The sequence below is a fragment of the Allobosea sp. UNC402CLCol genome, assembly GCF_000745475.1.
Taxonomy (GTDB): Bacteria; Pseudomonadota; Alphaproteobacteria; order Rhizobiales; family Beijerinckiaceae; genus Allobosea; species Allobosea spartocytisi.
In genome coordinates this window covers 112748-563027 of the sequence record NZ_JQJJ01000008.1, presented here as the reverse complement: position 1 = coordinate 563027, position 450280 = coordinate 112748, and the positions used below count along the sequence as shown (strand labels likewise).

The 450280-nt window shown below is 66.8% G+C and carries 434 protein-coding genes, 5 tRNA genes and 2 other RNA genes (2 of these 441 cut by a window edge); 248 read left to right on the top strand and 193 right to left on the bottom strand.

The window, feature by feature from the left end; genetic code table 11:
• Positions 1–5 carry the start of a glutamine-hydrolyzing carbamoyl-phosphate synthase small subunit gene (carA, locus tag GY40_RS04670; protein ID WP_038359045.1) on the bottom strand. The gene continues 1204 nt to the left of window position 1, outside the view, so 5 of the gene's 1209 nt are visible here — the first part of the coding sequence; its start codon is at positions 3–5; the stop codon falls past the left edge of the window.
• A 156-nt stretch (positions 6–161) separates the two neighbouring features.
• Between carA and GY40_RS04665 the strand changes: the two genes are divergently transcribed.
• From GY40_RS04665 to GY40_RS04630, 8 genes are all read left to right on the top strand, one after another.
• Positions 162–623, top strand: a complete 462-nt coding sequence (locus GY40_RS04665; protein ID WP_038359043.1) for a GatB/YqeY domain-containing protein — start codon at positions 162–164, stop codon at positions 621–623.
• 216 nt (positions 624–839) lie between these two features.
• Complete coding sequence (dnaG, locus tag GY40_RS04660) at positions 840–2741, top strand: DNA primase (protein WP_038359041.1); 1902 nt, start codon at positions 840–842, stop codon at positions 2739–2741.
• Between the two features lie 203 nt (positions 2742–2944).
• Positions 2945–4960, top strand: coding sequence for an RNA polymerase sigma factor RpoD (gene rpoD / locus GY40_RS04655; RefSeq protein WP_038359035.1), 2016 nt, complete (start codon positions 2945–2947; stop codon positions 4958–4960).
• 26 nt (positions 4961–4986) lie between these two features.
• Complete coding sequence (locus GY40_RS04650; RefSeq protein WP_038359032.1) at positions 4987–5871, top strand: DUF817 domain-containing protein; 885 nt, start codon at positions 4987–4989, stop codon at positions 5869–5871.
• Positions 5868–6278, top strand: a complete 411-nt coding sequence (locus GY40_RS04645) for a ribosomal maturation YjgA family protein (RefSeq protein WP_038359029.1) — start codon at positions 5868–5870, stop codon at positions 6276–6278. The genes GY40_RS04650 and GY40_RS04645 overlap by 4 nt, the downstream gene beginning before the upstream one ends.
• A gap of 194 nt (positions 6279–6472) precedes the next feature.
• Entirely contained in the window at positions 6473–7033 is a 561-nt protein-coding gene (locus tag GY40_RS04640) for a hypothetical protein (RefSeq protein ID WP_038359027.1), read from the top strand.
• A gap of 97 nt (positions 7034–7130) precedes the next feature.
• Complete coding sequence (locus GY40_RS04635; protein WP_038359025.1) at positions 7131–7742, top strand: LysE family translocator; 612 nt, start codon at positions 7131–7133, stop codon at positions 7740–7742.
• 5 nt (positions 7743–7747) lie between these two features.
• Positions 7748–8173: a secondary thiamine-phosphate synthase enzyme YjbQ gene (locus GY40_RS04630; RefSeq protein ID WP_038359024.1), complete on the top strand. Its 426-nt coding sequence runs from the start codon at positions 7748–7750 to the stop codon at positions 8171–8173.
• A gap of 32 nt (positions 8174–8205) precedes the next feature.
• Here the strand turns inward: GY40_RS04630 and GY40_RS04625 are convergent, their stop codons facing one another.
• Positions 8206–8538 (bottom strand): hypothetical protein, encoded by a 333-nt coding sequence (locus GY40_RS04625; protein WP_051987511.1) that lies wholly within the window; start codon positions 8536–8538, stop codon positions 8206–8208.
• A 307-nt stretch (positions 8539–8845) separates the two neighbouring features.
• On the opposite strand from GY40_RS04625, the gene GY40_RS04620 reads away from it, so the two are divergent.
• Positions 8846–9133 (top strand): HlyU family transcriptional regulator, encoded by a 288-nt coding sequence (locus GY40_RS04620; RefSeq protein ID WP_038359023.1) that lies wholly within the window; start codon positions 8846–8848, stop codon positions 9131–9133.
• An 82-nt stretch (positions 9134–9215) separates the two neighbouring features.
• The gene (locus tag GY40_RS04615) at positions 9216–9776 is read left to right on the top strand and encodes a type 1 glutamine amidotransferase domain-containing protein (RefSeq protein WP_038360083.1); all 561 of its coding nucleotides are present in this window, start codon (positions 9216–9218) and stop codon (positions 9774–9776) included.
• A gap of 6 nt (positions 9777–9782) precedes the next feature.
• On the opposite strand, the gene GY40_RS04610 is transcribed toward GY40_RS04615, so the two are convergent.
• The gene (locus GY40_RS04610) at positions 9783–10796 is read right to left on the bottom strand and encodes a 2-dehydropantoate 2-reductase (protein WP_038360080.1); all 1014 of its coding nucleotides are present in this window, start codon (positions 10794–10796) and stop codon (positions 9783–9785) included.
• Positions 10797–10981: 185 nt separating this feature from the next.
• On the opposite strand from GY40_RS04610, the gene GY40_RS04605 reads away from it, so the two are divergent.
• Entirely contained in the window at positions 10982–12235 is a 1254-nt protein-coding gene (locus tag GY40_RS04605; protein WP_038359021.1) for an MFS transporter, read from the top strand.
• On the opposite strand, the gene GY40_RS04600 is transcribed toward GY40_RS04605, so the two are convergent.
• Positions 12217–12630 carry a VOC family protein gene (locus GY40_RS04600; RefSeq protein WP_038359019.1) on the bottom strand — a complete coding sequence of 138 codons (414 nt, stop codon included), beginning with the start codon at positions 12628–12630 and terminating at the stop codon, positions 12217–12219. The genes GY40_RS04605 and GY40_RS04600 overlap by 19 nt on opposite strands.
• 139 nt (positions 12631–12769) lie before the next feature.
• Here GY40_RS04600 and GY40_RS04595 point away from each other — a divergent pair, with 139 nt between their 5' ends.
• The 3 genes from GY40_RS04595 (at position 12770) to GY40_RS04585 (ending at position 16125) form a co-directional block, all read left to right on the top strand.
• Positions 12770–13174: an acyl-CoA thioesterase gene (locus GY40_RS04595; protein WP_038359016.1), complete on the top strand. Its 405-nt coding sequence runs from the start codon at positions 12770–12772 to the stop codon at positions 13172–13174.
• A 285-nt stretch (positions 13175–13459) separates the two neighbouring features.
• A complete protein-coding gene (locus GY40_RS26440) occupies positions 13460–15868 on the top strand; it encodes a methyl-accepting chemotaxis protein (RefSeq protein ID WP_051987510.1) in 2409 nt (802 codons plus the stop codon).
• A 181-nt stretch (positions 15869–16049) separates the two neighbouring features.
• A tRNA-Ile gene (locus tag GY40_RS04585) sits at positions 16050–16125 on the top strand.
• A 286-nt stretch (positions 16126–16411) separates the two neighbouring features.
• On the opposite strand, the gene GY40_RS04580 is transcribed toward GY40_RS04585, so the two are convergent.
• The 8 genes from GY40_RS04580 to GY40_RS04545 form a co-directional block, all read right to left on the bottom strand.
• Positions 16412–17566: an ABC transporter substrate-binding protein gene (locus GY40_RS04580; protein WP_038359013.1), complete on the bottom strand. Its 1155-nt coding sequence runs from the start codon at positions 17564–17566 to the stop codon at positions 16412–16414.
• Complete coding sequence (locus tag GY40_RS04575; protein WP_038359011.1) at positions 17566–19689, bottom strand: TonB-dependent receptor; 2124 nt, start codon at positions 19687–19689, stop codon at positions 17566–17568. The genes GY40_RS04580 and GY40_RS04575 overlap by 1 nt, the downstream gene beginning before the upstream one ends.
• Before the next feature lie 456 nt (positions 19690–20145).
• Positions 20146–21261, bottom strand: coding sequence for a CaiB/BaiF CoA transferase family protein (locus tag GY40_RS04570; RefSeq protein WP_038359009.1), 1116 nt, complete (start codon positions 21259–21261; stop codon positions 20146–20148).
• A 113-nt stretch (positions 21262–21374) separates the two neighbouring features.
• Positions 21375–22277, bottom strand: coding sequence for a LysR substrate-binding domain-containing protein (locus tag GY40_RS04565; RefSeq protein WP_051987509.1), 903 nt, complete (start codon positions 22275–22277; stop codon positions 21375–21377).
• Positions 22278–22311: 34 nt separating this feature from the next.
• A complete protein-coding gene (locus GY40_RS04560) occupies positions 22312–23202 on the bottom strand; it encodes an ABC transporter permease (protein ID WP_038359006.1) in 891 nt (296 codons plus the stop codon).
• Complete coding sequence (locus tag GY40_RS04555) at positions 23202–24155, bottom strand: ABC transporter permease (RefSeq protein WP_038359004.1); 954 nt, start codon at positions 24153–24155, stop codon at positions 23202–23204. The genes GY40_RS04560 and GY40_RS04555 overlap by 1 nt, the downstream gene beginning before the upstream one ends.
• Before the next feature lie 37 nt (positions 24156–24192).
• Positions 24193–25842: a peptide ABC transporter substrate-binding protein gene (locus tag GY40_RS04550; protein ID WP_248311115.1), complete on the bottom strand. Its 1650-nt coding sequence runs from the start codon at positions 25840–25842 to the stop codon at positions 24193–24195.
• Positions 25843–25941: 99 nt separating this feature from the next.
• Positions 25942–27081, bottom strand: a complete 1140-nt coding sequence (locus tag GY40_RS04545; protein WP_051987615.1) for an NAD(P)/FAD-dependent oxidoreductase — start codon at positions 27079–27081, stop codon at positions 25942–25944.
• Between the two features lie 230 nt (positions 27082–27311).
• Between GY40_RS04545 and GY40_RS04540 the strand changes: the two genes are divergently transcribed.
• The 4 genes from GY40_RS04540 to GY40_RS04525 are packed head-to-tail and all read left to right on the top strand — an operon-like array spanning position 27312 to position 31816.
• Positions 27312–27725 carry a Rid family hydrolase gene (locus tag GY40_RS04540; RefSeq protein WP_038358997.1) on the top strand — a complete coding sequence of 138 codons (414 nt, stop codon included), beginning with the start codon at positions 27312–27314 and terminating at the stop codon, positions 27723–27725.
• Positions 27712–29067, top strand: a complete 1356-nt coding sequence (locus tag GY40_RS04535; RefSeq protein ID WP_051987508.1) for an NAD(P)/FAD-dependent oxidoreductase — start codon at positions 27712–27714, stop codon at positions 29065–29067. The genes GY40_RS04540 and GY40_RS04535 overlap by 14 nt, the downstream gene beginning before the upstream one ends.
• A gap of 36 nt (positions 29068–29103) precedes the next feature.
• Positions 29104–30618, top strand: a complete 1515-nt coding sequence (locus GY40_RS04530; RefSeq protein WP_038358996.1) for an aldehyde dehydrogenase — start codon at positions 29104–29106, stop codon at positions 30616–30618.
• A 58-nt stretch (positions 30619–30676) separates the two neighbouring features.
• A complete protein-coding gene (locus tag GY40_RS04525) occupies positions 30677–31816 on the top strand; it encodes a serine hydrolase domain-containing protein (RefSeq protein ID WP_051987507.1) in 1140 nt (379 codons plus the stop codon).
• A gap of 83 nt (positions 31817–31899) precedes the next feature.
• On the opposite strand, the gene GY40_RS04520 is transcribed toward GY40_RS04525, so the two are convergent.
• Positions 31900–32928: a LacI family DNA-binding transcriptional regulator gene (locus GY40_RS04520; RefSeq protein WP_038358993.1), complete on the bottom strand. Its 1029-nt coding sequence runs from the start codon at positions 32926–32928 to the stop codon at positions 31900–31902.
• 200 nt (positions 32929–33128) lie between these two features.
• Here GY40_RS04520 and GY40_RS04515 point away from each other — a divergent pair, with 200 nt between their 5' ends.
• The 13 genes from GY40_RS04515 (at position 33129) to GY40_RS04455 (ending at position 47534) form a co-directional block, all read left to right on the top strand.
• Complete coding sequence (locus GY40_RS04515; RefSeq protein WP_038360069.1) at positions 33129–34358, top strand: pyridoxal phosphate-dependent aminotransferase; 1230 nt, start codon at positions 33129–33131, stop codon at positions 34356–34358.
• Positions 34359–34391: 33 nt separating this feature from the next.
• Positions 34392–35636 (top strand): MFS transporter, encoded by a 1245-nt coding sequence (locus GY40_RS04510; protein WP_156115865.1) that lies wholly within the window; start codon positions 34392–34394, stop codon positions 35634–35636.
• Positions 35637–35638: 2 nt separating this feature from the next.
• Entirely contained in the window at positions 35639–36982 is a 1344-nt protein-coding gene (locus tag GY40_RS04505; RefSeq protein WP_051987506.1) for an NAD(P)/FAD-dependent oxidoreductase, read from the top strand.
• Positions 36982–37911 carry a 2-hydroxyacid dehydrogenase gene (locus GY40_RS04500; protein ID WP_038358991.1) on the top strand — a complete coding sequence of 310 codons (930 nt, stop codon included), beginning with the start codon at positions 36982–36984 and terminating at the stop codon, positions 37909–37911. The genes GY40_RS04505 and GY40_RS04500 overlap by 1 nt, the downstream gene beginning before the upstream one ends.
• Positions 37912–37944: 33 nt before the next feature.
• Complete coding sequence (locus GY40_RS04495) at positions 37945–38949, top strand: ABC transporter substrate-binding protein (RefSeq protein WP_051987505.1); 1005 nt, start codon at positions 37945–37947, stop codon at positions 38947–38949.
• Between the two features lie 23 nt (positions 38950–38972).
• Positions 38973–39818: an ABC transporter permease gene (locus tag GY40_RS04490; protein ID WP_081925135.1), complete on the top strand. Its 846-nt coding sequence runs from the start codon at positions 38973–38975 to the stop codon at positions 39816–39818.
• A 28-nt stretch (positions 39819–39846) separates the two neighbouring features.
• Positions 39847–40629 (top strand): ABC transporter ATP-binding protein, encoded by a 783-nt coding sequence (locus GY40_RS04485; protein ID WP_038358988.1) that lies wholly within the window; start codon positions 39847–39849, stop codon positions 40627–40629.
• 300 nt (positions 40630–40929) lie between these two features.
• A complete protein-coding gene (locus tag GY40_RS04480; RefSeq protein ID WP_038358986.1) occupies positions 40930–42516 on the top strand; it encodes an ABC transporter substrate-binding protein in 1587 nt (528 codons plus the stop codon).
• A gap of 133 nt (positions 42517–42649) precedes the next feature.
• Complete coding sequence (locus tag GY40_RS04475) at positions 42650–43663, top strand: ABC transporter permease (RefSeq protein WP_038358984.1); 1014 nt, start codon at positions 42650–42652, stop codon at positions 43661–43663.
• Between the two features lie 14 nt (positions 43664–43677).
• Positions 43678–44601, top strand: a complete 924-nt coding sequence (locus tag GY40_RS04470) for an ABC transporter permease (RefSeq protein ID WP_038360062.1) — start codon at positions 43678–43680, stop codon at positions 44599–44601.
• A gap of 1 nt (position 44602) precedes the next feature.
• Complete coding sequence (locus GY40_RS04465) at positions 44603–46312, top strand: dipeptide ABC transporter ATP-binding protein (RefSeq protein WP_038358981.1); 1710 nt, start codon at positions 44603–44605, stop codon at positions 46310–46312.
• 54 nt (positions 46313–46366) lie between these two features.
• On the top strand, positions 46367–46747 hold the full coding sequence (gene hpxZ, locus GY40_RS04460; RefSeq protein ID WP_038358979.1) for an oxalurate catabolism protein HpxZ: 381 nt from the start codon (positions 46367–46369) through the stop codon (positions 46745–46747).
• A 97-nt stretch (positions 46748–46844) separates the two neighbouring features.
• Positions 46845–47534, top strand: a complete 690-nt coding sequence (locus tag GY40_RS04455) for a GntR family transcriptional regulator (protein ID WP_038358977.1) — start codon at positions 46845–46847, stop codon at positions 47532–47534.
• Here the strand turns inward: GY40_RS04455 and atzF are convergent.
• Positions 47516–49324, bottom strand: a complete 1809-nt coding sequence (gene atzF, locus GY40_RS04450; RefSeq protein ID WP_248311087.1) for an allophanate hydrolase — start codon at positions 49322–49324, stop codon at positions 47516–47518. The genes GY40_RS04455 and atzF overlap by 19 nt on opposite strands.
• A gap of 305 nt (positions 49325–49629) precedes the next feature.
• Here atzF and GY40_RS04445 point away from each other — a divergent pair, with 305 nt between their 5' ends.
• The 10 genes from GY40_RS04445 to GY40_RS04400 all read left to right on the top strand — a co-directional run bounded on the left by GY40_RS04445 (position 49630) and on the right by GY40_RS04400 (position 57580).
• Positions 49630–50316 (top strand): cysteine hydrolase family protein, encoded by a 687-nt coding sequence (locus GY40_RS04445; RefSeq protein WP_038358972.1) that lies wholly within the window; start codon positions 49630–49632, stop codon positions 50314–50316.
• Between the two features lie 33 nt (positions 50317–50349).
• Positions 50350–50490 (top strand): hypothetical protein, encoded by a 141-nt coding sequence (locus tag GY40_RS27455; protein ID WP_156115864.1) that lies wholly within the window; start codon positions 50350–50352, stop codon positions 50488–50490.
• Entirely contained in the window at positions 50487–50711 is a 225-nt protein-coding gene (locus GY40_RS04440; protein WP_038358969.1) for a DUF4089 domain-containing protein, read from the top strand. The genes GY40_RS27455 and GY40_RS04440 overlap by 4 nt, the downstream gene beginning before the upstream one ends.
• 29 nt (positions 50712–50740) lie before the next feature.
• Positions 50741–52108 carry an AtzE family amidohydrolase gene (locus tag GY40_RS04435; RefSeq protein WP_282568278.1) on the top strand — a complete coding sequence of 456 codons (1368 nt, stop codon included), beginning with the start codon at positions 50741–50743 and terminating at the stop codon, positions 52106–52108.
• A gap of 329 nt (positions 52109–52437) precedes the next feature.
• Positions 52438–53337, top strand: a complete 900-nt coding sequence (locus tag GY40_RS04430) for a DnaJ C-terminal domain-containing protein (RefSeq protein WP_038358965.1) — start codon at positions 52438–52440, stop codon at positions 53335–53337.
• A complete protein-coding gene (locus tag GY40_RS04425; RefSeq protein WP_318652236.1) occupies positions 53337–53618 on the top strand; it encodes a chaperone modulator CbpM in 282 nt (93 codons plus the stop codon). Before GY40_RS04430 ends, GY40_RS04425 begins: the two co-directional genes overlap by 1 nt.
• A gap of 159 nt (positions 53619–53777) precedes the next feature.
• The gene (locus GY40_RS04420; protein WP_038358963.1) at positions 53778–54032 is read left to right on the top strand and encodes a DUF2171 domain-containing protein; all 255 of its coding nucleotides are present in this window, start codon (positions 53778–53780) and stop codon (positions 54030–54032) included.
• A gap of 410 nt (positions 54033–54442) precedes the next feature.
• Entirely contained in the window at positions 54443–55504 is a 1062-nt protein-coding gene (locus GY40_RS04410; protein ID WP_081925133.1) for a Dyp-type peroxidase, read from the top strand.
• Complete coding sequence (locus GY40_RS04405) at positions 55497–56303, top strand: family 1 encapsulin nanocompartment shell protein (RefSeq protein ID WP_038358960.1); 807 nt, start codon at positions 55497–55499, stop codon at positions 56301–56303. Before GY40_RS04410 ends, GY40_RS04405 begins: the two co-directional genes overlap by 8 nt.
• Positions 56300–57580: an NAD(P)/FAD-dependent oxidoreductase gene (locus tag GY40_RS04400; protein WP_038358958.1), complete on the top strand. Its 1281-nt coding sequence runs from the start codon at positions 56300–56302 to the stop codon at positions 57578–57580. Before GY40_RS04405 ends, GY40_RS04400 begins: the two co-directional genes overlap by 4 nt.
• Positions 57581–57665: 85 nt before the next feature.
• Here GY40_RS04400 and GY40_RS04395 read toward each other — a convergent pair whose 3' ends face one another.
• The 4 genes from GY40_RS04395 to GY40_RS04380 all read right to left on the bottom strand — a co-directional run bounded on the left by GY40_RS04395 (position 57666) and on the right by GY40_RS04380 (position 61943).
• Complete coding sequence (locus GY40_RS04395) at positions 57666–58967, bottom strand: FtsX-like permease family protein (protein ID WP_081925131.1); 1302 nt, start codon at positions 58965–58967, stop codon at positions 57666–57668.
• Positions 58967–59677, bottom strand: coding sequence for an ABC transporter ATP-binding protein (locus GY40_RS04390; RefSeq protein ID WP_051987504.1), 711 nt, complete (start codon positions 59675–59677; stop codon positions 58967–58969). Before GY40_RS04390 ends, GY40_RS04395 begins: the two co-directional genes overlap by 1 nt.
• On the bottom strand, positions 59655–60122 hold the full coding sequence (locus GY40_RS04385; RefSeq protein ID WP_038358955.1) for a hypothetical protein: 468 nt from the start codon (positions 60120–60122) through the stop codon (positions 59655–59657). Before GY40_RS04385 ends, GY40_RS04390 begins: the two co-directional genes overlap by 23 nt.
• A gap of 75 nt (positions 60123–60197) precedes the next feature.
• A complete protein-coding gene (locus GY40_RS04380; RefSeq protein WP_081925129.1) occupies positions 60198–61943 on the bottom strand; it encodes an alkaline phosphatase in 1746 nt (581 codons plus the stop codon).
• 280 nt (positions 61944–62223) lie between these two features.
• On the opposite strand from GY40_RS04380, the gene GY40_RS04375 reads away from it, so the two are divergent.
• On the top strand, positions 62224–63438 hold the full coding sequence (locus GY40_RS04375) for an MFS transporter (protein WP_038358952.1): 1215 nt from the start codon (positions 62224–62226) through the stop codon (positions 63436–63438).
• Between the two features lie 116 nt (positions 63439–63554).
• Here GY40_RS04375 and GY40_RS04370 read toward each other — a convergent pair whose 3' ends face one another.
• Entirely contained in the window at positions 63555–64301 is a 747-nt protein-coding gene (locus GY40_RS04370; RefSeq protein ID WP_038358949.1) for a superoxide dismutase, read from the bottom strand.
• A gap of 271 nt (positions 64302–64572) precedes the next feature.
• Here GY40_RS04370 and GY40_RS04365 point away from each other — a divergent pair, with 271 nt between their 5' ends.
• The 12 genes from GY40_RS04365 (at position 64573) to GY40_RS04310 (ending at position 75744) form a co-directional block, all read left to right on the top strand.
• Positions 64573–66075, top strand: a complete 1503-nt coding sequence (locus GY40_RS04365; RefSeq protein WP_051987503.1) for a methyl-accepting chemotaxis protein — start codon at positions 64573–64575, stop codon at positions 66073–66075.
• Positions 66076–66105: 30 nt separating this feature from the next.
• On the top strand, positions 66106–66597 hold the full coding sequence (locus GY40_RS04360; RefSeq protein ID WP_142021777.1) for a response regulator: 492 nt from the start codon (positions 66106–66108) through the stop codon (positions 66595–66597).
• An 82-nt stretch (positions 66598–66679) separates the two neighbouring features.
• Positions 66680–66994 (top strand): STAS domain-containing protein, encoded by a 315-nt coding sequence (locus GY40_RS04355; protein ID WP_038358944.1) that lies wholly within the window; start codon positions 66680–66682, stop codon positions 66992–66994.
• 5 nt (positions 66995–66999) lie between these two features.
• Positions 67000–67359, top strand: coding sequence for a response regulator (locus tag GY40_RS04350; protein ID WP_038358941.1), 360 nt, complete (start codon positions 67000–67002; stop codon positions 67357–67359).
• Between the two features lie 10 nt (positions 67360–67369).
• The gene (locus GY40_RS04345; RefSeq protein ID WP_038358939.1) at positions 67370–69712 is read left to right on the top strand and encodes a chemotaxis protein CheA; all 2343 of its coding nucleotides are present in this window, start codon (positions 67370–67372) and stop codon (positions 69710–69712) included.
• Positions 69709–70221, top strand: a complete 513-nt coding sequence (locus GY40_RS04340) for a chemotaxis protein CheW (protein ID WP_081925128.1) — start codon at positions 69709–69711, stop codon at positions 70219–70221. The genes GY40_RS04345 and GY40_RS04340 overlap by 4 nt, the downstream gene beginning before the upstream one ends.
• Before the next feature lie 64 nt (positions 70222–70285).
• Complete coding sequence (locus tag GY40_RS28455; RefSeq protein ID WP_051987501.1) at positions 70286–72112, top strand: methyl-accepting chemotaxis protein; 1827 nt, start codon at positions 70286–70288, stop codon at positions 72110–72112.
• 3 nt (positions 72113–72115) lie between these two features.
• Positions 72116–72994, top strand: a complete 879-nt coding sequence (locus GY40_RS04330) for a CheR family methyltransferase (RefSeq protein WP_051987500.1) — start codon at positions 72116–72118, stop codon at positions 72992–72994.
• Complete coding sequence (locus tag GY40_RS04325; protein ID WP_038358937.1) at positions 72991–73584, top strand: hypothetical protein; 594 nt, start codon at positions 72991–72993, stop codon at positions 73582–73584. The genes GY40_RS04330 and GY40_RS04325 overlap by 4 nt, the downstream gene beginning before the upstream one ends.
• Positions 73584–74684 carry a chemotaxis-specific protein-glutamate methyltransferase CheB gene (cheB, locus tag GY40_RS04320; RefSeq protein WP_051987499.1) on the top strand — a complete coding sequence of 367 codons (1101 nt, stop codon included), beginning with the start codon at positions 73584–73586 and terminating at the stop codon, positions 74682–74684. The genes GY40_RS04325 and cheB overlap by 1 nt, the downstream gene beginning before the upstream one ends.
• Before the next feature lie 10 nt (positions 74685–74694).
• Positions 74695–75081, top strand: a complete 387-nt coding sequence (locus GY40_RS04315) for a response regulator (RefSeq protein ID WP_038358933.1) — start codon at positions 74695–74697, stop codon at positions 75079–75081.
• A 111-nt stretch (positions 75082–75192) separates the two neighbouring features.
• Entirely contained in the window at positions 75193–75744 is a 552-nt protein-coding gene (locus GY40_RS04310; RefSeq protein ID WP_038358932.1) for a glutathione peroxidase, read from the top strand.
• 139 nt (positions 75745–75883) lie between these two features.
• Here the strand turns inward: GY40_RS04310 and mog are convergent, their stop codons facing one another.
• The 4 genes from mog to GY40_RS26435 all read right to left on the bottom strand — a co-directional run bounded on the left by mog (position 75884) and on the right by GY40_RS26435 (position 79620).
• Positions 75884–76417 carry a molybdopterin adenylyltransferase gene (gene mog, locus GY40_RS04305; RefSeq protein ID WP_038358930.1) on the bottom strand — a complete coding sequence of 178 codons (534 nt, stop codon included), beginning with the start codon at positions 76415–76417 and terminating at the stop codon, positions 75884–75886.
• A gap of 91 nt (positions 76418–76508) precedes the next feature.
• Positions 76509–77669, bottom strand: a complete 1161-nt coding sequence (locus GY40_RS04300; protein ID WP_038358927.1) for a GNAT family N-acetyltransferase — start codon at positions 77667–77669, stop codon at positions 76509–76511.
• Positions 77666–77959, bottom strand: coding sequence for an EscU/YscU/HrcU family type III secretion system export apparatus switch protein (locus GY40_RS04295; RefSeq protein ID WP_038358923.1), 294 nt, complete (start codon positions 77957–77959; stop codon positions 77666–77668). Before GY40_RS04295 ends, GY40_RS04300 begins: the two co-directional genes overlap by 4 nt.
• Positions 77956–79620 (bottom strand): flagellar hook-length control protein FliK, encoded by a 1665-nt coding sequence (locus GY40_RS26435; RefSeq protein ID WP_051987498.1) that lies wholly within the window; start codon positions 79618–79620, stop codon positions 77956–77958. Before GY40_RS26435 ends, GY40_RS04295 begins: the two co-directional genes overlap by 4 nt.
• Before the next feature lie 165 nt (positions 79621–79785).
• Between GY40_RS26435 and GY40_RS04285 the strand changes: the two genes are divergently transcribed.
• The gene (locus GY40_RS04285; protein ID WP_038358921.1) at positions 79786–80793 is read left to right on the top strand and encodes an aldo/keto reductase; all 1008 of its coding nucleotides are present in this window, start codon (positions 79786–79788) and stop codon (positions 80791–80793) included.
• A 134-nt stretch (positions 80794–80927) separates the two neighbouring features.
• On the opposite strand, the gene GY40_RS04280 is transcribed toward GY40_RS04285, so the two are convergent.
• Both GY40_RS04280 and GY40_RS04275 read right to left on the bottom strand, forming a co-directional pair.
• The gene (locus tag GY40_RS04280; protein ID WP_038358920.1) at positions 80928–81251 is read right to left on the bottom strand and encodes a hypothetical protein; all 324 of its coding nucleotides are present in this window, start codon (positions 81249–81251) and stop codon (positions 80928–80930) included.
• Between the two features lie 93 nt (positions 81252–81344).
• Positions 81345–81962: a TetR/AcrR family transcriptional regulator gene (locus GY40_RS04275; protein ID WP_038358919.1), complete on the bottom strand. Its 618-nt coding sequence runs from the start codon at positions 81960–81962 to the stop codon at positions 81345–81347.
• A 112-nt stretch (positions 81963–82074) separates the two neighbouring features.
• Between GY40_RS04275 and GY40_RS04270 the strand changes: the two genes are divergently transcribed.
• Positions 82075–82815, top strand: coding sequence for an SDR family NAD(P)-dependent oxidoreductase (locus GY40_RS04270; protein ID WP_038360040.1), 741 nt, complete (start codon positions 82075–82077; stop codon positions 82813–82815).
• Between the two features lie 10 nt (positions 82816–82825).
• On the opposite strand, the gene GY40_RS04265 is transcribed toward GY40_RS04270, so the two are convergent.
• Positions 82826–83632 (bottom strand): MBL fold metallo-hydrolase, encoded by an 807-nt coding sequence (locus GY40_RS04265; protein ID WP_038358917.1) that lies wholly within the window; start codon positions 83630–83632, stop codon positions 82826–82828.
• 167 nt (positions 83633–83799) lie between these two features.
• Between GY40_RS04265 and GY40_RS28170 the strand changes: the two genes are divergently transcribed.
• The 3 genes from GY40_RS28170 to GY40_RS04250 all read left to right on the top strand — a co-directional run bounded on the left by GY40_RS28170 (position 83800) and on the right by GY40_RS04250 (position 88195).
• Positions 83800–84345, top strand: coding sequence for a hypothetical protein (locus GY40_RS28170; RefSeq protein ID WP_248311086.1), 546 nt, complete (start codon positions 83800–83802; stop codon positions 84343–84345).
• 123 nt (positions 84346–84468) lie between these two features.
• Complete coding sequence (gene ettA, locus GY40_RS04255) at positions 84469–86121, top strand: energy-dependent translational throttle protein EttA (protein WP_038358914.1); 1653 nt, start codon at positions 84469–84471, stop codon at positions 86119–86121.
• Between the two features lie 286 nt (positions 86122–86407).
• Positions 86408–88195, top strand: a complete 1788-nt coding sequence (locus GY40_RS04250; RefSeq protein WP_038358913.1) for a peptide ABC transporter substrate-binding protein — start codon at positions 86408–86410, stop codon at positions 88193–88195.
• Between the two features lie 196 nt (positions 88196–88391).
• Here GY40_RS04250 and GY40_RS26950 read toward each other — a convergent pair whose 3' ends face one another.
• Together GY40_RS26950 and GY40_RS04240 are read right to left on the bottom strand one after the other, a co-directional pair.
• Complete coding sequence (locus GY40_RS26950) at positions 88392–90266, bottom strand: acyltransferase family protein (protein WP_081925127.1); 1875 nt, start codon at positions 90264–90266, stop codon at positions 88392–88394.
• Positions 90267–90289: 23 nt separating this feature from the next.
• Entirely contained in the window at positions 90290–91441 is a 1152-nt protein-coding gene (locus GY40_RS04240) for an alpha-hydroxy acid oxidase (RefSeq protein ID WP_038358912.1), read from the bottom strand.
• Between the two features lie 491 nt (positions 91442–91932).
• Between GY40_RS04240 and GY40_RS04235 the strand changes: the two genes are divergently transcribed.
• From GY40_RS04235 to GY40_RS04215, 5 genes are all read left to right on the top strand, one after another.
• Positions 91933–92136, top strand: coding sequence for a cold-shock protein (locus GY40_RS04235; protein ID WP_038358911.1), 204 nt, complete (start codon positions 91933–91935; stop codon positions 92134–92136).
• 327 nt (positions 92137–92463) lie between these two features.
• Positions 92464–93477: an ArsR/SmtB family transcription factor gene (locus tag GY40_RS04230; RefSeq protein ID WP_038358909.1), complete on the top strand. Its 1014-nt coding sequence runs from the start codon at positions 92464–92466 to the stop codon at positions 93475–93477.
• Positions 93477–94388: a methylenetetrahydrofolate reductase [NAD(P)H] gene (gene metF, locus GY40_RS04225; protein WP_113252494.1), complete on the top strand. Its 912-nt coding sequence runs from the start codon at positions 93477–93479 to the stop codon at positions 94386–94388. Before GY40_RS04230 ends, metF begins: the two co-directional genes overlap by 1 nt.
• Positions 94389–94392: 4 nt before the next feature.
• A complete protein-coding gene (metH, locus tag GY40_RS04220) occupies positions 94393–98145 on the top strand; it encodes a methionine synthase (protein WP_038358904.1) in 3753 nt (1250 codons plus the stop codon).
• Positions 98146–98362: 217 nt separating this feature from the next.
• On the top strand, positions 98363–98671 hold the full coding sequence (locus GY40_RS04215; protein WP_038358901.1) for an alkylphosphonate utilization protein: 309 nt from the start codon (positions 98363–98365) through the stop codon (positions 98669–98671).
• Positions 98672–98713: 42 nt separating this feature from the next.
• Here the strand turns inward: GY40_RS04215 and GY40_RS04210 are convergent, their stop codons facing one another.
• From GY40_RS04210 to GY40_RS04200, 3 genes are all read right to left on the bottom strand, one after another.
• Positions 98714–99649 carry a diguanylate cyclase domain-containing protein gene (locus GY40_RS04210; RefSeq protein ID WP_197062696.1) on the bottom strand — a complete coding sequence of 312 codons (936 nt, stop codon included), beginning with the start codon at positions 99647–99649 and terminating at the stop codon, positions 98714–98716.
• Positions 99650–99754: 105 nt separating this feature from the next.
• On the bottom strand, positions 99755–100573 hold the full coding sequence (locus GY40_RS04205) for an N-acetylmuramoyl-L-alanine amidase (protein WP_081925125.1): 819 nt from the start codon (positions 100571–100573) through the stop codon (positions 99755–99757).
• 11 nt (positions 100574–100584) lie between these two features.
• Complete coding sequence (locus GY40_RS04200; protein WP_038358897.1) at positions 100585–101334, bottom strand: molecular chaperone DjiA; 750 nt, start codon at positions 101332–101334, stop codon at positions 100585–100587.
• 312 nt (positions 101335–101646) lie between these two features.
• Here GY40_RS04200 and GY40_RS26430 point away from each other — a divergent pair, with 312 nt between their 5' ends.
• Positions 101647–102378 carry a lytic transglycosylase domain-containing protein gene (locus GY40_RS26430; RefSeq protein ID WP_051987496.1) on the top strand — a complete coding sequence of 244 codons (732 nt, stop codon included), beginning with the start codon at positions 101647–101649 and terminating at the stop codon, positions 102376–102378.
• A 56-nt stretch (positions 102379–102434) separates the two neighbouring features.
• Positions 102435–102826, top strand: an RNA gene (rnpB, locus tag GY40_RS26500) — RNase P RNA component class A.
• A gap of 64 nt (positions 102827–102890) precedes the next feature.
• On the opposite strand, the gene GY40_RS04190 is transcribed toward rnpB, so the two are convergent.
• Entirely contained in the window at positions 102891–103313 is a 423-nt protein-coding gene (locus GY40_RS04190) for an organic hydroperoxide resistance protein (RefSeq protein ID WP_038358895.1), read from the bottom strand.
• Between the two features lie 147 nt (positions 103314–103460).
• Between GY40_RS04190 and GY40_RS04185 the strand changes: the two genes are divergently transcribed.
• The 9 genes from GY40_RS04185 to murD all read left to right on the top strand — a co-directional run bounded on the left by GY40_RS04185 (position 103461) and on the right by murD (position 113445).
• Positions 103461–103943 (top strand): MarR family winged helix-turn-helix transcriptional regulator, encoded by a 483-nt coding sequence (locus GY40_RS04185; RefSeq protein ID WP_156115863.1) that lies wholly within the window; start codon positions 103461–103463, stop codon positions 103941–103943.
• A gap of 339 nt (positions 103944–104282) precedes the next feature.
• Positions 104283–104756, top strand: a complete 474-nt coding sequence (locus GY40_RS04180) for a division/cell wall cluster transcriptional repressor MraZ (protein ID WP_051987495.1) — start codon at positions 104283–104285, stop codon at positions 104754–104756.
• Entirely contained in the window at positions 104753–105793 is a 1041-nt protein-coding gene (gene rsmH, locus GY40_RS04175; protein WP_051987494.1) for a 16S rRNA (cytosine(1402)-N(4))-methyltransferase RsmH, read from the top strand. The genes GY40_RS04180 and rsmH overlap by 4 nt, the downstream gene beginning before the upstream one ends.
• A gap of 2 nt (positions 105794–105795) precedes the next feature.
• Positions 105796–106182: a cell division protein FtsL gene (locus tag GY40_RS04170; RefSeq protein ID WP_038358891.1), complete on the top strand. Its 387-nt coding sequence runs from the start codon at positions 105796–105798 to the stop codon at positions 106180–106182.
• Positions 106179–107957 carry a peptidoglycan D,D-transpeptidase FtsI family protein gene (locus GY40_RS04165; RefSeq protein ID WP_038358888.1) on the top strand — a complete coding sequence of 593 codons (1779 nt, stop codon included), beginning with the start codon at positions 106179–106181 and terminating at the stop codon, positions 107955–107957. The genes GY40_RS04170 and GY40_RS04165 overlap by 4 nt, the downstream gene beginning before the upstream one ends.
• Positions 107958–107984: 27 nt before the next feature.
• Complete coding sequence (locus GY40_RS04160) at positions 107985–109436, top strand: UDP-N-acetylmuramoyl-L-alanyl-D-glutamate--2,6-diaminopimelate ligase (protein WP_038360028.1); 1452 nt, start codon at positions 107985–107987, stop codon at positions 109434–109436.
• Positions 109436–110860: a UDP-N-acetylmuramoylalanyl-D-glutamyl-2,6-diaminopimelate--D-alanyl-D-alanine ligase gene (locus GY40_RS04155; protein WP_038358885.1), complete on the top strand. Its 1425-nt coding sequence runs from the start codon at positions 109436–109438 to the stop codon at positions 110858–110860. The genes GY40_RS04160 and GY40_RS04155 overlap by 1 nt, the downstream gene beginning before the upstream one ends.
• Positions 110861–110897: 37 nt before the next feature.
• Positions 110898–111980 carry a phospho-N-acetylmuramoyl-pentapeptide-transferase gene (gene mraY, locus GY40_RS04150; protein ID WP_038358883.1) on the top strand — a complete coding sequence of 361 codons (1083 nt, stop codon included), beginning with the start codon at positions 110898–110900 and terminating at the stop codon, positions 111978–111980.
• Between the two features lie 10 nt (positions 111981–111990).
• Positions 111991–113445, top strand: a complete 1455-nt coding sequence (murD, locus tag GY40_RS04145; protein WP_038358881.1) for a UDP-N-acetylmuramoyl-L-alanine--D-glutamate ligase — start codon at positions 111991–111993, stop codon at positions 113443–113445.
• A 6-nt stretch (positions 113446–113451) separates the two neighbouring features.
• Here murD and GY40_RS04140 read toward each other — a convergent pair whose 3' ends face one another.
• The 3 genes from GY40_RS04140 to GY40_RS04130 are packed head-to-tail and all read right to left on the bottom strand — an operon-like array spanning position 113452 to position 116717.
• A complete protein-coding gene (locus GY40_RS04140) occupies positions 113452–114075 on the bottom strand; it encodes a hypothetical protein (protein WP_038358880.1) in 624 nt (207 codons plus the stop codon).
• The gene (locus GY40_RS04135) at positions 114075–116255 is read right to left on the bottom strand and encodes a xanthine dehydrogenase family protein molybdopterin-binding subunit (RefSeq protein WP_038358878.1); all 2181 of its coding nucleotides are present in this window, start codon (positions 116253–116255) and stop codon (positions 114075–114077) included. The genes GY40_RS04140 and GY40_RS04135 overlap by 1 nt, the downstream gene beginning before the upstream one ends.
• Positions 116256–116258: 3 nt before the next feature.
• Positions 116259–116717, bottom strand: coding sequence for a (2Fe-2S)-binding protein (locus GY40_RS04130; RefSeq protein ID WP_038360026.1), 459 nt, complete (start codon positions 116715–116717; stop codon positions 116259–116261).
• A 201-nt stretch (positions 116718–116918) separates the two neighbouring features.
• Between GY40_RS04130 and GY40_RS26425 the strand changes: the two genes are divergently transcribed.
• The 5 genes from GY40_RS26425 (at position 116919) to murB (ending at position 122311) form a co-directional block, all read left to right on the top strand.
• Entirely contained in the window at positions 116919–117542 is a 624-nt protein-coding gene (locus tag GY40_RS26425; protein ID WP_051987493.1) for a TetR/AcrR family transcriptional regulator, read from the top strand.
• Positions 117543–117684: 142 nt separating this feature from the next.
• Positions 117685–118818, top strand: coding sequence for an FtsW/RodA/SpoVE family cell cycle protein (locus tag GY40_RS04120; RefSeq protein WP_038358876.1), 1134 nt, complete (start codon positions 117685–117687; stop codon positions 118816–118818).
• A gap of 1 nt (position 118819) precedes the next feature.
• Positions 118820–119923 carry an undecaprenyldiphospho-muramoylpentapeptide beta-N-acetylglucosaminyltransferase gene (murG, locus tag GY40_RS04115; protein WP_038358874.1) on the top strand — a complete coding sequence of 368 codons (1104 nt, stop codon included), beginning with the start codon at positions 118820–118822 and terminating at the stop codon, positions 119921–119923.
• Positions 119924–119939: 16 nt separating this feature from the next.
• On the top strand, positions 119940–121346 hold the full coding sequence (gene murC, locus GY40_RS04110; RefSeq protein ID WP_038358871.1) for a UDP-N-acetylmuramate--L-alanine ligase: 1407 nt from the start codon (positions 119940–119942) through the stop codon (positions 121344–121346).
• Positions 121347–121384: 38 nt separating this feature from the next.
• The gene (gene murB, locus GY40_RS04105) at positions 121385–122311 is read left to right on the top strand and encodes a UDP-N-acetylmuramate dehydrogenase (RefSeq protein ID WP_038358869.1); all 927 of its coding nucleotides are present in this window, start codon (positions 121385–121387) and stop codon (positions 122309–122311) included.
• Here murB and GY40_RS04100 read toward each other — a convergent pair.
• On the bottom strand, positions 122286–123176 hold the full coding sequence (locus GY40_RS04100) for an EamA family transporter (RefSeq protein WP_038358868.1): 891 nt from the start codon (positions 123174–123176) through the stop codon (positions 122286–122288). The two genes, murB and GY40_RS04100, sit on opposite strands and share 26 nt — an antisense overlap.
• 151 nt (positions 123177–123327) lie before the next feature.
• On the opposite strand from GY40_RS04100, the gene GY40_RS04095 reads away from it, so the two are divergent.
• From GY40_RS04095 to recN, 8 genes are all read left to right on the top strand, one after another.
• A complete protein-coding gene (locus GY40_RS04095) occupies positions 123328–123789 on the top strand; it encodes a MarR family winged helix-turn-helix transcriptional regulator (RefSeq protein WP_081925123.1) in 462 nt (153 codons plus the stop codon).
• A gap of 233 nt (positions 123790–124022) precedes the next feature.
• Complete coding sequence (locus tag GY40_RS04090) at positions 124023–124937, top strand: D-alanine--D-alanine ligase (RefSeq protein ID WP_038358864.1); 915 nt, start codon at positions 124023–124025, stop codon at positions 124935–124937.
• Positions 124938–124942: 5 nt separating this feature from the next.
• The gene (locus GY40_RS04085; protein WP_248311085.1) at positions 124943–125872 is read left to right on the top strand and encodes a cell division protein FtsQ/DivIB; all 930 of its coding nucleotides are present in this window, start codon (positions 124943–124945) and stop codon (positions 125870–125872) included.
• 32 nt (positions 125873–125904) lie between these two features.
• Positions 125905–127200 carry a cell division protein FtsA gene (gene ftsA / locus GY40_RS04080; protein ID WP_038360020.1) on the top strand — a complete coding sequence of 432 codons (1296 nt, stop codon included), beginning with the start codon at positions 125905–125907 and terminating at the stop codon, positions 127198–127200.
• A 163-nt stretch (positions 127201–127363) separates the two neighbouring features.
• Positions 127364–129052: a cell division protein FtsZ gene (gene ftsZ / locus GY40_RS04075; RefSeq protein WP_038358862.1), complete on the top strand. Its 1689-nt coding sequence runs from the start codon at positions 127364–127366 to the stop codon at positions 129050–129052.
• Between the two features lie 299 nt (positions 129053–129351).
• Positions 129352–130299 carry a UDP-3-O-acyl-N-acetylglucosamine deacetylase gene (gene lpxC, locus GY40_RS04070; protein WP_038358860.1) on the top strand — a complete coding sequence of 316 codons (948 nt, stop codon included), beginning with the start codon at positions 129352–129354 and terminating at the stop codon, positions 130297–130299.
• Between the two features lie 290 nt (positions 130300–130589).
• Positions 130590–131453: an outer membrane protein assembly factor BamD gene (locus GY40_RS04065; protein ID WP_051987492.1), complete on the top strand. Its 864-nt coding sequence runs from the start codon at positions 130590–130592 to the stop codon at positions 131451–131453.
• 58 nt (positions 131454–131511) lie between these two features.
• On the top strand, positions 131512–133194 hold the full coding sequence (gene recN / locus GY40_RS04060) for a DNA repair protein RecN (protein ID WP_038358859.1): 1683 nt from the start codon (positions 131512–131514) through the stop codon (positions 133192–133194).
• On the opposite strand, the gene GY40_RS04055 is transcribed toward recN, so the two are convergent.
• Complete coding sequence (locus tag GY40_RS04055; protein ID WP_038358856.1) at positions 133195–134019, bottom strand: AidB family quorum-quenching N-acyl homoserine lactonase; 825 nt, start codon at positions 134017–134019, stop codon at positions 133195–133197. It lies immediately after the preceding gene.
• 231 nt (positions 134020–134250) lie between these two features.
• On the opposite strand from GY40_RS04055, the gene GY40_RS04050 reads away from it, so the two are divergent.
• Complete coding sequence (locus tag GY40_RS04050) at positions 134251–136359, top strand: DEAD/DEAH box helicase (protein WP_038358854.1); 2109 nt, start codon at positions 134251–134253, stop codon at positions 136357–136359.
• Between the two features lie 397 nt (positions 136360–136756).
• Here the strand turns inward: GY40_RS04050 and GY40_RS04045 are convergent, their stop codons facing one another.
• A complete protein-coding gene (locus tag GY40_RS04045; RefSeq protein ID WP_038358853.1) occupies positions 136757–137548 on the bottom strand; it encodes a DUF2189 domain-containing protein in 792 nt (263 codons plus the stop codon).
• Between the two features lie 237 nt (positions 137549–137785).
• Between GY40_RS04045 and ligA the strand changes: the two genes are divergently transcribed.
• Entirely contained in the window at positions 137786–139966 is a 2181-nt protein-coding gene (gene ligA / locus GY40_RS04040; protein WP_038358850.1) for an NAD-dependent DNA ligase LigA, read from the top strand.
• A 141-nt stretch (positions 139967–140107) separates the two neighbouring features.
• Here ligA and GY40_RS04035 read toward each other — a convergent pair whose 3' ends face one another.
• A complete protein-coding gene (locus GY40_RS04035; RefSeq protein WP_038358849.1) occupies positions 140108–141100 on the bottom strand; it encodes an AraC family transcriptional regulator in 993 nt (330 codons plus the stop codon).
• Between the two features lie 68 nt (positions 141101–141168).
• Here GY40_RS04035 and GY40_RS04030 point away from each other — a divergent pair, with 68 nt between their 5' ends.
• The 4 genes from GY40_RS04030 (at position 141169) to GY40_RS04015 (ending at position 144419) form a co-directional block, all read left to right on the top strand.
• A complete protein-coding gene (locus GY40_RS04030) occupies positions 141169–142413 on the top strand; it encodes an MFS transporter (protein ID WP_156115861.1) in 1245 nt (414 codons plus the stop codon).
• A gap of 97 nt (positions 142414–142510) precedes the next feature.
• Positions 142511–143374, top strand: coding sequence for an AraC family transcriptional regulator (locus tag GY40_RS04025; protein ID WP_038358846.1), 864 nt, complete (start codon positions 142511–142513; stop codon positions 143372–143374).
• A gap of 26 nt (positions 143375–143400) precedes the next feature.
• The gene (locus GY40_RS04020; RefSeq protein ID WP_038358844.1) at positions 143401–144123 is read left to right on the top strand and encodes an AzlC family ABC transporter permease; all 723 of its coding nucleotides are present in this window, start codon (positions 143401–143403) and stop codon (positions 144121–144123) included.
• The gene (locus GY40_RS04015) at positions 144120–144419 is read left to right on the top strand and encodes an AzlD family protein (protein WP_038358841.1); all 300 of its coding nucleotides are present in this window, start codon (positions 144120–144122) and stop codon (positions 144417–144419) included. The genes GY40_RS04020 and GY40_RS04015 overlap by 4 nt, the downstream gene beginning before the upstream one ends.
• A gap of 213 nt (positions 144420–144632) precedes the next feature.
• Here GY40_RS04015 and GY40_RS04010 read toward each other — a convergent pair whose 3' ends face one another.
• Positions 144633–146468 (bottom strand): aminopeptidase P family protein, encoded by a 1836-nt coding sequence (locus GY40_RS04010; protein ID WP_038360017.1) that lies wholly within the window; start codon positions 146466–146468, stop codon positions 144633–144635.
• 297 nt (positions 146469–146765) lie between these two features.
• Here GY40_RS04010 and GY40_RS04005 point away from each other — a divergent pair, with 297 nt between their 5' ends.
• Both GY40_RS04005 and GY40_RS28450 read left to right on the top strand, forming a co-directional pair.
• Positions 146766–147008, top strand: coding sequence for a hypothetical protein (locus GY40_RS04005; protein ID WP_038358840.1), 243 nt, complete (start codon positions 146766–146768; stop codon positions 147006–147008).
• 47 nt (positions 147009–147055) lie between these two features.
• Positions 147056–147184: a hypothetical protein gene (locus GY40_RS28450; protein ID WP_260368406.1), complete on the top strand. Its 129-nt coding sequence runs from the start codon at positions 147056–147058 to the stop codon at positions 147182–147184.
• A gap of 55 nt (positions 147185–147239) precedes the next feature.
• Here the strand turns inward: GY40_RS28450 and GY40_RS04000 are convergent, their stop codons facing one another.
• Positions 147240–148187, bottom strand: a complete 948-nt coding sequence (locus GY40_RS04000; protein ID WP_038358838.1) for a 50S ribosomal protein L11 methyltransferase — start codon at positions 148185–148187, stop codon at positions 147240–147242.
• Positions 148188–148275: 88 nt separating this feature from the next.
• Here GY40_RS04000 and GY40_RS03995 point away from each other — a divergent pair, with 88 nt between their 5' ends.
• The gene (locus GY40_RS03995; protein ID WP_038358836.1) at positions 148276–148668 is read left to right on the top strand and encodes a VOC family protein; all 393 of its coding nucleotides are present in this window, start codon (positions 148276–148278) and stop codon (positions 148666–148668) included.
• A gap of 12 nt (positions 148669–148680) precedes the next feature.
• Here the strand turns inward: GY40_RS03995 and GY40_RS03990 are convergent, their stop codons facing one another.
• Positions 148681–149436, bottom strand: coding sequence for an SDR family oxidoreductase (locus tag GY40_RS03990; RefSeq protein ID WP_038360015.1), 756 nt, complete (start codon positions 149434–149436; stop codon positions 148681–148683).
• A gap of 124 nt (positions 149437–149560) precedes the next feature.
• On the opposite strand from GY40_RS03990, the gene GY40_RS03985 reads away from it, so the two are divergent.
• Positions 149561–149959: a winged helix-turn-helix transcriptional regulator gene (locus tag GY40_RS03985; RefSeq protein ID WP_051987611.1), complete on the top strand. Its 399-nt coding sequence runs from the start codon at positions 149561–149563 to the stop codon at positions 149957–149959.
• A 36-nt stretch (positions 149960–149995) separates the two neighbouring features.
• Here GY40_RS03985 and GY40_RS03980 read toward each other — a convergent pair whose 3' ends face one another.
• The 3 genes from GY40_RS03980 to GY40_RS03970 all read right to left on the bottom strand — a co-directional run bounded on the left by GY40_RS03980 (position 149996) and on the right by GY40_RS03970 (position 153614).
• Complete coding sequence (locus GY40_RS03980) at positions 149996–150481, bottom strand: hypothetical protein (protein ID WP_038358833.1); 486 nt, start codon at positions 150479–150481, stop codon at positions 149996–149998.
• 134 nt (positions 150482–150615) lie between these two features.
• A complete protein-coding gene (locus tag GY40_RS03975) occupies positions 150616–151200 on the bottom strand; it encodes a TetR/AcrR family transcriptional regulator (RefSeq protein ID WP_038358831.1) in 585 nt (194 codons plus the stop codon).
• Between the two features lie 62 nt (positions 151201–151262).
• Positions 151263–153614: an ATP-dependent helicase gene (locus GY40_RS03970; RefSeq protein WP_248311111.1), complete on the bottom strand. Its 2352-nt coding sequence runs from the start codon at positions 153612–153614 to the stop codon at positions 151263–151265.
• A 145-nt stretch (positions 153615–153759) separates the two neighbouring features.
• Between GY40_RS03970 and GY40_RS03965 the strand changes: the two genes are divergently transcribed.
• Complete coding sequence (locus tag GY40_RS03965) at positions 153760–155406, top strand: acyl-CoA dehydrogenase family protein (RefSeq protein ID WP_038358829.1); 1647 nt, start codon at positions 153760–153762, stop codon at positions 155404–155406.
• A gap of 89 nt (positions 155407–155495) precedes the next feature.
• On the opposite strand, the gene msrB is transcribed toward GY40_RS03965, so the two are convergent.
• Complete coding sequence (msrB, locus tag GY40_RS03960; RefSeq protein ID WP_038360013.1) at positions 155496–155921, bottom strand: peptide-methionine (R)-S-oxide reductase MsrB; 426 nt, start codon at positions 155919–155921, stop codon at positions 155496–155498.
• A 209-nt stretch (positions 155922–156130) separates the two neighbouring features.
• On the opposite strand from msrB, the gene GY40_RS03955 reads away from it, so the two are divergent.
• The 3 genes from GY40_RS03955 (at position 156131) to GY40_RS03945 (ending at position 159013) form a co-directional block, all read left to right on the top strand.
• Entirely contained in the window at positions 156131–157384 is a 1254-nt protein-coding gene (locus tag GY40_RS03955) for a BtaA family protein (protein ID WP_038358827.1), read from the top strand.
• 35 nt (positions 157385–157419) lie between these two features.
• Complete coding sequence (locus GY40_RS03950) at positions 157420–158049, top strand: class I SAM-dependent methyltransferase (RefSeq protein WP_051987491.1); 630 nt, start codon at positions 157420–157422, stop codon at positions 158047–158049.
• Between the two features lie 166 nt (positions 158050–158215).
• Positions 158216–159013, top strand: a complete 798-nt coding sequence (locus GY40_RS03945) for a potassium channel family protein (RefSeq protein WP_038358823.1) — start codon at positions 158216–158218, stop codon at positions 159011–159013.
• A gap of 16 nt (positions 159014–159029) precedes the next feature.
• Here the strand turns inward: GY40_RS03945 and GY40_RS03940 are convergent, their stop codons facing one another.
• A complete protein-coding gene (locus GY40_RS03940) occupies positions 159030–159587 on the bottom strand; it encodes a thioesterase family protein (RefSeq protein ID WP_038360011.1) in 558 nt (185 codons plus the stop codon).
• Positions 159588–159798: 211 nt separating this feature from the next.
• On the opposite strand from GY40_RS03940, the gene GY40_RS03935 reads away from it, so the two are divergent.
• Positions 159799–161238 carry an FAD-binding oxidoreductase gene (locus GY40_RS03935; RefSeq protein ID WP_051987490.1) on the top strand — a complete coding sequence of 480 codons (1440 nt, stop codon included), beginning with the start codon at positions 159799–159801 and terminating at the stop codon, positions 161236–161238.
• Between the two features lie 151 nt (positions 161239–161389).
• Positions 161390–164956 carry an AsmA family protein gene (locus GY40_RS03930; protein WP_197062695.1) on the top strand — a complete coding sequence of 1189 codons (3567 nt, stop codon included), beginning with the start codon at positions 161390–161392 and terminating at the stop codon, positions 164954–164956.
• Between the two features lie 71 nt (positions 164957–165027).
• On the opposite strand, the gene GY40_RS03925 is transcribed toward GY40_RS03930, so the two are convergent.
• The 7 genes from GY40_RS03925 to GY40_RS03900 all read right to left on the bottom strand — a co-directional run bounded on the left by GY40_RS03925 (position 165028) and on the right by GY40_RS03900 (position 168688).
• Positions 165028–165255: a ribbon-helix-helix domain-containing protein gene (locus GY40_RS03925; RefSeq protein WP_038358819.1), complete on the bottom strand. Its 228-nt coding sequence runs from the start codon at positions 165253–165255 to the stop codon at positions 165028–165030.
• Complete coding sequence (locus tag GY40_RS03920) at positions 165252–165449, bottom strand: DUF4169 family protein (protein WP_038358816.1); 198 nt, start codon at positions 165447–165449, stop codon at positions 165252–165254. The genes GY40_RS03925 and GY40_RS03920 overlap by 4 nt, the downstream gene beginning before the upstream one ends.
• A gap of 14 nt (positions 165450–165463) precedes the next feature.
• Positions 165464–166858, bottom strand: coding sequence for a class II fumarate hydratase (gene fumC / locus GY40_RS03915; protein WP_038358814.1), 1395 nt, complete (start codon positions 166856–166858; stop codon positions 165464–165466).
• A gap of 24 nt (positions 166859–166882) precedes the next feature.
• Entirely contained in the window at positions 166883–167488 is a 606-nt protein-coding gene (locus GY40_RS03910) for an SspB family protein (protein WP_038358812.1), read from the bottom strand.
• Positions 167489–167544: 56 nt separating this feature from the next.
• Positions 167545–167922: a transfer-messenger RNA gene (gene ssrA / locus GY40_RS26945) on the bottom strand.
• A 57-nt stretch (positions 167923–167979) separates the two neighbouring features.
• Entirely contained in the window at positions 167980–168270 is a 291-nt protein-coding gene (locus GY40_RS03905) for a hypothetical protein (protein ID WP_156115860.1), read from the bottom strand.
• 109 nt (positions 168271–168379) lie between these two features.
• Positions 168380–168688: a PepSY domain-containing protein gene (locus GY40_RS03900; protein ID WP_248311084.1), complete on the bottom strand. Its 309-nt coding sequence runs from the start codon at positions 168686–168688 to the stop codon at positions 168380–168382.
• 383 nt (positions 168689–169071) lie between these two features.
• Here GY40_RS03900 and GY40_RS03895 point away from each other — a divergent pair, with 383 nt between their 5' ends.
• A complete protein-coding gene (locus GY40_RS03895) occupies positions 169072–169974 on the top strand; it encodes a thymidylate synthase (protein WP_038358806.1) in 903 nt (300 codons plus the stop codon).
• Positions 169975–169984: 10 nt separating this feature from the next.
• Here the strand turns inward: GY40_RS03895 and GY40_RS03890 are convergent, their stop codons facing one another.
• The gene (locus GY40_RS03890) at positions 169985–171406 is read right to left on the bottom strand and encodes a TRAP transporter large permease subunit (protein WP_051987488.1); all 1422 of its coding nucleotides are present in this window, start codon (positions 171404–171406) and stop codon (positions 169985–169987) included.
• Positions 171403–171993 (bottom strand): TRAP transporter small permease subunit, encoded by a 591-nt coding sequence (locus GY40_RS03885; protein ID WP_156115859.1) that lies wholly within the window; start codon positions 171991–171993, stop codon positions 171403–171405. The genes GY40_RS03890 and GY40_RS03885 overlap by 4 nt, the downstream gene beginning before the upstream one ends.
• A 261-nt stretch (positions 171994–172254) precedes the next feature.
• On the opposite strand from GY40_RS03885, the gene GY40_RS03880 reads away from it, so the two are divergent.
• The 5 genes from GY40_RS03880 (at position 172255) to GY40_RS03860 (ending at position 177495) form a co-directional block, all read left to right on the top strand.
• Positions 172255–172572 (top strand): hypothetical protein, encoded by a 318-nt coding sequence (locus tag GY40_RS03880; protein WP_038358802.1) that lies wholly within the window; start codon positions 172255–172257, stop codon positions 172570–172572.
• Complete coding sequence (locus GY40_RS03875) at positions 172572–174323, top strand: ABC transporter permease (protein WP_038358800.1); 1752 nt, start codon at positions 172572–172574, stop codon at positions 174321–174323. The genes GY40_RS03880 and GY40_RS03875 overlap by 1 nt, the downstream gene beginning before the upstream one ends.
• Positions 174324–174345: 22 nt before the next feature.
• Complete coding sequence (locus GY40_RS03870; protein WP_038358797.1) at positions 174346–175677, top strand: ABC transporter ATP-binding protein; 1332 nt, start codon at positions 174346–174348, stop codon at positions 175675–175677.
• 116 nt (positions 175678–175793) lie between these two features.
• Complete coding sequence (locus tag GY40_RS03865; RefSeq protein ID WP_248311083.1) at positions 175794–176891, top strand: sensor histidine kinase; 1098 nt, start codon at positions 175794–175796, stop codon at positions 176889–176891.
• On the top strand, positions 176884–177495 hold the full coding sequence (locus GY40_RS03860) for a response regulator transcription factor (protein WP_038358795.1): 612 nt from the start codon (positions 176884–176886) through the stop codon (positions 177493–177495). Before GY40_RS03865 ends, GY40_RS03860 begins: the two co-directional genes overlap by 8 nt.
• A gap of 66 nt (positions 177496–177561) precedes the next feature.
• Here GY40_RS03860 and GY40_RS03855 read toward each other — a convergent pair whose 3' ends face one another.
• Positions 177562–178437 carry an undecaprenyl-diphosphate phosphatase gene (locus GY40_RS03855; RefSeq protein ID WP_038358793.1) on the bottom strand — a complete coding sequence of 292 codons (876 nt, stop codon included), beginning with the start codon at positions 178435–178437 and terminating at the stop codon, positions 177562–177564.
• Positions 178438–178821: 384 nt separating this feature from the next.
• Between GY40_RS03855 and GY40_RS03850 the strand changes: the two genes are divergently transcribed.
• The 7 genes from GY40_RS03850 (at position 178822) to GY40_RS03820 (ending at position 184469) form a co-directional block, all read left to right on the top strand.
• On the top strand, positions 178822–179304 hold the full coding sequence (locus tag GY40_RS03850) for a GNAT family N-acetyltransferase (protein WP_038358790.1): 483 nt from the start codon (positions 178822–178824) through the stop codon (positions 179302–179304).
• 5 nt (positions 179305–179309) lie between these two features.
• Positions 179310–179840, top strand: a complete 531-nt coding sequence (locus tag GY40_RS03845; protein ID WP_081925218.1) for a dihydrofolate reductase — start codon at positions 179310–179312, stop codon at positions 179838–179840.
• A 159-nt stretch (positions 179841–179999) separates the two neighbouring features.
• Positions 180000–181154, top strand: coding sequence for an FtsH protease activity modulator HflK (gene hflK / locus GY40_RS03840; RefSeq protein WP_038358786.1), 1155 nt, complete (start codon positions 180000–180002; stop codon positions 181152–181154).
• Positions 181151–182092, top strand: coding sequence for a protease modulator HflC (locus GY40_RS03835; RefSeq protein ID WP_038358783.1), 942 nt, complete (start codon positions 181151–181153; stop codon positions 182090–182092). The genes hflK and GY40_RS03835 overlap by 4 nt, the downstream gene beginning before the upstream one ends.
• An 18-nt stretch (positions 182093–182110) precedes the next feature.
• Positions 182111–182302, top strand: coding sequence for a DUF2065 domain-containing protein (locus GY40_RS03830; RefSeq protein ID WP_038358780.1), 192 nt, complete (start codon positions 182111–182113; stop codon positions 182300–182302).
• Between the two features lie 125 nt (positions 182303–182427).
• On the top strand, positions 182428–183945 hold the full coding sequence (locus GY40_RS03825; RefSeq protein WP_038358778.1) for a DegQ family serine endoprotease: 1518 nt from the start codon (positions 182428–182430) through the stop codon (positions 183943–183945).
• Between the two features lie 182 nt (positions 183946–184127).
• On the top strand, positions 184128–184469 hold the full coding sequence (locus GY40_RS03820; RefSeq protein WP_038358776.1) for a DHCW motif cupin fold protein: 342 nt from the start codon (positions 184128–184130) through the stop codon (positions 184467–184469).
• Here the strand turns inward: GY40_RS03820 and serB are convergent, their stop codons facing one another.
• Positions 184470–185357: a phosphoserine phosphatase SerB gene (gene serB / locus GY40_RS03815; RefSeq protein ID WP_038358774.1), complete on the bottom strand. Its 888-nt coding sequence runs from the start codon at positions 185355–185357 to the stop codon at positions 184470–184472.
• 10 nt (positions 185358–185367) lie between these two features.
• On the opposite strand from serB, the gene miaA reads away from it, so the two are divergent.
• Positions 185368–186297, top strand: a complete 930-nt coding sequence (gene miaA / locus GY40_RS03810; protein WP_038358772.1) for a tRNA (adenosine(37)-N6)-dimethylallyltransferase MiaA — start codon at positions 185368–185370, stop codon at positions 186295–186297.
• Positions 186298–186299: 2 nt separating this feature from the next.
• Here miaA and GY40_RS26420 read toward each other — a convergent pair whose 3' ends face one another.
• Positions 186300–187766 (bottom strand): GGDEF domain-containing protein, encoded by a 1467-nt coding sequence (locus GY40_RS26420; RefSeq protein WP_051987487.1) that lies wholly within the window; start codon positions 187764–187766, stop codon positions 186300–186302.
• Positions 187767–188269: 503 nt separating this feature from the next.
• Here GY40_RS26420 and GY40_RS03800 point away from each other — a divergent pair.
• The 5 genes from GY40_RS03800 to GY40_RS03780 all read left to right on the top strand — a co-directional run bounded on the left by GY40_RS03800 (position 188270) and on the right by GY40_RS03780 (position 192358).
• Positions 188270–190033 (top strand): acetolactate synthase 3 large subunit, encoded by a 1764-nt coding sequence (locus GY40_RS03800; protein WP_038358770.1) that lies wholly within the window; start codon positions 188270–188272, stop codon positions 190031–190033.
• A gap of 124 nt (positions 190034–190157) precedes the next feature.
• Positions 190158–190868, top strand: a complete 711-nt coding sequence (locus tag GY40_RS03795; RefSeq protein ID WP_038358768.1) for an aspartate/glutamate racemase family protein — start codon at positions 190158–190160, stop codon at positions 190866–190868.
• Entirely contained in the window at positions 190865–191554 is a 690-nt protein-coding gene (locus GY40_RS03790) for a glutathione S-transferase family protein (RefSeq protein WP_038358765.1), read from the top strand. The genes GY40_RS03795 and GY40_RS03790 overlap by 4 nt, the downstream gene beginning before the upstream one ends.
• A gap of 37 nt (positions 191555–191591) precedes the next feature.
• Positions 191592–192134, top strand: a complete 543-nt coding sequence (gene ilvN, locus GY40_RS03785) for an acetolactate synthase small subunit (protein WP_038358762.1) — start codon at positions 191592–191594, stop codon at positions 192132–192134.
• Between the two features lie 2 nt (positions 192135–192136).
• A complete protein-coding gene (locus GY40_RS03780; protein ID WP_038358760.1) occupies positions 192137–192358 on the top strand; it encodes a hypothetical protein in 222 nt (73 codons plus the stop codon).
• A 2-nt stretch (positions 192359–192360) separates the two neighbouring features.
• Here GY40_RS03780 and GY40_RS03775 read toward each other — a convergent pair whose 3' ends face one another.
• A complete protein-coding gene (locus GY40_RS03775; RefSeq protein ID WP_038358757.1) occupies positions 192361–192906 on the bottom strand; it encodes a DUF924 family protein in 546 nt (181 codons plus the stop codon).
• Between the two features lie 141 nt (positions 192907–193047).
• Between GY40_RS03775 and GY40_RS03770 the strand changes: the two genes are divergently transcribed.
• The 7 genes from GY40_RS03770 (at position 193048) to GY40_RS27890 (ending at position 197069) form a co-directional block, all read left to right on the top strand.
• On the top strand, positions 193048–193713 hold the full coding sequence (locus GY40_RS03770) for a TetR/AcrR family transcriptional regulator C-terminal domain-containing protein (RefSeq protein WP_038358755.1): 666 nt from the start codon (positions 193048–193050) through the stop codon (positions 193711–193713).
• Between the two features lie 15 nt (positions 193714–193728).
• Complete coding sequence (gene ilvC, locus GY40_RS03765; RefSeq protein ID WP_038358753.1) at positions 193729–194748, top strand: ketol-acid reductoisomerase; 1020 nt, start codon at positions 193729–193731, stop codon at positions 194746–194748.
• A 189-nt stretch (positions 194749–194937) separates the two neighbouring features.
• Positions 194938–195123, top strand: a complete 186-nt coding sequence (locus tag GY40_RS03760; protein ID WP_038358751.1) for a hypothetical protein — start codon at positions 194938–194940, stop codon at positions 195121–195123.
• Between the two features lie 26 nt (positions 195124–195149).
• Positions 195150–195371, top strand: a complete 222-nt coding sequence (locus GY40_RS03755) for a hypothetical protein (protein ID WP_038358750.1) — start codon at positions 195150–195152, stop codon at positions 195369–195371.
• Between the two features lie 222 nt (positions 195372–195593).
• Positions 195594–196421, top strand: coding sequence for a helix-turn-helix transcriptional regulator (locus GY40_RS03750; protein ID WP_038358749.1), 828 nt, complete (start codon positions 195594–195596; stop codon positions 196419–196421).
• A gap of 90 nt (positions 196422–196511) precedes the next feature.
• Positions 196512–196892 (top strand): DUF1127 domain-containing protein, encoded by a 381-nt coding sequence (locus GY40_RS03745; protein WP_038358747.1) that lies wholly within the window; start codon positions 196512–196514, stop codon positions 196890–196892.
• 24 nt (positions 196893–196916) lie between these two features.
• Positions 196917–197069, top strand: coding sequence for a hypothetical protein (locus tag GY40_RS27890; protein ID WP_166652992.1), 153 nt, complete (start codon positions 196917–196919; stop codon positions 197067–197069).
• Positions 197070–197129: 60 nt separating this feature from the next.
• Here GY40_RS27890 and GY40_RS03740 read toward each other — a convergent pair whose 3' ends face one another.
• Complete coding sequence (locus GY40_RS03740) at positions 197130–197513, bottom strand: ComEA family DNA-binding protein (RefSeq protein ID WP_166652993.1); 384 nt, start codon at positions 197511–197513, stop codon at positions 197130–197132.
• A 217-nt stretch (positions 197514–197730) separates the two neighbouring features.
• Entirely contained in the window at positions 197731–198255 is a 525-nt protein-coding gene (locus tag GY40_RS03735; RefSeq protein ID WP_051987486.1) for a DedA family protein, read from the bottom strand.
• 234 nt (positions 198256–198489) lie between these two features.
• On the opposite strand from GY40_RS03735, the gene GY40_RS03730 reads away from it, so the two are divergent.
• The 8 genes from GY40_RS03730 (at position 198490) to GY40_RS03695 (ending at position 207277) form a co-directional block, all read left to right on the top strand.
• Positions 198490–199371 (top strand): ABC transporter ATP-binding protein, encoded by an 882-nt coding sequence (locus GY40_RS03730; protein ID WP_081925216.1) that lies wholly within the window; start codon positions 198490–198492, stop codon positions 199369–199371.
• The gene (locus GY40_RS03725; RefSeq protein WP_038358745.1) at positions 199368–200159 is read left to right on the top strand and encodes an ABC transporter permease; all 792 of its coding nucleotides are present in this window, start codon (positions 199368–199370) and stop codon (positions 200157–200159) included. Before GY40_RS03730 ends, GY40_RS03725 begins: the two co-directional genes overlap by 4 nt.
• An 85-nt stretch (positions 200160–200244) precedes the next feature.
• Positions 200245–201276 carry an ABC transporter substrate-binding protein gene (locus GY40_RS03720; RefSeq protein WP_038358742.1) on the top strand — a complete coding sequence of 344 codons (1032 nt, stop codon included), beginning with the start codon at positions 200245–200247 and terminating at the stop codon, positions 201274–201276.
• A gap of 281 nt (positions 201277–201557) precedes the next feature.
• Positions 201558–202406, top strand: coding sequence for a pyridoxal kinase PdxY (gene pdxY, locus GY40_RS03715; protein ID WP_038358739.1), 849 nt, complete (start codon positions 201558–201560; stop codon positions 202404–202406).
• 10 nt (positions 202407–202416) lie between these two features.
• Positions 202417–203532 (top strand): endonuclease/exonuclease/phosphatase family protein, encoded by a 1116-nt coding sequence (locus tag GY40_RS03710; protein ID WP_038358737.1) that lies wholly within the window; start codon positions 202417–202419, stop codon positions 203530–203532.
• A 16-nt stretch (positions 203533–203548) separates the two neighbouring features.
• A complete protein-coding gene (locus tag GY40_RS03705) occupies positions 203549–204442 on the top strand; it encodes a PhzF family phenazine biosynthesis protein (RefSeq protein WP_038358734.1) in 894 nt (297 codons plus the stop codon).
• The gene (locus tag GY40_RS03700; protein ID WP_051987485.1) at positions 204439–205161 is read left to right on the top strand and encodes a hypothetical protein; all 723 of its coding nucleotides are present in this window, start codon (positions 204439–204441) and stop codon (positions 205159–205161) included. Before GY40_RS03705 ends, GY40_RS03700 begins: the two co-directional genes overlap by 4 nt.
• A gap of 28 nt (positions 205162–205189) precedes the next feature.
• Positions 205190–207277: a M3 family metallopeptidase gene (locus GY40_RS03695; RefSeq protein WP_081925107.1), complete on the top strand. Its 2088-nt coding sequence runs from the start codon at positions 205190–205192 to the stop codon at positions 207275–207277.
• A gap of 119 nt (positions 207278–207396) precedes the next feature.
• On the opposite strand, the gene GY40_RS03690 is transcribed toward GY40_RS03695, so the two are convergent.
• From GY40_RS03690 to GY40_RS03680, 3 genes are all read right to left on the bottom strand, one after another.
• Positions 207397–207735, bottom strand: coding sequence for a hypothetical protein (locus GY40_RS03690; protein ID WP_038358732.1), 339 nt, complete (start codon positions 207733–207735; stop codon positions 207397–207399).
• Between the two features lie 83 nt (positions 207736–207818).
• Entirely contained in the window at positions 207819–208325 is a 507-nt protein-coding gene (locus tag GY40_RS03685; protein ID WP_038358730.1) for a c-type cytochrome, read from the bottom strand.
• Between the two features lie 144 nt (positions 208326–208469).
• Positions 208470–209111, bottom strand: a complete 642-nt coding sequence (locus tag GY40_RS03680) for a YoaK family protein (RefSeq protein WP_038358727.1) — start codon at positions 209109–209111, stop codon at positions 208470–208472.
• A gap of 408 nt (positions 209112–209519) precedes the next feature.
• On the opposite strand from GY40_RS03680, the gene GY40_RS03675 reads away from it, so the two are divergent.
• The 5 genes from GY40_RS03675 (at position 209520) to GY40_RS27450 (ending at position 213936) form a co-directional block, all read left to right on the top strand.
• Positions 209520–211085, top strand: coding sequence for a 2-isopropylmalate synthase (locus GY40_RS03675; protein WP_038358725.1), 1566 nt, complete (start codon positions 209520–209522; stop codon positions 211083–211085).
• A 281-nt stretch (positions 211086–211366) separates the two neighbouring features.
• Complete coding sequence (locus GY40_RS03670) at positions 211367–212644, top strand: solute carrier family 23 protein (protein ID WP_038358723.1); 1278 nt, start codon at positions 211367–211369, stop codon at positions 212642–212644.
• A gap of 141 nt (positions 212645–212785) precedes the next feature.
• Positions 212786–212861: transfer RNA gene (locus tag GY40_RS03665), tRNA-Lys, on the top strand.
• Positions 212862–213063: 202 nt separating this feature from the next.
• Positions 213064–213564 carry an MgtC/SapB family protein gene (locus GY40_RS03660; protein WP_156115858.1) on the top strand — a complete coding sequence of 167 codons (501 nt, stop codon included), beginning with the start codon at positions 213064–213066 and terminating at the stop codon, positions 213562–213564.
• Between the two features lie 114 nt (positions 213565–213678).
• On the top strand, positions 213679–213936 hold the full coding sequence (locus GY40_RS27450; RefSeq protein ID WP_156115857.1) for a hypothetical protein: 258 nt from the start codon (positions 213679–213681) through the stop codon (positions 213934–213936).
• 18 nt (positions 213937–213954) lie between these two features.
• On the opposite strand, the gene GY40_RS03655 is transcribed toward GY40_RS27450, so the two are convergent.
• Together GY40_RS03655 and GY40_RS03650 are read right to left on the bottom strand one after the other, a co-directional pair.
• A complete protein-coding gene (locus tag GY40_RS03655; RefSeq protein WP_248311082.1) occupies positions 213955–214542 on the bottom strand; it encodes an acyloxyacyl hydrolase in 588 nt (195 codons plus the stop codon).
• A gap of 298 nt (positions 214543–214840) precedes the next feature.
• Positions 214841–216229, bottom strand: a complete 1389-nt coding sequence (locus tag GY40_RS03650) for a M20 family metallopeptidase (protein ID WP_038358716.1) — start codon at positions 216227–216229, stop codon at positions 214841–214843.
• Positions 216230–216311: 82 nt separating this feature from the next.
• Here GY40_RS03650 and GY40_RS03645 point away from each other — a divergent pair, with 82 nt between their 5' ends.
• On the top strand, positions 216312–217772 hold the full coding sequence (locus tag GY40_RS03645; protein ID WP_248311081.1) for an SNF2-related protein: 1461 nt from the start codon (positions 216312–216314) through the stop codon (positions 217770–217772).
• Positions 217773–217979: 207 nt separating this feature from the next.
• Here the strand turns inward: GY40_RS03645 and malQ are convergent, their stop codons facing one another.
• The gene (malQ, locus tag GY40_RS03640) at positions 217980–220043 is read right to left on the bottom strand and encodes a 4-alpha-glucanotransferase (protein WP_051987484.1); all 2064 of its coding nucleotides are present in this window, start codon (positions 220041–220043) and stop codon (positions 217980–217982) included.
• A gap of 60 nt (positions 220044–220103) precedes the next feature.
• Complete coding sequence (glgB, locus tag GY40_RS03635) at positions 220104–222314, bottom strand: 1,4-alpha-glucan branching protein GlgB (RefSeq protein WP_038358712.1); 2211 nt, start codon at positions 222312–222314, stop codon at positions 220104–220106.
• A gap of 187 nt (positions 222315–222501) precedes the next feature.
• Between glgB and GY40_RS03630 the strand changes: the two genes are divergently transcribed.
• Complete coding sequence (locus GY40_RS03630; protein WP_051987483.1) at positions 222502–222780, top strand: DUF2934 domain-containing protein; 279 nt, start codon at positions 222502–222504, stop codon at positions 222778–222780.
• 159 nt (positions 222781–222939) lie between these two features.
• Here GY40_RS03630 and glgA read toward each other — a convergent pair whose 3' ends face one another.
• A complete protein-coding gene (glgA, locus tag GY40_RS03625) occupies positions 222940–224469 on the bottom strand; it encodes a glycogen synthase GlgA (protein ID WP_081925105.1) in 1530 nt (509 codons plus the stop codon).
• A gap of 210 nt (positions 224470–224679) precedes the next feature.
• On the opposite strand from glgA, the gene glgX (GY40_RS03620) reads away from it, so the two are divergent.
• The gene (gene glgX / locus GY40_RS03620; protein WP_038358707.1) at positions 224680–226767 is read left to right on the top strand and encodes a glycogen debranching protein GlgX; all 2088 of its coding nucleotides are present in this window, start codon (positions 224680–224682) and stop codon (positions 226765–226767) included.
• Between the two features lie 226 nt (positions 226768–226993).
• Here the strand turns inward: glgX (GY40_RS03620) and glgX (GY40_RS03615) are convergent, their stop codons facing one another.
• The 5 genes from glgX (GY40_RS03615) to uraH form a co-directional block, all read right to left on the bottom strand.
• Positions 226994–228934, bottom strand: coding sequence for a glycogen debranching protein GlgX (glgX, locus tag GY40_RS03615; protein WP_038358704.1), 1941 nt, complete (start codon positions 228932–228934; stop codon positions 226994–226996).
• A gap of 124 nt (positions 228935–229058) precedes the next feature.
• Entirely contained in the window at positions 229059–231536 is a 2478-nt protein-coding gene (locus tag GY40_RS03610; protein ID WP_038358702.1) for a glycogen/starch/alpha-glucan phosphorylase, read from the bottom strand.
• Between the two features lie 127 nt (positions 231537–231663).
• Positions 231664–231843 (bottom strand): hypothetical protein, encoded by a 180-nt coding sequence (locus GY40_RS03605; protein WP_038358699.1) that lies wholly within the window; start codon positions 231841–231843, stop codon positions 231664–231666.
• 72 nt (positions 231844–231915) lie between these two features.
• The gene (gene puuE / locus GY40_RS03600; protein WP_038358698.1) at positions 231916–233337 is read right to left on the bottom strand and encodes an allantoinase PuuE; all 1422 of its coding nucleotides are present in this window, start codon (positions 233335–233337) and stop codon (positions 231916–231918) included.
• A 79-nt stretch (positions 233338–233416) separates the two neighbouring features.
• Positions 233417–233770 carry a hydroxyisourate hydrolase gene (uraH, locus tag GY40_RS03595; RefSeq protein WP_038359987.1) on the bottom strand — a complete coding sequence of 118 codons (354 nt, stop codon included), beginning with the start codon at positions 233768–233770 and terminating at the stop codon, positions 233417–233419.
• A 136-nt stretch (positions 233771–233906) separates the two neighbouring features.
• Here uraH and GY40_RS03590 point away from each other — a divergent pair, with 136 nt between their 5' ends.
• Both GY40_RS03590 and GY40_RS03585 read left to right on the top strand, forming a co-directional pair.
• On the top strand, positions 233907–235145 hold the full coding sequence (locus GY40_RS03590; protein ID WP_038358696.1) for a urate hydroxylase PuuD: 1239 nt from the start codon (positions 233907–233909) through the stop codon (positions 235143–235145).
• Positions 235146–235369: 224 nt separating this feature from the next.
• Positions 235370–237871, top strand: coding sequence for a glycosyltransferase family protein (locus GY40_RS03585; protein ID WP_051987481.1), 2502 nt, complete (start codon positions 235370–235372; stop codon positions 237869–237871).
• Positions 237872–238016: 145 nt separating this feature from the next.
• Here the strand turns inward: GY40_RS03585 and GY40_RS03580 are convergent, their stop codons facing one another.
• Both GY40_RS03580 and GY40_RS03575 read right to left on the bottom strand, forming a co-directional pair.
• Positions 238017–239075, bottom strand: a complete 1059-nt coding sequence (locus GY40_RS03580; RefSeq protein WP_038358694.1) for an NAD(P)/FAD-dependent oxidoreductase — start codon at positions 239073–239075, stop codon at positions 238017–238019.
• A 98-nt stretch (positions 239076–239173) separates the two neighbouring features.
• On the bottom strand, positions 239174–239605 hold the full coding sequence (locus tag GY40_RS03575; RefSeq protein ID WP_038358693.1) for a GlcG/HbpS family heme-binding protein: 432 nt from the start codon (positions 239603–239605) through the stop codon (positions 239174–239176).
• A 205-nt stretch (positions 239606–239810) separates the two neighbouring features.
• Here GY40_RS03575 and lysM point away from each other — a divergent pair, with 205 nt between their 5' ends.
• The 6 genes from lysM (at position 239811) to GY40_RS03545 (ending at position 245871) form a co-directional block, all read left to right on the top strand.
• Positions 239811–240254 carry a peptidoglycan-binding protein LysM gene (gene lysM / locus GY40_RS03570; protein ID WP_038358692.1) on the top strand — a complete coding sequence of 148 codons (444 nt, stop codon included), beginning with the start codon at positions 239811–239813 and terminating at the stop codon, positions 240252–240254.
• A 177-nt stretch (positions 240255–240431) separates the two neighbouring features.
• The gene (locus GY40_RS03565; RefSeq protein ID WP_038358691.1) at positions 240432–240749 is read left to right on the top strand and encodes a rhodanese-like domain-containing protein; all 318 of its coding nucleotides are present in this window, start codon (positions 240432–240434) and stop codon (positions 240747–240749) included.
• Between the two features lie 48 nt (positions 240750–240797).
• Positions 240798–241754 carry a YiiG family protein gene (locus GY40_RS03560; RefSeq protein ID WP_081925103.1) on the top strand — a complete coding sequence of 319 codons (957 nt, stop codon included), beginning with the start codon at positions 240798–240800 and terminating at the stop codon, positions 241752–241754.
• Positions 241755–241854: 100 nt separating this feature from the next.
• Positions 241855–244164, top strand: coding sequence for a xanthine dehydrogenase family protein molybdopterin-binding subunit (locus GY40_RS03555; protein WP_038358690.1), 2310 nt, complete (start codon positions 241855–241857; stop codon positions 244162–244164).
• A gap of 143 nt (positions 244165–244307) precedes the next feature.
• Complete coding sequence (locus GY40_RS03550; RefSeq protein WP_038358689.1) at positions 244308–244739, top strand: c-type cytochrome; 432 nt, start codon at positions 244308–244310, stop codon at positions 244737–244739.
• A 193-nt stretch (positions 244740–244932) separates the two neighbouring features.
• Positions 244933–245871: a c-type cytochrome gene (locus GY40_RS03545; RefSeq protein WP_156115856.1), complete on the top strand. Its 939-nt coding sequence runs from the start codon at positions 244933–244935 to the stop codon at positions 245869–245871.
• Between the two features lie 102 nt (positions 245872–245973).
• On the opposite strand, the gene GY40_RS03540 is transcribed toward GY40_RS03545, so the two are convergent.
• On the bottom strand, positions 245974–246612 hold the full coding sequence (locus tag GY40_RS03540; RefSeq protein ID WP_038358688.1) for a LysE family translocator: 639 nt from the start codon (positions 246610–246612) through the stop codon (positions 245974–245976).
• 195 nt (positions 246613–246807) lie between these two features.
• Between GY40_RS03540 and GY40_RS03535 the strand changes: the two genes are divergently transcribed.
• Both GY40_RS03535 and GY40_RS03530 read left to right on the top strand, forming a co-directional pair.
• Positions 246808–247125, top strand: coding sequence for a hypothetical protein (locus tag GY40_RS03535; RefSeq protein ID WP_156115855.1), 318 nt, complete (start codon positions 246808–246810; stop codon positions 247123–247125).
• A 97-nt stretch (positions 247126–247222) separates the two neighbouring features.
• Entirely contained in the window at positions 247223–247807 is a 585-nt protein-coding gene (locus GY40_RS03530; protein WP_051987480.1) for an HD domain-containing protein, read from the top strand.
• 559 nt (positions 247808–248366) lie between these two features.
• Here GY40_RS03530 and GY40_RS03525 read toward each other — a convergent pair.
• From GY40_RS03525 to GY40_RS03510, 4 genes are all read right to left on the bottom strand, one after another.
• On the bottom strand, positions 248367–248771 hold the full coding sequence (locus GY40_RS03525; protein WP_038358686.1) for a (R)-mandelonitrile lyase: 405 nt from the start codon (positions 248769–248771) through the stop codon (positions 248367–248369).
• Between the two features lie 29 nt (positions 248772–248800).
• Complete coding sequence (locus GY40_RS03520) at positions 248801–249421, bottom strand: helix-turn-helix domain-containing protein (RefSeq protein WP_038358685.1); 621 nt, start codon at positions 249419–249421, stop codon at positions 248801–248803.
• 118 nt (positions 249422–249539) lie between these two features.
• A complete protein-coding gene (locus tag GY40_RS03515) occupies positions 249540–250463 on the bottom strand; it encodes a DMT family transporter (protein WP_081925101.1) in 924 nt (307 codons plus the stop codon).
• 250 nt (positions 250464–250713) lie between these two features.
• A complete protein-coding gene (locus tag GY40_RS03510; RefSeq protein WP_038358683.1) occupies positions 250714–251493 on the bottom strand; it encodes an SDR family oxidoreductase in 780 nt (259 codons plus the stop codon).
• A gap of 142 nt (positions 251494–251635) precedes the next feature.
• Here GY40_RS03510 and GY40_RS03505 point away from each other — a divergent pair, with 142 nt between their 5' ends.
• Together GY40_RS03505 and GY40_RS03500 are read left to right on the top strand one after the other, a co-directional pair.
• Complete coding sequence (locus tag GY40_RS03505; protein ID WP_081925099.1) at positions 251636–252541, top strand: UDP-2,3-diacylglucosamine diphosphatase; 906 nt, start codon at positions 251636–251638, stop codon at positions 252539–252541.
• Positions 252541–253644 carry a glycosyltransferase family 4 protein gene (locus GY40_RS03500; protein ID WP_081925097.1) on the top strand — a complete coding sequence of 368 codons (1104 nt, stop codon included), beginning with the start codon at positions 252541–252543 and terminating at the stop codon, positions 253642–253644. The genes GY40_RS03505 and GY40_RS03500 overlap by 1 nt, the downstream gene beginning before the upstream one ends.
• On the opposite strand, the gene GY40_RS03495 is transcribed toward GY40_RS03500, so the two are convergent.
• On the bottom strand, positions 253580–255373 hold the full coding sequence (locus tag GY40_RS03495; protein ID WP_210323554.1) for a cation:proton antiporter domain-containing protein: 1794 nt from the start codon (positions 255371–255373) through the stop codon (positions 253580–253582). The genes GY40_RS03500 and GY40_RS03495 overlap by 65 nt on opposite strands.
• A 214-nt stretch (positions 255374–255587) precedes the next feature.
• Here GY40_RS03495 and GY40_RS03490 point away from each other — a divergent pair, with 214 nt between their 5' ends.
• Positions 255588–256433 (top strand): AAA family ATPase, encoded by an 846-nt coding sequence (locus GY40_RS03490; protein ID WP_038358682.1) that lies wholly within the window; start codon positions 255588–255590, stop codon positions 256431–256433.
• A gap of 8 nt (positions 256434–256441) precedes the next feature.
• Here GY40_RS03490 and GY40_RS26415 read toward each other — a convergent pair whose 3' ends face one another.
• Positions 256442–257695, bottom strand: coding sequence for an ABA4-like family protein (locus GY40_RS26415; RefSeq protein WP_081925093.1), 1254 nt, complete (start codon positions 257693–257695; stop codon positions 256442–256444).
• 104 nt (positions 257696–257799) lie between these two features.
• Between GY40_RS26415 and GY40_RS03475 the strand changes: the two genes are divergently transcribed.
• The gene (locus GY40_RS03475) at positions 257800–258492 is read left to right on the top strand and encodes a TetR/AcrR family transcriptional regulator (protein WP_051987477.1); all 693 of its coding nucleotides are present in this window, start codon (positions 257800–257802) and stop codon (positions 258490–258492) included.
• 79 nt (positions 258493–258571) lie between these two features.
• Here the strand turns inward: GY40_RS03475 and GY40_RS03470 are convergent, their stop codons facing one another.
• On the bottom strand, positions 258572–259183 hold the full coding sequence (locus tag GY40_RS03470) for a hypothetical protein (protein ID WP_038358681.1): 612 nt from the start codon (positions 259181–259183) through the stop codon (positions 258572–258574).
• Positions 259184–259259: 76 nt separating this feature from the next.
• Here GY40_RS03470 and GY40_RS26410 point away from each other — a divergent pair, with 76 nt between their 5' ends.
• The 8 genes from GY40_RS26410 (at position 259260) to GY40_RS03430 (ending at position 268154) form a co-directional block, all read left to right on the top strand.
• Positions 259260–259832, top strand: a complete 573-nt coding sequence (locus GY40_RS26410; RefSeq protein ID WP_197062694.1) for a DUF2975 domain-containing protein — start codon at positions 259260–259262, stop codon at positions 259830–259832.
• A gap of 9 nt (positions 259833–259841) precedes the next feature.
• Positions 259842–260066 carry a helix-turn-helix domain-containing protein gene (locus tag GY40_RS03460; RefSeq protein WP_038358680.1) on the top strand — a complete coding sequence of 75 codons (225 nt, stop codon included), beginning with the start codon at positions 259842–259844 and terminating at the stop codon, positions 260064–260066.
• Positions 260067–260106: 40 nt separating this feature from the next.
• Positions 260107–260634: a SixA phosphatase family protein gene (locus tag GY40_RS03455; protein ID WP_038358679.1), complete on the top strand. Its 528-nt coding sequence runs from the start codon at positions 260107–260109 to the stop codon at positions 260632–260634.
• Between the two features lie 31 nt (positions 260635–260665).
• Entirely contained in the window at positions 260666–262093 is a 1428-nt protein-coding gene (locus GY40_RS03450; protein WP_248311109.1) for a YcjX family GTP-binding protein, read from the top strand.
• Positions 262094–262106: 13 nt separating this feature from the next.
• Positions 262107–263123 carry a YcjF family protein gene (locus GY40_RS03445; protein ID WP_038358677.1) on the top strand — a complete coding sequence of 339 codons (1017 nt, stop codon included), beginning with the start codon at positions 262107–262109 and terminating at the stop codon, positions 263121–263123.
• A 177-nt stretch (positions 263124–263300) separates the two neighbouring features.
• On the top strand, positions 263301–264701 hold the full coding sequence (locus tag GY40_RS03440) for a flagellar hook protein FlgE (protein WP_038358676.1): 1401 nt from the start codon (positions 263301–263303) through the stop codon (positions 264699–264701).
• Positions 264702–264757: 56 nt separating this feature from the next.
• Positions 264758–266629 (top strand): flagellar hook-associated protein FlgK, encoded by a 1872-nt coding sequence (gene flgK / locus GY40_RS03435; RefSeq protein ID WP_038358675.1) that lies wholly within the window; start codon positions 264758–264760, stop codon positions 266627–266629.
• 7 nt (positions 266630–266636) lie between these two features.
• Positions 266637–268154 carry a flagellin gene (locus GY40_RS03430; protein WP_051987474.1) on the top strand — a complete coding sequence of 506 codons (1518 nt, stop codon included), beginning with the start codon at positions 266637–266639 and terminating at the stop codon, positions 268152–268154.
• Positions 268155–268274: 120 nt separating this feature from the next.
• Here the strand turns inward: GY40_RS03430 and flaF are convergent, their stop codons facing one another.
• The 8 genes from flaF to GY40_RS03390 form a co-directional block, all read right to left on the bottom strand.
• Positions 268275–268646, bottom strand: a complete 372-nt coding sequence (flaF, locus tag GY40_RS03425) for a flagellar biosynthesis regulator FlaF (protein WP_038358674.1) — start codon at positions 268644–268646, stop codon at positions 268275–268277.
• Complete coding sequence (gene flbT, locus GY40_RS03420; RefSeq protein ID WP_038358673.1) at positions 268630–269022, bottom strand: flagellar biosynthesis repressor FlbT; 393 nt, start codon at positions 269020–269022, stop codon at positions 268630–268632. Before flbT ends, flaF begins: the two co-directional genes overlap by 17 nt.
• Before the next feature lie 52 nt (positions 269023–269074).
• Positions 269075–270409: a flagellin N-terminal helical domain-containing protein gene (locus GY40_RS03415; protein ID WP_038358672.1), complete on the bottom strand. Its 1335-nt coding sequence runs from the start codon at positions 270407–270409 to the stop codon at positions 269075–269077.
• A 200-nt stretch (positions 270410–270609) separates the two neighbouring features.
• Positions 270610–271929, bottom strand: coding sequence for a flagellin N-terminal helical domain-containing protein (locus GY40_RS03410; RefSeq protein WP_038358671.1), 1320 nt, complete (start codon positions 271927–271929; stop codon positions 270610–270612).
• Between the two features lie 259 nt (positions 271930–272188).
• Positions 272189–272641, bottom strand: a complete 453-nt coding sequence (locus GY40_RS26405; protein WP_051987473.1) for a FlaG family protein — start codon at positions 272639–272641, stop codon at positions 272189–272191.
• 214 nt (positions 272642–272855) lie between these two features.
• Positions 272856–273344, bottom strand: coding sequence for a hypothetical protein (locus tag GY40_RS03400; protein WP_038358670.1), 489 nt, complete (start codon positions 273342–273344; stop codon positions 272856–272858).
• Between the two features lies 1 nt (position 273345).
• Positions 273346–273687 (bottom strand): rod-binding protein, encoded by a 342-nt coding sequence (locus GY40_RS03395; RefSeq protein ID WP_038358668.1) that lies wholly within the window; start codon positions 273685–273687, stop codon positions 273346–273348.
• On the bottom strand, positions 273687–274790 hold the full coding sequence (locus GY40_RS03390) for a flagellar basal body P-ring protein FlgI (RefSeq protein ID WP_038359957.1): 1104 nt from the start codon (positions 274788–274790) through the stop codon (positions 273687–273689). Before GY40_RS03390 ends, GY40_RS03395 begins: the two co-directional genes overlap by 1 nt.
• Before the next feature lie 312 nt (positions 274791–275102).
• Here GY40_RS03390 and GY40_RS03385 point away from each other — a divergent pair, with 312 nt between their 5' ends.
• Positions 275103–275507, top strand: a complete 405-nt coding sequence (locus tag GY40_RS03385) for a flagellar assembly protein FliX (RefSeq protein WP_038359955.1) — start codon at positions 275103–275105, stop codon at positions 275505–275507.
• A gap of 106 nt (positions 275508–275613) precedes the next feature.
• Here GY40_RS03385 and GY40_RS03380 read toward each other — a convergent pair whose 3' ends face one another.
• From GY40_RS03380 to GY40_RS26400, 3 genes are all read right to left on the bottom strand, one after another.
• Positions 275614–276159, bottom strand: a complete 546-nt coding sequence (locus GY40_RS03380; RefSeq protein WP_038358667.1) for a 2,4'-dihydroxyacetophenone dioxygenase family protein — start codon at positions 276157–276159, stop codon at positions 275614–275616.
• 87 nt (positions 276160–276246) lie between these two features.
• Positions 276247–276984, bottom strand: coding sequence for an SDR family NAD(P)-dependent oxidoreductase (locus GY40_RS03375; protein WP_038358666.1), 738 nt, complete (start codon positions 276982–276984; stop codon positions 276247–276249).
• A gap of 80 nt (positions 276985–277064) precedes the next feature.
• Entirely contained in the window at positions 277065–277769 is a 705-nt protein-coding gene (locus GY40_RS26400; protein ID WP_156115853.1) for a hypothetical protein, read from the bottom strand.
• Positions 277770–278096: 327 nt separating this feature from the next.
• On the opposite strand from GY40_RS26400, the gene GY40_RS03360 reads away from it, so the two are divergent.
• Positions 278097–279311 carry an NADP-dependent isocitrate dehydrogenase gene (locus GY40_RS03360; protein ID WP_038358662.1) on the top strand — a complete coding sequence of 405 codons (1215 nt, stop codon included), beginning with the start codon at positions 278097–278099 and terminating at the stop codon, positions 279309–279311.
• Positions 279312–279478: 167 nt separating this feature from the next.
• Here the strand turns inward: GY40_RS03360 and GY40_RS03355 are convergent, their stop codons facing one another.
• Positions 279479–280381 carry a GNAT family N-acetyltransferase gene (locus GY40_RS03355; protein WP_038358660.1) on the bottom strand — a complete coding sequence of 301 codons (903 nt, stop codon included), beginning with the start codon at positions 280379–280381 and terminating at the stop codon, positions 279479–279481.
• A 422-nt stretch (positions 280382–280803) separates the two neighbouring features.
• On the opposite strand from GY40_RS03355, the gene GY40_RS28445 reads away from it, so the two are divergent.
• Positions 280804–280935 carry a hypothetical protein gene (locus tag GY40_RS28445; RefSeq protein ID WP_260368347.1) on the top strand — a complete coding sequence of 44 codons (132 nt, stop codon included), beginning with the start codon at positions 280804–280806 and terminating at the stop codon, positions 280933–280935.
• A gap of 109 nt (positions 280936–281044) precedes the next feature.
• Here the strand turns inward: GY40_RS28445 and GY40_RS03350 are convergent, their stop codons facing one another.
• The 3 genes from GY40_RS03350 to recA form a co-directional block, all read right to left on the bottom strand.
• A complete protein-coding gene (locus GY40_RS03350; protein WP_038358658.1) occupies positions 281045–281704 on the bottom strand; it encodes a hypothetical protein in 660 nt (219 codons plus the stop codon).
• Positions 281704–284346 carry an alanine--tRNA ligase gene (gene alaS, locus GY40_RS03345; protein WP_038358657.1) on the bottom strand — a complete coding sequence of 881 codons (2643 nt, stop codon included), beginning with the start codon at positions 284344–284346 and terminating at the stop codon, positions 281704–281706. Before alaS ends, GY40_RS03350 begins: the two co-directional genes overlap by 1 nt.
• Before the next feature lie 280 nt (positions 284347–284626).
• Positions 284627–285712, bottom strand: a complete 1086-nt coding sequence (gene recA, locus GY40_RS03340; RefSeq protein WP_038358656.1) for a recombinase RecA — start codon at positions 285710–285712, stop codon at positions 284627–284629.
• 373 nt (positions 285713–286085) lie between these two features.
• Here recA and motA point away from each other — a divergent pair, with 373 nt between their 5' ends.
• Complete coding sequence (gene motA / locus GY40_RS03335) at positions 286086–286943, top strand: flagellar motor stator protein MotA (RefSeq protein WP_038358655.1); 858 nt, start codon at positions 286086–286088, stop codon at positions 286941–286943.
• Positions 286944–286971: 28 nt separating this feature from the next.
• Positions 286972–287844 carry a flagellar motor protein MotB gene (locus GY40_RS03330; protein WP_038358653.1) on the top strand — a complete coding sequence of 291 codons (873 nt, stop codon included), beginning with the start codon at positions 286972–286974 and terminating at the stop codon, positions 287842–287844.
• A gap of 125 nt (positions 287845–287969) precedes the next feature.
• Here GY40_RS03330 and GY40_RS03325 read toward each other — a convergent pair whose 3' ends face one another.
• The 7 genes from GY40_RS03325 to GY40_RS03295 form a co-directional block, all read right to left on the bottom strand.
• Complete coding sequence (locus GY40_RS03325) at positions 287970–290474, bottom strand: cell cycle histidine kinase CckA (protein WP_038358651.1); 2505 nt, start codon at positions 290472–290474, stop codon at positions 287970–287972.
• Between the two features lie 85 nt (positions 290475–290559).
• The gene (gene flhB / locus GY40_RS03320; protein ID WP_038358649.1) at positions 290560–291627 is read right to left on the bottom strand and encodes a flagellar biosynthesis protein FlhB; all 1068 of its coding nucleotides are present in this window, start codon (positions 291625–291627) and stop codon (positions 290560–290562) included.
• Between the two features lie 6 nt (positions 291628–291633).
• On the bottom strand, positions 291634–292392 hold the full coding sequence (gene fliR, locus GY40_RS03315; protein WP_038359952.1) for a flagellar biosynthetic protein FliR: 759 nt from the start codon (positions 292390–292392) through the stop codon (positions 291634–291636).
• An 80-nt stretch (positions 292393–292472) separates the two neighbouring features.
• Positions 292473–292739, bottom strand: a complete 267-nt coding sequence (fliQ, locus tag GY40_RS03310; RefSeq protein WP_038358647.1) for a flagellar biosynthesis protein FliQ — start codon at positions 292737–292739, stop codon at positions 292473–292475.
• Positions 292740–292760: 21 nt separating this feature from the next.
• A complete protein-coding gene (locus tag GY40_RS03305; RefSeq protein ID WP_038358645.1) occupies positions 292761–293087 on the bottom strand; it encodes a flagellar hook-basal body complex protein FliE in 327 nt (108 codons plus the stop codon).
• Between the two features lie 32 nt (positions 293088–293119).
• A complete protein-coding gene (gene flgC / locus GY40_RS03300; RefSeq protein ID WP_038358643.1) occupies positions 293120–293530 on the bottom strand; it encodes a flagellar basal body rod protein FlgC in 411 nt (136 codons plus the stop codon).
• Positions 293531–293556: 26 nt separating this feature from the next.
• Positions 293557–293952 (bottom strand): flagellar basal body rod protein FlgB, encoded by a 396-nt coding sequence (locus GY40_RS03295; RefSeq protein WP_038358641.1) that lies wholly within the window; start codon positions 293950–293952, stop codon positions 293557–293559.
• Positions 293953–294172: 220 nt separating this feature from the next.
• Between GY40_RS03295 and GY40_RS28440 the strand changes: the two genes are divergently transcribed.
• Entirely contained in the window at positions 294173–295543 is a 1371-nt protein-coding gene (locus tag GY40_RS28440; protein ID WP_156115852.1) for a flagellar biosynthetic protein FliO, read from the top strand.
• 201 nt (positions 295544–295744) lie between these two features.
• Positions 295745–296464: a flagellar type III secretion system pore protein FliP gene (gene fliP / locus GY40_RS03285; protein ID WP_248311108.1), complete on the top strand. Its 720-nt coding sequence runs from the start codon at positions 295745–295747 to the stop codon at positions 296462–296464.
• A 69-nt stretch (positions 296465–296533) separates the two neighbouring features.
• On the opposite strand, the gene rnd is transcribed toward fliP, so the two are convergent.
• On the bottom strand, positions 296534–297673 hold the full coding sequence (rnd, locus tag GY40_RS03280; RefSeq protein WP_038358639.1) for a ribonuclease D: 1140 nt from the start codon (positions 297671–297673) through the stop codon (positions 296534–296536).
• A gap of 149 nt (positions 297674–297822) precedes the next feature.
• Here rnd and aspS point away from each other — a divergent pair, with 149 nt between their 5' ends.
• Genes aspS through GY40_RS03255 form a run of 5 tightly spaced genes read left to right on the top strand, consistent with a single transcriptional unit; the run spans position 297823 to position 302263 of the window.
• Positions 297823–299601 (top strand): aspartate--tRNA ligase, encoded by a 1779-nt coding sequence (gene aspS / locus GY40_RS03275; protein ID WP_038359948.1) that lies wholly within the window; start codon positions 297823–297825, stop codon positions 299599–299601.
• Between the two features lie 5 nt (positions 299602–299606).
• Entirely contained in the window at positions 299607–299978 is a 372-nt protein-coding gene (locus GY40_RS03270; protein WP_038358637.1) for a hypothetical protein, read from the top strand.
• A gap of 15 nt (positions 299979–299993) precedes the next feature.
• Positions 299994–300290 (top strand): hypothetical protein, encoded by a 297-nt coding sequence (locus tag GY40_RS03265; protein WP_038358635.1) that lies wholly within the window; start codon positions 299994–299996, stop codon positions 300288–300290.
• A gap of 42 nt (positions 300291–300332) precedes the next feature.
• Complete coding sequence (locus GY40_RS03260) at positions 300333–301214, top strand: glycosyltransferase family 2 protein (protein ID WP_038359946.1); 882 nt, start codon at positions 300333–300335, stop codon at positions 301212–301214.
• Positions 301211–302263: an acyltransferase family protein gene (locus GY40_RS03255; protein ID WP_038358633.1), complete on the top strand. Its 1053-nt coding sequence runs from the start codon at positions 301211–301213 to the stop codon at positions 302261–302263. The genes GY40_RS03260 and GY40_RS03255 overlap by 4 nt, the downstream gene beginning before the upstream one ends.
• On the opposite strand, the gene GY40_RS03250 is transcribed toward GY40_RS03255, so the two are convergent.
• Both GY40_RS03250 and GY40_RS03245 read right to left on the bottom strand, forming a co-directional pair.
• Positions 302250–302948 (bottom strand): CatB-related O-acetyltransferase, encoded by a 699-nt coding sequence (locus tag GY40_RS03250; protein ID WP_081925086.1) that lies wholly within the window; start codon positions 302946–302948, stop codon positions 302250–302252. The genes GY40_RS03255 and GY40_RS03250 overlap by 14 nt on opposite strands.
• Positions 302938–304767, bottom strand: a complete 1830-nt coding sequence (locus GY40_RS03245; protein ID WP_038358631.1) for a hypothetical protein — start codon at positions 304765–304767, stop codon at positions 302938–302940. The genes GY40_RS03250 and GY40_RS03245 overlap by 11 nt, the downstream gene beginning before the upstream one ends.
• Before the next feature lie 204 nt (positions 304768–304971).
• Here GY40_RS03245 and GY40_RS03240 point away from each other — a divergent pair, with 204 nt between their 5' ends.
• From GY40_RS03240 to GY40_RS03225, 4 genes are all read left to right on the top strand, one after another.
• Positions 304972–305454: a DUF192 domain-containing protein gene (locus tag GY40_RS03240; RefSeq protein WP_051987471.1), complete on the top strand. Its 483-nt coding sequence runs from the start codon at positions 304972–304974 to the stop codon at positions 305452–305454.
• Positions 305455–305552: 98 nt separating this feature from the next.
• Positions 305553–305629 (top strand) — tRNA-Pro (locus tag GY40_RS03235).
• A 66-nt stretch (positions 305630–305695) separates the two neighbouring features.
• A complete protein-coding gene (locus tag GY40_RS03230) occupies positions 305696–306001 on the top strand; it encodes an ETC complex I subunit (RefSeq protein ID WP_038358630.1) in 306 nt (101 codons plus the stop codon).
• Between the two features lie 29 nt (positions 306002–306030).
• Positions 306031–306107: transfer RNA gene (locus tag GY40_RS03225), tRNA-Arg, on the top strand.
• A 129-nt stretch (positions 306108–306236) separates the two neighbouring features.
• Here the strand turns inward: GY40_RS03225 and GY40_RS03220 are convergent.
• A complete protein-coding gene (locus GY40_RS03220; protein ID WP_038358629.1) occupies positions 306237–306455 on the bottom strand; it encodes a hypothetical protein in 219 nt (72 codons plus the stop codon).
• Between the two features lie 274 nt (positions 306456–306729).
• Here GY40_RS03220 and GY40_RS03215 point away from each other — a divergent pair, with 274 nt between their 5' ends.
• The 3 genes from GY40_RS03215 (at position 306730) to GY40_RS03205 (ending at position 309770) form a co-directional block, all read left to right on the top strand.
• Positions 306730–308427: an ArnT family glycosyltransferase gene (locus tag GY40_RS03215; RefSeq protein ID WP_038358628.1), complete on the top strand. Its 1698-nt coding sequence runs from the start codon at positions 306730–306732 to the stop codon at positions 308425–308427.
• A 252-nt stretch (positions 308428–308679) separates the two neighbouring features.
• Positions 308680–309426, top strand: a complete 747-nt coding sequence (locus GY40_RS03210) for a glycosyltransferase family 2 protein (protein WP_038358626.1) — start codon at positions 308680–308682, stop codon at positions 309424–309426.
• Positions 309426–309770: a lipid-A-disaccharide synthase N-terminal domain-containing protein gene (locus tag GY40_RS03205; RefSeq protein WP_113254706.1), complete on the top strand. Its 345-nt coding sequence runs from the start codon at positions 309426–309428 to the stop codon at positions 309768–309770. Before GY40_RS03210 ends, GY40_RS03205 begins: the two co-directional genes overlap by 1 nt.
• Before the next feature lie 99 nt (positions 309771–309869).
• Here the strand turns inward: GY40_RS03205 and GY40_RS03200 are convergent, their stop codons facing one another.
• The 6 genes from GY40_RS03200 to fliL form a co-directional block, all read right to left on the bottom strand.
• On the bottom strand, positions 309870–313304 hold the full coding sequence (locus GY40_RS03200; RefSeq protein ID WP_051987470.1) for a hypothetical protein: 3435 nt from the start codon (positions 313302–313304) through the stop codon (positions 309870–309872).
• 121 nt (positions 313305–313425) lie between these two features.
• Positions 313426–313707 carry a hypothetical protein gene (locus tag GY40_RS03195; protein WP_051987469.1) on the bottom strand — a complete coding sequence of 94 codons (282 nt, stop codon included), beginning with the start codon at positions 313705–313707 and terminating at the stop codon, positions 313426–313428.
• Between the two features lie 237 nt (positions 313708–313944).
• Positions 313945–314769, bottom strand: coding sequence for a MotE family protein (locus GY40_RS03190; protein WP_051987468.1), 825 nt, complete (start codon positions 314767–314769; stop codon positions 313945–313947).
• The gene (locus tag GY40_RS03185) at positions 314766–315227 is read right to left on the bottom strand and encodes a DUF6468 domain-containing protein (protein WP_038358625.1); all 462 of its coding nucleotides are present in this window, start codon (positions 315225–315227) and stop codon (positions 314766–314768) included. The genes GY40_RS03190 and GY40_RS03185 overlap by 4 nt, the downstream gene beginning before the upstream one ends.
• Before the next feature lie 11 nt (positions 315228–315238).
• Positions 315239–316369 (bottom strand): flagellar motor switch protein FliM, encoded by a 1131-nt coding sequence (fliM, locus tag GY40_RS03180; protein ID WP_051987467.1) that lies wholly within the window; start codon positions 316367–316369, stop codon positions 315239–315241.
• Between the two features lie 46 nt (positions 316370–316415).
• Complete coding sequence (gene fliL, locus GY40_RS03175; RefSeq protein WP_038358623.1) at positions 316416–316919, bottom strand: flagellar basal body-associated protein FliL; 504 nt, start codon at positions 316917–316919, stop codon at positions 316416–316418.
• Between the two features lie 282 nt (positions 316920–317201).
• Between fliL and flgF the strand changes: the two genes are divergently transcribed.
• The 4 genes from flgF to flgH are packed head-to-tail and all read left to right on the top strand — an operon-like array spanning position 317202 to position 320630.
• Positions 317202–317945 (top strand): flagellar basal-body rod protein FlgF, encoded by a 744-nt coding sequence (flgF, locus tag GY40_RS03170; protein WP_038358622.1) that lies wholly within the window; start codon positions 317202–317204, stop codon positions 317943–317945.
• A 20-nt stretch (positions 317946–317965) separates the two neighbouring features.
• Positions 317966–318757, top strand: coding sequence for a flagellar basal-body rod protein FlgG (gene flgG / locus GY40_RS03165; RefSeq protein WP_038358621.1), 792 nt, complete (start codon positions 317966–317968; stop codon positions 318755–318757).
• A 17-nt stretch (positions 318758–318774) separates the two neighbouring features.
• On the top strand, positions 318775–319857 hold the full coding sequence (flgA, locus tag GY40_RS03160; RefSeq protein ID WP_051987466.1) for a flagellar basal body P-ring formation chaperone FlgA: 1083 nt from the start codon (positions 318775–318777) through the stop codon (positions 319855–319857).
• Between the two features lie 20 nt (positions 319858–319877).
• Positions 319878–320630 (top strand): flagellar basal body L-ring protein FlgH, encoded by a 753-nt coding sequence (gene flgH / locus GY40_RS03155; protein WP_051987465.1) that lies wholly within the window; start codon positions 319878–319880, stop codon positions 320628–320630.
• A gap of 176 nt (positions 320631–320806) precedes the next feature.
• On the opposite strand, the gene GY40_RS03150 is transcribed toward flgH, so the two are convergent.
• Positions 320807–321256 (bottom strand): winged helix-turn-helix transcriptional regulator, encoded by a 450-nt coding sequence (locus tag GY40_RS03150; protein ID WP_038358620.1) that lies wholly within the window; start codon positions 321254–321256, stop codon positions 320807–320809.
• A 230-nt stretch (positions 321257–321486) separates the two neighbouring features.
• Here GY40_RS03150 and GY40_RS03145 point away from each other — a divergent pair, with 230 nt between their 5' ends.
• Positions 321487–322680 carry an MFS transporter gene (locus GY40_RS03145; RefSeq protein WP_051987604.1) on the top strand — a complete coding sequence of 398 codons (1194 nt, stop codon included), beginning with the start codon at positions 321487–321489 and terminating at the stop codon, positions 322678–322680.
• Positions 322681–322846: 166 nt separating this feature from the next.
• Here the strand turns inward: GY40_RS03145 and GY40_RS03140 are convergent, their stop codons facing one another.
• On the bottom strand, positions 322847–323473 hold the full coding sequence (locus tag GY40_RS03140; protein ID WP_038358618.1) for a LysE/ArgO family amino acid transporter: 627 nt from the start codon (positions 323471–323473) through the stop codon (positions 322847–322849).
• Between the two features lie 68 nt (positions 323474–323541).
• Here GY40_RS03140 and GY40_RS03135 point away from each other — a divergent pair, with 68 nt between their 5' ends.
• Positions 323542–324468: a LysR family transcriptional regulator ArgP gene (locus GY40_RS03135; RefSeq protein ID WP_038358617.1), complete on the top strand. Its 927-nt coding sequence runs from the start codon at positions 323542–323544 to the stop codon at positions 324466–324468.
• Between the two features lie 134 nt (positions 324469–324602).
• Here the strand turns inward: GY40_RS03135 and dksA are convergent, their stop codons facing one another.
• From dksA to GY40_RS03120, 3 genes are all read right to left on the bottom strand, one after another.
• On the bottom strand, positions 324603–325025 hold the full coding sequence (gene dksA / locus GY40_RS03130) for an RNA polymerase-binding protein DksA (protein ID WP_038358616.1): 423 nt from the start codon (positions 325023–325025) through the stop codon (positions 324603–324605).
• A 184-nt stretch (positions 325026–325209) separates the two neighbouring features.
• Positions 325210–326202 carry a hypothetical protein gene (locus tag GY40_RS03125; protein WP_051987464.1) on the bottom strand — a complete coding sequence of 331 codons (993 nt, stop codon included), beginning with the start codon at positions 326200–326202 and terminating at the stop codon, positions 325210–325212.
• 10 nt (positions 326203–326212) lie between these two features.
• Positions 326213–327586, bottom strand: coding sequence for an MBOAT family O-acyltransferase (locus tag GY40_RS03120; RefSeq protein WP_038358614.1), 1374 nt, complete (start codon positions 327584–327586; stop codon positions 326213–326215).
• A gap of 162 nt (positions 327587–327748) precedes the next feature.
• Between GY40_RS03120 and GY40_RS03115 the strand changes: the two genes are divergently transcribed.
• The 6 genes from GY40_RS03115 to fabF all read left to right on the top strand — a co-directional run bounded on the left by GY40_RS03115 (position 327749) and on the right by fabF (position 333307).
• Entirely contained in the window at positions 327749–328411 is a 663-nt protein-coding gene (locus tag GY40_RS03115; RefSeq protein ID WP_038358613.1) for a CerR family C-terminal domain-containing protein, read from the top strand.
• Entirely contained in the window at positions 328408–329367 is a 960-nt protein-coding gene (locus GY40_RS03110; protein ID WP_038358612.1) for an HlyD family secretion protein, read from the top strand. Before GY40_RS03115 ends, GY40_RS03110 begins: the two co-directional genes overlap by 4 nt.
• A gap of 29 nt (positions 329368–329396) precedes the next feature.
• Positions 329397–330290 carry an ABC transporter ATP-binding protein gene (locus tag GY40_RS03105; RefSeq protein WP_038359931.1) on the top strand — a complete coding sequence of 298 codons (894 nt, stop codon included), beginning with the start codon at positions 329397–329399 and terminating at the stop codon, positions 330288–330290.
• Complete coding sequence (locus GY40_RS03100; protein WP_038358610.1) at positions 330287–331429, top strand: ABC transporter permease; 1143 nt, start codon at positions 330287–330289, stop codon at positions 331427–331429. The genes GY40_RS03105 and GY40_RS03100 overlap by 4 nt, the downstream gene beginning before the upstream one ends.
• A gap of 87 nt (positions 331430–331516) precedes the next feature.
• Positions 331517–332032 (top strand): winged helix-turn-helix transcriptional regulator, encoded by a 516-nt coding sequence (locus GY40_RS03095; RefSeq protein ID WP_038358609.1) that lies wholly within the window; start codon positions 331517–331519, stop codon positions 332030–332032.
• 9 nt (positions 332033–332041) lie between these two features.
• Positions 332042–333307 carry a beta-ketoacyl-ACP synthase II gene (fabF, locus tag GY40_RS03090; RefSeq protein WP_038358608.1) on the top strand — a complete coding sequence of 422 codons (1266 nt, stop codon included), beginning with the start codon at positions 332042–332044 and terminating at the stop codon, positions 333305–333307.
• Positions 333308–333316: 9 nt separating this feature from the next.
• Here the strand turns inward: fabF and GY40_RS03085 are convergent, their stop codons facing one another.
• From GY40_RS03085 to GY40_RS03065, 5 genes are all read right to left on the bottom strand, one after another.
• Positions 333317–334846 carry an acyl-CoA carboxylase subunit beta gene (locus GY40_RS03085; protein ID WP_038358606.1) on the bottom strand — a complete coding sequence of 510 codons (1530 nt, stop codon included), beginning with the start codon at positions 334844–334846 and terminating at the stop codon, positions 333317–333319.
• 130 nt (positions 334847–334976) lie between these two features.
• Positions 334977–335765 (bottom strand): ATP12 family chaperone protein, encoded by a 789-nt coding sequence (locus tag GY40_RS03080; RefSeq protein ID WP_038359930.1) that lies wholly within the window; start codon positions 335763–335765, stop codon positions 334977–334979.
• Between the two features lie 44 nt (positions 335766–335809).
• On the bottom strand, positions 335810–337270 hold the full coding sequence (locus tag GY40_RS03075; RefSeq protein WP_038358605.1) for a methyl-accepting chemotaxis protein: 1461 nt from the start codon (positions 337268–337270) through the stop codon (positions 335810–335812).
• Positions 337267–337581 (bottom strand): hypothetical protein, encoded by a 315-nt coding sequence (locus GY40_RS03070; RefSeq protein WP_038358604.1) that lies wholly within the window; start codon positions 337579–337581, stop codon positions 337267–337269. Before GY40_RS03070 ends, GY40_RS03075 begins: the two co-directional genes overlap by 4 nt.
• Before the next feature lie 123 nt (positions 337582–337704).
• Complete coding sequence (locus GY40_RS03065; RefSeq protein WP_038358602.1) at positions 337705–338703, bottom strand: P1 family peptidase; 999 nt, start codon at positions 338701–338703, stop codon at positions 337705–337707.
• A gap of 168 nt (positions 338704–338871) precedes the next feature.
• Here GY40_RS03065 and GY40_RS03060 point away from each other — a divergent pair, with 168 nt between their 5' ends.
• Together GY40_RS03060 and GY40_RS03055 are read left to right on the top strand one after the other, a co-directional pair.
• On the top strand, positions 338872–339483 hold the full coding sequence (locus GY40_RS03060; protein ID WP_038358600.1) for a Spy/CpxP family protein refolding chaperone: 612 nt from the start codon (positions 338872–338874) through the stop codon (positions 339481–339483).
• A 125-nt stretch (positions 339484–339608) separates the two neighbouring features.
• A complete protein-coding gene (locus tag GY40_RS03055; RefSeq protein WP_038359929.1) occupies positions 339609–340325 on the top strand; it encodes an MgtC/SapB family protein in 717 nt (238 codons plus the stop codon).
• Between the two features lie 63 nt (positions 340326–340388).
• On the opposite strand, the gene GY40_RS03050 is transcribed toward GY40_RS03055, so the two are convergent.
• Entirely contained in the window at positions 340389–340631 is a 243-nt protein-coding gene (locus GY40_RS03050; RefSeq protein WP_038358599.1) for a hypothetical protein, read from the bottom strand.
• A 231-nt stretch (positions 340632–340862) separates the two neighbouring features.
• On the opposite strand from GY40_RS03050, the gene GY40_RS28435 reads away from it, so the two are divergent.
• Positions 340863–340988 (top strand): hypothetical protein, encoded by a 126-nt coding sequence (locus tag GY40_RS28435; RefSeq protein WP_260368351.1) that lies wholly within the window; start codon positions 340863–340865, stop codon positions 340986–340988.
• A 78-nt stretch (positions 340989–341066) separates the two neighbouring features.
• On the opposite strand, the gene GY40_RS03045 is transcribed toward GY40_RS28435, so the two are convergent.
• Positions 341067–341303, bottom strand: a complete 237-nt coding sequence (locus tag GY40_RS03045) for a hypothetical protein (protein ID WP_051987603.1) — start codon at positions 341301–341303, stop codon at positions 341067–341069.
• A 76-nt stretch (positions 341304–341379) separates the two neighbouring features.
• Complete coding sequence (locus GY40_RS03040; RefSeq protein ID WP_038358597.1) at positions 341380–341865, bottom strand: hypothetical protein; 486 nt, start codon at positions 341863–341865, stop codon at positions 341380–341382.
• A gap of 276 nt (positions 341866–342141) precedes the next feature.
• Here GY40_RS03040 and GY40_RS26395 point away from each other — a divergent pair, with 276 nt between their 5' ends.
• Positions 342142–343653: a tyrosine-type recombinase/integrase gene (locus GY40_RS26395; protein WP_051987462.1), complete on the top strand. Its 1512-nt coding sequence runs from the start codon at positions 342142–342144 to the stop codon at positions 343651–343653.
• Positions 343654–343672: 19 nt separating this feature from the next.
• Here GY40_RS26395 and GY40_RS27445 read toward each other — a convergent pair whose 3' ends face one another.
• The 10 genes from GY40_RS27445 to GY40_RS02990 form a co-directional block, all read right to left on the bottom strand.
• Entirely contained in the window at positions 343673–344632 is a 960-nt protein-coding gene (locus GY40_RS27445; protein ID WP_156115851.1) for a hypothetical protein, read from the bottom strand.
• A 268-nt stretch (positions 344633–344900) separates the two neighbouring features.
• Positions 344901–346481, bottom strand: coding sequence for an AAA family ATPase (locus GY40_RS03030; RefSeq protein ID WP_197062693.1), 1581 nt, complete (start codon positions 346479–346481; stop codon positions 344901–344903).
• Positions 346482–346633: 152 nt separating this feature from the next.
• Positions 346634–350314, bottom strand: a complete 3681-nt coding sequence (locus GY40_RS03025) for a pentatricopeptide repeat-containing protein (RefSeq protein ID WP_038358594.1) — start codon at positions 350312–350314, stop codon at positions 346634–346636.
• On the bottom strand, positions 350314–351093 hold the full coding sequence (locus tag GY40_RS03020) for a virion core protein, T7 gp14 family (protein ID WP_038358593.1): 780 nt from the start codon (positions 351091–351093) through the stop codon (positions 350314–350316). Before GY40_RS03020 ends, GY40_RS03025 begins: the two co-directional genes overlap by 1 nt.
• A 33-nt stretch (positions 351094–351126) precedes the next feature.
• Entirely contained in the window at positions 351127–351516 is a 390-nt protein-coding gene (locus tag GY40_RS03015) for a hypothetical protein (RefSeq protein WP_038358591.1), read from the bottom strand.
• A gap of 898 nt (positions 351517–352414) precedes the next feature.
• Positions 352415–352909 (bottom strand): ribonuclease HI, encoded by a 495-nt coding sequence (gene rnhA / locus GY40_RS03005; RefSeq protein WP_248311107.1) that lies wholly within the window; start codon positions 352907–352909, stop codon positions 352415–352417.
• A gap of 145 nt (positions 352910–353054) precedes the next feature.
• A complete protein-coding gene (locus GY40_RS03000) occupies positions 353055–353456 on the bottom strand; it encodes a hypothetical protein (protein ID WP_038358585.1) in 402 nt (133 codons plus the stop codon).
• A gap of 1138 nt (positions 353457–354594) precedes the next feature.
• Positions 354595–354927, bottom strand: a complete 333-nt coding sequence (locus tag GY40_RS02995) for a hypothetical protein (protein WP_038358583.1) — start codon at positions 354925–354927, stop codon at positions 354595–354597.
• A complete protein-coding gene (locus tag GY40_RS27440; RefSeq protein WP_156115850.1) occupies positions 354924–355073 on the bottom strand; it encodes a hypothetical protein in 150 nt (49 codons plus the stop codon). Before GY40_RS27440 ends, GY40_RS02995 begins: the two co-directional genes overlap by 4 nt.
• 95 nt (positions 355074–355168) lie before the next feature.
• The gene (locus tag GY40_RS02990) at positions 355169–355525 is read right to left on the bottom strand and encodes a hypothetical protein (RefSeq protein ID WP_156115849.1); all 357 of its coding nucleotides are present in this window, start codon (positions 355523–355525) and stop codon (positions 355169–355171) included.
• A 440-nt stretch (positions 355526–355965) separates the two neighbouring features.
• On the opposite strand from GY40_RS02990, the gene GY40_RS02985 reads away from it, so the two are divergent.
• Entirely contained in the window at positions 355966–356175 is a 210-nt protein-coding gene (locus GY40_RS02985) for a hypothetical protein (RefSeq protein WP_038358579.1), read from the top strand.
• Positions 356176–356237: 62 nt separating this feature from the next.
• Here the strand turns inward: GY40_RS02985 and GY40_RS02980 are convergent, their stop codons facing one another.
• Positions 356238–356861, bottom strand: a complete 624-nt coding sequence (locus GY40_RS02980; RefSeq protein WP_038358576.1) for a recombinase family protein — start codon at positions 356859–356861, stop codon at positions 356238–356240.
• Between the two features lie 202 nt (positions 356862–357063).
• Here GY40_RS02980 and GY40_RS02975 point away from each other — a divergent pair, with 202 nt between their 5' ends.
• A complete protein-coding gene (locus GY40_RS02975; RefSeq protein ID WP_038358574.1) occupies positions 357064–357264 on the top strand; it encodes a hypothetical protein in 201 nt (66 codons plus the stop codon).
• 198 nt (positions 357265–357462) lie between these two features.
• On the opposite strand, the gene GY40_RS26940 is transcribed toward GY40_RS02975, so the two are convergent.
• The 5 genes from GY40_RS26940 to murI all read right to left on the bottom strand — a co-directional run bounded on the left by GY40_RS26940 (position 357463) and on the right by murI (position 361514).
• On the bottom strand, positions 357463–358521 hold the full coding sequence (locus GY40_RS26940; RefSeq protein ID WP_156115848.1) for a YaaC family protein: 1059 nt from the start codon (positions 358519–358521) through the stop codon (positions 357463–357465).
• Positions 358522–359211: a hypothetical protein gene (locus GY40_RS02965; protein ID WP_038358570.1), complete on the bottom strand. Its 690-nt coding sequence runs from the start codon at positions 359209–359211 to the stop codon at positions 358522–358524.
• A gap of 306 nt (positions 359212–359517) precedes the next feature.
• The gene (gene rpsD, locus GY40_RS02960) at positions 359518–360135 is read right to left on the bottom strand and encodes a 30S ribosomal protein S4 (protein ID WP_038358568.1); all 618 of its coding nucleotides are present in this window, start codon (positions 360133–360135) and stop codon (positions 359518–359520) included.
• A gap of 204 nt (positions 360136–360339) precedes the next feature.
• Positions 360340–360585: a hypothetical protein gene (locus GY40_RS02955; RefSeq protein WP_038358566.1), complete on the bottom strand. Its 246-nt coding sequence runs from the start codon at positions 360583–360585 to the stop codon at positions 360340–360342.
• A gap of 62 nt (positions 360586–360647) precedes the next feature.
• On the bottom strand, positions 360648–361514 hold the full coding sequence (gene murI, locus GY40_RS02950; protein WP_038358564.1) for a glutamate racemase: 867 nt from the start codon (positions 361512–361514) through the stop codon (positions 360648–360650).
• Between the two features lie 136 nt (positions 361515–361650).
• Here murI and GY40_RS02945 point away from each other — a divergent pair, with 136 nt between their 5' ends.
• Positions 361651–362577: a bifunctional helix-turn-helix transcriptional regulator/GNAT family N-acetyltransferase gene (locus GY40_RS02945; RefSeq protein WP_038358562.1), complete on the top strand. Its 927-nt coding sequence runs from the start codon at positions 361651–361653 to the stop codon at positions 362575–362577.
• A 150-nt stretch (positions 362578–362727) separates the two neighbouring features.
• On the opposite strand, the gene GY40_RS02940 is transcribed toward GY40_RS02945, so the two are convergent.
• The gene (locus tag GY40_RS02940; RefSeq protein ID WP_038358559.1) at positions 362728–364062 is read right to left on the bottom strand and encodes a flavin monoamine oxidase family protein; all 1335 of its coding nucleotides are present in this window, start codon (positions 364060–364062) and stop codon (positions 362728–362730) included.
• 299 nt (positions 364063–364361) lie between these two features.
• Between GY40_RS02940 and GY40_RS02935 the strand changes: the two genes are divergently transcribed.
• A complete protein-coding gene (locus GY40_RS02935) occupies positions 364362–366662 on the top strand; it encodes a TonB-dependent hemoglobin/transferrin/lactoferrin family receptor (protein ID WP_051987460.1) in 2301 nt (766 codons plus the stop codon).
• Between the two features lie 179 nt (positions 366663–366841).
• On the opposite strand, the gene GY40_RS02930 is transcribed toward GY40_RS02935, so the two are convergent.
• From GY40_RS02930 to GY40_RS02920, 3 genes are all read right to left on the bottom strand, one after another.
• Positions 366842–367669, bottom strand: a complete 828-nt coding sequence (locus GY40_RS02930) for an RNA methyltransferase (protein ID WP_038358554.1) — start codon at positions 367667–367669, stop codon at positions 366842–366844.
• 180 nt (positions 367670–367849) lie between these two features.
• Positions 367850–368989, bottom strand: a complete 1140-nt coding sequence (locus GY40_RS02925) for a dipeptidase (protein WP_081925081.1) — start codon at positions 368987–368989, stop codon at positions 367850–367852.
• Positions 368990–369183: 194 nt separating this feature from the next.
• On the bottom strand, positions 369184–370434 hold the full coding sequence (locus GY40_RS02920) for an NAD(P)/FAD-dependent oxidoreductase (protein WP_038358553.1): 1251 nt from the start codon (positions 370432–370434) through the stop codon (positions 369184–369186).
• 277 nt (positions 370435–370711) lie between these two features.
• Here GY40_RS02920 and GY40_RS02915 point away from each other — a divergent pair, with 277 nt between their 5' ends.
• From GY40_RS02915 to GY40_RS02880, 8 genes are all read left to right on the top strand, one after another.
• The gene (locus GY40_RS02915; protein ID WP_038358550.1) at positions 370712–371671 is read left to right on the top strand and encodes a hypothetical protein; all 960 of its coding nucleotides are present in this window, start codon (positions 370712–370714) and stop codon (positions 371669–371671) included.
• Between the two features lie 75 nt (positions 371672–371746).
• Complete coding sequence (locus GY40_RS02910) at positions 371747–372430, top strand: glutathione S-transferase family protein (protein WP_038358548.1); 684 nt, start codon at positions 371747–371749, stop codon at positions 372428–372430.
• A 100-nt stretch (positions 372431–372530) separates the two neighbouring features.
• On the top strand, positions 372531–373208 hold the full coding sequence (rpe, locus tag GY40_RS02905) for a ribulose-phosphate 3-epimerase (RefSeq protein WP_038358546.1): 678 nt from the start codon (positions 372531–372533) through the stop codon (positions 373206–373208).
• Positions 373209–373356: 148 nt separating this feature from the next.
• Entirely contained in the window at positions 373357–374664 is a 1308-nt protein-coding gene (purB, locus tag GY40_RS02900) for an adenylosuccinate lyase (protein ID WP_038358543.1), read from the top strand.
• Positions 374665–374702: 38 nt separating this feature from the next.
• The gene (locus GY40_RS02895; protein ID WP_156115847.1) at positions 374703–375254 is read left to right on the top strand and encodes a hypothetical protein; all 552 of its coding nucleotides are present in this window, start codon (positions 374703–374705) and stop codon (positions 375252–375254) included.
• Positions 375255–375386: 132 nt separating this feature from the next.
• A complete protein-coding gene (locus tag GY40_RS02890) occupies positions 375387–375965 on the top strand; it encodes an RBBP9/YdeN family alpha/beta hydrolase (RefSeq protein WP_038358540.1) in 579 nt (192 codons plus the stop codon).
• A 259-nt stretch (positions 375966–376224) separates the two neighbouring features.
• Positions 376225–376593, top strand: a complete 369-nt coding sequence (locus tag GY40_RS02885; protein WP_156115846.1) for a hypothetical protein — start codon at positions 376225–376227, stop codon at positions 376591–376593.
• 152 nt (positions 376594–376745) lie between these two features.
• A complete protein-coding gene (locus GY40_RS02880) occupies positions 376746–377471 on the top strand; it encodes a DUF1028 domain-containing protein (RefSeq protein WP_038359920.1) in 726 nt (241 codons plus the stop codon).
• A gap of 143 nt (positions 377472–377614) precedes the next feature.
• On the opposite strand, the gene GY40_RS02875 is transcribed toward GY40_RS02880, so the two are convergent.
• The 6 genes from GY40_RS02875 to GY40_RS02850 all read right to left on the bottom strand — a co-directional run bounded on the left by GY40_RS02875 (position 377615) and on the right by GY40_RS02850 (position 383274).
• Positions 377615–378730: a branched-chain amino acid ABC transporter substrate-binding protein gene (locus tag GY40_RS02875; RefSeq protein WP_038359919.1), complete on the bottom strand. Its 1116-nt coding sequence runs from the start codon at positions 378728–378730 to the stop codon at positions 377615–377617.
• A 133-nt stretch (positions 378731–378863) separates the two neighbouring features.
• On the bottom strand, positions 378864–379238 hold the full coding sequence (locus GY40_RS02870; protein WP_038358536.1) for a DUF6867 family protein: 375 nt from the start codon (positions 379236–379238) through the stop codon (positions 378864–378866).
• A 125-nt stretch (positions 379239–379363) separates the two neighbouring features.
• Positions 379364–380089 carry an ABC transporter ATP-binding protein gene (locus tag GY40_RS02865; RefSeq protein ID WP_038358534.1) on the bottom strand — a complete coding sequence of 242 codons (726 nt, stop codon included), beginning with the start codon at positions 380087–380089 and terminating at the stop codon, positions 379364–379366.
• 2 nt (positions 380090–380091) lie between these two features.
• Positions 380092–380949: an ABC transporter ATP-binding protein gene (locus GY40_RS02860; protein ID WP_038358531.1), complete on the bottom strand. Its 858-nt coding sequence runs from the start codon at positions 380947–380949 to the stop codon at positions 380092–380094.
• Positions 380949–382346 (bottom strand): high-affinity branched-chain amino acid ABC transporter permease LivM, encoded by a 1398-nt coding sequence (gene livM / locus GY40_RS02855; protein WP_038358527.1) that lies wholly within the window; start codon positions 382344–382346, stop codon positions 380949–380951. The genes GY40_RS02860 and livM overlap by 1 nt, the downstream gene beginning before the upstream one ends.
• Before the next feature lie 4 nt (positions 382347–382350).
• Positions 382351–383274, bottom strand: coding sequence for an ABC transporter permease subunit (locus GY40_RS02850; protein ID WP_038358524.1), 924 nt, complete (start codon positions 383272–383274; stop codon positions 382351–382353).
• A 608-nt stretch (positions 383275–383882) separates the two neighbouring features.
• Between GY40_RS02850 and GY40_RS02845 the strand changes: the two genes are divergently transcribed.
• Positions 383883–384413 carry a flavin reductase family protein gene (locus tag GY40_RS02845; RefSeq protein ID WP_051987458.1) on the top strand — a complete coding sequence of 177 codons (531 nt, stop codon included), beginning with the start codon at positions 383883–383885 and terminating at the stop codon, positions 384411–384413.
• 5 nt (positions 384414–384418) lie between these two features.
• Here the strand turns inward: GY40_RS02845 and GY40_RS02840 are convergent, their stop codons facing one another.
• Complete coding sequence (locus GY40_RS02840; protein ID WP_051987457.1) at positions 384419–384856, bottom strand: aconitase X swivel domain-containing protein; 438 nt, start codon at positions 384854–384856, stop codon at positions 384419–384421.
• Positions 384847–386106, bottom strand: a complete 1260-nt coding sequence (locus tag GY40_RS02835; protein ID WP_081925080.1) for an aconitase X — start codon at positions 386104–386106, stop codon at positions 384847–384849. The genes GY40_RS02840 and GY40_RS02835 overlap by 10 nt, the downstream gene beginning before the upstream one ends.
• 155 nt (positions 386107–386261) lie before the next feature.
• On the opposite strand from GY40_RS02835, the gene GY40_RS02830 reads away from it, so the two are divergent.
• Positions 386262–386714 carry an SRPBCC family protein gene (locus GY40_RS02830; RefSeq protein WP_038358522.1) on the top strand — a complete coding sequence of 151 codons (453 nt, stop codon included), beginning with the start codon at positions 386262–386264 and terminating at the stop codon, positions 386712–386714.
• An 18-nt stretch (positions 386715–386732) separates the two neighbouring features.
• Here the strand turns inward: GY40_RS02830 and GY40_RS28430 are convergent, their stop codons facing one another.
• Positions 386733–388067 (bottom strand): methyl-accepting chemotaxis protein, encoded by a 1335-nt coding sequence (locus GY40_RS28430; protein ID WP_051987456.1) that lies wholly within the window; start codon positions 388065–388067, stop codon positions 386733–386735.
• Positions 388068–388401: 334 nt separating this feature from the next.
• Between GY40_RS28430 and GY40_RS02820 the strand changes: the two genes are divergently transcribed.
• The 3 genes from GY40_RS02820 (at position 388402) to GY40_RS02810 (ending at position 392183) form a co-directional block, all read left to right on the top strand.
• The gene (locus GY40_RS02820; protein ID WP_038359912.1) at positions 388402–388902 is read left to right on the top strand and encodes a (2Fe-2S)-binding protein; all 501 of its coding nucleotides are present in this window, start codon (positions 388402–388404) and stop codon (positions 388900–388902) included.
• 93 nt (positions 388903–388995) lie between these two features.
• Complete coding sequence (locus GY40_RS02815; protein WP_038358520.1) at positions 388996–391359, top strand: xanthine dehydrogenase family protein molybdopterin-binding subunit; 2364 nt, start codon at positions 388996–388998, stop codon at positions 391357–391359.
• Between the two features lie 17 nt (positions 391360–391376).
• On the top strand, positions 391377–392183 hold the full coding sequence (locus GY40_RS02810) for an FAD binding domain-containing protein (RefSeq protein WP_038358518.1): 807 nt from the start codon (positions 391377–391379) through the stop codon (positions 392181–392183).
• A 130-nt stretch (positions 392184–392313) separates the two neighbouring features.
• On the opposite strand, the gene GY40_RS02805 is transcribed toward GY40_RS02810, so the two are convergent.
• Positions 392314–392667 (bottom strand): nuclear transport factor 2 family protein, encoded by a 354-nt coding sequence (locus GY40_RS02805; RefSeq protein ID WP_038358516.1) that lies wholly within the window; start codon positions 392665–392667, stop codon positions 392314–392316.
• Between the two features lie 135 nt (positions 392668–392802).
• On the opposite strand from GY40_RS02805, the gene GY40_RS02800 reads away from it, so the two are divergent.
• The 7 genes from GY40_RS02800 (at position 392803) to GY40_RS02770 (ending at position 398771) form a co-directional block, all read left to right on the top strand.
• On the top strand, positions 392803–393723 hold the full coding sequence (locus GY40_RS02800; RefSeq protein ID WP_038358514.1) for an AAA family ATPase: 921 nt from the start codon (positions 392803–392805) through the stop codon (positions 393721–393723).
• A 50-nt stretch (positions 393724–393773) separates the two neighbouring features.
• Complete coding sequence (locus tag GY40_RS02795; RefSeq protein ID WP_038358512.1) at positions 393774–394154, top strand: nuclear transport factor 2 family protein; 381 nt, start codon at positions 393774–393776, stop codon at positions 394152–394154.
• On the top strand, positions 394151–395350 hold the full coding sequence (locus GY40_RS02790) for a vWA domain-containing protein (protein WP_038358509.1): 1200 nt from the start codon (positions 394151–394153) through the stop codon (positions 395348–395350). Before GY40_RS02795 ends, GY40_RS02790 begins: the two co-directional genes overlap by 4 nt.
• Positions 395351–395492: 142 nt before the next feature.
• Complete coding sequence (locus GY40_RS02785; RefSeq protein WP_038359910.1) at positions 395493–395831, top strand: XdhC family protein; 339 nt, start codon at positions 395493–395495, stop codon at positions 395829–395831.
• Positions 395831–396460 carry a LysE family translocator gene (locus GY40_RS02780; RefSeq protein WP_038358506.1) on the top strand — a complete coding sequence of 210 codons (630 nt, stop codon included), beginning with the start codon at positions 395831–395833 and terminating at the stop codon, positions 396458–396460. Before GY40_RS02785 ends, GY40_RS02780 begins: the two co-directional genes overlap by 1 nt.
• A 3-nt stretch (positions 396461–396463) precedes the next feature.
• A complete protein-coding gene (locus GY40_RS02775) occupies positions 396464–397156 on the top strand; it encodes an XdhC family protein (protein ID WP_038358503.1) in 693 nt (230 codons plus the stop codon).
• A gap of 13 nt (positions 397157–397169) precedes the next feature.
• Positions 397170–398771: an NTP transferase domain-containing protein gene (locus GY40_RS02770; protein WP_038358502.1), complete on the top strand. Its 1602-nt coding sequence runs from the start codon at positions 397170–397172 to the stop codon at positions 398769–398771.
• Between the two features lie 163 nt (positions 398772–398934).
• Here the strand turns inward: GY40_RS02770 and bcsS are convergent, their stop codons facing one another.
• Positions 398935–399345 (bottom strand): cellulose biosynthesis protein BcsS, encoded by a 411-nt coding sequence (bcsS, locus tag GY40_RS26935; RefSeq protein ID WP_248311106.1) that lies wholly within the window; start codon positions 399343–399345, stop codon positions 398935–398937.
• Between the two features lie 7 nt (positions 399346–399352).
• A complete protein-coding gene (locus GY40_RS02760) occupies positions 399353–399622 on the bottom strand; it encodes a hypothetical protein (RefSeq protein ID WP_038358500.1) in 270 nt (89 codons plus the stop codon).
• Between the two features lie 198 nt (positions 399623–399820).
• On the opposite strand from GY40_RS02760, the gene GY40_RS02755 reads away from it, so the two are divergent.
• Positions 399821–400090 carry an usg protein gene (locus GY40_RS02755; protein ID WP_038358499.1) on the top strand — a complete coding sequence of 90 codons (270 nt, stop codon included), beginning with the start codon at positions 399821–399823 and terminating at the stop codon, positions 400088–400090.
• 79 nt (positions 400091–400169) lie between these two features.
• Positions 400170–400769, top strand: coding sequence for an exopolysaccharide biosynthesis protein (locus GY40_RS02750; protein WP_051987454.1), 600 nt, complete (start codon positions 400170–400172; stop codon positions 400767–400769).
• A 12-nt stretch (positions 400770–400781) separates the two neighbouring features.
• Here the strand turns inward: GY40_RS02750 and GY40_RS26385 are convergent, their stop codons facing one another.
• The 8 genes from GY40_RS26385 to map all read right to left on the bottom strand — a co-directional run bounded on the left by GY40_RS26385 (position 400782) and on the right by map (position 409512).
• Entirely contained in the window at positions 400782–402941 is a 2160-nt protein-coding gene (locus GY40_RS26385) for a putative bifunctional diguanylate cyclase/phosphodiesterase (protein ID WP_162720212.1), read from the bottom strand.
• A gap of 168 nt (positions 402942–403109) precedes the next feature.
• The gene (locus GY40_RS02740) at positions 403110–403859 is read right to left on the bottom strand and encodes a proteasome-type protease (protein WP_038358498.1); all 750 of its coding nucleotides are present in this window, start codon (positions 403857–403859) and stop codon (positions 403110–403112) included.
• 101 nt (positions 403860–403960) lie between these two features.
• Positions 403961–404788 carry a transglutaminase family protein gene (locus tag GY40_RS02735; RefSeq protein WP_038358497.1) on the bottom strand — a complete coding sequence of 276 codons (828 nt, stop codon included), beginning with the start codon at positions 404786–404788 and terminating at the stop codon, positions 403961–403963.
• A 171-nt stretch (positions 404789–404959) separates the two neighbouring features.
• Entirely contained in the window at positions 404960–405901 is a 942-nt protein-coding gene (locus GY40_RS02730; RefSeq protein WP_038358495.1) for an alpha-E domain-containing protein, read from the bottom strand.
• Between the two features lie 73 nt (positions 405902–405974).
• Positions 405975–407390 (bottom strand): circularly permuted type 2 ATP-grasp protein, encoded by a 1416-nt coding sequence (locus GY40_RS02725; RefSeq protein WP_038358494.1) that lies wholly within the window; start codon positions 407388–407390, stop codon positions 405975–405977.
• Between the two features lie 165 nt (positions 407391–407555).
• Positions 407556–407921, bottom strand: coding sequence for a DUF488 domain-containing protein (locus tag GY40_RS02720; RefSeq protein WP_038358491.1), 366 nt, complete (start codon positions 407919–407921; stop codon positions 407556–407558).
• Positions 407922–407935: 14 nt separating this feature from the next.
• The gene (gene radC, locus GY40_RS02715) at positions 407936–408691 is read right to left on the bottom strand and encodes a RadC family protein (RefSeq protein ID WP_038358490.1); all 756 of its coding nucleotides are present in this window, start codon (positions 408689–408691) and stop codon (positions 407936–407938) included.
• A complete protein-coding gene (map, locus tag GY40_RS02710) occupies positions 408688–409512 on the bottom strand; it encodes a type I methionyl aminopeptidase (protein ID WP_038358488.1) in 825 nt (274 codons plus the stop codon). Before map ends, radC begins: the two co-directional genes overlap by 4 nt.
• A gap of 129 nt (positions 409513–409641) precedes the next feature.
• Between map and GY40_RS02705 the strand changes: the two genes are divergently transcribed.
• From GY40_RS02705 to gpt, 4 genes are all read left to right on the top strand, one after another.
• Complete coding sequence (locus GY40_RS02705) at positions 409642–410487, top strand: FkbM family methyltransferase (RefSeq protein ID WP_038359903.1); 846 nt, start codon at positions 409642–409644, stop codon at positions 410485–410487.
• A 95-nt stretch (positions 410488–410582) separates the two neighbouring features.
• Positions 410583–411344, top strand: a complete 762-nt coding sequence (locus GY40_RS02700; protein WP_038358487.1) for a competence/damage-inducible protein A — start codon at positions 410583–410585, stop codon at positions 411342–411344.
• Between the two features lie 364 nt (positions 411345–411708).
• Entirely contained in the window at positions 411709–413472 is a 1764-nt protein-coding gene (locus GY40_RS02695; RefSeq protein ID WP_051987452.1) for a methyl-accepting chemotaxis protein, read from the top strand.
• A gap of 131 nt (positions 413473–413603) precedes the next feature.
• On the top strand, positions 413604–414113 hold the full coding sequence (gene gpt / locus GY40_RS02690; RefSeq protein ID WP_038358485.1) for a xanthine phosphoribosyltransferase: 510 nt from the start codon (positions 413604–413606) through the stop codon (positions 414111–414113).
• A gap of 15 nt (positions 414114–414128) precedes the next feature.
• Here the strand turns inward: gpt and GY40_RS02685 are convergent, their stop codons facing one another.
• From GY40_RS02685 to GY40_RS02670, 4 genes are all read right to left on the bottom strand, one after another.
• Positions 414129–415724, bottom strand: a complete 1596-nt coding sequence (locus GY40_RS02685) for an EAL domain-containing protein (protein ID WP_038358481.1) — start codon at positions 415722–415724, stop codon at positions 414129–414131.
• A 154-nt stretch (positions 415725–415878) separates the two neighbouring features.
• Complete coding sequence (locus tag GY40_RS02680) at positions 415879–416772, bottom strand: DMT family transporter (RefSeq protein WP_081925077.1); 894 nt, start codon at positions 416770–416772, stop codon at positions 415879–415881.
• Between the two features lie 126 nt (positions 416773–416898).
• Positions 416899–417324 carry a DUF1330 domain-containing protein gene (locus GY40_RS02675; RefSeq protein WP_038358478.1) on the bottom strand — a complete coding sequence of 142 codons (426 nt, stop codon included), beginning with the start codon at positions 417322–417324 and terminating at the stop codon, positions 416899–416901.
• A gap of 4 nt (positions 417325–417328) precedes the next feature.
• On the bottom strand, positions 417329–417928 hold the full coding sequence (locus GY40_RS02670; protein WP_038358476.1) for a DUF2239 family protein: 600 nt from the start codon (positions 417926–417928) through the stop codon (positions 417329–417331).
• 171 nt (positions 417929–418099) lie between these two features.
• Here GY40_RS02670 and GY40_RS02665 point away from each other — a divergent pair, with 171 nt between their 5' ends.
• From GY40_RS02665 to GY40_RS02655, 3 genes are all read left to right on the top strand, one after another.
• Positions 418100–420916 carry a phosphoenolpyruvate carboxylase gene (locus GY40_RS02665; RefSeq protein WP_038358474.1) on the top strand — a complete coding sequence of 939 codons (2817 nt, stop codon included), beginning with the start codon at positions 418100–418102 and terminating at the stop codon, positions 420914–420916.
• Positions 420917–421158: 242 nt separating this feature from the next.
• Positions 421159–422724, top strand: coding sequence for an AMP-binding protein (locus GY40_RS02660; protein ID WP_051987450.1), 1566 nt, complete (start codon positions 421159–421161; stop codon positions 422722–422724).
• Between the two features lie 74 nt (positions 422725–422798).
• Complete coding sequence (locus GY40_RS02655) at positions 422799–423455, top strand: DUF1190 domain-containing protein (protein ID WP_248311080.1); 657 nt, start codon at positions 422799–422801, stop codon at positions 423453–423455.
• Positions 423456–423490: 35 nt separating this feature from the next.
• On the opposite strand, the gene GY40_RS02650 is transcribed toward GY40_RS02655, so the two are convergent.
• Positions 423491–423576, bottom strand: a tRNA-Leu gene (locus tag GY40_RS02650).
• Between the two features lie 54 nt (positions 423577–423630).
• Positions 423631–424284, bottom strand: a complete 654-nt coding sequence (locus GY40_RS02645; protein WP_051987449.1) for a DUF938 domain-containing protein — start codon at positions 424282–424284, stop codon at positions 423631–423633.
• Between the two features lie 126 nt (positions 424285–424410).
• Between GY40_RS02645 and GY40_RS02640 the strand changes: the two genes are divergently transcribed.
• From GY40_RS02640 to chrA, 3 genes are all read left to right on the top strand, one after another.
• Positions 424411–425673: a CNNM domain-containing protein gene (locus GY40_RS02640; protein WP_038359895.1), complete on the top strand. Its 1263-nt coding sequence runs from the start codon at positions 424411–424413 to the stop codon at positions 425671–425673.
• A 130-nt stretch (positions 425674–425803) separates the two neighbouring features.
• Complete coding sequence (locus GY40_RS02635; RefSeq protein WP_038358470.1) at positions 425804–426637, top strand: chromate resistance protein ChrB domain-containing protein; 834 nt, start codon at positions 425804–425806, stop codon at positions 426635–426637.
• A complete protein-coding gene (gene chrA, locus GY40_RS02630) occupies positions 426634–428025 on the top strand; it encodes a chromate efflux transporter (RefSeq protein ID WP_038358469.1) in 1392 nt (463 codons plus the stop codon). The genes GY40_RS02635 and chrA overlap by 4 nt, the downstream gene beginning before the upstream one ends.
• Before the next feature lie 3 nt (positions 428026–428028).
• Here chrA and GY40_RS02625 read toward each other — a convergent pair whose 3' ends face one another.
• From GY40_RS02625 to GY40_RS02610, 4 genes are all read right to left on the bottom strand, one after another.
• Entirely contained in the window at positions 428029–428349 is a 321-nt protein-coding gene (locus tag GY40_RS02625; protein ID WP_038358467.1) for a hypothetical protein, read from the bottom strand.
• 128 nt (positions 428350–428477) lie between these two features.
• Positions 428478–429671 carry an FAD-dependent monooxygenase gene (locus GY40_RS02620; protein ID WP_038358464.1) on the bottom strand — a complete coding sequence of 398 codons (1194 nt, stop codon included), beginning with the start codon at positions 429669–429671 and terminating at the stop codon, positions 428478–428480.
• 124 nt (positions 429672–429795) lie between these two features.
• Positions 429796–430047: a zinc-finger domain-containing protein gene (locus tag GY40_RS02615; RefSeq protein WP_038358462.1), complete on the bottom strand. Its 252-nt coding sequence runs from the start codon at positions 430045–430047 to the stop codon at positions 429796–429798.
• Between the two features lie 99 nt (positions 430048–430146).
• Entirely contained in the window at positions 430147–431136 is a 990-nt protein-coding gene (locus GY40_RS02610) for a heparan-alpha-glucosaminide N-acetyltransferase (RefSeq protein WP_051987448.1), read from the bottom strand.
• A gap of 99 nt (positions 431137–431235) precedes the next feature.
• On the opposite strand from GY40_RS02610, the gene GY40_RS02605 reads away from it, so the two are divergent.
• Positions 431236–432003 carry an alpha/beta fold hydrolase gene (locus GY40_RS02605; protein ID WP_038359891.1) on the top strand — a complete coding sequence of 256 codons (768 nt, stop codon included), beginning with the start codon at positions 431236–431238 and terminating at the stop codon, positions 432001–432003.
• A gap of 188 nt (positions 432004–432191) precedes the next feature.
• Positions 432192–433040, top strand: coding sequence for a serine O-acetyltransferase (gene cysE, locus GY40_RS02600; RefSeq protein ID WP_038358461.1), 849 nt, complete (start codon positions 432192–432194; stop codon positions 433038–433040).
• On the opposite strand, the gene GY40_RS02595 is transcribed toward cysE, so the two are convergent.
• Positions 433031–433936, bottom strand: a complete 906-nt coding sequence (locus GY40_RS02595) for a LysR family transcriptional regulator (RefSeq protein ID WP_038358459.1) — start codon at positions 433934–433936, stop codon at positions 433031–433033. The genes cysE and GY40_RS02595 overlap by 10 nt on opposite strands.
• 144 nt (positions 433937–434080) lie before the next feature.
• Here GY40_RS02595 and GY40_RS02590 point away from each other — a divergent pair, with 144 nt between their 5' ends.
• Positions 434081–435403: a serine hydroxymethyltransferase gene (locus tag GY40_RS02590; protein WP_038358457.1), complete on the top strand. Its 1323-nt coding sequence runs from the start codon at positions 434081–434083 to the stop codon at positions 435401–435403.
• A gap of 174 nt (positions 435404–435577) precedes the next feature.
• On the opposite strand, the gene prmB is transcribed toward GY40_RS02590, so the two are convergent.
• The 3 genes from prmB to GY40_RS02575 all read right to left on the bottom strand — a co-directional run bounded on the left by prmB (position 435578) and on the right by GY40_RS02575 (position 438518).
• A complete protein-coding gene (prmB, locus tag GY40_RS02585; RefSeq protein ID WP_038358455.1) occupies positions 435578–436480 on the bottom strand; it encodes a 50S ribosomal protein L3 N(5)-glutamine methyltransferase in 903 nt (300 codons plus the stop codon).
• Positions 436481–436692: 212 nt separating this feature from the next.
• Positions 436693–437034, bottom strand: a complete 342-nt coding sequence (locus GY40_RS02580) for a hypothetical protein (protein WP_038358453.1) — start codon at positions 437032–437034, stop codon at positions 436693–436695.
• A gap of 104 nt (positions 437035–437138) precedes the next feature.
• Positions 437139–438518 carry a serine hydrolase domain-containing protein gene (locus GY40_RS02575; RefSeq protein WP_038358450.1) on the bottom strand — a complete coding sequence of 460 codons (1380 nt, stop codon included), beginning with the start codon at positions 438516–438518 and terminating at the stop codon, positions 437139–437141.
• A 155-nt stretch (positions 438519–438673) separates the two neighbouring features.
• On the opposite strand from GY40_RS02575, the gene GY40_RS02570 reads away from it, so the two are divergent.
• On the top strand, positions 438674–438886 hold the full coding sequence (locus GY40_RS02570; RefSeq protein ID WP_038358447.1) for a DUF3126 family protein: 213 nt from the start codon (positions 438674–438676) through the stop codon (positions 438884–438886).
• 151 nt (positions 438887–439037) lie between these two features.
• Here the strand turns inward: GY40_RS02570 and GY40_RS26380 are convergent, their stop codons facing one another.
• Both GY40_RS26380 and GY40_RS02560 read right to left on the bottom strand, forming a co-directional pair.
• Positions 439038–439760: a hypothetical protein gene (locus GY40_RS26380; protein WP_156115842.1), complete on the bottom strand. Its 723-nt coding sequence runs from the start codon at positions 439758–439760 to the stop codon at positions 439038–439040.
• Positions 439761–439833: 73 nt separating this feature from the next.
• Complete coding sequence (locus GY40_RS02560) at positions 439834–441105, bottom strand: GGDEF domain-containing protein (protein WP_038358444.1); 1272 nt, start codon at positions 441103–441105, stop codon at positions 439834–439836.
• A 282-nt stretch (positions 441106–441387) separates the two neighbouring features.
• On the opposite strand from GY40_RS02560, the gene GY40_RS02555 reads away from it, so the two are divergent.
• Entirely contained in the window at positions 441388–441714 is a 327-nt protein-coding gene (locus GY40_RS02555; RefSeq protein WP_038358441.1) for a DUF6949 family protein, read from the top strand.
• A 57-nt stretch (positions 441715–441771) separates the two neighbouring features.
• Positions 441772–442302, top strand: a complete 531-nt coding sequence (locus GY40_RS02550) for a gamma carbonic anhydrase family protein (RefSeq protein WP_038358438.1) — start codon at positions 441772–441774, stop codon at positions 442300–442302.
• Between the two features lie 204 nt (positions 442303–442506).
• Here GY40_RS02550 and GY40_RS02545 read toward each other — a convergent pair whose 3' ends face one another.
• From GY40_RS02545 to GY40_RS02535, 3 genes are all read right to left on the bottom strand, one after another.
• Positions 442507–443139: a transglutaminase-like cysteine peptidase gene (locus GY40_RS02545; protein ID WP_051987446.1), complete on the bottom strand. Its 633-nt coding sequence runs from the start codon at positions 443137–443139 to the stop codon at positions 442507–442509.
• A 647-nt stretch (positions 443140–443786) separates the two neighbouring features.
• Entirely contained in the window at positions 443787–444401 is a 615-nt protein-coding gene (locus tag GY40_RS02540) for a PilZ domain-containing protein (RefSeq protein ID WP_038358437.1), read from the bottom strand.
• 61 nt (positions 444402–444462) lie between these two features.
• Positions 444463–445035, bottom strand: a complete 573-nt coding sequence (locus GY40_RS02535; protein WP_038358436.1) for a PAS domain-containing protein — start codon at positions 445033–445035, stop codon at positions 444463–444465.
• A 407-nt stretch (positions 445036–445442) separates the two neighbouring features.
• On the opposite strand from GY40_RS02535, the gene GY40_RS02530 reads away from it, so the two are divergent.
• Entirely contained in the window at positions 445443–446255 is an 813-nt protein-coding gene (locus GY40_RS02530) for a rhomboid family intramembrane serine protease (RefSeq protein ID WP_038358435.1), read from the top strand.
• Positions 446256–446417: 162 nt separating this feature from the next.
• Positions 446418–446849, top strand: a complete 432-nt coding sequence (locus GY40_RS02525; RefSeq protein WP_038358434.1) for a CBS domain-containing protein — start codon at positions 446418–446420, stop codon at positions 446847–446849.
• Positions 446850–446912: 63 nt separating this feature from the next.
• Here GY40_RS02525 and GY40_RS02520 read toward each other — a convergent pair whose 3' ends face one another.
• The 3 genes from GY40_RS02520 to folE form a co-directional block, all read right to left on the bottom strand.
• Complete coding sequence (locus GY40_RS02520; protein ID WP_248311079.1) at positions 446913–447902, bottom strand: patatin-like phospholipase family protein; 990 nt, start codon at positions 447900–447902, stop codon at positions 446913–446915.
• Between the two features lie 193 nt (positions 447903–448095).
• Positions 448096–448500 (bottom strand): phosphoribosyl-AMP cyclohydrolase, encoded by a 405-nt coding sequence (hisI, locus tag GY40_RS02515; protein ID WP_038358430.1) that lies wholly within the window; start codon positions 448498–448500, stop codon positions 448096–448098.
• Between the two features lie 165 nt (positions 448501–448665).
• A complete protein-coding gene (gene folE, locus GY40_RS02510; RefSeq protein ID WP_038358428.1) occupies positions 448666–449310 on the bottom strand; it encodes a GTP cyclohydrolase I FolE in 645 nt (214 codons plus the stop codon).
• Between the two features lie 184 nt (positions 449311–449494).
• Between folE and GY40_RS02505 the strand changes: the two genes are divergently transcribed.
• Positions 449495–449941 carry an iron-sulfur cluster assembly scaffold protein gene (locus GY40_RS02505; RefSeq protein WP_038358427.1) on the top strand — a complete coding sequence of 149 codons (447 nt, stop codon included), beginning with the start codon at positions 449495–449497 and terminating at the stop codon, positions 449939–449941.
• Here GY40_RS02505 and GY40_RS02500 read toward each other — a convergent pair whose 3' ends face one another.
• Positions 449942–450280: the final stretch of a phosphatase PAP2 family protein gene (locus tag GY40_RS02500; RefSeq protein WP_038358425.1), read on the bottom strand. It continues 393 nt past the right edge of the window; only the last 339 of its 732 coding nucleotides appear in the window; the start codon falls outside the window, past its right edge — the gene reads right to left on this strand; it ends in the stop codon at positions 449942–449944.

Here is a 450280-nt window from a genome sequence, read left to right as displayed (position 1 = left end):
GTCATGTCTATGTCTCGGTCCAGGCCGCGCCAGCGGCAGAAATGCGGGGGCGGGGCTGCAGAAATCCACTCCGCCGGTCTGGAACGCGAGCCTTAAAGAGCCGGGCGCTGCCCGTCAATGAAGCTTGGCGCAGCCCGCACAAGAGAAAAAGGAACAACGCAATGACGAGCCTCCGCGAGCGCTTCACCAGCGATCTGAAGGAAGCGATGAAGGCCGGCGAGAAGGGCAAGGTCGGCGCGATCCGCCTCATCCAGGCGGCGCTCAAGGAAAAGGACATCGAGGCGCGCGGCGCCGGCAAGGGCGAGGCCACCGCCGACGAGATCCTCGGCGTGCTGCAGAAGATGATCAAGCAGCGCCAGGAATCGATCGCGATCTACGACGCAAACAACCGCCCCGAGCTGGCTGATGGCGAGCGCGTCGAGGTCGCGGTGATCTCCTCCTATTTGCCCAAGCAGATGTCGGACGACGAGGTGAAGGCTGCGATCGACAAGGCCATCACCGAGAGCGGCGCGACCGCCGTCAAGGATATGGGCAAGGTCATCGGCATCCTGCGCGGGACTTACGCCGGCCAGATGGATTTCGGCAAGGTCAGTCCGATGGTGAAGGCTGCGCTCGGCGGCTGAGCCGCTATCGGGTAACGAAGGCTGTCATGCTCGGGCTTGACCCGAGCATCTTGGAAACCTGCGTCCTCTGGTCATGAGATTCTCGGGTCTGCGCTTCGCTTCGCTCGAGAATGACGAGCCTGCCTGGCTGCCTCCCCTTGTGGATATTCCCGACAAGCTCTGTCGAAGCGATGTTCGAGGTTGGCTTTCCATCGCTTAGGGGCCACATCAGACAACATGAAGTTCCCGCCCTCCGTCCTTGAGGAGATCAAGGCGCGGCTGCCTGTCTCGGCGGTCGTGGGCAAACGCGTGCGCCTGCAGAAGGCAGGGCGCGAGTGGAAGGGGCTCTCGCCCTTCAACGCGGAGAAGACGCCCTCCTTCTTCGTGAATGATCAGAAGGCCTCCTTCTTCGATTTCTCCTCCGGCAAGAACGGAGACATCTTCAAGTTCGTGATGGAGACCGAGGGGCTTTCCTTCCCGGAGGCGGTCGAGAAACTCGCGGCCGAGGCCGGCGTCGTCCTGCCGAAGATCACGGCGGAAGCGCAGGTCCAGGAGGAGAAGCGCAAGGGGCTGCACGAGGTCGTGGAGCTGGCGGCGCAGTTCTTCGAGGCCGAATTGATGGGCGAGCGCGGCGGCGCGGCGCGGCGCTATCTCGCCTCGCGCGGGCTCGACGGCGAGGCGCGCACGCGCTTCCGCCTCGGCTACGGTCCGGCCGATCGCTTCGCGCTGCGGGACCATCTCGCCGGCAAGGGCGTCCCGGCCGAACTGATGATGGAGGCGGGGTTGCTGGTGCATGGCGAGGAGATCGCCGTGCCCTATGACCGCTTCCGCGACCGGGTGATGTTTCCGATCCACGATTCGCGCGGGCGGGTCATCGCCTTCGGCGGGCGGGCGATGAGCGCGGAGGTCGCGGCGAAATACCTGAACTCGCCGGAGACGCCGCTCTTCCACAAGGGCTCGCTGCTGTTCAACCATCACAACGCCCGCAAGGCATCGCACGACACCGGGCAGGTGATCGTGGTCGAGGGCTATGTCGACGTCATCGCCATGTCGCTCTCAGGGTTTCCGCAGACGGTGGCGCCGCTCGGCACGGCGCTGACCGAGGACCAGCTCGGCCTGCTCTGGCGTATGGCCGACGAGCCGGTGATCTGCCTCGACGGCGACAAGGCCGGCCGCAGGGCCGCGAGCCGGGCGATCGATATCGCGCTGCCGCTGCTCGAACCCGGCAAGTCGCTGTCCTTCGCGCTGCTGCCGGACGGGCAGGACCCGGACGATCTCGCCCGCTCGGGTGGACGGCAGGCCATCGCCGAGGTGGTCGCGGCGGCGCGGCCGCTGGTCGACATGCTCTGGCAGCGCGAGGTCGAGGCCGGGCCGCTCGATACCCCAGAGCGCCGCGCCGCCTTCGAGCGCCGGCTGAAGGAGCCGCTCGGGCAGATCCGCGACGAGACCACGCGCAAGCATTATCGCCGCGAGATGGATGAGCGGCTGGCCCAGCTCTTCGCCAGTTCGGCACCGGCGCGACCGGAGCGCGGCGGACGCGATGGCCATTTCCAGCGCGGACGCGGCGGGGCGGGGCCAGGCCGCGGCGGTTTTCGGCAGGTGCCGCCCTGGCTGGCCGGACCGCTGAAGGCGTCGAGCGCGCTGACGCAGTCGCGGCTCGTGACGAAGCTGCGTGGGGAGGATTCGCGCGAGGCCTTCATCCTGCTGGCGCTTGCGAGCCACCCCGGGCTCATCCTGCGCTGCGTCGACGAGATCGCGGAGCTTTCACTCGACGGGCCGGCGGCCGAGCGCTTCCGGCAGGCGCTGCTCGATGCGGTGCAGGAGGACGGCCTCGACCGGGAGACGCTCGCGAATCGGTTCGCCCAGCCGCGGGTCAAGGAGGCTCACAGCCAGCTCATGGCGGTGACCGGACCGGCCGAACGGCGAAAACTGGTGCAAGACGCTGATCCTGAATCGGTTTTCGACTCGATTCATCAGGCCATCGTCTTGCATCAGCGCGCACGAACGCTAAATAGCGAGTTGAGAGCAGCCGAGCGCGCATTGGCTGACGAAGCGACCGAAGCCAATTTTGCCTGGATCAAGGACGTGAAGGCCCGCCTCGATACGATCGAAGGCACCGAGGCCATGTCCGGAGATTGATCAACCCAGCGAATGGCGGACGCATTGTCGATGCGCGTGCAAGCTGGCGGGTGGTTCACGATTCGTCAACGACGTTTGGTGCCATCTGCCGTCAAGTGATTTGGGTGGGTGAGCGCGCCGGGCCTGCGGTCGCGCCGCCCTTTTATGCGTCGGTATGGAGCTCGTGGTTCCAGGGCCGGCGCGAGAGTGCGGAGCGCTGATTGATGGCGACGAAAGCGAGCGAACGGGAAAAGACCGATCAGGTCGTGCCGGACGCCCCCCCGACTACCGACGGACCGTTGCTCGATCTGACCGATCAGGCCGTCCGGCGGATGATCAAGCTCGCGAAGAAGCGCGGCTATGTCACCTATGACGAACTGAACGAGGTTCTGCCTTCCGAGGAATTCTCCTCCGAGCAGATCGAGGACGTGCTCGGCCAGCTCAGCGAGCAGGGCATCAACGTCGTCGACAACGAGGATCCGGAAGCCGCCGGCGAGGAGCGCGCCAACCGCAAGGAGAACGCGGCCGCCGACGAGGACGAGGTCGAGGGTGGTGATCTGGTCGAGGCCTCGCGCCAGACCCTGCCGACCGAGACCAAGCGCAATCTCGAGCCGAGCGAGCGCACCGACGATCCGGTGCGGATGTATCTGCGCGAGATGGGCTCGGTGGAGCTTTTGTCGCGCGAGGGCGAGATCGCCATCGCCAAGCGCATCGAGGCCGGCCGCGAGGCGATGATCGCCGGGCTCTGCGAGAGCCCGCTCACCTTCCAGGCCATCATCATCTGGCGCGACGAGCTCGTCGACGGCAAGGTTCTGCTGCGCGACATCATCGACCTCGAGGCGACCTATGCCGGCCCCGACGGGAAGAATCCCGACGCGATCGCGGGCGAGGAAGGCGCCGAGGAAGCTGAGCCGGCCGAGACTCCGGAGGGCGAGACCCCGCCGGAGATGGACGACGACGACCTCGAGAACAACGTCTCGCTCTCGGCCATGGAAGCCGAGCTCAAGCCGCGCGTGCTCGAGACCTTCAACGCCATCGCCGACGACTACAAGAAGCTGCGCCGCCTGCAGGACCAGGACATCGCCAACCGGCTGGAGAACACCAAGCTCTCGCCCTCGCAGGACCGCAAATACAAGAAGCTCAAGGACGACATCATCACCGCGGTGAAGTCGCTCTCGCTGAACAATAACCGCATCGAGGCGCTGGTCGAGCAGCTCTACGACATCAACAAGCGCCTGATCGGCCATGAGACGCGCCTGCTGCGCCTCGCCGAGAGCTATGGCGTCGGCCGCGAGGACTTCCTCAAGCAGCATGTCGGCGGCGAGCTCGATCCGAAATGGGTGCTGCGCGTCTCCAAGCTGGGCTCGCGCGGCTGGAAGGAATTCGTCGCGGCGGAGCTGGAGCGGATCAAGCAGCTGCGCGAGGAGGTGCACACGCTCGCCTCCGAGACCGGCCTGGAGATCCAGGAATTCCGCAAGATCGTGCTGATGGTCCAGAAGGGCGAGCGCGAGGCCCGTCAGGCCAAGAAGGAGATGATCGAGGCCAATCTGCGCCTCGTGATCTCGATCGCCAAGAAGTACACGAACCGCGGCCTGCAGTTCCTCGACCTGATCCAGGAAGGCAATATCGGCCTGATGAAGGCGGTCGACAAGTTCGAGTACCGCCGGGGCTACAAGTTCTCGACCTACGCGACCTGGTGGATCCGGCAGGCGATCACCCGCTCGATCGCCGACCAGGCCCGCACGATCCGCATCCCCGTCCATATGATCGAGACGATCAACAAGATCGTGCGGACCTCGCGCCAGATGCTGCACGAGATCGGCCGCGAGCCGACCCCGGAGGAGCTGGCCGAGAAGCTGGCCATGCCGCTGGAGAAGGTCCGCAAGGTCCTGAAGATCGCCAAGGAGCCGATCTCCCTTGAGACGCCGATCGGCGACGAGGAGGATTCGCATCTCGGCGACTTCATCGAGGACAAGAACGCGATCCTGCCGATCGACGCGGCGATCCAGTCGAACCTGCGCGAGACGACGACCCGCGTGCTGGCCTCGCTCACCCCGCGCGAGGAGCGCGTGCTGCGCATGCGCTTCGGCATCGGCATGAACACCGACCACACTCTCGAAGAGGTCGGCCAGCAGTTCAGCGTTACCCGCGAGCGCATCCGCCAGATCGAGGCGAAGGCGCTGCGCAAGCTGAAGCATCCGAGCCGGTCGCGGAAGCTCAGGAGCTTCCTCGATAACTGATCTGTTTCGCAGGGGCACGCGAGGCGATGTCCAGACCGCGTGTCCCTGCGGACAGCGCTGCGGCTGAATGGCCGCTGCTAGCGGGGTTCATCGATTTCGAACAGCGGCTCGGGAAGCGCGCGGCGAGGCGCCCGTTCGTCTCCGGCTTCTACGAATTTGTCCGTTTCGGTATGAAACAGGCCTGGGCCTGCCTGTTCGGCGGCCTCGTCGTCTTCCTGCTGATCGCGACCTATCTCTTCTACCCGCGCGACGCGGCCCTGGCGCGCTACGACTTCCTGTTCCTCAGCATGCTGGCGATCCAGTTTGCGCTGATCCTGACGCGGCTCGAGACGCTCGATGAGGCCAAGGTCATCCTGATCTACCATGTCGTCGGCACGGCAATGGAGATCTTCAAGACCAGCGTCGGTTCGTGGATCTATCCCGAGTCGAGCTTCTTCCGGATCGGCGGCGTGCCGCTGTTCACAGGCTTCATGTACGCCTGCATCGGCAGCTATCTCTGCCGGGTCTGGCGTCTGTTTGACTTCCGATTCTCGCATCATCCGCCGGGATGGGCACTGATCGGCGTCAGCCTGCTGATCTACGCCAATTTCTTTGCGCATCACTACATCGCCGATATGCGCATCGGGCTGTTCGCGATAGCCGGCCTTCTGTTCGCGCGGACCTGGGTCTACTTCAAGGTCTGGCGCGTGCATCGCTCGATGCCGCTCCTGCTGGGGCTTTTCCTGGTCGCCGTGTTCATCTGGTTCTCCGAAAACATCGGAACCTTCACGCGGACCTGGCTTTACCCGTCGCAATTGCAGAGCTGGTCGATGGTGTCGCTGGCCAAGCTCGGATCATGGTTCCTGCTATTGATCATCAGCTACACGCTGGTGACGCTCGTGAACCGTCCGCAGCCATTCGAGCGGACATGAGATCCTGGTTTCGAGGTCGAAGGACCGGACTGGCGATCGCGACTGCCCTCGTGATCGGGATCGGTCTCACCACGCGTCTGCCCGGCATCGATTGGGGGCCTCTTGTCGGCAAGTATCTGGGATCGCTGCTATGGGGCGCGATGGTCTATTGCCTTGTCGGGTTCATGCGCCCGCGATGGCAGGTATCCGGGGTGGCGCTCGTGGCGGCCTGCATTGCCGTGAGCGTTGAACTCAGCCAGCTCTGGCACACGCCATGGCTCGACGGCTTCCGGCAGACGCGGTTGGGCGTTCTGCTGATCGGCAGGTTTTTCGCCTGGGCTGATATCGCGGCCTATCTTGTCGGCATTGCAATCTCAGTCGGCGCGGATCGGCTCGTGTCTCGTTTGAACGAGACACGAGCCGACTGAATCTGGCTTCCAGCACGGTCCTACTAGGGGCGCCGTTTGGATGGGATTTCCCTCGGGGGGACCGGCAGCAGCGACCGCTCTCCCACGAATGAAGGATGTCTCCAGCTCCAGCGCCCGCCAGCTTCACGGTTGGCGCGCCAAATGACCGGCCGCGTGCTCCAAGCCGCTTATTCTTCGTCTATTTCGGAGATTTCATGCTGCCATTCGCCTACGACGCCCTTGCCGAGCGCTTTGCCACGATCCGACCCTGGGCCAAGAACGCGATCGGCGATGCCACCAATCGCTGCGCCATCTGTATGGGCTATACGCTGCGCCTGACGCCGTCGCAGGACGATGCGACGATCCAGACCATTATGAATGCGGATCTCAAGACATCCTTCCAGGGCGCTCCGCCGCTGGCAGGCGGGCCGCAGCCGGGCGTGCTGCCCAGCTCGGGGCGGCCGCTCGGCGGGCTCAGCCAGCTGTTCTTCATCCGCGCTTCGGAACTGCTGCCGCGCGTCCAGCGGGCCTTCGGCCCGGCCGATATCGAGGGCGTCTGCAAGGACGTCACCCCCAAGGTGCTCGGCCGGAAGGGCGTGCTCTATCTGGAGAACTGCTACCAGACGAGCGGCGACAAGAAACACTCCTTCCTGTTCTTCCAATGGACGAATGGCGACCATTGGGACCTGTTCGACGGCACCACGATCGTCGCCCAGGAGGACAGGCTGGCCGGCAACAGGCATGGCGGCCAGCTCTATTTCTGGCAGGCGCGCTAGTGGGTCGTATCGAGCCGTATTTCCGCGCAAGAGAGCTTGATCTCAGCGGCGCAAGGAGGCTTGCTGGACCGGCACGCCGTTCGGGAGGCTTTCCTTCATGTCGATCGAATTCCTGCTCACCTCGCTGATCATCGTCGCATCGCCCGGTACCGGCGCGCTCTACACCATCGCCGCCGGCCTCACGCGCGGCGCGCGGGCGAGCGTGATTGCGGCGCTTGCTTGCACGCTCGGCATCGTGCCGCATCTGGTCGCGGCGCTGATGGGGATCGCAGCGGTGCTGCATGCGAGCGCGCTCGCCTTCGCCGTCGTGAAATATGCCGGCGTCGCCTATCTGCTCTACATGGCCTGGCAGACGCTGAAGGAACATGGTGCGCTGACCGTCGAGGCGAAGCCGGATGCGCGCTCGGCCTGGCACGTGCTGCGTGACGGCGTTGCCATCAACCTGCTCAATCCGAAGCTCTCGATCTTCTTCGTCGCCTTCCTGCCGCAGTTCATCGCGGCCGGGGAGGCGCATCCGCTGGCGCGCATGCTGGAGCTTTCGGGCGTGTTCATGGCGATGACCTTTGTGGTCTTCGCGCTCTATGGTCTCTTCGCGGCGGCGATGCGGGACAAGGTCGTCAGCCGTCCGGCCGTGATGGCCTGGCTCAGGCGCAGCTTCGCGGCAGCCTTCGTCGCGCTCGGCGCCAAGCTCGCGCTGACCGAGCGTTGAGCGCGATGTCCCGCCAGCGGATCCTCACCATCGCGACGCAAGGGGCGGGACTCTACGAGTTCACCCGGCAGGCGGCGGATTTCGTCGGCGCCAACGGCGAGCCGGAGGGGCTGCTCACGCTGTTCGTGCGTCACACCTCCTGCTCGCTGCTGATCCAGGAAAACGCCGATCCGGATGTCAGGCGCGATCTCGACGCGTTTTTCGGAAGGCTGGTGCCGTCGGCGGACGATCCGGCGATGGGCTATCTCGTTCACCGCGCCGAGGGGCCGGACGACATGCCGGCACATATCAAGGCGGCGCTGACTGCGGTTTCGCTCTCGATTCCCGTGATGGGCGGGCGCCTCGCGCTCGGCACCTGGCAGGGCATCTATCTGTTCGAGCACCGGGCGAGCCCGCATCGACGCGAGATCGTGCTGCACCTGTCCACCTGAGGCTCGCGTATCGGACACTCCGATCGAGCCATCTATTGCGCCGCGAAGCTTTCCGGTGTCGGCAGCGGCTCCCAGGAGTCGCCGCCACCGATGAGGCAGCTCACGCCGCCCGGCGTCGTGACGAGCAGCGTCCAGGTGCCGGCCGGTCCGACATAAAGCTCGAACAGGAGGCCGCTATCCGCCAGCCCGCTGCCGACGATGCGCTCGCGGAAGGTCTCCTGGAGCTTCTCGACGATATGGGTGCGTTCGGCGCAGGGCGGCCCGCGCGGAGCAGGCTGCTGGGCAAGGGCGGGCAAGGCCTGAAGCGTGCCGGCCAGTCCCGCGACGACCAGGAATTTGCGGAGTGTCGATTTGGTGAGTGTCATGGCCATTCTCCCTGTCCGGAAGCGGCCGCTGGGCGGGATCATGTCGGGAAGCCTTGCGACTGCCCTGGACATATTTGATGTGGGAAGCTGCGAGACGCGGTTCAAGCCGGAGGGCGGGCAGGGGGGCCGGTTCGCGACGGGCGCAAACGAGGTTCTCCCCGGCACGTCTCCTGCCCTGGGCGCTTTCGCGTTCGTCCGAATTGTTGAGCTGCCCCGGCTCGCTGCCCCGTCGCATTTTCCTCATGCGGGCTGGTACCCACTTCGCTCGAAAATGCTCTATATCAGGCCCAACGCGTGCGGAGGTTCCATGTCTTTCTTCAAAACATTGTTCGGTGGCGGCAAGCAGGCCGAGGAGAAGCCGGCCGGACCGGTCAAGAGCATCGAGCATAACGGCTTCACCATCCACGCTACGCCCTATCAGGAAGGCGGGCAGTACCAGCTCTGCGGCATCATCGAGAAGGCGATCGACGGCGAGACGAAAACTCACCGCTTCGTTCGCGCCGACCGCTTTCCGGGGCAGGCGGAAGCCGCCGATTTCACCCTGATCAAGGGGCAGCAGATCGTCGACATGGAAGGCGAGCGCATCTTCCGCTGAGCGATTTTGCCGCGGCTGGCTCCGGGAACGATGCCGGCCCCGAGCGGTTTCCTGATCTCACCCCGAGATGAAGGAGAACGCCATGAGCAATCTGGCCGGAAAGACGATTTTGATTCTCGCGACGCATGGCTTCGAGCAATCCGAGCTCGACGTGCCGCATGCGGAGCTGAAGAAGGCCGGGGCGACGGTGCATGTCGTCGCGCCCGAGGCCGGCGAGATCAAGGGCTGGAAGCACACAGATTGGGGGACGCCGGTCAAGGTCGACAAGACGCTCGATCAGGTCAGCGCCAAGGACTATGACGCCATCGTGCTGCCGGGCGGGCAGATGAACCCGGATACGCTGCGCGGCAACGACAAGGCCCTCGCGCTGATCAAGGAATTCTTCGCGCAGGGCAAGATCGTCGCGGCCGTCTGCCACGGCCCCTGGCTGCTGATCGACACCGGCATCGCCAAGGGGCGCAAGCTCACATCGTGGCCCACCCTGAAGCAGGATCTGCTCAATGCCGGCGCCTTGTGGGAGGACCGCGAGGTCGTCACCGACAAGGGCGTGGTCACCTCGCGCAAGCCCGACGATCTCCCGGCCTTTGTCGCCAAGATCGTCGAGGAGGTCAGGGAAGGGCGCCATGAGCGCAGGGCAGCCTGACACGGCTCAACCTGCGGCGGCCTCGAGTTCCGCCAGAAGCGCATCCGCGGTCCAACGAGGCCGCGGATGCGTTTTTTCGGCCGCGCGGATGAGAGCGCAAAGCCGGGCGTTGACGGGCGCAGAGGTGCCGAGGCGCCCGGCAAGCCTGACGATCTCGCCATTGATCCAATCGATCTCGGTCGCCCGGGCGGCGGCGAGATCGTCCGACATCGAGGAACGGGCTTGCGGGTCGATGGCGAGCATCCGCTTCGCCAGACGGGCAAAGATCGCGTCCGGCAATCCGAGCAGCATCGGAAGCCAGCTCGCGGGCAGCGGGGTCAGCTTCGCCGGTACGATCCCCGCTTGCCGCAGCAGGCCTAGCGCTTCGCGCTGCGCCAAGGCGAGGCAGCGGCGGTAATCGCGTTGCGACAGCTCCTCCCGCAGCGGCCTGTCCGCGAGCGCGTTGACGGCGTTGTTGAGGTTGAGGAGCAGCTTCGCCCATTGGACGGGCGCCATCTCGGCGTGGCGGAGGAGCGGCAGGCCTGCCTGTGCGAAGGCCGAGAGATCGGGCTGCCCCGGCGGGCTTGCCTGCAAGGCGAGGTCGCCTTGCGAAGCCTGGTGGAACTGGCCCGGCGCAGGGTTGACGACGTTGAACGGCACCATGCCGTCGAGCACCGTCTGTTTCAGCGCGGCGCGCAGGATATCGCCGTTGCCGATGCCGTTCTGGAAGCTGACGACGGTGGCGGTGGCACCGAGGACCGGAGCCAGTTCGGCCGCTGCGGCGGCCGTACCGCCCGACTTGACGGTGAGCAGGACGAGATCGGCCCCGGCGGCACCCTCCGGCTCGGTCGCGAAGGCGATGCTGCCCGGCGGAACGGTCCAGCGGCGACCGTCATAGTGCGTGACGATGAGGCCGTGCTCGCGCAGCGCAGCCCCGGCCGCCGGCCTGCCGACGAAGCGGGTATCGGCGCCGGCGGCGAGAAGGCGCCCGCCGAGATAGCAGCCGATGGAGCCGGCGCCGTAGATGCAGATCCTCGTCATGGTCGGGCGCTCCGGAACGTTGCGCATTGTTCGCGGCCATGGGCTGGGGTCAAGCCGCGGGCCGAGGCAGCGGGTACGACACCTCCACCCGGCGCGCGGCGGGGCTGTGCCGCTTGCGCTTGTTCGGCCGGCGCTTGCTGCTAATCCTGCCACAAGGCCGCATCAGAACCGGCTATCGAGGACGCATGACCCAAGGTTCCCTTCGAGATGCCGGGCGCTACGAGCCCGATTCACCCTATGCCTGGCTGCGCCTGGTGCTCGCGCTGGTGGTCGGCACCGTCGCCTGCGTCGGCTCCTGGTCGGTCGTCGTGGTGCTGCCGGCGATGCAGGGCGAGTTCGATACGCTGCGTTCCGGCGCCACGCTGCCCTATACCTGCGCCATGCTCGGCTTCGGTGCCGGCAATGTCGTGATGGGCCGGATCGCCGATCGCTACGGCATCATGGTTCCCATCGTGGTGGGGGGGCTGCTGCTCGCGGCCGGATACACCACGGCCGGGTTCTCGCATTCGCTCTGGCAGTTCGCGGCGGCGCATGGGCTCCTGATCGGAATCGGCAGCGCCGCTGGCTTCTCGCCGCTGATCTCCGACCTGTCGCATTGGTTCCGCCGGCATCGCGGGCTCGCGGTGGTCTGCGGCGCCTCGGGCAGCTATCTCGCTGGCGTGGTCTGGCCCCAGGTCATCAACTGGGGGCTCGCGCATCATGGCTGGCGCGTCACCCATTTCGGCATCGCGGTGACGGCGCTCGTCATCATGCTGTCCTTGGCGCCGTTCTTCCGCCGCCAGCCGACGGCCGCCACGCTCGCCAGCGCCGACGTCCATAGCGCCGGCGTTCGCGGCGATCTCGGCCTCAGCGCCAATCAGCTCCAGGCCCTGCTCTGCGTCGCCGGCTTCGCCTGCTGCGTGGCGATGGCGATGCCGCAGGTCCATATCGTCGCCTATTGCGGCGATCTCGGCTACGGCGTGGCGCGCGGCGCCGAGATGCTCTCGCTGATGATGCTGCTCGGCATCGTCAGCCGCGTCGGCTCCGGCTTCGTGGCCGACCGCATCGGCGGCACGGCGACGCTTCTGATCGGCTCGTTGATGCAGGGCGTGGCGCTGTTCCTCTATCTCTGGTTCGACGGGCTCTCGTCGCTCTACATCGTCAGCGCCCTGTTCGGCCTGTTCCAGGGCGGCATCGTGCCGATGTACGCGGTCATCATCCGCGAATACCTGCCGGCGCGGCAGGCCGGGATGCGCATCGGGCTCGTCATGTCCTTCACGGTGCTCGGCATGGCGGCCGGCGGCTATCTCTCCGGCGTGATCTTCGACTATTTCAGCTCCTACCGGATGGCCTTCCTCAACGGGCTGGCCTGGAACCTGGTCAATCTCGCGATCGCCTGCTGGCTGATCCTGCGGACACGCCAGCAATCAGAGCAGCGCGTTCAGGTCGCGGGGCGATAGGTGCCGAAGCACCAGAGATGGCCCTCAGGATCCCTGCAGATGAAGTCGCGGCTGCCATAGGGCTGGTCTGTTGGCTCCATGCAGATCTCGGCGCCGGCCTTGCGGGCGCGCTCGCAACGGGCGTCGATGTCGTCGGTGGCGATATAGGGAGAGGCGGTCGTGCCGCCGAGCTCGGCCGGGCGCGAGACGAGCTTGCCGAATTCGTTGCCCTCGGACGAGCCGAGCATGACGAAGCAGTCGCCCATGCGCAATTCGCCATGGAGCAGCGTCCTGCCATCCTCCGAATAATAGGCGGCATGCTTCTCGAAGCCGAAGGCCTCGATCAGCCAATCAACCATGCGCGGGCCGTCGAGATAACGCAGCGAGATGCAGATCAGCGGCTTCTGGCCGGGCATGGTCGTTCTCCTCCGTGACGCCTCGCGATCATCCTCGCCCGCAAAGGCGCGAGGGGTAAAGGCTCGCCCCGCTTGCCGGGCTCGCTCCCGCCCGCCATCATCGCCGACAGATTCCCCATCACGAAGGCGACGAGCGACCATGACCCGAGCGGCCGATGCACCGGAAGAGCAGCCCCGCGGCGAATTGACCGTGCGCACCATCGCGATGCCGAGCGACACCAACTCGAATGGCGACATTTTCGGCGGCTGGGTGATGTCGCGCATGGACCAGGCCGGCGGCATCGCCGGCGTCGACCGGGCGCAGGGACGCGTGGTGACGGTCGCGGTCGATGCCATGACCTTCATCCATCCGGTGAAGGTCGGCGACGTGCTGAGCGTCTATACGGAAATCGAGTCGATCGGCCGGACCTCGATGAAGATCCACGTCGAGGCCTGGGCCAAGCGCTTCCGGACGACGCTGCACGAAAAGGTCACCGACGCGACCTTCACCTTCGTGGCGATCGATGAGGAGGGCCGCCCCCGGCCGGTGCCGCGCACGGATTGAAAATCCTAACGGCTGATGAACCTGATCTCGGACGCGGTGATTCAAAAGAATCCACTTTAAACGTTCCTTAAAAGGCACTTCGCCATAGTGCGCCCCGACAAGACCGGAACACCGGTCCGGGGTAGATGCATGTCCGTCCGATCTCGCAAGGCCTACCTGCCAACCGGCCATCCGGCCGGCCGGGCAGCGGATTCTGTGCCGCATGGGAGACGCGACATGGACCGGGCCAGGCTTCCGCTTCTGAAATCCTTTTCCAGCGTTGCGTGAGATCCGGAGAACGACTTCATGACGAAAGCCAAGCCTGCGCGCGAGCGCAAGCCGATGCGGATCGGCATTGCCGCCCGGATCTATGCCGCGTTGGGGACGCTGACGGCGCTGACCCTCGTATCCTCCTCCGTCGCGTGGCTCTCCTATAATCGCGTCGAGGCGACGGTCGACGACCTCGTCGGGCAGAAGATGCCGGTCGTGGAGCTGGCGCTCGAACTGTCGCAGGCCGCCACGCAGTCGACGGCGCTCGCTGCCCGCTTCAGCGAGGTCGAGTCCATCCAGGATCGCTCGGCGCTGACCGCCGATCTCGACAAGGTCGAGGGGCGGCAGATGGACCTGCTGCGGCGCATCGCGCAGCAGGGCAAGGTCGATCAGGGGAAGGCCCAGCAGGCGATCGACACGCTCTCGCGCCAGATCAACGACATCAACGACCTGACCGGCGACAGGCTCCGCAACGCGGCCGAGCAGGCCAAGACGCTCGAAAAGCTGTCGAAGGCCCGCGAAGGCTTCACCGCGCTCGCCGATTTCGAGACGGGCGACGCCCAGTTCAACGTCAAGATGAACATCGCCAGCGCGACCCAGCTCACCGGCAAGGAGGTCGAGGAGGCGCTGGCCAACATCATCGACAAGGATCTCGCCACGCTGCAGACGGCCCAGGCGCTCCAGCTCCAGATCAGCGAGATGGTCGGCCTGCTGCGCGAAATCTCGCAGGTCGACAACCGCGCGGCGCTCGACACCGGCAAGTCCCGGTTCAACGCCACCCTGAATCAGGTCCGCGGCTTCCTCGCCCAGGCGGAGAAGCTGCAGGCGAATCCGGCGCGCGCCGATGCCGTCAACGCGGTGATCGCTCTCGGCGAGGGCAATGAAAGCGTGATCGCGATCCGCGAGCGCGAGCTGAAGACGCGCGCGGCGATCCAGGCCGGGCTCAAGGAGACGCAGCAGGCCGCCGATGCGGTCCGCCGCGAGGTCAACGAACTCGTCACGACGGCCCGCAACGGGGCGGAAGCCGCCGGCGCCTCGACCGCGACGCTGATCGACCAGAGCCGGCTCTGGCTCGGCGGCATCGGCGGCGGTTCGCTGCTGATCGCGCTGGCGCTGGCCTTCCTCTATGTCCGCCCGATGATCGTCGGCCGCCTCAATCGGCTCTGGGGAGCAACGAAGGCGATCGCCGACGGCGCGCTCGAGACGACCGTCGATACCAAGGGCAACGACGAGATCTCGGACATTTCGAAGAGCGTGCTGCTCTTCCGCGACAATGCGGTCGCGCTGCGTGCCGCCGAGATTGCCAAGGTCGAGGACCAGAAGCAGGCGCAGGAACAGCGCCGCCAGATGATGCAGGAATTGGGCGAGGCTTTCGGCGTCGTCGTCGCCGCCGCCGCGGCCGGCGATTTCAGCCAGCGTGTCGCCGCGCAGTTCGCCGATGCGGAACTCAACGCCCTGGCGGACTCGGTCAACACCCTGCTCGAAACCGTGCAGACCGGCCTGTCCGAGACCTGCGAGGTGCTCGCCGAGCTCTCGGCCGGCCATCTCTCGGCCCGTATCGAGGGGCTCTATCAGGGCGCCTTCGCCGAGCTCAAGGACGGCACCAACGCGCTCGCCGACGAGTTCGAGGGCACGCTGGCGCGGCTCTCCGAGACCGTCTCGGCGGTGCGCAGCGCGACCAGCGAGATCCTCGACGGCGTCACCGACCTCGCCGAGCGTACCAGCGAGGAGAGCAATGCCGTCTCGATGGCGACGAACCAGCTCGGTGCCTTCGCCGGCACGGTGAAGAAGACCGCGAGCGAGGCGGCGCAGGCGACCGGCATGGCGCAGGGCGCCGAGGAGCGCGCGCAGCAGGGCGAGAAGGTCGTCGCCTCGGCGCTGGAAGCGATGCAGCGCATCCGCCAGTCCTCGAGCAAGATCTCCGAGGTCATCGCGATGATCGACGAGATCGCCTTCCAGACCAATCTGCTGGCGCTGAACGCGGCGGTGGAAGCGGCGCGGGCCGGCGATGCCGGCAAGGGCTTCGCCGTGGTCGCGACCGAGGTTCGCAGCCTCGCCAAGCGCTCGGCCGATGCGTCCAACGACGTCAAGAAGCTGGTCGAGGCGGCCCATGGCGACGTCCGGGTCGGCGTCGGCCTGGTCGAGGAGACCTCGGCGATGTTCGGCGCGATCATGGGCTCGGTGAACGAGCTGACGAAGCTGATGAACGGCATCGCCCAGACGGCGAAGAGCCAGGCCACCGACGTTTCGACGATCAACACCGAGATCGATGGCATCGGCACCATGGCGCATCAGAACGCGGCGCTGGTCGAGGAGACGAATGCGGCGCTGGCGCTGACCGACGAGCAGACGCGGGCCCTGACCGAGCACATCGCCCGCTTCCAGTTCCGGGAAGGGCATGCGGGCGGCCATGGCGGCAAGGCCTCCCTGCACGAGGCCGCCTGAGCGCGAACGTCGGGACACCGGACGATCTGAAAAGCCCCGCGGACCGATCCGCGGGGCTTTTCCGTGTTTTGCGCCGGAGACGCCGGGCGGCCTAGCCCGTCCCGCTATGACGTCCGACGCAGCATCGGCTTTTCGGAAAAAGCGGATTCCACTTTTCGGCCCGATGCTGTAGGCGAGAGACGGGCCGGTAGCTCAATGGTTAGAGCTCGCTGCTCATAACAGCGCCGGTGCCGGTTCGAGTCCGGCCCGGCCCACCATTATAATTGCTAAACGTCTGATTTTCTTCAGCTAAATTAACGAAATCTCGCACCGGAATTCAAGGTACGGGAATAGCATGTTCTAATCCCGTCCCGGCAAGAGCTTCGCCGCTGCCTGTTTCGCCAGCCGTTCGCGATTCGCTTGGCGGGTGTAGAGCGATGCCATCCGGCCGCCACGCCAACCGAAAATGGCCTCGAGTTCGGCCTCGGAGGCCCTGCCTTCTCTCTTTGGGCACGGGAAATACAAGGACCAGAGGTCGCGGGGTTCGCTTGGCGCGACGCTTGATCAATTATCGCCTTTCAACTCCACCCAATAGCCAGGTCGATAGGGGATTGGCAGAAAGCGCTCGTGAAGTTCGCGCAGCGTTTCATCCGCATCGAGATCGCCAAAAAGCTCGGGGTGCAGCCAGCGTGCGATGCGCTGAAGCGCCACGAATTGGTACGGGCTGTTGTAGAACTGGTGCCAGATGGCATAGACGCGCCGCTCAGCGACCGCCTTGCCATGCATGAATGCCGGACGCTGCGCGAGGGCTGCGAGTTTGCGACGGGCTACGGATAGATCAGCGCCCGGGCCAAGGCCAACCCATTCGCCGCCTGGCGCAAGCGTGTCCCAGTTGCCGCCCGTCACGATGACGACATCGGGGTCTCGGGCGATGATCGTTTCGGGGTTGATCGTACCGAAGGTTCCCGGAAGGAGTTCCGAACCAAGATTGCGGCCGCCGGCCATTTCGACCATGAGGCCGAAATTCTCCTTGCCGAAGCTCATGCAACAGCCGTCGGAGTATCCTGGAATGCGGTCCAGCATGACCAGCGGGCGCTTCAAGTCCGGCATCGCTGCGATCGGGCTCGTCACACGCGCGATCTGATCCGCTCGGAAGGCGATCAGTCGTTCAGCGACGTCTTCGCGTCCAAACAATTGACCCAGCACGCGTAACGAAGGCTCGGTGTTGCGGAGCGGCGCGTGCCGAAAATCGACATAAAGCACCGCGACACCAACCGAGGCGAGCTTTTCGACGAGCTGCATCTCCGCACTGGCGCGCTCCGCTTCGAAGTTGAGGATCAGCACATCGGGCTGAAGCGAAATCGCCTTCTCGATATCGAAGCTTCCTGCCGCCGCGCTGCCGAACTTTGGCAGCGCGGCGGCTTGCGGGTAGCGTTCGACATAGATGCGGTAGCTGTCGGGGTCAGCCTTCTCGAAATCCTCTCCCCATCCGACGATGCGGGCGAAAGGGTTGTCACGGTCCAAGGCCGCGATGGCGTGGATCTGCCGCGCTTCGCCGAGCAGGACACGCCGAACGGGCAACTCGACAGCGACTTTGCGGCCGAGCACATCGGTAACGGTGATCGGCGCTGCGGAGGTCCGACAAGCTGCCGCGAGCGGCAAGCCGATGCCGAGAGCCCCCAGCAGATTCCGGCGGGACGGGCGAAGGCATGACGTCATCAGAGATCCGCGGACATCGACAGGAGATAGGTTCTTGGAGCGCCTTGCGTGAAGGTGCCGAAGGACGCCGCGCCAGCCCAGTATTTCGCGTCCGTCACGTTCACGACATTGGCACGGAAGGTGGTTTTGCGACCGTTGAACTGCGTCGCGTAGCGCAGCCCCAGGTCGAGGCGAGTCCAATCCGCCAAGACCTGGCTGTTCGCCGCATCGACGAACTGCTTGCCTGTATGGATGACCGCCGCGTTGAGGGTAAGGCCGGGGACCCACGGCACATCCCATTCCGTGCCGAGATTGAGCTGGATGCGAGGCACGCCGATCGGTGTATTGCCGATATTGGCCGCAGCCGCTGTGCGTGTGAGTTCTCCGTCGAGCAGGGTCAGGCCGCCCAGCACCCGCCATTGCGATGTGATCTGGCCGAAAACATTGAGCTCGAGGCCGCGAACACGCTGCTCTCCGCTTTCAGCGAAGGTGCGCGCCGGGCTGAGTTCGCCAATCGGCCGCGTGATCTGGAACGCGGCGAGCGAGGCGCCGAAGCCGCTGTAGTCGAGCTTGACGCCTGCCTCGACCTGACGGGCGACATAAGGGGCGAGGATCTCGCCGGCGTTGCTCGCGGTTACCGGCGCGATGTCGCCGCGGCTCAGCCCCTCGACATAGTTTCCGTAGAAGGAGACGTTTTCCCAGGGCCGGACGACGAGGCCGACGAAGGGTGTCGTGGCGCTCTTATCGTAGGAAGAGGCCAAGGTACCGACATTGGAGACGTAGTTGCGGGCCTCGACATTCTGCCGGCGCACGCCGACCGTTAGCAGAACGCGCTCGTCGAAAGCCGAGAGCGTGTCCGCCGCCGAGACGCCTGTCAGCGTGCTGTCGGACAGACGCGCCTGCGAGCCGATACGCAGCGGCGCGATCTCCGGCGCGCGCACCGGGTTGTAGATATTCGAGGCGTAGGAGCCACGGGCAGCGGCGAACTCGCGCGATGTCTCTTCATGGTATCGAGAGAGCTGCACGGTCAGTGCATGCCTGATGAAGCCGGTCTCGAATTTAGCCCGTACACCGCCCTCGAAGGTCTGACGGTCGACACCGAGGCCGTAGAATTGCGGTGCCGTGACGGTATCGCCGCGCAGGTTGGTGATCGTCGCGGCCGAGGCGAAATAGCGTTCGACGCCGGTATGCGAGGCTCCGGCATTGCCGAACAGTGTGATGCCGTCGGCGACGTCGTACTCCATCCGCAGCAAGCCGCCGCGATCGTCGACGTCCGAATATTCCCATGGCTGGGTCACATTGCGGCGGCCATCAGGCGCCTTCGGAACCGGCACCCCGGCCTGCATGAAGAAGGGCCGGGCAGGCGCATTGAAACGATCTGCCTGGGCCAGAAAATAGGCCCAGGCGCGGAACCGCTCGCCCTGATAGTCGAGGGTGAGCGCGCCAACGCCGCTTTGCTCCGATTGATGATCGAGAGCTGTCCTGCCGTCGCTCAGGCTGGTGATGACCCGCAGGCCCCACTCCCGATTGGCACCGAAGCGCCGGGCGAAGTCGAGCTGACCGCCGGGCCGCGCATTCGAAGCATAGTTTAGCGTGACGCGCGTCAGGTCCTCTTCGGCGCGTTTCGGGACGATGTTGATGACGCCGCCGATCCCGCCATTCGGCGAAACCCCGGTGATCGCTGCCGAAGGCCCTTTCAAGACTTCGATGCGCTCGGCATAATCGGAGAAAATGCGAAAACTCGGTGCCACGCCGTAGACGCCATCGAATGCAATTTCACCGCTCGTCCCCTCGTTCGCGGGAAAGCCGCGGATATAGAACGAGTCGAATGGCGCGCCGGTGCCCTGGGTCGCGCGCACGGATGGGTCGAGGGCGAGCGCCTCGGAGGCCGTCCGCGCCTGGCGGTCACGGATGAACTGATCAGTATAGCTGGTGACGCTGAACGGCGACTTCTGGATGTCGGTATTGCCGAGCAGGCCGAGGCGGGCGCCGGTTGCGACCTGCCCCCCTGCGAAAGCTGGCGGCACCTGCGATGTGCCTGCCCCTTCCACGACGATCTCGTCGAGCTGGAGCTGACTCTGCCCTTGTTGAGCCCGGGCGGCGATCGTTGCCAGCGGAACGCTCACGATAACCAGCGCGGTCATCAGACACGCACCGGTTGCCGCGGCTTTCACATGGCTGGGCTCGGCGAGCGCGGTTGACGCCCTCGTTAGCTGATCGACCTTCATTTTTGCCTCAATAATTCAGCGAGAATAACGACGTTATCTTCGCCGCATGCTTGAGGTAATTGATGTTTAGGCGTCAATCTGACTGTAAATGAAAATGAATAATGAAAATTAATTGTGCCAATAATGCAACTAATACATTTTAATTACTCAAAAAAAATCATCAAAACTTGCGACGACGCACAGAAGAGGAGACAAGGCGCCCCTCGATTTACGATACTTGTTGTATCCAGAGGGGTATGCTTGGCGTCGATATCTTTTTCTAGAGGCCAGCCTCTAAAAAAGAGAGGCAGGGCTGTCCGCTTGCGTCCTGATGGCCAATGGCGTCGGCCAACGCCGCGATGCACCCGGCTGAAATGTCGGCCATGCCTCGTCTCAATCCTGCAGCACCCTATGCTCGCCGATGGCGGGAACCGGGCCGTATTCACGTCCAATGCCCGCCAGGACCATGGCAGGGGCAGGCAGTTCAACCGGCCCCGCCGGCGTCTGGACAATGATGCGCCGCAGATGCGGATGCTGCGATAGCCCGGCCATGTCGTTGACGCTGGCGAAGGCGATGTCGGCCTCGAGGAGGAGCCGGCCCGCTTCGCGTGCATCGAGCCTTGCGAAGGCCTCCGCGGCGATCCGATCGGTCTCGAGCCGGTTGCGGACGCGGTCGACATTCGTTGCGAAGCGCTGGTCGGTAACCAGATCCGGCTGCCGGAGGAACAGTTCGCAGAACTTGGCCCATTCCCGGTCGTTCTGAATCGACATCAATATCGGCCTGCCGTCGCGGGTGGCGAAGGCGCCGTAAGGTGCGATCGAAGGATGTGCCATGCCGATGCGCTGCGGCGGTCTGCCGCCTTCCTCGTGAAGCAACGGTACGGTCGACCAATCCGCCATCACGTCAAACATCGAGATGTGGATATCGGCACCCTCGCCGGTGCTGCCCCGCGCGATCAGGGCTTCCAGGACCGCGGCGTGCGCGGTGGCGCCGGTGGCGATATCGACGATGGAGATTCCGACGCGGGCCGGCTCCTCGGGGCCGCCGGTAATGGAGCATAATCCGGATTCGGCCTGGATCAGCAGGTCGTAGGCCTTGCGATCCGCGAGTGGGCCGTTCTCGCCATAACCGGTGATCGAGCAGCAGATCAGGCCGGGATGTCGCACACGCAGCTCTTCGGTCGCGAAACCCAGCCTGGCGAGCGCACCGGATTTCAGGTTCTGCACGAGGATGTCGGCCTGTGCGATCAGTCCCGCGAGCTTGGCTTTGTCCTCGGGCGCGGAGAGATCGAGGACGAGCGATTCCTTGCCCCGGTTCAGCCACACGAAGTAGCTGCTTTGACCGTTGGCGACATCATCGTAGCGTCGGGCGAAATCGCCCTCCGGCCGCTCGATCTTGATGACGCGTGCCCCCGCATCGGCGAGGCGCGAGGTGCAAAACGGAGCGGCGACGGCTTGCTCGATAGCCACCACGAGAACGCCTTCCAGCGGGGAGCGGGCAGAAGCCATCGAAGCCACCTCGGTCAGTCAAACTTGTCCTGACGGTCAGATAGCTGCCCGATCCCCGTTGTCGTCGATGACCGTTTTGCGAAGCTCGCCTCTAAAGATCAGAGGCAGGCCGTTCACGATGCGTAACGGCGAACCAGCTCCCGGGCGCCTTCGATCTCGCTGCAGATCCAGTCCTCGACCACCACGACCTCGCGCCGGCGGCGCATCTCGGGCGGCCGGACCAGATAATAAGAAAAGCCGGTCGGGACGGCCTTGCGCATCGGCGTGACGAGCCGGCCGGACTGGATCGCCTGGTGCGCCAGGACGACGTCGGTCATGGCGACCCCAAGGCCGCATTCGGCCGCGCTCAACGCCATGTCCAACGCATCGAAGTCGAGGCCGCCACGTGCATCGAGGCCGGTTCCCGATTTCTCCGACCACGTCACCCAGTCCTGCCGGTCCGGCAGGGGATGGAGCAGGGTCGCGCCTGCCAGATCGGTCTCGCCGTCAGCATGCCCCGCCAGGTAATCCGGCGCGCAGACCGGCAGGATCCATTCCTGATAGAGTTCCGTCGCGCAGTCCTGAGGCCAGTTGCCAATGCCGTAGCGAATGCCGAGGTCGGCATCATTGTCGTTGAGCGTCATGTCGTTGAGACGCGTATGGACATTCACCTTGATCAGAGGGTGCCGCTCCTGGAACGTCCTGAGCCGCGGCAGCAGCCAGCGTAGTGCGAAGGTCGGCAGCACCTTGATCGTGACCGCGTTGCGCTCGTTCCGGAACGGATCGATGGCGTTCGCGATGTGGTCGAACGCTTCTTTCACGCTGAGCGCGAGCCTGCGGCCCTCGTCGGTGATCTCGAGCCCGTTGTGGCTCCGGATGAAGAGGGGGGCGCCGAGTTGGTCCTCCAGGATCTTGACCTGACGGCTGACGGCACTCTCGCTGACGTTCAGGATGAGCGCGGCCTTCTTGATGCTGAGTTGGGCCGCCACGATCTCGAAGCAGCGCAGTGCGTTCAGGGACGGCAATCTGCGGCTCATTTCGGCCTCCTCAGCGGAACTTCAGCCATCCTTTTCAGGGCAGATCCATTCTCGGATCAAGCGCATCGCGCAGTCCGTCGCCAACGAAATTGAAAGACGTCACGGCGAGCGTGATGGTGATGCCGGGAAAAATGGCGAGCCAGGGCGCGCTGGTGAGATAGCTCTGCGCGCTTTCGAGCATATTGCCCCAGCTCGGCGTCGGCGGCTGGATGCCGAAGCCGAGGAAGGAGATGTAGCTTTCGGCGAGGATCGCGTGGGCGACGTTCAAGGTCGCCGCGACGATGATCGGGGCGATGGCATTGGGCAGCAGTTCGCGGAACATGATGCGGCTGTGCGATGCGCCAAAGGAGACAGCGGCCTGCGCGAACTCGCGCGTCTTCAACGCACGGATCTGCGCCTCGACAACGCGAGCAACTTCCATCCAGGAGGTTGCCGCAATCAGTATCACGATCGAGGCCACAGAGGGCTGGATCAAGGCCGAGATGGCGAGCAGCAGGAAGATCGAGGGGAAGCACAGCATCGCATCGACGAAGCGCATCAGCGCGGCGCCCACCACGCCTTCGTAGAAGCCCGCGACAAGGCCGATGCAAATGCCGATCGCCATGGCGATCATCATGGCCGAGAAGCCGACCGCGAGCGAAATCCGCCCCGCCATGAGCAGGCGTGCGAGGATATCGCGACCGAGCGGATCGGTCCCGAGGATGTGCGGACCCGTGAAGGGCAGAGCGAAACGGGCTCGAATGTCGATATATGTGTCGGTGTAGGGCAGCAACCACGGCCCGATCACGCAGGCCAGCGTGAGGGCGACGATCGCTGCTGCACCGAAGACAGCGAGCTTGTGGCGGCGGAAGCGCCTGAAGCCCGGACTGTTCCAGAGCCGCTCGGGCGGCAGCACGGCGGCCCGGTCGAGATCACTGACGCTCATCAACCGCTCCTCGAAATGCGGGGATCGGCGATGCCGTAGAGCAGGTCGGCGATCAGCGAGCCGAGCAGGACGAGCACGGCGCTCAACATCAAGACGCCCATCACGACCGGATAGTCGCGATAGCTGATCGAATCGAGGAAGAGCCGCCCCATGCCGGGCCAGGTGAAGACGGTTTCGGTGACGAGGGCACCGGAGAGCAGCATCGGCACATGCAGGCCAGTGATGGTGATCATGGGCAGCAATGCGTTGCGAAAGGCGTGGCGGACCAGGATCGAGCGCTCGGAGAGGCCCTTGGCGCGGGCGGTGCGGACGTAATCCTGATTGATCACCTCGAGCATGGAGGAGCGCATATACCGGCTCCAGACCGCGGTGGAGACCAGCGCGAGCACCATGACCGGCCCGATCAGATGGTGGATCTGGTTGAGCAGGGAGCCGTCCCCGATGGTGTAGCGGTTACCGGATGGCAGCCAGCCGAGCCCGACCGAGAAAACGTAGATCACGACCAGACCGAACCAGAAGGTCGGGATCGACAGCGCGATCATGGCGCCGATGGTGGCGAGAGAATCGAAGAGCGAGTAGCGGCGGATTGCCCCGAGAATGCCGATCCATGCGCCGATCAGCATGGCGAGCAGCGTTGATGTCAGCATCAATTCCAGCGTCGCGCCTATATGCGAGCCGATGATGTGCAGCACCGGCTGGCCGTCCCGATAGGAGCGGCCCCAGTCGCCGGCGAGCATGCGCCATAGCCATTCGGCGTACTGGATCGGCAAAGCCCGGTTCAGGCCGAGCTGCTCGGCAATACGGTCGAGGTCCTCTTGCGACATGTCGCCGCCGGCGGCGAATTGCGACAACGGCCCGCCCGGAGCCAGATGCAGGATGGCGAAGCCGATCATCGAGACGATGAAGAGCAACAGCACGGCCTGCCCGAAACGGCGCAGAAGAAAGGCGCTCAAGATCTTGTCATCCTCGCGGGTCCGGTCAGATACGGGCTCAGCCAGCCCAGTACCAGTCGCGCATGTTCCAGCAATTGGACGAGCAATTGATGTTGGCCGCGAAGCCGGCCAGCCCGTCCTTGACCCCCTCGGCCATGACCGACTGATAGACCGGCAGCAAGACGAGATCGTCGCGAACGATGCGCTGGACCTGTCCGTAGGTCTTCCTGCGCTCCTGCTGGTCGAACTGGCTGGAGCCGAGTTCCAAGAGCCGGTCGAGTTCCGGGTTCTGGTACTGGTAGGTATTCAGCCCGGCGCCATGCTTGGCGGGGATCGAGCGGCTGCCGAAGCGCGGCGTCACGTCCGGGTCGTTGCCGATCATGAAGTTGGAGCCGACGGTCACGGATTCGAATTTCGACTTCTGCCAGAACTCACCCCAGATCACGGCCGCCGGCATGTTGGATATCCGCATTTCCGCGCCGATCTGCCCCCAGTCCTGCTGCAGGAGCTGCTGCGACTGCTCGCGCGCCGGATTGCCGGTCGTGGTCGAATTGGAGAAGGAGAGGCGCTGCCCGTTCTTCTGCCGGATGCCGTCCGCACCGCGTTTCCAGCCTGCGGCATCCAGCAGCGCGTTGGCCCTCGCTGGGTCGTGCTTGTGCACCGGAAGATCGGGCTCGAAGGCCCATGACTCGCGAGGCAGGAAGGATTCGGTCGCAACTGGCAGCCCATAATAGATGGCGTCGATGCGGGCCTGCTTGTCCATCGCCAGGTAGAGGGCTTCCCGGACGGGCTTTTCGGCGAAAGGACCGAATTCGAGATTGAGCGCGATGTGCTCGATGAAGGGCGTCGGCGAACGGATCACGCGGGGTCCCTTCAGCGCCTCGGCTTCCTTGGCGAAGTGAGCGGGAATGCCGCCAATGCCGAGATAATCGACCTGGCCGGTCCTGAACTGGGTGTAGAGCGCAGTCAGATCGGGAATGTATTTGAAGACGATACGTTCGAGGTAAGGGCCGGCGCCATGATAGGCGGGGTTGGCGTGCAGCAGCGCGCGGTCGCCAGCGACACGCTCGCCCCAGCGGAACGGGCCGGTGCCGACGGGCGCGCTATTGAAGGGCGCGGTATTCGGATCGCTTGCCTTTCCGAGAATATGCGCAGGCGTGATGAAGGTCAGCGCCAGGATAGACAGATAGGGTGAGTAGGCGCGCTCCATGCGCCAATGGATCTCGTCGGGCGCGACGATGACGATGTCCTTGACGAGGCTGTGACCGACCCGGTTACGCGCGCGGAAACCGGGCGTGTTGATCAGGTCGAGCGTGTACTTGACGTCCTCGGCGGTGAACGCCGTTCCGTCATGCCATTTCGCGTCGCCTCTAAGCTTGATCTTCCAGGTCAGCCCGTCGGCCGAGATGCCGCCATTGGCGACGCTCGGCACTTCGCGGGCGAGATCCGGAACGAAGCGGCCTGCCGGGTCGATGAACCAGAGCGGGCTGAAGAGCTGCCACCAGACGCCCTGATCGACCTCGCTGCCGGGCATCAGCGGATTGAAGACCGTGGGTTCCTGGGAAATGCCGGCGATCACCTGGCCTCGCGGCTTGGCGGGCGGCGCGGCGCCCTTGCCCTGAGCGTGCGCACCGGCGTTTGGCGCCAGCACGGCGCCCGCGCCGGCGCCGAGAGCCAGCGCCATCAGATCGCGGCGGCGAAATGTCATTCCACGCGAGTCGTATTCGGTCATGATATCCCCTCGTTTTTGACGGGCTGTCTTCAGCCTCGTGATCGTGGACGGCGCGGGTCGGCCGCATGTCCGGTCCTATGTCGTGATAACCCTCAAGCTCTCGCGTTCCGGCGAGAGGTCTTCACTGGCGACGCCCAGTTGCGTGATCGCTTCCGGCAACGGTGCCCCGGCGACGAGGGCAGCGATGGATTGCCCCATGGCTGGGGAAGTCAGGATGCCGCAGCCGCCCTGGCCCGCCAGCCAGAAGAAACCGGGAGCGTCCTCGCGCATGCCGGCTACGGGATTGCGATCCCTGGCGAAGCTGCGCAACCCCGCCCACTGGCTGATCGGGCGGCCAATGCTCAAGCAGGTGTCGCGCTCGATATTCTCGATCGCCTGGGCGACGTCGATGTCCTCGGGATAGGCGTCGGACGGAGCGACGGGCACCGCGTCGGCAAGGCTGCCCATCAGGCAGCCCGGCTCCGGCTTCACATACCAGTCGTAGTCGACGGAGCCGACATGCGGCCAGCTACGCGTGTCGAAATCCTTCTGAAGGGCGAAGGTGAACGCGGTGCGCCGATGCGCGACGATGCCCAGCGGGGCGAGCCCGGCCATGGCCGCCGCCTCATCCGCCCAGCCGCCGGCTGCATTGACCACCGCGTCGGCGAGGATGTCGCCGCCGGCCCAGGTCAGACGCCAACGATTTCCCTCGCGTACGATCCCTTGAATATCGCTGCGCGTCGCAAGAACAGCGCCGGCAGCCTTCGCTCCCCGCAGATAGCCCTGCAGCAGCACATCGACGTCGATATCCATCGCGCCCGGCTCGTAGACGCCCAGGTCGAGCTTTTCGGGCCGAAGCGCAGGAAACAGGGCGAGCGCTTCGTCTCGGCCGAGGCGGTCGGCACGGGCGCCGACGGAAGCGAGATTGTCTTCGAGCCGCCTGAGCGTCGCCTCCTGCTCTCGACGCCCCACCGTCAGGCAGCCACGCGGAGACAAAATCGGCTGCTCGGAGAAGCTTTCCGGAGGCGCCTCGAAAAAGGCGCGGCTCGCCTGCGCCATCCGCCGCATCGTCGTGGCGCCGATGCCGACCGTGAACTGTGCGGCGGTGCGGCCGGAGCTGTGATAGCTGAAATGCTCTTCCCGCTCGATCAGCGCGACCGAGCCGTGCCGAGCCAGAAAATAGGCGGCGGAAGCCCCGGCAATTCCACCTCCGACGATTGCGACGTCCACCCGCATCGAACCCATGCCACTCCCGCTTCGGAATGGGCGAGAGCCAGATCCGGTTCTTGCCCGTATCGACAACGTCACCGCGAACCCCGCTTGTCGATTTCAATTTTGAGAAGCCGAACCCTGAAAAACGACGGCGTCCCCCGAATTCCTCGGCCTCCGCCTCGAATTATTGAAATCGACAGCGCCCCTGCCTCCGTTGCCTTTGAGACGTCACGACAACTGAGGCGAGAGCGACCATGGCATTCACCACGACCCTGCGGCATGGCCGGCGCCTGATCTCCTCGGGCAGCAGTTTCGAGGCTGCCTATAGCTACAGCCGCGCCGTCGTGGTCGGCTCCCACATCATGTTGTCGGGCACCACCGGCTACGATTATGCCGCCGAAACCCTGGCAGGCGCCGCCGCCGAGCAGACCCGCCAGCTTTTCCGCAATGCCGAGCTGGCTTTTGCCCAGGTTGGAGCAACGCTCGCCAATGTCGTCCGCGTCCGGATGTTTATTGCGCGGCCCGAGGACTACGAGGCCGTGATGGCGGTGTTCGCCGAGGCGTTTCGCGGCGTGGACCCGGCCTGCACCACCGTCCAGGCCGGCCTGTTCGATCCGGAAATCCGGGTGGAGATGGACATGGACGCCTTGCTCGATGTCGCTGCTTAGTCTCACTGCCCATGTGCCGGACGACGTGCTCGCGCAGCTTGCGCCTGGGCGCGCGCCGTTGCCGGACCGGGTCGATGCCGTGGTGGTCGGCGGCGGAATTGTCGGCTGCGCCTCCGCCTACTATCTCGCGCGTGCCGGGCTCTCGGTCGCGCTGGTCGAGCGCGACGCTGTCTCTTCACAGCAGTCGGGCCGAAACTGGGGCTTCGTCAGGACGCAGTATCGCGATCCGCTTGAGCTGCCTCTCGCCATAGAGGCGCTCACGATCTGGCCTGATCTCGAGGCCGAACTCGGCGAGCCCGTGGGCTGGCGCCGGACCGGTTGCGTCTTCGTTGCCGAAACGGAAGCCGAGAACGACACGTTCGAACGCTGGGTGGAGAAAACGAGGTCGGTTTCCGGCCAGGCGCGCATGCTTTCGTCCCGGCAGACAAAGGCGCTCATGCCGGCACTTTCGAAGCCTGCGAAAGGCGCGCTCTTCACGGAGACGGACGGACAAGCCGAGCCGGCCATGGCCACAACCGCCTTCGCGCGAGCAGCGATCCGGGCTGGCGCACAGATCGTCGAGAATTGCGGTGCGTTCGCGGTCGAGCGTGCCGCGGGCGGCGTGACCGGCGTCCTGACCGAGCATGGCCGCATCGCCTCCAACATCGTGGTCTGCGCGGCCGGAGCGCAGAGCCATCGCCTGCTGGCGCCACTCGGCCTCGGCCTTCCGCAGCAGACCGTGCGCAGCACTGTCTCTTTGACGGCGCCCCTGCCGCCCCTCAGCGACCCCTGCTTCTGCGGTTACGGCATCGGATTGCGGCAGCGGGCGGATGGCTCCTGCATCATTGCAGCCGATTCCTGCTCCGACATCGACATCACGCTCGATTCCATGCGGGCGATGCGCTTCTTCCTGCCGGAGTTCATGCGTCATCGCAGCGGCTTTTCCCTGCGGCTGGGCCGTCCCTTCCTCGATGATCTGCATCAGCGGCTCGTCGTGCCGCCGTCGGAACGCGCGGCGGCTGGGCGCCGGCCATGGATCCCTGCCAATCGTGACCGCGCAGACCGGACGCGGGAAGCCGTGCAGGACATTTTCGGGACGGACGACAGGCTAACCATCGTCAAGTCCTGGGCCGGACTGATCGATGTGCTGCCGGATGCGTTGCCGGTGCTGGACGCACCCGATGCCCTGTCCGGCCTGATCGTCGCGACCGGCTTCTCCGGCCATGGCTTCGGCCTCGGGCCAGCCGTGGGCCGGCACGTCGCGCGGCTCGCGAAAGGTGAGAAGCCCGACGCCATCCTCACTCCCTTGCGTCTGGAGCGCTTCACCCGCGGCACCTATGCCCGCGCCCACGCGCCGCTCTGAACAATCCCACCTTCGAAAGCCACCCTGGAGCCGCCGATGACGCTTGCAACGACCGCCGATCACCGCGCCATCGCAGCAGGACTTTCCTTCGAGGGACGTGTCTTCATCGCCGGCCGCTTCGTCGCGGCTGCGGGCGGCGAGATGATGGAGACGGTGAACCCCGCGACGGGTGAGGCGTTTGCGTCTGTTGCCAGCGGCCAGGCTAAGGATATCGACCGTGCGGTCGCGGCGGCTCGCACGGCGTTTCGCGACGGGGCGTGGTCGCGTTCTGCGCCGGAACGGCGCAAGGCCGTGCTCCTGAAGCTCGCTGACCTCATCCGTGCCAACGCGGCCGAGCTTGCCGTTCTGGAGAGCCTCGACAGCGGCAAGCCGATCCGGGACTGCGTGAAGGAGATCAGCATCGAGGTCCCGGATACCCTGCAATGGTATGCCGAGCTGATCGACAAGAGCTTCGGCAAGGTCGCCCCGACCGGCGAGGACGCGCTCGCCCTCATAACGCGCGAGCCGATCGGCGTCGTCGGTGTGATCCTTCCCTGGAACTTCCCGTTGCTCATGGCGGCCTGGAAGCTCGGCCCGGCGCTGGCCAGCGGCTGCTCCGTCGTGGTCAAACCCGCCGAGCAGACTTCGCTCTCGGCCCTCAAACTCGCGGAGCTCGCAGCGGAAGCCGGCCTGCCGGACGGCGTGCTCAACATCGTCCCGGGTCTCGGCGAGACGGCCGGCCGGGCGCTCGGGCTGCATCCAGACGTGGACGCGATTTCCTTCACAGGTTCCACCGAGGTCGGCAGGCTCTTCCTGCGCTATGCCGCCGACAGCAACCTCAAGACCATCGGGCTCGAGATGGGGGGCAAGAGCCCCTTCATCATCCTCGACGATGCCGATCTGACGCCGGAACTGATCGAGCATGCGGTGACCGCCGCCTTCTGGAATGGCGGGCAGAACTGCTCCGCCAACATGCGCCAGATCGTCGCCCGCAGCCGGCAGGAGGAGTTTCTGTCGCTCGTCACGGAACGGGCGCGGGCGCTTGTCGTCGGCGACCCGCTCGATCCCGCGACGGATCTCGGCCCGATGGTCACTGCAGAGCATCGCGCGCGCGTGCTCGATTTCATCGAGATGGGCACGGGCGACGGTGCGCGCTGTGTCCTGCCCGCCGATCCAGCTCTTGCGACCCGGCCGGGCAGTTTTCTGGGCCCCACGGTCTTCGCCGAGCTTTCGCCCGGGATGACGATCACACGGGAAGAGATCTTCGGCCCCGTGCTCGGCGTGCTGCCGGTCGATGGGCCCGAACAGGCGCTCACCATCGCCAATGACAGCGCCTACGGGCTCCACGCGACGGTGTTCACCCGAGACATTGACCGCGCGCTGTTCATGGCGCGGCGTCTCGCCTGCGGGACGGTTGCGATTAACGGCTTCACCGAGGGGGATATCAAGACGCCCTTCGGCGGCTATCGGCAATCCGGCTCGCTTGCTCGCGACAAGGGCACCGAGGCGATGGCGCAGTATCTCCAGACGAAGACGAGCTGGATCAACCTCAAGTCGCCGGCTATCGGCTGAATCACAACGGCGGTCCGGCAGGCATTCCCGTCTCGCATTTTACAGTGGACGAACACCCATGAGCATCGACGAGACAAAACGCAGTCAGCTGATGCGCTTCTTCGATGGAACCCTGCTTCCGGACGAGTTGGTTGCAACCATGTCAGCAGACCAGGGTTGGTTCCCATCGCGAGTCATACGGCGTGGCGGCGAGGTGAAGGCGTTGAAGCGCGCGCCGTCCGGGTTGCCGCCGCTTGCGATTCAAGATCATGGCCGCAGCTTCGACCTCTACGACTACCTCTCCGTCAACCGGATCGCCGGCTTGCTCGTCATGAAGGACGACGCAGTCGTCGCGGAGCATTATGGGCTCGGCATCGGGCCGGAGACACAATGGAACTCCTGTTCGCTCGCGAAATCCGTCGCCGCGACGCTGGTGGGTATCGCGCTGAAGGAAGGCGCGATCGAAAGCCTCGACGATCCCGTCACGCGCTACATGCCGCTCGGCGGAGTCTACGCGCAGGTATCGGTCAGGCAGTTGCTGCGATTGGCATCCGGCGTACGCTGGCGTGAAGATTATACCGATCCGACATCCGACCGGCGGCAGTTGCTTGATATCCAGTGCCGCTGGGAAGAGGGCGGCATCGCCCGGCACATGGCATCATTGCCGGCTGCAACGCCGGCCGGAGAATCCTGGGTCTACAACACCGGCGAATCCTATTTGATTGGCCTCCTCATGCAGAACGCGACCGGGATGAACCTCGCCGACTACTGCAGCGAGAAGCTCTGGTCGCGGCTCGGGATGGAGGCCGATGCGAGCTGGTGGTCGGAAAGTCCGGAGGGAATGACGATCTCCGGCAGCGGCATGCACGCGACCTTGCGAGACTACGGCCGCTTCGGCCAGTTCGTGCTGGATGAGGGCCGCATCGGCGATGACAGATTGCTGCCCGACAACTGGAATGCGGAGGCCGGTGCTGCTTTCAACATAGGGGATAAGACGATCCCCTATGGCTATATGTGGTGGATCCCCGTGCTCCCGGACGCGCGTCTCGCAGGCAGTTTCCAGGCTGAGGGCATCTACGGCCAGCATATCCACATCAACCCACGCGAACGCCTTGTCGTCGTTGTGCTCTGCGCTCGCTCGAAGCCGAGTTTCCGACAGCGGCTCGAAATCAACGACGACGCCTTCTTTGCTGCGCTTGCAGAAGCTCTCCAAAAATAACGCGTTTCCTGCCGGTTTCGTTTTGCCAGGTGGGCCAAGCGCACAGTCGGTGTTCCTCTGCCGGATGCCGGTTGACCGGGACGTCAACGCCTCGGGAGCCCGTCATACGGTCGACCTCTGACCACGAGCGAGACCGGCAGGCGCACGCAGCGCGGCGCTCTTGGCTGGGGATCGCGTATCCGGTCGAGCAACATCTCGGCGGCGTGGCGACCCATCTCCGCGCGATCCCAGGACAGGGCCGAGATCGGCGGCGTGCCGAGTTCGGCAAGGTCGGAATCGCTTCCGGCGACGAGGTCGATATCCCGCCCCGGCTGCAGGCCGTTGCTGCGCAGCGCGCGCAGCGTGCCGGCGAGCATGTCCATCGCTGCGACGAACAGCGCGGTCGGCCGGTCGGCCGTCGAGAGAAGCGCGCAGGTTTCACGGAAGGCGATCTCGTTGGACAGAGCGTGGTCGCGGATGAGAGCCTCGTCGACCGCGACCCCGCGCTGGGCGTGCACGCGTCGGTATCCGGCGATACGGCTGCGAGAAGGATAGGCGGCCGGGTCGCCGACGATCATGCCGATGCGCCTGTGCCCCAGTGACATCAGGTGCTGGACGGCCTGCTCGGCCCCCGATTGATGGTCGGCCATCACGCGGTCGACATCTGGCAGCAATTCGCGGTCGATCAGGACGATCGGCATCGGCGCGCCGGCGATCGTCTCGGCGAGTTCGGCATCGGCCTCGTCGCTCATCGTCATCATGACGCCCTCGACGCGCCGCTGCGCGAAGCCACGTAGCAGGGCAAGCTCGACATCCTTCTCGTTCGAGGTGCTGGCCAGCAGCAGCGTGTAGCCGGCGCGGCGGAACACTCCCTCGGCCGCTTTCACATAGCTGGCGAAGGCGGGAATATCGAAGTCGCGGATCGCGCAGGCGACCATCTTCGTGCGGGCGTTGCGCATGCTGCCGGCGACCGCGTCGCGCTGATAGCCCAGTGCCTCGATCGCCTCCTGCACGCTCTTGCGAGCCTGCGGCGTCACCGAGGGGTGGTCGTTGAGGACGCGCGAGACGGTTCCGAGCGCGAGGCCGGCCCTGGCCGCCACGTCCCGGATCGTCGCCTTCTTGATGCCCGTCATCGCCTCGCCCCGTCTCTCGCCGCCATCCTGACACGGGCGCGGAGTCCGGCCCAAGCGTCCCTCTGCCTTAATCCCGCGCGTCAGGCTGCCTGTTGAGGCAGCGATTGCAAGACATTTGCGCAGCGGATTTGGAACCGGTTCATTGACTCTGATCTTGCATATGCAAGCATTTGGATAGCATTGATTTAGGATTGATGAACATGTTCCAGAGCGCTGAACGCCTCGGCCGGGTGAAGGCCTCTCCGACCGTCGTCCTGAACGGCAAGGTCGCCGAGCTCGCCGCGCAGGGCCGCGACGTGCTCAGCCTCGTGGCCGGCGAGCCCGATTTCGACACGCCTGATCACATCAAGCAGGCGGCGAAGGCCGCCATCGATCGCGGCGAGACCAAATACACCGCCGTCGACGGCACGCCGGCGCTGCGCAAGGCGATCGCCGGCAAGTTCGAGCGCGAGAACGGGCTCTCCTATACGCCGCACGAGATCATCGTCGGCTCGGGCGGCAAGCAGATCGTCTACAACGCGCTGATGGCCACCCTCTCGGCCGGCGACGAGGTGGTGATCCCCGCGCCGTACTGGGTTTCCTATCCGGAGATCGTGCTGCTGGCCGAGGGGACGCCAGTCATCGTTCCGTGCCTGGCCGAAAACGGCTTCCGACTCGATCCGCAGGCGCTGGATGCCGCGATCACGGATCGTACGCGCTGGCTTATTCTGAACTCGCCCTCGAACCCCTCCGGCGCGGCCTATTCGCATGACGAACTCGCGGCGCTCGCCGCCGTGCTGATGCGCCATCCCAAGGTCTGGATCCTGACCGACGACATCTACGAACACCTGACCTATGGCGGCTTCCGCTTCTCGACCATCGCCGCCATCGAGCCGCGGCTGCGCGAGCGGACGCTGACGATGAACGGCGTCTCCAAGACCTATTGCATGACCGGCTGGCGCATCGGCTATGCCGGCGGGCCGAAGCCGCTGATCCGGGCGATGTCGGCGATCCAGTCGCATTCCACCACCAACGCCTGCTCGATCAGCCAGGCCGCCGCCGTCGCGGCCCTTGAGGGCCCGCAGGATTTCATCGCCGGCCATGTCGCCGCCTTCGAGCGCCGCCGCGACAGGATCGTCGCCGGGCTGAACGCGGTGGAGGGGCTGTCCTGCCGCGTGCCCGAGGGGGCCTTCTATGCCTTCCCGTCCTGCGAGGCGCTGCTCGGGAGGCAGGCCCCGGACGGACGCCTCGTCGCGACCGACGAGGATTTCGCGCTCTATCTGCTCGACGCTGCCGGTGTCGGGCTCGTCCATGGCTCGGCCTTCGGCTGCCCCGGCCATATCCGGCTCTCCTATGCGGCCCCCGACGAAATGCTCGACCGCGCCATCGAGCGAATCGGAACCGCATGCGCCGCACTCCAGCCTGCCCCACCGATGCGGGCGCGTGCCTGAGCCCGACCAGACGAGCCCTTGGGAAACGAGCCCGTGCCAGCTTCGCCATGCCAATTGTCGGAACGCAGCCTCGTCGCGCTTCTCGCGGCAGTTGCCTTCGTCGTGGCGCTGAACGCGACCGTGATGTTCCCGCTCGGCCCCTTCCTGGTGGCGGAGATCGGCGGCAGGGCCGATGCGCTCGGCTATCTCGGCGCGGTCTATTCGCTGTCGGCGGCCCTGGGCGGCCTCGTCGCGTCCTTCGTGCTCGATCGCTTCGATCGCCGCGAGGCCCTGGCGGCTTGCGCCGTCGTGTTCACGCTCGCAACAGTCGCGAGCGCCGCCGCCCCCGGCATGGCGGCGCTGATGGCGACGCGCGCCGTGGCGGGCTTCGCAGCCGGGCCGCTCTGGGGCCTGCTGGTCGCGATCGCCAGCGACGTCGTCCCGCTGCAGCGACGCGGCCTCGCGATGAGCCGCCTCGTCGGTACCTATGGGCTGGCGCTCGTGCTCGGCCTTCCGGTGGGGACGCTGCTCGCGGCCCTTCCCGGCGGCTGGCGCTGGGCACTGCTGGCCCTGGCGATCGGTGGGGGCGCGATCTCGGCCGTGACCGCGATCGCGATCGGCCCCCGGCGCGAGCATCTCGCCGCAGCCAAGGCGCGACCGTCCGGCCTGGCCTGGCGCGGCGTCCTGCGGCTGATCGCTGGCGAGCCGAGCCTGATCGCCTTCCTGCTGATCGCCGCTTCGTCCTTCTCGGCCCTGCTGGTCTCGCCCAACCTGCCGGTCTTCGTGCTGGGCAATACCGGGCTCGGCGCTACCGGCCTTTCAGCCGTCTATCTGCTGGGTGGGGCGCTGACCCTGGCCGTCGTGCCTCTGGCCGGCCGCACGAGCGACCGTTTCGGCGCATTGCCGGTCGCGGTCGCGGCTGCGCTCGCGACGACGCTCGTGCTCGGCTCAGCCTTCCTTGGCGCGGCGCCGCTGCTGCCGGCCCTGCCGGTGTTGGCCATGGTTCTGGTGATGCAGCTCGTGCGCAGCACGGTCAGCCAGGGCTCGGCCACCCGCGTGCCGCTTCCCGCGGAGCGTGCCGCCTTCCAGTCGCTCGCGGCCGCCGTCACAAATCTCGCCCAGGCTGTGGGCGCCGGCACGGCGCCGCTGCTGCTCAGCATCAGGCCCGATGGCCGGCTCGCGGGCATGGACCGCGTCGCCTGGCTTGCCATCGCCGCGTCCTGGACCGCCCCGCTGCTGCTGATGCGGCTCGAGACCGTGCTCCGCCGGCGCGGCCTGCCGCCCGTGACGGAGACATGATCATGGCGCGGCGTCACGACCTCCTCGCGACTTCGCTGCCGCTCGCCTATGCGGGTTGCGGCGAGCCGGCATTTGCCGGCGATCCGCTGCGTGGCGAAGCGCGAGCCGATGTCGTCGTCATCGGCGCCGGCATCACCGGTGCGAGCGCGGCGTTCCATCTCGCCGAAGCCGGCGCGCGCGTGCGCCTTCTGGAGGCCGAGCGGGTCGGCGCGGGCGGCAGCGGCCGTGCCTTCGGACAGGTCGTGCCCTATCTGCGCACGGAGCCCGCGAGGACCGTGTCGGATCTTGGAACCGAAGCCGGCGAGAGGTTGATCGCGACGGCAGCCGGGACGCCCGCCCTCGTCGCGGAACTCGTCTCCCGCCACGCCATTGCCTGCGATCTCGATGCGAGCGGCCTGATCTTCGCCGCCCATTCCGCCGGCGGCTCCGTCGTGTTGCGCGAGCGGCGGGGTGTCTGGGCGGCTCGCGGGGTCGCGCTTCCCCTGCTCGACATGGAACAGACCCGCGCCGCGATCGGAGGCGGCAGCTACCGTGCAGCCCTGGTCGAGCCGCGCGGCCTCTCGCTCAATCCGCTCGCCTATGCGCGGGGGCTTGCGCGCGCCGGTTCGGCTGCCGGGGCGACGCTGCACGAGCGCAGCCGCGTCGTCGGCATGTCGAGCCGCCCCGGCGGCTGGAGGGTCGAGACGACTGAAGGACGCATCGCCTGCGACACGCTGATCGTCGCGGCCGGTGTCGCGATCGGCGGCATCCTGCCGGAGCTGCGCCGTCGCATCCTGCCCTTCTGCGTTCATGAGGCGGCGACCGCACCGCTCTCGGCCGATGCGCTCGCGGGTATCCTCCCGCGCCAGCGCGCGCTCACCGATACGCGCCGGCTCCCTTCCGGCGTCAGGCGCACCGGCGACGGCCGCCTCGTCGTCACGCTGTCGGGGCCTGTGGGCGGTGGACGAGCCGGCGATCTGGGGGGCGGTCTCGCGCGGCTTCGCGCGCTGTTTCCCCATCTCGACGTCACCGCCTTCGCGGAGAGTTGGTCCGGCTGGGTCGATCTCGCGCCCGACCAGTATCCGCGCCTCGTCGAGCCGCGCCCCGGCCTCCTCGTCGGCTACGGCCTCAGCGGGCGTGGCCTCGGGCTCGGCACCGCGCTCGGCCAGGCCCTGGCGCGACGTGCCTTGGGCAGCCGAGCCGATGAGACATCCTTTCCGGGCATGGCCGGCCGGCCGCCGCGCTGGCTGCCGGGTTCCAGCCTCGCGGTCGCTGCAGCCGCGGCCTCGATCCGCCACATCGACGCCTGGCAGGCGCGCCAGGCCGACGCCCCACGGCTTCCAACCAGCAACGGACCGCGACCCTGATGGCTATTCTCACCTGGCTCCATAACGCCTATGGGCGCGACCTGATCGAGGGCGTCCGCGCCGCGCTGCCGGGCGAGGACATCCGCGAATGGCCCGATGCCGGCGACCCCGACGAGATCGACATCTGCTTCATCTTCCGCATGCCGCATGGCTTCCTCAAGCCGTTCCGCAATCTCAAGCTGATGTCGGCGACCGGCGCCGGGATCGACCACTACCTCCTCGATCCCGACTTCCCGAAAGGGATCGCGATGGTGCGGATCGTCGACCAGGATTTCGCCGCGCGCATGGCCGACTACGTCCTGACCTGGACCTTCTTCCATCATCGCGACGTCGCGCATTTCCTCTCCGCCCAGTCGCGCCATGACTGGGCCTACAAGATCATGCGCTCGGCCCATGAGCTCCGCGTCGGCGTGATGGGGCTCGGCCAGATGGGCCGGCTGGCGGCGGAGCGCCTGGCCGGCGTCGGCTACGACACCGCCGCCTGGTCGCGCTCGCTCCACGAAGTGCCGGGCGTCACCTGCTTCGCCGGCGCGGAGGGCTTCGGCGCGTTTCTCGCGCGGACGGAAATCCTGATCAACCTGCTGCCGCTGACGCAGACGACGCGCGGCATCCTGAGTGCCGGGACCTTTGCGCAGATGCCGCCGGGCGGCGTCGTGATCTCGGCGGGACGCGGCGGCCATCTCGTCGAGGCCGATCTCCTCGCCGCGCTGAACGACGGAACGCTGCGCGCCGCCACGATCGACGCCTTTCCCGTCGAACCGCTCCCGAAGGACAGCCCGCTCTGGGAGACGCCGAACCTCTACGTCACCCCGCACTGCTCATCGACCGCGAGCCTGGCAACCATCGTCGACACCTTTGCCGAGAACGTCCGCCGCTTCCGCGCCGGGGCCGAGCTTCTGAACGAGGTCGACACCGTCGCCGGCTACTGAACTCCACCCCGCACACACGACAGGAGAGCGACCATGACCAGACTGCGTTTCCTCGCCAAGGCAGCGTTCACGGCCGCTTTCGGCCTGGGCCTCGTCGCCGTCCCTGCCGCCGGCATCGCCCAGGAGGCCAAACGGCCCAAGCTCGACTTCGCGGGCTCGGTGACCTGGCTCGGCATGGTCCCCGTGCTGCTCGCCGTCGACAAGGGCTATTTCACCGAGGCCGGACTCGATGTCAGCCTGCAGGTGGTGCTGAATTCGAGCGACCGGGTGCGCGCGCTCACCGCCGGCTCCGTTGCTTTCAGCAATCTTGGCCGCACCACGGTGCTGAGCGAAATGGCGCGCGGCAACACCTCCTTCTACTACTTCGCCAATATCGACGATTCGCCCGGCAGCGAAGGCTGCTGGGCGCGCTCGGGCTTCAAGAGCTTCGCCGATCTGAAGGGCAGGAAGGTCGCAGCCAACACCTCGGCCGAGATCACCATGGCGGGGCTGCTCGCCAAGGCCGGGCTGAAATCTTCCGACATCTCCTACGTCAACCTGCCACCCAACGAGATGCAGCTCGCGCTCTCGCGTGGCGATGTCGATGCCGCCTGCATATGGCAGCCGATCCTCGACGGGCTGAAGAAGGCGGTGCCGGACGGAGTGTTGCTCGGCACCGACAGGGATACCGACATGTTCCAGCGCTTCGGCACGATGTCGGCGCCCGACATCATGATCATTTCGCGCAAGCTGGTGCAGGAGGATCCGGCCTCGGCCGGCAAGCTCGCCGCCGCCGTGATGAAGGCGGCCGACTTCGTCAACGCCAACCCGGAAGAGACGGCGAAGACGGTCGCCCATTACTTCCGCCAGCCGCCGGAGACCGTCCTCGCCGGCATCAGGGGCTTTACCTATTACGGCACCAAGGACTGGCCCGAGCACATGCGCAGGCATGGCGCGCAGATGGACCATCTCGCGGGCTGGCTTGCGGAGAACGGCAAGATTCCGATGAAGCCGGATGTGAAGGCCTGGGAGAACACCAGCTTCGTGCCGAAGCCTTGATCCAAAAGCGAGGAGCCGTGCCGATGTCGACGCCAGCCACCAGCGATCTCGTCTTGCCCGCCGCCGCCAGCCCCGGCGAACGCCCGAAATGGCGCTGGCCGCGCCTCGGCCGGCCGGTCCTGCTGCTCAACCTGCTTGGCATCTTCTCGCTCTACGGGCTTTGGGCGCTGGCGACCGAGTCCGGCTTCGTCTCGCCCCTGTTCTTCCCTTCGCCCTCGATGGTGGCGGCCGAGGCGCAGAGCATCGCCGGCACGGCCGATCTCTGGATGTCGATCGCCGCGTCGTCCCGGCGCGTCTTCATCGGCTTCGGGCTGGCAACGCTTGTCGCCGTGCCGCTTGGCATCCTGATGGGCGCCTGGTGGCCGGCCAAGGCCGTGATCGACCCGCTGATCTCGCTGCTCCGTCCTCTGCCCTCGATCACCTGGATTCCGCTGACGATGCTCTGGCTCGGCATCGGCGAGGGCCAGAAGATCGCGATCGTGTTCATGGGCTCCTGGATCTACATCCTGCTCTACACGGTCGAGAGCACCAAGCGGGTCGATCCGCTGCTGGTGAAGGCCGCACGCAATCTCGGCGCCGGCAATCTCGCCGTGATGCGCGAGGTCGTACTGCCGGGCTCGCTGCCCGGCATCCTGGCCGGACTGAAGGTCAGCCTCGCCATCGCCTGGTCCTGCGTGCTCTCGGCCGAGATGGTCGCGGCCCAGACCGGGCTCGGCGCGCTGATCTGGTCGGCCAAGGACTGGGGCAACATGCCGCTCGTCCTGGTCGGCATGGTCTGCATCTCCGCGACCGTCCTGATCGCCGATCTCCTGGCCAACCGGCTGGAGGCCTGGCTTCTGCCCTGGGAACGCCACCGGCGGCCGAACTGAAGCGAGAGATACGGAAGGGAGACCAGAGATGAACACGATCCTGTCCGCACGCGGCGTCTCGAAGCGCTTCGCCGGCCACCAGGGCGGCGGCGGCGTGCTGGCGCTCGATGCCATCTCGCTCGAGGTCCGCGAGGGCGAATTCCTCTGCTTGCTCGGCGCGTCCGGCTGCGGCAAGTCGACCCTGCTTAATATGTTCGCGGGCTTCGTCGCGCCGAGCGGCGGCGAGATCCGCCTGCGCGACGAGGCGATCACCGGCATCGACCCGCGCTGCGGCATGGTCTTCCAGTCCTATGCGCTCTTTCCCTGGAAGACGGTGCGGGAGAACGTCGCCTTCGGCCCCAAGATGAAGGGCATCGGCCGGGGCGAGCGGCGCGACATCGCCGAACGGTTCCTGGCCATGGTCGGGCTGTCGGGCTTCGCCGGGCATTATCCCGTCGAGCTCTCCGGCGGCATGCAGCAGCGCGTCACGCTGGCGCGCTGTCTCGCCGCCAACCCGGAGGTGATGCTGATGGACGAACCCTTCGCGGCGCTGGACGCGATGACCCGCGAGGTGCTGCAGGGTGAGCTGATGCGCATCCAGGCCCAGAGCGGCAAGACCATTGTCTTCGTGACGCACAACATCGACGAGGCCCTGGTGATGGCCGACCGCATTGTCGTGATGTCGCCGCGTCCCGGCCGCATCGCCGCGGTAATCGACAACGACCTGCCGCGCCCGCGCCACATCGAGGCTCAGTCGCTCCCCGCTTATGCCGCGCTCAAGCGACAGGTCTGGAATCTGATCGCTGGCGACCTTATGGCCCATGCCGCTTGAGCCGATCGTAAGATTGCCTATTCCATAGGCATTTTTTGTTCATTGCATACAATGTGGGATGAAGCGCTCGCCAAAGCGCGTTTTTCCCAAGGGATTTCAATTCACTATCTGCTGGCACGCTACGTGCTTCGGCAGCGCCATGTGCGCCGCCGCTGAACCGTCTTCACGCCCGAGCCCCGTCAGAGCCGCCATGCGCCGCGGCTGCGCTCTCGCGACAGCCGAAAGCGCCGTCTGCGGGCCCGCCTCCGAAGATCCGGCGCGTCACGACATCCGATTGGCAAAACCAGGGGTTTCCGAGTGATGATCACACGCCGCACCGCTATCGCTGCAGGTCTCGCGGCGCCATTCGTGGCGCGAAGCCAGGCGCAAGCCCAGGCCGTCGGCCGGGCCGAAACCCTGCTGCTGGTTCAGGAGTACGGGCCGAACAGCCTCGACATGCAGGGCATCGGCTCCTCGCAGCCCGTCAATGGCGTCGCGTTGAATTGCTATGACCGCCTGCTGCGCTTCAAGCCGGTGCCGATCCCCGGCGGCGGCGGGAACACCATCTCGATGGGCGAGCTCGAAGGCGAATTGGCCGAGAGCTGGCAGGTTGCCTCCGACGGCATGAGCTGCACCTTCAAGCTGCGCGACGCCACCTTCCATTCCGGCCGCAAGGTCACGGCGACCGACGTCAAATGGTCGCTCGACCGCGCCTGCACGATCGGCGGCTTCGCCACGACGCAGATGAATGCCGGCTCGCTGGAAAAACCCGAGCAGTTCGTCGTCGTCGATGAGAAGACGTTTCGCGTCGATTTCATCCGCAAGGACAAGATGACGCTGCCCAACCTCGCGGTCACGATCCCCTTCGTCTTCGACTCCGAGCTCGCCATCAAGAATGGCGGTGGCGACCCCCATGCCAAGGAATGGCTGAAGAACAACATCGCCGGCTCCGGCGCCTACAAGGTCGAGAGCTGGAAGCCCGGTGTGGAGACCATCTACGTCCGCAATGACGACTGGAAATGCGGAAAGCTGCCGCAGCTGCGCCGCATCATCGCGCGCGACATCGCCTCGCCCTCGACCCGCCGGGCCCTGATGGAGCGCGGCGACGCGGATGTCTCGTACGGTTTGCCGCCGAAGGACTTCAAGGACCTGCTCGATGCCGGCAAGGTCAATGTCGTCGGCGTTCCGATCCCCAACGGCGTCTGGGGTTGCTATCTCAACACGCAGGTCGGCCCGTTCAAGGACGTGCGCCTGCGCCAGGCCGTAGCCTGGGTGATGCCCTATGAGAAGATCCTCCAGGCCTCGCTGTTCGGCCGTGGCGTCTCGATGGCGGGCGGGACTGATCCCAAGGTCGCCTGGCCGCAGCCCTTCCCCTACACCTCCGACGTTGCCAAGGCGAAGGCCCTGGTCGATGCGGCCGGCGGCCCGTTCTCGACGACGCTGTATTTCGACGCCGGCAACGCCACCGTTGCCGAGCCGATGGCGGTGCTGATCAAGGAAGCGCTCGCCGCGATCGGGATCACTGTCGAGATCAACAAGGTTCCGGGCGCGAACTTCCGCACCGAGATCGCCAAGAAGACCAATCCGATGGTGCTGAACCGCTTCGCCGGCTGGCTCGACTATCCCGATTACTATCTGTTCTGGACGATGCACGGCAACAACTCGATCTTCAACATCGCCGCCTACCAGAATCCGGCGCTGGACAAGCTCGTCGATGCCGCGCGCTTCGCGCCCGACAAGGCCTCCTACGACGCCAACGTCATCGACTTCGTCAAGCTGGTGGAAAACGAGGTGCCGATGGTGCCGATCAACCAGCCGACCCATGACGTCGCGCTGCAGAAGGCGATTGGCGGCTACCAGTTCCAGCCCTGCCGCGAGCCGGACTTCCGCTACCTGACCAAGGGGTGAGGCGGCACCGTCGCGCCGCGATGCATGATGCTCGGGCGCAGACCCGAGCATCTCCCGCTCAGGATTCTCGGGCCTGCGCTTCGCTCCGCCCGATGATGAGGACGAGGCCGAACGCCACGAAGGAGGCTCTCCCATGCTGCGCATGATCGGCCAGCGTCTGATGACGACGATCCCCTCGGTCATCGGCGTGATCATCGTCACCTTCCTGCTGACGCGGGTGCTGCCGGGCGATACCGCGGCCTATTTCGCAGGCCCTGCCGCATCGCCGCAGGCGATCATCGAGATCCGCTCCAAGCTTGGGCTCGACCAGCCGCTGCCCGTGCAGTTCGTGTCCTATGTCACGGCGCTGGTGAAGGGCGATCTCGGGACCTCGCTGACCACCGGCCAGCCGGTGACGGCCGACCTCGCCGCGCGCCTGCCAGCCTCCGCCGAACTGACGCTGGCCGGGCTGCTGCTCGCCATGGCGGTCGCCTTGCCGCTCGGCATCCTGGCGGCTGTGAAGCAGGGCTCCTGGATCGACCATCTCTGCCGCGTCGTGGCGACCGCGGGCGTCTCGCTGCCGGTGTTCTTCACCGGGCTCCTGCTCGTCTATGTCTTCTATTTTCTACTTGGCTGGTCACCGGCGCCGCTTGGGCGGCTCGACGTCTTCGCCTCCGAGCCGCCGCGCGTGACCGGCCTGCTCCTGATCGACACGTTGTTAGCGCGGGATTTCGAGACCTTCCGGGGCGCTTTCGCTCAGTTGATCCTGCCGGCGGTGACACTCGCCATCTTCTCGCTGGCACCGATCACCCGCATGACGCGGGCCTCGATGCTGGCCGTGCTCGGCGCCGATTTCGTGCGCACCGCCCGCGCCAGCGGCCTGACGAACCGCAAGGTCATCGGCACTTATGCTTTCCGCAACGCCATGCTGCCGGTGGTGACGACGCTCGGCATGGTGTTCTCCTTCCTGCTCGGCGCCAATGTGCTGGTCGAGAAGGTCTTCGCCTGGCCCGGCGTCGGTTCCTATGCGGTCGAGGCGCTGATCGCGTCGGACTACGCACCGATCCAGGGCTTCGTCCTGACCATGGCGATTCTCTACGTCGCCCTGAACCTGATGATCGACGTGCTCTACGGCGTCATCGATCCCCGTGTCAGGCTGGAGGGTTGAAGAGCGTGAACGACATGGCCAAGGTCGAGCCGGCACCCGCCCAGGCAATCCCTGCCGAACCCGCTCCGACGCTGCGCTTCGAGGCGCCGCCTTCCACCAGCCTGTGGGCGCATGCGCGCCATATCGTCGCCGAGAACCCGGTGACGGGGCTCGCCTTCGGGTTGTTCGCGCTGATCCTGCTGGCGGCAATCTTCGGCCCCTCGATCGTCCCCTACGACCCGCTCGCGAGCAACACCAACGCCGCCCTGCAGGCGCCGAGCCGGGCGCACTGGTTCGGCACGGACCAGCTTGGCCGCGACATCTTCAGCCGCGTGGTGGCGGCGACACGGCTCGACTTCTCGATCGCGATCTTCTCGGTGGCGCTGGTCTTCCTGATGGGCGGGCTTGCCGGCGTCATGGCCGGGTTCTACGGCGGCTGGATCGACAAGGTCGTCGGCCGCGTCGCCGACACCATCATGGCCTTCCCGCTTTTCGTGCTGGCGATGGGCATCGTGGCGGCGCTGGGCAACTCGGTCGGCAACATCGTGCTGGCGACCGCGATCATCAATTTCCCGCTCTATGCCCGCGTCGCGCGTGCCGAGGCGAATGTGCGCCGCGATGCCGGCTTCGTGCAGGCGGCGCGACTTTCGGGCAATTCCGACTGGCGGCTGCTCCTCACCCAGATCGTGCCCAACATCATGCCGATCATGGCGGTGCAGATGTCCCTGACCATGGGCTACGCCATCCTGAATGCGGCAGGCCTCTCCTTCATCGGGCTCGGCGTGCGCCCGCCGACCCCGGAATGGGGGATCATGGTGGCCGAGGGCGCGAGCTTCATCGTCTCCGGAGAGTGGTGGATCGCCTTCTTCCCCGGTCTCGCCCTGATGATCGCCGTGTTCTGCTTCAACCTGCTCGGCGACGGCGTGCGCGATCTCGTCGACCCCCAGCGGAGGAACTGACATGACGGCAGTCCCTCTGCTCGAGATCAGGAACCTCACCGTCGAATTCGCCACCCGGCGCGGCGCGGTGCAGGCGGTCAAGTCGATCGATGTCAGCGTCGCCAAAGGCGAGACCGTGGCGATCGTCGGCGAGTCCGGCTCGGGCAAGTCGGTGACGTCCTATGCCGTGGTGCGCATTCTCGATCGCGCCGGCCGCGTCGCCGAAGGCACGATCTCGTTCTCGGGCGTCGATCTCGTCGCGGCCGACGAGGCCCAGATGCGCGATCTGCGCGGGCGCGAGATCTCGATGATCTTCCAGAACCCGCGCGCAGCGCTCAACCCGATCCGCAAGGTCGGCAAGCAGATCGAGGACGTGCTGCTGCAGCATGTCCAGGCGACGCGTGCGACGGCCAAGGAGAAGGCTGTCGAGGCGCTGACCAAGGTCAAGATCGCCCGCCCCGAGGAGCGCTATGACGCCTATCCGTTCGAATTGTCGGGCGGCATGTGCCAGCGTGTCGTGATCGCGCTCGCGCTGGCCTGCCAGCCGCAATTGCTGATCGCCGACGAGCCGACGACGGGCCTCGACGTCACCACGCAGAAGGCGGTGATGGATCTCATCGTCGAGCTGACCCGCGAGCGCGGCATGTCGACGATCCTGATCACGCATGATCTCGGCCTCGCCGCCGCCTATTGCGACAAGGTCGTCGTGATGGAAAAGGGCAAGGTGGTCGAGACCGCGCTGGCCAGCGAGATCTTCCGCAACCCGCAGCATCCCTACACCCGCAGGCTGATGCAGGCGACGCCGCGACTGGGCACGAGCCTCGCAGACTTGCTGCTCGACGCGCCGCAAACCGTGCCCGCCGAAGCCAGGACAGCCGTGACTGAGCCGAAACCGGCGGCCGAGGCCGGTCCCCTGATGCAGGTCGAGAATCTGGTCAAGGAATATCCGCGGGCCGCGACCGGTGCGCTCCTCGCCAAGCTGATGGGCAAGGCCGAGCCGGAAAAGCCGGCCTTCCGCGCCGTCGATGGCATCAGCTTCAGTATCGCCAGGGGCGAGACGCTGGGGCTCGTCGGCGAATCCGGCTGCGGCAAATCGACGACCTCGATGATGGTCACGCGACTGATCGACCCCAGCGGCGGCAAGATCATCTTCGACGGTACCGATATCGGCGCGATTCCCGCCAAGCAGTTCGCCGCGTCGCCGCATCGCCGGCGCATCCAGATGGTGTTCCAGGACCCGACCGACAGCCTCAATCCGCGCTTCACCGCCGAGCGCGCCATCGCCGATCCGATCATGCGGATGGGTGCGGTCAAGGGACGCGATGCCTTGCGTGCGCGCTGCGAGGATCTGGCGAGGCTCGTCGGCCTGCCGGTCGAACTGATCGACCGCTTTCCTCACCAGCTTTCCGGCGGGCAGAAGGCGCGCGTCGGCATTGCGCGCGCGATCGCGCTCGACCCGGATCTGGTTATTCTCGACGAGCCCACGGCCGCGCTCGACGTGTCCGTCCAGGCGGTGGTGCTGAATCTCCTCGAAGAGCTCAAGGGACGGCTCGGCATGAGCTATCTCTTCGTTTCGCACGATCTCAACGTGGTGCGGCTGCTCTGCGACCGGGTGATCGTGATGAAGACGGGCTCGATCGTCGAAGAAGGCACGGCGGAGGAGGTGCTCGGCGATCCCAAGGCGGAATATACGAGGGAATTGCTGACCGCGATTCCGCACCCGCTGCTATAAGCGCGTCCTGCCCGCGATCGCCATCGCGGGATAGTTCTCTGGAGATGCCTGCAGATGAAGATCAACGACCCTGCCGTGCTGGCCGAGGTGGAAGCCGCCTTCGCAGCCTATGAGGCCGCGCTTACCGGCAACGACGTCGCAACGCTGGATGCGATCTTCCGCAAGGCGCCCGAGACCTTGCGCTACGGTGTCGCCGAGAACCTCTACGGCCATGACGAGATCGCCGCCTTCCGCTCGGCGCGCTCGCCGGTCGGGCTCGAACGGACGCTGGAACGCACCGTCATCACGACTTATGGCGACACTGCGGCCACGGCGAACACCATGTTCCGGCGCGACAGCATGGTCGGCAAGGTCGGTCGGCAGAGCCAGACCTGGGTCAAGTTCGCGGAAGGCTGGCGCGTCGTCAGCGCCCATGTCAGCATCATCCCCGAATGAACGGCAGGCGGCGGCGCATTCTTCATGACGCCGTGACCGGCATCGCTCTGCCTGCTATGCAGGCATCGGCAATCCCACCTGCCTTCCGATCCTGATCATGCCGCCGCGCCCTGCCGCCACTTTGGCGATATCCAAACCTGCAGCGCCACCGCGGACGCGGACCGAAGCACTTCGTCTGCAGATCGCCGACGAGATCGTGTCGGGCGCGCTCGAACCGGGAACGCCCCTCGATGAGCAGGAGCTTGCGGCGCGGTTCGGCGTCTCGCGTACTCCGGTGCGCGAAGCGATACGCCAGCTCTCGGCCTCGGGTCTCGTCAGCGTCCGGCCGCATCGCGGCGCGGTCGTGGCCTTGCCCACTCCGACGCAGCTCGACGACATGTTCGAGGCGATGGCCGAGCTTGAGGCGCTCTGTGCGGGACTCGCCGCCCGCAACATGACCGTGCCCGAACGGCGCGGTCTGGAGGAGTTGCATCAGGTGCTGCGCGCGCTCGTCCATGAAGGCGATCCTTTGCGCTATCATGAGACCAACGAGGCTTTTCACGCCGCGATCTACTCGGGCTCGCACAATGGCTACCTTGCCGAACTGACCCTGATGACGCGCGCCCGGGTCGCGCCGTTTCGCAGGGCGCAGTTCCGGGCGGCCGGGCGCCTGGGAGGCTCCTATCAGGAGCACGACCTGATCGTGCAGGCGATTCTGCGGGGCGACCAGTCCGGTGCGGCAGAGGCGATGCGCGCCCATATCGGCATCGTGCGCGACGCTTTCAGGACCTATGCGGGAGCGTCCTGAGGCTTGGCCTGCGCCCCGACGAAAGCCCGCCAGCCGCCGAACTCGGTCACATCGCGCGCAGCCTCGGTCGCGATCTGTTCGCAGAGGAATCCCTTGACCCGCGTGCCGTCGGCCAGCGCCAGCGTGCCGATGCCCAGCGGGGAGGGGATGCCTGCGACGAAGCGACCAAAGCCGTCGGCAGGCAGCGCCCAGACCTCGAGCGCGATGGCTGCCCCGCCTTCGCGGACGCGGATCAGGCCCGGCCGCGCCGGAGGGCCGCCGGGTAAGGCGAAGAGCCGGTAGTCCGCCGTCGTGGTGGTCGCGCGCAGGAATGTCGCGCCAAGCCCGGTCAGCTCGCCATTGAGCGGCATGCCCGACAGATGCGCGCCGACGACCGCAATCTCAATCGTGCCCTGTGAAGCGGCCATCGGAAGATCCGCAAGCGGCGGCATCGGCGCGTCCAAGGCCCCGAGCGTCAAGCCGGAGGCGTGATGGAAGGCGCGGCCGAACGTGGCCAGCGCCGCATCGCGGCCGGACGGCGCGATGAAGGTGACGCCCGCCGCAGTGCCATCCTTCGCCAGGCTCACCGGCACGGCGAGCGCGCACATGTCGAGCAGGTTGACGAAATTGGTGTAGCGGCCGAGCAGCGAGTTCCTGCCGATCGGGTCGGCGGCCATCTCCGCGAGAGTGACCGGTCGCGGCGCCGTCGGCACCATCATCGCGTCGATACCCTTCAGCGCGGCCCTGGCGGCGAGTGCAAGCTCGGCCAGCCGGTATTGCGCCGCGAAGGTCTCGGCCGCATCGGGCAATGGCTTGCCGGCAATCACCTGCCTGATGACGGGCAGGATCGCTTCGGGGTCACGCGTCAGCAGCTCGCGGATCGCGAGGAAGCGTTCGGCCACCCAGGGGCCGTCGTAAAGCAGACGGGCCGTCTCGTAGAATGGCGTCATATCGAGGGGGACGATCGTCGCGCCCAAGGCCTGCGCACGCTCGACCGCCAGCGCGAAGCTGGCGGCTGCCGTCGCATCGCCGTCGAAATCGAGATCGGCGGGTCGCGGGACGGCAATCTTCTGATGCGGCGGCAATGCGCCGGATTGCCCAAGCGCGACAGGCCGGGAGAACGGGTCGGTGGCATCGGCGCCCGAGATCACCTCCAGAACCGCCGTCGCGTCGTCGACCGCCAGTGCAAACACCGAGACGCAGTCGAGCGTGCGGCAGGCCGGCACGACGCCCGTCGTCGAAACCAGGCCGAGGCTCGGCTTGAGCCCGACGAGGTTCTGGAGGCCGGCCGGCACGCGCCCGGAGCCGGCGGTGTCGGTGCCCAGCGCAATCGGGACGATGCCGGAAGCGACCGCGCTGGCGGAGCCGGAGCTGGAACCGCCGGGCACCAGATCGGCCCGCAGCGCATTGCGCGGCGTGCCATGGGGCGAGCGCGTGCCGTTCAGCCCGGTGGCGAACTGGTCGAGATTGGTCTTGCCGATCACGATGGCGCCGGCGGCCCTCAGCCGGGCGACTGCGGCGGCATCCTGCGTCGGTGTGTAGGCGAAGGCCGGGCAGGCGGCAGTGGTCGGCAGGCCAGCGACGTCGATATTGTCCTTGACGGCGACCGGCACGCCCCAGAGCGCACGGCCGCGCGACCCCTCCGCCTGCAGCCGCTCGGCCTCGGCGAGCGCCTCGGCCTCGGGCCGGAGCGCGATGAACATCGCCGGATCGTCGACCGCGCGCAACCGGGCATAGCTCGCGGCGATGGTCTCCGCGAGGTCGCGGCTCCCGTCGAGATGGGCGGAGAGGATGTCGCTCAGGGTCCGCACGGGCAGGCTTTCCATTTGATGGGATGGGTTGGCTGGCTAAAAATTGATCATTTTTTGCGTTATTGCATGCAAGGATTATGCAATAAGCCTTCGCTTGGAGCTCTCCCCGGAAAGGCAGGGCTGTCCGCCGCAGGTCCTGCGGGCGGCCATGATCTTCGGGATCGCAGGTTTTCTTTCCAGATCAGCATCATGAAGCGGTCCGTCCGCCGCCATTGCTCCTTCCGATCGTGGCCGCGCGTTGCGAGCCGGAGCAGGCACAGCCCTTGCAAAGCCCGTTCCGTTCGCTTTGCGGGGAGCGCCGCCTGATGCCAGCCGTCGAGATTGCCGCGAGGCCGAGTGCTCTGCCTGTCGACTTCGCTCGCACGGCCCTGGTTATCATCGACATGCAGCGCGATTTCCTGGAGCCGGGCGGCTTCGGCGCGGTGCTGGGCAACGACGTGTCGCTGCTCGCCAAGGCGGTCGCGCCCTGCCGCCGAATTTTGGAGGGCGCGCGCGCCGCCAGCCTGCTGGTGATCCACACCCGCGAGGGGCACAGGCCCGATCTCTCGGACGCGCCGCCGGCCAAGGTGCAGCGCGGACCGGTGGAGAAGCGCATCGGTGCCGACGGGCCGATGGGGCGCATCCTGATCCGTGGCGAGGCCGGGCACGGCATCGTGCCGGCACTGGCGCCGCTGCCCGGCGAACCCGTGCTCGACAAGCCTGGCAAGGGCGCCTTCTACCAGACCGATCTCGACCTGATCCTGCGCAACCGCGGCATCGAGACGCTGCTGGTCTGCGGCGTCACCACCGAAGTCTGCGTCCATACGACGGTGCGCGAGGCGAACGACCGGGGCTATCGCTGCCTCGTTCTGGGCGATGCCTGCGCCTCGTATTTCCCCGAGTTCCACGAGGTGGGCCTGCGCATGATCACGGCCCAGGGCGGCATCTTCGGCTGGGTCTCGACGACCGGCGAGGTGCTGACGGCGCTCGCCCGGACGATGAAGGCGGCGTGAACCACGGCTGAAAAACGGGGACCGGAGGGTACGATGGCGGCGACTGCGACGACAGGCTCTTCACCGAAGCTCTGGACGCCGGGCGACTGGAACGCCCTGTTCGGCTTCGGCCCCCATATCCTCGTCAACCTGCTGACCACCGAGCCGCATGGCAAGCTGGAGCCCGCCGAATGAACGACGCCAAGCCGGCCTTCGATGCGGCGCGCCATTGCGATGCGATGGCGCCCGCGCTCGGTCTGACGATCACCGAGGATCAGCGCCCGGCGGTGCTGCAATTCCTGACCATCGCCGAGGCCATGGCGGCGATCGTCTTCCGCGCTCCGCTCGACGAGGCGGCCTTCGAACCGGCCGGCGTGTTCCGTGCCGGGCGTTCCGGCGGCGGAGAACCCGCGTGAGTTTCGACGCCTTCGCTCCGACCCATCGTATCGCCACCGATATCCGAGAGGGCGCGATCAGCGCGAAGGAGGTCGTCGGCGGCTTTCTCCAGCGCATCCACGAACTCAACCCGGCTCTCAACGCCTTTACCGACGTCACAGCCGAGCGCGCCCTCGCGCAGGCTTCAGCCATCGACGCCCGCCGCGCCGCGGGCAAAACGCTCGGGCCGCTCGCCGGCGTGCCTTTCGCTGCCAAGAACCTGTTCGACATCACGGGTCTGCCGACCCGGGCCGGCTCGAAGATCAACCGCGCACGCTTGCCCTCTGAACGCGATGCGGTGTTGATCGAGCGCCTGACCCAGGCCGATGCGATCCTGCTCGGCGGTCTCAACATGGGCGAATACGCCTATGATTTCACCGGCGAGAACGCCCATGACGGTCCCTGCCGCAACCCTCACGACCTCGCCTGCATGGCGGGGGGATCTTCATCAGGCTCGGGTGCTGCGACGGCCGCGGGGTTGGCGCCCATCTCGCTCGGCTCCGATACCAATGGCTCGATCCGCGTGCCGAGCTCGTTCTGTGGCGTCTTTGGACTGAAGCCGACCTATGGCCGGTTGCCGCGCACGCGCAGCTTTCCATTCTGCGACTCGCTCGACCATCTCGGCCCTTTCGCCCGCGACGTGACCGACCTCGCGATGGCCTATGACCTGATGCAAGGCCACGACGCGCATGATCCGGCCTGTGCGGTCCGGACGATCGAGCCAACGCTGCCGACGCTGAAGGACGGCGTCTCCGGCCTGCGCATCGCGATCGCCGGAGGGTATTTCGCGACGGATGCGATGCCGGAAGCGCAGGCCGCCGTCACCGCGGTCGCCCGGGCGCTCGGCGCAATGCGCGTGATCGATGTCGCCGGAGCGGGCATCGCGCGTGCGGCCGCTTTCCTGATCACGAATGGCGAGAGTTCGGCCTTCCATCTCCAGCGGCTGCAGCAGCGCGCCGATGATTTCGACCCCGAGACGCGCGACCGCTTCCTGGCCGGCGCGCTGCAGCCGACGGCCTGGTATCTCCAGGCGCAGCGGGCGCGGCGCTGGTTCCACGACGAGATGATGCGGCTGTTCGAGACCGTCGACCTGATCATCGCGCCGGCGACCCCCTGCACCGCGCCGGAACTCGGCCAGAAGACCATGGTGCTGCAGGGCAACACGGTGCCGCTCAGGCCCCATATCGGATTGTTCACGCAGCCGATCTCCTGCGTCGGGCTGCCGGTGGCGGCCGTGCCCGTCTTCGGGGGCTTATTGCCGATCGGCGTTCAGCTCATCGCGGCGCCCTGGCGCGAGGATATTTGCCTGCGCGCAGCCTATGCCGTCGCCCGCGCTCAGGTCGCTTCCGCCCAGCCTCCGCGGCTGGACCATGATTGAATCGCCTGCGCAAGGGATGATCTGACGGCAGCGGATTTTGCAACGGGTGCTTTTGGGCTGTGAAGTCCTGATTGGGGCGCCTCCGGGTTGAGGCGAGACGCGTCAATGGCCGCCCATGACGAGGCCTTGGCCCCCATCCGGCAGAACAGGCTTTGAAACCGCGCCCTTCCGTGCAGAAATTGCGCTCGCGCCCGGATCGTCGCGCGTCCTGCCGGACGCGGTAACGGTGGTCCATGTATCTGTTATCGCATCGGATTCTTTCGAGACGTGGATTCCGGTTCTCGGTCCGATGCGATAGCGCTGTCGACGAGATGTTTGCGGAGTAGCCCGTGAGAAATCCTTACGAGGTTCTGGGTGTCGCCCCGACGGCTTCGGCCGCCGAGATTCAGAGCGCCTATCGCAAGCTGGCGAAAAAGCTGCACCCGGACCTCAACCCCGGCGACAAGGCGGCGGAGGATAAGTTCAAGGAGGTGGCGAGTGCGAACGACCTGCTGAGCGACGCCGACAAGCGCAAGCGCTTCGACGCCGGCGAGATCGACGCCTCCGGGGCGGAACGGCCGCAGCAGCACTTCTACCGGGATTTCGCGACCTCGGACCAGGGCAATCCTTATGCCGATGCGTCGGGCTTCGCCGATTTCATCGACGAGGACGATGCCTTCGCCGAGCTTCTGCGGCGCAGCCAGCGGGCGCGGGCGAACCGCCGCGGGCAGGATCTGCACTACCATCTGGCCGTCGACTTCGCGGACTCGATCACCGGCGCGACCAAGCGGCTGAATCTGCCGGATGGCAGCACGATCGACGTGACGATCCCGCCGGGTCTCGTCGACGGCCAGACGCTGCGGCTCAAGGGCAAGGGCGCGCCCGGCACTGGCAAGGGCGGGCCGGGCGACGCCCTGATCGAGGTCGAGGTCAGGCCTGACCGGCGCTTCACCCGCGAGGGTGACGACATCACGCTGGAGCTGCCGATTTCGCTGACGGAGGCGGTTCTCGGTGGGCAGGTGCGGGTGCCGACGCCGACGGGCGACGTGACGATGTCGGTGCCGAAGGGCTCGAATACCGGGACGAAGCTGCGCCTGCGCGGCAAGGGCGCGCCACGGCGCGGCGGCGGCCAGGGCGACCAGTTCGTCACGCTCAAGGTGGTCCTGCCGAAATCGCCGGGGCCGGAACTGGAGGCGTTCGTGTCGAGCTGGAAGGACAGGGATTACGATCCGCGCGAGGCGAGGGCGTGATGAGGATGACCAAGCAGGAGTTCCTGACCTCCTCGGGGCTGCAGGTTCAGGTGCTGGAGTTCTGGCTGGAGCAGCGCTGGCTCCTCCCGGAGGAGGCCGAGGCCGGGATGTTCTTCAGCGAGACCGATGTGGCGCGCGCGCACTTCATCCGGCAGCTCAAGGACGATCTCGGCGCCAATGATGCGGGCATCGACGTGATCCTGCATCTCGTCGACCAAGTCCATGGCCTGCGGCGCGTCCTTGTCGAGCTGCGCGAGGGCATGAAGGGGCGGCAGGACTAGCGGGATGGCAGGCACCCACCCGTGCCAGGCGGTGCGGGCGCCGAAAGCTGGCGGCCGGGATGGAACAGAGCTGCAGGACAGGCGGTTATGGCCCTTGTCCGTCGTGGCGCGCCGATTGGCCTGAGCGGGGACAGACTTCAACCCAGAAGGACGCTCGAGATGAACGACAAGGTCAGGGAGAACATGGATGTCATCGGCGCGGACGGCGTCCATGTCGGGACGGTCGATCGCGTCGAGGCGCAACGCATCAAGCTCAAGAAGAGCGATGCTTACGGCCGGCATGAGGGCCACCATCACTATATCGAGCTCGGTTTCGTTGCCGGTGTCGAAGGCAACAAGGTCCGCCTCTCCGCCAATGCGGATATCGCCGTGACGCTGGAAGAAGAAGCGACGGGAAAACCGGTCGATCTGTGACGGGCGCCGGCCGCGACCGCAAGCCGGCTGCGGCCGCCGCACTTTGGGAGGATCGGGAGCGATGCAGCAATACGACCTCTACATCAATGCCGGGAAGCCCGCGATCGGCCTCTATGTCGCCAGCGGCGCGAAACTTCCGGATTCGCCGATCCGAAGGAATGGATCTTCGACGGAACTGCCGCCGCGGACCTGCTCCCGCCGAGCGTGATCGAGGGCGTGGCCAGCGCCGGCCATGCTTTCCGCGACATGGATTGAGACCTGCCGGGAGCGACGCGGCCCCGACCTTCCGCGCCAGGGCAAGGTCGGCACGCTGCCGACGCTCTTCCCATAAGCGCCGCTCCGCGCAATCATCGGCAAGACCATCCGGGCGACCGGGGTTGTTTCGCGTAAGGTTGTCGAGCGGGTCTTCCATGGATTTGAGCGTGCCATCCGTGATCTCGCAGCCGGTCGTGGCAGCCCTGACGCGTTCCGCGATGTTCCTGGTGGTGACGATCAATCCCGGCAGCGGGCCCGAGGAGACGGTGCGGGGGCTGTGCGCCGATCTGTCCGCGCTGCTGCGGGCCGTCGGCTTCCGGGATCTCGAGGGCAACCTGTCCTGCGTCATGGCCTTCGGCTCGCAGGCCTGGGACCGGCTGTTCGACGGGCCAAGGCCGAAGGAGCTGCATCCTTTCCGGGAAATCCGCGGCGTGCATCACGCCGTCTCGACACCCGGCGACATCCTGTTCCACATCCGCGCGACCAAGCGGATGGATCTGTGCTTCGAGCTGGCGCGGCAGATCATGCTCCGGCTCGATGGCGCGGTCACGGCGATCGACGAAGTCCATGGCTTCAACTATTTCGACGATCGCGACCTGATCGGCTTCGTCGACGGCACCGAGAACCCGGCCGGGCCGGACGCGCTCAAGGCTGCCATCATCGGCGACGAGGACGCCGATTTCGCCGGCGGCAGCTATGTCATCGTGCAGAAATACCTGCATGACCTGGCGGGCTGGGAAAAGGTACCGGTCGAGCAGCAGGAGAACATCGTCGGCCGCTACAAGCTCTCCGACATCGAGCAGGCCGACACGGTCAAGAAGCCCTATGCCCACAACGTCCTGACCAGCATCACCGAGGATGGCGAGCCGGTCGACATCCTCCGAGACAACATGCCCTTCGGCAAAGTCGGAACGGCCGAATTCGGGACCTATTTCATCGGCTACTGCCGCACGCCGCGCCGGATCGAGCGCATGCTGGAGAACATGTTCATCGGGTCGCCGCCCGGCAATTACGACCGGCTGCTCGACTTCAGCCGCGCGGTCACCGGCTCGCTGTTCTTCGTGCCGACGGCGAGCTTTCTCGATGCCGTCACGGCGGAGAAGCCCGAGGCCGAACTGGCCGCTCCCGAACCGGTTCCGGCGCCCGCTCCATCCAGACCATCCGGCGACGGCTCGCTCGGCATCGGCTCCCTGAAGGAAGAGGCAGGCCATGAATAATCTGCACCGGGACCTCGCGCCCATCTCCGATGCCGCCTGGGCTGAGATCGGGGACGAGGCCTCGCGCACGCTGAAGCGCTATCTGGCGGCGCGGCGCGTCGTCGACGTGGACGGGCCTAAGGGAACGGCTTACGCCGCTGTCGGGACCGGGCATACGCGCCCGATCGAGGCGCCGGGTGAGGGCATCCGCTCCCTGCTGCGCGAGGCGCAGCCGCTGGTCGAACTGCGCGTTCCCTTCACGCTGACGCGACAGGCGATCGACGATGTCGAGCGCGGCTCGGAGGATTCCGACTGGCAGCCGCTGAAGGATGCGGCCAGGACGATCGCCTTCGCCGAGGACCGCGCCGTCTTCGAAGGCTATGCCGCGGCCGGGATCGGCGGCATCCGCGCCGGCAGCAGCAATGCCGCGGTACCGCTGCCGGCTGATCTCGACGACTATCCGGAGGCGGTCGCCAGGGCGCTGAGCGACCTCAAGCTTGCCGGCTGCAACGGTCCCTATGCACTGGTGCTCGGCGGCGAGGCCTATCGGGCGGCGAGCGGCGGCAACGAGGAGGGCTACCCGATCTTCCACCATCTCGAGCGCATCGTCGATGGCGGGGTGATCTGGGCGCCGGCGATCGAGGGCGGTTTCCTGCTCACCACCCGCGGCGGCGATTTCGCACTCGACATCGGCCAGGACCTCTCGATCGGTTATCTCAGCCACTCCGCGACCACGGTCGAGCTTTATCTCCAGGAGAGCTTCACCTTCCGCATGCTCACCTCGGAGGCCGCCGTCGCGCTTGCGCCGGCCCAGCGATGACAGCCGCCGCGGACCATCATGTCGTCATCGTCGGGGCCGGCTTCGGGGGCCTCGAAGCAGCACGCCATCTTGCGCCAACCGGCCTGCGCATCACGGTGATCGACCGGCGCAATCACCATCTCTTCCAGCCGCTGCTCTATCAGGTCGCGACGGCCTCGCTGCCGACCTCCGAGATCGCCTGGCCCGCCCGCTCGCTGCTGCGCCGATACAAGAACGTCACCACGCTGCTGGGCACCGTCGTCGGGATCGATAAGGCCGGGAAGACGGTGCTGCTGGAGGGCGAGCAGCCGATCGCCTTCGATACGCTGATCGTCGCAACGGGCGCCCGCCACGCCTATTTCGGCCGCGACGAATGGGAGCCCTACGCGCCGGGCCTGAAGACGCTGGAGGATGCGACACGAATTCGCCGCCGTATTCTGTCGGCCTTCGAGCAGGCCGAATGGGAGCCGGACGAGGCTGCCCGCGCGCCTTTCCTCACCTTCGCGATCATCGGCGCGGGGCCGACCGGGGTGGAGCTCGCCGGCACCATCGCGGAGCTGGCGCATGACACCTTGCGCGGCGATTTCCGCAATTTCGACACGCGCAGCGCCCGCGTCGTGCTGATCGAAGCCGGCCCGCGCATCCTGGCGGGCTTCACGCCCGATCTTTCGGCTTATGCGGAGCGGGCGCTTGCGCGCCTCGGCGTCGAGATCAGGCTCGGTCATCCGGTCTCCCAATGCGGGCCGGACGGTGTCGAGCTCGGCGGCGAGTTCCTCGCCGCCAAAACGATCCTCTGGGCGGCCGGCGTGGCAGCGTCGCCCGCGGCCGAGTGGCTCGGGGCGCCGGCGGACCGGGCAGGACGGGTGCGCGTCGAGCCCGATCTGTCCGTGCCGGGAGATCCGGCGATCTTCGTGATCGGCGACACGGCTGCCGTGGAAGGGGCGGATGGCAAGCCGGTTCCAGGCGTCGCTCCGGCCGCGAAACAGGAGGGCGGCTATGTCGCTGGCGTGATCAAGGCGCGGCTCGCCGGCAAGGCGCCGCCGCCGCCCTTCGCCTACAAGAACGCCGGGAACCTCGCCACGATCGGCAAACGGGCGGCGATCGTCGATTTCGGCTGGATCAAGCTCAGGGGCCGCCTGGCCTGGTGGATCTGGGGCGTCGCCCACATCTTCTTCCTGATCGGCCTGCGCAACCGCATCGCCGTGTCGCTCAACTGGCTGTGGATCTACTTCACCGGCCACCGCAGCGCCCGGCTCATCACGCAAGGCAATACGGGCACGCCGCGACAAACCGAGTGACGTGAGCGGCGGCTCTCGTGCCGGAAGCGAAGGTCATGGACCTCGCTATACAAGCTGTCGCGAACAGCTTTCCGCTCGCGCAGCCTTATCCGCGCAGCCCCGCCACCACCGGCCGGCGATAGGAGAGCGCGGCGGGCAGAAGGGCGAACAGGCTGCCGATGACGGCGAGCCCGAGCGCCGGCAGAACTTCGCCGAGGCCGATCGCCGGCGAGAGCAAAAGCCCCGTCCGCTGTGCGACGAAGCCGGAGAGGATTTGTGTCGCCAGCGCGCCGAGACCCAGGCCGAGCAGGCAGCCGAGCGCGATCAACGCGACCATGCCGAGCCAGACGACGAGCATGACATAGGCGCGCGGCGCGCCGAGCGCCCTGAGCACGGCATAGCGTCGGCGGCGCAGCCCGGCGACGGCGAGCAGCAGCAGCAGCACGGAAGCGAGGATCAGGACCGTGTTCAGCGCCGAGGCGACGACGAGGATGTCGCGGATGTCGCCGAGCGCGCCGTAAAGAGAGACCAGCACCTCGGCGGGAAAGAAGGCCATGCTGCCGCCCTGCCGATATTGCGCGCGCAGCTGATAGGCACCCGCGACGCTCTTCGGCTTGACGACGATCGCCGGTACGCCGGGGACGCGCTTGCCGTCGAAGGGCAGGCCGATCCGGTCTTCCGCCTTCGCGGGACCGCTGCCGGCCACCGAGCCCTGTTTCCAGAATGGCGCGTCGCTCGCGGCTTCCTCGGAGGCATGGCCGTTGCCGAGGCCGTGGACCTCCCAGACGCTCTCGATCGGCACGAGGATGGCGCGGTCCCAGGGCGAGCCGAGGCGGGGCAGCCGCCCGACCACCGTGTAGCCATGGCCTTCATGCTTGTGGCCGTCCTCTTCTGCGTCGGCCTGACCGGGCGTGGCGGCGTGGCCGGCGACGCCGTGGGACGGGGTGATCGTGTCGCCGAGCCTGTAGAGAACGTCGGCGCCGAGCACGGCTTCGCCCTCGGCCGCGAAGAGCCGGCCCTCGCTCGGCGCGAGCCGGCCCCAGCGACCGGCGAAGGCGGCCGTCGTTCCGACGATCGCATAGCCGCGGCTGACGTCGCCGAAGGCGATCGGCGCCACCTGCGCCACGCGCTCGTCCTTGAACAGCGTGTTGAGCAGGCGCCCATCGAGCAGCGGCAGCGCGTCCGGCTGCAGATAGACCGCCGACATCAGGAGCTGCGTCTGGCTGCCGGGCGCGCCGATGATCAGGTCGAAGTCATTGGCGGCGCTGGCCGAGCCATGGCGCAGGGCGCGTTCCTGCGCGCCGATGGCGACGCCGGTGGCGATCGCGAGCGCGATCAGCAGGACGATCGCCGGAGCGGTCCAGCGCAGCGCGCGCAGATCGGCCAGCATCATGGGAAAGGGGTTCATCAGGCGGCTTGGCGCTGTGCGGTTCGGGAGAGGTCGAGGCGCTGGCCGAAGCGCGCGAGCAGCGCCGGATCATGCGTGGCGCAGAGCAGCGTGGCGCCGCTCTCGGTGGCGGTTTCGAGCAGGAGGTCGGCGACCTCGGCGGCGTGGGCGGCATCGAGACTCGCTGTAGGCTCGTCGGCGAGGATCAGCGCCGGCCGGCTGAAAAGCGCGCGCGCGATGGCGACGCGCTGCTGCTCGCCGCGCGAAAGCAGGGCCGCGCGGCGGCGCGGATCGGGCAGGCCCATGCGGTGGGCGAGAGCGGCGGCGCGTTCCTTCTCGGTGCCGCTCAGCCGCCAGGCGGAGAAGCTCGCCGGCAACGCGATGTTGGCGGCGATGTCGAGTTCTGGGATCAGGTGAAAATCCTGGAAGACGAAGCCGATGGTCTTACGGCGCCAGCGGTCGCGGCCGGATTCGGACAGCTCGGAAACGGCGCGGTCGTTCCAGAGGATGCGGCCTCGGGAGGGGCGCAGGAGCCCGGCCACCAGATGCAGCAGCGAACTCTTGCCGCAGCCCGAAGGGCCGCTGACACCGAAGCGGCTGCCCGGTTCGATGGCGAGCAGGGGGATGTCGATGAGGCGGAAGGGCTGGCCGTCGGCGTCGCGATGGTCGAGCGCAAGGTTCTCCAGCGTCAGGCGGCCAGTGGCCGGTTCAGGCGAGGGTGAAGCCGGCATCCACGATCCTGATCTGGCTGACGAAGCCGGTCTCGGTGTCGGTGGCGGAGCCGATTTCGAGCCGGCCGGTGACCGCGACCTTGCGGCCGGCGCTGACCATCGGCGTCTCGGCCTTCATGAACACCACGACGATGTCGACCGGCCAGTCGGCATCCGACTGGCAGAAGGGGCAGATCGCCAGCGGTTCACGCGTCAGCACGAAGAAATGGCTTTCAGCCTTCAGCGGCGGCGCCATGTAGCCGGCCATGCGCACGGCGTGGCCACGCAACGCCGTGACGCGATCGGAAAACTGGAAGCCCAGCACCCCGAAGGATTTGTAGAGCCCGTCGAAGGCGATCGCCTCGGCCTCCGTGGCGGCGTGGGCGGTCCCGCAAAGGCTTGCCGCCGCGAGGCCGAGCAGGGCTTCGCGGCGGGAGAGCGACGGGAGGGGGAGGATGCGCTGCATCGCGACCTCGTCTGGCTAAGGTGGTACGGCCCGCAGGACCGTACCACGTCAATGTGCGGTCTTGCGCCTCGCGGCTTACTTGCCGCCGAGCGCCAGCGCTTCCGCCATCACGCGGAAGACGTAGGTGTTCGGCTTGTGGCCGCGGAATTTCTCCGCGCCCGGGCCCATCGCCGTCAGGATGACGTCGTCGGCGGAGTGCACGCCGCTATTGGCGTCGAAGGGCAGGTTGCCGGTCTTGCGAGCCGCGAGCGGGCCGGAGCAGTCCTTCTCGTTGGCGATGTTGGTCTTGCCGTCCGGACCCTTCACAGCCGGGACACGCTCGCCGTCCATGGCGGGGCGGCCGGTGTCGCAGGTGTCAGGATAGGAGCCATAGACCACCGCGAGGCGGCGCGAGGTGTCGACCTTGGTGGGATAGCCCTCGGCATCGACCGGGCCGTAGTTCGGCGGCACGGAGTCAGCGTAGACGCCGAGCTTGTCGCGCAGGAGCTGGCCCGGGCGGTCGTCGTCATAGGTGCCGATGATCGAGATCGGGTGGGCGTGGTCCGGCACCACGATGATCAGCGTGTCGTTGCGATCACCGGCGAAGTCCTTGGCGACCTGGACGGCGTTGTCGAGCATGATAGTGTCGAAGACCGAGCGCTCCCAGTCGAGCGAGTGGCTGTACTTGTCGATGCGGGCGGATTCGACCATCAGCAGGAAGCCTTCGGGATTGCCCTTCAGCATGTCGATGGCGGCCTTGGTCTGCTCGACGACATCGGGCTGATCCGGGAACTTGGAGAGCGTGCCCTTCTTGGCGAGGCGCAGATCGAAGGCGCCGTCGATGTTGCCGGTGTTGTAGAGGCCGAGCAGCTTCTTGGTTCCGGCGGCGGCCGCCGCGTTCATCTCGGCCTTGGTGGTGGCGAGGGTGTAGCCGGCCTCCTTGAACTTCGCGATGAAGTCCTCGCCGTCGGTGCGCTTCGAGCCCGGCGTCGTCTTGGCGAGGAAGTTGGGCGAACCGCCGCCCATGATCACGTCCGGCTTCACGTCGTAGAACATCTTGACGATGTCGTTGTAGTCGGAGCGGCGACGGGTATGCGCGACCATCGAGGCCGGGGTCGCGTCCTCGATCTCGGAATTGGTAACGACGCCCACGGCCATGCCGGTGCGACGCTTGGCCAGCTCGGCGATGGTCTCGACCTTGGGATGGTCGAGCGTCAGCGCGTTCTTGGCGCAGTAGACGCCGAGCGCGTTGACACAGGACTTGTGGCCGGTGGTGTAGGCATGGGCCGCATTGGCGCTGTCGGTCACGATGGAATCGGTGCCGGAGGTCGAGATCAGCGCCATGTTCGGCATGTCGTCCATCGCGAGCTCGCCATTGTAGCGGCCTTCTTCCCAGCCCTTCGCCAGGATGCGCGCGGCGGTGCGGTTGGCAACCGACATTCCGTCGCCGATGAAGAGGATGACGTTCTTGGCGCGGCGCGGCTGGGCGGTCGCGAAGACCTCCCACTTCACCGTGGACTTGCTGGTGCCTTGCGTCGCCTCGACCGTGTAGCTGCCGGCCGGGAGGCTGGCGCCGCGCAGCCACAGCGCCGAATGCTTCTGGCCTTCCTCGCTCTGGATGAAATTCGTCGGCCGGCCGAAGATTTCGGCGGCGGGCTTGCCGTTGATCGTCACATTGACGTCGGCGGAGGCCGGGGCGTTGGGGAACTCGACCTTGAAGTCGAAATGCGAACCTTCGAGGATCTCGGCGCGGTTGATCGGGTAGATGGTCTGGGCCGTCGCGGGCATGGCCGCGGCGAGCGCGCCCGCCATCGTCATCATCAGCAATCGTTGCGCCTGCATAGGTATCTCCGCCATCGCGTCAGGTCAAAAAGGGCGAGCCGTGCTTAGGCAGCTCGAATGACAATACGATTACCGTTCGGAATACCGTTATTTGTTATGTTATTACGTTTCTTTATTGAGCTTCAACGAACCGATAGGATCAGGTCCGTGAGCAAGGCGCGTGCCGGGTGCATGGCCGCCACCCTCCCACCGATGGGGCGCGCAAATTGTCGCAAGGGGGGCGATCGTCTACTAGGAACCGTAAGCCAGCTTCCTAACCTCAGAATTGTTCGATAACCCGATGACAGCCGCGGTCCAGGTTTCGACAGCACAGCGCGCCATGATGCCCGTGCTGATCGCTCTCAGCTTCACGCATCTGCTGAACGACATGATCCAGTCGCTGATTCCGGCGATCTATCCGATCATCAAGGATTCCTACCGGCTGGATTTCGGGCAGATCGGCCTGATCACGCTGACCTTCCAGGTCTCGGCCTCGCTGCTGCAGCCGGCGGTCGGGCTCTACACCGACAAGCATCCGATGCCCTATTCGATGGTGGTCGGCATGGGCTTCACGCTGTCGGGGCTGATCGGGCTGGCCTATGCCGGCAGCTACGGCTTCCTGCTGCTTTCGGCGGCCTGCGTCGGCATCGGCTCCTCGATCTTCCATCCCGAGGCGACCCGCATGGCGCGCAACGCCTCGGGCGGCCAGCACGGGCTGGCGCAGGGCATCTTCCAGCTCGGCGGCCAGACGGGCGGGGCGCTCGGGCCGCTGCTCGCGGCCTTCGTCATCGTGCCGCGCGGGCAGGGGAGCCTCGCCTGGTTCTCGGTCGCGGCGCTCGTCGCGATGATGCTGATGGTCTGGACCGCGGCGAGCTATGCAAGGCTCGACCGGGCGCGGCCGCCGAAGCCGGCGGCCAAGGTTGTCGCGGCGCGGCCGGGCAAAGGCTCGGTGGCTTTCGCGATCTTCATCCTGATCGTGCTGCTGTTCTCGAAGAACGCCTATTCGGCGAGCTTCAGCTCGTTCTACACGTTCTACCTGATGGGCAAGTTCGGCATCTCGATCCAGCATTCGCAGGAGATGTTGTTCCTGTTCCTGGCCTCCTCGGCAGTCGGTGCAGTGGGCGGCGGCATGCTCGGCGACCGCATCGGCCGCAACAAGATCATCTGGTTCTCGATCCTGGGCGCGCTCCCCTTCACGCTGATCCTGCCCTATGCCGATCTGTTCTGGACCGGCGTGCTGACGGTGATCATCAACATCATCATGTCGAGCGCCTTCGCAGCCATCCTGATCTATGCGCTGGAATTGCTGCCGGGGCGGGTCGGGCTCGTCGGCGGCTTCTTCTACGGGCTGTCCTTCGGCCTCGGCGGCCTTGCGGCGGCACTGCTGGGCGAGTTCGCCGACCATCTCGGCATCGAGATGGTCTACAAGCTGTGCTCCTTCATTCCGCTTGTGGGTCTGCTCGCCTGGTTCCTGCCCCGGATCAGCGAAGGCGGCGGGACGAAGGTGGGGCATTAGGCGCGGGCGGCACGCTCGCGCGCCGTCCTGCTCGGGCTTGACCCGAGCATCTTTGGCAGGAGATTCCCGGGTCTGCGCTTCGCTTCGCCCGAGAATGACGGCGCGGCTGCGGACCGTCAGATCGCGAGCTTGCCCGCCTTGGCGGCGGCGTAGCGCTCCTCGATCTTCGTCCAGTTCACCACGTTCCACCATGCCTTGAGGTAGTCGGCGCGGCGGTTCTGGTATTTCAGGTAATAGGCGTGCTCCCAGACGTCGTTGCCGAACAGCACCATCTGCTTGTCCATGACGGGGCTGTCCTGGTTGGGGCGCGGCAGCAGGCTCAGCTTGCCGGCCTTGTCGACCGTGACGAAGACCCAGCCGGAGCCGAAGACACGCAGGCCTGCCGCCTCGAAATCGGCCTTGAACTTGTCGAAGCCGCCGAGGTCGCGCGTGATCGCGGCCGCGACCTCGCCGCTTGGCGCGCCGCCGGCATTCGGCCCGATCACCTCCCAGAACATCGTGTGGTTGGCATGGCCGCCGCCATTGTTGCGGACCAGCGTGCGCAGGCTCTCCGGCAATTGGTTGAGATCGGCCAGCAACTCGCCGACCGTGGCCTTGGCGATGACGCCATTGTCCTTCGCGGCGCCGTTCAGGGCCGCGACATAGGCTGCGTGGTGGCGGTTGTAGTGGATGTCCATGGTCGCCGCGTCGATATGGGGTTCGAGGGCGTTGGCCTCGTAAGGGCGCTTCGGCAGCGAGAAGGGGCCCGCGGGAGCCGCCGGCGCGGCGGCCTGCGCCCAGACCTTCGGGGCGGAAGCGACGAGAGCTACACCGGCGCTCAGGGCGAACAGGCTGCGGCGCGAAATCGTGAAGGCTGCGGTCATGATGGCGTCTCTCCAGAGGGTTGCGGTCGTGGGGACGTTGGGAGTCCGATCCTCGTCGTGTCGGGCTGTTCTTGAGGTGACGCGCGGGAACGGAAGGTGTTCCTGCGTCATCCGCCGTGCCCTTCCGCAGAGGCCGCATCGCCGCGGCGCGCGCATGCTGCCATCCTACCGGGCACTCGGCTAGCGGTATCGGCGGCGGGTGGGCCCTTAACCGCCAGTTTACCGCGTTTGGCTACGTTCCGGAAGGAATCCAGCCGGGAAGCGCGCCGTCATGCAGGCACAGGCTCTCAAGGTCGTAGCACTACCGCAGGAGCCCGCCCCGGCGGCATCCGCGCCGGCCGCGATCCTGCCGGCCGGCGAGGCCGTGCCGGTTGAAACCGGCGCGGCGCGGGCCGTCCGCGAGATCGCGGAGCGCTTCGGCAAGCTCGGCGCCGAGATCACCGATGTCGCGGGACGCATCGTCGACGTCAGCCGCCAGCTCGACGGGCAGACGAGCGGCCTGCGCCGTGTCGTCGGCGCGGTCGATCAGGTTTCGCATGCCAACAACGCGATCCAGCAGGCTGCGGAGGGCGCACAGGCCGCGGCCTCCGCCGTGCGCAGCGGGCTCGAGCGCGTCACCGGCTCGGTCAAGCTCGGGCTGAACGCGGCCCAGACCGACATCGAGACGCTTTCGGACGAGGCGCAGTCGATGTCGCAGGCGCTGGCGCAGGCGGTGACCGACGCGCATAAGGCGCGCGCCTCCAGCGACGCGATCCAGGCGATCACCCGCGAGATCCAGCTGCTGGCGATCAATGCCGGTGTCGAGGCGGCGCGCAGCGGCGAGGCGGGCAGGGGCTTTGCGGTCATCGCGGCCGCGGTGAAGGCGCTGGCCGAGCAGACGCGCGAGGCGACCGCCGCCAGCGCCCGCCAGCTCGACATGCTGGTGCGCGCGGTCGATGGGCTGGCGCAGCGCAGCGAGGACAATGCGCAGACGGCGCGGCGCGCCATCGACGGCAGCCGGACGATCTCGTCGCAGATTGGCGAGCTCGACAGCTTCGGCCGCTCGGTGGTCCAGCTCATCGGGGAGATCGAGGCGATTTCGCAGCCGACGCGGGAGAACGCGGCTGCCTGCACCAAAGCCGGACAGGACCTTGCCGCTCTGGTGGCGGGCGTCGACCGATCGACGGAGAATCTCGAGCGGGCGGCGCAGCGCACCGACGCTCTGGTGGCGATCAGCGAAGGCATCCTCGGCTCGATCGCGGCCTCGGGCGTGCGGACTGCGCAGTCGGAGCTGATCGCGGCCGCCGTCGAGACGGCCGGCAGCATCGCGACCCTGTTCGAGCAGGGGCTCGCGCGCGGCGAGTTCGGCCTCGCCGATCTGTTCGATGAATCCTATACGCCGATACCGGGCTCGGACCCGCAGCAATACCTCACCCGTTTCGTCGCGCTGACGGACCGGCTGCTGCCGCCGCTGCAGGAGAGGCTCCTGGCGTCCAACGACCGCATCGTCTTCTGCGCGGCCGTCGATCGCAACGGCTTCCTGCCGACGCATAACCGCAAATATGCGCAACCCCAGGGCAGCGACCCGGTCTGGAACAACGCCAATTGCCGCAACCGCCGCATCTTCGACGATCGCACCGGGCTGGCGGCGGCGCGCAACCGCAAGCCCTTCCTGCTGCAGAGCTATCGGCGCGACATGGGCGGCGGCGAGTTCCTGGTGATGGAGGATCTGTCGGTGCCGATCATGGTGAAAGGCCGGCACTGGGGCGGCTTCCGCATCGGGTTGAAGGTCTAGCGCCGCCGCGATTCCGGCCAGTCGAGTTGAGTGAGCGAGTTCCGAGTCAGCGCCATGCACATCGCGCCATCCTTTCCAAACCTCTCCGTGCTGCTGATCGACGCCAGTCCGCATTACCGGCGGATCATCCGCACGATGCTGTATCAGGCGCAGCTTCACCGCATCTTCGAGGCCGCCGACCTGCCTTCGGCGGCGGCGATCTTCATCCAGAAGCAGCCGAACATCGTCATTCTCGACTGGGATCTGCCGGATAATGGCGGGCCGAAATGCCTGTCGGCGATCCGCTCGCAGAAGACCTCGCCCTTCGCCAAGGCACCCGTGCTGGTGATGATGGAGCGAGCCGACAAGCGCTCGGTCGTCCAGGCGGCGAAGCTCGGCGCGCATGAGATCATCATCAAGCCGATTTCGCCGAACAATCTATGGGTCCATCTTTCCGGCATCATCAACATACCGCGCAAATACCGGGAGACAGCTGGCGTGGTGACGCTGGTGCCGCGCGCCATCAGCAACAACATGTTCTGATGAACACACACCCTGCCGCTGAAATGCCCGAATGATTGACGCTGGCGGCGTGGTTTAGCGAAATTTTTACCAGTCCGGCGCGATGCTTGCGGGCATTATCCAGGGTCGCGCCTTCATGGTCATCACCGTTTCGCTCCCGCCCTTCCTCGGACGCTCCGAGGCGGCTGCCTTTCGCAACCAGCTCCTGGTGGCGCTTGAGCAGAACGAAAGCGTCTCCGTCGAATGCGCCGGAGCCGGCCCGCTGCCGAGTCTCTGGATCCAGCTCCTCCATTCCGCTGCCGTCAGCGCCGTCGCGCGAGGGCTTTCGGTGACGCTCAAGGCGGCTTCCTCCGAATGCCGCGAATCCTTGCGGGCGATCGGCTTCGATGCCGCTCGAAGCCCCCTCGTTCTGGAGTGACAGGCATGAAGATCCTGGCCATCGACGATACGAAGACGCTGCTTGCCCTGCTCACCCTGACCTTGCGCAATGCCGGGCACGAGGTCGCGGAGGCCGAGAACGGCGAGGACGGCCTGACGAAGTTCGAGCAGTTTAAGCCGGATCTTGTCATCACCGACCTCAACATGCCTGTGATGGACGGCATCGAGTTCACGCGCGCCTGCCGCTCGCGGCCCCTGGGGCAGAACACGCCGATCATCGTGCTGACCACCGAGAACGGCGCCGAGATCAAGGCCGAGGGGCGCCGCGCCGGCGCCAGCGCCTGGATGGTCAAGCCCTTCGAACCCAACACCCTGCTCGGCCTCGTCGCCCGCTACCAGAACTGAAGGGCGGCCGATGGATCCGTTGGCAGAACTCAAGCAGACCTTCTTCCAGGAATGCGACGAGCTCCTCGGGGCGCTGGAGCAGAAGCTCCAGGCGCTCGACGAGGGCTCCAGCGATCCGGAGGACGTCAACGCGGCCTTTCGCGCCATCCACTCGATCAAGGGCGGGGCGGGGGCCTTCGGCTGCACCGAGCTCGTCGGTTTCGCCCATGTCTTCGAGGCTTCTCTCGACCATCTGAGGTCGGGCCGCGTCGCGATCGAGGATGCGCCCTTCACGCTCTTCCTGCGCTGCTCGGACGCGGTCGCCGATCTGGTTTCGGCTGCGAGGAACGACGAACCCGCGACCGAACGGCCCGATCTTCTCGCCGCTCTGGAGCAGGTCGGCCAGGAGCCGCGTGCACAGGCGGCGCCAGCGGTGGCTGCGCCGGCGGCGGCCACGCCCGCTGCCGCGCTTCCAGCAACTTCGCCTGCTCCCGCTGCTGATGAGGCGCCTCCGGGCCTGGCCGCTCTCGGCAACCTGCTCGCCATGGTCGAGGCCAAGTCCACCGCGGCGCCGGCCAAAGCCAATGACGATGGCTGGGACGATGACGAACCCGTTGCGGCTCGGATGCCGCTCGCATCCGCGGCCAAGCCCGGCCGCGACGTGCGGCTGCGCATCGCACCCGAAACCGATCTCTTCCGCCGCGTCATCGAGCCGCGCGTGGTGCTGGGCTCGCTGCCGGCCGATGACATCGTGGCGATCCGCTGCGACCTGAGTAAGGTGCCGCCGCTGGAGACGCTCGACGTCACCGATTGCTGGCTGCGCTTCGACGTCGACCTGCGAACCGAACTTTCGGTCGAGGAACTGCACGGGCGTTTCGATTTCAGCCTCGCCAACGAGGAATTCGAGATCGAGCTGTCCGATGCAACTCCCGCCGCCGAGCCGGCGCCGGTTGCCGCTGCTCCAGAGCCCGAAGTCCCGACTTCGGTGGCCGCCGATCTTTCGGCGATCCTGGCGAAGCTCGGCCCCGCGCCGGACATGGCGGGGCAGCCCGACATCCAGCCCGCTCCGGTTCCCGTGCCGGCCGCGGCTCCCGCTCCCGTCGCCGAAGCCGTTCCCGCGGTCCGCGCCGCGCCGCGCGCGCCGGCCAACGACCAGGCCGCGGCGCGCCAGCGCCAGGCGGTCAGCGTGCGTGTCGATCTCGACCGCATCGACAAGCTGATGAATCTCGTCGGCGAGATCGTAATCACCCAGTCGATGCTGGTCGAATGCGTGCGCTCGCTGCCCTATGACGTCTACGCCAAGACGGCCGAAGGCATCCTGACCCTGTCGCGCCAGACGCGCGAATTGCAGGATCACGTCATGGCCGTGCGCGCCCAGCCGGTGAAGGCGGTGTTCCAGCGCATGCCGCGCCTCGTGCGTGAGCTCGCTCAGACGCTCGGCAAGGAGGTGCGCCTCGTGCTCGAAGGCGAGAACACCGAGGTCGACAAGACGATCATCGAGGAGCTCGCCGACCCGCTGACCCATATGATCCGCAACTCGATGGATCACGGGCTGGAGACGCCGGACGAGCGCGTGGAGGCCGGCAAGCCGCGCGAAGGAACGATCAGGCTGATCGCCGAACATCGCGCCGGGCGCATCGTGATCTCCGTCACCGATGACGGGCGCGGGATCGGCCGTGACCGCCTGCTCGCCAAGGCGCGCTCGCGCGGCCTCGTGGGAGCCGACGAGAAGCTCGCTCCGGAGGAGATCGACCAGCTGATCTTCGCCGCTGGCCTGTCGACGGCGGAAGCGGTCAGCGACATCTCCGGCCGCGGTGTCGGCATGGATGTGGTGCGCCGCAACGTCGAGTCGCTCGGCGGGCGCATCAGCGTCGATTCCGAGCCGGGCCGAGGCTGCAAGTTCACGCTGGCCTTGCCGCTCACGCTCGCCGTGCTCGAAGGCATGGTGATCCGCTGCGGCGACGACCGCTACGTCATCCCGATCGCGTCGGTGATCGAGACGCAGCATCTCGCCTCGACGCCGATCGAGAAGCTGCCCTTCGGCCAGGAGGTGCTGCGCTGGCGCGGCGAGGTCACGCCGCTGTACCGGCTCGGCACTGTGATGGGCTCGACCGGCACCACCAACGAGAACATCGTCATCATCGCCGAGACCGAGCGCGGCAACAATGTCGGCATCGCGGTCGACGAGATCGTCGGCCAGCAGCAGGTGGTGGTGAAGAGCCTCGAGGCGAACTACGGCGCCGTCAACGGTGCCTCTGCGGCGACGATCCTAGGCGACGGCCTCGTCGCGCTGATCCTGGACATCGACTCCATGCTGCGGCTTGCCGCCTCCGGCGACCGCGCCCCCCTATCTGACCTCAAGATGGCTGGATGACCATGAGCCTCCAACTCGGCGAAAAGCACTTCTCGTCTGCGCAGCCGGAAGCGGCGGCGCGTCGGATCGTCACCTTCAAGGTCGGCGACCGCACCTTCGGTATCGATGTCGGTATGGTCCGCGAGATCAAGGGCTGGCAGGCGACGACGCCGCTGCCGCACGCGGCGCAGCATGTGCGCGGCGTGCTCAACCTGCGCGGCGTCATCCTCGCGGTCTACGATCTGCGCACCGCCATCGGGCTCGGCGTCACCGATGCCACCGCGACCCATGTCATCGTCGTCGTCGATGTCGAGGACAAGACGGCGGGCCTGCTGGTCGACTCGGTCTCCGACATCGTCGACGTGCCGGTCTCGGCCGTGCGCCCGGCGCCCGATCTGGAGCGCGACGAGCACGGCCTGATCGAAGGTCTCGTGCTGCTCGACACCGACATCGTCGCGCTGCTTGATCTCGCGGCGGTGATCCGCGACGGCGGCGTCGAGACCCAAGCCAAGGCCAACCGCGCCGCCTGAGTATCCAGCGACCAGCCCGGCGTAGCGTGAGAGAGCGGGCCAGACCAAGAAACGACCTGACTGCATGGGCAACGCCCTCGGCTCTCTCTCGCATCTGACGGTCAGCCAGCCGCTGACCGCCGCCGGCTCGGCTGTGTTCGCCGGCGGCTTCGCCTATCTCGCAGCCTCGTCCGGCATGCCGGCGGTCGGCGTCGGCGCCGTTTCGGCCGTCGCGCTGCTCGGCGGCCTCGCCGCGTGGGGGGCGACCCGCTCGCTCTCGCCGGTTCGTGAGTCTCTGTCGCGGCTCCTCGCCGCGCGGGGCCAGGCCGCGCCGGCGCGTGCCGCCAAGGAAACCGGCCTGGCTGACGCCCTCGATGGCCTTCACGACGCAATGCTGGAATCCGGCCGCATCCGCGTCGCGCTCGACCATGCCGGCGCCAAGCTGATGATCTGCGATGCCGAGGGCGGCGTCGTCTATGTCAACAAGGCGCTGCTGCGCTTCTTCGGCGAGGCGCAGGAGGATTTCCGCACCGCCTTCCCGGGTTGCTCCGCCAAGGACATGCTCGGGCGCGTGATGGAGCGCGTGCAGGGCGAGCAGGGCTATGGTGCCACGGGCCTGCCCGTCGAGATGGTGCTGGGGCGCCGCACCATCCGCTTCACGCTGACGCCCGTCGCGGCATCCGGGGCGGTCGAGGCCGGCACGGTCGTGGAATGGCAGGAGCTCAGCGAGGCCTTCGTCATGACCGCTGCGGTCAAGGACGCCGTCGCTGCCGCGCTGGAGGGGGATTTCTCCCGGCGGGTCGCCGTCGATCCCAAGGGCGGCGCCTTGGCCGAGGTCGTCGCGGGGATGAACAGCGTCGGAGCCGTGGCGGAAGAGACCTTCGGAGATGTCGCCGAGGTCGTCGGCGCTCTGGTGCAGGGCGATCTTTCCCGGCGCATGACCGGTCGCTATCGCGGCCGGCTCGCGGCGCTGCAGCATGATTTCAACGATGCGCTCGACTGGCTCGGCGAGACCGTGCGCAGGGTTCAATCGACGGCGGAGCAGGCCGGCCGGGTCGCCGGAGAGATCGCCGCGACGACGGGGGATCTCGCGGCGCGAACCGAGCGCTCCGCCAGCGATCTCGGCGAGGCTTCCGCCGTCGCCGGCCAGATCGCGGCGTCCGCCCGCCAAAGCACGGTCCGCGCGCGCGAGGCCACCGAACTCGCCGGGGAGACGATGGGCGTGGCGCAGGAGGGGCAGAACGTGGTCGGCCAGGCGGTCGACGCGATCGAGCGGATCGAAGGCTCCTCGACACGTATTTCCGACATCGTGGGCGTGATCGACCAGATCGCTTTCCAAACCAATCTGCTGGCGTTGAACGCTGCGGTGGAGGCGGCGCGGGCCGGCGACGCCGGCAAGGGCTTCGCCGTCGTCGCCTCGGAGGTGCGCACGCTGGCGCAACGCTCGGCACAGGCGGCCAAGGATATCAAAGGCGTGATCGCGACCTCGAACGGGCAGGTGGCGGAAGGCGTGCGCTGCGTTCGTGGCACCGGCGAGGCACTCGGCCGCATCGTCGCCGCCGTCGGAAAGGTGTCCTCGACCATTGGCGACATCGCCTCCGAAGCAGCCGAGCAGACCAAGGGCGTCGAGGCGATGAGCGGCGGCGTCGCCCAGATGGACGGCGGCATCCGTCAGAACGGCGCCCTGGCGCAGCGCTCGGCTCAAGCCGCCGGGGAACTCGTCGACCAGGTCGCCGCGCTCGGCGATCTCGTCGCTGGCTTCCACACCGGCGGGGTAGCCTCCGGGCAGACGCGGCCCGCGCGCCGTCCCGTGGCTTCGGTGGGGGAATTTGACGCTGCCCTGTCCTCTGCGATTCCCACGCGGCGCGTCGCCAATGGCGGGCGGCATCTCAACGGACGGCCGGGGTTCTGAGCCATGTCGCTATCCGGCATCATCCCGGCCACGATTCCTGCTTCGGCGATCGGCGCGGACATCACCCTGACGCGCGAGGACATGAAGTTCATCGCGGCGCTGGTCTATGAGCAGGCCGGCATCGTCATCCGCGAGCACAAGGAGGCGATGACGCGCGGGCGTCTCGCGCGGCGGGTGAAGGCGCTGGGGCTGAGCTCGGTCGCGGAATACTGCGCCTTCCTGAAGACACCGCAGGCGGCGAGCGAATTGCCCGAGCTGATCAACGCGGTGACGACCAACCACACCGCCTTCTTCCGCGAGCGCCACCATTTCGATCATCTGCGTCGGGAGGTGATGCCGCGCCTGGTCCAGGAACGTGCCGGCCGGCGCGGGCGCATCCGCATCTGGTCCTCGGCCTGCTCCTCCGGCGAGGAAGCCTATTCGATCGCCGCCACCTGCCGCGAGGCGATCGGCCCGCGCAGCGATCTCGACTTCAGGATCCTGGCCACGGATATCGACACGGACATTCTCGCGCGGGCCGAGGCCGGCATCTATCCGGCTGACCTGTTCGAGCGCCTGCCGGCGGATGTGAAACCGTCGATGCGGCTGGAAGCCGGTTCCACCCGGGGCGATGCGCGTATCAGCGAGGAGCTGCGCCGGATGGTCGCCTTCAAGCGCCTGAACCTCATCGAGACCTGGCCGATGAAGGGACCTTTCGACGTCATCTTCTGCCGCAACGTCTTCATCTATTTCGACACGCAGACCAAGGCCTCGATCCTCGACCGCTTCGTGGCGCTGCTGTCGCCCGGCGGCTTCCTCTATCTCGGCCATTCGGAATCACTGCCGCAGCCGCATCCCAATCTGCGGCTGATCGGGCGCACCATCTACGAGAGAACAGCATGAGCGTCTCCCGGTCCTCCCGCCGCTATTTCGATCCGCGCTTCGAGGCGACGATCATCACCGTCGCGCCGGGCGAGCACGAGATCACATCGGCCAAGGACGAGATCGTCGCCACCGTGCTGGGCTCCTGCGTCTCGGTATGCCTGCGCGATCCGCAAGCCGGCGTCGGCGGCCTCAACCACTTCCTGCTGCCGAAGAACAATGGCGGCACAGACGCCAGCGCCGGCGAGCGCTATGGCGACACGGCGATGGAGGTGCTGATCAACGCCCTGCTGAAGCGCGGCGCCAGGCGCCAGAATTTCGAGGCCAAGGTGTTCGGCGGCGCGCGCGTGCTCTCGGGCGCGACGATGCTGGCCATCGGCGACGGCAACATCGCCTTCGTCAACGAGTTCCTGAAGGTCGAGGGCATTCCCGTGGTCTCGCGGGATGTCGGCGGCACGCGCTCGCGGCGCATCCACTACCAGCCCTCGACCGGGCGAGCCTGGGTGCAGCATGTCCAGCCCACGGCACGCGACAGCGGCCACGAGCAGGAAATCGCCTATCTCAACCGGCTCAAGAGCCAGCCCGTGGCTGGTGAAGTGGAGGTCTGGTGATGAGCATGGCGACATCCTCCGCCGCGCCGGTCAAGGTTCTCGTCGTCGACGATTCCGTGCTGATGCAGAAGCTGATGACGCAGATCATCAACGGGGCGCCGGGTTTCGAGGTGATCGGCGTCGCCGGCAGCGCCGAGGAAGGCTGGGACGCGATCCAGGACCTGCGGCCCGATGTCGTCACGCTCGACCTCGAACTGCCGGGCCGGCACGGCCTCAAGCTCCTCGCGCGGGTTCTGAAGCAGGATCCGCTGCCGGTGCTGATCGTCTCCGCTTTCGGGGGCCCCGGCGCCGACAACACCATCCAGGCGCTGGAGCTCGGCGCCATCGACTTCATCGAGAAGCCGGACGGCACGACCCATACGCTCGAAGGCTTCATGAAGCATCTGGTGGCGGCGCTGCAGCGCGCCGCGGCCAGCCGCAAGATGATCGCCGCCGCCCGGCAGATGGCGCAAGCTGGCGCTCCGGCGCGTCCGACGGCGCTGCCGCGGGAGCCGGCGCGCGCGGGCAGGACCTCCTTGATCGCCATCGGCGCCTCGACGGGCGGCGTGCCGGCCGTGCAGGCGGTGATGCGCGATCTTGCGCATCTGCGGCTGCCGATCGTGGTCGTCCAGCACATGCCGCCCGGCTACACGGCGAAATTCGCCGCGCGGCTGGCGGGCGCCACGGGCCTCGACGTGCGCGAGGCCGCCGATGGCGACCGCCTGAAGCCGGGGATGGCGGTGGTCGCGCCGGGCGGGCCGCGCCATCTCGAGATCGAGGAGCGGCGCGGCGAGTTCGTCTGCGTGCTGAAGGAGGGGCCGCTCGTCAGCGGGCATTCGCCCTCCGTCGACGTGATGTTCCATTCGGTGGCACGCAGTATCGGTTCGCAGGCGGTCGGCATCCTGCTCACCGGCATGGGCCGGGACGGCGCTGACGGTTTGTTAGCCATGCGGAAAGCCGGAGCCGAAACGTTAATCCAAAGCGGGGAGACCTGCGTGGTAAACGGAATGCCGAAAGCGGCCTTCGAGATCGGAGCAGCCGAACGGGTTGTCCCGCTGGACCAGATCGGCACGACGGTGAGCCATCTCATCGGCGATCGCTCGCATCTGCGGACCGCGTGAGGAGAGTGTGATGTCAAAGGCGAGAAGCGACTACCGCATCCTCGTGGTCGACGACCAGAAAAGCATGCGCGGGCTCGCGACCTATTTCCTGAAGCAGATCGAGTTTCAGGATATCGACGAGGCGGAGAACGCCCGCGAGGCGCTGATGAAGATGCAGCAGAAGCGCTACGACCTGCTGCTGCTCGACTGGAACATGGAAGGCATGAGCGGCATCGATCTGCTGCGCGCCATCCGCTCCGTGCCCGAGCTCAACCAGATCAAGATCATCATGGCGACCTCCGAGCGTTCGGTCGACAAGATGGATGAGGCGACCAGCAACGGCGCCGACCACTACGTCGTGAAGCCCTATGAGCTGCGCGACCTCGAGGTGCGGGTGAAGAAGGTCCTCGCCTGCTGAGGCTCCCTCCGCGAGCGTGGCTCGCGGACATGTGCATTGCCGATGCGCCCCGGAGCCGGAAGGTTTCGGGGCGCATCCATTTGCGGGTCGGAGACGTATAAGGGGTCTGACATGGACAGGCGGACGTTGATCGCAGGCCTCGGTGCGCTGGCGGCGTTGCCGGGTCGCGCCGCGGCGCAGGCTGCCGACGCTTATGCCTTCGGCTTCGACAGGCCCGGCAGCGGGCGGCTTGTGCTGTCCGATTATCGCGGCCGGCCGATCCTCGTCGTCAACACCGCGACGCGCTGCGGCTATGCCGGGCAGATGGCGACGCTGGAGCAGCTCTGGCAACGCTACCAGCCGCGCGGGCTGATGCTGGTTGCCGTGCCGAGCAATGATTTCGGCGGGCAGGAGCCGCTGGAGGGTGCCGCCATCGCCGAGGCGGCGCGCGAGAGCTATGGTGCGACCTATGCCTTCGTCGAGAAGACCGTGGTGAAGGGTCCGCAGGCGCATCCGTTCTACCGTTGGGCGGCCGCGCAGAAGCCGGCGGAGACGCCGCGCTGGAATTTCCACAAATACCTGATCGGCTCCCATGGCGAGCTCGTCGGCGGCTATCCGGCCGGCACCGATCCGCTCTCGCCGCAGCTCGTCAGGGCGATCGGGCAGGAATTGCAGGCCGGTTAGCCTCGTTTTCGCTGGAAATGGGATTCATCCCGGCTTGACCCGGGATCCATGCCAGAGCGCTTGCGATAAAAGTTCAGGCATGGATCCCGGATCTCCGCTTCGCTGCGTCCGGGGTGACGATGCCGAAACCGTGGGCAGCCTACTTCTTCGGACGGAACGCCGCGATCAGGGCCGGGTCGGTTTCCAGATAAGGACCCTCGATCAGGTCGATGCAGTAGGGGATCGCCGGCATCACTGCGTCGAGACATTCGGCAATGGCGCGCGGGCGTCCGGGGAGGTTGACGATCAGGGTGCGGCCGCGGATGCCCGCGGTCTGGCGCGAGAGGATCGCGGTCGGAACCTTCGCGAGGCTGACCTGCCGCATCAACTCGCCGAAACCGGGCATCGGCTTCTCGATCACGTCCTCCGTCGCTTCCGGCGTGACGTCGCGCGGTGCGGGGCCGGTGCCGCCGGTGGTGACGACGAGGCAGCAGCCCTCGCGGTCGGACAGTTCGATCAGCGTCTCGGCGATCAGCTTGCGGTCGTCGGGGATGACGCGGGCGACCGCCTCCCAGGGCGAGGTCAGAACGCGGCCGAAATAGTCGCGGATGGCGGGGCCGCCCTCGTCGGCATAGATGCCCGCCGAGGCGCGGTCCGAGACCGTGACGATTCCAATCCGGGCGACAACGGTCATCGTGCGTCTCCAACGAAGCACTCCGGCTCTATCGGCGAGCGGGAAGGGCGGTCAAGCGCGCGCTGTGCGAACTCTCCCCTCGGTCTGCCTATCAAGGGTGTTTGGAAGGAGATGCTCTGCCCGATCGGGCTCGGGCGGCTTCCCGCAGCCGACGCAGCCACATCCGGCTGAGTGCTGCCGCGCGGGCGAGGCCGATGCGGTTGCGGCCGATGCCGATGAGCGCGTTTCCCATCTCGCGTCGCTCGCCCCAGACATAGGTGCCGGCATCGACGCCGTCGCCGGCGCCGCTGTCGAGGCACTCCGGCGGCGTACCAGCGAGGTCGGCGCGCAGCATCGCGACGGTCAGCGTGCGGCCCGGCGAATGGCGGGCTTGCGTTTCGTCATAGGCGATCTTGAGGAAATGCCGCCGCCCGGCGCTCTCGATCAGGAGCCCCATCGCCAGCGTTTTTCCGTCGAGCAGGAGCGTGTCGACCAGCAGGCCGTCTTCCGCCGCGAACAGCGCGGCGAGGCGGCGGAAATAGGCGGTATCCTCCGGGATGCAGGCGATGGCGGTTCCCGCCTTGCCCTTCCAGCCGGCGGCTTCGAGCGTCAGGAACGAGTCGAGCGCCTCGACCGCAGCCTGTCCCCGGCTGCGCCGGAAGGTGAGGGCGCCGCTCTTGATGACGGCGCGGAACTGCTGCATCCGCTTCTTGTAAGCGGAGCCCAGCGCGCGGCGCAGATAGCGCTCAGGGTCGTCGCCGGGTTGCGCGATCATCACCGGGCGCGCCCAGCGCTCGCAGGTCGCGATGATGCTGCCGGTGGTGCGGCAGGCCTCCGCGAGCGCCGCATGGCCGGGGCCTTCGAGCGGCAGCAGGGGCAAGGCGAGTGTTCGCGGCAGGTCGCCCGAGGCGAGGAGGTAGCGCATCAGCGCGCGCGAGGCCTCGAGCGCATGGTCGCGATCGACCACCGGCAGGGAAGAGACCTCGTAGAGCGGCAGGACCGGCGCGACGAGCACCGCGGCGAAGCCGCTGCGCCAGTCGCGTTCGCGCCGGAGCGCCCAGACTCCGACCAGTTGCTCGAAGTCCAGCGCCTCGCTGTACCAGGCGCAGAGCACGACGATATCGTCCTCCTCGGCCAGCAGGGTCGCTGCGCTGACGGCCGCCGGCGCCATATGCGGATTGGGCTCGAGCGCATGCCGGGCGAGCTCGGCAAAGGCCGGTCCCAGCGCCGCATAGGCGGCCGGGCCGATGCGCCTGACGACGATGCCGCTCACGTCCGGACGCCGTCCCGGTTGCGGCGGCCGAGTTCGCCGCGCAGCGACAGCACGAAGGCGATGACCTGCGCCGTCGCGCGGTAGAGCTCCTCCGGGATCTCGTCATCGAGTTCGACGGCGGAAAGCGCCTGGGCGAGGACGGCGTTCTGCTCGATGGCGACGTCGTGCTCGCGACCGGTCTCGACGATGCGTTCGGCCAGCTCGCCCCGGCCCTTGGCGGTGACGCGCGGCGCGCCCTGCCCGTTATATTCGAGCGCGACGGCGATGCGGGGCGGGCGCGGCGCGCTCATGACAGGCGGTCCAGGAACTGGCCGGCGGTCGGCTGCTTCACGCGCGGCTGCCCGGTGTGGATATCGATGGCACCGCCGGTGAAGTCGGCATGGAGCAGCGCGGTTTCGAGGCCGGGCGCCGCGCCGCGCAGGAGCTTGCTCGTCTCCTCACGCTCGGCCCAGAGGGTGACGCCGACCTCGCGGCCCTGCAGCGTGACCACGCCCTGCAACGGGCCCATCGGCTCGACATCGAGCGCGAAGCGGATGCGCCAGAGCGGCGGCGAGACGCCCTGCGCCTCGCGCCGCGGCGGCTCCTTCTCGACCTGGAGCGGCAGGATCGCGGTGCCGTGCTGGAAGGCGAGGGGGATTTCCGTGAGCCAGCGCTGTGGCTGCGACTGGGCCGGGTCGAGACGCGGGGCATCGAGCGGCAGCGATGCGTATTGCGACAGCTTGATCCGGTCGAGTGCCGCATCGGTCTGGTCGAGCAGCGTCGTGGCGATGGCAAGGGGCTTTTCGCCCGGATGCAGCGTCGGCTCCGATGCGGGCTGTGCGGCGAGCGGACCGTCGCGGCGTGGCGGCGGAACGGGACTACGGCCGTCAGCCGCCGGTTCCGCTGGCGGCATCGCTCCACGCTCCGGTCGGGAGGCTGCCGGCTCGGGCGAGAGCGTCTCGACGATCGGCAGGAGCGTTTCCCGCAAGGCGAGCAGCCCCGCCTTGAGATCGCCGCGCGGCGCTGGGGCCTGCCCGGCGGCGGCGCGGGCTTCCATGAACAGCCCGGAGCCCTGCACGGCCGCCTGCAGGCGTGAGCCGGTCATGATCTGGCGCTCAGCGGGAAAAGCCTGCCGCAGGATCCGGTCGATGGCGGCGAGAAGCGGCTTCGGCAGGGTGAGCGCGACATTGCCCTCGGCGAGGCCGCGCAGATTGGCGAAGAGCGGCGCGAGACTGTCCTGCCGCATCAGCGCCGCGCCCAGCGTCGGGCCGATGGCAATCCGTGGCGATGCCGGCACGGGGGCCGCGGGCTGTCCTGTCTCGCCGGGTGCCGCTGGCCGGACGGTCGCGCCCATTGGTGGCGATCCCGAAATCGGTTCGACGGATTCAGGCGATGCCAGCGACGAGATCGGCGTCGGCGCCGCTGCCGGGACGGCCTGCGTTCCGCGACCGGGCATGGCGTCCGGCAGAGGCCGGGGCGCGTTTTCGGGCAAGGGCCCAGGCGCTGCCGGCGTGGGAGGTCGGCCGGGCTCCAGCGGAGACGCACCGACGGTGGGGGCGGTTACCGCAGGCGGCGGTGTGCTTCCGGCCAGATGCGGGGCCGGGGCGGTGGAAAGGGGAGGCGTGGCGGGAAGGGGCGACGAGGATGCCGGCAAAGCCTGAGCGGGCGCCGGGCTTCCGGTCGGCGGGCGGATCTCGACGAGCGTCGCGCGCAGATCGCCGCCGGGCTGCTCGGGCGCCTCGAGATGCAGGATCAGGGTGGCGCCGGGCTGGAGTGCCGCCTGCTTCGCCTGGGGGCCGGCGAGGACGAGCGCGACCCTGGCATCGCCGATCGTGGCTGTCGCCGTGCCGTCCGCGTCCAGCGAGATGAGCTGCGCCGCGACCGTCTTGCCGGCCGAAAGCTCGCCGGTCGCGTCGAGCGCCTGCAGCAATCTGGCGAAGTTCTGGCTCAGTATGAGCTGGGCGAGGTTCATCGGGCGGCCATGAATCGATGCCCCAACCTCTCAGGAAAGATTAAGGATTCTCTTGCCGTGCGGAGCTTGCCGCACGGAGCTTGCAAGGCGGCCGCGCGTCGGCGGCGCTGGTGCGGTGGCGCCGCCTGCCGCAAGCTCGCCGCCTCGTTCCCAAGGATGATCGCCATGGATTATCGCCGCCTCGGCCGTTCCGGTCTCAAGGTCTCGCCGCTCTGCCTGGGCACGATGATGTTCGGCGGCGCGACGGAAGAGGCGGAATCTCGCCGGATCATCGATCACGCGCATCATGCCGGCATCAATTTCATCGATACGGCCGATGTCTATAACGACGGCCGTTCCGAGGAGGTCACCGGGCGCGCCATCGCCGCGCATCGCCATGACTGGGTGCTGGCGACCAAGGTGGCCAATGTCATGGGCTCCGGCCCCAATCGCGGCGGGCTTTCGCGGCGCTGGGTGATGCAAGCCTGCGAGGACAGCCTGCGCCGGCTCGGCACCGAGGTCATCGACATCTACTATCTGCACAAGGAAGACCACCAGACCCCGCTGGAGGAGACCGTCCACGCCATCGGCGACCTGGTGCGCCAGGGCAAGATCCGGCATTTCGGCATCTCGAACTACCGCTCCTGGCGGCTCGCCGAGATCTGCCGGCTCTGCGACGATCTCGGCATCGACCGGCCCGTCGTCAGCCAACCCTACTACAACGCGATGAACCGCATGCCCGAGGTCGAGCATCTGCCGGCCTGCGGCTATTACGGGCTCGGCGTTGCCTCCTATTCGCCGCTGGCGCGCGGTGTGCTCACCGCGAAATACGCGCCCGGCCAGGCGCCGGCGGAGGGCACGCGCGCCGGGCGCGGCGACAAGCGCATCCTCCAGGCCGAATGGCGCGAGGAGAGCCTCGTCATCGCGCAGACGATCAAGGAGCACGCGGCGAAGCGCGGGCTCAGCCCGATCCAGTTCGCGGTGTGCTGGGTGCTGAACAACACCCTCCTGACCGCGGCCATCGCCGGGCCGCGCACCTTCGAGCAGTGGCAGGCCTATCTGTCGGCGCTGGATGTCGATTTCACCGGGGAGGACGAGGCGCTGGTGGATTCGCTCGTGCCGCCCGGCCATCCCTCGACCCCGGGCTACAGCGACCCGGCCTATCCGCTGGAAGGGCGCGTCAGCCGGGTCTGACGAGGCTGCTCGCCTCCCGTCATTGCGAGGAGCGAAGCGACGAAGCAATCCAGAGGGGCTGCGCGCGACGTCCAGCCCTATCCCCTGGATTGCTTCGCTGCGCTCGCAATGACGGCTGCGGCAGACTCGTCGCTTCAATTCATCATGCAGAAGCCGCCGACGACGAGCTGGGTGCCGCACCAGGGTTTCTTGTCGTCACCGTTCGTGCTGAGCCGGAGCGGCACCGGGTCGTCTTGTTTCGCACTGGATGGCGGGAAGGGCACGCGCTGCGGCTGATCGTTGGCCGCTGCCTGCGTACTGCTTGCCGCGGCGGCGCCCGGAATGACGATGATGCCGCGGCTGACCTTGGCCGCCGGCGCGCTGCTGCGCCCGCCAAGGCGAAACCGTGCGGCCTCCGCCTGCAAGGGCAGGAGGGCGGCTGCGGCGACGAGGCAGGTGATGGCAGCGATGCGGCGCATGGGCGGTCTCCCGATCGCGGGCCAGCATGCCGTGATCTGCCGCAAGGGCAAGCAAAGCCTGGGATCAGCCTCAGCGAGGCGTTAACGGGATTGTCAGGCTACAGCGCGTGGTCGCGTCAGGCTCTCCCATGCCGCCATGGCGCCCCGCACGATCGCTTCCAGCAACGGACGCGAAGCGCCGTCGCGGGCCTGGATCGACATGCCCTGCTGGACGGTGACGTAGTAGCTGGCGATCGCCTGGCGATCGAGCGAGGCAGGCAGCTCGCCTTCAGCGGCGGCGCGGCTCAATCGCTCCTCGATCATCGTGATGCTGCCGGCCCGCATCTCGCGCAGGATGCGGCTGGTTTCCTCGCCGACGCCAACCGCGTTGACAGCCGAGAGCACGACCATGCAGCCGGGCGGGCGGCCCGGCCGGGTGAAGGTCGCGGCGCTGGCCATGAGATAGCCCTCGATGGCCGCCCGCGCCGTTGGCGCATCGCTCAAGGGTGCGAGAATGTCGTCGCTCTCGGTCGCGGCAAAATGGCCGATGGCCTCGCGGTAGAGTTCTTCCTTGCTGCCGAATGCGGCGTAGAGGCTCGGTGAATTGATGCCCATCGCTTCGGTGAGGTCGCTCATCGAGGCCGCCTGATAGCCGCGCTCCCAGAACACATCCATCGCGCGCTCCAGCGCGGCCTGCCGGTCGAAACTGCGTGGACGGCCCCGTTCGGCCATGCGCCGAGCTCCTCGAAATTTATTCTGTGACGTTCATTATATATTTCGCTTGACGGCTGCCGGCAAGCGCGGCATCGATTGTGTATCGATCATCACAGAAATGGAGCTTGTCATGTCACGCCTTGCCGGAAAGCGCGCGCTCGTCACCGGCGGCAGCCGCGGAATCGGCGCCGCCATCGCTCGCAGGCTCGCCGCCGAGGGGGCCGATGTCGCGCTGACCTATGAACGCTCCGCCGACAAGGCGGCTGCGGTCGTCAGGGAGGTCGAGGCCCTCGGCCGCAAGGGTTTCGCCATCGCAGCCGACAGCGCCGACCCTGGGGCGGTGACGCGTGCGGTCGATGATGCCGTGAAGGCGCTCGGCGGCCTCGATATCCTCGTCAACAATGCCGGGATCTTCCGCGGTGGCCCGGTGGCCGACTGGAGCCTCGCCGATATCGACGCGACGCTGGCCGTCAATGTCCGCGCGGTGGTGCTGGCCTCGCAGGCCGCGGCGGCACATCTGGGCGAGGGCGGGCGGATCATCTCGACCGGCTCCTGCCTCGCCGATCGCGTCGTCGAGCCCGGCGTGACGCTCTACGCGATGAGCAAGGCTGCGCTGATCGGCTTCACCAAGGGCCTGGCGCGCGATCTCGGCCCACGCGGCATCACGGTCAACATCGTTCATCCCGGCTCGACCGATACCGACATGAATCCGGCCCATGGCGAGCGGGCCGATGCCCAGCGGGCGCGCATGGCGATCCCGCGCTACGGCAAGCCGGAGGATATCGCCGGGCTCGTCGCCTATCTCGCCAGCGAGGAGGCACGCTTCATCACCGGTGCCGGCTTCGCCATCGATGGCGGCGTGAACACCTGACGGCGCCGGCTTAGTGCCCGGGCAGGACGATCACGGTGGGCGTCGCCGGCAAGGCCGCCTTGCTCACCGTGATCGACGACGTGTCGCGGCGCTCGACCGGCCAGAGCCCTTTGGTCCGGGACAGGAAGCGTTCGAGCGTGCCGCCGCCGAAGAAGTGCATCGGGATCATCACCCGCGCCTGCAGTGATTTCAGCACCTCCAGCATCCCCTCCTGATCGAGGGTATAGCTGCCGTCGACGGGGAAGAGCACGACATCGACGCGGCCGAGCGCCCGCAGATGGCCGGGTTCCAGCGGGTGGTGCAGGTGGCCGAGATGGGCGATGCAGAGATCGCCGATCTCGAAGACGAAGATCGAGTTGCCGTCATAATCGGTGCCGCCATCATAGGTGCGGATATTGGTCGGCACGTTGCGCACGCGGACGTCGCCGAAGGTGACGTCGTGCTTCGCGGCGCCTTTTCCCTCCGGATCCCAGCCCCGGAGGATCAGCTTGATCGCCGGGTCGGGACGGTTGGAGTAGTGCGTCGAGTGCGCCTTGTTCATCGTGGCGATGTCGGGCGTCACTGGCGGGCGGACATAGTCGTTGTAGTCGGTCGCGATCTTCACCCCGCCCGGCGTCTCGATCAGGAAAGTGGCGTGGCCGACGAAGGTGAGCCTTGCCTCGTCCTTCGCGAGCTGGACGCGCTGGATCGGCAGGCGATAGCTCGCCATCTCCGGACGGCAGCCCGGCTCGTTCGACTGGGCGCGGGCGTGGGCTGTCGCCAGCAGCGCGAAGGCGAGGGTCGCAAGCAGGCGCAACAGGATGGCGGGCAGGCTCACTGGCGGGCTCCAGCAGCATTCGGGCCAAATGAGTTCAGGTCACGGGAGCTTCCGGCAAAAGTCGTGCCGGGGGAAGGGGCCGCGCGCCGAGATGGCGGTTTCGTGACGGCGCTGGACAGAGCTTCTGCCTTCGGGCAATCGGGGCGTTCCGTCTTCGCGAGGACGCCATGTCGGTCGCAAACCGCCTCAGATTCGTAGCTCTGCTGTTCCTGGCCGGCGGCCTCGTCGCGTTCTTCTATGTTTTCCGGATTTCCGGCTGGGAGCGGGTCGATGGCGGCGCGCGCTTCCTCATTCCCGACACGGACGGGAAGCAATTCGTGAAGGCGGAGATATTGCCCCTGCTCGGCCAGTATGGCGGCATCGCCATCGGCTTGAGCGTCGTGCTGCTGATCTTCGCGCAGATCGCCGCGATGCGCCAACGCCGCGCGACCGCGGAGGGAAGGCCGCAGCCTCAGCCGGCCAGGATGAGGCCGCTTCGCTTCATCGCGCTCGTCGTGCTCTCGACTGTGATCGGATGCGGCCTGACGATCGGCTATCGCTGGTACGACTATGTCGCCAATGCCGCGAGCCCGTATGACGAGATTGGCATCGACATCAACAGCCGCCTGCCCGAGCCCTTGCGCGCCTGGGGCTGCAGCCGCTTGAAAGAGCGGTTCGCGCGCGCAATCCCGCCCTACGGCTGCAGCGATGCCAGCGGGCGCGCCTGGCGCTGAGACCGCGAATATGCCTCGTGCCGGCCTGCTCGCGGTTGCGGGCTTTGGCCGCGCTCGCTACATAGCGGCCAGATTTCCCGACATCCCGTCGCCAAGCGTTTGAAAGCGGAGCCCGCTCGCCCCATGTCCCGTCAGTTCATCTACCATATGCGCGGCCTGTCCAAGACCTATCCGGGCGGCAAGCAGGTGCTGAAGGACATCCACCTGTCCTTCTACCCGGACGCCAAGATCGGCGTGCTCGGCGTCAACGGTGCCGGTAAGTCGACCCTGCTCAAGATCATGGCTGGGTTCGACAAGGAGTGGACCGGCGAGGCCTGGGTCGCGGAAGGCGCGCGCGTCGGCTACCTGCCGCAGGAGCCGAAGCTCGACGAGACGCTGAACGTCCGCGACAACATCATGCTCGGCGTGGCCCCGCAGAAGGCGATCCTCGACCGCTACAACGAGCTCGCCATGAACTATTCGGACGAGACCGCCGACGAGATGACCAATCTCCAGGACGAGATCGAGGCGAAGGGGCTGTGGGATCTCGACTCCAAGGTCGACCAGGCGATGGACGCGCTGCGCTGCCCGCCGGACGACTGGGCCGTCGACAAGCTCTCGGGCGGCGAGCGCCGCCGCGTCGCGCTCTGCAAGCTGCTGCTGGAACAGCCGGAGCTCTTGCTGCTCGACGAGCCGACCAACCATCTCGACGCCGAGACCACTGCCTGGCTCGAAGGCCATCTGCGGAGCTATCCGGGCGCGATCCTGATCGTCACCCACGATCGCTACTTCCTCGATAACGTCACGAGCTGGATCCTCGAGCTCGATCGCGGCCAGGGCATCCCCTATGAGGGGAATTACTCGTCCTGGTCAGTGCAGAAGCAGAAGCGTCTCGCCCAGGAAGGCCGCGAGGACGTCTCGCGTCAGAAGACCCTGGAGCGCGAGCAGGAATGGATCTCGGCCTCGCCGAAAGCGCGCCAGGCCAAGAGCAAGGCCCGCATCCAGCGCTATGACGAGCTGGTGCAGAAGGCCTCGAACAAGGGGCCCGACACCGCCCAGATCATCATCCCGATCGCCGAGCGGCTGGGTAACAACGTCGTCGATTTCGAGGATCTGTCGAAGGGCTTCCAGGACAAGCTCCTGATCGACGGGCTCTCCTTCAAGCTGCCGCCGGGCGGCATCGTCGGAGTGATCGGCCCCAACGGCGCCGGCAAGACGACGCTGTTCAAGATGATCACCGGCGTCGAGAAGCCCGATGCCGGCACGATCAAGATCGGCGAGAGCGTCCAGCTCGGCTATGTCGATCAGAGTCGCGACTCGCTCGACGACAAGAAGAACGTCTGGGAGGAGATCTCGGGCGGCAACGACATCATCTATCTCGGCAAGAAAGAGATCAATTCGCGGGCCTATTGCTCGGCCTTCAACTTCAAGGGCGGTGACCAGCAGAAGAAGGTCGGCTCGCTCTCGGGCGGCGAGCGCAACCGCGTCCATCTCGCCAAGATGCTGAAGAGCGGCGCCAACGTCCTGCTGCTCGACGAGCCGACCAACGACCTCGACGTCGATACGCTGCGCGCGCTCGAAGAGGCGCTGGAGGATTACGCCGGCTGCGCCGTGATCATCAGCCACGATCGCTGGTTCCTCGACCGCATCGCGACCCACATCCTCGCCTTCGAGGGCGACAGCCATGTCGAGTGGTTCGAGGGCAACTTCGCCGAATACGAGGAGGACAAGCAGCGCCGCCTCGGCATCGACTCGACCATCCCGAAGCGCATCCAGTACAAGAAGTTCACCCGCTGAGCCTTCCGATTCGGAACTGAAAAAGCCCCGCGACAGCTCGTCTGTCGCGGGGCTTTTCCGTTTGCCGACTGTGGCTCGGCCGCACGTCCCGCTGCATTATGCCGCAATGCCCGGCACGCTGCCCGGCCATGCCCCGATCATCGGTCACTTTAAGGTCGGCTTAAGGTAGGTCTCCTTACGACGAGGCGGAATCCAAAGCTTCGTCAGGCTTTGGATTCTCCAAGGTAAGTCTAGAGCCGGTTCAATTATTGAACGGCATCTTCTCTGCGTAACGCGAAGGTCGGCTATGAGCAGCGAGTATATCCAGGATATGGTTGAAAATCTGAAGGATGGCCGCCTGTCGCGGCGTTCCTTCATTCGGAAATTGGCGGCGGTCGGCATCACCGCCCCGATCGCGAGCCAGATTCTGGCCTGGAATGGCGTGGCGATGGCGAATGCCACGCTCGAATACAAGCCGACCAAGGCCGGCGGTGGCGGCCCGCTCAAGATGCTGCTCTGGCAGGCGCCGACCCTGCTGAACCCGCATTTCGCCTCGGGCACCAAGGACCAGATCGCCTCGCGCATCTTCTACGAGCCGCTGGCCGGCTGGGACAAGGAGGGCAATCTCTTCCCGCAACTCGCTGCCGAAGTTCCCAGCAAGGCCAATGGCGGCCTGTCCGAGGACGGCAAGACCGTGACCTGGAAGCTGAAGCCCGGCGTGAAGTGGCATGACGGCAAGCCGTTCACGGCCGATGACGTCGTCTTCACCTGGGAATACGCCGCCGACCCGGCGACCGCCGCCTATACCACCGGTGCCTATGCCAACATCAAGGTCGAAAAGGTCGACGATTTCACCGTCAAGGTGATCTTCAAGGAGCCGACCCCGTTCTGGGCCGATCCTTTTGTCGGCGTCGCCGGCATGATCATCCCGAAGCACCATTTCGGCGAGTACAAGGGCGCCAAGTCGCGCGAGGCCCCGGCCAACCTCAAGCCGGTCGGCACCGGCCCCTACAAGTTCGTCGAGTTCAAGCCGGGCGACATCATCCGGACCGAGCGCAACACCGAGTATCACGTCGCGAACCAGCCCTTCTTCGACACCTTCGAGGTCAAGGGCGGCGGTGACGCGGTCTCGGCGGCGCGCGCCGTGCTGCAGACCGGCGAATACGACTATGCCTGGGACTCGCTGGTCGAAGAGGATGTGCTCAAGCGCATGGAGACCGGTGGGCGCGGCAAGGTCAGCGTCGCGGTGGCCGGCGACATCGAGTTCATCACGCTGAACACGACCGATCCGTGGACCGAGGTCGACGGCGAGCGCTCGAGCAAGAAGACCAAGCACCCGACGCTGTCGGACCCGGCCGTGCGCCAGGCGATCAACCTGCTGATCGACCGCGACTCGATCCAGAAGTTCATCTATGGCCGCGCCGGCATCCCGACCGCCAGCTTCGTCAACCAGCCGAAGCAGTTCAAGTCGGAGAAGCTGAAATACGAGTTCAGCATCGCCAAGGCGAACCAGATCCTCGACGAGGCCGGCTGGAAGAAGGGCTCCGACGGCATCCGCGAGAAGGATGGCAAGAAGCTCAAATACGTCTTCCAGACCTCGATCAACGCGCCGCGCCAGAAGGTTCAGGCGATCATCAAGCAGGCCTGCCAGAAGGCCGGTATCGAGCTCGAGCTGAAGTCGGTCACGGCCTCGGTGTTCTTCTCGTCGGACGTCGCCAACCCCGACACCTACACCAAGCTCTATACCGACATCGAGATGTACACCACGACCCAGCCGCAGCCCGATCCGGAGCGCTTCCTCAACCAGTTCACCTCCTGGGAAGTCGCCAGCAAGGAGAACAAGTGGCTGGGCCGCAACGTCTCGCGCTACACCGACCCCGAGGCCGACAAGGCCTATCGGGAAGCGCAGAAGGAGCTCGACCCGGCCAAGCGCGCCGCGCTGCTGATCAAGGTCAACGAGATCTTCTGCGAGGCCAATGTCATCCTGCCGGTCCTGTCGCGGACGAAGGTGGTCTCCGCTGCGCAGAACCTCGCGCATGACCACTCGGGCTGGGACGTCGATACCTGGAACCTGGGGGCCTGGTATCGCAGCTGAGCCATGAGCGGCCCCTCGCCGGGAGCTTTCCGGCGAGGGGCCGCTCTAAAGACCTCCGATCCATCGCCATGCCCAATTGGGCGTGAAGCGGTGATCGCAATGCAAAGGCCCGGTGGATTTGATCCGCCGGGCCAGACCAGTTTCCGGGCCGGCGGTCTAACGAGATCCATGCGCCAGAGTGCAGAGCGCTGCCCGGTCAGCTGCAGATTTGGGCCTCGACCGATGCCATGGCGTCCCGATAGGAGCGGACATGGATGCCGTCATGGGTGCTGTCCGGCTTGGCGAAGCCCTCGGTTCCGTCGCGGGTGCCGGCGAAGGGGTCGATGAAGGTGCAGGCGTGGCGATCGCAGGCCCGCTTCAGCCTCTCGGACAGCGCGACCACCGCTGCCGGCTCATAATACTTGATCATTCCGGGCTCAGCCGGGGGAACCGCGGCGACGAAGACCTTCGTGGACAGAGCGGCCGCGCTGGCGATCAGCCGGTCGGCATTGCGTTCGAAGGCGTCGAGGTATTTCGGTTGGGTCGGCTTGCGTTTGCGATGCAGATCGTTGGTGCCGATCAGGATGACGATGCTGCCGGGCTTTTTCGTAAAGGCGAATGTCGCCCAATGGCCGTTCATATCCGTCATCTTGGCGCCGCTGATGCCGGCATTGACGACATTGCGGCCGCAGAGGCGATGGGTCGCGTTGATCATCTCGGCATTGGAATCGCCCGCGATGAAGACATAGTCCGGATCGGCCTCGCCGATATGGGCGTTGATGACCGCGAGCCGGGCCAGTAGCGGGAAGTTCTCCGCCGGTTTGCGCAGCGCGAGATAGGTGCCGGTGGCGGCGGCGGCGACGAGCACCACGGCGAGGGCGGTAAGGACGCGGCGGGAGCGGAGCCAGCCAGTAAACGCATCCGGCGCCGGCAGGCGCGCGAGCAGGCTTGCTTCGGTCGCAAGGAGGCGGGGGCGTAGCTTCATGGCGTTCTTTTCGACGAGATGCCAGGAGAGGAAGGCGAGAGCGAAGGCCAGGCACCAGGAGATGGCGGCATTGGCCCACCAGGACTGGCCCGCGCCGAAGGTCGCGACCACGGCCTGCTGGATCGGGAAGCCGTAGAGGAACAGGCCGTAGGAATAGTCGCCCGACGAGACCAGCCAGCTGCGGCGCGGGCTGGTGAGCCCGAGGAAGGCGGTGAGATAGGCGCAGGGCAGGGCGATCAGGTAGTCGCCGCCGGGGACGCTCAGCCCCAGCAGCGTCGCGGCGAGGGCCAGCGCGAACAGCGCCTTGCTCCAGATGATCCGCTTCCGGAACAGATAGACGCCGATGCCATAGAGGAAGCAGAGGATCAGCACGGGGCCCGAAACGGTGACGCCCGGCTGGTGACGCCTGATCAGGACGTAGATGACGAAAATGACGGCGTGGACGATGAGGATCGTTGCAAGCGCGCGATCCTCCCGGCGCAACAGCCCCAGCGCGGTGATGCCGGCGATGATCAGGTAGCAATACAGCTCCCAGGGCAGGGTCCAGAGCTGGCCGTTGACCAGTCCTGACCAGGGATTGCCCAGAAACACGCCCGGCAGGAGAAACTGGACGACGCCGAGGATGTTCAGGAAATACTGCCGGAAGAGCGGACTGCTAAAATACTCCGTCAGCGGCAGCGTCGTGAAGATCGCGCCGATGACGATGGCGGCAAAGGTCTCCACGGCGAGCGCCGGCACCAGCCGGATCAGGCGCAGGCCGAGAAAGGAGATCAGCGACCGGCAGCGCTCGAGGCTGCCGGCGACGAGAAAGCCGCTGAGCGCGAAGAACATCGGCAGGATCAGCGCGACCGCCGGGCGCCATGCGCCGCCGAAGACACGCAACGTCTCGCCGACGCCATAGGCCACGCCGACCGCATGTGTGACGATGACGAGCGTCGAGAGCAGCAGGCGCAGATAGTCGAAGCCAGCCGGCCGGTTGCCGGCGGCGGCCAGGCGCTCGGCGAAGGAGGGGCCGTTCAGCCACCACCACCTTGTGCCTGCAGCAGCGGTCGCGACCGGAGCGGCCGGCCCGGCCGCCTCGATCGATACATCGTCTTGCCGTCTCACGGCGCGTCTTTCCTGCCCGTGGATCAGTGCTTCGGCTTGCCGCCGACGAGGATGCTGGCGTCGACATCCTTGATGTCGCGCTTGCCGCAGAGTGCCATGGTGACGTCGAGCTCCTTGCGGATGATGTCGAGCGCGGCCGTCACGCCCTGCTCGCCCATCGCGCCGAGCCCATAGAGGAAGGCGCGGCCGATGAAGGTGCCCTTGGCGCCGAGCGCGACCGCCTTGAGCACGTCCTGGCCCGAGCGGATGCCGCCGTCGAACAGCACCTCGATGCGGTTGCCGACCTGCTCGACGATGCCGGGCAGGGCCTCGATCGAGGACAGCGCGCCATCGAGCTGGCGGCCGCCATGGTTCGAGACGATCAGGGCGTCGGCGCCGCTTTTCGCGGCCATCTCGGCGTCCTCGGGATCGAGGATGCCCTTCAGGATCAGCTTGCCGCCCCATTGCTCCTTGATCCACTGGACATCGTCCCAGTTCAGCTTCGGGTCGAACTGGCTGGCGGTCCAGGAGGAGAGCGAGGACATGTCGGCGACGCCGGTGACGTGGCCGACGATGTTGCCGAACTGCCGGCGCGGCGTGTCCAGCATCTTCAGGCACCAGCGCGGCTTGAAGGCGAGGTTGATGAGATTGGCCAGCGTCGGCTTCGGCGGGGCGGAGAGGCCGTTGCGGATGTCCTTGTGGCGCTGGCCGAGGATCTGCAGGTCCAGCGTCAGCACCAGGGCCGAGCAGCCGGCGGCCTTGGCGCGCTGGATCAGGCGCGAGATGAAGTCGCGGTCCTTCATCACATAGAGCTGGAACCAGAAGGGCGCGCTGGTGTGGTTCGCCACGTCCTCGATCGAGCAGATGCTCATGGTCGAGAGCGTGAAGGGCACGCCCGCCTTGGCGGCGGCCTTGGCGGCGAGGATCTCGCCGTCGGCGTGTTGCATGCCGGTGAGGCCGGTGGGAGCGAGCGCGACGGGCATCGCAACCGGCTGGCCGATCATCTCGCTGGCGAGCGATCGATCGGTCATATCGACGGCGACGCGCTGGCGCAGCTTGATCTTGGCGAAGTCGGCCTCGTTGGCGCGATAGGTGCCCTCGGTCCAGGCGCCGGAATCGGCGTAATCGTAGAACATGCGCGGCACGCGGCGCTTCGCCAGCAGGCGCAGATCTTCGATGGTCAGGGGCTGGGCCATGGTCGTTGCGGCTCCAAATTCCTCTCGGCATTGCCTTCGCGAAAACCGATTTTCGCCACGACAATGCCCTGGACAGTCGAGACCTGCTCGGTCGCACAGATGGCGGTGGCAGGCAACACTCCCGGAGCAGGCCGCTATGCCGCAGGCGACGGGGTCGGGGCAGTTGCAGGCAAAACGGAGCGGCTACATTCCGCAAAGTCAGGCTCCGGCCGGCAAGGCTCGGCGGGTGCCTTCTCGCTCGGGCTGGCGTGCGGCGATGGCCCTTTGGGGGGGCGGCATGGCATTCCCGCCTCGGGTGAAGGCGAATTCCATCCCGACGCTTCGTTCCCCATAGAGGTCAGTGCCGGGTGATCTTGGCGAAGTCTTAAATCACAACGTTTCGTCTGCCTTGCCTTTGGCCTCGACAAGGTCGAATTTTCGGTCAATTCTTTATTGCCGGCTTGCGGATTGCGGTCCGAGGGCTGGTGGGCGCGGCTTCGAGGGATATGGCGATGGCGACCGGAACCGTTAAATGGTTCAATACCGAGAAAGGATACGGCTTCATTCAACCGGCGGACGGCGGCAAGGATGTGTTCGTGCACATCACTGCCGTAAAGGAAGCTGGCATGATGACGCTGACGGAAGGGCAGAAAATCGCGTTCGAGCTCAAGACGGAGCGCGGCAAGACTGCGGCAGGGGATCTGAAGCTCCTCTGAACCAACCGATCTCGTGACCTATGCGACCCGCCGCTCCGGTTGGAGCGGCGGAGAATTGTCCCATCGTCGATGGGCGCTGCCGTGAACAAGGTCGGCCTGCCCTGCGCGGCCGGACGGTGGAGCCGTCATTCAAGGCAGATCCAGGGACGCACCCCAGGCCATCCCAATTCACCAGGCTCAGAAACCACAGCCGCGCTGCGCGAGACGTCCGGCGCAGGCGCGCCGCGGAACGTCGTCCTGTTTTCCGCACGATAATTCGCTTGCACGAACGACGCTTTTGACATAAAGATATCTTTATATCTTTTTTCGAGCGTGGGAGGTGTTTGCGTGCGACAGCCGACGGCATTGTCCTCCGATGTGCTTCTGGCAGGCCTGAGGGCGGCCGGCGAGGAGACGCGGCTGCGCATCATCGCGCTGCTCTCCGAAGGCGAGCTTTCGGTCTCAGACCTCACCGACATTCTCGGCCAGTCGCAGCCGCGCATCTCGCGCCATCTCAAGCTCTTGGCCGAAGCCGGGCTGGTGCGACGCTCACGCGAGGGCGCCTGGGCCTTCTTCCGGCTCGACGAGACCGGGCCGGGCGGGGCCTTCGCCGCCTCGCTCGCCGCATGGCTCGATCTGAGCGATCCGGTGCTCGCCGCCGACCGTGAAAGGCTCGCCGCCGTCAGGGCGACGCGGGCCGAGGCCGCGCAAAGCTATTTCGCCAGCGTCGCGCGCGACTGGGACCGGTTGCGCGGCTTGCACGTGCCCGATCATGTCGTCGAGGCGGCGGTCGAACGGGCGGTGGGCGAGGGCACGCCCGGCGCCATGCTCGATCTCGGCACCGGAACGGGGCGGATGCTGGAGCGGATCGCGCCGAAGTTCGGCCGGGCCGTCGGCGTCGACGCCAACCATGCGATGCTGGCGGTGGCGCGCGCCAATCTGGAGCAGGCGGGGCTCTCGCGCGTCGAGCTCAGGCAGGGCGACATCTATGCTTTGCCTTTTGCGCGCGGCTCCTTCGATCTCGTCGTCGTCCATCAGGTGCTGCATTTCCTCGACGATCCCGGCCGGGCGGTGCGCGAGGCTGCGGCCATGCTGGCGCCGGGCGGTCGGTTGATCGTGGTCGATTTCGCCCCGCACGAGATGGAATTCCTGCGCAGCGAGCATGCGCATCGCCGGCTTGGCTTCTCGCGCCAGCAGATCGCGGGCTGGTTCACTGAGGCCGGGCTCGCCTGCGATCTCTCGCAGGAGGTGACGCTTGCCGATGGCGGCTCGGGCCAGCTCCCGGTCATGCTCTGGCGCGGGCGCGACCGGCGCGTCCAGGCCGATCCGCCGGCCCGCAAGATCAATCTCGAGGTTGCCTGATGAATGCCTTTCGCCCGAGCCGGCACGGTTCGCGCCGTCCGCGCGTCTCCTTCGAATTCTTCCCGCCGAAGTCGGAGGAGATGGAGGTTGCTCTCTGGGAGAGTGTGCGCCGGCTCGAGCCGCTCGGTCCCAGCTTCGTCTCCGTGACCTATGGCGCCGGTGGCTCGACCCGCGAGCGCACCCACGCCACGGTGAAGCGCATGGTCGAGGAGACCGCGCTGAAGCCTGCTGCGCATCTCACCTGCGTCTCGGCCTCGAAAGCGGAAGTGGACGAGGTGATCCGTTCCTATTGGGATGCCGGCGTGCGCCATGTCGTGGCGCTGCGCGGCGACCCGGCCGGCGGCCTCGGCACGACTTACGAAGCGCATCCGGAAGGCTATCACCAGACCTCCGATCTCGTCGCCGGTCTGAAGGCGATCGGCGATTTCGAGGTCACGGTCTCGGCCTATCCGGAGAAGCATCCGGAAGCGGCTTCGCTCGATGCCGACATCGATGCGCTGCAGAAGAAGGTCGATGCCGGCGCGACGCGGGCGATCACCCAGTTCTTCTTCGATAACGACGTCTATTTCCGCTATCTCGACAAGGTCCGCGCGCGCGGCATCGAGATCCCGATCCTGCCCGGCATCGTGCCGGTGCAGAACTTCAAGCAGACCGCGAGTTTCGCCCGCAAGACCGGCGCCAGCGTGCCGCAATGGCTGGCCGACCGTTTCGAAGGGCTGGAGGACGACGCCGCGACGCGCCGGCTGGTGGCGGCGGCCGTCTGCGCCGAGCAGGTGCTCGACCTGATCGACCGCGGCGTCACCGATTTGCATTTCTACACGATGAACAAGGCCGACCTCGTCTACGCCATCTGCCATCTCGTCGGCCTCAAGCCCGAGAAGCCGGCGGCGCAGGCCGTGGCGGCGGAGTAGACTGATGTCCGACTACAAGCCAGCTCCGGTCGATGGCGCCGAGATCGAGCGCTCGCTGCGCGAGGCCGCGCGGGAACGCATCCTCGTGCTCGATGGCGCGATGGGTACGCAGATCCAGGACCTCAAGCTTTCGGAAGCCGATTTCCGCGGCGAGCGCTTCAAGGGTTTCAACCACGACCTGAAGGGCAACAACGACATCATCGCCCTGACGCAGCCCGATGCGCTGCGCGACATCCATCTCGCCTATTTCCGGGCCGGTGCCGACATCGTCGAGACCAACACCTTCTCCGGCACCTCGATCGCCCAGGCCGATTACGGCATGGAGGCGCTGGTCTATGAGCTGAACGTCGAATGCGCCCGCATCGCCCGCGAGGCAGGGGCCATCGCGCAAAAGGAGGATGGCCGCCGCCGCTATGTCGCCGGCGCCATCGGCCCGACCAACCGCACGCTCTCGATCTCGCCTGATGTCAACAACCCCGGCTTCCGTGCCGTGACCTTCGATCAGGTCCGCGACGCCTATGCCGAGCAGGTGACGGGGCTGATCGACGGTGGCTCGGAACTGCTGCTGATCGAGACGATCTTCGACACGCTGAACGCCAAGGCCGCGATCGTCGCGATCGAGGAGGTGTTCCGGGCCAAGGGTATCCGCTTGCCGGTGATGATCTCCGGCACGATCACCGATCTCTCCGGCCGCACGCTGTCGGGCCAGACGGTCGAGGCCTTCTGGAACGCCGTGCGCCATGCCGCGCCGCTGACGGTCGGGCTCAACTGCGCGCTCGGCGCGCGCGAGATGCGGGCGCATATCAAGGACATGTCGCGCGTCGCGGACACGCTGGTCTGCGCCTATCCCAATGCCGGCCTGCCCAACGAATTCGGCCTTTATGACGAACGGCCCGAAGCCACGGCCAAGATGCTGGCCGAGTTCGCCGATGCCGGCTTCGTCAATGTCGTCGGCGGCTGCTGTGGCACCACCCCGGACCATATCCGCGCCATCGCGGAGGCCGTCGCCGGCAAGGCGCCGCGCCAGATGCCGGAGGTGAAGCCCTATCTCAGGCTCGCGGGGCTGGAGCCCTTCACGCTCGACGAGACCATCCCCTTCGTCAATATCGGCGAGCGGACCAACGTCACCGGCTCGGCGAAGTTCAGAAAGCTCGTCACGGCCGGCGACTACGCGGCCGCGCTCGACGTGGCGCGCGACCAGGTCGCCAACGGTGCGCAGGTCATCGACATCAACATGGATGAGGGCCTGCTCGATTCCGAGAAGGCGATGACGGAGTTCTGCAACCTGATCGCCTCGGAGCCGGATATCAGCCGCGTTCCGATCATGGTCGATTCCTCGAAGTTCCATGTCATCGAGGCCGGGCTGAAGACGATCCAGGGCAAGCCGATCGTCAACTCGATCTCGATGAAGGAGGGCGAGGCGGCCTTCCTCGAACATGCCCGCATCTGCCGCAACTACGGCGCGGCCGTCGTCGTCATGGCCTTCGACGAGGCCGGCCAGGCCGACACCTATGCCCGCAAGATCGAGATCTGCACGCGCGCCTACAAGCTCCTGACCGAGGAGATCGGCTTCCCGCCCGAGGACATCATCTTCGACCCGAACATCTTCGCGGTGGCGACGGGCATCGAGGAACACGACAATTACGGCAACGATTTCATCGAGGCCACGAAGACGATCCGCGAAACCCTGCCGCATGCCCATGTCTCGGGCGGCGTCTCGAACCTGTCCTTCTCGTTCCGCGGCAACGAGAAGGTCCGCGAAGCCATGCACTCGGTCTTCCTGTACCACTGCATCAAGGTCGGCATGGATATGGGCATCGTCAATGCAGGCCAGCTCGGCTCCTATGACGATCTCGACCCCGAACTGCGCGAGCTCTGCGAGGATGTCGTCCTCAACCGCCGCAAGGATGCGACCGAGCGGCTGCTGGAGGCGGCGCCGCGCTTCAAGGGCGATGGTTCGGTCGCGACGTCCGGCAAGGACCTGGCCTGGCGGGAGCTGCCGGTCGAGAAGCGGCTTGAGCATGCGCTGGTCGCCGGCATCACCGAATTCATCGATATCGACACGGAAGAGGCGCGGCTGAAGGCCGAGAAGCCGCTCCATGTCATCGAAGGGCCGCTGATGGCCGGTATGAACGTGGTCGGCGACCTGTTCGGCGCCGGCAAGATGTTCCTGCCGCAGGTGGTGAAGTCGGCCCGCGTGATGAAGCAGGCCGTCGCCTATCTCATGCCCTATATGGAGGAGGAGAAGCGCCTGAATGGCGGCGGCGAACGCTCGGCCGCCGGCAAGGTGCTGATGGCGACGGTGAAGGGCGATGTCCACGACATCGGCAAGAACATCGTCGGCGTCGTGCTCCAGTGCAACAATTACGAGGTCATCGACCTCGGCGTGATGGTGCCGACGCAGAAGATCCTCGACACGGCACGCAAGGAAAACGTCGATATCATCGGGCTCTCCGGCCTGATCACGCCCTCGCTCGACGAGATGGTGACCGTCGCCTCCGAGATGGAGCGGGAGGGCTTCGAGATTCCGCTGCTGATCGGCGGGGCGACGACGAGCCGCGTCCATACGGCGGTGAAGATCCATCCGGCCTATGAAAAGGGCCAGACGGTCTATGTCACCGACGCGTCGCGCGCTGTCGGCGTGGTCTCGACCCTGCTCTCGCAGGAGCAGAAGCCGGCCTATGTCGACGGCATCAAGGCCGAATACGCCAAGGTTGCCGCCGCCCATCGCCGCTCGGAGGCCGACAAGCAGCGCCTGCCGCTGGAGAAGGCGCGCGCCAACGCCTTCAGGCCGGACTGGACGAGCTATCTGCCGCCGAAGCCGAGCTTCCTCGGCACCCGCGTGTTCCGGACCTATGACATCGCCGATCTCGTGCCAGTGATCGACTGGACGCCGTTCTTCCAGACCTGGGAGCTGAAGGGCCGCTTCCCGGCCATCCTGGAGGACGAGAAGCAGGGCGAGGCGGCGCGCGCGCTCTGGGACGATGCGCAGACGATGCTGAAGCGCGTCGTCGAGGAGCGCTGGTTCAATCCGAAGGCGGTGATCGGCTTCTGGCCCGCGAACGCCGTCGGCGACGATATCCGCCTCTATACCGGCGAGAGCCGGCAGGAGACGCTCGCCACCTTCCACGGCCTGCGCCAGCAGCTTTCCAAGCGCGATGGCAAGCCGAATATGTGCATCTCCGACTTCGTCGCGCCGGAAGGCGGGGCTCCCGATTATATCGGCGCCTTTGTCGTCACATCGGGCGCGGAGGAGGAACGCATCTCCGAGAAGTTCGCCCGCGACAATGACGACTACCGCTCGATCATGGTCAAGGCGCTGGCGGATCGCTTCGCGGAAGCCTTCGCCGAGCGCATGCATCAGCTCGTGCGCAAGGAGTTCTGGGGCTATGCGCCGGATGAGGCCTTCTCCAACGAGGATCTGATCCGCGAGGAATATCAGGGCATCCGTCCCGCGCCGGGCTATCCGGCCCAGCCCGACCATACGGAGAAGGCGACGCTGTTCGAGCTGCTGCAGGCGGAGCGGCGCGTCGGCGTGAAGCTAACCGAGAGCTATGCGATGTGGCCCGGCTCCTCGGTCTCGGGCCTCTATCTCTCGCACCCGGAGGCCTATTATTTCGGCGTCGCCAAGGTCGAGCGCGACCAGGTCGAGGACTATGCCAAGCGCAAGGGCATGAGTATCGAGCAGGTCGAGCGCTGGCTGGCGCCGATCCTGAACTACGACGCCACCGCCTATCGTTTGCAGGCGGCGGAGTAAGCAGCAGGTGTCATGCCCGGGCTCGACCCGGGTTCTCCTGCCGGAGGCCAAGCCCGGCGTCCCTTCCTGAACGAGAGTCTCGGCTCTGCGCTTCGCTGCGTCCGGGAATGACGCCGCGGATGCCGATTATACAGATCCGGCGTGTTGAATTATCGGACCGGCTCGTTTAACCCGCGCCGGTCGGGAGTTGCCCGGCGGCAAGCCGGGCGGAGTGACCATGGCCGACGATAACGACGATTACGTCTACGACGAGGCGACGGGCGAGTGGCGCCCGGCTTCGGAGGTGGCGGCTGCTGCTGCCGCGAGCGCACGCGTCGAGGTCCGCGACGCCGCCGGCAATGTGCTGGCCGACGGCGATTCCGTCGTTCTGATCAAGGATCTCAAGGTGAAAGGCGCCGGCCAGACCCTTAAGCAGGGGACGGTGATCCGCTCGATCCGCCTGACTGATGATCCCGACGAGATCGATTGCCGCCACGATGCCATCAAGGGACTCGTGCTGCGCACCGAGTTCGTGCGCAAGCGCTGAGGCGCCGGCGACCGGCGCGCTGCGCCGGGGCCTATACGAGACTCACTGTGCCAGGCGCAATGGCGGGCTTGCCAGGGGACGATCGAACATCTGCAAGGTGTTGCCGCCGGTCATGCCGGCGACGTGAAGCGCGGCATGGGCCTCGGCAAAGAGGGCCGCGGGATCGCGGTGGCGTTCGCCATCGAGGACGACAGCGCCGATCGAGATCGTGAAGTCGATCACCGCATGTCCGCGCATGATCGGGCGGGACAACAGATGCTGCGCGTTCTCGAGACTGGCGGCGAGGCGCTGCTGCCCGGCCGACATCCGCAGCAGCAGGGCGAACTGGCTCTTGCCGATGCGGCTGCTGGCGAAAGCATCGGGGAAGAGCCGGGCGAGCCGCTCTTCGAAGCGGAGCAGCAATTCATCGCTGGCCGCCGCTCCGAAAGCATCAACGATGTCGTGAAAATCATCGATGTCGAGCATAATCAGCGCGAAGGTTTCCTGTTCGAAGCGCCGGTCGAGCAAGGCCTGGGCGACGAGGTCCTCGAAGCTGCGCCGAGCCGAGCGCTCGACGAGTGGATCGCGCTGCTTCAGCGTGGCGAGGCCTGTCCAAAGGCCTTTCTCGGCGGTGACATCCTGCTTCGAGCCGAAGATGCGGAACGGGCGGCCATGCTGATAGCCGACGCCGACGATCAGGCGCATCCAGCGCTTCTCGTTGCTTGCGGTGCGAATGCGGCAGTCGAGGGAGAAGGCCTCGCCGGTGCGGATCGCCTTGCTGCGCAGCCGATCCATCTCGGTGCGCGAGCTTTCCTCATAGAGGTCGAGGATCGACGAACGCTGGATCGTCGAGCCGCGCCGCAGGCCGAACAGATCGTAGACCCCGTCGGTCCAGCTCAGCGACACGTTTGCGAGATTGCACTCCCAGGCCCCGATGGAGGAGGGCTTGCCGGAAACCCGACAGAGCTCCGAAGCGATGCGCTGCTGCTCGATGTTCAAGGCCATCCCCTCCGGTCGCCTAGCCGGACAAACTACAATAGAGCAGGGGAGTTAAGCGAGCCTTGTGAGAGCTTCCCGGGCCTGCGGCTCCTCACGGGATCGCGATCAGGCCATGCGCGCGCCCTGCGTCGCGGCGAGCAGGTCGCGTAACGTCGTGATCGTGGAGGAATCGGCGACGCCGTCGACCTTCTCCGGGCGCCAGTGGCGCTGGAAGGCGGCGACGACCGCTTCCAGCTTCTCGTCGAAGACGCCGTCGACCGCGACGCCATAGCCGAGCATGGCGAACATGGCCTGCAGCGCCTCGACCGGCTGGCCGCTCTCGCCACGGGCGAAGAAGCGCCCGCCGCGAATCGGCGGGGCTTCAGTCCAGAGGCCGACGCCGCCTTCCGCGAAATGCCGCCAGGGAAATTTCTCGCCGGGGTCGATCTTGCGGCCGGGCGCAACGTCCGAATGGGCGAGCACCCGCTCGGGCGGGATCGACCAGCGCTCGCAGATGTCGCGGCAGAGGTTCAGCGTCGCCGCGATCTGCGCATCGGGAAAGTCGGGCAGGCCGCCGGGGTGGCCGGGATTGGCGATCTCGATGCCGATCGAGCAGGAGTTGATGTCGGTCTCGCCGGCCCAATGCGAAGCGCCGGCATGCCAGGCACGCCGGCCCTCCGGCACGAGCTGGAGCGTATGGCCGTTCTCGAAGACGAAATAATGCGAGGAGACCTGCGAGACCGGGTTGCACAGCCATTGCAGCGCCTCTCCCGCGATCGGCATGCCGGTGTAGTGCAGGATCAGCATGTCGGGCCGGCGGCCGGGCGTGCCGTCGGGGTTCTTCCGCTCGCCATGGTTGGGCGAGGGGAAGATCTTGGCGGCGAAGCGGCTGTCCGGTCCGGCTGAGGCGGGATTGGCTGCGGCGGAGCTGACGATCTCGTCCATGGGATGGCGTGTCAGGCGGGCTGATGCGAGAGGCGGCGATGCAGGCCGCGCTCGTGCTGGATCGCGTCCCAGGCGGCATTGATGGCCGCGAGACGCTTGGTCGCGATCGCGACGGCTTCGGCCGGAAGGCCCCGCGCGATCTCGCGGTCCGGATGCGTCGCCGCGACGAGGCGGCGATAATGCCGTTTCAGCTCGTCATCGTTCATCTCGCGGTTGGCGCCGATGACCAGATAGGGATCGTCGCGGCGGCGGACATGCCGCGCCTCGATGCGGGCGAAGTCGCTGTCGGCGATGCCGAAGATACCGGCGACGGCACGGAGATAGGCATGCTCGGCCTCATGGATCGCGCCATCGGCGGCAGCGATCAGGAAGAGGCCGTCGAGCACGTCCTCCAGCAGCGCCGGCTCGTCATGGAACGCGCCCGCGATCTGCGTGGCATAGGCCTCGAAGCCGGCGCTGGTCTGCTTGGCGAGATTGAACAGCGCCTCGACACGCTCCTGCTGATCGGCCGGCACATCGACGATGCGCCGGAACGCGGTGACCTCGTCACAGGTCACGACACCGTCTGAGCGCGCCATCTTGGCGGCCAGCGCGACGAGGCCGGTGGTGAAGACGAGCTCGCGCGGGGCCGGGCCGAAGGGAGCGCCTTCGCGATCGATCAGCACATGCCCGGCGAGAGCCCCCAGGAGCGCGCCCAACGGGCCGCCCAGCGCGAGCCCAAGCCCGCCGCCACCGAGCGCACCCCAGAATGATGAAGCCATAAAAGGCCGGGTCTCCCGTGAATCCCATGCGCCGAAGCGCGGCTTGCATGATGGGAGCGCGGAGGGCTGCGATCAAGAGGCGGCCGGTCGACGAGCCCGCAACGCGACGGCCTGACGCATCGAATCGTACGAATTGATCGGAATGCGGCGGAAACGTGGCCGCGATTCGCTTTTGTTGCTTCGCGGCGCCTCCCGATGCGCCGGCGAAGCTTATAGGGCCGCCGAATACGTTTAAATACTTCGCAGCTTAATATAGATTAAATTCCGCGTTTCACAATCTACATGGTCTTTTTCTGTCGATGATGTCAGATTATGGACACATTCCATCAGCATTTGACCGCACCTTCCAATCAGTTCTGTCCAGATGAGGTTCGGTTCATCATGCGGTATGTCTTTGGCGGTCTCGCTGCTGCGCTCCTGATTAGCCTTCCCGCGATTGCGTCGGCGGGGGAATTCGTGAACGCGGAAACGGACCCCAGGGCGCTGCTCGTTCGCGACGCGGAAATTGCCCGTGAGAAAGCCGGTGACACGACCGGAAGCCTGGGCACTGCCGCGACCAAGGCGGCGGCGAAAACGGGCAAGGAGGCCCGTGCCGCCGCGAAGGAAGATCTCCGCCACGTCAAGGCCGCCGAGGCGCGTTCCGGCAGGACGCCGCTCGCCGCGCCGGCCGGTTCCGAGGGGCTGAGGGCGCTGGTCGCCCGCCATGCCGCCGAGAACGGGATTCCGTTCTCGTTGGCCGATGCCGTGGTGCGGATCGAGAGCCGCTACAACCCGCGCGCATCCCATGCCGGCAATTTCGGCCTGATGCAGATCCGCCATCAGACTGCACGCGGCCTGGGCTACTCCGGCGGTGCGAACGGGCTGCTCGATGCCGAGACCAACGCCCGCTACGGCATGAAATATCTGGCGATGGCCTATCGGATGGCCGGCGGCGATACCTGCCGCACCGTCATGAAGTACCAGAGCGGGCATATGACGACGCATATGAACGGCGCCAACCGCACCTACTGTGCCAAAGTGCGCACCATCACCGCTCGCAACTGACCGCTATTTTGCGGCCGCGCTTGACGCCGGCCGCGCCAGCGCGCATCTCCCCTTCGCCAGTCGGCCGGACGGCCGCTCTCGCTTGCGAGGGAGGAAAGTCCGGGCTCCACGGAAACACGGTGCCGGATAACGTCCGGCGGGGGCGACCCCAGGGAAAGCGCCACAGAGATCGAACCGCCTTCGGCTTCGGCCGCAGGTAAGGGTGAAAAGGTGCGGTAAGAGCGCACCGCGGGCCCGGCAACGGGGCCGGCATGGCAAGCCCCACCGGGAGCAAAACCGAATAGGGACGATGCTTTTCGCGCAAGCGGGGAGGGGCTGGTTTCTGAGCCTTGTCGTCCGGGTTGGTTGCTCGAGGCGCGCAGCAATGCGCGTCCCAGAGGAATGGCCGTCACGTCGGGGGAGCGATCCTCCGGCCATCCAGAACCCGGCTTATAGGCCGACTGGCACCTACCGGATGCGGAAAGGGCCGGGAGCGATCCCGGCCCTTTCGCTTGTCCTGCACCGTGCGGCTCTCAGGCGACCTTCAGCTCGACGTCGATGTTACCGCGCGTGGCGTGGGAATACGGGCAGACGATATGGGCCTTCTGGACGAGGTCCTCGACCACCGCCCTGTCGACGCCGGGAACGGAGATCGTCAGCTTGGCCGCAATGCCGAAGCCGGTGCCGTCGTCGCGCGGGCCGATGCCGATATCGGCGCTGACGCGGGCGTCTTCCGGGATCTTCACCTTCTCCTTGCCGGCGACGAACTTCAGCGCGCCGAGGAAACAGGCCGAATAGCCCATCGAGAAAAGCTGCTCGGGATTGGTGCCGTCGCCGCCGCCGCCGCCGAGTTCCTTCGGCGTGTTCAGCACGAGCTTGACGTTGCCGGTATCGGTTGCGGCCTGGCCTTCGCGGCCGCCGGTGGCGGAGCCATGGGCGGTGTAGAGGATCTTCATGGTCGGGTTCCTTCTCTCTCGGGTGAACCAATGCTTGCCATTTAGATTGTGTGCAATTAAATTGTCAACAATGAAATTTGAGATGGTCACGCGGAGTTGATTGTCGCTCCGGTTTCGGCTTTGCGTTGAGAAGGCGATGGCAGAGGCATGATGGTGTCCGGGGACAAATCCGACCGCGAGCAGAACGACGCCGCCACGCCGCGGCTCGACCAGCAATTGTGCTTCGCGATCTATCAGGCGAGCCATGCCTTCAACCGCGTCTACCGGCCGGTGCTGGCCGAGCTCGGGCTGACCTATCCGCAATATCTCGTCATGCTCGCATTGTGGGAAGATGACGGGCCGACGGTGAAGGCGCTCGGCAAAAGGCTGATGCTGGATTCCGGCACGCTGACGCCGCTGCTGAAGCGGCTCGAGAGTGCGGGCGTCCTCCGGCGCGAGCGCGACGCGGCCGATGAGCGGCAGGTGCGCATCCATCTGAGCGAGAAGGGCGAGGCCCTGCGCGCACAGGGCCGTCGCGTTCAGGAGGCGATCGGCTGCGCTCTGGGCGCCACCGCGCCCGGCGCCAAGGGGCTGCGCGAGCAGCTCGGCCTTGTCCGGGATGCCCTGCTGGCGGCCGCCCGCGAGGATTGAGCGGAAATTTTTTGCAGGCTCTCGCTCGGTCCGCCGCTTTGAATTGCGGCGGAAACGAGGCGAATTCCCCGTGCTTACGGATACTTAACCATAACGGGCTGTGATGGCAGCGAGCCATCGCAGGCACCGACTCGTGCCGGCGATTCCATTGACGCCCATGATTGCCCATGATATCCCAAATCATCCCGTCGAAGCCGACAGGCAGTTCTCAGATCAGGCTCCGTGTGCCGCGCGGATTTTGGTCGCCGGGCGCTGCTTGCCTGCTTCGACGGAGGGGTTTTCCGCCGCAGGGACCTGTGTCCCGCGGTGATGTGGAGAGCAGGCCGGGAGGCGGCGTTGATGGACCGCTTCGTCTCGAACTTCACCAACCGGCTGGACGCCAAGGGGCGCGTTTCCATTCCTTCGAGCTTTCGCTCCGTTCTCGCGAAGGACGGCTACGAGGGGCTTTACGTCCATCAGGGGCTCGACCTGCCGGCGCTCGATGCCGGGGGCAACGCGCTGCGGGCGACGATCGACGACATCCTGGCGCGCTTCTCGCCGTTCTCGGACGAGTGGGAGCTGCTCTCGACGGCGCTGAACGGCACCTCGGAGGTGCTGAAGGTCGACCCGGAAGGGCGGATCGTGCTGAGCGAGGCGCTGAAAGCGCATGCCGGCATCGGCGACGCGGTGACGTTCGTCGGGCATGGCCACAAATTCCAGATCTGGGAGCCGGAGCGCTTCCGCGCCCATCTCGACGCGGCGCGGAGCCGGCTGCGCGACGTCAAGCGGACGCTTGGAGGATTGACCGTTACGGCAGGAGGTTCGAGCTCATGACGGACCAGGGTGACCGTCGTGACGGTGCCGGTGACGAGGCGCCTCGTCACGTGCCCGTGCTTCTCGCGGAGGTTCTGGCCGCGCTCGCGCCGAAGCCGGGCGGGCGCTATCTCGACGGCACCTTCGGGGCAGGGGGCTACAGCAAGGCGATCCTCGATGTCGCGCCGGATGCGATCCTGCTCGGGCTCGACCGTGATCCGAGCGCGATCGCGGGCGGGGCCGATCTGGTTGCGGCGATGGCCGGGCGGCTGACGCTGTCGCAGGCGCGCTTCGGCGAACTCGCCGAGGAGGCCGAGCGCTTCCGCATGGTCCCGCTCGACGGCGTCGTGCTCGATATCGGCGTCTCGTCGATGCAGATCGATCAGCCCGAGCGCGGTTTTTCGTTCCGCTTCGACGGTCCGCTCGACATGCGCATGAGCGGCGAGGGGCAAAGCGCCGCCGATATCGTCAACGAGGCCGAGGAAGGGCTGCTCGCCAATATCTTCTATCACTATGGGGAGGAGCGCCGTTCGCGCGCCGTGGCGCGGGCCGTGATCGAGGCGCGCCGCAAGGCGCCGCTGGCCACAACGAAGCAGCTTGCCGATCTGGTCGCCGGCATCGTCAGGGGCGAGCCCGGCGGGGCGCATCCGGCGACGCGGGTGTTCCAGGCGCTGCGCATCGCGGTCAATGACGAGCTCGGCGAGCTGGTTCGCGCCCTGCATGCGGCGGAGGCCGTGCTGGGTCCGGGCGGACGGCTGGTGGTCGTGACCTTCCATTCGCTGGAAGACCGCATCGTCAAGCAATTCCTGGCCGAACGCTCCGGCCGCGTCCCGTCCGGCTCGCGCCATGCGCCGGCGGTCGCGGCAAGGCAACCGACCTTCCGCCTCGTCGAGAGGGGCGCGGTCGCGCCCTCCGAGGCGGAGATGCGGGCCAATCCGCGGGCGCGCTCGGCCAAGCTGCGCGTCGCCGAGCGCCTCGATGCGCCGCCGCGCCGGGCCGAGGCCGGGCTCGTCGCGCTCGCCGGCATTCCCGAACCCTCGCCACGCCGGAGAAGCTGAGCGTGATCAAGTTTCTCCATGTCATCGCCATCGGCGCGCTCGTCTCCTCGGCGGTCTATGCCTACACGATCAAGTACGAGACGACGCTGGCGACCGAGCATCTGCAGAAGCTCAAGACCAAGACGCAGCGCGAGCGCGACGCGATCCAGGTGCTCAAGGCGGAATGGCAATTCCTCAACCGCCCTGACCGCATCCAGACGCTGGCCGACCGGCATCTCGATCTGCAGCCCTTCCAGGCGACGCAGGTGGTGAAGCCGTCCGAGATTCCCAATCGCGGCCCCAAGGTCGATGCCATCGGCCGCAAGCTCGAGGATCTGGGCCTCGGCCTGCCGACGGAGACGCCGAAAAGCGCCAAGGCGAGCGCGACCACGCCCGGAGCCATGCCATGACCGACACGACCCGGACCGAACAGGCCCCCGCGGCCGAGACGGAAATCTTCGAGGCGCCCGTCCAGCGTTCGCGTCTCGCCTGGCTGCGCGACGTCTTCCATATGAGTGGCGAGAAGGCGCAGCCGCGCGTCGGCCTCGTCATCCTCGGCTTCTCGGTGCTGTTCATCGCGATCACCGCCCGGCTTGCGCTGCTGGCGACGCTGCCGAACGAGCAGGTCGGCATCCGGCGGGCGAGCTCGAACGCGATTTCGGCGGCCCGGCCCGACATCGTCGACCGCAATGGCGAGATCCTCGCCACCGATATCGGCGTCGTCTCGGTCTTCGCCGAGCCGCGCAAGATCCTCGACAAGGACGAGGCGACCGAGCTTTTGACGGCCGTGCTGCCCGAACTCGACGCCAAGGATCTGCGCGACAAGCTCGGCACCAAGAAGGGCTTCGTCTGGGTCAAGCGCGAGATCACCCCACGCCAGCAGGCGGAGGTCTACCGCCTCGGAATACCCGGCGTCGGCTTCCTGCCCGAGCACAAGCGCTTCTACCCGAACGGCCCGGCCGCGGCCCATGTGCTCGGCTTCGCCAATATCGACAATATCGGTATCGCCGGGATGGAGAAGTACATCGACTCGCAAGGGCTGCAGGACCTGAACGGCGCCGGCCTCACCAGCCAGGCGAGCGACCTGAAGCCGATCAAGCTCTCGATCGATTTGCGCGTCGAGCATGTGCTGCGCGACGAGCTGGTCAAGGGCATGGAGCGTTTCAAGGCGATCGCCGCCGCGGGCGCGATCATGGACGTCACCACCGGCGAGGTCATTGCGCTGGTCTCGCTGCCGGATTTCGACCCGAACAATCCGGTCGATGCGCTGGAGAAGGACCGGATCAACCGGATGAGTGTCGGCGTCTACGAGATGGGCTCGACCTTCAAGGCCCTGACCATCGCGATGGCGCTGGATTCCGGCAAGGTCAACATCAACTCCAGCTTCTCGACCGCCGGCGGGATGATGCGGTTCGGCCGCCAGGTCATCAAGGAATATCACGGCACCGGCCGGACCCTGACTGTCCCCGAGGTCTTCGTGCATTCCTCGAACATGGGCTCGATCAAGATGGCGCTGGCCGTCGGCGTCGAGGGCCATAAGGCTTTCCTCAAGAAGATGATGCAGCTCGACCGGATGACGACGGAGTTGCCGGAGAGCGCTGCCCCGATCGTTCCGCAGCGCTGGGGCGAGATCAACACCGCGACCATCGCCTTCGGCCACGGCCTTGCCGTCGCGCCGCTGCAGGCGATCGCTGCGGTCGGCGCGCTGGTCAATGGCGGCTATCTGATGAAGCCGACCTTCCTGAAGCGCTCGCAGGAGGAGGCGATGCAGGTCGCGACCCGCGTGATCAAGCCGGAGACCTCCGAGGCGCTGCGCTTCATCATGCGCATCAACGGCGAGAAGGGTTCGGCCAAGAAGGCGGATGTCGCCGGCTATTTCGTCGGCGGCAAGACCGGCACGGCCGAAAAGGTCATCGGTGGTCGCTATTCCAAGAACAAGAACTTCACGACCTTCACGGCCATCGTGCCGTCCGACAAGCCGCGCTATCTCTTCCTCACCATCTATGACGAGCCGAAGGGCTATGCCGAGAGCGGCGGTTATTCGACTGCGGCCTGGAACGGCGGCGTCACCACGGGCAAGCTGATCGAACGCGCGGCTCCGCTGCTCGGCGTCGCACCGCGCTTCGACCCGCCGCCTTCGCCCTTCCCGCTGATGGCGAAGCTCGGGGCCTGGGGCTCGCGCTGATCTCGGCCTATAACGGTGAGCATGACGATGACCGGACTGAGCCTCGGAGACCTCTTTCCCGAGACCTTCGAGGCTGACGCCGCCAGTCAGCCGGTGCATGGCGTCTCCTTCGACAGCCGCAAGGTCACGGGGGACGACGTCTTCGTCGCGCTTGCCGGCGCCAAGGCGGATGGCGCGCGCTTCATCATGGATGCGGTGGGACATGGCGCCATCGCCGTCGTTTCGGGCGGCCCGCGCCCGGCGGATCTGCCGGCCGGCGTCGCCTTCGCCGAGGTCGAGGACCCGCGCCTCGCGCTGGCGCTGGCGGCAGCGAAGCTCCATCCGCGCCAGCCCGAAACCATCGTCGCTGTGACAGGGACGAGCGGAAAATCCTCGGTCGCCGACTTCACCCGCCAGATCTTCCAGTCGCTCGGGCGCTCCTCTGCCAGCGTCGGCACGATCGGCGTGGTCACCGCGAAGGGTGCCGATTACGGCTCTCTGACCACGCCCGACCCGCTTTCGCTGCATGCCACGCTCGACAGGCTGGCCGGCGAGGGCGTCTCCCATCTCGCGATGGAGGCCTCCTCGCATGGGCTCGACCAGCGCCGGCTCGATGGGGTGCGTCTGAAGGCAGGAGCCTTCCTCAATCTCGGCCGCGACCATCTCGACTATCACCCGAGCGTCGAGGATTACCTTGCCGCGAAGCTCCGGCTCTGGGACTTGCTGCCGGCCGGGGCGCCGGTTGTGATCAACCGGGACGAGCCCTATGCCGAAGAGGCGGCGCGCGCCGCTGAAGCAGGCGGGCACCCGATCATCGGCGTCGGCCGCAAGGGCGAGACGCTGACGCTGCTGGCCAATGAGCGGGACGGTTTCGTGCAGCGGCTGAGCATCGGTTTCGGCGGTGAGCGGATTTCGGTTTCGCTGCCGCTGGTCGGTGACTTCATGGCCGGAAACGCGCTGGTCGCGGCCGGGCTCGCCATCGCGACCGGCGAGGACAAGCGACGGGCGTTAGAGGCGATTTCCGGGCTGGAGGGGGTGGCGGGACGGCTCGAACGGGTCGGCGAAGCCAATGGCGCGCTCGTTGTCGTCGACTACGCCCACAAGCCCGATGCGCTCGCTGCGGTCCTGACGACGCTTCGTCCCTATGCGACGGGGCGGCTGATCTGCGTCTTCGGCTGCGGTGGCGATCGCGACAAGGGCAAGCGACCGCTGATGGGCGCCATCGCCGCCGAGAAGGCCGACATCGCCATCGTCACCGACGACAATCCGCGCAGCGAGGATCCGTCGGTGATCCGGGCCGAGATCATGGCCGCCTCGCCGAGGCTCCTGGAAATCGGCGACCGCGAGGAGGCGATCAGAAGCGCGGTATGCATGCTGATGCCTGGGGATTTGCTGGTCGTGGCCGGAAAAGGCCATGAAACCGGCCAGATCGTGGGCGAGCGCACATTGCCGTTCTCCGATCACGACGTGGTCCGGAAAGCGTTGTCGGAGATCCAGTGATGAGCGCGCCCCTGTGGAGCGGAGACAAGTTGATCGCCGCGCTTGGCGCGCGGTCCGAAGGCGCCGTGCCGCCGGTTGTGACGGGCGCCTCGATCGACACCCGCACGCTGGAGCCCGGCGACGTCTTCTTCGCCATCACCGGAGAGGCGCGTAACGGGCACGACTTCGTCAAGGGCGCGCTGGAGAAGGGCGCGGCGCTCGCGGTGATCGATGAGGCCCATGCGGCGGAATTCAACGGGGCGGGCGCGCTCGCCATCGTTCCCGATGTGCTCAAAGCGATGGAGGCTGCCGGCTCGGCCCGCCGGGCAGAGCTGAAGGCCGGTGTCGTCGCCGTCACTGGATCGGTCGGCAAGACCGGCACCAAGGAGGCGCTGCGCCTCGTGCTCTCGCGCCAGGGCAAGACCCATGCGCCGGTCGCCTCCTACAACAACCATTGGGGCGTGCCGCTGACGCTGGTTCGCACTCCGGCCGGTGTCGCCTATGGCGTTTACGAGATCGGCATGAACAGCCCCGGCGAGATCGTGCCGCTGGCGCGGCTGGTGCGCCCGCAGGTCGCCATCGTCACCACGATCGCGCCTGTGCATCTCGCCGCCTTCGCCTCGCTCGAAGGCATCGCGGAGGAGAAGGCCGGGGTCTATTGGGAGCTCGAAAAGGGCGGCACGGCGATCGTCAATGCCGACATCCCGCAATCCGAACTGCTGCGCGACATCGCCAAATCCGGTCCGGCCGGGCGGATCATCACTTTCGGCGAAAGCCCCGATGCCGATGTCCGGCTCGTCTCCTGCGCGCTGAAGCCCGACATCTCGACGGTCGAGGCGCGGGTGCTCGGCCAACCGGTGACCTACAAACTCGGCAGCCCGGGCAGGCATATCGTGCTGAACTCGCTGGCCGTGCTGGCGGCGGTGCATGCGCTCGGCGCCGATCTCGCGCTGGCCGCGCTGGCGCTCGCCGATCTCAAGCCGCCGGCGGGACGTGGCGCGCGACAGGTGCTGCAGATGCCGGGCGGACGCTTCACGCTGCTCGACGAAAGCTATAACGGCAACCCCGCCTCGATGCGGGCCGCGATCGAGAATCTCGGGCGCCTGCCGGTCGAGGGCAGGGGGCGGCGCATCGCGGTGCTCGGCGATATGCTCGAGCTCGGTCCGAGCGGGGCTGAGCTGCACAAGGGGCTGGCGGAGCCGCTCGTCACGAACGGCATCGACAGGGTCTTCGCCTGCGGGCCGCTGATGAAAGGGCTCTATGAGAGCTTGCCTTCGGCCATGCGGGGGGCTTATGCCCCCGCGGCGGGCGAATTGGAGCCGCTCGTGCTCGAGGCGGTCCGCGCCGGCGACGTCGTCACGGTCAAGGGATCGCTGGGCTCGCGCATGGGGCCGATCGTCAAGGCGCTCCTCGCGCGCTTTCCTGCCGTGCCGTCCGAAGACTGAACCACCCTCCGAACGTTTCCCGAAAGATCACCAAGACATGCTCGCCTGGCTCGCCGAATTGTCCGGCACCTTCCCCGTGCTGAACGTCTTCCGCTACATCACCTTCCGGGCGGGCGGGGCGACGGCGACGGCGCTGCTCTTCGTCTTCTTCTTCGGGCCGGCGGCGATCTCCTGGCTGCGCATCAAGCAGGGCAAGGGCCAGCCGATCCGCACCGACGGCCCTGAATCGCATCTCGCCAAGCGCGGCACGCCGACCATGGGCGGGCTGATGATCCTGTCCGGTCTGTTCGCCGCCGTGCTGCTCTGGGGCAATCTGCGCAACCCCTATGTCTGGATCGTGCTGGGCGTCACCGCTGCCTACGGCGCCATCGGCTTCTATGACGACTTCCTGAAGGTGACCAAGCAGTCGCATAAGGGTTTCTCGGGCAGGGCGCGCATCGCCATCGAGGTCGTGGTCGCGCTGATCGCCTGCTACCTCATCATGCAGATTCAGCCCCCGGCGATCTCGTCGGGCTTCGCCATGCCCTTCCTCAAGGAGGCGATCATCCCGCTCGGCATCCTGTTCCCGCTGGTCACGGCCTTCGTGGTGGTGGGCGCCGGCAATTCCGTGAACCTGACGGACGGGCTCGACGGGCTCGCCATCGTGCCGGTGATGATCGCGGCCGGCACCTTCGGCTTCATCTCCTATCTCGTCGGCAACGTCATCTTCGCCAACTACCTGCAGATCCATCACGTTCCCGGCGCGGGCGAGCTTGCGGTGATCTGCGGGGCGGTGATCGGGGCGGGGCTCGGCTTTCTCTGGTTCAACGCGCCGCCGGCCCAGATCTTCATGGGCGACACCGGCTCGCTCGGCCTTGGCGGGCTGCTCGGCACCATCGCGGTGGCGATCAAGCATGAGATCGTGCTCGCCGTCGTCGGCGGCCTCTTCGTGGTCGAGGCGCTCTCGGTCATCATCCAGGTCGGGGTGTTCAAGCGCACCGGCAAGCGCGTCTTCCTGATGGCGCCGATCCACCACCATTTCGAGAAGCTGGGCTGGACCGAGCCGCAGGTGGTGATCCGTTTCTGGATCATCTCCGTCGTGCTGGCGCTGGTCGGCCTCGCCACGCTGAAGCTGCGTTGAGAGCGGAAAGATGACGCCCGTCACGGTCTTCGCCGGGCGCAAGGTCGCCCTGTTCGGCCTCGGTGGTTCCGGCCTTGCCACGGCACGCGCGCTGAAGGCGGGCGGTGCCGAGGTCGCCGCCTGGGACGACAATGAGAAAAGCCGCGAGAAGGCGGCGGCCGAGGGCATCGCCGTCGTCGATCTCGCCAGCGCCGACTGGTCGGGCTTCGCGGCTTTCGTGCTCTCGCCCGGCGTGCCGCTGACCCATCCCGAGCCGCACTGGACGGTCGGGAAGGCCAACGCAGCCGGTGTCGCGATCATCGGCGATGTCGAATTGTTCTTCCTGGAGCGGGCGAAGATCGCGCCGGCTTCTCCGGTCGTCTGCATCACCGGCACCAACGGGAAGTCGACCACGACGGCGCTGATCGCGCATGTGCTGAAGCAGGCCGGTCGCGACGTCCAGATGGGCGGCAATATCGGCACGGCCGTATTGGCGCTGGAGCCGCCGGCGGCGAACCGCATCCATGTCATCGAGTGCTCGAGCTACCAGATCGACCTCGCGCCTTCGCTCGCGCCGACCGTCGGCATCCAGATGAATCTGACGCCGGATCATCTCGACCGGCATGGCTCGTTGGAGAACTATGCGGGGATCAAGGAGCGGCTGGTTTCGGCGGCGGACATCGCCGTGGTCGGCGTCGATGACGAACCTTCCAAGCAGATGGCGCGCCGCCGCGCCGCCGGGGGCCGCCCGCTGGTGAAGATCAGCGGCGAGCAGCCACTGGACGAGGGCGTCTTTGCGGGCGTCACCGCCAATCAGGGCCGGCTCGATACGCGCATCGTCGAGGTCAAGGACGGCAAGCCCCGCGTCGTCGCCAATCTCGCCGGCATCGGCTCCTTGCGCGGCTCGCACAATGCGCAGAATGCGGCCGCGGCCTTCGCTGCCTGCTCGGCGCTGGGTCTGAGCGCGGGGGAGATCGAAGCAGGCTTCAAGACCTATCCGGGGCTGGCGCACCGCATGGAGGAACTCGGCCGGATCGGCCGCGTCGTCTTCATCAACGACTCCAAAGCCACGAACGCGGATTCTACGGAGAAGGCGCTGACCTCCTTCCGCGATATCTTCTGGATACTCGGCGGCAAGGCCAAGGAGGGCGGCATCGAGTCCTTGCGCCGCTATTTCCCCAATATCGCGCGGGCCTATCTGATCGGCGCTGCGAGCGACCTCTTCGCCGCGACCTTCGACGATGACGGGCGCGTCGCCTATGAGCGCAGCGTCACGCTCGACAAGGCGGTGGCCGATGCGACGCGCGACGCGCTGACGAAATCCGGCGAGGGCGAGATCGCGGTGCTGCTCTCGCCGGCCTGTGCCTCCTTCGACCAGTTCCCGAATTTCGAGGTGCGCGGCGAGGCGTTCCGCAAGCTGGTCATGGCGTTGCCGGGATTCGAGCCTTTCGGGACTGCCGGAAAGCCGGCTGCCCCGAAAGGGTAGTCAGGTTCAGGACGCCGGGCAGGCAGAGCCGCTATCGGCCCAGGCTTGCATCAGCGCGCCGAATTCTGCTGCCGTACCCGGAGCGGGCGTGCGCCCCTTGCCGGGGTTCCAGCCCCAGAGCACGAGCGTGTCGGTGGTGACATGCTTGACCAGCGCAGTGAGGTCGCGGCTGCCATTGCGGTTCTGGTCCTTCAACTGCTCGCAGATCTGGGCGAGGCTCTTGCCTTCCCAGGCCATGGAGGCGGGGGCCAGCGCCCAATGCCCGTCGCCGGGGATCCGGGCGGGATCGTAGTTCTCCTTGCCGTGGCAGGTCGAACATTGCAGGCCGGGCGCGCCGTGCCCGTCCTTGCCGCGTACGACGAGCGGCTCATGCAGCTTTCGGATATCGCCCTGGCGCGGCCGCTCCGTTGCCGGATGGCAGTTCATGCAGCGCGGACTCTGGAGGACCTTGCCCATCTCGTTGAAGAGCGCGACCGAGCGGTCGCGCTGGTTGGCGATGGAGGCGAAGCTCGCCGCCGGGCGCAAGCTCGCGCCGCCGGGCTGAGGGCTGTTCTGCGCCAGCGTCAGCGCGCTGCCGGTGACGCAGACCGCTAGTGCCGCCGCGGCGGCGAGGAGGAGGTTGCGGCCCATCAGACGCTGCCTCCCTGCATCGGCAACTGGCGCGGCCGGCCGTGACCGAGCGCAGCGAGCGCATTGGCGACGGCGGGGCCGATCGGCGGGACGCCGGGCTCGCCGATGCCGCTCGGCTTCTCGGTCGAGGTGATGATCCTGACCTCGACCTCCGGCATCTCGTTGATGCGCAGCGAGCGGTATTCGTGGAAGTTGGTCTGGACCGGCCGGCCGCCATCGAGGGTGATCTGGCCGTAGAGGGCATGGCCGAGGCCGAAGCCGATGCCGCCTTCGACCTGGGCACGGATGATGTCAGGATTGACGGCGACGCCGCAATCCACCGCGCACCAGACCTTGTGCACCTTCGGCTCGCCCTCCGGCCCCATCGAGACCTCGGCGATCTGGGCCACGAAAGAACCGAAGCTCTCGACGACGGCGACGCCGCGGGCGCGTCCGTCCACCGGCGCGCCTCCCTTCCAGCCCGCCAGATCGGCGACGGCCTTGAGCACGCCGGCGGCGCGCGGATGCCTGTCGCCCATCATGGCGAGCCGGCCCTGCACCGGGTCCTGCCCGGCGGCTTGCAGCAATTCGTCGACGAAGCATTCGACGGCATAGCCGGTATGGGTATGGCCGACGGAGCGCCACCACAAAGTCGGCACGCCGACCTTGGGATTATGCACCTCGCAACGGAAATCCGGCACCTCGTAGAAGATCTCGTTGGCGCCCTCGACGGAGGTCGCGTCGATGCCGTTCTTGACGACCATCGCCTCGAAGGGCGTGCCGAGGAAGAAGGACTGGCCGACGAGCGTGCTAGACCATGCCGCGATCTTGCCGTCCTTCACCGCGCCCCGGAAGCGATGGACGAAGAGCGGGCGGTAATAGCCGCCGGTCAGGTCGTCCTCACGCGTCCAGACCACCTTGACCGGGCGATTCGGGCCGATCGTCTTGGCGACGGTGGCGAGTTCGGCCGCGAGATGCTGGCTGACCTGCGCGCGCCGGCCGAAGCTGCCGCCGGCGAGCATGGTCTCGAGCGTCACCTTCTCCGGCGGCAGGCCGAGGACGGCGGCGATGGTCTGGTGCTCAGTCGTCTGGAACTGGCTGCCGAAACGGGCATGCGCCTTTTCGCCATCCCATTCGAGATAGCCGTCGAGCGGCTCCATCGGCGCATGTGCCAGATAGGGGAAGACGAACTCCGCCTCGATGACCTTGTCGGCCTTGCCCAGCGCGGCCTCGGCGTCGCCATGGCTGCCGGCGACCGTGCCGGGCTGGTGGGCGAGCTTGCGGTATTCGGCGATCAGCTCGGTGCTGCCGCGTTTTTCGGCGGCGCTGTCGTCCCAAGTGACTTTCAGCGCCTCGCGGCCCTTCAGCGCCGGCCACATGCCATTGGCATAGACCGCGACGCCGTAGCCGATCGATTTCACATCGACGACGCCCTTGACCTTGAGCGCCTCGGCCGCATCGAAGCTCGCGACCTTGCCGCCGAAGCGCGGTGAGCGGGCGACGACGACCGTCAGCATGTTCGGCGCGTGGATATCGATGGTGAACTGCGCCTTGCCGCGCGACTTGTCGGCGCTGTCGAGGCGCTTCACGGCGCCTTCCTTGCCGATCAGCTTGTAGGCTGAGGCCGGCTTCAGCGGCGGGTTTTCGGGCACGGGCAGTTTCGAGGCCGCTTCCGCGAACTCCCCGAACGAGCCCTTGCGGCCGGAAGTGTGGCTGATGACACCGTCGGAGACGGTGATCTCGCCGGCGGGAACCTTCCAGGCATCGGCAGCGGCCTGCACCAGCATCATGCGGGCGGCGGCGCCGGCCTTGCGCATCTGCTCCCAGCTATTGGCGATGGCGGTCGAGCCGCCGGTGCCCTGCACCCCGAAGGCGAGATTGGCATAGAGCTTGACGTCGGCCGGGGCGTGCTCGGCGCGCATCTGGCTCCAGGCGGCGTCCATCTCCTCGGCTGCGAGCGTGGCGAGACCGGTGAAGGGACCCTGGCCGAACTCGATATGCTTGATCAGCACGGTCACGGTCGAGTCGGGCGCGACGCGGATGAAGGCGTTCGGGGCGAAGGTGGCGTTGCCGCCCGGCCGATAGGCCGCGCCGGCGCCGGACTGGGCCTTCGCGGCGCGCGGCAGGTGGAAGCCGATGACGAGGGCGCCGGCGCCGGCCAGCAGCGAGCGGCGGGAGAGCTTGGGATCATGTGCGGTCATGGCTCAGATCTCCAGCGCGCGGGCCGCGTCATGGATCGCGGCGCGGATGCGGATGTACGTTGCGCAACGACAGAGATTGCCGTTCATCGCGAGGTCGATGTCGCGATCGGTCGGCTTCTTGTTTTCCTTGAGCAGAGCGATCGCGCTCATCACCTGGCCGGACTGGCAATAGCCGCATTGCGGCACGTCGCGGTTGGTCCAGGCGGCCTGGACGGCGTCCGCCTCCTTGCCGGCGAGGCCTTCGATGGTGGTGATCTCGCTCGTGCCGACCGCCGAGACCGGCGTGACGCAGGAGCGCAGGGGCTGCCCGTCGATGAAGACGGTGCAGGCGCCGCATTGCGCGACGCCGCAGCCGAACTTGGTGCCGGTCAGGCCGATATTGTCGCGGATCGCCCAGAGCAAGGGCGTGTCGTCGTCGACGTCGACGGTATGCGTCGTCCCGTTGACCTTGAGAGAGACCATGGTTGCCTCCGATGCTGGCATGACGCAGCGCGGCACCATGGTGCGGATCGAGGGCTCGCCCTCGATAGCCCGATCTGACATATCAGATGCGGGCGATGTATCCGTAGCCCTGGGTCGCGCGACTGGACTAATTAGACGTTTTGAGTCTAACTAGGATGGTCGCGCGCAGTTTGGATTTTGTCAAGACTGCTGAAGCTGCAAATGTCGGACAGAAGCGAAAGTTCCAGCGCTCTCCCTCTCGAGGATGCGAAGGCCCGCGTCGATCAGATCGCCGATGCGGCGCTGCGGCTGTTCGCCCGCTATGGCTACAAGCGCAGCTCGATGGACGACATCGCCAGGGAAGCCGGGCTCGCCAAGGCGACGCTCTATCTGCATTTCAAGGGCAAGGACGACGTCTTCCGGGCGATGCTGAACCTGATCGGCCGCCGCGTCGAGGCACGTTGCCGTGAGGTCGTCGCGATGCCCGGGCCGTTTCCGGAGCGGCTCGCCGCCTTGCTCCAGGCCCATCACGGGCAGACCTATGCGAGCTTTGGCACAGGCGAGCATCTCGTCGAGCTCAAGGCGGTGATGAATACGATCGCGACGCGCGAGTTGCAGGCCTTCGAGCAAATCTTCGCCCGATGCGCGCGCCTGCTGCTTCAGAAAGCGGAAGCCCGAGGCGAGATCGCGATGGCGCGCGCTTCGATATCGGTCGATGAGTGGATCGCTGGGATGATGTTCGCCGCAACCGGCGCCAAGACGGGCACGCCACCGAGCTGCGAAGCCTATGCGGAGCGGCTTGCCGGCATCGCCCGCATCTTCGCGGCGGCGGTCTCGTCCCGCTGACGACCGTGGACAACCCGCCGATCGCGGGCGTGCAACCGCGCAATGAGGCGCATCGGAATCAATCGGTTAACCATTCATTGACAGAGTGATTCGCCACGAGGCGCGGTCAGGCCGCGCAGAACTTGTCGATGGAATGCCCGCCATGGTCTCCCGCGCCGAACCTTCCCTCAGCGGTCGCTGGTGGTGGTCGATCGACCGCCTGATCCTTGCCGCACTCATCGCGCTGATGGTGTCGGGCGTCGTGCTGCTGATGGCCGGCGGGCCGCCGGTCGCCGAGCGGCTGGGCCTGTCGACTTTCCATTTCGTCAATCGGCAGGCGGCCTATCTCGCCGGCGCGATCGTGATCTTCCTCAGCGTCTCCTTCATGACGCCCCGGCAGGTGCGCCGCGCGGCGCTGATCCTCTATGTCGGCTCGCTCGCCATGGTGGTGGCGACGCTCTATTTCGGCGTCGAGGTCAAGGGCGCGAAGCGCTGGCTGACGCTCGGCCTCCTGGGCTCCGTGCAGCCCTCCGAATTCCTGAAGCCGGCCTTCGTCGTGATCGCCGCCTGGGCCTTCGCCGAGGGAACGCGCCGGCCGGACCTGCCGGGCACGATCCTCGCCATGCTCATCCTGCCGATCTCGATCGCGCCGTTGGTGCTGCAACCGGATTTCGGCCAGACCATGCTGATCAGCCTGGTCTGGGCCGGGCTGTTCTTCGTCGCCGGCCTGCACTGGTTCTGGGTGATCGGGTTAGGGGGTATCGGCGCCACCGGCATCTTCATCGCCTATGAGCTCGTTCCCCACGTTCGCGCCCGCATCGAGCGCTTCATGGACAAGGGCTCGGGCGACTCGTTCCAGGTCGACACCGCGCTTGAAAGCTTCGCGCAGGGCGGCTGGCTCGGGAAGGGGCCGGGCGAGGGCACGGTGAAGCGCATCCTGCCCGACGCGCATACGGACTTCATCTTCGCCGTCACCGCCGAGGAATTCGGCGTGATCGTCTGCATGATCCTGGTGCTGCTGTTCGCGATCATCGTGATCCGCTCGCTGTTCGTGGCGCAGAAATCGGAGGATCCGTTCACGCGGCTCGCCGTGACCGGGCTCGCGCTGCTCTTCGGCATCCAGGCGGCGATCAACATGATGGTCAACCTGCACATGATGCCGGCCAAGGGCATGACGCTGCCCTTCATCTCCTATGGCGGCTCGTCGCTGCTCTCGCTCGCCGTCGGTACCGGCTTCCTGCTCGCGCTGACGCGGCGCCGGCCGCGCTCGGCCGAGCTCGGTTCCTACAGGGGCTGAGATGGCGACCGGCAAGCTCATCGTGCTGGCCGCCGGGGGAACGGGCGGCCATCTCTTCCCGGCCGAGGCGCTGAGCCATGCGCTCCACGCCAAGGGCATGCGCGTCGTGCTGATGACGGATACGCGCGCGGCCGAATACGCCGGCAGCTTCCCGGCCGAAGCCGTCCATGCGGTGCCGGCCGCAACGCCTTCGGGCCGCTCGCCTCTCAAGATGGCCGCTGCGCTGGTGAAACTCGCCAGGGGCACGCTCGCGGCGCGCGGGATCATCCGCAAGCTCAAGCCGGACGTGGTGGTCGGCTTCGGCGGCTATCCGACCGTGCCGCCGGTGCTCGGCGCCTCGCTAGCCGGCGTGCGCACCGTGATCCACGAGCAGAACGCCGTGATGGGCCGGGCCAACCGCTTCCTGGCAGGGCGGGCCACCGCTATCGCGACCGGCTTCGCCGAGGTGGGCGGCATCGCAGAGGCGCTCAAGGCGAAATGCCGCCATGTCGGCAACCCGGTGCGCCCGGCGGTGCTTGAAGTGGCGGATCGCGACTATGACTGGCCGGGCGAGGGCAAGATCCGGCTCTTGGTCTTCGGCGGCAGCCAGGGCGCGCGGGTGATGGCCGATATTGTGCCGCCCGCGATCCAGCTTCTGACCGATGCCGAGCGGGCGCGCCTCACGATCGTCCAGCAGGCGCGTGCAGAAGACGACGAGCGCGTGCGCGGCATCTACGAGAAGCTCGGGATTCGCGCGACGGTCATGCCCTTCATCAAGGATATGCCGGCCCAGATGGCGGCGGCGCAACTCGTGATCGCCCGCGGCGGGGCCTCGACCGTGGCGGAACTCACGGTGATCGGCCGGCCGGGTATCCTCGTGCCACTGCCGGGCTCGCTCGACCAGGACCAGGCGGCGAACGCGGCTTTCCTCGAGAAGGTGGGTGGAGCGCTGCGGATCCTGCAGCCGGAATTCACCCCGCGGCGGCTCGCCAGCGAGCTTTCGCAGCTCATCGCCCAGCCGGCGCACTTGACGACCATGGCGGCAAACGCGAAGAGCGCGGGCATTCCCGATGCCGCCGACCGCCTTGCCGATCTCGTGATCGCGACGGCCAACTTACAGAACTGACAGGACACGCAGGACCATGAAGCTGCCGCCGAAGCTCGGCTCCATCCATTTCATCGGCATCGGTGGCATCGGCATGTCCGGCATCGCCGAGGTGCTGCATAATCTCGGCTACAAGGTGCAGGGTTCCGACGCCTCCGACGGCGCCAATGTCAAGCGCCTGGCCGAGAAGGGCATCACCACCTTCGTCGGCCACAAGGCCGAGAATTTGGGCGAGGCCGAGGTCGTCGTGGTTTCGACCGCGATCAAGCGCGACAATCCGGAGCTTCTGGCCGCGCGCGAGAATCGCCTGCCGGTGGTGCGCCGGGCCGAGATGCTGGCCGAGCTGATGCGGCTCAAGAGCTGCGTCGCCATCGCCGGAACCCATGGCAAGACGACCACGACCTCGCTGGTCGCGACGCTGCTCGAGAAGGGCGGGCTCGACCCGACCGTGATCAATGGCGGCATCATCAACGCCTATGGCACCAATGCCCGCATGGGCGAGAGCGACTGGATGGTGGTCGAGGCTGACGAGTCCGACGGCACCTTCCTGAAGCTGCCTGCCGACGTCGCGATCGTCACCAATATCGATCCCGAGCATCTCGACCATTTCGGCACCTTCGACGCGATCAAGGCGGCCTTCCGCTCCTTCGTCGAGAACCTGCCCTTCTACGGCTTCGCGGTGATGTGCATCGACCATCCGACGGTGCAGGGCCTCGTCGGCCAGATCACCGACCGCCGCGTCGTCACCTATGGCGAGAACCCGCAGGCCGATTTCCGGCTGATCGACATCGATCTCTCGGGCGGGCAGGCGAAGTTCACACTGCTGATCCGCGACCGCAAGACCGGCCGGGACGAGGTCATCCGCGATCTCGTGATGCCGATGCCCGGCCATCACAACGCGCTCAACGCCACGGCTGCGATCGCGGTCGCCTATGATCTGGGTATCCCGGTCCAGCGCATCCGCGAGGCGCTGGCTGGCTTCGGCGGCGTCAAGCGCCGCTTCACCAAGACAGGCGAGTGGAACGGCGCGCTGATCTTCGACGATTACGGCCACCATCCGGTCGAGATCGCCGCCGTGCTCAAGGCCGCCCGCGCCTCGACCAAGAACAAGGTGATCGCGATCGTGCAGCCGCATCGCTATACGCGCCTGTCGAGCCTGTTCGACGATTTCGCCGCCTGCTTCAACGATGCCGACACGGTGATCGTGGCCGACACCTATGCGGCGGGCGAAGCGCCGATCGCAGGCGCCGACCGCGATTCGCTGGTCGCCGGCATCAAGGCGCGCGGCCACCGCCACGCGTTGCCGCTGGAGTCCTCGGACAAGCTCGCCGGGATGGTGGCGGAGCTGGCGGGGCCGGGCGACTACGTCGTCTGCCTCGGCGCCGGCAACATCACGCAATGGGCCTATGCGCTGCCGGGAGAGCTGGCGGCGCTGAAGGGCTGAGCCTTTTCGACAGAGCCCCGACAGGCTAAAGCGACGCCATGCCCTTCGCAGACCTCTCCTCCGACATCCGTGCCGCGGCTCCCGATCTGCGGGGCCGGCTCCTGCCGAATCAGGATCTCTCCGCCCTGACCTGGTTTCGGGTCGGGGGGGCGGCGCAGCTCCTGTTCACGCCGGCCGACGAAGACGATCTCGCCTATCTGCTCTCGAAGCTGCCGGCGGAGATTCCGGTCACGGTGATCGGGCTCGGCTCCAACCTGATCGTACGCGACGGCGGGATTCCCGGTCTCGTCATCCGGCTTGGCGGCAAGGGCTTCACCGAAATCGCTGTCGAACCGGGCGATCGGCTCCGGGCCGGGACGGCGGTGCCGGACGTCAAGGTGGCCCGCGCGGCGGCTGATGCTTCGCTCGACGGCCTCGCCTTCTTTCGCGGCATCCCCGGCTCGATCGGCGGGGCGTTGCGGATGAATGCCGGTGCCCATGGCGGCGAGACCACCGATGTGCTGGTTGAGGCGCGCGGCGTCACCCGCAAGGGTGAGCTCGTGAAGCTCAGCCATGCGCAGATGGGCTTCACCTATCGCAACAGCGCGGAGGCGACCCGCGAGATCATCTTCACCTCCGCTCTGTTCCAGGGGCGGCCGGGCGAGCAGGCTGCGATCCAGGCCGAGATGGACCGGGTGACACAGGCGCGCGAGGCGGCGCAGCCGATCAAGGAGCGCACCGGGGGCTCGACCTTCAAGAACCCGGAAGGCGGCAAGGCCTGGCAGCTCATCGACGCTGCCGGCTGCCGCGGCCTGCGCATCGGCGGGGCGCAGGTGTCGGAGATGCACTGCAATTTCCTGATCAACACCGGCGGCGCGACGGCGGCCGATGTCGAAGGGCTCGGCGAGGAGGTACGCCGCCGGGTGAAGGAGAATTCCGGCTTCGAGCTGCAGTGGGAGATCAAGCGGATCGGGGTTGCGGCCTAGCAGCCGCTGCCGCGGCCCGGCGCGAGAGCAGCATGCCCGTGATCGTCGAGCCCAGGATGACCGCGATGCCGAGGAGCTGGACACCACCCAGCCACTGCCCGAGCAGGACGGCGCCGAGAATGGTCGCGACCGTCGGGCTGAGCAGGCCGAGGAAGGCGACGCTGGCGCCGAGCGTGGTGATGCCCCTGACCCAGAGCCAATAGGCGAGGGCAGTGCCGACGAGCACAAGATAGCCGAGGCCGATTCCGTTCAGGATCGTCGGTGCTGGCGGCAGCCCTTCGACCAACAGCGCCACCGGCAGCAGGATCAGCCCGCCCAGGGTGAGTTGCCAGGCTGCCAGCGCCAGGGGCGAGCCCATCTTGCCCCAGCGCTCGATCAGGACCGTTCCCGTCGCCATGGAAGCGGCGCTGGCGAGGCCGGCGACGATGCCGGCGGCATCCAGCTTCGCTTGCGGATCGAGCACCAGCAAGGCGACACCGATGAGGCCGGCGAGCGCTGCGAGGATCTGCCCGCGGCCTGGGCGCCGGCCGAGCAGGGGCCAGGCCAGCAGGCCGACGATCAGCGGCTGCGTCGACCCGACCGTCGCGGCGAGCCCTCCGGGGAGGCGCGCGGCGCTGACGAAAAGCAGTGCGAAGAAGATGCCGATATTCGCGAGACCCAGAGCGGACAGCGGCAACAGCTTGTCGCGTGGCGGCAGGCCGGGGCCGAGGGCCATCAGCAGCAGGCCGGCCGGCAGCGCCCGCAACGCGCCGACAAGCAGTGGGTGATCGACCGGAAGCGTCTGGGTGAAGACGATATAGGTCGAACCCCAGAGGCAAGGCACGAGAATGGTGGTCAGCAGGGTTCTGTTCAGGTTGAGCGACATGGCGACCTCCGGTGCCGCAGAGCTTGGCTTCCGCATGCGCCGACGCTATCTTTGTTCGACGTCATATATTTCGATATCAAAATATATGACGTGAAAATATTTGCAAGGAGCGAAGATGGAGCGGGATCGACCCGGGCCTCAGGGTGGTGCGATGGATTCGATCCTCGCACAGTGGCGGCGCGAGCGGCCTGACCTCGACGCGAGCGTCATGGCTGTTTGCGGCGACCTGTGGCGTGCTGCGGACCGGGTGCGCGATGGGGTTGCTGCCAATCTCGCGGCCGATGATCTCGATCTTGCTGGTTTCGACGTGCTGCTGACCCTGCGCCGGCAGGGGAAGGGGCAGGCCCTGTCGCCGTCCGAGCTCGCCCAGGACATGATGATCTCGACCTCTGCGATGACGAACCGTCTCGACCGGTTGCAGAAGCGGGGGCTGATCGACCGGCTCGCGGATCCGGAGGATCGGCGGGCGCTGCGCGTCGTGCTGACCGAGGCCGGCTTCGCGCTGGCGGAGCGAATCGTCGTCAGCCATGTCGCGACCGAGGAACGATTGGTCAGCGCGCTTTCAGAGGAGGAGCGGGCGGAGCTGAGGCGGCTGCTCGCGAAGATCGGCTAGCGGCTGCTGATTCTCTGAAGAAGCACTGCGGTCGTCCCGGGGCTTCGCTTCGCTCCAGCCGGGATGACCCGCGTTTCATTGAAAACACATGTGCTCGATCCCGCCGCGAATGGGTTCCGCAGGGTCTTGCTCCAAAACGCCGATGCCGCCCCTTAACGCCGCGTTCGTCTTGGTTAACGAGCTGTTAACCAAGTTTAACGAGGTTGGACCCAACGCAGCGGCGCGGGGCTCCGATGATCGAACATGTTGCAGTGCTGATGGGGGGATGGTCCGTCGAGCGGGAGGTCAGCCTCAACAGCGGTGCGGCCTGCGCCCGCGCCCTGGAAGGGCAGGGCTATCGCGTCACCCGCGTCGACGTGCAGCGCGACATCGCCGAGGTGCTGGCGAAGCTGAAGCCGGATGTCGCCTTCAATGCCCTGCATGGCCGCTTCGGCGAGGATGGCACGATCCAGGGCGTGCTCGAGATCCTGCGCATTCCCTATACCCATTCCGGCGTGCTGGCCTCGGCGCTGGCGATCCGCAAGGACCGGGCGAAGACGGTGGTGAAGGCGGCTGGCGTCCCGGTCGCGCATGGCGTCAACGTCTCGCGATTCGCGGCCGCGAAGAGCCATGTCCTGCCGCCGCCCTATGTGCTGAAGCCGGTCGACGAGGGCTCCTCCGTCGGCGTCGTGATCGTCAAGAAGGGGCGAGAGCACCCGCCGCAGGAGATCGCCCGGCCGGACTGGCCTTGCGGCGATATGCTGCTGGCGGAGACCTTCATCGCCGGGCGCGAGCTGACCTGCGCCGTGATGGGCGGCCGGTCGCTGGGTGTGACCGAAATACAAGCCGCAACTGGTGAATTCTACGACTATGACGCGAAGTACGCAAAAGGTGGCTCGATCCACATCTGTCCGGCTCAAATTTTACCGAAAATTTACCAGCAGATCGAAGAGTGTGCGTTAACGGCGCATCAAGCAATCGGATGCCGGGGCGTCAGCCGATCTGATTTCCGCTACGACGACGAGAGCGACACGCTCGTCTGGCTGGAAGTCAATACGCAGCCCGGGATGACCGAGACCAGCCTGGTGCCCGAACTGGCTGCCCATGCGGGCCTGAATTTCGGTGAGCTCGTCAAATGGATGGTGCAGGACGCCTCCCTCGATCGGTGAAAGCGATGACGGCGAAAACCTCCTCGCGCCAGCCGGTCGCGGCTACCGGCCCGCAACTGCTGATCGGCAGTGAGCGACAGGGACGCTGGATGCGGCGCCCGCGCCGCTCGGCCACGCCCCTGGCTGAGCGCATCCCGCGCGGCATCGGCTCCTGGCTCGCGCTCGGCTACCTCGCGCTCAGCCTCGGCAGCGGTTTCGTCATCGGCGGCCAGTATCAGGCGATGCAGGACGCCAATGGCGCGCCGCAGCACATGATCGCGCGCATGCTCGGCTTCGGCATCGACCGCGTCACGATCTCGGGCCTCTGGGGGCTGTCGGAGCAGGAGGTGCTCGTTGCCGCCGGCATCGATTCGAAGACCTCGCTGATGTTCTTCGACGCCGACGAGGCGCGCCGGCAGCTCGAGGCCAACCCGCTGATCCGCGAGGCGCAGGTGCGCAAGCTCTATCCGGGCGAGATCTCGATCTCGCTGACCGAGCGCGAGCCCTATGCGCTCTGGCAGGTCAAGGGCGAGCTTTTCGTGATCGCGGCTGATGGCACGGTGATCGACAAGATGGACGATGGCCGCTTCGCCTTCCTGCCGCTGGTCGTGGGCAAGAATGCCAATATCCGCGCGAGCGAATATCTGGCGCTGCGCAAGGAGGCCGGTCCGCTGGCGGAGCATATCCGCGCCGGCATGCTGGTGTCCGACCGTCGCTGGGACCTCAAGCTCGATAACGGCATGGATGTGCGCTTGCCCGAGGCGAAGCCGGAGGCCGCGATCGGGCGGCTCGCTTCGCTGGAGAGCAACGACCGCATCCTCGACAAGGACGTCCTCGCCATCGACCTGCGTCAGCCGGATCGCGTGGTGATGCGCCTCTCCGAGGAGGCGGCTGCCGCCCGGGCCGAGATGCTGAAGAACCGCGCCAAGACCAAGAAGAAGGGAGGGGAGGCGTGAACCACTTCACCTCCCAGGGCCTGACCCCGCGCATGCGCCCGCTCTCGGCGCGCAAGAGCGCGACGCTGTCGATTCTCGATATCGGCACGAGCAAGGTCGTCTGCCTGATCGCCGAGCTGAACCCGGCCGAGGCCAATGAGCGGCTGCGCGGGCGCACCCATGTCGCCCGCATCATCGGCATCGGCCATCAGCGCTCGCTCGGCCTCAAGGGCGGGGCGATCATCGATCTCGAAAGCGCCGAGCGCGCCATCCGCGCCGCGGTTGACGCGGCCGAGCGCATGGCCAAGGTCGAGGTGCAGTCGGTCATCGTCAATCTGACCGGCGGGCGCATCGGCTCGCAGCACTATGCGGCCGGCGTCGATCTGCGCTCCGGCTCGGTCGGAGATGCCGACGTCAAGCGCGTCCTCGCCACCGCCGCGACCCATGCGATCCGCCCCGGCAAGGCCGTGCTCCATGCGCTGCCGACCGGCTATGCGCTCGACGGCGTGCCGGGCGTGCTCGATCCGCGCGGGCTGATCGGCGGCAAGCTCTCCGTCGACATGCATGTCGTCGCCAGCGAGGCGGCGGCGGCGCGCAACGTCATGCTGGCGGTCGAGCGCTGCCATCTCGAGGTCGAGGCGGTCGTCGCGACGCCCTATGCCTCCGGCCTTTCGGTCCTGGTCGATGACGAGGCGGAGATGGGCGTGGTCGTCGTCGATCTCGGCGGCGGCTCGACGAGCCTCGGCGTCTTCGCCGGCGGCCATCTGATGCATGCCGACGCCATCGCGGTCGGCGGCAACCATATCACCATGGACGTGGCGCGCGGGCTCTCGACCCGTGTCTCTGCGGCCGAGCGGCTGAAGACGCTGCACGGCTCCTGCATCGCCAGCGCCTCCGACGAGCGCGACATGATCGCGGTGCCGCAGGTCGACGACGACGAGCGCGACATGCCGAACCATCTCGCCAAGTCGCATCTCGTGCGCATCATCAAGCCGCGGGTCGAGGAGATTCTCGAACTGGTCCGCGATCGGCTGAACAATGCCGGCTTCTCGGCCCAGGCCGGGCGCCGCGTCGTGCTGACCGGCGGAGCCTGCCAGCTCACCGGCCTGCCCGAGGTGGCGCGGCGCATTCTCGGGGGCCAAGTTCGCACCGGTCGCCCGCTCGGCATCAAGGGATTGCCCGAAGCCGGCAAGGGGCCGGCCTTTGCGGCGGCGGTCGGCCTGCTGGTCTATCCGCAGGTCGCGCATGTCGAGCATTTCGAACCACGCGCCGCCGGCGGGCGCTATTTCGCGACCGGGACGGACGGCTATTTCTCGCGCGTCGGGCGGTGGCTGAAGGACAGTTTCTGAACTTGGCGCGGAAAAGCGGAAACCGGTTTTCCCGGACCGCTACTCCAAGACCGGCCAAGTTCCAGAATTGAGTGAGTACCGCCCGCGTCAGCGGGCACGGCGTCAAACGTAGCAATCGACGGCTCCCGCCAGGCGCCGGTCAAAGGGATCAAAAGAGGCAATCATGGCGATGAATCTGCAAGCCCCGGACATCCGGGAACTCAAGCCCCGGATCACGGTCTTCGGTGTCGGCGGTGCGGGCGGCAATGCGGTCAACAACATGATCGAGGCCGGTCTCGACGGCGTCGACTTCGTCTGCGCCAACACGGATGCGCAGGCGCTGGCGCTCTCGCGCTCCTCGCGCATCATCCAGATGGGCCTCCAGGTCACCGAGGGCCTCGGCGCCGGCTCGCAGCCGGAAGTCGGGCGGGCCGCGGCCGAGGAAGTCATCGACGAGATTCGCGATCACCTGGCGGGCGCACATATGGTCTTCATCACCGCCGGCATGGGCGGCGGCACCGGCACGGGCGCTGCCCCGGCCATCGCCCGCGTCGCCCGCGACATGGGGATCCTGACCGTCGGCGTCGTCACCAAGCCCTTCCAGTTCGAGGGCCAGCGCCGCATGCGCATGGCGGAAGCCGGCATCTCCGAGCTCAACGAGGCTGTCGATACGCTGATCGTCATCCCGAACCAGAACCTGTTCCGCGTCGCCAACGAGACGACCGGCTTCGCCGACGCCTTCGGCATGGCTGACCAGGTGCTCTATTCGGGCGTCGCCTGCATCACCGACCTGATGGTCCGTCCCGGCCTCATCAACCTCGACTTCGCCGACGTGCGCGCAGTGATGCGTGGCATGGGCAAGGCGATGATGGGCACCGGCGAGGCGCAGGGCGAGAAGCGCGCGCTGACCGCAGCCCAGGCCGCGATCAACAACCCGCTGCTTGACGACATCTCGATGAAGGGCGCGCGCGGCCTGCTGATCTCGATCACCGGCGGGCGCGACATGAAGCTGTACGAGGTCGACGAGGCTGCCACCCGCATCCGCGAGGAGGTCGATTCCGAGGCCAACATCATCGTCGGCGCCACCTTCGACGAATCGCTCGAGGGCACGGTGCGCGTCTCGGTCGTCGCGACCGGCATCGACAAGCCGCTCTCGCATGTCGGCGAGTCCGACGAGACCGAAGCCCGCATTGCCCAGGTGGCCGAGCGCCTGAAGCAGGAGGCCCGCCTGCGCAGCAATGCCGCGACGCAGGCGCCCCGTCCCGCCCAGCAGCCCGCGCCGGTGATCGAGACGGCTCGTGCCGCTCCGCTCGCCGAGCCGGTTCCCGCCGCGCAGGTCACGCAGGACATCCGCATCGAGCCGATGCAGCCGCGTGCGATGATGGTCGCTGCTCCGGCGCCCGAGCCGCACGCCCCGGCCGAGCCGAGCCTGCACTTCGACGAGAGCTTCATTCCGCCGGCGCCGGAGCGCGCGGTGCGCCCGACCCGCATGCCGCGGATCGAGGATCTGCCGGCTCCGGGCCAGGCCCAGCTCCACGCCCAGCGCGGCGCGCAGCCCGTGCCGCAGGCGCCGAGCGCCGTCGAGCAGAAGCGCATGTCGCTGATGCAGCGCCTTGCCTCGGTCGGTTTCGGCCGCAAGGACGAGGAGGAGCAGCACGCCGCGCCGGCGCCTGTTCCGGCGCGCCAGGCCCCGGCCATGCCGCAGGCGGCGGCGCCGAGCGCTGCCCATGCCGAGTACATGCGTCGCCCGGCGCCGCCGGCCTCGCGCCCGGCCCAGGGCCAGCTCGATCCGCATGGCCGTGCCGCGCCGACTCGCAACAGCGAAGAAGACCAGCTGGAGATTCCGGCTTTCCTGCGCCGCCAGGCGAACTGATCTCCCGGCCCGTCGCGGCCTTGTAACCAATCCCGTCGCGCAGGCTGCGCGGCGGGATTTTCGCTGTTAAAAAATCGTTATCTTTCAGTCTGTTATTGTTCCGCCCTCAAAGCTTTCCGGCTGTAACACAGCGAAAGAAAGCGTGATTTTGAGAGGCCGCCTCTAAGGCTTATGTTGCGGCCGCACCAAGAGATTGGCCTACCGGTAGCCGGCTCGATGCCGACTTCGGGAATGTCGCCGCCGGCGATCGCTGCATGGGCAGCGGACATCGGTCGTAGCGATCAGGATTGGATACCGGAATGAACTTCGATCGGCAGACGACTTTGCGGGCTGCGGTGACCCTGAGCGGGATCGGCGTGCATTCCGGCGCTCCCGCGAGCATCTGCCTCAAGCCCTCCAGCGCGAATTCCGGCGTCGTCTTCCTGCGGACGGGCATCGAGGGCATGCCGCCCCAGCTCATCCACGCCAAGCACACCAAGGTCAGCGCCACCGAGCTCTGCACCGTGATCGGCGACCGCGGCCCGGCCTCGGTCTCGACGATCGAGCATCTGATGTCGGCCTGCGCGGGCCTCGGCGTCGACAACGTGCTGGTCGAGATCGACGGGCCGGAGATGCCGATCATGGACGGCAGCGCCAGGGAGTTCGTCGCCGCGATCGAGGCCACCGGCCTCGTGACCCTCGCTGCGCCGCGCCGCTACCTCAAGGTTCTCCAGCCGGTTCGGATCGAGCAGGGCCGTGCCTTCGCCGAGCTGATGCCGGCCGAGCAGGGCTTCCGCCTCGATGTCGAGATCGATTTCGATACCGCCGTGATCGGCCGCCAGCGCAAGATCTTCGATCTCGACGCCAAGGCCTATGCCAGCGAGATCTCCAAGGCGCGCACCTTCGGCTTCATGCGTGATGTCGAGCAGCTCTGGAAGGCCGGCTTCGCGCTCGGCGCCTCGCTCGACAACACGGTCGCGATCGGCGACGACAAGGTCATCAATCCCGAGGGGCTGCGCTATGGCGACGAGTTCGTGCGCCACAAGGTGCTCGACGCCATCGGCGATCTGGCGCTGGCGGGCTATCCGATCATCGGCGAGTTCCGCTCCTATTGCGGCGGTCACCGGATGAATGTCCGCATCCTCGAGGCGCTTTTCGCCGACCGCGCGAATTTCGCGATCGTCGAATCCCAGCCGGTCTTCGCGCCGGCCCGCGCCGTGCAGATGTCGGCGGTTGCTCCGGCCGCCTACGCGCCCGATCTCCACTGAAATCACGCGAGCCGGAGCGCTTCGCCGAAAAGCGGTAGCGTTTTTCTGTCGAAGAAATGCCTTGGTCGCGTCGATCAGCGTCGTTTCGCCTTTCCTTCGCCCGCTTTTTGTCCGAGATGCCGCAGTGCTGCGGAATCGAGCCTTAACCGGCTTTCGGCAGTGGCGCGCGGGAGGCGTCTGAGGTAAGGCATGCTTCCCGCAGGCGGGGACGATCGAAAGAGGAAGACGACGTGAGCGTGACGCGGCAAAGCCTACCGGCAATCCATCGCGGCGTATCTCCGCGCAAGGGCATGGCCCTGGCGCTCGGCGCTGCCATGCTGCTCGGCGGCTGCGATACGCTGTCCTCGCTCAACCCCTTCGACAGGCCCGAGGTCTACAAGCCCGACCTGACCCCCACGACGCCGGCCGACAAGCTCTACAATGAGGGTCTGGCGCGCCTGCAGAACGGCGACAGCGAAGGCGCGTCCAAGAAGTTCGAGGACATCGACAAGTCGGCGCCGTTCTCGCCCTACGCCCGCAAGGGCCTGCTGATGACGGCCTACACCAATTTCCAGGCCTCGAAATGGGAAGAGACGATCACCGCTTCCAAGCGCTTCATCGCCCAGAACCCGGCGAGCCCCGATGCGGCCTATGCCCAGTACCTGATGGCGATGTCCTATTATAACCAGATCCCGGACACGACCCGCGATCAGGAGCGGACACGGCAGGCGATCCAGGCTTTCGAGGAGCTCGTCGCCCGCTATCCCAAGTCGGAATACGTGCTCGACGCCAAGGAGAAGCTCCTGGTGGCGCGCGACCAGCTCGCCGGCAAGGAGATGAATGTCGGCCGCTATTATCTCGAGAAGCGCAATTACACCGCAGCGGTGAACCGCTTCCGCGAGGTCATCATCAAGTACCAGACCACCCGCCATGTCGAAGAGGCGCTGGAGCGCCTGACTGAGGCCTATATGGCGCTGGGCATCACCAACGAAGCGCAGACCGCCGCCGCCGTACTCGGGCATAACTTCCCCGACAGCCCATGGTACAAGGACGCCTACAAGTTGCTGCAGAGCGGCGGCCTGGAACCGCGCGAGGACCGTGGCTCCTATATCAGCCGCGCCTTCGACGGCTTCCAGAAGGCTGTAGGCGGCATCGTCGGGCTGGGTTCCCTCTGACGGAGCTCGCATGAGCCAGAGGCGACCCTGCCGGCTCCGAAACGCGCGCTGAACGCCGATGCTGGCGCAGCTCTCCATCCGTGACATCGTCCTGATCGACAGGCTCGATCTGAGCTTCCATGACGGGCTGAGCGTGCTCACCGGCGAAACCGGCGCGGGCAAGTCGATCCTGCTCGATGGTTTCGCGCTGGCGCTCGGCGGGCGCGGCGACGGATCGCTCGTGCGCCATGGTGAGGCGCAAGGGCAGGTCAGCGCCGTCTTCGACCTGCCGCTCGCGCATGAGGCGCGCAAGCTCGCGCAGGCGCAGGAGATCGATACCGACGGCGATCTGATCCTGCGGCGCGTGCAATATGCCGATGGGCGCACCCGCGCTTTCATCAATGACCAGCCGGTTTCGGTTCAGATCCTGCGCATGGTCGGCGCGGCGATCGTCGAGATCCACGGCCAGCATGACGACCGGGCGCTGACCGACCCGGCCCAGCACCGGGCGCTGCTCGACGGTTTCGGCGGGCTGGAAAGCCAGGCGCAGGCTGTCGCCCAGGCCAGCGAAACGCTGAAGCGGGCGCGGCAGGCCTTGCAGGCCCAGCGCCTGCGCGTCGAGGCCGCGCGCAAGGAGGCCGATTTCCTGCGCCATGCGGTCGAGGAGCTCGGCAAGCTCGCGCCGAAGCCCGGCGAGGAGGACGAACTCGCCGCCACGCGTCAGACGATGATGCAGGCCGAGAAGGTCGCGCGCGATCTCAACGAAGCCTATGAGGCGGTCGGCGGCCAGGGCTCGCCCGTGCCGATGCTCGCGGCGGTGCTGCGCCGGCTCGAACGCCGGGCCGGGCAGGCGCCGGAGCTGGTCGATCCCTCGCTCGCCGCGCTCAATACCGCCATCGTCGCGCTGGAAGAGGCCGGCGAGGCGCTCGGGGCTGCGATGCGCGCGGCGGAATACGATCCGCGCGAGCAGGAGCGCATCGAGGAACGGCTCTTCGCGCTGCGGGCGGCCGGGCGCAAATATGATGTGCCGGTCGATGGCTTGTCCGTGCTCGCGGCGACCATGGCGAGCGACCTCGCGGCGCTGGACGAGAGCGAAACCTCGCTCGGCCGGCTCGAGGCGGAGGTGAGGCAGGCGGAGGACGGTTTCACCAAGCAGGCCAAGGCGCTGTCGGAGGCCCGGAAGACGGCTGCAGCGCGGCTCGATTCGGCGGTGAAGGCGGAGTTGCCGCCGCTCAAGCTGGAACGCGCCCGCTTCATCACCCGCATCGAGAGTGACGAGAGCGCGCGCGGACCGGAGGGTTTCGACCGCGTCGAGTTCTGGGTCGAGACCAATCCGGGCACGCGGCCGGGGCCGATGATGAAGGTGGCCTCCGGCGGCGAGCTCTCGCGCTTCATGCTGGCGCTGAAGGTGGTGCTGGCGGAACGCGGCTCGGCGCCGACGCTCGTCTTCGACGAGATCGACACCGGTGTCGGCGGGGCGGTGGCGGATGCCATCGGCGAGCGGCTGGCACGGCTCGCCGACCGGGTCCAGGTGATCTCGGTGACCCATGCGCCGCAGGTCGCGGCCAAGGCCGGGCAGCATTTCCTGATCGCGAAATCGGCGGGGGAAGGCGAGGCTTCGCGCACCGTCACCCGCGTCACCGCGCTCGTCGACCAGACGCGGCGCGAGGAAATCGCCCGGATGCTCGCCGGCGCCTCGATCACCGAGGAGGCGCGGGCTGCGGCAGGGCGCCTGCTCGAGGCGGCGGGCCTGCGCGGCTGATCAGCCGGCCGCTACGAGCTTGAAGCCGGCTCCTTGCCGCCTGACCTGCCGGAAGCCGGTGACATGCCCGCCCGAGACGGTCCAGCCGGTCGCCGCAGCACGCTCCAGAATCGTGCGGCGCGAGCGGGCGGCCTGCGCCGCGTCGAGATCATAGACGATTCCGAGATCGGGATCGGCTGCCTGCTCCTCGGCCAGATGCAGCGCGTCGCCCCAGAGCAGCAGGGCGCGCGCTTCATCGCCGATGAGGTAGCCACTATGCCCGAAGCTGTGGCCAGGCAGCGCGATCAGCTCGATGCCGGGAAGGACCTCGCCGGGCGCTGCCGGCCGGATGCGGCCGGCATAGAGGCGCTGCAAGGTCGCGGTGATGTCGAAGGCGCCGCGCTTGTTGTCCGGCGTGCCGGCCCGCTTCGTTTCGTCGCTGTAATAGCCGAGATCGGCCTGCGGAACGATGATTTCGGCTCGTGGCAGCCAGGGCTGCTCGCCATCGAACAGGCCAAGCGCATGATCGCCATGGAGATGGGTGATCAGGACGCGATCGACCTCCTCCGGCTGGATGCCGGCGGCGACCAGCGCGGCGCGTGCATGGCCGAGCGCCGGGCCCCAGGCGGAGCCGGTGCCGGCGTCGACGAGGGTGATGCCGTCCTTGCCGCGCAGCACGAAGCAGTTCACGTCGATGCTGATTTTGGGCTTGCCAAAGCGGGCGATGGCTTCGCTACGGGCGGCCTCGCCGGCCTGATGGATCATGACGTCCGACGGCGCTTCGAAAATGCCGTCGAGCAAGGTGATGACGTCGTATCCGCCGAAACGGTGGGCTTGCGCACTCATCGCAGTGTCTCCTGTCCGATGCTGGCCTAGCCGCCGGCACCGGGGGGCGGCAATGTTGCCCGGCAGAGAGCAGCCCTGCATCGGGCGCGCGAATCCTCCATTTCCTTTTGGCGCGTCTTGCTTTATGAGCCGTTTTCGATTGACGGCTTGCAGGTGCTGTCCGCGCCGCTTTCCCGTCACCCCCAGTTTCGCGACCTCTCGCGTTTCGAGCCTCAGATTTAGGCCTTCCACATGTCCTTCTCCCTCACGAGCCCGCCGCTCGCGCGTGCGCTCGCCGAACGCAATTACTCCGAACCGACGCCGGTGCAGAACGCCGTGCTGGAGGAGGCCGCGCGCGGCCGCGACCTGCTGGTTTCTTCGCAGACCGGCTCAGGCAAGACCATCGCCTACGGGCTTGCCATCGGCGAGACCCTGCTGGGCGACGGCGAAAAGCTCGGCCGGGCCGCAGCGCCCCTCGCGCTGATCATCGCGCCGACCCGCGAACTGGCCCTCCAGGTGCAGCGGGAACTGGCCTGGCTCTACGAACATGCGGGAGCGCGGGTGATCTCCTGCGTCGGCGGCATGGACCCGCGCCGCGAGGCGATGCTGCTCGACGAGGGCGCACATATCGTCGTCGGCACGCCCGGCCGCCTGCGCGACCATATCGAGCGTCGCCGTCTCGACGTCTCGGCGCTCAAGGCCGTGGTGCTCGACGAGGCCGACGAGATGCTCGATCTCGGCTTCCGCGACGATCTCGAATTCATCCTGAAGACGACCCCCGAGGGGCGCCGCAGCCTGCTGTTCTCGGCGACCTTCCCGAAGGCCATCGTCCAGCTCGCGCAGAGCTACCAGCACGATGCGCTGCGCATCGAGGTGGAAGCGGCGCGGCGCGGCCATGCCGACATCGCCTACAAGGCCGTGCGCGTCTATCCCAAGGAGGCGGAGCTCGCGGTCGTCAACCTGCTGCGGTTCCACGACGCGCCGGTGGCGCTGGTCTTCTGCAACACGCGCAATGCCGTGCGCCATCTCGAAGCCATCCTGCTTGAGCGAGGCTTCGCCGCCGTCGCGCTGTCGGGAGAGCTCGGCCAGAACGAGCGCAACGCTGCCCTGCAGGCGCTGCGCGACGGGCGGGCACGGGTCTGCGTCGCGACCGATGTCGCCGCGCGCGGCATCGACCTGCCGGGGCTCGACCTCGTCATCCATGCCGAACTGCCCAACGACGCCGAGGTGATGCAGCATCGTTCGGGCCGGACCGGGCGCGCCGGCAAGAAGGGCACCAGCGTCGTGCTGGTGCCGCAGTCACGCCGGCGCAAGGCCGAGCGGCTGCTGATGGAAGGCAAGGTCGAGGCCGAGTGGATCGGCCCGCCGACGCCGGAGGAGATTCGCGCGCTCGATCAGGAGCGGCTGCTCAAGGATCCGATGCTCTCGGGCGACGAGGGCGAGGATGATGCCGGCATGGTCGAGGCGTTGATGGCCGGCCGCGAGGCGCGCGAGATCGCGGCGGCGCTGGTCAGGCTCTATCGTTCGCGCCTGCCGGCGGCCGAGGAGGCGGGCGATCCCGGCTTCGGCCGCGACGAGCGCCGGCCGGTGCGCAGCCATGACGATTACGCGACGCCGCGCGAGCGCTTCGCCGCCGGACGCGAGGACAGCCCCCGCGCCGACGGGCCGCGCAAGGGCGGCCCGCGTGGCGACACGGTCTGGTTCCGCCTCAATGTCGGGCGCAGGGACGGGGCCGATCCGCGTCAGTTGCTGCCGATGCTGTGCCGGCGCGGCAAGATCACGCGCGACGAGGTCGGCGCGATCCGCATTTTCGACCGTGAGACCAAGGTCGAGATCGATGCCGATGTGGCGGAGCGCTTCTACGAGCTCGCCAAGGCGGTGGATCGTGACAAGGTCATGATCGAGCCTGTGACGGGCGAGGACGAGCGCCGTCCTGCGAAGCCCTTCGCCGAGAAGGCGAGCCATGCGCCAGCCCCCTATCAGCGCAAGGCGCGCGACGAAGGCGTGGCCGGGGAGCCTCGCGAGGCGCGTGGCTATGAGAAGAAGCCGTTCGCCAAAAAGCCTTATGAGGGCAAGGGCAAACCCTTCGCGGATAAGCCCTTTGCCGGCAAGCCCGCAGCGGGCAAGTCCTTCGGCGGATCGAAATCCTATGATCCCGTCCGCAGCGACCGCGATCCGTCGGCGGAGCCGCGCGCGCCCTGGTCGGAGACCGGCAAGCCGCATGGCGGAAAGCCCTATGCCGGCAAGAAGCCCGCTTTCTCTGGGAAGCCCGGCGGAGCCAGGAACGATGGGCCCGGTGCGCGCGGGCCGGCCGGCAAGCCGTTCAAGAGCAAGAAGCCCCGGCGCGACGATCGCGGCTGATCGCCATCATCGCCCGCAGCAGGGCTGGCTCGTTCAGCCCCGGCGGCACCTCTCCGCTCAGCGCAGGCCGAGGAAGGAGAGGATGGCGAGGACGACGACGATCAGGCCGACGAGGTAGATGATATTGTTCACGAAAGCCCCCTGACTGAAGTGGGCCGTGAGGCCCGATCTACGGAAATGAACCGTATTCAGGGGTGAAAGGTTCCCGCTGGAAAATCGGGAGCTACGGTCACGAAACGCACGTCATCCCGGACGAAGCGAAGCGGAGCTCCGGGATCCACGCCTGAACCTTGATCGGAAAGGCTCCGGCATGAATCCCGGATCGGCGCCGCCAAAGGCGGCACGTCCGGGATGACGCGTCGTGTTCCCGACTCATAGGCGTCGGACGGCCGACCGCTCAGGCCACCACCTTGCGGTAGAGATGCCAGGTCGCGTGGCCGAGAACCGGCATCACCACGATGAGGCCGACCAGCACGGGCAGGCAGCCGAGCACCAGAAGCCCGGTGACGATCAGGCCCCAGTACATCATCACGCGTGGATTGGCCTCGACCGCCGCGATCGAGGTGCGGACCGCCGTCGGCATGTCGACATGGCGGTCGATGATGAGCGGGAAGGCCACCACCGAGATCGAGAAGGCGAGGATGGCGAAGAGCAGGCCGACCGAATTGCCGACGATGATCATGATCCAACCATCGAAGGTGGTGAAGGTGGCGCGCAGGAAATCCGCCGTCGAGACATCGGCGGGCAGGCCGAGCTGGGCGCGGTAGATCAGCCAGGCGCAGGCGAGCCAGGCAAGGAAAAGCCCGGTCAGCAACACGCCGAGCAGCACGATCTGCCCGATCGCCGGCGATTGCAGCACGTCGAAGGCATGGCGCCAGGACGAATCCTGCCCTTGCTCGCGGCGCCGGCTGATCTCGTAGAGACCGATCGCCGCGAAGGGGCCGAGCAGGGCGAAGCCGCCGAGCAGCGGGAAGAGCAGGGGGAAGATGTTGTAGGTGACGGTGAGCTGCGCGAGCAGCACGCCGGCGACCGGATAGATCAGCGCGACGAAGACGAGATGGCTCGGCTGCGCCTTGAAATCCTCCCAGCCGCGCCAGAGTGCATCGCGCAGATCCATCGTCGTGATGGTGTGGACATGTGGCTCCACCGCTCTGCCGAGGTGATGAACGGTGCCGTCAAGATTGGCCATGGCGTATCTCCCGGTTCCGGCCCGGTTCGCCAAAAAGCCGTCGACATGTTCCTTGGCGTCAACGGCCTTCAGGCGTCGAGCTTCCAATTCCCAGTTCACGGATAATACACGCCGAAGCGGGTTTTGTTGCAAGCCGTCGCGCGGATGTGACGAGATAAGGGGGCCGGGGATGGGCGGCATTCACCGGGATCGCTGCTGCCCTTCCTCGACAGCGCCTTCTCGCCTAATGCTTCCCGCATGAGCGACACTGACGACAACGCCCCTTCCGAAACGCCCGTCGCCGAGTTGACGCCGCGCCGGGCCAGGCTCGAGCACAAGCGGCTCGCCGCCGAGGTGCAGGCGGCAAACGACGCCTATTTCCAGGACGACCAGCCCATCATGGACGACGCGGCCTATGACGCGAAGCGTCGGCGGCTCGTCGCGCTGGAGGAGGCCTTCCCCGAGCTGAAGGAGAGCGGCGGCGTCAGCAGCAAGGTCGGCGCCAGGCCATCCGGCAAATTCGCCAAGATCCGGCATCGCGTGCCGATGCTCTCGCTCGACAACGCGTTTTCCGACGAGGCGGTCGCCGAATTCGCCGCCCGCGTCTATCGCTTCCTCGGCCGCAAGGAAGAGGCGGGCGGCATCGCCTTCACCGCCGAGCCGAAGATCGACGGGCTCTCGCTCTCGCTGCGCTACGAGAAGGGCGAGCTGGTCGCGGCGGCGACGCGCGGCGACGGTGAGGAAGGGGAAGACGTCACCGTCAATGCCCGCACCATTTCCGAAATTCCGAAGACGCTCGCCGGGCCGGATGTGCCGGAGATCGCCGAGGTGCGTGGCGAGGTCTATCTCGGCCATGCCGATTTCGCGGGGATCAACGAGCGCCAGCGCGAGAAGGGGCTGCCCGAATTCGCCAATCCGCGCAACGCCGCCGCCGGCTCGCTGCGGCAGCTGGATGTCAGCGTTACCGCCTCGCGACCCTTGCGTTTCTTCGCCTATGCCTGGGGCGAGATGCCGGTGCTGCCGGCGCCGACCCAGATGGGCGTGGTCGAGGCCTTCAAGCGCTGGGGCTTTCGCACCAACCCGCTGATGAAGCGCTGCGAGAGCGTCGCCGAGCTGGTGGCGCAGTACCGGCTGATCGAGAGCCAGCGCGCCACGCTCGGCTACGATATCGACGGGGTGGTCTACAAGGTCGACGATCTCGCCTTGCAGGCGCGCCTCGGCTTCGTCTCGCGGGCGCCGCGCTGGGCGATCGCGCATAAATTCCCGGCGGAGCTGGCGACGACGATCCTGGAGGCCATCGACATTCAGGTCGGTCGTACCGGCGCGCTCTCGCCGGTGGCGCGGCTGAAGCCGGTCACGGTCGGCGGCGTCGTGGTGACGAACGCGACGCTGCACAACGAGGACTACATCAAGGGCTTCGATTCCAAGGGGCTGCCGATCCGCGACGGCACCGATATCCGCATTGGCGACACGGTGACGGTGAAGCGGGCCGGCGACGTCATCCCGCGCGTCGAGGCCGTGGATCTGTCGAAGCGGACGGCGGATTCCAAGCCGTACGAGTTTCCGACGCTCTGCCCGGCCTGCGGCAGCCATGCCGTGCGCGAGCATAATCCGCGCTCCGGCAAGGAGGATGCGGTGCGCCGCTGCACCGGGGGCTTGATCTGCCCGGCGCAGACGATGGAGCGGCTGAAGCATTTCGTCTCGCGCGATGCACTCGACATCGACGGGCTCGGCGACAAGCAGATCGAGTTCTTTCACAGCGACTCCGATCTGCCGGTGAAAGAGCCGGCCGACATCTTCACGCTCGCCCGGCGCGACGAGGCCAATTTCAAGAAGCTCAAGGACAAGGAAGGTTTCGGCGCGGTCAGCGCGAAGAAGCTGTTCGAGGCGATCGAGGCAGCGCGGACGCCGCCGCTCAACCGGCTGATCTTTGGGCTCGGCATCCGCCATGTCGGCGAGACCAATGCGCGGCTGCTCGCGCGCCATTACGGCTCCTTCGAAGCGCTGCGCGAGACGCTTGCCGCCGCGGCCGATCCGGCTTCGCCGCAGCGGCAGGAACTCGATGCCATCGACGGCGTCGGCCCGACGGTGGTCGAGGCGCTGCTGCAGTTCTTCGGCGAGCCGCATAATCAGGACCTGCTCGACCGCTTGCTGGAGCAGGTCCGGCCGCAGCCGCTGGAGGCCGTCGCCTCGACGAGCCCGGTCGCGGGCAAGACGGTGGTCTTCACCGGCGCGCTGGAGCGGATGACCCGCGACGAGGCGAAGGCGATGGCGGAGCGACTCGGCGCGAAGGTGGCCGGCTCGGTGTCGTCGAAGACCGATCTGCTGGTCGCGGGGCCGGGCGCCGGCTCGAAGCTCAAGGACGCGGCCAAGCACGGCGTCGAGGTGATCGACGAGGCCGGCTGGTTCGAGCTGATCGGTGGAGGCGGCGGAGCCTGAGCCCGAAATCAATGACCGTAACGTTTGCCGTCATGGTCGGGCTTGTCCCGACCATCCACGTCTTCGCTGGTCGAAGGTCGTGTTCAAGGCGTGGATGCTCGCCACAAGGGCGAGCACGACGGAGACTGGATCGCCCGCCGACTACTCAGCCGCCGCCGTGAAGATCGCCGGCGGCGGGGCGCCCGCCGCCCGCACCTGGCTCGGGGCTGAGCCGGTGATGCGCTTGAAGGCGCGGCTGAACGAGGCTTCCGATTCGTAGCCGAGCCGCTGCGCCACCACGGCGATGCGCATCCTGTCGCGTGCCAGCCATTGCCGGGCCTGATGCATGCGGACCTGGGCGACATAGCGGGCCGGTGTCTCGCCCACCACGCTGGCGAAGCGCTCGGCGAAGCCGGAGCGCGAGGCGCCCATCAGTTCGGCGAGGCTTTCCACCGTCCAGTCCGCCTCGGGATGGGCATGGATCGCGGCCAGCACCCGGCCGATCTGCGGGCAGCGCGCCGCCGCGATCCAGCCCTTGTCCTCGCCGCAGCCGTTCTCGACCCAGCCGCGGATGATGGTGGCGGCGATGACGTCCGCGAGCCGGGCGAGGATGCCGCCGGCGCCGACGCGGTCCATGCAGACCTCGCGGCCCATCGCCTCGAGCAAATGCGGTATGCCGGGCTCGTTGGCGGCGAAATCATACATCCGCATCACGTCGGGCATCAGCCGCAGCAGCGGATGGTCGGCATCGACGTTGAAGGTCATGCTGCCGCTGAAGAGCAGCATGGGCTCGCCGTCGCTGCCGCCGCCCTCGAGTTCGGTTATATCGCCACAATGCTGCTTCACCGCGCAGTCGCAAGGCGGCGAGGGCGTCACAGCCGGCGCGCTCGCCAGCACATGCGCGCCGCCGCGCGGGAGGAGCAAGGCGTCGCCGTCGCGCAGTTCCAGCCAGTCGCCTGTCGGCATCTTCAGCCAGCAGCCGCGCTGGGCAATGAAGTAGAAGCGTGCGGCGCGGCAGGGCGGGAAGGCGATGGCCCAGGGCGAGGCCATCTGGCAGCGGCTGTAGTCGACGCCGTCGAGCCTGAGCCCGCGCAACATCTCGGTGAGATGGTCGGCAGAGTGCGATGCAGCATATTTGGACGAAAGATCATTCATTCCAGACAATATAGCATGGAAACTCCAGAGGGCCACGCCCATCTTCCGGCCTCCTCATGGAGACTCCCATGTCAGATTCCCTTTCCGTCACCGCGCTCGACCTCGATGAACCCATCGAGGATGTGCGCGGAAAACCGGCCTGGGCGGCGATCGTCTCGCTGACCTTCGGCGTCTTCGGCCTTGTCACGGCCGAGTTCCTGCCCGCCAGCCTGCTGACGCCGATGGCCGCCGATATCGGCGTCTCGGTCGGCGCCGCCGGGCAGGCCGTGACCGCAACCGCCGTGGTCGGCGCCATCGCCGGCCTTGCGGCGGCCATCGTGACGCGCGGTGTCGACCGGCGCATCGTGATCTGGTCGCTGACCGGCCTGCTGATCCTGTCGAGCGCGCTCGCCGCCGTCGCAACCAATCTGCCGACGCTGCTCTTCGCCCGCGTCCTGCTCGGCATCGGGCTCGGCGCCTTCTGGTCGATGGTTGCGGCGACGGCGATGCGGCTCGTGCCGCCAAGCGCCTTGCCCAAGGCGATGTCGCTGATCTTCACCGGCGTTTCGATCGCGACCGTCAGCGCGGCGCCGATCGGCGCCTATGTCGGCAATCTCATGGGCTGGCGCGTTGTGTTCTGGCTCGCGGCGCTGGTCGGCGTCGCGACGCTGGTGATCCAGATGGCCGTGCTGCCCCGTCTGCCGGCTCGCGGTTCGCCCGATATCCGCACGCTGTTCCGCCTGCTCGGCCAGCCGAGCATCGCACTGGTGCTGGTGGGCATCGTCGTGGTGATTTCCGGGCATTTCGCCGGTTTCACCTATGTCCGGCCGTTCCTGGAGCAGATTCCGAAGCTTTCGGTCGAGGCGATCTCGCTGGTGCTGCTGGCCTATGGCGTCGGCGGCTTCTTCGGGAATTTCCTCGGCGGGGCGATCACTGCCCGCAGCGCCAAGGCTTCCGTGATCTTCGGCGCGCTGTTGATCGCGCTGATGGGTGGAAGCCTTCTGTTCGCCGGCACGTCGCCGATTGCCTCGGCCGTCGCCGTCGGGCTCTGGGGCTTCGCTTTCGGCGCACTGCCGGTCGGCTTCCAGACCTGGCTGGTCCGCGTCGCGCCGGAGGAGGAAGCCGAATCGGCCGGCGGCCTGCTCGTCGCCGCCTTCCAGGTCGCGATCGCGAGCGGCGCGGTCTTCGGCGGCCTGCTCGTCGATGGTTTCGGGACGCTCGGCGTCATCGCCTATGCCACGATCGCGACGCTGGTCGGCGGGGTCGGCGTGCTGCTGCTCGGCGCGAGGAGCCCCGAGCGGGTCGGCGCCACAGCCGCCGCGCACGCCATCTGACGCGCGGTCACCAGACAGCGAAACTGATCGGGCGCGTGATGTGCCCGATCACTTTTCTTCAAGACAGCGGCGCAGCGGGAGGGTTTATGCTGGCGCCATGGAAGCAGTCACACAGGGCGAGACACTCTGCCTCGAACCGCTCGTCGCCGGCGAGCGGGCGAAGCTGTTTCCGGCCGAGCGTTTCGGCGGGCTGGATTGTCTCGCGGCGACCTTCCGCCGCCATGCCTATGCGCCGCACCAGCATGAAAGCTATGTGATCGGCACCATCGAGGCCGGCTGCGAGACCTTCCGTGTGCGTGGCGCGCGGTACTATGCGCGGCCGGGGCTGATCACCTTCGTCAATCCGCTGGAAACCCATGACGGCGAGCCCTATGGGCCTGGCTACAGCTATCGCATGACCTATCCCGAGACCGGGTTGATGTGCGAGGTCGCGGCTTCGCTCAGCGGCCGTGAGACGACCGGGACGCCGTTTTTTCCGGAGCCTCTCGTCGAGGATGCGGAAGGCGCTGCGCTCTTCGCCGTCGCGCATCGCGCGATCGAGGATGGCAAGGACCTGCTGGCGGGCGAGGAGATGCTGCTGCGTTTCTATGCGCATTGCCTGGCCCATCATGCCGATCTGACGGTTCGGGCCGTCGGTGCGGAGGAGGGGCCTGTCGCCAAGGCGCGCGAATTGTTCGAGGCGCGCTACGAGGAAGATCTGTCGCTGGCCGATCTGGCGCGCCTGACCGGCCTGCCGCGCCATCACCTGATCCGCGCTTTCCGGCGGGAAACCGGGCTCACCCCTCACGCCTATCTCGTCGATGTCCGTGTCAGGCGGGCGCGCGAGCGGCTGCGGCGCGGCGAGATGCCGGGCGATGTCGCAGCGGCGACCGGCTTCTGCGACCAGCCGCATCTGACCCGCGCCTTCAAGGCCCGCTTCGGCGTCACGCCCGGGGCCTTCCGGGCGGCGCATGCCGGCTGAAGCCGGCTCTTCGAAAGAAAACCTCCATGTCCACGATGCGCGACGATATCAGGCGCGGCCTGAGCGATATCTGGCCGGCCGCGGTGGCAGCAGCGCCGATCGGCCTGCTCTTCGGGGCGGTGGCGGCGAGCAAGGGGCTGTCGCCGTTCGAAGTCTTCCTGATGAGCATCATGGTCTTCGCCGGTGGCGCGCAATTCGCCGCGATCGAGCTCTGGGCGAACCCGGCGCCGGTCGCCGCGCTGGTCTTCTCGACGCTGCTGATCAATGCCCGCCATGTGCTGATGGGCGCTTCGCTTGCGCCCAAGCTGCAGGGCTTCAGCCGCTGGCAGAAATTCCTCGGGCTCTACTACATGGCCGATGAGAATTGGGCGCTGGCCGAGAAGCGCGCCCGCACCCACCGCCTGACGCCGGCCTATTGGTTCGCGATGGTCATCCCCTTCGTCTCGGGCTGGCTGATCAACTCGACGCTCGGCGCGATGATCGGGGCAGTGCTGGGCGATCCCAAGCGGCTCGGCGCCGATTTCGCCTTCACGGCGCTGTTCATCGCGCTGGTCGCCGCCTTCTGGAAGGGCAGGGTGACGTTCTGGACGGTCGCAGCCGCCGGCATCGCCTCGGCCGTGACCTATCGGTTGGCTGGCCCACCCTGGCACGTCGCTGCGGGGGCGGTCTGTGGCCTGCTGGCGGCCTGGCTCGCCGCAGGCAGCGAGCCTCGGGTGCGGAATGTGGCGATCGAGGAGGTCGAGGCGTGAGCGTCGATCCGATCAATCTCCTCGCCTTCCTCGGCATGGCGATCGTGACCTATGCGACCCGGGTGGCGGGGCTTGCGCTCGTCGGGCGGCTCAACCTCTCGCCGCGCGCGCAGGCGGCCTTCGATGCGATTCCGCCCGCCGTGCTGATCGCGGTGATCGCGCCCAGCGCGCTTGCCACCGGCTGGGCCGAGACGGCGGCGGCGGCGATCACGGCGCTGGCCGCGACGCGGCTGCCGCTGCTCGGAGTGGTGGCTGTTGGCGTGGTTGCGGTGGTCGGATTCCGCATGGTGATCTGATCCACCGTCGTCATGCTCGGGCTTGGCCCGAGCATCTCAGGACCCGCTTCGTCATTCCGGGCGACCGAAGGAGACCCGGAATCCATCACAGGGTGCTGAGCACTCCGATGGATTCCGGATCGGCGCCGCTTCGCGGCTTGTCCGGAATGACGCTCTGCCGGTTTGGAGATTCTCGGGTCGAAGCTGTGCTTCGCCCGAGAATGACGGAGCCGATCACAAAGCCCGGCAGGCGGCCTCCAGCCAATCCCTGGCCTCGCCCGCGACCAGCGGCGAAAGCTTTTCCCAGACCTTGGCGTGGTAGTCGTCGATCCAGGCAATCTCGCCGTCGTCGAGCATGTTCTTGTCAATCAGCGCCCGCTCATAGGGGCACCAGGTGATCGTCTCGAAGCCGTAGATCGCGCGCTCGGCGCCGGGGATATGGCGCTCCTCGACGACGATCAGGTTCTCGATGCGGATGCCGTAATGGCCTTCCTTATAGTAGCCGGGCTCGTTGGAGAGGATCATGCCCGGCTCCAGCGGCGTGGTGCCGAGCTTGGAGAGGCGCTGCGGTCCCTCATGCACCGAGAGATAGCTGCCCACGCCATGGCCGGTGCCATGGTCGAAATCGAAGCCGCCCTGCCAGAGCGGCAGCCGCGCGAAGGCGTCGAGCTGCGCACCCGAAGTGCCCTTGACGAAGACCAACCGGGAAATCGCGACATGGCCCTTGAGCACGCGGGTGTAGCGGTCGCGCATCTCGGCGGTGGGCTCGCCGACGGCGATGGTGCGGGTGATGTCGGTGGTGCCGTCCTCGTACTGCCCACCGGAATCGACCAGGAAGATGCCGGGCTCGATGCGCCGGTTGCTGGACGCCGTGACGCGATAATGCGGCAGTGCCGCATTGGGGCCGGCGCCGGCGATGGTGGTGAAGGAGACGTCCTTGAGCAGGCCGGTTTTCAGCCGCTCGTTTTCCAGCGCCGCGACCGCGTCGATCTCGGTGAGGCCGCCCTTCGGCGCCTCACGCGCCAGCCAGGACAGGTAGTTCGTCATCACCGCGCCGTCGCGCAGATGGGCGGCGCGGCTGCCGGCGAGTTCCGCCGCGTTCTTGCGGGCCTTCATCAGGGCGATGGGGTCGGCGCCGGCATCGGGCGTGCCGCCGGCCTCGCGGATGAGCGTCGCCAGCGCCGAGGCGGCGGTCGAAGCATCGAGCCTGACCTTGGCCTTGGCGGCGCCGAGCTTCTGCAACTGCCGCTCGAGTTCGGCCGGCGGCGCGATCTCGCCGACCGCGCCAATGGCATCGCCGGCCTCGTTGGTGATCTTCTCGGGCGCGAGGAACACGGTCGGGCGGCCTTCGCGCGGCACGATGGCATAGCCCAGCGGCAAAGGCGTGTGCTCGACATCGCCGCCGCGGATGTTGAAGGTCCAGGCTAGGGCATGCGGATCTGAGACGACGAGCGCATCGACCTTGGCCTCGGTCAGCGCCTTCTGGATGCGGGCGAGCTTGGAAGCCGTGTCCTCGCCGGCATAATCGGCGCGATGCGCCTTAACGGGGGCGGCCGGCGGGGCAGGGCGGTCGCTCCAGAGCGCGTCGATCGGGTTTCTCGCGACGGGAACGAGCGTGCCGCCGGCGGCCGCGACGGCCTTTTCCAGCTTCGCGACGCCATCAGTGGTGTGAAGCCAGGGATCGTAGCCGAGCTTGCCCCCAGCCGGCAGGTTCTGCTCGATCCAGCGCTCCAGCGGTGTCTCTTCCATGCGGACGGGCGTGATGACCTTGGTATCGGTCTGTTCGGCCGATTGGATGGTGTAGCGCCCGTCGACGATCAGCGCCGCCTTCTCGGCCAGCACCACGGCATTGCCGGCCGAGCCGGTGAAACCGGTCAGCCAGGCGAGGCGGGCCATATGGCCCGGCACATATTCGCCCTGGTGCTCGTCGGCGCGCGGCACGACGAAGCCGTCGAGGCCTTGCGCGGCCAGGGCCAGCCGCAGCGCGGCGACACGGCCTGCGACCTGCGCCGGGTCGCTCGGCTCGGTGAAGGACTGGAAGCGGCAGGTCGGGATGATCGATTCGGTCATGGTGGGGTCCGGCATAGCGTGCGCCATCGTCGCGCTCCATCGGCGAAAGCACCAGTGCAAATGCGTCGGCGTGGCGATGCCTCTTCCGTAGGACCGCGCTGCCTCGCCGATCCGCATTGTGCCATTTCGTTATGCAATCTACGCAAATATTAACGAGATCGGACTTGTTGCATGCGTTTTGTGCATATCTCGCATATGCGAACACATCTTCTCGCAAGTGCGAAATGAGCCCATTTTAGTCGCATAAGAGAACGAGGAAGCGACCGGGACTGTCCTTCGTTTTTCGGAGATGGACCCATGACCTACGTGTTGAACAATGCCGACGTATTGCCCGTGCCCGTGGTGGCCGGGACGACGACGCGCTCGGAAAAGCCTGGCCTGCTGCGCCGGCTCCACGCCGCGATGATCGAAAGCCGCATGCGCTCGGCGGCTCGCGAGCTGCGGGCCCGCAATCTTCTCGTCGATGAGGCGGGGATCGTGCTCGGCGGCATTCCGTTCGCGAGCCTGTCCGACGACCGGTCGCTGCCCTTCAACCGCTGAATCTTCGGCGCGCCTCTCGCTGCGCCGCAACCGAACGGAGCCACAGCATGATCGCCCTCATCAGGCATGTCGCCGAACAGATCGCCGATGCGGCGAAGTTCGCCGTCGCCGTCTGGCACGACGCCCGCAGCCTGCAGGCTGAGGCCGAGGCCAAATACGGCCGTATCGACTTCTGAGATCGACGCTGACGACCGCGCGCCGCCGGGCTGCTGAAGCTTGCGGCGCCGGGGGTCAGGCAGGGCGGCGGGGCCTCGGGGCTGCGCCGCCTTTTTTCATGGTCAGCGTCGCCCAGCCTTCGCGCAGCGATTGGCTGACGAGGTAGATGCCCTGGTGCCGGTAGGCCGAGGCCACGCCGGCGACATCCATCGCGAGCAACCCCGACAGGATGAGCGTCCCGTCCGGTGACAGGGCCCGGGCGATCGAGGGGGCGAGGCGCTTCAGCGGCCAGGCGAGGATGTTGGCGAAGATCAGGTCGAAATGGCCCGGACGGTTCGCCTTGGCATGGCGCAAGCCTGGCGCGACATAGAGATCGAGCGCGTGCGGCGCGTGGTTGAGGCGGGCGTTATGGGCGGAGACCTCGACCGCGATCGCGTCGATGTCGCCGGCAACGACCTTGCGCTTGATCTGCTTGGCGAGCGCCAGCGCCAGGATGCCCGTGCCGGTGCCGACATCGAGCCCGTGGCGCGGGCGGCGCTTCTTCAACTCGGCATCCAGAGCCAGCAGGCAGCCGGCGGTGGTGCCGTGATGGCCGGTGCCGAAGGCGAGTGCCGCCTCGATCTCGATCGATACGTCGTTGATGCGCACGACATCCCGATCATGCGCGCCATGGACGAGGACGCGGCCGGCGCGCACGGGCTTCAGCCCGTCGAGGCTGTTGGCCACCCAGTCCTGCGTATTCACGGTGCTGAACGGGGTCTCGTCGACGAGATCGCCGACGATCGGCCTGAGCAGGTCGCGCACCGCCGCTTCGTCCGGATGGCTGGCGAAATAGATCTCGACCTTCCACGGCGCGTTGAGCGAAAGCGTGGTGACGCCTTCCTCGATCTCGAAGGCCGAGATCGCGGTCTCGGTCGGGTCGAAGATCTCGCCGAGCAATTCGGTCAGGGCCCGGGCCTTCTCGCCCGAGGTGGAGAGTTCGAAGACGGTCGCGACCGTCGCTGGCAGAAGGCCTTCGCGCATGCGCTGCCCATAGCAGGGCGGATGAGGGATGTCATGGCTGTCATCGACGGGCTAGGCTGATGCCGAGGCAGAGCGGGGGGAACAGCCGATGTTTTCGCATATCTGTGTCGGAACCAACGACTTCCGCCGGGCGGAGGCCTTCTATACGGCCGTGTTCGACGTGCTGGGGCATCCGCTGCGCTTCCGCGATCCCGATCATGCGGCCGCGGCCTGGCAACCCAAGGGAGCCGAGCGCCCGCTGTTTTTCCTGACCCGGCCGTTCGACGGTTCGCCAGCCGTTCCCGGCAACGGGCCGATGACGGCGCTTCTGGCCGGGAGCCGGGCCGAGGTCGATCGCTGCCACGCGGTGGCCCTCGCCTCCGGCGGCACCTGCGAGGGGCCGCCGGGGCTGAGAGCGCATTATCACCCCGATTATTATGGCGCCTATGTCCGCGACCCTGACGGCAACAAGCTCTGCGTCTGCTGCCATCGTGCGGAATAGGCTGCCTGCTGGTCAGCCGTGCTGTGCGTTCAGCCCGGCGAAGACCTGCGCGAAACTGCCGGTCGCCTCGGCATAACGCAGAGGCTTGCAGCGTTCGACGATGACTTCGCCGGCCTCGGGCTGCGTTTCGAGGATCGTCATCACTTCGCTGGTGAAATCGGCCAGCGGCATCGCGGCGGGATCGACCGCCTGCTGTGCGCCCATCAGTTCGGTCTGCACATAGGGAGGGGCGATCTCGATGACCTCGACCGAGGTGTGCTTGAGCTGCTCGCGCAGGCCGATCGACCAGGAATGGATCGCCGCCTTGGTCGCGCTATAGGTCGGGGTCACCGCCAGCGGCACGAAGGCGAGGCCGGAGGAGACGGTCAGGATCGTGGCGCGCGGCTGCTTCAGGAGATGCGGCAGCAGCGCGATCGTCAGGCGGATCGGGCCAAGCAGATTGGTCGCGATCGTCTCCTCGGCGATGGCGAGATTGTCGGCGGCCGGGACGTTTTCGGGCTTCATGATGCCGGCATTGTTGAGGACGGCATTGAGCTTGGGAAATCGCTCGACGACTTGCCGGGCGAAGGCCTCGATATCGGCCTTGTCCTGGATGTCGAGCAGCATCGAGGCCATGCCGGGATTGGCGGCGGTGACCTCGTCGAGCACGCCTTCGCGACGCCCGGCAATGATGATCTGATTGCCCCTGGCGTGAAGGGCCTCGGCCAGCGCGCGGCCGATGCCCGAGCCGCCGCCGGTGATCAGGATGGTGTTTCCGGAGATGTTCATCGCAAAGCCCTCTGAATGGTTGCGCTTCACGAGGTGGCATCGGTACTCTTCAAAAGAAAGAAGGCGCCAGAAGGTGCCATACGCACCAAAAGGAGAGTGTAGGATGCAGGCGATCCGAAGCGCCATGGCGGCGATGCACGCCCGAAGCAACGCGCTGCCGCCGGTGAGCCCGGCGGTCGAGTCGCTGGTGCGCCAGGTGATCGCGCAGGTGGCGGACAAATGGACCATGCTGGTGCTGGAAGCGCTCGAGGAGCACGGCACGCTGCGCTTCACCGAGGTCGGCCGCATGGTCGGCGGTATCAGCCAGAAGATGTTGACCAAGACGCTGCGCGAGATGGAGCGGGACGGGCTCGTCATCCGCACCGTCCATCCGGTGATCCCGCCCCATGTCGATTACACGCTGACCGAGCTGGGGCGCGAGCTCAGCGCGGCCTTCTGCGGCGTCTGGGTCTGGGCCGAGACGTATTATGCCGAGGTTTCGGCAGCGCGGAAGGCTTTTCGCGAGCGGGAGGGCGGGGCGTAAGGCCCTCGCCTCGGCGCTGCCGGATCGCTGGGGACTTCACGCGGCGGTCTTGCCTTGCCTGCGCAGGGAGATGATCTGGACGGTCAATCCGATAACGAGTGCGGCGAGAATGCCGCCCTGCGCGCCGAGAAGGAGCGGGGATTTCAGGTCGGTGACGAATGGGTGGCCGTCCGGGACGCGACGCAGGATTTCGGTCACGGTCGGCAGCATGAGCAGGAAGGCCGTCAGGCTGAGAGCGATTGTTTCGACGTATGTCGCGACCCGTCCGGAGATCGGTAAGCGGCCGACGCTATAGCCAATGATGAGCAGCAGGAGCGTGATCGAACCGACGCCGTAACTGACGGCTTCATGCGCGACGAGGAAGACCGTCGCTGCGCCGATCAGCATCGCGACAAAATATACGGTGCCTGCCTTTGAGCGCGGCACGATCCGGCCATGGACCGCGAACATGTAAGCCGCCGCCGGAATGGCCGGCAGGCTGCCCAGCGTATGCACCCAGCCGAGAGATGAAATGCCGAACATGGAGTGCCCTTTTCATGGGGAGGTGAGGTTGCTCGTGCGTCAGAACGCGATGGCGACGGGGAATGGAAAGTCATGTCTATCTACTAATCGGTAGGCTTAAGCGCGCGGCCTTGCGCCGCCCGGGGCGGTTGGCTTCAGTGTCGTGCTGTGAGGCGCTCCAACAGCGGGTGTGTGATGACGCCGAATATTTTGGGGTCACCATAGGCGCGGGCCGAGAGCATCGCGCCATGCACGCTGGCCATGAAGGCTTCCGCCTCGGCCTTGCTCGTGCCTGCGAAACGCAGGCTGCCCTGCTTGGCACCGCGTTCGAGAACCGAGGTCAACCAGGCGGACAGAGCCCGGAAATGGGCGCGCACCTCGACGACGATCTCCTGCGGAAGCACCGGGATCTGGCTCGCGAGGAGCGCGCAGAGGCAGAATGGAGCGCTCGCATCGGCGATGCAGGCCTCCCAATAGCCCGTATAGGCGCGCAATTGCTGGGCTGGGTCAGGGAGTTGGCGTTCGAGAGCGGCAATCCCAGCCTCCGCCTCTTCCCGGTATCGTGCGACGAGCGTGCGGACGAGGTCGGATTTGCTGGGGAAGTGGTGGTGAATGCTCGCATTGCGAATGCCGACCACCTTCGCGATGTCGGCATAGCTGAACCCGTTATATCCGCCCTCGATCAGCAGGGAGCGGGCACAACGCAGGATTTCGTCGGATGTCGTTCCCGAAGCGGCCATGCGGCTTTCTACCTACTAGTAAGTAGATCGTCAAGGCGGCGTCGCTTCCGGGCGGGGAGGAATCACCCCGCCTTCTGCACGAATGAGTCCAGCACCATCTTCCGCCCGGCCTTGTCGAAATCGACGGTGAGCTTGTTGCCGTCGACGCTGGCGACGGAGCCGGGGCCGAACTTGACGTGGAAGACGCGGGCGCCCTCGCCATAGGCGGATTCGCCGGATGATTTCGCCGTCAGCTCGCCCTCGATCAGCAGTGGACCGCGCTGGCGCGACGAGCCGCCGAAGCCGCCCGAGCCAAAGCCGCGACCGCTTTCCGAGAAGCCGCTGCCGCCGCCGCTGTTCTTCGCCCGGTTCTCCTGCGCGCGCTGCCAGCCCGGCGTGTTGTAGCTGGAGCCAAAGCTTTCCATCCGGTCGAAACGCGAGGCGCCGTAGCCGCCCTGTGAGTAGCTGGTCGGGGCCTGCTCGACCTCGACATGCTCCTCCGGCAATTCGTCGATGAAGCGGGAGGGCAGGCTGGTCTGCCAGAGGCCGTGGATGCGGCGGTTCGAGGCGAAATAGAGCTTCAGTTTCTTGCGGGCGCGGGTGAGACCGACATGGGCGAGGCGGCGCTCCTCCTCAAGGCCGGCGCGGCCGCTCTCGTCGAGCGCGCGCTGGTTGGGGAACAGGCCTTCCTCCCAGCCGGGCAGGAAGACGGTGTCGAATTCCAGACCCTTGGCGGCATGCAGCGTCATGATCGAGACGCGCGCTTCGGCCTCGCCGTCGCCGACGTCCATGACCAGCGAGACGTGCTCGAGGAAGGCCGGCAGGTCGGGGAATTCGTCGAGCGAGCGGACGAGTTCCTTGAGGTTTTCCAGCCGCCCGGCGGCGTCGGCCGAGCGGTCCTTCTTCCACATCTCGGTATAGCCGGATTCCTCCAGGACCAGCTCGGCGAGCTCGCCCTGCGGCATATGCTCGGCGCGGGCCGACCAGCGGCCGAAGGCATCGACCAGCTCGCGCAGCGCCGTGCGGGCCTTGGGCTTCAGCTCGTCGCTCTCGACCGCGGCGCGGGCCGACTGCATCAGCGAGAAGCCGGTGGCGCGGGCATGGTTGTGCAGAAGCTGGACGGTGGCGTCCCCGAGCCCGCGCTTGGGCACGTTGACGATGCGCTCGAAGGCGAGGTCGTCGGTCGGCGACACCACGCAGCGCAGATAGGCCAGCGCGTCGCGGATTTCGGCGCGTTCATAGAAGCGCGGGCCGCCGATGACGCGATAGGGCACGCCGGCCTGGACGAAGCGCTCCTCGATCTCGCGCATCTGGGCGGAGATGCGCACGAGCACCGCGACCTCGGCGAGGTTGTGCTTCTTCGATTGCATCGCCTCGATCTCGTCGGAGATCAGGCGGGCTTCCTCCTGGCTGTCCCAGGCGCCGGTGATGGTGACCTTCTCGCCGAGTGCATCCTCGGTACGCAAGGTCTTGCCGAGGCGGCCTTCGTTGCGGGCGATCAGCTTGGAGGCGGTGGCGAGGATATGGCCGGTCGAGCGGTAGTTGCGCTCCAGCCTGATCACCGTCGCACCCGGAAAATCGTGCTCGAAGCGCAGGATGTTGTCGACCTCGGCGCCGCGCCAGCCATAGATCGACTGGTCGTCGTCGCCGACGCAGCAGATGTTGCGGCGGCCCTGTGCCAGCAGGCGCAGCCAGAGATACTGCGCCGTGTTGGTGTCCTGGTACTCGTCGACGAGGATATAGCGGAAGCGGTCGTGATAGGTCTGGAGCACGTCCGGATAGTCGCGGAACAGCGTCAGGCAATGCAGCAGCAGGTCGCCGAAATCGACGGCGTTCAGCGCCTTCAAACGCTCCTGATAGGCGGCGTAGAGCTTGCCGCCCATGCCGTTGGCGAAGACGGCGGCCTCGCCTGGGGGAACGTCCTTGGGGGAGAGGCCGCGGTTCTTCCAGCTATCGATGAAGCCCGCCAGCATGCGGCCGGGCCAGCGCTTCTCGTCGATGCCCTCGGCCTGGATCACCTGCTTCATCAGGCGGATCTGGTCGTCGGTGTCGAGGATGGTGAAGTCGCTGCGCAGGTCGAGCAGTTCGGCATGGCGGCGCAGCAGCTTGGCCGAGATCGAATGGAAGGTGCCGAGCCAGGGCATGCCCTCGGCGACCGGGCCGACGAGATGGGCGACGCGCTCCTTCATCTCGCGCGCCGCCTTGTTGGTGAAGGTCACGGCGAGGATCTGGGACGGATAGGCGCGGCTGGTCGAGATCAGATGGCCGATGCGGGTGGTGAGCACGCGCGTCTTGCCGGTGCCGGCGCCGGCGAGCACGAGCACCGGGCCCTCCGTCGCCTCGACCGCCTGGCGCTGCTCCGGGTTCAGCCCCGCGAGATAGCCGGCCGCAGGCTGTGCCGCGGCGCGCGCGGCCAGCCCGCCGGGGCGGGGCAGGGGAGCGGAAAAGGCGTCGGTCTCGGACAAGGGTCTAAGCTGCTCGTGCGTGATTCGTTCTCCGGCGAATATAGGGCGTCGATGTCAGGATTGCGCCCTGCCGGAGCGATCATTTTATATCCTGTTCCACAGGGAGGTGGCAGCAATGGCGCATCGGGATGGAGAAGAGCGCTGGGAAATCACCAATCAGGTGCCCGTGCTTGCCGACTACGATGCCTTCGTGGCCGATCCGGTTCTGCCCGGCATCGTCTCGGCCTTCGGGGCCGATTGGGCGCGAGACCGGCTTCATGAGGCGGGACGCACGGTCGGCTCTGCCCGTGTGCAGGAACTGGCCTATCTCGCCAATCGCTACTCCCCGGAACTCCGGGCCTTCGACCGCTTTGGCAACCGTATCGACGAGATCGCCTTCCATCCGGCTTGGCACGAATTGATGGGGCTCGCCATCGGGCAGGAAGCCCATGCGCTGGCCTGGAACCGGCCGGAGCCCGGCGCGCAGGTGGCGCGGGCCGCCTTGCAGTATCTCTGGTACGGCGCGGAGAGCGGGGTCTGCTGCCCGATCAGCATGACCTATGCCGCCGTGCCGGTGCTGAAGCAGGACGCAGCGTTGTGGGAGCAATGGGGAGGCCTCGTCACCTCCAATCGCTACGATCCGCGGCAGGGACCGGCGCATCTCAAGACGGGCGCGACTGTCGGCACGGCGATGACCGAGACGCAAGGCGGCTCGGATCTGCGGCAGACGCAGACGGTGGCCGAGGATAATCGCGACGGTACATGGTCGCTGCATGGCCGGAAGTGGTTCTTCTCGGTGCCGCATTCCGACGTGTTCCTGACGTTGGCGCGCACGGGCGAGGGTATCTCCTGCTTCGTCGTCCCGGGCTGGCTGCCGGACGGATCGCGCAACGGCGTCGCGATCCAACGCTTGAAGGACAAGGTCGGCAACCGCTCCAACGCTTCTTCCGAGGTCGAGTTCAGGGGCGCGATCGGCCATCTCATCGGCGAGCCGGGTCGGGGCATCCGCTCGGGCCTGTCGATGAACCACAATTCGCGGCTCGACATCGCGGCGGCGTCGTCCGGGCTGATGCGGATGGCGGTCTCGCTGGCGGCCCATCACGCCCAGCATCGCCGCGCCTTCCAGAAGGCGCTGATCGACCAGCCGATCATGCAGAACGTGCTCGCCGACATCGCCATCGAGGCCGAGGCCGCGGCCTGGCTCGCCTTCCGGCTGTTCGCAGCGCTCGACCGGCAAGATGAGTCCCCGAGCGAGCGGCTGCTCGCGCGGGTCGGCGCGCCGATCGCGAAATACTGGATCACGCGGCGCGCGCCGGCCGTCGTCACCGAGGCGCTGGAATGCCACGGCGGCAACGGCTTCATCGAGGAGAATCCGATGGCGCGGCTCTACAGGGAGGCGCCGCTCAACGCGATCTGGGAGGGCTCGGGCAATGTCATCTGCCTGGACATGCTGCGTTCGCTGGCGCGCGAGGAGGGCGCTGTCGATGTATTGCGGGCGGAGCTGATGGCGGCTGCGGGCGCGGACCGGGGCTACGATGCGGCTTTGAAACGGCTGGAAGGCGAGTTGCCGGAGATGATGCGCAACGAGGGGCAGGCGCGGCGATTGACCGAGAAGCTGGCGTTGATGCTGCAGGGCTCGTTGCTGTTGCGTTTCGCGCCGGCCGCGGTGGCGGATGCCTTCATCGCGACGCGGCTGGATGGGGGCTGGTCGGGACAGTTCGGCGATCTGCCGCCGGGCGTCGACGCTGCGGCGCTGGCGCGGCGGGCGGTACCGGCTGTTTGAAACGTCATGCCCGGGCTTGACCCGGGCATCTCTTCATCGCTTTTCCGTCACGAGATGCTCGGGTCAAGCCCGAGCATGACGCATGTGTCTCAAGCTGCTTCCGGCTCGAACGTCATCGCCTCGCCATTGATGCAGTAGCGCAGGCCGGTCGGGGGCGGGCCGTCCGGGAAAACGTGGCCCAGATGGCCGCCGCAATTGGCGCAATGGACCTCGACCCGATGCATGCCGTGGCTGTGATCCTCGCTGGCGCCCACCGCACCTTCCAGCGGCTGGTCGAAGCTCGGCCAGCCGGTGCCGCTCTCGAACTTCTTGCCCGATTTGAACAGCTTCTGGCCGCAGCCGGCGCAGGAGAAGGTGCCGGCGCGCTTCTCGTAGTTGAGCGCGCAGGAACCCGCCCGCTCGGTGCCGTGGCCGCGCAGGATGCGATACTGCTCGGGTGTCAGGCGCGCACGCCATTCGGCATCGCTGAGCTGGAAGGGGAAGGTTTCGGCCTGCTTCTTCTCGGCGCCGAACATGCTCGTCAGACCCATGATGATCTCCTTCTCGGCGGATGGCTCGCGATGCCATCGGCTCGGTCCGGCCCAATATGGCTTTTCGGCCGCCGATTTTCAGCCCCCTCGGCGCTGGACCTTGTTTCACGATAGCGGCAGCGCGGGCCCCGTCACCGGACCGTCATGCGACTCCTCTAGTCGGCTCGCCACCTTGAAAGGGGAGGCGGGAACCAGTGACGCAATCGGCACGGACGGTTCGGCGGACGACAACGCTGGGCCTCAGCACGGCGGTCCAGCGCAGCAAACGGCTCTCCAAGGCGGGCCTGCTGGAATGGATGTTCACCCGCGCCTTCTCGGGGCTCGTCTATCCGCAGATATGGGAAGACCCTGTCGTCGACATGGCGGCGCTTGCGCTCAAGGCGGACGACCATGTCGTCGCGATCGCGTCCGGCTCCTGCAACGTCCTGTCCTATCTGACCGCGGCGCCGATCCGCGTCAGCGCGGTCGATCTCAACGGTGCCCATATCGCGCTGGGGCGGCTGAAGCTCGCGGCGCTGGGGCGCATGACGGATTACTCGACCTTCCGCCGCTTCTTCGGCGCGGCCGACCGCCGCGAGAATGTCGCCTTCTACGATGGCGAGATCGCGCCGCATCTCGACGCTGTCTCGCGCGGCTACTGGGAGGGGCGCGGCCTCGGCGGGCGCCGCCGGATCAACCTCTTCGCCAAGGGCTTCTACCGCTACGGGCTGCTCGGCCGCTTCATCGGCACCGGCCATCTGCTGGCGCGGCTGCTCGGCGGCAATCCCCGCGCGATGTTGGCCGCGCGCGATCTCGCCGAGCAGCGGCAGCTTTACGACCGGCATCTCGCGCCGATGTTCGAGCGCAGGCTGGTGCGCTGGCTGGTGCGCCAGCCGGCCTCGCTCTACGGCCTCGGCATTCCGCCGGCCCAGTACAAGGCGCTCGCGGCCGATGGCGAGGACGGCATCCTCGGCGCGCTGCGGCTCAGGCTCGAGCGCCTCGCCTGCGGTTTCGACCTGAAGGACAATTATTTCGCGCAGCAGGCCTTCGGGCGCCGCTATGGCGAAAGCGCGGATGCGGCGCTGCCACCCTATCTCCAGCCGCAGAATTTCGAGACCGTGAAGGCCCGGGCCGGTGCGGTCGGCTATCGCCAGAGCGCGATCACGGCCTTCCTGGAAGACCAGCCGGCGAAGAGCTGCGACGCCTATGTGCTGCTCGATGCGCAGGACTGGATGAACGATGCCGACCTCACGGCGCTGTGGTCGCAGATCACGCGCACGGCCCGGCCCGGCGCAAGGGTGATCTTCCGGACCGCGGCCGATGAGCGATTGCTGCCGGGCCGCGTGCCGGCCGCGATCCTCGATCAATGGCGCTATGACGAGGCCCGCAGCCGCGAGCTCTGTCGCCAGGACCGCTCCGCGATCTATGGCGGCTTCCATCTCTACACCCTGCCGGGGCAGGCGGCGTGAGCGCGGTCGGGGAGACGGGCTCGGCCGCTGGGCTGATGGACCGGATCTACCGGCATCAACGTCACTTCTACGACGCCAGCCGCAAGTTCTACCTGCTTGGCCGCGACCAGCTGATCGAGAGGCTCGCGCCCCCGGCCGGCGCGTCGATCCTGGAGATCGGCTGTGGCACCGGGCGCAACCTGATCAAGATCGCCCGGCGCTATCCGGACTGTGAGTGCTATGGGCTCGACGTCTCCGCCGAGATGCTGGCGACGGCCCGGGCTTCCGTCGCGCGCGCCGGGCTCACCGGCCGGATTAGGCTGGCGCAGGCCGACGCGACCGATTTCGACCCGCAGGCGCTGTTCGGGCGGCCGGGCTTCGACCGCATCGTCATCTCCTATGCGTTGTCGATGATCCCGCCCTGGCAGCCGGTGGTGGCGGAGGCGCTGCGGCGGCTCGGCCCCGGCGGCTCGCTGCATGTCGTCGATTTCGGCGACCAGGCCGGTTTGCCGAGCGCGTTCAAGAACGTGCTGTCGCGCTGGCTCGCGCTGTTCCATGTCGCGCCGCGGGAGGACCTGCCGGCGGTGATGCGCGAGCTGGCGCAAGCGGCCGGGGCCGATTGCCGGGTGAGCGCGCCCTATCGCGGCTATGCGGTGCATGCGGTTGCGGAGATGCCGCGCGGCTAGGGCATTTCGCGTCTGGCCGGACCAGCGTCATCGCGAGGAGCGAAGCGACGAAGCGATCCAGGGGCTGGGCCGAGCCGTTCCACCCAATCCCCCGGGATTGCTGCGCTGCGCGCGCAATGACGAGGGTTCTTGGCGGCTGGCTTCGCGACCCGCTATCGTCCCTGGAATGGAAAGCGCCGATCCCCGACGGCCCGAGAGCCGGTTCGATACATTCCGAGACCGGCTGCGCCAGCTCTATCACGGCCGCTCGCCGACCGCGCTGCGCTTCCGGCTTGCGGTGACGATCGTCGATCTCCTGATCATCGCTTTCTTTATCGCGACGCCGGTCCTGCGGGACGCCTCGACGTTCCTCTGGATCGACTATTCGGTCGCCGTTATCGTGGCTCTGGAAATCGCCGCGCGGTTCCTGGCGTCCTCGAACATGCTGAGGCTCCTGCGCCAGCCGGCGGTCATTCTCGACCTGTTCATTCTGGTGACGCTGCTGGCACCCCAGTGGCTGGAGAATTTCGGCTTTCTGCGCATCCTGCGGCTGTGGTCGCTTTCGCAGAAGGGGGTCATCTGGGCGCAATTGCGCAGGACTCCCTACCGCGACTGGGAGAACGTCGCCCGCGCGCTGATCAACATCCTGACCTTTCTCTTCGTGGTCACGGGCTTCGTCTTCACCTTCTTCTTCCGCGAAGCCGGCGGCCTGGCGGGCTATGTCGATGCGCTCTACTTTACCGTCGCGACGGTGACGACCACTGGCTTCGGCGACATCACCTTGCCGGGCACCGCAGGCAAGTTGACCTCGATCATCGTGATGATCGTCGGGATTTCCCTGTTCGTGAAGCTGGCGCAGGCGCTGGTGAGGCCCAACAAGGTGACCTTCCCATGCCCTGAATGCGCGCTGCAACGGCATGAGCTGGACGCGGTCTACTGCAAGGCCTGCGGTCACAAGCTCAAGATTCCCGACGACAGTGACTGAGCGCTGCCCGCGCCGTTCAATGCCGGGTTTCGGTCTCGGGCTCGGCCTGATCCTCGACCTGGATCGCGCGCTTTTCCGGCATGCCGATGATGCGGCCGATCGTGGCCGGCAGCGGCATCATGCTGTGAGCCGCCTTCATCAGGGCGAGATTGGCGAGGATGTCGGGCGGGAAGGGCGTCACCCGGCGATGGACCATGTCGACATGCAGCGACATGTTCTCGCTGGTGGCGGCGAGCCAGCCTTCGTTGGCGTGGCGCATCTCGAGATAGTAATGCAGCCGCTTGTCGTCGAAGGCGATGAGCTGGGCCGTGACGCGGACGAAATCGCCCTCGGTCAGCTCGCGCTTGTAGAGGACGTGGCATTCGGCCGTGAAGGTCGAGGCATGGCGCGTCTCGACATAGTCGCGGGTCAGGCCCACGAGCGAGAAAACCTCGTCCACCGCCCGGTCGAACAGCACATGGTAATAGGCCATGTTGAGATGGCCGTTATAGTCGATCCATTGCGGCTCGACGCGCATGGCCGACGAGACGAAGGGTGCGAAGAACAGCGCCGGGGCGCGCGTCTCGTTTTTCATCCGCGCCTCCCTGTCCAGCGCTTCGTTCAAGGCATGGCAGCGTAATTTGTACTGCCCATCCGGCGGTTGCGTGTTCTACTGTGCATCGGCCCTGCCCGGTGCCAGGAGTCTGGCGCGGGCAGAAAGCGACCACACCGGAACGATCTCGTAATCGTAACCGGTGGCGAAACCGATCTGTTCCAATTCTAAGCGCCAAAACCGGATGTTGACAATGAGCCTGCCCGCCGCGTCGCTTCCCGAAACCTTCAGCGCCGCCGCCGTGCTGCCTCCCTTGCGGGAAGCCGTCGAGACCGTGACGCGGGCGCTCGCCGCGCGCTTCGGCAACCGGTTGGTGACCAGTCTCGCGGTGCGCCAGCAGCACGGCCATACGCTGACCTGGATTCCGAACCAGGCGCCGGACGCGGTGGTGTTTCCGCAGAGCACGGAAGAGGTTTCGGAGATCGTGAGGCTCTGCGCCGCGCATGGCGTGCCGGTCATCGCCTTCGGTACCGGCACTTCGCTGGAAGGCCATGTCAACGCGCCCTTCGGTGGCGTCTGCATCGACATGTCGCAGATGAAGCGGATCGTCGCCGTCCATGCGGAGGATCTCGACGTGGTGGTCGAGGCGGGTGTTACCCGCAAGGAGCTCAACGAGCATCTGCGCGACCAAGGCCTGATGTTCCCGATCGATCCCGGCGCCGACGCCTCCATCGGCGGCATGGCGGCGACGCGCGCCTCCGGCACCAATGCGGTGCGCTACGGCACGATGAAGGACAATGTGCTGGCGCTGAAGGCGGTGATGGCCGACGGCTCGATCGTCCAGAGCTCGACGCGGGCCCGCAAGACCTCGGCCGGCTACGACCTCACCCGGCTTCTCGTCGGCTCGGAAGGCACGCTCGGCATCATCACCGAGGTCACGCTGAAGCTGCACGGCATCCCGGAGGCGATCGCGGCGGGCGTCTGCCCGTTCCCGTCGGTGAAGGCGGCCTGCGATGCGACGATCCTGACCATCCAGACCGGCCTGCCGGTCGCGCGCATCGAATTGCTCGACGATGTGATGATCCGCGGCGTCAACCTGCACGCCAAGCTCGGTCTGCCGGAGACGACGATGCTCTTCGTCGAGTTCCATGGCACGGAAGCGGGCGTTGCCGAGCAGTCTGAGCGCTTCGGCGAGATCGCGGCGGAATATGGCGGCGGTCCCTTCGAATGGGCGACCAAGGCCGAGGACCGCTCCAAGCTCTGGCAGGCGCGCCATGACGCCTATTGGGCGGCGAAGGCGCTTCGACCCGGCTTCGACTCGGTTGCGACCGATGTCTGCGTGCCGATCTCGCGACTGGCCGAATGCGTCGAGGAGACCAAGCGGGACATCGAGGAATCCGGGCTGATCGCGCCGATCGCCGGCCATGTCGGCGACGGCAATTTCCACACGCAGCCGCTGGTCGATCTCAACGACAAGGCCGAGGTCGAGCGGGTGCAAGCCTTCATCGATCGGCTGGTGAAGCGTGCGCTGGCGATGGGCGGGACCTGCACGGGCGAGCACGGTGTCGGCCAGAAGAAGATCAAGTATCTCGAGCAGGAGCATGGGCCGGAGGCGGTCGCGGTGATGCGCACGATCAAGCGTGCGCTCGACCCGCAGAACATCCTCAATCCCGGCAAAATCGTCGTTCTGTGACATCGCCGCCGCTTGCGCCGCCCGCGGGCTTCGCCGAAATGTCGTGATCTCGCCGCGACTTGCCGTCATTCTGCTGACAGCTTGATCGTGCATGGCGGCGCCGGTTCGGCCGGCACCGCCCGCTGGTTGCGAAAGGGGCAGAAAGCGGACGTTGCGTGAAACTCTGACAGTTCTCGCCGCCTTGCTGGTGCTGGCGCTGCTGGCGGCCCTGGTCGGCCCCGGCTTCGTCGACTGGCGCGTCTATCGCTCGCAGGTCGAGGCACGGCTGAGCGAGGCGCTCGGCGTCGAGACGCATGTCGGGGGCGATATCCGCCTGCGCCTCTTGCCCTCGCCGCGGATCACGCTGGGAGATCTGCGGATCGGCGCGCCGGGCGAGGCGAGTTCGGCGACGGTCGAGAACGCCACTGTCGAGCTCGCTCTGGCCTCGCTGGCGCGGGGCGAGTTCCATTTCTCGGAAGCGCGCTTCGACGGCGCCATATTGTCCCTGTCGCTCGATCCGAACGGCGCGATCCGCCTGCCGCAGCGCAGGGGCGCCGGCTTGCCGGCACAGGCCAGCCTTGAGCGATTGACGATCAGCCGCTCGGCGGTGATCTGGCGCGATCCGGGCAAGGCGCCGGTGACGATTGCTCCCGTGGCGGCGGAGGTTTCGGCGGTGAGCCTCGCCGGGCCCTGGCGCTTCGAGGGCGAGGTGGCGGGCAACTCGCTGCGCATCACCACCGGCGAGATGGATGAGGGCGGCCGGCTCCGGGCCAAAGCGTTCCTCACCGGCGACAATCTGCAGTTCAATTTCGACGGGGCGCTGCTCTTTCCACGCCAAGGCGGCGGCAGCGTCGGAGCCGAGGCGGACGGGCTGTTCAACCTGTCGCCCGGCGGGGCGGTCGCGCTGTCCGGCCGGCTGCGTGGCGGCAGCCGCCAGCTCGACCTCTCCGGGCTGACGCTGGACCTTGCCGGCGGCGCGGCGCGGCTGGAAGGCGAGGGGCAATATCTCCCGCCCGGCGGCACGGGCTCGCTCGCGCTCAGGGCCCGGCGGCTCGATGCCGATGCGCTGGCGACGGCGCTGGCCGAGCGCAAGGGCTTCATGCAGGCGCTGCAGGGCCTGCCGGGCAGCCTCGACATCAGCCTCGACCTCGACCAGATGATCTGGCGCGGCGAGGATTTCTCGGCTCTCGCTCTACGCGGGAAGCTGCACGATCAGGGCCTCTCCGACGCCACCGCCTCGCTGCGCGTCGCGGGCGCGCTGGTCGGCGCCAGCGGCAGCGCGAGCGAAACGGAGGTTTCCGCGCGGCTCACGGTCAAGGCCGATGATGCGCGCCGCGTCGCGCTGGTGCTGTCGCGCAATGGCCTCGATCCAGCACTGGCCGAGTTCATCGCCCGGCTCGGACGCATCGACGCCGATGCGGCCGGGAGCTGGAGCGCCTCCGGCCTCGCCTTCCAGCGGCTGCTGGTCGCCGGCTCGTCGGGGTTGCGCCTGGAGGCCGCAGGCGAGATCACGGATGCAAAGCTTGCCGCGAAGGCGACGGTCAACGGGCTCGACCTCAACAGCCTGCCGCCCGGCTCGAGCCTCGCCGGGCCGTTCGGAGCGCGCGATATCGCGCTCGACCTGTCCCTGGCCAATGTGCGTTTCAGAAATGCCCCCCCGGGCTCCGCTTCGCTCGATCTCAAGCGGGAGGGCGAGATCTGGCGGTTGAGCCGGCTTTCGGTGGATGGATTCGGTGGCGTCAGCGTGGCGGGCTCCGGCGCGCTGCTCGCCGAGGGCGGGGATATTTCCGGGCGCGTGCGTGCGCCGCGCTTCGAGACATTGGCCGCGCTCGCCGGGCCGCTGCTGCCGGACAGTGTGAGCCAGGTGCTCGGCCGTGTCGGGGACGGGCTGTCGCGGCTCGACACCGGTTTTCGGCTGACGCGGGCGGCCTCCGGCGAAACCAGTCTTTCGGCCCAGGGCACGGCGAACGCCGGTAAGATCGCCATCGACGGGCGGCTCGACCGGGCCGGGACATGGCAGCGGGCGACGCTCGGCTTCGATCTCGCCGATCGGAGGCAGGCCTTTACGGCGCTCGGTTTGCCGGCGCCGATGCAGGGCGGGCCGGGCAAGCTCACGATCGATCTGAGCGGCGGCCACGCGGTCGGTTCGCTGGCGGGGCCCGGGCTTTCGGTCGTCGTCGAGGATGGCGCAGGCGGGCGGCAACTCACCGTGCAGGCGGATGGGCCCGGCCAGATCCTCGCCGAAGGGCCGGCGCGATTGCTGCCGGACGGCGTGCTCGACGCTCATGCCCGGCTGGCGATGACGGGCGAGGCCGTCAGGCTCGACGACATCGCCGCGAATCTGGGAGGCGCCGCCGCCACGGGTTCGCTCACGCTGCCGCGCGAGGGGCGCTATAGCGGGCGCTTCGCCGTGCCTGGAGCCGATCTGCGCGGACTGATCGGCGCGGCGCTGGGCCAGGCGGCTCCGACAGCGGGTTCGCTCTGGTCGACGGCGCGCTTCGGGCGCGTGGCGGAACTGCCGGAGATGGAACTCTCGGTCGAGGCCGGCACGCTGACGCTGCTCGACGGGGTCGCCCTGCAAAAGGCCCGCTTCGTGCTGAAAGCCGATCAGGACGGACTCAGGGTGGAGGACATTGCGGGGGGCTATGGCGGCGGGCAGCTCTCCGGGCGGCTCGGGCTGCGGCGCGACGGCGGTCTCGGCCAGCTCAACGGCCGGATCAATCTGGCCAGCGTCGATCTCGGGGGGCTGACGAAGGGGGCGGTCGCCGGCAAGGCGTCAGGGCTGTTCGAACTCGGCGGCTCGGGCGAGACGCCGGCGCGGCTCATCGCGGGCCTGAGCGGCGCGGGCAGCCTGTCGCTTGCCGGCACGCGCCTCGCGCGCTTGGACCCCAAAGCCTATGAGCGCCTTATCGCGGCGACCGGCGAGGATGCTTCCGAGAGCGATGCCTCGCGCCTGCGCGACCGTCTGGCCGAGGCACTCGACCGCGACGCCTGGACGCTGGGCGATGTGACGCTGCCCTTCACGCTCGCCGGCGGCCTTGTCCGGCTGCAACCCTTCGGCTTCGAGCGCAACGGCATGAAGGCCGAGGCGAGCGGCACCGTCGATCTCAGGGGGCTCACCGCCGATCTCAGGCTCGGGCTGAAGCCGGTCGGGCCGCTGCCGAAAGGCTGGCCGGGCGATGTGCCGCAGATCGGGATCGCCTGGCGCGGGCCGCTCTCCGACCTTAAGCGAGAGAGCGACGTCAGCGCGCTCTCGAACACGGTGGCGGCGCGGGCGCTGGCACGCGAGATCGAACGGGTCGAGGCCTTCGAGGCGGATGCGCGCGAGCGGTCGATGCAGATGCGCCGCCTGCGGGCCGAACGCGAGATGCGCGAGAACGAGCGGCAGCTCAATCTCTTCCTGAAGGCGCAGGAGGAGGCGCGCATCGCGGAGGAGAAGCGCCAGGAAGACGCGCGGCGGGCGGAGGAACAGCGCCGACAGATCGAACAGGCGAAGGCAGAGCAGGAGTCGCGGCGCCGTGCCGAGGCCGAGGACCGCGCCAGGGCCGCCGCCGAGCGGGCGGCGGCGCAACCGGCCCCGGCGCCGCAGCAGCCCGGACCGCTGTTGCTGCCGAGCGCGCCGCGTGCCAGCTCTCCGGAGGGCACCGTGCAGACGCCGCCCGGGCAGGGGACTCCGGCGCTTCCGCCGCCCTTCCAGATTGCGCCCGTGCCACCGCCGCGCAGCGTGCCGTTGAATTGAGAAACCGATTCAGCCGCTTCGCGCGCTGATTCCGGGTTCTTCATCAAGTCTTTGAAATGGCTCGCAATCGCTCAGACGGAGTTTCCGGCCAGCCGGCGGAAATGCGCGAGGGCATGGAGGCGCAGGGCTGCCGAGAGATTGATGTCGCCGCGTGCGGTGTCGATCTCGGCGATCAGGGCGGCGAGGCTGCGCCCTTCGCCCGCTGCGATCTCTTTCAGCGCATTCCAGAATTCATCCTCGAGTGAGACGCTGGTGCGGTGGCCGGCGATGCTGAGCGAGCGCTTGCGCTCGGGATTCATGCCGGCTCCGGCTCATCGTCGCGCGAGAGGCGATGGCCTTCGACATGGCGCTTCGCCTTCTCGCGCTCGGCCTCGCTCAGGCTGCGTTCGGCCTTGCTGCGGCCGAAGTCGATGCGGTTCTGCTCGGCCGTCTTTTCTGCATTCTCGCGCGCCTTCTGCTTGCGGAAGCGGCGGAGGTTGACGATCTCGGCCATGGCGAAGCCTCCGTTCAGGCGGGCTGCAGCATCTTCTCGGGCTTGACCGTCTTGTCGAACAGGTCGGCGGCGACGCCCGCCTTCAGTGCTTCCTCGCGCAGCGTCGTGCCGTTGTGATGGGCCGCCTTGGCGATGCCGGCCGCCTTGTCGTAGCCGATCGCCGGCGCCAGCGCCGTCACCAGCATCAGCGAGCGCGCGAGCAATTCCTTGAGCTGGCCCTCATTGGCCTCGATGCCCTCGACGCAGTTGACGCGGAAGCTCTCGGCCGCGTCGGCCAGGAGCCGCACGGATTGCAGGAAAGCGGCGGCGATCACCGGCTTGAAGACGTTGAGCTCGAAATGGCCCTGGCTCGCGGCGAAGCCGATCGTTGCCTGGTTGCCGTGGACCTGGGTCGCGACCATGGTCAGCGCCTCGGCCTGGGTCGGGTTGACCTTGCCGGGCATGATCGAGGATCCCGGCTCGTTCTCCGGCAGGCTGATCTCGCCGAGGCCCGAGCGCGGGCCGGAGCCCATCAGGCGGATGTCGTTGGCGATCTTGAACAGGTCGGAGGCCAGCGCCGCCAGCGCGCCATGGGCTGCGGCGAGCGCGCCATGGCTGGCGAGCGCCTCGAACTTGTTGTCGGCGCTGCGGAAGGGCAGGCCGGTCAGCGCCGCGGCTTCCTTGGCGAAGAGCACGGCGAAATCGGGATGGGTGTTGAGGCCGGTGCCGACGGCCGTGCCGCCCTGCGCCAGTGCGTAGAGCCCGCCGAGCGCGGCCTCGATACGGCCGATGCCGAGATGGAGCTGCATCGCATAGCCGGAGAATTCCTGGCCGAGCGTGACAGGCGTGGCGTCCTGCAGATGAGTGCGGCCGATCTTGACCAGGTTCTTGAAGGCTTCGGCCTTGGCGTCCAGCGCCTTTTCGAGGCCGCGCAGGGCAGGCAGCAGCCTGCGCGTGATCTCCAGCGCCGCGGCGATGTGCATCGCGGTCGGGAAGGCGTCGTTGGAGGACTGGCCGCGATTGACGTGGTCGTTGGGATGCACCGGGCTCTTGGCGCCGAGGCCGGCGCCGAGCAATTCGTTGGCGCGGTTCGCCAGAACCTCGTTGGCGTTCATGTTCGACTGAGTGCCGGAGCCGGTCTGCCAGATCACCAGCGGGAAATGCCCGTCGAACTTGCCGGCGAGCGCCTCGTCGGCGGCTTGGCCGATCGCGCCGGCGACGCGCTGGTCGAGCAGGCCGAGCCGGGCGTTGACATGCGCCGCCGTCTTTTTCACCAGGACCAAGGCATGCACCAGCGGCAGCGGCATGCGTTCGCTCTCGCCGCCGATCCTGAAATTCTCGAGCGAGCGCTGTGTCTGCGCGCCCCAGTAGCGATCCGCCGGCACGGCGATGGGGCCGAAGGAATCGGTTTCGGTGCGCGTCTCGGTCATGGGATCAGTCCGTCAGCTCGGTCGTCAGGTCTTCTTCCGGAAGGAATCCAGGCTGACGACTTCGGCGGTGCCGCGATTGTCGTCCTCGCCTTCGCTCGCCGCAGTCGCCGCGTCGGCCTTGTCGTCGCCGTCCTTGGTTCCGCCCTTGGCGGTTTCCGCTTCGGCGGCCTTGGATTTGAGGACCGGAACGCCGGCCGGCACGAGCTTGGCCGGCAGCGGGGCCGGCGCATCGGCCGTTTCGGCCTCGGCCGGCGGAGCGGCCTCCTCGGACGTGTCCTGCGTCTCGAATTTCAGGCCGAACTGGACGGAAGGATCGAAGAAGGTGGTCACCGCGTCGAAGGGCACGAGCAGCCGCTCCGGCACGCCGGAGAAGGACAGGCCAACCTCGAAGGAATGGTCGCTGGCGCTCAGATCCCAGAACTGGTGCTGGAGGACGATGGTCATCTCCTCGGGATGCTTCTCCCGCAGGCGCTGCGACAGGCGTACGCCCGGAGCCCCCGTGCGGAAGGTGATGTAGAAATGATGCTCGCCCGGCAACCCGTCGCGCGCAGCCTCCGACAGGATCTTGCGGACGACGCCCTTGAGCGCCTCCTGAACCATCAGATCGTAACGAAGGACATCCTTGGACATTGCGTCGACGTTTCCGCTTCACTCCCCGGCGGGAACAGCCGGCAGGCCAAAATGAAAGTGGAGGCTTCTGTTGCCAGGCGCCTCCGAGCCCCGCCTTACGCGGCTAAACGCAAGGGCTTTGGTTTGGGAACCAGCACCGCATTACGCGGCGACAGCAACCCGAGCATTGTTGTCGTTGGCAACTATGCTTTTGGCCCGATAACGGCGGAACCATGCCGAGCAAAAGGAAGTCCTTTACACCCTCGTCGATCCTATTTCGCCCCCGCCAAAGCCCTGCGCGCTTGCCGCAAGGCTCCCTGTCGCCAGGGCTTTGGTGGAGGCGCCGGGTACCGCCCCCGGGTCCGAAAGGCTTATTCCGAAATCCGTTTATCGCCATAGCCGCTCTTGCGAGCGGCACCGTGAATATAGGCATAGCCGCGGCGCGGGGAAAGACCGCCGGCTCGATTTCGACAGGAAGGATCGATAAGGCCGAGCAGTGAGGCTTTCCGGCCTCAATTGAGAATTCGACCATCTCTGACGTCGATGTCGAGGATCATCTCGTCGTCATCGACCGTGCGCCCCGCCAGCTCCCAGCGGTCGCTGGTCCGCGTGATCTCCTCGACATGGACGAGGCCGGCGCTCCAGGCAATCTCGCGTGCCCGGCTTTCCGAGATCGTGCTTTCAGGAATCGTCCGGTCGTTATCGAAGGCGACGATTTGGGCCGCCGCCTGCGAGGCATGACCCGGCAAGGCAACCACGCTCGTGAACAAAGCCACCGCAAGCAGGCGAGTTGCGCCACTCATCCGTATATCGAACCTCGTGAATCGGAGGCGCGATGAGTAGCGTGGATTGAGGCAAGTTTCGGACAGGAGCCTTCACGGCCGGTCGCGATCCCGTGAGTCCGTCAGATCGTCAGTTGCCGGCCTTCGCGGAGGCGGGTCGCTCCCGCTCCAGCTTCAGCACAGCGCCGTCGCTGGCCCTGAGCCGGATCTCGATCTCCGAGCCGAGACTGTCGCGGCCCTCGACCATCCAGTGGCCGTCGTCGAACTTGATCTCCTCGATGCGGGCGACGCCGTTTTCGGTGGCGATGCGGCGGGCATCCTCCATCGAGATCGCCCGGTCGGACGGCTTGGGTGGCGTTCCGGAAGGTTGGGCCATGGCCCGCGCCGAGAGCGTGAGCGTGGCCAGGGCGGCCAGCGCCATCGATCGTCGTGAGAGCATGCGCATCTCTCCCTGTTCAGACAGCCCGTGAGGGAACCGTCGCCGCCGGGCATTGTTCCGGACGCGGTTTGTCACGACATTCTGCAAAGGTTGGGGAAGCTTGCCGGCGAGGCGGGGCCAGCGGCGCCGCGACCGGCTATGGTGGCCCGCTTCTCAGAGATTCGTCATGCACCCATGTCACGACCGGCTCCAACGCGGCCCGACCCGAGGCATCCGCAAGGAATGTCGTTCCGGCATGCGCGCCATTGCCGGGCATCGGCTGCGCCTCGACCTGTCGGAAGAGGCTCGGTCGGTCACGGCCGGGACGCTGCGTCCGGCGCGGCACGGCGCTCAGGAAGTATAGGATTGCCGCGCTCGGCGTCGCGCAATCTCAGGAGGCAGGAATGAGCCGCAGGCACCCGGAACACCAATATCTCGACCTTCTTTCCGATGTGCTGGAACGGGGTGACGAGCGGCTCGACCGGACCGGCGTCGGTACGCGGTCCATTTTCGGCGCCATGGCGCGCTTCGACCTCTCGGACGGGACGGTGCCCATCCTGACGACCAAGCGCGTCTACTGGAAGACGGCGGTCAAGGAGATGCTCTGGTTTCTGACCGGACAGACCAATATCCAGCCGTTGGTCCGCGAGAATGTGCGGATCTGGACCGACTGGCCGCTCGCGACCTACCGTCGCGAAACCGGCGAGGAGATCGGCCAGGCGGAGTTCGAGAAGCGCATTGCCGAAGACGATGATTTTGCCGCGCGGTGGGGCGAGCTTGGGCCCGTCTACGGCAAGCAATGGCGCCGATGGCTGGGGGCCGATGGTCGCGAGCACGATCAGATCAAGGATCTGATCGACACCCTGCGCAGCAACCCGTCAAGCCGCCGCATGCTGTTCCATGGCTGGAATGTCGCTGAATTGGGCCAAATGGCTCTTCCGCCCTGCCATATGGTCTATCAGTACCACGTCACTTCGGATGGGCGGCTGAATTCCCTCTGTTTCCAGAGATCCGCGGATCTGCTCCTCGGCGTCGGGTTCAACTGGGTGAACTGCTGCGCGCTTCAATTGATGATCGCGCAGCAGGCGGGATTGAAGCTGGGCGATTTCGTCTGGTTCGGAGGCGATGTGCATCTCTACCTGAACCATCTCGATCAGGCTCGCGAGCAGTTGAGCCGCGATCCGCGTCCCTTCCCGAAGATGCGCCTGACGCGGCACGCCGCCAGCATCGACGATTACCGGATCGAGGATTTCGAGGTCGAGCGCTATTCGCCTCACGCGGCCATCAAGGCGGACGTCGCGGTCTGATCTCGGCCAGTCAAAACTTCGGCGGCGCGATCTCCAGCAGGTCGGCGGGAGGGGTGATGTCGTGCAGGCGGCGGGCGGCGTCGGCTTCGGATGGGGCCGCGACGGCCGCCGCGGGCGGCTGGCCCAGATGCGCCAGGCGCGGCCAGCAGACGACGGCCGCCGTCACGAAGAGCTGCACGAGGATGAAGGGGGCAAGCGACGCCATGGCGGCGCGCAACGGCGCGCGCCTGCTCGCCGCCGCCCGCGTCATCGTCAGCGCATAGCCGAGCGGCGGGAGCAGGAAGCTCGTCTGCAGGACGAGCAGGGTCAGGACGGCGACCCATTGCGCATCCTCGACCCGCATCAGGATCGGCGGCAGCAGGATCGGCACCAGCACGAAGATGATCTCGAAGGCGTCGAGAACGAAGGCCGCGATGAAAATCAGGATGAGGCCGGCGCACAGAATTCCCAGAGGACCGCCGGGCACCGCCTCCATCCAGCTGGCGACCAGCCGGTCGCTTCCGAGCACGCGGAAGACGAGCGTGAAGGTCGTCGCCGCGACCAGCAGGGCCATCAGCGCGCCGGTCATCGCCAGCGTATCGTCCAGAACCGCCTTCAGCGTCGCGCCGTCCAGTCGACGGCTGAGCAAGCCCGCGCCGAGCAGGCCGACGGCCCCCATCGCCGCCGCCTCGACCGCGTAGAAATAGCCGAGCGCGACGCCCAGCAGGAGCCCGCCGATGAACCCGACCGTCACGAGCGCCAGCAGCGCTTCCTTCAGCGTCGGGGCGGGAAGGCGCTTGCCGGGTTCCCGGCGCAGGAACGCCAGGGCGAGGCAGGCCGCGAGAAACAGCCCCGCCGGCAGCATCGCGCCGCGGAAAACATCCTGCGTGTTGACGATGCGATCGACCCGGCCGGTGGCATTCAGGGCGATGGTGTGAGCCGTCATCATCGCATCGCCGAGCAGGATCAGGACGAGGGAAGGCGGCACGAGCACGCCGAGCGTGCTCGCCACCGTCAGCAACGCGACACTCTCGGCGGGCGTCACCTCATGCTCGGCCAATGCCGGCTCGATCGCGCGCGTCAGGGCGATCGCATTGGCGCTGACGGAACCGTTCATCGGCCCCAGGATGGCGCCGAGCGCCAGCGTCGCGCCGCGTGCGCCGCCGAAGGGGCGCAAGCCCGCGCGAAACAGGATGCGGGCGAGCGGCAGCCGGTTCAGCAGCGCGCCCATGAAGACGAAAAGCGGCAGGGCCTGCAGCAGATCCGATTCCAGCAGGCCGACGAGGCGGCTCGGCAGCGCCGCGAAGAGCGCTGCGCTGGACGGGTCGAGCACGGTCGATGCGGCAGCGCCTATCGTCGCAAGGCCGATCAGGACGCCCCAGACGGGCAACCCCGTCGCGATCGCGCCCAGCGCGACCCCGGCGAGCATGGCCAGGCCGATCCACTGGTTCACGCGCGCCTCCGCAGCAAACCGAGCAGGCCAGAGATGAAGACAAGGGCCGCCAGGAGGAAGCCCGAGGCGCGGATGAGGAAATAGCCGGGATTGCCGGTATCCGGGAAGGCCTCTAGGCCGCGAAGGCTGGTCAGCAGGGCAGGCCAGCCGACGATCAGCAGAAACAGCGACCAGGGCACAAGCCCCAGCACGATGAGGCCGGCCTCCAGTGCCCGACGCAGCCTCTCCCCGTGCCGATGCGCCAGGGCATCGCTGGCCAGATGGGCGCCGGAGCGGGTGGCCGCCGTCAGCGATACCGCGACGTAAAGGGCGAATACGCATTGCCCGAGATCGTTCGCCTCACGCGACCAGCCTTTGTAAAGATCGCGCAGCGGCCATTGCAGGAACAGCAGAAGCACGAGAGGCAAGGCGAGCCATCGGGCCGTCAGGCAGATCGCGCCCAGGCCCCGATCGAGCGCGTCAACGAGAGCCTGCATGGAATCGCTCCGGAACGGGCATCCATCAAACATCATTCCGCGACGCGAGTAAGCCTGCGCCGGGGCGATATCGACACCTGTCGAACCGCCCGGGCTGTCGAGGCGCTTCAAGCTGCGATGCGGCCTCTATACCCAGGTATAGTTGGCGATGCCTTCGTCCGATTGATCCCGCCCCCGACAGCGCGCAAACAGCGTGACGTCGCCGCAACGAGGCGGCGCCCTTTCACATCGCACGGCCCTTCTTCGAGGAGGGAGAGATCGCGTCGGTCCGCTGCGGCGGCGCTTTGCGATCTCGCACGCCTGCGATGCAGGAGCGCGCCGGACGTCGCCCGGCGCCAAGGACGACTTCGAGCAGGTCGAAGGAGATGCGTCATGAACGATATCCTCGCCTTTCCCCGGTCGGTGGCTCCCGCCGGACCCGGCCCGGCGCGGCCTGTCTCTTCCCAGGTTCTGCGCTTCGCGCCGCGCATGAGGGCCGGGCGTTCGCGCCTCGTGGCCGCATGGCGGGTCAGCGAGGTGGACGGGCGTCTGGAATGCTGCTGGCTGCCGGAAGGTGGGGAGGAGGGTGCCCGACGATCTCGCGCCAGCAGGCGCTGCAGGGTCTTCCTGCCCCATGCCGGGCTGCTGGCGCGCGGCGGCATGGCGCTCTCCATCGGCCATGCCGGTCGCTATTCAGCCGAGGTTCCGTGATGCCGTTCCTGTCCAACAATCCCGAGCGGGGCAGCGCCCTTGCCGCTCTCGCCCGCGAGCGCGTGCTGCCCAATCTCTACGACGTCGCCGCCTTCGCGATGCTCGCCACGCTCGCGGTATTGGTCTTCCATGGCGCGGCGGCGATGCATGCGCCGCTCGCCGGCCTTTCCAGCGCGCCCATCGCGCTCGATCCGGCATTGCTGCCGGAATACGCGCTGCGCACGACGATGCGGATGTTCGCGGCGATCATCGCCTCGTTGATCTTCACCTTCGTCGTCGCGACCCTGGCGGCCAAGAGCCGCCGCGCCGAAATGCTGATCATTCCGGCGCTCGATATCCTTCAATCGGTGCCGGTGCTCGGCTTTCTGACCTTCACCGTCACCTTCTTCATGGGGCTGTTCCCCGGCAGCCAGCTCGGCGCCGAATGCGCCTCGATCTTCGCGATCTTCACCAGCCAGGCCTGGAACATGGCCTTCTCCTTCTATCAGTCGCTGCGGACCGTGCCGCGTGACCTGGACGAGGTCAGCCGCGGCTTCGGCCTGTCCTCCTGGCAGCGCTTCTGCCGGCTGGAGGCCCCGTTCGCGATGCCCGGCCTGGTGTGGAACACCATGATGTCGATGTCGGGCGGCTGGTTCTTCGTCGTCGCCTCGGAGGCGATCACGGTCGGCGACACGACGGTCCAGCTTCCGGGGCTCGGTTCCTGGCTTGCGCTCGCCATCAAGGAGCAGGACTTCGTGGCCGTGGGCTGGGCCGTGCTCGCCATGGCCGTGGTGATCGGCCTCTACGACCAGCTCCTGTTCCGCCCGATCGTCGCCTGGGCCGACAAGTTCCGCTTCGAGCAGACGGCGGGGCAGCGGAAGCCCCGCTCATGGGTCTATGGCCTGGCGCGCCGCACCCGCCTGCTCAAGCGCCTGATGGTTCCCTTCGCCTGGCTTGGCAGCCGGCTCATGCTGCTGCGGCTTCGGCCGGCGTCCTCGCGGCCCGCCAGGATCGCCCCTGCGGCGAGCCGCGCGCTGGACTATGCTTGGCTCGGCCTGATCGTGGCGCTGGGCGCGTGGTCGACCTGGATCGCGGTCTCCTATGTCGGGCAAACCCTGTCGTGGGGGGATGCCGGGGATGCTTTGGTGCGCGGCCTCGTCACCCTGCTGCGGGTCGTCGTGTTGATCGCCGTCGCGAGCGTGATCTGGGTGCCGATCGGCGTATGGGTCGGCCTGCGCCCCGAGATCGCAGAGCGGGTCCAGCCGGTCGCGCAGTTCCTCGCGGCCTTTCCGGCCAATGTGCTGTTTCCCTTCGCCGTCATCGCCATCGTCAGCACCGGCGCGAGCCCGGAAATCTGGCTCTCGCCGCTGATGGTGCTGGGGACGCAGTGGTACATCCTGTTCAACGTTATCGCCGGGGCGAGCGCCTTCCCGACCGATCTGCGCGAGGCCGCCCGCGTCTACCAGCTCCGCTCATGGACCTGGTGGCGGCGCGTCATCCTGCCGGGGATCTTTCCCTACTACGTTACCGGCGCGCTGACGGCCTGCGGCGGCTCCTGGAACGCCAGCATCGTCGCCGAGGTGGCGAGCTGGGGCGATACCAAGCTCGAGGCCTATGGGCTGGGCTCCTACATCGCCAATGCGACCGAGGCCGGCGACTTTGCGCGCGTCGTGCTGGGCATCGCCGTGATGTCGCTCTTCGTCACCCTGTTGAACCGCGTGCTCTGGCGCCCGCTCTACGTCCTCGCCGAGCGCCGCATGCGCCTCGACTGAAGTTCCCGAAAGGATCCGACCGATGGACAGCATCACCGAGACTTCCGCATTGAACGGCAACCGGTCCGACGCGCTGGTCCGGGCTCGACAGGTCTGCCAGAGCTACGACAAGGGAGGGGCCGGCTCCCTCGTCGTGCTCGACAAGGTCGACGTCACGCTCGAGCCCGGCGAGATCGTGGGTTTGCTCGGGCGTTCCGGCTCGGGAAAATCGACCTTGTTGCGGGCGATCGCCGGGCTGATCCAGCCGAGCGGCGGCACCGTCGAATTCTGCGGCCGGCCGGTGGCGGGGCCGAGTGCCGGCGTCGCCGTCGTCTTCCAGAGCTTCGCCCTGTTCCCCTGGTTGACGGTTCTGGAAAATGTCGAGCTCGGCCTCGAAGCGCAGGGCGTGGCGCCGGCCGAGCGGCGCAAGCGGGCGCTTGCCGCTATCGACCTCATCGGCCTCGACGGTTTCGAGAGCGCTTATCCGAAGGAATTGTCCGGCGGCATGCGCCAGCGCGTCGGGCTCGCCCGTGCCTTGGTCGTGCATCCCAAGGTCCTGCTGATGGACGAGCCGTTCTCGGCGCTCGACGTCCTGACCGCCGAGACGCTGCGCACGGACCTGCTTGACCTGTGGTGCGAGGGGCGGATGCCGATCGAGGCCATCCTGATGGTGACCCACAATATCGAGGAGGCGGTGCTGATGTGCGATCGCATCCTGCTCTTCGGCTCCAATCCCGGCCGCGTCATTGCGGAGCTGCGCGTCGAATTGCCCCAGCCGCGCAACCGTCTCGACCCCGCCTTCCGCGCGCTGGTGGACGAAATCTATGCGCGCATGACGGCGCGTCCGGGTGCCCCAGCGCGCGAGGGCTTCTTTCCCGGCACCGGCATCGCGATGTCGCTGCCGCGCGTCTCGACCAATCTCATGGCCGGTCTCATCGAGGCGATCGCAGCCGAGCCCTATAAGGGCGAAGCCGATCTGCCGCCGCTCGCGGCGCAGCTCCATCACGAGATCGACGATCTCTTTCCGGTGGCGGAGACGCTGCAACTGCTTCGCTTCGCCGATATCGAAGGCGGCGACATCCGGCTCACGGCGCCGGGCTTGCGCTTCGCCGACAGCGATGTCGACGAACGCAAGCGCCTCTTCGCCCAGCAGCTCGCCGCCTATGTGCCGCTCGCGGCGCATATCCGCCGGGTGCTGGACGAGCGCTCGAGCCATCGGGCGCCGGCGGGGCGCTTCCGCGACGAACTCGAGGATCACATGTCGGAGGATTATGCCGCCACGACCCTCAAGGCCGTCACCAACTGGGCCCGTTATGGCGAGTACTTCGCCTATGACGAGGCCGCCGACCTCTTCACCCTCGAAAATCCGAGCTGAGGCGCTCCCGGGCCGAGCGCCCGCCGCGCTCAGGGCGCAATGGTCGAACGGAGCCGCTTGCGGTACTTGATCGGGGATGCCGCCCGGGACGAGCCCGGTCCGGCAAGCGGTGCGGGATGTCCGTGGGGGAGGCGATGCGCGTGCTCGACCGTGAGCGTTTCCGCCTCGGGAAGGCCGGGCTTGGCCTGAGCCTGGCCTTGCTGGCGGCCGCCATCTTTCTCGCGGATACCTATACCGATCTGGAGATCGCGGTTGCGGTCCTCTATGTCGCGGTGATCCTGGTTTCGGTGTGGTTTGACCGGCCGGCGGTCGTGCTCTGGGTCGGCGCGTCCAGCGCCGGGTTGACGATCCTCAGCTATCTGCTCACCCCGCGCGGGGCGGAGCATGCCGGGCTGGTCAACTGCCTCCTCAGCCTGATTGCGATCGGGGCTACGACCTATCTGGCGATACGGATCGAGGCCGCCGAAGCCCGCGCCCGCCAGGCGCGCGCGGAGCTTGCCCATATCTCGCGCGTCACGATGATGGGCGAGCTGACGGCTTCGATCGCGCATGAGGTCAGCCAGCCGCTCGCCGGCATCGTCGCCAACGGGCACGCCGCCCTGCGCTGGCTTGCCGCCACCCCCGCCGATCCGGCCGAGGCCCGGCGGGCGCTGGAGCGTGTCGTTGCGGATGCGGACCGCGCCGGCGACGTGATCGGCCGCGTGCGCAGGATGGTGGCGAAGGCGCCTCCCTCGCGCGAGACGGTCGATATGGCCGCCCTGATCGAGGACGTGCTGTCATTGACGCGCAGCGAGATCCGCAAGGCGCAGGTGACGCTGCGGACCGACCTGGCCGATGATCTGCCGCCGGTGATCGCCGACCGGGTCCAGCTGCAGCAGGTCGTCCTCAATCTGCTGGTGAACGCGGCCGAGGCCATCGGTCAGCAGGAAACCGGGCCGCGAGACATGCTGGTCGGCGCGGCAACCGATGGCGAGAGAGTCACCGTGAGCATCCGCGATACCGGCGTGAGCCTCGCCCCCGCCGCCATCGAGCGGATCTTCGACGCCTTCCATTCGACCAAACCCGGTGGGATGGGCATGGGGCTGGCCATCAGCCGCTCGATCGTCGAGGCCCATGGCGGGACGATCTATGCCGCGGCCAATCCTCCGCGCGGCATGGTCTTCGGTTTCACCCTTCCGGTGAGGGCAGCGACAGCGGAGCGCAACCATGGCTGACGAGCCGCCGATCGTCTTCGTCGTCGACGACGATCCTTCCGTCCGCGACGGGCTGGACAGCCTGTTCCGCTCCGTCGGCTATGCGGTGGCGGCCTTCGGTTCGGTCCAGGACTTTGCGCTGCACAGGCGCCTGGAAAGGCCGAGCTGCCTCGTCCTCGATGTCAGGATGCCCGGGCCGAGCGGCATGGATTTCCAGGCGGAGCTCGCAGGGATGGGCGATCCGCTTCCGATCGTTTTCCTGACCGGCCATGGCGATGTGCCCATGGCCGTGCGCGCCATGAAGACGGGCGCGGTGGAATTCCTGCTGAAGCCGTTCCGCGAGCAGGATCTGCTGGATGCGGTGCGCGCGGCGATCGAGCGGGACCGGGCGCGCAGGGCGCAGGAAGCCAGCCTGGCGGAGCTTGGGGCGCGCTTCGCGACGCTGTCGATGCGCGAGAAGGAGATCATGGCCTTCGTCGTCGCAGGCCGCCTGAACAAGCAGATCGCGGCCGATCTCAAGCTGAGCGAAGTGACGGTGAAGGTGCATCGCGGCCAGGTGATGCGGAAGATGGGGGCGGCCACGCTGGCGGATCTGATCGGGCTCGCAGGCAGGCTCAGGAGATAGCCATCCTCACGCCGGGGCGCGTGCGGCCGCGCACGCCTTCGCCATCTTGCCTCACACTGCAGGATTTCAGGCCAGAAACCCGGTCGCGACGGCCCAGAGGAGGAAGATGCCCATCCCGGCCCGGTAGATCACGAAGACCCAGCTCGACATCCGCTCGAGATACCGCATCAAGCCCCAGATCGCGGCGAAGGACGCGAGCGAGCCGGCGATCAGCCCGACCACCAGCAGCGCCACGGCATGGGCGTCGATGCCGGCCCTGGCGATCTCCCAGGCTTCCTTCAGCCCGGCCAGCGCGATGGCCGGCAGGCCGAGCAGGAAGGACAGCCGCGCCGCCTCGGCGCGCTTGAAGCCGAGGCCCAGCGCCGCCGTCAGGGTCGAGCCCGACCGCGAGACGCCGGGGATCAGGGCCCCGACCTGAGCCAGGCCGACCAGCAGGAAATCCCGGAAGCCGGCCTGCTCCACCGTCCGGCGATGGCTTGCGAACCATTCCGTCGCTGCGAGCAGCAGCGCCATCACCAGCGATGTCGCGCCGATCACCCCCAGCGCGCGCAGAGGCGAACCGCACCGGTTGAGCAGGGGCGCGAGCGCGACACCGGCAATGACGATCGGGATCGTCGCCAGGACGATGCCGAGCGCCAGCCGGCCCGGCCCTTCCGCGAAGCGGCGGGTTCTCACCGCGGCCAGCGCCCCGCCGGCGATGCTGCCGACATCGCGCCTGAAATAGCTGATCACGGCCGCCAGCGCTGCCAGTTGCATCAGCGCCGAGAAGGCGGAGCCGGGATCGGGCCAGCCGAGCAGGGCCGGCACGACCCGCATATGAGCCGTCGAGGAGATCGGCAGCAATTCGCTGACGCCCTGGACGAGCCCGAGCACGATGACCTGACCGAAGTCGAGAGCGGCGAACCCGGTGTCGAGTCCGGCGGAACAAGCGGCTGCTGCCATGATGATGGGTCTCGTGACAAAGGAGGCGCGCCAAGCACAAAGCATTCCAGCGCGGATGACCGGGTCGAGGCTCCGGCTGCCGCGCCCGATTGGCCGTTCCCAGCGCCTTCGAGAGGCTCCGGTCTCGTCCGAGGCCTTCCGTAACCTGCGTTCGCGGTCTCCGAGCCTCACTCCAAATTTTGCAGTTCCGTTCAAACCTTGAGGCTCGCACGGCGTATCGGGCCGACCACGCGAACAAGCAGAACGTGCGATCCCGCCGCGTGCGCCGGCAACCCATGTGCACAAGCCCCGAGCGGGGTGGCCCGGTCCGTCGCGGGTCGCTACACATCGTTTCGACCACACTTACGGCAACGCTCATTCGACCATCGAGGCTCCGATCGCCGCATGACTCTTTCCATCCGTCCCGCGCGCTCCGGCGAAGCCGGACTCGTGCTGAGCTTCGTCAAGGAACTCGCCGAATACGAGAAGCTGCTGCACGAGGTCGTCGCGACCGAGGACGAAATCGCGGCCTCGCTCTTCGGCGACAATCCGCGTGTCTTCTGCGACATCGCCGAATGGGATGGCGAGCCGGTCGGCTTCGCGCTCTGGTTCTATACCTATTCGACCTTCAGGGGTCGGCACGGCATCTGGCTCGAAGATCTCTTCGTGCGGCCGGGGCAGCGCGGGCGTGGCATCGGCAAGGCTCTGATGGCGCGGCTGGCGCAGCGTTGCGTCGCGGAGGACCTGCCGCGCCTCGCCTGGTGGGTGCTGAACTGGAACGAGCCGTCGCGCGTGTTCTACCGCTCCATCGGCGCCAAAGCGCAGGACGAGTGGACGGTGAAGCGGCTCGAGGGCGAGGCGCTGGCGAAGCTCGCCGCCGTGGGCTGATGGCGATGGCGGCGCTTCCTCTCGTCCTCGTCGCGGCGGTTGCCGATAATGGCGTGATCGGCAGCGACAACCAGTTGATCTGGCGGTTGAGGACCGATCTGCGGCGCTTTCGCCAACTCACGACGGGGTGCCCGATCATCATGGGGCGCAAGACCTATCTCTCCATCGGCAAGCCGCTGCCGGGGCGCCGGACCATCGTGCTGACACGCGATCCCGGCTTCAATGCCGATGGCGTCGATGTCGCACATACGGTCGAGGAGGCGGTGGCGCTGGGCCAGAGGCTGGGGCGGGAGATGAACGCCCATGCCGTCATCATCGGCGGCGGCACCGAAATCTACGCCCAGATGCTGCCCCTGGCCGACAGGCTCGAACTGACGCTCGTCCACGCCGCTCCTAGGGGCGACGCGGTCTTTCCGCCCTGGGAGAAGGGCGCCTTCGTCGAAACCGCGCGGGAGAGCCATCCGGCCGATTCCGACAACGAACACCCCTTCACTTTCGCAAGCTATCGGCGGCGCGCCGGGGCGGGGCGCGGCTGATCGTCGCTTTTCCGAGCATGACGAGCGACTTGCGCCGTTGACGAATTCATGGCCCATGACCAAGTCAGGCGAGCGTCTCTCCCCGAGGCGCTGACAAATGGCCGCCATTCACCTATGGCTCGGCCTCAAGCACAATGAACGGAAGGGAACGGGCCCGGAATGCCTTGGAGTAACCAGAGCGGCGGCGGCAGCGGCGGGGGCGGACCCTGGGGCCAGCGCGGAGGCAGTGGCGGTGGCGGCCCATGGGGCGGCGGCTCCGGCGGGGGCAATGGCAATCCGCCCGACCTCGAGGAAATTCTGCGGCGCAGCCAGGACCGGCTGAAGAATCTCGTTCCCGGCGGCAATCTCGGCGGCCGCGGCCTTGCGCTCGGCGCGCTGGTGCTGATCGCGATCTGGCTTCTGTCCGGATTCTATTTCGTGCGGCCCAACGAGGTCGGCCTCAACGTCGTGTTCGGCAAGTTCGTCGGCAAGACGGGCGAGGGCGCCAACTGGAACTGGCCCTATCCGATCGGCAATGTGGTCAAGCCGCAGGTTACGAACGTCATCACCACCGAGGTCGGCTTCCGGACCGTCGAGGCGGTGCGCCAGTCGCGCCAGACTGACGTGATCGAGGAAAGCCTGATGCTCACCGGCGACGAGAACATCGTCGACATCGATTTCATCGTGCAGTGGCAGATCGACCCGGCCGCGCCCGAGAACTACGTCTTCAACATCCAGGACCCGCCCGGCACCGTCAAAGCCGTGGCCGAGGGCGCGATGCGCGAGATCATCGGCCGGCGCAACATCCAGCCGGTGCTGACCACTGACCGTGGCGCGATCGAGACGGAAGTGCGCCAGCTCATGCAGGATACGCTCAACGGCTATAATGCCGGCGTGCAGATCCGGCTCGTGCAGCTCCAGAAGGTCGATCCGCCGCAGCAGGTCATCGACGCCTTCCGCGACGTCCAGGCGGCGCGTGCCGACCAGGAGCGCCTGCGCAACGAGGCGCAGACCTATGCCAACCGCGTCGTGCCCGAGTCGCGCGGTCGCGCCGCCCAGCTCGTGCAGTCGGCTGAAGCCTACAAGGAGCAGACCGTGGCGGAAGCGCGCGGTCAGGCCAGCCGCTTCAACGCGGTCTACGAGCAGTACAAGAATGCTCCGGGCGTGACGCGCGAGCGCCTCTTCCTGGAGACGATGGAACGCGTGATGGGCGGAACCGACAAGATCATCCTCGACTCGACGGGCAACGGCCAGGGCGTGGTGCCCTATCTGCCGCTCGACCAATTGCAGAGGCAACCCGCCCGGGGCGGCCAGCAGCAGGGAGCGACCCGATGAACGGTTCCTTCCTTCGGGCGGCTCTTGTCGTCGTCCTCGTCGCCGTCGCGGCCGTGTTCTACGCCTGCACCTTCATCGTCTCGCAGACGCAGTCGGCGCTCGTGCTCAGGCTGGGCGCGGTGCGCGCGGTCAAGACCGAGCCCGGCCTCTATTTCAAATGGTTCGCGCCGATCGAGACGGTGACGCTGCTCGACAACCGCATCCTCGACCTCGATCTGCCGGCGCAGGAGATCATCGCCTCAGACCAGAAGCGTCTGGTGGTCGATGCCTTCACGCGCTACCGGATCTCCGATCCGCTGCGCTTCTACCAGGCGGTCAACAACATCCCGCGGGCGAATTCGCAGCTTACCTCGATCGTCAACGGCAATGTCCGTTCGGTCCTGGCGGATGCGACCTTCGTCGATGTGGTGCGCACCGAGCGGTCGCGGCTGATGGCCCGCATCCGCGACGTGGTGAACCGCGAGGCGGCGCGCTTCGGCATGACGGTCGTCGACGTCAAGCTGCGTCGCGTCGACCTGCCGGCGGCGAACTCGGCGGCGGTGTTCCAGCGCATGCAGACCGAACGTCAGCGCGAGGCGGCGGAAGCGCGCGCGCTCGGCGGTCAGCAGGCGCAGGAGATCCGCGCAAGGGCCGACAGGGACGCGACCGTGATCGTCGCGGAAGCGCAGCAAAAGTCCGACGAGATCCGCGGCCAGGGCGAAGGCGAGCGCAACAGGGTGTTCGCCGAGGCCTTCGGCAAGGATCCGGAGTTCTTCGCCTTCTACCGCTCGATGCAGGCCTATGAGGCGAGCATCAAGCCGGGCGATACGCGCATGGTGCTGACCCCCGATTCGCCGTTCTTCCAGTTCTTCAACGGGCCGAACACGCAGCGCGGGGGCGGACAGGCGCAATCTCAGGCCGCGCCGGCAAACCCGGCTCCCGTGCCGGCACGGCCCTGATCATAGCGAGCGACGCGGATGTTCGACTTCATCGCGGCGCTCGGCCTGGTCTTCGCCATCGAGGGCATTCTCTTCGCTTCGATTCCGCATCTGGCGAAGGATGCCCTGCGCAGCGCGGCGGAGACGCCGCCCGATCGGATGCGTCTGATCGGGCTCGGCTCGGCGGTGCTCGGCGTGATCCTGGTCTGGATCGCGCGCGGAAGCTGGTAGACTATCCCGCGATCGTGTTCGATGACACGATTGTGCGTCGCCCTTCCGCCGCATTTCGGAGTTCAATTCGGCGCGAGAGTTGTGCCGCATCGATCGGCCTGCCTTTTTCCGTCATGAGGATTCAAATGGCATTGAAAACCGTTCCCGTGGCTGCCCGGTCCGTCCGCATCGCGCTCGCGGCCGGCGTGGCCGGCCTGGCGCTGCTGACGCCGGTGCTGGCGCCGGCGCAGGCCAGAGCCAATACCCCCTTGCTGCAAGGTCAGACCTCGCTCGCCGACCTCGTCGACAAGGTGATGCCGGCGGTGGTCAACATCTCCGCCGTTACGACCAGCGACACCAAGGGCCGCAACCTGCCGCAATTGCCGCAGCTCGGCCCCGATACGCCCTTCGGCGACCTGTTCGAGGAGTTCTTCAACCGCCGCAACCAGCAGGGCGAGCGCCAGGCGCCGCAGCAGCGCCGGTCGCAATCGGCGGGTTCGGGCTTCGTCATCGACCCGTCGGGCATCGTCGTCACCAACAACCACGTCATCGGCGACGCCAACGAGATCACGGTGATCTTCGGTGACGGCCTGCGGCTCAAGGCCGAGGTCATCGGCAAGGACACCAAGGTCGATCTCGCCGTGCTGCGGGTGAAGCACGACAAGCCGCTGCCCTCCGTGAAGTTCGGCGATTCCGACAAGATGCGGATCGGCGACCCGGTGATGGCGATCGGCAACCCGTTCGGCCTCGGCGGCTCGGTCTCGTCGGGCATCATCTCGGCCCGCAACCGCGACATCAGCCAGGGGCCGTACGACACCTATATCCAGACCGACGCGGCCATCAACAAGGGCAATTCCGGCGGCCCGCTGTTCAACATGGCCGGCGAGGTCATCGGCATCAACACGGCGATCCTGTCGCCGACCGGCGGCTCGGTCGGCATCGGCTTCGCCGTGCCGGCCGCGCTGGCGGCGAACGTGGTCGAGCAGTTGCGTGAATTCGGCGAGACGCGCCGCGGCTGGCTCGGCGTGCGCATCCAGAGCATCGACGACGCCACCGCGGATGCGCTGGGACTGGGCACGGCGCGCGGCGCGCTGATCGCCGGCGTCGACGAGAAGGGCCCGGGCAAGCCGGCCGGCCTCGAGACCGGCGACGTGATCACCAAGTTCGACGGCAAGGACGTGAAGGATTCGCGCGATCTGCCGCGCATCGTCGCCGCGACGCCGGTCGGCAAGGACGTGCCGGTCACGATCGTCCGCAAGGGCAAGGAAGAGATCAAGACGGTCAAGCTCGGCCGCCTCGAAGATGGCGAGAAGGTCCAGACCGCCTCCGCCAGCAAGCCCACTCCGGAAGCGGCGAAGCCGGCGGTGACCAGCGCGCTCGGCCTCGAACTCTCGGCCCAGAACGACGAGCTCAGGAAGCGCTATTCGATCAAGGACGGGCTGAAGGGCGTCGTCGTGACGAAGGTCGATCCGAACTCGAACGCCGCCGACAAGCGCATCATGGTCGGCGAGCTGATCGTCGAGGTCGGGCAGGAGCCGGTCAACACGCCGGACGAGCTGACCAAGCGCCTCGATGCGCTGAAGAAGGAGGGCAAGAAGTCCGCCCTTCTGCTGGTTTCCAACGGCCAGGGCGAGGTCCGCTTCGTCGCGGTGGCGATGAACTGACCGGTCCCTGACAGGGCGAGATCGAGGGCGGCCCGACGGGCCGCCTTTTTTTGTTTGGCGCCTGCGCTTTGCGGGCATGCCGCCGATCCCGTCTTTGCGATGGCGCATCCGGCTCGCGGCTGGCACCTTGCGCGCCTTCGGCCATGGCAAGACGGGCCCGGCTCCGGCCGGTGAGCAGCGATATGAAGATCAGCGATATTTCCTTCGTCACCACCGACTGGTCGGCCGTGCCGGCCGAGCGCCATGCCGGCGATGCCGGGGAGGCGATCTGGCGCGTCCAGTATTTCGGACCGGAGGAGAACCGCATCCGGGTGCGGATGGTCGAGTATTCGGCCGGCTACGTCGCCGATCACTGGTGCTCGAAAGGCCACATCATCCTGTGCCTGGAAGGCGAGATGGAGACGACGCTGGAAGATGGCCGCGTCATGCCGCTCAAGGCCGGCATGAGCTATCAAGTCGCCGATGGCGCCGAGGCGCACCGCTCGCAGACGAAGACGGGCGCGAAGCTCTTCATCGTCGATTGATCAGCGCCTGACGATCTCGCCGCCGGTATAGCCCTGGGCGTAGAGCAGGGCGGTGAGATCGGCGTGCTCCAGCCGGGCATCGGCCGCGGCCGCGACAGCGGGCTTGGCACGGAAGGCGATGCCGAGGCCGGCCTCGCCGAGCATGGCAAGGTCGTTGGCGCCGTCGCCGACCGCAAGCGTCTGCTCGGGACGGAGGCCGAAGCGGCTGCGCAGTTCGACGAGCGAATCGAGCTTGGCCTGCTTGCCGAGGATCGGATCGGCGACCTCGCCGGTCAGGATGCCGTCCTGCGCCAGCAGCACGTTCGAGCGGTGCTCGTCGAAGCCGATGGCGGCGCTGATCGGACCGGTGAAGACGGTGAAGCCGCCGGAGACCAGGGCGGTGTAGGCGCCGTTGGCGCGCATCGTATGGACGAGCTCGTAGCCGCCCGGTGTCAGGGTGATGCGGTCGCGGATGATCTCGTCGACCACCGACAGCGGCACGCCCTTCAGCAAGGCGACGCGTTCGCGCAGCGCCGGCTCGAAGGCGATCTCGCCGCGCATGGCGCGCTCGGTGATCGCGGAGACGAGATCCTTCAGCCCGACACAGGCGGCGAGCTCGTCGATGCATTCCTGGCCGATCATCGTCGAATCCATGTCGGCAAGGAACAGGGCCTTGCGGCGGCTCGCTTCGGGCTGGACGATGACGTCGATCGCCACACCTTCCAGCGCGATCCGGATTTCGGCTTCGAGCTTGCGCGCGTCGGTTCCATCCGCGAAGAGATCGGCGGCGATGGCGCCGTCCAGCGTGGCTGTGCGATGGATGCCCGGCACTGCGCGGGCGAGGCGTGCGAGCAGGGCCTCGCCGACGAGCGCCTGGCCATGGGCGGAAACAAGTGTCGCGACGAGCATGTGAGGACCGGTGACGCAGGCGGAAGAGACGATCAGGGCGGTGCTCATCGCAGGTCCGACCGCCAGCGGCAAGTCCGCGCTCGCCATCGAGATCGCCCGGCGGCTGGACGGCGTCGTGGTCAACGCCGATTCCATGCAGGTCTATGCCGATCTGCGCATCCTCTCCGCCCGCCCGAGCGAGGCCGAGGAGGCGCTCGCGCCGCACCGGCTCTACGGCCATGTCGACGGTGCCGTGAATTACTCGGCGATGCGCTATGCGGCGGATGTCGCGGCCTTGCTGCCGCAGCTTTGGGAGCAGGGCAAGCTGCCGATCCTGGTGGGGGGGACCGGGCTCTACTTCAAAGCGGTGACCGAGGGCTTCTCGGCGATGCCGCCCGTGCCGGAGGCGGTGCGCTCCGCCTTCCGAGCGCGAGCGGAGGGCGCCGCGACCGAGGCGCTGCATGCCGAGCTTGCCGCTCTCGATCCCCTCATGGCCGACCGGCTGCGACCGTCGGACCGGCTGCGGATCATGCGTGCCATCGAGGTGCATCTGGCGACCGGGCGTTCGCTGGCGAGCTTCCAGGGCGAGCGCGCGCCGGGACCTCTCGACGGCATGGCGCTGCTACGCCTGTTCGTCAGCCCGTCGCGTGAGGATGTGCGCGCCCGGATCGACCGGCGCTTCGAGGCGATGATGGCGACAGGCGCGCTGGAGGAGGTTGCGCGGCTGCGGGAGCGGGGGCTCGATCCGCTCCTGCCGATCATGCGCGCCCATGGCGTGCCGGGTCTGATCGCGCATCTCGACGGCGAAATCTCGCTGGAGGAGGCGATCGCGCGCGGGCAGGCCGACACGCGCGCCTATTCCAAGCGGCAGGTGACATGGTTCCGGCACCAGATGGCGGGCTGGCAGGCGGTGGCGCCGGAGGCCGCGCTGGAGACGGCGCTCGCCGGCCTGAAACGCTGAACTCAGGCCGCGACGGCGGCGATCGTGCTCGCCTCGGCGATGCCGATCCGGTTCCGGCCCTCGTTCTTGGCACGGTAGAGCGCCTGGTCGGCGCGCTCCATCAGCATGGCGAGCTGCTCTTCCGACTGGCGTGTCGCGATGCCGTAGCTGGCGGTGACCTTGAGTTCGAGCGTCTCGGAGACGGGCAAAGCGCGGCTCGCCAGCGCGTCCTGGATCTGGCGCGTCTTGGCCACCGCCTCGGCCCCGCCGGCGCCGCGCAGCAGAATGGCGAATTCCTCGCCGCCGACGCGGGCGACGAGGTGGCGCTCGCCGCGCAGCAGCCCGAGCAGCATATCGGCGAAGGCACGGATGACGGCGTCTCCCGCCGCATGGCCGTGGGAGTCGTTGACCTGCTTGAAATGGTCGAGATCGACGATGATGAGCGAGATGTCGGCATCCTCGCTCGCACCCGTCGCCATTGCGGCATGGGCGCGCTCGGTGAAGGAGCGGCGGTTGAGGAGAGCGGTCAGCGGATCGGTCTCGGCGAGGCGCCGCAGTTCCTTTTCGCGTTCCTCGCGATAGCCGATCTCTTCGGAGAGGGCCCGGCGCGTCGCCCGCTCTCGGCCGATCTCGAGCGCGAGCGTCGCGGCGCGCAGTTGCAGGGTCTGGTTGGCGACGGTGAGGTCGGTGATGTCGGTCAGTGTCATGAGGAGCCCGTCGCCGAGGGGGGCGACCGCGAGCCTCAGCCAGGTCGTGCGCTCGCCAAGAGCGAAGGCGGTTTCGAAGGTGTCGGCGCGCTGATGCTGCATCGCGTGGAGGCAGCGGCGCCAGAGCGTCGGGTCGCTGAGGAAGGGCAGGCCCTCCCGACCCTCGCAATCCAGCAGGCAGGCACCGGGCCGTCCGGCCAGTTCGGCCGCCCGTGCATTTGCCGTGACGATGACCGTGCGGTCGATGCCGCCATCATCGTCGCGGATGGCGCGCAGCGCGACGATGCCGCTCGGCGAGTTGTCCAGCACCGCATTGAGCAGGTCCTCGCGGAACTGCAACGGGCGGCTGAAGGCGACCACCACGTCCCGTCCGTCCTGCGCGATGGTGGGGAGCAGGAGGCGCTCCCACAGCGCGACGCGGGTGATCGGCTTGGAACGGTGGATGGTGTAGAGCGGCTTGCGCTCCGAGCGCGCGCGTTCGGCGCAGTCGCGCGTGAATGTCGCGACCTGCGGCCGCATCGCGGCCAATGTCTCGCCCAGCCGCGAGCCGCCGACATAGCGCACGATCTCGCGGCCGTAATGGATCCAGCGATAATCACCGTCATCGGTCGGCTCGAGGATGACCAGGTCCTCGCCGAAGGCCGGCATGATTTCGGCGATGAAGTCTTCGTAGGCGACGGGCCGGCCGTTGCGACCATGGAACGCGAACCGGTCGAGCAGCTTCGCGATCTCGGGCGCATGGGCGCGGGCTGCGATGTTTTCGGTATGGACTTCGTGGTACATAGCCGTCCCGGTTCGAGCGGGCGCAACGCTAAGACAGGCAGGTTGAGAAACCGTTCCGCGATGGACGCGATTTTTGCGTAATCGTGTCAATCATTCGGTTGCCAACCGTTCAAGGGGTGTCTTCAACCTTCGGAGGAGGCTCTGTGACCCCGAGGGGCGCAGGCTGCAGGGAGCGCGCAGCCGATGTTCCTTTTGTCGATATCCCTTGCCGATGCCGGCGGTTGCTCCGAGGCCGCAGGCCGTCATCCGGGAGCGTCGCGTTTTTTCCGGGGGCTGTCGCCTACGCTTAGCGCTTGACCGGCCTCGCGGCCTCCGTTAGCGTCCGGCAACTTACGACAAGGATCATGAGCGCGATGCGCAAGCTTATTCTCGTAGAGGTGCGCTGGTAGGGGCCGGTTTAACAACCGGGCGTCCCCGACGCCAGCGCACGCCCAGGCCCCTCCGAGGGCCTTTTTTATTGCCCGTTTTCCACCATCACCGAAGACAAGCCGCAGGAGAGCGTTATGAGCGAGATGATGACCGGAGCCGAGATGGTCGTCCGCGCGCTTCAGGACCAGGGCGTCGAGCATCTGTTCGGATATCCCGGCGGCGCCGTACTCCCGATCTATGACGCGATCTTCCAGCAGGACAAGGTCAAGCACGTGCTCGTCCGCCACGAGCAGGGCGCGGTCCATGCCGCCGAGGGCTATGCCCGCTCCGGCCCGGGCAAGGTCGGCTGCGTGCTGGTCACTTCGGGGCCCGGCGCGACCAATGCCGTCACCGGCCTGACCGACGCGCTGCTCGACTCGATCCCGGTCGTCGTCATCACCGGCCAGGTGCCGACCCATCTGATCGGCTCCGACGCCTTCCAGGAATGCGACACGGTCGGCATCACTCGCTCCTGCACCAAGCACAACTATCTGGTGAAGAGCATCCACGACCTGCCGCGCATCCTGCACGAGGCCTTCTATGTCGCCTCGAACGGCCGTCCGGGCCCGGTCGTCATCGACATTCCGAAGGACATCCAGTTCGCGACCGGCGCCTATAGCCGCCCGCGCGACAACCAGCACAAGACCTACCGCCCGGTGGTCAAGGGCGACCTCGCCAAGATCAAGGCGGCGATCGAGCTGATCGCCAGCGCGAAGAAGCCGGTGTTCTACACGGGCGGCGGCGTCATCAATTCCGGCCCGCACGCCTCGGCGCTGCTGCGCGAGCTGGCGCGGCTGACCGGCTTCCCGGTCACCTCGACGCTGATGGGGCTCGGCGCCTTCCCGGCCGCCGACAAGCAATGGCTCGGCATGCTCGGCATGCACGGCACCTACGAGGCCAATCTCGCGATGCATGACTGCGACGTCATGATCAATATCGGCGCGCGCTTCGACGACCGCATCACCGGGCGGATCGACGGCTTCTCGCCGCGCTCGAAGAAGATCCATATCGACATCGACCCGTCCTCGATCAACAAGACGGTCAAGGCCGATATCGGCATCGTCGGCGATTGCGCCCATGTGCTGGAGGATATGGTCCGAATCTGGCGCGAGAGCAGCCCGCAGATCGACAAGACCGCGCTTGCCGCCTGGTGGACGCAGATCGAGGGCTGGCGCGGGCGCAAGAGCCTCGCCTACAAGCAGTCCGACACGATCATCAAGCCGCAATATGCGCTGGAGCGCCTCCATGCGCTGACGAAGGATCGCGATACCTACATCACGACCGAGGTCGGCCAGCACCAGATGTGGGCGGCGCAGTACCTGCATTTCCAGGAGCCGAACCGCTGGATGACCTCGGGCGGCCTCGGCACCATGGGCTACGGCCTGCCGGCAGCGATCGGCGTGCAGATGAAGCACCCCAAGGCGCTCGTCATCGACGTCGCCGGCGAGGCCTCGATCCTGATGAACATGCAGGAGATGTCGACGGCGGTGCAGTACCGGCTGCCGGTCAAGATCTTCATCCTCAACAACGAGTACATGGGCATGGTGCGCCAGTGGCAGGAATTGCTGCATGGCGGGCGCTATTCGGAGAGCTATTCGCAGTCGCTGCCGGACTTCGTGAAGCTCGCGGAAGCCTATGGCGGCCACGGCATCCGCTGCGACGACCCGGCCAAACTCGACGCCGCGATCATGGAGATGATCGAGACGCCCGGCCCGGTGATCTTCGACTGCCATGTCGCCAAGGAAGAGAACTGCTTCCCGATGATCCCGTCGGGCAAGGCGCATAACGAGATGATCCTGCCCGATTTCGAAGGCGATACCGGCCAGATCATCGACGCCAAGGGCAAGCAGCTCGTCTGATTGGGAACACCTCCGTCATTGCGAGCGTAGCGAAGCAATCCAGGAGCGGCCGCGCTTCACGTCCCCTGGATTGCTTCGTCGCTGACGCTCATCGCAATGACGGCAGGGGGAAGGGAAGAACACCATGGCGACGATCGGCCTGATCGGCGGAATGAGTTGGGAATCGACGGCGGTCTACTACCGGCTGCTCAATGAAGGCGTGCGCACTCGCTTGGGCGGGCTGCATTCGGCCGATGTGCTGCTGCATTCGCTCGACTTCGCGGGTATCGCGGAGATGCAGGCGCAGGGCGACTGGGCGGCGGCCGGCGCGGCTCTGGCCCAGAGCGCGCGGCGGCTGGAACATGCCGGTGCCTCCTGCCTCGTGCTGTGCACCAACACCATGCACAAGGTCGCCGACCAGATCACGGGGGCGACCAAGCTGCCCTTCCTGCATCTGGCGGATGTGACGGCGCAGGCGATCCGGGCGACCTCCGCGCGGCGCCCGCTGCTGCTGGCGACGCGCTTCACCATGGAGCAGGCATTCTATCGCGACCGGCTCAAGGCCTTCGGCGTCGAGGCGCTGGTGCCGCAGGCGCAGGAGCGGGACGAGGTCCATCGCATCATCTACGAGGAGCTGTGCCGCGGCCGCATCGAGGCGGCCTCCAAGGCGCGCTATCTCGCGGTCATCGAGCGGGCGATCCTGGAGGAGGGCGCGGACGGCGTCATCCTTGGCTGTACCGAGATCGGGCTGCTGCTGTCGCAGGCCGATTGCACCGTGCCGGTCTTCGACACCACGGCGCTGCATGTCGCGGCGGCGCTCGACTATGTCGGTGAAGTGGAGAGCGTCGCCGCATGAAACTGCTGATCGGCAACAAATGCTATTCCTCCTGGTCGCTCAGGGCCTGGCTGCTGCTGCGCGCCAAGGGCATCGCCTTCGAGGAGCAACTCGTTCCGCTCGACGAGCCCGGCTTCAAGGAGGCGGTCTTCGCAGCGGTGCCCGGCAGCGGGGGCACCTTGCCGGCGCTGGTCGATGGCGATGTCGCGGTCTGGGAGAGCACGGCGATCGCCGACTATCTGCACGAGACCTATCCCGAAGCCGGGATCTGGCCGCGTGACAAGGCGGCGCGCGCCCATGCCCGCTCCGTCTCGGCCGAAATGCATGCCGGCTTCCAGGGATTGCGCGGCAGCTGCCCGATGAATCTCGGCAAGCGCTTCGCGGCGCGCGACCGGGGGGCTCATGTCGCCCGCGACGTCGCTCGCATCACGGCGATCTGGCGCGAGGCGCGCGAGCGCTTCGGCGCCCGTGGGGAGGGGCCGTTCCTCTATGGCGCCTTCTCGGCGGCCGATGCGATGTTCGCGCCCGTGGTGACGCGGCTCGACACCTACGCGATCGCCGTCGACCCGGTATCATCCGCCTATATGCAGGCCGTGCTGGCGCTGCCGGCCTATCGGGAATGGCTGGCCGGCGCATTGGCCGAGCCCTGGGTCGTGGCGCAGGACGAGGTCGACGAGCCAGCCACCGCCAATCTTCGCGAAATCTGAACTCAATCTCCTTTCAACCCGCCTTGCAGGTCTACCCATGTCGAAACCGGCCACGCATTATCCGAACGCTCCCAAGTCGCAGCCGACCGCGCGCCACACGCTGGCGGTGATCGTCGACAACGAACCGGGCGTTCTTGCCCGCATTGCCGGGCTTTTCTCGGGCCGTGGCTACAATATCGAGAGCCTCACCGTCTCCGAGACCGAGCATGAGAAGCATATCTCGCGCATCACGGTGGTGACCTCCGGCACCGCCAACGTCATCGACCAGATCAAGGCGCATCTCGACCGGCTGGTGCCGGTGCATCGCGTCGTCGACCTGACCGCGCAGGGCGAGGCGATCGAGCGCGAGCTCGCTCTGGTCAAGGTCGTCGGCAAGGGTGAGGCCCGCGTCGAGGCGATGCGGCTGGCCTCCGCCTTCGGGGCGCGCACGCTCGATGCCTCGCTGACCTCCTTCGTCTTCGAGCTGACGGGCTCGACCGAGGAGATCGAGCGCTTCATCAAGATGATGACGGTGGTCGGGTTGACCGAGGTTTCGCGCACCGGCATCGCCGCGATGAGCCGCGGCCCCGAGGCGATGTGAGCATGGCGCTGACGCCCCAAACGCTCAGCCTGATCGCGCTCGGCCTCGGCATCGTCGGCTTCGGCTGCCTCGCCGGGCCGGTGATCCTGCGCCTGACCGGCCGGGGGCAGGCCGAGCCGCTGGGCAGCGGCAAGAGCCTGCGCTCGCCGCTCTGGTGGGTCGGCTTCGTCCTGACGGTCGCGGCGATCTTCCTGCAGCGGGTGGCGAGCCAGTCGGGCGGCTGAAGTCAGCCGGCGAAGCCGCCCTTGTCGAGGAAAGCCCGTTCGTCTGCTGTCGTCTGGCGTCCCAGCAGCGGGTTGCGATGGGGAAAGCGGCCGAAGTCGCGGATGATGTCGCGATGGAGCTCGGCGAATTTCACGCCTTCGGGGTCGCTGGCCGCCTCGCAGAGATGAACGCAGCGGTCCTGATGGGCCAGCTCCTCCGAATGCATGAACGGCATGTAGAAGAAGCGCTGCTCAGGCGGCTGGTAACCTCGGTCGAAGCCGTGTTCGATTGCGCGTTCCGCGATGGCGAGCGCCTGCGCATCGGTGGCGAAGGCGCGGGCGCTGCCGCGGAACAGGTTGCGCGGGAACTGGTCGAGCAGGATGAGAAGCGCGTAGGCGCCCTCCGGCGTTCCTTCCCAGTCGACGAGCGTGCCGGCGGCAGCCGCCTCATGGGCCGGCAGGAACCGCTCCCTGATCGCCGCGTCGAAGGCCTCGTCCTTGGCGAACCATTTCTCCGGGCCGGCTTCACGCCAGAAGGCAACGATGTCGGCGGCGCTGGGCAAGGTCATCGGGGCGAGCTCTCCTGTCTTTCGGCGATCCGGAGATAATTCTTTCCCGGCGCTCTGCCAGCCCCGAATAGGACTTGCCCACCATCCATGGCTGCGCTAGATGACTGAACCGTAACGTACGGTACTGGACCTTTCCCCCGCATGAGCGAGCCCGCGGCCGAGACGCAGAGCGAGACGCTGACCGCAAGGCAGCAGGCGGTGCTCGATGCCGTGCTCAGCCTGATGGTGGAGAAGGGCGACCATCTCACCATGACGGCCGTGGCGCGCCGGGCGAGCTGCTCCAAGGAAACGCTCTACAAATGGTTCGGCGACCGCGACGGGCTGCTGACCGCGACCGTACAATGGCAGGCCTCGAAGGTGAGGGCGGGCAATTACGACCGGCAGAATCTCGATGCCGGCACCCTGCGTGAAAGCCTGAAGGGTTTTGCCGCCAACTGGCTTGAGGTGATCACCTCGCCGACCTCGATCGCGCTCAACCGCATCGGCATCAGCCAGGCGGCGGCCCGCAACGGCAATCTCGGTTCGATCGTGCTGGCCAATGGCCGCTTCGCCATCGGCGAGCGCCTGAAGCCGGTGCTCGATGCCGGGCGGGAGGCCGGGCTCATCGCCTTCGACGATACCGAGGCCGCCTTCCGCACGCTGTTCGGCCTTGTTGGGCGCGACGTGCAGGTGCGCCTGCTGTTGGGCGACACGCTGACCCTCAGCAAGGCCGAGATCGCCCGCGACGCCGAGCGCGCCGCCGAACAGTTTCTCACCCTCTACGGCACGGCGCAGAGCGCGCCGGGCCGGGACAAGTCCAACGCGTGACATAAGGAGACACCCATGCGCGTTTATTACGATCGTGATGCCGACATCAACCTGATCAAGGGCAAGAAGGTCTGCATCGTGGGCTACGGCTCGCAGGGCCATGCCCATGCGCTGAACCTGCGCGATTCCGGCGTCAAGGACGTCATCATCGCGCTGAAGGCCGGCTCGGCCACCCGCAAGAAGGCCGAAGAGGCCGGCTTCAAGGTCATGACCCCGTCCGAGGCCGCCAAGGTCTCCGACGTCATGATGATGCTGACCCCCGACGAGCTGCAGGGCGACATCTATCGCGACGAGCTGCACGCCAACATGAAGGAAGGCGCTGCGCTGCTCTTCGCGCACGGCCTCAACGTGCATTTCAACCTGATCGAGCCGCGCAAGGACCTCGACGTGCTCATGGTCGCCCCGAAGGGCCCCGGCCACACCGTCCGTTCCGAGTATCAGCGCGGCGGCGGCGTGCCGACCCTGATCGCGATCCATCAGGACGCGACCGGCAACGCCCATGACCTCGGCCTGTCCTATGCCTCGGCCAATGGCGGCGGCCGCGCCGGCATCATCGAGACCACCTTCAAGGAAGAGTGCGAGACCGATCTCTTCGGCGAGCAGGTCGTGCTCTGCGGCGGCCTGGTCGAGCTGATCAAGGCCGGCTACGAGACGCTGACCGAGGCCGGCTACGCTCCCGAGATGGCCTATTTCGAGTGCCTCCACGAGGTGAAGCTGATCGTCGACCTCATCTATGAGGGCGGCATCGCCAACATGAACTACTCGATCTCGAACACCGCCGAGTACGGCGAGTACGTCACCGGCCCGCGCATCATCACGGCCGAGACCAAGGCGGAGATGAAGCGCGTCCTCACCGACATCCAGTCGGGCAAGTTCACCCGCGACTGGATGCTCGAGAACAAGGTCAACCAGACCTCGTTCAAGGCGACCCGCGCCCGCTACGCCGCTCATCCGATCGAGGAAGTCGGCGCCAAGCTCCGCGACATGATGCCGTGGATCAAGGCCAAGGCCCTGGTCGACAAGACCAAGAACTGAGGCAAATGCCGGACGTCGCGAGCGGGTTGGTCATCCTGCGAAGCTGAGTCCGGAACCGCTTCCAACCGCTTGAAAATGCATGGAACGGGCGCTCGCAAGGGCGCCCGTTTCGCATGGACGGGGCCGAGATGGGAACCGCTTTCCGCGGCGGGCGTTTATGTTCCAGTCGATACCCGCAAGGAGCGTGCGATGACCCATCAGGACGAGCTGAGACACGGGGCGATCGAGCGGCTGCACCGGCGCCATGCCCGTCGCGGGCTCGCCGATGTCGCAAAGCCCGTATCTTGGGGCGATCCGCTCTTCATCCTGCTGCTGGGCAGTTTTCTCGTGGTCACGCTGCTGGCGAATGTGCTGACGCGCGCTATCGGCGGCTGACAGGGCTCGAACGAGCGGAGGCGACGATGCAAGACGATGTCAGGGAACGCGAGGCGCGCATTCCGGAGAGCGGTGGCCAGCCGGTCCCGCCGATGCGGGCTGATGTCCATTCCGATGTCGATCCGGCGGTCGAGACTCCGGTTGAGGCAAGACAAGGCTTTCTCGATCGGCCCGTGCTGGTCGTCCTGATCGTGGGCCTGATGCTCGCGATTGTCGGCTGGTTCGCGGTCGGGATGTGGGCCGACTGAGCGGGCGCCAGGCGTCCCCGCAGAAATGTTCCATGACGAAACAGTCGAGGCTGAACAGAGGGAGGCGATGATGACACCGATCCGATCGATGCCTGCGTCCCAGGGCTTTCAGTTCAAGTTCGCGTATCTGGTTCTGGGCGCTTCTTTTGCCTTGCTGACAATGGTTGTCCTGGGCCTGCTGTAGACGCTCGGGACGCCAATCCGCGTCGCGAAAGGCAGGCCGTGTCGCAATTTTCGGTGAGCAAGCTCCTGGACAGCGAGGTCGTGCTGGTGCGCGATGTCGTGTGCTCAGGCGAATGCCGACACCGCAGCGACGAGGAATGCACTCACGCGACCCATCTGGTTTTCCCCTATCGCGGCGTCTTCGTGCGCCATGTCGGGCGCGACGACACGGTCGCGGAAAGCAACCAGGTCCTCTTCTTCAATCCCTATGAGGGCTACCAGGTCAGCCACCCGGTTCCGGGCGGCGATGCCTGCCTCGATCTGCGCCTCAGCGAAGAGACTTTGCATGAGCTCGCGCCGGCAGAGCTGCTGCGCGCCGGCACGGTCGCCTTCCTGACGCAACGCCGACGGATCGATCCGCGTGCGCAGGCGCTTATGGCCCTGCTGCGATACAGCCTGCAGCGCGGCGTCGCCGAACCGCTCGAAGCGGAGACGCTGGCGCTGACCCTGGTGCGGCGAGCGCTGGGCGAACGCACCTCGCATGCCGCTGGTGCGTCCATCGGTCGGCGTAAGCTGGTTGACCGGGCGAAGCTGGTGATGGCGTCCGATCTCGCCCGGCGTTGGACGCTGGCCGAGATCGCGCGCGAGGTCGGTGTCTCGCCGGTCTACCTCACTCAGGTCTTCGCCCAGGTCGAGGCGGTGCCGCTCTACCGCTATCAGCTGCGCCTGCGGCTGGCGCGGGCGCTGGACCTGCTCGGCGAATATGATGACCTGACCCAACTTGGGCTCGAGCTCGGCTTCTCCAGCCACAGCCATTTCAGCGCCGCCTTCCGGCAGGCTTACGGCCGCACGCCGGCGGAGTTCCAGCGTTCGCTCAATCTCCGCTGACACAGGCTGTCACGGATCGCGAAAGATTCTGACAGCAGCTGTCAGCACGAAAGTGTCCTCTTCCGTCATCACAACCGACGGAGACAGGTCATGATCAGCTTCATCATCGGATCGGCCAAGCCCGTATTCGCGGCGGCCGATGTTCTCGGACGGATTCTTGGCGGGATCGGCCACTGGCTGCAGGCGCGCCGCGACTATCGCACCCTCTGCGACATGAGCGAGCGCGACTTGCGCGATCTCGGTTTGCGCGACAGCGATCTGCGCGACGCGACGGCCGCCCCCTTTTTCGGCGACCCGACCGCGATCATCTCGCTGCGCGCCGAGGAGCGGCGCGGCTTGGCGGGAGGGGAAAGCATCGATGCGGTCCTGCGCGGCCTGAGCGCGGGAGCGCCGGCCCGGCCGGAGCGGATCGCTAAAGAATCCGACAGCGCCGGAAGTGGCCGGATGGTCTTTCTCAGGGCGGCCGAATGAGCGGCCCCAAAAAGGAGGAAGGTCATGAGTGGAACCTGCGCAGCCTGCGATTGCGAACTCGACGAGAACCCGATCAAGGTCACGGTCGGCGGCAACACGGTCGAGGTCTGCTGTGACGACTGCGCCCAGGCGCTGCGGGAGGCGGATGCCTCGCAAGCGCAGGCGAGCGGGCACTAGCTTGCCGCAAAACGAAAAAGCCGGCCGCGGAAGCGGCCGGCTCTTCTATTTCGATTGGGATCAGAAGGTGACCTTGTCCTTGATCTCGGCTTCGACATTCGAGGGCAGGGTGCCGCGTTTCACCAGATCGGCGAAATCCTTGAACTTCGCCTTGCTGCGCTCCTCGATGATCTTCTTGGCGCGGGCCTCGCCGATGCCCTTCAGCGTGTCGAGCTCGGCCGCGGTCGCCGTGTTGATGTTGATCTTCTTGGCCTGCGTGGCGCTGGGCTGCGCGGCTGCCGGAGTGGCAGGCTTTGCGGCCGGCGCGGCCTGCGTCGCCGGGGCTGCCGGGGCGGTGACCGGAGCGGCGGGCTTGGCCGCGGGAGCCGGCTGCGTCGCCGTCTGGGCGAAGGCCTGGCCGCCCATGGCGGCAAGGGCGACGAAGGGGATCAGAAAACGGGACATCGTCATAGCAAAGACCTCGTTTAGGTCGGTCCGGATCGTCACGTCCAACGGGAGCCGGGTCCCTCCGTCGGACGACGCTGACGGCGTGGGGCCGTTCAGCGTGCCGTGTCGGGCTCGCCATGGTGGCGCGCCGCGATGCGACGATGCGAATAGACGTCTTTCGAATTGAACGGCCGCAGAATGGCGCGTTCACCCGGCAGTCAGGTTTCCGGCGCCCTCAGCGGGCGAGGAATTCGCTGAGCCGGCCGACGCCGTAGAGCAGCCCGAAACCCCAGGCGAAGGAAGCGAGCCAGTTCGCGAGCTGAAACTGCCAGGACGGCATGCTCACGAGGCCGGCGACGATGGCGATGACCGCGCGCAGCGGGCCGAAGAAGTGGCCGATCACGATGCTGAGGCTGCCCCAGCGCTCGAAGAAGGCGTGGCCGCGATCCAGCAATTGCGGGTTCTTGTTGAAGGGCCAGTGGTCATGGACGCGCGGGCCCAGGAGCAGCCCCGCCCAATAGGACACCCAGAAACCGCTGCCGGCGCCGAGCGAGGCCGCGAAGGCCAGCGGCACGAGGTTGAGGCCCGAGGCCCCGGCGACGGCGCCGAAAGTGGTGAAGAACACCGTGGCCGGCACGAGCCAGGACAGGATCGCGACGCATTCGGCGAAGGCGACGGCGAAGACGATGGGAATCGCCCATTGCTGATGGACCTGCATGAACTCCACGAGCGCCTTCATGGCTTGTTCGAGGTCGGCCATGGCGTTCGCTTCGGCTCCGGTCAATCGAGGGCAGCGCTGGCATATGACCGTGTCGATCGAACGATGCAAGCGACGGGCGGCCGCAGGGGCAGCGTCCAGCCCCATTGGACGGGCGCCTGCCACCGGATCGCGCCCCGGCCACGTTGCCTTCCCCGGACGATCGCCTATTAATTCCGACAACGCTGAAGAATGGATGGGCCGCGCGACAGGCCGGCCGACGGGGAAACGGATTTCATGGAGTTGCAGGATCGCCCGCCTGCCGTTGCGGCGGGAGCAGAGCCGGTTTCGTCGAATGGTCCGGCCGTCGCGCTCGGACAGGTCGACATCACCTTCCATCTTGCGAATGGCGGCCGCTACCAGGCGGTGAAGGGCATCGACCTCAAGGTTGCGCCCGGCGAGTTCGTCTCCATCGTCGGCCCGACCGGCTGCGGCAAGTCGACCTTGCTCAATGCGGCGGCCGGCCTGCTCGCGCCCTCGGCCGGCAAGGTCGAGATCTTCGGCAAGCCCTTGGCCGGGCTCAACCGCCGCGCCGGCTATCTCTTCCAGCAGGACGCGCTGATGCCGTGGAAGACGGCGCTGGAGAACGTCAAGGTCGCGCTGGAACCGATGGGCATTGCCGACCGCGAGGCGGACAGCCGCGCCCGCGAATGGCTGGCGCGCGTCGGGCTTCGCACCTTCGTCGACCGCTATCCGCACATGCTCTCCGGCGGGCAGCGCAAGCGCGTCAGCCTCGCGCAGATGCTGATCCGCAACCCCGAGATCCTGCTGATGGACGAGCCCTTCGGGCCGCTCGATGCGCAGACGCGGCAGATCATGGGCAATCTGCTGCTCGACCTCTGGTCGCGCGACCGCAAGGCGCTGATGTTCGTGACGCATGATCTGGAGGAGGCGATCGCGCTTTCCGACCGCGTCGTGGTGATGTCGGCCGGGCCGGCGGCGGGGATCGTCGCCGACTACAAGGTCGACCTGCCGCGGCCGCGCGACATCGCGGATATCAGGCTGGAGAAGGCCTTCCACGAGATCCATCGCGATATCTGGTCGTCGCTGCGGATCGAGGTGCAGAAGGCCTATGCGATGGGCGAGGGGCGCGAGCTCGTCGGAGGAGACGCATCATGAAGCGGATGAAGCTCCTCTCGCTGCAGATCCTGGTGATGGTCGTCTTCCTGGCCGTCTGGCATGTGATGACCACCACGAGCCTGTTCGGCGACATCAAGACGAGCCAGTTCTTCTTCTCGACGCCATGGGCGGTGCTCGCCCGCACCGTCAAGGAGCTCACCGGCCCCAGCATCTACTGGCATCTCGGCATCACCCTGACCGAGACGGTGCTGGCCTTCGTCATCGGCTCCGCCGCCGGCATCCTGTTCGGCTTCGCTTTCGCGCGAAACGAGCTGCTCTCGGCAGTGTTCGACCCCTATATCAAGGCGGCGAATGCGCTGCCCCGCGTGGTGCTGGCGCCGATCTTCGCGCTCTGGTTCGGGCTCGGCATCTGGTCGAAGGTGGCGCTCGGCTTCACGCTCGTCTTCTTCATCGTGTTCTTCAACGTCTATCAGGGCGTGCGTGAGGTCTCGCCGACGATCCTCGCCAATGCGCGGATGCTGGGCATGAACGAGCGCCAGCTCTTCAAGCATGTCTACTGGCCTTCGGCGCTGACCTGGATGTTCTCCAGCTTGCACACCTCGGTCGGCTTCGCGCTGGTCGGCGCGGTGGTCGGCGAGTACCTCGGCTCCTCGGCTGGGCTCGGCTACAAGATCCACGAGGCGGAGAGCGTCTTCGACGTCACCGGCGTCTTCGCCGGCATGCTGATCCTCGCCATCTTCGTCATCGCGATCGACGCGCTGGTGACGCTGGTCGAGCGGCGGCTCCTGGTCTGGCGCCCGACGCAGAGCACGACGACCACAACGTAAGGCGAGTTGCCGCCCCGGGCTCATCTCGCCTATCGTCATGCCCAAGCGCCTGCCAGAAGCGCCTTTCCCAACCGGAGGTTACGCCATGAAACTGACCCGCCGCGACGCGCTGGCCGCGCTCGCCGCTTCCACCGCCGTCGGCATCGCCCCTCATGCCGCCTTCGCGCAGGCGGCCGAGAAGCCGAAGCTCACGCTCGGCGTCGGTGGCAAGCCGCTGCTCTACTATCTTCCGCTGACGGTCGCGGAGAAGAAGGGCTACTTCAAGGAGCAGGGGCTCGAGGTCGAGATCAACGATTTCGGCGGCGGCGCGAAGTCGCTGCAGGCCCTCGTCGGTGGCTCGGTCGATGTCGTGACGGGCGCCTATGAGCACACCATCCGCATGCAGGCGAAGGGGCAGGACATCCGCGCCGTCATCGAGCTCGGCCGCTTCCCCGCCATCACCATCGCCGTGCGCAAGGATCTCGCCGACAAGGTCAAGTCCGCGGCCGATTTCAAGGGGCTGAAGATCGGCGTCACCGCGCCGGGCTCCTCGACCTCGCTGACTGCGCAATATGCCATGGTCAAGGCGGGCCTGAAGGCCGACGACGCCGCCATGATCGGCATCGGCGCGGGCGCCAGCGCCGTGGCCGCGATCAAGCAGAAGCAGGTCGACGTGATCTCGCATCTCGATCCCGTCACCTCGAAGCTCGAGGCCGATGGCGACATCGTCGTGCTGATCGATACGCGCACCGAAGCCGGGACCAAGGCGCTGTTCGGCGGCTCGAACCCGGCGGCGGTGCTCTATCTCAAGAACGATTTCGCCGAGAAGAACCCGGTCACGACGCAGAAGCTGGTCAATGCCTTCATGAAGGCGCTGAAATGGCTCGAGACGGCCAAGCCGGAGGAGGTCGCCGATCTCGTGCCGCAGGAATATCTCCTTGGCGACCGGCCGCTCTATGTCCGCGCGGTCAAGAATTCGCAGGAGAGCTATTCGCGCACCGGCATCGCCACGCCGGACGCCATGAAGAGCATGTACGATTCGCTGAAGCTGCTCGACCCGGAGCTGACCAACTCCAATGTCGACCTGTCGAAGACCTTCATCGACAGCTTCGCCAAGAAGGCGGCTTCGGGGGCGTAGCGCCCCCCGGTTTTGCATGGACCTGTGCCGTCATTCCGGACAAGCCTGGAATGACGGCGCGGGGCGGTGCTCTAGCCGCGCTTTCCGCCCACCGAGATGAAGGCCATGAGGCAGGGCTCCGGCAGCGGGTTGCGCCAGCGATGGCGGGTTCCGTTCTGCACGATGCAGTCGCGTTCACCCGCGCACCAGGCTGATCCTCTCCATCACCGCTTTCGATTTGCGCCTCGCGCGGGAGCGGTTAGGTTCGCGGGCTCATCGCGAACGGGGTGCCGCTTCGGACCATGAATATTCTCTCGATCCAGTCCCATGTCGCCTACGGCCATGTGGGCAATGCCTCCGCGACCTTTCCGATGCAGCGCCTCGGCGTCGATGTCTGGCCGATCCACACGGTGCAGTTCTCGAATCACACCGGCTATGGGAGCTGGAAGGGCCGGGTCTTCGATGGCGGCATGATCGACGAGGTGATGGAGGGCATTGCCGAGCGCGGCGTGCTGGCGAGCTGCGACGGCGTGATCTCCGGCTATATGGGCTCGGCCGATATCGGCCATGCGATCCTCTCGGCGGTGGAACGGGTGAAGGCGGCCAATCCCAAGGCGCTCTATTGCTGCGATCCGGTGATCGGCGATGTCGGCCGCGGCGTCTTCGTGCGGCCCGGCATTCCGGAGTTCATGCGCGAGCAGGCCGTGCCGGCCGCCGACATCGTCACGCCCAACCAGTTCGAGCTGGAATTGCTGACCGATATCGAGGTCAAGACCGTCGCCGATGCCCATCGCGCCGCCGAGGCGTTGCGCGATGCCGGGCCGAAGGTGGTGATGGTGACATCGCTCGTCACCGAGGAGACGCCCGCGGATTCGATCGACATGATGGCGGCCGACGCCAAGGGGAGCTGGCGTGTCCGCACGCCGAAGCTCGACGTCAACATCAACGGCGCGGGCGATGCCATCGCAGCGCTGTTCTTCACCCATTATCTGCGCGACCAGTCGGCGGCGTCGGCGCTGAGCAAGGCGGCCTCCTCGATCTACGGGCTGCTGAAGCGGACGAAAGAGGCAGGCTCCCGCGAGATCCTCACCGTGGCGGCGCAGGACGAGTTCGTCACGCCCTCGCGGGTCTTCGCGCCGGAAGCGATCTGAGCACATCGCGATGAAGCTGCGCGTCGGCACCTTCAATGTCGAGAACCTGCTGACGCGCCATCGCTTCGAGCCGGGCGGCCGCACCGAAACGGCCGCCGCGATGTCGCTGTTCCATTTCCCGCGCGCTGATGAGCGTGACGCCGTGGAACGCTCGCTGGCGGTCGCGCTGGAGGACGACAAGCGCCAGATGACGGCGCTCGCCATCGCCGAAGCGCAGGCCGATCTCTGGATGCTGCAGGAGGTCGACTCGCTGGCGAGCCTGCAGGCCTTCTTCGCCAATTACGTCCACCGCATCGCCGATCACCGCTACGGCCATTTCACGCTGATCGACGGCAATGACCGGCGTGGTATCGACATCGGCTTCGCCGCGCGGCGCGATCTGTTCGGGCAGGGCCAGGTCACGGTGCGCTCGCATAAGGACCTGACCTTTGCCGAGGCGGGCGTCCATGACCGCGAGCTCGCCATGCTCGGCATAGGCCCGCAGGCCAAGGTCTTCGCGCGCGACTGCCTGGAGGTGGAGCTCAGCTTCAACGGGCGGCGGCTCAGCCTGTTCGGCTGCCATCTCAAGTCGATGAACAATGGCCGCGAGGACGGGCGTCAGATGACGCTTCCGGTGCGCCGTGCCGAGGCGCGGGCGGTGAAGTGGCTGATCCAGCAGCGCTTCGGCGGCGGCTGGCGCGAGACGAACTGGATCGTGCTCGGCGATCTCAACGGCTACCGTTACGGCCTCGGGCCGCTGGCCGAGGCTGTCGACGAGGGCGACAGCGGCATCGAGCCGCTGCTCGACGATTTCGCTGTTGATCCGATGGAGACGCTGCCGGCGCATGAGCGCTGGACGCATTTCCGGCGCTACTGGTCGGAAAGCCAGGACAGGCTGGTCGACAGCCATATGCCGCTCGATCGCATCCTGCTCTCGCCGGCGCTGGCGGCGGCCAATGCGAGCCCTGCGATGCAGATGATCCGGCGCGGCCTGCCTTATCGCGTGCCGCTCGATCCGCGCGCGCCCGATCGTTCCATGGCGCGGCTGGCGACCTGCGCCGACCGCTATCCGCGCGTCGGCTGGGACCGCCCGAAGGCCTCCGACCATTGCCCGCTCACCATCGATCTCGAAATACCCCAGGGGTGATCCCAAGGATGCTCAGATGAAACGCCGCTTCGTCACGCTCGACGTCTTCACCACGCGCCGCCATGCCGGCAATCCGCTGGCGGTGGTGCTCCAGTCGGAGGGGCTGGATACCGAGGCGATGCAGGCCATCGCCAGGGAGTTCAACCTGTCCGAGACGGTCTTCGTCGCCCCGCCGGAAAAGCCGGAGCATCGCGCCTCCGTCCGCATCTTCACACCGGGTGGCGAATTGCCTTTCGCGGGGCATCCGACAGTCGGCACGGCGGTCTGGCTTGCGCTTAGCGACGATGCCGAGGGGCGGCCCGCCGATATCCTGGTGCTGGAGGAGAAGGTCGGGCCGGTCTCCTGCGCCGTCGAGGTCAAGGGCAGCCATGCGGGGCACGCGACCTTCACCCTACCACGCTTGCCTGAGCGTGCGGGCGAGACCGGGGCGCCTGCTGCAATCGCGGCGGCACTAGGGCTCCAGGCCGGCGATATCGGCTTCGGGGCGCATGTGCCGACGCTTTTCAGCGGAGGCGTGCCGTTTCATTGCGTTCCGGTGGCGAGCGGCGAGGCGATCGGCCGTGCGCGGCTCGAACGCGGGCATTGGTCCGCGGCCTTCGGCCATGGCGGGGCCTTCCTCTACACCCGCGAGACCGCCGAGCCCGGTCACGATTTTCACGCGCGGATGTTTTGGCCGGGCGCCGGCATCGAGGAGGACCCGGCGACGGGCGGCGCGGTCGCGGCCTTCGCCGGCGCGGTCATGGCCTATGACAAGCCGGAGGATGGCGACCACCGCCTCGTCATCGAGCAGGGCTACGAGATGGGCCGGCCGTCGCAGATCACGCTGGAATTGAGCGTGCGTGAGGGCGCATTGGTCTCGGCCCGCATAGGAGGTTCGGCCATCGTGGTCAGCGAGGGCGTGCTGTTGTGAGCGACGGCATCGAGAACGGCACGATCGTCCGGCTCGAACGGGTCGATGCCCGGATCGAGCCCTACGATTGGATCTATGCCCGCGAGAATGCCGAGACCATCGCTGCGCACTGGGCCAGGGTCAGCGCCGGCAAGCCGGCGATGTTCAACGGGCGCGTCATGCTGCAGAATCGTGCCGCGATCCGCGATGGCGTGTTCGAGGCCAGCTATTTCGAGACCGATTATGCGGCCTTCATGGCCTGGCGCGATGCCGGCCATCCAGGCCCCGCCATCCGCAACGGTTTCGCCATGGCGGCGCTCAGGGCCAATGACGGCGCCTTTCTCTGCGGCAGGATGGGGGAGCACACCGCCAATGCCGGCAAGGTCTATTTCGCCGCCGGCACGCCCGATCGCGAGGATGCCCGCCCGGACGGGACGCTCGATCTCGCCGGCAGCGTCACGCGCGAGCTCGGCGAGGAGACCGGGTTGCGGGTTGAAGAGCTGAGCGTCGGCGCCGGTTGGACCGCGGTGATCGAGCAGGGGCGCATCGCCTTCATGCGCGAGGTCAGCATCGATCTTCCGGCCGATGAGGCGCGGACGCTGATGCTGGGGCGGATGAAGCACCTCGAAGAGGAAGAGCTCTCCGACATCGTCGTCGTGCGCGATCTCGCCGAAACCGAAAAGCACGACATGCCGCCCTTCATGCGCCGCTATCTCGCACATATCTTCGACGGCGACTGACCCGCGCCTGTCTCACGAAAGTGTTCCGATGACCTCTGCCGAAACCGCCTATCCCGAAGCCTTGCCGTTGCCGGCGGAGAACCCCTTCGCCACGCGCTGGGAGACGCCGTTCCGCCTGCCGCCTTTCGCCGCGATCAAGCCGGAGCATATCCGGCCGGCCTTCGATGCGGCACTCGCCAAGCACAAGGACGAAATCGCGGCGATCGTGGCCGATCCGGCAGCGCCCGACTTCGAGAACACGATCGAGGCGCTGGAGCGGGCAGGGCGCGCGCTCTCCCGCGTCGGCGGCGTGTTCTACAACCTGACCGGCGCCGACACGAACGAGGCGCTCCAGGCGATCGAGCGCGAGATGTCGCCGATCGCCTCGCGGCATTGGTCCGCGATCATGATGGATGAGGGGCTCTTCGCCCGCGTCGATGCGGTCAATGCGAAGGCCTCGGCGCTTGGTCTGGATGCGGAACAGGCGCGGCTGCTGGAGCGGACCTACAAGGGCTTCATCCGCTCGGGCGCCAAGCTGAACCCCGAGGACAAGAAGCGCCTCGCCGCGATCAACGAGCGGCTGGCAGCGCTCGGCACGCAGTTCAGCCAGAACGTGCTGAAGGACGAATCCTCCTATGCGCTGTTCATCGAGGACGAGGCCGGGCTCGCCGGGTTGCCGGAGTTCGTGAAGGCGGCGATGGCGCGCGCGGCCGCCGACCGGGGCAAGCCAGGCCAGCATGCGGTGACGCTGTCGCGCTCGATCATCGAGCCGTTCCTGACCTTTTCGACCCGGCGTGATCTGCGCGAGGAAGCCTTCATCGCCTGGAGCAAGCGCGGCGAGAACGGCGGCGAGAGCGATAACCGCGCGATCGTCGCCGAGATGGTGAAGCTCAGGGCCGAGAAGGCGAAGCTCTTGGGCTATCCGACCTTCGCGCATTTCAAGCTCGACGATGCCATGGCGAAGACGCCGGAACATGTGCGCGACCTGCTCGAACTGGTCTGGAAGCCGGCCAAGGCACGCGCGGCCCGCGAGGCGGCCGAACTCGCGGCATTGGCTCAAAGCGAAGGCGAGAACGGCCCGATCCGCCCCTGGGACTGGCGCCACTATGCCGAGAAGGTCCGGCAGAAGACCTACGCGCTCGATGAGGCCGTGCTGAAGCCATATCTCCAGCTCGACCGCGTCCGGCAGGCGGCGTTCGACGTCGCCGGCAAGCTGTTCGGGCTGTCCTTCAGCGAGCGGCCGGAGCTTGTGGGCTATCACCCGGATGTCCGCATCTTCGAGGTGACGGAGACGGCGAGCGGGCGCCATATCGGCCTGTTCGTCGGCGATTATTTCGCGCGTGCCTCGAAGCGCTCCGGCGCCTGGATGAGCGCCTTCCGCGGCCAGCGCAAGCTCGATGGCGAAACCCGGCCGATCATCGTCAATGTCTGCAATTTCGCGAAGCCGGCTGAGGGCAAGCCGGCGCTGCTCTCGCTCGACGACGCCCGTACGCTCTTCCATGAGTTCGGCCATGCGCTGCATGGGCTGCTCTCGGACGTGACCTATGGCTCGCTTGCCGGCACCTCGGTGGCGCGCGATTTCGTGGAGCTGCCCTCGCAGCTCTACGAGCACTGGTTCCTGACGCGCGAGGTGATGCGGAACTATTGCCTCCATGCCGAGACGGGCGAGCCGATCCCGGAGGCGCTGATCGAGAAGATCGAGAAGGCCCAGACCTTCAATCAAGGGTTCTCCACCGTGGAGTACACCTCTTCGGCGCTCGTCGATCTCGCCTTCCATTCGCTGGAGGCCCCGGCCGAGGTCGATCCGCTGGCTTTCGAGGCGGAGGAACTTGCCAGGATCGGCATGCCGGCCGAGATCACCATGCGGCACCGCACGCCGCATTTCACCCATGTCTTCTCGGGCGACGGCTATTCGGCCGGCTATTACAGCTATCTCTGGTCCGAGGTGATGGATGCCGACGCCTTCAACGCCTTCACCGAGACCGGCGACGTGTTCGCGCCTGCCGTCGCGGAGAAGCTGAAGCGCTACATCTATTCGGCCGGCGATACGCGCGATGCGGCGGAAGCCTACACGCTCTTCCGCGGCCGGCTGCCGACGCCGGATGCGCTGCTGCAGAAGCGGGGACTGGCGGCGTAACCGCCGCATTCCGTCATGGTCGGGCTTGTCCCGACCATCCACGTCCCCGCTGGTCGAGCGTTGCGTTCAAGACGTGGATGCTCGCCACAGGGGCGAGCATGACGGCAGAGGTATGCGACTCAACCCGGATAGCCGAACTTCGTCTTGGTCGCGTGGAGCTGGCCCAGGGCTGCTCCCTCGTTCCCGGCGGAACAGGTCGCGCTGGCGCGGCTGAGATCGGCGCTGGCGCGATCATGCACGCTCTTCGTCGTGTGGCCGATGGCGACGTCGTTGTCGAGCACGGCCTGGAAGCGGGCGATCTCGCCGGCGCAGCCGCTGCCAGTCGGCATATGGAAGGTCGAGGGCGTCACGCCCGGCGCTGCCTGTTCAGGCGGCGGGGCGGGCGGTGTCGCTACGGAAGCCGTCTGGCAGGCCGACAGCAGGATGGCGGAGAATGCAAGAACAGGCAGATGGCGCATCGGAAAACTCCGCAGATGCAAGTCGGGCCGACGATGTCTGATTCTCGCGATCAGTGAAATCGCGCGGCCGCTCGACCCGCTCTCTATTGCGGCATGACGACGGAGAGGCGGGGAGCGGTCGCCTTTTCGTCGGGGCCGATGATCGCCGGGACCCGGTTCGCGATGGGCTTCAGGCTCTTGAGATAGGCAGCGAGCGCGAAAGCGTCGGCGTCGTTCAGCTTGCCATAGGCCTTGTAGGGCATGGCGGGAGCGAGGATGCGGCCGTCGGGCCGGGTTCCCAGGCGGACGGCCTTGACGATGTCAGTCTCCGACCAGGAGCCCAGCCCCGTCTCATGGTCGGATGTGAGATTGGGCGGAAAGAAGGTGCCGAGGCCCGGAATGTGAAAGCCGACCTCCGATCCCGCCAGCCGGCGTTGCATGTCCGGCTTGCCGAGAAAGATGCCGGGCGTGTGGCAGCCGGCGCAATCCATGATGTTCGCGAGGTATTCGCCGCGCCTCAGCTTCTCCTGCGATGGGGCCGTCTGCGCGGTGAGGGCCGCCGGCACCGCGAGGGCAAAGAGGGTGAGCGCGCCCAAGATCGCTTGCCGCATGACTGTCCCCAGCGCTCGAACCGGCCGCCCGACCGGACTTCGCCCGTCCGGTCCCGTCACCTCCCGGCATAGGTGACGTTGGGGCAGCTTAGCATTGCTCCAATCTTCGGGAAAGAAGGGCAGCGGCTCCGCCTGGCCCAAAATCTAGTCGTGTTCGGGGATGAAGAGGGCCAGCACGGTGAAGACCGCCGCGGCCGCCGCCGCGAGCCAGATCGCGTCCAGCCCGATCCGGCCATGGGCCACGGCGCCCATGATCGCGCCGCCGAGCAGGCCGAGCCAGAGGATGAAATGGCGCAGGAAGGCGAGCTTCGGCCCGCCGAGCAGGGCGCCGGCGATGCGCTGGCCCATCTTCACCAGCGTGCCGGTCATGTAGGTCAGCCCGATCGAGACCTCGCCGTCGCGCTGGAAGACGCCGTTCTCGGCGCCCATGGCCAGCGCCAGGACGCCGGCTCCGGCCATGCTCAGGCCCAACCTGTCGAGCGAGGCCGAGATCAGGAGGGCGAGGGTCACGAAGGCCAGCACCGACGCCTTGCGCCGTCGATGCCCGAAATGCCCGGCGAGCGAGCCGCAGATGACGCCGCCGACGAAGAGCCCGAGGATCATCGCTGCCAGCGCGATGCCACCGGCATGGCGCCCCGCGAGCTCGATCGCGAGGCGGGTGGTGTTGCCGCTCATGAAGGAAACGAAGAAGCCGCCGAGACTGAGGAAGCCGAGCGCGTCGACGAAGCCGGCAAGGCCGGTGAGGCAGAAGGCGAGCCCGATGGCGGGGCGGTCGTAGCGCATCATGGGCGCGGGTCTCCGGCAGCGCGAGGCCGGGTCTCCAGCGCGGCGCGACCGCCGGCCGAATCGCGCAACGGCAGCATAATCCACAGAGGGCCTCTGTCATTTGTCCTGCGAGGCATGAGACACATGCTTGCGCTCGGGCGGTTCTTTCGGTTACATCCTGTCCCGTCGATTTGAGGAACGCCCGTGGTCTCGACCGCCCGCCATGACCTGACGAAGGACTGCGCCGCTGCGCAGATCGTCGGCATGTGCGCTCGCGCTCCGCTCTCGCTTCTTGGCCTTCTTCTCCTTAGCCGCCCCTGAGGGCCGGCCGGGCATGCTGCCTGGGCGCTCAGGGGATTGACGAGAACCGCCAATAGAAACCCCGCGCCCTCATCGACCGCAGCGGCGCACCGACACCGGAAGCAGACCATGACGAACCCGACCCAGACCGGCGGCTCCTCGAAAGAGCGCGTGCTGATTTTCGACACCACCTTGCGCGACGGCGAGCAGTGCCCGGGCGCCACCATGACCTTCGAGGAGAAGCTGGAGGTCGCCGACGCTCTCGACATCATGGGCGTGGACATCATCGAGGCCGGCTTCCCGATCGCCTCGGAAGGCGATTTCGAGGCCGTCTCGGAGATCGCGCGCCGGCTGAAGCGCGCCACGGTTGCCGGCCTCGCCCGCGCGATCAGCGCCGATATCGCCCGCGCCGGCGAAGCGGTGCGCCATGCCGCGAAGCCGCGCATCCACACCTTCGTCTCGGTCTCGCCGATCCATCTGGAATACCAGATGCGCAAGAGCCAGCAGGAAGTGCTGGACATCATCACCGCGACGGTGACGCAGGCCCGCAACCTGGTCGAGGATGTCGAGTGGTCCGGCATGGATGCCACGCGCACGCCGATCGATTATCTCTGCCGCGCAGTCGAGACCGCGATCAAGGCCGGCGCGACCACGATCAACCTGCCCGACACGGTCGGCTATGCCACGCCCGACGAATACCGCGCCATGTTCAAGGCGGTCCGCGAGCGCGTCCCGAATGCCGACAAGGCGATCTTCTCGGCCCATTGCCACAATGATCTGGGCCTCGCGGTCGCCAATTCGCTGGCGGCGATCGAGGGCGGCGCAAGGCAGGTCGAATGCACCATCAACGGCATCGGCGAGCGCGCCGGCAATGCGGCGCTGGAAGAGATCGTGATGGCGCTGCGCGTACGCGGCGATGTGCTGCCCTACGAGACCGGGATCGACGCGACGCAGCTGATGCGCGTCTCGAAGGCGGTCTCCGGGGCCTGCTCCTTCCCGGTGCAGTACAACAAGGCGATCGTCGGCCGGAACGCCTTCGCGCATGAGAGCGGCATCCACCAGGACGGCATGCTGAAGAACAACACCACCTACGAGATCATGACGCCGGCCTCGGTCGGCGTGACCAAGACCTCGCTGGTGATGGGCAAGCATTCCGGCCGCGCCGCCTTCCGCTCCAAGCTGAAGGAGATGGGTTACGAGCTGGGCGACAACCAGCTCGAGGACGCCTTCACCCGCTTCAAGGCGCTGGCCGACCGCAAGAAGCATGTCTACGACGAGGATATCGAGGCGCTGGTCGACGAGAACATCGCCACCGCTCATGACCGGATCAAGCTGGAATCGCTGACGGTGATCGCCGGCACGCGCGGCCCGCAGCGCGCCACCATGAAGCTGGACGTCGAGGGACGTCACGTCACCGAGGAGGTCGAGGGCAACGGGCCGATCGACGCCATCTTCAATGCGATCAAGGTGATCGTGCCGCATGAGGTGGCGCTGGAGCTCTACGACGTCCATGCCGTGACCGAGGGCACCGATGCGCTGGCCGAGGTGACGGTGCGGCTCTCGCGCGACGGCTCGTCGGTCACCGGCCGCGGCGCCGATCCGGATACGCTGGTCGCTTCGGCCAAGGCCTATCTGGTGGCGCTCAACAAGCTGATCGCGCGGGGCGGGCGCCTGCACGCACAGGCGGCGGAGTAAGGCGCAATCCCTTCTCCCCTTGCGGGAGAAGGTGGCCCGCAGGGCCGGATAAGGGGGCGCAGGTCCGAAAGCTGCGGTGTTTGGCTCGCGATCGGCGTCGCGAGACCCCTCACCCTGACCCTCTCCCGCAAAGGGGGAGGGGATTGCGGGGTCAAGCCCGGGGTATGACGGCCGATTTCTCCTGATTCCGGTGGATGACGCCGGCGCCATCTGGCGCCGGCCCCGCTCTTGCCTTCATCTGCTCTTCCGGTGCGGTCGCTCCCCGGCGACCCGGGGGAGCGATGGCGATGGGCTATTTTCCGAACTGGACCTTGAAGACCTCGGGCGCCGTGCTGCCCGATGAGCGGCTGCCGGCGGGACAAACCGTCATCGCCGGCCTGCAGCATGTCGTCGCGATGTTCGGCTCGACCGTGCTCGCGCCGTTGCTGATGGGCTTCGACCCCAATGTCGCGATCTTCTTCTCGGGCATCGCGACGCTGCTGTTCTTCGTCATCACGCGCGGGCAGTTGCCGAGCTATCTCGGCTCCTCCTTCGCTTTCATCGGCGTCGTCCTCGCGGCGACGGGCTATGCCGGCACCGGCCCCAATCCGAATATCGGCGTGGCGCTCGGCGGCATCATCGCCTGCGGCGTGGTCTATGCGCTGATCGGCGCTATCGTGCAGGCGGTGGGTACGCGCTGGATCGAGACGCTGCTGCCGCCGGTGGTGACCGGCGCGGTCGTCGCCGCGATCGGCCTCAACCTGACCTCGGTCGCGATCGGCATGATCTCGGCCAGCCCCTATACCAAGTGGATCGCGCTCTTCACCGTCGTCGCGGTGGCGCTGGTCGCGGTCTATGGGCGCGGCCTGGCGCAGCGCCTGCCCGTGCTGATCGGCGGGCTGGCGGCCTATATCCTCTATGCGCTGACCGCGCCGAGCTTCGGCGCACCTGCGATCGATTTCAGCAAGATCGGCGCAGCCGCCTGGTTCGGCCTGCCGCATTTCGTGGCGCCGGTTTTCGACACCAAGGCGATGGCGCTGATCGTGCCGGTCGCGATCATCCTGGTCGCGGAGAATCTCGGCCATATCAAAGGCATCTCGGTGATGACCGGGCGCAATTTCGACCATCTGATCGGGCGCGGCTTCATCGCCGACGGGCTTGGCACCGTGATCGCGGGCGCCGGCGGCGGCACCGGTGTCACCACCTATGCCGAGAACATGGGCGTGATGGCGGTGACGCGGGTCTATTCGACGCTGGTCTTCGTCGCCGCCGGCATCATCGCGATCCTGCTCGGCTTCTCGCCGAAATTCGGCGCGGTGATCGGGACGATCCCCGTCGCGGTGCTGGGCGGGCTCGCAGTCGTGGTCTTCGGCCTGATCGCCGCCACGGCGGGCCGGATCTGGGTCGAGAACAAGGTCGATTTCTCCGAGCCGAAGAACCTGATCACCGTCGCCACGGCGCTGATCCTCGGCGCGGGCGACCTCAAGCTGCCGATCTTCGGCTACGAGCTCGGCGGCATCGGCACGGCGACCTTCGGCGCGATCGCGCTCTATCACCTGCTCAACCGCCGCGCGGCGTGACAATTCACAGGCACGTCGCAGAAATTCGGCGGGCCTGCAAAATTTCTGTCATGGATGGGTGGACAGGGCGGGGGGGCTTTGCTACACGCGCCCTGCCTGACGCGGCCATCACCGCCGCGACGGCGACGCTTCGTGGCGTATGGGTGATTAGCTCAGTTGGTAGAGCAGCTGACTCTTAATCAGCGGGTCGTAGGTTCGAGCCCTACATCACCCACCACGGATTTTCCTGAAAAATCAAAAGCCTGAACTCCGGAAGGCACTGCGCCTTGCGACGGGCCGGGGGATGAGGCGAGCCTGCGAAATCTGCGCGGGGTTCATGTCGTCGCGCGACATTCGCGCTGCCGCTTCACCGTCGCGGAACCCTCGGAAGCCGGGGTCGAGCCCATTGTGCCACTGGACCGGAGGGCAGCCTCCGGCTCATGGTGGATCGGCCGGGATCGGGCAGCGAGCGGATGGGGGCGGCGGTGGAAGCGGAACAGCTTCTTCGATTGGTGATCGGCATGGCTGCCGGCCTCGTCATCGGCTGGCAGCGGACGGTGCGGCACAAGAATGTCGGCATCCGGACCTTCGGCCTCGTCGGACTGGGGACCGCGGCGGTTTCCAGCCTGTTCAGCGAGACGCTGCATCCCGACGCGGCAAGCCGTATCGTTCAGGGCGTCCTGACCGGGATCGGTTTTCTCGGGGCCGGGCTGATCATCCGCCGCAACAACGACCTGATGCCGCACGGGCTGACGACGGCGGCCGCGATCTGGGTCACGGCGGCGCTGGGCTGCGCGGCCGGACTCGGGCATTGGCAGGTCGCCGGAGCCGCGACGGTGCTGGCGCTGGTCCTGCTCTTCCTCGACCATTCGGTGGAGCGCTGGGTCGCCGGACGACCGCCGCCGAAAGAGCTACGGGACGACGGCCCGAAGGCGGATTAGGAGCTCATTCGGCGTGCCTGCGCGGGCGATCGGGGGCTGTCTCGGCTTGCCGGCCGGCGGCGGACGAACCTTTGCGCGATTGCGACGTTCCTTTTCCAGGAAGGTCGATCACACATGACGATATCTGCTCATGGGCTCGCTGCCGGGCCCGGCAACACTCCAGCCGTTCCCGATCCGCCGCCGGAGGCACCGCCCTTGACGCCGGGCCAGGTGCCGCCGGCGCCGCCAGTCGAGGTTCCGCCCGATGCGGAGCCGCAGGGCATCCCGACCGAGCCGCCGCCGGAGCTGCCGCCCAATGCGCCGCCGGAAGCTCCTCCGGCCACGCCCGTCGACCTGCCGCCCGGGCGCGATCCGCGCCAGCCGCAGGAGTGAGGGGCGTCCGGTCGATCTTCAGAAGACGTAGCCGACGCGCACGCCGTAATTGGTCATGCCCTGATTGTCGTTGCAGAGGCCGGCGTTCGACAAATGCTCAACCGTGGCCATGACGCTCCAGTTCTGGCTGATGCGGTAGCCCAGCGAGGCGGATTCACGAAACAGAGGCGAGCAACCGAGGGCGAGCCTGTTCCGCGGAACGAAGTCGCTCGTCTTGCCATTGTGGAAGCCCAGGCCGAAGCTGGCTTCGGCGAAGAGCTTGTCGGTGAAGTCATAGGTCCAGGTGAAGCCGGCATAGACATGGCTGGTATCGCCGGCGGTGTTGATGGTGGTGCCGAGATGGATGCGCGGCACGAAGAACGCCATCACCGGATCGGCCGGCTGGAACGGCTTGACGAAGAGGAGCTCGAGATTGACGTCCGCGCTGCCGCTCTCTCGTCCGGCGGGATTATGCGCGAGAACGCCGCCACGCAGCTCAGAGATCAGGCCGACCCCGACGGCTGGCGGCGCATAGGCCAGGGGAGTTGTGAGATCAGCCGCGTTGGCGGCCTCGAAACCGAGAAGGCCGACCATAACCAAGAGCAGGACGCCCAGAGACAACTGCATAGACCGCATGCGTCGAATCCCCGCTGTGATTCGCCAAGGCTAACAAATCTCGTGCCAGGGAGAATCGCCAAAACATGGTTTGCACTTCGTTAATGACAGGTGTGGCGCCGTCGCCACTTGTTGCAGGCGGCCGTCACTGCGGGACATGCTGCTTATGGCTAAAATCCATCACAGAACACGGCGCCTGACAACGGATCCGGGATCGGCGCCGCGGCGCTCCTCCTCGGTTCCGACCAAAGGTCGGCCCGAGGATGGCTGGCCGGGAATGTCGGTGCATTTCCCTGAAGCTCGGCAGATCTTAGAGCGCTGGCGCCTCGCCCGAGCCGATGTCCCAGTAGAGCCCGGCCATGGCGGTCAGCCCCTCGCGGGCGATGGCGATGGGCAGGTGCTCGTCCGGGGCGTGCTGCTGGCAGCCGGGATAGGAATGCGGCACCCAGATCGTGCGCAATTTCAGGATCTCGGCGAAGATGTCGTTGGGCAGGGAGCCGCCGAGATTGGGCAGCAGCGCCGGCTTCTTGCCCGTGCTCTTCGCGATCGAATCGATGGTGAACTGCACCCAGGCATCGTCCGGATCGAGCCGCGTCGCACCGAAGCGCTCCGTGCCGGGCGTGACGATCTCGACCATCGGGAAGCCGTGGCGGTCGAGATGGCGGCGCAGCGCCGGAACGACGTCATGCGGGTCGATGCCGACGACGAAGCGCAGGCCGCAGCGGGCCCAGGCGCTCGGCGGGACGGCGTTGACCGGCGTTTCCGGCACGCCGGACTTCATCGCGAGCACATCGAAGGAGCACCAGCCGAAGACCTGTTCGGCGGGCGTGAGGCCGGCCTCGCCCCAGTTCGGGTCGATCTGCGGGCCGTCAGGGCCGCCATCGACCTCGCAATCGGCGACCGCGCGGCGCACCGCGGCGGGCAACTCCTTCGGCACCCATTCATGGATGCGGATCTGGCCGGTGGGCGAGGTGATCGAGGCGATGGCATGGGCGAGCTGGATCGCCGGATCGGACAGCAGTCCGCCCCAGTTGCCGGAATGGTGGCCGGCGTCGCGGGCCTTGATCTGCAAGTCGAAGGTGATGACGCCGCGGGCGCCCAAGAACACCGTCGGGCGCTCGGCATTGAGGCGCGGCCCGTCCGAGGCGATCAGGATATCGGCCTTGAGCAGCTCGGCCTCGTCGGCGCAGAGCTCGCGCAGGCCGGGCGAGCCCGATTCCTCGCCCATCTCGATCAGATATTTGGCGTTGAAGCCGAGCTTGCCGCGCGTCTCCAGCACGGTGCGCAGGCCGTTCAGGTTGATCAGGTGCTGACCCTTGTTGTCGACGACGCCGCGGCCGTACCAGCGGCCGTTCTTCTCGACGAGCTTCCAGGGTGAGAGGCCTTCGCTCCATTGCGCGTCGAGGCCGCGGATGACGTCGCCATGGCCGTAGCCGAGGATGGTCGGCAGGGCAGGGTCCTCGATGCGCTCGGCATAGAGGAAGGGGCCCTTGGCCTTGGGATGGGTCAGGATGCGGCAGGCGAAGCCGAGGTTCTCCAGCAGCGGGCGCATCTCCAGATCGAGATATTCGGAGAGGACGGGCGCGCGATCGGGGTTCTGGCTTTCGCTGGGCATCGCGACGAGGCGTGCGAGGTCGCTCTTCATGCGGCCTGAATCGAAATAGTCCTGAGCTTTCGCAATCGCCTGCGCGCGGGTCATCGTCGGTCCTCTCCCGGATTCGAGGCCGGCACAGTGCCGGTGGACGCCGGCTTTCGCCAGTGCCAAGAGAGCGGGATGCGCCATGCCGGACGATCAGGGCATCTGTGGCGCCGTCTGCCGGAACCACGCTTCGTCGCCCATGACCTTCATCCCCCATCCGCATCAGCTCGTCGCGCGCGACGCCATCCTGGTCGCACGGGCGAAGGGGGCGGCCGGCTTCCTGCTCGGCGACCTCACCGGTCTGGGCAAGACGCTCTCGGCCTGGCTCGCGCTCTCGGCCATGCCGGAGGAGGAGATCCTGGTGATCTGTCCCAAGGGCGCGATCCCGCAATGGCGGCGCACCATCGCGCTGTCCGGCCTGCCGGCGAAGCGGGTGACGCTGATGAATTTCGAGAAGACGAAGTCGCTGCTCGCCCCGCCGGCGGACTCGAAGAAGCGCTCGACCCGCGCCAAGAACAACGAGCTGGCGAAGCTTGGAACGCCCAAGCGCATCTGGCCGCTCGTGGTGATCGACGAGGCACACCGCATCCGCAACCCGTATTCGCAGCAGGGGCTGGTCTGCCGGCAGATGGCGGCAGCCGCTGATTTCACGATCTATATGAGCGCGACCGCCGGCCAGTCGCCGCACGAGCTGTCCTATCTCGCGGGCCTGCTGGCGAAGGCCGCAGGCATGCCATCAGCCGATCTCGATGGTTTCCGCGCGCTGATGAAGCGATTGAAGATCGGCCGGGCCAAGGGGCGCTGGAAGAACTGGAGCTGGGAGCCGAACGAGACCGACCGCAAGGTGATGGCCGATCTGCTCTATCGCGGCGCGAACGCCATCGGCCTGCGCCGCCGGCCCGAGGAGATCGCCGGTTGGCCGGAGGTGCAGCGGGAGCTTGCGCCGGTCGCGCTGGATGCGCCGTCCCGCAAGCTCTACGAGGCGACCTGGCGCGAATTCCGCAAGGAGCTCGGGCTTGCCGGCGGCTCGACGCGCAAGCCGCAGGGCTGGGCCGCCGATCTGCGCTTCCGCCAGAAGGGAAGCCTGCTGCGCATCGCCGGCACGGCCGATTTCTGCGAGGATTTGCTCGGCAACGACGAGCAGGTCGCGATCTCCGTCGCCTTCCTCGAGACCAGCGCGATGCTTGCGGAAACCCTGCGCGGGCGCGGCTGGCGTACGGCTGAAATCAACGGCGAGCATTCCGGCGCGCAGAACGAGGAGACCCGCATCGCCTTCCAGACCGGGCAGCTCGACGCGGTAATCTTCACCGTGACCGAGTCGATCTCGCTGCATCGCGGCGAGATGCCGGGCGGCGAGCGCGAGCGGGCGCTGGTGATCCACGACATGCGCCACAGCGCGATCCAGCTCCAGCAGATCGAGGGGCGCTGCCACCGCGACGGCCAGCACGCGACGATCTTCTACGCCTATGCCGAGGATACGGTGGAGGAGGCCGTCGCCGCGACGGTGATCCAGCGCATGGCGGCGATGGAGGGGCTGGCGGGCGATGACACGCGGATGCTGGAGGCGATCGCGGAGATCGTCGAGGGGAGAGCGGCTACTTGAGAGTTTGCCAGCAAGGGCGCGGGAAACCCCTCTCCCGAGTGGGAGAGGGGCAGGGGTGAGGGACCGCCGCTGCAATCATGCGTGAGGACGCCTCGCCTCACGCAGCGGATATCGCTCGCTTTACTGCTGCTACGGCAGGCCCTCACCCAACCCTCTCCCACTCGGGAGAGGGCTCCCGCGCTTCAGGCGGCAGCGCGTGCGGGGCTATCAGGCGTCCCCGCGCTCCGGCCCGAGATAGGCCAGCCGCTTCCGGACCTTCGCGTCATCCAGCAAAGCATCCGCATCGCCTTCGAGTCGATGCCGCCAGTTCGGCTTTTCGGTGATGGTGCCGGGCACGTTGGGCTGGGTCCTGATGCCGAGTGCGTCTTCCATCGGCAGGATCTTCAGCGTGCAGGGTGTGGCGGCGACGTAGCGGATCGCGGCGTCGACGACCGGGTCGGTGTTGTCCGGCTCCGGCCGCTCGCCCTCGACGAGGCCGGCATTCTGGAACGAGCCCCAGAGCAGGCCGCGATCCCAGGCGCGAATGCCCTGATGGTCGACGCCGTCATCGACCGGGTCGATGTCGGAGCCGGCCCACCAGCCCGCGGTCGGCACGAGGTCGTGGGTGCTGGTCAGCGCGACCGCGCCGGCGTCCCATTCCTGCGGCGGGACATAGCCGTGATCGGTGCGTTCGAAGCGCAGCACGCGCAGTCCCGCGACGCCCTGCTCGCTCAGATAGTCGCGGAAGCCATAGGGCAGCGTGCCGAGATCCTCGCCGATGACGATGGCGCGGTGGCGCCAGGATTCGAGCGCGATCAGCCGGAACAGCGTCTCGGAGGGGAAGCCGACATAGGCGCCTTCCAGCGCGCTCGCGCCCTCCGGCACCAGCCAGAGCCGGCTCATCCCCATGACATGGTCGATGCGGATGCCGCCGACATAGCGCAGGCTCGCCCGCAGCGTCTCGATGAAGGGCGCATAGCCGGTGGCGGCGAGGCCGCGTGGCGAGAAGGTCGTCAGGGCCCAGTTCTGCCCCTCTGCGGCGTAGTAGTCGGGCGGGGCGCCGATGCTGAGCCCATGCAGGATGTCGTCCGGCCGGCTCCAGGCATGGCTGCCGGCACCGTCCATGCCGATGGCGAGATCGGCGATCAGCCCGACCTTCATGCCGGCCTCGCGGCAGGCGCGCTGGGCTTCTCCATAGGAGCGGCCGGTGAGCCATTGCAGGAAGATCTGATAGGCGATCTCGTCGGCATGCTCGGCCGCGAAGGCCGCAACCTCGGGGTTGTCGGGGTGGCGATAGGCGGGCTGCCATTCGCGCCAGCTTTTGACGGTCGGATCGCGCGTCAATTCGATGGCATGCAGCGCCTCGAAGATCGCGTGGCCTCGCAGCAGCGGAGAGGCCTCGGCGAGATGGCGCTCGAAATCGGCGCGGGCGGCCTCGGTTCCGCTTGCAGCGGGATCGCGCAAGGCGTCGAACAGGGCGCGCAGCAGTCTCTGCCGGGCCGGCGTGGCGGAAAGCCAGTTGATCTGGGCCAAGGCGGAGAGGCGAGCCATCTCCTCCGCCAGCCCTTGTCGCGCGATGACGTCCCGGATCAGTGCGTCCGGCAATGCAGCGGCCGGGTCGGCATGGAGCGGGTTGTAGAACAGCCGCGTCGAGGGCGAATAGGGGCTGAACAGAGCGGGCAGGGCGCCATAGAGAGCGTGGACAGGGCTGATCGCCAGCGCATCGGCCCCGCGGGCCGCAGCAGCGCGGCCGAGCGCGGCGACGCCGCCGAAATGGCCGATGCCGCCATCGGCCTCGCTGCGCAGCGAATAGATCTGCGCGGCGAGGCCCCAGCCCGGTCTGCCATCGTTCAGATCGGCGAAGGTGATGCAGCGTTCCGGCGCGGTCGCGACGGTGAAGTCGCCCTCAGCGGCGTGCACGGTGTGGTAGCCGGGTTCGTCGAAGGGCGGCAGCGTCAGGGCGCCCTCATAGCCTTCGATCGTCGTCACGACGCGGCGAGCCCCGCTTTCGAGCGTGACCTCGACGGATTGTCCCGGCTCGCCCCTGAGCGGCAGGCCGACCGGCTGGCCGATGCGCGCGGTGGTGAAGCGGGAGCCCAGGCCCATGGACCCGCCCTCGGCGAGCGAAAGCGAATTGCGCAAGGCTTCGTCATTGTCGGCCGGCAGGCCGAGCGCGGCGAGGATGGCGCGCAGACTCTCGGGCGAAACCTGACGCTGCGCGCCGGTCTGGTCCGTCCATTCAGGCGCGATGCCGGCGCGGGTTGCAAGCTGGCGCAGGATGTCGTCGCTCATCGTGCGCTCCACACGAGGTCTGTCATCGGAACCGGGCCGCCATGAGAAATCCAGCCACCACTAGCCGCCGGCACTTCCATGCTCCAGCACGATCAGCGCCAGCGGCGGCAGGGTCAGCGAGAGCGATTGCCGCTGGCCGTGGGCGGGGATCGCTTGCGCACGCGCCTGCCCGCCATTGCCCAGGCCCGAGCCGGCATAGATGTCCGCGTCGCTGTTCAGCCGCTCGCGCCAGAGGCCGGCGGCGGGAACGCCGATGCGATAGTCGTGGCGCGGCACCGGCGTCATGTTGGCGACGACCATGAGCGGCGGCTTGCCGTCGCCGGCCGAGCGGGTGAAGGCGAAGACGGAATTGGCGTTGTCGTCGGCGATGACCCAGCCGAAGCCTTCCGGCTCATGGTCGAGCCGGTAGAGCGCCGGCGTCGCGCGGTAGAGCGCGTTGAGATCGCGGACGAGCTGCATGGCGCCGCGCCGGCGGGTGTCGCCATCATCCGGCCAGGGGAAGGGGGCATCGACATTCCATTCCTGCTCGGCGCCGAACTCGCAGCCCATGAACAAAAGCTTCTTGCCGGGATGGCTCCACATCAGCGCGAGGCAGAGGCGCAGATTGGCGAAGCGCTGCCAGTCGTCGCCCGGCATGCGCGCCAGCAGCGAGCCTTTGCCGTGCACGACCTCGTCATGCGAGATCGGCAGTACGAAATTCTCCGAGAAGGCATAGATCAGTCCGAAGGTGACATCGTCGCCGTGGTGGCCGCGATGGATCGGGTCACGTGCGAAATAGCGCAGCGTGTCGTGCATCCAGCCCATGTTCCATTTGAAATGGAAGCCGAGCCCGCCCAGGTGGACCGGGGTGGTGACGCCCGGCCAGGCGGTCGATTCCTCGGCGATGGTAACGGCGCCGCGCCCGCGGCCGCCGACCAGCGTGTTCAGCTCCTGGAAGAACGAGACCGCTTCCAGATTCTCGCGCCCGCCATACTGGTTGGGCACCCATTCGCCGGGCTCGCGGCTGTAGTCGCGGTAGAGCATCGAGGCGACGGCATCGACGCGCAGCCCGTCGAGATGGAAGGTCTCTACCCACCATAGCGCCGAGGCGATCAGGAAGCCGCGCACCTCGCGCCGGCCGACATTGTAGATCAGCGTGTTCCAGTCGCGGTGAAAACCCTGGCGCGGGTCTTCGTGCTCGTAGAGGGCGGTGCCGTCGAAACGGGCGAGACCGTGGTCGTCCGAGGGGAAATGCGCCGGCACCCAGTCGAGGATGACGCCGATGCCGGCGGCATGGCAGCGATCGACGAAGCGGGCGAAAGCCTCGGGCGGCCCGAGCCGCGCAGTCGGCGCGAAGAGGCCGAGCGGCTGGTAACCCCAGGAGCCGCCGAAAGGATGCTCGGTGATCGGCATCAGCTCGACATGGCTGAAACCCATGTACTGGAGATAGGGGATCAGGCGCTCGCTCGCCTCGTCCCAGCTGCCCATCTGGCCCCATTCGCTGCGCAGCCATGAGCCGACATGGACCTCATAGGCCGCCATCGGCTCGTTGACCGGGTTGGCGCGCTCGCGCCGCGCCAGCCATTCGGCATCGCTCCAGGCGAAGTCCGGCGCGGCGGCGACGATCGAGCCGGTGCGTGGCGGCTCCTCCTGCCGGCGGCCGAGCGGGTCGGCCTTCCAGGACAGGGGCTCGCCATGCGGGCCGGCGATCGCATATTTGTAGACCGCGCCGGGGCCGATGCCGGGGACGAACAGCTCCCAGATGCCCGGGCCGAGGCGCCGGCGCATCGGGTGATGGCGGGCGTCCCAGCCGTTGAAGTCGCCGACGACGGAGATATGCGAGGCATTCGGCGCCCAGACGGCGAAGAGCACGCCCTCGATACCGTCGAAGACACGGGGATTGGCGCCGAGGCGGGTCGCGAGGTCGAAATGCCGGCCTTCGGCGAAGAGATAGATATCCTCCTCGGAAAGCAGCAGGCCGAAGGCATAGGGATCGGCCGCCTCGATGATGCCGTCCGGCCAGGACACGCGCAGCCGATAGGGCTCGTCGGTCGGGCACAAGGCCTCGAAGAGCCCGTTGCCCTCGGCGATCATGGCCACGGCCTTGCGCGTATCGCCCTCGCCGGTGACGAGTTCGACGTAATGGGCGCCGGGCAGGAAGGCGCGCACCACGCTCTCATCGCCCACACGGTGCCGGCCGAGCACCGCGAAGGGGTCGGGATGGCGCGCCTCCTCCAGCAGGAGGATATCGTGCGGGGGAAGCGACGGAAAATGGACGGAAGACTGGGGCATCAGGGGTGGTCGAACCGGTTCGGTGAGGACTCCACGGCACTCGCGGAATCGGTCATGATGCAACGCAGCAGAGGCGCTTTCCGTTCCGGCCGCAAGATGCTGCCCGCGACGCTCATTCTCGCACGGAACCAAGTGTTTGCAGCCCGGTTGTTTCCCCGGGTTTCAGCCTGGTGCAGGGAGAATGTCGATGAGCCGCGAGCAGATCGTCAGGGATACCGCCTACGCCATCTGGGAGGCGGAGGGACGCCCCGACGGACGCGACGGCGAACATTGGCGCCTTGCCGAGGAGCGTGTCGCGGCGAGTCTCAAGGAACCGGCACCCAAGGGCGGGATCCCCAAGCCGAAAGCGCCGGTGAAGGGCAAGGTCGAGGCCGGCGCGGCCAAGACCGCTCCGAAAGTCGCTGTTCCGAAGGCCGCCGCTCCGCTCAAGGCGGCAGCGACCAAGGCGGCGCCCAAGAAACGCTGAGATCCCACCGAACAACGCGGTCATCCCGGGCTTGACCCGGGGTCCGTGCCTGAGCTTGTCCGAACGGGGTTCAGGCATGGGTCCCAGCCCTGAGTCCAGCTCTCCGCGTCGCTGCGTCCGGGACGATACCCGCTTCCAGCGCCAGGGTACCACCCCCGTTCAAGCGGCCAGCGCCCGCGCATAGACATCGGCATAGCGGAAGGTGGGCCGGCGCCAGTCGAAGCGCTTGGCCATGGCGTGCTCGCGCATCTGCCGGAAGGCCCGCTTGGTGCGGAAGGCCTCGAAGGCGCGCACCACCGCCGAGGTCAGGCCCTGGCCGGTCAGCGACGAGAACAGGAAGCCGGAGAGACCATCCTCGATGGTGTCGACGAGGCCGCCGGTGCGATAGGCGATCGGCAGGGCGCCGGAGCGCTGGGCATACATCTGGCTCAGGCCGCAGGGCTCGAAGCGCGAGGGCATCAGCAGGAAATCGCTGGCGGCGAAAAGCCGGCGCGCCTCGCCATCGTCGAAGCCGATGCGGGCGGCGACGGCGCGCGGATATTGCCGGGCCAGCCGTTCGACCGCCTCCTCCAGCCGGGGCTCGCCGCGGCCGGTGACGATGAGCTGGCCGCCGCTGGCGACGATGCTCTCGGCCGCCTCGAGCGAGAGGTCGATGCCCTTCTGATGGACGAGGCGCGACACGATGGAGAAGAGCGGGCCGCGCGAATCCGGCAATTCGAAGGTCTTGCGGATCTCGGCGGCGTTGCGCCGCTTCCACTGGCGGACGATCTGCTCGGAGGTCTTGCCGCCTTCGATCAGCGCGTTCCAGCTATCGTCGATGCCATTCACGATACCGGTGAGCCGGCCTTCGTCCATCCGGGTTTTCAGCAGCCCTTCGAGGCCGCAGCCATGCTCGGGCGTGGTGATCTCGTGGGCATAGGTCTCGCTGACGGTGGTGACGTGCGAGCCGTAATAGATGCCGCTTTTCAGAAACGAGATCTTGCCGTGGAACTCGGCGCCGTTGACGTGGAAGGCGAGGTCGGGGATGCCGAGCGCGGCCATGCGCTGCGGCTGGTAGAGCCCCTGATAGGCGAGGTTGTGGATCGTCAGGATCGACGGCGTCGCCAGGCCCTTCCAGCGCATATAGCCGGGCGCCAGGGACGAGGGCCAGTCATTGACGTGGATGATGTCGGGCTTCCAGTTGGGATCGGCCTCGCCGGCGGCGATCTCGGCCGCCGCCAGCGAGAGCCGGCCGAAGCGGAGGTCGTTGTCGCCAAAGTCTCCGCCGGCGAAGGGGCCGTAAGGCGAGCCTTCGCGGTCATAGAGTTCGTCGCAGAGCACGGCGTAGATCGTCAGCCCGTCTGCCGTCGCGAAGCGCCCGAGCGACCAGGGCGGCAGGCTCGCGGTGCGCGGCATCTGGCGGACGATGTCCATCGCCGGCCTTGCGGCACGGACCTGCCGGAAACCGGGGAGCAGCACGCGGACATCGCAGAAGGCGCGCAGCTGGCGGGGCAAAGCGGTCGAGACCTCGCCGAGGCCGCCGGCCTTGATGAAGTCGCCCATTTCGGAGGTGACGAACAGCAGCTTGGTGGTCGCCGGGATCGGCGAGGAGCGCTCGGCCGGGTCGTCCTTGACGACGGCGGCGTAGATCAAGGCGTGGCCGGATGTCGAGGAGACAGTGTCGGTCTCAACCAGCTTCAGATCCGCCATCGTCACGTCCTCGGCACATCGCCCGTCAAGAACAGATCACAAAGGTTAAGGTTCCAGGGTGCACTGCAAAATAAAGAAGCAAGATCGGGGCCGGTTCGCCGGAACCGCGCCATGGGCGGGACGTTGCAACCTCCGCGACAGAATGGCGGAGCGATATGACAGGGCCGTTGCGGACGCCGCATCGCCTGCCGATGAGAAGAGGCGGGTGGCATGGTGGATAAACAGGCGCAGGCGTTGAGGATCGAAGCCGGCCGGGCTTCCGAGCTCGGCGCCGTCCATGACGGGGAGGGCACGAATTTCGCGCTGTTCTCCGCCTATGCGGAAAGGGTCGAGCTCTGCCTCTTCGACGAGAGCGGGGCGACCGAGACGGCGAGGATCACGCTGCCGGAATATACCGACGAGATCTTCCACGGCTATCTGCCGGGCGTGAAGCCGGGCCAGCGCTATGGCTACCGCGTTCATGGCCGCTTCGCGCCCGAGGAAGGCCACCGCTTCAACCCGAACAAGCTGCTGCTGGACCCCTACGCCAAGGAGTTCTCGGGCGCGCTCGCCTGGGACGACGCCCATTACGGCTATGAGGTGGCGGCGAAGCTCGACAAGGACCTCACCTTCAGCACGCTCGACAGCGCGCCCTTCATGCCGAAATGCGTGGTCTGCGACTGGAGCGCCGACCCGAAGGCCCCGGCGAAGCCGATGGTGCCCTGGGATCGCACGATCTTCTACGAGACGCATGTGCGCGGCTTCACCAAGCTGCACCCGGCCGTGCCGGAGGCCAAGCGCGGCACCTTCGACGGGCTCGGCGAGAAGGCGGTCGTCGACTACATCAGGAGCCTCGGCGTCACCTCCGTCGAGCTCCTGCCGGTGCAGGCCTATCTCGACGACCATCATCTCGTCGCCAGGAAGCTCTCCAACTACTGGGGCTACAACACGATCGGCTTCTTCGCGCCGATGCAGCGCTATGAGGGCCGGGCCGGGCTCGCCTCCTTCCGCGACATGGTGCGCCGCTTCCACGATGCCGGCATCGAGGTGATCCTCGACGTGGTCTACAACCACACGGCCGAGGGCAACGAGCTGGGGCCGACGCTCTCCTTCAAGGGCATCGACAACTTCTCCTACTATCGCACCATCGCCGGCAAGCCGCGCTATTACGTCAACGACACCGGCACCGGGAACACGGTCAATACCAGCCATCCGCGCGTGTTGCAGATGGTCATGGATTCGCTGCGCTATTGGGCCGAGGCGATGGAGGTCGACGGCTTCCGCTTCGATCTCGGCACGATCCTGGGGCGCGAACCGGAAGGGTTCGATCCGCGCGGCGGCTTCTTCGACGCGATGGGGCAGGACCCGGTGCTGAGCAAGCTCAAGCTGATCGGCGAGCCCTGGGATATCGGGCCGGGGGGCTATCAGGTCGGCGGCTTTCCGCCGGGCTGGGCCGAATGGAACGACAAGTACCGCGACACGCTGCGCGCCTATTGGAAAGGCGATGAAGGCCTGGTGCGGGATCTGGCGGCGCGCGTCACAGGCTCGGGCGACATCTATGACGAGCGCGGGCGGCGGCCCTGGGCGAGCGTCAATTTCGTCACCGCCCATGACGGTTTCACGCTCGCCGATCTCGTTTCCTACAACGACAAGCACAATGCGGCGAATGGCGAGGACAACAAGGACGGTCACGGCCACAACCTGTCCTTCAACTACGGCGTCGAAGGACTGACGGAGGACAAGGGCATCATCGCCGTGCGCGAGCGCCAGAAGCGCAATTTGCTCGCCTCGCTCCTGCTCTCGCATGGCACGCCGATGATCCTGGCCGGCGACGAGCACGGCCACTCCAACCGGGGCAACAACAATGTCTATGCGCAGGACAATGAAACCGCCTGGCTGCGCTGGGAGGAATTGACGAAGCGGGACGAGGCGCTGGCCACGTTCGTCACGCGTGTCATCGCGCTGAGGACCGAGCATCCGATCTTCCGCCGCGCCTCCTACCGCGACGGCTGCGTGCTGCGCTGGGTCAATCCCGGCGGCGGCGACCAGCAGGAAGAGGAATGGGACGATCCCGGCCTGCGCGCCATCGGGCTCTTGATGCACATGCCCGACGTGGAGGAGGGCGGCGACGAAGCGCTCATTCTTTTCAACAGCTTCGACGGAGAGGTTGTCTTCCGGATTCCGCCGCGGGTGAAGGCCGGTTCATGGGCTGTCGTCCTCGACACCGAAACCGGGCCGGATTCCGACGAGGGCCGCAAGGGGCTGAAGGCGGAACAGGAGATCACGCTCTCGCCGCGGTCGCTGATCGTACTGATGTGAGGCCCGCTTCCGGCGCAGGCGGCTCCGGGCGTCATGAAGGTGACATGAAGGCGCCGGAGCCGCGACGCTTTTCCCTTCTCCCGGATGGGAGAAGGTGGCGCGGAGCGCCGGATGAGGGCCTGCGCTTGCCGTAGAAGGCGCGACGGAACCGTCGCATTTTGGCGATGGGCGGCGGTCCCTCACCCCGGCCCTTCTCCCATCCGGGAGGGGTTTCCCGCGCTCTTTCCTATGATGGTCTGGGGAGTCGCCAGAGGCTGACACTACGGACCGGTAGTTCGCTGCCAACGCCGTCGGCCGAGGTGAGGAGCTTCTCCCAGCCTTCCCCGGCCAGCGCCAGCGGCACGCCCTCCCGCCCTCGGTTGACCGCGACCAGCAGGCTCTCGTCACGGCCGTTCAACAGCAAGCAGAAAGCGTCGAGTCCGTTCCAGTCGCCATCGCCGATCCGGCTGCCATCCGGTTTCAGCCAGAGCGCGTCGGGCGGCTCGCCGGCGCCGGTGAGGAAGCTGTCGGCGGTCAGCAAGGGATGCTCGCGGCGCAGCTTCGCGAGCGCCGCGACGAAGCCGATCAGAGCATCGTCCGCTCTCTCCCAGTCGAGCCAAAAGCCAGCATTATCCTGGGCATAGGCGTTGTTGTTGCCATGTTGAGTCCGGCCGAATTCGTCGCCGGCTGTCAGCATGGGAATGCCGCGCGAGAGGAAAAGCGTCGCCAGCAGGGCGCGGATATCGCGGTTGCGAGCCTCCGTGACGGCCGGATCGGGGCTCGCGCCCTCGATGCCGTTGTTCCAGCTATGGCTGTCATTGTCGCCGTCGCGATTCTCCTCGCCATTGGCCTCGTTGTGCTTGGCCGCGTAGCTGACGAGATCGGCCAGGGTGAAGCCGTCATGGGCGGCGAGGAAGTTGACGCTTGCGTCGGGGCCGCGATGCCTGATGGCGAAGAGGTCGGAGGAGCCGGAAAGCCGGGTCGCGAGCGCGCCCGCCATGCCGGCATCGCCGCGCCAGAAGCGGCGGACATCGTCGCGGTAGCGGCCATTCCATTCGGCGAAGGGGGCGGGGAAATGGCCGAGCTGGTAGCCGCCGGGGCCGATGTCCCAGGGCTCGGCGATCAGGATCGCCTGCGACAGGTCGGGGTCCTGCAGGATGGCGGCGAAGAGCGGAGCGTCCTGGGAGAAGCCCGTCTCCGTCCGGCCCATCACCGTGCCGAGGTCGAAGCGGAAGCCGGCGACGCCGAGGCTGCGCCAGTGGCGCAGCGCATCCATCGCCATCCGGACGACCGGGGCGCGGTCGAGCGCGACCGTATGGCCGCAGCCGGTGTCGTTGACGAGCCGGCCTGGGTCGTCGGCGGCATGGCGGTAATAGACCGCGTTGTCGAGCCCGCGCAGGCCGATGGTCGCGCCGTATTCGTCGCTCTCGGCGGTGTGGTTCAGCACGACATCGAGGATCACGCCGATACCGGCTTGCGCATAGGCGTCGCAGAGCCGGCGCAAATCCTCCCCGCCGCCGGGGGCGAGGCGAGGATCGGGCGCGAAGAAATTGACCGGGTTGTAGCCCCAGGCATTGGCGAGGCCGAGCGGCGGGAGATGGCGCTCGTCCATCCAGGCGGCGATCGGCATCAGCTCGACATGGCCAGCGCCGAGCCGGTGGAGATGCGCGACGATGGGCGGCTCGCAGAGCGCAGCCAGCGTGCCGCGCAGGCGCTCCGGCACGGCCGGATGGCGCATCGTAAAGGACTTGACCGCGAGTTCGTAGATGAGGCGAGGCGGCTCGCTTCCGCCGCCCTCGAGACGCCGTTCCTCGGGGCGAGGGCCGGGATGGCCGGCAACGATGCAGCGCGGCACCAGATCGGCCGTCTCCTCGCCATGCCGCGCCAGTTGCGGATCCCAGAGGAAAGCCCGGTCGAGCAGCGTGGCATAGGGATCGACCAGCAGCTTCGAGGGATCGAAGCGGTGGCCCTGCTCCGGCTGCCAGGGCCCTTCGACGCGCAAGCCATAGCGCAGGCCCGCGCTGGCACCGGGCAGGAAGCCGTGGTGGATGTCGCCGCTGCGGCAAGGCAGCGGCAGGCGGGCGATTTCGGTGTCCCCGGTCTCGTCGAAGAGGCAGAGGAGGACGCGCTCGCCGTTACGCGAGAAGACGGCAAAGGTGACGCCGTCTTCCAAGACCGTCGCGCCCATGCCGGCCGGCAGCGGGCAAGGGAGGATGCTGGGGTTCGTCATTCTCGGGCGGAGCGCAGCGCAGAGCCGAGAATCTCTGGCGGGAGATGCCCGGGGCAAGCCCGAGCATGATGCGCCGCGGCGATCATTCTGCTGTCTGGGCGGGCAGGCCCACCGGCACGTTCCAGATCCGCTCGGCATATTCGCGGATGGCGCGGTCGGCGCTGAACCAGGCGCAATGGGCCGTGTTCGTCACCGACATGCGCCACCACGTCGCCGGATCGGCCCAGAGGCCGTCCACATGGCGCTGCGCCTGCCGGTAGCTCTCGAAATCGTTCAGCACCATGAACCAGTCATTGGCGCGCAAGCCATCGACGAGGCCCTGGTACCGCCCGCGCTCGCGGGGCGAGTAGGCGCCGCCCGCCACGGCGTCGAGCACGCCTTCCAGATGCGGGGTCGCGGCGATGACCTCGGCGGTCGGGCGCGGATTGCGCTTGGCGGCGTCGACCTGTTCGGCCGTCATGCCGAAGATGACGATGTTGTCCGCGCCGACGCGCTCGCCGATCTCGATATTGGCGCCGTCGAGCGTGCCGATGGTGACGGCGCCGTTGAGCGCGAACTTCATGTTGCCGGTGCCCGACGCCTCCATGCCGGCGGTCGAGATCTGTTCCGAGAGGTCGGCCGCGGGGATGATGACCTCGGCCAGGCTGACATTGTAGTTCGGCAGGAAGACCACCTTCAGCCGGTCGCGGGTGGTGATGTCGTTGTTCACCACGGCCGCGACGTCGTTGATCAAATTGATGATCGACTTGGCCGTTGCGTAGTTCGAGGCCGCCTTGCCGGCGAAGATCTTCACGCGCGGCGCCCAGTCGCGATAGGGCTCGGAGCGGATGGCGTCGTAGAGCGCGATCGTCTCGAGGATGTTGAGGAGCTGGCGCTTGTATTCGTGGATGCGCTTGATCTGGACGTCGAAGAGCGCGTCGGGGTCGACCGTGACACCGCAATCCTGACGGATGATCTTGGCGAGCTTCAGCTTGTTCTCGCGGCGGATGGCGATCAGGCGCTCATGCACCGCCTTGTCGCCGGCATGGGCACCGAAGCGGCGGATCAGCCCGATGTCGTCGAGCACCGCCTCGCCGCAGGTCTCCTTCAGCAGCTTCGTCAGCCCCGGATTGGCGTTGAACAGCCAGCGACGCTGCGTGATGCCGTTGGTGACGTTGGTGATGCGGTCCGGAAAGATCCGGTGGAGCGGGGCGAAGACCGTCTCCTTCATCAGATTGGAATGCAGCGCCGAGACGCCGTTGACCTTGTGCGAGCCGACGAAGGCGAGATGGGCCATGCGCACGCGCCGGCCATGGGACTCGTCGATGAGCGAGAGCGTCGCCAGGTCGGCATCCGGTTGTTCGCGCCGCACGCCGTCGAGGAAGCGGGCATTGATGCCGAAGATGATCTGCATGTGGCGCGGCAGCAGCCGCTCCATCAGCGCGACCGGCCAGGTCTCCAGCGCCTCCGGCAGCAGCGTGTGGTTGGTGTAGGAGATCGTCGCGTTGGTGACCTCCCAGGCCTGCTCCCAATCCATCTTGTGCTGGTCGATCAGCAGGCGCATCAGCTCGGCGACGGCCAGCGATGGATGGGTGTCGTTGAGCTGGATCGCGACTTTGTCTGCGAGGTCGTCGAGCCGGCCGAACTGGCGGTAGTGCCGACGCACGAGATCCTGCAGCGAGGCCGAGGTGAAGAAGAATTCCTGCCGCAGACGCAATTCCTGCCCGGTCGGCGTGGAATCGTTGGGGTAGAGCACCTTGGAGATCGCCTCGGCGCGATTGCGCTCGGCGACGGCGCCGATCAGGTCGCCCTGGTTGAAGGCGTCGAGCGAGAGCGGGTGCATTGCGCGCGCGCGCCAGAGCCTGAGCGTCGTGGCTTCCCGCCCGCGCCAGCCGACGATCGGCGTGTCATAGGCGACGGCGAAGACCGTCTCCTCCGGCGCCCAGAAGATCTCGCCCGGCTTGTCCGTGCCGGTGACGGAGCCGCCGAAGCCGATCTTGTAGGCGCTCTCGCGCCGCTCGAACTCCCAGGGATTGCGGAAGGAGAGCCAGTCCTCGGGCACCTCGATCTGCTTGCCGCCGTCGATGCGCTGCTTGAACAGGCCATGGTCGTAGCGGATGCCGTAGCCCAGCGCCGGCACGCCGGTCGAGGCCATCGCCTCCATGTAGCAGGCGGCGAGCCGGCCGAGGCCGCCATTGCCGAGCGCGGCGTCGGGCTCGATCGTCTCGATCTCGTTGAGGTCGACGCCGAGCTCGCGCATCGCCTGCGCGAAGGGGCCGGTGAGGCCGAGATTGTTCAGCGTATCGGCGAAGGAGCGGCCGATCAGGAATTCGAGCGAGAGATAATAGACCCGCTTGCGGCCGGTGTCGTAGCTCTCCCGCGTGGAATGCTGCCAGACATCGACGACGTGATCGCGCGCCGCCAGGATGCCCGCCGTCAGCCAGTCATGCGGCTGGGCGACCGCCGGGTCCTTGCCGAGCGAATAGGCGAGCTTGCGCAGGATCTCGGCCTTGAGCCGCTCGACCTGATCGTCCGGCTCGAAATGGACGGCTGGCTGCGGGCTGGTGGCGGTCTCGGTCACGCGCGGTCTTCCCTGGCTGTTTCGAGCGCCGGGAGTGTCAGGGGATTGCCGGCGGGTGTCCAGCCGAATTTGCCGCAGTGCGGTATGAAGCTGCCGCACGGCCCCGCGTGCTGGTTTCGGGCGCCGGTCAATTGCCGCCCGGGCGGGCGTCGTCACGGACACGCCCGCCGAGCTGTTTTGCGCCCTCAACCGAGGAATCCGTCAGCCTGACGATGCTGTTCCAGGCTTCACGCGTATAGGCACCCTGATGAACGACGGCGTCGTAGCCGACGACCAGGACGATGATCACCAGAAGCAGGCGGAACACGAAACTCTCCTCTCGATATCGCGCTATCAACGCGATGGTGGAGGGGAGGGTTCCGCCGTGCCACGAGTGGGATCAGCGCGGCAGCAGATCCTTCAGCCGCAGCAGGGAGATCGTCTCGACCTGTCCCAATGCGGTCGCGAACTCCTGTTCGCGCGTGTTTTTGAGGCGTGTCTCGAAGGCGTCGAGGATCGCGGCCTTGCTCGCGCCCTTCACCGCCATGATGAAGGGAATACCGAAGCGGGCCTTGTAAGCCTCGTTGAGCGCGGTGAAGCGCACGCGCTCGTCGCCGGTCAGACGGTCGAGGCCGGCGGAGGCCTGCTCGCCGGTGGATTCCGGCGTCAGTTCGCCGGCTGCCGCCAGCTTGCCGGCCAGATCGGGATGGGCGGCAAGCAGCGCCTTCTGCTGTTCCGGCCCGGCCTTGCGCATGATGGCGGTCATCGCGGCGTGCAGCCCTTCGGCCGTGTCCTGCGCGGGGCCGATCCCGGCATCGTAGGTCGCTTCGGCGATCCACGGGGAATGCTCCCAGACGCGGCCGAAAACCTCGACGAAGAGAGCTTTCGGCAGTTTGGAGGGAGTATAGCCGCCTTCGGGCGGGTGCGTCCGAACCCAGTGGCGGGCAATGTCGAGCCTTATCGCGACCCAAACCCTGTTATGGCTCTTCACATAGTCGAGGAAGCGGGCGAGCGCAGCGGCGCGGCCCGGCCGGCCGACGAGGCGGCAATGCAGCCCGACCGACATCATCTTCGGCGCGGTCTCACCCTCGGCATAGAGCGTGTCGAACGAATCCTTCAGATAGGCGAAGAACTGATCGCCGCTGTTGAAGCCCTGCGGCGTGGCGAAGCGCATGTCGTTGGCGTCGAGCGTGTAGGGCACGGCGAGCTGCGGGCCCTTCGGGCCTTCAAGCCAATAGGGCAGTTCATCGGCATAGACGTCGGCCGTGTAGAGGAAGCCGCCTTCCTCCATCGTCAGCGGAATCGTGTTCTGCGAGGTGCGGCCCTGGTAGCAGCCGAGTGGGCGTTCGCCGGTCAAGTCGGTCTGGATGCGGATGGCCTCGAGGATGTCGGCGCGCTCGCGCTCCTTCGGCATATCGCGATAGTCGATCCATTTCAGGCCGTGGGTCGCGATCTCCCAGCCGGCTTCCTGCATCGAGCCGACGATCTCGGGATAACGCGCGAGCGCGCTGGCAACGGCGAAGACCGTCACGGGCATATTCCGCTCGGTGAACATCCGCCACAGCCGCCAATAGCCGGCGCGGGAGCCGTATTCGTAGATCGACTCCATGTTCATGTGGCGCTGGCCCGGCCAGGGCGCCGCGCCGACGATCTCGGAGAGGAAGGCTTCGGAGGCCGCGTCCCCGTGCAGGATGTTGTTCTCGCCGCCTTCCTCGTAGTTGACGACGAACTGGACGGCGATGCGGGCCTCGCCCGGCCAATGCGGATGCGGGGCGTCGCGGCCATAGCCCTTGAGGTCGCGCGGATAGGCGGTGTCGGTCATCGGAAAGGTGCTCGCAAACTGATTCAGCTGAGGATCCTAAGTGGCGGCGTCATCGCGTCAAAGCGCGGCCCATGCGGACTCAGCTTCCCCGATAGGTGGTGTAGCCATAAGGCGAGGCGAGGAGCGGGACATGGTAGTGCCGCGTCACCTCCGAGAGGCCGAAGCGGACGGTGACGACATCGAGGAAGGCCGGCTCGGGCAGCGTGACGCCGCGCTCGCGGAAATAGGGGCCGATGGCGAAGTCGATCTCGTAGATGCCCGGTTGCGTCGCCTCCGGCGTCAGGAGCGGAGCGTCGGTGCGGCCATCCGCATTGGTGACCGTTTCGGTGAGCGTCTCGGCGCCCTCCGGTCCGATGCGGCGCAACGAGACCGCGACGCCGGCGGCGGGGCGCCCGCCATGCGTATCCAGGATGTGCGTCGTCAGCCCTGCCATGTCCGGCCTTTCCATCGCCTTGCGTTTCCGGGTCAGCAACTTGCATGCCGACCGCGCTCAACCGTAATTTGCCCTGGGGCGAAGTCCAACGGCGCGTGGCGCCGTTCCCGCCCCCGAACGAGGACAGCGACCCGCGATGCTCAGCGCCTATCTGATGGAATGGGGCAGCATGATGCTGCGCTGGCTCCACGTCATCACGGCGATCGCCTGGATCGGCTCCTCCTTCTTCTTCATCCATCTCGATGCCAGTTTGCGGCCGGCGCCGGATATCCCGCCGGGCACGGGTGGCCGCGCCTGGCAGGTCCATGGCGGTGGCTTCTACGAGATGCGCAAATACATGGTCGCGCCCGCCGTGATGCCGGCGGAGCTGACCTGGCACAAATGGCAGAGCTACTGGACCTGGATCTCGGGCTTCTTCCTGCTGGTCTGGGTCTATTACGCCCAGTCCGAGCTCTACCTGATCGATCCGGCGGTGATGCAGCTTTCGCCCCTGGCGGCTGGGGCGATCGGCATCGCCGCGCTGGCGGGGGGCTGGCTGATCTATGACTGGATGTGCCGCTCGCCGCTCGGGAAGCACGACGTCTGGCTGGGGCTGATCGGCTTCGGCTATGTCGTGGCGGCGAGCTGGGCCTTCGCCAGCGTCTTTTCCGGGCGCGGCGCGCTGATCCATACCGGCGCGCTGATGGCGACGATCATGACCGCCAACGTCTTCTTCAACATCATGCCGGGACAGCGGAAGGTGATCGCGGCGCTGACCGCCGGTGAAAAGCCCGATCCGAAATACGGCAAGGCCGCCAAGCAGCGCTCGACGCACAACAATTACATCACCCTGCCGGTGCTGTTCCTGATGCTGTCGAACCATTATCCGGTGACCTATGCCAATGCGGCGGCGATCCCGTTGCTGGTGGCGCTGGTGATCGTCGCGGGTGCGCTGATCCGGCATTTCTTCAACATCCGCCATGCCGACCATGCGAAATCGCCCTGGTGGTGCTGGGCCGTGGCGATCCTGGCGCTCTGGCTTGCCTTCTGGGTGGCGATGTCGGCCTCGCCCGGCGGGCGCGAGCGGCTCGGCCTGAAGCCGCGCGAGCCGGGCAGGCCTGTGCTGCTGGCGGGGATGGCTCTGCCGCCGGCGGAGGTGACCAACATCGTCACCGGGCGCTGTGCGATGTGCCATGCGCCGGAGCCGTCCTGGCCCGGCATCCAGATCGCGCCGAAGGGCGTGCTGCTCGACGGTCCCGAGCAGATCGCCATCCATGCCCGCGCCATCAGGTCGCAGGCGGTGATGACCCATGCGATGCCGCCCAACAACCTCTCCGGCATGACGGCAGGCGAGCGGCGGGTTCTGGCCGCCTGGCTCGCCGAAAAACCACGCTGAGACGGTTTCGGCGGCGTATCGCTGCCGGTTGAAAGCCGTCTGTTTCGGCGATCGGATTCGGCCTTCGTTCAGCTTTTACGCAATTCGCTCACGGGTCCGTGATTGCGTTCAGATTCAGTTCATCTGCACACCACCAATGTCCTGCTCCACTAAAAGGCCGAAGGGAGGTTCCATGAAGGAGCCGTTCGCGCCTTGGGACCGTGGGGGTCCGTTTGAGACGCTTGGTGAATGCAAGGGGCGCCGGCTACCTGCTGGCGGCCATCGCTTTCGTTGTGGCATGGGTCGTCCTGTGCTGGCCCTGGCTTTCGGGGTCGGTGACGATTCCGTTCGACGCCAAGGCGCATTTCCAGGCGCAGGTCGAGTTTCTGGCGCGGGCGCTGCACTCGGGGCAGTCGCCCTTCTGGAACCATAACGTCTTCGCCGGCTCGCCGCAGGTCGCCGATCCGCAATCGCTGATCTTCTCGCCCGCGATCATCCTGGCGCTGCTTTCGCCGGCGCCGGGCTTCCGCATGGTCGATGCCTTCGTGCTGCTGCATCTGCTGGTGGCCGGCTTTGCCGTGATCATGTTCTTCCGCGACCGCGGCTGGCATCCGGCCGGCGGGCTGATGGCGGCCCTCGTCTTCGCCTTCGGCGCCTCGGCGTCCTGGCGGATCCAGCATATCGGGCAGATCGAGAGCCTGGCCTTCTTCGCCATCGCCTTCTGGCTGACGGCGCGGATGCTGCAGCGCGGCTCGGCCTGGGCCGGCGTCTTCGCCGGGCTCGCAGCCGGGCTGATGGTGCTGAAGCCCGACCAAGTCGCGATGCTCGGCGGCTATGTGCTGATCGGCATGGTCCTGGCGCACTGGATTTCCGGCGGCTGGCCGTCCGTCCGGGCCTCGCTCGTCCCCGCCGCGCTGGCGAGCGCCGCGGGCCTCGCCGTGATCACGGTGCCGCTGCTCTGGACCTGGCTCTTCGCCGAGGCGACGACGCGGCCGGAGATCGGTCTGGGCGTGGCGACGACGGGGTCGCTGCATCCGGCGTCGCTGCTGACCGCCTTCGTCGGCGATCTCTTCGGCGCGAAGAACCCGAATGTCACGTTCTGGGGGCCTTATCTCAACCCGAACTGGGTGAAGGATCTGACGCTGTCGCAGAACATGGCGCAGATCTATATGGGCGCGCTGCCGATGCTGCTGCTGATCGCGCCGGGGCTGACGCGCGGCTGGCTCTGGGACAAGGCGGTCAGGCCGCTGACGCTGCTGCTGCTGTTCATGGTGCTGTATGCGCTCGGCCGCTACACGCCGGTCTTCCAGGTGCTCTACGATTATCTGCCGGGCGTGAAGATGTTCCGCCGTCCGGCCGATGCGACCTTCCTGATCGGCGCTCTCGGGGCGATTCTCTCCGGCTATGTGCTGCACCGGATGCTGACGGCCGAAGGCATCTCCTTCCGGCGCGATCTGCTGATCGGCGGCGCGATCGTGCTGGCCGTGGCGCTGGTCGCGATGCTGCTCTCGCGCAGCGAAGGGCATCTCGGCGATGCGTGGGCGCCCGTTCTGGCGGCCCTGGGCTGGTTCGGCGCGGCTGTGGCGCTGCTTGTCGTCCTGCAGCGCTGGCGCGGGGCGCTCGCGCCGGTCGCGGCGATGGTGCTGGTGACGGGCGTCGTCGCCTCCGATCTCGGCGTCAATAACGGCCCGAACGAATCGACCGCGCTTCCGCCGCAGCTCTACGACGTGCTGCGGCCGACGACGCACAACCAGACCATCGCATTGCTCAAGCAGTTGACGGCGCAGCCGGCGGGGTCGCCCCGTCGCGACCGGGTGGAGCTGCTCGGCATGGGCTTCGAGTGGCCGAATGCCGGCATGGTGCACGGCTTCGATCATACGCTGGGCTACAACCCCCTGCGCCTCGAGGATTTCTCGGAGGCGGTCGGCACCGGGGACGGCATCGCCAATCCCGGCGACCGCAAGTTCACGCCTCTGTTCCCCTCCTACAACAGCCGGCTCGCGAACCTGCTCGGCCTGCGTTACATCGCCTCGCCCGTGCCGATCGAGCAGGTCGACCGCACCCTGAAGCCGGGTGATCTGACGCTGCTCGCCCGGACCAAGCAGGGCTATGTCTACGAGAACCCGAACGCCCTGCCGCGCGTGCAGTTCGTCGGCGGCTGGGCCTTCGCCGATTTCGAGAGCATGAAGCTCTCGGGCCGCTGGCCCGACATCGACCCGCAGCAGGCGGTGCTGCTCGACGCCGAACCGCCGGTCGCCGCGCCCGAAGGGCCGGCCGCGGTGCAGGCCGAGGTCAAGCTGACGAAATACCGCAACACCGAGGTCGAGGTCGAGGTCACTACGCCGGCCGCGGGCTTCGTCGTGCTCAACGATGTCTGGCACCCCTGGTGGCGCGCGCAGGTCGACGGCGTCGACACCGAGATTCTCAAGGCCAATGTGCTGTTCCGCGCCGTGCAGGTGCCGGCCGGCACGCACAAGGTCACCTTCAGCTTCCAGCCGCTTTCGGGCGCGATCGCGGAGCTCAGGGCCCGGATTTCGCCACAGGAGCCGGAAGACACCTTGCCGCCGCCACCGCCCTATGACCCGGAGGAGCCGCAGATCGTGGCAGCGCCGGGCGCGGACCGAATCCTGGCGGGGCCGTCGCCGGCCGTGCGCGATTCGCTCGGCCTCGGGGCCACCCAGCCGGGCGCCGCGTCGCGCAATGGCACGGCCTCCGCCCGGATCTTCGGCGAGACCGAGGCGCACTGAGCGGGAAAGCGACCCAACCGGTCCCCGTTATTGCGAGCGTAGCGAAGCAATCCGGGAGGGCCGGACGAGGCGTTCAGCCCAGTCCTCCCTGCATTGCTTCGTCGCTTCGCTTCTCGCAATGACGATACAGGGTCGCTGCGCGATCTCAGGCGACGCCGAGCTTCTTCTGCAGGCTGGTGGAGGAGGTGGTGTACTGGAAGGTCAGCCGCTTCTCCGGATAGACGTAGCGGTGGACCTTCTGGGCGCAGAGCGCGGCTTCGTGGAAGCCGGAGAGGATCAGCTTCAGCTTGCCCGGATAGGCATTGATGTCGCCGATGGCGAAGATGCCGGGCACGCTCGTCTCGAACTTCTCGGTGTCGACCGGGATCAGGTTCTCGTGCAGGTTCAGGCCCCAATCGGCGATGGGGCCGAGCTTCATGGTCAGCCCGAAGAAGGGCAGCATCGTATCGCAGGCGATCTCGAAGGTTTCGCCGGCATTGTCCCGGCAGATCGCGGCCTCGAGCTTGCCGTTCTCGCCCTTGAGCCCGGTGACCTGGCCGAGCTTCATGTCCATCCTGCCCTCGGCGACGAGGGAGCGCATCTGCTCGACCGAATGCGGCGCGGCGCGGAAATCGTCGCGGCGGTGCATCAGCGTGACGCGGGCCGCGACGGGCTGGAGGCTGAGCGTCCAGTCCAGCGCCGAGTCGCCGCCGCCGACGATCAGGATGTTGCGGCCGCGGAAGGCCTCCATCCTGCGCACGGCATAAAAGATGGAGCCGTTCTCGTAGTTCTCGATGCCGGGGATCGGCGGCTTCTTGGGCTGGAAGGAGCCGCCGCCGGCGGCGATGACGACGGTCTTGGTGTCGAAGACCGTGCCGGCGTCGGTGGTGACGCGGAAGCGCGGTGCCTCGGGGCTGCCCGTCGGCTCGACCGACTCGATCATCTGGTTGAGATGGAAGGTCGGGCCGAAGGGCTTGATCTGGGCGATCAGGTTGTCGACCAGCGCCTGGCCGGTGACCATTGGGAAGCCGGGGATGTCGTAGATCGGCTTCTCCGGGTAAAGCTCGGCGCATTGCCCGCCGACCTTCGGCAGGATGTCGACGAGATGGGCCCGGATGTCGAGCAGGCCCAGCTCGAAGACGGCGAACAGGCCGCAGGGGCCGGCGCCGACGATGACGACGTCCGTCGTGATGACTTCGTTTTCGTTGGCTGCCGCGTCGCTCATGGTCCTGCCTTAGATCCGGTCCAAACCGTGCGTTTTAACGAACTTTGCCGGAGGTGGAGATGAGCCTTCGCCTGCCGCTTGGCAAGTCCGGATCGGGCTCAGGCGCCAGTCTCGGCACGCAGACCGGCCGCCGCGATGCCCGCCAGCGCTGCGGCCTCGTCATTGTCGGAGGTATCGCCGGAGATGCCGACCGCGCCGAGCAGCTCGCCCTCGGACGAGCGGATCAGCACGCCGCCGGGCACGGGCATGAGCAGGCCGCCGACCGCATGGGTGGCCGCTTCGATGAAATAGGGCCGGTCCTGTGCCATCTTGTGGAGCGCGCGCGAGCCGAGCCCGAGCGCGACCGCGCCATGGGCCTTGCCGAACGCGATCTCGCCGCGCTTGAGGCTCGTGCCGTCCTGGGCAGCGAAGCTCTTCTGCGCGCCGCGCGCGTCGATGACCGCGATGGCGAGCGGCTTGAACGCGTTTTCGGTGGCGTGGGCGAGTGCGGCGGAGAGAATCGCCTGGGCCTGGGCGAGCGTCAGCATCATGGGAACTCCGATTCTGAAAGGATGCGTGTTTTGCCAGCCGCGCGGCGTGCGGTGAAGCGCGGCTGTCGGCAAACTGTCGTGCGCCCACGGAGAAAATGACTGCAAACCGGGTTAGACTGCTTGAACTTCGGACGGAATCGGCAAGCAAGCCTTGCGCAGGACGTTCAGACCGGGCTTGATGGCTTGCCAAACCAAGGAGGTATCCATGGGTCTGTTCAGTTTCATCAAAGAAGCCGGTGCCAAGATCTTCGGATCGACCCCGGCCAATGCCGCGACGGCCGATAACCTACAGAAGGAACTGGCTGGCCATGGCCTGCCGTCCGACGTCAACATCCAGATCGACGGCGACAAGGTGAAGGTCTCCGGCAAGGCCGTCTCGACGGAAGAGGCGGAGAAGATCATCCTCGCGCTCGGCAACACCACCGGCGTCGCCCAGGTCGAGTCCGACCTGGTCGTCAACAAGGAGGCTCCGGCCGCGGTGTTCTACACGGTGAAGAAGGGCGACACGCTCTGGAAGATCGCCGAAGAGCATTACGGCAAGGGGCAGGGCGCGAAATACAACGAGATCGTCAAGGCCAATACGCCTCCGGTCAAGAATCCCGACCTGATCCAGCCGGGCTGGGTGCTGCGCATCCCGCCGCTGGGCTGATCCAAGCTTCCATCGCCGGCTCCGCGCCTCGGCGCGGAGCCGGCCCATCATGCGCGACGCCGCGACAAGGAAACCGCGTGTCATGCCGCACCGCCGTTTCGGGGTGTTTGAGGCATTGGCGTTCGGGCGCGGCCGCCTTATCTCCGCTTCCGGATGCAGCCAAGGAAGCGACCCGCCATGACCGTGAACGACCTCGACATCGACGATATCAAGGCGGGCCTCGCCGAGGGCTCGATCCTGCTCGTCGATGTCCGCGAGCCGCATGAGTTCGCAGCCGGGCATATTCCCGGAGCCGTCTCGCGGCCGCTCTCCCAGTTCGATCCGGCCGACCTGCCGGACGAGCCGGGCAAGCGCATCGTCTTTTCCTGCGCGGCGGGCGTCCGCTCGCGGCATGCGCTGGCCTTCGCGCAATCGGCCGGGCTCGACATCGACAGCCATTATGTCGGCGGGTTCAAGGATTGGGCGATGCGAGGGGAGGCGATCTCCTTCGACTGACCGGATGGGTCGCGTTCCGCCGGCCCGTTCAAGACCAGGATTACTGCCATGCCTATCCGTATTCTGCTTCGCAGCGCGGCTTGTGCCGTCGCCATCGTCGCCGCCTCGACAGCGATGGTGTCGGCGCAGGGCGTTCCGGCCCAGAGCGCAGCCTCGGCCCCGGCGGGCGAGGCCGAGCTGCAGGCCGCCATCTCCAAGTCGAACGCCTATACGGCGCTGATGAACCGCACGCTGCGCGCGATCCAATCCTGGGAGCGCTATGCGAGCTGGGTCGACATGAAGAAGGGGCCGACCGGCAAAGAGCGCTACATCGATTACGGGCTCTACAGCCTCTACGACGTCACCGGGGAGATCCAGAAGGCGGAAGAGGCGGCGGCGCGCGCGCCGAAACTGCCGGAGATCGACGCGACGGTGCTCAGCTACATCAAGGCCTATCAGGAGCTGGCGCCGCTGATCACCCGGGCCGAGCGCTACTATGACCGCAAGGACTATCGCGACGACAACCTTGCCGAAGGGCAGAAGCTGCATGCGCAGATGGTGCCGGCGGCGAAGACCTTCCTCGAGCTGCGCGCCAGGCTCGACGCTGGCATGCGCGTCTACAAGACGGCGCTCGACGCGCAGGAGCTGGCCGCGCTGGAGAGCCGCGAGGGCAAGTCCGCGCGCTGGCAGGTCCGCAACGTGATGGTCAACGCCCGGGCGGTCATCGACCTGATGCCGTCGAACGAGAAGCCGATCGTCGATCTCAAGGCGTTCGATACCGCGGTCGCCGGCTATGCCAGGGCGGTCCGCGAGATGGACGATTTCAAGGACAAGAACCCGGGCAAGTCGCTCTTCGTGGACAGCCAGGCGAGCTCCTGGCTCGGCAGGCTGCGCGACTTCAGCAGCAAGCTCGCCAAGAGCAAGGGCGATGTCCGGCGCGGCGCGGCGAACGACGCCAACTGGATCGTGAGCAGCTACAACACGATGATCACGCTTTCGGAATCGGCGGTGCGTTTCTCCCGCTGACGCAATGCGTTGAACGCAGCCCCGACGCATAGGGCGCCGGGGCTGACGACATGCGGTTTCTGTTCCACTCTTTCATTAGAGCCAACTGAGGATATGCCTCATGCGTCCCATGAAATTCGGTTTCGGCCAGCCCGTGCGGCGGGTCGAGGATCAGCGCCTGACCACCGGCACCGGCCGCTATACCGACGACATCGCGGTTGAAGGCGCGCTGCATGCCTATGTGCTGCGCTCGCAATATGCCCATGCGCGCTTCACCATCCGCGACAAGGAGACAGCCCGCAGGATGAAGGGCGTGAAGCTCGTCCTGACCGGCGAGGATGTCGCTGAATACGGCGACCTGCCGTGCAAGGGCCATATCAAGACCGTCTCGGGCGAGATGTCGCAATCGCTGCCGGTGCCTGTGCTGCCGCGCGATACCGTGCGCCATGTCGGTGAGGCCGTCGCCTTCATCGTCGCCGAGACGCTGGCGCAGGCGCGTGACGCCGCCGAGGCGATCGAGATCGACTGGCAGCCGCTGCCGGCCGTGACCGGCATCGAAGAAGCGCTGGCGAAGGGCGCGCCGCAGGTCTGGGTGGACAGGCCGGGCAATGTCGCCTTCGAGGCTGAGCAGGGCGACCGCGAGAAGACCGAGAAAGCCTTCGCCAAGGCGGCGCGCACGGTCTCCCTGACCATCGTCAACAACCGGCTGGCCTCCAACTACATGGAGACGCGCGCCTGCGTTGCCGAATACGACAAGGCCGACAAGCGCTGGACGCTGACGCTGGGCAGCCAGGGCAGCCATGGCATGCGCGACCTGATCGCGACCTATGTGCTCAAGGTCGATCCCAAGCGCATCCGCGTGGTGACGCCGGATGTCGGCGGCGGCTTCGGCACCAAGATCTTCCTCTACCGGGAATATCCGCTGGCGATGATCGCGGCGGAGAAGCTGAAGCGCCCGGTGCGCTGGGTCGCCGACCGCACCGAGCATTTCCTCGCCGACACCCATGGCCGCGCCAATCTCGCCACCGCGACCATGGCGCTCGACGCCAAGGGCAAGTTCATCGGCCTCAAGGTCGATCTTTCGGCTGAGATGGGGGCGTGGCTCTCGCAATACGGGCCGTTCATCCCCTGGGTTGGCACGACGATGACGCCGGGCTGCTACAACATCCCGGCCGTGCATGTGCTGTTCCGCGGCGTCTTGACCCACACCACGCCGATCGACGCCTATCGTGGCGCCGGGCGCCCCGAGGCCGCCTATCTGATCGAGCGGCTGGTCGATGCCATCGCGCGCGAAACCGGCAAGACGCCGGACGCGGTGAGGGCGCAGAACTTCGTCAAGCCGTCCGAGATGCCGCACAAGACCCAGACCGGCCCGGTCTATGATTCCGGCGAGTTCGAGGGCCATATGCGCCATGCCATGCAGGTGGCTGACTGGAAGGGCTTCAAGGCCCGCCACAAGGCTGCGGCCAAGGCCGGCAAGATCCGCGGCATCGGCATGGCCAGCTATATCGAGGCCTGCGGCGGCGGCGGCCCGGAAAGCTCGACCGTGATCCTGGAAAAGGACGGCATGGTGACCGTACTGATCGGCACGCAGTCGAACGGGCAGGGGCATGAAACGGCCTATTCGCAGCTCGTCTCGCAGCATCTCGATATCCCGATGGACCGCATCCGCGTGGTGCAGGGCGATACCGACCGGGTCGAGACCGGCTCCGGCACCGGCGGCTCGCGCTCGATCCCCGTGGGCGGGGCGGCGCTCAACAAGGCGACGGAGATCCTGACCGACAACCTCAAGCAGCTCGCTTCGGAAAAGCTCGAGGCGGCCGTGGGCGACCTCGAGATCGCCAATGGCGCGGTTCGGATCGTCGGCACGGACAAGCAGCTCGACCTCGCCGCCATCGCGGCGCTGCCGGGCGCGACACCAACGATGCTCAAGGTCCATCAAAGCTGGACGCCGCCGGAGGCGACCTATCCGAACGGCACCCATGTCTGCGAGCTCGAGATCGACCCCGGCACCGGCCAGACCGAGATCCTCAACTATGTGGTGGTCGACGATTTCGGCGTCACGCTGAACCCGTTGATGCTGCAGGGCCAGGTCCATGGCGGCGCCGTGCAGGGCATCGGCCAGGCGCTGATGGAGGAGATCCGCTTCGATCCCGACGGCCAGATGCTGACCGCGACCTTCATGGACTATGCGCTGCCGCGCGCCATCGACGTGCCGAACTTCCATTTCGAGACGCGCAATGTCCGCTGCCTCACCAACGCCATCGGCGTGAAGGGGGCGGGGGAGGCTGGCGCCATCGGCGCCTGTCCGGCGGTGATGAACGCGATGGTCGATGCGCTCGACCGCGCCGCCGGGATCAAGGCGATCGACATGCCGGCGACGCCGGTGAAGGTGTTCAACGCGCTGAAGGAGGCCGGCTACCGGCTTTGATGCAAGGGCGGATTTGCAGCTTTGCAAGTCCGCTCACGCAAAAGCGACTTGGCGGCGTCGCGATCATCGTTTGATCTGGACGAGTTCTAAACGGCGCCGTCCGGCGCCCAGACGATTGCGACCTTGCCTCGAAGGGGACCTGAATGATCCGCACCGCTTTCGTGCTCCTGAGCCTCGCGCTCGGCGCCACCGCCGCGATGGCGGAGACGAACCCGATCGCCGAACGTCAGCAGACGATGAAGGCGGTCAGCGCCGCGACGCGCGAAGGCGCGGCCATGGCCAAGGGCGACACGCCATTCGATGCGGGCAAGGCGCAGTCCGTCTTCAAGACCTATGCCGATGCCGCCAAGAAGATGCCGGCGCTGTTCCCGGACAGCTCCAAGAGCGGGGGCGAGACCACAGCCTCGCCGAAGGTCTGGGAGGATCAGGCCGGGTTCAAGGCAGCCTTCGCCAAGTTCGAGGCGGATGCGGAGGCGGGCGCCAAGGCCGGCGATCTCGCCGACTTCCGGACCGCTTTCGGCGCGGCGACGAAGAATTGCGGCGCCTGCCACGAGGCCTACCGCATCAAGAAGTGAGGTGCAGCCCGGCCGTCCAAAGCTGCACGGTGAAGCGGGCGCCATGGCTGGCCGCCCGCTTTTTCGTCTCGGATGGGAGCTTTCGCGCGGCCGCCACGTTAGAGTTAGGTTGATGTGAGATAGCCTGTTCACGGCGCCGTCCTGAGGCGGCACGGTCATGGACCGGTCTGCCGAAGGGATTGGGGAGTTCGCGATGCTGCTGCTGCGCCGCCTTCTGGTCACGCTCGTCCTGCTGGCGGCCGTCGCGCTGGGCGGCTTCTACCTGCTGACCGACCCGCGCATCGTCTCGCCCGCGCCGGAGATCGGTGCCTTGCCGGCGCCCGACCTCGAGAACGGCAAGCTGCTCTTCGCGGCCGGCGGCTGCGCCTCCTGCCATGCCACGCCGGGACAGAATGATCGCACGCGGCTCGGCGGCGGGCTGGCGCTGGCCTCGCCCTTCGGCACCTTCCACGCGCCCAACATCTCGCCGCATACGCGCGACGGCATCGGCAACTGGGGCGTCCAGGATTTCGTCGATGCGATGGCGGCCGGCATCGGGCGGCAGGGCGAGCATCTCTACCCGGCCTTTCCCTACACCTCCTACCGGCTGATCCCACCCAAGGCACTCGCCGATCTCTTCGCCTATATCCGCACCTTGCCGCCGGTCGAGGGCCGGGCGCCGGCGCATGAACTGCGCTTCCCCTTCAATATCCGGCGCCTGGTCGGCGGCTGGAAGCTGCTGTTCTTCCAGGGCGGTTCCTTCAAGCCCGATCCGACCAAGAGCGAGGCCTGGAATCGCGGCGCCTATCTGGTGAACGGTCCCGGCCATTGCGCCGAGTGCCATTCCAGCCGCAACGCGTTCGGCGCCGTCATCCCGGCGACGCGCTTCGCCGGCGGACCGGATCCCGAGGGCAAGGGCACCGTGCCGAACATCACCCAGGACGAGGCCGACGGGCTCGGCAAATGGTCCAAGGAGGAGATCGCGGAGCTGTTGAAGACCGGCTTCACCCCGAGCTTCGACAGCGTCGGCGGCCCGATGGCGGATGTGGTGCGCAACATGGCGCAACTCTCCGACGCCGACCGGGCGGCGATGGCGGAATATCTCAAATCGCTGCCGGCGGTGGCGACCCCGCCGCGGCCGCAAGGGAAATAGGTTTGAGGTCAGTCGGGGCAGCTACGGGGCAAACCTTGCCATTTGCCCGGCGAGCGCGGAAGCATCTGCTTCTGAGCGGTGGCTTAGAGCCGGCAAACGAGCTCAGGCAGACGAGCGCAGGCTGTCCACCATCAGCTTGGTGCCCAGGGCTCCGACCACAGCTCCGGCGGTTCGGTCGATCCAGACCTTGGAGCGGAGATAGGCCGCCTGCGGCGTGCGGGACGAGAAGCCGACGGCCACGACCGTGTACCAGCCGAACTCGATCAGGAAGAGCATCGGCGGCAGAACAAAAAACATCCAGGACGGTGTCGGGGACGGCAGCAGCGCGGCGAACATGGACGCATAGAAGATCGCCGTCTTGGGGTTGGAGAGCTGGACGAAGAGCGCTCGCAGCAACGAGGTCCACAGCGTGCTCTGCCGCTCGCTGGCCGTATCGGCGACCTCCAGCGGTTCGGGAGCGGCGCGCCAGATGTTGATGCCGAGCCACAGAAGATAGGCGCCGCCGGCCAGCCTGAGCGCGATGTTGAGCCATTCGACCTGCAGCAGGATCGCCGTCAGGCCCGCGACCGCGATGGTGGCGAAGACGAAGCCGCCGATGCCCATGCCGATGGCGGCCATCACGCCATCGGTGCGCGAGCGTGAGATGGCAATGCGCGAGACCACGACGAAGCTCGGGCCGGGGCTGATCGCGCCGAGCAGGAACACGCCGAGGATCGAAATCAGGACCGCAAGCTCATGCATGGCTGCCTCTCGTCACTTCCGCTCGACGGCCCTGCGCTGGGGAGGCCGATCTGGAGGGAGCACTGTCGATGCAATCGCCGTGGTTTGCAACGGGTCGGAAGCGGACGTTGGCCTGATAGTGGCTTCAGGCTTATGGTCACCCGAATAATGCTGCGGGGGGCCGTGATCCGATTTCGCAATGCGGCTCTTTGGGTGGTGAGCGTTAGCGCCACTATTGGCTTCCTGATCCTGGCAGGGGCAATCATCGGATACATGTTGCCCCTTAGCGCCTCAGAAGCTTTGAACGGAGCGCCGAAGGGAGCCCACGAGCTTGGTTTCTGGCTCCTCCTCTTGATTTCTCTGCCGCTATGGCTGGCCGGCTCATGGTCATCGACGCTAGCCATCGTCAAAAATGCGGCGGAGAGATCAGGACGACGTCGTGCGATATGGGCTTTCGCGTTGCTCATATCGGCGTTGGCGATGGCCGCAACCAACAACACTTTCGGTTTCGGCGATCTATTCAATCCGATCTGAAAGGCAACAGGCGTTCCAAGGTCTGCAATGGGTCGCTAGCTGACGTGTGTCTGTCTTGCTACGAGGAGAGCCAAGGGAAGTAGTTCTGGGGGACTCGATGGGGCATCGCATTGATGAGCAGATTGGCTTCCTGCTTGCTGCGGATGGTCTGAAATCCGTCCAGCGCCATAATCTGCTCTTTAGCGGGAGTCGTAATGAGAATACCGCCGAGCATTGTTGGCACCTGACGCTGATGGCAATGGCCTTGGCCGAATACGCCCCATCCGGCACTGACATTGCCCATGTCATTCAACTGCTCATCGTGCACGATCTCGTCGAAGTGCACGCTGGCGATCACTGGTCGGACGGTAGCGATGCGGGTTTGGTCGCGAGCAAGGAAGCTGCGGCTGCGGAGACCCTCTTCCGCCTTTTGCCAGACGATCAAGCCGCGCGCTTGCACAATCTCTGGGGTGAGTTCGAAGCAAGGCAAACCCCAGAAGCATGCTTCGCAAAGGCCCTGGACGCGCTCCACCCCATGTTGCTGATTTGGGGGCCGGGTGGCACCGACTACGTTCACACGCCGCTGACAGCTGCCCGAATGCGCGAGATCAAGAGAACGGCTTTAGAACCATTTCCCGCTTTGTGGAACTTCGCCGAGAGCTTGCTCGACAAGGCGGTCGAACGTGGAGTGCTGCCTCCCTAATAGTCAGCGGCAGATCATATTGGCGTTCGTCTGCAACGGGTCGAAAGCGGACAAGGCCCGAGAAGTTATCCCCGCCCTCCCGAGCCGCCTCTATCCTCGCCCCACCTCATTCCCGAGGGGCAGCCATCCGGAGGTGTGCCGTTGGTGGGGGTGGGGTCGGCGCCTGCGGGTGGAGTCACGATCCACTCCCGGGAGGCTTCGGGGCACCGCCCTGGGGACACTACGATCCCTGTGCGAGGAGCTCGCTGGGAACGGCCGATGGCATCACGCCTTCGTCCCATGCCCGAGTAGACGCGACAAGGCGATGAGCCGCACTGGCGTCGAAAGGGCTCGCGGCGAAGGATGGCCGCAGGCCCGATAAGCGCGGCCCGGAGACTGAAGAACGCCGGCAAGCGGAGCGCCACGGGGCGTGCGGAGGGTGGCTCAATCCCTCCGCGCCGCATCCTGGCTCAATGGAAGCGGCCTTATACCAACCGCGCCTCGCGGCGCTCCGCTGCCCCTCAATGATCAACGCCCGCGCCTGAGCACGGGCGGGTGAAGGCATGTGCGTCGCGTGGGTTCAGATCGCTTTTGCGGCGTATTGCGCGTCGGTCACCTGTTCGAGCCAGTCGACGGGCGAGCCGTTCAGCTTTTCCTGAAGAGCGATGTGGGTCATCGCGGTCGTCGCCGTGGCGCCGTGCCAGTGTTTCTCGCCGGGCGGAAACCAGACGGTGTCGCCCGCGCGGATTTCCTCGATCGGCCCACCCTCCCGCTGGGCCCAGCCGCAGCCGGAGGTGACGATCAGGGTCTGGCCGAGCGGATGGGTGTGCCAGGCGGTGCGGGCGCCGGGCTCGAAGGTGACGAGGGCCGTGGCGATCCGCGCCGGTTCGGGCGGGTTGAACAGCGGGTCGATACGGACCGTGCCGGTGAAATATTCGGCCGGCCCCTTGCCGGAGGGCTGCGAGCCGATGCGTCGGATTTCCATGGTTCGCTCCTGCTCGCGCGCCCCGCGCCTTATTCCATCACCGCGGCCTTGAGGATGCAGACCATGAGCGCCGAGCCCGGCTCGTTGCCGACGCAGCGGACGATGTGGCGGCGGTCGCAGCGATAGCGCAACGTCTCGCCGGCCTTGGCACGCTGGACGATATCGCCGACCTCGACCTCGAATTCGCCGGCGGTGACGGAGAGCGATTCGATCGAGCCGCGCTGATGGCCTTCGGAATCGAGCTCGCCGCCGGGTTCGGAGGAGACCTCGTACCATTGCAGCCATTCGACCGTCTTGATCCAGCCGACGATGGCGAGCCTGAGCTTGCCGTCCTCGGAGACCAGAATCGGCGTGTCGGCGCGGGTGGTCTTGTCGATGAAAGGCTCTTCCTCGCCGCTGGACAGCACGCGCTCGATCGAGATGTCGAGCGCCTGCGACAGCCGCCAGATGGTCGCCAGCGTCGGATTGGTCTCGTTGCGCTCGATCTGGCTGATGATCGACTTGGCGACGCCGGACTGCTCGGCGAGGTCGGAGAGCGAAAAGTTGTAGGCCTTGCGCAGGCGCTGGATCGTCTTGCCGAGCTGGCCCGAGATGACCTGAGCCCCGGATTCAAGCTCCCGCCCGCCGCGCTCCTTCGTCTCGATTCCCATGAATTCGGCCCCTCCTGCGTATGAGGCCGTTTGTAACGGCGGACGTTCGTTTGAACAAGCGAACAATGCCCGGCATCCGGCGAGGCTGGACCGTGCACCGCCGAAAACGCAGCCGGACTCAGGTCAGGCGGCTGGGGCCGACCTCGCGCTGGGCGCGCCGGGCGAGGCCGAGCTGGCGCTCGCGGAAGATCACGTAGATGCCCGAGGTGATGACGATGAAGGCCCCGATCACGATGGTCTGCGCCGGCCACTCCCCGAACCAGAACCAGCCGATGGCCACCGCCCAGAGCATGGTCGAATATTCGAAGGGCGCGACCAGCGAGGCGTCGCCATAGCGATAGGCCTGGACGATCAGGATCTGGCCGAGTCCGCCGAGGATGCCGATGACGACCATCATCATCGCATCCCTGGCATCCGGTATGTTCCAGCCGAGCAGGATGGTCGAGAGGCCGAGCAGGCTGGTCAGCAGCATGAAGTAGAAGACGATGGCGCCGGTCCGCTCGGTCGAGGTCAGAAGCCGGACCTCGACCGAGGCGAAGGCCGAGCAGAAGGCGCCGGCGAGGCCCAGCGCGGCACCGATCGCGGCGTTGCTGCCGACGGGGTGCGCGCCGGCGCCCAGATGCGGCGAGAGCATGATGAGGACGCCGACGAAGCCGATCGTCACCGCGGTCCAGCGATAGATCCGCACGCGCTCCTTCAGCACCAGCGCCGCGAGCACGACGACCGCCAGCGGCGCGGCATAGCCGATCGCGACAGCCTCCGAGAGCGGCAGGAACTGCAGCGCCGCGAAGCCGCAGAACATGCCGGTCGAGCCCATGATGCCGCGCTTGAGATGGCCGCGCAGATTGTCCGTCTTCAGGGCTTCCGGCAGCTCGGAGCGCCAGGCGAGCCAGATGAGCAGCGGAATCATCGCGAAGAAGGAGCGGATGAAGACGATCTCGCCGGTGGGATAGCGTGTCGAGATCGATTTGATGCCCGCCGACATCAGCGTGAAAGCCAGCGCCGAGACAAGCTTGAGACTGATGCCGAGAAGAGGGGACAAGGCGGCGGCGCGGCGGGAGGGCTGGGACGGGTTCGGGCGAAACCGCTTCTCCTTAGACCATGTCGAGATCGAGGAGCGAAGCGTGAACTCTGCAACCCGGCTAGGCCATTGGCGTGGGAGCGGGTCGTTCGCGACGAAAGCGCGTCATTCTCGGGCAGCGTATCGCGCCGACCCGAGAATCTCTGTCCGGAAGAGGCGCAAGAGCCTCCGGGGCGCGAGATGCTCGGGCCAGCGGCCCGAGGCGCGCGGCTCAGAACGTCCCGCGGAAGGCGCCGCCATCGATCAGGAAGTTCTGGCCGGTGATGTAGCCGGCGTTCGCGCTGGCCAGGAAGGCGCAGAGCTGGCCGAATTCGTCGGGCGTGCCGAGGCGGCCGGCGGGGACCGCGGCGAGCCGCCGCTTCGTCGCCTCCTCGATGCTGATGCCCTGCATTTCGGCCACCTTGTTGGTCGCGGTCTTGATGCGGTCGGTGTCGAACACGCCGGGCAGGATGTTGTTGATGGTGACGTTGGCGTGGGCGACCTCGCGGGCGACGCCCGAGAGGAAGGCGGTGAGGCCGGCGCGGGCGGCGGAGGAGACGTCGAGGCCGGTCAGCGGCGTCACCACGCTGGCCGAGGTGATGTTGACGATGCGGCCGAAGCCGCGCGCGATCATGCCGTCGATGACGCGCTGTACCAGCTCGAGCGGTGTCGCCATGTTCTGGACGACGCCTTCCAGCAGGCCCTCGCGCGTCACCTGGCGGAAGGGCTTGGGCGGCGGGCCGCCATTGTTGTTGACGAGGATGTCCGGGTTGGGCGCTGCCGCGAGCAGGGCGTCCTGACCGGCCTGGGTCGAGACGTCGGCGACGACGGCGATGACGGTCGCGCCGGTCGCGGCGCGGATCGCGCTGGCGGTGGCTTCCAGGGTGGTCGCGTTGCGGCCGTTGATCACGACGGTGCAGCCCGCCTCGGCCAGGGCCTGCGCACAGCCGCGGCCCAGCCCCTTGCTGGAGGCGCAGACGATGGCCGTGCGGCCGGCAATTCCAAGATCCATCAGATGTCTCCGTCAGTTTCGCACGCCGTTGTCGGACAGCGGCCGGTCAGCAAGGCTGAGCACGGATTGCTGGTTCCGTCATCAAAGCGCAACGCAAATCAGACACACGCCGCAAACATCGCAACAGCATGGACTGCCGCGCATGAGCGACGAGGACGACGCGAAGCAGGTTCGCAGCATCTTCATCTCGGACCTGCATCTGGGCACGCGCGGGGCGCAAGCCGATCTCGTGCTCGAGTTCCTGCGGGCCTATGATGCACCGAACATCTATCTCGTCGGCGACATCATCGACGGCTGGCGGCTGAAGAGCGGCTGGTATTTCCCGCAGAGCCACAACGACGTCGTCCAGAAGCTGCTGCGCAAGGTGCGCAAAGGCTCGAAGCTGATCTACGTCACCGGCAACCACGACGACTTCCTGCGCGATTTCACCGGCCTGCAGTTCGGCGGCATCACGCTCGTCGACGACATCGTCCACGAGACGGCGGATGGCCGGCGCCTGCTCGTCATCCATGGCGACCTGTTCGACCTCGTGGTGCGCAACGCCAAATGGCTCGCGCTGCTCGGCGACTGGGCCTACACGGTGGCGCTCGGGCTCAACATGGTGATCAACAAGGTCCGGCGCGTCCTGCGCCTGCCGCACTGGTCGCTCTCGGCCTGGGCCAAGCACAAGGTCAAGAACGCCGTGAACTATATCGGCGAGTTCGAGACCTGCCTCGCCGACGAGGCGCGCCGCCACAATGCGGATGGCGTGATCTGCGGCCATATCCATCACGCGGCCTATCGCGAGATCGCGGGGCTGACCTACATCAACACCGGCGACTGGGTGGAGAGCTGCACCGCCTTCGTCGAGCACCATGACGGTCGCTTCGAATTGATCCGCTGGCCGCAAGGACGCCTCAAGGGCGAGGCGGCCGTGCCGGTCGTCGTGCCGGCCCGGCCGGCCGCCGTGCCGGAACTCGTCGAGGCCGCCCGGAGCATGCTCCAGCCTCTGGAACTGGCACGCATCATTGGCGCTCTGCCGGAAACGGCGGAACGGAAAGCGCGCTGATGCGCGTCCTCATCGCCACGGACGCCTGGCGGCCGCAGATCAACGGCGTGGTGCGCTCGCTCGAACGGATGATCGAGGCGGCGCCGGATTTTGGCGCGACGGCGGCGGCGCTCACCCCGGACGGCTTCCGGCAGATCGCCATGCCGAGCTATCCCGACATCCGGCTCGCGCTCGCCACCCGCCGCGCGCTCGCGGAACGGATCGCCGAATTCAGGCCGGACCACATCCATATCGCGACGGAAGGGCCGATCGGCTGGCTGACGCGGGCGGTCTGCCTGGCGCAGAAGCGCCCGTTCACCACGAGCTATCACACGCGTTTCCCGCAATATGTCGCGGCGCGCTGGCCCATCCCCGAAAGCTGGAGCTACCGGCTGCTGCGGCGCTTCCATGGTCCGGCGGCTGCCGTGATGGTCTCGACCGCGACGGTCGAGGAGGAGTTGCGCCAGCACGGCTTCGAGAAGCTGGTGCGCTGGGGGCGGGGCGTCGATCTCGACCTGTTCCATCCGCGCCCGCAAAGCGTGCTCGACCTGCCGCGGCCGATCTTCCTCAGCGTCGGGCGTGTGGCGGTCGAGAAGAATCTCGATGCCTTCCTGTCGCTGCGGCTGCCGGGCAGCAAGGTCGTGGTCGGCGACGGGCCGGCGCGGGCCGATCTGCAGCGCGCCTTTCCCGAGGTGCATTTCCTCGGGACGAAGGAGGGCGAGGAACTCGCGGCGATCTATGCCTCCTCAGACGTCTTCGTCTTTCCGAGCCTGACCGACACCTTCGGCATCGTGCTGCTGGAGGCGGCGGCGAGCGGGCTGCCGGTCGCGGCCTTTCCGGTGCAGGGCCCGCGCGACGTCTTCGCCGGCAGCGGCGCGGCCGTGCTCGACGAGGATCTGCGCAGCGGCGCCATGCAGGCGCTCAGGATACAGCCTGAAATCCCGCTGGAGCTGGCGGCGCGGCATAGCTGGACGAGCAGCGCGGCGCAGTTCTACGGACATATCCGGCGCGTGGCGCAGCAGGCGGGCTATCTCTCGCGCGAGGCCGTGAGCCCAGGCCTCACAGCCTTCGGGAACGGGCATGGCGCGGAAGGGCGCGGGCTGCCGCGGCGCCTGCCGGCTTGAGCTGGGCGCGGAAGCCGTCGCGCCGCTCATGCACCGAGGCGATGACGAGGCCCATCGGCACGCCGAGCCCGACCAGCGCCGCCTCCGACAATTGCAGGCTCGCCTCGATCGTCTCCGGCACGGCGTCGTTGACGCCGATCTCGTAGAGATGGCGGGCATGGGCCGCATCGCGGGCGCGGGCGACGATGACGATGTCCGGACGCAGGGCGCGCGCGGCCTGCACCGTGGCATCGACGGCGCGCGGATTGTCGATGGTGACGATCAGCGCCGTCGCCTCTTCCAGTCCGCATAGCCTCAGGAAATCGGGCTGCGTCGCATCGCCGTAGAAGGCCGGACGGCCTGAGCGGCGCTGGGCGGTGACCAGGGCCGCGTCCGAATCGATCAGGATGTGCGACTTGCCGTGCTCGTCCAGCATCGAGGCGACGAGGCGCCCGACACGCCCGCCGCCGACGATGATGGCGCGCGGCGCGCGATCGTCCGGCGGGAGCACCTTGGCCTCGTCCGGCAAGGTCACCGGTGCGGCGAGCTTCTGGGCGAAATGGCGGGCGAAGCGCGCCTGCAGGGGCAGCGCGACCATGGTCAGCGACACCGCCGCCAGCGCGATGCTGGTCGCATTGCGGTCGAGAAGGCCTGTGGCGGAGGCATCGTTCAGCAGCACGAAGGCGAATTCGCCGCCGGGGCTGACCATCAGCGCGGTTTCGAGCGCCGTCGCCGCAGAAAGGCGGAAGCGGCGGGCGAGAACGAAGATGATGAGGCTCTTGATCGCGACCAGCCCGACCGCGATGGCGAGGATGGCGACGGGGTGGGCCGCGATCTGGGCCGGATTCACGCCCATGCCGACGGTGAGGAAGAAGACGCCGATCAGCAGGGATTTGAAGGGGTCGATCGTGACCTCGATCGCCCGGCGGAACTCGGTCTCGGCCAGCAGCAGCCCGGCGATGAAGGCGCCGAGCCCCATCGAGAGCCCGGCGGCGGCGGCGATGAGGCCGGTGCCGAGCGCCGTCAGCAGCGTTGCGGCCATGAAGCTTTCGGCCGAATCGGTCGAGGCGACGAGGCGGAAGAGTGGGCGCAGCGCCAGCCGGCCGATGACCACGATGGTCGCGATGGCCGCCGCCGCCTGGATGAAGGCCTGCGCCAGACCGGCGACGAGCGAGCCCGAGCCGTTCTGCGCATCGAGCACGGCGATCAGGAACAGCAGCGGGATGACTGCGAGGTCCTGGCAGAGCAGGATAGCGAAGCTGGCGCGGCCGGCCGAGGTCGTCATCCGCTTCTTGGCGGCGAGCAATTCGACCACCATCGCCGTCGAGGAGAGGGCGAGGCCGAAGCCGATGATCAGCGCCGCCGTCGTGGGCTGGCCCAGCGCATAGGCGACGAGGCCGATCGCCGCCGCCGAAAGGCCGACCTGGCCGAGGCCGAGCCCGAAGACGAGGCGCCTCATCGTCATCAGGCGCTCGAAGGACAATTCGAGCCCGATGACGAAGAGCAGGAAGGCGACGCCGAGCTCGGCCGGCCCGGCCAGCGCCTCCGCATTCGAGACCGTGACAGTGCTGAGCAGCGGCACCTTGGAGACCAGCCCGCCGAGGCCGAAGGGGCCGAGCAGCGCGCCGCAGGCCACGAAGGCGATGATCGAATTGATCTTGAAGCTCTTGGCAAAAGGCACGATCACGCCGGCCGTCGCGAGCACGACGACGGCGTCCTTGTAGACGGAAGGATCGACGGTTCCGGCCAAGGCCTGCCCTTGCGATTCGATGGAGAAGCGGATGCCTCGTCATTCTTGCGATTCGTGGGTGCGATGCACAACCTTCGAATTGCGGTGGCGGAGAGAAATTCGCCTTGCGACGCGAGCGCTTAGGCAACGACCTTCGCGCCGAGCGTGCAAATGGCGGTTTTCGCGTTCGGCGCCGATGGGCTAGCGTACCGGCGTACAGTCAGAAGGATCGCTCATGCGTTTTGCCGGCACCGAGAACTATGTCGCGACGGAGGACCTCACCGTCGCCGTCAACGCCGCGATCCGGCTGGAGCGGCCGCTCTTGGTGAAGGGCGAGCCCGGCACGGGCAAGACGGTGCTGGCCGAGGAGATCGCCGCCGCGCTCGGTGCACCGCTCATCACCTGGCACATCAAGTCGACGACCAAGGCGCAGCAGGGGCTCTACGAATACGATGCGGTGAGCCGGCTGCGCGACAGCCAGCTCGGCGATCCGCGCGTGTCGGACATCGCCAACTACATCAAGCGCGGCAAGCTCTGGGAGGCTTTCGTCGCGCCCGCCCGGCCGGTGCTGCTGATCGACGAGATCGACAAGGCCGATATCGAATTCCCCAACGACCTGCTGCTCGAGCTCGACCGCATGGAGTTCCACGTCTACGAGACGGGCGAGACCGTCAAGGCGGCGCGGCGGCCGGTGATGATCATCACCTCCAACAACGAGAAGGACCTGCCGGACGCCTTCCTGCGCCGCTGCTTCTTCCACTATATCCGCTTCCCCGACGCGCAGACGATGCAGCAGATCGTCGAGGTGCATTTCCCCGGCATCAAGAAGCGGCTGATGGAGGAGGCGCTGCGCCTGTTCTTCGAGGTGCGCGAGGTGCCGGGCCTCAAGAAGAAGCCCTCGACCTCGGAACTGCTCGATTGGCTGAAGCTGCTCGTCGCCGAGGATATCGGGCCGGAGGTGCTGCGCGAGCGCGATCCGCGCAAGCTCATCCCGCCGCTGCACGGCGCCTTGCTCAAGAACGAGCAGGACGTCTCGCTGTTCGAAAAGCTCGCCTTCATGGCGCGGCGCGAGAGCCGCTGAGCCCAGCTTCAGCCGATGCCGAGCAGCGGACGGGCGTTCAACGCAGCGATGAGCGCCGCTGCGGTGATGCCGGCATAGACCAGGGCGAAGGCTTCGATGCTGCGCAGCGCTGCGGTGCGGCCAAGCAGCGAGGCGAGGAGCGCGAAGGCCGGCAGGATCTGCATGGCGTGCAGCGCCAGGAAATGGCCGAAGCGCAGGTCGCCGACGCTGAGCGACCAGCCGAAGACCGGGACGGCGGGCGCCGATGGCGGCACTGCGCCGACCGTATGTGATCCGGTCGCGCTGAGGACGACGCCCGACAGGATGCCGAGCACGGCGGTCAGCCCGAGGCCGAGGATGAGCGAGCGCCGCAGCGCCGGCGGGAGCGGCGCGGCGTCCTGGCGGGCGAGGCCATAGGCGAGGATACCGCTGGCGGCCGTGAAGAGCACCGCTGCGATGCCCATCGCGGCATAGAGCGCGATGGCGAGCGCGCTCTCCTCATTGTAGTGCGAGGCTTCGGCGCGCGAGGCGCGCCAGGCGATGTAGACGATCTCGAAGGTGAGCAGGGCGATCACCGGCCGGACCGTGAAGCGGCCGAGCCGCGAGCGCTGGAAGGCTTCGCCGGTCAGCGGCAGGATGAGCGCGAAGGAGAAGAGGTAGATCGCGACCGAGATCTCGAACTTCAGCGGCTTGAGCCAGACATTGTCGCCGTTGAAGAGGCGCGGATCGAGGGCGTAGGCGAGCGCGGTCGGGACTGCCAGCAGCAGCATCGCGATCCCTGCGGCGGTCAGCCGGGGCTCCCATTCGAGCGCGCGCAGCGGCGCCGGCAGCCGCGCTAGGAAACGCGGAATCCGGTCTTCCGAGGCGATGGCGCGACTTGCCGCAAGAAGGAGGTAGAGCAGATAGCCGACCGGGCCGAAGAGGAAGGTCAGGGCGAGGACAGGCAGCATCGCCCCATGCGGCAGACCTTCGCGTTGCGAGCGGCGCAGCAGCCAGGCGCCGATCAGGAGATCGAAGGCGAGGTAATGCGCCCAGCCGGCGAGCAGCAGCGGCCGCGAGGCGAACAGCGCCGCGACATCGTCGAGCGAGGAGAAGCCGCCGTGCGCCTGATGCCAGTACACCCCGATCAGGACGAGATAGCCGAGCGACAGCAGGCTCGGGATGACCAGGCCCGCGAGGAACTGGCCGGCGCGCCAGCGCGGCGTCACGAGCAGCAACAGCCAGCCGCCAACGGCCAGCAGATTGGCCGCGGAAAAGGCGGCGTCCAGCGTCAAAGGTGGCATGACGACCTCCGAACTTGACAGTGTTCAGTTGCGGGACGGTTCTGACTCGCTATCTTGACGCCGTCAAGATGATTTTGACACTGTTAGGATTGGCGGAGTTGCCGATGGCCGAAGCGACGCCCCGGGCCATGCGCGAGCATTATCACCATGGCGCTTTGCGGCAGGCGATGATCGCGGCCGCGGAGGAGGTCCTGGCCGAGCGGGGGCTCGGCGGCTTTACCTTGCGCGAATGCGCCCGGCGGGCCGGGGTGTCGCCGGCGGCTCCCGCGCATCATTTCGGCAATCTCACCGGCCTGCTGACGGCGATCGCGACGCTGGGCTTCGACGATCTCTCGACGGCGATGGACGCCGCGGTCGCGGCGGCGCAGGAGGCGGGGACCAGCCGGCTCGCCGCGATCGCGCGGGCCTATGTCGAGACGGCGCTCGCCAATCCCGGACGCTTCCGGGTCGTCTTCGGCCAGCGCGGAATAGACAGGGAGGACCCTGCCTTCCGGGCCGCCTCGACACGGGCTTTCGCCATCCTTGTGCGCGAAGTCCGGTTCGGCCGCGGCCTGCCGCCGCTTCAGCTTCCGGACGGGAAACCCAGCGCTGACGCCCTCGATCCCGAGCTGCCCGAGGTCCTGCTGGCCTGGTCGGCAGTGCATGGCTTCTCGACGCTGCTGATCGATGGCGCACTGGATTTCCTGGCGGAAGGCAACCGGCAAGCTTTCCTCGACAGGCACGCGGCGCGGCTGTTCGGGCTGCTGGCTTCGGCGCTTTCGGTCGAGGACGGGCCGGTCTCCGCAAGGGAAGCGTGATCGGGCTTCGTCGCGCGAAGCCTGACGCCGATTGCGCGGCCCCGGTATCCGCAAGTTGCGGGAGGCAGGCGGGCGCTGTTCAAGACGGCTGTTCCGGCAAGGCGTCGCAGGGCGGAATAGCCGTCGCCAGATCGACCGTCGGGGCAGCGGCACGCACGGCCCCGGCCAAGTCGACATCGCGGGTCAGCAGGACGTAATCCTGCGTCTCCGATGTCTTCAGATAGCTCGTCATCGGGATCGGCTTGCCGGAGAGCTCGCCGAGCCGGCAGGCCTTTTCGGCCGTCAGGGCGATGCTGCCGCGATTGCCGCTGTTGTGCGGACCGACGAACATCTCCTCCCGGAAGCTGCCGATGCGTGCGGCGTCCGCCGCGCTCAGGCGATAAACCGTGAGGCGACGCCCGGGCGCCGCGACGCTCGGCAGTTGTGCCAGCTCCTTCGTGTCGCGCACTTCCTCGAGAACGACCTTGCGCTCGTGCCGCCCGCCCTCCCTGGGCAGAGCGACCATTGTCATGGTGATGCTACCCGGAAGCGGGCGGATCTCGGCCGGCAGGCTGATGCCGGCTCGCAGCGCAGTGAGCTGCGTCGTCCGGATATCGATCTGCGACAGCTTCGGCAGCGAGGTCACAGGCACATGGCCGCAACCGGCGAGCAGGCCGCCCAGAAGGAGGCAGAGGGAGGGAACGGTCCGCATCGGAAAGCCTGTTCGATTGATTTTGACATTCAAAAATTCATCTATTAGTTTAATTTTGTCAATCGAGGACATCGTCATGCTGAATTCGGATCCGCCTTCCGCCGCCTTGACCCGCGATGCCGTCGCTCGCCTTCAGCGCATCAGCCGATGGGCACGCGCCTTCAGCTATGCAGCCGGATTTCTCATGCTCTTTGGCCTGGTCTGGCTGTGGACGGATTCCGAGGCGCTCGCTCGGCACGCGCGCAGCGCGATCGGGATCGCGAATGCTCCGTTCGCGCCTTCCCCGAGAGGCTACTGGACGGCGTTTGCGCTCGCCTGGGCTCCCGCCACACTCTTCATCCTGGCGATGCTGCGGCTGGGGAGATTGTTCCGGGCATTCGGGGAGGGCAGGGTCCTCGTCGAGGAGAACGCGGCGGGGCTTTCGCGTATCGGCTGGCTTCTCGTCGGCTTCGGCGCCGCGACGCCGATCGTCCGCGCGGCGCAGAGCATGGCGCTGACTTTCGACAACCCCAGCGGATACAGGCAGATCGCGATCATGCTCGATCCCGGCACTTTCGCGGCCCTGACCGCGGGGGCGACGCTGGTCGCCTTCGGCCTGGTGTTGCGGGAGGCGATCAGGCTCTCGGACGAGAATCAGAGTTTCGTGTAAGCCGGTGCCATGCCCGTTATCGTCGAACTCGATGTCATGCTGGCGCGCCGCAAGATGCGCTCCAAGGAACTTGCCCAACGGATCGGTTTGACCGAGCAGCAGGTTTCGCAGCTCAAATCCGGTAAGGTGCGCGGCATGCGTTTCGATACGTTGTCGCGCATCTGCGAGGTGCTGCAGTGCCAGCCGGGTGATTTGTTGCGCTATGAACCGGAAGTCGATGCCGCAGGCGATTGATCCCCTCGCAAATCGAAGGCGGCATCGCTAGGTTCCTCCCATGCGACGCCTCATGCTTCTGCGCCATGCGAAATCGAACTGGCCCACCGGCGTGGCCGATCGGGACAGGCCGCTCGCTCCGCGGGGGCGCGAGGCGGCTCCGGTGATGGGGCGCTATCTCGCCGACGAGCTGCTGCTGCCGGACCTCGTGCTGATCTCGCCGGCCAAGCGCACGGTCGAGACCTGGGAACTGGTCGCGCCGATGCTGCCGGAGAAGCCGGCGACGCAGTACGAACCGCGTATCTACGAGGCCAAGCCCGGGGCGCTGCTCTATGTCGTGCAGGAGACGGAGCCCTCGGTCAGGACGCTGCTGATGATCGGCCACAATCCCGGATTCGAGGAGCTGGCGCGGCGTTTGGCCGGGCATGGCGACCGCTATGCGGCGGCGCGGATGAGCCAGAAATATCCGACGGCAGGCCTCGCGGTGATCGATTTCGCCATCGAGGATTGGCGCGATGTCGCAGAGCGGGGCGGGCGGCTCGACCGCTTCGTGACCCCCGCGTCGCTGGGCGAAGGCCCCGACGAATGAACGTCGTCGCATCGTGAGCGATACCTCCTACATCGATACGGCCCGCAATGCGGCGCTGGCCTTCGGCGACAGCCTGCTCGGGCTCGCGCGGCCGCGCCTGCGGCTCGGCGTCACCGGGCTGTCGCGTTCCGGCAAGACCGTCTTCACCACCGCCCTGATCCAGAACCTGATCGAAGGGGCGCGGCTGCCGGTGCTGAAGGCAGCGTCGGAAGGGCGGATCGCCCGCGTGCGGCTGGTGCCGCAGCCCGATCCCGACGTGCCGCGCTTTCCCTATGAGGCGCATCGCGCCGCGATGAACGGGGCCGAGCGGCGCTGGCCGGACTCGACGCGGCGCATCTCGGAACTGCGCGTCGAGATCGACTATGAGCGGGCCTCCGGCTGGTTCAAGGGGCCGGCGACGCTGACGCTCGACATCGTCGATTATCCCGGCGAATGGCTGCTCGACCTCGCCTTGATCGGACAGGACTACAAGAGCTGGTCGGCGCAAGCCGTGGCGGATGCGCGCAAGGCCCACCGCCGCGCGGCCGCAGCCGAATGGCTCGCCGATCTCGCCGGGCGCGATCCGGAAGGGCCTGCTGACGAGCTCGCGGCCGAGGCGGCGAGCGAGCGCTTCAAGGGCTATCTGGCGCGGCTGCGAGCCGACCCCGAGGCGGTGGCGGTGACGCCGCCCGGCCGGTTCCTGATGCCGGGCGATCTCGAGGGCTCGCCGGCGCTGACCTTCGCCCCGCTCGATCTCGGCCATGATCGCGAGCCCCGGCCCGATACGCTCGCCGGGCTGATGGCGGAGCGCTTCGAGGCCTATAAGCGCGTCGTGGTCACGCCCTTCTTCCGCGACCATTTCGCGAGGCTCGACCGGCAGATCGTGCTGGTCGACGTGCTGGCGGCGCTTGATGCCGGGGCGCCGGCGCTGGCCGATCTCGAAACCGCGCTGGGGCAGGCGCTCGCGGCCTTCTCGGTCGGGCGCAATTCCTGGCTCTCCAGCCTGTTCGCGCCGCGCATCGAGCGCGTGCTCTTCGCCGCGACCAAGGCCGACCATATCCATCATTCCAGCCATGACCGGCTGGCGGCGGTGATGTCGCTCCTGGTCTCGCGGGCGCTGACGCGAGCGCAGGGCGCCGGCGCGCAGGTCGAGGCGATGGCGCTGGCCGCCGTCAGGGCGACCCATGAGGTGCGCATCCGGCAGGGGCGCGAGGAATTGCCGGCCATCGCCGGCGTGCCGGAGGCGGGCGAGGAGATCGACGGGAAGGTCTTCGACGGCATCACGGAGGCTGCGATCTTTCCCGGCGAATTGCCGGAGCGGCCCGACGCGATCTTCGACCCGAAGGCGCGTTGGCAGATCAGGGCGCCGCGCTTCCGCCCGCCGCTGGTCGAGGCGGATGCGGGCGGGCGGCTGAAGCCGCCGCCGCAGATCCGCTTCGACCGGGCGCTCGAATTCCTGATCGGCGACAAGCTGGCCTGAGGAGGGCGCGGCGATGACGAAGGCACCGCGAGCGATCCTTCTGGGCGAGAAGGCTGCGCATGAGGTGGAGGTCGACGACGGCGTGATCCGGCAGGGCGATGTCGCCATCCTGCCCGAGAGCGAACCGGTCGATGCGGCCGAGCCGGCGGCCGTGCCGGTGGCGAAACGAGCTTTTTCCTGGGGCTCGCTCTTCGTTGCCGGCCTGTCCGGCTTCCTGGCGCTGGCTGCCGGTGTCTGGGTCCAGAACACGATCTCGGCGCTGATGAGCCAGAACCCGGCGCTCGGCTATGCCGCACTCGCCTGCGCAGCCATCGCGGCCTTTGCCTTGCTGGTGATGCTGGTGCGGGTGCTGCGCGACATCCTGCGCGAGCGCAAGGTCGAGTCGTTGCGCCAGCGCGGTGCGGATCTGCTCGTCGGCGGGACGACGGACGACGCCAAGGCGCTCGCCAGCGAACTCATCGGCCTCTACAAGGGCCGGGCGCAGACGGCGAAGGGCCGGGGCGAGCTCGAAGAGGCGTTGCCGCAGCTCTTCGCGCCGCGCGATGTGCTCACAGTGGCCGAGCGCAGCCTGCTCGCGCCACTCGACGCCCAGGCAAAAGCGCAGATCGCGATCGCGGCGCGCAGGGTTTCGCTGGTCACGGCGGTGAGCCCGCGCGCGCTCGTCGACGTGCTCTTCGTCCTCGTCGCCTGTGCGCGGCTGCTGCGTGCCATCGCCGGCATCTATGCCGGGCGGCCCGGCACGCTCGGCCTGTTCAGGCTGGCGCGGCAAGTGCTCAACCATCTCGTGCTGACCGGCGGCATGGCGGCGGGCGATGCGGTGATCCAGCAGGTGCTGGGGCAGGGGCTCGCGGCGCGCCTTTCCGCCAAGCTCGGCGAAGGCGTGATCAACGGCATGCTGACCGCCCGGATCGGGCTCGCAGCGCTCGCGGTCTGCCGTCCGCTGCCCTTCGTCGAGGTCACGCCGCCGACGCTGTCGGACGTCGCGGGCGATCTCGCCTCCTGGCGCGGCAGCAAGGCCGAGGCGGAATAGACCCGGCAGAATCTGCCGGGGGTAGGCGTTTCTGCCCGGCGCGGACTGCCACGAAACCTCCTGTAAACGATCTAACTCACTGAAATGAAACGACCATGCCGGTGGCATGGCGCGTGCAGACTTCGCCGAGAGTTGTGGGCTGCCCCCAAGGGGCATGCCGGTCCAGGCGAGGGTTCCATGGGTGTTTTCAGTGCGCTGACGACAGCGGTTTCGGGCATGCAGGCGCAGTCCTATGCGCTGGAGAACATTTCCGGCAACATCGCGAACTCGCGGACGACCGGCTACAAGCGGGTCGATACGACCTTCGCTGACCTGGTGCCGGATTCCGCGCTGAACCGCCAGACCGCCGGCTCGGTCGCCGCCTTCAGCCAGGCGACCAACTCGATCCAGGGCGATCTCAACGCCACGCGGATCGACACCAACGTCGCGATCAACGGCGACGGCTTCTTCGTGGTCGATCAGCGCAAGAGCGGCGTCGGCGCCAACACCCTGTTCGCCAACCAGAACCTCTACACCCGCCGCGGTGATTTCGACTTTGACGCCAATGGCTATCTGGTGAACGGCGCGGGCTACTATCTCAAGGGCCAGAAGATCGACCCGGTGACAGGCCAGCTCATCGGCACCCAGCCGGAGGTCCTGCGGATCACCAAGGACCAGTTCCCGGCCAAGGCCACGACCTCGATCGAGTACAGCGCCAACATCCCGGCCTATCCGAAGACCAACACCGCCGACAGCACCGTTCCCGGCTCCGAACTGCTGAACCCGGCGAGCTTCCCCACGAGCAATCCGCTCGCCACACCGGCCGGCACCGGCCTCGTCGTCGGCAGCGAGATCACCAGTTTCCTCAGCCAGTCGATTCCCGGCGGCTCGGTCACGGTCTACGACTCGCTCGGCAAGGCGACCAATGTCGAGCTGCGCTGGGCCAAGACGACGAATGCCTCCGCCGGTCCGCCGGCCACGGTCGACACCTGGAACCTCTTCGTCGCTGAAAATACGGGCGCGACCGGCGGCGCCGTGGCCTATCGCAACGCCAATGTGAACGTGACCTTCGATGCGACCGGCAAGATGGCGCTGCCTGCCGGCGGCACCATTCCGCTGCCGACCATGACGATCGGGGGCAACGCGATCACCGGCATCCAGCTCACGACCGATGGCGGCACCGCCCTGACCCAAAACGGCGACGTCAGCGGCCAGATCGATGCCCGCAGCATCCGGCAGGATGGCTACACGGCCGGCACGCTCGACCGCGTTTCGGTCTCGGCCGAGGGCCAGGTCATCGGCACCTTCTCGAACGGCCAGGTCGTCGCGATGGCACAGATCGCGGTGTCGCGCTTCAACGCCGACAACGCACTCAAGCGCCTCGACGGCGGTGCCTATGAGGAGACGATCGAGTCGGGTCCGCCGATCGTCGGGCTGGGCACCTCGCAGCTCGTGGGCGGCAGCGTGGAGCAGTCCAACACCGACATCGCCGACGAGTTCTCGAAGATGATCGTCACCCAGCAGGCCTATTCGGCCAACACCAAGGTCATCAGCACCGCGCAGGAGATGCTGACCGCGGTGTTCAACATCATCCGCTGACCGGCACGTCCGCGAAGGTGGTCCAGGAGGGCCGCCGATAACGACAGGAGTTGACGATGGGGCTGAGCACCTCCCTCAATACGGCGATCGGCGGGCTCAACGCCACCCAGGTCGGCATCGGCGTCGTCTCGCAGAACGTCGCCAATGCCGGAACGGCCGGCTATGTCCGGCGCGTCGTCTCGAACACCGACAGCCTGTCGGGGCTGACCATCGGCGTGCAGAGCACGCAGGTGCAGCGCCTGCTGGACACGATCGTCCAAAGCCAGCTCTGGCAGGAATCGGCGGGGTCCGGATACACCTCCACCCGCGCGGGCGCGCTCTCCAATCTCGACCAGCTCTACGGCGCGCCGGGCAGCTCGACGGCGCTCGATACGATCTACAACAACTTCACCAGCGCCCTACAGGGCCTGCAGAACGATCCGTCGTCCTACAGCCTGCGCTCGCAGGTGCTCGACGCCGCCAACACGCTGGCGAAGCGGCTCAACGGGCTGTCCGATGGCGTGCAGGCCTTGCGCAGCCAGGCCGAGGCCGGCATCGGCGCCTCCGTGACCCGGGTCAACGACCTGCTCGGCGCGCTGACCAAGGTCAATGCCCGCGTCGTCGCCGCCCCGCACGACAACGCGACGGCAGCCCTCAAGGACCAGCGCGACCTGATCCTGTCCGAGCTGTCGCAATATGTCGACATCAAGACGACCGAGGATGCCCGCGGTTCGGTCAGCGTGGTCACCGGCTCGGGCACGCAGCTCTTCGACGGCCAGGCCGCGGTCACCTTCAGCTTCGACCAGCATTCCGATCTCCAGCCCGGCGATCAGTGGAGTTCCGATCCGACGAAGCGCGGCGTCGGCACGATCACGATGAAGGACGCCTCCGGCAACATGTCGGACGCGATCGCCAACAACGTGTTCAGGTCGGGCTCGATCGCCGCCAATATCGAGCTGCGCGACAAGTCGCTGGTACAGGCCCAGGCCCAGCTCGACGAGATCGCCGCCCAGATGTCGAAGGCGCTCTCCGACCGCGAGATCGCGGGCACGCCCGCGACGGCGGGCGCCGCGAGCGGCTTCGACGTCGATATGACCGGCCTCCAGGCGGGCAACGCGATCACGCTCGACTACAAGGTCACGCCCGGCGGGCAGACCCAGCGCTTCACCTTCGTCAGGGTGGATTCCGCGGCTTCGCTGCCGCTGCCCGCCTCGGCGGGCGGCGACGCCAACAACCGCGTCGTCGGCATCGATTTCTCGGGCGGCCCGGCCTCCGTCGCGGCGCAGATCCAGGCGGCGGTCGGGCCCGGCTTCACCGTCTCCAACACCGGCTCGACCCTGCAGATCCTCGACGATGGCGCGGCCGGCACGCGCGACGTGGTCGGGCTGACGGCGCGGCCGACCAATACGGCGCTGTCATCGGCGGGCGGCCCGGCCGAGCTGCCGTTCTTCGTCGACGGCTCGGCCGCCAAGGCCTTCACCGGCTCCTATGACGGCGGCTCGCAGACGGTCGGCTACGCCTCGCGCATCACGGTCAATCCCGGGCTGATCGCGGACCGCTCGCTGCTGACGGTCTACAGCACCAATCCGGCGACGGCGCAGGGCGACGCGACGCGCCCGCAGCTCATGCTCGAGCGCCTGACCAAGAGCCAGCGCGCCATCACCAACGCGACCGGCCTGGACGGCGGCACGTCGACGTCCAGCAGCACGGTCGGCAATCTCGTGCAGCGCGTCATCTCCACGCAGGGGCAGGCCGTCGAGAACGCGAAACGGCTCGACGAGGGCCAGCAGGTCGCGCTGGCCTCGATCCAGAGCCGCTTCCAGCAGACCGCGCAGGTCAATGTCGACCAGGAAATGTCGCAGCTCATCGAGCTCCAGAACGCCTATGCCGCCAATGCCCGCATCATCTCCACGGTCAAGGAGATGATGGACATGCTGATGAGAGTGTGAGGCTGCCATGACCATCAACGCCTACGGCACCGGCGCCTATCGCGCTGCCAGGACCACGGACTTCGTCTCGCAGCGCGCGCAGTTCGACGACCTGCAGCGCCAGCTCGCGACCAAGGAGCGCAGCACCAGCTATGGCGGGCTCGGCGCCGACCGCACCGTCAGCCTGGACCTCAACGCCAAGATCACCACGCTGGATTCCTGGCTGGACGGCATCCAGCTCTCCAATACCAATCTGAAGCTCATGTCGAACGCGGTCAGCAACTTCGCGACGATGACGAGCGAGAGCCGCAACGACATGCGCTCGAACACCTATCTGGCGAGCTCGACCGGCCAGACCGCGCCGCAGGTGCTCGCGCAAGAAAAGTTCAAGCAGACGCTCGACCTGCTCAACACCAACGTCAATGGCCGCTACCTGTTCTCGGGCAAGACGTCCGATGTCGAGCCGGTGGCGGGCTTCGACGAGATCATGAATGGCGACGGTGCCGGCAAGGCCGGGCTGAAGCAGCTTATCGACGAGCGGCGCCAGGCCGATCTGGGCTCCGGCCTCGGCCGGCTGACCGCGGGAGGCGCGGGGACGACCGCGACGATTGCCGAGGAGGCGACGGTCCATCCCTACGGGTTCAAGCTGGCGAGCGCGGCGACGAATTCGGCCGGGATCACGACGACGCTGAACGCCGGCCCGCCCGCCGATCTCTCGATCAATGTCGCCGCTCAGCCGGCGGCCGGCGAGACCGTGACCATCGGCCTCAACCTGCCGGACGGCACGACCACCACGATCAAGCTGACCGCGCGCGCGACCGGCTCGCAGGGCTCGGACACGACCAGCTTCGAGATCGGCGCCGATACCAATGCCACGGCCGCCAATCTCAGGACGGCGATCTCGGCCGCGCTGGGGCAGGAGGCCAAGACCACGCTCTCGGCCGCCTCGTCTCAGGTCGCGGCCCAGGACTTCTTCGCCGGCAGCCCGAGCAACCCGCCCAAGCGCGTGCCGGGCCCGCCCTTCGACACGGCGACGGCGCCGCCGACCAATGCAGGCGCGGCCGCGACCACGGTGATCTGGTATCGCGGCGACGACGGCTCCGATCCGGCGCGCGGCACCTCGACCGTGCAGGTCGACCAAGGGCAGATCGTCGGCACCGGCGCCCGCGCGAACGAGCAGACGTTCCAGGTGGGGCTTGCCCAGTTCGCGATCATGGCGGCTGAGACCTTCCCGGCCGACGATCCCAATTCGCAGCCGCGCTACGAGGCGATGGCGGCGCGGGTCAGCGACAAGCTCGGCTTCGGCGGCACGACGCAGAAGCCGGCCGAGATCATCACCGAGCTCGGCTCGGCCCAGACGGCGCTCGACCGTGCCAAGGATCGCCATCAGAGCACCAAGGACTACCTGACCACGACCTTGTCCGGGGTCCAGAACGTCACCACCGAGGAGGTGGCGACGCAGATCCTCGCCCTGCAGACGCAGCTCCAGGCGAGCTATCAGGTGACCTCGATGCTCTCGAAGCTGACCTTGACGAATTATCTCTGAGCCGCGTCCGGTCCTGCGCTGGGCCCTCGTCGCGCGACAAGACGAAACCGCCGCTTCCGGGTCCGGAAGCGGCGGTTTCGTCAGTTCTGAGGCCGGTCGTGGCCGTGGAGACAGGTGCTCTCAGCGCCCGCGCAGTCCTGCGGCGATGTCGCGGTTGATGTTGACGAGAATGCCGAGGCCCTGCGGCTGCGGGTCGGCTGCGATCTTGAAGGTCTGGTTGAAGATGAAATTCGCCAGGCCGAGGATGTTGGTCTTGATGCCGACCGGCAGCGGATTGTCCTCGGCGATCACCGCCGAGACGAGCAGGGTCCAGAGCCGGCGGTTGTAGGTCAGCGCCTCGTCGAGGTCCTGCTCGCGGGCCTGCCAGTCGTCGGCGACGGCCTGGAGCCGGGTTGCGGCCTTGATCAGCAGAGAGGCTTCGAGTTCGCGGGGTGAAACGACGGATTGGGCCGTCTTGGCAGCGGCGGCGTAGGCGTTAAACCCGTTTTGCATGCTCGATCAGTTCCGCTTCGTAGGCGATCAGTTTCTTGGCGGCCTTGAGAGCTTTGTAGAGGTCGTCGCTTAAGATGCGGTTATTGATCTCATGAACATACGGTAGAGCGCTGGGCGCCGCGTTGATGAAATCGCGCACGAGCTGGAAATAGGTTTCGTGCTCGTGCGTCGGATCCTGGGCGAGATACATCAACTGGATGGCGAAATAGATCTTCTTCGCCGGGCTGTCCGCGGTCGCGGCCGTGAGAATGTCCTTTTCGCGCAGGATCGGGGCGTCGCCCTCGATGAAGAAGCGCGTGCGCTGCTCGTCGTTGCGGATCACCACCTGACCGATGATGATGCGCTCGCGCGGCTTGAGCTCGACCTTGAGAGCCATGTCTGTCCTGCCTTCTGGCCGAGGGGAGAGGGACGAAGCGAACCCGAAGGCGTCAGCCGAACAGGCGCAGCACGCCTTGGTCGGCCTGGTTCGCCAGCGAGAGCGCGGTCTGCGAGAGCTGCTGGCGGGTGTTGAGCGCCAGCAGGCTCGCGCCTTCCTCGTTCGGGTCGGCCAGGACGAGGTTGCCCGCGCCGGTGGTCAGGACGTTGGCCAGCTCCTTGGTGAAGTCCTGCCGGGTCTGGGCGACCGAGAGGTTGGAGCCCAGGGTCGAGGAGAGCGACTTCAGCGAGGTCAGCGCGCCGGTGAGAGCGGCGGTCGCCTTGTCGAGGTCGGCATCGTTCTGGAAGTTGATGAAACCCGCGAGCTGGGTGTTGATGGCCTGGCTGATGCCGAGATTGTCGGCGGTCAGCGTCGAGCCCTGGATGTCGAGCTTGGTCTGGTTCTTGCCGGTCTTCTCGTTGAACTGGATTGAGAGCCGGTCGCCGGCGAGCAGGTTGACGCCGTTGAAGCTCGAATCCTTGGCGAGATCGTCGATCTTGTTGCGCAGGTCGTTGTACTGGTCGATCAGGTTCGAACGCACCGAGGAGGTGATGTTCTGGCCTTTGATCGCGCCGGCTGCGGTGGCATCGGCAGCGAGATAGCCGAAGGCGGTGTTGGCGCTGCCGGTTCCGGCGGCGGTGACGGCCGCGGCGGCCGAGGTTCCGGAACCGATGCCGAACTGGACGTCGTCCGAGCCGTTGCCCTTGACGTTGAGCTGGCCCTTCTCGTCGACGAAGGCGGTCGCGATGCCCGACTTGTTGATCTCGTTGACGACGTCGCGGACCGTGGCGTTGGCCGAGCTGAAAGAGGCCGTATAGGTATTGCTGCCGCTGGTGATCGAGATCGCCAGATTGGTGTCGGTGTTGGCGATGCCGAGATCGCCGGAGCTGGTCGCGGTCGCGGCATCGGCGGCGCCCGCGGTGCCACCGGCGATATCGATGACGTGCTTGTCGAGCGCGATGTCCTTCAGGCTCTTGCTGGTCACCGCGGTTTCCGCCGCGGTCGCCAGCGCCGTTCCGGCCTTGGTCGGGCGGTTCTGGGCTGCGTCGGCCTGGGCCTGCTTGACCGTCGATTGCAGGGACTGGACCAGCTTGGTGATGCCGTCGATGCCCTTGGAGGCGGCCTGGATGGTCTGGATGCCATTCGAGATGCCGTCGAGCAGGCCGGTGAGCTGGCTCGAACGATCGTTCAGCGACAGGGCAGTGAAGTAGTTCACCGGATTGTCGATCGCGGAGTTGACCTTCTTGCCGGTGGCGAGGCGGTTCTGGATGACGCTCTGCTGGGCCGTGGTCTGCTGCAGCGTCAACAGGTTGTTGCGCACTCCGCTGGAAAGGATCGTGTTGGCCATCTTCGGTCCCCTGAACGCGCGACTGCGGCGCGATGCAACCTGATTTCAGGGGCAATCATCACTCGTTAGGGATAACAAAAGGTTAATCACGGCCCGATCCGGTTACTGGGCCGCAACGAAAAAGCGGCGGAGCCGAAGCTCCGCCGCCCTTTGATTTCGCCCCGCGTTCTGCGGGCTGATCCGCTTCTGCGGACCGAAGATCAGAACAGGCGCAGGACGCCCTGGTCGGCCTGGTTCGAGAGCGACAGCGCCGTCTGCGAGAGCTGCTGACGGGTCTGCAGCGCGAGCAGGTTGGCGGCTTCCGCGTTCTGGTCGACATTGACCAGGTTGGAGGCGCCAGTGCTCAGCACATCCGACAGGTCCTTGGTGAAGTCCTGACGGGCCTGTGCAACCGAGAGGTTGGCGCCGAACGTCGACGACAACGACTTCAGCGAGGTCAAGGCACCGGTGAGGGACTTGGTCGCGGCTTCGAGGTCGGCGTCGTTCTGGAAGTTGACCTGGCCGGCGAGCTGGGTGTTGCCAGCCTTGACGATACCGAGGTTGTCGGAGGTGACGTCCGAACCCTGGATGTCGAGCTTGGTCTGGTTCTTGCCGGTCTTTTCGTTGAACTGGATCGAGAGACGGTCGCCCTTCAGCAGGTTGATGCCGTTGAAGCTCGAATCCTTGGCGAGATCGTCGATCTTGTCGCGCAAGTCATTATACTGGTCGATCAGGTTCGAGCGCACCGAGGAGGTGATGCTCTGACCCTTGATCGCGCCGGCGGCGGTCGCGTCAGCTGCCAGGAAGCCGATCGCGGTGTTGTTCGTGCCGGTGCCGGCCGCGGTCGCGGCTGCGGCCGCATCGGCGCCGACGCCGAAGCCGAACTGGACGTCGTCCGAGCCGTTGCCCTTGACGTTGAGCTGGCCCTTCTCGTCAACGAAAGCCGTGGCGATGCCCGACTTGTTGATCTCGTTGACGACATCGCGAACCGTCGCGTTGGCATTGGCGAAGCTCGCCGTATAGGTCGTGCTGCCGGAGGTGATCGAGATCGCTGCCTGGGGCGAAGCGCTCGTGTCGATGCCGAGGTCACCCGAGGAGGTGGCGGTGGCAGCGTCAGCGGTGGTATCGGCGCCGGCGATCTTCTTGTCGAGCGCGATGTCCTTCAGGCTCTTCGAGGTCGCGACCTGCTCCGCCGCGGTGGCAAGAGCCCCGCCGGCCTTGGTCGGGCGGTTCTGGGCCGCGTCCGACTGAGCCTGCTTGATGGTCGACTGCAGGGAGTTCACCAGCTTGGTGATGCCGTCGATGCCCTTGGAGGCGGCCTGGATGGTCTGGATGCCGTTCGACATGCCGTCGAGCAAGCCCGTGAGCTGGCTGGAGCGGTCGTTCAGCGAAGCAGCGGTGAAGTAGTTGACCGGGTTGTCGACTGCGGTGTTGACCTTCTTGCCCGTCGCCAGCCTGTACTGGGAAGCCTGGGCCTGGGCGGTGATCGACTGCAGCGACGAGAGAGCGTTGCGCACGCCCGGGTTGAGAGAAACGGCCATCTGTTTTTACCTTCTGGTATGATGCCTTCTGGCGCCCGGACCGTTCTGGCCAGGACGAGGCGACCTTGAGGCGGCAGCCCGTAACAATCGGTAAATTTCCCGCCGCGAATTGAATGCAAGGCGGGGCTCGTCGGGCGATGGTTAAGCATGCGCTAACCGCCGTCGATCTCCCGACCTGGCGATCATGTGCCGACGTAGAAAAGCCCGCGCGGGGCGCGGGCGTCATGCCGATGATGGTTGGAACGGAAGGGCGGAGCCGTCAGGCCGTCCGCTCGATCCGGTGGCGGGCCTCTTCGGCCTCGCGCGCCCGCTCGCCGAGTTCGCGGGAATAGGCGCGCAGTTTCAGCAAGGTCTCGTCCGGGAGCTGCGAGATCGTCTCGCCGGTCTCGCGATCCTTCTTCTGCAGCACGACGGCGCGGGTCTTCGGATCGATGATGAGCTTGCGCTCGACGCCCTCGTCGATCGTCTTGTCGGCGAGGCGGCTGTTCTGCGCGTTGGCGAAGGCGCGCTGCTCGCCGGCTGCGCGACTGCGGGCGTCACGCTGCTGCGCGCCGACATCGACATGGACGGCGTCGCCGGCCGGGGCGGACTGGACGGTCTTCTCGGGAGGGAGCTCGACGGCGACGCTGCCGGGCCGGGCGATGACGTCGGCGCGTGCGACGACAGGTGCGCCGGCTGGAGCAGCCACCCTCGGGGCATTGCCAAAGTCCATGTCGCACTCCTTCTGGAGCTTTCAACGGCACCGTCGTGCCGCCAGGCGTCGTCGTCGCGGACTGGATGCACCAATCCGATCCTGACGATAATGCCGGAAATGATTGAATCCGGCGTTAGGAAATTAGGTAAATATTGACGGTTGCCGTGGCAGCGGGCCGCCGCCGCCGTTCCCTTGGTCGCCGCCTGGAACGGCGTGATCAACCCATCCGGCCCTAGAGCCGCCGCGATACCACCAGCGGACCGGAATTGGGGCGCGCGAAGACGCCCGCGCCGACCGTGGCGGCCGGTCCGTAGCCATTGGCGCGCATCGGCTTGTTGGCGTCGGCGGCGAGATCGCGGATCACCGATTCCGAGACGGCGCGGGCCGTCGCAAGGACCAGCTGGTTGGTCTCGATGAGATTCTGGAAGGCGTGATGCGCTTCCTTCAGCCGCTTCACCTGATCGGGCGCGAAGCGGGCCAGCGCCACGGCGTTGAGCTTCACCTGCTCGACGCCGCGCATATAGGTGCCGGCGAGCTCGGCCTTGCGCGGCTCGCGTGTCATCGCCTCGGGCAGGCGGCCCACGCGCACGAGCTCGGTCTCCTCGCCGACGAGATGGGCGAGGGCGGACAGCGCATCCAGCACGTTCTCGATCAGCGCCCGGGCGTCGCCGGCGCCCGAAACGCGCGGCCGCTCGTCGAGAATGCGTTCAGCCACCGACATGTCAGGCTCCCTTCGAGGCCTGGGCCTGGAGGCTCAGCATCTCGCGCATGATCTGGTCGGAGACGCCGATGCCGCCGGATTTCTGGATCTGCTTGGCGTATTGCTGAGTGAGCTGCGAGCGCCAGACGTCGCCGCCCGTGCCGTTCTCGCCGAGCGGACCCTCCGCGCCCATGTTGGTGAACATGTGCTGGGTCATCTGCTCGAGGAACATCGTCTCGAAATCATCGGCCTGCTTCTTGGCCTTGGCCTTGGCCGGGTCCAGCGCATTGGCGATGCCATCGACGACCTTGCCGGCGACGCCGAGCGCCAGATTGGCGGCGGGGAGGGCGAGAGCGGCAGTCATCACATCACCTCGATTTCGGCCTGCAGCGCGCCCGCCGACTTGATGGCCTGGAGGATGGAAATCAGGTCGCGCGGGCCGATACCGAGGGCGTTGAGCCCGTCGACGAGCTCGGCCAGCGTCACGCTTTCCTTGACGAGGGCGAGCTTGTTGCCGCCTTCGGTGTCGACCTTGACGCTGGTGCGCGGCGTCACGACCGTCTGTCCGCGCGAGAAGGGCTCGGGCTGCGAGACCTGGGGCTGCTCGCTGATCGTGACGGTGAGGTTGCCCTGCGCCACCGCGACGGTGGAGACGCGCACGTCCTTGCCCATGACGATGATGCCGGAGCGCTCGTCAATGACGACGCGGGCGCCCTGGTCGGGCTCGACGCGCAGCTGCTCGATGTCGGTGAGCAGCTTGATCATGTTGCCCTTGAAGCGGGGCGGGATCTGCAGTGCGACGGTCGAGGGGTCGGTCGGCTCGGCGGAATCGCCGCCGATGAAATCGTTGATCGCGGCGGCGACGCGGCGCGCCGTGGTCAGGTCCGGATTGCGCAGCGAGAGGCGCAGCGTCTGGAGCTTGTTCAGCGCGAAGTCGATCTCGCGCTCGACCACGCCGCCATTGGCGATGCGCCCGACGGTGGGAACGCCGCGGGTGATCTTGCTGGCCTCGCCCTCGGCCGAGAAGCCGGAGATCGCGACCGGCCCCTGCGAGACGGCGTAGACCTCGCCATCGGCGCCGAGCAGTGGCGTCACCAGCAGCGTGCCGCCCTGAAGCGACTTGGAATCGCCCATGGCGGAGACGGTGACGTCGACGCGGGTGCCCTGGGTGGCGAAGGGCGGCAGATTGGCCGTCACCATCACGGCGGCGACGTTGGCGGTGCGCATGTTGGCGCCGCGGGTGTTGACGCCGAGCCGCTCCAGCATCGCCTGCAGCGACTGCTTGGTGAAGGGCGTGTTGTTGAGCGTGTCGCCGGTGCCGTTGAGGCCGACGACGATGCCGTAGCCGAGCAGCTGGTTGGTGCGGACGCCCTCGACCGACGCGAGGTCCTTGATGCGGGAAAGCGCGAAGGCGGGCTGCGCCGGCAGGCTGAGGCCGAGCGCGAGCAGGCCGACCAGCGGCCGCATCAGCGATCTCAGGACAGGCAGGCGAAACATGCGGCTTCCGATGCTCGTGAACGAATCTCGGCTTTGCCTTGCGAGCGCCGTGCCAGATCGCGAAAAATCGAAAAGCCTTGTTTGTCAGCCGTTTGGAGTTTCGGTTCAGTCTGGTGCCAGGAAGATCGGGCGGCCGTTCCTGCCGGGGCGGCAGTTTCTGCCGGGTGATTTACCGGCTGTTAACCGTGCCGGGGCAAGCTTTCGTTAACTGTTGAGTTCACGCATCCGATCGCCGGGAACGAGCTTCCCATTCCGGTTCGATGCTCCAGCGAGGCCGCCATGATCAGGATCGACCAGCGCGCGCCCGTCTCCAACGCCGGCTCGGCCAGTTCCGCGAGGCGCACGGGCGGCGCGTCCTTCACGCTTCCGACATCCGACAGCGAGGCGCCGGCCCGCAGCGCCGGCGTCGCCGCGGCCGGCCCGCTCGACATGCTGCTGGCGGTGCAGGCCGATGAGGATCAGCAGGAGCGCAAGCGCCGCCAGGCCCGGCGCGGCCATGACCTGCTCGACGGGCTCGACCGGCTGAAGGCCGCGCTGCTCGCGGGGCGCGTCCTGCCTTCGGAGTTGGAGCGGATCAGGAACGCGCTGGCGCTCAGGCGCGAAACGACCGACGACCCGCGCCTCGACGAGGTGCTCGCCCATATCGAACTGCGCGCGGCGGTGGAGCTGGCGAAGCTCGGGCGGTAAAGGCGTCGTGCTCGGGCTCGACCCGAGCATCTCGGAAACCAGCGCCCTTTCGGTCATGAGATTCTCGGATCAAGCCCGAGAATGACGCCAGTCAGTGGCTTAGATCCTACCGAATGAACTGGTCGACATACTCCGCGCCGAGGCCGTTCTGGGCGTAGTGCGCCCGGCATTTGTCGATGCGCGTGAAGACGTCGTCATAGCCCAGGCATTTGCCGTCCGGATCGACATAGATCATCGCGCCGTTGACCTGGAACATGGTGATCATCTCCTCGACATCGGGATCGACCACCAGCGTATGCGTCTCGCCCGGCGCCTCGTAGACATAGGAGCCCTCGGTCGCGACCCAGTCATGCTCCAGATAGCGCCACTGGCCCTTCAGCACATAGCCATGCACCGGCAGAGGGTGGCGATGGCGCGAGAGCACGCCGGCGCGGCGGACCTTGAGCAGGTTCATCCAGTAGCCGCGCGAGACGCAGAGGAGCAGAGGGCGGAACCAGACATTGTCGTCGACCGGCACCCAGACGCGCTCATCCGTCGGGATGACGTTCGGGACGATCAGCTCCGGCGGCGATTCCTTGGGCTGAGGATGGCGATAGGGCGTCCAGCGCTCTTCCTGTGTGGCCGTGACCGGCATGGGACTCGTCGAGGTCATGGCGTGTCTCCCCTATTGAGTTCTTGATTCAATGGCCGCTCGAACTGATTCAATGTCGGCGCGCAAGCGGCTGAAATATCTGGTTTTCTAGAGCGTGAGATAACCGCCGTCGACGGGCAGGATCGCGCCGGTGATGAACTGCGCCTCGTCCGAGACGAGAAACGCGATGGCGCCGCCGACATCGCCCGGCTTGCCCCAGCGGCCCATCGGCGTGCGGGCGAGGATCGGGGCCGAGCGGGCCTCGTCCTCGACCAGCGGCCGGGTCAGTTCGGTCTCGATCCAGCCCGGTGCCACGGCATTGACACGGATGCCTTCGGGCGCCCAGGCGGCGGCGAGCGACTTGGTGAGCTGGCCGACGCCGCCCTTCGAGGCTGCATAGCCCGGCGCGAAGGGCGAGCCATGGAAGGTCAGCATCGAGGCGGTGTTGACGATGGCGCCGCCGGGCTTGTCAGGCCCTTTCGCCGCGAGCTTCTCCTTTGCCGCCAGGCTCATCCGCATCGTGCCGGTGAGGTTGACCTCGATGGTCAAGCGGAAGGCGTCGATCTCGAATTCCTTGCCGCCGCGCTGGATCATGCCGGCGCAGTTCACCAGCGCGTCGATCCGTGGGCAGGTCGCGACGATGGCGGCGACCTCGTCGTCGCGGGTGACGTCGAGCCGGGCGTGGCGGATGGCCGGGTGGGCGGGCGGGACCGCAACCTCTTCCACAGTCAGCCCGGTGGCGAGAACCTCGTAGCCGGCCTTGGCCAGGGCGAGGGCGGCGCCGGCGCCGATGCCGCGCGTGCCGCCGGTGACGAGAGCGAATTTGGACGAAGTCGGCTGTGTCATGCGCCGGAGGCTAGAGTGCCGGCCGGCGCCGGGGAAGCGCGCGCGCCGCAAGCCGCCATGAGCCTGCGGCCTGCCTCACCTCATTGCCACCTGTATTTCAGCGAAAGCAGCGCGGTGCCGCGCGTCTCATAGTCGCTGGCGACCAGCGGCAGCTTGCGGGCGAGCGCGAGGTCGAAGGAGGCCTGCCAAGGCAGGTCCGCCGCCTTGGCGAGATCGACCGAGAGCTTGACCTCCGGCGTCAGCGCGGAATGAAAGCCGTCGCCCGCCGCGAAGACATAATTGCCGGCCATGCCGAGCTGGGTCGTCAGCATCAGATGCGGGAAGAGCTGTTGCCGATAGCCGATCGTGGCATCGCCGGTCTGCTCGGGATTGCCGCCGACCGCGCCGCCGCCACCGGTCGAGACGCCCCAGATCACGCCGGGATCGCTGGATGCGGGCCGTGCCCAGCGCCAGTCCAGGCGGGCGTCGCGCGAGGTGCCGGCCCCTCCCGGCGCGTTCAGGCTGGTCGAGAGCGAGAAGGCATCCCGGCCGAGCTTGAAGCCGACGGAACGGTCCTGATCCGCGCCCGTCATGGTCTCGCGCGCGGGGAAGCCCTTGCGGATGATGTCGACCGGGATGGGGGCGCGGGCGCGCAGATGGGCGCCGGACGCAGTGTCGGCGCGGCCGATCGCGGCCAGGGCCGGATTGAAGACGACGGCATCGGAATCCGCGACGACGGGCGCAGCCGCGTCCATCCCATTGGCGTCGGGGTCGAGCAGGGCTCCACGTGGGATCGGGAGCTGCACGGCGGCGTCCGCGCTTGCGTCCTGCGCCCAAACCGGGCTGCAAGACAGCATTCCTGCGAGGAAAAGCGCCGCCGATGCCGGTGCGGCGCTCCACATCATGATGATACGAGACACGTCGTTCGTCCTGTCGCTATGACGAGCGGCAGGACAGGCTAGGCGGCGAAATTGCCGATTTTGCGGCAGTGCAGCATAAACCGCCGGGCGAGACATTGCCCGAAAGCTGCGCTTCCCCCGCCGCCCCGAACCCGCTAGGAAGCGACCAGCCGGAGACCTTGGCCGAAAGCCACGGTTTCGGACGTTCTATCTGGAGAGCACAGGGGTCATCGCATGAGCAAGATCAAGGTCGCCAACCCGGTCGTCGACATGGACGGCGACGAGATGACCCGGATCATCTGGCAGAAGATCAAGGACACGCTGATCTTCCCCTATCTCGATCTCGAACTCGAATATTACGACCTCTCGGTCGAGAACCGCGACGCGACCGACGATCAGGTTACGATCGACGCCGCCAACGCCACCAAGAAGCACGGCGTTGCCGTGAAGTGCGCGACCATCACGCCGGACGAAGCCCGCGTGAAGGAGTTCAACCTGAAGCAGATGTGGAAGTCGCCGAACGGCACGATCCGCAACATCCTCGGCGGCGTGATCTTCCGCGAGCCGATCATCTGCAAGAACGTGCCGCGCCTCGTGCCGGGCTGGACTCAGCCGATCGTCATCGGCCGCCATGCCTATGGCGACCAGTACCGCGCGACCGACTTCAAGTTCCCGGGCAAGGGCACGCTCTCGATCAAGTTCGTCGGCGAGGACGGCCAGGTGATCGAGAAGGAGGTCTTCAAGGCCCCCGACGCTGGCGTCGCCATGGCGATGTACAACCTCGACGACTCGATCCGCGACTTCGCGCGGGCCTCGCTGAATTACGGCCTGATGCGCAAGTACCCGGTCTATCTGTCGACCAAGAACACCATCCTCAAGACCTATGACGGCCGCTTCAAGGACATCTTCCAGGAGATCTACGAGAAGGAGTTCAAGGCCGAATTCGACAAGCTCGGCATCACCTACGAGCACCGCCTGATCGACGACATGGTGGCGTCGGCGATGAAGTGGTCGGGTGGCTATGTCTGGGCCTGCAAGAACTATGACGGCGACGTGCAGTCCGACACCGTGGCGCAGGGCTTCGGTTCGCTGGGCCTGATGACCTCGGTGCTGATGACGCCGGACGGCAAGACCGTCGAGGCCGAGGCCGCCCACGGTACGGTGACCCGCCACTATCGCGAGCACCAGAAGGGCAGGGAGACCTCGACCAACTCGATCGCCTCGATCTTCGCCTGGACGCGTGGCCTCGCTCATCGCGCCAAGCTCGACAACAATGCCGAGCTCGCTAAGTTCGCTGCGCTGCTCGAGAAGGTCACGGTCGATACGGTCGAGTCCGGCGACATGACCAAGGACCTCGCCCTGCTGGTCGGCCCCGACCAGAAGTTCCTCTCGACGACCGGCTTCCTCGAGAAGGTCAGCGAGAACATGAAGAAGGCGATGGCCGCCTGATCTCGGGCCCTATCGCAGCAAGCCATGCAGAGCCCGGCCGAAAGGCCGGGCTTTTTTCTGCACGGGAAGGCGAAGCGCGAGGTGGCCCTGAGGCTTCCCGGGTGGGGAGCGGGCGCTCATCGTGAACAGGATCGGGGCGCCTTTTCACCGAAAGCCGATACCGATGATCACATGAAGCCCGGATTGCGCGGCAGGTATCGCGTCCAAGTTCCATAACCGTGCGATGCCATCAGCAGCATCGGGAAGGTGATGCGCATGCCACGACTGACCGCGAGGCTCAGGGCGCTTTCGCATGTTCCGGGCAGGAACGCCGATATGTTCTCGCAGGATCGATCGGCCGCCATCTTCAATGCGGACGCAAAGGCGTCACCGAGAGCGTCGGCCTCCCTGACCGCGAGAGGTCCGATATGCCCGCTGGAACTGACATAGCAGTAGCCGACGCAATCGCTGCCGGAGCAGAGCAAGACCCCTGTGGCAGCCGGGTCATTGAGCAGGTAGCGGTGATGCTTCTCTCGCGTGAAGCCGATCGCGCGGGAGTCGATTTCAGCCAGTTTTTCCATCGTCGCGGCATTGTCGTCGATCGGGATGCTATCGAATGGAGGCTCCCGCAATCCCTCCATCACCCGCTCTCGCGCCGCGCGGAACAAATAGATCGGCATCTTTGGAAAAAGCCCATGCCGGATGTAGAGGCCCTGCGAGACCCTGTTGAAGGTGAAAGTGATCAGGGCCTTGTGAGCCACGTCCGATTTCCGGGCATGTTCCAAGCTGCGTTTCAATAATTCATTCCCGATGCCACGACCCTGTTGGGCGGGATCGACGAATAGCTGGGCAAGAAACCACACATTCCCGCACACCCAACTCCAGACAAAACCGAGGATGTCATCGCCATCCTCCGCGATCCATAGGCCGTCAGGGTCGTCCCTGAGGGAGAACAGCTGAAAATTGGGCGCGCTTGGGGTCGCCATCAGACCGAAGCCATGGCGCGTGGTCAGATCGTTGATGCTGGCAACAACGAGGGCGTCTGCCGTCGCCAAATCCTGCGCTCGGGCGGGCCTGTAGACGAGTGACATCGGACAACTCCGTCAGAGCTATTCAAACAGGTCTTGGCATCGCGTGTCCGGCTAGCAGGGCCAACAATATCGCGTCGCGTTGCCGTCCGGTTGGGAAAATTCATGGCGAGATCCGCTGTGGATCCGCTCCAGCCATCCTGTGCGATCGCCGCGATTGGTCCCCAAAGGGGCGGACGCGGAAGCCGGTGCGCCCCGGTTCTGCGAAAGGGAGCGAGCCTTTCGTCGGACGTGCTTTCCTGTCCGGGAAGCCTGAGCAGGGGCCATGGAGCGGCGTATCGCCGGCGACCAGGCTTCGGCCTGAGGGGGCTTTTTCGTTTGCGCCCTCAGGCCGAAGCCTGCGGCAAGATTCGGAAACGAAATGGCCTTGGAAATGCCGGCTCGGCACCCAAAAAGCTACACAGACCAGTTCTAGCAAGCAAGGCATGAACACAGGCTTTGCACTTGCCATGGGCGTTGTCGCCGGACTGCTGACAAATCTGTCGGCCGGGATCACCGTAGCCGGCCTCGTCTGGATGATGCTGATGGCGCTCCGCGAGGTCACACGTCAGTATTGAGACCTCGTAGAATGTGAGCCGTTGCGGAACGGGGACCGGGCCGCTTTGCGTTCCCGGAACGATCCGCACGAGCCGCAAACCACCGCATCGGGGTGGTCTCAGACGGGATTCATTCCACCTTGACGGGACGGCGGGCTAGAATGACGGGGCCGCTGATCGGTGCGTTCATCACATAGCGCAATTCGTAGACGCCCGGCTGCTCCGGCGCCTCCAATGTCGCCTCGACATTCTCGGCCGGGAAGAAGCGCGGCCCATCGGCCTCGGCCGGAGCCTCGGGCTGCACCAGCACGACGCGATCCTGCTCGCCATTCGGGCCGATGCCGCGTACCGGCAGCGCCTGGCTATGGCCGACGCGCTCGGGGGCGGCCAGGGTCGCGCTCGGCTCGGTCGTGACGAACGGCTGGCGCAGCAGGATTTGGGGCGCGCCGTCCTTCTCGACGGTCAGCCGCAATTCGTAAGCGCCGACGGCTCCGGGCGTCTGCAGGGAGGGAACGGTGGTCTTCGGCTGAAGGACGACGATCGCCTTCTCGGCCGGATCGTCCGGGCGGGCGATGGCGAGACGTGCGCCCTGCGGCGCGTTGCTCAGGAAGACGCTGAGCGGGGTGCCGGCCATGATGCTGCGCGCCGCCGAGATCGCGGGCTGCGGCGGACGCGGGGCCGGCTTTTGCTGCTTCTGAGCTGATGCGACGGCCGGCCAAAGGCCGGCCGTGATCAGCACGACACGGCGGGAGAGGGCGCCTATGGCGGCACCGCTCTTCCGGGTCTGCATCAGCCCATCGCGGCCGCGACGGCGTCGAGCGCTTCCTGCGCCTTGCTGCCGTCCGGTCCGCCGGCCTGGGCCATGTCGCGGCGGCCGCCGCCGCCCTTGCCGCCGAGCTGCTCGGAGGCCGCGCGCACCAGCGCGACCGCATCGAAGCGCTCGGTCAGGTCGGGCGTGACGCCGACGACGACGCCGGCCTTCCCGTCATCGGCGACGCCGACGATGGCGACGACGCCGGAGCCGACACGCGCCTTGGCCTCGTCGGCGAGGCTCTTGAGGTCCTTCATCTCGATGCCGGTGACGGCCCGCGCCAGGAGCTTGGCGCCGGCGATTTCCTGGATCGGTTCTTCGGCTGCGCCGCCGCCGCCCATGGCGAGCTTCTTGCGGGCCTCGGTCAATTCACGGTCGAGCTTGCGGCGCTCCTCGATCAGCGCGGCCAGACGGTTTCCGGCCTCCGAGGCCGGGACCTTGAGCAGGCTCGCGAGCCCATCGAGCAGGCGCGATTCCTCGTTGAGGCGCAGGCGGGCGCCATTGCCGGTCATGGCTTCGAGACGGCGGACACCCGCCGCCACCGCGCCTTCGCCGACGATGCTGACGAGGCCGATGTCGCCGGTGCGAGCCGCATGGGTGCCGCCGCAGAGCTCGACCGAATAGGCCTTGCCGGCCGGGTTCGTGCCCATCGCGACGACGCGGACCTCGTCGCCGTATTTCTCGCCGAAGAGGGCGCGCGCGCCCGATTCGATCGCCTCGTCGACGCTCATCAGCCGGGTCGTGACCGGTTCGTTTTGCAGGACGATGGCGTTGGCGATCTCCTCGACCTCGCGCAGCTCCTCGGCGCTGATGGGCTTGGGATGCGAGAAGTCGAAGCGCAGGCGATCGGCCGAGACCAGCGAGCCCTTCTGCGCGACGTGATCGCCGAGGACGAGGCGCAGCGCCTCGTGCAGCAGATGCGTCGCCGAATGGTTGGCGCGGATCGCGGTGCGGCGCTCATGATCGACGATCAGCTCGACGGCAGCGCCGAGCTTCAATTCGCCTTCCTTGACCGTGACGCTATGGGCGAAGACGTCGCCGAGCTTCTTCTGGACGTCGGAGACCTCGACGACCGTGCCCGGCGCCTTGACCACGCCGGCATCGCCGACCTGGCCGCCGGACTCGCCGTAGAACGGCGTCTGGTTGACCAGCATGAAGCCGCTCTCGCCGGCCTTGAGGGACTGGACCTCGGCATTGTCGCGGATCAGCGCGGTGACCACGCCCTCGGCAATCTCGGTGTCGTAGCCGAGGAACTCGGTCGCGCCGAGCCTGTCGCGCAGCGGGTACCAGAGCGTCTCGGTCGCGGCCTCGCCGGAGCCGGACCAGGCGGCGCGCGCCTTGGCCTTCTGCTGCTGCATGGCGGCGTCGAAGCCCTCGACATCGACCGTGATCTCGCGAGCGCGCAGCGCGTCCTGCGTCAGGTCGAGCGGGAAGCCGTAGGTGTCGTAGAGCGTGAACGCGACGTCGCCCTTGAGGCTCTGGCCGGCGGTCAGGTCCCTGGAGGCGTCGTCGAGCAGCGAGAGGCCGCGCGCCAGCGTGGTGCGGAAACGGGTTTCCTCCAGCTTCAGCGTCTCGGTGATCAGCGCTTCGGCGCGGACGAGCTCCGGATAGGCCCGGCCCATCTCGCGGGTCAGCACCGGCACGATCCTGTGCAGCAGCGGCTCCTTGGCGCCGAGGAGCTGCGCGTGCCGCATGCCGCGGCGCATGATCCGGCGCAGCACATAGCCGCGGCCCTCATTGGAGGGCAGCACGCCGTCGGCGATCAGGAAGGCGGAGCAGCGCAGATGGTCGGCGATGACGCGGTGGCTCGCCTTCATCGGCCCGTCGGCGGGGACCGAGGTCAGGTCGGCGATGGCGCCGATCAGGGCCCGGAACAGGTCGATATTGTAGTTGTCATGCGTGCCCTGGAGCACGGCCGCGACGCGCTCCAGCCCCATGCCGGTGTCGATCGAGGGGCGGGGCAGGTCGGTCCTGATGCCGCCCGCGGCCTCCTCGTATTGCATGAAGACGAGGTTCCAGATCTCGATGAAGCGATCGCCATCCTCCTCGGGCGAGCCGGGCGGGCCGCCCCAGATATGGTCGCCATGGTCGTAGAAGATCTCGGAGCAGGGGCCGCAGGGGCCGGTGTCGCCCATGCGCCAGAAATTCGCCGAGGTCGGGATGCGGATGATCTTGTCGTCGGTCAGGCCGGCGATCTTCTTCCAGAGGGCATGCGCCTCGTCGTCCTCGGAATAGACGGTGACGAGGAGTTTGTCCTTGGGCAGCTCGAACTCGCGCGTGACCAGCGTCCAGGCGTGAGTGATCGCCTGTTCCTTGAAATAGTCGCCGAAGGAGAAGTTCCCCAGCATCTCGAAGAAGGTGTGGTGGCGGGCGGTGTAGCCGACATTGTCGAGGTCGTTGTGCTTGCCGCCGGCGCGCACGCATTTCTGCGCCGTGGTGGCGCGGGAATAGGGACGCTTCTCCTGGCCGGTGAAGACGTTCTTGAACTGCACCATGCCCGAATTGGCGAACATCAGCGTCGGGTCGTTGCGCGGCACGAGCGGGCTCGACGGCACGACCTCGTGGCCCTGAGACTTGAAGTAGTCGAGGAAGGTCGACCGGATATCGTTGACGCCGCTCATCGGTTCTTGCGCTTTTCAACACGGGCAGAGCCGGGCTGGCGCCCGGCGGGAACGACCGGTTCTAGTCAGGCCGCTCGCGCCTGTCCAGAAAGCTCGTTGCAGCGCACCGCGCGCAAGGTCTTATCGGCAAACGAAAACGGGCGGCCCGAAGGCCGCCCGCTTGATCGAACGTCATTCTCGGGCGGAGCGACGCGCAGACTCGAGAAGCTCTCTCAGGATAGGTCGCCCCATTCGGCCTGAGATGCTCGGGTCAAGTCCGAGCATGACGGCATTGGTTGTCTCAGGCTTCGCCTTCGTCAAGATCGTCCGCGGTCGGGTCCGCCTGATCGAGAATGCGCTCGGCGACCAGCCCGGAATTCTGGCGGATCGTGGCCTCGATCTTGGCGGCCATGTCCGGATTTCCCTTCAGGAAGGTCTTGGCGTTCTCGCGGCCCTGGCCGAGGCGCTGGCTGTCGAAGGAGAACCAGGCGCCCGACTTCTCGACCATGCCGGCCTTGACGCCGAGGTCGATCAGTTCGCCGACCTTCGAGATGCCCTCGCCGAACATGATGTCGAACTCGACCTGCTTGAAGGGCGGCGCGACCTTGTTCTTGACGACCTTGACGCGGACCTGATTGCCGGTCGCCTCGTCGCGCTCCTTCAGCGTCGAGACGCGGCGGATGTCGAGGCGCACCGAGGCATAGAATTTCAGCGCGTTGCCGCCGGTGGTGGTCTCCGGGCTACCGTACATCACGCCGATCTTCATGCGGATCTGATTGATGAAGATCACCATGCAGTTCGAGCGTGAGATCGACGCGGTGAGCTTGCGCAGCGCCTGGCTCATCAGGCGGGCCTGCAGGCCGGGCTGGACATCGCCCATCTCGCCCTCGATCTCGGCGCGGGGCGTGAGCGCGGCGACCGAGTCGACCACGAGCACGTCGATGGCACCGGAGCGCACAAGGGTATCGGTGATCTCGAGCGCCTGCTCGCCGGTGTCGGGCTGGGAGATCAGCAGGTCGTCGAGATTGACGCCGAGCTTGCGGGCATAGACCGGGTCGAGCGCATGCTCGGCATCGACGAAGGCGCAGACGCCGCCCTTCTTCTGGGCTTCGGCGATGGTGTGCAGCGCCAGCGTGGTCTTGCCGGAGGATTCCGGCCCGTAGATCTCGATGACGCGCCCCCTGGGCAAGCCGCCGACGCCGAGCGCGATGTCGAGCCCGAGCGAACCCGTGGAGATCGTCTCGATTTCGATCGAAGGCGAGTTCTTGCCGAGCCGCATGATCGAGCCCTTGCCGAAGGCGCGTTCGATCTGGGAGAGCGCCGCATCGAGCGCCTTGGCCTTGTCCATCGAGGAGCCTTCCACGAGCTTGAGATTTGCCTGATTCACGGTTCGGGCTCCTTATGGCAGGGCGAGAGGGACATCTCAATGCGTCTTGACAGGAGAATGGTCACGCTTTGTTCCTGTCGGCAAGTTCTTTTTTTGTTCCCGTCGGGGGGATGGTGACAGGAGATGTCATGAGCCCGTTCTGACCAAGGGGACAAATGGGCGATCCGCGCGGCAACCGGACATTGGGAGATCGCCCGGATCCGGTCGCTTCTCGCTCCTGCCGCCCAAGCCTCGAAGCGGTGGCCGGAGGACGACGCTTACAAGCCTGCGGCCACTGGCCATAAACTCGCCCTTAACCTTGATCGGGCATTTCCTCGGACCAGTGAGTGGCTTCGCGCGGGCTGTACCTGCTGCGGCGCGAGGGTGGCAAACCATGCGGCTGATCGTCGGCACAATCATCGTCTTCGTCTGCGTCTTCGGTAGCTACGCGGCGATGGGCGGCCACCTCGAGGTCCTCTGGCAGCCCTTCGAGTTTGTCATCATCCTCGGTGCAGCGATCGGTGCCTTCGTCATCGGCAACCCCGCGCCGGTGCTCAAGGCCGTGCCCGCCATGTTCGGCTCGCTCATGAAGGGCGCCAAGTACAAGCAGGAATGCTACGTCGAACTGCTGGGGATGCAGTATTCCTTGTACAAGCTCGTGAAGCAGAAGGGCATGCTCGCGGTCGAGCAGCACATTGAAAATCCGAGCGAATCGACGCTGTTCAACGCCTTCCCGACTTTTGCGGCGAACCATCACGCGGTCGAGTTCGTCTGCGACTACATGCGCATGTTGACGATGGGCGCCAACAACGTCCACGAGATGGACGCTCTCATGGACGAGGAACTGGAGACGCACCACCAGGAGCAGGAGCGTGTCGTTGCGGCCATGCAGTCGCTTGCCGACGGAACTCCGGCGCTCGGCATCGTCGCCGCCGTGCTCGGTGTGATCAAGACGATGGGGGCGATCACCGAGCCGCCGGAGGTGCTGGGACATCTGATCGGCGGTGCGCTTGTCGGCACCTTCTTCGGCGTCTTCGTCGCCTACGGCTTCTTCGGGCCCATGGCGCAGTCGCTCAAGGGCATCTATGAGGCGGAAGCCAAATATTACCTTTCGCTCAAGGCGGGTCTGCTCGCCCATATCGCCGGCCAGCCGCCGGTGATGGCGGTCGAATTCGCTCGCAAGGCTCTGATGAGCGACGTCCGCCCGACCTTCAGCGAAGTGGAAGCGGCGACCGCCGGCCTGCCCGCCTAGATCTGACACAATCTCCAGCAGGCACTCGATGACCAAGCCCGTCCAGCCGATCATCATCAAGAAGGTCAAGAAGGCCGCTCATGCGCATCATGGCGGCGCCTGGAAGATCGCCTATGCGGACTTCGTGACCGCCATGATGGCGTTCTTCCTGCTGATGTGGCTGATCAGCATGACGACGCAGGAGCAGAAGATCGGCCTGGCGGAATACTTCGCGCCAGCGGCTGCGAGTCTTTCAACCAGTGGCGCTGGCAGCGTCCTGATGGGCAGTGCCCTGGACAAGGCCGGCAACAGGTCGTCGGTGCCTCGCGACGCCGCGAGGGGCACGACCGGGCAGGACGACAAAGCGCGTCCGACCAACTCGGGCCACGCCAGCGACCGCGAGGCGAACCGCCCGTCCGCCGGCGTGCAAGCCAATTACAGCGCCATCGCCAGCCTCCGGCAGGCGATCCAGAGCATGCCCGAAATTGCCGAGCTGTCGCGCAACATCGTGATCGAGCCGACCAAGGAGGGGTTGAACGTTTCCCTCGTGGATGAGAACGGCCGCGCCATGTTCCCCGAGGGCTCGGTCCAGCCCTACCAGCACACCCGTCTCGTGCTGGAGGCGCTCGCGCCCACCCTGCGCCGGATGCCCAACCAATTGTCTGTCGCCGGTCACACGGCCGCCGCGAGCCCGGGCGCGGTGCCGGCCGTCGATTCCTGGAGCCTCACCGCCGGGCGCGCGCTCGCCGTGCGTGAGATCCTGTCGGGTGCCGGGCTTCCCAGCAACCGCTTCACGTCCGTGGTGGGACGCGCCGACACCGAGCCGCTTTTCGTCGAGAATCCCTACATCCCGCCGAACCGACGGGTGACGATCACGCTGCTCAATGCGGAGCCGCCGCTGCCCCCGGGCGCCCGTCCCTGACGAGCTAGGCACCATCGAAACGATGCTCCGTGCCGACTGTGGGTTTAAGACGAGCCACGCCGTCTGATCGGAGCATAAAATCCGCTGGGTGAAGCAGGATTGGCCCGCGCCGCCGTTGGGCCCGATCAGCCCATCGCCGCTTTCACCGTCTCGACGAGCTGCTTCATGGTGAAGGGCTTGGGCAGGAAGTGGAAGCTCTCGCCCTCGGGCAGGTTCTTGCGGAAGGCTTCCTCGGCATAGCCGGAGACGAAGACGACCTTGGTGTTTGGATTGCGCTGGCGCAATTCGCCGAGCAGGGTTGGGCCGTCCATCTCGGGCATGACGACGTCGGAAACGACGAGGTCGATGTTGCCGTCCTTCTGCAGGAAGATGTCGAGCGCCTCGACGCCCGAGGCGGCCTCGTGGACGGTATAGCCGCGCGAGACCAGCATGCGGGCGTTGAGCGCACGCACCGCGTCCTCGTCCTCGACCAACAGGATGACGCCGGCGCCGGTGTGGTCGGCGGCGAGCTTCTTCGGCGCCTCCTTGGCGGCGGCCTCGGCGGCGATCTCCTCCTCGCTCGGGACATGGCGGGGCAGGAAGATCTGGAAGGCCGTGCCTTTGCCGACAGTGGAGTCGACGAAGACATAGCCTCCCGTCTGCTTGACGATGCCGTAGACCATGGAGAGGCCCAGGCCCGTGCCCTTGCCGACCTCCTTGGTGGTGAAGAAGGGCTCGAAGATCTTGTCGAGATGCTCCTGCGGGATGCCGGTGCCGCTGTCCTCGACCTCGAGCAGCACGTAATCGTCGATCGGCAGCGCCTCGTGGCCGAAGCTCACGCAATCCTCGCGGGCGACGTTGCGGGTGCGCACGGTCAGCTTGCCGCCATCGGGCATGGCGTCGCGGGCGTTGACGGCCAGGTTGACGATGACCTGCTCGAGCTGGCCGAGATCGGCCTTGACCGGCCAGAGATCGCGGCCCTGGCGGACGTCAAGCGTGACCTTGTCGGCGACGACGCGCTTCAGCATCAGCGAGAGATCCGAGAGCACTTCTCCGAGCTCCAGCACCTGCGGACGCAGGGTCTGGCGGCGCGAGAAAGCGAGCAGCTGTCGCACCAGCGCCGCGGCGCGGTAGGCGTTCTGCTTGATTTGCATGATGTCCGGGAAGGACGGGTCGGTCGGCCGGTGGCTGGCGAGCAGGAACTCGGAAGCGTTGATGATGACCTGCAGCACGTTGTTGAAGTCGTGCGCGATGCCGCCGGCGAGCTGGCCGACGGCCTGCATCTTGCCGGCCTGGTCCATGTTGTCGCGCAGCTTGCGCTCGGCGGTGGTCTCCAGCGCGTAGACGATGGCGCGCTCGCCATCGCCGTCCTCGGAGGCGGCGACGGGCGAGAGATAGAGCCTCGCCGAGCGGCCATCCTCGCCCGAGAGCGTTACGTCGAGCGGGCTTGCCCCAGAAACGCCCTCCATCGTCTCGATCATCGCCTTGTCCAGGCCGGAGCCCGGCGCGGCGAGATCCTGGATCGTCACGACCTGTACGCCGGCCGGGACCAGCCGGGCGAAGGCGGCGTTGGAGCGCAGAATCGCGCCGGCCTTGTCGACGGTGGCGATCGCCATCGGCGTCGAGTGGAAGAAGCGCGCGAAGCGGACCTCGGCATCGCTGCGGCTATCGGCACCGGCCTCGCCGGCGGCGCGGTTGAGGACCAGGGTGCGCGAGGGGCCGGCGCGTCCGTCCTGACCGAAGGCGACCTGATGGTGCAGGCGCACCGGCAGGGGAGAGCCGTTGCGGCGCTTGAGGTCGAGATCGAGCACCTCGACCCGGACATCGCCGGGCTGGCCGCGGATCGCCTGGACAAGGGCGGCGGCGGCCGGCGTGCAGATATCGTCGAGATGCAGGCCGCCCGAGCCGAAGCGGGCGAGGTCGAAATCGAGCCAGCCCGACAGCGTCGCGTTGAGATAGGAGACCTCGCCGTCGGCGTCGATCGAGACGAAACCGGCGGGCGCATGGTCGAGATAGTCGATGGCGTGCTGGAGCTCCTGGAAGGCGTTCTCCTGCCGCTCGCGCTCGGGGGTGACGTCGGAGACGGTCCAGAGCGTCGCGGTCGAAGTCTCGCGGCGCACCGGTGCGACGCGGACGCGATACCAGCCGACCTCGCCGCGCCCGTTGAGCGCGGGTTCCAGCCGGACCTCCTCGACGAGGCGGCGGTTCTCGCGCGCGGCGGTGGCGAGCCGGTAGATCGCTTCAGAGACGTCGGCGCGGCCGGTGAGCAGCCTGCCGACCGGCTTCAGATCGTTGGCGCCGGTTGCACCCGCGAGGCCGAGATAGGCCTCGTTGGCATAGACGATGTCGTTCTCGCCCTCGGTGACGACGATGCCGTCATCGGCGCCGTCGACGATGGTCTTGGTGAGGTCGTTGCGCGCGGCGCGGCCGGAGAACTGGATCAGGCCGATCGCATAGGCGAAGAGGCCGAAAACGCCGACGGCGGAGAGGATGGCGAGCAGGCCGAGGATCAGCGGCTGGGCCCATTCGTTGGCGATGAAGCCGAGCGCGATCGCCGCGCCGACGAGCAGGCCGGCGACGAGCAGGATGACGCCGATATGGCCCGGCTTGTCGGAGCGATCGATCGCGCTGGTGGCCGTGCTTCCGCTCATTGCGGTCAAGTCCGTTTCCTTGCTGCCGTGCCCGTCCGGCGGGGAGAAGACTGGCGGCTTAGGTTCATTCGCATCCGCTGTCGAGTTAGGCGCGGCGGCCCTTCAGGCGCAAGACGTAACCGATGACTTCGGCGACAGCCTGATAGTGTTCGACAGGAATTTCTTCGTCGATGCCGACCGTCGCATGGAGCGCGCGGGCGAGCGGCGGATTCTCGACGATCGGGACGTGGTGCTCGCCCGCGACCTCGCGGATCTTGAGCGCGACGGCATCGACGCCCTTGGCGAGGCAGAGCGGTGCGGCCATGCCGGGCTCGTATTGCAGCGCCACCGCGAAGTGGGTCGGGTTGGTGATGATGACCGTCGCCTTGGGCACGGCCGCCATCATGCGCTTGCGCACGCGCTGGCTGCGGATCTGGCGCAGCTTGGCCTTGATCTCGGGATTGCCCTCGGAGTTCTTGAACTCCTGCTTGAGCTCCTCCTTCGTCATCTTCTGGCGCTGGTACCAGGAGAAGCGCTGCCAGACGAAGTCGCCGATGGCGATGACGGCGAAAAGCGCCAGCACCGCGCCCATGAGCTGGATCGCCAGCGAAAGCGCCGCCGGCATCAGCGCGGACACGTTCATCTCGGCGAAGGCTTCCAGCCGGTCGTGCTGGTTCCAGAGCGTGTACCAGATCACGATGCCGATCAGCGTCGTCTTGGCGAGGCCCTTGGCGAAGTTGACCCAGGCTTCCTTGCCGAACAGCCGCTTGAGGCCCGCCATCGGCGAGATGCGGTCGAATTTCGGCATCAGCGGCTCGAAGGTCCAGAGCAGCTTGTGCTGGATGAACGCCCCGGCCAGGCCCGCGCAGAGGATGAAGGCGAAGGGCAGGCCGAGCGCCATGAAGCCGGTCAGTACGCCTTGCCGCGTCACCTGCATGAAGGCGGCGCCGTCGGGCGGAACCTGATGGGCGTTCATCAGGAAGCCGCGCAGCGAGAGCATGGCGTCGCGTGCCGACCAGCCGGCAGCGACCAGCAGCGACAGCGTGAAGCCGCAGAGCACGAAGAAGGTGCCGATCTCCTGCGATTTGGGGACGTCGCCTTTCTCCGTGGCTTCGTCCAGCTTTCGCTGGGTCGGGTCCTCTGTCCTGTCTTCCTTGTCGGAGTCGTCCGCCATCCCGCGCTAGCCCCCGGTGAACTGGCGCAGGAAGACGCCGAGCCCGTTCATGAAGACGCTCATCATCACGCCGAGGACGACGAGCAGCATCAGCATGCCGCCGAAGATCGAGGCCGGCACGGCGAGGAAGAAGACCTGGAGCTGTGGCATCATCCGCGCCAGCACGCCCAGCCCTAGATTGAAGAGCAGGCCGAAGACGATGAAGGGCGCCGCGATCTGCACCGCCAGCGCGAAGCCCTGCGCCGTGGAGCGCACGGCGAGCGTCATCACGTCCGTCAGATCCGGCGCACCGCCGGGCGGCAGCAGGCGGTAGCTCTCGTGGATCGCGGCGATGGCGATGTGGTGCAGGTCGCTGGTGAGGATCAGCGTGATGCCGAGCATCGTCAGGAAGTTGCCGATCGAGGGGTTCTGGTTGCCGCCGGTGGGGTCGACCGTCATGGCGAAGCCGAGGCCCATGGACTGGGCGACGATGGTGCCGGCCGTCTGGAGCGCTGCCATCACCAGCCGGGCGCAGACGCCGATGACGAGCCCGATCAGCAATTCGCCGATCAGCAGCGTGGCCAGGGCGGGGAGGGTCTCCGGGATCTGCAGCGAGGGACGCGCCATCGGCAGGATCATCAGCGCGATGAAGAAGGCGAGCGAGAGCCGGGCGCGCGAGAAGATGAAGCGCTCGCCGATGCCGGGCATGAGCATGACCAGCGTGCCGACCCGCGCGAAGACGAGCACGAACAGCGCGCCGATCTGGGGCAGGATCGCGATCTGCATCGTGCCGCGGTCATCCTCGCGCCGGAATGGACGCCGCGGGACGGCACCACCGGCGAGGGCGGGGCGCAGCCGCGGCAGGTTCATCCGCCCGTGGCGATTCGGACGGCGACCCGTCCCATATAACCTGCCAGCGCGTCTCCCATGAACGGAAGAAGCAGGAGCAGCGAAGCGAAGACGGCGAGAATCTTCGGGACGAAGACCAGCGTCTGCTCCTGGATCTGGGTCAGCGCCTGCACCAGCGAGACGACGAGGCCGACGAGCAGCGCGACCGCCATCAGCGGGCCGCCGACCTTGAGGAAGACGACGATGCCGTCGCGGGCGATGTCGAGGATGGCTCCGGAAGTCATGGTTTCGATCCGTCCCCGCCGTCAGACCGGCATGCGCATGATGTCTTCATAGGCCGCGATGACGCGGTCGCGCACCGCCACCAGCGTCTCGATCGCGGTCTCGCTTTCGGCCACCGCCGTGACGACATCGACCACGTCGGCACGGCCGGCGGCGACGCTCGCCGTCTGGACGTCGGCCTTGCGGCCGGCCTCGGCCGTGGAGTCGAGCGCCTTGCCGAGCAGCGCGGAGAAGTCCGGGCCGCCCGCTTCCGCGCCGCCGATGCCGGCGGCGGGTTTCTTCATCAGATTGCCGGCGCCCAATCCCCCGATCGAGGCATAGGCGCCTGCAGCGAAGCCCGGTGTAGCCATGGCGGTTCAGTCTCCTTCTGGAGGCGCGCTGTTCAGGCGCGCAGGATGTCGATGGTGCGCTGGATCATCCGCCGGGTGGAGGAGATCAGGTTCAGGTTGGCCTCGTAGCTGCGCTGGGCCTCGCGCATGTCGACCATCTCGACCAGCGAATTGACGTTCGGCATCTGCACGTTGCCGCTGGCGTCGGCAGCCGGGTTGCCGGGCTCGTGCTTGACGCGGAAGGCGCTGGGGTCGCGCTGGACGCGGCCGAGCGCGACCGTCTGGGCATCGAGCTCGCGGTCGAAATGGCGCTGGAAGCTCGGCACCTTGCGGCGATAGGGGTCGGCGCCGGCGCGCTCCGGCCCGGAATCGGCGTTGGCGATGTTCTCGGCGATGACGCGCATGCGCCCCGACTGGCTGCGCAGGCCGGAGGCGGCGATGGCGAGGCTCTTCATCAATTCCATGAGATGCTCCCTCCGCGATCGCTGCTTCAGCGGCCCTTGCCGATCGCGATCTTCATCAGGCCGAGGCCCTTGCTGTAGAGCGAGGCGGCGAGCTGGTAGTCGGACTGGTTCTGGGCGACCTTCATCATCTCGTCCTCGAGGTTGACGGCGTTGCCGTTCGGGGTCGTCTCGAAGCGCGGGGCGCCGGTGCTGTCGAAGCCGCCCTTGCCGCCGGTCAGGCTCATATGTCCGGCGCTGGTGCGGGCGAGCGCCACGCCGCCCCGGTCGAAGCCCGGCGGCTTCAGGTCTACGGGGCGGAAGCCCGGGCTATCGGCATTGGCGACGTTCTCGGACAGCACCTTTTGCCGCGACTGCTGGTAATGCATGCGCAGCTTGAGGGCCTGCATGAGGCCGCCGCCGATGTTCAAGCCGTCATTCGCCATGGCTGCCGCCTCGCAGGGGCGGGCCCGCATGGCCGCCTCACTGGGCAAATCTTGCCGGGCTCATGGTTAAGAAGGCGTTAAACGCATCGCCTTTCGGATAACCGGTTAACCACGCGTTCACCATGTTTCCCGTTAAGGAAAGCGTTATGCTATAGCCAAGGTGTTGAACCTTGAGCGGAACTTCTGCCGCCCAGGGCGGCCGTCGCGGAAGAGGCAGACCTTGCAGAGCTTGTTCGGATTGGAACTCACGACCGCACAGAAGGTGATCGTCGCCTCCGTGGTCATCCTGGTGCTTCTTGCCCTGCTCGGCCTGTTCGTTCGGCAGATACAGGGTGGGCGCCTCAGGATGCGCGGGCAGGCCGGCGGTCGGCAGCGCCAGCCACGGCTGGGCATCGTCGATACCTATGATCTCGACCGGCAGCGCCAGCTCGTGCTGATCCGCCGCGACAATGTCGAGCATCTCATCATGCTCGGCGGGGCCTCCGACGTCGTCGTCGAGACCAATATCCTGCGCAGCGGCGCGCGCGCCACGGCTCCCTCCTATAGCGAGGGCGCGGCGCCCGACAGGCCGCTGCCGCCCTTCGAGACGCTGGTGCCGCCGAGCGAGCCTGCCTTGCGGGCCGGTGACGAGATTCGCCGCGGTGCTGCGGTTTCCGCCAGCCCCGACGTCCTGCCCCCGTTGCCCACCCGCCATTCGCATACGCATGCCGAGGCTGCCACCGCCGCGAGCGCGGGCGTTGCAGCCGCGCTCGGCCTCGAGGAGGTCGGCGCTGCCGCTGCGCCCACGCCGGTTGCGCCCGCTCCGGTTCCGCCGGCGCCGGCTCCCATGCCCCCGATGACGACCGGCCCGGCGCCGAGCTTCCCGCGCGAGCATGCGCCGGCGCCCGCCGTGAGCGCCGACGAACTCGACGACATGACGAAGCAGCTCGAGGCGGCGCTGAAGCGTCCGTTCTCGGCCGTGCGGCCCGCGAATCTGCCGCCCGAGCCGCAGGTAGAGGCGGTCGTGGTGCCGCCCAAGCCCGTCGCTCCTGCGCCGGTCGCTCCGGCAACGAGCCGGGAGCCGATCGCTTCGCCGTTCAAGCCGGTCGAGCCGCCCAAGACCATGGAGCCGCCCAAGCCGGCCGGTCCCTTCGCGCCTGCGGACCGGGTCAAGCCGGCCGAGCCGGCGAAAGCTCAGCCGGCTCCGGATGCTCCCGCAGCGCCGTCGACCCCGGCTTCGGTGGCGACGAGCATGGAAGCCGAGCTCGAGGCGGCTCTCGGATTGAAGCCGGCGCGCGTGCCGCCGGCGCATGCCGAGCCGAAGCCGCCGCAGGCGAGCCCCGCCGCTGAAAAGCCCGCCGCTGAAAAAAACGCCAGCGAGAAGCCCGCGCCGGTCGTTGGACCGGTGGAGCCGGAACCGTCCGTGACCGTCGCGGAGCCTGCCCAGCCCAAGGCCGCGCAGCCCAAGCCGGCCGAGGCCCCCGAGCCGCAGAAGCCGGCCGAGGCAGCCAAGGAGCCGGAGCCGGCGAAGGAGATCGATCCGTTCTCGGTCGATGCGATCGAGGCCGAGTTCGCCCGGCTGCTCGGCCGCGATCCCAAGGCGAAATCCTGAGCGGCGCGGCGCGCCGGCACAGCCCGGCCGCCGCCATCAACAGGAATGTCGCCGATCCTGCGGCGGGCCGGTCCGCCGCGGTTGCTTGCCGATGCCCGCCCGCTAGCTTCGTCTCGCCCGATCGTCTGAGTCGGGCGGCAGCGACGGTCGCGCGTGATACCCTACCTCGCCACGGCAAGACGGCGGCGCCTGTGCCGATCCCTGACGGCAGCGGTGCTGCTGCTCGGCCTCGTCGCGACGCCGGCAATGCCGCAGACGCTGTCGCTCGATCTCGGGCAGGGCGGCGGCGTGGCGGAGCGGGCGCTCCAGCTCATCGCCGTCATCACGGTGCTGTCGCTGGCGCCGTCCATCCTGGTCATGGTGACGTCGTTCACGCGCATCGTCGTGGTGCTGTCGCTGCTGCGCTCGGCGCTGGGCACGCAGACGGCGCCGCCCAACACGGTGATCATCGGGCTGGCGCTGTTCCTGACTGGTTTCGTGATGGCGCCGACCCTGCGGGAAGCCTACACGACCGCCGTGCAGCCGCTCGTCGCCGGGCAGATCCAGCCGCAGGAAGCCTATAATCGCGGCGTCGTGCCCTTCAGGACCTTCATGCTGAAGCATGTGCGCGAGAAGGACCTGCAGCTCTTCCTCGACATGTCGCAGGGCGCGCGCCCCCAGACGCCGCAGGATATCGGCATCGAGGTGCTGGTGCCGGCCTTCATGATCTCGGAGCTTAGGCGGGCTTTCGAGATCGGCTTCCTGCTGTTCGTGCCCTTCCTGATCATCGACCTCGTGGTCGCCTCGATCCTGATGTCGGTGGGCATGATGATGCTGCCGCCGGTGACGGTGGCGCTGCCGTTCAAGCTGATCTTCTTCGTGCTGGTCGATGGCTGGGGGTTGGTCGCCGGCTCGCTGGTGAAGAGCTATGGCGGTGGGTGAATCATCGCTAAATCACGTATCGGATCAATTGGCTGAACGCGGTTCCTCAGAGCTTGATTCAGCCGGGCTTTAGCCCACCACGACCCGGCCGCGCTGAATGCGCAGGCTGAGCTGGCCGTTCTTGAGCGCCAGCGCCTTCTCGCCGAAGACCTCGCGCCGCCAGCCCTTCAGCGCCGGCACATCCGACAATTCGTCGGAGGCGATGGCTTCGAGGTCGTCGGCCGTGGCGATGATCTTGGGCGCGACGCGCTCGGCGTCGGCGGTCGCCTTGAGCAGCACCTTGAGCAGGTCGAGCACCGCGCCGTTGGTCGGCCGGCCACGCTCGCGCTCCAGCCGGGGCAGGGTTTTCGGATCGATCGCGGCTGCGCGCTCGATCGCGGCGAGAACCTCGCCGCCATTGCGCGAACGCTCGAAACCGTTGGGCACGGAGCGCAATTCGGCGAGAGCCTCGACCGAGCGCGGGCCGCGCTGGACGATGTCCATCAGCGCGTCGTCCTTGAGCACGCGCTGGCGCGGCACGTCGCGGCTCTGCGCCTCGCGCTCGCGCCAGGCGGCGATCTCCATGAGCAGCGGCAGCTCGCGCGGCTTGCGGATGCGGCCCTTGAGGCGCAGCCAGGCATTCTCCGGCTTGACCTCATAGGTGGCGGGCGAGCTCAGAACCGCCATCTCCTCGGCGACCCAGGCCTCGCGGCCGCTGGCGTCGAGATCCTCCTTCAGCGCGAGATAAACCTGGCGCAGATGGGTGACGTCCGATTCGGCATAGGAGAGCTGCGCCTCGGTGAGAGGGCGGCGCGACCAGTCGGTGAAGCGCGAGGACTTGTCGATGCGCGCCTTGGCGAGGTCGTTGGCGAGCTGCTCGTAGCCGACCGAGTCGCCATAGCCGCAGACCATGGCGGCGACCTGGGTGTCGAAAAGCGGCGTCGGCAGCACGCGCCCGAGCAGCCAGACGATTTCCAGATCCTGGCGGGCGGCGTGGAAGACTTTCACCACGGCCTCGTTGACCATCAGCCCGAAGAAGGGGGCGAGATCGAGATCGGGCGCGAGCGGATCGACCAGCACCGCCTCATCCGGCGAGGCGAGCTGGATCAGGCAGAGTTTCGGATAATAGGTCGTCTCGCGGAGGAACTCGGTGTCCACCGTGACGAAGGGATGAGCCGCAAGGCGGTCACAGGCTGCGGAGAGCTCGGCGGTATCGGTGATCAGATGCATGGCTTTCGGCTCATAGCAGACAGCGATGCGGGATGTCGCGGGCGTTCTTGACATTTCGGGCGCGCGCGTGTGGTTAGCCCCGAAAAGCTGTGCGCTGGCCTTTTCGGCCTGTTCCCGGCGCCTTTTGCCGAAAGACCGATACCGTGACCTTGCATCGCTACCGTTCCCACACCTGCGGCGCGCTCCGTGACAGCGACATCGGCCAGAATGTCCGTCTCTCCGGCTGGTGCCATCGCATTCGCGACCATGGCGGCGTGCTCTTCATCGACCTGCGCGACCATTATGGCATGACGCAGGTCGTGATCGACCCGGATTCGCCGGCCTTCGCGGACGCCGAGACGCTGCGCTCGGAATGGGTCGTGCGCATCGACGGCAAGGTCAAGGCGCGTCTCGCCGGCACCGAGAACGCCAACCTGCCGACCGGCGCGGTCGAGGTCTTCGCGACAGGCATCGAGGTGCTCGGTCCCTCGGCCGAATTGCCGCTGCCGGTCTTCGGCGATCTCGAATATCCAGAGGATACCCGCCTCAAGTACCGCTTCCTCGACCTGCGTCGCGAGAAGCTGCACAACAACATCATGCTGCGCACCAAGGTCATCGACTCGATGCGCCGCCGCATGAAGGATTCGGGCTTCTCGGAGTTCCAGACGCCGATCCTGACCGCGTCCTCTCCGGAAGGCGCGCGCGACTTCCTGGTGCCGAGCCGCCTGCACCCCGGCAAGTTCTACGCGCTGCCGCAGGCGCCGCAGCAGTACAAGCAGCTCCTGATGATGGCGGGCTTCGACCGCTATTTCCAGATCGCGCCCTGCTTCCGCGACGAGGACCCGCGCGCCGACCGCCTGCCGGGCGAGTTCTACCAGCTCGACGTCGAGATGAGCTTCGTCGAGCAGGAGGATGTTTTCGCGACGATGGAACCGGTGATCACCGGCGTGTTCGAGGAATTCGCCGAGGGCCGCACCGTCCAGAAGAACTGGCCGCGCATTCCCTATGCCGAGGCGATCGCCAAATATGGCTCCGACAAGCCGGACCTGCGCAACCCGCTCGAAATGCAGGACGTTTCCGAGCATTTCCGCGGCTCGGGCTTCAAGGTCTTCGCGCGCATCCTCGAGGGCGAGAAGAACCGCGTCTGGGCGATTCCAGCTCCGGGCGGCGGTTCGCGCGCCTTCTGCGACCGGATGAACTCCTGGGCGCAGGGCGAGGGCCAGCCCGGCCTCGGCTACCTGATGGTCAAGGAAGACGGCGAGGGCCAGGGTCCGATCGCCAACAACATCGGGCCTGAGCGCGTCGCGGGAATCATCAAGCAGATGGGGCTGAAGGGCGGCGACGCCTGCTTCTTCGTCGCGGGCGATCCGGACAAGTTCTACAAGTTCGCCGGCAGCGCCCGGAACAAGGTCGGCCAGGAACTCAACCTGATCGACGAGAACGTCTTCGCCTTCGCCTGGATCGTCGATTTCCCGATGTTCGAGTACAACGAGGACGAGAAGAAGGTCGATTTCTCGCATAACCCCTTCTCGATGCCACAGGGCGGCCTGAAGGCGCTGACCGAGGAAGACCCGCTCTCGCTCAAGGCGTTCCAGTACGACATCGCCTGCAACGGCTTCGAGCTGGCCTCCGGCGGCATCCGCAACCACCGCCCCGAGGCGATGGTGAAGGCCTTCGAGATCGCCGGCTATGGCGAGGAGACGGTGATCGAGCGCTTCGGCGGCATGTATCGCGCCTTCCAGTACGGCGCTCCGCCGCATGGCGGCATGGCGGCGGGCGTGGACCGCATCATCATGCTGCTGGCGCGCGCCACGAACCTGCGCGAGGTCGCGCTGTTCCCGATGAACCAGCAGGCCGTCGACCTCCTGATGGGCGCTCCGGCCGAAGCGACGCCGAAGCAGCTGCGCGAGGCGCATCTGCGCGTCAACCTGCCCGAAAAGAACGGCTGACGACCATGCCTTCGCTGCCTGTCGGGCGAGCCCTGCTGCTCGCCTGCTTCCTCGCGCTGCCGCTGGGCGCTTGCGTCGCCGACGGGGGCGACACCAGCGCCGGCCGCGCTTCGGTCCTCGCGACGACGATCTCGCGGGCGAGCGCCTGCAAGGCCGGCTCGCCGCAGCGCTCGACGCTGGACCGTTTCCTGGCGGCCGAGACGGCACGTGGCGCCACGCCTGAGCAGATCGCGGCGGCGCGCTCGGCCTATGTCTCCGTCTCCGAGGCCGAGATGGTCAATCAGGATGCGCGGCCGCAAGCCTGTGCGGCTGAGGAGCGCGCCGCGCTGAAGGAGCGCATGGCCCGAATCAGGGCCGGCCAGTTCGACTCACCCTGAGCCGGCCAGACGGGCATGCTTCCGAAACCATCTCTCGCGGCAGCGCTCCTGCTCGGCCTCACCGCCTGCACGAGCGCCGGCCCGATCCCCGGCACGGTCGAATATGCCGCCGCGACCGTTTCGCGCGGCTATGATTGCGGCTTGCGCGTCGATCGCGGCCGCATCATCGCGCGGCTCGACCGGCAGGAGCGGGCGGCCTTCGTCGCGGCCAATGCGGGCTATGCGGTGCGGTCCTACAAGGCGCCGCATGCTTGCGGGAGCGCCGAGCGCGAGCGGGTGCAGGGCGAACTCACGGCGCTGTCGCGGCGCTGAATTCGCTTGATTCCGGCCGGTTCGCATGGCCAGAAGGCCGCAATGCCCGCCGCCGCGATCACCGCCATCGTCGTCAGCTACGACAGCGCCGAAGTTCTGCCTGCCTGCCTCGATGCGCTGGCAGGCGAGGGCGTGCCGGCGATCGTCGTCGACAATGCCAGCGGCGACGACAGCCGGGGCATCGCGGAGAAGCGCGGCGCGCGCGTCATCGCCAATGCCCGCAACGAAGGGTATGGCCGCGCCAACAATCTCGGCGTGGCGGCGGCGGATACGCCCTATGTGCTGATCGTCAATCCCGATCTGGAGCTGAAGCGGGGCGCTGTCGCTGCTTTGCTGGCGGCGGCCGAGCGCTACCCCGATGCCGGGATGCTGGCGCCGCGTATCGTCGAGCCCTCGGGGCGCGTCTTCCTGCAGCCGCGCTCGTTGCTCTCGCCTGATCATCTCAATCGCAGCGGTGCGATGGTCGTGCCGGAGGGCGATGCCTGCCTGCCGTTCCTCTCCGGTGCCTGCCTGCTGATCCCGCGCGAAACCTTCCTCGCGCTCGGCGGCTTCGATCCGGCGATCTTCCTGTTCTACGAGGATGATGATCTCTGCCGGCGGATGCGCGATGCCGGCCATGCCCTCATCCATGTCGATGGTGCCGAGGCACGGCATGGGCGGGGAAAGTCGAGTGCGCCGTCTCCGCAGCGGCGCTTCAAGGCGCGCTGGCACCTCGCCTGGTCGGAGCATTACATCGCCCGCAAATATGGCCTGCCGGAGCCGGCGCCGCTGCGCAGGCTGGAAAATCTCGGCAAGGCATTGGGGTACGGCGTCCTCCTCAACCGCGAGAAGATGTTCGCCCATGCCGGCTCCGCGGCCGGCGCGCGCGCCTGGGCGCGCGGCGAGACGGCGCTGGCATATGAAGGACTGGAGACCGCGTCATGATCCGCAACGCGCCGAGGATCGAGAAGGCGCTCGCCAATCCGCACAATAATTTCGGCCTGCTCAGGCTGGTGATGGCGCTCGCCGTGGTGGTCTCGCACGCCTTCAGCGTCACCGACGGGCGCGTCGAGCAGGAGCCCTGGTTCCAGACCACCGGCTTCACGCTCGGCGAGCATGCGGTCAACGGCTTCTTCGCGATTTCCGGCTTCCTCGTGACGATGAGCTTCGTCAGGCGCGGCTGGCGCGACTATGTGGTGGCGCGGCTGCTCAGGATCGCGCCCGGCCTGATCGCGGCGACGCTGGTCGTGGCGCTGCTGCTCGGCGCGGCGATGACCTCGCTCGATCTCGGCAGCTATGTCAGGGACCCGCGGCTCTGGCGCTTCATCTCCGCGACGCTGACCAGCTTCAAGAGCTCGGCGGCGCTTCCCGGCGTCTTCGAGCACAACCCGCTGCAATTCCCGATGGGAACGGTGTGGACGCTGAAATACGAGACTTTGTGCTATCTCGGCGTGCTCGTCGCCGGGCTCGCCGGCCTGCTGGCGAAGCCGCGCGTCATGCTGGCGGCCGGGCTGGCCCTGACGCTGGCGGTGGTGCTGCGCGAGGTCGTGACGCCTCACGGATCGAAAGGCACCGAGACGGCGCTGCGCCTGCCGCTGATCTTCCTCGCCGGGGGGCTGTGCTATCTCTATCGCGAGAGGGTGCCGCTCTCGCTGCCGCTGCTGGCGCTGGCCATTCTCGCTTTGGTGCCGCTGTCCTTCACGCCGCTCTACAAGGCGGCACTCTATCTCGTCAGCGCCTGGGGCGTCCTTGTGCTGGCGCTGGCCCCGGCTCTGACACGCCGTTCGGTCGAGCCGCCGGCCGATCTCTCCTATGGCGTCTATCTCTATGGCTGGCCGGCACAGCAGGCGCTGCATGCGCTGTTCCCGGGCCTCGGGGCGATGGCGCTGCTCTGGCCTTCGCTCGCCGTCACGCTGGTCGTGGCGGCGCTGTCCTGGTTCCTCGTCGAGAAGCCGGCGCTCGGCCTGAAGCGCCGCCTGCTCAAGGGCCCCTGACCGCGGCGATGAACTCCTCGATGCGGCTGCTGAGCAGGAGTGGCAGCAACGCGTCGATCCGCGGCTTGGGCAGATCCCACCAGCGCGTCTCCAGCAAGGCCGCGACCTTCGCCTCGTCGAAGCGCAAGCGGAAGACGCGGGCCGGATTGCCGGCGACGATGGCATAGGGCGGCACGTCTCGCCTGACCACGGCACGGGCGGCGATGACGGCGCCATGGCCGATCGTCACACCGGACAGGATCATGCATTGCGAGCCGAGCCAGACGTCGTGGCCGATGATGACGTCGCCGCGCGTCGCGTCATGCCCGGTGAAGCCCGCCGCTGCCGGCCAGAGCCGGGGCAGGGCGGGAAAGGGATAGCTCGTCGTCCAGTCGAGCCGGTGATTGCCGCCGAGCAGGATCTCGACGCCGTCGGCGATCGAGCCGTAGCGGCCGATGACGAGCTTCGCCCCGCTCTCGGGAAAGCGCACCTTCGGCCGGCCATAGGTATAGGCGCCGGCGACGATCTGGCCCGGCCGCCGGGCGACGAGATGCGCCAGATGCAGCCGGGTCTGGTTGTCGCGGTTCACGTATTTGCGCAGCAGGCCGCGGGTGACGGGCGGCAGGCCCGCCCACCAGGCCTGCAGCGCGGAAGGGCGCCAGTCGCGATCCTCGGGCGCGATGGCGCCCTCCGACTTATCGGGCATCGGCCTTGACATCGATCTTGTCGAAGATCTCGGTCGGCTGGGTGATGGTCAGCACGTCGGCGAGGCCGAGGCCGGACGGCGATTTCGCCGTGGCGTCGATCGTCAGCGTGCCGGGCTTGGCGACGAAGCGCGAGGCCGCCGACGCCAGGGTCTTGGCCGCATCGGACGGGCCCAGCATGGCGGCGAGCCCGACACTCGCGACCATCGTGAACTGCTGGCGCACCTCCTCGACCTTGCGGCCGGTGTCGCGCGCCTGCTTCGCGATCAGTTTCTCGACCAGACCGAAATTCTGCAGCTTGATCTGGAGGTTGCGAGCCGTCGCGCCGAGCGCCGCCACCTGGGCGAGCGCGAGGTCGCTCGAGAACAGGTCCTGCGTCACATTGGCGAGCGTGCCGTTGGCATCGAGCTGCACGAGGCCGGCGCTGCCGAGCGAGAGGGTGCGGATGGCGAGCTCGTTCTTCGCTGCCTCCCAGGCCAGGTCGAGCTTCGCCGAGAGGTCGAGCTTGTCGATGCCCATGGCGAGCAACTCTGCGATTCCCGGATTGTCGCCGGTATCGACGACCGGCGTGACCAGCTTGTCGATCGTCAGGCCGAGGCTGGTCGGAATGCCGTTCAGCGGCTCGCCACCCTTCAGCTCGAAGGTGCCGAGAGCGATCTTGATCGGCTGCTTGCCCGGGATGATCGGCGGCGCATCGACCGAAAGCCCGGTCAGGCGCATGGTCCCGATCTTCGGAATGAAGCGCCGGTAGTCGATCTGCTCCAGATTTGCGTCCGGGCTGGCGAGCAGAGTCCGCAATTCACGCGCGGCATTCCCGAAGGAGAAGCCGGAATAGCTGATCGAATCGACCTTGCCCTTGCCGGGGCCGCTGGTGAACGCCATGCCTTCGATCGCGAAGCCCGACTTGTCCGGCGCATTCTCGCCGAAGGCCATGCGCGTGATCGTCCACTCGACCGGATCCTTCGGCTTGGCGCCCTTGTCTGCCGCAGGCGGGCGAATCAGGGCCTTGAAATCGCGCGCCTCGCCGCTGCCGTACTCGAACATGTCGAACAGCGTCAGCATCGACAGGGCGAAGCGCTTCTCGACATCGCTCTTGTCGTCCTTGGCGGCCGACTTGTCGTCCGCCTTCTTCTCGAGCTCCTCGGAGCCCTTGCCGACCTTGTCGAGGAGGTCGAGCAGGGGCTCCGGCCCGACCTTCGCCGTGAAGCCGCGCGCCGTGGTCTTGCCGATCGACATTTTGCCGGCCTGGCCCATGTCGATGTCGTAGCCGTCCTGCTCGAAGCTGCCGATCACCGGGACATAGGGCTCGTTCGTTCCGGGCGCCGCCTTCTCGGTGAGGACACGCGCCGACTGCTTGAGATCGAGCATGTCGAAAGCGGTGCGCTTCAGCGTGCCCTTCATCGCCCCGGCAGGGCCACCCTGGGCGCTGAGGCTGGCGCTCCCCGATTCGCCATGCGCGATCTTGCCCTCGCGGATGTCGGTGAAGCGGATGTCACGATAGGTCGTGGACTGCTTCTGCTCGCCGAACGCCTGCTCCATGGTGAGCTCGGGCGCGCTGATCTCGGTTGCGGTCAGCTTCGCGATTCGGGTCGAGGCGGGCTCGTTCGCACCGCTGGCGAAAAGCGCGAGGAAGGCGTCCTTCTCGAGATTCGAGCCTTTGACGGCGACCTTCGGGATGCTGATGACGAGCCGGCCCAGATCGATGCGGACGTTGTCGACCTGGAAATCCGCGGCCCAGGCAGGAGCGGAAAACGCGACGAAAACAGCCGCGAGAGCCGTGTTCCCGAGATGCGTTGGCCGGCGAAGGCGCGCAGCGGTCATGATATTCTCCTGTTCAGTGCCGGGCGAAACTGCCGCAACCGAGCGGCGAAAGAAAGCCGTCCTTCGCTCGAGGGCGTCATAGGAGCGAATGATCATGACGGAATTCTTGACCTGAGACGGCGGAAAGCTGCCTTCTGCCGAAGATTCGCCATCGCCGCCTTCTAGCTCGGAGCCCGGCGACGATCGCCATGGAGTTCAGAAGCGATGCATGCCCTCCGAACCGCTTTCGCCGCAATCGCGCTTTTCCTCGCCGCGCTCGCTCCCCTGGGGGTGAGGGCACAGGCCCAGCCGGCCGCAGGGGAGGCGCCCGGGCTCGAAGCGCTGACGATCGTGAGCGGCGGCACGCGGCACGCCTTCCATGTCGAGGTGATGCGCACGCCGGACCAGCGTGCCAAGGGCCTGATGTATCGCAACTACCTGCCGCCGGACCGGGGCATGCTGTTCGACTTCGGAGGCAGCGAGCCGGTGGCGATGTGGATGCAGAATACTTATATTCCGCTCGACATGCTGTTCATCCGGGCCGATGGCACGATCGCTCGCATCGCGGAGAACACCGAGCCGCTGTCGACGCGGACGATTCCGTCCGGCGAGCCGGTGCTGTCGGTGCTGGAAATCAACGGCGGTGTCAGCCGGCAGCTCGGCATCAAGCCGGGCGACAAGGTCGAGCACGCGCTGTTCAAGCGCTGAACGGCGACGGGTGGCGTCCTGCGGGGCGAGACCGCTTCGCTTTGGCTTGCGGGTTCGGCCCATGGCGTGATAGCGAACCGCAACGTTTCGAGTGCCGTCGGGGTATAGCGCAGCCCGGTAGCGCATCTGCTTTGGGAGCAGAGGGTCCCAGGTTCGAATCCTGGTGCCCCGACCACTGGAAACGTCACGCCGCAGCCTGGCTTTCGGGCTGCATGGGATTTTGTGACGGCAGAGCGCTTTCATGACCGCACGCATCTATCGCCCCGCCCGCACGGCCATGCAGTCCGGCACGGCCAAGACCGAGCGCTGGCTGCTCGAATACGAACCGGAAAGCGCCCGCCAGATCGAGCCGCTGATGGGCTGGACCTCCTCCTCCGACATGAAGAGCCAGCTCAAGCTCTGGTTCGACAGCGAGGCCGAGGCGGTTGCCTATGCGACCCGCAACGGCATCCCCTACCGCGTCGAGCAGCCGCATGAGCCCGTGCGCCGCTCGATCTCCTATTCGGACAATTTCAAGTTCTCGCGCATCGGTCAGTGGACGCACTGAAGCGTCGAGGCGAGGATAGAACCGGTTACGGGCCCGTAGCTCAGATGGATAGAGCAGCAGCCTTCTAAGCTGCTGGTCGCAGGTTCGAATCCTGCCGGGCTCGCCATCGTTTCATAGCGGAATTCCTCTTTATTCTTCGAGGCGTTCTGACAGGCATGCTGCTATTCGTTCTGACTTAGAGCCGCGCCGATGGGTGCGGCGCGCCGTTCCCGGAACGCTCCAGCCTCGCCAGTGATCAGCGACCGCGCGGGTGTCGCGGATCGAACTGTACGATGTTCGAAAGGGCTCTTTCCTTTTCGGCTTCGGTCAGGTCGACCAGCAGGCCTTCGATGGCCTTTCGCAAGTGGTTGTCTGCTGCCGTTTGCCCGGTCACGCAGAAAAACGCGCTCAACAGAAGAACGGTGCACTCGTCATAGTTCGAGACGAACTGTTTTTGGTCGTGCTTCAACGACATGATGGCCCCATGCGGTACAAACTGTTTCAAATCGGGCCGGCATAGGCATAGCTGCCGACGGCCGCGCAATTTCGAAGCCAGCGCCTGGTTGCGGATTGGGCTGAGCCCTCCAACGCGGCGGGCGGGTCTGGCAGGCGCCCGGCTCAGCGCCCGGCATCTGCGCTCGGGCCAGGCGCGCTGCCTTGATCGCGCCCGAAAGGCGCTTCATCGGGAGCGGCTCTTCGGCTAGACCGGCTCTCTCGGCAAAAGCGCGGCCTCGGCGTCGCGAGGATGGATGATGTTTTCACTCACGCCCGCGATCGACCGGCTCACGGCTTTCGTCTCGGCCAGCCACGCGCGCGCCTGTGCCTTCCTGCTGCTGCTCTCGCTTTGCGCTTTCTTGCCGGGCTTCAGCACGCTGCAGCCGATTGACCGCGACGAGCCGCGCTTCGCGCAGGCCAGCAAGCAGATGCTGGAGACGGGCGATTTCGTCGATATCCGCTTCCAGGAGGAGGCGCGGCACAAGAAGCCCGTCGGCATCTACTGGCTGCAAAGCGCGGCGGTGAAGGCTGGCGCCGCGCTCGGTGTGCCCGAGGCACGCACGCAGATCTGGCTTTATCGCCTTCCTTCGCTGATTGGCGCGACGGCGACCGTGCTCCTGACCTATTGGGCGCTGCTGGCCTTCCTGTCGCCGCCGCTTGCGCTTCTGGGCGCTGCTCTGATGGCGACGGCGGTGCTGCTCGGCGTCGAGGCGCGTATCGCCAAGACCGATGCCGTGCTCGCCGCCTGTGCCGTCGCCAGCATGGGTGCGCTCGCCCGCACCTGGCTGGACTGGACACGCTCGCTCGCCTTCGTGCCGAGCCGGCGCAACTGGCTGGTGTTCTGGGGCGCCACCGCCATAGGCCTGCTGATCAAGGGCCCCATCGTACCGATGGTCTGGGGCCTCGCCATCCTCGTGCTGAGCGCGAGCCAGCGCTCCTTCCGCTGGCTGAAGCCGCTGCGCTTCGGGCCGGGGCTGCTGCTCTGCCTGATCGTCGCGCTGCCCTGGTTCGTCGCGATCATGGTCAAGACCGGCGGCAGCTTCTTCGCCGAGAGCGTCGGGCAGGACATGCTCGGCAAGGTCGCCGAGGGGCAGGAGAAGCATTGGGGGCCGCCGGGGCTCTATCTCCTCTTCTTCTTCGCGACCTACTGGCCGGCAGCGGCCTTCGCCGCCATGGCGGTGCCCTTCGCCTGGGTCCGGCGCAAGGAGCCGCAGATCCTGTTCCTGATCGCCTGGATCCTGCCGTCCTGGATCGTCTTCGAGGCGGTGCCGACCAAGCTGCCGCATTACGTGCTGCCGCTCTATCCGGCGATCACGGCCTTGCTGCTGCTGGCCGTCGTCAATGGTGGTATCGCTCGTCACCGGCGCGGGGCGGTGGCGACGGCGACGCTCGTCGTGACCGTGCCGCTCGCCCTGATGGCCGTGGTCATCTTCGGCAACTGGACGCTGGATCATGCGGTCCCGTGGCTGGCGCTGCCGTTCTTCGCGCTCGTCCTGACGGTCGGGGTGAGCGTCGTTGCCGCATTTCGGCGGCTCGAATTCGAGGGCGCGCTCTGGCGCTGCGTGCTGGCGAGCCTGTTCCTGACCGTCGCGATCTATCCCTTCGCCATCGAGAGCCTGCGCTCGCTCAAGCTCTCGCCGCGGCTGGCACAGGCAGCGAAGGCGGCGGGCTGCGCCGATCCGGCCGTGATCACGCTGGGTTATCGCGAGCCGAGTCTCGTCTTCCTGACCGGTACCGATCTTGCCATGGCGGCGGGCGGGACGCAGGCCGCCGCCTTCCTCGATCAGCCCGGATGCCGCGTCGCCTTCGTGGAGAGCCGCTTCGCCGGCGAATTCGACGCGGCGCTGGCTGCTTCGCCGGTGAAACCGCGCCTGCTGACGACGATCGAGGGGTTCAACCTGAATGGCGGGCGCAAGCTTTCGATCGCCGTCTTCGCCAAGGAGCCGGGCTGACCATCGGCCCCGGAACCAGATGGACATGAGAAAGGCCCTCGTCCCGGGGCGCCATTCCGCCCGGAATGACGTCTTGAAGGATGCTTCGGATGGCTCCCGAGCGTCCCGAAACATCCTCCAGGATGCTCCCTGTCATCGCTCCTCAGGGTGAGGGGTAGAATGTCCACAGTGCCGTCCAGAACGCAAAAGTGGTTCACACACAGCCGCATCTTGCTCTAGAGCAGTGCCAGCCATGTCCCGGATGAAGCCGTTTTGACCGAAGTCCCTTCCCCTCAGCCCTTGCTCAGCGTCGTCGTGCCCGTGCGCAATGAAGAGGGCAACATCGCGCCGCTCGTCGCCGACATCGAGAAGGCCTGCGCCGCGATCGGCCCCTTCGAGGTCGTCTACGTCAATGACGGCTCCACGGACGGGACGGCCGCGGCGCTGGCGGCGCTCGCGGCGGCCAAGCCATGGCTGCGCGTCGTCACCCATGCGCAATCCTGCGGGCAGAGCGCGGCGGTGCGCAGCGGCGTGCGCCATGCCCGCTCGGCCATCGTCGCGACGCTCGACGGCGACGGCCAGAACGATCCCGTTTTCCTGCCGGAGATGGTCGAGGCCCTTCAGAAGGCCGGGCTGGCGGCCGGGCTGGTGCAAGGGCAGCGCGTCGGCCGCAAGGACACCGGCTTCAAGAAACTGCAATCGCGCATCGCCAACACCGTGCGCGTGCGCGTGCTCAGGGATGGCACGCGCGATACCGGCTGCGGGCTGAAATGCTTCCGGCGCGAGGCCTATCTGGCGCTGCCCTATTTCGATGCGCTGCATCGCTTCATGCCGGCGCTGATGGTGCGGGAGGGCTACGGGGTGGTGCATGTCGATGTGCGCGACCGGCCGCGGCTCACCGGCGTCTCGAATTACGGCTTCTTCGACCGGCTCTGGGTCGGCATCCTCGACCTTGCCGGCGTCTGGTGGCTGATCCGCCGGCGCAAGCGCGTGCCGCAGATCGTCGCGGAGACCCTCTGATGCTGATCGACCTGCAACAGGCCGTCGGAAACTATTTCCACGACGTCTTCGTCAACAACATCGACTGGTGGGTGCTGCTCGGCGTGGTGGCGCAGGGACTCTTCACCATGCGCTTCGTCGTGCAATGGCTGGCGAGCGAGAAGGCGAAGCGCTCTGTCGTGCCGATGACGTTCTGGTGGTTCTCGATCGGTGGCGGAGCATTGCTGCTGGTCTACGCGCTCTACCGACGCGATCCGGTCTTCATCGTCGGCCAGGGCTTCGGCGTCTTCGTCTATCTCCGCAACCTGCAATTCGTGCTGCGGGCGAAGGCGCGAGGCGAGGATACCAATTCCGGGCCGGGCTGAGGTTCGTTCGGTGCCGGAGGCCGACGTCGTCAGCCGAAAGTCGTCATTCCGGACAAGCGGCGAAGCCGCGCCGATCCGGAATGACGGAACGGAGGTCTCTCAACCGTTCGACTGCGGGGCGCCGTCGGCCGCCGCGCCCTGGGAGGCCGGAGCTGGCCCGGCCGCGCCCGGCGGTTGCGGCTTGCGCATCGCCGCGGAATAGGCCGGGTAGCGCTCGCGATAGGCCTTGAGGAACTCCGAGATCGTGTCGGCGCTGGCGGCGGCGCGCGCCAGCTCGCGGATGTCGGCCGCCTTGTTCCGGTTCGCCCCGGTCATGAAGGCGAAGGTGCGGGCATCGGCGCTCTGGGCCATCTTCGGCGCGAATTTGCTGCGCAGCCGGTCGAGCGAGAGCGCTTCGTTCGCCATCACATAGGAGATGCCGGCGCGCATCACGTCGGCGCGCTGGCTGTCGGTGAGCGGGCTGTCACCGCGCCAGCTCTCGTCGAGGATGCGCTCATAGGCCTCGCCCGCCTCGCGCCAGCGCCGGCCGGTCCAATAGATATCCGCACGCAGCCGGTCGACTTCCGGGCCGCGCTCGCTCTCGAGCATCTCGAAGGCCTGATCGGTGCGCGAGAGGTCGGACAGGGCCTTGCTTTCCAGCAGCAGGCGGGCGCGCCTGACATCGGCCGGCAATTCGACGAGGCGCGTCGCGTTGAGGGCGCGCACCGCATCGGCGGGCTTGCCGTTCATCAGGTCGATCATGGCGAGACGCGCGGCGACCGTCGAGCGTGCCGCCCCCGTCAGGCGTCGGTCCATCTGGTATTTCAGGATCTCGGCCGCCTGGTCGAGCAGGTCGAGCTCCACCAACCTGTCGGCGAGCAGGCGGGTGATCTCGTCGCCGCGCCGGCCGATCGGCAGGAACTCCTTGAAATCGTAGAAGAGGGCGAGCGCGTCGATGCGCGGCAGCTTGTCGGCGCCGCCATCGGCGAAGAGCTCGGCGAAGCGCTGTGCCGTCTCGTCATGCATCCGCCGGGTCAGCGGATCGTCGGGGAAATTCTCGTTGGCGCGGCGAGCGATCAGGAAAGCGTCCCGCCAGCGCTTCTGGTCGGTGTAGAGCCGGTTGAGCTCGGCCAGGGCCTCGATCTCGACGCGGCCGCCACGCCAGACCACCGAGACGGTTTCGAGCCGGGCGACGGCCTCGTCGACCTTCAGGTCGCTGCGCTTGTCGGTGTCGGCGAGTTTCACCGCGCGCAGTTGCGCCTCCGCCGCGACGGGGCGGCTCGTGGCCTCGAACAGGGGTCGGTAGCCGTTCATCGCGATGTCGGCGCGCCCGCTGGCGTCGTCGAGCATCGCCTGCAGCAGAGCCAGCTTCTCCTGGTCGAAGTTGTCGCGCGGCATGTCGGCGAGGGCCTGGACCTGCCGCTCGGCCATGCCCATGTCCTGCGTCGCGAGGGCGGCACGCGTCATCGCCTCGCGGAATTCTCCCTGAAGGTCGGCCGGGTAGCGCTCGAGAAACGCTTCGCCGCGACGGAAGCCGGCAAGGGCCTGGGCATTGCGATTGAGGCGCTGCTCGATCAGGGCGCGCCAGAGGGAGGCTTCCGCATCGTCCTTGATCGGCGCCGCCTCGAAGGCGGCGAGCGCTTCCGGGTTGCGGTGCATCTGCGCCGCCGCGACGCCCTTGAGGAAGAGCGCCTCGCGATTCGCGCGCATCGGCTGATCGTCCCGCATCAGCGCATCGAGCGGGCCAAGGGCCTCGGGGGCGAGGTGATTTGCCAGGTAGAAGCGGGCGAGCGCCAGCCTTGCTTCCGATTTGTGGCTCCGCGATGCGCCCGCCGCATCCTGGATCAGGGCCCGGGCCTGCTCCTGCGGCGAGCCGAGGCGCAGTTTGGCCCAGCGCTCTGGGTCGAGGAGGGGAGGCGCCGGCGGCGGCTGGTCCGACTGGGCGGCAGCCTGGGTCCCGTCCTGGCCGGAGACGTCGAGCGAGACGGTGAGCCCTCCGGCACGGCCGATACGGACCTCGTTGGTGCCGGCACGCGTGACGATGTCGTCCGAGCGCGGCTGGACGGCGAGGCCCTGCGCGGTGGGCAAAAGGCCGAACTCGACGAAGCGGTAGGGCTTCGGCGTCAGTCGGGTCGGGCCCAGCGTGGTGGCGACGGCGACGGGCAGTCCCGCAGGTCCGGATTCCAGCCAGTGCACGCCGGTCAGGCCGGGCATCGGCACGGCGAGGATCGTCTGGCCGCGCTCGTCGACGCCGCGCCGTGGCTCGATCGCCGCGGCAGGCCCGCCGCCCTCCTCAGCGAGGTCGAGCGACCAGCCGTTGCCGTCGGCGAAGAAGCGGGCGAGCGGCTGGCCGGCGAGGCGCAGCCTGACGAGCGTGGCCTTGCCCTCGCGGCTGACCGTGCTGTCCTCGATCTGCTGCGGCAAACGCCCGGTCAAATCGGCGGGGTCAATGGTGTCGCGCGTGTCGAAAACCAGCGTCATCGTGCCGGAGTCGAGGAAGGCGGCGGCGCCGGTGGGGCGGGGAAAGCGGAAGTCGAGGCGCTTCTCGGCCGCGACGATCGCGACCTTCGACGGGGCGGGCTCGGGCGCAGCCGGCGCTGCGGCGGGTGGTGTCGCCCCGGGGGTGAGCCTGGCTTCCTGGGCGGGAACGGAGCTGCCCGCGGCCGTGGCCTCGGTCGGTTGCGCCGACACGGGCGAGGCGGCGACGGGGGTGGCTGCGGGCTCGGGCAGCGTTTGCAGGGACGCAAGCGAGAGCGCCGAAGGCTTGGCTGGCCTGAGCAGGTCGACGACCAGCCCGGTCTCGTCGTCGAAGCTGCGCGCCTGCCAGTCCGGCGGCAAGGCGAGCGTCAGGCTGAGCCGCTCCTTGCCGGCGTCGAGCGCGGCCAGCGCGATGCCTTCTGGCAGGGCGGTGCGAAGGGCGGCCTCGTCAGCGTTCATCGCCCGGTCGAAGGTGAGCTTGAGCTTGCCGTCGGAGAGGTCGGACGCCATCGCCGTGCCGGCAGGCGCCTTGAAGATCAGGCGCTCCAGCGTCGGCAGGCTCGCGCTGCGCATCGACAGCATGGCCGCGGGCGCCGGCGGCTGTCGGCTCGCCTCCCTGGCCCTCGCCTCGGCCAGGCGCAGGCGCTGGGTCAATTCCGCGATCACCTCGGGCGGCGGGCCGGGCAGCAGGCCGGTCCAGTTCTGCGGCAGGAGGTCGATGAAGGCCTTGTCGCCGGCCTCGATCAGATTGGCCTTATAGGGCTGCGTCAGCGCGAAGCGCATGCCGCGCCCGTCCGGATCGATGCGGGCGATCGAGACATAGTTCGGCAATTCGCGCGCGACCTTCGCGACATCGACCGTGACAGGATCGCCGAAGGCGACGATCAGCACCCCGTTGGCGACGCGCACGCGCGTCTGCGTCGGCTGGTCGAAGGCGAGCGAAAGGCGGCCGAAGCCGGCCGGCATCGCCTCGCCGCGCAGCGTGGCGCTGGCGGCAAGAGCAGGCGCATTCAGACCGGCCGCAAGCGCAAGCGCGGTCAGCCCGATACCGAAAGCGAGGGAACGCGACAGACGCAAAACCGGAGACTCGACCCAACGCGGCAGGCCGGACTCGCATCCCGGGGGATGCGCCGACCTGCGCGCAGGTTACTGCGTCAAGCATAATGGCTGCTTAACGCGGCGCCCCGGCTTGCCGGCATCAATGCCGCTTGCAGTCGTCGCGGAAGCGCTTGCGCGCCTTGCCGTGGAGCCCCTTCTGATCGGCCTGGGTCGAGCATTCCTTTGACTTGGCAGCCTTGTCGGCGGCGCTCACCGTGGTCTTGGCGCCCGTCGTGGCCGGCTTGGCGGGAGCGGCCGGAGCCGGCGCGGTGACGGCAGGCTTCGCCGGGGCGGAGGGGGCCGGGGTGGCGGTCTGCGCCAATCCATAGCTCGTCGTCATGGCGAGCATGGCGAGCGGGAGCAGGTAGCGGGCCAGCTTCATGGAGGTCGTCCGTCAATAACCCGGATAATCGGTTCCTGGCAGTCGCCGGGTCGGCTGTCGGATAACAGAAATTCGCGCCTCTCCGGTTGAACGGCTCCTGAACGAATCTTGACCGTGATGGGGCGGGGTACAGGGGCTACGGCATTGGATCGGTCTCGTGTTCGATCCGATGCCTTGGCTCGTTGTCTTGGCATCGGCTTTTCCCCAAAGCCGCACGCCCTTTTTCGAGCCGATGCCCTAGCGCGAGGCCGGCGCGATCGCCGGGAGTTCGTTGCCCGGCAGGGCGGCCTCGCTCGCGACGCGGTCGAGCGCCGGGCCGCGGCCGCTCGTCGCCAGCGCGATGGTGAGCTTCTCCGCCCGCTCGGGAGCCATGGCGGCGAGCACTTCCGACATCTTGCGCGGGTTCATCTGCTGCACCACCGGCACGAGCACGTCGAGGCTCAGCCGATCGAAGACGCGGGCGGCGTCCTTGGGCTTCATCGCCTCGTACATGATGACGAGGTTCTTGATCGCCTTGGATTCCTCGACGGCGGCCCTGGCAGCCGGGCTGTTCTTCTCTTCCAGGGTCTTGAGGTCGCCGACGCGGCCGTCGAGCTTCTTCTCGGCGGTGTCGAGCAGGCGCTCGCGCATCTCCAGCTCGCGCATGCGGCCGTCGAGCTCCTCGCGGCGCTCGCCGAGGCGTTCCAGCAGCGCCTTTTCGGCTGGCGAGACGGGCTGCGCCGTGCCGTTCATGATGCCGGCCTTGTTGTTCGGGTTCGCGGCGCGGGCGGCTTCCGCCTTGGCGTCGGCTTCCGCCTTCTCCTTGTCCTTCTTCGGATCGGGGGCGGGCACCGAGCCCGTCGTCTCCGGGTCGAAGATATCGGGAGCGTGGGCCCGGGCGATGCCCTTGGCGAGCCCCCGGACTTCCGGTTCGGGCTTCGCCTTGGCGGAGGCGGCGAAGGCCGGGGGGCTTGCCGGGATCGTGCCCCGATAGGGCTCCGCCGTCCAGGCGAGCAGCTTCAGCGCCAGGAGACCCATGGCGCCGAGGATGACTGCCGGCAGGAGGCGGGGCCGTTCGATCACGCAGCTTGGCCCTCGAGGCGACGGGCGGCGCGGGCGCGGATCGCTGCGGCGGACTGCGCCGCGCTTTCCAGGCGGGAGAGCGGGGTGGGCTCGACCGGGGCGGGCGGCTGCGCTTCGGCTACCGGCTTCGCGACGAGGGCGGCGGCGCTGACGATCTGGCCGATGCGCTCCATCACGGCCTGGCCGGCCTCGACCTGCGCGGCGAGGTCGGCGGCGTAGCGCTCGGCGGTGCGCAGGCGCTCCTCCAGCGTGCGGTCGCAGTCGCCGAGCGTGTTCTTGAGGCCGGCGATGGCGCGTTCGGCATTGTCGGTCGCGGTGACGAGCGCGCCGACGGTCTGGCGCATCCCGGCCTCGTCCGCCTTCAGCCGCTCGATGCGCTTGGCCAGGATGTAGCAGGTGATGATGGTGGCGACGAGCAGGCTGGCGACAAGCGCATCGGCGATGAGGTTGATCGTCATGGCTGTCCTGCTCAGTTGGTGGCGCCGAGATGGCTGGCGAGACTGTCGAACGCGGCGAGCGTGGTCTTGGAGCGCCGCAGCGGGCTCGTGACCTGCACGGCGATCTTGCCGTCGACCCGGCCGACGCGCCCCTCGGTCACCATGAAGTCGCCGCAGCGCAGCGACACGGCCGAGTCCGGGCGGGCGTCGAACATCAGCGTGTCGCCGATCTCGAGCTGCATCACGCGCTTCAGCGGCATCCGGGTTTCGTGCAGCACGCAGGTGACGTCGACATCGGCCTGCCAGACCTCGGTGGCGAGGTGGTTTTCCCAGATCGGATCGCGCCCGAGCTTCTCACCCATGAAGCTTTCGAGCAGCAATTCACGGATCGGCTCGATGGTCGCATAGGGCAGGAGGATGTGCAGCGAGCCGCCCCGGCCTTCCATGTCGAACTTCAGCTCGACGCGGATCGCGGCATTGGCCGGCCGCGAGATCGAGACGAAGCGCGGGTTCGACTCGACCCGGTCGATGGTGAAGGTCACCGGCGAGAGCGGCTTGAAGGCGGCCTCGGCGTCGCCGAGCACGAGCTGGATGACGCGGCGGATCAGCTGGATCTCGATCGAGGTGAAGGGGCGGCCGTCGACGCGCGGGGCGGGCTGGCCGCGCTTGCCGCCGAACATCGTGTCCAGCACCGAATAGGTGAGGGCGGTCTCGATGGTGACGAGGCCGAAATTATCCCATTCCTCGGCCTTGAACACCGAGAGCAGCGCCGGCTGCGAGATCGAGTTGACGTAGTCGCCGAAGCGCACCGAGCGGATGCTCTCCAGCGTCACCTCGACATTGTCGGTGAAGAAGTTGCGCAGGCTGGTCGAGAGCAGGCGCACGAGACGCTCGAAGATGATCTCGAGCATCGGCAGGCGCTCATAGGCGACCGAGCCGGAATCGACGATCGCCTGGATGCCGTTGCGCGAGGCGCTGTCCTCGGCGCTGGAGAAACCGAGCATCGTGTCGATTTCGTCCTGCGACATCAGGCGGTCGGTGCCGCCTTCCTGCTCGCCATCCTCCTCGAAGGTGGCGGGCATCGTCGACCACTCTGCCGCCATCGTCTCGGGCGTCAGCGGCTGGTCGCGGGGCTTATCCGGATTGTCGCGTTCGAGGCTCATCGGGATGCCGTCACTTCGTTGCGGTCGTCGGGGCGATTGGAGGCGCTCATTGCACCAGCAATTCCTTGAACAGAACGGCGTCCACCTTGGCGGGGTAGACCGTCATGTTGACCCGGCGCAGGAGCTCCTCCTTCAGCCGATACATCCCGGCCGAGCCATCGAGGTCGGAGGGGCGCAATTCGCGCATGAAGATCTGGAAGGCGTCCTCGACGCGCGGCAGCAGCGGCTTGACCTCCTCGGAGACCTTGGCGTCGCCGATCTCGAGCACGACCTTGATCTTCATGATCGGCTGACGGTCCTGCTGGCCGCCATTCGACATGCCGATCATCATGTCCTTCATTTCGAGGAAGGTGGCGGGCTTCTTGACCTTGGCGGCGGCCTCTGCGGCCTGCTCTGCCGAGGGCCGCTTGAACAGGAACCAGTAGCCTCCGCCGCCGGCGGCGGCCAGCAAGGCGACGGCGGCAATGACGATGACGAGCTTCTTCTTGCCGCCTTTCGCCGCTTCCTGGCCCGAGGCGCCTTCGTCTTCGGTCTTGGCTTTCTTCGCCATCTGCTTCAGCCCCGGGCCGTCCGGCCGGCGTCCTGCCGACCTCTCCCGCACCATCTCCAATCACGGTTAACGTCCCGTTAAGGGCGGCAGATTTTGCCGGGCCATTCTTGCCGTTGCGAACGGTTGTGCCGGGTGTCGGCATCGATCTGTCACTAAGAAAACCTTTTTAAATCAATCACTTGTCTGAGTTAACCATGCTGGCACGGCGCTTGCCGAGTGTCCGGTGTGGCGACTGCGCTGGGGAGCGTCGAGGTCGCCGCGGGACATATCGGGAGTTAAGCCGTGGAGAACGCCTCTCTCATCGGCCTTTCGCGCCAGGTCGCCCTGTCGCGGGAGCTGGACGTCATCGCCAACAACATGGCGAATGTCGGCACGAGCGGATTCAAGGCGCGCAGCGCGCGCTTCAGCGAATTCGTCATGCCGAAAGCCAAGGCCGAGGCCTTCAAGCCGGCCGACCAGGCGCTGTCCTATGTCATCGACAAGGGCACGCCGCTCGACCTTTCGCAGGGCGCGACCGAGTTCACCGGCAATCCGCTCGATGTCGCGCTGAAGGGCGACAACTTCCTGGTCGTGCAGACGGCCGGCGGCGAGCGCTACACCCGCGCCGGCTCGCTGACGATCAATCGCCAGGGCCAGCTCGTGACGCAGTCCGGCCAGACCGTGATGGGCGAGGCGGGGCCGATCACCTTCGGCAACACCGAATTCGACATGCGCATCGCCGCCGACGGCACGGTGACGAGCGACCAGGGCACGCGCGGCAAGCTCCGGCAGGTCCGCTTCGCCAATCCGACCGCGCTGGTGAGCGAGGGGACGAACCTGTTCTCCTCGCCGACGCCGCCGCAGGCCGTCCCGGCCGGCACGCGTCTGGAGCCCGGCTCGATCGAGCGCTCGAACGTCAAGGCCGTCACCGAACTCACCCGGCTGATGGAGGTGCAGCGCGCCTACCAGAACGTCGCGAACATGATCAGCCGCTCCGACGACCTGCGCAGCAAGGCGATCTCGCGCCTGGCTGACCAGCAGGCCTGAGCCGGAAAGGAACCTCTCCCATGCGCGCCATGCAGACAGCCGCCACGGGCATGATGGCCCAGGAGATGAACGTCCAGGTCATCTCCAACAACATCGCCAACGTCCGGACCACCGGCTACAAGCGCCAGCAGATTCACTTCCAGGATCTGCTCTACGAGAATTTCCGCCGCGCCGGCTCGGCCAGCTCGGACCAGAACACGCAGGTTCCGGCCGGCACCTTCATCGGCTCGGGCGTCAAGACGGTCTCGACCGGCCGCGTCATGACGCAGGGCAACATCAGCCCGACCGAGAAGCCCTATGATCTGGCGCTGCGTGGCGAGGGCTTCTTCAAGATCCGCATGCCCGACGGGCGGACGACCTATTCGCGCGACGGTTCCTTCGATCTCGATGCGCAGGGCCAGCTCGTCACCCGCGACGGCTATCTGGTCGAGCCCGGCATCACCGTGCCGAACAACGCCGCCTCGGTGAACATCAACGCCCAGGGCATCGTCGAGGCGACGATTCCGGGCCAGACCGCGCCGCAGCAGCTCGGCCAGATCCAGCTCACCCGCTTCGTGAACAAGGTCGGTCTCGAATCGATCGGCGACAATTTGTTCGTCGAGACGGCCGCCTCCGGCCAGCCGATCGACGGCTTCGGCGGCGGGGAGGGTTTCGGCACGCTGCAGCAGAACTATCTCGAAGAAGGGAACGTTCAGGCGGTCACGGAGCTCTCGTCGCTGATCGCGGCCCAGCGCGCCTATGAGATGAATTCCAAGGTCATCACCGCCGCCGACCAGATGATGTCGGCGACGACGCAGATGTTCCGCGGTTGATCGGGAGGGCCAGCATCATGATCCGCCTCACCCTCACAGGATTGCTGCTCGCCGCCGCGGCCTTCGACGCCGGCACGGCGCTGGCGCAGCAGCCTCGCGCACGGAGCGGGACCGCTCCGGTCGCCATCGCTTCGGCGGCCGCGACGCAAGCTGCCCCGGCCCCGACCGTTGCCGCTGTTCCCACGCACAGGCTCGTCCTGCGGCCGGAGCTCAATCTCGTTCGAGACCTCGTCACCTATGGCGACCTGATCTCGGGGCTTTCCGGCGATCTCGCCGGCATGGCCGCCTTCCGGGCGCCGGCGCTCGGCGAGACCGGCACGATCCAGGTCGGCCGCATCGTCGAGGCGGCCCGTGCCGCAGGCGTGATCCGGGACGCGGCGGAGCTGGAGAGCCAGGGTTTCGCACAGGTCGTGGTGACCCGCGCCGCCCGGCGGATCGGCGCCAACGAGATCGAAGCGGCGGTGAAGGCCGGGCTGCAGGAGCGCTTCGGCGTCGATGCCCGCATGTTCGCGCTCGCGATCGACGGTGGCGCGCCGCCCGTGGCGATCGAGCCGGAGCTGACCGGCGAGATTGCCGTGTCCGACCTCTCCTTCGATGCCCGCAGCCGGCGCCTCCAGGCGCGGCTCACAGTGCCCGGCAGCGCCGCCATGCGGCTGAAGCCGCTGCGCATCCTGGGCCAGCTCGTCGAGACGGTCGAGGTGGTGGTGCCCAAGCGTGCGATCGCGCGCGGCGAGACGCTCGGCCGGGACGATGTCATCGTCGAGCGGCGCCCACGCGACGGCCAGGGCAGCGAGCTGATCGGCGATTCCCGCGCCGCCATCGACAAGGTGGCGCGCCGGGCTTTGCTCGCCGGCGTGCCGCTGCGCACTGGCGACGTCCAGCGCGAGGAGATCGTCGCCAAGGGCGAACTCGTCACCATCGTCTATGAGGGGCCGGGCCTGCTCATCACCATGCGCGGCCGGACGAACGATTCCGGCGCGATGGGCGATGTCGTCTCCGTCACCAATCCCCAGTCCAAGCGCACGCTGCAGGGCACCATCACCGGCCCCGGCCGCGTCTCGGTCAAGCCGGCCATCGGCCGCATCGCCAGCGCCCAGTGAGTATCGTCGTGGAAAGCGTCATGATCCCGAACCGCATCCTCAAGCTCTCCGGCCTTTTGCTGCTGACCGCCTCGCTCGGGGCCTGCGGCGTCGGCGACCGCCTCGCCAATGTCGGGCAGGCCCCGACACTCTCGCCCGTCGAGGACCCGACCGCGGCGAAGGGCTACAAGCCCGTCCAGATGCCGATGCCGGCGATGGAGCACGCCTCCTTCGCCCCGAACTCGCTCTGGCGCACCGGCTCGCGCGCCTTCTTCAAGGATCAGCGCGCCCGCAATGTCGGCGACCTCGTCACCGTCAAGGTCAAGGTCACCGACAAGGCCCAGCTCAACAACACGACCCAGCGCTCGCGCAAGAACGGCGAGGATTTCGGGGCGGCCAACACCTTCGGCTTCGAGAACAAGCTCGACAAGTTCCTGCCGGACGGCGCCAAGGCCGACTCGCTGCTCAAGCTCGATTCGGACTCGTCCAGCCAGGGCGCGGGCTCGATCAACCGTTCCGAGACGCTGGCGACCAATGTCGCGGCGGTGGTCACCCAGAACCTGCCGAACGGCAACCTGGTGATCGAGGGCAAGCAGGAGATCCGCGTCAATTTCGAGGTGCGCGAGCTGATCGTCGCCGGCGTCATCCGGCCGGAGGACATCGAGTCGGACAACACCATCGATTCGACCAAGATCGCCCAGGCCCGCATCGCCTATGGCGGCCGCGGCCAGATCACCGACGTCCAGCAGCCGCGCTACGGCCAGCAGGTGATGGATATCCTGCTGCCCTTCTGAGCCGCGCCGATCTTCCGAAATCCGGCCGGCGCGGAACGCTCCCCCTTGTCTCCGCTCCGGTTCGGCCGGCGGTTCCTCCCGAGCCGCCGACAGCCCCGGCCGCCCGCCACGCTCCCCAAGCTTCAAAGGCAGGCGGCCAGAAGCCCCGCGTCCTCCCGACGCGGGGCTTTTCCATGTCAGTCGTCCTCGATCTTCAGGATCACCGCCTGATCCGGCCCGATGGCGCGGCCGTCCTCGGTGCGCACGTCGAGGCTCACGCGCTGGCCGGTCTCGCGCTCGACCAGGCGGGAATGCTTTTCCTCCGGCGCGAAGAGATGGCGCTCGCCGAACTGGCGCAGCGCGACCATGACCGGGAACAGGTCCTTGCCCATGGCGGTCAGGCGATATTCCACGCGCGTTCCACCCTCACCCAGCGGAACCGCGTCGAGAATCCCGCTCTGGACCAATGTCTTCAGCCGATCGGTCAGGATGTTCCGGGCGATGCCGAGGCTTTTCTGAAACTCGCTGAAGCGGGTCATGCCGTCGAAGGCATCGCGAACGATCAGCAGCGACCACCAGTCCCCGATCACGTCCAGGGAGCGCGCGCTGGGACAATAGTCCCCCTTGAGGCTCTTGCGAGCGACCATCAGCCCGTTCCCCACCCGCGGGCGATCGACCCGCTTCTTTTTGGTTGCATGATAAAACTCATATCGTTATGCCCAATTTGGTTTCATCATAAAACTGATGCCTGAGGTCTGCAATGGATTTGGATCAGGACGCGGCGCTGCCCAGCGCCGCGAAGGAGAGCATTCGTCCTCCAAACGGAGACGGGACCGTTCAGGCCGCGGACCGGGTCGCAGGGGAGGCGCCGCCCGAGATGCCTTCGCTGAATGGCCGCACCATTTTGCTGTTCGCCGTGGCGAGCGGGCTTGCCGTTGCCAACGCCTATTTCGCGCACCCGCTGCTCGATGTCATGGCCGACGATCTCGATCTGTCCCGCAGCGTCGCCGGGCTGATCGTCGGGGCCACGCAGTTGGGTTATGGGCTCGGCCTGCTGCTGCTCGTTCCGCTGGGGGATCTTCTCGATCGCCGCAAGCTGATCATCGGCCAGTCCCTGCTGTCCGTGCTGGCTCTTGCCTGTGTCGGCGTCTCGCATTCGGCCGCGATGCTGCTTGCCTCGATGGCGGCGGTGGGCCTTCTGGCCGTCGTGACGCAGGCTCTGGTCGCTTATGCCGCGAGCCTGGCGCGCCCATCGGAACGCGGCCATATCGTCGGCGTGGTCACGAGCGGGATCGTCCTCGGCATCCTGCTGGCGCGAACCGTTGCCGGATCTCTCACCGACCTGTCCGGCTGGCGAACGGTCTATTTCGTCTCTGCGGCTCTCACGATGGCGATCGTGCTGCTGCTCTGGAGAGTGCTGCCGCGGCAGGAGCGCAAGCCCGCCGGCCTGTCCTATGGGCGTCTGATCGCGTCGCTCGTCACCCTGATCGTCACGGAGCCCACCCTGCGCATCCGTGGGGTCATCGCCATGCTGATCTTCGCCAACATCACGACCTTGCTGGCCCCGCTCGTCCTGCCGCTGAGCGCGCCGCCCTTCTCGCTGTCCCATACGGAGATCGGCCTTTTCGGCCTGGCGGGCGCCGCCGGTGCGCTCGGGGCGACGCGGGCGGGACGCTGGACCGATCGCGGCTACGGTCAACGCCTAACGGGGATCGCGCTCGCGCTGATGCTGCTGGCATGGCTGCTGATAGCCCAGCTTCAGCATTCGATCCTGTGGCTGATCGTCGGGGTGCTGGTAATCGATTTCGGCCTTCAGGCCGTCCATGTCACCAATCAGGCGATGATCTATCGGGTGCGGCCCGATGCGCAGAACCGCCTGACGGCGGCTTATATGATCTTCTATTCGATCGGCAGCGCGGCCGGTTCCTCAACGTCGACCGTCATCTATGCCCATGCGGGCTGGCCCGGCGTGTGCGCCGCGGGCGCGCTGATCAGTCTCGCGACACTGGCCTTCTGGGTCCTCACGCTGAAGTCGACCCCGGAAGCCGCGACGAGACGGATCTCCGGCTAGATGCGCGGACGGCGCTGCGGCCTCCCGAGCCGCCGACAGCCCACCATGCTCCCCGAGCTTCAAAGGCAGGCGGCCAGAATCCCCGCGTCCTCCCGACGCGGGGCTTTTTGCGGATGGTCCAACCTGATCCTGTCGCCGAAGAGGTCGGCCACAGGAAGCCCAGGCATCAATTCGTGAGCGCGCTGCGGGCGAGGCTGGCTGCCAGCGTCAGCATCATGACGCCGATGGCGAGGTCGAGGACGCGCCATGCGCCAGGCCGCGAGAAGAGCGGGGCGAGGAAGCGGGCGCCAAAGCCCAGCGACGCGAACCAGGCAAAGCTGGCCATCACGGCGCCAGCCATGAAGGGGAGACGCTCCGTCGGCGGGAGACTCGCGCCGACCGCACCCATCAGCATCACCGTGTCGATGTAGACATGCGGGTTCAGGAAGGTGAAGGCGGCGGTTCCGGCGATGGCGGCGCCGAGGCTGATGCTGGCCTGCCGGTCAACGGTGAGTGCCGACGGATGGGCCGCCCGCCGGAGAGCCGAGGCGCCATACCAGCTGAGGAACGCCGCGCCTCCCAGGCCGAGGGCCAGCGATAGTCCCGGCACGACGGCGAGCATGCTCCCCAGACCACTGACCCCCGCCACGATCAGCACCGCGTCGGCGGCCGCGCAGAACAGGACGATCGGCCAGACATGCTCGCGCTTGAGGCCTTGACGAAGGACGAACATGTTTTGGGCGCCGATCGCGATGATCAGCCCGGCGGATAGAGCGAAGCCTTTGGCGAAGGCGGACAGAAGAGCGGTGGTCATGCCGCCTTGATGCGTCGAGGCGACGATGTAGTATAGCTCAATTTTCTTAATCTGATTTAGGAATGCTAATGCTGGACTACCTGTCCCTCGCGGCCCTTGCCGCCGTGGTGCGCGAGGGCAGTTTCGAGAAGGCGGCTGCGGCACTCTGCGTCACGCCTTCGGCGATCTCCCAGCGCGTCAAAGGGCTGGAGGAGCGGGTCGGGGCAATCCTGCTGACGAGAGGTACGCCCTGCCGCCCCACTGCGATCGGCGCCAAGCTGTGCGCCCATATGGAGCAGGTCCGATTGCTCGAAAGCGAAGTCGTCCATGACCTGCCCGGATTGGCCGGTCAGGAAACCGGGCCTCATACGGTGCGTGTCGCTGTGAATGCGGACAGCGTCAGCACGTGGTTTCCCGCGGTGGCCACGCAATTCGCAACGGAGACCGGCGCTCTGCTCGACCTCGTCCTCGAGGACGAGGCCCACACGGCCGAACGGCTCCGCGCCGGCGAGGTTCTGGCCGCGGTCACGGCCGATCCAACTCCCGTTGTCGGCTGCAGGATCTATCCATTGGGCGTCATCGAATATGTGGCCGTCGCCAGCCCCGATTTCCTGGGCCGGTTCTTCGATGCGGGCGTCGATGCGGCCGGCCTTCGGCGCGCTCCGGTGCTGCGCTTCGACCGGCGGGACGAGTTGCAGTCCCGCTGGGCGCGGGCGGCCTGGGGAACGGAGATTTCATCCGCGATCCATTGGACGCCGTCGACCCAAGGCATGCTGGACATGACGCTGGCGGGTCTGGGCTGGTCGATGGCGCCTTTGCCCCTCGCGTTGCCCCTGCTCGATTCCGGAAGGCTAATCGAATTGCCGCCTTACCGGCGGATCGCCGTCACACTCTACTGGCAGCGCACGAGACTGACGGCGCGCCTGCTCGACCGATTGACGGACGCCGTGCGCTCCGTCGCGGCCCGAAGGTTGGCGCCGGTTCAAGCGCCGGAGCAGCTTCCCGGGCACGACTGACCGCTGTCCGGGTATCCGATGTTTTCCGGCGGGTGAGTCTATCGGGTTTCCGATGCCCGGCTACCGACGCAAAAGGCCCCATGCCTGTGGGCATGGGGCCTTTTAGAGAATGCCGGAAGACTGTCTGCCGCGACTCAATCGTCCCTGAAGACCCGCTCGTTGCGCTCGTGGCGCTCTTGGGCTTCCAGCGAGAGCGTGGCGATCGGGCGGGCTTCGAGGCGCTTCAGCGAGATCGGCTCGCCGGTTTCCTCGCAATAGCCGTAGGAGCCGTCGTCGATGCGGGCGATTGCCGAATCGATCTTGGCGATGAGCTTGCGCTGGCGGTCCCGGGCGCGCAGTTCGATGGCGCGGTCGGTCTCGGAGGAGGCCCGGTCGGCGATGTCGGGGTGGTTCTCGCTCTCGCTCTGCAGGGCGACGAGGGTCTCCTTCGCCTCCTTCAGGATCTCGTCCTTCCAGGCGAGGAGCTTGCCACGGAAATACTCGCGTTGACGGTCGTTCATGAACGGCTCGTCATCGCTCGGCTTGTAGTCCGCATCGAGGATGATCTGCTTCGACATGGGCGCGCTCTCTTGCGTTGTCCGCTCACGCGCCCTTCGGCTTTGCCGCGGGAGGGTGAGCCGATTTCGCGCCCTTATAGCGATCCGTTTCAAGCGGAACAATCGCTTCCGACACAGCTTCAACCGCTTCGTGATTGACGTCGGTCAAAAGGCGGATTCTGCCGGCTTTTCAGCTGAATCCGCCTCAATCCATCGCCCGGATCGCTGCGGCGATGTCGTCCTCAATCAGCCGGGCTATCGGCTGACGGTAATGTGTGTGGTCGAAGAAGAGATTCGAATCGTGCAGTTCAGGGCGGTCGATGCGCCAGTTCAGCAAGGTGGTGAGGGGCCTGCGGGCCGCGAAATCGCTGAAGGCCTTGAGGCAGGCGGCCTCGGCCGCGCCGTCAGGCGTGCCCGGTTTGGGAAGAGCCGAGACATAGACCGGCGGCCGAACGAGGATGAGCTTTGTCTCGGGCGGGGCCGATTTCATCATCGCCTCGAGGGCGGCTGCAGCGGGGAAGGGGCCGCTGGCATTGCCGCCGCCGGTCTCGGCCGGCGTTTCGAGTTTCTCGCGCAGATCGGGCCGGGTCGCATAGCCCTGGGCACGGTAGCTTGCCTCATAGTCCCAGTACCCGTCGGGCCGGCCGCGCTCGGCCGTGGAGGAAGTCAGATAGACGATCCGCCGCGGGATCTCCTCGACCAAATCGTAGCGCATCAGCTTGGCGAGATATGCTGTCAGGCTGCGGCTGAGCAGCCAGAACGGAAAGGACTTGTCGTTCGGCAGAGCCGGGTCCGGCGTGCACCAGAACGCGTCGACGCCGACGACGATCGCCTGCGGGGGCGTCGCCTGGTGATGGCGCAGGAACCAGTCGATGGTGAGTATGATCTCCTTCGGGCGCGTCGCGGGGGCCACCAGTGAGACGAAGGGGATGTCGGTCTTCGCCTTTAGATGCTCCGGCGAGAGGAGCTGGACATGCGAGTTGCCGAAGATCGCGCCGGTGAATTGCGGGTCGCGGCCGCGGCTCGCCAGAGCGGTGCGCGGTCCCTGCGGGCGCACGCCCTCCTTGAGCTTCAGCGGTGAGCGGCCGGTATCATAGGGGTCGAGCAGGAAGGCCGTAACGAGGAAGACGGCGGCGAACAGCGTCGCGGCAGCGAGCAGCGTCGCAGTGAAGCGCTCCCATTGCGTCCGCCCGGCCATGCCCGGGGTCTCAGAACTGGAAGTAGATGAACTCATAATTGGCGTCTTCGCCGATCTTGAGCAGGATGATGACGAACAGGAGGCCGCTCAGCACGGCGATCCAGCGGGCCGGCGGCAGCTTGTGAACGAGGCTCCAGGCTGTCGGGCCGATGATGGCGAAGGCTGCGGCCGGCAGCAGCGCGCGCCATTTGAGGCCGGTTCCGATGGGTGCGAGGCCGAACAGCCCCTTATAAATGGTCACCGCCGCGTCGAAGCTCGTGGCGCGGAACAGGACCCAGCACAGCACCACGAAGAGGAAGGTCAGGAGCCAGCCGAGAGGGGCGGGCATCGGCAGCCCGGCGCGACGCCAGAACAGGGCGACGATCAGCGCCAGTCCATGCGCCACGCCCCAGGCGACGAAGTGGAGGCCGGCCCCGTGCCAGAGGCCGCCGAGCGCCATGGTGGCGAAGAGCGCCCAGAGCTGCGTCGGCAGGCCGGATCGGGAGCCGCCGAGCGGGATATAAAGATAATCGCGCAGGAAGCGCGAGAGCGTCATGTGCCAGCGCCGCCAGAAATCCTGGATCGAGACCGAGCGATAGGGCACCTCGAAATTCTGCGGCAGCACGACGCCGAAGAGCAGGGCGAGGCCCAGCGCCATGTCGGTATAGCCGGAGAAGTCGAAATAGATCTGGAAGGTGAAGGCGAGAGTCCCCTGCCAGGCTTCCATCACGCTGACGACCTTGCCGGCCGCGGCGGCCGCGAAGACCGGGTTGGCGTATTCCGACAGCGGGTCGCCGATCAGCACCTTCTTGGCGAGGCCGAGGGTCAGGAGCATCAGCCCGCGCCCGATGCGCTCGGCGGCGTCGGGCCGCTGATAGGGGCGCTCGTCGAGCTGGTGCATGATCTCGCGCCAGCGCACCAGCGGGCCGGCGAGCACCTGCGGGAAGAAGGCGATGTAGAGCGCGTAGCGGACGAGATCGTAGCGCGGCGCCTCGCCGCGCCGCAGATCCGTCAGGTACATGATGTGGTGGAAGGTGAAGAAGGAGATGCCGAGCGGCAGCGCGATGTCGAATTTCGGCGCCGGCAATCCGGGAATCATTCCAGCGAGATCGGCGAAGAAGTTGAAGTACTTGAACACCGCCAGAACGGCGAGGTTGAGCACGATCGCGAGCGTGATCAGCCCGCTGGCCTTGGTCTTCTGAAAGCTTTCCGCGATCAGCCAGTTCACGCCGATGGACAGGACCAGCAGCGGCAGGAAGCGCCAGTCCCAGTAGCCGTAGAAGGCGAAGGAGAGCAGCACCAGCACCGGCAGGCGCAGGCGCGGCGCGAAGCGCTCCGCCAGCCAATGCAGAGCGAGCGCCAGCGGCAGGAAGGCAAGCAGGAAGACGAACGAATTGAAGAGCATCTGGCAGGCGGATTGAAAGGATGGTTTCCGCCTTAGACCAATCTTTCCGGCGAGTCATGTGATGCATCGACGCGCTTGTTCCGACCTCGGCGGCGCAAGGGAGTGCTCACCGAATTAAATCAATCGATTGATTGAATTCGGTGGTTATGGTACGCTTCGGCCATGCCAGCGCTCTCTCTCGACGATCAAGGAACCCGCACGGCTCTGATCAGGGCCGGGCTGGATCTGTTCGGCCGGCACGGCTTCGAGGCGAGCTCGATCCGGCAGATCGCCCAGGCTGCGGGCGTCAACAGCGCGGGCATCGCCTATCATTTCGGCGGCAAGGGCGGGCTGCGCGAGGCCTGCGCGCAATCCATCGTGGAGACCATCCGGCAAAGGCTGCTCGGAGACGCCGCGCCGCCGCCCGTACCGGTCGATCTCGGGCCTGACGCGGCTCTGGAGGCGATTCTCGCCCTCGTCGGCCGCGCGACGACCTTCATCGTGCGCAACCCGGAAAGCGAGGCGATCGCCCGCTTCGTGGTGCGCGAGATGATGGAGCCGAGCCCGGCCTTCGACATCCTCTATGAGGGGCTGGTCGGGCCGGTTCATGGCCGTCTCTGCCGCCTCTGGGCCGCCGCGACCGGCATGGAGGCGGAGGCCGAACGCACCCGCATCGGCGTCTTCGCGATGATCGGGCAGCTCCTGTATTTCCGCCTGGCGCGCCCTGCGGTGACGCGGCGCATGGGCTGGAGCGGCATCGGCGAGGCAGAGGAGAGGGCGATCGCGGGCAGCATCCGCTCGGCCATCACCGCCACGATTCTCGCAGCACGGGGAGAACGCCCATGATCCTCGGATTTCTGTGCTCGGTCGCCTTCATCGCCTCCACCTTCGGCGCCTGCGCGCCGGATACGGTGCGCATCGCCGGCTATGTCGAAGGCGAATATGTGCGGATGGGCCCTATCGACACGGCCCGGATCGAGCGGATCGACGTGCGCCGGGGCGATCGCGTCGAGGCCGGCAAGCTCGTCGCCGCTCTGGAAACGACCGATGCGGAGCACAGCCTCCGGGAGAGCGAAGCGCGGCTGGTGCAGGCCCAGGCGCAGCTCGACAATCTGCGCAGCGGCAAGCGGCCGGAAGAGATCGCGGTGATCGAGGCCAACCTTGCCTCGGCCCAGGCGCAGCAGCGCGAGGCCGAGCGGGCGCTGGACCGCCGACAGGATCTGCTGCGGCGCGGCGTCTCGACCCAGGCCGATTTCGACCAGGCGGAAACGGCGCGCGATGTCGCCGCCGCCAGCGTGCGCCAGAACGCCGCCAATCTCGCCGTCGCGAAGCTGCCCGCCCGCCCCGACGAGATCAAGGCGAGCGAGAACGCGGTCGAGCAGGCGAAGGCCACGCTGGCACAGGCACGCTGGCGGCTGGAGCAGCGCCGCCTTGTGGCGCCCTCGGCCGGCCACGTCAGCGACGTGCTGCGGCGCGTCGGGGAGCTCGCGGGGCCGAGTGCGCCGGTCGTGCTGCTGCTGCCGGACGGGGCGGCCAAGCTGATGCTCTATGTCCCGGAAAGCTGGATCTCCAGCGCGAAGCCCGGCATGCCGTTGCAGGTCCGCTGCGACGGCTGCGCGCCCGGCCTGACGGCGTCGGTGACCTATGTCTCGCCGGAGCCCGAATTCACGCCGCCGGTGATCTATTCGGAGCAGACACGCCAGAAGCTGGTCTATCTCGTCGAGGCGCGGCCGGATGGCGGATTGCAATCGGCGCTGCAGCCGGGACAGATCGTCGACGTCACCTTGCGGGGGCAGCGGTGAGCACGAGCCTCGCCATCGACGTGCACGGCATGACCAAGCGCTTCGGCCAGCGCACGGTGGTGGACGATGTCGATCTGGCGGTCGCAACAGGCGAGATCGTCGGCTTTCTCGGCCCCAACGGCTCGGGCAAGACCACGACGATCCGGATGATCTGCGGGCTGCTCAAGCCCGATGCCGGGGAGGGCACGGTGCTGGGCCTCGATGTCCGCACGCAGAGCGCCCAGATCAAGCGTCAGGTCGGCTACATGACGCAGCGCTTCTCGTTCTACGAGGACCTGACCATCGCCGAGAATCTGACCTTCGTGGCCCGGCTCTACGAGCTCGATCCGGTCGACGCGGCGGTGGCGAAGACGCTCGACGGCCTCGGACTGACCTCGCGCAAGGACCAGCTCGCCGGCACGCTCTCCGGCGGCTGGAAGCAGCGGCTCGCGCTCGCCGCCTGCATCATGCACCAGCCCAGACTGCTGCTGCTCGACGAGCCGACGGCCGGCGTCGACCCCAAGGCGCGGCGCGAGTTCTGGGACGAGATCCATCGCCTCGCCGGTGACGGCCTGACCGTGCTGGTCTCGACCCATTACATGGACGAAGCCGAGCGCTGCCATCGCATCGGCTACATCGCCTATGGCCGTATGCTGGCGACAGGGACGGTCGAGGAGGTGGTGCGCGGCTCGGGCCTCGTCACCTATGTCGTCCACGGGGCGGTGAAGCCCGCCCAGATGAAGGCTCTGTCGTCGGCCGACGGGGTCGAGCAGGTCGCGCCTTTCGGCGCGACGCTGCATGTCGTTGGCACCGACCGGGGCAAGCTGGAAGCGGCGCTCGAACCGCTGAAGCGGGAAGCCGGCATCAAGGTCGAGCCCGGCGAAACCAGCCTGGAAGACGTCTTCATCAAGTTCATGAGCGATGCGCGGGAGCGGGCGGCATGATCGCGCTGTTCTCCCCGCGCCGGCTCGGCGCGATGCTGGCCAAGGAATTCGTGCAGATGCGGCGCGACCGCATCACCTTCGCGATGATGCTGGCGGTGCCGATCGTCCAGCTCTTGCTCTTCGGCTACGCCATCAACAACGACCCGCGCGGCCTGCCGGCGGCGATCCTGGCGCTGGGCCAAGACCGCTATACCCGCGCCGTCGTCTCGGCGCTGGAGGTCTCGAACTACTACCGCTTCCGCGAACGGCCGCAGAGCGCGGCGGAGGCCGAGAGCCTGATGGCGAAGGGCGAGATCTCCTTCCTCGTCACCATTCCCAGCGATTTCGGCGTCCGGGTCGAGCGGAACGACCAGCCGCAGCTCCTGGTCGAGGCGGATGCGACCGACCCGGCCGCTGCGAGCGGCGCGGTTTCGGCGCTGGGGGCGATCGCGAGCCGGGCGCTGCAGCGGACCCAGGGTCTCGAGCCCGAGACGAACCCGGCCGCCGCCGCCGGGGACGGGCTCTCCTTCGTCATCCATCGCCGCTACAACCCCGAGAACATCACGCAATACAACATCGTGCCCGGTCTGCTCGGCGTCATCCTGCAGATGACGATGGTGATGATGACGGCGATGGCGCTGACCCGCGAGGTCGAGCGCGGCACGATGGAGAACCTGCTCGCCATGCCGGTGACGGCCGGCGAGATCATGCTCGGCAAGGTGCTGCCCTATCTCGCCGTCGGCGCCGTCCAGGTCGTGATCGTGCTCGGCGCGGCGAAGCTGCTCTTCGCGGTGCCCTTCCTCGGCGGGCTCGGGCTGCTGCTCGCTTGCGTGCTGATCTTCGTGCTGGCCCTGGTGCTGCTCGGCTACACCATCTCGACGGTGGCGCGCACGCAGCTCCAGGCGATGCAGCTCACCTTCTTCTTCTTCCTGCCCTCGCTGATGCTGTCGGGCTTCATGTTCCCGTTCGCCGGCATGCCGGGCTGGGCGCAGACTCTGGGCGAAATCTTCCCGCTGACCCATTTCCTGCGCATCATCCGGGCGATCATGCTGAAGGGCGCGGGCCTCGGCGATATCGGCGACGAGGTGTTCTATCTCAGCCTGTTCGTGCCGGTCTTTGCGGGCCTCGCGCTGATGCGGTTCCGGAGCACGCTGGATTGAAGCAAGCTGCCGGCGCCATCACGGCGGCGGACACGCCGCTGCGATAGTGACTTGCAAAATGATAGTTACATCATTAGTGCGGGGGCCATGCAGCCCCGGCTTTCCCCGCTTGCCGAATGTCCCTGCGCCCGCGCCGTCGAAGCGGTGGGCGAGTGGTGGAGCATCCTGATCCTGCGCGATGCGCTGCAGGGCTTCACCCGCTTCGACGAGTTCCAGCGCAGCCTCGGCATCGCGCCGAACATGCTGGCGCGGCGCCTGAAGCATCTCACCGAAGCGGGTTTGTTCGAGCGCAGGATCTATAGCGAGCGGCCGAAGCGTCACGAGTATGTGCTGACCGAGCGGGGTAGGGACTTCTTCCCCGTGGTCGCGGCGCTGGTCGCCTTCGGCAACCGGCATCTCGCGCCGGAAGGGCAGGCGTTAGTGCTCGCCGATCGGGAGAGCGGGCGGGAAGTTGTACCGGCCTATGCCGATGCCGAGACCCGGCAGCCCGTGAATTCCAACAACGTCACCGTCATCGCCGGCCCCCAGGCCAGCCCCGGCATGCTGCAACGCCTCGCCATCGTGGCGGCGCGGGATGCAGCTGCGCCGGTCTCTCCCGAATAGGAGCTCTCCATGCGCCGCATCGTCGTTACCGGAATGGGCGTGGTCTCGCCGCTGGGCTGTGGAACCGAGATCGCCTGGCGGCGCCTGCTTGCCGGGCGCTCCGGTTTGCGCCGCCTGCCGGATGGGATCGCCGAAACCCTGCCGGCCAAGATCGCGGGCGTCGTTCCCTCCAAAATAGAGGATGACGAGGGCGGATTCGATCCCGATACAGTGATCGCGCCCAAGGACCAGCGCAAGATGGACCGCTTCATCCAGTTCGCGCTGGTCGCCGCCAGGGAAGCGCTGACACAGGCGGGGTGGCAGCCGCAAACCGAGCTGGAGCGCGAGCGTACGGCGACGGTGATCGCTTCCGGCATCGGCGGCTTTCCGGCGATCGTCGAGGCCGTGCGGACGACCGACCAGCGCGGCGTGCGCCGGCTCTCGCCCTTCATCGTGCCCTCTTTCCTGGTCAATCTCGCCGCCGGCCATGTCTCGATCGACTATGGCTTCAAGGGGCCCATCGGCGCGCCGGTCACCGCTTGTGCCGCCGGCGTGCAGGCGATCGGCGATGCGGCGCGCATGATCCGGGCGGGAGAAGCGGATATCGCGCTCTGCGGCGGCACCGAGGCTTGCGTCGATCTCGTGGCACTCGGCGGCTTCGCTGCAGCCCGGGCGCTCTCGACCGGCTTCAACGACGAGCCGGAAAAGGCCTCGCGTCCGTTCGACCGGGACCGCGACGGCTTCGTCATGGGCGAGGGGGCAGGCCTGCTGGTGATCGAGGCGCTGGAGCATGCCGAGGGGCGCGGCGCGACGATCCTGGCCGAGCTGACCGGTTATGGGACCAGCGCCGATGCCTATCACATCACTTCGGGGCCCGAGGACGGGTCCGGCGCGCGGCGGGCGATGGAGACCGCGCTGAAGCAGGCAGGGCTCCGGCCGGCCGATATCGCCCATCTCAACGCCCATTCCACCTCGACGCCGGTCGGCGACCGTGGCGAGCTTGCCGCCATCAAGGCCGTGTTCGGCACCGAGGGCGGCATCGCGATCAGCGCGACGAAATCGGCGACCGGCCATCTGCTCGGCGCGGCCGGCGGGCTCGAGGCGGTCTTCACGATCCTGGCGCTGCGCGACCAGATCGCGCCGCCGACGCTCAACCTGGAAAACCCGGATGAGGCGGCGGCAGGGCTCGACCTCGTCGCGAAGGAGGCGCGGCCGGTCGCGATGGAACACGCCATCTCGAACGGCTTCGGCTTCGGCGGGGTGAATGCCAGCGCGGTGTTCAGGCGCTGGCGGTAGGTCGCACGCTCACAGCGGAATATTGTCGTGCTTGCGCCAGGGGCGCTCGACGTTCTTGGTCCTGAGCATGGCGAGGGCGCGGGCGATGCGGCGGCGCGTCGAATGCGGCAGGATGACCTCGTCGATATAGCCGCGCTCGGCCGCGACGAAGGGCGACATGAAGCGGTCCTCGTATTCTTTCGTTTGGCGCGCGATGGTTTCCGCATCGCCGCCGCGGAAGATGATCTCGACCGCGCCCTTGGCGCCCATCACCGCGATCTGCGCCGTCGGCCAGGCGTAATTGACGTCGGCGCCGATATGTTTCGACGCCATCACGTCATAGGCGCCGCCGAAGGCTTTTCGCGTGATGATCGTGACCAGCGGCACGGTGCATTCGCTGTAGGCGAAGAGCAGCTTGGCGCCGTGCTTGATCAGGCCGCCATATTCCTGCGCCGTGCCCGGCAGGAAGCCTGGGACGTCGACGAGCGAGACGATCGGGATCTCGAAGGCGTCGCAATAGCGCACGAAGCGGGCGGCCTTGCGGGAGGCGTCGGAATCGAGCACGCCGGCCAGCACCATCGGCTGGTTGGCGACGATGCCGACCGTGCGGCCCTCGATGCGGCCGAAGCCGGTGACGATGTTGCCGGCATAGGCCGCCTGGATCTCGAAGAAGTCGCCCTCGTCGACCGTCTTCAGGATCAACTCCTTGATGTCGTAGGGCTTGTTCGGATTGTCCGGGACCAGCGTGTCCAAGCTCATGTCGACACGATCAGGCACGTCGAATGACGGCCATTCCGGCACGCCGGCGGTGTTGTTGGCGGGCAGGAAATCGAGCAGGCGGCGCACCTGCAGCAGCGCCTCGACATCGTTTTCGAAGGAGCCGTCGGCGACCGAGGACTTGGAGGTGTGGACCTTGGCACCGCCGAGCTCTTCGGAGGTCACGGTCTCGTTGGTGACGGTCTTCACCACCTCGGGGCCGGTGACGAACATGTAGCTGGTGTCGCGGACCATGAAGATGAAGTCGGTCATCGCCGGCGAATAGACGTCGCCGCCGGCGCAGGGGCCCATGATCACCGAGATCTGCGGGATGACGCCGGACGCCTGGACATTGCGCTTGAAGACCTCGCCATAGCCGCCGAGCGCAGCCACCCCTTCCTGGATGCGAGCGCCGCCGGCATCGAAGATGCCGACGATAGGCGCGCGCATCTTCAGAGCCATGTCCTGGATCTTGGTGATCTTCTGGGCGTGGGTCTCGGAGAGCGAGCCGCCGAAGACGGTGAAATCCTTCGAGAAGACGAAGACGGTGCGGCCATTGACCGTGCCCCAGCCGGTGACGACGCCGTCGCCGGGGATCTTCTCGGCCTTGTCCATGCCGAAATCGACGCAGCGATGCTGCACGAACATGTCGAACTCCTCGAAGGAGTCCTTGTCGAGCAGCAGCTCGATGCGCTCGCGGGCGGTGAGCTTGCCACGCTTGTGCTGCGCCTCGATGCGCCGTTCGCCGCCGCCCTTGCGCGCGCCCTCGCGCCGCGATTCGAGCTGTTCGAGAATATCCTTCATGGCGGCAGGCTCCCGGCGGGAAAAACGCGTCTCGAAAGCCGGCTTAAGCGGGGCTGCCGCGAGAGTCCATTGCGACATTTGCCGAAGCGTGCGAGGGCATCATGCCGCCGGCTCCGGGGCGCCCAGGCGTTCAGCCCTTCGTCAGCAGCAGCACGGCCGCGTCGAATTCGCGCCGGCGAATGGCGCGGCGCTCGGCCGCTTCCTCATCCTGGCCCCAGATCCCGATCTGGTAGTCCTCATCGAGATGGGCGGCGTTCCAGGCGGCGTCAGGATCGATCAGCCCGTTGGCCAGTGCCAGGGTGAGGATGGCAGAGCCCGTCAACGTCATGACGTTGTGTGCGCCGGCGAGCGCCAGCGGAGAGGGGATCGTCCCGACGTGCCGGGCGACGGCTGCGAGCGTGCTTTCCGGCTGCTGCGCGAAGACGACGCCCTCCGCCAGCAGGAAGCGGGCGCCGATCAGTGCCTCGATGTCGCCGAGAATAGGCTGCCAGACGTCGTTCTGGCGCGCAACCAGAGCCTCGGGCTCGCCGGCGCGATAGCAGAGCGCGTCGGAGCCGGCATAGCGGACGATCTCGGCGCGCACGGCCTCCTCTTGATCCGCGACGCCGTCCAGCGCCGAATTGACGAGGCGGGTCAGCGGCATCTGTGCCGGGTCGATCCGTTCGGCCTGCCGTTCCCACTCGGCCGCGAGGGCCTCCGCGACATTGCGCGAGCCCACCGCGAGCGGCTTGCGGGCGGGGGTGCGGGCGGTCTTGCCGTCGAGCGCGACATGGAACAGGCCATCGCGCTCGATGACGCCCGCTTCCTTGTAGAACCGGGCCGGTAGGGGATTGCGCATCGCCTGCTGGGCGGCTGCGACGGGGTCGGGCTGGCTGGCGCCGGGCGAGCCGAAGCGGGCGAGGAAATCGTCGGTGGACATGGCGCTGCCATAACGCATTCGCGCCCGGCACGAAACCACGTGGCTCAGGCGGCGCGCACGCGCCCGAGGAACTGCGCCACCTCGGCATCGAGATGCGAGGATTGCAGAGAGAGTTCATCGGCCGACAGGGCGATGTGGCTGGCCGCCTCGTCCGTCTCGGCCGCGACGCGGCTGACGATGTCGATATGGCCCGCGGCGGTGACGGTTTCGTCAGCGGCCTGGCGGATATTCTCGGCGATGCCGGCCGTCGCCACGTTCTGCTGCTCGACGACGATGGCGACCGCCCCGGAAATCTGGTTGAGCGAGCCGATCGTCAGGTTCATCGCGTCGATCGCGGCGATGGCTTCCGAGCCGGATTGGTGGATCGCTTCGATCTGCCCCTGGATCTCCTCGGTGGCCCGCCAGGTCTGCGTCGCCAGGGACTTGATCTCCTGCGCCACGATGGTGAAGCCGCCGCCGGAGCGGCCGAGCCGCGCCGCCTCGATCGAGGCATTCAGGGCGAGCAGGTTGGTGTGCTTGGCGATCGTCGAGATCACGCCGGCGATGTTGCCGATCTCGTCGGCCTTGCGCGAGAGGTCGCCGACGGTGTGGAGGACGTTGCCAGCCTGCAGGGTCGCGGCCCCGACGATGCGCGCGGTCTCGGCCACCTGCCGGTCGACCTCGGCGAAGGATTGGGCGAGCTCCGAAGTGACCTGCGTTACCGCCACCACATTGGCCGAGGTCTGGCGCGAGGATCGCGACGCGGCTGTCGAGCGCTGCAGCACTTCGACGGCACCATGCTTCATCTGCTGCGATGCGGCGCGCAGCGATTGCACGGAGGCGATCACGTCACGGGCGATTCCGGCGATGGCATTCTCGAAATCATTCGCGACGACGTTCAGGATCCGCTGGCGCTCGCTGGCGGCCTTCGCGGTCGTCTCGGCGACATGGCGGCGCGCCTCGTCGGCGATCTCGCGCGCGGCGTCGGCCTGCCGGCGCTCCGTTTCGGACGTCTCAAGCGCTTGCCGCAGAGCCCAGACCAGCAAGCTCAGCGCGGCCGCCTGCACGGAGACGATCGCGCCATGAAGCAGGACCCGGCCGGTGTCGCCGCCATTCGCAAACACGCCGGCAGGCTGCAGAAGGCTGAGGGCAAGATGATGGGCCGCGATCGCGACGGTGGCCGGCAGGAAAATGCGCCAGTCGAGCCAGCCGGCCAGGACGGCCAGCATGGCGAAGAAATACATGTGCATGTCGGATTGATAGGGATGTCCGGCGAAGGCGTAGACCAGCAGCATGACCTGGCCGAGCGTCGCCATGCTGGTGATCTGCCGCGCGGGCCAGTCGATGCGGTAGAGATACAGCGCCAGCGTGCCGAGCGCCGCCAGGCCGATTCCCGCCAGAATGAGCGTCTGCTGGCCGAGCAGGAGCTGGGCGCCGGGCGCCAGCGACAGCAGACCGGCATTGATCCAGAGAATGATGAGCAGCAGGCGGGCGAACTGCGCACGGAACCGCGCGATGTCGTTCATTGGCCGCTCCCTTTCGCATAGCCCACGCAAAGCCGGGCGAGGCTGGCATCGATCACGAGCCAGGCGCCGGCGCGATAGAGCGCCGTGACATAGCCGTCGTCTTCGCCCAGCGTGATGGTGACGGCGGATCCCGCGTTGATCTCGATCAGGCTGCCGCCGGCTTCGGCTATGGCGGCCGACATCGCGCGGGCCGAACTGCCCGCCGGAAAGAAGGCCGCGACGGGGCGTCCCTGGGCGGGCCAGGCCGCGATCAGGAAGGCGCCCAGCGCCATGACGATGCCGAAGGCCAGGCCAAAGCCGATCTCACGCATCCTGCACCCCCCGGCCTCGCGGCCTTGCAGGCCCAAAGCTATCGCTCAGGTTGCAGGGTTTGCCTTGCGAATTCGTAAATTTGAAATGATTACTTTACGGTATGCCCGCCTCGGTTGCGTCGGTCAGCCCCCGAAGCGGTCGTGCCAGGCCGGTTGCGCGCCGGGAAACGGCAGCGCCGTCGCGGCATGGACGCCGCGCGCCACGGCCCTTGCCAGCACATCGGCGGCGGTGGCGCAGAGCTCGGTCAGTGCGAAGGCGTCGGAAGGGGCTCCGCTATGGCCGGTTGCCGCGGCGAAGACGATGTCGCCGTCGAGCGGCGCATGGGCCGGGCGCAGCGACCGCGCCAGTCCGTCATGGGCGGCGAGCGCCATGCGCTTCGCCTGCGCCTTGGTGAGGACGGCGTCGGTCGCGACCAGCGCGATCGTGGTGTTCTGGCCGGTGCCGCCCTTGAAGCGCAGGGCCGTCTCTGCGGGCGTGATCGCGGCCGGCCAGCCGAGGCCGCCGAACTCGGCGCTGTGCTCATAGGGAGCGGCCCAGAAATGCGGGCCGCCGCCGATGGTGGCGCTGCCGACCGCGTTGACGGCGACGAGGGCGCCGACGATCTGGCCGGTCGCCGCGCGTGCGCTGGCCGAGCCGAGGCCGCCTTTCAGGTTGACGGTGGTGGCACCGAAGCCGGCACCGGCCGTGCCGAGCGCGAAATGGGTGCCGGCGGCTGCCGCCGCCTCCATGCCGAGGCGGCGATAGGGCGTTTCCCCGTCACCGCGGGCCCAGGGCTTGTCGCCGCCATTGGCGAGGTCGAACAGGATCGCCTGCGGCACGATCGGGATGCGGAAACCACCGGCCGGAAAACCGCGTCCGTGACCCGCAAGCCAGCTCATCACGCCGTCGGCCGCGCCCAGACCCCAGGCGGAGCCGCCGGAGAGGACGAGAGCGTCGACATGCTCGACGGTCATTTCCGGCTCGAGCAAGGCAGTGTCGCGCGTGCCGGGGGCGCCGCCGAGCACGGCCATGGAGGCGACGGTGGGGCGTTCGAACAGCGCCGCGGTCACGCCCGTCGCCGCCGCCGCGTCATGCGCGTGGCCAATGAGAACGCCCCGGACATCGGTGATCAGGTTGCGCATGGAGGTCGGCACCGAACTGAATCGCGTTGAACGCGTTGACGTCACATTACGATCTTTTCATCCGCGGGCCATCGCCGGTTCACCCACCGACAGCCACCGTGGTGACATCGCCAATCGGCTTCGAGACCCGCTGAGCGACACGTTACAGGACTGTTCGAGGAGAGCTTCATGAAACCCATCGTCCTCATCGCCGCATCGTCGATCGCCGCGCTTGCCAGCACCTTCGCCCTGGCGCAGCCGCAGCCCGTGCCGCCGGCCGGCGGCGACCAGAAGCAGCAGAGCGCGGAGACGCGCGACCAGCGGCGCGACGAGATGCGCCAGCGCCGCGCCGAGCAGGCCAAGGTCCGGATGGACCAGCGCTTCGCCAAGGTGCGCGAGGATCTCAAGCTGAAGCCCGAGCAGGTGCCGCTCTTCGACAAGGTCGAGGCTCTCATCAGGCAGCGCGCCGAGCAGGGGCGCGAGCGTTGGACTGCGATGCGCGAGGAGCGTGACCGGCTGCGCAGCGCCGATCTGATGGAGCGGATCGATGCGCGCGCCAAGCGCCTGGGCGAGCGCGCCGCCGCATCGAAGGAACTGGCCGATACGGTGAGGCCGCTCTGGGCGACGCTCAGCGACGAGCAGAAGACCGTGCTGCGCCGTTCGGTCCGCCAGGCTATGTCCGAGGGCCGCGAGCGCTTCCGCGAAATGCGCGAATGGCGGGGGCGGCGCGACGGCGGCGATCATGGGCCGCGCCGCTGGCAGGACAACCGCGATCGCGACGACGGCCAGGACGACGAGTGAATTCGGCACCCGCCGGCTATCCGGCCCGGCGCGCTGACAACCTCTGACGACGACGCGCCCCCGGCGGCTTGCCGGGGGCTATTCTTCATGTCAAGCACCGCTGCCCGCCACGCGAGCCAGCGGCCATCCGCTTCATCCAGACCTTCGAGCTTCTGCCTTTCCTCGACACGGTCGTCAGCCTGAGCGCGGCGTTCGTGCTGGGCATGCTGATCGGCGCCGAGCGCCAGTACCGGCAGCGCACGGCGGGATTGCGCACTACCGTCCTCGTCGCGCTGGGCGCCGCCGCCTTCGTCGATCTCGCCATGCGCCTGGAGGGCACGGCCGGCGCGATCCGGGTGATCGCCTATGTCGTCTCGGGCATCGGCTTCCTGGGCGCCGGCGTGATCATGAAGGAGGGCATGAACGTGCGCGGCCTCAACACGGCCGCCACCCTCTGGGGTTCCGCCGCGGTGGGCGCCTGCGCCGGTGCGGACATGATCGCCGAAGCGGCGCTCGTCGCGACCTTCGTCATCTTCGGCAACACGTTGCTGCGGCCGCTCGTCAACGCGATCAACCGCATTCCGCTCGACGAGCGGGCGCTCGAAGCGACCTACGAGGTCGTCGTCACCACGCGGGCCGAGGCGCTCGCCGATATTCGCGACACGCTCGTCGAATATCTCGAGGCGGCGCAGTATCCGCTCAGCGACATCACGACGATCGAGCGCGGCGAAGACACCGTCGAGATTGTCGCCAAGCTCATCAGCACGGCAATCGACCGCAAGGAACTCGACCATGTCGTCGACAAGCTCGGGCGCCTGCCGGCGGTGAGCCACGCGACCTGGGAGAGCAGCACCGCCGACTGAGCGGTCGGCACCGTCCCGGCGGTCGCATGGCGATGCCGTGCGGTGGCCGGGCGCGGCGACCTCTCAGCCGCTGGTGGCGTCCGAGACGCATTTCTTGGTGAAGCTCGCCTTGGCGGCGCCAGCAAGCTTCTTGTCGGCGGCCTGCTTGTCGCAGGAGGCGCCGGCATCCTTCTCGCACTTTGTCAGGAAGCTGGTCTTGGCGGCGCCGGCGAGCTTCTTGTCCGTCGCCTGGACGGTGCAGCTCTGGGCGTGGGCGAAGCTCGACGCGCAGGTCAGCGCGAGAGCGGTCAAAACAATGCGAATCATGGCGATCCCCTGGCTGTAGGCCGGGCGACGCTAGGGCATCCAACCGTGGAGGGAAACTGCCCCGGCCGCTTTACGCCTTGCTTTCGCCCGACTTGCTAACGTACGAGAGGAAAAGGACGATTTCGTGATTCACCATATCTGTTCAAGTTGGATTCACGGCTTTCCGTTTACGCTTTGTCAGTCAATGCGATGCGAGGGTGAGCCATGAATGGAACCTGGCTGACATGGGGAATGCGAGCCTTTATCGGCTCCGTCTTCGTTATGTGTCTGTTCGGACCTTATGCGCTGTCGATCCTGATCGGCTGCCTGAGTCTCGGCTGCTATTATTTCCGCGACGAGGTCGGCTCGCATCTGTAGAGCCGGCGCGCGACCTGCTTCCTGAAGGGGCAAAGAAAAGGGGCGGCCTCCGGGCCGCCCCTTTTCTTTGCGGCGCGCTCAGCGGATGCGACGCAGGTGGCAGATTTTGACCTTTCCGCCGCGTCCGTCGGAGCGCCAGACGCAGCCGGGACGGTTGGGCGTGCGGTCATAGATGTGAATTACCGCGCGCCGATGGCGATTGAAGCTCTGGTTCGAGAAATCATGGCCGCCGACGCGAACGTTGCGGCCGAAGCGCACCTCGGCCATGGCCGGCGTCGAGACGCTGGCGGCGAGCTGCACGGCAAGGGGCAGCATGATCGCGGCCAAGCGGAAAAGGGGCGAAGGTCGCGGCACGGCGGGCTCTCAGTCTGGCGCCAGGGGAGCAGCCGGTTCAGCCCGCCGTTGCCCTGCGCGTCTTCAGGGTCAGGGTCGGCGCCGGTGGGGCAGGCCAGATCTGCAGCCGGTAGAAATCATCACCATCCAGGGCGTCATCGCTCAGGGTGTCGAGCCCGACATAGGAAACGCGCACCCGATAGCTGCCGGGCGGCAGAGAGAAGCGCGCGCGCTCCTGCGGCGTGCCTTCCGTGCAGCCGAGCACCATGACCCGGCCCGTGCGCACACGGAAGGAGCACTCGTTGACGAGCTCCCATTCGTGGAAATCCGCTTCGGGCGCATCGTCGTGCACGGCAATGGCGACCGGGACGGACATGTTCCGCACTGTCGCGATGCCGATGCTGCAGTCACCCACGGCGAGCATCCGCTCCAGCGTCTCGTCCGTCCAGAAGGCACCCCAGTCCTCGTGGACGCCTTCGTCCTGCAGATAGAATTGGAAATAGTCGGCGAAAATGGAGAGTTCGGCGCTGTGCAATATCGTCATGCCCAGAAGCTCCCGCAGGATTGTGACGGGAATGGGTTCGCCGCCGCCATGGCGGCTACGGTGGCAAAGACGCTGTTCACTGCCAGGACGGGCATAAAAAAGGGGACGGCAAAGATGCCGTCCCCTGTGTTCGATGACGATGGCGGCTGGAAGCCGCCGTAACCGCATCAGCGCGAGTAGAACTCGATTTTGGCTGTGCCCATCCCTCTGAACATATTGACACATAATGGCTTTTAGCTAAGCGTGTGGGGTGAAACGTGTGGGGGAGCGTGTGGGGTGGCGAAGATCGCGGGATACCTTGAGCAGCGCCGGAAGGGCTTCTCTGCGGTCGTGGATGTTCCAGCTGCGGATCGTGCGGTGGTTGGCAGCAAGAGGCTCAAGAAGGGGCTGGGAACGAGGGACAAGCACCTTGCCCAAGCCCGCCTCCCCAAGGCGCTCCTAGAGCTTCATGCGAAGATCGACGCAGCCCGCCGGGGACACCCCAGCACGGACCCAAGGACGGCCGAGGCCATGGAGCTTCGGGAACGTCTGCATGAGGTGAGGTCAGGTGTCGGGACGGTCTTTCAACCGCATGAGGTGTGGGACCCAGCTCGGGGGAAATACGTTGTCGTGGAAGCCGAGGCCGCCGAAGGGCTTCTGATCGACACCGTACAGGCCCGCAGCGAAGCGATAGCTGAAGATGAGGGTGAGAAGCGGGGCGCTGCATTCGCCGACTTGGCGCTCGGGCGCTCAACGCCGCTGAAGCACTACATGGAGACTTGGCTCGCGGAGCCCGGCAAGCGCGGGACAGTGAGGGCCGAGCGCACGAAGCTCGAATATCAAGGCATCGTTTCTGCCTTTGAGGATTGGCTAGCGAAGGGCGGGCATGTGGTCACCGTCGAAGCGGTCACCCGGAAGGTCGCTGGCGAATACGTTAGCTCGCTACACAAGGACGGCCTGTCAGCGGCCCGCATCCGGGACGTGTGCGCGGCGTTCTCGACCTATTGGGTTTGGCTGGGGTTGCGCGGATGCGTTCCGGAGTCCTTCAATCCGTGGAAGGGGCAGGCTGCCGCCAAGGTGAAGAAGGCGGTTGCGTTGTCATCTGGCGACGATCAGGCCGATGAGGACCTCAGACCGTTCACGACGAAGGAACTGGAAACACTCTTCACGGATGTCGAGGATATCGCCCTTCGGGACCTCATGCACCTCGCGGCGCTCTCCGGAGTGCGGATCGAGGAGGCGTGCAGTCTGACGGTCGGCCAGTGTGCCGGAGGCGTCTTTGATGTTCGCGGGACGAAAACGAAAGCGGCCAAGCGGAAGGTCCCCATCCACCCCGATCTCTCCGAGCTGGTAAAGCGACGCTGCACCGACAAGCCCTCAACGGACTGGCTCTTCCCGGAGGCTGGCGAGCCCGACAAGTTCGGTAAGCGGGCTCCTGTCATGAGCGCCCGGTTCTACAAGTTCCGGCATGATCGGAAGGTGGATGACAAGCCGGAGGGGAAGAAGGTGTCCCGCGTCAACTTCCACTCGTTCCGCCGCTGGTTCGTGTCGGAGGCGGTGAAGGCCGCTCAGCCGCTTCATGTTATCCGGCAGGTTGTCGGGCATGAGCAGCCGAAGAGTGACGTGACGCTGAGCACGTACTTCCGTGGGGAGCTGGAGCAGGCGAAGGTCGCGTGTGTAAAGGCGGTGGTGATGCCGGAGGCCATCCGGAAGCTGTTGCCAGTTTCATCAGATCAGCTAGCAGCGCCAGCGGCAGGGGAGCTTGAGGGCAGCGTTCAAAGCCGGATGCAGCCGCACCTACCGCTTTGAAGGCGTCAGGCAGAAGCGGTTAACGGCGTATAGAGAGTTCCTCGAAACTGTAGAGGCGAGCGATGCCTGACATGCTCCCGACAAACGCCTCTACTTCAACTAGGGGGGGGGCGGATATGCGGGGTAGCCAAAGAAACCGATACTCCTTTTGATAAGCGTATCGAAAGTGCTTTGTTACTCCGGGGAGATGGACGCTCTTAGGTCCCCACTCGTAAGGGTCGCTGTATTCGACCGGAACGTGAACAAACAATAGGCTCTGAATAAAAGGCGCAAACGCTGCCTCTAGGCGTTTTGAAAAGGTTTCGACATCGTGGATGATTAGGCAGGCGTCGGCGTCAAATGCTGGGAATAGCGTAAGATCGCACTCAGATGATGTGCATAATGTATAGTACCCTCCCGACAATGATGATGTGTGCCTCACATCTCCTACCGGGTACAGTCTCCTGCCATCCGGTGTTGAAACTCGAACACGGTTGGCGTTCTGAAACCAGTGATAGTTGATTTCGTCATCGCGGCGAGCATCGTTCATGCCGTCGTCGGCATACTGTGCTGCCGGTTTCACCCTAACCCGTCCACTTTGGAGCATGTCGTTCAGCCACGACGCTTTCCCGTAGCGCACAAGGAAGTTGCATTTGTTGGGAAAAGGCGGGCTGACGGGCGGCTTGATCTGCAAGAGATGCGCGTCAAACGGCAGCGTAAAGGGAGGAGCAGGCACTTGGCGTCTTGAATACTCTTCTTCTGTATGCACCAGCTTCCGAAGCCAATACCAAGAGCTTAGAACAGACTCCACCGGCCCATTGTCACGCTCAGGTCCGACAAGCGTGCTTATATTCCTACGAAGCTCGCGGTATCTCTGGTTAAGTAAATCCTGTGAGATGTTGGCGAGATAGGGATTTGCCTGATAGATTTTACGTTGCGCTTCAGCGTTCGTGCGCGGATCAGCCAGATACGATTTTAGGTCAATCCCGCATGGTTCCATGCCGGGCTCCATGTCCGAGAGCTGAGTTCGACTTATTTATACAGACATCTGGAATGCGCAGAGGTTTTGGATCGCTGTATCCACAGCCTGATGTAAAGTCCCCGGAGAGCTTTCACCCTCCGGGGCTCGAAACATGAAGTCACTTCACTATTCGTCGCCGCCACCCCCTAGGCCGCGAGCGGCCATTGGCGCCATGGCCCGGTGCGCCCTGATCCGGTCCTTGATGATCGCCTCGCGGACCTCCGGGTTTTCCTCGCTAAGTTCGCATTCAGGGGACGAAAATGTCGTGCTTTAGCGCGGCGTATACGGCCAAGCCGGGTCTTATGAGAGGCGCTAGCGTGTTCCGTGCGAATGAACCTTTGTCATTCCCCGCCTGCGTCAAAGACAGAATGCGTTTTGTCTCGGTGTAAATGGTTCCGGCGGCCGATTTGATATCGTCCGGCGGATTTCCCCGACCGACGCTGTCCGCGATAGCTTTTTGCTTCGCAGCGAGAACGGCGGGTGTGTCTCCTGTTTTGCCCACCGAGTTGCACAGGGCCGTCAACACCTCGTCATCAAAAACGTAGGCTTCAAGATGGCGGCGCCCTAGTACGGTGATGCCTTCTTTCCGATAGACCGCAACATCAGATGGGGCGTGGTCGTCTCGGTCGATTAGTCGCCTGACCCTCATGCCCGACGCCACCTTCGGCAATGCAGTGGCAAGGCCGAGGAAGTCGCCAGAAACCTGACTTGCGCTTCCTGCCGAGATAAAGGTTGCGTCCGGAAAATCGTCAGCAAATATCGTAGAGTAGATGCGTGCGTCGTGCTCGGCGTTCTTTCCGGCCACAGGCCCAACCGGGCTACCTTCGCAGATAATCACTTCACGCGGCGCAATCAGCGTTGCAAGATCATCCAGTGCGACATTCATTAAACCTTCCCAAAAAGCGCGGGTGGGCTTGGACGGTGTGATAACCGTAGGTTGGTCGAAGTCGAGCCCACTGAAATCCAGAAAGGCGACTGACGACGGGTCGTTGTCATACAGCTCACGCGCCTTGCGCATCATTCCGATGGAATGTGAAGCAATCCAGAGCTGGGATTGGCCCGGTAGGAGGTCAACGAGCTCGCCTAGCAAGGCCCCCTGTATTCTCGTATTCATGTGTGTCTCGGGCTCATCAATGCAATATACGGCGTCTGGATAGCTCTTTCGTTTAACCACAAGGTCCAAGATGAGATCAAAAGCCGCTTTTTCGCCGCCTGACAGATTCTTGTAATCGAAGCCTTTGGATGAGCCCTTATCGAACTGAAAAGTACCTTGAGCGAGCGGATTACCTACACCAACGAATGTGAGATCAGGAAAAAGGCGGCGCAAGGGCTCTCGAACCTCGCCGATGAGCTTCTCTCGGAATTGGCCCATCGTGGTGGATTCTGCCTCATTGATGAATACGTCAACCATCGCTTGGGAGGCCAGTCTGACATAGTTGGTGCGCACAGTAGGGTCTTGATCAATAAGGCGTTGTAGGCTGATTTGATCTAGTATTTCTCCCTGTCTAGTCAAGGAGTCCATCATAAAATCGGGATCATGTCTGTAGGCGCTTCTGATATATATCGATCCTCTTGTTAATGCCGCGCCTTCATGTGTAATGATTTTTACTCTATTGATAAATTCTAAATTCTGATCATCTGATCTGATGTAGTATCTGCTATCGTTGTTCCATCCATATTGCGACTCGACGCGGTATCGAATCAGTAGAGCGTCGAAAAGCGAGGATTTCCCTGATCCGTTCGGCCCGGCTAGTACAATCAGCTTGGTGCTTGCGGGGATATCTCTGACCTCTAAGTCGGCGAACCGACGGAATTTGGTCAGCTTCAAGCTAGATATGCGCACAGCGGGCTCTTTCGAATCGAACTGATAAGTTGTCGAGCTTTACGCATGGAAATCTCGAGCGATAGATCGACTTTCCGGCAAAAAGCCCCGCCCGGAGATGTTCCGAAGGGGGCCGTTTAGCCAGTTGTGAAGTAACTTCAGTTTTGCTTGGGCTGCTGCACGAGCGCCCGAGCCCTCGCGATTTGGCCCTTCAGGAGTTCCTGAGCAAGGTCCGGCATCTCCTTCTTCAACTGCTCCATCGCCATCATGCGGAACCCGCCGAGGATGACCTTGATGTGCCCGATACGGGAGCCTTCCTCGTCCTGCTCCTCGCTGCCGTCCGTCATCATGGCCTGATAGGGCCGGCTAGCGATCTCTGAAGCAAGCATCTCGTGGATGTTCTGACCGGCCATCTTCACCTCGCCCGTCAGCTCCAGCCAGCGGTCATAGGCGGTCTTGCCGGTGACCGGGCTGCGATAGTCGAGGAGGTCAACGCCGTCTTGGGTGGTCGGCGGAGGGGAGAAGCCCTTGTTGCCGATCAGTGCCAATCGGGCCATTTCGTCCTTCACATCCTCCCGAGGGCTCGCCTTCCACTCCTTCGTGGTCGGCTGTTCCTTGCCCGTATGCACCCCTGCAACAATCGGTGACAGCCAAGCCGGCCCGATGGTTGGGGGAGGGGTGACAGGCTCACCAAGGATATTGCGGACGGGGTCAAGTTCCTGAGAGTAGCCGGGGATTTTGCGGCGAACCGCTTCCATCGCTGTCCGCGCTTCGCGCTGGTACGGATCATCACCCATCTTCGCAATGAGGTTCGGCGCGAAGGAAGCCGCAAGACTCTTCGCGAGCTTCTCGGTGTTCCTATCCGGATTGTTCAGAGCATCAAGGAACTCCGTGAGACCCTGAAGATAACTCTTGGACACGAGCTGCTTGACCGTGGCGATCAGGCCCTTGCCGGCCGTCTCCCACATGGTCTCGTCGTCCATCCCGCCAGCCAGCTCCGTGTAGTCCGCAGCCATCCCAAGGAACCCCGCGAAGGGGTCCAGCCGGGCGAAGCTGAAGTATCCGGTGGAGCCGTCTTCCTTCTTGTAGCGGATGGAGTACGGGCGCCAGCCGGTGGCCTCTAGGAGCTTCCGCTGCTTCGGGTCCTGCGGCCCGGCCCCGGTGAGGGAGCCGTCAGTTGCCAGCGCAACGGCGCCGCCCCAAAGCATCGAGCCCATCGCGAACTTAGCCTTCGCGTCGGCTTGTGCCTGCACGCCACGGGCTCCCATGATCGCGTCGTAGTATTCCTTCCGGCCCAAGTTCAGGAACGGGGTACGGTCCCATCCAAACCGGAGGATGTTCGTCGGGGTTCGAATGAACGGCATGACCACACGCATCGACGGGTGGTTGCCCGCGAACCGCTGAAGGTCCTCGCCGATGGTCGGCTTGCCGAACCACGTTGCGGCCTTCAGGTCCTTCGTGAAGGTGCTCTCACGGGCGACCTCCAGAGCGTCCGGGTTCATCGCCCGGCCAACATCATCCACGCTTTCGTCGAGACGCTTGGAAACGATCTGTCCGAAGTTGGTGAAGTCGCCGGACTTCCACGAGCCCTCTTGCAGGGCCTCCCGGTAGGCGGCGGAGCGAACCTCGCTGCGGTAGACAAGCTGCTTCACGAACTCGTCTCCGGACAGCATCATGCGCCCTGGAAGGTTCACGAGGGTCCCGACAGCGTCCGCTACGGTAGCCACGGCGGAGTTCTGGATGTTGAAGGCTTCGGACGGGGGCCGCTTGTAGGAGACGTTCTCGATGCGAGCCCGGCCGGGGTCGAGCTGCGGAGCGTTGAGGCGGAATGCCTTCGCCGCCATGCTGATCCCATCCTTCACGGACGCGACCATGGCTCCGTACTGGAGACCGGCTTCGACCATCTGAGCCCGTCCCTCCGCCGTGGAATATCGGGAAGCTCCGGCAAGGAACTTCTCGGCCGGGCGCAGGGCTGCCGTAAGAACGGAGGAGACGACGTTGGTCGACTGCGTCGTCAGGCCCGAGAGCATGCCGTTGGTGCGGAAGGAGATGACCGCGTTGACGAGGTTCTCAGCGAACCCTCCACGGATGACCTTGGAGACGGCCTTGGCGTTGAGCGTTCCGTCCGCCTGATGCCCGGCAGCGGCGATGTCGCCAGCCATGGCCCGGAGACGATCTTCGCCAGCGCCCCGCACGCTCTCCATATCGAGGTCCGTCAAGGCCCCCTTACGGTTCTTCGCGGTGATCTTCATCGCATTCAAGGAACGCGCGATCTGCGTCTGCTGGCCCCGGTAGTAGGCTTGGATGTTCGCGGCGATCTCATAGTTCTTGATGAACGCCTCGGTGACTTCCTGCCGGGTCTTGAAGGGACCCGTGCCGCCTAGCGGATCGTGGTAGATCTTCGCGATGTCCACGAGCTTCGTATAGGCCGTGGTGAGCACGTCGCGGTACATCAGCATGGCAGCCGGAAGGTTCTGGAGGTCGCCCGCCGTCTTCCCGATCTGCTGCATCAGGGCCGTGGAGTTGGTCCCGACGATGTCCGCGAGGGTGTCCGCCTGAGCCTTCAGCATCTCGTTGGTGAGGACCTCGGCCCCGCCGCGCTGCTTGGCAATCTCCTCCGCGTACATGCGCTGAGTGGACGACATGATGGCGTTGAGGTCGTCGCCGTTCTCGATCAGGTCCGTGCGGATGCCCGAGAGGTTCCGGCCTTGGCCGTATGCCTGCTCGGTGATCGTCATCTCGACGCTCTCCCGCAGGGCCTTCTCGTCAACCTTGATGGGAGCTTCGGGGGCTACAGCGTTGTCATTCGACGGCTTCGGGCCGGTCTCCTCGGTGACCTTCGCGGATGCCTCTGCGGAGTCCTTGGGGGCCTCCTTGGCGGGAGCCTCCGGGTTGGCGTTAGGGTCGGCCTTGTTGTCGTTGACGGGCTTTGCAGGGGCCTCCTGCGGGTCTGGAGCGCGGTCCTTCGTGAGGTCCGGCTCGTCAGGCTTGAAGCCCGACTTCTCCATGTCGTCGAAAGCCTTCAGGGCTTCCTCGCGGTTTCCCGCACGGATTGCCTTCAGGCCCTTGATGGCGTGGATGAAGCCCTCTGCCGCCATGCCGATGCCGAGACCTTCGACCGCATTCTTCAAGCGGCCGAGTGCCTGGCTGTCGTCAGGCCGGGCGGCGAGGAACTGCGTGACCGGCTCGCGGATGGAGGTGTGCGTCTCGATCATGTTCGACAGGCGCTCCTCGTAGGGATCGAAGGAGAGCATATCGACCAAGGCGCCACGGCCTGCGCCCTGGGCGACCGCGCCGCCGACTGTCGGGGCCGCGACCATGCCGGCAGCCTTCAGGAGTCGTCCGCCTGCGTAATAGGCCGTCGCGAACTGCGTGACTTCCTTGACGAGGCTGCCGGTGACCGACTCCGCCTTCGGGGTCGCTGCGGTATCCAGCGGGATAGCCAGCGGGTTCGCAGTCCCCGCGACAATGCCGGGCGCGATGCCCGACATATCGAAGAGGTTGTTATGGACCCACTGGACGGCCGGCTGAGTGACCAGCCCGTACATGGCCCCGGAGGTTTCGTTGATCGCCGAGGCGACGCCACGGTTAACCTGTCCGGGGATTTCGGTGATGCCCTTGCCGATGTCCTTGGCGATCTTGCCGAGGGTCGAGGGAGTTTCCTGCGGGGGAGCTGTAGTGAACGACTCGCCGCCCGCTTCAAGGGTCTCGATCTCGTCCAGGAGTGCGTTCTCGCCCGGTTTGATGAGCGACTGACCGGAGGCTTCAAGAGCGTCCAGCTCGTCAAGTAATGCGTCTTCGCCCGGCGCGATACGCTGGGGTGTGGTGGTTTCTGCCATTAGGTGATCTTGAAGATGTGGCCGAAGCTCAGCTTTGAGGCGTCGAGCGTCTTGTTGTTGATGGCGGTCTTACCCGCGTCGAGGATGTTGGAGCCGATGTTCAGGAGGAGCGAGCCCGTGGACGGACCCGAGACCCGCTGGGCGGGAGCGACTGCGCCAGCCGGAGCCGGGGCCTGAATGGGAGCGGACGGATTGTAGGTCTGGACTTGTAGGCTATAGAGCCGCTCGTCGTTCTCGGCCTTCAACCCGAGGGCATCCCACATTGACTGCTGGCGCCCGGCCTGACGGCTGAGGTCGATGATCGAAGCCGCTTCGCCCTGCTGCCGCGCGATGTTGTCGAGGACCGCATCAACGGAGGCCCCCTCAACGCCGCGCTTACCAGCGTCAACAAGCGCGGTCGCCTTAGCGTCACGGCCCTGCCGGGCGACAGAGTCGTCTTGGAAGGCGAGAGCCATCTCCTCTTCGACCTGCCGCTGGAGGAGCTGCCCGACCTTCCGGACGTAGTTGGTCTCCAGCCCGTCACGGGCTTTCTCGATCATCCGCCCTTGGCGGTCGAACTCGTTCTTCTGGTAGTCGAGGACTTGGCCACCGAACTTGATGTCCTGATTGTAGATTTCCGTGCCGTACTTATACATATCGACACGGTACTTCTCCTCGATAGCTTGGCGCTGGAGGTTGTAGGCGTTCTGCTTCTCGGCTGCGAGCTTCTGTGAGCCGAAGTTGGCGAGGGAGGAGCCAACGCCCATAGCGAGCGTGAGACCTCCCATTAAGTCACACATGGGGTTCTTTCGATTTGAGTGGTGGACGCTCAATCACTGAGCAATAGACGGGTCGGTATCGAGCGAGCCGAGCACGCCGCGTCCCGCCAACTCTGCAAGAGCATCAAGGGCGCAGAGCATCCGAGTCCTGTCGTCCTCGGCTGGCGCGGAACCATGCCTCGCGATGGTGTTGCTGATGGCGTCTCGCGATTTGACGATGCGGGCCAACAGGTCAGCCAAATCAGCATCCGGCATGGGCTTACTAAGCGACCGAAGGTGGAGTTCGAGGCCGACGATAAGGGACCGCGCATTTGCAATGGGGCCGTCTTCGGCTTCGATGGCTGACAGAGCGGCTCCGGCATAGTCGAGGAGGAACGGGGTAGGGGCTCCGCGCAGTTCTGCGGAAGGCAACAGGCGGAGCGGCTGGAGACTGTAAGTTGTCATGGTGCTGTGGGCTTCCTGATGACTGGGTCGGTTGGCGCGGCATTCTGAGAACTGCCCGCTAGGACGGTCGATGGTATTGGGACGGGTATGGGTAGCGGCCGGAGCCTGGATGCGGCTGGACGCAGGAGGCCCTAAGCGGGAAATCGCTGTCCAAGGCGTCGGGCTAGGCCGCTAGCCGGTTGGTCTTCAACTCCGCCAGCTTCTCCGCATCGTAGGCGACGAAGATGGGGCCGCAAGCGTCGTTCTCTCGGACCGTGAGTTTCGCGGCGGCCCCGAGCGGGGCCTTCAGAGCCCAAGAGGTTTCCCCTTCGCGAGCCATGAAGATGGTCGAGGCGGGGTCGTGGCCTTCCTGAAGGAGGACCCGAGCGGCTGAGAGAAGGGGCGTGCGGGTGGAGCAAAGGTCCCTGCCGGTGGCGTCGGTGACCGTGAAGTGGGAGTTAGGTGGCCTGCCGGGGGCGGAAGGGGTCTTGCGGTATGTGAGGTGGATTGAAGAGACGGAGGTCATTCGTTTGGGGTTGGAGTGGTACTAGATAGCTCGCCGAAAACCACTAGTGGTATCGGAGCCGAGCGCGCGTAGCATGGGCGGCTTGTTCGAGGGTTACAGAGAATAGAATGTCCAATCTGTGGATGATGTGGCTGTCCGTACTATATCTATGGGGATGGCCGGTGCTCGCTCTGGGGTTGATCGCTGGGTTTCTGCCAAACAGGTTTCATCCACATGCATTAGCAGTCGCTGCATGCCTCTTTGTTTTATTTGTTAGTTTGGGGGCAGAAGGCTTCAACACCGATCATTTTTGGGGTTTGATGTTGATTGCGTTTCCACCTTTCGCAGCCGTTGTAGTCTCGCCTCTGATGCTGATTAGGCTCACTCGGGCGTGGCGACATCGCTGATCAAAGACTAGCGCCCTGATTTGGGATTTTGCTCGCCCATCGGGCTCAGGCGGGCCTTCAGCTTCTCAGCCTCGGCCCGCGCTAGCCCATCAACCTCTTCATTCTGGAGGTGACCGGCATGGCCCTTCTGCCAACGCCATTCGAGTTTGGCCGGCTTCTCCGCCAACTCTACGAGCTGGAGCCAGAGGTCGAGATTGCTGACGGGCTTGTTGTCCTTCCCGCGCCAGTTCCTCATGCGCCATTTCGGAAGCCACTCGGTCATGCCCTTCACGACATACTGAGAGTCCCCGACCATGGTGACAAAGGCTCCCGGCCGGATGGCTTCAAGGGCCTTGATGGCGGCTGTTAGCTCCGCGCGGTTGTTCGTGGTGTCTGGTAGGGGGCCTTTCAGGGTCTTGCGGGAACCTGTCAGGGTGTTGAGGAGGACTGCGGCGTAACCTCCGGGGCCGGGATTGCCGAGACAGGAGCCGTCGAAGTGGGCGGTGATTTCCCGATGGGGCAGGGGCTCTTCGGCCTGTAAGGTCTCCGTCAAGGACGGCCGCTTTCCGCTTTGGCTACCAGAGTAGCCGAGACCTCTGCGATGGGCCTGTATCCGGGAGACGTGTAGCGGGAAACGGGGGTCGGAAGGCGGGGTTGAAGTCCGGCTCTCATTTCCGCCACCCGGCTCCCTCAGGAGCGTTCGGGCGACGATCATCGCGACCGTATCGAGGCTTGGTCTCATTCACCTCATTCGTGACGAGGTTCTTGCGGCGGAGGTCCGTCAGGTCGCCGTTGGAGTGGCTGACCTTGATCTTGCGGTGCCCCGGCTCGGCAATCCCGAGGATGATGCGGGACACCCGCGCGTAGCCTGTCGAGGCTCTGTAGGTTGTGACGTAGCCCCCGCAGTGCAGATACCAGTTCGGGGAGAAGCCTGCCGAGAGGACGCGGCGGTAGTCTTCAGGGGCGATGAGGGCGGACTTGTCGGAGTTCGCTAGGGGGACTTGCAGGAGCGGTGAGGTGTCTGCGGGGTCCGTGGTCGTGATGGGCGGCCGGAGGGCCTCTAGGGACATTGGCGGTGGGTCCTATGGTTATGAATGACAAAAGCTGAGAGACAGATATTCACAGACAGAGACTGTGAAATAGAGGTGGCGACCACCCTGAAAGAGACCTGAAGGTGACTGCGGGAGAGCCTTACGGCCTACGGGCTGCGCCCTTCGGCATCGACCACCCTGAAAGGGATGACCATCCAAGGGAGGAAGACGAAGATCGTGGTGAGGGTGGCCAGAGAAAGGTGGAGTGACGCCACTTTTCATCGACCCTGCTTAGGGGGCCTATAGGTGAACCTGAAGGAAGACCTGCAAGATAACCTGCAAGAGAGAGGATAGGAGGAAGAAGTCAGGAACAACCTTCAGTCCCTCCCGCAGGGACCTTCAGGTAACCTACAGGACCTACCCCCCAAACCCCCTTCCATCGCTGGCGGGTTACGACATTCACAGTCCCCTGTCTGTGGTGTCGGGTCGTCTGCTCCGGATGGTCGGGGCTTGTGTTCTGCTCCGATCCGAGGTTCTCGGTTTCGGGTAGGTGTAGGTGGTCCCTAATCGACCATGGCCGCATCGGCGGTCTTGGATAGCTAGAGGTGGTCCCTAATCGGCTGTCGGATCGGGAGCGGCGGTCTGCGTAGCTATAGGTGCAACCCAATCGACCTGAAGTCACTTCACGGAGGCCAGCAGTGGCGGTCTGGTGCTATCTAAAGGTGGTCCCTAATCCCGGAAGGGCTGGGCGCGCGATGTCCCCCGAACAGGTCGGGGGTGTCGGCACGCTTAATCAGCGCGTACAGGCCCGACCCGACAGGCCAACGTCTGTCCGACAGACGGTGCCTCGCTGCTCCGGGCGGAGCGATCCCCTCATCCCGGACATGAGGGTAACGAAGAGCCATTCACCCATACAGGAAGTATGGGGGAACTCGTCCAGCAACGGAGCCACCATCCTTTCGGATGGCCGGGCTTCAGCTTAGTTTTAGTAAGCGGAGCCTCATCGGGGTCGTTAACGGAGCGGATGGTGTTCACAGCGTGCACGCCCCTGAGCCCATCCAAGCCCGGCGAGATAGCAGGTCGTGAAGTGTTGGCCTCGCGACTTGGAGGCGACGGCTCCGAGTGCGCCGAACACCTCCAGCTCGGCGGAAGGTTTGCCCTTATCTAAAGGCGCAACCTAATCGCCCAAAAGCCCCTCGATCTCCTCCGCAACACCCCTGCCGTACTCCGTCAAACTCACCACAAGAACGCCCTTCTCCTTCCGCGTCCGGACCAACAAGGCATCTTCCATCAACATGATGTTCCGGTATCCGCTGCCGGCTCCCATCGTCAGGGCCTTCTCCAGCTCCGGCTTCGATATTTCTCCCCGGCAGGCGACCAGCAAGAACGCTGCGGCTGACCTCATCTCCCATCGGTCATGGATTTGGTTGAGCCGCTGGAGGACTAGGAGGAGCCGGGCGAGGGGCTGGAGGCCACTAGCAGGTTTCTGCCTGGGGGCCTGCGTGGTCATGGGCAGCTCTTCGGGCAGTAGCTCGGACGGCTGTCTTCCGGATGGTCGGGACCGCAATAGGTCAGCGCGGCACGGACAACCTGCTTCTGGCTGGGCGAGGCGACGATGACGATGAGAGCCCCGAGGATGAAGGTGATGACGGGCATGGGAGCGACTTCCTGTGGTCGGGCAGGAGACAGAAAAGCCGGAGTGGATTGCTCCGCCCCGGCTGGGTAGGCACTTCATTTATGAAGTCACTCCACTATTGGAGCGGGCTGGCCTTGGGCTCGAAAAGACCCATGACTTCGGCCGCGAGTTCCCTGCCGGTTTCCGTGAGCGCGATTGTGAAGCTGCCGCCGACCTCCGCCACGCTGATGAGTCGGGCTTTCGTCAGATAGTCGAGGCCCTCGGTGCTCTCGACAGCTTCCGCCTTAGGCAGGGTTAGATCGCCCTTCCGCATCAGTTTGAGGAAAATGGCGGTGGACTCCGCGTCAATGCGGGGATGCCGCGAGGTGATGTGCTGAAGACCTGCGATCATCGGATAAAGTTCGGGGCCGAACAACAATGCGAGTGACGCGGAGTTCTGTTTCTGATCGGCAGAAGAGCTTTGGTTGTTCACGGCGGGGCCTCATCAAGACAGCCTTATGGCTACGCTTTCATGAGTCCTTATCCGCTGGCGGTCTAATCAGTTTTTTGACTCGATCAGGCTCCATCGAGTCATTTCTGTGATGTGTCCGGGAGCGGATAGGTGGACCGCTAGGACGGCCGGGGAAGATGTTCAGGCAGTGGGATAGCCATCACGGCGGCTTGGGGCCTTCAGCCCCGGAGACGTGTAGCGGGAAAAGCCAATTGCCTATATGGTCATCGAGTGGTCCCCGCAGCGTTAGCTGTAAGGAACCCGCGTCTTAGGCTAGAGACGAAACGAGAGGGTCAAGCGCAGCACACGCTTGGCCCTTTTTTGTTTGCGCCGTACCGTTTGGTCGAAGTGAACTGCTGTGTATTGCTCGCCGCACTATCCCGTGCTTCATGCCGACGATTTTCAAAAGTGCCTGAGCGATTATGGAAGCCTTTCTGACTTGGACTATCGGCCCCTTCTTTTTGGGGCTCGTCATCATGCTCGCGGGGCATGTCGTTTTCGAGCAAACGAGCGGCTGGGAGAATGATCGGTTCTTTGTGGCGTTGATGAAAGTCTGGTGGATATGGCTGCTGGGCATCGCCGGCTTCGCACTAATGGGGGAGTTCGGGCCGCTAGGCTTTGCGTCGGAATAGGAAAAGAGCCCGCCATTCCTGACGGGCTCTTGCAGGTGACCTGAAGGCGCTCGGTGGCCGGCTTATCCCGAAGCTCCTGCTACTTCTTTAGCGATCTTCGCCACCTGTCCCCGACTACACCCGGTGATTGCCTGCACCTTCGACCACGGCATTCCGGCCTTGAGCAATGAGGTGATGTTGTCGTTACGCTCAGTGTTCACCGGGCGGCCCTTGTATCGACCTTCTGCCTTGGCCTTCGCCTGCCCCTGAGCCTGCCTGCGACGGCGGTCCTCGTAATCCTTTCGGGCGATGGCGGCGAGCATGTCCAGCATCATCGCGTTGATGGCGTCGAACATCCGTACCGTGAACTCATCGGCCTTGGGGTCCGCCATGGCCCAGCTAGTCGGTAGGTCTAGGGCGACGACGCGGACGTGGCGGGAGGCCAACTCCGCCTTGAGCTTGGTCCAGTCCTCGGCATTGAGGCGGGAGAGCCGGTCCACCTGCTCAATGAGGAGGACATCCCCCGGCCTGCTATCGGCCAGCAGCCGGAATAACTCCGGGCGCTGGAGGGATGCCCCGCTCTCGTTCTCCGTGTAGGTGGCAGCGATGGTAAGGCCCCGCTCGCTGGCGAATGCCTCAACCTGTTCACGGGCGCGGCTGGCGTCCTGCTCTGCGGTGGAAGCTCTGAGATAGGCCCGAACGAACATGGACACCGCCTCCGGTCTCTTTTGGATAGGTCGGTATCTATTGGTATTCTAAGGATAGGTCAATAAGTCTTTTTAGGCTCCTGCCGGCTGGTCTCCCGTGGGTGTACCCAAAGTGGCAGCCTGCCTTGCCGCGAATGGCCCGTGCGGCAGCGCGTAGAGGCGAAGAGCGGTGATAGGCTGTATGCGACTCACAGGAGGCGTCATGACCGATCATCTCCCCCCAACGATAGGTGTTCCGCTCACCCCCGCCACCTTCTCTCAACTGACCTTCAAGCTCAGGGCGAGTGCGGTCAGGCTGATGGAAGAGGCCCGGCTTGCGGGAAGGAAGCGAGAGGTGCGCTTCTATGAGGTAAGACTGCGAAGGATCGACGCTGATATCGCCAAATACGGGATGCAGCGTTAAGCCGTGGCGAGCCCTCCCGGCTAGGCCAGTACCTGCCTCCCGCCGCAACGCCCTGTGTCCTTCCGACTGACAACGGCAAGAGGCCCTTCAGGCCCCCGGCAGGTTCCCGTGATGGTGGCCCACAGGAAACGCGAGGGGCCACGGGGGGAGATAGGGACGCGGCCGGAGAAGGGAGGGCTTTCAGATTTTTGCGGCTGATTATTCCGTGCGCGGGGACATACTTACCTCTCTCAAAAAGTCCAAAACGGTTTCTGGATACACGCTTTCTATTAGGTCGATTGCGGCCGTCAGTGTTGGCAGCGCTGCATCGTTGATTTGACCACGCGACAACGCTGTCCATTGAGTGGGGTAGTAGCGAACTAGCATCCCTAGTAGGTAAGAGAGCACAAACAGAGTTGAGATTTTCGACAGGGTTGTTCCCGCCGAATAGGCGGCGACTAGCCAGACGTCTCCTATGTTCATCATCCTTCGGTCGATAAGGTCGGTCATCCCTGGGCTCTTAGAGACTTCGGGTGGCCCGACCAGCGTGGCCTTGTCGTGGCTCTCATACTGAACGACGAACTCAGAGTTCACGCAGAGCATTTTTGCGTCCGTGATCGCGGTGGCGCCGTATCCTTTTTTGATTTTGATAGAGAGAAGGCCATCTGTCGTGGTTGTGTTCTCGATCTGAGCACTAAGGAAGTGGTCGCGCCAACGTCGGTGGTGAGTTTGAATGTCGGGTATGCGAGATAAGATGTCGCCTAGCCCCAGCGTCGTTCCTGCCGGTATTTCGGGTGACACAAACGTGTAGTTGACTCCGCTGGAGTTGTGCCGAAGTAGCGATCTGCATCCCGTAGCTTTGCAGAGGTCGGCTAGGGCGCCAGATTGTAGCGTCCGGACTTCCAACGAGGCAAAATCAGGATTGTCTGCGCTTAGGTGGCGCCCCCACTCGCTGATGGCTAACCCGTGGCTTGGCGTTAAGGCGACTTCTCTTAATCCTCGGCTCAGAAACAATGTCAGGCCGCGAGAAAGGCTAAGAACTCCATAGTAAAGTAATAGAGGTTTGACCGCTAAATCAGCGGATCGAGCTGAGCGAAAATAAGCGTTCGCGTGGCTAATCGGAGCCGCAACCTCACGGCTATGGCGAGTGCCCATCTCTCTGTTGTGTTTCGCTTCATAAGCTCGCTTCACAAGCTCGAACGACTCGTAGTTCGCAAGCTCGTCCCAACTATTTGTTCCCACGAAGACACCCCCCAATCGCCCGTCAAAGCGTGGCACTTAATGCCGCGCTTCCTCCGCGCCCTGCATCTCCACCTCAAAGCAAATTAGCTGACCGAATAGCGGCGCTTTCCGCAAATCCTCATCGTACCCCCATCCCGACTTCCGCTTCTCCTTCCGGCCCTCCAAAACCCCCAACCATGTCAGCGGTCGCAACACTCGCGACACCATGGCGAACTCCGGCAGGTCGGGCCTCGGTATCTCCCCGATGGTGTCCATGATCGTGCATGCCTGCATGAGGTCCCCGGCGCTGGACCAGCTATGCGCGGTGACTGACAGGCTCCAGAGGACCACGCCCATATGGTGCTGCGGCCAGAAGTCGATAGGGTTCCTGTCGAAGTCTTGAAGGTTCACCTTCCAGAACACCGCTTCAAACAGTTCAGCTAACAGGGCAGGGGCCGCTTCAGGGGCAAGCAGGGCCTTACCCACCTTGGTCGCCTTCAGGACCCCTGAGCGTTTCCGGAGGAGCCCCGCAGCTTGTAGCGTCACCCGCGTGAAGAGGACCCCGTAAGCATCTTGCTCGTTGATGACCTTGTTCATCTCTAGCGTGGTGGCTTTGTCGTATCCCGGCCATTCCGTCTGGTCGAAGACATGCCAGACATCGACACGCTTCAGGGCTCCCGCAGGAGTGAGGACGAGGCCGTTCTTCTCCACGGCAAGGGCTAGCAGGAGCCTTGCGGCATGGACCATGGGGACCTGAAGGGCAGCCTCCACGGGGACGTTGTAGGGCGTGAGGCGGAGAGCCTGCGGGACCCTGCCAGCCGGCTCTAGGAGCGCCTTGAGGGAGCGGGGCTGAAGATGCGCCCAAGCGGGAGGGGGAGTCGTCACGCTGGGAGCGTAGGCGGGCCGGAGCGAAGGCTCAACAGCCGGGCCGAGAATGCGCTCGCAAAAAGCGTGGAGGGGAAAACGTGTGGGGTGGCGTGTGGGGGAAGGCAAAAACTCGCCGTCCCCCAAATCGTTGAAAATAAACGGGAATTAGACCCCGTTCCGAACGTATTACCGCGAGTAGAACTCGATGACGAGGTTCGGTTCCATCTGCACCGCATAGGGCACGTCCGTCAGCGTGGGCGTGCGGGTGTAGGTGGCGGTGAACTTGGTGTGGTCGGCGTCGATGTAGTCGGGAACGTCGCGCTCGGCGAGGGCGGCGGACTCGATGACGATGGCCAGCTGCTTCGACGAGTCCTTGACCGCGATCACGTCGCCCGGCTTCACCTGATAGGAGGCGATGTTGACGCGCTTGCCGTTCACGGTGATGTGGCCGTGGTTGACGAACTGGCGGGCGGCGAAGACGGTCGGCACGAACTTGGCGCGGTAGATCACCGCGTCGAGGCGGCGCTCGAGCAGGCCGATCAGGTTCTCGCCCGAATCGCCCTTGAGGCGGATCGCCTCGGCGTAATAGCGGCGGAACTGCTTCTCGGAGATCGAGCCGTAATAGCCCTTCAGCTTCTGCTTGGCGCGCAGCTGCGTGCCGAAGTCAGACGGCTTGCCCTTGCGGCGCTGGCCGTGCTGGCCGGGGCCGTATTCACGACGGTTGACCGGGGACTTCGGGCGGCCCCAGATGTTCTGACCGAGACGGCGGTCAATCTTATATTTGGCCTCATGGCGCTTCGACATGTCGCGTGTCCTCTCAGGTTCGCGAGTTGAGGACCGCGCCCTCCTGCTCCCCTGCGATTGGCTGGGGCGACAGATCCGGCTTCCGAAGGAAAGCGGATCACGGGTGCGGAAAAAGCCACGCGGCCCCGTGAGGAGCCGCGTGACGAAGGGCCGTATGACGGAAAGCCGGCTTCGAGTCAATTCCGGGCTGGCCGGAAACGGGCATCAGCGCCAGTGGCGATGATGCCGGTGGTGATGACGATAATGGTGATGGCGCGGGTGGTGCTTGTACCAGCCGTAATGATGGCCGCGATGCCAGCCGTAATGACGGCGCGGGCCATGACGATAGATGGCATGGTGCCCGTGGCCCCTGTGCCAGCCATGGGGCTTCGCCTGCGCCTCGGAGCCGGCGCCGAAACCGGCGAAGGCGAAACCGATGGCGAGCGCCAGCAGCAACAGCAACTTTCTCATGAGCTTTCGTTCCTCGGTGAGGGTCGCCACCGTCGCAACGCGCGGAGTGCGGCGGAGTTCCGTCAGTTCGTCAGCGGCATCGGCTCGATGGCGACCTGCGCGAGGCCATAGCCGGCCAGCGCGATGCGCAGCGGCCCCGTCAGGCCGGAGCCGTCGGTGAAGACGGCTGTCGCGTCGAGGCCGACCGGGCTGCCGTCTCTCGCTGCCGGCAGGAGGTCGGCGACACGGCGCGCGATCGCCGGCGCCGGGTCGATCCATTCGACGGGCCAGGGCGCCAGCCGCTTCATCCGCTCGAGCAGCAAGGGATAATGCGTGCAGGAGAGTGTGACGATGTCGGTGCGGCGGCCTTCCGTCTCGAGGAAGCAGGGGGCGATCTCGGCGCGCAGGACCGCGTCGTCGACGGTCTCACCCTTGAGCGCCTGCTCGGCGAGGCCGGCGAGCCGCGTCGCGCCGACGAGCGTGACATGGTGCCCGGCGGCGTAGGTCTCGATCAGCTCGCGGGTGTAGTCGCGCGCCACGGTGCCGGGCGTCGCCAGCACCGAGATCAGACCGCTGCGGGTCGCCGCCGCAGCCGGCTTGATTGCCGGGACGGTGCCGACGAAGGGGATGGCGAAGCGGGCCCGGAGCGCCGGCAGCACCAGCGTCGAGGCGGTATTGCAGGCGATCACCGCGAGATCGGGGTGAAAGCGCGCGACGAGGCGCTCCATGACGGCGAGGACGCGGGCGACGAGCTCCTCCTCGCTCAGGCGGCCATAGGGGAAACCGGCGTCGTCGGCGGCGTAGACGATATGCGCAGCCGGGCAGGCATGCGTGGCGCGTCCGAGCACGGTCAGGCCGCCGAGCCCGGAATCGAAGACGAGGATGGTGGGTTGGGGGCGGGGGGCCACAAGCGGGCGATAACCCGTTCCGGCGAGAAGATCGACCTGCATGACTACGCCGCGAAACGTCAAAGCCCGATTCCGCCAGAGAGCCGTTAAGCGACAGTCAATGCCGCCTGAAGCGGCTGTTTCAAATTTAGTTGACTTTGTCCACTAAATTGACCTTCGCTCGCGGCGGGAGGATGCCATGACCGCAAGCGAAGCAGCGGCTGTCGCAGCCATTCGCCGGTTCGGCCGGTTTCATACGCGCTGGATCGGCGCGCTGGGCGGCAATCTGCATGACTCGGGCTTCGCGCTGACCGAGGCGCGGGTGCTCTATGAATTGGCGCAGCGGGATGGCTGCCTCGCGGTCGAGCTGGGGCGCGACCTCGATCTCGATCCCGCCTATCTCTCGCGCATCCTGAAGCGCTTCGAGGCGCAGGGCTGGCTCGACCGACAGCGCTCGGACGCCGACGGGCGCGCCTTTCGCCTGCGGCTCACGCGGGCCGGGCAGGCCGCCTTTCGGCCCCTCGACGAAGCGTCGCAAGCGCAGGCCGAGGCGATCCTGGCGCGGCTCTCGCCAACGGAATGCGGCAGGCTCGTCAGCGCGCTCGCTGATACGCAGGCGCTTCTGTCCGGCGAGAGGGCAACCAGGTCGCGACCTGTGATCCGCGAACATCGCGCCGGGGATATCGGCTGGGTGGTTTCCGCCCATGGCCGGCTCTATGCCGAGGAGTACGGCTGGGACCTGAGTTTCGAGGCGCTGGTCGCCGAGATCGCAGCGCAATTCCTGCGCGAGTTCAAGCCGGGACGCGAGCGCTGCTTCATCGCCGAGCTTGATGGCGAGCCGGTCGGCTCGAGCTTCGTGGTCGCGGAGGATGCGGCGACCGCCAAGCTGAGGCTCGTGCTGGTGGAGAAGCGCGCGCAGGGGCTGGGCCTCGGCAAGGCGCTGGTGCGGGAGGCGATCGGCTTCGCCCGCGCGGCGGGATACCGGCGCATGGTGCTGTGGACGAACGATATCCTGCATGCGGCGCGGGCCATTTATATTGCCGAAGGCTTCAAGCTGGTCGCAGAGGAGCGGCACCATTCCTTCGGACAGGATCTGGTGGGGCAGAACTGGGAACTGGCCCTTTAAGATCGTCCTGATTTTGGACAGAACCACGCCGTCATCCGGGCTTGACCCGGGATCCATGCCAGAGCGCTTCCGAGGAAGGTTCAGGCATGGATCCCGGCTCTCCGCTTCGCTTCGGCCGGAATGACCGCATTGTCCTTGAAAGAGCAGCTTTCAGACCTTCAGCCGAGCCAGCGTCGTGGCCGCCGCGCGTCCTGCCAGCGTCGCGCCGCCGACCGTCATGGCGCCGCCGCCGGCCGTGGCCTCGCCGGCGATGAGGAGGCGTCCGCCGATCGGCTGGGCGAGGGCGTCGCGCGCCGCGTCGTGGCCGGGGTCGCAGACGGAGTAGGCGCCGCGTGCGAAGGGATCGGTCCACCAGGCGGGGAAGGAGACGGCCTTCACGGTCTTGCGGAACTCGGACCCGATCATCGTCGCCAGCAGCTCCGTGGCATGGGCCTTGGCCTCGTCAGGCCCGGCCTGCGAGAGCTGGCGCGCGAAATCGCCGCCGCAATAGCCGATGACGAGATCCTTGCCATCCGGATACATGTCGAAATTGATCATCCCCTCGGGCTTGCCGGATTCGAGGAAGCTCGCGCCCGGCGTGATGCCGAAGCGGTCTCCCTCGACCTTGAGGGCGATCTTGGTCAGGGCGCCCATATGGAGGCCGGCCAGCGCATCGCGCGTCGCAGCCGGCAAGGCGGGGGTGAAGCGGATCGTCTCCGCCTTCAGCACGCCGACCGGCACCGTGAGGATGCAGATCCTGGCCTTTAGCGTGCCCGAGCGGGAGGTGACCGTCACGCCGCTTCCGCTCCAGTCGATGGCCTCGACCGGTTCGTTCAGGCGGATGTCGAGACCGGCGGCTGAACGCGCGACGAGATTGCCGTAGCCGGAAGGCACGACGAGGTCGTCACCGGACCAGAGCCGCTGGTAATCCCGGGCCGAGATGCGGCTGGACTCCTCGCCAATCGAGAGCAGGAGGCCGGAGGTGGCGACCGGCGCCATGTCGGGGCCGAGATCGCCGAGCAATTCGGCGATGGAGAGGTCGCGGGAGCCGATATCGACCGTCTCCAGCCGGCGGTCGATCTGCCTGAAGGCATCGCGCCGGCGCCGCCGGTCGGCGTCGGGCATGGGGCGGCCATCAGCGAAGACCCGGAAGCCGCCGCCCATGGGCTCGGGGGCCGTCTCGACGCCGAGCTCACGGGCGAGGCCGACCCAGGGATTGCGCTCGGCCCAATGGATGAACATCGCGCCGGCGTCGTAGCTGGGGCCGAGCGAGGCGTCGGTGTAAGCGCGCCCGCCGACCCGGCCGCGGGCCTCCAGCACGGTGACGCTGCGCCCGGCCGCCTTCACCGCCCGGGCAGCGGCGATGCCGGCCGCGCCGGCTCCGATCACGACGACGTCGGTGTCCGCCGCGCGGGCTCTGCCGCCGGCGATCGAGAACGCCGCCGCCATGGCGCTGCCTCCCGTCAAGAGCTTGCGTCGATCGAGCGTGGCGTAGCGAGCGTTCATGACACGAAGATGCGCGGCTTTTCGCAGGAGGCAATGACGCGCGGCGTCACAGTCCGCTCCTGCGCGATCACGAGATCGGGAGCCGAATTCGGCGCGGCCGCTGGCGCGCGGCAGTTCTACATTAGAATAGTTATTTATTGGATCGATTCTATAGTTTTGCTTTGCGGTGCATAGTAATTGACAGAATCTTTTGCAAACAATATCGGGATTGAAGTCTTATCTTCTCGTAAGGCGCTGTTTATATTCATTTTAATCTGCCGATGATGGCCGGGACGGGCCAGGCAGGATGGGACTGGGCGATGGGCGTGTATTTCGGCAAGCTGCGCGGGGGCGTGGCCCTTGGAACCTTGGTGCTGGCGCTGGCGGCCTCGTCGGCAGAGGCGCAACAACAACGTCGTCAGCAGCAGGCGGCCGCGAATACGCAGCCGAATGCCGGCGATGCGCCCGTGGTGCTGGACCAGATCAATGTGCAGGGCGAGGGCGTGCCCGGCGGGGCGCTGCTCAACGGGCCGACGACGACCCGCGTGACGCGCCAGGAGCTCGATCGCGAGCAGGTCCAGAACCTCACCGACCTGGCGAACCGCGTCGAGGCCGGCATCACCTTCAACCGCCAGAACAACTCGCTCAACATCCGCGGCCTCGACGGGGCGCGCGTGCTGACGACGATCGACGGCATCCGCCAGCCCTTCCTGATCGACACGCGCATCAATCGCGGCGCCCAGAACGCCTTCGATTTCGACTCGCTTTCGACGCTGGACCTGCTGCGCGGCGGCAGCGGCGCCAGCACGCTCGGCAGCGGTGCTCTCGGTGGAGCGCTGGCGGTGCGCACGCTCGACCCGGAGGATCTGCTGCGCAATGGCCGCTCCTATGGCGCGCTCGCCAAGACCGGCTATGACAGCACCGACCGGGCCTGGTTCGGCAGCGCCGCGGCGGCGGCCCGGATAGGGAACACCTCCGTCCTGCTGCAGGGCGGCTTCCGCGACGGCCACGAGATCGACAACAAGGGCAACGTCAAGACGATCGGCGCGACGCGCACCGCGCCCAATCCGGGCGACTTCAACCAGTACAGCTTCCTCGGCAAGATCTATCAGGAGGTCGGCGAGCACCGCTTCGGCCTCACCGGCGAATTCTTCAAACGCGCCGACCGTACCCAGATTCGCAACAACACCGTTTCGCTTACCGGCAACTTCCGCCCCGGCTCCTATGAATCGGGCGAGGATGTCGAGCGCAACCGCGTTTCGCTGAGCTACGACTACAAGCTGCCGGGAGCCTTTATCGACGAAGCGCATGCGACGCTCTACTGGCAGCGGCTGAAGCGCAACGACATCACCAACGCCTGGCGCTACACCAGCATCATCGGGCCCTATGCCCGCAACAACCAGAACGAAGAGAATTCCTACGGCTTCAACGGCTATCTGCTGAAGAACTTCCAGACCGGCATGGCGTCGCATCGCCTGATGCTCGGCACGGAATTGCGGATGTCCTCGCTCGAGCAATACTCGGCCGGCGTCGACAACTGCCCGGCCAGGCCGGCCTCGGGTGTCTTCACAGGGGCGCTGACCACCTGCAACAACCTCCACACCAATCAGGCCGACCAGCCGAAGGTCGACGGAAAGCTCGTCGGCCTCTACGCGCATGACGAGATCGGCCTCATCGACAACCGCCTGCGCATCACGCCTGGTGTCCGCTTCGACTGGTATGAGGAAGTGCCGCAGAACACCCCGGCCTACTTTGCGGGCGGCTCGCGGCCGACGAGTCTGCCGCCGTCCTCCAGCGATTCCGGCTGGTCGCCGCGCATCCGGCTCGAATACGACATCCTGAAGAACGCGCCCTGGGTGAAGGACGTCACCGTTTTCGCGCAATGGGCCAAGACCTTCCGTGCGCCGACGGCGGACGAGCTCTATGGCCGCTTCGGCGGGCCCGCCACCTATCTGCGCACCGGCAACCCGAATCTGCGCCCTGAAATCGGCAACGGCATCGATGTCGGCATGCGCTTCGGCGACAAGCAGCTCGGCGGCTCGATCACCTATTTCCACACCAACTACCGCAACTTCATCGATACCTACCAGATTCAGGCGGCGGGCGTCGGTGGGCTCTATCAGCAGGGCGGCATCACCGGCTACCGGAACATCAACCGCGCCGAGATCCAGGGCGTCGAGATCAACGGGCAATACGCCTTCGCGCCGAACTGGCTGGTGCGCGGCTCCTTCGCCTATACCCGCGGCCAGAACAAGGACGACGACAGCTTCCTGAACTCGATCCCGCCGGTGCAGGGCATCGTCGCCGTCGCCTATGGCACCGATCGCTGGGGCGCCGAGGTCTCGGCCAAGATGGCGGGCAAGCGCGATGACGTCTCGACGACCGCGACGACGCCGCCGACCACCGGCTTCAAGGCACCGGGCTATGCGCTGTTCAACGCCTCGGCCTGGTGGCGCCCGGCGCCCGAGATCGCGGATCTTGAATTCCAGATCGGCGTCTACAACATCTTCGATCGCAAGTACTGGGATGCGGTCAACGTCCCGCTCTCGCGGCCCCAGGCGCGCGATTACTACAGCGAGCCGGGCCGCACCGTGAAGGCGACGATGAAGTATCAATTCTGACCGGGACGTTTCGAGACCCCCCGACCAGCAGGAGAGGCCGGCCCTTCAGGGCCGGCCTTTTTCGTTCAGGAGGCGTCATTCTCGGACGGAGCGAAGCGCAGATCCGAGAATCTTTTCCCGAAAGAGGAGCCGTTTCCGCTCGGAGATGCTCGGGTCAAGCCCGAGCATGACGGCGCTCGTCAGCTTTCGGACTGCTCCGGCTCGCTCGCCTGCCGGGCCAGCAACCGCGCTTTCTTCGGCCCCTCGACTAGCGACTTGAAGACGCCGCGCAGCGTCCGCGCCTCCTGCTCGGTCATGTCGAGGCGGTGGAGGATGTCGCGCAGATTGGCGGTCATGACCGGCTTCTTGCCGGGCGGAAAGAAACCGCTGATGTCGAGTTCGCCTTCGAGATAGTCGAACATCGAGAGGATCGTCTCCCGCTTGGCGGGCGGGGAGGGGTTGTTCTCGCGGAAGGGCGGTTCGCCGCCGGTGGTCTTGAACCATTCATAGCCGGTGAGCAGCACGGCCTGGGCGAGGTTGAGCGAGGCGAAGGCCGGATTGACCGGGAAGGTCAGGATCGCGTCGGCGAAGCTGATCTCCTCATTGGTCAGGCCGATACGCTCGCGCCCGAACAGGATGCCGACGCGCTCGCCGCCGCCGACACGCCCGGCGATCTCCGGCATCGCCTCGGCGGGGGTCAGCACGCGCTTCATCTGGCCGCGCTCGCGGGCGGTGGTGGCGAGCACATGGTTGAGATCGGCGACCGCTTCCGCCGCGCTTGCATAGAGGCGGGCGTTCTCGAGGATATGGGTGGCGCCGGAGGCGGCGGCGGTCGCGCCCTTCTTCAGCCCGCCGCCGGTCGGCCAGCCGTCGCGCGGCGCGACAAGGCGCATTTCGGAGAGACCGAAATTCGCCATGGCCCGCGCGCACATGCCGATATTCTCGGCGAGCTGCGGCTCGACCAGAATGACGACGGGGGCGGGCGCCTGGTGGGCGGGGCGGGTGCGGTCGGTGCCGGAACCGGTCATGGGAGAATGAGATCTTGTCTTCGTGAGGCTCACGTCACGGCCAGGATCGGCGGGCGCGACGGCAAGCTCATACGTCATGCTCGCCCTTGTGGCGAGCATCCACGTCCTGCACAGGACCTTGGGTCAAGGAAGACGTGGATGGTCGGGACAAGCCCGGCCATGACGTGAAGAGCGGCGATTTCAGTCGGCCTCAGCCTCGACCGCGCGCAACACCCGCAGCGTGTTGCCGCCGGCGAGCTTGGCCAGATTCTCCTCGGACCAGCCGCGGCGGATCAGCTCGGCGATCACGTTCGGGAAGGTCGAGGTGTCCTCCAGCCCGTCCGGATTGACCCAGCCGAAGAAATCCGAGCCGATGCCGACATGGTCGTGGCCGATGCGCTTGGCCAGGTAGTCGAGATGGTCGCAATATTGGGAGACCGTCGCCTGCGGGCGCGGTCCGGCTTTGGCGACGATCTCGGCCTCGACCTTGGCGTAGTCCATCGTGTCGGGGGTCTTGCCATACTGGTCCTTCGCCGGGCGGTGCCAGTCGCGCGAGGCCTGGCTGATGAAGTCCGGCACGAAGGTCGCCATGACGACGCCACCATTGCCAGGGACCCGGTCGAGCACGTCGTCAGGGACGTTGCGCGGATGGTCGCAAAGCGAGAAGGCATTGGAGTGCGACCAGAACACGGGCGCGCGCGTGACGTCGAGAACGTCATGCATCGCCTTCGGGGCGACATGGGCGAGGTCGACGACCATGCCCAGCCGGTTCATCCGCCGGACGACCCGCATGCCGAAGGAGGAGAGGCCGTCATGCCGCGGGGCGTCGGTGGCCGAGTCGCACCAGTCGGTCGTGTCGTTGTGGCAGAGCGTCATCAGGCGCACGCCGAGATCGTAATAGGCGTCGAGCGCGTCGAGCTCGTTCTCGAGCGCGGAACCGTTCTCGATCGTCATGAACAGGGCGATACGCCCCTCCGCCTTCGCCGCCTCGACATCATCAGCCGAGAGGCCGGGCCGGAAGACATCGTCGTGCTGCTTGAGGATGCTGCGCATCAGTGCGATCTGGGCGAGCGCGAAACCGGCGGGGTTGGGCTGGTTCGGCGGGACATAGGCTGCGAAGAACTGGCCGGCGAGCTTGCCCGCCTGCATGCGCGGGATATCGGTGTCGACTTGCGGATGGACCTTGTCGAGCCCATAGGCCGCGACATCGCCCTTGGCGTTGCGGTCCTTGCGGATGACATAGGGCAGGTCGTTGTGCCCGTCGATCAGCGGCACGCGGTCGAGCAGGGCGAGCGCGGCAATGTAGGCATTGTCCTGGACGGGCGGTTTCGCGAGGGCCATGGCGGGGTCTCGGAGGGAATCGGAAGCGCCATCGTGGCAGGCCGGCTCGCGGCAGGCGAGAGGGCAGGGCGCAGGGCCGCCATCCGCAAGGCGTCATGCTCGGGGTCCGACCCGAGCATCTCGAGCAGGAGAGGAGGCCTTTTCCGCGAAGAGCTTCTCGGGCCCGGCAAGCGCGGCCCCGAGAATGGCGCCTGTCAGACGAACCGCGACGGCGCGAAGGGCGACGGATCGACGAACACCTTCTGCCCCGTCACCATCTCCGCCATCATGCGGCCGGTGACGGCGGCCAGCGTCAGCCCGTGATGGGCGTGGCCGAAGGAGAACCACAGGTTCTTGTGCTTCGGGGCCGGGCCGATGATCGGCATCATGTCGGGGGTGCAAGGCCGGCGGCCGAGCCAGGGTTCGGCATCGAGGCGCTCGCCCAGCGGGAACAGCGTCTTGGCGATCGGCTCGGCGCGGGCGAGCTGCACCGGCGTCTTGGGCGCGTCGCGGTCGGCGAATTCGGCGCCGGTGGTCAGGCGGATGCCCTGCAGCATCGGGGCGAGGAAATAGCCGCGCTCGGTGTCGAGGACGGGGTGGTTGAGCACGGCATTGCCCAGCGGCTTGTAGTGCATGTGGTAGCCGCGCTTGACGGCGAGCGGCAGGCGATAGCCGAGCTGGTTGGTCAGGACGTCGGCCCAGGGGCCGAGCGCGACGACGACATCCTTGGCGATGGCCTTGGTGCCGTCGGCGAGGGTGACGCTCCATTCGGCGCCGTTCTGCGCCAGGGTCGTGGCATCGCCGATGGCGAGCTTGCCGCCGAGCTTCTCGAACAGCGCGACATAGGCCTTCGACAGCCCGAGCGGATCGACGACGGTGGTCGGGTCGGTCCAGTGCAGGCCGCCGATCAGGCTGTCATGGTCGAGATGCGGCTCTTCGGCCTTGAGCGTCGCCCTGTCGAGGGCGCGGTAGTTCAGGCCGAATTCGCGGTTCCAGCGGGCGGCCTCGGCGAGGCGGGTGTCGCGCTCCTTCTCGGTGCGAAACACCTTCATCCAGCCGTCGCGGCGCAACAGGCCGGTGGCGCCGGCTTCCTGGGCGAGGGCGTCGTGCTCGGTGACGCAATGCTCGATCAGCTTCGCGTATTGATGGGCGATGGCCTCGTGCTGCGAGGCGCGCGAATGCATCCAGTAGGAGAACAGGAAGGGGGCGAGCTTCGGGATCGCGCTCCAATGGTAGGATGCGTCGATGGTGTTGTTCATCGCGTAGCGGAACAGCGCGCCGAAATCATGCGGGAAGCCGTAAGGGTAGACGCCTTCGCGCTGGATCAGGCCGGCATTGCCATAGCTGGTTTCCTCGCCCGGCGCGCGCCGGTCGATCAACAGCGTGGAGCGGCCCGCCTTTTGCTGGTGGAGCGCCACCGAAATACCGACGATGCCCGCGCCGAGAACGATCGTATCCACACGCATGGCCTGCTCCCGCCAACCCCTGTTTCCAGCTCTTTGCCGAGCAAAATACTGCTTTGCGCCGGCTTGTCAGCGGCGTGGCGAATTTTTGCGGCATATCGGCTGATCTTTCGCAATTTCTGCGCCAACTTCCGCAATTCCATCGTTTCACCGGCCATTTTGGCGATGTCCTTGCAATTTCATGCCGACGCAAGGGGTGCCTGCAGGATTAGCGGATGACGCCGCGGCGCCGTTCGGCCACTGTGCGGCACGATTTGCGAATGATTCCAGCGCGGTGCCGATGAATCCAGCAACCCTTCCCGCCGCCGGGCTCGCCTGGCTCGGGCGTTACGGCACGCAAGGTTTCGCGCTCTCGATCTTTCTCGGCCTGGCGCTGCCGCAATTCTCGGCGGCGGCGCGGCCGGTGCTGCCGATCACGATCTTCTGCTTCACCACGGTCGTTTTCCTGCGCCTCGACCTTGCCGTCACGGCGAAGCTGCTCAGGCGCCCGGCGAAACTCGCCGCCGCCTGCCTGTGGCTGATCGCCGGGCCGGTGCTGCTGATCGGCGGCGCGCTGCTGCTGGTCGGGCGGGAAAGCCTCGATCCGGGCATCGTGCTGGGGCTCGCCATCATGGGCGCGGCGCCGCCGATCATGTCCTCGCCGGCGGTCGCGATCCTCTACGGTTTCGAGCCGTCTCTCATCATCGCGAGCGTGATCGCGGCGACGATCGCGAGCCCGATCATCGCCCCCTTCCTCGTCGAATTGCTGGCCGGTGCCGCCGTGCCGCTCGACCGCTGGGTGCTGGCGCTGCGCCTGCTGATCTTCATCGGCGGCGGCATGGCGGTCGCCTCGCTGCTGCGCTGGTGGCTCGGCTTCGCCAGGATCAAGGCGATGAAGGCCAATCTCGATGGCTTCGGCGTGCTGATGTATTTCATCTTCGCCATCGCCGCGATGGATGGCGTCACCCATGCCGCGATCGCCAATCCCAGGCTCGTGCTGTTCGTGCTGGCCTGCGTCTTCGCCGTCTCGGCCGCGGGGCTCATCAGTTCCTGGTTGGTGCTGCGACTGCTGCCGGGCTCGGAGCGCTTCATGATCGGCTATGGCAGCGGCCAGCGAAACATGGGCCTCATCGTCGCCGCGCTGGGGGCGGGCGTCTCGCCGACGACCTTCCTGTTCTTCGCGCTGGCGCAGTTCCCGATCTATCTGCTGCCCTGGTTGCTGCGCGGGCTGGCCGCCCGGATTCGGCGCCAGGAGGCTTAGAGGCTCTCAGTCGGGCTGCTGACGGGCGCTGACGCGCCGCCTTGCGAGGTTTTCGCCATCGCAGGAGTTCGCGCCATGATCACATTGTATTCCGGGCCGCTGAGCCTGTTCGCCCGCAAGGTCGAGATCGCCTTGAGGGAGAAGGGCCTCGCCTTCGAGCGCGTCATGGTGCCGTTCAACCAGACGACGGGCTATGATCCGAAGCATCCGGAGGTGCTGGCGCTCAATCCGAAGGGCCAGGTGCCGGTGCTCAGCGATTGCGGGCTCGTGCTCTACGATTCCACCGTCATCCTCGAATATCTCGACGAGGCCTATCCCGAGCCTTCCTTGATGCCGGCGACGCCGGTCGAGCGGGCGCGCTGCCGGCTCGATGAGCTCTATGCCGACGAGATCATGCTGCAGGCACTGAAGCCGCTGATGCATCGCACCGGGCCGCCATCGCCGGACCGCGACCGCCGCATCGTGCAGGAGGCCGACGCGCTGATCGCGGAGGAGGCGCTGGCGCGGCATTACGAGGTACTGGAGCAGAAGCTGGCGGGGCGGGATTTCTTCGGCGGCAGGCTCGCGACCGCCGATATCGCGCTGTTCATGAGCGTGCTGTTTTCGCTGCGGCTCGGCGGGCCGCCGCTCGACGGCTATCCCGGTCTTTCCGCCTGGTTCGCGCGGCTGCGGCAGCGGCCGGCCTTCGTGCAGGTCGCGGCCGAGATCGCGGAGGCAGACAGGCGGCTGTCCTTTCCGGTGAAATCGCGCTTCGCCTGATTGCAGCGGGGCCGTAGCGGGGCAAGTTTTTTGGCTTGCCGCATCTTTTTTGCGGAAAACCGGTTCCCACTTTTCCGCATGATGCGTTAAACCGCCCGCCATGACCCGCCCGATCCGCATTGCCCCTTCGATCCTCTCGGCCGATTTCGCCAAGCTGGGCGAGGAGGTGCGCGCGATCGACGCGGCCGGTGCCGACTGGATCCATTGCGATGTGATGGACGGGCATTTCGTGCCCAACATCACCTTCGGCCCCGATGTGCTGAAGGCGATCCGCCCGCACACCCGGAAGTTCTTCGACGTGCATCTGATGATCGCGCCCGTCGACCCCTATGTCGAAGCCTTCGCCAAGGCCGGCGCCGACCTGATCTCCTTCCATGTCGAGGCCGGCCCGCATCCGCATCGCACGCTGCAGGCGATCAAGGCGCAGGGGAAGCAGGCCGGCATCGTGCTCAACCCGGGCACGCCGGCGAGCGCCGTCGAGGCGCTGATTCAGGATGTCGATCTCATCCTGCTGATGACCGTCAATCCGGGCTTCGGTGGCCAGAGCTTCATCCGCTCGGTGGTCGAGAAGGTCGCGCAGGTGAAGGCGCTGATCGGCGACCGGCCGATCACACTGGAGATCGATGGCGGGGTGACGCCCGAGACCGCGCCGCTGGTCGCCAAGGCCGGCGCCGATACGCTGGTCGCGGGCTCGGCCGTGTTCAAGGGCGGGCCTTCGGCCTATGCCGGCAATATCGAAGCGATCCGCAAGGCGGCCGAGGCCGCGCGGGGCGACTAGGTTTAGTTGAGAGGTTTCCGTCATCCGGGCGGAGCGAAGCGCAGACCCGGAATCCATCGTAGAGCGTTTTGCCCTATGATGGATTCCGGATCTGCGCCGCTTCGCGGCTTGTCCGGAATGACGGCGGTTTGAACGTGAAAGGCTTGCGATGATCCCGCGCTATTCCCGCCCCGAGATGGTCGCCATCTGGGAGCCGCAGACCCGGTTCCGGATCTGGTTCGAGATCGAGGCGCACGCCACCGACAAGCTCGCCGAGCTCGGTGTCGTGCCGAAGGAGGCCGCCGCGACGATCTGGGCCAAGGCGAAGGACGTCGAATTCGACGTCGCCCGCATCGACGAGATCGAGCGCGTCACCAAGCATGACGTCATCGCCTTCCTGACGCATCTGGCCGAGATCGTCGGGCCGGAGGCGCGCTTCGTCCACCAGGGCATGACCTCCTCGGACATCCTCGACACCACGCTCTCGGTCCAGCTCGCGCGGGCGACCGATCTCCTGATCGCCGATGTCGACGCGCTGCTCGCCGCGATCAGGCGCCGGGCCTTCGAGCACAAGCTCACCCCGACGATCGGCCGCTCGCACGGCATCCATGCCGAGCCGGTGACCTTCGGGCTCAAGCTCGCCCAGGCCTATGCCGAATTCGATCGCTGCCGGGCGCGGCTCGTGGCGGCGCGGGCGGAGATCGCGACCTGCGCCATCTCCGGTGCGGTCGGCACCTTCGCGAACATCAATCCGCAGGTCGAAGCCTATGTCGCGCAGAAGATGGGGCTGACGGTCGAGCCGGTCTCGACGCAGGTGATCCCGCGCGACCGGCATGCGATGTATTTCGCGACGCTCGGCGTCGTCGCCTCCTGCATCGAGCGGCTGGCCACGGAGATCCGCCATCTGCAGCGCACCGAAGTCTACGAGGCGGAGGAGTATTTCTCGCCGGGCCAGAAGGGCTCCTCGGCGATGCCGCACAAGCGCAACCCCGTCCTGACCGAGAACCTGACCGGCCTTGCCCGGCTCGTGCGCGGCATGGTCACGCCGGCGCTCGAGAACGTCGCACTCTGGCACGAGCGCGACATCTCGCATTCCTCGGTCGAGCGCATGATCGGGCCCGACGCGACGGTGACGCTCGATTTCGCGCTGGCGCGCCTCACCGGCGTCGTCGACAAGCTGCTGATCTATCCGCAGAACATGCGCAAGAACCTCGACAAGCTCGGCGGCCTGCACAATTCACAGCGCGTGCTGTTGGCGCTGACCCAGGCCGGGGCGAGCCGCGAGGATTCCTATGCCATGGTCCAGCGCAACGCGATGCGCACCTGGGAGCATGGCGAGGACTTCCTGACCAACCTGCTCGCCGACAAGGATGTGGCGGAAAAGCTCTCGGCCTCCGAGCTCAAGGCGATGTTCGACGAGGGCTATCACTTCAAGCATGTCGACACGATCTTCCGGCGGGTGTTCGGTGAGGGCTGAACGTGGGCGATCGGTGGGCCTATCGATTACCCGCGATCGTGACCCACAACTACGATCCTGCGCGCGGGGCGTTCCGGAATCTGTGCAGCCTTTCGGATGAGGCGGCCGGAGCCGTGCTAGCCGCCATCTCAGCTTCAGGCTTGCGCGCGATCAAGTCGAACTATCTCGCGCGGCGGCGGGCGACCGAGGCATGGTTGCTGTCGGAGTGCACGGAGAAGCTCGGGGAACCGAGGTTGCGCTATCCGGTATATTTTTTCTTGGGCGATATGGCGGATGGGCTGGACGCATCGCGCCCATGCTCTCATGTCGTGCCGCTCGCGCATTTCCCGACAGACGCTATCACCTTCACCTATCCCGACAGCATGGCGAGCTATCAGCTCGGGTTCCGCGATGATCTTGCCAGCGAACGCCTGCCTCATCATGGTAAAGTTTTTACCTTGAGCGAACTGGAGGCTCTCGTAAGGAAGGCGGGAATGCCTGCCGACCGGTGGAGAAACGATTTGGGCAGGCGGCACGACCGTTATATCGAGATGCAGCTTTGGGACGATGCCCCTTTGTGCAGCCTCGAACGGGCTCGTCCCCCAGCCTAGAGCACTTTCGCTAGTCACCGTCGGTCATTCAGGTCGATTGGTTCTCCAATATGCGCGTCCGACAAGTGCTGGCTATATTGGACGATATCTGCCTGCCACCGCTGAAGCTGAAATCATAGAACTGCTAAAGTTATGAAATCTTCCGACGTCGATATCCTCATCATCCCCGGCTGGTCGGGCTCGGGCTCCGACCACTGGCAGACCCGCTGGGAGACGCGCCTGCTGACGGCCAGGCGCGTCGAGCAGGAGGACTGGTACAAGCCCACGCGCGACGGCTGGTCCGACCGGATCGTCGCCGCCGTGCGGGGGGCGACGCGGCCGGTCGTGCTGGTCGCGCATTCGGCCGGCGTCAGCGCGGTCGCGCATGCGGCCGAGCATCTCAAGCATGGCGAGGTGGCCGGGGCCTTTCTGGTGGCGCCGGCCTCCGAGCGGGCCAAGCGCGCGGTCCCCGGCATGGGGGAGGATTTCATTCCGCATCGGCGTGAGAAGCTGCCCTTTCCCTCGGTGCTGATCGCGAGCGCGACCGATCCCTATTGCACGCCGGAGGAGGCGAAGGCGCTCGCCGAGGCCTGGGGTTCCGAATTCGTCGATGCCGGCGACAGCGGCCATCTCAACAGCGAGTCCGGGCACGGGCCCTGGCCAGACGGACTGTTGCGTTTCGCGGGTTTTCTCAAGAGCTTGGGCGCGGTTCCGCAGAGAATGAATCATTGAGGAATTGCCCGGCTGCGGGCTTTCTCGACGATCAACGGTGCGTTGCCTCGACCATGCGCCGGCACTCGGGAGATGCCTCCGTATGATTGCTGCGACGGGACGGTTTTCGTCTCGCTGCAGGTCAGTGCTGCGGCGGATCGAGCCCGGCCCTCGCCACAAGATGATCACGAAATGGCCGGCTCGACTTCAGGCTACGACCCCATTTGGGCTGTCAAATTCGACGTTCATTCGCAACAGGTGGAAGGAAAACTCCATGCGCATGAACATGATCGCGACCGCGGCCGCCGGAATTCTGCTGGCGGGAGCTGCCCAGGCCCAGGCCCCTGCTCCGGCGCAAAAGCCGGCCCAACCACCGGCTTCCTCGACGCAGGATCAATCCTCGAAACCGGGGATCAGATCGATCAACGTGGTCGAGATCAACGAACTATCCGACGCCACCAAGTCGCAGGTGAACGATCTGGTCGGCAAGCGTACGGCCGATGAGCAGCAGCAGCTCCAGAAGGCGATCGAAAACGCTCCGATGGTGAAGTCGGCGGTCGAGGCGAAAGGATTCAAGTCCAGCGACGTGCTCATCGCCCAGCTGAACAATGACGGTGTCCTGACGGTCGTCACCAAGCGGGCGGGCTGACCGGGTTTGCTGGTTCCATGGATGCATGAAAGGCCCGGTCTCCGCGTGGAGACCGGGCCTTTTTTGTCGTCGCCACCGCCCCGTTTCGGACGGCGCTTTGAGAACCGCGAGAAGCTGGCTATGGCCACTCCTTGAAGAGCAAGGAGCGGCGCATGACGTGGTCCATCGTTGCGCAGGACGCGCGAACCGGGGCGTTTGGCGTCTTATGCGCGTCGAAGGCGCTGGCGGTTGGGGCGGTCGTCCCCTACGGCGCAGGTCGGACCGGCGCCATCGCGACGCAGGCCTTCGCAAATCCATTCTTCGGCGTCGACGGGCTGAGGATGCTTCAGGAAGGTTGTTCTGCACGCGACATCGTCTCGGCTCTGTCCGGGTCGGACGAAGGCCGCGATCACAGGCAGCTGCATGTGATCGATCGCGCGGGCGATGTGGCGGCTTATACCGGCCCGGCATGCATCGCATGGAGCGGCAGCGTTTGCGGTCCGCAGGTTTCCGTCGCGGGAAACATGTTGGCAGGACCGCAAGTCGTCGAGGAAACGCTCAAGGCCTATATGGCCGCGCCCACGCTCGATTTCGACGAGCGCCTGATCGTGGCCATGGAGGCTGGCGAGCAAGCGGGCGGCGACAGCCGGGGCAGGCAATCCTGCGCCATTCGCATCTGGACCGAAGCCCCGTTTCCGAGCTTCGATTTGCGTGTCGACGACCATCCCGAGCCCCTGAACGAGCTCCGGCGGCTCTGGCGGCTGGCCCATCAGGGCTATGTGCCCTTTCAGACTGCCCTGCCGTCCCGCTCGCATCCGGCGGGCTTTACGGATCGAGATGCCGTCTATCGCAAATGCGCCGAATATGCCGAGTCGTGGAACGCTGGGCATCCCGAGTAGCCGCCGGTCCCATTCGCAGGATATTCCGCTGTCCGCCCGATAAAACCTTCGCGGCGTCGAGCATTCCCGCCCCATAGAAAAAGCCCGCCCCGGAAGGTCCGGGGCGGGCTCTTTTCCGCGAGGGCTGCAATCAGCCGTCGAGATCAGTTCTCGACATAGGTGATCTTGCCGTCGGCACCCTTCTTCCAAGTGTAGACGGTGTAGTCCGGACGGGTGATGTCGCCCTTCTTGTCGAAGCCGATGTCGCCGATCACGGTCTTGACCGGCTGGCCGCCATGCAGCGCGTCGGCGATCTTCTTCGGATCGACCGAGTTGGCGCGCTTGGCGCCCTCGGCCATGATCTGGACCGCGGCGTAGCTGTAGAGCGTGTAGGCTTCCGGCTTGAAGTTCTTGGCTTCGAACTTCTTGATGACGGCGGCCGCCTCCGGGCGCTTCTGCGGGTCCGGCGGGAAGGTCATCAGCGTGCCTTCGACGCCGGGGCCGCCGATCGTGGCGAACTCGTCGGTGGTGATGCCGTCACCCGAGACGAGCACGGTCTTCAGGCCCTGGTCGCGCATCTGGCGCACGATCAGGCCGCCCTCGGTGTGCAGGCCGCCCCAGTAGAGATAGTCGGCGCCTGCCGCCTTGATCTTCGAGACGAGGGCCGAGAAGTCCTTCTCGCCGGCGTTCACGCCTTCGTAGAGCACTTCCTTGACGCCGCCCGCATTGAGACCCTTCTTGGTCTCGTCGGCGAGGCCCTGGCCGTAGGTCGTCTTGTCGTGGACGATGGCGATCTTCTTGTCCTTGAAGTTCTTCAGCAGATAGGCCGAAGCGACAGCGCCCTGCTGGTCGTCACGGCCGCAGGTCCGGAAGGTGTTCCAGAGGCCGCGCTCGGTGATCTTCGGATTGGTGGCCGAAGGCGAGATCATCAGGATGCCGTTCTCGGCATAGACTTCCGAGGCCGGCATGGTGACGCCGGAGTTGAAGTGCCCGACCACCCACTTGACGCCGTCGCCGACGAACTTGTTCGCGACGGAGACGCCCTGCTTCGGATCGGAGACGTCGTCACCGGTGCTGACGGTGATCTTCTGGCCGAGGACGCCGCCGGCGGCGTTGATATCCTCGACCGCCTGCTCGGCGCCGTTCTTGAGCTGAGCGCCGAAAGCGGCGTTCGGACCAGTGATCGGGCCGCCGACGCCGAGCTTGATCTGAGCATTGGCCACGCCCGAGAAGGCGAGGACCGCGCCGAGCGCGATGCCGCCCAACAGCAGTTTCTTCATGAGATGCAACTCCCCTCTAAGGATCCGTTCAAACGGGCCAATCTCCTTAGGCCCGTCTCGGCGCGTTTTGCCGCTCCAAACCGCAGTCTTGCGCGTTTCAAGCAGCCTGTCACGCGACAAGCTCGTCAAACTTTCAGGTCAATTCCGGCTTGATCACGGCGCCCGGGCGGGGCTTCCAGCCGAAGGGGCCAGCGCGCTCGAACAGCCAATGATATTGCCGCGTCATCTGCTTGGCGCGGTTGTAGCGCCAGCCCGCAAAGCCGAAGACGAGCAGCACCACCACGTCGACCAGATAGTAATGGATCGTCAGCAGCGTCGCCTCGAACAGCGCGAAATGGATGAAGCGCACGAACAGGCCCAAGACCAACATGTAGACGACGAGCTGCCAGTTCGGCCGCCAGGTCAGCGCGATGGCGCGGCCCGACATCCAGGCGAGCCAGCCGCCCATCACCACCGTGACCAGCAGGAAGAGCCAGATCGTCGGTTCTTCGTAGACGATGCCTTGCATCAGATGCTCCAGGCTTCACCGGGCTTCCAGAACCGCCGACATCACCCTAGCGATGGCATGGCGGGCAAGGAGCCGTCTCTCATCAAAAAGTTGCAGCGGAGACCATTCGGTTTCCACCGTCGCGATCAGTGCCGTCCACCTTCGAGATAGGCGGCGCGGACCTGCGGGTTGGCCAGCAGTTCCTTGCCCGTGCCGCTCATGGTGATGACGCCGTTGACCATGACATAGCCGCGATGGGCGAGCTTCAGGGCATGGAAGGCGTTCTGCTCGACCAGGAAGACGGTCAGGCCTTGCGTCCTGTTGAGCTCGCGGATCGCCTCGAAGATCTGCTTGACGATCAGTGGCGCCAGGCCGAGCGAGGGCTCGTCCAGCAGCAGCAGCTTCGGCCGGGCCATCAGGGCGCGCGCGATGGCGACCATCTGCTGCTCGCCGCCCGACAGGGTGCCGCCGCGCTGCTGCAGCCGCTCCTTGATGCGCGGGAAGAGCACGCAGATCTTCTCGAGATCCTCGTCGAAATGCTCGAAATTGCGGACGGCCGCGCCCATCTGCAGGTTTTCGAACACCGTCATGCGCGGGAAGATGCGTCTTCCCTCGGGGGATTGCGCGATGCCCAGGCGTGCGATCTCGTGGCTCGGCAGCCGGGTGATGTCGCGGCCCTCATAGGTGATCGTGCCTTCGCGGGCCTGCGGATTGCCGAAGATCGTCATCATCAGCGTCGATTTGCCGGCGCCGTTGGCGCCGATCATCGTGACGATCTCGCCGGCATTGACGTCGATGTCGATGCCCTTCAACGCGATGATCTTGCCGTAATAGGTCTTGACGCCGCGGGCGGCGAGGAGAGGCTGGGTCATAGTCACGAGATGCCGACCTCCGCTCCGACCTCTTCGACCTCCTCGTCATCCACGCCGAGATAGGCGGCGATGACCTTCGGGTCGGCCTGCACCTCGGCCGGCGTGCCGTCGGCGATCTTGGTGCCGTAGTCGAGCACGACGACGTGGTCCGAGATTTCCATGACCACCGACATGTCGTGCTCGATCAGCAGCAGGGCGGTGCCGAGTTCGCTGCGGATCGATTGCAGCAGCGTGTTGAGATCGTGGCTCTCGCGCGGGTTCAGGCCGGCGGCCGGCTCGTCGAGGCAGAGCAGGACGGGGTCGGTGCACATGGCCCGCGCGATCTCGAGCCGGCGCTGATCGCCATAGGGCAGGTCGGCGGCGGGATCGTCGGCGCGTGCGGTCAGGTTGATCTTGTCGAGCCAGAACTTGGCCTTCTCGATCGCCTCCTTCTCGCGCGCCTTGTAGCCGCCGATGCCGAGCACGCCGAGGAAGGTGAAGCCCGATGCGATCATCAGCGGGTTGTGCTGGGCGACGAGCAGGTTCTCCAGAACCGTCATGCCGCCGAAGAGGCGGATGTTCTGGAAGGTGCGGGCGACCTTTGCCCTCCAGGAGATGCGGAAGTCCGGCATCCGCTCCAGCAGAAAGCTCGCGCCATCCTCCTGGGTCAGGGTGATCATGCCCTGCGTCGGCTTGTAGAAGCCGGTGATGCAGTTGAACACCGTGGTCTTGCCGGCGCCGTTGGGGCCGATCAGGGCGGTGATCTCGCCCTTGCGCGCCTCGAAGGAGAGGTCGTTGACGGCGGTCAGGCCGCCGAAGCGCATGGTGACGTGCTCGACCTCGAGGAGAGGGCGGCCGTGGGCTGCGGGAGCGCTGGCCATCAGCCGTGACCCTCCTGCACGAGATCGGAGGAGATCGTCTTCTTCTCCTTCAGGAAGGCGGTGGGCTCGCGCACCGAGATCAGGCCGCGCGGCTTCCAGATCATGATGACGACCATGGCGAAACCGAAGATCAGCATGCGGTATTTGGTCGGGTCGAAATCGGCGCCGAAGATCGCCTTCATCCATTCCAGCTCGCGCAGCAGCTCGGTGCCGCCGATCATCGCGATCGCCGCGATGGCGCAGCCCCAGAGCGAGCCCATGCCGCCGAGCACGACGATGGCGAGGATCACCGCCGATTCCATGAAGGTGAAGGATTCGGGCGAGATGAAGCCCTGGCGCGCGGCGAAGAAGGAGCCGGCGAAGCCGCCGAACATGGCGCCGATGGAGAAGGCGGTGAGCTTGGTGTTGGTGGTGTTGATGCCGAGCGAGCGGCAGGCGATCTCGTCCTCGCGCAGCGCTTCCCAGGCGCGCCCGACCGGTAAGCGGCGCAATCGCAGCGTCACGAAGGCCGTCAGCAAGGCCAGGCACAGGATCAGATAGTAGAGGAAGATCGTTCGGTACAATGGTGAGAATTCGAGTCCGAACACCGCGGCGAAGCCGTCATCATTCGCTGTGAAGGGTATGCCGAAGAAGCTGGGGCGCGGGATGCCGGAGATGCCGGCATAGCCGTTCGAGAAGTTCGTCCAGTTCACCAGGACGAGGCGGATGATCTCGCCGAAGGCCAGCGTCACGATGGCGAGATAGTCGCCGCGCAGGCGCAGTACGGGGAAGCCGAGCAGCATGCCCCAGAAGGCGGCGAGGAAGCCGGCGAGCGGCAGCAGGATCCAGAAGGACAGGCCGAAATTCTTGGCGAGGAGCGCGTAGGAATAGGCGCCGACGGCGTAGAAGGCGACGTAGCCGAGATCGAGCAGGCCGGCGAGGCCGACGACAATGTTCAGCCCCCAGCCGAGCATGACGTAGATCAGGATCTGGACGCCGAAATTGTCGATCCATTTCAGCGAGCCGCCCCAGCCGGTGAGGCCGATCGCGATCGCCGGGAAAGCGACGAGGAAGCCGAGGCCGAAGAGCGAGAACAGGCGCGAATGGCGCTGGAAGAAGGCGATCGTGCCATGCGGCAGGAGGCGCACCGCCGGCTTGCCGGGGACCCGGCTCTGCTGGCGCAGCGCCACCAGGAAGCGGCCGATGAAGACGATGGCGACGGCCCAGGCGACAGCCTCCCAACGCTGGTCGAGGACCAGCACGTTGTCCATGTTCTGGCGCGTGCCCCAGGCGATGATGGGAATGCACAGGCCGAAGGTGACGAGGGCGGCGAAGCCGGCCTCCTTCAGCGCGGCCTTGATATCGCGGCCCCGGGCCGGTGCGGCGGCCTGGCCGGTCTTGGTCTGGATCGTCGCCATGGCGTCAGACCTTCTCGACTTCCGGCCGGCCGAGGATGCCGGAGGGCATGAACACCAGCACGATGGCAAGGATGCAGAAAGCGGCGACGTCCTTGTAGTCGATGGTGAAATAGGCGGACCACATCACCTCGATCAGGCCGATCAGCAAGCCGCCGAGGACGGCGCCGGGCAGCGAGCCGATGCCGCCGAGCACCGCGGCCGTGAAGGCCTTGACGCCGGGCGTGAAGCCGTCGGCGAAATTCACCACGCCATAGAGCACGAGGTACATCACGCCGGCGACGGCTGCGAGCGCCGCGCCCATGATGAAGGTGATCGAGATGGTGCGGTCGACGTCGATGCCGAGCAGGGCGGCCATCTTGCGGTCCTGCTCGCAGGCGCGCTGGGCGCGACCGAGCGGCGTCTTCTGGACGATGTACCAGAAGGCCAGCAGGAGCACCGCCGTCGTCACGATGATGACGATCTGCTTGTAGGAGATCTGGACCGAGTAGGTCGCGCTGTCGATCAGCGTGATCGACTTGTTCAGGATCGGCGGGATCGACTTGTTGCGCGGGCCCTGCGCCACCTGCACGAAATTCGACAGGAAGATCGACATGCCGATCGCCGAGATCAGCGGCGCGAGCCGGAAGGAGCCGCGCAGCGGCCGGTAGGCCACCCGCTCGATCGTCCAGTTCCACAGCGAGGTGAAGAACATTGCCAGGCCCAGCACGATGACCAGCGCCAGAAGCACCATCCCGGCGCTGGTGCCGAGGACCGCCGTCACGAGCATGAAGAAGATCAGCGCGATGAAGGCGGACAGCATGAAGATGTCGCCGTGGGCGAAGTTCACCATGCCGATGATGCCGAAAACCATCGTGTAGCCGATGGCGATGAGACCGTAGATCGATCCCAATGTCAGCCCATTGATGAGCTGCTGCAGAAATACTTCCATTGAAGACGCCGACCCCTCGAACCAGCTCCCGTTCTTGTCGTCAGCATGTCGCTGGCGCATGCGGGATGCGATTGCCGCGCAGAGCTACCAACGGCTTGCGCTGACGACAATCACTCCGGGCCGTATTTCTGTCAAAAGCAATCTCGCGCGAATTGCCTCGAGAATGTGCAGAACTCTCTGCGGCGCCGCGCGCATTTCACGCATGATGATTGTGCGCTGGGCGCGTGGATTTTGGCGTGCGATGAGCCGGGGACTGCGATTTTCGCCGCCCGGGGTCGCTTCACGGGTCTGGCGCCGGGACGACGACCGGACGCGAATCCATCTGACGCAAGCGTGATTGTGGCTCCTCCCTTCATGCGAAGGTATGATGCTGGGATGTGGTGCTCGGCCCATCCTCGCCGGTGAGGGCCGGAGACGCCGAGGTGGGGCACCGACTCGGGTGCGGGGCTGTGGCGGAGCCATGGCGGGCGCCGGAAGCGCCTCTCGGAAGAGCGGCTCTCCCTGCGGTGGCGCGAGGGCCACGCGAGCCGGGCTCGTCTGGCAATCGCCGCCGCGAGCGGCTACATGGGCAGGGTTGCGCGCCAGTCGCAGCATGAGCCGCAGAGCTGATGACAAAGACCATCCAACCTCTCCCGCCGCTGGCGGAACCACTCACGGGACAGGCTTATCGCGATGCGATGGCGCAGGTCGCCAGCGCCGTGCATGTGGTGACCGCGCGGGGGCCGGCGGGCCGGCTCGGCATGACGGCGACCGCCGTCGCCTCGGTTTCGGACACGCCGCCGACCGTCCTCGTCTGCATCGAGCGCTCCAGCCGCACGCTGGCCGCGATCGAGGCGAGCGGCATCTTCTGCATCAACACGCTGCCGGCGCATGGCGTCGAGACCGCCGAGATATTCGCCAGCCGGCGCGGCCTCCAGGGCGAGGAGCGGTTCGCGGCCGATCGCTGGACCGAGCTCGTCACCGGCGCTCCGGCCCTGCTCGATGCGCTCGCGGCCTTCGATTGCCGGCTCGTCTCCGTGCATGACATCGCCAGCCACCGTGTCCTGATCGGGGAGGTGGTCGGGCTCGGCGGCCGGGCGCCCGAGAACGATCTGGGCGGCAGCCTGATCTATCGTCGCCGCCGCTTCGAGGCGGTCTGAGTCGGCTACCCGCCGGACGTTTCACCATCGGCAGCGGCGAATGCGAGCCGCCCAGTTGCCGACAGCATGATTCTGCGGCCGGAGAGGGCCTTCTGTTCTTCCGCGGAGAGGCGGAAGGCGGGCGGCGTCGGCCAGCCCATCTCGCGGGCGACGATCAGGCCGAGCAGCAGGATGGCGTCGGGCTCATCCATCAGCAGAGCGGCCGGCGCCTTGCCGGCATGGACGAGTTCCAGCAGCACGGCGGAAGCGGAAGACGAGCCGATGGTGCCGGGCAGGGCCAGCACCGTGCCGGCGATGTTGCGGCCGCACTCGGGATGACGCGCATCGATGATGGTGCCGCTGCGCGGATCGACGCCACCCCAGAAGCTGATAGGCGCCGTAAGGGCGAGGCAGAGGCCGCTTGTCGGCGCGCCGGGGATGAGCGGCTCGGCGGTCAGCTCCATTGCCGCGGTTCCCTGACGAGACGGCCGGCGACGGCACTCTCGACGCATTCGCTGAGCGAGCCGTAGATCACGGCGTAGCCGGTGTTGCCGGGCGCGTAATGGGCGAACTTGCCGGAATTGGTCATCAGCACCGCGCCGTCGAGTTCTGGCAGGATCGGGGTGACGACGACGCAGGTATCGACGACGAAGACAATGCCGGCCTGCTCCAGCGCCTTGCGTCGGCCGGATCGTTCGAGCGGCGCCAGCACGTGTCGGCCGGTATTGGCGTAGAGCGGGAGCCTGAGCCGCCGGCCGGCGAGCAGCCGTTCGAGCTCGTCGACCTCGGCCGGCGAGAGATGGGGCGATCCGATGGCGACCGCGTCGATGCGGCCGGTCCCGCCGGCGGTCGAGAGACCGGCGAGCGCGGCGGCGACATCGCCCGGCGTCAGCATGATCCGCTCCCGTGGTGGCTCGCCGCCCAGCGCCGTCGCGACGTCCGGTGCCTCCGGCGTCACGCCGGCGACATGGAAGAGGCCGACCCCGCCGGCCGATGCAGCCGCTGCGCCCAGCGCCTTCAGCCGGTCCTCGGTGGTGCAGTCCCGCAGGCCATCGATGACGGCGATGGCGCTGCCGGCGCGGCGGCCGAGGATCGTGCCGAGCACCGGATAGAACACGTCGGAACGGCGTAATTCCGGCGACAGCCCGGTCGTGTCGATCAGCAGCGATGCCAGGCGGTTCTGCCGCCGGTGCAGGCCGTAATCCGGCGCGCGCCCGCTGATGGCGCAGGCGATGTCGAGGAAGTCGCCATAGCGGTTGGTGCGCGCGCCGAGCACCGAATTGCAGAAGACGACGGCATTGGATTCGCCCCAGGCGACGTCCGTGCCGGCGACGGGGCGGTGTCCGGCCTGATAGGGCGCGCAGGTCCAGCTCGGCTCGCAGCCCATGGCCTCGTAGGCGCGCATCATCCGCCGCGCCATCTCATGCTCATGCGGGGGCAGGCGGACGGCGGCGCAGCCCGCCGGCGTCAGCGCGCCGACATTCAGGCTCGCCCGCACCGCGACCCGCGCGCCGCCCTCCACCAGCCGCTCGGCGAAGAGCGTGCCGGAATCGCCATGGTAGAGCGCGCCGTCGATATGGGCGGATGCGATGGGGATGAGCCTGGGCGCGCCCATGAGGCGGGCGGCCTCGGCCACGATGCGCAGCGCCATCGCGGCACCTTCGCCGCGCTCTCCGGCGGCGACGGCGCGTTCATCGGCGGAGAGCTCGACCATCGAACCTCTTCAGCGGAAAGAGCGACCGGACGATGACCGCCCATCCGGCCCTTGTGCAGGCAAGGGATTTTCGACCATGGATAGGGGACTGGATACCCCGCGAGCCGGGCCAGCCGCAACCGCTGCACCCGGCCGAAGCAATACGGAGACGCGCCATGGCGATGACGATGAGCGGCGAGGCGACCTTGCCGGCCAGCAAGGAGGTCGTCTGGGCGAAGCTCAACGATGCCGATGTGCTGAAGGCCTGCATCCCCGGCTGCGATCAGCTCACCAAGGACGACGATACGCATATGTCGGCGGTGGTGAAGGTCAAGCTCGGCCCGGTGAAGGCGACCTTCAAGGGCAAGGTCGAGCTCACCGATCTCGACCCGCCCAACGGCTACCGCATCCAGGGGGAAGGCGAGGGCGGCATTGCCGGCTTCGCCAAGGGTGGCGCCAAGGTCATGCTCTCCGATGCCGAGGCCGGACAGACGCTGCTGCGCTACGAGGTCGAGGCGCAGGTCGGCGGCAAGCTGATGCAGCTCGGCTCGCGCCTGATCGATTCGGTGTCGAAGAAGCTCGCCGACGAGTTCTTCGCCAATTTCGCCAAGGCGGTGAGCGAGGGCTGAGGCGGCCGATCGCGGCCCTCAGGACGCCTTGCGCAGCGCTTCCAGCGCCTTGCTGACCGTGGCTTCCGCCGAGCCGACCTGCAGCGCGATGTCGGCCGCCGCGGCATTGGCGCGCTCCAGGGTCCGGTGCGTCATGTCGAGGCTGTCATTGACGGCGGTGGCGCTGGCGATCGCCTCGTCCGAACTCTGTGCGACCATCGAAGCATCGCGCGCGATGCTGGCGGTCACCGTGCTCTGCAGGGAAACGGCCTCGGAGATCGCCTCCGAATCGTGGCGGATGGCATCGACCGTCGCGGCGATGGCGGCGGCGTGCGTGCTGCAGGCCTCGGCGCTCGCCGCCAGTTCCGCGATCTGACCGGCGATGTCCTGCGTGGCGCTGGCGGTCTGTGTCGCCAGCGACTTGACCTCGGAGGCGACCACGGAGAAGCCGCGCCCCGCCTCGCCGGCACGCGCGGCTTCGATGGTGGCGTTGAGCGCCAGCAGATTCGTCTGGGCGGCGATGTCGGCGATCATGCCGACGACCTTGCCGATGCTGCCCGTCACCTCGCGCAGGCGCTCGACGGCGTCATTCATCTGCGCGGTGTCGAGCACGGCCTGGTTGGTGATCGTCAGGCTCTTCAGGGCGCGCTGGCCGATATCGGCGAGGTTGGCCGACATTTCTTCCGTCGCGGCGGCAGTCTGGAACGACTTCTCCCGGACGGAGACCGAGGCCCGGGCCACCTTGCCGACCGTATCCTTGATGAAGGCGGTGGCGCGCCCGGTCTCGGAGGCGGTCGAGACGAACTGCTCGACCGCGCCGCTGATCGTGTCGTCGAGGCGGCCGATGCGGCTCTTGAGCGTTGCCGCCGTCTCGTCGAGCGCGATGCTCCGGCGGCGGGCTTCCTCGGCTTCGCTCTCCTGATTGATCGTCATCGCCGTGTTGACGTCGTAGGTCAGGACACGCTCGATGACGAAGAGATCCTCGGCGAATTGCCGTGGCGAGAGCAGAAAGCGGCGCCGGCTCTCCAGGCAGAGCTCCCGGAGCAGCGAGAAAGCGATGGAAGCGCGCGCCCGGGTCCGGACGTCGGCCTGCCGCTCGAGTTCGCAGAGCCGATTCATCGAAGCGATATAAGCTTCGTCGAACGTGCCCGCGAACAGCAGGCGGAAATGCTCCGCTTCGGCGGCGTGGAGGGCCTCGGAAACGGCGGCGACGCGGTCGCGAAGCGTGGCGTGGATGGCGAAGGCGCGCTCGAAATCGGCCGCCACGAGACCGTCGATCATGCGGTCGATGATGGGCCGGTAGAGCTGCAGCCGGCGGCGTTGGGGGTCGTTGAAGCCGATCGCGTTCAGCCGTCGCTGAATTTGGTCCATCATCAACGGCACGGTGCGGCTCGCTCAGGGGGCCGGTCATCCGGCACGACGAACCAACCCTGCGCGAGACGCCTTAAGATTTTGCCAATGGCGCATGGCGGGGCTACCGGCGCCTCATGCGCCCCCAATCGGCTGATTTTGGCAGAAAACAGCCTTAAACTCCCTCTTTCGATTGAGCGCCTCCGGCTTGACCCAGCAAAAACGCGGGTCCACACTCCGTTTTGATCCATTCCAAGGAAAAGCTGCCTGATGAGGCAAGCCGCTCCGGGAGGGGAGCCGGCTTCACCGAGGTGATCGCTCACAGGTGCGCCGGGGGAGGGTCACAGGAGATATGCTCATGACCACTGTTTCTCTGACGGTGAACGGCAAGGCCGTCTCCGCCAATGTCGATCCGCGCACCCTTCTGGTGCAATTGCTCCGGGAAAACCTGCGCCTGACCGGCACCCATGTCGGCTGCGACACCAGCCAGTGCGGCGCCTGCGTCGTGCATCTCGACGGCAAGGCGGTGAAATCCTGCACCACGCTCGCCGTGGCGGTCGACGGCGCCAGCGTGACCACGATCGAGGGCCTTGCCCATGACGGCACGCTGCACCCGATGCAGGAGGCTTTCCGCGAGCATCACGGCCTGCAATGCGGCTTCTGCACGCCGGGCATGATCATGGCTGCCGTCGACATGGTGAACCGTCGCGGCCATCAGCTCGACGAGAAGACGATCCGCGAGGATCTCGACGGCAATATCTGCCGCTGCACGGGTTACCATAACATCGTCAAGGCGATCGCCGCCGGGGCGGAGGCGATGGGCAAGGGCGCGGCGCCGGTGCGTCAGGCCGCCGAGTGAGTCTCGGCTCGCGCCGAGGCGCGGGCTTTTCGTCCTTCATGCGTTCCAGGCAGTGAGGCGCCCGCGAGAGGCGCCGTGCGAGGAGGGAACACCATGTCCGCCACCGGAATCGGCGCCGCAGTCCGCCGCAAGGAAGACCACCGCTTCATCACCGGCCAGGGCCGCTATACCGACGACATCAACCGGCCGGGCCAGGCCCATGCCTATTTCCTGCGCTCGCCGCATGCCCATGCGAAGATCAAGTCGATCGACACCAAGGCCGCGGCCGGCATGCCCGGCGTCATCGGCATCTTCACCGGCGCCGATCTCGCCACCGACAAGATCGGCGGCCTGATCTGCGGCTGGATGATCCACAACAAGGACGGCTCGCCGATGCGCGCCGGGCCGCATCCGGCGCTGGCCCAGGGCAAGGTCCGCTATGTCGGCGACCATGTCGCCGTGGTGGTGGCCGAGACTCTGGCGCAGGCGAAGGATGCCGCCGAGGCGATCGCGGTCGACTACCAGGAGCTGCCCGCCGTGGTCGACACGGCCAAGGCGATCGGGGCCAAGACCGTGGTCCATGACGAGGCGCCCGATAACAGCGTGTTCAACTGGCATCTCGGCGACAAGGACGCGACCGAGAAGGCCTTCAAGGCGGCCAAGCACGTCACGAAGATCGACCTCGTCAACAATCGCCTCGTGCCGAACGCGATGGAGCCGCGCGCGGCGGTCGGCGACTATGATGACGGGGAGGGCATCTTCACCCTCTACACCACCAGCCAGAATCCACATGTGGCGCGGCTCGTGCTCTCGGCCTTCATCGGCATCGCGCCGGAGAACAAACTGCGCGTGATCGCGCCGGATGTCGGTGGTGGCTTCGGCTCGAAGATCTTCATCTATGCCGAGGAGACGGTCTGCGTCTGGGCGGCGAAGAAGGTCGGGCGGCCGGTGAAGTGGACGGCGGACCGCACGGAAGCCTTCCTCTCCGACGCGCATGGCCGCGACCACGTCACCCACGCGGAACTCGCGACCGATGCCGAGGGCAAGATCCTCGGCATGAAGGTGCACACCACCGCCAATTTGGGCGCCTATCTCTCGACCTTCTCCTCCTCGGTGCCGACCTATCTCTATGCGCCGCTTCTGTCGGGGCAGTACGACATTCCGGCGATCTATTGCGAGGTCGACGCGGTCTATACCAACACCGCCCCGGTCGATGCCTATCGCGGCGCCGGGCGGCCGGAGGCGACCTTCGTGGTCGAGCGCCTGATCGAGATCACGGCGCGCCAGCTCGGCAAGGATCCGGCCAAGTTCCGGATGCAGAACTACATCAAGAAGTTCCCGCACCAGACGCCGGTCATCATGATGTACGATGCCGGCAATTACGGCGCCTCGCTGAAGAAGGCGCTGGAGATGATCGACTATAAGGGGCTCGGCAAGCGCAAGCGCGACTCCGCCCGCAACGGCAAGCTGCGCGGCATCGGCTTCTCCTCCTATATCGAGGCCTGCGGCATTGCGCCTTCGGCCGCGGTCGGCTCGCTCGGCGCCGGCGTCGGCTTGTGGGAATCGGCCGAGGTCCGGGTCAATCCGGTCGGCACGGTCGAGGTGTTCACGGGATCGCACAGCCACGGCCAGGGCCATGAGACGACCTTCGCCCAGCTTGTCAGCGACCGGCTCGGTATCCCCATCGACAACGTCTCGATCATCCATGGCGACACCGACAAGGTGCAGATGGGCATGGGCACCTATGGCTCGCGCTCGGGCGCGGTCGGCATGTCCGCGATCTTCAAGGCGATCGACAAGGTGATCGCCAAGGGCAAGAAGGTCGCCGCCCATGTGCTGGAGGCCGACGAGGCCGATATCGATTTCGCGGACGGGCATTTCGCGGTGAAGGGCACCGACCGCAAGCTCGATTTCGGCTCCTGCGCGCTGCAGGCCTATGTCGCGCACAAGTTCAACGGGCAGGAGCTGGAGCCGGGGCTGAAGGAGGGGGCGTTCTACGACCCGACCAACTTCACCTTCCCGGCTGGCGTCCATATCTGCGAGGTCGAGATCGATCCGCAGACCGGCGTGACGACGATCGAGCGCTGGGCGGCGGTCGACGATTTCGGCAACATCATCAACCCGATGATCGTCGAGGGGCAGGTCCATGGCGGTATCGCCCAGGGTGTGGGCCAGGCGCTGCTCGAAGGCGCGCGCTACAATGCCGACGGCCAGCTCGTGACCGCGAGCTTCATGGACTACACCATGCCGCGCGCCGACGATCTGCCCTCCTTCGATGTCGGCATGACGGTGACGCCATGCCCGTCGAACCCGCTCGGCATCAAGGGCTGCGGTGAGGCCGGGGCCATCGCCTCGCCGCCCGCCGTCATCAACGCCATCACCGACGCGCTCGGACATGAGGACATCGCGATGCCCGCCACGCCGCAGGCGGTGTGGCGCGCGGCGCAGAAGTCGATCAGCCGCATGGCGGCCGAGTGAGCTGAAAGGACAAGCAGATGTACGCTTTCACCTATCACAAGCCCACCAGCGCCCGGCAGGCGGCGACGCTGCTCGCCAAGAAGGAGGACGCCAAGCTCCTGGCCGGTGGCCACACCCTGCTGCCGACGATGAAGCAGCGGCTGGCCTCACCGTCGGCGCTGGTCGATCTCGGCGCCTGCGCTGATCTCAAGGGCATCACCGTCAAGGGCCGCAACATCGTCATCGGCGCGATGACGACGCATGCGGAGGTCGCGGACTCGCCCGAGGTGCAGAGCGCGATCCCGGCTCTGGCCTATCTCGCCGGGCATATCGGCGACCCGCATGTACGCCATCGCGGCACGATCGGCGGCTCGGTCGCCAATAACGATCCGGCGGCGGACTATCCGGCGGCGCTGCTGGCATTGGGCGCCACCGTCGTCACCAACAAGCGCAAGCTGACGGCCGAAGACTTCTTCACCGGACTCTACGAGACGGCCCTGGAGGAGGGCGAGATCATCACCAAGGTCTCGTTCCCGATCGCCTCCAAGGCGGGCTATGCCAAGTTCCGCAACCCGGCCTCGCGCTACGCCATGGTCGGCGTCTTCGTCGCCAAGCGCGGCAGCGAGATCCGCGTCGCGGTGACGGGGGCGGGCGAGGGCGGGGTCTTCCGCTGGCCCGAAGCTGAAGCCGCGCTGAAGGCCCGCTTCGCGCCGAAATCTCTGGACGGGCTGAAGCATACGGCGAAGGGCATCAATGGCGACATCCATGCCGATGCCGAATACCGCGCCCATCTGATCGGCGTGATGGCCAAGCAGGCCGTGGCGCAGGCGACAGGAAAAGCCTGAGCTGGCCATCGCGCGTCATGCTCGGGCTTGACCCGAGCATCTCGGGCCGGGGAGGGCGCCAATCAGCGCCTTCTCGTCACGAGATTCCCGGGTCTGCGCTTTGCTTCGCCCGGGATTGACGCGAGGCGCGTCAATAAAAGAAGCGTTCCTCGACGATCTTGCCGTCTCCGATCGTGTAGAGGCCGACTTCGTCCATGATCCGCCGTTCGCCGGTTTCCTTGACGGTGACGTCGACATGGAAGCGGACCGCGAACTGGTCGCCGTTGAGATAGGGACCTTCGCTGCTGAAGTCGTGCATCTCGTGATGGGCGGCCCACCATTCGCCCTTCTGCCTGACCGCTTCCTTGCCGCGGCAGACCGCCATCGGCCCCGGCATGTTCTCATAGCTGACGATATCCTCGGCGTTGAAGCGGCTGGCGGCCTCGTCGTGCTTGCCTTCCTTGAGGAGGGCGGTGAAATCCTTGGCGATCTGTTCGGTGCTCATGATCCGTGCTCCGTTGTCTTCGGGTCGGAAGGCCGGCGGCTGGAGGCTACAATTCCTGCCACCCCGCCATGTCAGCAGCATGGCTGTGCGCTGCCACGCCTTCCTTCGCCGGCGCTGCCGCGTTAGAGAACGAGCATGCTGAATTCCTCCCGCATCCCGGCTTCCATCGACGCCACGCTCTCGCTTCTGCAGGGGCAGGGTTATGTCGCCGACCGCGCGCTCGCGACCGTGCTGTTCCTGGCGCTCAGGATGAAGCGGCCGCTGCTGCTGGAGGGCGAGGCCGGCACCGGCAAGACCGAGATCGCCAAGGTGCTGGCGGCGGGGCTCGGGCGCCGGCTGATCCGGCTGCAGTGCTATGAGGGGCTCGACCTCGCCTCCGCCGTCTATGAGTGGAACTATGCCGGGCAGATGATGGCGATCCGGCTGGCGGAGGCGGGTGGTGCTGCCGGAGACCGCGAGCGGCTGGAAGGCGATATCTTCTCCGAGAAATATCTGGTCAAGCGGCCGCTGCTGCAGGCGCTGGAGCCGCAGGAGGGCGGGCCGCCGATCCTGCTGATCGACGAGCTCGACCGCACCGACGAAGCCTTCGAGGCCTTCCTGCTGGAAGTACTGGCCGATGCGCAGGTGACGATCCCCGAGCTCGGCACGGTCAAGGCGGCCGAGCCGCCGATCGTGATCCTGACCTCCAACCGCACGCGCGAGATCCATGATGCGCTGAAGCGGCGCTGCCTCTATCACTGGGTCGGCTATCCCGATGCGGTGCGCGAGCTCGCCATCCTGAAGGCGCGCGTGCCGGAGGCTCCGGGCAAGCTCTCGAAGCAGCTCGTCGGCTTCGTGCAGGCGATCCGGAAGGAAGAGCTGTTCAAGGCTCCGGGCGTCGCCGAGACGCTGGACTGGGCGACGGCGCTGGTCGAGCTCGACGCGGTTGCGCTCGATCCCGCGATCGTCTCCGATACGCTGGGCGCGCTGCTGAAGTATCAGGACGACATCCAGGCGATGCAGGGTTCGAAGGTGAAGGAGCTGCTGGATCAGGCGAAGGCCGAGGCGGGGCGCTGATCCATCGACCGCGGCAGCAGACCGATTGGCGAGGCGCGAGGGAGGCTGTCATGAATGCGGACATCAAGGCCGTCGAAGCCACGGTGCGGACCTATCTCGACGGGCTCTACGAGGGCAACGCCGAGAAGCTCGCCCATGTCTTCCATCCCACCAGCGCGCTGACCACGGCCCGCGAGGACGGTACGATCCAGATTCTGCCGTGCGATCAATGGCTCGAACTGGTGCGCAACCGGCCTTCGCCACAGGCGAGCGGGCTTCAGCGCGACGACCACATCCTGACCATCGATCTCGTTGGGCCGACGCTGGCGCTGGTCAAGGTCAAGTGCCAGATGCCGCCGCGCTACTTCACCGACCTTCTGTCCCTGCTGAAGATCGAGAGCCGCTGGCAGATCGTCCAGAAGGTGTTCATGACGGAGACGGTCGGGGCGTGAGCGGGAAGCTCGCCGAGAACGTCGCCTATTTCGCCCGTGCCTTGCGCGCGGCCGGCTTGCCGGTCGGGCCGGGGGCCGTCACCGAGGCTGTCGAGGCGCTGGCCGAGGGCGCGCTCGGCGGGCGTGAGGAGATGTACTGGGCGCTGCATGCGATCTTCGTGAAGAAGCATGAGGACAGCGCGGTCTACGACCAGGCCTTCCGGCTGTTCTGGCGCCGACGGAACCTGATCGAGAAGATCATGGCGCAGATGTCGCCGATCTCGCCCGGCGCCGAGCGCCAGCCGGAGAAGGCGGAAGCCGGGGCGCTCAGGGTGGCGGAAGCCTTCACCCCGCCGCCACGCGAGGACGAGCCGCCGGCGGAGCTCACCGAGCTCACGGCGCGACTCACCGTCTCCGATCGCGAGATGTTGAAGTCGCGCGACTTCGCCCAGATGAGCGCGGCGGAGATCGCGCGCGCCAAGCAGCTCATTGCCGAGCTCAATCTGCCGGATGACAGCATTGAAACGCGTCGCTTCCGGGCGGCGGCGCGGGGCCTGCGCATCGATCCGCGCCGCACCTTCCGCCGCTCGCTGCGCGGCGGGGGCGGCTCGATCGACCTCGCCTTCCGCGAGCGGGGGCAGGTGCATCCGCCGGTCGTCGCGCTGGTCGATATCTCCGGCTCGATGGCGGAATATTCGCGCATCTTCCTGCATTTCCTGCATGCGCTGACCGAGAAGCGCCGGCGCGTGCATTCCTTCGTCTTCGGCACGCGACTGACCAATGTCACCCGCATGCTGAAGGCGCGCGACCCCGACGAGGCGCTGGCGCTGGCCGGCAAGGCGGCGCCCGACTGGGAGGGCGGCACGCGCATCGCGACGGCGCTGCACACGTTCAACCGCGTCTGGTCGCGTCGGGTTCTGTCGGGCGGGGCGGTGGTGCTGCTCTTCACCGACGGGCTGGAGCGCCATCTCGACGACAGCCTCGCCTTCGAGATGGACCGGCTGCACCGCTCCTGCCGGCAACTGGTCTGGCTCAACCCGCTCTTGCGCTACGATGCCTTCGCGGCGCGCGCCAGCGGTATCAAGGCGATGCTGCCGCATGTCGACTCGTTCCGGCCGATCCACAACCTCGCGGCGATGGCCGATCTCTGCGCCGTGCTGTCGCGGGACGCAGAGCGGGAGAGCGATCCGCGGCTCTGGTTGAAGAAGACGGGTTGAGGCATGATCTTAGCGGAGCTAGCCCGCATGCTGAGGAGCGATCGCAGATCGCGTCTCGAAGGATGCTCCAGCCTGCTCTGGAACATCCTTCGAGATGTCGCTTTCGCGGCTCCTCAGGATGAGGGCTGAGGAGATTGGCATCATGATCAGCACCGAGACCGATATCCTGCGCGCTGCCGAGGAATGGGCGGCGGCCGGCCGTGGAGTCGCCATCGCGACCGTCGTCGAGACCTGGGGCTCGGCGCCGCGCCCGGTGGGCTCGCATCTCGTCATCGACGGGGAGGGGAATTTCCTCGGCTCCGTCTCGGGCGGCTGCGTCGAGGGGGCGGTGGTGGCCGAGGCCGCCGACGTCATCGCCGAGGGCAAGCCGCGGGTCCTGGAATTCGGCGTCGCAGACGAAACGGCCTGGAAGGTCGGGCTCTCCTGCGGCGGGCGCATCAAGGTCTATGTCGAGCCGGTCCGCAGCAAGGATACGCACTGATGGCCTCCTGGGAGACCCTTGTCGCCTTCGCGACGGTGACCATCCTCGTCGCCTATTTTCCGGGGCCGGCGCTGCTCTACACCGCCGCCCAGACGATCAGCCATGGCCGCAGGGCGGGCCTGATGGCGATGCTCGGCATCCATCTCGGCTGCTATGTCCACGTCTTCGCCGCGGCCTTCGGCCTGTCGGCCGTGTTCAAGCATGTGCCGGAACTCTACATGGCGGTGAAGATCGCCGGCGCGATCTATCTGGTCTGGATCGGCATCGGCATGATCCGCTCGCGCTTGGGTGCGCCCGATCAACCCATCGCGCCGCCGAAGACGGTGAAACGGGCGCTATTGGATTCCTTCATCGTCGAGATCCTGAACCCGAAGGTCGCGCTGTTCTTCATCGCGCTGTTGCCGCAGTTCGTCGATCCGGCCGGCTCGCTGCCGGTCTGGGCGCAGTTCCTGATCCTCGGCATGGTGGTCAACTTCGCCTTCTCCTCGGCCGATCTCGTCACCGTCTTCGGCGCCTCTATCGTCGTGGGAGCGATGAAGAAGACCAGGACAGGGTTCGCCTTCGGGCGCTGGATCGGCGGCTCGCTAATGATCGCGCTCGGCCTGAAGCTCGCGACCGACAGGGGCTGAACGGTGGATCTCGCAATCCTCTCCGCGCTCAACGAAGAGCGTGCGGCGCGGCGCGCGGCGGTGCTGGTGACCGAACTCGCGAGCGGCGCGCAGCGGCTGGTGCGGCAGGGCGAGATCGCGGCCGATCCGCTGGCCGAACTCGTCGAGAAGCAGTTGCGCACCGGCAAGAGCGGCATGGTCGAGGCCGAGGGCGCTTCCTATTTCCTGACCGTGCAGGCGCCGCATGCGCGTATCGTGGTGACGGGCGCCGTCCATATCTCGCAGGCGATGGCGCCGATGGCGAAGGAGCTCGATCTCGATCTCGTGATCATCGACCCGCGCACGGCCTTTGCCACGCCGGAGCGCTTTCCGGGCGTGGCGCTGCTGCCGGAATGGCCCGAAGAGGCGCTGCCGCAGGTCGGGCTCGACGGCTACACCGCCTTCGTCGCGCTGACGCATGATCCGAAGATCGACGATCCCGCGCTCACGGCGGCGCTGCGCTCGGACTGCTTCTATATCGGGGCGCTGGGCAGCCGGAAGACGCATGGCAAGCGGCTGGAGCGGCTCGCTGCGGCAGGGTTCGGCGAGGAGGCGACACGGCGCATCCATGCCCCGATCGGGCTCGATATCGGCGCCGTCTCGCCAGCCGAGATCGCGCTCGCTATCCTGGCGGAGATCGTGAGCAGCCTGCGCGGCCCGCGCAGGAAGCCCGCCTGAAAGGGCACGCATCATGAAGTTCGGCCCCATCGCCATCGCCGATTCCGTCGGCTGCATCGCCGCCCATACGATTCGGGCCGGCGCGACGACGGTGAAGAAGGGCGCGCTGGTCACCGCGGAGATCGCAGCCGGGCTCGCCGAAGCCGGTATCGGCGAGATCGTCGCCGTGCGGTTGGAGCCCGGGGATGTCGCGGAGAACGAGGCTGCCTCGCGGCTTGCCGCGCGCCTGACCGGCAAGGGCATCGTCGCGGAAGCCCCCTTCACGGGGCGCGTCAACATGTTCGCGACGACGGCGGGCGTGCTCACGGTCGATGTCGCGGCGATCGACGCCTTCAACACCGTCGACGAGGCGATCACGGTGGCGACGCTGCCGGCACTCAAGGCGGTCGTCGCCGGCGAGCTCATCGCCACCGTCAAGATCATTCCCTATGCCGTCTCGGAAACGCGGGTCGAGCAGGCGCTCAGTGCGCTCGGCCCGGAGCGGGCCATCGCGGTCGCGGCCTATCGCCCCTCGAAGGTCGGCGTGATCTCGACGATCCTGCCGGGGCTCAAGCCCAGCGTCGTCGACAAGACGATGCGCGTCATGATGGACCGGCTGGCGCCGGCGGCCGCGGTCCTTTCGGCCGACAGGCGCGTGCCGCATGAGACGACGCCGCTGGCGGAGAGCATCGGGGCGCTGGCGAAAGGCGACAGCGACATCATCGTCGTCTTCGGCGCCTCGGCGATCACGGACCGGCGCGACGTGATCCCGCAAGCGCTGATCGAGGCGGGCGGACGGGTCGAGCATCTCGGCATGCCGGTCGATCCCGGCAATCTGCTGATGCTCGGCGAGATCGAGGGCAAGCCGGTGATCGGCGCGCCGGGCTGCGCGCGCTCGCCCAAGGAGAACAGCTTCGACTGGGTACTGCAGCGCCATCTGGCGGGCATCCGCGTCGGCCGTGCCGATGTCCAGCGCATGGGCGTGGGCGGGTTGCTGATGGAGATCGTCTCGCGGCCGCAGCCGCGCGCGCCGGGGCAACACGGCCCCGGACATATCGCCGGGATCGTCCTGGCGGCCGGCCGCTCGACCCGGATGGGCGCCGACAACAAGCTCCTGCAGGAGCTGCGCGGCAAGCCGATCGTGCGTTATGCCGTCGAGGCGCAGCTCGAGGCCCGGCTCGATCCGGTGCTGGTCGTCACCGGCCATCAAAAGGAGGCGGTGGAGGCCGCTCTTTCCGACTTGCCGATCCGCTTCGTGCACAATCCCGATTATGCTTCGGGGCTAGCCGGCTCGGTTCGCGCCGGGGTGGCGGCGCTGCCGTCCGAGGCCGAAGCGGCGGTGATCTCGCTCGGCGACATGCCCAATGTGACGTCGCAGGTCATCGAGCGCCTGGCCGAAAGCCATCTCCAGCAGCCGGATTCGCTGGCCGTGGTGCCGACGCTGTTCGGCCATCGCGGCAACCCGGTGCTGCTGGCGCGGCCGATCTTCCCTGCGGTTTCGCTGCTGACCGGGGATCGCGGGGCTCGCCGCCTGCTTGACGAGGCCGGTAGCCGCGTCGTCGAGGTTCCCTTCGAGGACCCGGCCATCGCCATCGACGTCGATACGCCGGAAGCGCTCAGGGCGTTGCAGGGTTGACGGCTCGCCTGTAGCGGCCGTTTGTGCCCTGAGCACCCATCTGAGGAGCCATTCCCAAGGGATTGGCGTCTCGAAGAATGCTTCACGAGGCTCCGGAGCCATCTGGAGCATCCTTCGAGACGCCGCTTCGCGCCTCCTCAGGATGAGGGTTCGCGCATTTTCGTCAGCGCTGCCAGTGCAGGCCGAGCGTCGCGTAAGCCTCCGAGGGCCGGTCGCTGGTGCGCTGCCAGCCGCCGGCGAGGCGCCATTCGAGGCCGAGCAGGCGCAGGCCCGTCAGATGAAGTCCAAGGCGCAGCTTGCGATAGTCCCGTTCGCGATAGGCTTCGACCTCCGGTCCGACATAGAAGCCGAGCGGCATCTGCCAGCCGGGAGCGGCACGCGCCCAGAGGCGCCGGTCCAGCGTCGAGGCATAGGCACTAGCTTGGAACATCATGCCCGGCAGCGGCGTGGACCAGAGATCGGCCTGCAATCGCGCGCCGTAACGTGTCTCGATCAGCGACGGGCCGAGTGGCTCGTCGCGTCTCTCGCTCTGGACGTCGGAGCCGGCATAAAGGGCGACGAACGTGTCGCCGATGCGCCATTCATAGCCGAGCAGCGTCTGGGTCTCGGCCTTGTAGGTGGCGCCGCGTCTGTTCCTGCGATCCGCCAGCCTTCAGGAAGAGGCGGAAGCCGCTCTGGGCCAGGCCGCCGCCGATGGCGCGCTTCATTCCGACCGACAGGAAGGTCTTGGTCGGGCCGGCCTCCATCGAGCCGAAGATCACGGTCGAAAGCCGGGAACGCTCCTCATCCGCTTCATCGTCCTCGGCAAGGGCGGCCGAACAGACGGACAGGGGTAGGGCCGCGACGACCATCGCCAGCCTGGTCCGACCGGTTCTGCGGCTACCCCACGCCACGCACGCCCCCGGCCCGCCGAGCGTCCCCTTTGTGCCGCAGGCGAGCCTAAGAATTGCAGCAGTTTGGGAGGAAGCTTGCAAGCTTTTGTTAACCAACCGGGCGCAGCCTCGACGCATCCGGCTAAGCTTTCAATCCCGTTGGGAGGGGAGGTGCAGATGGTTTCAGAGGACTTCATCAGGCAGCTCGAGGGCTATGGGCTGACGACGGCGACGATCCTGTATCGCATGCCCGATCATCTCAGCGTGCTGCAGACCTTCATCTGGCAGCAATACGACGTCGCTCCGCGCTTTCCCGTGCTGCATGAATTTCTGGATTTCTGGCGGCGCGAGCTCGACGGGCCGGTGCATTCCGTCACCGTCGCGCATTCGCGACTGATCCGGCCGGCGGAGATCCGCAGCGTCAACGGTGTGCTGACACTGCATTGAGCGCCTGCGTCGCGCGTGCTTGTTGCGGGTTGCCCCGCCGTGCTAGGCGGGCTGCTCAATCCGGCACGGCCTGGCTCTCTTGTCATCTCCCTTACGCACATCCGGACTTCTGAAGGCGCTGGCCGGTCTGCCCGGGGAGCGTGTCGAGGTCGGCACCATCATCGCGGCGCTGCAGGATCGCGCCTATGCGCTGCTTGTGGTGCTGCTCGGCCTGCCCAATTGCCTGCCGATGCCGCCGCCGATTCCGCTGGTCTGCGGGCTTGTCCTGGCCTTCGTCGCGCTGCAGATGCTACCGGGCCGGAAGACGCCCTGGCTGCCGCAGGCGCTGCTCAGGCGCAGCATCGGCAAGCCGGACCTCAACCGCGCCATCGAGCGGGCGCTGCCGCCCCTGATCTGGCTCGAGCGTTTCTCGCGGCCGCGGCTGACGATGCTCGGCGGTCCCTATGCGGTGCCGATCCTCGGGCTCGTCATCCTGATCCTGGCGCTGGGGCTGATCGTCGCGGCGCCGTTCATCGGGCAGATCCCCCTCGGGCTCGCCGTCTGCCTGGTCGGGCTCGGGATGGTCGAGCGCGACGGCGTGCTGATCATCGCGGGAGCGGTCATCGGGGCGATCGGGCTCGCGCTCAGTGCCGGTTTCGCCTATGCGATCTTCAGCGGCATCCAGGAGCTGCTGTTCTGATCGGGTGTCCGGTCAGGCAGCGAGCACTTCAGCAAAAGGGTTGTTCACCGCGAGCAGGCGGTCGATCTCCTCGGCGGGAACCGCCCGCGAGAAGAGGAAGCCCTGCAGTTCGTGGCAGCCGATGGCCTGGAGGAAGCGGTGCTGCTCGGCCGTCTCCACGCCCTCGGCGCAGACGCGCAGGCCGAGCGCGCGGCCGAGATGCGCCATCGAATGGACCAGGATCGCGGATTCGCCGGTTTCTTCCATGTATTCGAGGAAGGAGCGGTCGATCTTGATCTTGTCGAAGGCGAAGCGGCGCAGATAGATCAGGCTCGAATAGCCCGTGCCGAAATCGTCGAGAGCAAGTCCGACGCCATGGGCCCTGATGTCCATCATCGCGGTTTCGGCCGCGTCGGCATCCTCGATCAGCACACCTTCGGTCAGTTCCAGCTCGAGCTGGCCGGGATCGAAATCCGTCTCCCCGATGATGCGGATGACGTTGGCGACGAAGTCCTTGTGGCGGAACTGGATCGGCGAGACGTTGACGGCGAGGCGGACGCCCTTCCAGCGCCTGGCTTCCTGGCAGGCGCGCCGCAGCACCCATTCGCTCAGCGGCACGATGAGCCCGCGCTCCTCGGCGATGGCGATGAACTCCGAAGGCGGGATCATGCCATGCTCCGGATGCGGCCAGCGCACGAGCGCCTCGACGCCGATGATGGTGGAGCCGTCGATCGAGACCTGAGGCTGGTAGTGCAGGGTCAGCTTGTCCTGCTCGATGGCGTTGCGCAGGTCGTCCTCGACCATGCGCTTGACCTGGAGCGCGCGGTTCATCTGGGGCTCGAAGAAGGACCAGCGGTTGCGGCCGCTGTTCTTCGCCTCGTAGAGCGCGGTGTCGGCGAGCTTGAGCAGCGTCTCGCGCTTCGCGCCGTCGCGCGGTGCCAGGGCGATGCCGACCGAGCAGCCGATGGTGACCTCGACGCCCATGACGGTGAAGGGGGCGGTGAGGGCGGCCAGGATCCGCTCGCCCAGCGCCGCCGAGCCGGTTGGGGAGGCATGCGCCTGGATGACGCCGAATTCGTCGCCGCCCAGGCGCGCCACCGTATCGCCCGCCCGCACGGTGCCGAGGAGCCGGTTGGCGACCTGGCGGATGAGCTCGTCGCCGGCCGTATGGCCATAAGTGTCGTTGACGGCCTTGAAGCGATCGAGATCGATGAGAAACACCGCAAGCGCCGAGTCGCCGCGGTCGAGCCGGGCGAGTGCCTGGTCGAAGGTCAGGTCGAAGCTGCGCCGGTTGGGCAGCAGCGACAATTCGTCCTGGCCGGCCAGGCGCTGGATCTCCTGCTCGCGTAGCGTGATCTGCACGGCTGCCGCGCGCAGGCGCTGGACTACGAAGACGATGATGCCGGAGAAAAGCACGCCAACCGAGATCAGGGCCCAGAGGAAGCGCTCCAGCATGACGTCGCCGGGGCGGTCCGGTGTCCAGGTCAGCCAGGTGCTGACCGATGCGTCCGGAGAGGGAATGGGCAGGCTCGACAGCGCGTCGGAGGGCTGCCGATCGACGAGGCGCATGCCGGCGACGCGGTAGCCATCCGCCAGCTCGGCCAGCATGGTACCGGACAACCGCCGATAGGCGACGAAGGACAGCCGCCCCAGCGACGGCGAGTGAACCGGCGTCGCGATGCGCGACAAGTCGATCACCATCAGCAGGATCGTGTCGCTGCCGTTGCTGGCGATGGTCGACCAGGCCGAGCCGCGATCGGAGGATAGGCTGCCGGCCACGGGCCGGGAGTTTCCTCCGGGAATGAAGCCGCTGAAATGTCGCAGGCCGTCATAGCCGGCCTGGCCGGCAGGCTCGCCCGCTTCGACGCCGGCGAGGACGGTTCCGGATGCCGATGCGATATAGGCTCCGTCGAAATCGGCGAGCTGGCCGCCCAGGCGGCTGAAGGCGTTCTGCAGTCCGGTGTGGGGCTCCGGTCCGCGCAGCGTCTCCTGGAAGGCGCCTGCGATGGCCAGCCGTTCCAGCCTGAGCTCGCTGGCGCGAATCTGATTGTTGAAGGCGGCTTCGATGCGCTCGCGCTGGCGTTGGGCTTCGAGCCGATTGGCCTCGCGCGTGATCGCGATCACCACGGCCGCACCGACGGCCAGCAGGAGCAGGAACGCGCAGCCCAGCGTCGCGACGGTGCTCGCGAACATGCGCGCGGATGAACCCGCGTTCGTCATCTTCGCGGTGGCAGGTTGCAGCATTGCACGTCCGGCATCGATCCTTCGATGCGAGCTAACCGCGTAAGTATTGACATCCCGTTGCCTTGGCGCCGGGATTTACCGCGAAAATGAGGCCGGCTTCACGAAGGGCCGGAGCCTTTACGGGGAGCTGGGCCCGTAGGGCGGGCGCGGAATCGCCATGTGGGCGGCCCGCAGCGCGGCGGACCAGCGCTCGCGCAGATCGTGGAAATAGGGTTCTCCGGCCTCGATGCGGCGGTTGAGCTCGAGGTCTTCGGCATCGCGGCGCATGACCAGCAGATCGATCGGCAGGCCGACGCCGAGATTGGAGCGCATGGTCGAATCCATCGAGATGAGCCCGACTTTCAGCGCATCGTAGAGATGGGTCTTGTAGGTGACGGCGCGGTCGAGGATCGGCTTGCCGTATTTGTGCTCGCCGATCTGCAGGAAGGGCGCGTCGATGCCGCATTCGATGAAGTTGCCGGCGCCGTAGATCATGAAGAGCCGCATCGGCTGGCCCTTGATCTGTCCGCCGAACAGCATGGACATCTCGAACTTGACGCCGGCCTCGTCGAGCGCCGGCCCGTCGATCTCCCGGACATGGCGGATGCAGCGGCCGACGAGCTGGGCCGCCCGGAACATGGTGGTCGCGTTCCGCAGCGTCTCGATCTCGCCGGTCTCGGGATGGGGCAGTCCCTCGTGCAGGAAGCTGATGACCGATTGCGTGATCGAGAGGTTGCCGGCCGTCGCCAGCCCGAAACTGCGGTCGCCCGGCCAGGAGAAGATGTGGAGCTTGCGGAAGGTCGAGATATCGTCGAGCCCGGCATTGGTGCGGGTGTCGGCGATCATCACCAGCCCGTCCTGCACGAGGATTCCGGCGCAATAGGTCACGGTCGCGGTCCTTCGATCTCTTAAGTCCGTCAATTGCTTGTGGCCTGATTCGACCAAATCGAATCAACGTGGCCGGCTTAAGTTTCGGCCGCCAGCTACGGCTATTGATTGACCTGCCGACTGCCGGCTTCCTGTGCCGTGACGAGAACGTTGAGGTTCTCGCCTCCGCCGCCCTGGCGCGAGCCCCGGACAGGGGCGGCGTCGGCGAAATCCAGCCCTACCGCGACACGCACATGTGTGTCGATGGGGCACAGGCCATTGGCGCTGTCGAAGCCGATCCAGCCATAGCCATCGAGATAGACCTCGGCCCAGGCATGGGCGCCGCTGCCCAGGGGCAGATCGTCCGATCGCGCGACATAGCCGGAGACGTAGCGTGCCGGCTGCCCGAGATGGCGCGCGCAGGCCATGAAGACATGGGCGATATCCTGCGCGATCGCCTCGCCCGCCGCGAAGGCAGCCGGTGCGCCAACGCCGGTGTGTCCGCTGGCGTCGAGGCAGGTCATGCGCTCATGGACCGCGGCCATCAGCGCATGCATCTGCGAGAGCGGCGTGCCGGCGCCGGCGGTGGCTTCGTCGGTGAAGGCGCGCAGCGCATCGTCCTGCGCGGTCAGAAGGGTGTCGCGCCGATAGACGTCGCAAGGGACCCGCTCCAGCCCGCCGCGGATGACACCGGCGAGATCGACGGTTTCGATCAGCCCGTCGACCTTGATCCCGAGTGCGGAGATCGGGCCGTCGGCGTAGAAGGTGTGAACGATATTGCCATGCGCATCCTGCGAGGCCCGCAGGCGCCCGTCGATGCTGGGCTCGATCCGCCACGACATGACGTGCTGGCCGTCATGGTCGCGCGGGGTCAGGCGCAGGATCTGGGCGATATGCCGGGCCGGCTCGGCATATTCGTAGCTGATCGTGTGGGAGATCCTGATCCGCATGGGTCTCGGCCGTTCCGGGCGTTTAGACCCTTTCCGCGTTTCCCTGAAGCGCGGAAAGGGTCTATCTCGTTGTTCTATCGCATTTTCTTCACGCGAACCGGTGACCACTTCGCTCGAAAATGCTCTGGATATCTGTCGTTCTACCTGCCGGTTCGCGGCGAGGCGAGCGGGTCACTGCAGGTATTGCTCGACGATCGTATTACCGAGGCCGTTGTTTTCCGTGATGAAGTCCTCGATGAACTCGTGCAGCCCGTGCTGGAAGATGTTCTCGATGCGCGTGTTGCTGAGGTTCGCCAGAGTCCGGCGCGCCTGGCGCTGGGCCGCGCCTTGCCGGCCATAGGCGTCGCCGAGCGAGTCGAGGAAGCGCGAGATGTTCTCGTAGCAGGCGGCGAGAGAGCGCGGCATGCGCCGGTTCAGGATCAGCAGATCGGCGATGAGCACCGGCTTTACCGCCTCGCGATAGACCCAGTGATAGGCGGTCAGCGCCGAGACCTCGCGCAGCACCGTGGTCCACTGGAAATAGTCGAGCGAGCCGCCGATCTGCTCGTTGGCCGGCAGGAGGACGTGGTACTTCACGTCGAGGATGCGGGCGGTGTTGTCGGCGCGCTCGAGATAGACGCCGAGCCGCGAGAACCAGTAGCCGTCGTCGCGCAGCATGGTGCGGTAGGCCGAGCCGTCGAAGACCAGCGAGACATTCTTCACCCAGTCGAGGAAGCGGGCGAATTCCTCGCGGTCCATGCGCTTCTTCTCGAAGCGTTGCAACTCGAGCCAGGCGCCGTTCAGCGCGTCCCACATCTCCGAGGTCAGCGCCGTGCGCACCGCCCGCGCGTTCGAGCGCGCCAAGGCGAGGCAGTTGCGGATCGAGGAGGGGTTGTCGGGGTTGAAGGTCAGGAAGTCGCAGACATTGCGTTCGTTCGCTTCGCTATAGGCCTGGGCGAAGGTGTCCTCGCAGCCGGCGGTCAGTACCGCGCTCTGCCACTCGGTGCCGGCGCCGCCATAGGTCGAGGGCAGGTTGGTGAGACGGGTCGTCGCATCGAGGATGCGGGCGAGGCATTCGGCTCGCTCGACATAGCGGGAAACCCAGTAGAGGCTGTCTGCGGTGCGCGAGAGCATGGTCAGCGAGGGCCTTTCCGCGGCGAGGCAGGCAGCATCCGGAAGGGGGCGTTGAGGCGATCGGGAGAGCGCGTCATGCGTCGAGCACCCAGGTGTCCTTGGTGCCGCCGCCCTGGCTGGAATTGACGACGAGCGAACCTTCCTTCAGCGCGACGCGGGTCAGCCCGCCCGGCACGCAGGAGATGCCGTTGGCGCCGGAGAGCACATAGGGCCGCAGGTCGACATGGCGCGGCGCCACGCCCGAGGCGACGAAGGTGGGGCAGGTCGAGAGCGCCAGCGTCGGCTGGGCGATGAAGCCTTCCGGGCTCGCCTTCAGCTTGCGGCGGAAGGTCTCGATCTGCGCCTTGTTGGCGTGCGGGCCGACGAGCATGCCGTAGCCACCCGAGCCGTTGACCTCCTTGACGACGAGCTTCTCCAGATTGTCGAGCACATAGGCGTTCGCCTCGGGCTCGCGGCAGCGGAAGGTCGGGACGTTCTTCAGGATCGGCTCCTCGCCGGTGAAGAACTTCACGATTTCAGGCATGTAGCTGTAGACCGCCTTGTCGTCGGCGACACCGGTACCGACGGCGTTGGCCAGGGTGACGTTACCGGCCTTGTAGGCGCCGATGATGCCGGGCACGCCGAGCACCGAATCGCCGCGGAAGACGAGCGGGTCGATGAAGTCGTCGTCGATGCGCCGGTAGATCACGTCGACGCGCTTCGGCCCTTGCGTGGTGCGCATGTAGACCACGTCGTCCTTGACCAGCAGGTCCGAGCCCTCGACCAGCTCGACGCCGAGCTTGTCGGCGAGGAAGGAGTGCTCGTAGAAGGCCGAATTGTACTGGCCGGGCGTCAGCAGGCAGATCGTCGGGTCCGAAGGCGCGCTGCGCGGCGCGACCGAGCGCAGCGTCGCCAGGAGCTGGTCCGGGTAGTTGTCGACGGGGGCGACGCGGTGCATCGCGAAAAGCTCCGGGAAGAGCCTGAGCATCACCTCCCGGTTTTCCATCATGTAGGAGACGCCCGACGGCGTGCGGGCATTGTCCTCGAGCACATAGAATGTGTCTGCATCGACCCGCACCACGTCGATGCCGGCGATGTGGCAATAGACGCCGTGCGGCACCTTGAAGTCGACCATTTCGAGCTGGTAGCAGGCGTTGCGATAGACCAGATCGGGCGGGATGATGCCGGCCTTCAGGCATTCCTTGGGCCCGTAGACATCGGCCAGGAACATGTTGAGCGCGGTGACGCGCTGGCGCAGTCCGGCTTCCAGCTTCGTCCATTCCGGCTTGGTGAGGACGCGCGGGATGATGTCGAAGGGGATCAGGCGCTCGGTCGATTCCTCGTCGCCATAGACCGCGAAGGTGATGCCGATGCGCCGGAAGAAGAGTTCCGCCTGCGAGCGCCTCAGCGCCAGCGTTTCGGCCGGAGCCTCCTTCAGCCAGCGGTCGAGCGCGTCATAGGCTGGCCTCAACTCCTGCCCCGAGCCGGTCATTTCATCGAACGCAACCATGCGGCCGTTTTCCCCATTTTCGTCAGCCTATGCGCATTCGCAGGCGTTCGGGAAGAGGGGGGCAAGCCGGCCAAAGGGGCAAGCATGCCTATTCCTTGGGCAGACGCGGGCGGGCCGGCTCGGCGAATAGTCTAAGACCCGCCGTTACGGAAGACGCAGCCGCGATCAGCCGCTCGCCGGAGGATGCCCAACAAGCCACAGGCGCAGCGCTTCGGCGTTGTTGCGGGCCTCGTCCCTGGCGGCATAGAGCAGCGTCACCCGGCCGGCGGCGATCTTCTCCATCAGAATGGCAAGCGCGGCCTGTGCCGAGGCGCTGCCAAGCTCGGCCGCATAGGCCGCGCGGAAGATTTCCCACTGATCCGGATGACCGTGAAATTCGTGCCGCAAGGCATCGCTCGGCGCGATGTCCTTGAGCCAAAGATCGATCCGCTCCTTCCTCACGCCGCGCGGCCAGAGCCGGTCGACCAGGATGCGGGTGCCGTCCTCCGGGGAGGGGGGATCGTAGACGCGCTTGACCGATAATTGCGCCATAGCTGCCTCCGCGCTCAGCCCTCGATCAGCCCCAGGCTGCGGAAGCTCGCATGGCCATCGCGGCCGACGATGATGTGGTCGTGGATCGCGATGCCGAGCGGCTTGGCGATATCGACCAGCTCGCGCGTCATCCGCATGTCGGCGCCGGAGGGAGTCGGGTCGCCCGAGGGGTGGTTATGGACGAGGATGATGGCCGAGGCCGAGAGCTCCAGCGCGCGGCGCATCACCTCGCGCGGATAGACCGGCGTATGATCGACCGTGCCGGTCTGCTGCACCTCGTCGGCGATCAGCGCGTTCTTCTTGTCGAGGAAGAGGATGCGGAACTGCTCGCGCTCGGCGAAGGCCATCGCCATGCGGCAATAGTCGAGGACGGAGGACCAGGAGGACAGGACCGTGCGCTTGGCGACGGCGCCCTTGGCCATGCGCTTCAGCGCGGCTTCGACGATCTTGAGATCGAGCGCCACGCCTTCGCCCACGCCCTTGATCTCGGTGAGGCGGGAGGCCGGTGCAGCGAGCACCTCGGCGAAGGAGCCGAAGCGCTGGACCAGCTCCTTGGCGAGCGGCTTGACGTCACGCTGCGGGATCGAGCGGAAGAGCAAGAGCTCGAGCAATTCGTAATCAGGCAGCGCATCGGCGCCGGCCTCCTGGAAACGGGCGCGCAGGCGGTCGCGATGGCCGTGGTAATGCGGGGTCGGCGGCGAGGCGGCAGCTTCGGCAAAGGCAGCAGGCGCGGGCGCCTTGCGTGATCCCTTGCCGATGCCGACGCTCATTTCGGGGCGAGCGGATTGTCGAGGCCGGCCGGCGAGAGCGTGAAGATCTCGCAACCCGTTTCGGTGACGCCGATCTGATGCTCGAACTGGGCGGAGAGCGAGCGGTCGCGCGTCACCGCCGTCCAGCCATCGGACAGCACCTTCACGCCCGGCTTTCCGAGATTGATCATCGGCTCGATGGTGAAGACCATGCCGGGCTTGAGCTCGATGCCTTCGCCCGGGCTGCCATAGTGCAGGATGTTCGGCGCGTCGTGGAAGAGCTGGCCGATGCCGTGGCCGCAGAAGTCGCGGACGACCGAGCAGCGCTCGCCCTCGGCATAGCGCTGGATGGCGAAGCCGATATCGCCGGTGGTGGCGCCGGCACGTACGGCCTTGATGCCGCGCAGTAGGCTTTCATAGGTGATCTCGACCAGCCTTTCGGCCTTTCGCGAGATCTCGCCGACGCCGTACATGCGGCTGGAATCTCCGTGCCAGCCATCGACGATCAGCGTGTAGTCGATATTGAGGACGTCGCCCTCGCGCAGCGGCTTGTCGTCGGGGATGCCGTGGCAGACGACATGGTTGATCGAGGTGCAGATCGACTTGGTGTAGCCGCGATAGAACAAGGTCGCCGGATAGGCGCCGTTGTCCATGGCGAACTGGAAAGCGAGGTCGTCGAGGCGCTGCGTCGTGACGCCCGGCTTGACGTAGGCGCCGAGCATGTCGAGCCCCGCCGCCGTCAGCCGGCCGGCCTTGTGCATGGCGGCGAAGGCCTCGGGGCCGTGGATCTTGATGACGGGCTCGCGCGAACGCGAACGGCCGATGGTGTCTTCGAATGTCATTGCGCGCGGAGAACTCCTTGATCCCATATCTATTGCGTTTGCCGGCGGAGGCAAGCCGGAAGCGGCATCCGCGCTCCCGAATGGCTGGTGTTGCGCCGCCGCACGGTGTATCAGGCTGCCGCAATGGCCATGATCGAACCCAGCACGGCGGAAGAGCAGCCCTTCGGCGCCTTCGCACCGAAACCCTTCGTAGCGCGCATCATCTCCCGGACACGCGCTGCCCCGGATAATTTTTTCGGCCGGAAGAGCGCCTATGCGCTGCGCAGCATCGGCTTGCGCGCACTCGAGGGTGCGCCGGTCGACATCGAGGCGCTCGGCGCCAAGATGAGGCTCCATCCGAACGGCAATATCTGCGAGAAGCGGGTGCTGTTCACGCCGCAATATTTCGATCCGATCGAGCTGGAGATGCTGGCCTCGCGCCTGCGCGACGGCTTCACCTTCATCGATGTGGGCGCGAATATCGGCGCCTATTCGCTCTTCGTCGCCGCCCGCGCCGGGCGCAGCGCCCGCGTCCTGGCGGTCGAGCCGCAGCCGGACGTGTTCGCCCGCCTCGCCTATAACATCGCACAGAACCCGTTCGGCACGGTGAAGGCGGTGGCCTGCGCGCTGGCCGACAAGCCCGGCGAGCTGACACTGTTCATCGACCCGGCCAATCGCGGCGAATCGAGCGTACGCATTCTCAACTCGACCACGGCCAGCCCCGTGAAGGTGCCGGCGACGACGCTGCTCGCGCTCGTCGAAAGCGAGCATTACGAGCGCATCGATGCGATTAAGCTCGATGTGGAAGGGGCGGAGGATCTGATCCTGGAGCCCTTCCTGCGCGATGCGCCGCCCTCGCTCTGGCCCGGTTTCATCATCATCGAGGATTCGCGCCTGCGCTGGCAGAGCGACCTGGCTGGGCTGCTGAAGCGCAGCGGCTACCGGCTGGTCCGGCAGACCCGCATGAACATGCTGTTCGAGCGCGATCCGGCCTGAGCACGCAGGGCCGGCATGGCAGGCGCGCAATCGGGGATGCTTGAGCAAAGCCTCGCGACGCCCTAGCTCTTGACCCTCAGGTCAGGAGCCGCGTCATGTCCGCAAGCCAAAGCAGCCAGCCGCCCGTCATCGTGACGGCGGCGATCCTCGTCATCGGCGACGAAATCCTGTCCGGGCGGACGAAGGACAAAAACATCGGCTATATCGCCGAGTACCTGACCAATATCGGCATCGAGCTGCGCGAGGTCAGGGTGGTGCCGGACGTCACCGACGAAATCGTGGCGGCGCTGAACGCGCTGCGCGTCCGCTACACCTATGTCTTCACGACCGGCGGCATCGGCCCGACCCATGACGACATCACCGCCGATGCGGTGGCGGCGGCCTTCGGCGTCTCGATCGACTACGATCCGCGGGCGGTCGCGATGATGCGCGAGCGCTTCGCCGCCGAGGATCTGAACGAGGCGCGGATGCGGATGACGCGCATCCCGGCCGGTGCGGAGCTGATCGCCAATTCGGTCTCGAAGGCGCCGGGCTTCAATATCGGCAACGTCTATGTGATGGCCGGCGTGCCCGCGATCATGCAGGCGATGCTCGACGTCGTCGCGCCGACGCTCACGACCGGCACGAAGATCCTCTCCGATACGGTTCAGGCCGGCCTGCGCGAGGGCGATATCGGCGGGCCGCTGGCGGAGGTCGCGAAGGCGCATCCCGACGTCTCGATCGGCTCCTATCCGTTCTGGTCCGAAACGGGGCCGGACACCAACATTGTGGTGAGGTCGCGTGATGCGGAGAAACTCCAGGTTGCAATGGCGGAGGTGAAAAAGATGATCCGCGAATACGGGCAGCGTGCTCGCTAAGGTTGTTGCGTTGTATGCAACTTATGCGGGCATATATGCTGTGCCGGCTACTTGATCGTCCTGACGTAATGCGAATTTGAGCTTTTGCGGCTCTCGAATAGAAGTGATTATACTTATTCTTTCACTCTGTAGTACATGTTGACGTTATTTGGGGAAGATAATTCTCTTTTAAAGTATTCGTAAACCGTTTTATGCGATGACTATACCGCGGCTGGAGCGAATTCAGGCCGTGCCCGTGGCTGCGACCTGCTGCGGGCATTTTCCTTGACTTTCATCGTGACGACGGCCCGCGAACCGGAAGGCGTCGCGGCCTGTCCGGGGGGTATGGATGTCGCTCTTTTCCGGTCTTCTATCGAATCGCCGCATGGCGGAGCAGATCGCCGCAATCAATCGTTCGCAGGCGGTGATCGAGTTCGACCTCGACGGCAAGGTACTCGATGCCAACGAAAACTTCCTCAGCGTGATGGGATATTCGCTGGCCGAGGTGAAGGGGCAGCATCACAGCCTCTTCGTGACGCCGGAGGAGCGCGGCAGCGCGGCCTACAAGCAGTTCTGGGCCGATCTCGGCCGCGGCGAATTCTCGCGCGGGCAGTATCTGCGCGTTGGCAAGAGCGGCAAGGAGGTCTGGATCCAGGCGAGCTACAATCCGATCATGGGGTCAGGCGGCAAGCCGGTCGGTGTCATCAAATACGCCTATGACGTCACCGAGCAGAAGAACCTGCTTGCGGATCTCGAAGGCCAGCGCGCCGCGATCGACAAGGCGCAAGCCGTGATCGCGTTCGATCTTACGGGCAAGATCCTGCACGCCAACGAGAACTTCCTGACCGTGCTGGGCTATGCGCTGCCGGAGATCGCCGGGCAGCATCACCGCATGTTCGTCGACCCGACCGAGCGTGAATCGAGCGCGTACAAGGCGTTCTGGGAACGCCTCGGCCGCGGCGAGTACGATGCCGGCCAGTACCGGCGCATCGGCAAAGGCGGCAAGGAGGTCTGGATCCAGGCGAGCTACAACCCGATCCTCGACGCGCAGGGGCGACCCTACAAGGTCGTGAAATTCGCCACCGACATCACCGCGACCTTCAAGGGCAAGCAGCTCGAGGCGGCGGTGAAGGAAACCTCCGAGACGATCGCCCGCGCGAAGGCGAAAGATCTGACCGGCCGGGTGCCGCTCGAAGGCAAGAGCGGCGAGGTCGCGACCCTTTGCGCGGGCGTCAACGACCTGCTGGACACGCTTGCCGAGGTCATCGGCTCGGTGCGCGACATTTCCGTGCGGATCGACGGCGCATCGCTCAAGATCACCTCGGACAGCCAGCAGCTCGCGGAACGCACCGAGGCCAATGCCGCGAGCCTCCAGGAGACGGCGGCGACGACCGAGGAGCTCGCGGCTTCCGTCAAGCACAGCGCCGGCAACTCGAAAATGGCCGTGCAGCTCGGCAACGAGGCGAGCGATGTCGCGGCGCGCGGCGGCGCGATCGTGACCGAGGCGGTCGATGCGATGGGGCGGATCGAGAAGGCGTCCTCCGGTATCTCGGAGATCATCTCGATGATCGACGAGATCGCCTTCCAGACCAATCTGCTCGCGCTCAACGCGGCGGTCGAGGCCGCCCGTGCGGGCGATGCCGGGCGCGGTTTCGCCGTGGTGGCAACTGAGGTGCGGGCGCTCGCTGCGCGCTGCAGCGAATCCGCCAACGGCGTCAAGACGTTGATCGCGAATTCTGCGCAACAGATTCAAGCCGGCGTCGGGCTGGTCAAGGATGCCGGGGCGACGCTGCGCGAGATCGTCGATGCGGCCTCCAAGGTGGCGAGCACGGTCAACGAGATCTCGCAGGCGACGGTCGAACAGGCCAACGGCATCGACGAGATGGCCCGTACCGTCGCCCATATGGACGAGATGACCCAGCAGAACTCGCTGCTGGCCGACCAGAGCGCGAAGGTCGCGCGCGACCTCCAGCAGGAGACCGAGGCTCTCAGCACGATGGTCTCGGCCTTCAAGCTTGACGGCCAGCGTCGGCAGCCCGTGCCGCATCTCGTCCATTCGGCAGCGCCTGTCGCGGTGAATGCGCGGCCGGCCGTAGTTCTCGCCAGACGCCTTGCAGGCGGCGGCGCGGATGGCTGGGCGGAATTCTGAAGCCGGCGAGGGCGCGCGACAGGCGCCATTGGGGATCGCCGCCGCCGGCCTCTTGCCAGCGGCGGCGCAATAGGGTTTTCGGTCTGTAGCAGGGCGCGTCTGGCGCCGCGATCAGCCCGGAGCGCTCCGCCATGGCCGAACCAACCTCGAACAAGGCCTTCCCGGTTTCCTGGGACCAGTTCCACCGCGATGCGCGCGCGCTCGCCTGGCGGCTGGCCGACAAGGGGCCCTTCGAGGCGATGGTCTGCATCACGCGCGGCGGGCTGGTGCCGGCGGCGATCATCTGCCGCGAGCTGGGGCTTCGGCTGATCGATACGGTCTGCGTCGCGAGCTATCACGACTACAAGAACCAGTCGGAGCTCAAGGTCCTCAAGGACGTCGCGCCGAACATCAAGGCGATCGGCGACGGCAAGGGCAAGGGCGTGCTCGTCGTCGACGACCTGACCGATACCGGCAAGACGGCGCGCGTGGTGCGCGAGATGCTGCCCAACGCGCATTTCGCCACGGTCTACGCCAAGCCCGCCGGCGTGCCGACGGTCGATACCTTCGTCACCGAGGTCAGCCAGGACACCTGGATCTACTTTCCCTGGGACATGGCCCTCACCTATGTCGAGCCGATCGCCAAGGGGCATAAGGGCTGAGCCGGGCCGATCCGCTCAGGCGATGGCGCGCCGGATGAGTTCCGGGCCGGGGCCGTATTCGTGCTGGCGGCGGCGGTGGAAGGCGACGAACTCCCCGGCCGGGAGAGGCTTGGAGAACAGCCAGCCCTGACCGAACCGCACGCCGCGCTCGCGCAGATAGGCGAGCTGCTCCTCGGTTTCGATGCCTTCCGCGACGATGTGGAGGTCGAGCGTCTTCGCCATGTCGATGATGTGGCCGATCACCGGGCTCGTCGCCGCGTTCCGGCCGATGGTCTCGACGAAGGCCTTGTCGATCTTCAGCGCGTCGAGCGGCAGGCGCTGCAGATATTGCAGGCTGGAATAGCCGGTGCCGAAATCGTCGATGGCGACGGAGTGGCCGAGCCTGCGGGCCTCGATGATCGTCGCGCGGGCGGCCTCGACATCGATGAAGCCGCGCTCGGTCGCTTCGAGCCAGAGCTGCTCGGTCCGGATTCCCGTATCGGCGATGGCTTGTTGAATGAAGGCCAGGACGCGTCCGCTGACGAGATCCTCCGCGCTCAGATTGAGTGCGATATGCAGGGAGCGATCGGCGACGAGGACGGAGGCGAGGTCGTGGATCACCGCCTCCACCATCTGGTTGGTGAGCGCGCCGATCAGGCCGTTCTCCTCGGCGAGCGGGATGAAGAAATCGGGCCGGACCGCGGTCCCGTCCGGGCGGCGCCAGCGGGCGAGAGCCTCGGCGCCGACACAGATGCCGGTCTCGATGTCGATGATCGGCTGGTAATGCGCCACGAACTCGCGATTGCGCAGCGCGAGCTCGAGCTCCCCGAGCGGCGAGAGGCGTCGGCGTGCGAGCCAGGTGATCAGAGCCACGAGGCTGGCCGCCATCAGGCCGGCGACCGGTAGCAGCAGCCAGCGCTCCTCGCTCAGCGTTTGCGCGATCCGCTCCCGCGAGGAGATGGCGATCGCGATCCAATCCTTGGAGCGGGCGGCGGCGAAGATGTGGTCGTCGTCGATGCCACTGCGGGGCTGCTTCAGCAGCGAGTTCACGAGGTGGCCGTCGGGGTCGCCGTGTGCCGCGACCAAGACGCCGCCCTCGCTTGCAATCACGAGCTGGGTGTCGGTGTCGGTCGCGACATCGGCCAGCAGGGAGGGATCGACCAGGATGTTGTGGTCGCGAAAATGCAGCGCCATCATTGGCTTGACGTGTGACACGATGGGCTGCACCCGCACCGTGACTGCAATCCCGTCGGCCGTCTCATAGTCGACGGGCGCGCGGGTGACCGTCGTCGCGACCTGGCCCCAGGAGGAACAGACGAGCCGGCCGTCCTTGAAGTAGCCGATCTCGTTGATCGCGGTGTTGTTCATCACGATCTCGCGCATCAGCGCGATATGCTGTGTGGAGCAGGGGACAATCTCCGCCTTGGTCAAGGCGAGGAGCGCATCGCGCACTTCGTCGTAAAGGAGCTGGGCTCGCGAGCTTCCTTGCTCGGCGAAGGCCCGCAGGTTTCGCTCCTCGCGACGCAGGGCGCTGACCCAGGAAACATGCAGCATCAGCACGATGGGCAGAATCACCGCGACGGCGGCGAGAACAGCCGCCAGCACAATGATGTGAACGCGCTTTCGACCCATGCAGCCTGTCGGTGGGCGCCTGCGTCAGTCAGGCCTGCCCGCCAGCATGGCGCCTATCCGATAAATATTTGGTTTCGCAGGTGAATCGATTTCGGTGTGAGAGTCGGTTTTCGGGGCCGCATGACGATGCTTCCGAGCGGAGATCTCGACGCCGTCAATTCGCCGATGGCGAGCGGAACGCCAGCACCATCCCGGCGATGACGACCGTCATGCCGGCGATCTCGGTCGGCGAGGGGTATTCGGCGAGAAGCAGTGCGCTGCAGGCCGCCGTCACCACCGGCACCAGCGGCAGGAAGAGCGTGGCCTTCGCCGCTCCCAGCATCGCGACGGTGCGGGCATAGAGATAGAGCGCGACGACCCCGACCAGAACGCCCTGGTAGAGGGCCTGCAGGAGCACCTCGGCGAGCGGAACCTGCGCCATATGGACCGGCAGCGCGAGGGCGACGAGGCCGAGCAGCGGCAATGCCAGCACGCAGGACGCCACCGTGACCTCGACCGAGCTCGCGCCCCAGCGCCGCGCCAGCAGGCCGAAGACCGACCACATCGCGGCGATCAGGACGAAGAGCAGGTCGCCGATCCAGGCATCGGGCCGGGAGGGCGTCGCCATCAGCGCGTCGCGCGAGAAGATCGCGATGCCGAGGACGATGGTGCAGAGACCGGCGAGCCGCATCCGCCCGGCACGCTCGCCGGTCACCAGGAAGACCAGCAGCGCTGTGAAGACGGGGATCAGCCCCGGCGAGATGATCGACGAGTGCAGGGCCGGCGCAAAATGGGCGCCGCCGACAAGGATCAGGCTGTAGAGCGGCCCGATGAGCAGCGCCATGAACCAGGCCCGCTTCCAGCCGAGCGACCCGACGGGAAAGGGGCGGATCCGCGTCGCCGCCCAGGGAATCAGCACGGCGGAGGCCGAGACGAAACGCAGGATGGTGACATCGGCCGGCGACAGGCCGGTCAGCATCGCATGGCGCGAAACCACGGACTGGACGCCCCAGATCAACGCTGTCGCGAGCCCGCACAGAATGCCGAACCACCGTGTGTGGGAACTCATGATGCGCTTCTGTCGAGGGGGCTAAAGGCAAAGGGTGCCGGCGGGCTATGCCTTTGGGTCCGTGCCGTGGCAATGGCGTTTCACGCAGCCCGTCCCGGCGTTCCGGCGATGGCGGTTTCGCCTGCTTCAGCCCGGAAGGGGGCGGGAGACGAGTGGCAGCAGCCGCGCATCCTCGACCGCGGCCGTGCGGTGGCCGATGCCGGCGAGATAGGCCGCGTTGCCGGCGAAGGCGATGAAATCCGCAACCGATCTCTGCCGGACCAGCATGGCGCGATCCCACCGTTCGCCCTGCGGGCCGATGAGGAAGGGGCCGCCCTCGGCCAGGAACAGCAGCGAGCCGCCGCTCGCTTCCAGATAAGGCCGCGTATGCGCGACGTAGCGGTCGAAGGCTTCCGCGCCGTTGATCGGCCGTTCGGGGGCGAGATCCGGGTGGGCCGCATAATCGGCAACGCTGCGCAGGCGCAGCAGGTTCAGCATCACCACTTCGCCGGCGATGCCGCGGGCGACGAGATCGCGCCCGGCTTCCCAACTGGGTTCGAGATAGGTCTGCATCGTCTCAGCCCTGGGTGAAGGCGTCAGCCGCGAGCCTTGCGGCATGGGCGCGGATATCCGCTGGCCAGCTTTGGCTCCTGTCGGCGAAACCTGCGGCATCTCCGGCGAAGAGGGCGCGCGACGCCTCCTCGAAGCCCTCGCGGTTCCCGGCCATGGCGGAGATGAAAGCGTAAGCCGCTTCCTGCGCCTGCCTCGCTCGGCTGCGGCCGCCATCGTTGCGGCGGGCATCTTCGACGAGGCGGCGCAGGGCCTGCGAGGCCCCACCCGGCTGGGCCGAGAGCCACTCCCAATGGCGGGGCAGCAAGGTCACTTCGCGGGCGACGACGCCGAGCTTCGGCCGGCCGCGGCCACGCTCGGCCGGCGCGGCTCCGGGCTGGTCGGCGGGGCCGGTGGGAGCGGCCAGTCGCGCCGCGATCTCGGCTGCCGTGCCGCGCAGGTCGAGATCGACCACGCGGCCGGTCGCGTCGTCGAAGACGAGGATCGACGCTGCCGGCGCGGCTTCGAGCGCGGCCTTCACGGCGAGCGCGACATCGGCAAGCGGGCCGCTGGCGAGATGGGCGTCGTCCCGGAAAGCAGTGCAGGTTCGGGCAGCGAGATCGGACATGTCGGAGGCTCCTGGCGTTGCGGCCTTCTAGCGACATATCCGATGTCTGACAATATGACCCGGGTAAAATTAATCGAGCGAGGCGGGCTTGCCCTCCCAGGCAAGGGATGCTGCAATGCAGCAACGAAGGCGCGGCGTCGGTTCCGAAGCCTTGGCGGGAGGCGATTTACCGTGATCCAACCGGTTGAAACGGCGCCGATTCCCGCCATCGACATCGCCGCGCTCGCTGACGACCTTCAGGACAAGATCGAACAGGCGCGGCTCGCCTCCCGCGACGATCCGTTCGGCAACCCCGTGCTGCGCGTCACGCTCTGGCTGACGCGCCTGATGGATTCGGGCGAGCTCACGACGGCGGCGGCCGGCGAGTTGGTGCGCCTGCTCGGGCGCCGGGCGCTGCGGCAGCGGGCCGGGCGCCTCGCGCGCTATGTCGGGTTGGAGCGGGACGAGACGGCGGCTTTCGCTGCACTGGCCCGGCAGCAGGCCGAGGCGGCGGGCAGTTTCTCGGCCTTCCGTGCGGCGGTGGAGCGGCCTCGTTTCGGGGCCGTCTTTACCGCGCATCCGACCTTCGGCATGACGCGCCGGCTGGCGCATGCGCTGGCCGATCTTGCCTCCGGCCATGCTGCCGCCACTGCGGTCATCGAGGAGCCGCAGCTCAGCTTCCGTCCCGACGGGCGCATCACCTTGCAGGACGAGTTCGAGCAGGCGCGCTTCGCCGTCCGTCGTGCGCGCGATGCGATCGACCGGCTCAACGCCGCCTTCCTCGACGAGGCGCGGCAGCGTTGGCCGCAGGACTGGACGCGGCTCGCGCCGCGGCCGGTCATCCTGGCTTCCTGGGTCGGCTGCGACACGGACGGGCGCACCGATATCGGCTGGTGGGACACGCTGCGCTACCGGCTGGAATCGAAGGACGGGCAGTTCGCCCGCATCCTCGAAAAGCTGCCCGAAGAACCCGCGACCGCGGCGTTGCGCAAGCTGGTCGACGATGCGTGCGCGGCCGTCGGGAGGCAGCTTGCGCTGGCGCCGCCGATCGGCACGCAGCCATCGCTGGAGGCGTTGCAGGCCTTTGCGCTGGCGCTCGTCCATGAGCGTGAGACGGCCTTGCCGGACTCGTCACGCCTGCTCGCGGCGCTCGACGAGGCGCTGGGTCTGGCCTCCGACGAGACGAAGCGCGTGCTGGCGCTGGTCCGGGCCGGCGTCGTCGCGCATGGCGTCTCGATCGCGCTGCCGCATTTCCGGCTCAACGCCTCGCAGCTCCATAATGCCCTGCGCGGCGTCATCCCCTCCGATGGCGAACCGGCGGAGCCGGCCGAGCGGCGGGCCTTCCTCGCCGCCGCCAATGCGGAGCTCGGCAAGGTCGAGCCGGTCGCCGTCGATTTCGGAGCGCTCGCGGCCGAGCGCGCCTCGGCCGCGCGGATGATGATGACGATCGCCCAGATCGTGAAGCATGTCGACGGCTCGCGGCCAGTGCGCTTCCTCATCGCCGAGACGGAAACCGGCTACACGCTGCTCTGCGCGCTGTGGCTGGCGAGCCGCTTCGGCATTGCCGACAAGGTCGAGATCTCGCCGCTGTTCGAGACCTCGGACGCGCTGGAGCAGGGGCCGCGCATCATCGACGAGGCGCTGCGCAGCCCGCATTTCCGCGACTATCTCAAGAGCCACGGCCGGCTCTGCATTCAGTTCGGCTATTCCGATTCCGGCCGCTATATCGGGCAGGTCGCCTCGACCTTCTGGGTCGAGCGTTTGCGCATCCGCATCTGCGAATTGCTCGCCCGCTATGCGCTCACCGACATCGAGCTCGTGATCTTCGACACGCATGGCGAGTCGGTCGGGCGCGGCGCCCATGCCGACAGCCTCGCCGACCGGCTGGCCTATCTCGACCCGCCCTTCGCCCGGCAGGCTTTCGCCAAGGCCGGCATCGCCACGGTGCGCGAGACCAGCTTCCAGGGCAGCGACGGCTATCTGCTGTTCGGCACGCCACAGCTCGCGGGCGCGACGGTCGGCCGGATCGCGGAAGCGGTGTTCGTGGCCCCCGAGGCCGCCGACGACCCGATCTATGACGAGCCCGACTTCGCCAGCGAGTTCTTCCAGACCGTGCGGGAGGAGATGAACGCGCTCGTCGACGATCCCGGCTATGCCGCGCTGATCGGCACCTTCGGCCCCTCCTTGCTCGACAAGACCGGCTCACGTCCGGCGGCGCGACAGACCGAAGGGGCGGGGCCGGTGCGCATCCGGCATCCGCGCGAATTGCGGGCCATTCCCAACAACGCCATCCTCCAGCAGCTCGGCTGGATGGCGAACAGCCTGCATGGCATCGGCCATGGCGCGGCGCGCGCGCCCGACATCTTCCGCGCCATGCGCGAGCAGTCGGACCGCTTCGACCGCGCCTACAGGCTCGCCGCCCATGCGATGGGCCATAGCGACCTCGACGTGCTCAGGGCCTATCTCGACTCGCTCGACCCCGGAAGCTGGTTCGACCGGGCGCGGCGGACGACGCGGGATGGGCGCCGCGAGGAATTGCTCGTCGTCGCCGAGGCACTGTCGCGGCTGGAACTCGCGCCCATGCTGCGGCGGCTGTTCTGGCGGCTCTCAGCCGATGCGCTGAAGCTCAGGGCCACGGCCGACGACGTGCCGCGCATGCCGGTGCGGCTCGCGGCGCTGCATGCGCTGAGACTCGCGGCGATGCATCGCATCTGGCTGGCCGCAGCGCATATTCCCGATTTCCGGCCCCATGCCGGGTTGACGCGGGAGGCGTTGTTCGAGCGGCTGCTCAGGCTCGACGTGCCGGCCTCGCTCGCGCTGCTCGCCGAGATCTTCCCGCGCGATCCCGACCCGACCATCGGGCTCGATTTCGGCGAGCCGCCGGGGCCGCGCGAGGGCGGCACCTATGAGGCGCTGCATCGCGACGTGCTGACGCCGATGCTGGAGCTCTTCGCGCTGATCCGCGAGATTTCCGGCGCGATCCAGCACGAGATCGGGGCGTTCGGGTAATCCTGGACTTCCATCCCGCGGGTTATCCCGGGCGACCGAAGGGAGGCCCGGGATCCATGCCTGAGCCTCCGACGGCGATGCTCAGGCATGGATCCCGGATCGGCGCCGCTCACGCGGCTTGTCCGGGATGACCGGCGTAAAGGCCGATTCTGTCGCATGGTTCGCCAGCCAAGCGTTGCAACGCGCTCCGATGCCACTACCTTGACGGCAGAGGGAAACGCCGACCGGGAGACGAGCCAGACATGGCCGCCACCACATTCGACGCCGCCGGCGCGCGGATCACGATCTTTCGCGCGCTGCTCCAGGCCGTCGTGCGGCACGGCAAGAATCGCGTCGCGCTGGAGGATCCGGAGCGCCAGCCGATCACCTATGGCAGGCTCGTGCTGGGGGCGCTCGTGCTCGGCCGCAAGCTCGCGGCCCTGACGGGCGAGCGCGAGACGGTCGGCGTGCTGCTGCCGAACATGCAGGGCATGGCGGTGACGCTGTTCGCGCTCCTCGCCTATGGCCGGGTCCCGGCGATGCTGAACTTCACCGCGGGTGTGAAGAATCTGCGCGCGGCGGGCGAGCTGGCGCAGCTCAAGACCATCGTCACCTCGCGCCGCTTCGTCGAAAGGGGCGAGCTCGACAACGAGATCGCCGCGCTCGGGGAGGGCAGGCGGGTGATCTATCTCGAAGATATCCGCAAGCAGGTGACCAGCCTCGACAAGGCCTGGGGGGCGCTGCAGAGCCTCGCGCCGGGGCTGGTGCACAAGCGCTACGAGGCGGCGCCGGACGATCCGGCGGTGATTCTCTTCACCTCCGGCACGGAGGGGACGCCGAAGGGCGTGGTGTTGAGCCATGCCAATCTCGTCTCGAACGCCCGGCAGGTCTTCTCCCATGCCGCAGGGGCGATCTCGGAGCGGGACGTCTTCATGAACCCTCTGCCGGCCTTCCATTCCTTCGGGCTGACGGCGGGAATGCTGGTGCCGCTGCTGCACGGCATGAAGGTCGTGCTCTATCCGAGCCCGCTGCACTACAAGCAGGTGCCGAAGCTGATCGGCGACATGAAGGCGACCTTCCTCCTCGCCACCGACACGTTCCTGCAAGGATACGCGCGCGCCGCGGACAAGGACGACCTGATGAGCGTGCGCTTCGTCGTCGCGGGAGCCGAGCGGGTCAAGCCCGAGACGAAGCGGATGTGGGAGCCCTATGGCACCACCATCCTCGAAGGCTATGGCTGCACCGAGTGCTCACCCGTGCTCGCCGTCAACACGCCGCAGGCGATCCGCGAGGGCACGGTCGGCCAGCTCCTGCCCGGCATCGAGGCGAAGCTGGAGCCCGTCGAGGGCATTCATGAGGGCGGCCGCCTCACCGTGCGCGGGCCGAATGTCATGGCGGGCTATCTCGACCCGCAGCAACCCGGCAAGATCGTGCCGCCGGAGGGTGGCTGGCACGACACCGGCGACATCGTCGTGATCGAGGACGGTTTCGTCGCGATTCGCGGCCGGGCCAAGCGCTTCGCCAAGCTCGGCGGCGAGATGGTCTCGCTGGCGGCGGTCGAAACGATGGTCGCCAAGCTCTGGCCGGACCAGAATCACGTCGTCGTCGGCCTGCCCGATCCGCGCAAGGGCGAACAGCTCATCCTCGTCACCGAGAAGGCCGATGCCGACCGCGCGGCCTTGCAGGAGGCGGCGAAACAGCAAGGCTTTCCCGAGCTCTGGGTGCCGCGCGCCATCCTGGTGACGCAGGCGATTCCCGTGCTCGGCAACGGCAAGATCGACTACGGCGCGACGCGGGAACTGGCCGCTTCGCGCCGGGCGCTGCTGTGAAATTGCCAGTTGAAATGCCTTCCGACGATGACCTTAGGCACTCTTAAGCCACAATCGTAACTATGTTGCGCCGCATGATGATCCCGGCCACTGCCCTCGCCGCCCTGCGCATCGCCACGCTCGCCCCGGCGCTCTCGCTGGCGAGCCCTTCCGATCTGGCGGCGCAGTCGCCGGGCGCGACCTATATCCGGCGCGACGAATGCATCGAGGCGGGCAAGCTGACGGCGGAGCAATGCGAATTCGCTTACCGCAACGCGCGGGCCGAGTTCCTGCAGAAGGCGCCGCGCTATGCCTCGCGCGCCGCCTGCGAGCGCGCCCATAAGCGCTGCGGCGCCCAGATGATCTCGGCGGGCGGCTGGGAATCCTTCGGCAAGGGTGGCGCGACCTATGTGCCGCGCTTCATCGGCGTGCGGGTGACGGGCGAGGGGGCGGCCAGGCGCGCCTTGCCGGTGGTGGAGGGGGCAACCGTGATCGCCTTCGCCGGCCGGCCGATTTCCGAGTTGCAGGACAAGGTCGCGGGGCAGCGCGGCGTGGTCGGGCTCGTCAGCAATGTCGGGCGCGGGGCGCACCGGCATACCGGGCAATCCTCCGGGACCAGCGCCAAGAGCGGCGACCGCGACGACACAGTGCGCGTGCCGATGAAGGAAGAGTCGATCGGGGCCGATGTGCCACCCGGTCTCTATGTCGATCCCGATGGCGTCGAATGGTACAAGCCGGCGCGTCCGCACTGATCACGCGGATAGCGATGGGCAACCGGCGCAAAGGCTGGTGCGGACGGCGGGGATCGAACCCGCATAGCCAAAGGCTGAGAGATTTTAAGTCTCTTGCGTCTACCAGTTTCGCCACGTCCGCGCGGTTCGAGCGGTAGCGGGCCGGCGCTCGCGATGCAAGCGTAGTGCGGCCGCCTCAGCGCTTGCGGAAGATCACGCTGAGATTGTTCGCCGGCATCTCGACGATGTCGGGCGCGCCGAAGCCGCTGACCTGTGCGAGCGCGGTCACCGCACCGAGATCGCGCAGCCCCCATCCCGGATTGCGGCTGCGCAGGCTCTCGTCGAAAGCGAGGTTGCCGGGCTCCAATTCCCGGCCCGGGCGTCGGAACGGGCCGTAGAGGCAAAGCGGCGCTCCGCCGGCAAGCAAGGCTCCGGCATGGCGGAACAGCCCTTCGGTCGCCTTCCAGGGCGCGATATGGATCATGTTGATGCAGAGGATCGCGGCCGGCGCGAGGGCGGGCCAGGCATCGCCGCTGGCGTCGATCTCGATCGGCGGCAGGATGTTGGCGAGGCCGCTTTCGGCGCTCCATGCGGCGATGCTGGCGCGCGCATCCGGGCTCGGATCGCTCGGCTGGAAGGTCAGAGACGGCAATGCCTGCGCGAAATGCAGCGCATGCTCGCCCGAGCCGCTGGCGATTTCGAGGACGAGGCCGTTCGCGGGGAGAACGTCCCGCAGCACGGCCAGGATCGCGTCGCGGTTGCGCTGGGCGGATGGTGCGCGCAACCGCGCATCGCCTTCCGGGCGGGTGGCTTCGGCGGGATTCCAGAAGCTCGGCTTGGCGGTTGTCATGAGGCGGCCGCGATTCTCAGGGCACCCCCATCGCGTTGGAGGCGCAATACGCTATAAGGGGGCCGGAAGCTGGCCGCCAGATGTCGCGGCTTTGCAGGTCGCAGGCTGGTTTTGTTAACCGAAATCCTGATCGTCGTGGTGCTGACCGTGATCAACGGTCTGCTCTCCATGTCGGAACTCGCCGTCGTCTCATCGAGGCCGGCTCGGCTCAAGGTTCTCAGCGATCAGGGCAATAGGGGCGCGACGACCGCCCTGCGCCTCGCGTCTGATCCCGGCCGCTTCCTCTCGACGGTTCAGATCGGTATCACGCTGGTCGGCGTGCTCTCCGGCGCCTTCTCGGGCGCGACGCTCGGCACGCGCCTGTCGGCATGGCTCGGCACGCACGGATTCTCGCAATCGGTATCCGACACGCTCGGCGTCGGCATCGTCGTCGTCGCCATCACCTATCTGTCGCTGATCCTCGGCGAGCTCGTGCCGAAGCAGGTTGCGCTGCGCGATCCCGAGCGTGTGGCGGCGCGCGTCGCGCCGGCCATGGCGTTCCTGTCCAAGATCGGCGCGCCGCTGGTCTTCCTGCTCGACATCTCCGGCAAGGCGGTGCTCGCGCTTCTCGGCCAGAAGGGCGAGTCCGAGGAGAGAGTGACCGAGGAGGAGGTGCGCACCATCATCGCGGAGGCCGAGACGGCCGGCGTGTTGGAGCGCGACGAGCGCGAGATGATCACCGGCGTCATGCGCCTCGCCGACCGTTCGGCGCGGGCCCTGATGACACCGCGCCGCGAGGTCGAGGTCGTCGACCTCGCCGACAGCTCCGAGGAGATCTGCGCGCAGCTGCGGGCGACGCGCCGTTCGCGCCTGCCGGTGCAGGACGGCGAGTCGGATTCGATCGTCGGCGTCGTGGTGGTCAAGGACACGATCGATTTCCTCGCCAGCGGCGACATGCAGGAATTGCGGGCGCTGGTGAACGAAGCGCCGGTGGTGATGGATACCGCGGACGCGCTGCATGTGCTGCGCGAAATCCGCTCGAGCCGGGTGCATCTGGCGCTTGTCTTCGACGAATACGGTCATTTCGAGGGCATCATCACGCCGGGTGACGTGCTCGAGGCTATTATCGGCGTCTTCCAGGAGGAGGAGGAGAGCGAGCCTGCCGTGGTCGCGCGGCCGGACGGCTCCTATCTGGTCGCCGGCTGGATGCAGGCCGACGAGTTCTCGCAGGAGTTCGGCATCCCGATGCCGCGCGACGCGGACTTCCAGACCGTGGCTGGCTTCATCCTGGCCGAGATGAACCACCTGCCCAATGTCGGCGAGACCTTCGACAAGGATCGCTGGCGTTTCGAGGTGGTCGATCTCGACGGGCGCCGCATCGACAAGATCCTGCTCAGCCCGATCGCGTGATGCGGGCCGCCGGCATTGACGCCGGCGGAGCCTCCGTGGTGTAGTCGGGCCAAGGGGTTCATCGCGACGACCCCGTGAGGCTTCGGCCCAATGCTCGCGTCCAACTTCCTTGCTTCAGGATGGACGCATCATGTCTTCCAACGAACAGATCACGGTTGCGCAATTGTCCCGGCTCGTCGGCAGGCCCGACGCACCGGCGATCATCGATGTCCGGATCGACGAGGATTTCGCCGCCGATCCGGTCTTCCTGCCCACGGCGACGCGCCGCGACTACCGCGCGGTTGCGGATTGGGCATCGGACTATGCCGACCAGCAACAGGTCATCGTCGTCTGCCATCGGGGCCTCAAGCTGAGCGAAGGGGTCGCTGCCTGGCTGCGGCAAGCCGGCATCGCGGCGGAGAGCCTCGAAGGCGGGCATCTCGCCTGGCGACAGGCCGGCGGACTTACGGTCTCGTCGGCGCGCCTGCCGCCGGCCGGTCCCTCCGGCGGCAGCGTCTGGGTGACGCGGGCCCGGCCCAAGATCGACCGCATCGCCTGTCCCTGGCTCATCCGCCGCTTCGTCGACCGCAAGGCCGTTTTTCTCTTCGTGGCCGCCACGGAGGTCGAGGCGGTGGCGGAGCGCTTCGGCGCCACGCCCTTCGATGTCGAGGGCGTGTTCTGGAGCCATCGCGGGCCGCGCTGCACCTTCGATGTGATGATCGAGGAGTTCGGCCTGGCCTCGCCGGCGCTCGACAGGCTCGCCCGGATCGTCAGGGCGGCCGATACCGCGACGCTGGACGCCGAACCGCAGGCCGCCGGCCTGCTGGCGGCTTCGCTCGGGCTGTCGCGCATGTTCAAGCACGATCTCGAGCAGCTCGACGCCGGCATGCTGCTCTACGATGCCTTCTATCGCTGGTGCCGGGACGCCAGCGAGGAAACCCATAACTGGCCTTCCGCGCGTCCGGTTTCGGAGCCCCGCTCATGACCGCCCTGCAATCGGACATGGCGGCCGGGCCGGCCGAGCGCATGCCGACGCTGGCCGAGGCGACGCGCGTCTGGGCGAAGATCGGTTGCCTCTCCTTCGGCGGCCCGGCCGGGCAGATCGCGCTGATGCATCGCGAGCTGGTCGAGGAGCGGCGCTGGGTCGGCGAGGAGCGCTTCCTGCATGCGCTCAACTACTGCATGCTGCTGCCGGGCCCCGAGGCGCAGCAGCTTGCGATCTATATCGGCTGGCTGATGCACCGGACGCTCGGCGGGCTGATCGCCGGGCTGCTCTTCATCCTGCCCGGCGCGCTGGTGATGCTGGGCCTGAGCGCGCTCTACGTCACCTGGCGCCATGTGCCGCTGGTTGACGGGCTGTTCTTCGGGATCAAGGCGGCTGTCCTCGCCATCGTGATCGAGGCCGGCTTCCGCATCAGCCGCCGCGCGCTGAAGACGCCGGCGATGCGGCTCGTGGCGCTGGCGGCCTTCCTCGCGCTCTTCCTGTTCAAGATGCCGTTTCCGCTCGTCATTCTCGCGGCGGCGTTCGTGGGCTGGGCCGGACATCGGCTGGCGCCGAACCTGTTCTCGACGGCGCAGCGCCATGCCGCGCTGGGTCCGCCCGTTACCGGGCTGGTCGATGAGCTGTTCGCGCGCGGGGAGCTGACGCATACGCGGCCCTCGCCGGGCAGGGCGCTGCGGGTGCTCGCGCTCTGGCTGCCCCTATGGCTGGCGCCGGTCGGGCTGCTCTGGCTGACGACCGGAGGCGGGAGCGTCTGGACGCAGATCGGCTCCTTCTTCAGCATGATGGCGGTCGTGACCTTCGGCGGCGCCTATGCGGTCTTGAGCTATGTCGCCCAGGCGGCGGTCGAGGGCTTCGGCTGGCTCGCTCCGGGCGAGATGCTGGACGGGCTCGGGCTCGCCGAGACGACACCGGGGCCGCTCGTGCTGGTCCTGCAGTTCGTCGGCTTCCTGGCCGGCTTCCGGATGCCCGGCATGTTGCCGCCGCTGCTGGCCGGCAGCCTCGGCGCGCTCCTGACGCTGTGGGCGACCTTCGCGCCCTGCTTCCTCTGGATCTTCCTCGGAGCGCCCTATATCGAGGCGCTACGCAGCAACGAGAGCCTCTCGGCGGCGCTGGCGGCGATCACGGCGGCAGTGGTCGGGGTGATCGCGAACCTCGCCTTGTGGTTCGGGCTGCATGTGCTGTTTCGCGAGCTGCGCGGTCTCGATCTCGTCTGGCTCTCGCCGGACGTGCCGGTGCTCTCGTCGCTGGACTGGCAGGCGGCGCTGCTGGCGGCCGGCGCCATCCTCGCGATTCTGCGGTTCCGCATCGGCATGATGCCGGTGCTCGCGGCCTGCGGGGCGGCGGGCATCGCCCTCAAGGGGCTGGGTTGAGGCTCAGCGCCGCGGCGGCTCGCCGGGCTCGATGATGCGGTACTCGGCGTCGATGATCTCGATGCGCTCGGCTGGCCGAGCCTGACCGCCGAAGGGATCGGCCGCGCGGTCGAAGCCGGCGGCCTTGAGCTTGGCCTTCAGCCGCCAGACCGCGATGGCGCCGGCGACGGCGACGATGGGGATCAGGATCAGCGCAAGGCTCGCCGCCACGAGGAACAGCGCGATGCCGACGACGAAGCTTGCGGCCATGACGAGCCATGTCGCCCAGCGCGGCATCGAAGCCCCGCGGCGGTTGAGCTGGTCGTAGAGATTGACGCGGATCATGTCGGTTCCACTCCTCCTCGGGCCAAGAGATAGGAACGAATTGCGGCGTTGACGAGATGCCCTTCGGATCGGCGGGGCCCAGAGACCTTTTGACACAGGCCAAGCCGTTGGTGAGGGCGAAAAGGAACTCAGCCCACGTCGCGCCAGCCGTAGAGCCAGTCATAGCGTTTGCGCATCCCCTCCGGGCCGAGGCGCCGGAGCACGAGGTCGCGCCCGATGCTCCAGGGCCAGCCGAGATGGAAATTGCGGCCGTTCTCGCGGCTCGCCTCCTGCACGCGGGCGACGCGTTGCGCGCGGGCCGCGGCATAGGCCGCCATGGCAGCCTGGACGCCGGCAGCGCCCTCCCGCGCCAGATGTTCCGCCAGCAGGCGCGCGAGCACGCCGGCATCCTCGATGGCGAGCGAGGCGCCTTGGGCCAGGAAGGGCAGCACCGGGTGGGCGGCGTCGCCGAGCAGCGCGATCCGTCCCTTCGCCATGGCGGCCGGCTTGCGGTCGAACAGCGACCAGACCTGCCAGCCGCCGGCGGCGCCGGCGAGCTGTCGCAGAGCCGGTGAGGCGCCGGCGAGATGCTCGGTCAGGACGGCGCGGTCGCCTTCGCGGGTCCAGCCTTCGCGCGCCTCGCGCGCCCGGCGCAGGACGACGAGGTTGATCTGCCTCCCGCTCGATACGGGGTAATGGACGGCATGGCGTTGCGGGCCGAGATGCAAGGTCACGCGCGGCTTTTCACCCGCGATGCCGGGGGCTGCCGCCGTTGGCACCATGGCGCGCCAGGCCTCGTAGCCGGTGAATTCGGGCGCAGCCGCATCCCCCGTCAGGCCACGGATGCGCGACCACAGCCCGTCGGCGCCGATCAGGCCGAGGCCGTGCAAGGTTTCGCCGCCATTCTGACTGCCGAGCGTCGCGGTGACGCCGGCATCGTCCTGCCGCACATCCTCGACGCCGCGCCCGACCACGAAGCGGATGTTGGGCATGGCGCGGGCAGCGTCGAGCAGGACGGTGTGCAGGTCGATGCGGCTCATCAGGCGGAAAGGCGTCGGCGCCCCCGCGAGATCCGCCGGCATCTCGACCACCGGCGCGCCGTCGCGCCAGCGGCGGACGGCCAGCCCGTTGGAGGAAACGCCGACACGTTTCAACGGCAAGGCGAGGTCGAGCGCCTCGAGGACGCGGCCGGAATTCGGGGTGAGCTGCAGGCCGGCCCCGGTCTCGCCGAAGCCGGTGCGTTTCTCGACGACGGTCGAGGCGATGCCGCGCCGGGCCAGAGACAGAGCCGCCGCAAGGCCGCCGATGCCGGCGCCGGCGATGAGGATGTGAGGAGCGCTCAAGGCAGCCGCCTTCGATGGATCGACCGGTTGTCGCCGCAGGAGCGCAGGTGCCCCTCAGAACCTGCGCGGATGGATCGTCAGCCGCTCGGGCCGCGGCGCGAGCCTGCGGACCGCGTCGCGGGAATCAGGCCGCCTTGGCGTCGTCGTGATACTCGCATTCCGGCGGATTCGACGCGCTGCCCTTCAGCGAGGGGTCGTATTTGAACAGCGTCGAGCAGTAGGGGCAGACGATCTCGTTGTCCGAGCCCATGTCGAGGAAGACATGCGGATGGTCGAAGGGCGGCTTGGCGCCGATGCACATGAATTCGTGCGCGCCGACATGGATCACGGCGACGCCTGCGTCGTTCTGGAAATGCGGGATGCCGGTCGCGGCCATGGCTCTTCGCTCTTCAAAGCTGGAATTCGCGCGCAACCTATCCCGACAGGGCGCGAGATGCCAGAGCCTGTTTAGGCTGCGAAACCGGCGCGTTTCGCCTTACGGACCGCGCAGGCAGGCCTGGGCGAGGCGGGTCATGCGGGTGCTTTCCTCGGAGGACAGCGTATCGCTGAGCGCCTTCTGCCAGAGGTTCTCGCGCTTGAGGCCGTCCACGGTGCAGGCGCAGACCTCCCGGCAGATCTGTTGCGAGTTCGAGGGCCCCGCGCAGCTTCGCTGGCATTCGGCCCGGAAGGCGCGCTCATCCGGCGAGAGGGGCGGGGCGATCTGCGTCGCCAGCATGATCAGCCCGATGAAGACCGGCTGGTGGACGAGATAGACCAGCAGGCTATGGCGCCCGCCCCAGCAGATGATTCGGGTTGGCCATGGACGCGGCCGCCAGCTCGCCGCGGCCGTCCCGTCGAGGCGGGGCAGGACGAGGCGCGCCAGCGCGATGCCGGTGAGCACGCAGCCGAACCAGGGGAAGACCGGGACGAAATCGGCCGTCTGGATCGGCGCATGCGAGAAGCCGAGCCAGACCGTCCAGGGCTGGTCGAGCAGGGGGCTCGCGACGAAGGCGGGCAGGGCGAAGGCGAGTGCCGCGGCGAGGATGACGAGGAGCACCGGCAGTCGCAGGAACGGCAGGGCGAGCACGCTCGCCAGCGCGACATGGTGCAGGATGCCGAAGAAGATGAAGTTCTCGCGCATCGCGAAGAAGGTGCCGACCGTTACGAGAGCGGCAGCCGCGGCGACCATGGCCAGGCGTTTCAGAAAGGCGTTACGATTCAGCCCCTTGCGCGTCGCCAGCACGAGGCTGACGCCGACCACGACCAGGAAGGAGCCGGCGATGCAGCGCGCGAACAGCCGCCAGCCCGGCTCGAAGGCGATATCGGTCTCGATCAATCCGAAATTCGAGAGATCATAGGCGAAATGGAAGACGAACATCGCCAGCAAGGCGATGCCGCGCGCCAGATCGACGAGCTGGATTCGGCCACCCTTCGGTAGGGAGGGCGGGGTCGGCGCGGGCGAAGCGGCTGCAGCAGGCTCGGTCATGGCTGTCGTTCATAAGCAAGCGGCGCGCTGGCGGCTACCCAAAGTGGCTTGGGCATGGCAGGGAAGGCTTCAGTCGAACGGACCTCCATGACGGAACCCATGCAGAGCTTTTCCTCCGACGGCGTGCGGATCGCCTATGTCGACCTCGCGCCCACTGGCGATGTGCCGAAGCACGAGACCGTGGTGCTCGTCCACGGCTTCGCCTCGAGCCATGTCATCAACTGGGTCAACACCCAGTGGACGAAGACGCTGACCCATGCCGGCTACCGCGTCGTCGCCCTCGACGATCGCGGCCATGGCGAAAGCGAGAAGCTCTACGACCCGGCGGCCTATTCCTCGCAGATCATGGCCGAGGATGTGCGCCGGCTGATGGACCATCTCGATATCCCGCGCGCGGCGGTGATGGGCTATTCGATGGGCGCGCGCATCTCGGCGCATCTGGCGCTGGCGCATCCGCAGCGGCTCAACGCGCTGCTGCTCGGCGGGCTCGGCATTCATCTGGTCGAAGGGGTGGGGCTGCCGATCGGCATCGCCGATGCGATGGAGGCGCCGTCGCTCGCTACCCTGACCGATCCGATGCAGCGCATGTTCCGCGCCTTCGCCGAACAGACCAAGAGCGACCTCAAGGCGCTGGCCGCCTGCATCCGCGGCTCGCGCCAGACGCTGACGGCCGGGCAGGTCGGCCAGATTTCGGTGCCCACCCTGATCAGCGTCGGCACGAAGGACGACGTCTCAGGCTCCGGCCCGGAGCTGGCGAAGCTCATTCCCGGTGCCGAGTCCTTCGATATCGTCGGGCGAGACCACAATCTCGCGGTGGGCGACAAGAGCCACAAGCAGGCCGTGCTCGACTTCCTCGCGCGGTTGTGAGATGGACGGCGTGCGAGCAGGTTCCTCCGAAATGCGGGCGAAACCAATGTGTTGTCGAAAACGGTTCACGCGCTGATTCCGCTGCCTTCCATATTGATTCAACCCCGCTCTGCGTTTGCCTTTGGCCTCTGGCCCCTTCCTGGTGCTAGTCTAGGCTTCTGCCGAACGGTTATTTCCGGAGAACGATCATGCCGTCAGGGCACTCCGCCGTAGACATCCGCGATGCCGCCAGCGGCCTCGACCGGGTCGATCCCGTCTGGTCGCGCCTGCGCCGCGAGGCCGAGGCCGCCGTCGCTGCCGAGCCGGCGCTCGGCACGCTCATCGTCGCCTCGGTGCTGAACCAGCCGAGCTTCGAAAGCGCCGTCGCGCATCGCGTGGCGGCCCGGCTCGGCCACCCGGCCGTGACGGCCGACCTGATCGAGCAGGCCTTCACCGAGGCGATGGCCGATGATGACACCATCGGCCCCGGCATGCGCGCCGACGTCATGGCCGTGCTCGACCGCGATCCGGCCTGCTACCGCGTGCTGGAGCCGGTGCTGTTCTTCAAGGGCTTCCACGCCCTGCAATGCCACCGGCTGGCGCATTGGCTGTGGATGCGGGACCGGCGCGATTTCGCGCTCTATCTTCAGGCGCGCTCCTCCGAAGTGTTCCAGACCGACATCAACCCGGCTGCCCGGATCGGCAAGGGCGTCTTCCTCGACCATGCGACCGGGCTCGTCGTAGGCGAGACGGCGGTGATCGAGGACAATGTCTCGATGCTGCACGGCGTCACGCTCGGCGGCACGGGCAAGCAGGGCGGCGACCGCCATCCCAAGATCCGCAAGGGCGTGCTGATCGGCGCCGGCGCCAAGATCCTCGGCAATATCGAGGTCGGCCAGTGCAGCCGCGTCGCGGCCGGTTCGGTCGTGCTCCAGCCGGTGCCGCGCAACAAGACGGTGGCGGGCGTGCCGGCCAAGGTCGTTGGCGAGGCCGGCTGCGCCGAGCCGTCGCGCTCGATGGACCAGATTCTTGGCGGCGATTGCGGCGCCTATATCTGAGCCGCTTCGTCGGCCGAGGCGGCAAGCCATTCCATGATCTCGACCCGGCGCGCATGCGCGCCGGAGCCCGTGGCTGGACTCAAGGTGAGCCTGTCCGGCATCGGCATGGCCTGCCGGAAGGGCGCAGCCAGCCGGCCAGTGGCCAGAAGGGGCGCGACGAGGCTCATTCGGCCCATGAGCACGCCGGAGCCCGAGAGCGCTGCGTCCAGCGCCAGGGCATAAAGCGAGAAGGCCGGCCCGCGCCCTGCATCGACCTTGGCCTCCGGCGCGGCGAAGCTGAGCCAGCGCGCCCAGTCGCCGCGCCAGACGGCATCGTGCAGCAGGGTCTGCCGCGCGAGATCGGCGGGTGAAGCCAGCCGGCCGGCCAGCGCAGGCGTGCAGACAGGCAGGATCGCATCGTGTCCGATCTGGATCGCGGACGGCTCCGCGACGGTGTCCCGATAGAACAGCGAGAGGTCATAGGGGTCCCGTCTCGGGTCCGGCGGCTCCTCCATGGCTGCGACCGAAATCTGCAATTCCGGAAAAGCCTGCTGCAACCGGCCCAGACGCGGCGAGAGCCAGAGCTGGGCGATGCAGGGCAGGGCGGCGATGGCGAGCGGCCGGTGCGGCTGCGCTTCGCGCAGGGCCTGCACCGCCTGGCCGAGCATGTCGAAGCCGCGTGTCAGCCTGGGCAGCGCCTCGCGCGCCGCGTCCGTCAGGGCGACGCCTTGCGGCAGCCGGCGAAACAGCGGGAAGCCGAGCCCGGTTTCGAGCTGCCGGATCTGCTGGGTGATCGCGCCGGCGGTGACGCCGATTTCCTCCGCCGCCTTGGCGAAGCTTTCCAGCCGCGCAGCCGCCTCGAAGGCCCGCAAGGCGGTGAGTGGGGGCAGGCGCGGGCGCGGCGGCTTGACGGGCAAGGGAAGCTCCGGGTCGAGGCTGAGATTTCCTCATCCTCCCGACCATGAATACTCATTTGCGCGCGACGCGGCAAACCGATGAGATGGCTCAGGTTCCAAACAGGCACCGGGACAACACGCAGTCGCTGAAGTGGAGGATGGGGCATGACGGCTCTGGGCAGGCGCGATTGGGTGCCGCAGGCGAGTGAGGACTATATCCAGCGGATCGCCGGCGAGACGGCGGGCCAGCCGCTCGATGCCATCGCGGACAGGATTACGGCGCTGACCGCCGAGAATCGCGCCATCCACGAGCTCGATTGCGTCAACCTCAACCCCGCCACCAATGTGATGAACCCGAAGGCCGAGGCCCTGCTCTCGGCTGGGATCGGGGCGCGGCCGTCGCTCGGCTATCCCGGCGACAAATACGAGATGGGGCTGGAGGCGATCGAGCAGATCGAGGTGATCGCGGCCGAGCTCGCAGCCGAGGTTTTCGGCGCGACATATGCGGAGATCCGCGTGCCCTCCGGCGCCATCGCCAATCTCTATGCCTTCATGGTCGCGGCAAAGGCGGGCGACTGCATCATCGCGCCGCCGGGCGAGATCGGCGGGCATGTCACCCATCACGGCGCGGGCGCGGCCGGGCTCTACGGCATCGTCGCCCATCCGGCGCCGATCGACCCGGTGAGGTATACGGTCGATGTCGAAAAGCTGCGCGCGGATGCGCTCAGGCTCCGCCCGAAGCTGATCTCGATCGGCGGCAGCCTCAATCTCTTCCCGCATCCGATCCGCGAGATCCGCGCCATCGCCGACGAGGTCGGTGCGCTCGTGCTGTTCGACGCGGCGCATATGTCCGGCATGATCGCGGGCCATGGCTGGCAGCAGCCGCTGGAGGAGGGTGCTCATCTGATGACGATGAGCACCTATAAGAGCCTCGGCGGGCCGCCTTCAGGGTTGATCGTCACCAATGATGCCGACATCGCGAAAAAACTCGACGCCATCGCCTATCCCGGCCTCACCGCCAATTTCGATGCAGCCAAGTCGGCGTCGCTGGCCGTCTCGCTCCTCGATTGGAAGGCGCATGGCCGCGCCTATGCGCAGGAGATGGCCAAGACAGCGAAGGCCTTGGCCGAGGCTCTGTCAGAGCGGCAGGTGCCGGTCTTCGCCCGCGACCGGGGCATGACGACCTCGCATCAGTTCGCCATCGAAGCCGCGCCCTATGGCGGTGGGCAGGCGGCAGCGAAGCGGCTTCGCGCGGTCAATATCCTGTCCTGCGGCATCGGCCTGCCGCTGCCGGCGGTGGAGGGCGATGTGAACGGGCTCAGGCTCGGCACGCCGGAGATCGTGCGCTTTGGCATGACGGCCGCCGACATGCCGGAGCTGGCGGGTTATATCGCCGAGGGGTTGAACGGCTCGCGTCCGGCCGAGGCGGTGGCGAAGGACGTGACGGCGTTCCGCGGCCGCTTCCGCGAGCTGCATTTCATGCGCTGAACGGCCGCATCGTCATGCTCGGGCTTGACCCGAGCATCTCGTGACCGAGAGGCTCGGAAGTCCCTTCTCGCGAGAGATTCTCGGGTCTGCGCTTCGCTCCGCTCGAGAATGACGCTCTGTTGCAGTCAATAGGGTTCGGGCTCAAGCGTAGCGCGCTTGCCTCGGCTCTGCCGTTCAGCCCGGCAGATCCGCCTCGCCGATCCAGAAGACTTCCGCCTCGCTCTCTTCCGTGTCGAGCCAGGTGAAGGGCAGGTCGTATGCGGCTTCGAGCGCCTCGCGCCCGGTGCCGACCTCGCAGAGCAGGCCGCCGCCGGGGTTCAGATGGTTGCGGGCCTGCGCCAGGATGCGGTGCACGAGGTCGAGACCGTCCGCGCCAGCGATATGGGCCATCCGTGGCTCGCTCGCATATTCCGGCGGGAAGGCGGCGACCTCCTCGGCGGTGACATAGGGCGGGTTGGCGATGATGAGGTCGTAACGCTGTCCATCGAGCGGGGCGAAGAGATCGCCCTGGAGCAGATGGACGCGATCGCCGAGATCGTAATCGGCGACATTGAGGCCGGCGACATCGAGCGCGTCCGGCGAGAGTTCGACGGCATCGACCTCGGCATTGGGAAAGCGTCCGGCGGCGATGATGGCGAGGCAGGCGGAGCCGGTGCAGAGGTCGAGCACGCGATCGACGGCTTCCGGCTCCGGGACGAGGCCGAGCCCTTCCGATTCGAGCACACCGCGCATCAGGAGTTCGCCGATATAGGAGCGCGGGACGATGACGCGCTCATCGACCCGGAAGCCGAGGCCGTGGATATAGGCGCGCCCGACGAGATAGGGCGCGGGCTTGCGCGTGGTGACCCGCGCCTCGATCAGGTCCAGCAGGCGCGCTCGCTCGCTGCGGGTCAGGCGCGCATCGAGCCAGGGATTGATGTCGTCGACCGGGAGCTTGAGCGCCTCCAGGAGCAGGAAGGCGGCTTCGTCGAGCGCGTTGGTGGTGCCATGGCCGAAGCTCAGCCCCGCCGCGTTGAAGCGCGAGACGGCATAGCGCAGCAGATCGCGCAGGGTGAGGAGGTCGTCGAGGGCGGTCATCGTCGGGGGCAGTTGTCCGGGTGGCGTCGCAGCCTCTTACAGGGCGGCGTGGGAAAGCGCCAAGCGGTCTCCCTCCCGGGCGAGCCGCATGGCTTAGAGCATCGGCCCGAAAAGTGGCACGCGGTTTTCGGGAAAAGCCGATGTAAAAACAAAGAGCTACAGCATCGGATCGAATACAATTTTCGGTCCGATGCTGTAGCGCATCGTCCGCGTCAGGAACTGCCGGCCGGGGCGAAGAAGCAGAGCAGATCTCCGGCATCGTCGATGCAGAGATGAAAGTGGCCGTCGGGCGATTCCTTGGCCTTGTCATAGGGGATTTCGAGGATCAACGGCTGGCGCCGTTCGGTCGGCCACATCGGGTGCGTGCCGGGCGCGACGGTGACGATGAAGCCTCCATGGCCTTCGCGCACGGTCTCGGCCGCGATCGGGGCGCAGTCGGCGCCGGAGCAGCAGTAGAACGGATACTCCCAGCCGCTCGGGGCCTGATGCGAAAGCGCCGGCGCCGCTCCCACAGCCAGGATAGCCACCATGGCGAATGAAGCGATCAAGCGCATCGGCCAGCCCTCACCCGCAAGTTTGCGGCGCGAAAGGCGGCGAATGCATGGCGGAGCACCCGGTTCCGGCTACCCCGTATGGATCGGTGTGCGTCGCAACGGCGTCAGCCGGCCGCCTTCTCGACATAGCGGGCGAGCATCTCGACCTTCATATCCTCCTCGCCGACGAAGCGGCCGCCGCCGAGCCAGACCGACTGCGCCGCGCCGGCCTCGTCCCGCATCAGCCTGGCCGGTTCGCCCGGGCTGTTGAAGCCGGAGGCGCGGATGATGCGGCCGTGATCCGGCGTATCGAGCGTGATCTCGCCGGCGTCGAGGAAGGGGGTGAACAGCGCGGGGTTGGCGATGAGGACGCGGTCGGACACTGGCACCAGATCGCCCGCGCCCCAGATGCACCAGCCCCGGCGATTCCAGTCTTCGGTCCCGGCCGGCGGCGCGCCGCGCTCGGAGAAGGTTTTCAGGATGTGGACGACGCCGTCGAGCCAGGGGTGGGCGAGCCCGTCGATGGCGTTGGTCAGGACGGACACCGTCAGGTCCTGCGCGGGGAAGACGCAGGTGCGGGTGATGAAGCCCTGGAAGCCGCCGGAATGGCCGAACCAGCGCCAGGCGCCTTCGCCGCCCGAGATGGTGCCGAGCCCATAATGGCGGCCGAGGCTCGCCTCGTCGTCCGGCCAGAGCCGTCGCGTCATTTCGCGGCGGCTCAAGGGGGTGAGGATGCTGGTTTCGGCCTGCGGCGAGAGCTGGGCGAAATAGCGGGCGACATCGGCGGCGGTGGCGACGAAGCCCGCTGCCGAAACCATGGCCCGGCCGGGATTGTCGCCGGGGATGACGACGCGGTAACCCAGGGGCTGCGTGCCGCTATGGCCCTTCGCCATCGGCCTATGGCCCCAGAGCTCGATATCGGCCTTGGTTTCGGTGAGGCCGACCTTCGCCACGACCTCGTCGGTGATCCATTCGCTGTAGCTGAGGCCGGTCACGGATTCGATGACGAGGCCGAGCAAGCCGAAGCCGTGGTTCGAGTATTTGAAGCGCTGCGAGGCCGGAAAGATCGGCGGCTCGGCAAGATCGTCGAGGAGTTCGGCCCTGTCGCAATAGGGCTTGCGGTCGAAGAACTGGCCGTTGTCCGGCCCGTCGCGCGTCAGCCCGGCGCTGTTGGAGAGCACCTGGCCGATCGTCACGGCGGCGATGTCGGGGTGCAAGCCGTCGATCAGGGAGCCGACCGCGTCGTCGAGCCGCAGCCGGCCGTCCTCGACGAGGCGCAAGATGCCGGCACCGGTGAAGCTCTTGGAATGGGACGCGATGCGGAAGCCGTGGCGCGGCGTCAGCGCCTCGCCGGTCGCGAGATCGGCGCTGCCGAAGGCGGCCTCGAGCGCGATCTCGCCGCCGTTCGCGACGGCGATGGCCACGCCCGGCTGGTCGTGCAGGCGGCGCTGGAAATCGAGCCAGCTCGCGACATAGGCGAGGGCGGAAGGGAGCCACGGCGTCATGAATGCGATCCGTCCTCGGGATGGGAGACGGGCATGCTAAGGATCGCAGCCCGGGGTGCAAGCGGGGGGAAGATCGACGGAACGATGCCGGCTTTTGCTTGCCCTGTGCGGCCCGGCGTGGCATCGCTCCCGCCCAATCGAAAGGGACACAGACCGTGGACAAGACAGAACTCGCCAAGCTGCAGGACTATCTGCGCCGGACCTTCAGCAACACCAACATCTCCGTGCGGGCGCGGATGAAGAAGACCGATTCGGCCGAGGTCTATCTGGGTGAGGAATATATCGGCATCATCCATGTCGACGACGAGGACGGCGACCGTTCGTTCAACTTCACCATGGCGATCCTCGACGTCGATCTCGAGGGCTGATCCGCTTCCAGCCTCATCCTGAGGAACAAAAGCGGCTTGCGTCTCGAAGGATGCTCCGGAGGCTCGGAGCTTCCTGAAGCATCCTTCGGGACGCGCTCCTGGAGCGCTCCTCAGGATGGGGAATGGGCGAGCCGGCGCAGGCCCCTTCCGCTCATCGGATCAAACCGTCCAGCGTGCGGCGTACGCCGCCCAGCATCACGGCCCAGTCTGCGATGATGGCGCGTGGGAAGCGGATGTTCACATCCATGCCGCGGTGATGGAAGGTGACGCGGCAGGGCTCGTCGACAAGCCCGCCCACATTGATCGGGCAGCGCGCGGCGAAGCCCCGGCCGTCGGGAACCGAGACATAGAACTCGTCGCCCTCGAAGGGCGAGCCCTTGCGGAAGCCGCGCACCACCAGGCCGCCGGGATTCGACCAGACCGTCGGCGTCAGGAAGCGGGCATAGGTGGCGAGCTGGCGCGCCGGCTCGTTGACCTTGTCGGGCGGGCTCAGGGTGATCAGCAGCTTGTAGCGGCTCTGCGGCGCGGCCGGGCCGAGGCTCGGCCAGTCCAGCCGCAGGCGGGCCATGCCGACGAGCCGGCTCCTGTCGCGTTCGTCATCGTCGACGCCGGTCAGGTTCCGCGGGATCATCAGCGCCACATCGCCGACGCGGGCCGGTTGCAGCTCCACTGAGGGCTCTTCGCGCCGATGTGTCCAGTAGAGCGCGGCGGCGGTCGCGAGCGCTCCGGCCAGCAGGATCGCGAAGGCCGCCTTCAGCATGGCGCCGTCGGCGCGCGGCAAAGGCCGGGCCGGCCGCTGCAGGCGCATGCGAACCATCGAAGCCAGGGCGGCGCCCTGATGTCCGGGCAGGTGGTGGGGAAGCGACGCAGTCATGTCCGGTGTTCTCGGAACGGGTTGCGTCTTACTGAATCATTGCCGCCTTAACGGCGCGTAAACCATAAGCCGTTCAGCCGGCCGGCACTTTCCGGAACTCGCCGGCATTGCCGACGACGCGGTCGCGGCCGAGCCGCTTGGCCTCGTAGAGATGGGCGTCGGCATGGATCAGAAGGTCGCGAACGCTCGCGGCGTCGTCCGGAAAGGTTGCGACGCCGATGCTCACCGTCGGAGCGGCGGCGAATTCCCGGGAAAGCGTGCCATGGACCGCGACCCGCATCCGCTCTGCATAGGCGAGGGCCGCGTTGTGCGGCATGTTCTCGCAGAGAATGACGAATTCCTCGCCGCCATAGCGAAAGATCCGGTCCTCGCTGCGGATTTCCGAGCGCAGGCATTCCACAACGCGGCGCAGCACCTCATCGCCGGTGACGTGGCCGTACCGATCGTTGATGCTCTTGAAGTGGTCGACGTCGAGGATCGCGAGGCTGAGCGGCTTTCGCGTGGCGGCAGCGCGCGTCGCCAAAGCGGGGGCGACGGTGTCGAAACGCTCGCGGGTGAGCGCGCCGGTCAGCGCATCATGCCCGCTCTTGCCGAGCAGATCCTCGTATTTGTGCCGATAGGTCAGCTTGTAGAAGATGTCGGCGAGGGGCTGCGGCGCGAGCTCCTGGGTGCTGCGCTCGAACAGCAGGAGGTAGAGGCCCATCAGCGCGCTATAGACCACGGCTGCGCCCATCTTGGCGACCCAGCCGCCGAAAAGAGCGTCCCAGGGCGTGCCGGTGACCGCGTGGAGGCCGGTGAAGAAGCAGATCTGGTCGAAGGTCAGGATCACCGCCAGGGTCAGGCAGGCCCGCAGCATGGTCGAGCGCGGCATCAGGCGGTGCAGCTTCTCGTAAAGCAGGATCAGCGCGATCGAATCGATGAAGAGCAGCGTCGTGCCCCAGATCATCAGCGCGCCCATCTGGTCGATCAGCACGAGGTCGGGATTGTAGCCGGGCAGCGCGACCGGCGAGCCGTAGAGGCGCAGCGTCAGCACCAGCGCCACCATCAGGAAATTGCCGACCAGCAGCCCGTAGATCGGCTGGCGGACGGTTTCGGCGTCCTCGCGAATGTAGAACAGCAGGATGATCGCGAGCTTGCCGGAAAACAGCACCGTCGAGCCCGGCGAAAGCAGTCCGAACGGCAACTGGATGAAGAAGACCGCCGCCAGATAGGTCTCGAGGAAATGCATCACGCCGAGCGCGCAGAGAAACGCGCCGAGGCCCATGACATGCCGCAGACGGAACAGGAAGGCCATGACGCCGAAATAGATGAGCGCCTGAGCCAGGAGCAGGGTGATGCCTGACATCGGGAGAATCGCGTGGCTGCCAGCGCGTCTTACGGCATTCTTCCCGCAGGGCGGTCAACGGGGAAGGTCGCATGCCCCGCATTCGGCGGCTGACTGTGCCGCGGAAGGCACTGCGGTCGGCGCCGCTTCCGGCTCCGGTTCCGGGGAGGGGAAGCAGGGCGTAGTGCCGCTCGGTACGGCCACATTAACCATGCCGGTTTACTATCCGGTAAGGCTTTTCTTCACAGTTCGTAAACCATAAGCCAGTGTCCCGCGCATCGCTCCGAGGGGAAGCTGCGCGCCATGACGATCGAACCCGCCACGCTCGAGGCGTTGCAGTCGCTGATCCTCGGTTTTGCCTTCGCCGGCCTTCTCGCAAGCGCTTTCGAGCTGTTCACGGCGCAGCGTGCGGATTTCAAGCTGCTGCAGGCCGGCGGTCTCGCAGCGGTCGCCAGCGTGCCGGTGGTCATCTTCAGCGCGCCGTTCCTGATCCTGCGCAACACGGTTCGCGGCCGCCGGATCGAGGGGCGGCCCTTCCTGTTCGTGATGCTCGCCAGCATGATCGCGGCCGTCTGGAGCATGGCGTCGGGCCGCGTCGTCCTCGACCTGCTGCACGTCCTCGTGGCTTGACGCCAGCCCGCCGGCGCCCTCAAAGCTCGGCATCGACGCATCCTCCGGGAGAATCCGATGCCGCTCTATTCGCTCGATGGAACCAAGCCGGAGACGCCTCCGCAGGGACAATGGTGGCTGGCTCCCGATGCCCATGTGATCGGGCGCGTGAGGCTCGCCGCCGGGGTCGGGATCTGGTTCGGGGCGGTTCTGCGCGGCGACAATGAGTGGATCGAGATCGGCGAGGACAGCAATGTCCAGGAGGGCTGCGTCTTCCATACCGATATGGGCTTTCCGCTTACCGTCGGTCCCCGCTGCACCATCGGCCACCGTGCGATCCTGCATGGCTGCACCATCGGCGAGAATAGCCTGGTCGGCATGGGCGCGACCGTGCTGAACGGCGCGAAGATCGGCCGCAACAGCCTTGTCGGGGCCAATGCGCTGGTGACGGAGGGCAAGGAATTTCCCGACAATTCGCTGATCGTCGGCGCGCCGGCCCGGGCCGTCCGGACGCTCGACGACAAGGCCGCGGCCGGGATCACCGCCTCGGCGCAGGCCTATGCCCGGCGCTGGCGGCAATTCGCGGCGGGGCTCGAGCGGCTGGATTGAGCCGGTCGCCCGTCCGGGGAGCTCCAAAAAGGTCGGGCCGGCTTCCCGTTACGGAAAGCCGGCCCTGGGCGAAACCCGATCTTGGGGACGGGTGGGTGGGGACGTGACCGAGCCTCGCCTTTCCGAATGAGCCGCCCACCGAAGATCCGGGCGGCTCGGTAGATCAGTCTCCGGACCGCCGGGCACGATGCCCGGCCGTTCCGCTCAGCGCTGGACCGAGGCGACGGTGGGCGTCTGCGCGCCGCCGAGCGAGGTCCAGCCGGTCTGGTACTGGGACTCCCGCTTGACGTAGACGTAGCCGGTCTGGCTCCAGGGCAGGATGGCGTTGCGCTTGTTGTCGAGGATGAAGTCGCCGCGATCGGTGCGGATCATCAGCACGGCGTGTCCGGCATTCTCCTCGTCGATGACCACCGTCACCAGCATGGCACGGCGCGGCAGGCCGGCCTCGGCCAGGCGCTTGCGCTTCAGCAGGACGTAGTCCTCGCAATCGCCCTTGCCGTCGGTGGGAATGTCCCAGCGATCGACCAGGCCCCAGTGATCCTGGTCGGTGACCGGCTCGATCTCATGATTGGCGCGGTTGTTGACTGCGACGATGGTTTTCCAGAGCTTGGGCGTCAGCTCGACGCGCTCGGGCTCGCGGGTGTCGAGCCTGCACTCGGAGGGCATGCGCTTGCAGAAATCCGTCCAGGCATAAGGTGCGCGGGCGTCGCCGCTGGCGGAGGCCGGGGCACTCGCCACGGGGATGCCCGCGCTCTGCGCTGCGGCGCCCGAAGCGCCGGCGATGGCGAAAGCGGCCACGAAGGCGGCTCCGATCAGATTGCGATGAAGAGAAAACATGTCGTCCCCTTTCTGTCCCGGGGAGACGATGCGATCCGGCCGATGGATTTGGCTTGAAGTCGAAACGTACAAATTTATGTATTTCCGCCAGCAACCGCCTCAATGAATATCAGAGCCAATCTTCTTCAAAGCCGGAAGTAACGATTTGTGACGATGATGAAACCTTCTTTTAACCCTTAATTGTGCGTTACGCGGCAACGGCTCGTTAACTTACCTGATTGTTACCAGCGTGGGGAGTGGGAGGGGGCGACTTCGATCGCTGGTTTCCGTGACTTACGGAGCGCGCGATCACGCAACGCGCGCGTGGGAACTGCCGGATGCCGGCGGGCTCGCAGGCGGTCCTTCGTTGCGGCCACGATGCGCGGCCGGACGATCGCGGTGCCCGTGTCGGAACACGGGGAGATGACCGTCGGCTGGGTCTCGCCGCCGCGAGACGGGCGCCCAATCCGCCTGTGTCGGTCCGGGGCGCCGCGCAGCGGCGAGGCCGCAGCCCGGATCCGGATGCGTGTCATGGAGAAGCGAGAGGCGGAGGGGCCCTTCCGGACCTTTCATCGGCCCGGGGTCACAGGCTCATTGCCAGGCAATGTCCCGGAATGGCGGTGGCCCGGACACGCGTCGTCGCAGGAGGGGCGGCCGGTGGCCTGCCGTCAGAGCTCGAGATTCTCGTCGAGCAGGTCGGCGGAGAGCGGAAAGCTGAACTCGACGGCATAGCCGCCGTCGAACCGGCGCACGATCCGGCCCGGCGTCGTGCCGAGTCGCACGGGTGTGCCCGTCGGCAGGTCGAGGTCGCTGGAGATCGCGGCGCCGGAGAGTGAGATGTCGATGACACGGACGGGATGCTCGGAGCCGTCGCTCATCGTCAGCATCGAGCGCGGATTGCGCGGGACGATGCGTTCGTGCCGGCGATCTTCCGGCAGGCCGAGCTCCTCGCGATTGGCGAGCCAGGTGAGCTGGGCGGTGAATTTCTCGCGCTTGCGGCTGGTCGCGGTGATCGTCATCGCGAACCCTTCCATCGTGGTCCGCACGCAAGTGCCCTCGATCCGACCAAGATGCTCGAGATAGACGATGACGCGCTCTCCCGGCGCGGCCTTGGCCGGCGCGGCGAGATGAACGCCGCCCGGCGAGATGTCGATCGTCTGGCAGGGATATTCCATCCGGTTGGGCAGCATATAACGGCCCAGCAGCACCACCTTCATCCGGTGATGCCTCCTGCGTTCGACCGGAACGGTCGCCGCCCGGGGCGTTTGGAGCGCGCTCAACATCAATGGACCAGCCTGGATTCGGGGCCGATCCTAGGCAGGAACGGTTAACGGAAGGTCAAGGTCAGGCGCGTCCGCCAGGCAGGACGACGAGGCGCGGCGGGGCGGAACGTTGCCGCTCAGCCGGGGCGGGGCGCGCGGACGTGGTGGGCCAGAGCATGCGCAGCGAGATCATCCGCATGGCGACCACGGTGTCGAGGCCGAGCCAATCCGGGGTGAGGGCGGGCGAAAGCGCGCCCAGGACCCGCGCATGGGTGCGGCCGCGATAGCGCAGCGGCAGCAGCAGCAGCTCCAGATAGATCGGCGCGCCTGTGCTGGTTTCGCCGGAAAGCCCGGCGACGGCACCGGCCGTCTCGTCCATCACCGTCTGGACCAGGCGGCGCATGTCGCCCTGCGCCTCGACCTCGGGCCAGATCGCGGCGAAGGGGCGGCCGCGCAATTCATGGCCGATCAGCGCGCAAAGCCGTGTGCCGGCCAGACGGAAGACCGGGCCGATCGGCTCGTTCTCGAGAATGAACGTGTCCGCCAACGCATGGCGCAACGCTCCGGGTTCGATCTCGCCACGTTCGGGCGCCGCCCGCTCACCGCGCAGCGCGTCCCAGTAGTCGAAGACCAGACGTGTGCTCGTGTTTTTCATTCTGCGCCCATTCAGCGGTTGATCCGATCGGGGAATCGCGCGTCCAGCGATGACGCAGATCCGTCCGAAAGGGGGACGAGTCGGTCCCTGATAGGATCGAGGACGCACCCGCCATGCCGTCTTGCCATCCCGGGGTGAGTCGGGGGAGGCGCCGGGGCGGTTAGGGTTAACGAAGTCTTATCTTTGTGGAAGATGCCTAGAATGCGTATCAAATGCCATCGAATTCGCGGGCGGCAAGCCGCCGACGCAAACCGGGGTGGAGGGGGCGTGACACGTCGTCCGGCTGGTCCGGATGACGGCACAGCCGGCGGAAAAGGGGAGGGCGTCATGCCGCTCCCCTTTTTCGTGCGTGGATAAGGCCGGCACGCCTTGCGCGAGCCTGCCGCTTCGGCAAGTGTTGCGGCGCAATGGCTTCCCACGATCCCCGCCCGCCGGCGCGCGAGCCCGCCTTCAACCTGCCGTCCGTGATCGTCCAGCTCCTGGCGGTGCTGGCGCTGATCCAGGCCGGCCGCAGCCTGCTCTCGGACGAGAACGACTATCTGCTAATGTCGTGGCTGGCCTTCGTGCCGGCGCGCCTGACATTGTGGCTGTCGCCCGACAGGCTCGACGACGTCGTCGCGGCGCTGGCGCAATCGACCGTCGGGCAGGATGTCGGCGACCGGCTGCAGCTCGCCCGCCTCCTGCTGGCGGATGGCGGCGTCCGGCTCTGGACGCTGCTGACCTATGGCTTCCTGCACGGCTCCTGGCTGCATCTGGCCTCGAACGGCCTGTGGCTCGCTGCCTTCGGCAGCCCGGTGGCGCGACGGCTCGGACCTGGCCGCTTCCTCAATCTCCTGGCGCTGTCCACGATTGGCGGCGCGCTGCTGCACTGGTGGTCGCGCGATCTCGACCTGCTGCCGCTGGTCGGCGCCTCGGCGGGAATCTCGGGGGCGACGGCGGCCGCGATCCGCTTCGTCTTCGCGCCGGGCCTGCGCTTCGGCGAGCTCGGCAATGACGAGGTGGTGAAAGCGATCCCGGCCGAACCGCTCGGGCAGCTCTGGCGCAATTCGCGCGCCGTGCTGTTCACCGGCATCTGGTTCGTGACGAACATCCTGTTCGGCGCCGGGCTCGTGCCGATCTTCGGCGAGGCGACCAGCATCGCCTGGGAAGCGCATATCGGCGGCTTCCTCGTCGGGCTCCTGCTGTTCCCGCTGCTCGACCGTGGGCAGAAACGCAGCTGAACGGGCGCTCGCGCGCCTTGCCTGCGCCGCGGTCTTACCCCACACTCCCTGTCATTGCGAAGCACTCCTCGGGCCTGCCCGGCATCGTGAGTCCGCCGGCAGCCGTGGAGCGGCAGCGGAACCACGCGCCGGCTAACGGCGCGTCAGCAGGAGGAGCCTTCGATGAATGTCGAGCAGTTGCTGAGCGGCAAGGGCCGGGAGGTCATTTCGGTGCAGCCGCACCGGACCCTGGCGGAAGCGGTTCGCGTCCTGAGCGAGCGGCGAATCGGCGCCGTCGTGGTCATGGGCGCGGATGGCACGCTCGTCGGCATCCTGTCCGAGCGCGACATCGTCCGGGCGCTCGGTAAGGAAGGCGCTGCCGCGCTGGAGAGCGCGGTTTCGCGGGCGATGACCGCGAAGGTGGTGACCTGCCGCCCGCAGACCAGCGTCGACGAGCTGATGGAGATCATGACGACCGGGCGCTTCCGCCATGTGCCGGTCATCGAGAACGGCCGCGTCGCCGGCATCGTCTCGATCGGCGACGTGGTGAAGCATCGCGTCGCGGCGATCGAGGCCGAAAGCAAGGCGATGCGCGACTATATCGCGATGGCCTGAGCCAGAGTATTTTCGCGCGAAGCGGGTACCGGTTCGCGTGAAGACAATGCGGAAAACGATGTCCTAGCCGCCGACCGGGATATGGTTGGCGGCGACGACGGTCGCGATCTCGTCGAGGGCGCGGCGGGTCGCCACCCGGCCGAGTTCGATCGTTTCGTCGGCGCGGTGGAAGTCGAACAGGCCGACGCGGCCGAGGCGCGGGCCGATCATCACATCGGGCGGGTCGCCGGCGAGGCGCGAGCGCGAAATCCGGTCCTGCGTGATGTTGAAGGCATCGATCATGACGCCGGCGAGGCCTGGACGGTTTTCGCTGGGGCGGCCGACAAGGTTGCGGACGCGCTTGGCCGCGACGGTGATGCCGTCGAACCAGCGCTGCGGGGGACGAAGCTCCCGCTCCGGCACGGTCTCTTCGGGTTCGGGGTCCGGGTCCGAGGCGTAGTTCTGGATCACCGTGCCGCGGCCGGCGAGGTCGTTGTTGAGGTTGACGCAGATCACGATGTCGGCGCCGAGCGCGCGGGCGGCGGTGACGGGCACCGGATTGACCAGCGCGCCGTCCATCAGCCAGCGACCGCCGAGCTTCACCGGGTCGAAGATGCCGGGCAGGGCATAGGAGGCCCGCAGCGCCTCGATCAGCGGGCCGTGCGTCAGCCAGATCTCGTGGCCGGTGCCGAGTTCGGTCGCGATGGCGACGAAGCGTTGCTGAAGTTCCTCGATCCGCAGGCCCACGAGATCGCGCTCGAGCAGGCGCTTCAGCCGGCTGCCGGCGATCAGTCCGGCGCCACCGATGTGGAAATCCATCAGCCCGACGACGCGCCGCTTGGTGAGGCCGGTCGCGAATTCACTGAGCTGGGAGAGCCTGCCGGCGGCGTAGCAGCCGCCCACCACCGCTCCGATCGAGGTTCCGGCGATGACCTCCGGCGCGTAGCCCGCCTCGATCAGCACCTCCAGCGCGCCGATATGCGCCCAGCCGCGCGCCGCGCCGCCGCCGAGCGCGAGGCCGATCTTCGGCTTGCGCTTCCCGTTTCGCTCGGGCGCAGACGGCATTTCGTTCATGATGTTCCCACCTCCGCCGAGGCCGAAGGCTCTTCGCGCGGTGTTGTCCCACAACATGGATCCGTCCCTCCGCTGAAGGTCAGAATCCCAGAATGCGATGAGCGAAACGTGAACGGCATCTCGTCAGCGCATTATCCGCCGGATTTGACGGAATGGTGAAGGCGGTCCGAGGCAGGGCAGCCCCGCCTGCCGCTCACGCGAAGAGGAGCGGCCCGCCGGCCTCGGCCCGCAGCGGCTGCGCGCGATAGAAGCAGGAATGGCGGCCGGTATGGCAGCAGCCGCCGTCGCCCGCGACGTTCACCTTGAGCCAGATCGCGTCCTGGTCGCAGTCGACGCGCATCTCGACGATGGTCTGGATCTGGCCGGAGGTCGCGCCCTTGTGCCAGAGTTCGTTGCGCGAGCGCGACCAGTACCAGGCCTCGCCGGTCTCGATCGAACGCGCGAGCGCTTCGGCATTCATATGCGCGACCATGAGCAATTCGCCGGTCTTGGCGTCCGTCGTGACGCAGGTGACGAGGCCGTTCGCGTCGAAGCGCGGGCTCAGCACCGTCCCCTCCTCGAGGGCGTGCTTGTCGGCCGGGGCAGGGAAGAGGCTCATGGCGACTCCGATGGGAGAGATCGTCTTATGACGTGGAACCCCGCCGTCATTCTCGGGCGAAGCGAAGCGTAGACCCGGGAATCTCCGGGGAGAGATGCTCGGGTCAAGCCCGAGCATGACATGGGGTTCAGGGGCGAATGCCCTGTCTCGCGGGAGGGGCCGCGCCTACAGCCCCGCCGACTTCACCATGGTGAAGAAGCGCACCTGCTCGGCCGGGTCGTCGCGGAAGAGGCCGCGATACTGCGTCGTCATCGTCGAGGAGCCCTGCTTCTGCACGCCGCGCATCGACATGCACATATGCTCGGCCTCGATGAGCACGGCGATGCCGCGCGGCTTCAGCGCTTCCTCGATGACGTCGGCGATCTGGGCGGTCATCGCCTCCTGCGTCTGCAGGCGGCGCGCATAGAGATCCACGACGCGGGCGAGCTTCGACAACCCGACGACGCCCTGCGAGGGGTAGTAGCCGATATGCGCCTTGCCGACGAAGGGCACCATGTGGTGCTCGCAATGCGAATAGAACGGTATGTCGCGTACGAGGACCATGTCCTGGTAGCCGTCGACCTCCTCGAAGACACGGTCGAGGATCGCGTGAGGATCCTCGCCATAGCCCTTGTATAATTCCTTATAGGCCTTGGCGACGCGCTGCGGGGTCTCGGCCAGCCCCTCGCGCGACGGATCGTCGCCGGCCCAGAGAATGAGCGTGCGGACAGCGGCCTCCGCTTCCTCCTGCGTCGGCTTGCCGACCAGAAACTTGTCTGCGGAGGGGGTGACGGCCCGCTCGACGGACAAGGACTTAACCACAGGGATCATGTGGTGCCTCCCGTTGGATCAAATGGCGCCGCGCGATCCAGGCCTTGCGGCCGCGGGCCGCGAGGCCGTTGCGACAAGTTCCCCCGCTGCGGGCGGTGAGGCTCCAATGCCCTCCCGTTCGCGGCGGATCAACCCTATATTGTGTCCCGGTGCGGGCCCTTCCAGACCCGCGAGAGATTGAGCCATGCTGGACGAAGTCTACAACAAGCGCATTCTCGCGCTTGCCGCCAACATCCCCCTGCTCGAGCGGCTGCCATCTCCCGATGCCACCGCCAGGGCCCATTCGAAGCTATGCGGCTCGACAGTGACAGTCGATGTCACCATGGAAGGCGACGTCGTCACCGGCTTCGGCCATGAGGTCAAGGCCTGCGCACTCGGGCAGGCGTCGTCCTCGATCATGGCCCGCCATGTCGTCGGTTCGACGGCAGACGAGCTGCGCCGGGTCCGGGAGCAGGCACGGGCGATCCTCAAGGAGAATGCCGAGCCGCCGGAGGGCAAATGGTCTGATCTCGCCGTGCTCGTTCCGGTGCGCGACTACAAGGCCCGGCACGCCTCGACCATGCTGACCTTCGATGCGGTGGTCGACGCCATCGACCAGATCGAGGTGAAGCGCAAAGACGCGGCAGCCTGATTACTTCAGGCCGAGCGCCACGCGGATTTCCGGCACCGTCTCGTCGAAGCGGGCCTTGAAGGCACGGTCGGCCAGCAGGGCCTTGGCGACGGCGCGGCCGACCTTGTCGCCGGCGACGAGGTCGCTCTCGTAATGGAAGCCGCAGACGAGACGGCTTTCGCCATAGCTCTTGACCCGTTCCTCCAGCTTCTCGCCAAGTTCGGGGACGGCGGTCTTGAGCAGTTCGGCATAGAGGGCGGCGGTGGCCGCATGTGCCGAGGGGAAGGAGGTGCCTTCCGGCCGGCCGCCCGGGCAGGGCTTGATGCGGACCTTGTTCCAGACGCTGAAGGGGCGCGGCCG

Coding starts and splice junctions, on each gene's coding strand:
- GY40_RS04410 (WP_081925133.1), top strand. CDS start 54,443: ATGGATTTGAGCGTGCCATCCGTGATCTCGCAGCCGGTCGTGGCAGCC.
- GY40_RS27445 (WP_156115851.1), bottom strand. CDS start 344,632: ATGGAACCATGCGGGATTGACCTAAAATCGTATCTGGCTGATCCGCGC.
- GY40_RS04615 (WP_038360083.1), top strand. CDS start 9,216: ATGAGCAATCTGGCCGGAAAGACGATTTTGATTCTCGCGACGCATGGC.
- GY40_RS02605 (WP_038359891.1), top strand. CDS start 431,236: ATGCAGAGCTTTTCCTCCGACGGCGTGCGGATCGCCTATGTCGACCTC.
- rnd (WP_038358639.1), bottom strand. CDS start 297,673: ATGCATCTGATCACCGATACCGCCGAGCTCTCCGCAGCCTGTGACCGC.
- GY40_RS04250 (WP_038358913.1), top strand. CDS start 86,408: ATGAGCAGCGAGTATATCCAGGATATGGTTGAAAATCTGAAGGATGGC.
- mog (WP_038358930.1), bottom strand. CDS start 76,417: ATGACCGTTGTCGCCCGGATTGGAATCGTCACGGTCTCGGACCGCGCC.
- GY40_RS03775 (WP_038358757.1), bottom strand. CDS start 192,906: ATGACCTTGCCCAGCGCCGCCGACATCGTTGCCTTCTGGCGTGAAGCC.
- GY40_RS02530 (WP_038358435.1), top strand. CDS start 445,443: ATGGCTTCCCACGATCCCCGCCCGCCGGCGCGCGAGCCCGCCTTCAAC.
- GY40_RS02845 (WP_051987458.1), top strand. CDS start 383,883: ATGACAAAGACCATCCAACCTCTCCCGCCGCTGGCGGAACCACTCACG.
- GY40_RS03760 (WP_038358751.1), top strand. CDS start 194,938: ATGACCCATCAGGACGAGCTGAGACACGGGGCGATCGAGCGGCTGCAC.
- GY40_RS04200 (WP_038358897.1), bottom strand. CDS start 101,334: ATGGCTTCATCATTCTGGGGTGCGCTCGGTGGCGGCGGGCTTGGGCTC.
- GY40_RS03710 (WP_038358737.1), top strand. CDS start 202,417: ATGAAGCTGCGCGTCGGCACCTTCAATGTCGAGAACCTGCTGACGCGC.
- GY40_RS26440 (WP_051987510.1), top strand. CDS start 13,460: ATGACGAAAGCCAAGCCTGCGCGCGAGCGCAAGCCGATGCGGATCGGC.
- GY40_RS27440 (WP_156115850.1), bottom strand. CDS start 355,073: ATGCCCGTCATCACCTTCATCCTCGGGGCTCTCATCGTCATCGTCGCC.
- GY40_RS04425 (WP_318652236.1), top strand. CDS start 53,337: ATGAGGATGACCAAGCAGGAGTTCCTGACCTCCTCGGGGCTGCAGGTT.
- GY40_RS03800 (WP_038358770.1), top strand. CDS start 188,270: ATGAGCGAGATGATGACCGGAGCCGAGATGGTCGTCCGCGCGCTTCAG.
- GY40_RS02885 (WP_156115846.1), top strand. CDS start 376,225: ATGAACATGATCGCGACCGCGGCCGCCGGAATTCTGCTGGCGGGAGCT.
- GY40_RS03100 (WP_038358610.1), top strand. CDS start 330,287: ATGATCGCGCTGTTCTCCCCGCGCCGGCTCGGCGCGATGCTGGCCAAG.
- ettA (WP_038358914.1), top strand. CDS start 84,469: ATGTCCCGTCAGTTCATCTACCATATGCGCGGCCTGTCCAAGACCTAT.
- GY40_RS03685 (WP_038358730.1), bottom strand. CDS start 208,325: ATGCGGCAAGCGATCTTGGGCGCGCTCACCCTCTTTGCCCTCGCGGTG.
- GY40_RS04550 (WP_248311115.1), bottom strand. CDS start 25,842: ATGACATTTCGCCGCCGCGATCTGATGGCGCTGGCTCTCGGCGCCGGC.
- gpt (WP_038358485.1), top strand. CDS start 413,604: ATGGCCGAACCAACCTCGAACAAGGCCTTCCCGGTTTCCTGGGACCAG.
- GY40_RS03440 (WP_038358676.1), top strand. CDS start 263,301: ATGGGTGTTTTCAGTGCGCTGACGACAGCGGTTTCGGGCATGCAGGCG.
- ilvN (WP_038358762.1), top strand. CDS start 191,592: ATGTCGAAACCGGCCACGCATTATCCGAACGCTCCCAAGTCGCAGCCG.
- GY40_RS03060 (WP_038358600.1), top strand. CDS start 338,872: ATGAAACCCATCGTCCTCATCGCCGCATCGTCGATCGCCGCGCTTGCC.
- GY40_RS03780 (WP_038358760.1), top strand. CDS start 192,137: ATGGCGCTGACGCCCCAAACGCTCAGCCTGATCGCGCTCGGCCTCGGC.
- GY40_RS03025 (WP_038358594.1), bottom strand. CDS start 350,314: ATGGCAGAAACCACCACACCCCAGCGTATCGCGCCGGGCGAAGACGCA.
- GY40_RS03725 (WP_038358745.1), top strand. CDS start 199,368: ATGAAGCGGATGAAGCTCCTCTCGCTGCAGATCCTGGTGATGGTCGTC.
- GY40_RS04400 (WP_038358958.1), top strand. CDS start 56,300: ATGACAGCCGCCGCGGACCATCATGTCGTCATCGTCGGGGCCGGCTTC.
- GY40_RS02670 (WP_038358476.1), bottom strand. CDS start 417,928: ATGTCCGATCTCGCTGCCCGAACCTGCACTGCTTTCCGGGACGACGCC.
- GY40_RS03085 (WP_038358606.1), bottom strand. CDS start 334,846: ATGAAGGATATTCTCGAACAGCTCGAATCGCGGCGCGAGGGCGCGCGC.
- GY40_RS03240 (WP_051987471.1), top strand. CDS start 304,972: ATGCATGCCCTCCGAACCGCTTTCGCCGCAATCGCGCTTTTCCTCGCC.
- GY40_RS02850 (WP_038358524.1), bottom strand. CDS start 383,274: ATGGAAGTATTTCTGCAGCAGCTCATCAATGGGCTGACATTGGGATCG.
- GY40_RS03305 (WP_038358645.1), bottom strand. CDS start 293,087: ATGGCTACACCGGGCTTCGCTGCAGGCGCCTATGCCTCGATCGGGGGA.
- fumC (WP_038358814.1), bottom strand. CDS start 166,858: ATGACCGAGACGCGCACCGAAACCGATTCCTTCGGCCCCATCGCCGTG.
- rpoD (WP_038359035.1), top strand. CDS start 2,945: ATGGCGACGAAAGCGAGCGAACGGGAAAAGACCGATCAGGTCGTGCCG.
- GY40_RS02660 (WP_051987450.1), top strand. CDS start 421,159: ATGGCCGCCACCACATTCGACGCCGCCGGCGCGCGGATCACGATCTTT.
- GY40_RS04035 (WP_038358849.1), bottom strand. CDS start 141,100: ATGAATGATCTTTCGTCCAAATATGCTGCATCGCACTCTGCCGACCAT.
- mraY (WP_038358883.1), top strand. CDS start 110,898: ATGCTCGCCTGGCTCGCCGAATTGTCCGGCACCTTCCCCGTGCTGAAC.
- GY40_RS02985 (WP_038358579.1), top strand. CDS start 355,966: ATGGAAGCCTTTCTGACTTGGACTATCGGCCCCTTCTTTTTGGGGCTC.
- GY40_RS04665 (WP_038359043.1), top strand. CDS start 162: ATGACGAGCCTCCGCGAGCGCTTCACCAGCGATCTGAAGGAAGCGATG.
- rpsD (WP_038358568.1), bottom strand. CDS start 360,135: ATGTCGAAGCGCCATGAGGCCAAATATAAGATTGACCGCCGTCTCGGT.
- GY40_RS03965 (WP_038358829.1), top strand. CDS start 153,760: ATGGCGCATCGGGATGGAGAAGAGCGCTGGGAAATCACCAATCAGGTG.
- GY40_RS03995 (WP_038358836.1), top strand. CDS start 148,276: ATGTTTTCGCATATCTGTGTCGGAACCAACGACTTCCGCCGGGCGGAG.
- metH (WP_038358904.1), top strand. CDS start 94,393: ATGTCCGACTACAAGCCAGCTCCGGTCGATGGCGCCGAGATCGAGCGC.
- GY40_RS04515 (WP_038360069.1), top strand. CDS start 33,129: ATGTTCCAGAGCGCTGAACGCCTCGGCCGGGTGAAGGCCTCTCCGACC.
- GY40_RS26420 (WP_051987487.1), bottom strand. CDS start 187,766: ATGTACCACGAAGTCCATACCGAAAACATCGCAGCCCGCGCCCATGCG.
- murD (WP_038358881.1), top strand. CDS start 111,991: ATGACGCCCGTCACGGTCTTCGCCGGGCGCAAGGTCGCCCTGTTCGGC.
- GY40_RS03705 (WP_038358734.1), top strand. CDS start 203,549: ATGAAACGCCGCTTCGTCACGCTCGACGTCTTCACCACGCGCCGCCAT.
- GY40_RS03655 (WP_248311082.1), bottom strand. CDS start 214,542: ATGCAGTTGTCTCTGGGCGTCCTGCTCTTGGTTATGGTCGGCCTTCTC.
- GY40_RS03215 (WP_038358628.1), top strand. CDS start 306,730: ATGATGTTTTCACTCACGCCCGCGATCGACCGGCTCACGGCTTTCGTC.
- GY40_RS04595 (WP_038359016.1), top strand. CDS start 12,770: ATGACCCGAGCGGCCGATGCACCGGAAGAGCAGCCCCGCGGCGAATTG.
- GY40_RS03735 (WP_051987486.1), bottom strand. CDS start 198,255: ATGGCCGACCTCGAACAAGCCATGAAGGCGCTCGTGGAGTTCATGCAG.
- GY40_RS03390 (WP_038359957.1), bottom strand. CDS start 274,790: ATGCGGCCGCTGGTCGGCCTGCTCGCGCTCGGCCTCAGCCTGCCGGCG.
- GY40_RS04165 (WP_038358888.1), top strand. CDS start 106,179: ATGACCGACACGACCCGGACCGAACAGGCCCCCGCGGCCGAGACGGAA.
- GY40_RS04465 (WP_038358981.1), top strand. CDS start 44,603: ATGACGGCAGTCCCTCTGCTCGAGATCAGGAACCTCACCGTCGAATTC.
- GY40_RS02645 (WP_051987449.1), bottom strand. CDS start 424,284: ATGACAACCGCCAAGCCGAGCTTCTGGAATCCCGCCGAAGCCACCCGC.
- GY40_RS03470 (WP_038358681.1), bottom strand. CDS start 259,183: ATGCGGACCGTTCCCTCCCTCTGCCTCCTTCTGGGCGGCCTGCTCGCC.
- serB (WP_038358774.1), bottom strand. CDS start 185,357: ATGCTCGTCGCGACACTTGTTTCCGCCCATGGCCAGGCGCTCGTCGGC.
- GY40_RS28435 (WP_260368351.1), top strand. CDS start 340,863: ATGCGAGCCTTTATCGGCTCCGTCTTCGTTATGTGTCTGTTCGGACCT.
- GY40_RS03540 (WP_038358688.1), bottom strand. CDS start 246,612: ATGCATGAGCTTGCGGTCCTGATTTCGATCCTCGGCGTGTTCCTGCTC.
- GY40_RS03935 (WP_051987490.1), top strand. CDS start 159,799: ATGAGCCTGCCCGCCGCGTCGCTTCCCGAAACCTTCAGCGCCGCCGCC.
- GY40_RS03250 (WP_081925086.1), bottom strand. CDS start 302,948: ATGCCCGATAAGTCGGAGGGCGCCATCGCGCCCGAGGATCGCGACTGG.
- GY40_RS03875 (WP_038358800.1), top strand. CDS start 172,572: ATGCCGTTCCTGTCCAACAATCCCGAGCGGGGCAGCGCCCTTGCCGCT.
- GY40_RS03555 (WP_038358690.1), top strand. CDS start 241,855: ATGCGTCCCATGAAATTCGGTTTCGGCCAGCCCGTGCGGCGGGTCGAG.
- GY40_RS03550 (WP_038358689.1), top strand. CDS start 244,308: ATGATCCGCACCGCTTTCGTGCTCCTGAGCCTCGCGCTCGGCGCCACC.
- GY40_RS03755 (WP_038358750.1), top strand. CDS start 195,150: ATGCAAGACGATGTCAGGGAACGCGAGGCGCGCATTCCGGAGAGCGGT.
- GY40_RS03905 (WP_156115860.1), bottom strand. CDS start 168,270: ATGAGTGGCGCAACTCGCCTGCTTGCGGTGGCTTTGTTCACGAGCGTG.
- GY40_RS04000 (WP_038358838.1), bottom strand. CDS start 148,187: ATGCGCGAAGGCCTTCTGCCAGCGACGGTCGCGACCGTCTTCGAACTC.
- GY40_RS04375 (WP_038358952.1), top strand. CDS start 62,224: ATGACAGCCGCGGTCCAGGTTTCGACAGCACAGCGCGCCATGATGCCC.
- GY40_RS04065 (WP_051987492.1), top strand. CDS start 130,590: ATGGCCCTGGCGCTCGGCGCTGCCATGCTGCTCGGCGGCTGCGATACG.
- GY40_RS04635 (WP_038359025.1), top strand. CDS start 7,131: ATGTCGATCGAATTCCTGCTCACCTCGCTGATCATCGTCGCATCGCCC.
- dnaG (WP_038359041.1), top strand. CDS start 840: ATGAAGTTCCCGCCCTCCGTCCTTGAGGAGATCAAGGCGCGGCTGCCT.
- lysM (WP_038358692.1), top strand. CDS start 239,811: ATGGGTCTGTTCAGTTTCATCAAAGAAGCCGGTGCCAAGATCTTCGGA.
- GY40_RS02965 (WP_038358570.1), bottom strand. CDS start 359,211: ATGGTCCATGCCGCAAGGCTCCTGCTAGCCCTTGCCGTGGAGAAGAAC.
- GY40_RS04545 (WP_051987615.1), bottom strand. CDS start 27,081: ATGCGGGTGGACGTCGCAATCGTCGGAGGTGGAATTGCCGGGGCTTCC.
- GY40_RS02555 (WP_038358441.1), top strand. CDS start 441,388: ATGACGATCGAACCCGCCACGCTCGAGGCGTTGCAGTCGCTGATCCTC.
- GY40_RS26430 (WP_051987496.1), top strand. CDS start 101,647: ATGGACACATTCCATCAGCATTTGACCGCACCTTCCAATCAGTTCTGT.
- GY40_RS04395 (WP_081925131.1), bottom strand. CDS start 58,967: ATGAACCCCTTTCCCATGATGCTGGCCGATCTGCGCGCGCTGCGCTGG.
- GY40_RS04525 (WP_051987507.1), top strand. CDS start 30,677: ATGAGCATCGACGAGACAAAACGCAGTCAGCTGATGCGCTTCTTCGAT.
- GY40_RS04160 (WP_038360028.1), top strand. CDS start 107,985: ATGACCGGACTGAGCCTCGGAGACCTCTTTCCCGAGACCTTCGAGGCT.
- GY40_RS03950 (WP_051987491.1), top strand. CDS start 157,420: ATGGACCGGATCTACCGGCATCAACGTCACTTCTACGACGCCAGCCGC.
- GY40_RS04560 (WP_038359006.1), bottom strand. CDS start 23,202: ATGAGCGTCAGTGATCTCGACCGGGCCGCCGTGCTGCCGCCCGAGCGG.
- GY40_RS02945 (WP_038358562.1), top strand. CDS start 361,651: ATGACCGCAAGCGAAGCAGCGGCTGTCGCAGCCATTCGCCGGTTCGGC.
- rsmH (WP_051987494.1), top strand. CDS start 104,753: ATGACGGACCAGGGTGACCGTCGTGACGGTGCCGGTGACGAGGCGCCT.
- GY40_RS03825 (WP_038358778.1), top strand. CDS start 182,428: ATGGCATTGAAAACCGTTCCCGTGGCTGCCCGGTCCGTCCGCATCGCG.
- GY40_RS04275 (WP_038358919.1), bottom strand. CDS start 81,962: ATGGCCGAACGGGGCCGTCCACGCAGTTTCGACCGGCAGGCCGCGCTG.
- GY40_RS04535 (WP_051987508.1), top strand. CDS start 27,712: ATGTCGCTGCTTAGTCTCACTGCCCATGTGCCGGACGACGTGCTCGCG.
- GY40_RS02880 (WP_038359920.1), top strand. CDS start 376,746: ATGACGTGGTCCATCGTTGCGCAGGACGCGCGAACCGGGGCGTTTGGC.
- GY40_RS03150 (WP_038358620.1), bottom strand. CDS start 321,256: ATGGTCGCTCGCAAGAGCCTCAAGGGGGACTATTGTCCCAGCGCGCGC.
- GY40_RS26385 (WP_162720212.1), bottom strand. CDS start 402,941: ATGTTCGCGAGCACCGTCGCGACGCTGGGCTGCGCGTTCCTGCTCCTG.
- GY40_RS03565 (WP_038358691.1), top strand. CDS start 240,432: ATGACCGTGAACGACCTCGACATCGACGATATCAAGGCGGGCCTCGCC.
- ftsZ (WP_038358862.1), top strand. CDS start 127,364: ATGGCGATGAATCTGCAAGCCCCGGACATCCGGGAACTCAAGCCCCGG.
- GY40_RS04565 (WP_051987509.1), bottom strand. CDS start 22,277: ATGAGCCGCAGATTGCCGTCCCTGAACGCACTGCGCTGCTTCGAGATC.
- GY40_RS02685 (WP_038358481.1), bottom strand. CDS start 415,724: ATGGGTCGAAAGCGCGTTCACATCATTGTGCTGGCGGCTGTTCTCGCC.
- GY40_RS02875 (WP_038359919.1), bottom strand. CDS start 378,730: ATGAAGAAACTGCTGTTGGGCGGCATCGCGCTCGGCGCGGTCCTCGCC.
- GY40_RS04485 (WP_038358988.1), top strand. CDS start 39,847: ATGAACACGATCCTGTCCGCACGCGGCGTCTCGAAGCGCTTCGCCGGC.
- GY40_RS03845 (WP_081925218.1), top strand. CDS start 179,310: ATGGCGGCGCTTCCTCTCGTCCTCGTCGCGGCGGTTGCCGATAATGGC.
- GY40_RS03645 (WP_248311081.1), top strand. CDS start 216,312: ATGCCGGACGATCAGGGCATCTGTGGCGCCGTCTGCCGGAACCACGCT.
- GY40_RS04455 (WP_038358977.1), top strand. CDS start 46,845: ATGCCGCCGCGCCCTGCCGCCACTTTGGCGATATCCAAACCTGCAGCG.
- GY40_RS03050 (WP_038358599.1), bottom strand. CDS start 340,631: ATGATTCGCATTGTTTTGACCGCTCTCGCGCTGACCTGCGCGTCGAGC.
- glgB (WP_038358712.1), bottom strand. CDS start 222,314: ATGCCCCAGTCTTCCGTCCATTTTCCGTCGCTTCCCCCGCACGATATC.
- GY40_RS04120 (WP_038358876.1), top strand. CDS start 117,685: ATGGTCTCCCGCGCCGAACCTTCCCTCAGCGGTCGCTGGTGGTGGTCG.
- GY40_RS03925 (WP_038358819.1), bottom strand. CDS start 165,255: ATGAATCCCGAGCGCAAGCGCTCGCTCAGCATCGCCGGCCACCGCACC.
- GY40_RS04270 (WP_038360040.1), top strand. CDS start 82,075: ATGTCACGCCTTGCCGGAAAGCGCGCGCTCGTCACCGGCGGCAGCCGC.
- glgX (WP_038358704.1), bottom strand. CDS start 228,934: ATGGGCGCGACGGTCTTGGAAGACGGCGTCACCTTTGCCGTCTTCTCG.
- folE (WP_038358428.1), bottom strand. CDS start 449,310: ATGATCCCTGTGGTTAAGTCCTTGTCCGTCGAGCGGGCCGTCACCCCC.
- GY40_RS04130 (WP_038360026.1), bottom strand. CDS start 116,717: ATGGTCTCTCTCAAGGTCAACGGGACGACGCATACCGTCGACGTCGAC.
- GY40_RS04055 (WP_038358856.1), bottom strand. CDS start 134,019: ATGAGTGCGCAAGCCCACCGTTTCGGCGGATACGACGTCATCACCTTG.
- uraH (WP_038359987.1), bottom strand. CDS start 233,770: ATGGCAGGGCTGACGACGCACATCCTGGATACGCATGGCGGGCGCCCC.
- GY40_RS04420 (WP_038358963.1), top strand. CDS start 53,778: ATGAACGACAAGGTCAGGGAGAACATGGATGTCATCGGCGCGGACGGC.
- lpxC (WP_038358860.1), top strand. CDS start 129,352: ATGAACTTCGATCGGCAGACGACTTTGCGGGCTGCGGTGACCCTGAGC.
- GY40_RS03670 (WP_038358723.1), top strand. CDS start 211,367: ATGGCGATGGGCTATTTTCCGAACTGGACCTTGAAGACCTCGGGCGCC.
- GY40_RS03455 (WP_038358679.1), top strand. CDS start 260,107: ATGCGACGCCTCATGCTTCTGCGCCATGCGAAATCGAACTGGCCCACC.
- GY40_RS03000 (WP_038358585.1), bottom strand. CDS start 353,456: ATGTCCCTAGAGGCCCTCCGGCCGCCCATCACGACCACGGACCCCGCA.
- GY40_RS02795 (WP_038358512.1), top strand. CDS start 393,774: ATGAATGCGGACATCAAGGCCGTCGAAGCCACGGTGCGGACCTATCTC.
- msrB (WP_038360013.1), bottom strand. CDS start 155,921: ATGTTCGGCGCCGAGAAGAAGCAGGCCGAAACCTTCCCCTTCCAGCTC.
- GY40_RS03380 (WP_038358667.1), bottom strand. CDS start 276,159: ATGACCTCGACGAGTCCCATGCCGGTCACGGCCACACAGGAAGAGCGC.
- GY40_RS27455 (WP_156115864.1), top strand. CDS start 50,350: ATGGCGGCGACTGCGACGACAGGCTCTTCACCGAAGCTCTGGACGCCG.
- GY40_RS02695 (WP_051987452.1), top strand. CDS start 411,709: ATGGCGGAGCAGATCGCCGCAATCAATCGTTCGCAGGCGGTGATCGAG.
- GY40_RS02550 (WP_038358438.1), top strand. CDS start 441,772: ATGCCGCTCTATTCGCTCGATGGAACCAAGCCGGAGACGCCTCCGCAG.
- GY40_RS04405 (WP_038358960.1), top strand. CDS start 55,497: ATGAATAATCTGCACCGGGACCTCGCGCCCATCTCCGATGCCGCCTGG.
- GY40_RS02625 (WP_038358467.1), bottom strand. CDS start 428,349: ATGATCCGCGTCAATCTCTACGACCAGCTCAACCGCCGCGGGGCTTCG.
- GY40_RS03270 (WP_038358637.1), top strand. CDS start 299,607: ATGCCTTCGCTGCCTGTCGGGCGAGCCCTGCTGCTCGCCTGCTTCCTC.
- flgK (WP_038358675.1), top strand. CDS start 264,758: ATGGGGCTGAGCACCTCCCTCAATACGGCGATCGGCGGGCTCAACGCC.
- GY40_RS03630 (WP_051987483.1), top strand. CDS start 222,502: ATGAGCCGCGAGCAGATCGTCAGGGATACCGCCTACGCCATCTGGGAG.
- GY40_RS03395 (WP_038358668.1), bottom strand. CDS start 273,687: ATGACTGCCGCTCTCGCCCTCCCCGCCGCCAATCTGGCGCTCGGCGTC.
- GY40_RS04575 (WP_038359011.1), bottom strand. CDS start 19,689: ATGACCGCGCTGGTTATCGTGAGCGTTCCGCTGGCAACGATCGCCGCC.
- GY40_RS03135 (WP_038358617.1), top strand. CDS start 323,542: ATGCTGGACTACCTGTCCCTCGCGGCCCTTGCCGCCGTGGTGCGCGAG.
- GY40_RS04135 (WP_038358878.1), bottom strand. CDS start 116,255: ATGACCGCACATGATCCCAAGCTCTCCCGCCGCTCGCTGCTGGCCGGC.
- GY40_RS03790 (WP_038358765.1), top strand. CDS start 190,865: ATGAAACTGCTGATCGGCAACAAATGCTATTCCTCCTGGTCGCTCAGG.
- GY40_RS03530 (WP_051987480.1), top strand. CDS start 247,223: ATGGGGCATCGCATTGATGAGCAGATTGGCTTCCTGCTTGCTGCGGAT.
- GY40_RS04650 (WP_038359032.1), top strand. CDS start 4,987: ATGTCCAGACCGCGTGTCCCTGCGGACAGCGCTGCGGCTGAATGGCCG.
- GY40_RS04600 (WP_038359019.1), bottom strand. CDS start 12,630: ATGCCCGGCCAGAAGCCGCTGATCTGCATCTCGCTGCGTTATCTCGAC.
- GY40_RS03855 (WP_038358793.1), bottom strand. CDS start 178,437: ATGGCAGCAGCCGCTTGTTCCGCCGGACTCGACACCGGGTTCGCCGCT.
- GY40_RS02725 (WP_038358494.1), bottom strand. CDS start 407,390: ATGGTTGCGTTCGATGAAATGACCGGCTCGGGGCAGGAGTTGAGGCCA.
- GY40_RS03020 (WP_038358593.1), bottom strand. CDS start 351,093: ATGTGTGACTTAATGGGAGGTCTCACGCTCGCTATGGGCGTTGGCTCC.
- GY40_RS03740 (WP_166652993.1), bottom strand. CDS start 197,513: ATGTCCCGTTTTCTGATCCCCTTCGTCGCCCTTGCCGCCATGGGCGGC.
- GY40_RS02655 (WP_248311080.1), top strand. CDS start 422,799: ATGATGATCCCGGCCACTGCCCTCGCCGCCCTGCGCATCGCCACGCTC.
- GY40_RS04315 (WP_038358933.1), top strand. CDS start 74,695: ATGTCAAAGGCGAGAAGCGACTACCGCATCCTCGTGGTCGACGACCAG.
- GY40_RS04490 (WP_081925135.1), top strand. CDS start 38,973: ATGTCGACGCCAGCCACCAGCGATCTCGTCTTGCCCGCCGCCGCCAGC.
- GY40_RS02910 (WP_038358548.1), top strand. CDS start 371,747: ATGATCACATTGTATTCCGGGCCGCTGAGCCTGTTCGCCCGCAAGGTC.
- GY40_RS02730 (WP_038358495.1), bottom strand. CDS start 405,901: ATGCTCTCGCGCACCGCAGACAGCCTCTACTGGGTTTCCCGCTATGTC.
- GY40_RS02720 (WP_038358491.1), bottom strand. CDS start 407,921: ATGGCGCAATTATCGGTCAAGCGCGTCTACGATCCCCCCTCCCCGGAG.
- GY40_RS26410 (WP_197062694.1), top strand. CDS start 259,260: ATGCTGAATTCGGATCCGCCTTCCGCCGCCTTGACCCGCGATGCCGTC.
- GY40_RS03410 (WP_038358671.1), bottom strand. CDS start 271,929: ATGGCCGTTTCTCTCAACCCGGGCGTGCGCAACGCTCTCTCGTCGCTG.
- GY40_RS02545 (WP_051987446.1), bottom strand. CDS start 443,139: ATGTTTTCTCTTCATCGCAATCTGATCGGAGCCGCCTTCGTGGCCGCT.
- cheB (WP_051987499.1), top strand. CDS start 73,584: ATGAGCATGGCGACATCCTCCGCCGCGCCGGTCAAGGTTCTCGTCGTC.
- GY40_RS04570 (WP_038359009.1), bottom strand. CDS start 21,261: ATGGCTTCTGCCCGCTCCCCGCTGGAAGGCGTTCTCGTGGTGGCTATC.
- GY40_RS26415 (WP_081925093.1), bottom strand. CDS start 257,695: ATGCCACCTTTGACGCTGGACGCCGCCTTTTCCGCGGCCAATCTGCTG.
- fliM (WP_051987467.1), bottom strand. CDS start 316,369: ATGAGCCTCGAACGCGACAATCCGGATAAGCCCCGCGACCAGCCGCTG.
- GY40_RS03445 (WP_038358677.1), top strand. CDS start 262,107: ATGACGAAGGCACCGCGAGCGATCCTTCTGGGCGAGAAGGCTGCGCAT.
- GY40_RS04365 (WP_051987503.1), top strand. CDS start 64,573: ATGCAGGCACAGGCTCTCAAGGTCGTAGCACTACCGCAGGAGCCCGCC.
- GY40_RS02590 (WP_038358457.1), top strand. CDS start 434,081: ATGACGGCTCTGGGCAGGCGCGATTGGGTGCCGCAGGCGAGTGAGGAC.
- GY40_RS28455 (WP_051987501.1), top strand. CDS start 70,286: ATGGGCAACGCCCTCGGCTCTCTCTCGCATCTGACGGTCAGCCAGCCG.
- GY40_RS03695 (WP_081925107.1), top strand. CDS start 205,190: ATGACCTCTGCCGAAACCGCCTATCCCGAAGCCTTGCCGTTGCCGGCG.
- GY40_RS03350 (WP_038358658.1), bottom strand. CDS start 281,704: ATGCAGACCCGGAAGAGCGGTGCCGCCATAGGCGCCCTCTCCCGCCGT.
- GY40_RS04495 (WP_051987505.1), top strand. CDS start 37,945: ATGACCAGACTGCGTTTCCTCGCCAAGGCAGCGTTCACGGCCGCTTTC.
- GY40_RS03860 (WP_038358795.1), top strand. CDS start 176,884: ATGGCTGACGAGCCGCCGATCGTCTTCGTCGTCGACGACGATCCTTCC.
- GY40_RS04520 (WP_038358993.1), bottom strand. CDS start 32,928: ATGACGGGCATCAAGAAGGCGACGATCCGGGACGTGGCGGCCAGGGCC.
- GY40_RS02780 (WP_038358506.1), top strand. CDS start 395,831: ATGGCCTCCTGGGAGACCCTTGTCGCCTTCGCGACGGTGACCATCCTC.
- GY40_RS04155 (WP_038358885.1), top strand. CDS start 109,436: ATGAGCGCGCCCCTGTGGAGCGGAGACAAGTTGATCGCCGCGCTTGGC.
- pdxY (WP_038358739.1), top strand. CDS start 201,558: ATGAATATTCTCTCGATCCAGTCCCATGTCGCCTACGGCCATGTGGGC.
- GY40_RS03770 (WP_038358755.1), top strand. CDS start 193,048: ATGAGCGAGCCCGCGGCCGAGACGCAGAGCGAGACGCTGACCGCAAGG.
- GY40_RS03040 (WP_038358597.1), bottom strand. CDS start 341,865: ATGACGATATTGCACAGCGCCGAACTCTCCATTTTCGCCGACTATTTC.
- GY40_RS04295 (WP_038358923.1), bottom strand. CDS start 77,959: ATGAGCGCGCCGCGCCCGCCCCGCATCGCCGTCGCGCTCGAATATAAC.
- GY40_RS03120 (WP_038358614.1), bottom strand. CDS start 327,586: ATGCTCTTCAATTCGTTCGTCTTCCTGCTTGCCTTCCTGCCGCTGGCG.
- GY40_RS02975 (WP_038358574.1), top strand. CDS start 357,064: ATGACCGATCATCTCCCCCCAACGATAGGTGTTCCGCTCACCCCCGCC.
- GY40_RS02840 (WP_051987457.1), bottom strand. CDS start 384,856: ATGGAGCTGACCGCCGAGCCGCTCATCCCCGGCGCGCCGACAAGCGGC.
- GY40_RS04185 (WP_156115863.1), top strand. CDS start 103,461: ATGATGGTGTCCGGGGACAAATCCGACCGCGAGCAGAACGACGCCGCC.
- GY40_RS04215 (WP_038358901.1), top strand. CDS start 98,363: ATGGCCGACGATAACGACGATTACGTCTACGACGAGGCGACGGGCGAG.
- GY40_RS02820 (WP_038359912.1), top strand. CDS start 388,402: ATGACCACTGTTTCTCTGACGGTGAACGGCAAGGCCGTCTCCGCCAAT.
- GY40_RS02615 (WP_038358462.1), bottom strand. CDS start 430,047: ATGGCCGCGACCGGCATCCCGCATTTCCAGAACGACGCAGGCGTCGCC.
- GY40_RS04100 (WP_038358868.1), bottom strand. CDS start 123,176: ATGTCGCTCAACCTGAACAGAACCCTGCTGACCACCATTCTCGTGCCT.
- fliR (WP_038359952.1), bottom strand. CDS start 292,392: ATGCAGATCGCGATCCTGCCCCAGATCGGCGCGCTGTTCGTGCTCGTC.
- GY40_RS03870 (WP_038358797.1), top strand. CDS start 174,346: ATGGACAGCATCACCGAGACTTCCGCATTGAACGGCAACCGGTCCGAC.
- GY40_RS02675 (WP_038358478.1), bottom strand. CDS start 417,324: ATGCAGACCTATCTCGAACCCAGTTGGGAAGCCGGGCGCGATCTCGTC.
- GY40_RS03980 (WP_038358833.1), bottom strand. CDS start 150,481: ATGTTCGGCATTTCATCTCTCGGCTGGGTGCATACGCTGGGCAGCCTG.
- GY40_RS03105 (WP_038359931.1), top strand. CDS start 329,397: ATGACCAAGCGCTTCGGCCAGCGCACGGTGGTGGACGATGTCGATCTG.
- glgX (WP_038358707.1), top strand. CDS start 224,680: ATGGTGGATAAACAGGCGCAGGCGTTGAGGATCGAAGCCGGCCGGGCT.
- GY40_RS03375 (WP_038358666.1), bottom strand. CDS start 276,984: ATGACACAGCCGACTTCGTCCAAATTCGCTCTCGTCACCGGCGGCACG.
- GY40_RS03730 (WP_081925216.1), top strand. CDS start 198,490: ATGGAGTTGCAGGATCGCCCGCCTGCCGTTGCGGCGGGAGCAGAGCCG.
- GY40_RS02890 (WP_038358540.1), top strand. CDS start 375,387: ATGAAATCTTCCGACGTCGATATCCTCATCATCCCCGGCTGGTCGGGC.
- GY40_RS03945 (WP_038358823.1), top strand. CDS start 158,216: ATGGAAAGCGCCGATCCCCGACGGCCCGAGAGCCGGTTCGATACATTC.
- GY40_RS02810 (WP_038358518.1), top strand. CDS start 391,377: ATGTACGCTTTCACCTATCACAAGCCCACCAGCGCCCGGCAGGCGGCG.
- GY40_RS04050 (WP_038358854.1), top strand. CDS start 134,251: ATGTCCTTCTCCCTCACGAGCCCGCCGCTCGCGCGTGCGCTCGCCGAA.
- prmB (WP_038358455.1), bottom strand. CDS start 436,480: ATGACCGCCCTCGACGACCTCCTCACCCTGCGCGATCTGCTGCGCTAT.
- GY40_RS04345 (WP_038358939.1), top strand. CDS start 67,370: ATGGATCCGTTGGCAGAACTCAAGCAGACCTTCTTCCAGGAATGCGAC.
- GY40_RS03590 (WP_038358696.1), top strand. CDS start 233,907: ATGCTCAGCGCCTATCTGATGGAATGGGGCAGCATGATGCTGCGCTGG.
- GY40_RS04645 (WP_038359029.1), top strand. CDS start 5,868: ATGAGATCCTGGTTTCGAGGTCGAAGGACCGGACTGGCGATCGCGACT.
- motA (WP_038358655.1), top strand. CDS start 286,086: ATGCGGCTGATCGTCGGCACAATCATCGTCTTCGTCTGCGTCTTCGGT.
- GY40_RS04440 (WP_038358969.1), top strand. CDS start 50,487: ATGAACGACGCCAAGCCGGCCTTCGATGCGGCGCGCCATTGCGATGCG.
- GY40_RS04240 (WP_038358912.1), bottom strand. CDS start 91,441: ATGGCCCAGCCCCTGACCATCGAAGATCTGCGCCTGCTGGCGAAGCGC.
- GY40_RS04385 (WP_038358955.1), bottom strand. CDS start 60,122: ATGCAGCGCATCCTCCCCCTCCCGTCGCTCTCCCGCCGCGAAGCCCTG.
- GY40_RS04025 (WP_038358846.1), top strand. CDS start 142,511: ATGGAAGCAGTCACACAGGGCGAGACACTCTGCCTCGAACCGCTCGTC.
- GY40_RS03355 (WP_038358660.1), bottom strand. CDS start 280,381: ATGTCACTCGTCTACAGGCCCGCCCGAGCGCAGGATTTGGCGACGGCA.
- GY40_RS02505 (WP_038358427.1), top strand. CDS start 449,495: ATGCTGGACGAAGTCTACAACAAGCGCATTCTCGCGCTTGCCGCCAAC.
- GY40_RS04610 (WP_038360080.1), bottom strand. CDS start 10,796: ATGACGAGGATCTGCATCTACGGCGCCGGCTCCATCGGCTGCTATCTC.
- GY40_RS03990 (WP_038360015.1), bottom strand. CDS start 149,436: ATGAACATCTCCGGAAACACCATCCTGATCACCGGCGGCGGCTCGGGC.
- flgA (WP_051987466.1), top strand. CDS start 318,775: ATGATCCGCCTCACCCTCACAGGATTGCTGCTCGCCGCCGCGGCCTTC.
- recN (WP_038358859.1), top strand. CDS start 131,512: ATGCTGGCGCAGCTCTCCATCCGTGACATCGTCCTGATCGACAGGCTC.
- GY40_RS04180 (WP_051987495.1), top strand. CDS start 104,283: ATGGACCGCTTCGTCTCGAACTTCACCAACCGGCTGGACGCCAAGGGG.
- GY40_RS04350 (WP_038358941.1), top strand. CDS start 67,000: ATGAAGATCCTGGCCATCGACGATACGAAGACGCTGCTTGCCCTGCTC.
- GY40_RS03900 (WP_248311084.1), bottom strand. CDS start 168,688: ATGCTCTCACGACGATCGATGGCGCTGGCCGCCCTGGCCACGCTCACG.
- GY40_RS03865 (WP_248311083.1), top strand. CDS start 175,794: ATGTCCGTGGGGGAGGCGATGCGCGTGCTCGACCGTGAGCGTTTCCGC.
- GY40_RS03475 (WP_051987477.1), top strand. CDS start 257,800: ATGGCCGAAGCGACGCCCCGGGCCATGCGCGAGCATTATCACCATGGC.
- GY40_RS02860 (WP_038358531.1), bottom strand. CDS start 380,949: ATGGCCAGCGCTCCCGCAGCCCACGGCCGCCCTCTCCTCGAGGTCGAG.
- chrA (WP_038358469.1), top strand. CDS start 426,634: ATGACCGCCCTGCAATCGGACATGGCGGCCGGGCCGGCCGAGCGCATG.
- GY40_RS04620 (WP_038359023.1), top strand. CDS start 8,846: ATGTCTTTCTTCAAAACATTGTTCGGTGGCGGCAAGCAGGCCGAGGAG.
- GY40_RS04280 (WP_038358920.1), bottom strand. CDS start 81,251: ATGCGCCGCATCGCTGCCATCACCTGCCTCGTCGCCGCAGCCGCCCTC.
- purB (WP_038358543.1), top strand. CDS start 373,357: ATGATCCCGCGCTATTCCCGCCCCGAGATGGTCGCCATCTGGGAGCCG.
- GY40_RS03145 (WP_051987604.1), top strand. CDS start 321,487: ATGCCTTCGCTGAATGGCCGCACCATTTTGCTGTTCGCCGTGGCGAGC.
- GY40_RS04010 (WP_038360017.1), bottom strand. CDS start 146,468: ATGACCGAATCGATCATCCCGACCTGCCGCTTCCAGTCCTTCACCGAG.
- GY40_RS03525 (WP_038358686.1), bottom strand. CDS start 248,771: ATGGAAATCCGACGCATCGGCTCGCAGCCCTCCGGCAAGGGGCCGGCC.
- GY40_RS03075 (WP_038358605.1), bottom strand. CDS start 337,270: ATGAACGACATCGCGCGGTTCCGTGCGCAGTTCGCCCGCCTGCTGCTC.
- murI (WP_038358564.1), bottom strand. CDS start 361,514: ATGCAGGTCGATCTTCTCGCCGGAACGGGTTATCGCCCGCTTGTGGCC.
- GY40_RS02835 (WP_081925080.1), bottom strand. CDS start 386,106: ATGGTCGAGCTCTCCGCCGATGAACGCGCCGTCGCCGCCGGAGAGCGC.
- GY40_RS04500 (WP_038358991.1), top strand. CDS start 36,982: ATGGCTATTCTCACCTGGCTCCATAACGCCTATGGGCGCGACCTGATC.
- GY40_RS04470 (WP_038360062.1), top strand. CDS start 43,678: ATGGCCAAGGTCGAGCCGGCACCCGCCCAGGCAATCCCTGCCGAACCC.
- GY40_RS03185 (WP_038358625.1), bottom strand. CDS start 315,227: ATGACGATCAACCTCATCGCCGATGCGCTTGTCGCCAGCCTGCTCGTC.
- GY40_RS03195 (WP_051987469.1), bottom strand. CDS start 313,707: ATGAAGCTGGCCCGCTACCTGCTCCCGCTCGCCATGCTCGCCATGACG.
- GY40_RS04355 (WP_038358944.1), top strand. CDS start 66,680: ATGCTTGCGGGCATTATCCAGGGTCGCGCCTTCATGGTCATCACCGTT.
- GY40_RS02560 (WP_038358444.1), bottom strand. CDS start 441,105: ATGTCAGGCATCACCCTGCTCCTGGCTCAGGCGCTCATCTATTTCGGC.
- GY40_RS03520 (WP_038358685.1), bottom strand. CDS start 249,421: ATGGGAATCGAGACGAAGGAGCGCGGCGGGCGGGAGCTTGAATCCGGG.
- GY40_RS02935 (WP_051987460.1), top strand. CDS start 364,362: ATGGGCGTGTATTTCGGCAAGCTGCGCGGGGGCGTGGCCCTTGGAACC.
- GY40_RS03580 (WP_038358694.1), bottom strand. CDS start 239,075: ATGAGCGACGCGGCAGCCAACGAAAACGAAGTCATCACGACGGACGTC.
- GY40_RS02925 (WP_081925081.1), bottom strand. CDS start 368,989: ATGGCCCTCGCGAAACCGCCCGTCCAGGACAATGCCTACATTGCCGCG.
- GY40_RS03430 (WP_051987474.1), top strand. CDS start 266,637: ATGACCATCAACGCCTACGGCACCGGCGCCTATCGCGCTGCCAGGACC.
- GY40_RS04285 (WP_038358921.1), top strand. CDS start 79,786: ATGGATTATCGCCGCCTCGGCCGTTCCGGTCTCAAGGTCTCGCCGCTC.
- glgA (WP_081925105.1), bottom strand. CDS start 224,469: ATGGCGGATCTGAAGCTGGTTGAGACCGACACTGTCTCCTCGACATCC.
- GY40_RS04330 (WP_051987500.1), top strand. CDS start 72,116: ATGTCGCTATCCGGCATCATCCCGGCCACGATTCCTGCTTCGGCGATC.
- map (WP_038358488.1), bottom strand. CDS start 409,512: ATGACATTCGAAGACACCATCGGCCGTTCGCGTTCGCGCGAGCCCGTC.
- livM (WP_038358527.1), bottom strand. CDS start 382,346: ATGGCGACGATCCAGACCAAGACCGGCCAGGCCGCCGCACCGGCCCGG.
- GY40_RS04190 (WP_038358895.1), bottom strand. CDS start 103,313: ATGAAGATCCTCTACACCGCCCATGGCTCCGCCACCGGCGGCCGCGAA.
- GY40_RS26435 (WP_051987498.1), bottom strand. CDS start 79,620: ATGAACCTCGCCCAGCTCATACTGAGCCAGAACTTCGCCAGATTGCTG.
- GY40_RS02700 (WP_038358487.1), top strand. CDS start 410,583: ATGTCCGCAAGCCAAAGCAGCCAGCCGCCCGTCATCGTGACGGCGGCG.
- GY40_RS02980 (WP_038358576.1), bottom strand. CDS start 356,861: ATGTTCGTTCGGGCCTATCTCAGAGCTTCCACCGCAGAGCAGGACGCC.
- GY40_RS03660 (WP_156115858.1), top strand. CDS start 213,064: ATGGTGGATCGGCCGGGATCGGGCAGCGAGCGGATGGGGGCGGCGGTG.
- GY40_RS04480 (WP_038358986.1), top strand. CDS start 40,930: ATGATCACACGCCGCACCGCTATCGCTGCAGGTCTCGCGGCGCCATTC.
- GY40_RS02940 (WP_038358559.1), bottom strand. CDS start 364,062: ATGAACGCTCGCTACGCCACGCTCGATCGACGCAAGCTCTTGACGGGA.
- GY40_RS04005 (WP_038358840.1), top strand. CDS start 146,766: ATGACCTACGTGTTGAACAATGCCGACGTATTGCCCGTGCCCGTGGTG.
- GY40_RS02815 (WP_038358520.1), top strand. CDS start 388,996: ATGTCCGCCACCGGAATCGGCGCCGCAGTCCGCCGCAAGGAAGACCAC.
- GY40_RS02735 (WP_038358497.1), bottom strand. CDS start 404,788: ATGCGGATCAGGATCTCCCACACGATCAGCTACGAATATGCCGAGCCG.
- dksA (WP_038358616.1), bottom strand. CDS start 325,025: ATGTCGAAGCAGATCATCCTCGATGCGGACTACAAGCCGAGCGATGAC.
- GY40_RS26405 (WP_051987473.1), bottom strand. CDS start 272,641: ATGGACTTTGGCAATGCCCCGAGGGTGGCTGCTCCAGCCGGCGCACCT.
- GY40_RS02575 (WP_038358450.1), bottom strand. CDS start 438,518: ATGACGCCGTGGCTCCCTTCCGCCCTCGCCTATGTCGCGAGCTGGCTC.
- GY40_RS03850 (WP_038358790.1), top strand. CDS start 178,822: ATGACTCTTTCCATCCGTCCCGCGCGCTCCGGCGAAGCCGGACTCGTG.
- GY40_RS03115 (WP_038358613.1), top strand. CDS start 327,749: ATGCCAGCGCTCTCTCTCGACGATCAAGGAACCCGCACGGCTCTGATC.
- GY40_RS03070 (WP_038358604.1), bottom strand. CDS start 337,581: ATGCGTGAGATCGGCTTTGGCCTGGCCTTCGGCATCGTCATGGCGCTG.
- hflK (WP_038358786.1), top strand. CDS start 180,000: ATGCCTTGGAGTAACCAGAGCGGCGGCGGCAGCGGCGGGGGCGGACCC.
- GY40_RS26380 (WP_156115842.1), bottom strand. CDS start 439,760: ATGACTGCGTCGCTTCCCCACCACCTGCCCGGACATCAGGGCGCCGCC.
- GY40_RS27450 (WP_156115857.1), top strand. CDS start 213,679: ATGACGATATCTGCTCATGGGCTCGCTGCCGGGCCCGGCAACACTCCA.
- GY40_RS03895 (WP_038358806.1), top strand. CDS start 169,072: ATGAGCCGCAGGCACCCGGAACACCAATATCTCGACCTTCTTTCCGAT.
- GY40_RS03830 (WP_038358780.1), top strand. CDS start 182,111: ATGTTCGACTTCATCGCGGCGCTCGGCCTGGTCTTCGCCATCGAGGGC.
- GY40_RS03265 (WP_038358635.1), top strand. CDS start 299,994: ATGCTTCCGAAACCATCTCTCGCGGCAGCGCTCCTGCTCGGCCTCACC.
- GY40_RS04505 (WP_051987506.1), top strand. CDS start 35,639: ATGGCGCGGCGTCACGACCTCCTCGCGACTTCGCTGCCGCTCGCCTAT.
- GY40_RS03205 (WP_113254706.1), top strand. CDS start 309,426: ATGCTGATCGACCTGCAACAGGCCGTCGGAAACTATTTCCACGACGTC.
- rpe (WP_038358546.1), top strand. CDS start 372,531: ATGACCCGCCCGATCCGCATTGCCCCTTCGATCCTCTCGGCCGATTTC.
- GY40_RS03940 (WP_038360011.1), bottom strand. CDS start 159,587: ATGAAAAACGAGACGCGCGCCCCGGCGCTGTTCTTCGCACCCTTCGTC.
- GY40_RS02540 (WP_038358437.1), bottom strand. CDS start 444,401: ATGTTGAGCGCGCTCCAAACGCCCCGGGCGGCGACCGTTCCGGTCGAA.
- GY40_RS02535 (WP_038358436.1), bottom strand. CDS start 445,035: ATGAAAAACACGAGCACACGTCTGGTCTTCGACTACTGGGACGCGCTG.
- GY40_RS28445 (WP_260368347.1), top strand. CDS start 280,804: ATGAACACAGGCTTTGCACTTGCCATGGGCGTTGTCGCCGGACTGCTG.
- GY40_RS04095 (WP_081925123.1), top strand. CDS start 123,328: ATGGATTCGATCCTCGCACAGTGGCGGCGCGAGCGGCCTGACCTCGAC.
- GY40_RS04630 (WP_038359024.1), top strand. CDS start 7,748: ATGTCCCGCCAGCGGATCCTCACCATCGCGACGCAAGGGGCGGGACTC.
- flhB (WP_038358649.1), bottom strand. CDS start 291,627: ATGGCGGACGACTCCGACAAGGAAGACAGGACAGAGGACCCGACCCAG.
- GY40_RS04030 (WP_156115861.1), top strand. CDS start 141,169: ATGTCAGATTCCCTTTCCGTCACCGCGCTCGACCTCGATGAACCCATC.
- GY40_RS28430 (WP_051987456.1), bottom strand. CDS start 388,067: ATGATGGACCAAATTCAGCGACGGCTGAACGCGATCGGCTTCAACGAC.
- GY40_RS03460 (WP_038358680.1), top strand. CDS start 259,842: ATGCCCGTTATCGTCGAACTCGATGTCATGCTGGCGCGCCGCAAGATG.
- GY40_RS04390 (WP_051987504.1), bottom strand. CDS start 59,677: ATGCCGGCTTCACCCTCGCCTGAACCGGCCACTGGCCGCCTGACGCTG.
- flgG (WP_038358621.1), top strand. CDS start 317,966: ATGCGCGCCATGCAGACAGCCGCCACGGGCATGATGGCCCAGGAGATG.
- GY40_RS03910 (WP_038358812.1), bottom strand. CDS start 167,488: ATGTCCAAGGATGTCCTTCGTTACGATCTGATGGTTCAGGAGGCGCTC.
- GY40_RS04140 (WP_038358880.1), bottom strand. CDS start 114,075: ATGGGCCGCAACCTCCTCCTCGCCGCCGCGGCGGCACTAGCGGTCTGC.
- GY40_RS03880 (WP_038358802.1), top strand. CDS start 172,255: ATGAACGATATCCTCGCCTTTCCCCGGTCGGTGGCTCCCGCCGGACCC.
- GY40_RS04625 (WP_051987511.1), bottom strand. CDS start 8,538: ATGACACTCACCAAATCGACACTCCGCAAATTCCTGGTCGTCGCGGGA.
- GY40_RS03295 (WP_038358641.1), bottom strand. CDS start 293,952: ATGGCGAATGACGGCTTGAACATCGGCGGCGGCCTCATGCAGGCCCTC.
- GY40_RS04045 (WP_038358853.1), bottom strand. CDS start 137,548: ATGGCCAATCTTGACGGCACCGTTCATCACCTCGGCAGAGCGGTGGAG.
- GY40_RS04205 (WP_081925125.1), bottom strand. CDS start 100,573: ATGGACGAGATCGTCAGCTCCGCCGCAGCCAATCCCGCCTCAGCCGGA.
- hpxZ (WP_038358979.1), top strand. CDS start 46,367: ATGAAGATCAACGACCCTGCCGTGCTGGCCGAGGTGGAAGCCGCCTTC.
- GY40_RS03110 (WP_038358612.1), top strand. CDS start 328,408: ATGATCCTCGGATTTCTGTGCTCGGTCGCCTTCATCGCCTCCACCTTC.
- fliL (WP_038358623.1), bottom strand. CDS start 316,919: ATGGCGAAGAAAGCCAAGACCGAAGACGAAGGCGCCTCGGGCCAGGAA.
- flgC (WP_038358643.1), bottom strand. CDS start 293,530: ATGGAATTGATGAAGAGCCTCGCCATCGCCGCCTCCGGCCTGCGCAGC.
- GY40_RS04445 (WP_038358972.1), top strand. CDS start 49,630: ATGCCAGCCGTCGAGATTGCCGCGAGGCCGAGTGCTCTGCCTGTCGAC.
- GY40_RS02930 (WP_038358554.1), bottom strand. CDS start 367,669: ATGACCGGTTCCGGCACCGACCGCACCCGCCCCGCCCACCAGGCGCCC.
- GY40_RS03745 (WP_038358747.1), top strand. CDS start 196,512: ATGATCAGCTTCATCATCGGATCGGCCAAGCCCGTATTCGCGGCGGCC.
- ilvC (WP_038358753.1), top strand. CDS start 193,729: ATGCGCGTTTATTACGATCGTGATGCCGACATCAACCTGATCAAGGGC.
- GY40_RS03360 (WP_038358662.1), top strand. CDS start 278,097: ATGAGCAAGATCAAGGTCGCCAACCCGGTCGTCGACATGGACGGCGAC.
- GY40_RS04235 (WP_038358911.1), top strand. CDS start 91,933: ATGGCGACCGGAACCGTTAAATGGTTCAATACCGAGAAAGGATACGGC.
- GY40_RS03545 (WP_156115856.1), top strand. CDS start 244,933: ATGCTGCTGCTGCGCCGCCTTCTGGTCACGCTCGTCCTGCTGGCGGCC.
- GY40_RS04605 (WP_038359021.1), top strand. CDS start 10,982: ATGACCCAAGGTTCCCTTCGAGATGCCGGGCGCTACGAGCCCGATTCA.
- GY40_RS02830 (WP_038358522.1), top strand. CDS start 386,262: ATGGCGATGACGATGAGCGGCGAGGCGACCTTGCCGGCCAGCAAGGAG.
- GY40_RS04475 (WP_038358984.1), top strand. CDS start 42,650: ATGCTGCGCATGATCGGCCAGCGTCTGATGACGACGATCCCCTCGGTC.
- flaF (WP_038358674.1), bottom strand. CDS start 268,646: ATGCAAAACGGGTTTAACGCCTACGCCGCCGCTGCCAAGACGGCCCAA.
- GY40_RS02870 (WP_038358536.1), bottom strand. CDS start 379,238: ATGCAAGGCATCGTCTACGAAGAACCGACGATCTGGCTCTTCCTGCTG.
- GY40_RS04580 (WP_038359013.1), bottom strand. CDS start 17,566: ATGACGTCATGCCTTCGCCCGTCCCGCCGGAATCTGCTGGGGGCTCTC.
- GY40_RS03680 (WP_038358727.1), bottom strand. CDS start 209,111: ATGATGCGCTACGACCGCCCCGCCATCGGGCTCGCCTTCTGCCTCACC.
- GY40_RS28450 (WP_260368406.1), top strand. CDS start 147,056: ATGATCGCCCTCATCAGGCATGTCGCCGAACAGATCGCCGATGCGGCG.
- GY40_RS02955 (WP_038358566.1), bottom strand. CDS start 360,585: ATGAGAAAGTTGCTGTTGCTGCTGGCGCTCGCCATCGGTTTCGCCTTC.
- GY40_RS04325 (WP_038358937.1), top strand. CDS start 72,991: ATGAGCGTCTCCCGGTCCTCCCGCCGCTATTTCGATCCGCGCTTCGAG.
- cysE (WP_038358461.1), top strand. CDS start 432,192: ATGCCGTCAGGGCACTCCGCCGTAGACATCCGCGATGCCGCCAGCGGC.
- GY40_RS03510 (WP_038358683.1), bottom strand. CDS start 251,493: ATGGATCTTGGAATTGCCGGCCGCACGGCCATCGTCTGCGCCTCCAGC.
- GY40_RS04540 (WP_038358997.1), top strand. CDS start 27,312: ATGGCATTCACCACGACCCTGCGGCATGGCCGGCGCCTGATCTCCTCG.
- murG (WP_038358874.1), top strand. CDS start 118,820: ATGGCGACCGGCAAGCTCATCGTGCTGGCCGCCGGGGGAACGGGCGGC.
- GY40_RS02755 (WP_038358499.1), top strand. CDS start 399,821: ATGGTTTCAGAGGACTTCATCAGGCAGCTCGAGGGCTATGGGCTGACG.
- GY40_RS03255 (WP_038358633.1), top strand. CDS start 301,211: ATGATCCGCAACGCGCCGAGGATCGAGAAGGCGCTCGCCAATCCGCAC.
- GY40_RS03490 (WP_038358682.1), top strand. CDS start 255,588: ATGCGTTTTGCCGGCACCGAGAACTATGTCGCGACGGAGGACCTCACC.
- GY40_RS02865 (WP_038358534.1), bottom strand. CDS start 380,089: ATGACCCAGCCTCTCCTCGCCGCCCGCGGCGTCAAGACCTATTACGGC.
- GY40_RS03140 (WP_038358618.1), bottom strand. CDS start 323,473: ATGACCACCGCTCTTCTGTCCGCCTTCGCCAAAGGCTTCGCTCTATCC.
- fliQ (WP_038358647.1), bottom strand. CDS start 292,739: ATGACTTCCGGAGCCATCCTCGACATCGCCCGCGACGGCATCGTCGTC.
- GY40_RS04530 (WP_038358996.1), top strand. CDS start 29,104: ATGACGCTTGCAACGACCGCCGATCACCGCGCCATCGCAGCAGGACTT.
- GY40_RS02520 (WP_248311079.1), bottom strand. CDS start 447,902: ATGAACGAAATGCCGTCTGCGCCCGAGCGAAACGGGAAGCGCAAGCCG.
- GY40_RS02920 (WP_038358553.1), bottom strand. CDS start 370,434: ATGCGTGTGGATACGATCGTTCTCGGCGCGGGCATCGTCGGTATTTCG.
- GY40_RS03920 (WP_038358816.1), bottom strand. CDS start 165,449: ATGGCCGAGATCGTCAACCTCCGCCGCTTCCGCAAGCAGAAGGCGCGC.
- GY40_RS02580 (WP_038358453.1), bottom strand. CDS start 437,034: ATGCGCTTGATCGCTTCATTCGCCATGGTGGCTATCCTGGCTGTGGGA.
- GY40_RS02635 (WP_038358470.1), top strand. CDS start 425,804: ATGTCTTCCAACGAACAGATCACGGTTGCGCAATTGTCCCGGCTCGTC.
- GY40_RS03045 (WP_051987603.1), bottom strand. CDS start 341,303: ATGCTGCCCCTTGCCGTGCAGCTCGCCGCCAGCGTCTCGACGCCGGCC.
- GY40_RS03230 (WP_038358630.1), top strand. CDS start 305,696: ATGACCGCACGCATCTATCGCCCCGCCCGCACGGCCATGCAGTCCGGC.
- GY40_RS03325 (WP_038358651.1), bottom strand. CDS start 290,474: ATGAGCGGAAGCACGGCCACCAGCGCGATCGATCGCTCCGACAAGCCG.
- GY40_RS03795 (WP_038358768.1), top strand. CDS start 190,158: ATGGCGACGATCGGCCTGATCGGCGGAATGAGTTGGGAATCGACGGCG.
- GY40_RS03560 (WP_081925103.1), top strand. CDS start 240,798: ATGCCTATCCGTATTCTGCTTCGCAGCGCGGCTTGTGCCGTCGCCATC.
- GY40_RS03220 (WP_038358629.1), bottom strand. CDS start 306,455: ATGTCGTTGAAGCACGACCAAAAACAGTTCGTCTCGAACTATGACGAG.
- flbT (WP_038358673.1), bottom strand. CDS start 269,022: ATGGCTCTCAAGGTCGAGCTCAAGCCGCGCGAGCGCATCATCATCGGT.
- GY40_RS03985 (WP_051987611.1), top strand. CDS start 149,561: ATGGCGGCGATGCACGCCCGAAGCAACGCGCTGCCGCCGGTGAGCCCG.
- GY40_RS26425 (WP_051987493.1), top strand. CDS start 116,919: ATGTCGGACAGAAGCGAAAGTTCCAGCGCTCTCCCTCTCGAGGATGCG.
- GY40_RS03975 (WP_038358831.1), bottom strand. CDS start 151,200: ATGGCCGCTTCGGGAACGACATCCGACGAAATCCTGCGTTGTGCCCGC.
- GY40_RS04640 (WP_038359027.1), top strand. CDS start 6,473: ATGCTGCCATTCGCCTACGACGCCCTTGCCGAGCGCTTTGCCACGATC.
- GY40_RS04340 (WP_081925128.1), top strand. CDS start 69,709: ATGACCATGAGCCTCCAACTCGGCGAAAAGCACTTCTCGTCTGCGCAG.
- GY40_RS03720 (WP_038358742.1), top strand. CDS start 200,245: ATGAAACTGACCCGCCGCGACGCGCTGGCCGCGCTCGCCGCTTCCACC.
- GY40_RS03835 (WP_038358783.1), top strand. CDS start 181,151: ATGAACGGTTCCTTCCTTCGGGCGGCTCTTGTCGTCGTCCTCGTCGCC.
- GY40_RS02995 (WP_038358583.1), bottom strand. CDS start 354,927: ATGACCACGCAGGCCCCCAGGCAGAAACCTGCTAGTGGCCTCCAGCCC.
- malQ (WP_051987484.1), bottom strand. CDS start 220,043: ATGAGCGACGACATCCTGCGCCAGCTTGCAACCCGCGCCGGCATCGCG.
- ftsA (WP_038360020.1), top strand. CDS start 125,905: ATGCGCCCGCTCTCGGCGCGCAAGAGCGCGACGCTGTCGATTCTCGAT.
- GY40_RS03015 (WP_038358591.1), bottom strand. CDS start 351,516: ATGACAACTTACAGTCTCCAGCCGCTCCGCCTGTTGCCTTCCGCAGAA.
- GY40_RS04020 (WP_038358844.1), top strand. CDS start 143,401: ATGTCCACGATGCGCGACGATATCAGGCGCGGCCTGAGCGATATCTGG.
- GY40_RS03125 (WP_051987464.1), bottom strand. CDS start 326,202: ATGGCCGGGCGGACGCAATGGGAGCGCTTCACTGCGACGCTGCTCGCT.
- radC (WP_038358490.1), bottom strand. CDS start 408,691: ATGAGCGTCGGCATCGGCAAGGGATCACGCAAGGCGCCCGCGCCTGCT.
- GY40_RS03505 (WP_081925099.1), top strand. CDS start 251,636: ATGAGCGACGAGGACGACGCGAAGCAGGTTCGCAGCATCTTCATCTCG.
- GY40_RS03500 (WP_081925097.1), top strand. CDS start 252,541: ATGCGCGTCCTCATCGCCACGGACGCCTGGCGGCCGCAGATCAACGGC.
- murB (WP_038358869.1), top strand. CDS start 121,385: ATGCCCTTCGCAGACCTCTCCTCCGACATCCGTGCCGCGGCTCCCGAT.
- GY40_RS04370 (WP_038358949.1), bottom strand. CDS start 64,301: ATGACCGCAGCCTTCACGATTTCGCGCCGCAGCCTGTTCGCCCTGAGC.
- GY40_RS02915 (WP_038358550.1), top strand. CDS start 370,712: ATGAATCCAGCAACCCTTCCCGCCGCCGGGCTCGCCTGGCTCGGGCGT.
- GY40_RS04090 (WP_038358864.1), top strand. CDS start 124,023: ATGATCGAACATGTTGCAGTGCTGATGGGGGGATGGTCCGTCGAGCGG.
- GY40_RS03095 (WP_038358609.1), top strand. CDS start 331,517: ATGCAGCCCCGGCTTTCCCCGCTTGCCGAATGTCCCTGCGCCCGCGCC.
- alaS (WP_038358657.1), bottom strand. CDS start 284,346: ATGAGCGGCGTCAACGATATCCGGTCGACCTTCCTCGACTACTTCAAG.
- GY40_RS03820 (WP_038358776.1), top strand. CDS start 184,128: ATGAAGATCAGCGATATTTCCTTCGTCACCACCGACTGGTCGGCCGTG.
- GY40_RS02760 (WP_038358500.1), bottom strand. CDS start 399,622: ATGGTCGTCGCGGCCCTACCCCTGTCCGTCTGTTCGGCCGCCCTTGCC.
- GY40_RS03650 (WP_038358716.1), bottom strand. CDS start 216,229: ATGACCCGCGCGCAGGCGATTGCGAAAGCTCAGGACTATTTCGATTCA.
- GY40_RS03675 (WP_038358725.1), top strand. CDS start 209,520: ATGACGAACCCGACCCAGACCGGCGGCTCCTCGAAAGAGCGCGTGCTG.
- murC (WP_038358871.1), top strand. CDS start 119,940: ATGAAGCTGCCGCCGAAGCTCGGCTCCATCCATTTCATCGGCATCGGT.
- GY40_RS28170 (WP_248311086.1), top strand. CDS start 83,800: ATGTCGGTCGCAAACCGCCTCAGATTCGTAGCTCTGCTGTTCCTGGCC.
- GY40_RS02610 (WP_051987448.1), bottom strand. CDS start 431,136: ATGACCGAGCCTGCTGCAGCCGCTTCGCCCGCGCCGACCCCGCCCTCC.
- hisI (WP_038358430.1), bottom strand. CDS start 448,500: ATGAGCCTCTTCCCTGCCCCGGCCGACAAGCACGCCCTCGAGGAGGGG.
- GY40_RS02705 (WP_038359903.1), top strand. CDS start 409,642: ATGATCGAACCCAGCACGGCGGAAGAGCAGCCCTTCGGCGCCTTCGCA.
- GY40_RS03065 (WP_038358602.1), bottom strand. CDS start 338,703: ATGCGCAACCTGATCACCGATGTCCGGGGCGTTCTCATTGGCCACGCG.
- GY40_RS03575 (WP_038358693.1), bottom strand. CDS start 239,605: ATGATGCTGACGCTCGCCCAGGCCCAGGCGATTCTCTCCGCCGCACTC.
- GY40_RS03080 (WP_038359930.1), bottom strand. CDS start 335,765: ATGTCCACCGACGATTTCCTCGCCCGCTTCGGCTCGCCCGGCGCCAGC.
- GY40_RS04085 (WP_248311085.1), top strand. CDS start 124,943: ATGACGGCGAAAACCTCCTCGCGCCAGCCGGTCGCGGCTACCGGCCCG.
- GY40_RS02785 (WP_038359910.1), top strand. CDS start 395,493: ATGATCAGCACCGAGACCGATATCCTGCGCGCTGCCGAGGAATGGGCG.
- puuE (WP_038358698.1), bottom strand. CDS start 233,337: ATGACCGACACCGCCTATCCGCGCGACCTCAAGGGCTATGGCCGCGAC.
- GY40_RS03400 (WP_038358670.1), bottom strand. CDS start 273,344: ATGTCGGTGGCTGAACGCATTCTCGACGAGCGGCCGCGCGTTTCGGGC.
- GY40_RS03330 (WP_038358653.1), top strand. CDS start 286,972: ATGACCAAGCCCGTCCAGCCGATCATCATCAAGAAGGTCAAGAAGGCC.
- GY40_RS02805 (WP_038358516.1), bottom strand. CDS start 392,667: ATGAGCACCGAACAGATCGCCAAGGATTTCACCGCCCTCCTCAAGGAA.
- GY40_RS03245 (WP_038358631.1), bottom strand. CDS start 304,767: ATGACCGCTGCGCGCCTTCGCCGGCCAACGCATCTCGGGAACACGGCT.
- GY40_RS02770 (WP_038358502.1), top strand. CDS start 397,170: ATGAAGTTCGGCCCCATCGCCATCGCCGATTCCGTCGGCTGCATCGCC.
- GY40_RS03415 (WP_038358672.1), bottom strand. CDS start 270,409: ATGGCCAACACGATCCTTTCCAGCGGAGTGCGCAACAACCTGTTGACG.
- GY40_RS04310 (WP_038358932.1), top strand. CDS start 75,193: ATGGACAGGCGGACGTTGATCGCAGGCCTCGGTGCGCTGGCGGCGTTG.
- GY40_RS02680 (WP_081925077.1), bottom strand. CDS start 416,772: ATGAGTTCCCACACACGGTGGTTCGGCATTCTGTGCGGGCTCGCGACA.
- flgH (WP_051987465.1), top strand. CDS start 319,878: ATGATCCCGAACCGCATCCTCAAGCTCTCCGGCCTTTTGCTGCTGACC.
- ligA (WP_038358850.1), top strand. CDS start 137,786: ATGAGCGACACTGACGACAACGCCCCTTCCGAAACGCCCGTCGCCGAG.
- GY40_RS27890 (WP_166652992.1), top strand. CDS start 196,917: ATGAGTGGAACCTGCGCAGCCTGCGATTGCGAACTCGACGAGAACCCG.
- GY40_RS04380 (WP_081925129.1), bottom strand. CDS start 61,943: ATGCAGGCGCAACGATTGCTGATGATGACGATGGCGGGCGCGCTCGCC.
- metF (WP_113252494.1), top strand. CDS start 93,477: ATGAATGCCTTTCGCCCGAGCCGGCACGGTTCGCGCCGTCCGCGCGTC.
- GY40_RS03690 (WP_038358732.1), bottom strand. CDS start 207,735: ATGCGCCATCTGCCTGTTCTTGCATTCTCCGCCATCCTGCTGTCGGCC.
- GY40_RS02525 (WP_038358434.1), top strand. CDS start 446,418: ATGAATGTCGAGCAGTTGCTGAGCGGCAAGGGCCGGGAGGTCATTTCG.
- GY40_RS03260 (WP_038359946.1), top strand. CDS start 300,333: ATGCCCGCCGCCGCGATCACCGCCATCGTCGTCAGCTACGACAGCGCC.
- fabF (WP_038358608.1), top strand. CDS start 332,042: ATGCGCCGCATCGTCGTTACCGGAATGGGCGTGGTCTCGCCGCTGGGC.
- GY40_RS02800 (WP_038358514.1), top strand. CDS start 392,803: ATGCTGAATTCCTCCCGCATCCCGGCTTCCATCGACGCCACGCTCTCG.